Source organism: Kaistia sp. SLG-1 (assembly GCF_059699055.1).
Genome location: NZ_AP048544.1, coordinates 3,630,347 through 4,077,288 on the forward strand (window position 1 = coordinate 3,630,347; position 446,942 = coordinate 4,077,288).

General features: G+C 66.4%; 429 protein-coding genes, 3 tRNA genes, 2 other RNA genes and 2 pseudogenes (2 of these 436 running past the window's edge). 208 read left to right on the plus strand and 228 right to left on the minus strand.

Translation table 11 applies throughout. The features are described 5' to 3' along the window. Window positions 1-843, plus strand: partial view of an aldo/keto reductase gene (locus AC6HZP_RS16695; protein ID WP_497523753.1) — the 3' portion only. Its footprint begins 180 nt before the window's first position; 843 of the gene's 1,023 nt are visible here — the last part of the coding sequence; its start codon lies beyond the left edge, outside the window; its stop codon occupies window positions 841-843. A 154-nt stretch (window positions 844-997) separates the two neighbouring features. Continuing rightward, the gene (locus AC6HZP_RS16700; protein ID WP_201400234.1) at window positions 998-1,726 is read left to right on the plus strand and encodes an SDR family oxidoreductase; all 729 of its coding nucleotides are present in this window, start codon (window positions 998-1,000) and stop codon (window positions 1,724-1,726) included. A 525-nt stretch (window positions 1,727-2,251) separates the two neighbouring features. Here AC6HZP_RS16700 and AC6HZP_RS16705 read toward each other — a convergent pair. The 4 genes from AC6HZP_RS16705 to recA all read right to left on the minus strand — a co-directional run bounded on the left by AC6HZP_RS16705 (window position 2,252) and on the right by recA (window position 8,599). After that, window positions 2,252-4,042, minus strand: coding sequence for a cation:proton antiporter domain-containing protein (locus AC6HZP_RS16705; RefSeq protein WP_497523754.1), 1,791 nt, complete (start codon window positions 4,040-4,042; stop codon window positions 2,252-2,254). Window positions 4,043-4,268: 226 nt separating this feature from the next. Beyond that, window positions 4,269-6,920: an alanine--tRNA ligase gene (gene alaS / locus AC6HZP_RS16710; protein ID WP_201400236.1), complete on the minus strand. Its 2,652-nt coding sequence runs from the start codon at window positions 6,918-6,920 to the stop codon at window positions 4,269-4,271. A gap of 130 nt (window positions 6,921-7,050) precedes the next feature. Further along, window positions 7,051-7,410, minus strand: a complete 360-nt coding sequence (locus AC6HZP_RS16715) for a GFA family protein (RefSeq protein ID WP_497523755.1) — start codon at window positions 7,408-7,410, stop codon at window positions 7,051-7,053. A 103-nt stretch (window positions 7,411-7,513) separates the two neighbouring features. Continuing rightward, window positions 7,514-8,599 (minus strand): recombinase RecA, encoded by a 1,086-nt coding sequence (gene recA / locus AC6HZP_RS16720; protein ID WP_201400238.1) that lies wholly within the window; start codon window positions 8,597-8,599, stop codon window positions 7,514-7,516. A gap of 283 nt (window positions 8,600-8,882) precedes the next feature. On the opposite strand from recA, the gene AC6HZP_RS16725 reads away from it, so the two are divergent. Continuing rightward, complete coding sequence (locus AC6HZP_RS16725) at window positions 8,883-10,163, plus strand: serine hydrolase domain-containing protein (protein ID WP_497523756.1); 1,281 nt, start codon at window positions 8,883-8,885, stop codon at window positions 10,161-10,163. A 3-nt stretch (window positions 10,164-10,166) separates the two neighbouring features. On the opposite strand, the gene AC6HZP_RS16730 is transcribed toward AC6HZP_RS16725, so the two are convergent. After that, window positions 10,167-10,856, minus strand: a complete 690-nt coding sequence (locus tag AC6HZP_RS16730) for an SDR family NAD(P)-dependent oxidoreductase (protein ID WP_497523757.1) — start codon at window positions 10,854-10,856, stop codon at window positions 10,167-10,169. Window positions 10,857-11,104: 248 nt separating this feature from the next. On the opposite strand from AC6HZP_RS16730, the gene AC6HZP_RS16735 reads away from it, so the two are divergent. Next, window positions 11,105-12,016, plus strand: coding sequence for a pseudouridine-5'-phosphate glycosidase (locus AC6HZP_RS16735; protein WP_497523758.1), 912 nt, complete (start codon window positions 11,105-11,107; stop codon window positions 12,014-12,016). Window positions 12,017-12,175: 159 nt separating this feature from the next. On the opposite strand, the gene AC6HZP_RS16740 is transcribed toward AC6HZP_RS16735, so the two are convergent. The 4 genes from AC6HZP_RS16740 to cckA form a co-directional block, all read right to left on the minus strand. Further along, on the minus strand, window positions 12,176-13,075 hold the full coding sequence (locus AC6HZP_RS16740) for a class I SAM-dependent methyltransferase (protein ID WP_201400242.1): 900 nt from the start codon (window positions 13,073-13,075) through the stop codon (window positions 12,176-12,178). 8 nt (window positions 13,076-13,083) lie between these two features. Next, window positions 13,084-13,476: a hypothetical protein gene (locus AC6HZP_RS16745; protein ID WP_497523759.1), complete on the minus strand. Its 393-nt coding sequence runs from the start codon at window positions 13,474-13,476 to the stop codon at window positions 13,084-13,086. Continuing rightward, window positions 13,476-14,759, minus strand: a complete 1,284-nt coding sequence (locus AC6HZP_RS16750) for a cytochrome P450 (protein ID WP_497523760.1) — start codon at window positions 14,757-14,759, stop codon at window positions 13,476-13,478. The genes AC6HZP_RS16745 and AC6HZP_RS16750 overlap by 1 nt, the downstream gene beginning before the upstream one ends. Window positions 14,760-14,886: 127 nt before the next feature. Then, on the minus strand, window positions 14,887-17,430 hold the full coding sequence (gene cckA / locus AC6HZP_RS16755; RefSeq protein WP_201400244.1) for a cell cycle histidine kinase CckA: 2,544 nt from the start codon (window positions 17,428-17,430) through the stop codon (window positions 14,887-14,889). A gap of 552 nt (window positions 17,431-17,982) precedes the next feature. On the opposite strand from cckA, the gene AC6HZP_RS16760 reads away from it, so the two are divergent. Then, on the plus strand, window positions 17,983-19,233 hold the full coding sequence (locus AC6HZP_RS16760; RefSeq protein WP_497523761.1) for a flagellar biosynthetic protein FliO: 1,251 nt from the start codon (window positions 17,983-17,985) through the stop codon (window positions 19,231-19,233). Window positions 19,234-19,348: 115 nt separating this feature from the next. On the opposite strand, the gene dksA is transcribed toward AC6HZP_RS16760, so the two are convergent. Further along, window positions 19,349-19,765, minus strand: a complete 417-nt coding sequence (gene dksA / locus AC6HZP_RS16765) for an RNA polymerase-binding protein DksA (protein WP_026304652.1) — start codon at window positions 19,763-19,765, stop codon at window positions 19,349-19,351. 369 nt (window positions 19,766-20,134) lie between these two features. Here dksA and AC6HZP_RS16770 point away from each other — a divergent pair, with 369 nt between their 5' ends. From AC6HZP_RS16770 to AC6HZP_RS16785, 4 genes are all read left to right on the plus strand, one after another. Next, the gene (locus AC6HZP_RS16770; RefSeq protein WP_497523762.1) at window positions 20,135-20,629 is read left to right on the plus strand and encodes a hypothetical protein; all 495 of its coding nucleotides are present in this window, start codon (window positions 20,135-20,137) and stop codon (window positions 20,627-20,629) included. Between the two features lie 141 nt (window positions 20,630-20,770). Continuing rightward, window positions 20,771-21,316, plus strand: a complete 546-nt coding sequence (locus AC6HZP_RS16775; RefSeq protein WP_201400247.1) for a SixA phosphatase family protein — start codon at window positions 20,771-20,773, stop codon at window positions 21,314-21,316. Window positions 21,317-21,426: 110 nt separating this feature from the next. Beyond that, the gene (locus AC6HZP_RS16780) at window positions 21,427-22,890 is read left to right on the plus strand and encodes a YcjX family GTP-binding protein (protein WP_497523763.1); all 1,464 of its coding nucleotides are present in this window, start codon (window positions 21,427-21,429) and stop codon (window positions 22,888-22,890) included. Continuing rightward, entirely contained in the window at window positions 22,887-23,912 is a 1,026-nt protein-coding gene (locus AC6HZP_RS16785; RefSeq protein ID WP_497523764.1) for a YcjF family protein, read from the plus strand. Before AC6HZP_RS16780 ends, AC6HZP_RS16785 begins: the two co-directional genes overlap by 4 nt. A 302-nt stretch (window positions 23,913-24,214) precedes the next feature. Here AC6HZP_RS16785 and AC6HZP_RS16790 read toward each other — a convergent pair whose 3' ends face one another. The 3 genes from AC6HZP_RS16790 to AC6HZP_RS16800 form a co-directional block, all read right to left on the minus strand. After that, entirely contained in the window at window positions 24,215-24,721 is a 507-nt protein-coding gene (locus AC6HZP_RS16790; RefSeq protein WP_497523765.1) for a cupin domain-containing protein, read from the minus strand. Window positions 24,722-25,136: 415 nt separating this feature from the next. Then, a complete protein-coding gene (locus AC6HZP_RS16795; RefSeq protein ID WP_497523766.1) occupies window positions 25,137-26,165 on the minus strand; it encodes an NAD(P)/FAD-dependent oxidoreductase in 1,029 nt (342 codons plus the stop codon). A 144-nt stretch (window positions 26,166-26,309) separates the two neighbouring features. Beyond that, window positions 26,310-26,630: a 2Fe-2S iron-sulfur cluster-binding protein gene (locus tag AC6HZP_RS16800; RefSeq protein ID WP_201400253.1), complete on the minus strand. Its 321-nt coding sequence runs from the start codon at window positions 26,628-26,630 to the stop codon at window positions 26,310-26,312. Window positions 26,631-27,456: 826 nt separating this feature from the next. On the opposite strand from AC6HZP_RS16800, the gene AC6HZP_RS16805 reads away from it, so the two are divergent. The 5 genes from AC6HZP_RS16805 (at window position 27,457) to AC6HZP_RS16825 (ending at window position 37,090) form a co-directional block, all read left to right on the plus strand. Continuing rightward, the gene (locus AC6HZP_RS16805; protein ID WP_497523767.1) at window positions 27,457-33,642 is read left to right on the plus strand and encodes an apolipoprotein A-IV repeat region-like domain-containing protein; all 6,186 of its coding nucleotides are present in this window, start codon (window positions 27,457-27,459) and stop codon (window positions 33,640-33,642) included. Between the two features lie 216 nt (window positions 33,643-33,858). Then, window positions 33,859-35,097: an MFS transporter gene (locus tag AC6HZP_RS16810; RefSeq protein WP_201400255.1), complete on the plus strand. Its 1,239-nt coding sequence runs from the start codon at window positions 33,859-33,861 to the stop codon at window positions 35,095-35,097. 95 nt (window positions 35,098-35,192) lie between these two features. Further along, window positions 35,193-35,345 (plus strand): DUF3309 family protein, encoded by a 153-nt coding sequence (locus AC6HZP_RS16815; protein WP_201400256.1) that lies wholly within the window; start codon window positions 35,193-35,195, stop codon window positions 35,343-35,345. Between the two features lie 230 nt (window positions 35,346-35,575). After that, a complete protein-coding gene (locus AC6HZP_RS16820) occupies window positions 35,576-36,820 on the plus strand; it encodes an MFS transporter (RefSeq protein ID WP_497523768.1) in 1,245 nt (414 codons plus the stop codon). A 120-nt stretch (window positions 36,821-36,940) separates the two neighbouring features. Continuing rightward, complete coding sequence (locus AC6HZP_RS16825; RefSeq protein WP_244669522.1) at window positions 36,941-37,090, plus strand: YjiS-like domain-containing protein; 150 nt, start codon at window positions 36,941-36,943, stop codon at window positions 37,088-37,090. A gap of 24 nt (window positions 37,091-37,114) precedes the next feature. Here the strand turns inward: AC6HZP_RS16825 and AC6HZP_RS16830 are convergent, their stop codons facing one another. Beyond that, a complete protein-coding gene (locus tag AC6HZP_RS16830) occupies window positions 37,115-38,083 on the minus strand; it encodes a trypsin-like serine peptidase (protein WP_497523769.1) in 969 nt (322 codons plus the stop codon). 110 nt (window positions 38,084-38,193) lie between these two features. Here AC6HZP_RS16830 and AC6HZP_RS16835 point away from each other — a divergent pair, with 110 nt between their 5' ends. Continuing rightward, entirely contained in the window at window positions 38,194-38,763 is a 570-nt protein-coding gene (locus tag AC6HZP_RS16835) for a sterol desaturase family protein (protein ID WP_497523770.1), read from the plus strand. A gap of 54 nt (window positions 38,764-38,817) precedes the next feature. On the opposite strand, the gene AC6HZP_RS16840 is transcribed toward AC6HZP_RS16835, so the two are convergent. After that, complete coding sequence (locus AC6HZP_RS16840) at window positions 38,818-39,102, minus strand: helix-turn-helix domain-containing protein (RefSeq protein ID WP_201400261.1); 285 nt, start codon at window positions 39,100-39,102, stop codon at window positions 38,818-38,820. 253 nt (window positions 39,103-39,355) lie between these two features. On the opposite strand from AC6HZP_RS16840, the gene AC6HZP_RS16845 reads away from it, so the two are divergent. After that, a complete protein-coding gene (locus tag AC6HZP_RS16845; RefSeq protein ID WP_497523771.1) occupies window positions 39,356-39,679 on the plus strand; it encodes an XRE family transcriptional regulator in 324 nt (107 codons plus the stop codon). Window positions 39,680-39,784: 105 nt separating this feature from the next. On the opposite strand, the gene AC6HZP_RS16850 is transcribed toward AC6HZP_RS16845, so the two are convergent. From AC6HZP_RS16850 to AC6HZP_RS16860, 3 genes are all read right to left on the minus strand, one after another. Beyond that, window positions 39,785-40,105 (minus strand): hypothetical protein, encoded by a 321-nt coding sequence (locus tag AC6HZP_RS16850; RefSeq protein ID WP_497523772.1) that lies wholly within the window; start codon window positions 40,103-40,105, stop codon window positions 39,785-39,787. 164 nt (window positions 40,106-40,269) lie between these two features. After that, window positions 40,270-40,345 (minus strand) — tRNA-Lys (locus AC6HZP_RS16855). A gap of 61 nt (window positions 40,346-40,406) precedes the next feature. Beyond that, window positions 40,407-40,482 (minus strand) — tRNA-Lys (locus tag AC6HZP_RS16860). A 224-nt stretch (window positions 40,483-40,706) separates the two neighbouring features. Here AC6HZP_RS16860 and AC6HZP_RS16865 point away from each other — a divergent pair. Then, the gene (locus AC6HZP_RS16865) at window positions 40,707-42,917 is read left to right on the plus strand and encodes an esterase-like activity of phytase family protein (protein ID WP_497523773.1); all 2,211 of its coding nucleotides are present in this window, start codon (window positions 40,707-40,709) and stop codon (window positions 42,915-42,917) included. A gap of 402 nt (window positions 42,918-43,319) precedes the next feature. On the opposite strand, the gene AC6HZP_RS16870 is transcribed toward AC6HZP_RS16865, so the two are convergent. Beyond that, complete coding sequence (locus AC6HZP_RS16870; RefSeq protein ID WP_201400264.1) at window positions 43,320-44,888, minus strand: 2-isopropylmalate synthase; 1,569 nt, start codon at window positions 44,886-44,888, stop codon at window positions 43,320-43,322. Between the two features lie 394 nt (window positions 44,889-45,282). Between AC6HZP_RS16870 and AC6HZP_RS16875 the strand changes: the two genes are divergently transcribed. Then, complete coding sequence (locus AC6HZP_RS16875) at window positions 45,283-46,374, plus strand: CgeB family protein (protein ID WP_497523774.1); 1,092 nt, start codon at window positions 45,283-45,285, stop codon at window positions 46,372-46,374. 322 nt (window positions 46,375-46,696) lie between these two features. Here AC6HZP_RS16875 and AC6HZP_RS16880 read toward each other — a convergent pair whose 3' ends face one another. Then, window positions 46,697-47,605 (minus strand): PhzF family phenazine biosynthesis protein, encoded by a 909-nt coding sequence (locus tag AC6HZP_RS16880; RefSeq protein WP_497523775.1) that lies wholly within the window; start codon window positions 47,603-47,605, stop codon window positions 46,697-46,699. 177 nt (window positions 47,606-47,782) lie between these two features. On the opposite strand from AC6HZP_RS16880, the gene AC6HZP_RS16885 reads away from it, so the two are divergent. After that, complete coding sequence (locus AC6HZP_RS16885; RefSeq protein WP_201400267.1) at window positions 47,783-48,148, plus strand: BA14K family protein; 366 nt, start codon at window positions 47,783-47,785, stop codon at window positions 48,146-48,148. A 99-nt stretch (window positions 48,149-48,247) separates the two neighbouring features. Here AC6HZP_RS16885 and AC6HZP_RS16890 read toward each other — a convergent pair whose 3' ends face one another. Continuing rightward, window positions 48,248-49,273: a hydroxyacid dehydrogenase gene (locus AC6HZP_RS16890; protein ID WP_497523776.1), complete on the minus strand. Its 1,026-nt coding sequence runs from the start codon at window positions 49,271-49,273 to the stop codon at window positions 48,248-48,250. Window positions 49,274-49,640: 367 nt separating this feature from the next. Here AC6HZP_RS16890 and AC6HZP_RS16895 point away from each other — a divergent pair, with 367 nt between their 5' ends. Then, window positions 49,641-50,006, plus strand: a complete 366-nt coding sequence (locus AC6HZP_RS16895; RefSeq protein WP_497523777.1) for a BA14K family protein — start codon at window positions 49,641-49,643, stop codon at window positions 50,004-50,006. A 230-nt stretch (window positions 50,007-50,236) separates the two neighbouring features. Here the strand turns inward: AC6HZP_RS16895 and ilvC are convergent, their stop codons facing one another. Both ilvC and AC6HZP_RS16905 read right to left on the minus strand, forming a co-directional pair. Beyond that, a complete protein-coding gene (gene ilvC, locus AC6HZP_RS16900) occupies window positions 50,237-51,256 on the minus strand; it encodes a ketol-acid reductoisomerase (protein WP_201400269.1) in 1,020 nt (339 codons plus the stop codon). Window positions 51,257-51,269: 13 nt separating this feature from the next. Next, window positions 51,270-51,956: a TetR/AcrR family transcriptional regulator C-terminal domain-containing protein gene (locus AC6HZP_RS16905; RefSeq protein ID WP_497523778.1), complete on the minus strand. Its 687-nt coding sequence runs from the start codon at window positions 51,954-51,956 to the stop codon at window positions 51,270-51,272. A gap of 480 nt (window positions 51,957-52,436) precedes the next feature. Here AC6HZP_RS16905 and AC6HZP_RS16910 point away from each other — a divergent pair, with 480 nt between their 5' ends. Beyond that, window positions 52,437-53,477, plus strand: coding sequence for an LLM class flavin-dependent oxidoreductase (locus tag AC6HZP_RS16910; RefSeq protein WP_497523779.1), 1,041 nt, complete (start codon window positions 52,437-52,439; stop codon window positions 53,475-53,477). 89 nt (window positions 53,478-53,566) lie between these two features. On the opposite strand, the gene ilvN is transcribed toward AC6HZP_RS16910, so the two are convergent. Both ilvN and AC6HZP_RS16920 read right to left on the minus strand, forming a co-directional pair. Beyond that, complete coding sequence (ilvN, locus tag AC6HZP_RS16915; RefSeq protein WP_029076140.1) at window positions 53,567-54,106, minus strand: acetolactate synthase small subunit; 540 nt, start codon at window positions 54,104-54,106, stop codon at window positions 53,567-53,569. Between the two features lie 155 nt (window positions 54,107-54,261). Beyond that, entirely contained in the window at window positions 54,262-56,028 is a 1,767-nt protein-coding gene (locus AC6HZP_RS16920) for an acetolactate synthase 3 large subunit (protein ID WP_201400271.1), read from the minus strand. A gap of 390 nt (window positions 56,029-56,418) precedes the next feature. Between AC6HZP_RS16920 and AC6HZP_RS16925 the strand changes: the two genes are divergently transcribed. Further along, window positions 56,419-58,095 (plus strand): hypothetical protein, encoded by a 1,677-nt coding sequence (locus AC6HZP_RS16925; protein WP_497523780.1) that lies wholly within the window; start codon window positions 56,419-56,421, stop codon window positions 58,093-58,095. A gap of 214 nt (window positions 58,096-58,309) precedes the next feature. Here AC6HZP_RS16925 and AC6HZP_RS16930 read toward each other — a convergent pair whose 3' ends face one another. From AC6HZP_RS16930 to AC6HZP_RS16960, 7 genes are all read right to left on the minus strand, one after another. After that, window positions 58,310-59,284 carry a DMT family transporter gene (locus AC6HZP_RS16930; protein ID WP_497523781.1) on the minus strand — a complete coding sequence of 325 codons (975 nt, stop codon included), beginning with the start codon at window positions 59,282-59,284 and terminating at the stop codon, window positions 58,310-58,312. Window positions 59,285-59,380: 96 nt separating this feature from the next. Then, window positions 59,381-59,527: a hypothetical protein gene (locus tag AC6HZP_RS16935; RefSeq protein WP_497523782.1), complete on the minus strand. Its 147-nt coding sequence runs from the start codon at window positions 59,525-59,527 to the stop codon at window positions 59,381-59,383. A gap of 110 nt (window positions 59,528-59,637) precedes the next feature. Then, complete coding sequence (locus AC6HZP_RS16940) at window positions 59,638-60,165, minus strand: hypothetical protein (protein ID WP_201400275.1); 528 nt, start codon at window positions 60,163-60,165, stop codon at window positions 59,638-59,640. Beyond that, a complete protein-coding gene (locus tag AC6HZP_RS16945; protein ID WP_497523783.1) occupies window positions 60,159-60,542 on the minus strand; it encodes a hypothetical protein in 384 nt (127 codons plus the stop codon). Before AC6HZP_RS16945 ends, AC6HZP_RS16940 begins: the two co-directional genes overlap by 7 nt. 256 nt (window positions 60,543-60,798) lie before the next feature. Then, window positions 60,799-61,752 (minus strand): helix-turn-helix transcriptional regulator, encoded by a 954-nt coding sequence (locus tag AC6HZP_RS16950; protein ID WP_497523784.1) that lies wholly within the window; start codon window positions 61,750-61,752, stop codon window positions 60,799-60,801. A 131-nt stretch (window positions 61,753-61,883) separates the two neighbouring features. Next, complete coding sequence (locus AC6HZP_RS16955) at window positions 61,884-62,507, minus strand: hypothetical protein (protein ID WP_497523785.1); 624 nt, start codon at window positions 62,505-62,507, stop codon at window positions 61,884-61,886. Between the two features lie 109 nt (window positions 62,508-62,616). Beyond that, complete coding sequence (locus AC6HZP_RS16960) at window positions 62,617-63,459, minus strand: alpha/beta hydrolase family protein (protein ID WP_497523786.1); 843 nt, start codon at window positions 63,457-63,459, stop codon at window positions 62,617-62,619. A 189-nt stretch (window positions 63,460-63,648) separates the two neighbouring features. On the opposite strand from AC6HZP_RS16960, the gene adhP reads away from it, so the two are divergent. Continuing rightward, window positions 63,649-64,677: an alcohol dehydrogenase AdhP gene (adhP, locus tag AC6HZP_RS16965; protein ID WP_497523787.1), complete on the plus strand. Its 1,029-nt coding sequence runs from the start codon at window positions 63,649-63,651 to the stop codon at window positions 64,675-64,677. Here adhP and miaA read toward each other — a convergent pair. After that, window positions 64,658-65,569, minus strand: a complete 912-nt coding sequence (gene miaA / locus AC6HZP_RS16970) for a tRNA (adenosine(37)-N6)-dimethylallyltransferase MiaA (protein ID WP_497523788.1) — start codon at window positions 65,567-65,569, stop codon at window positions 64,658-64,660. The two genes, adhP and miaA, sit on opposite strands and share 20 nt — an antisense overlap. A gap of 22 nt (window positions 65,570-65,591) precedes the next feature. Between miaA and serB the strand changes: the two genes are divergently transcribed. Both serB and AC6HZP_RS16980 read left to right on the plus strand, forming a co-directional pair. Beyond that, complete coding sequence (serB, locus tag AC6HZP_RS16975) at window positions 65,592-66,503, plus strand: phosphoserine phosphatase SerB (protein ID WP_497523789.1); 912 nt, start codon at window positions 65,592-65,594, stop codon at window positions 66,501-66,503. Continuing rightward, window positions 66,500-67,051, plus strand: a complete 552-nt coding sequence (locus AC6HZP_RS16980; RefSeq protein ID WP_497523790.1) for a GNAT family N-acetyltransferase — start codon at window positions 66,500-66,502, stop codon at window positions 67,049-67,051. Before serB ends, AC6HZP_RS16980 begins: the two co-directional genes overlap by 4 nt. Window positions 67,052-67,242: 191 nt before the next feature. Here AC6HZP_RS16980 and AC6HZP_RS16985 read toward each other — a convergent pair whose 3' ends face one another. The 9 genes from AC6HZP_RS16985 to AC6HZP_RS17025 all read right to left on the minus strand — a co-directional run bounded on the left by AC6HZP_RS16985 (window position 67,243) and on the right by AC6HZP_RS17025 (window position 74,810). Next, window positions 67,243-68,730: a DegQ family serine endoprotease gene (locus AC6HZP_RS16985; RefSeq protein WP_497523791.1), complete on the minus strand. Its 1,488-nt coding sequence runs from the start codon at window positions 68,728-68,730 to the stop codon at window positions 67,243-67,245. 85 nt (window positions 68,731-68,815) lie between these two features. Then, on the minus strand, window positions 68,816-69,001 hold the full coding sequence (locus AC6HZP_RS16990; protein ID WP_497523792.1) for a DUF2065 domain-containing protein: 186 nt from the start codon (window positions 68,999-69,001) through the stop codon (window positions 68,816-68,818). Continuing rightward, complete coding sequence (gene hflC / locus AC6HZP_RS16995) at window positions 68,998-69,993, minus strand: protease modulator HflC (protein ID WP_201404508.1); 996 nt, start codon at window positions 69,991-69,993, stop codon at window positions 68,998-69,000. The genes AC6HZP_RS16990 and hflC overlap by 4 nt, the downstream gene beginning before the upstream one ends. Next, complete coding sequence (hflK, locus tag AC6HZP_RS17000) at window positions 69,993-71,114, minus strand: FtsH protease activity modulator HflK (protein ID WP_201400286.1); 1,122 nt, start codon at window positions 71,112-71,114, stop codon at window positions 69,993-69,995. Before hflK ends, hflC begins: the two co-directional genes overlap by 1 nt. Window positions 71,115-71,273: 159 nt before the next feature. Next, the gene (locus AC6HZP_RS17005; RefSeq protein ID WP_497523793.1) at window positions 71,274-71,777 is read right to left on the minus strand and encodes a dihydrofolate reductase; all 504 of its coding nucleotides are present in this window, start codon (window positions 71,775-71,777) and stop codon (window positions 71,274-71,276) included. Beyond that, window positions 71,774-72,343, minus strand: coding sequence for a TIGR00645 family protein (locus AC6HZP_RS17010; protein WP_497523794.1), 570 nt, complete (start codon window positions 72,341-72,343; stop codon window positions 71,774-71,776). Before AC6HZP_RS17010 ends, AC6HZP_RS17005 begins: the two co-directional genes overlap by 4 nt. 36 nt (window positions 72,344-72,379) lie before the next feature. Continuing rightward, complete coding sequence (locus AC6HZP_RS17015) at window positions 72,380-72,895, minus strand: GNAT family N-acetyltransferase (protein ID WP_497523795.1); 516 nt, start codon at window positions 72,893-72,895, stop codon at window positions 72,380-72,382. A 12-nt stretch (window positions 72,896-72,907) separates the two neighbouring features. Continuing rightward, the gene (locus AC6HZP_RS17020; RefSeq protein WP_497523796.1) at window positions 72,908-73,927 is read right to left on the minus strand and encodes a DUF4424 domain-containing protein; all 1,020 of its coding nucleotides are present in this window, start codon (window positions 73,925-73,927) and stop codon (window positions 72,908-72,910) included. Between the two features lie 88 nt (window positions 73,928-74,015). Continuing rightward, window positions 74,016-74,810, minus strand: coding sequence for a thymidylate synthase (locus AC6HZP_RS17025; RefSeq protein WP_497523797.1), 795 nt, complete (start codon window positions 74,808-74,810; stop codon window positions 74,016-74,018). Between the two features lie 150 nt (window positions 74,811-74,960). Here AC6HZP_RS17025 and AC6HZP_RS17030 point away from each other — a divergent pair, with 150 nt between their 5' ends. Further along, window positions 74,961-75,551 carry a hypothetical protein gene (locus tag AC6HZP_RS17030; RefSeq protein ID WP_497523798.1) on the plus strand — a complete coding sequence of 197 codons (591 nt, stop codon included), beginning with the start codon at window positions 74,961-74,963 and terminating at the stop codon, window positions 75,549-75,551. A gap of 4 nt (window positions 75,552-75,555) precedes the next feature. Here the strand turns inward: AC6HZP_RS17030 and AC6HZP_RS17035 are convergent, their stop codons facing one another. Beyond that, window positions 75,556-76,761, minus strand: a complete 1,206-nt coding sequence (locus AC6HZP_RS17035) for a multidrug effflux MFS transporter (protein ID WP_497523799.1) — start codon at window positions 76,759-76,761, stop codon at window positions 75,556-75,558. Between the two features lie 332 nt (window positions 76,762-77,093). Between AC6HZP_RS17035 and ssrA the strand changes: the two genes are divergently transcribed. From ssrA to AC6HZP_RS17060, 5 genes are all read left to right on the plus strand, one after another. Continuing rightward, window positions 77,094-77,450: a transfer-messenger RNA gene (gene ssrA / locus AC6HZP_RS17040) on the plus strand. 282 nt (window positions 77,451-77,732) lie between these two features. Further along, complete coding sequence (locus AC6HZP_RS17045) at window positions 77,733-78,251, plus strand: SspB family protein (protein ID WP_497523800.1); 519 nt, start codon at window positions 77,733-77,735, stop codon at window positions 78,249-78,251. A gap of 57 nt (window positions 78,252-78,308) precedes the next feature. Beyond that, complete coding sequence (gene fumC, locus AC6HZP_RS17050) at window positions 78,309-79,700, plus strand: class II fumarate hydratase (RefSeq protein WP_497523801.1); 1,392 nt, start codon at window positions 78,309-78,311, stop codon at window positions 79,698-79,700. 194 nt (window positions 79,701-79,894) lie between these two features. Beyond that, window positions 79,895-80,095 (plus strand): DUF4169 family protein, encoded by a 201-nt coding sequence (locus AC6HZP_RS17055; protein ID WP_497523802.1) that lies wholly within the window; start codon window positions 79,895-79,897, stop codon window positions 80,093-80,095. After that, a complete protein-coding gene (locus tag AC6HZP_RS17060; RefSeq protein ID WP_497523803.1) occupies window positions 80,092-80,343 on the plus strand; it encodes a ribbon-helix-helix domain-containing protein in 252 nt (83 codons plus the stop codon). The genes AC6HZP_RS17055 and AC6HZP_RS17060 overlap by 4 nt, the downstream gene beginning before the upstream one ends. Here the strand turns inward: AC6HZP_RS17060 and AC6HZP_RS17065 are convergent. From AC6HZP_RS17065 to AC6HZP_RS17075, 3 genes are all read right to left on the minus strand, one after another. Then, the gene (locus tag AC6HZP_RS17065) at window positions 80,330-84,217 is read right to left on the minus strand and encodes an AsmA family protein (protein ID WP_497526816.1); all 3,888 of its coding nucleotides are present in this window, start codon (window positions 84,215-84,217) and stop codon (window positions 80,330-80,332) included. The two genes, AC6HZP_RS17060 and AC6HZP_RS17065, sit on opposite strands and share 14 nt — an antisense overlap. 4 nt (window positions 84,218-84,221) lie before the next feature. Next, window positions 84,222-85,643, minus strand: coding sequence for an FAD-binding oxidoreductase (locus tag AC6HZP_RS17070; protein WP_497523804.1), 1,422 nt, complete (start codon window positions 85,641-85,643; stop codon window positions 84,222-84,224). A gap of 173 nt (window positions 85,644-85,816) precedes the next feature. Continuing rightward, on the minus strand, window positions 85,817-86,800 hold the full coding sequence (locus tag AC6HZP_RS17075) for a zinc-binding dehydrogenase (protein WP_497523805.1): 984 nt from the start codon (window positions 86,798-86,800) through the stop codon (window positions 85,817-85,819). A 188-nt stretch (window positions 86,801-86,988) separates the two neighbouring features. Between AC6HZP_RS17075 and AC6HZP_RS17080 the strand changes: the two genes are divergently transcribed. Further along, entirely contained in the window at window positions 86,989-89,340 is a 2,352-nt protein-coding gene (locus AC6HZP_RS17080; protein ID WP_497523806.1) for an ATP-dependent helicase, read from the plus strand. Between the two features lie 144 nt (window positions 89,341-89,484). Further along, window positions 89,485-90,351, plus strand: a complete 867-nt coding sequence (locus tag AC6HZP_RS17085; protein ID WP_497523807.1) for a 50S ribosomal protein L11 methyltransferase — start codon at window positions 89,485-89,487, stop codon at window positions 90,349-90,351. Between the two features lie 423 nt (window positions 90,352-90,774). Here the strand turns inward: AC6HZP_RS17085 and scpC are convergent, their stop codons facing one another. Both scpC and AC6HZP_RS17095 read right to left on the minus strand, forming a co-directional pair. After that, window positions 90,775-92,277: a succinyl-CoA:acetate CoA-transferase ScpC gene (scpC, locus tag AC6HZP_RS17090; RefSeq protein WP_497526817.1), complete on the minus strand. Its 1,503-nt coding sequence runs from the start codon at window positions 92,275-92,277 to the stop codon at window positions 90,775-90,777. A gap of 171 nt (window positions 92,278-92,448) precedes the next feature. Beyond that, window positions 92,449-92,667, minus strand: a complete 219-nt coding sequence (locus tag AC6HZP_RS17095) for a hypothetical protein (protein ID WP_201400302.1) — start codon at window positions 92,665-92,667, stop codon at window positions 92,449-92,451. A gap of 241 nt (window positions 92,668-92,908) precedes the next feature. Between AC6HZP_RS17095 and AC6HZP_RS17100 the strand changes: the two genes are divergently transcribed. Both AC6HZP_RS17100 and AC6HZP_RS17105 read left to right on the plus strand, forming a co-directional pair. Continuing rightward, entirely contained in the window at window positions 92,909-94,744 is a 1,836-nt protein-coding gene (locus AC6HZP_RS17100; protein ID WP_497523808.1) for an aminopeptidase P family protein, read from the plus strand. A 32-nt stretch (window positions 94,745-94,776) separates the two neighbouring features. Next, the gene (locus tag AC6HZP_RS17105; RefSeq protein WP_497523809.1) at window positions 94,777-95,469 is read left to right on the plus strand and encodes a PRC-barrel domain-containing protein; all 693 of its coding nucleotides are present in this window, start codon (window positions 94,777-94,779) and stop codon (window positions 95,467-95,469) included. Between the two features lie 71 nt (window positions 95,470-95,540). Here AC6HZP_RS17105 and ligA read toward each other — a convergent pair whose 3' ends face one another. Then, window positions 95,541-97,682 (minus strand): NAD-dependent DNA ligase LigA, encoded by a 2,142-nt coding sequence (gene ligA, locus AC6HZP_RS17110; protein ID WP_497523810.1) that lies wholly within the window; start codon window positions 97,680-97,682, stop codon window positions 95,541-95,543. Between the two features lie 94 nt (window positions 97,683-97,776). After that, the gene (locus AC6HZP_RS17115; protein ID WP_497523811.1) at window positions 97,777-99,054 is read right to left on the minus strand and encodes a multidrug effflux MFS transporter; all 1,278 of its coding nucleotides are present in this window, start codon (window positions 99,052-99,054) and stop codon (window positions 97,777-97,779) included. A gap of 436 nt (window positions 99,055-99,490) precedes the next feature. Here AC6HZP_RS17115 and AC6HZP_RS17120 point away from each other — a divergent pair, with 436 nt between their 5' ends. The 3 genes from AC6HZP_RS17120 to AC6HZP_RS17130 all read left to right on the plus strand — a co-directional run bounded on the left by AC6HZP_RS17120 (window position 99,491) and on the right by AC6HZP_RS17130 (window position 102,299). Then, a complete protein-coding gene (locus AC6HZP_RS17120) occupies window positions 99,491-99,724 on the plus strand; it encodes a hypothetical protein (protein WP_497523812.1) in 234 nt (77 codons plus the stop codon). Window positions 99,725-99,830: 106 nt separating this feature from the next. Next, window positions 99,831-100,790, plus strand: coding sequence for a 4-hydroxy-tetrahydrodipicolinate synthase (gene dapA, locus AC6HZP_RS17125; RefSeq protein WP_497523813.1), 960 nt, complete (start codon window positions 99,831-99,833; stop codon window positions 100,788-100,790). A gap of 114 nt (window positions 100,791-100,904) precedes the next feature. After that, window positions 100,905-102,299, plus strand: coding sequence for an FAD-binding oxidoreductase (locus AC6HZP_RS17130; RefSeq protein ID WP_497523814.1), 1,395 nt, complete (start codon window positions 100,905-100,907; stop codon window positions 102,297-102,299). A 66-nt stretch (window positions 102,300-102,365) separates the two neighbouring features. On the opposite strand, the gene AC6HZP_RS17135 is transcribed toward AC6HZP_RS17130, so the two are convergent. The 32 genes from AC6HZP_RS17135 to AC6HZP_RS17290 all read right to left on the minus strand — a co-directional run bounded on the left by AC6HZP_RS17135 (window position 102,366) and on the right by AC6HZP_RS17290 (window position 140,533). Continuing rightward, window positions 102,366-103,208, minus strand: coding sequence for a siderophore-interacting protein (locus AC6HZP_RS17135; protein ID WP_497523815.1), 843 nt, complete (start codon window positions 103,206-103,208; stop codon window positions 102,366-102,368). 218 nt (window positions 103,209-103,426) lie between these two features. After that, a complete protein-coding gene (recN, locus tag AC6HZP_RS17140; protein ID WP_497523816.1) occupies window positions 103,427-105,097 on the minus strand; it encodes a DNA repair protein RecN in 1,671 nt (556 codons plus the stop codon). Between the two features lie 18 nt (window positions 105,098-105,115). Further along, a complete protein-coding gene (locus AC6HZP_RS17145; protein ID WP_244669526.1) occupies window positions 105,116-105,988 on the minus strand; it encodes an outer membrane protein assembly factor BamD in 873 nt (290 codons plus the stop codon). A gap of 182 nt (window positions 105,989-106,170) precedes the next feature. Continuing rightward, a complete protein-coding gene (gene lpxC / locus AC6HZP_RS17150; RefSeq protein WP_497523817.1) occupies window positions 106,171-107,121 on the minus strand; it encodes a UDP-3-O-acyl-N-acetylglucosamine deacetylase in 951 nt (316 codons plus the stop codon). Window positions 107,122-107,387: 266 nt separating this feature from the next. After that, window positions 107,388-109,151, minus strand: coding sequence for a cell division protein FtsZ (gene ftsZ, locus AC6HZP_RS17155; protein ID WP_497523818.1), 1,764 nt, complete (start codon window positions 109,149-109,151; stop codon window positions 107,388-107,390). 99 nt (window positions 109,152-109,250) lie between these two features. Further along, entirely contained in the window at window positions 109,251-110,543 is a 1,293-nt protein-coding gene (gene ftsA / locus AC6HZP_RS17160; protein ID WP_371813041.1) for a cell division protein FtsA, read from the minus strand. Between the two features lie 29 nt (window positions 110,544-110,572). Next, window positions 110,573-111,481: a cell division protein FtsQ/DivIB gene (locus tag AC6HZP_RS17165; protein ID WP_497523819.1), complete on the minus strand. Its 909-nt coding sequence runs from the start codon at window positions 111,479-111,481 to the stop codon at window positions 110,573-110,575. Next, window positions 111,469-112,392 carry a D-alanine--D-alanine ligase gene (locus AC6HZP_RS17170; protein WP_201400315.1) on the minus strand — a complete coding sequence of 308 codons (924 nt, stop codon included), beginning with the start codon at window positions 112,390-112,392 and terminating at the stop codon, window positions 111,469-111,471. Before AC6HZP_RS17170 ends, AC6HZP_RS17165 begins: the two co-directional genes overlap by 13 nt. A 356-nt stretch (window positions 112,393-112,748) precedes the next feature. Further along, window positions 112,749-114,161: a UDP-N-acetylmuramate--L-alanine ligase gene (gene murC, locus AC6HZP_RS17175; RefSeq protein WP_497523820.1), complete on the minus strand. Its 1,413-nt coding sequence runs from the start codon at window positions 114,159-114,161 to the stop codon at window positions 112,749-112,751. A 2-nt stretch (window positions 114,162-114,163) separates the two neighbouring features. After that, window positions 114,164-115,282, minus strand: a complete 1,119-nt coding sequence (gene murG, locus AC6HZP_RS17180; RefSeq protein ID WP_497523821.1) for an undecaprenyldiphospho-muramoylpentapeptide beta-N-acetylglucosaminyltransferase — start codon at window positions 115,280-115,282, stop codon at window positions 114,164-114,166. Between the two features lie 4 nt (window positions 115,283-115,286). After that, window positions 115,287-116,447 carry a putative lipid II flippase FtsW gene (gene ftsW / locus AC6HZP_RS17185; RefSeq protein ID WP_201400318.1) on the minus strand — a complete coding sequence of 387 codons (1,161 nt, stop codon included), beginning with the start codon at window positions 116,445-116,447 and terminating at the stop codon, window positions 115,287-115,289. Further along, a complete protein-coding gene (gene murD, locus AC6HZP_RS17190) occupies window positions 116,447-117,847 on the minus strand; it encodes a UDP-N-acetylmuramoyl-L-alanine--D-glutamate ligase (RefSeq protein ID WP_497523822.1) in 1,401 nt (466 codons plus the stop codon). The genes ftsW and murD overlap by 1 nt, the downstream gene beginning before the upstream one ends. A 6-nt stretch (window positions 117,848-117,853) precedes the next feature. Continuing rightward, window positions 117,854-118,939 (minus strand): phospho-N-acetylmuramoyl-pentapeptide-transferase, encoded by a 1,086-nt coding sequence (gene mraY / locus AC6HZP_RS17195; RefSeq protein ID WP_201400320.1) that lies wholly within the window; start codon window positions 118,937-118,939, stop codon window positions 117,854-117,856. Continuing rightward, entirely contained in the window at window positions 118,939-120,390 is a 1,452-nt protein-coding gene (locus tag AC6HZP_RS17200) for a UDP-N-acetylmuramoylalanyl-D-glutamyl-2,6-diaminopimelate--D-alanyl-D-alanine ligase (RefSeq protein WP_497523823.1), read from the minus strand. Before AC6HZP_RS17200 ends, mraY begins: the two co-directional genes overlap by 1 nt. After that, the gene (locus AC6HZP_RS17205; protein ID WP_497523824.1) at window positions 120,387-121,847 is read right to left on the minus strand and encodes a UDP-N-acetylmuramoyl-L-alanyl-D-glutamate--2,6-diaminopimelate ligase; all 1,461 of its coding nucleotides are present in this window, start codon (window positions 121,845-121,847) and stop codon (window positions 120,387-120,389) included. Before AC6HZP_RS17205 ends, AC6HZP_RS17200 begins: the two co-directional genes overlap by 4 nt. A 64-nt stretch (window positions 121,848-121,911) precedes the next feature. Further along, window positions 121,912-123,645, minus strand: a complete 1,734-nt coding sequence (locus AC6HZP_RS17210) for a peptidoglycan D,D-transpeptidase FtsI family protein (RefSeq protein ID WP_201400323.1) — start codon at window positions 123,643-123,645, stop codon at window positions 121,912-121,914. After that, complete coding sequence (gene ftsL / locus AC6HZP_RS17215; RefSeq protein WP_497523825.1) at window positions 123,642-124,061, minus strand: cell division protein FtsL; 420 nt, start codon at window positions 124,059-124,061, stop codon at window positions 123,642-123,644. Before ftsL ends, AC6HZP_RS17210 begins: the two co-directional genes overlap by 4 nt. Further along, a complete protein-coding gene (rsmH, locus tag AC6HZP_RS17220) occupies window positions 124,061-125,080 on the minus strand; it encodes a 16S rRNA (cytosine(1402)-N(4))-methyltransferase RsmH (protein ID WP_497523826.1) in 1,020 nt (339 codons plus the stop codon). The genes ftsL and rsmH overlap by 1 nt, the downstream gene beginning before the upstream one ends. After that, the gene (locus AC6HZP_RS17225; RefSeq protein ID WP_201400326.1) at window positions 125,077-125,547 is read right to left on the minus strand and encodes a division/cell wall cluster transcriptional repressor MraZ; all 471 of its coding nucleotides are present in this window, start codon (window positions 125,545-125,547) and stop codon (window positions 125,077-125,079) included. Before AC6HZP_RS17225 ends, rsmH begins: the two co-directional genes overlap by 4 nt. 748 nt (window positions 125,548-126,295) lie before the next feature. Continuing rightward, window positions 126,296-126,687: RNase P RNA component class A (gene rnpB, locus AC6HZP_RS17230), an RNA gene on the minus strand. A gap of 139 nt (window positions 126,688-126,826) precedes the next feature. Beyond that, window positions 126,827-127,327 carry a lytic transglycosylase domain-containing protein gene (locus AC6HZP_RS17235; protein ID WP_201400327.1) on the minus strand — a complete coding sequence of 167 codons (501 nt, stop codon included), beginning with the start codon at window positions 127,325-127,327 and terminating at the stop codon, window positions 126,827-126,829. A 144-nt stretch (window positions 127,328-127,471) separates the two neighbouring features. After that, window positions 127,472-128,257 (minus strand): N-acetylmuramoyl-L-alanine amidase, encoded by a 786-nt coding sequence (locus tag AC6HZP_RS17240; protein ID WP_497523827.1) that lies wholly within the window; start codon window positions 128,255-128,257, stop codon window positions 127,472-127,474. Window positions 128,258-128,310: 53 nt separating this feature from the next. Then, window positions 128,311-129,027, minus strand: coding sequence for a TerB family tellurite resistance protein (locus tag AC6HZP_RS17245; protein ID WP_497523828.1), 717 nt, complete (start codon window positions 129,025-129,027; stop codon window positions 128,311-128,313). A 107-nt stretch (window positions 129,028-129,134) separates the two neighbouring features. After that, complete coding sequence (locus AC6HZP_RS17250) at window positions 129,135-131,813, minus strand: LuxR C-terminal-related transcriptional regulator (RefSeq protein ID WP_497523829.1); 2,679 nt, start codon at window positions 131,811-131,813, stop codon at window positions 129,135-129,137. Between the two features lie 112 nt (window positions 131,814-131,925). Further along, window positions 131,926-133,011 (minus strand): S-methyl thiohydantoin desulfurase family protein, encoded by a 1,086-nt coding sequence (locus AC6HZP_RS17255; protein WP_497523830.1) that lies wholly within the window; start codon window positions 133,009-133,011, stop codon window positions 131,926-131,928. A 1-nt stretch (window position 133,012) separates the two neighbouring features. Further along, on the minus strand, window positions 133,013-134,101 hold the full coding sequence (locus tag AC6HZP_RS17260; protein WP_497523831.1) for an S-methyl thiohydantoin desulfurase family protein: 1,089 nt from the start codon (window positions 134,099-134,101) through the stop codon (window positions 133,013-133,015). 4 nt (window positions 134,102-134,105) lie between these two features. Continuing rightward, window positions 134,106-135,647 (minus strand): hydantoinase/oxoprolinase N-terminal domain-containing protein, encoded by a 1,542-nt coding sequence (locus AC6HZP_RS17265; RefSeq protein WP_497523832.1) that lies wholly within the window; start codon window positions 135,645-135,647, stop codon window positions 134,106-134,108. A gap of 39 nt (window positions 135,648-135,686) precedes the next feature. Further along, entirely contained in the window at window positions 135,687-136,754 is a 1,068-nt protein-coding gene (locus AC6HZP_RS17270; RefSeq protein ID WP_201400333.1) for an ABC transporter ATP-binding protein, read from the minus strand. A gap of 48 nt (window positions 136,755-136,802) precedes the next feature. Then, complete coding sequence (locus AC6HZP_RS17275; RefSeq protein ID WP_201400334.1) at window positions 136,803-137,924, minus strand: ABC transporter substrate-binding protein; 1,122 nt, start codon at window positions 137,922-137,924, stop codon at window positions 136,803-136,805. Between the two features lie 85 nt (window positions 137,925-138,009). Further along, complete coding sequence (locus tag AC6HZP_RS17280; protein WP_201400335.1) at window positions 138,010-138,813, minus strand: ABC transporter permease; 804 nt, start codon at window positions 138,811-138,813, stop codon at window positions 138,010-138,012. After that, window positions 138,813-139,730, minus strand: coding sequence for an ABC transporter permease (locus AC6HZP_RS17285; RefSeq protein WP_201400336.1), 918 nt, complete (start codon window positions 139,728-139,730; stop codon window positions 138,813-138,815). The genes AC6HZP_RS17280 and AC6HZP_RS17285 overlap by 1 nt, the downstream gene beginning before the upstream one ends. 38 nt (window positions 139,731-139,768) lie before the next feature. Continuing rightward, complete coding sequence (locus AC6HZP_RS17290; protein ID WP_497523833.1) at window positions 139,769-140,533, minus strand: aspartate/glutamate racemase family protein; 765 nt, start codon at window positions 140,531-140,533, stop codon at window positions 139,769-139,771. 285 nt (window positions 140,534-140,818) lie between these two features. On the opposite strand from AC6HZP_RS17290, the gene AC6HZP_RS17295 reads away from it, so the two are divergent. Together AC6HZP_RS17295 and AC6HZP_RS17300 are read left to right on the plus strand one after the other, a co-directional pair. Further along, window positions 140,819-141,886, plus strand: a complete 1,068-nt coding sequence (locus AC6HZP_RS17295; protein WP_497523834.1) for a dipeptidase — start codon at window positions 140,819-140,821, stop codon at window positions 141,884-141,886. A 76-nt stretch (window positions 141,887-141,962) separates the two neighbouring features. Further along, window positions 141,963-145,598, plus strand: coding sequence for a hydantoinase B/oxoprolinase family protein (locus AC6HZP_RS17300; protein WP_497523835.1), 3,636 nt, complete (start codon window positions 141,963-141,965; stop codon window positions 145,596-145,598). Window positions 145,599-145,855: 257 nt separating this feature from the next. Here AC6HZP_RS17300 and AC6HZP_RS17305 read toward each other — a convergent pair whose 3' ends face one another. After that, window positions 145,856-146,863: a zinc-binding alcohol dehydrogenase family protein gene (locus tag AC6HZP_RS17305; RefSeq protein ID WP_497523836.1), complete on the minus strand. Its 1,008-nt coding sequence runs from the start codon at window positions 146,861-146,863 to the stop codon at window positions 145,856-145,858. Between the two features lie 127 nt (window positions 146,864-146,990). Here AC6HZP_RS17305 and AC6HZP_RS17310 point away from each other — a divergent pair, with 127 nt between their 5' ends. Further along, on the plus strand, window positions 146,991-147,341 hold the full coding sequence (locus AC6HZP_RS17310) for a winged helix-turn-helix transcriptional regulator (RefSeq protein WP_201400341.1): 351 nt from the start codon (window positions 146,991-146,993) through the stop codon (window positions 147,339-147,341). Window positions 147,342-147,608: 267 nt separating this feature from the next. On the opposite strand, the gene AC6HZP_RS17315 is transcribed toward AC6HZP_RS17310, so the two are convergent. The 13 genes and pseudogenes from AC6HZP_RS17315 to AC6HZP_RS17375 all read right to left on the minus strand — a co-directional run bounded on the left by AC6HZP_RS17315 (window position 147,609) and on the right by AC6HZP_RS17375 (window position 162,588). Then, entirely contained in the window at window positions 147,609-148,304 is a 696-nt protein-coding gene (locus AC6HZP_RS17315; protein ID WP_497523837.1) for a hemerythrin domain-containing protein, read from the minus strand. Between the two features lie 93 nt (window positions 148,305-148,397). Next, window positions 148,398-149,336 (minus strand): extensin-like domain-containing protein, encoded by a 939-nt coding sequence (locus tag AC6HZP_RS17320; protein ID WP_497523838.1) that lies wholly within the window; start codon window positions 149,334-149,336, stop codon window positions 148,398-148,400. 97 nt (window positions 149,337-149,433) lie between these two features. Continuing rightward, window positions 149,434-150,654: an alanine racemase gene (locus AC6HZP_RS17325; protein ID WP_497523839.1), complete on the minus strand. Its 1,221-nt coding sequence runs from the start codon at window positions 150,652-150,654 to the stop codon at window positions 149,434-149,436. Window positions 150,655-150,754: 100 nt separating this feature from the next. After that, window positions 150,755-151,813 carry a DUF2336 domain-containing protein gene (locus AC6HZP_RS17330; protein ID WP_497523840.1) on the minus strand — a complete coding sequence of 353 codons (1,059 nt, stop codon included), beginning with the start codon at window positions 151,811-151,813 and terminating at the stop codon, window positions 150,755-150,757. 720 nt (window positions 151,814-152,533) lie between these two features. Then, window positions 152,534-152,854: an AzlD family protein gene (locus AC6HZP_RS17335; protein WP_201400346.1), complete on the minus strand. Its 321-nt coding sequence runs from the start codon at window positions 152,852-152,854 to the stop codon at window positions 152,534-152,536. Next, on the minus strand, window positions 152,844-153,563 hold the full coding sequence (locus AC6HZP_RS17340; protein WP_497523841.1) for an AzlC family ABC transporter permease: 720 nt from the start codon (window positions 153,561-153,563) through the stop codon (window positions 152,844-152,846). Before AC6HZP_RS17340 ends, AC6HZP_RS17335 begins: the two co-directional genes overlap by 11 nt. Window positions 153,564-153,708: 145 nt before the next feature. Continuing rightward, window positions 153,709-157,448: pseudogene (gene metH, locus AC6HZP_RS17345) on the minus strand (methionine synthase). A 10-nt stretch (window positions 157,449-157,458) separates the two neighbouring features. Further along, on the minus strand, window positions 157,459-157,893 hold the full coding sequence (locus AC6HZP_RS17350; protein WP_497523842.1) for a type II toxin-antitoxin system VapC family toxin: 435 nt from the start codon (window positions 157,891-157,893) through the stop codon (window positions 157,459-157,461). After that, window positions 157,886-158,131, minus strand: coding sequence for a type II toxin-antitoxin system Phd/YefM family antitoxin (locus tag AC6HZP_RS17355; RefSeq protein WP_201400349.1), 246 nt, complete (start codon window positions 158,129-158,131; stop codon window positions 157,886-157,888). The genes AC6HZP_RS17350 and AC6HZP_RS17355 overlap by 8 nt, the downstream gene beginning before the upstream one ends. A gap of 63 nt (window positions 158,132-158,194) precedes the next feature. Further along, window positions 158,195-159,127: a methylenetetrahydrofolate reductase [NAD(P)H] gene (metF, locus tag AC6HZP_RS17360; protein ID WP_497523843.1), complete on the minus strand. Its 933-nt coding sequence runs from the start codon at window positions 159,125-159,127 to the stop codon at window positions 158,195-158,197. Then, complete coding sequence (locus AC6HZP_RS17365) at window positions 159,127-160,131, minus strand: ArsR/SmtB family transcription factor (RefSeq protein WP_497523844.1); 1,005 nt, start codon at window positions 160,129-160,131, stop codon at window positions 159,127-159,129. The genes metF and AC6HZP_RS17365 overlap by 1 nt, the downstream gene beginning before the upstream one ends. 93 nt (window positions 160,132-160,224) lie before the next feature. Then, window positions 160,225-160,896: a B3/B4 domain-containing protein gene (locus AC6HZP_RS17370; protein ID WP_497523845.1), complete on the minus strand. Its 672-nt coding sequence runs from the start codon at window positions 160,894-160,896 to the stop codon at window positions 160,225-160,227. Between the two features lie 231 nt (window positions 160,897-161,127). Continuing rightward, complete coding sequence (locus tag AC6HZP_RS17375) at window positions 161,128-162,588, minus strand: catalase (RefSeq protein WP_497523846.1); 1,461 nt, start codon at window positions 162,586-162,588, stop codon at window positions 161,128-161,130. A gap of 155 nt (window positions 162,589-162,743) precedes the next feature. On the opposite strand from AC6HZP_RS17375, the gene AC6HZP_RS17380 reads away from it, so the two are divergent. After that, on the plus strand, window positions 162,744-163,688 hold the full coding sequence (locus AC6HZP_RS17380) for a hydrogen peroxide-inducible genes activator (protein WP_497523847.1): 945 nt from the start codon (window positions 162,744-162,746) through the stop codon (window positions 163,686-163,688). A 111-nt stretch (window positions 163,689-163,799) separates the two neighbouring features. Continuing rightward, entirely contained in the window at window positions 163,800-164,093 is a 294-nt protein-coding gene (locus AC6HZP_RS17385) for a hypothetical protein (RefSeq protein WP_497523848.1), read from the plus strand. 112 nt (window positions 164,094-164,205) lie between these two features. Here the strand turns inward: AC6HZP_RS17385 and tam are convergent, their stop codons facing one another. Then, entirely contained in the window at window positions 164,206-164,976 is a 771-nt protein-coding gene (gene tam, locus AC6HZP_RS17390; protein WP_201404514.1) for a trans-aconitate 2-methyltransferase, read from the minus strand. Window positions 164,977-165,605: 629 nt separating this feature from the next. Between tam and AC6HZP_RS17395 the strand changes: the two genes are divergently transcribed. Then, on the plus strand, window positions 165,606-166,325 hold the full coding sequence (locus tag AC6HZP_RS17395) for an RIO1 family regulatory kinase/ATPase domain-containing protein (protein WP_497523849.1): 720 nt from the start codon (window positions 165,606-165,608) through the stop codon (window positions 166,323-166,325). 16 nt (window positions 166,326-166,341) lie between these two features. On the opposite strand, the gene AC6HZP_RS17400 is transcribed toward AC6HZP_RS17395, so the two are convergent. Next, window positions 166,342-166,872 carry a TetR/AcrR family transcriptional regulator gene (locus tag AC6HZP_RS17400; RefSeq protein ID WP_497523850.1) on the minus strand — a complete coding sequence of 177 codons (531 nt, stop codon included), beginning with the start codon at window positions 166,870-166,872 and terminating at the stop codon, window positions 166,342-166,344. A 93-nt stretch (window positions 166,873-166,965) separates the two neighbouring features. Between AC6HZP_RS17400 and AC6HZP_RS17405 the strand changes: the two genes are divergently transcribed. Next, complete coding sequence (locus tag AC6HZP_RS17405; RefSeq protein ID WP_497523851.1) at window positions 166,966-167,499, plus strand: nuclear transport factor 2 family protein; 534 nt, start codon at window positions 166,966-166,968, stop codon at window positions 167,497-167,499. A gap of 449 nt (window positions 167,500-167,948) precedes the next feature. Then, window positions 167,949-168,554: a glycoside hydrolase family 19 protein gene (locus AC6HZP_RS17410; RefSeq protein WP_497523852.1), complete on the plus strand. Its 606-nt coding sequence runs from the start codon at window positions 167,949-167,951 to the stop codon at window positions 168,552-168,554. 35 nt (window positions 168,555-168,589) lie between these two features. Here the strand turns inward: AC6HZP_RS17410 and AC6HZP_RS17415 are convergent, their stop codons facing one another. The 3 genes from AC6HZP_RS17415 to AC6HZP_RS17425 form a co-directional block, all read right to left on the minus strand. Beyond that, window positions 168,590-169,294: an aspartate/glutamate racemase family protein gene (locus AC6HZP_RS17415; RefSeq protein ID WP_497523853.1), complete on the minus strand. Its 705-nt coding sequence runs from the start codon at window positions 169,292-169,294 to the stop codon at window positions 168,590-168,592. Window positions 169,295-169,404: 110 nt separating this feature from the next. After that, entirely contained in the window at window positions 169,405-171,057 is a 1,653-nt protein-coding gene (gene ettA / locus AC6HZP_RS17420; protein WP_201400361.1) for an energy-dependent translational throttle protein EttA, read from the minus strand. A 159-nt stretch (window positions 171,058-171,216) separates the two neighbouring features. Further along, window positions 171,217-172,593 (minus strand): glycosyltransferase, encoded by a 1,377-nt coding sequence (locus AC6HZP_RS17425; protein WP_497523854.1) that lies wholly within the window; start codon window positions 172,591-172,593, stop codon window positions 171,217-171,219. A gap of 293 nt (window positions 172,594-172,886) precedes the next feature. On the opposite strand from AC6HZP_RS17425, the gene AC6HZP_RS17430 reads away from it, so the two are divergent. From AC6HZP_RS17430 to AC6HZP_RS17440, 3 genes are read left to right on the plus strand one after another with little or no spacing between them, the layout of a single operon-like run. Further along, the gene (locus AC6HZP_RS17430; RefSeq protein ID WP_201400363.1) at window positions 172,887-173,360 is read left to right on the plus strand and encodes a MarR family winged helix-turn-helix transcriptional regulator; all 474 of its coding nucleotides are present in this window, start codon (window positions 172,887-172,889) and stop codon (window positions 173,358-173,360) included. Continuing rightward, complete coding sequence (locus tag AC6HZP_RS17435) at window positions 173,357-175,036, plus strand: MFS transporter (RefSeq protein WP_497523855.1); 1,680 nt, start codon at window positions 173,357-173,359, stop codon at window positions 175,034-175,036. Before AC6HZP_RS17430 ends, AC6HZP_RS17435 begins: the two co-directional genes overlap by 4 nt. A 25-nt stretch (window positions 175,037-175,061) precedes the next feature. Beyond that, a complete protein-coding gene (locus AC6HZP_RS17440; RefSeq protein WP_497523856.1) occupies window positions 175,062-176,135 on the plus strand; it encodes an HlyD family secretion protein in 1,074 nt (357 codons plus the stop codon). 352 nt (window positions 176,136-176,487) lie between these two features. Here the strand turns inward: AC6HZP_RS17440 and AC6HZP_RS17445 are convergent, their stop codons facing one another. The 9 genes from AC6HZP_RS17445 to AC6HZP_RS17485 form a co-directional block, all read right to left on the minus strand. Beyond that, the gene (locus AC6HZP_RS17445) at window positions 176,488-177,600 is read right to left on the minus strand and encodes a sulfite oxidase (protein WP_497523857.1); all 1,113 of its coding nucleotides are present in this window, start codon (window positions 177,598-177,600) and stop codon (window positions 176,488-176,490) included. Between the two features lie 112 nt (window positions 177,601-177,712). Beyond that, a complete protein-coding gene (locus AC6HZP_RS17450) occupies window positions 177,713-178,936 on the minus strand; it encodes an NAD(P)/FAD-dependent oxidoreductase (RefSeq protein WP_497523858.1) in 1,224 nt (407 codons plus the stop codon). A gap of 351 nt (window positions 178,937-179,287) precedes the next feature. After that, complete coding sequence (locus tag AC6HZP_RS17455; RefSeq protein WP_497523859.1) at window positions 179,288-180,286, minus strand: ABC transporter ATP-binding protein; 999 nt, start codon at window positions 180,284-180,286, stop codon at window positions 179,288-179,290. 64 nt (window positions 180,287-180,350) lie between these two features. Beyond that, window positions 180,351-181,403 (minus strand): Gfo/Idh/MocA family protein, encoded by a 1,053-nt coding sequence (locus AC6HZP_RS17460; RefSeq protein WP_497523860.1) that lies wholly within the window; start codon window positions 181,401-181,403, stop codon window positions 180,351-180,353. A 50-nt stretch (window positions 181,404-181,453) separates the two neighbouring features. Next, window positions 181,454-182,293 carry a carbohydrate ABC transporter permease gene (locus AC6HZP_RS17465; protein WP_201400370.1) on the minus strand — a complete coding sequence of 280 codons (840 nt, stop codon included), beginning with the start codon at window positions 182,291-182,293 and terminating at the stop codon, window positions 181,454-181,456. An 8-nt stretch (window positions 182,294-182,301) separates the two neighbouring features. Then, window positions 182,302-183,249, minus strand: a complete 948-nt coding sequence (locus AC6HZP_RS17470) for a carbohydrate ABC transporter permease (RefSeq protein WP_497523861.1) — start codon at window positions 183,247-183,249, stop codon at window positions 182,302-182,304. 232 nt (window positions 183,250-183,481) lie between these two features. Then, entirely contained in the window at window positions 183,482-184,750 is a 1,269-nt protein-coding gene (locus AC6HZP_RS17475) for an ABC transporter substrate-binding protein (protein WP_497523862.1), read from the minus strand. 51 nt (window positions 184,751-184,801) lie between these two features. After that, entirely contained in the window at window positions 184,802-185,716 is a 915-nt protein-coding gene (locus AC6HZP_RS17480; protein ID WP_497523863.1) for an N-acetylmuramic acid 6-phosphate etherase, read from the minus strand. Window positions 185,717-185,718: 2 nt separating this feature from the next. Then, window positions 185,719-186,039, minus strand: coding sequence for a hypothetical protein (locus AC6HZP_RS17485; RefSeq protein WP_497523864.1), 321 nt, complete (start codon window positions 186,037-186,039; stop codon window positions 185,719-185,721). A 286-nt stretch (window positions 186,040-186,325) separates the two neighbouring features. Between AC6HZP_RS17485 and AC6HZP_RS17490 the strand changes: the two genes are divergently transcribed. The 8 genes from AC6HZP_RS17490 to AC6HZP_RS17525 all read left to right on the plus strand — a co-directional run bounded on the left by AC6HZP_RS17490 (window position 186,326) and on the right by AC6HZP_RS17525 (window position 193,773). Continuing rightward, window positions 186,326-187,270: a glucosamine kinase nucleotide-binding domain-containing protein gene (locus AC6HZP_RS17490; protein ID WP_497523865.1), complete on the plus strand. Its 945-nt coding sequence runs from the start codon at window positions 186,326-186,328 to the stop codon at window positions 187,268-187,270. Beyond that, window positions 187,267-188,031 carry a GntR family transcriptional regulator gene (locus AC6HZP_RS17495; RefSeq protein WP_497523866.1) on the plus strand — a complete coding sequence of 255 codons (765 nt, stop codon included), beginning with the start codon at window positions 187,267-187,269 and terminating at the stop codon, window positions 188,029-188,031. Before AC6HZP_RS17490 ends, AC6HZP_RS17495 begins: the two co-directional genes overlap by 4 nt. Before the next feature lie 23 nt (window positions 188,032-188,054). Continuing rightward, window positions 188,055-189,080: an SIS domain-containing protein gene (locus tag AC6HZP_RS17500; RefSeq protein ID WP_201400375.1), complete on the plus strand. Its 1,026-nt coding sequence runs from the start codon at window positions 188,055-188,057 to the stop codon at window positions 189,078-189,080. A gap of 209 nt (window positions 189,081-189,289) precedes the next feature. After that, on the plus strand, window positions 189,290-190,453 hold the full coding sequence (gene nagA / locus AC6HZP_RS17505; protein ID WP_497523867.1) for an N-acetylglucosamine-6-phosphate deacetylase: 1,164 nt from the start codon (window positions 189,290-189,292) through the stop codon (window positions 190,451-190,453). 14 nt (window positions 190,454-190,467) lie between these two features. Next, window positions 190,468-191,370 (plus strand): ROK family protein, encoded by a 903-nt coding sequence (locus AC6HZP_RS17510; RefSeq protein ID WP_497523868.1) that lies wholly within the window; start codon window positions 190,468-190,470, stop codon window positions 191,368-191,370. 13 nt (window positions 191,371-191,383) lie between these two features. Beyond that, window positions 191,384-192,130, plus strand: a complete 747-nt coding sequence (locus AC6HZP_RS17515) for a copper homeostasis protein CutC (protein WP_497523869.1) — start codon at window positions 191,384-191,386, stop codon at window positions 192,128-192,130. Between the two features lie 116 nt (window positions 192,131-192,246). Next, window positions 192,247-193,413, plus strand: coding sequence for an ABC transporter ATP-binding protein (locus AC6HZP_RS17520; protein WP_497523870.1), 1,167 nt, complete (start codon window positions 192,247-192,249; stop codon window positions 193,411-193,413). Window positions 193,414-193,608: 195 nt separating this feature from the next. Continuing rightward, the gene (locus AC6HZP_RS17525; protein ID WP_201400380.1) at window positions 193,609-193,773 is read left to right on the plus strand and encodes a hypothetical protein; all 165 of its coding nucleotides are present in this window, start codon (window positions 193,609-193,611) and stop codon (window positions 193,771-193,773) included. A 251-nt stretch (window positions 193,774-194,024) separates the two neighbouring features. Here the strand turns inward: AC6HZP_RS17525 and AC6HZP_RS17530 are convergent, their stop codons facing one another. From AC6HZP_RS17530 to AC6HZP_RS17540, 3 genes are all read right to left on the minus strand, one after another. Then, window positions 194,025-194,843: a carbohydrate ABC transporter permease gene (locus tag AC6HZP_RS17530; protein WP_201400381.1), complete on the minus strand. Its 819-nt coding sequence runs from the start codon at window positions 194,841-194,843 to the stop codon at window positions 194,025-194,027. Beyond that, window positions 194,840-195,790 (minus strand): carbohydrate ABC transporter permease, encoded by a 951-nt coding sequence (locus AC6HZP_RS17535; RefSeq protein WP_497523871.1) that lies wholly within the window; start codon window positions 195,788-195,790, stop codon window positions 194,840-194,842. Before AC6HZP_RS17535 ends, AC6HZP_RS17530 begins: the two co-directional genes overlap by 4 nt. Before the next feature lie 218 nt (window positions 195,791-196,008). After that, window positions 196,009-197,289 (minus strand): extracellular solute-binding protein, encoded by a 1,281-nt coding sequence (locus AC6HZP_RS17540; RefSeq protein WP_201400383.1) that lies wholly within the window; start codon window positions 197,287-197,289, stop codon window positions 196,009-196,011. Window positions 197,290-197,745: 456 nt separating this feature from the next. On the opposite strand from AC6HZP_RS17540, the gene AC6HZP_RS17545 reads away from it, so the two are divergent. The 3 genes from AC6HZP_RS17545 (at window position 197,746) to AC6HZP_RS17555 (ending at window position 201,357) form a co-directional block, all read left to right on the plus strand. Further along, complete coding sequence (locus AC6HZP_RS17545; protein WP_497523872.1) at window positions 197,746-198,789, plus strand: questin oxidase family protein; 1,044 nt, start codon at window positions 197,746-197,748, stop codon at window positions 198,787-198,789. A 23-nt stretch (window positions 198,790-198,812) separates the two neighbouring features. Then, window positions 198,813-200,009 carry an amidohydrolase family protein gene (locus AC6HZP_RS17550; RefSeq protein ID WP_497526818.1) on the plus strand — a complete coding sequence of 399 codons (1,197 nt, stop codon included), beginning with the start codon at window positions 198,813-198,815 and terminating at the stop codon, window positions 200,007-200,009. Between the two features lie 121 nt (window positions 200,010-200,130). After that, window positions 200,131-201,357, plus strand: coding sequence for an MFS transporter (locus tag AC6HZP_RS17555; RefSeq protein ID WP_497523873.1), 1,227 nt, complete (start codon window positions 200,131-200,133; stop codon window positions 201,355-201,357). Between the two features lie 67 nt (window positions 201,358-201,424). Here AC6HZP_RS17555 and AC6HZP_RS17560 read toward each other — a convergent pair whose 3' ends face one another. Further along, complete coding sequence (locus AC6HZP_RS17560) at window positions 201,425-202,207, minus strand: SDR family NAD(P)-dependent oxidoreductase (RefSeq protein ID WP_201400385.1); 783 nt, start codon at window positions 202,205-202,207, stop codon at window positions 201,425-201,427. A 130-nt stretch (window positions 202,208-202,337) separates the two neighbouring features. On the opposite strand from AC6HZP_RS17560, the gene AC6HZP_RS17565 reads away from it, so the two are divergent. Together AC6HZP_RS17565 and AC6HZP_RS17570 are read left to right on the plus strand one after the other, a co-directional pair. After that, a complete protein-coding gene (locus tag AC6HZP_RS17565) occupies window positions 202,338-203,216 on the plus strand; it encodes a DeoR/GlpR family DNA-binding transcription regulator (RefSeq protein WP_201400386.1) in 879 nt (292 codons plus the stop codon). Between the two features lie 57 nt (window positions 203,217-203,273). Beyond that, window positions 203,274-204,773, plus strand: coding sequence for an FGGY-family carbohydrate kinase (locus AC6HZP_RS17570; RefSeq protein WP_497523874.1), 1,500 nt, complete (start codon window positions 203,274-203,276; stop codon window positions 204,771-204,773). 82 nt (window positions 204,774-204,855) lie between these two features. Here AC6HZP_RS17570 and AC6HZP_RS17575 read toward each other — a convergent pair whose 3' ends face one another. After that, a complete protein-coding gene (locus AC6HZP_RS17575; RefSeq protein WP_497523875.1) occupies window positions 204,856-205,080 on the minus strand; it encodes a hypothetical protein in 225 nt (74 codons plus the stop codon). Between the two features lie 130 nt (window positions 205,081-205,210). On the opposite strand from AC6HZP_RS17575, the gene AC6HZP_RS17580 reads away from it, so the two are divergent. Next, window positions 205,211-205,663, plus strand: coding sequence for a DoxX family protein (locus AC6HZP_RS17580; protein WP_497523876.1), 453 nt, complete (start codon window positions 205,211-205,213; stop codon window positions 205,661-205,663). An 805-nt stretch (window positions 205,664-206,468) separates the two neighbouring features. Here the strand turns inward: AC6HZP_RS17580 and AC6HZP_RS17585 are convergent. Beyond that, a complete protein-coding gene (locus tag AC6HZP_RS17585; protein ID WP_497523877.1) occupies window positions 206,469-206,666 on the minus strand; it encodes a heavy-metal-associated domain-containing protein in 198 nt (65 codons plus the stop codon). 183 nt (window positions 206,667-206,849) lie between these two features. Between AC6HZP_RS17585 and AC6HZP_RS17590 the strand changes: the two genes are divergently transcribed. Together AC6HZP_RS17590 and cueR are read left to right on the plus strand one after the other, a co-directional pair. Continuing rightward, window positions 206,850-209,120 carry a heavy metal translocating P-type ATPase gene (locus AC6HZP_RS17590; protein WP_497523878.1) on the plus strand — a complete coding sequence of 757 codons (2,271 nt, stop codon included), beginning with the start codon at window positions 206,850-206,852 and terminating at the stop codon, window positions 209,118-209,120. Between the two features lie 18 nt (window positions 209,121-209,138). Further along, window positions 209,139-209,579, plus strand: coding sequence for a Cu(I)-responsive transcriptional regulator (cueR, locus tag AC6HZP_RS17595; RefSeq protein ID WP_497523879.1), 441 nt, complete (start codon window positions 209,139-209,141; stop codon window positions 209,577-209,579). 3 nt (window positions 209,580-209,582) lie between these two features. On the opposite strand, the gene AC6HZP_RS17600 is transcribed toward cueR, so the two are convergent. Continuing rightward, on the minus strand, window positions 209,583-210,188 hold the full coding sequence (locus AC6HZP_RS17600) for a phosphatase PAP2 family protein (protein ID WP_497523880.1): 606 nt from the start codon (window positions 210,186-210,188) through the stop codon (window positions 209,583-209,585). A gap of 204 nt (window positions 210,189-210,392) precedes the next feature. On the opposite strand from AC6HZP_RS17600, the gene rfbC reads away from it, so the two are divergent. Continuing rightward, window positions 210,393-210,944 (plus strand): dTDP-4-dehydrorhamnose 3,5-epimerase, encoded by a 552-nt coding sequence (gene rfbC / locus AC6HZP_RS17605; protein ID WP_497523881.1) that lies wholly within the window; start codon window positions 210,393-210,395, stop codon window positions 210,942-210,944. Between the two features lie 105 nt (window positions 210,945-211,049). On the opposite strand, the gene AC6HZP_RS17610 is transcribed toward rfbC, so the two are convergent. From AC6HZP_RS17610 to AC6HZP_RS17660, 11 genes are all read right to left on the minus strand, one after another. Continuing rightward, the gene (locus tag AC6HZP_RS17610) at window positions 211,050-211,913 is read right to left on the minus strand and encodes an oxidoreductase (protein ID WP_497523882.1); all 864 of its coding nucleotides are present in this window, start codon (window positions 211,911-211,913) and stop codon (window positions 211,050-211,052) included. Window positions 211,914-211,979: 66 nt separating this feature from the next. Then, entirely contained in the window at window positions 211,980-212,549 is a 570-nt protein-coding gene (locus AC6HZP_RS17615) for a TetR/AcrR family transcriptional regulator (RefSeq protein ID WP_497523883.1), read from the minus strand. A 318-nt stretch (window positions 212,550-212,867) separates the two neighbouring features. Beyond that, window positions 212,868-213,740, minus strand: a complete 873-nt coding sequence (gene rfbA / locus AC6HZP_RS17620) for a glucose-1-phosphate thymidylyltransferase RfbA (RefSeq protein ID WP_497523884.1) — start codon at window positions 213,738-213,740, stop codon at window positions 212,868-212,870. Then, complete coding sequence (rfbD, locus tag AC6HZP_RS17625; RefSeq protein WP_497523885.1) at window positions 213,737-214,618, minus strand: dTDP-4-dehydrorhamnose reductase; 882 nt, start codon at window positions 214,616-214,618, stop codon at window positions 213,737-213,739. Before rfbD ends, rfbA begins: the two co-directional genes overlap by 4 nt. Next, a complete protein-coding gene (gene rfbB, locus AC6HZP_RS17630; RefSeq protein ID WP_497523886.1) occupies window positions 214,618-215,676 on the minus strand; it encodes a dTDP-glucose 4,6-dehydratase in 1,059 nt (352 codons plus the stop codon). The genes rfbD and rfbB overlap by 1 nt, the downstream gene beginning before the upstream one ends. Before the next feature lie 77 nt (window positions 215,677-215,753). Beyond that, window positions 215,754-216,725: an iron exporter MbfA gene (gene mbfA / locus AC6HZP_RS17635; protein ID WP_497523887.1), complete on the minus strand. Its 972-nt coding sequence runs from the start codon at window positions 216,723-216,725 to the stop codon at window positions 215,754-215,756. Window positions 216,726-216,896: 171 nt separating this feature from the next. Further along, window positions 216,897-217,892: an inositol 2-dehydrogenase gene (iolG, locus tag AC6HZP_RS17640; RefSeq protein WP_497523888.1), complete on the minus strand. Its 996-nt coding sequence runs from the start codon at window positions 217,890-217,892 to the stop codon at window positions 216,897-216,899. A 48-nt stretch (window positions 217,893-217,940) separates the two neighbouring features. Further along, a complete protein-coding gene (locus AC6HZP_RS17645) occupies window positions 217,941-219,059 on the minus strand; it encodes a Gfo/Idh/MocA family protein (RefSeq protein ID WP_497523889.1) in 1,119 nt (372 codons plus the stop codon). A 129-nt stretch (window positions 219,060-219,188) separates the two neighbouring features. Beyond that, complete coding sequence (locus AC6HZP_RS17650; protein ID WP_201400401.1) at window positions 219,189-219,968, minus strand: ATP-binding cassette domain-containing protein; 780 nt, start codon at window positions 219,966-219,968, stop codon at window positions 219,189-219,191. Beyond that, window positions 219,968-221,095: an ABC transporter permease gene (locus AC6HZP_RS17655; RefSeq protein WP_201400402.1), complete on the minus strand. Its 1,128-nt coding sequence runs from the start codon at window positions 221,093-221,095 to the stop codon at window positions 219,968-219,970. The genes AC6HZP_RS17650 and AC6HZP_RS17655 overlap by 1 nt, the downstream gene beginning before the upstream one ends. A 148-nt stretch (window positions 221,096-221,243) precedes the next feature. Further along, the gene (locus tag AC6HZP_RS17660; RefSeq protein ID WP_201400403.1) at window positions 221,244-222,167 is read right to left on the minus strand and encodes a sugar ABC transporter substrate-binding protein; all 924 of its coding nucleotides are present in this window, start codon (window positions 222,165-222,167) and stop codon (window positions 221,244-221,246) included. A gap of 204 nt (window positions 222,168-222,371) precedes the next feature. Here AC6HZP_RS17660 and AC6HZP_RS17665 point away from each other — a divergent pair, with 204 nt between their 5' ends. The 5 genes from AC6HZP_RS17665 to iolB all read left to right on the plus strand — a co-directional run bounded on the left by AC6HZP_RS17665 (window position 222,372) and on the right by iolB (window position 229,554). Next, window positions 222,372-223,214 carry a MurR/RpiR family transcriptional regulator gene (locus tag AC6HZP_RS17665; RefSeq protein WP_201400404.1) on the plus strand — a complete coding sequence of 281 codons (843 nt, stop codon included), beginning with the start codon at window positions 222,372-222,374 and terminating at the stop codon, window positions 223,212-223,214. 116 nt (window positions 223,215-223,330) lie between these two features. Further along, window positions 223,331-225,268: a bifunctional 5-dehydro-2-deoxygluconokinase/5-dehydro-2-deoxyphosphogluconate aldolase gene (locus tag AC6HZP_RS17670; RefSeq protein ID WP_497523890.1), complete on the plus strand. Its 1,938-nt coding sequence runs from the start codon at window positions 223,331-223,333 to the stop codon at window positions 225,266-225,268. A gap of 476 nt (window positions 225,269-225,744) precedes the next feature. Further along, complete coding sequence (gene iolD, locus AC6HZP_RS17675) at window positions 225,745-227,592, plus strand: 3D-(3,5/4)-trihydroxycyclohexane-1,2-dione acylhydrolase (decyclizing) (RefSeq protein WP_497523891.1); 1,848 nt, start codon at window positions 225,745-225,747, stop codon at window positions 227,590-227,592. A gap of 269 nt (window positions 227,593-227,861) precedes the next feature. Next, a complete protein-coding gene (gene iolE / locus AC6HZP_RS17680) occupies window positions 227,862-228,746 on the plus strand; it encodes a myo-inosose-2 dehydratase (RefSeq protein WP_497523892.1) in 885 nt (294 codons plus the stop codon). 10 nt (window positions 228,747-228,756) lie between these two features. Continuing rightward, window positions 228,757-229,554, plus strand: coding sequence for a 5-deoxy-glucuronate isomerase (gene iolB, locus AC6HZP_RS17685; RefSeq protein WP_497523893.1), 798 nt, complete (start codon window positions 228,757-228,759; stop codon window positions 229,552-229,554). Between the two features lie 6 nt (window positions 229,555-229,560). Here iolB and AC6HZP_RS17690 read toward each other — a convergent pair whose 3' ends face one another. After that, entirely contained in the window at window positions 229,561-230,661 is a 1,101-nt protein-coding gene (locus AC6HZP_RS17690; RefSeq protein ID WP_497523894.1) for an FUSC family protein, read from the minus strand. A 117-nt stretch (window positions 230,662-230,778) separates the two neighbouring features. Beyond that, window positions 230,779-231,816 carry a LacI family DNA-binding transcriptional regulator gene (locus tag AC6HZP_RS17695; RefSeq protein WP_497523895.1) on the minus strand — a complete coding sequence of 346 codons (1,038 nt, stop codon included), beginning with the start codon at window positions 231,814-231,816 and terminating at the stop codon, window positions 230,779-230,781. Window positions 231,817-231,995: 179 nt separating this feature from the next. On the opposite strand from AC6HZP_RS17695, the gene AC6HZP_RS17700 reads away from it, so the two are divergent. The 4 genes from AC6HZP_RS17700 to AC6HZP_RS17715 all read left to right on the plus strand — a co-directional run bounded on the left by AC6HZP_RS17700 (window position 231,996) and on the right by AC6HZP_RS17715 (window position 236,648). Next, window positions 231,996-233,090: a fatty acid desaturase family protein gene (locus AC6HZP_RS17700; protein WP_497523896.1), complete on the plus strand. Its 1,095-nt coding sequence runs from the start codon at window positions 231,996-231,998 to the stop codon at window positions 233,088-233,090. A gap of 582 nt (window positions 233,091-233,672) precedes the next feature. Then, on the plus strand, window positions 233,673-234,002 hold the full coding sequence (locus AC6HZP_RS17705; protein WP_201400412.1) for a MocE family 2Fe-2S type ferredoxin: 330 nt from the start codon (window positions 233,673-233,675) through the stop codon (window positions 234,000-234,002). 27 nt (window positions 234,003-234,029) lie between these two features. Further along, window positions 234,030-235,250, plus strand: a complete 1,221-nt coding sequence (locus AC6HZP_RS17710; protein ID WP_497523897.1) for an NAD(P)/FAD-dependent oxidoreductase — start codon at window positions 234,030-234,032, stop codon at window positions 235,248-235,250. A gap of 486 nt (window positions 235,251-235,736) precedes the next feature. Beyond that, entirely contained in the window at window positions 235,737-236,648 is a 912-nt protein-coding gene (locus tag AC6HZP_RS17715; RefSeq protein ID WP_497523898.1) for a sugar phosphate isomerase/epimerase family protein, read from the plus strand. Here the strand turns inward: AC6HZP_RS17715 and AC6HZP_RS17720 are convergent. Further along, window positions 236,576-238,066, minus strand: coding sequence for a glycosyltransferase family 4 protein (locus AC6HZP_RS17720; protein WP_497523899.1), 1,491 nt, complete (start codon window positions 238,064-238,066; stop codon window positions 236,576-236,578). The two genes, AC6HZP_RS17715 and AC6HZP_RS17720, sit on opposite strands and share 73 nt — an antisense overlap. Before the next feature lie 187 nt (window positions 238,067-238,253). On the opposite strand from AC6HZP_RS17720, the gene AC6HZP_RS17725 reads away from it, so the two are divergent. From AC6HZP_RS17725 to AC6HZP_RS17760, 8 genes are all read left to right on the plus strand, one after another. Continuing rightward, entirely contained in the window at window positions 238,254-239,036 is a 783-nt protein-coding gene (locus AC6HZP_RS17725; RefSeq protein ID WP_497526819.1) for a DeoR/GlpR family DNA-binding transcription regulator, read from the plus strand. Window positions 239,037-239,303: 267 nt separating this feature from the next. Beyond that, window positions 239,304-240,818 carry a glycerol-3-phosphate dehydrogenase gene (glpD, locus tag AC6HZP_RS17730; RefSeq protein ID WP_497526820.1) on the plus strand — a complete coding sequence of 505 codons (1,515 nt, stop codon included), beginning with the start codon at window positions 239,304-239,306 and terminating at the stop codon, window positions 240,816-240,818. A gap of 27 nt (window positions 240,819-240,845) precedes the next feature. Beyond that, window positions 240,846-241,931, plus strand: coding sequence for an ABC transporter ATP-binding protein (locus AC6HZP_RS17735; RefSeq protein ID WP_497523900.1), 1,086 nt, complete (start codon window positions 240,846-240,848; stop codon window positions 241,929-241,931). 11 nt (window positions 241,932-241,942) lie between these two features. Then, window positions 241,943-243,034 (plus strand): ABC transporter ATP-binding protein, encoded by a 1,092-nt coding sequence (locus AC6HZP_RS17740; protein ID WP_497523901.1) that lies wholly within the window; start codon window positions 241,943-241,945, stop codon window positions 243,032-243,034. A 2-nt stretch (window positions 243,035-243,036) separates the two neighbouring features. Beyond that, the gene (locus AC6HZP_RS17745; protein ID WP_201400419.1) at window positions 243,037-243,906 is read left to right on the plus strand and encodes a carbohydrate ABC transporter permease; all 870 of its coding nucleotides are present in this window, start codon (window positions 243,037-243,039) and stop codon (window positions 243,904-243,906) included. 128 nt (window positions 243,907-244,034) lie between these two features. Then, window positions 244,035-244,811, plus strand: coding sequence for a carbohydrate ABC transporter permease (locus tag AC6HZP_RS17750; RefSeq protein WP_201404521.1), 777 nt, complete (start codon window positions 244,035-244,037; stop codon window positions 244,809-244,811). Continuing rightward, window positions 244,811-245,092: a DUF2160 domain-containing protein gene (locus AC6HZP_RS17755; protein WP_497523902.1), complete on the plus strand. Its 282-nt coding sequence runs from the start codon at window positions 244,811-244,813 to the stop codon at window positions 245,090-245,092. Before AC6HZP_RS17750 ends, AC6HZP_RS17755 begins: the two co-directional genes overlap by 1 nt. A gap of 73 nt (window positions 245,093-245,165) precedes the next feature. Beyond that, the gene (locus AC6HZP_RS17760) at window positions 245,166-246,902 is read left to right on the plus strand and encodes an ABC transporter substrate-binding protein (RefSeq protein ID WP_497523903.1); all 1,737 of its coding nucleotides are present in this window, start codon (window positions 245,166-245,168) and stop codon (window positions 246,900-246,902) included. A gap of 236 nt (window positions 246,903-247,138) precedes the next feature. Here AC6HZP_RS17760 and AC6HZP_RS17765 read toward each other — a convergent pair whose 3' ends face one another. The 3 genes from AC6HZP_RS17765 to AC6HZP_RS17775 form a co-directional block, all read right to left on the minus strand. Then, window positions 247,139-247,405 carry a hypothetical protein gene (locus tag AC6HZP_RS17765; RefSeq protein ID WP_497523904.1) on the minus strand — a complete coding sequence of 89 codons (267 nt, stop codon included), beginning with the start codon at window positions 247,403-247,405 and terminating at the stop codon, window positions 247,139-247,141. A 152-nt stretch (window positions 247,406-247,557) separates the two neighbouring features. Continuing rightward, window positions 247,558-248,031: a YciE/YciF ferroxidase family protein gene (locus tag AC6HZP_RS17770; protein WP_497523905.1), complete on the minus strand. Its 474-nt coding sequence runs from the start codon at window positions 248,029-248,031 to the stop codon at window positions 247,558-247,560. Between the two features lie 247 nt (window positions 248,032-248,278). Further along, window positions 248,279-249,037 (minus strand): outer membrane protein, encoded by a 759-nt coding sequence (locus AC6HZP_RS17775; RefSeq protein WP_497523906.1) that lies wholly within the window; start codon window positions 249,035-249,037, stop codon window positions 248,279-248,281. Window positions 249,038-249,586: 549 nt separating this feature from the next. Here AC6HZP_RS17775 and AC6HZP_RS17780 point away from each other — a divergent pair. From AC6HZP_RS17780 to AC6HZP_RS17920, 29 genes are all read left to right on the plus strand, one after another. Then, window positions 249,587-249,662, plus strand: a tRNA-Ile gene (locus AC6HZP_RS17780). 173 nt (window positions 249,663-249,835) lie between these two features. Beyond that, a complete protein-coding gene (locus AC6HZP_RS17785; protein WP_497523907.1) occupies window positions 249,836-251,044 on the plus strand; it encodes a tyrosine-type recombinase/integrase in 1,209 nt (402 codons plus the stop codon). Between the two features lie 66 nt (window positions 251,045-251,110). Further along, window positions 251,111-251,296, plus strand: a complete 186-nt coding sequence (locus AC6HZP_RS17790; RefSeq protein ID WP_497523908.1) for a helix-turn-helix transcriptional regulator — start codon at window positions 251,111-251,113, stop codon at window positions 251,294-251,296. Continuing rightward, window positions 251,286-251,984 carry a DUF1441 family protein gene (locus tag AC6HZP_RS17795; RefSeq protein WP_497523909.1) on the plus strand — a complete coding sequence of 233 codons (699 nt, stop codon included), beginning with the start codon at window positions 251,286-251,288 and terminating at the stop codon, window positions 251,982-251,984. The genes AC6HZP_RS17790 and AC6HZP_RS17795 overlap by 11 nt, the downstream gene beginning before the upstream one ends. Further along, window positions 251,981-254,149, plus strand: coding sequence for a terminase gpA endonuclease subunit (locus tag AC6HZP_RS17800; protein WP_497523910.1), 2,169 nt, complete (start codon window positions 251,981-251,983; stop codon window positions 254,147-254,149). The genes AC6HZP_RS17795 and AC6HZP_RS17800 overlap by 4 nt, the downstream gene beginning before the upstream one ends. A gap of 89 nt (window positions 254,150-254,238) precedes the next feature. Then, on the plus strand, window positions 254,239-254,457 hold the full coding sequence (gpW, locus tag AC6HZP_RS17805) for a gpW family head-tail joining protein (protein WP_497523911.1): 219 nt from the start codon (window positions 254,239-254,241) through the stop codon (window positions 254,455-254,457). Continuing rightward, on the plus strand, window positions 254,448-256,136 hold the full coding sequence (locus AC6HZP_RS17810) for a phage portal protein (protein WP_497523912.1): 1,689 nt from the start codon (window positions 254,448-254,450) through the stop codon (window positions 256,134-256,136). The genes gpW and AC6HZP_RS17810 overlap by 10 nt, the downstream gene beginning before the upstream one ends. Further along, window positions 256,133-257,425, plus strand: a complete 1,293-nt coding sequence (locus AC6HZP_RS17815) for a S49 family peptidase (RefSeq protein ID WP_497523913.1) — start codon at window positions 256,133-256,135, stop codon at window positions 257,423-257,425. The genes AC6HZP_RS17810 and AC6HZP_RS17815 overlap by 4 nt, the downstream gene beginning before the upstream one ends. A 6-nt stretch (window positions 257,426-257,431) precedes the next feature. Next, on the plus strand, window positions 257,432-257,842 hold the full coding sequence (locus tag AC6HZP_RS17820) for a head decoration protein (protein WP_497523914.1): 411 nt from the start codon (window positions 257,432-257,434) through the stop codon (window positions 257,840-257,842). Window positions 257,843-257,860: 18 nt separating this feature from the next. Continuing rightward, complete coding sequence (locus AC6HZP_RS17825; RefSeq protein ID WP_497523915.1) at window positions 257,861-258,961, plus strand: major capsid protein; 1,101 nt, start codon at window positions 257,861-257,863, stop codon at window positions 258,959-258,961. A gap of 49 nt (window positions 258,962-259,010) precedes the next feature. Continuing rightward, window positions 259,011-259,322, plus strand: a complete 312-nt coding sequence (locus AC6HZP_RS17830; protein WP_497523916.1) for a hypothetical protein — start codon at window positions 259,011-259,013, stop codon at window positions 259,320-259,322. Beyond that, window positions 259,322-259,729, plus strand: coding sequence for a hypothetical protein (locus tag AC6HZP_RS17835; protein ID WP_497523917.1), 408 nt, complete (start codon window positions 259,322-259,324; stop codon window positions 259,727-259,729). Before AC6HZP_RS17830 ends, AC6HZP_RS17835 begins: the two co-directional genes overlap by 1 nt. Next, the gene (locus tag AC6HZP_RS17840) at window positions 259,726-260,337 is read left to right on the plus strand and encodes a hypothetical protein (RefSeq protein ID WP_497523918.1); all 612 of its coding nucleotides are present in this window, start codon (window positions 259,726-259,728) and stop codon (window positions 260,335-260,337) included. Before AC6HZP_RS17835 ends, AC6HZP_RS17840 begins: the two co-directional genes overlap by 4 nt. Next, window positions 260,334-260,861: a hypothetical protein gene (locus AC6HZP_RS17845; RefSeq protein WP_497523919.1), complete on the plus strand. Its 528-nt coding sequence runs from the start codon at window positions 260,334-260,336 to the stop codon at window positions 260,859-260,861. The genes AC6HZP_RS17840 and AC6HZP_RS17845 overlap by 4 nt, the downstream gene beginning before the upstream one ends. Before the next feature lie 47 nt (window positions 260,862-260,908). Beyond that, window positions 260,909-261,703, plus strand: coding sequence for a phage tail tube protein (locus tag AC6HZP_RS17850; RefSeq protein ID WP_497523920.1), 795 nt, complete (start codon window positions 260,909-260,911; stop codon window positions 261,701-261,703). Between the two features lie 12 nt (window positions 261,704-261,715). Further along, window positions 261,716-262,132: a phage pre-tape measure protein gene (locus AC6HZP_RS17855; protein ID WP_497523921.1), complete on the plus strand. Its 417-nt coding sequence runs from the start codon at window positions 261,716-261,718 to the stop codon at window positions 262,130-262,132. Between the two features lie 35 nt (window positions 262,133-262,167). Next, window positions 262,168-262,398 carry a hypothetical protein gene (locus AC6HZP_RS17860; RefSeq protein WP_497523922.1) on the plus strand — a complete coding sequence of 77 codons (231 nt, stop codon included), beginning with the start codon at window positions 262,168-262,170 and terminating at the stop codon, window positions 262,396-262,398. Beyond that, window positions 262,385-266,434 carry a phage tail length tape measure family protein gene (locus AC6HZP_RS17865; RefSeq protein WP_497523923.1) on the plus strand — a complete coding sequence of 1,350 codons (4,050 nt, stop codon included), beginning with the start codon at window positions 262,385-262,387 and terminating at the stop codon, window positions 266,432-266,434. The genes AC6HZP_RS17860 and AC6HZP_RS17865 overlap by 14 nt, the downstream gene beginning before the upstream one ends. Before the next feature lie 53 nt (window positions 266,435-266,487). Continuing rightward, on the plus strand, window positions 266,488-267,789 hold the full coding sequence (locus AC6HZP_RS17870) for a hypothetical protein (RefSeq protein ID WP_497523924.1): 1,302 nt from the start codon (window positions 266,488-266,490) through the stop codon (window positions 267,787-267,789). Between the two features lies 1 nt (window position 267,790). Next, on the plus strand, window positions 267,791-269,776 hold the full coding sequence (locus AC6HZP_RS17875) for a phage tail protein (RefSeq protein ID WP_497523925.1): 1,986 nt from the start codon (window positions 267,791-267,793) through the stop codon (window positions 269,774-269,776). A 259-nt stretch (window positions 269,777-270,035) separates the two neighbouring features. After that, the gene (locus tag AC6HZP_RS17880) at window positions 270,036-270,641 is read left to right on the plus strand and encodes a hypothetical protein (protein ID WP_497523926.1); all 606 of its coding nucleotides are present in this window, start codon (window positions 270,036-270,038) and stop codon (window positions 270,639-270,641) included. Between the two features lie 27 nt (window positions 270,642-270,668). Beyond that, window positions 270,669-271,523 (plus strand): phage BR0599 family protein, encoded by an 855-nt coding sequence (locus AC6HZP_RS17885; protein ID WP_497523927.1) that lies wholly within the window; start codon window positions 270,669-270,671, stop codon window positions 271,521-271,523. 46 nt (window positions 271,524-271,569) lie between these two features. Beyond that, window positions 271,570-271,812 carry a hypothetical protein gene (locus tag AC6HZP_RS17890; RefSeq protein ID WP_497523928.1) on the plus strand — a complete coding sequence of 81 codons (243 nt, stop codon included), beginning with the start codon at window positions 271,570-271,572 and terminating at the stop codon, window positions 271,810-271,812. Continuing rightward, on the plus strand, window positions 271,809-272,021 hold the full coding sequence (locus AC6HZP_RS17895) for a hypothetical protein (protein WP_497523929.1): 213 nt from the start codon (window positions 271,809-271,811) through the stop codon (window positions 272,019-272,021). The genes AC6HZP_RS17890 and AC6HZP_RS17895 overlap by 4 nt, the downstream gene beginning before the upstream one ends. A 44-nt stretch (window positions 272,022-272,065) precedes the next feature. Further along, window positions 272,066-274,396: a phage tail protein gene (locus AC6HZP_RS17900; RefSeq protein WP_497523930.1), complete on the plus strand. Its 2,331-nt coding sequence runs from the start codon at window positions 272,066-272,068 to the stop codon at window positions 274,394-274,396. Between the two features lie 3 nt (window positions 274,397-274,399). Beyond that, on the plus strand, window positions 274,400-276,811 hold the full coding sequence (locus AC6HZP_RS17905; RefSeq protein WP_497523931.1) for a coiled-coil domain-containing protein: 2,412 nt from the start codon (window positions 274,400-274,402) through the stop codon (window positions 276,809-276,811). A gap of 1,039 nt (window positions 276,812-277,850) precedes the next feature. Beyond that, window positions 277,851-278,357, plus strand: a complete 507-nt coding sequence (locus AC6HZP_RS17910) for a hypothetical protein (RefSeq protein WP_497523932.1) — start codon at window positions 277,851-277,853, stop codon at window positions 278,355-278,357. Between the two features lie 85 nt (window positions 278,358-278,442). Beyond that, window positions 278,443-278,709 (plus strand): hypothetical protein, encoded by a 267-nt coding sequence (locus tag AC6HZP_RS17915; protein WP_497523933.1) that lies wholly within the window; start codon window positions 278,443-278,445, stop codon window positions 278,707-278,709. Between the two features lie 14 nt (window positions 278,710-278,723). Next, complete coding sequence (locus tag AC6HZP_RS17920) at window positions 278,724-279,917, plus strand: N-acetylmuramidase domain-containing protein (protein ID WP_497523934.1); 1,194 nt, start codon at window positions 278,724-278,726, stop codon at window positions 279,915-279,917. A 100-nt stretch (window positions 279,918-280,017) separates the two neighbouring features. On the opposite strand, the gene AC6HZP_RS17925 is transcribed toward AC6HZP_RS17920, so the two are convergent. The 9 genes from AC6HZP_RS17925 to AC6HZP_RS17965 all read right to left on the minus strand — a co-directional run bounded on the left by AC6HZP_RS17925 (window position 280,018) and on the right by AC6HZP_RS17965 (window position 285,223). After that, window positions 280,018-280,284 carry a hypothetical protein gene (locus AC6HZP_RS17925; RefSeq protein ID WP_497523935.1) on the minus strand — a complete coding sequence of 89 codons (267 nt, stop codon included), beginning with the start codon at window positions 280,282-280,284 and terminating at the stop codon, window positions 280,018-280,020. A 215-nt stretch (window positions 280,285-280,499) separates the two neighbouring features. Then, window positions 280,500-281,804, minus strand: a complete 1,305-nt coding sequence (locus AC6HZP_RS17930; protein WP_497523936.1) for a DNA methyltransferase — start codon at window positions 281,802-281,804, stop codon at window positions 280,500-280,502. Between the two features lie 12 nt (window positions 281,805-281,816). Beyond that, window positions 281,817-282,050, minus strand: coding sequence for a hypothetical protein (locus tag AC6HZP_RS17935; RefSeq protein WP_497523937.1), 234 nt, complete (start codon window positions 282,048-282,050; stop codon window positions 281,817-281,819). Beyond that, window positions 282,034-282,393: a hypothetical protein gene (locus AC6HZP_RS17940; protein WP_497523938.1), complete on the minus strand. Its 360-nt coding sequence runs from the start codon at window positions 282,391-282,393 to the stop codon at window positions 282,034-282,036. Before AC6HZP_RS17940 ends, AC6HZP_RS17935 begins: the two co-directional genes overlap by 17 nt. Window positions 282,394-282,425: 32 nt before the next feature. Continuing rightward, window positions 282,426-282,704, minus strand: a complete 279-nt coding sequence (locus AC6HZP_RS17945) for a DUF2312 domain-containing protein (RefSeq protein ID WP_497523939.1) — start codon at window positions 282,702-282,704, stop codon at window positions 282,426-282,428. A gap of 27 nt (window positions 282,705-282,731) precedes the next feature. Next, window positions 282,732-283,193: a dATP/dGTP diphosphohydrolase domain-containing protein gene (locus tag AC6HZP_RS17950; protein ID WP_497523940.1), complete on the minus strand. Its 462-nt coding sequence runs from the start codon at window positions 283,191-283,193 to the stop codon at window positions 282,732-282,734. 2 nt (window positions 283,194-283,195) lie between these two features. Further along, window positions 283,196-284,122, minus strand: a complete 927-nt coding sequence (locus AC6HZP_RS17955; RefSeq protein ID WP_497523941.1) for a hypothetical protein — start codon at window positions 284,120-284,122, stop codon at window positions 283,196-283,198. An 8-nt stretch (window positions 284,123-284,130) separates the two neighbouring features. Further along, entirely contained in the window at window positions 284,131-284,760 is a 630-nt protein-coding gene (locus AC6HZP_RS17960; RefSeq protein WP_497523942.1) for a 5' nucleotidase, NT5C type, read from the minus strand. Window position 284,761: 1 nt separating this feature from the next. Then, window positions 284,762-285,223, minus strand: a complete 462-nt coding sequence (locus AC6HZP_RS17965) for a hypothetical protein (RefSeq protein ID WP_497523943.1) — start codon at window positions 285,221-285,223, stop codon at window positions 284,762-284,764. Between the two features lie 182 nt (window positions 285,224-285,405). Between AC6HZP_RS17965 and tyrS the strand changes: the two genes are divergently transcribed. From tyrS to AC6HZP_RS17980, 3 genes are all read left to right on the plus strand, one after another. Then, window positions 285,406-286,659 (plus strand): tyrosine--tRNA ligase, encoded by a 1,254-nt coding sequence (gene tyrS / locus AC6HZP_RS17970; RefSeq protein WP_497523944.1) that lies wholly within the window; start codon window positions 285,406-285,408, stop codon window positions 286,657-286,659. A 71-nt stretch (window positions 286,660-286,730) separates the two neighbouring features. Then, entirely contained in the window at window positions 286,731-287,027 is a 297-nt protein-coding gene (locus AC6HZP_RS17975; protein WP_497523945.1) for a hypothetical protein, read from the plus strand. Between the two features lie 124 nt (window positions 287,028-287,151). Further along, window positions 287,152-287,487 (plus strand): hypothetical protein, encoded by a 336-nt coding sequence (locus AC6HZP_RS17980; RefSeq protein ID WP_497523946.1) that lies wholly within the window; start codon window positions 287,152-287,154, stop codon window positions 287,485-287,487. 361 nt (window positions 287,488-287,848) lie between these two features. On the opposite strand, the gene AC6HZP_RS17985 is transcribed toward AC6HZP_RS17980, so the two are convergent. Then, window positions 287,849-288,067 (minus strand): hypothetical protein, encoded by a 219-nt coding sequence (locus tag AC6HZP_RS17985; protein ID WP_497523947.1) that lies wholly within the window; start codon window positions 288,065-288,067, stop codon window positions 287,849-287,851. A 28-nt stretch (window positions 288,068-288,095) separates the two neighbouring features. Here AC6HZP_RS17985 and AC6HZP_RS17990 point away from each other — a divergent pair, with 28 nt between their 5' ends. Next, on the plus strand, window positions 288,096-288,341 hold the full coding sequence (locus tag AC6HZP_RS17990) for a DUF982 domain-containing protein (RefSeq protein WP_497523948.1): 246 nt from the start codon (window positions 288,096-288,098) through the stop codon (window positions 288,339-288,341). A gap of 5 nt (window positions 288,342-288,346) precedes the next feature. Here AC6HZP_RS17990 and AC6HZP_RS17995 read toward each other — a convergent pair whose 3' ends face one another. The 20 genes from AC6HZP_RS17995 to AC6HZP_RS18090 form a co-directional block, all read right to left on the minus strand. After that, window positions 288,347-288,655: a hypothetical protein gene (locus AC6HZP_RS17995; RefSeq protein ID WP_497523949.1), complete on the minus strand. Its 309-nt coding sequence runs from the start codon at window positions 288,653-288,655 to the stop codon at window positions 288,347-288,349. 2 nt (window positions 288,656-288,657) lie between these two features. After that, a complete protein-coding gene (locus AC6HZP_RS18000) occupies window positions 288,658-289,614 on the minus strand; it encodes a hypothetical protein (RefSeq protein ID WP_497523950.1) in 957 nt (318 codons plus the stop codon). A 2-nt stretch (window positions 289,615-289,616) separates the two neighbouring features. After that, window positions 289,617-289,910 carry a hypothetical protein gene (locus AC6HZP_RS18005; protein WP_497523951.1) on the minus strand — a complete coding sequence of 98 codons (294 nt, stop codon included), beginning with the start codon at window positions 289,908-289,910 and terminating at the stop codon, window positions 289,617-289,619. Continuing rightward, window positions 289,911-290,099, minus strand: coding sequence for a hypothetical protein (locus tag AC6HZP_RS18010; RefSeq protein ID WP_497523952.1), 189 nt, complete (start codon window positions 290,097-290,099; stop codon window positions 289,911-289,913). Next, window positions 290,096-290,410 carry a hypothetical protein gene (locus tag AC6HZP_RS18015; RefSeq protein ID WP_497523953.1) on the minus strand — a complete coding sequence of 105 codons (315 nt, stop codon included), beginning with the start codon at window positions 290,408-290,410 and terminating at the stop codon, window positions 290,096-290,098. Before AC6HZP_RS18015 ends, AC6HZP_RS18010 begins: the two co-directional genes overlap by 4 nt. Beyond that, the gene (locus AC6HZP_RS18020) at window positions 290,407-290,775 is read right to left on the minus strand and encodes a hypothetical protein (RefSeq protein WP_497523954.1); all 369 of its coding nucleotides are present in this window, start codon (window positions 290,773-290,775) and stop codon (window positions 290,407-290,409) included. The genes AC6HZP_RS18015 and AC6HZP_RS18020 overlap by 4 nt, the downstream gene beginning before the upstream one ends. Beyond that, window positions 290,768-291,370 (minus strand): hypothetical protein, encoded by a 603-nt coding sequence (locus tag AC6HZP_RS18025; protein ID WP_497523955.1) that lies wholly within the window; start codon window positions 291,368-291,370, stop codon window positions 290,768-290,770. Before AC6HZP_RS18025 ends, AC6HZP_RS18020 begins: the two co-directional genes overlap by 8 nt. A 60-nt stretch (window positions 291,371-291,430) precedes the next feature. Then, complete coding sequence (locus AC6HZP_RS18030; protein WP_497523956.1) at window positions 291,431-291,649, minus strand: hypothetical protein; 219 nt, start codon at window positions 291,647-291,649, stop codon at window positions 291,431-291,433. After that, window positions 291,646-291,873 (minus strand): hypothetical protein, encoded by a 228-nt coding sequence (locus AC6HZP_RS18035; RefSeq protein ID WP_497523957.1) that lies wholly within the window; start codon window positions 291,871-291,873, stop codon window positions 291,646-291,648. The genes AC6HZP_RS18030 and AC6HZP_RS18035 overlap by 4 nt, the downstream gene beginning before the upstream one ends. Next, window positions 291,870-292,127, minus strand: a complete 258-nt coding sequence (locus AC6HZP_RS18040; RefSeq protein ID WP_497523958.1) for a hypothetical protein — start codon at window positions 292,125-292,127, stop codon at window positions 291,870-291,872. Before AC6HZP_RS18040 ends, AC6HZP_RS18035 begins: the two co-directional genes overlap by 4 nt. Continuing rightward, window positions 292,124-292,660, minus strand: a complete 537-nt coding sequence (locus AC6HZP_RS18045; protein ID WP_497523959.1) for a hypothetical protein — start codon at window positions 292,658-292,660, stop codon at window positions 292,124-292,126. The genes AC6HZP_RS18040 and AC6HZP_RS18045 overlap by 4 nt, the downstream gene beginning before the upstream one ends. Next, window positions 292,647-292,871 carry a hypothetical protein gene (locus AC6HZP_RS18050; RefSeq protein WP_497523960.1) on the minus strand — a complete coding sequence of 75 codons (225 nt, stop codon included), beginning with the start codon at window positions 292,869-292,871 and terminating at the stop codon, window positions 292,647-292,649. Before AC6HZP_RS18050 ends, AC6HZP_RS18045 begins: the two co-directional genes overlap by 14 nt. Beyond that, window positions 292,868-293,095, minus strand: a complete 228-nt coding sequence (locus AC6HZP_RS18055) for a hypothetical protein (protein WP_497523961.1) — start codon at window positions 293,093-293,095, stop codon at window positions 292,868-292,870. Before AC6HZP_RS18055 ends, AC6HZP_RS18050 begins: the two co-directional genes overlap by 4 nt. Continuing rightward, window positions 293,092-293,550 (minus strand): deoxycytidylate deaminase, encoded by a 459-nt coding sequence (locus AC6HZP_RS18060; RefSeq protein WP_497523962.1) that lies wholly within the window; start codon window positions 293,548-293,550, stop codon window positions 293,092-293,094. The genes AC6HZP_RS18055 and AC6HZP_RS18060 overlap by 4 nt, the downstream gene beginning before the upstream one ends. Further along, window positions 293,547-293,747, minus strand: coding sequence for a hypothetical protein (locus AC6HZP_RS18065; protein ID WP_497523963.1), 201 nt, complete (start codon window positions 293,745-293,747; stop codon window positions 293,547-293,549). Before AC6HZP_RS18065 ends, AC6HZP_RS18060 begins: the two co-directional genes overlap by 4 nt. Beyond that, a complete protein-coding gene (locus tag AC6HZP_RS18070; RefSeq protein ID WP_497523964.1) occupies window positions 293,741-294,109 on the minus strand; it encodes a DUF7352 domain-containing protein in 369 nt (122 codons plus the stop codon). Before AC6HZP_RS18070 ends, AC6HZP_RS18065 begins: the two co-directional genes overlap by 7 nt. Next, window positions 294,109-294,261, minus strand: a complete 153-nt coding sequence (locus tag AC6HZP_RS18075) for a hypothetical protein (RefSeq protein ID WP_497523965.1) — start codon at window positions 294,259-294,261, stop codon at window positions 294,109-294,111. Before AC6HZP_RS18075 ends, AC6HZP_RS18070 begins: the two co-directional genes overlap by 1 nt. A 190-nt stretch (window positions 294,262-294,451) precedes the next feature. Then, window positions 294,452-294,961, minus strand: coding sequence for a hypothetical protein (locus AC6HZP_RS18080; protein ID WP_497523966.1), 510 nt, complete (start codon window positions 294,959-294,961; stop codon window positions 294,452-294,454). Window positions 294,962-294,972: 11 nt separating this feature from the next. Next, window positions 294,973-295,437: a hypothetical protein gene (locus AC6HZP_RS18085; RefSeq protein WP_497523967.1), complete on the minus strand. Its 465-nt coding sequence runs from the start codon at window positions 295,435-295,437 to the stop codon at window positions 294,973-294,975. Continuing rightward, entirely contained in the window at window positions 295,437-295,628 is a 192-nt protein-coding gene (locus AC6HZP_RS18090; protein WP_497523968.1) for a hypothetical protein, read from the minus strand. The genes AC6HZP_RS18085 and AC6HZP_RS18090 overlap by 1 nt, the downstream gene beginning before the upstream one ends. 236 nt (window positions 295,629-295,864) lie before the next feature. Between AC6HZP_RS18090 and AC6HZP_RS18095 the strand changes: the two genes are divergently transcribed. Next, window positions 295,865-296,380: a hypothetical protein gene (locus AC6HZP_RS18095; RefSeq protein WP_497523969.1), complete on the plus strand. Its 516-nt coding sequence runs from the start codon at window positions 295,865-295,867 to the stop codon at window positions 296,378-296,380. Window positions 296,381-297,203: 823 nt separating this feature from the next. On the opposite strand, the gene AC6HZP_RS18100 is transcribed toward AC6HZP_RS18095, so the two are convergent. From AC6HZP_RS18100 to AC6HZP_RS18155, 12 genes are all read right to left on the minus strand, one after another. Further along, entirely contained in the window at window positions 297,204-298,379 is a 1,176-nt protein-coding gene (locus AC6HZP_RS18100; protein ID WP_497523970.1) for a helicase HerA-like domain-containing protein, read from the minus strand. After that, window positions 298,376-299,236, minus strand: coding sequence for an ATP-dependent DNA ligase (locus tag AC6HZP_RS18105; protein WP_497523971.1), 861 nt, complete (start codon window positions 299,234-299,236; stop codon window positions 298,376-298,378). Before AC6HZP_RS18105 ends, AC6HZP_RS18100 begins: the two co-directional genes overlap by 4 nt. A 2-nt stretch (window positions 299,237-299,238) precedes the next feature. Then, the gene (locus tag AC6HZP_RS18110) at window positions 299,239-299,451 is read right to left on the minus strand and encodes a hypothetical protein (protein WP_497523972.1); all 213 of its coding nucleotides are present in this window, start codon (window positions 299,449-299,451) and stop codon (window positions 299,239-299,241) included. 10 nt (window positions 299,452-299,461) lie between these two features. After that, window positions 299,462-299,962 carry a hypothetical protein gene (locus AC6HZP_RS18115; RefSeq protein WP_497523973.1) on the minus strand — a complete coding sequence of 167 codons (501 nt, stop codon included), beginning with the start codon at window positions 299,960-299,962 and terminating at the stop codon, window positions 299,462-299,464. Window positions 299,963-300,072: 110 nt separating this feature from the next. Then, window positions 300,073-300,318: a hypothetical protein gene (locus tag AC6HZP_RS18120; RefSeq protein ID WP_497523974.1), complete on the minus strand. Its 246-nt coding sequence runs from the start codon at window positions 300,316-300,318 to the stop codon at window positions 300,073-300,075. After that, the gene (locus tag AC6HZP_RS18125; protein ID WP_497523975.1) at window positions 300,318-300,734 is read right to left on the minus strand and encodes a hypothetical protein; all 417 of its coding nucleotides are present in this window, start codon (window positions 300,732-300,734) and stop codon (window positions 300,318-300,320) included. Before AC6HZP_RS18125 ends, AC6HZP_RS18120 begins: the two co-directional genes overlap by 1 nt. A gap of 24 nt (window positions 300,735-300,758) precedes the next feature. Further along, window positions 300,759-300,956, minus strand: a complete 198-nt coding sequence (locus tag AC6HZP_RS18130) for a hypothetical protein (RefSeq protein ID WP_497523976.1) — start codon at window positions 300,954-300,956, stop codon at window positions 300,759-300,761. Window positions 300,957-301,255: 299 nt separating this feature from the next. Then, window positions 301,256-302,167, minus strand: a complete 912-nt coding sequence (locus AC6HZP_RS18135; protein ID WP_497523977.1) for a hypothetical protein — start codon at window positions 302,165-302,167, stop codon at window positions 301,256-301,258. 28 nt (window positions 302,168-302,195) lie between these two features. Further along, window positions 302,196-302,390 (minus strand): hypothetical protein, encoded by a 195-nt coding sequence (locus tag AC6HZP_RS18140; RefSeq protein WP_497523978.1) that lies wholly within the window; start codon window positions 302,388-302,390, stop codon window positions 302,196-302,198. Window positions 302,391-302,416: 26 nt separating this feature from the next. Then, a complete protein-coding gene (locus AC6HZP_RS18145; RefSeq protein WP_497523979.1) occupies window positions 302,417-302,719 on the minus strand; it encodes a hypothetical protein in 303 nt (100 codons plus the stop codon). A 996-nt stretch (window positions 302,720-303,715) separates the two neighbouring features. Next, the gene (locus AC6HZP_RS18150) at window positions 303,716-306,238 is read right to left on the minus strand and encodes a VapE domain-containing protein (protein WP_497523980.1); all 2,523 of its coding nucleotides are present in this window, start codon (window positions 306,236-306,238) and stop codon (window positions 303,716-303,718) included. Window positions 306,239-306,257: 19 nt separating this feature from the next. After that, window positions 306,258-306,578, minus strand: a complete 321-nt coding sequence (locus tag AC6HZP_RS18155; protein ID WP_497523981.1) for a hypothetical protein — start codon at window positions 306,576-306,578, stop codon at window positions 306,258-306,260. Between the two features lie 148 nt (window positions 306,579-306,726). Here AC6HZP_RS18155 and AC6HZP_RS18160 point away from each other — a divergent pair, with 148 nt between their 5' ends. The 17 genes from AC6HZP_RS18160 to AC6HZP_RS18240 all read left to right on the plus strand — a co-directional run bounded on the left by AC6HZP_RS18160 (window position 306,727) and on the right by AC6HZP_RS18240 (window position 320,302). After that, the gene (locus tag AC6HZP_RS18160) at window positions 306,727-307,245 is read left to right on the plus strand and encodes a hypothetical protein (RefSeq protein ID WP_497523982.1); all 519 of its coding nucleotides are present in this window, start codon (window positions 306,727-306,729) and stop codon (window positions 307,243-307,245) included. Window positions 307,246-307,391: 146 nt separating this feature from the next. Next, the gene (locus AC6HZP_RS18165; RefSeq protein ID WP_497523983.1) at window positions 307,392-307,763 is read left to right on the plus strand and encodes a hypothetical protein; all 372 of its coding nucleotides are present in this window, start codon (window positions 307,392-307,394) and stop codon (window positions 307,761-307,763) included. Next, window positions 307,760-309,019 carry a DUF2800 domain-containing protein gene (locus AC6HZP_RS18170; protein ID WP_497523984.1) on the plus strand — a complete coding sequence of 420 codons (1,260 nt, stop codon included), beginning with the start codon at window positions 307,760-307,762 and terminating at the stop codon, window positions 309,017-309,019. Before AC6HZP_RS18165 ends, AC6HZP_RS18170 begins: the two co-directional genes overlap by 4 nt. Before the next feature lie 57 nt (window positions 309,020-309,076). Beyond that, window positions 309,077-309,793, plus strand: a complete 717-nt coding sequence (locus tag AC6HZP_RS18175; RefSeq protein ID WP_497523985.1) for an ssDNA-binding protein — start codon at window positions 309,077-309,079, stop codon at window positions 309,791-309,793. A gap of 62 nt (window positions 309,794-309,855) precedes the next feature. Next, window positions 309,856-310,512 (plus strand): 3'-5' exonuclease, encoded by a 657-nt coding sequence (locus AC6HZP_RS18180; protein WP_497523986.1) that lies wholly within the window; start codon window positions 309,856-309,858, stop codon window positions 310,510-310,512. Window positions 310,513-310,520: 8 nt separating this feature from the next. Further along, window positions 310,521-310,835: a hypothetical protein gene (locus AC6HZP_RS18185; protein WP_497523987.1), complete on the plus strand. Its 315-nt coding sequence runs from the start codon at window positions 310,521-310,523 to the stop codon at window positions 310,833-310,835. After that, the gene (locus tag AC6HZP_RS18190) at window positions 310,832-312,874 is read left to right on the plus strand and encodes a hypothetical protein (RefSeq protein ID WP_497523988.1); all 2,043 of its coding nucleotides are present in this window, start codon (window positions 310,832-310,834) and stop codon (window positions 312,872-312,874) included. Before AC6HZP_RS18185 ends, AC6HZP_RS18190 begins: the two co-directional genes overlap by 4 nt. Then, the gene (locus AC6HZP_RS18195; RefSeq protein ID WP_497523989.1) at window positions 312,856-313,206 is read left to right on the plus strand and encodes a PDDEXK family nuclease; all 351 of its coding nucleotides are present in this window, start codon (window positions 312,856-312,858) and stop codon (window positions 313,204-313,206) included. The genes AC6HZP_RS18190 and AC6HZP_RS18195 overlap by 19 nt, the downstream gene beginning before the upstream one ends. Then, complete coding sequence (locus AC6HZP_RS18200; protein ID WP_497523990.1) at window positions 313,203-314,633, plus strand: SNF2-related protein; 1,431 nt, start codon at window positions 313,203-313,205, stop codon at window positions 314,631-314,633. Before AC6HZP_RS18195 ends, AC6HZP_RS18200 begins: the two co-directional genes overlap by 4 nt. 45 nt (window positions 314,634-314,678) lie before the next feature. Next, on the plus strand, window positions 314,679-315,350 hold the full coding sequence (locus tag AC6HZP_RS18205; RefSeq protein WP_497523991.1) for a hypothetical protein: 672 nt from the start codon (window positions 314,679-314,681) through the stop codon (window positions 315,348-315,350). An 84-nt stretch (window positions 315,351-315,434) separates the two neighbouring features. Continuing rightward, window positions 315,435-316,136, plus strand: coding sequence for a DUF7168 domain-containing protein (locus AC6HZP_RS18210; protein WP_497523992.1), 702 nt, complete (start codon window positions 315,435-315,437; stop codon window positions 316,134-316,136). A gap of 21 nt (window positions 316,137-316,157) precedes the next feature. Next, entirely contained in the window at window positions 316,158-316,409 is a 252-nt protein-coding gene (locus AC6HZP_RS18215) for a hypothetical protein (protein ID WP_497523993.1), read from the plus strand. After that, complete coding sequence (locus tag AC6HZP_RS18220) at window positions 316,406-316,825, plus strand: hypothetical protein (protein ID WP_497523994.1); 420 nt, start codon at window positions 316,406-316,408, stop codon at window positions 316,823-316,825. Before AC6HZP_RS18215 ends, AC6HZP_RS18220 begins: the two co-directional genes overlap by 4 nt. Before the next feature lies 1 nt (window position 316,826). After that, window positions 316,827-317,312 (plus strand): SLOG family protein, encoded by a 486-nt coding sequence (locus AC6HZP_RS18225; RefSeq protein WP_497523995.1) that lies wholly within the window; start codon window positions 316,827-316,829, stop codon window positions 317,310-317,312. Between the two features lie 1,255 nt (window positions 317,313-318,567). After that, window positions 318,568-318,894, plus strand: a complete 327-nt coding sequence (locus AC6HZP_RS18230; protein ID WP_497523996.1) for a hypothetical protein — start codon at window positions 318,568-318,570, stop codon at window positions 318,892-318,894. Next, window positions 318,891-319,136: a helix-turn-helix domain-containing protein gene (locus AC6HZP_RS18235; RefSeq protein WP_497523997.1), complete on the plus strand. Its 246-nt coding sequence runs from the start codon at window positions 318,891-318,893 to the stop codon at window positions 319,134-319,136. Before AC6HZP_RS18230 ends, AC6HZP_RS18235 begins: the two co-directional genes overlap by 4 nt. 548 nt (window positions 319,137-319,684) lie before the next feature. Beyond that, window positions 319,685-320,302: a manganese efflux pump gene (locus AC6HZP_RS18240; protein ID WP_497523998.1), complete on the plus strand. Its 618-nt coding sequence runs from the start codon at window positions 319,685-319,687 to the stop codon at window positions 320,300-320,302. Window positions 320,303-320,681: 379 nt separating this feature from the next. Here AC6HZP_RS18240 and AC6HZP_RS18245 read toward each other — a convergent pair whose 3' ends face one another. Further along, window positions 320,682-321,695: an aldo/keto reductase gene (locus tag AC6HZP_RS18245; RefSeq protein ID WP_497523999.1), complete on the minus strand. Its 1,014-nt coding sequence runs from the start codon at window positions 321,693-321,695 to the stop codon at window positions 320,682-320,684. 280 nt (window positions 321,696-321,975) lie between these two features. On the opposite strand from AC6HZP_RS18245, the gene AC6HZP_RS18250 reads away from it, so the two are divergent. Beyond that, a complete protein-coding gene (locus AC6HZP_RS18250) occupies window positions 321,976-322,704 on the plus strand; it encodes an SIMPL domain-containing protein (RefSeq protein ID WP_497524000.1) in 729 nt (242 codons plus the stop codon). Window positions 322,705-322,888: 184 nt separating this feature from the next. Here AC6HZP_RS18250 and AC6HZP_RS18255 read toward each other — a convergent pair whose 3' ends face one another. Together AC6HZP_RS18255 and carA are read right to left on the minus strand one after the other, a co-directional pair. After that, window positions 322,889-323,863 carry a diacylglycerol/lipid kinase family protein gene (locus AC6HZP_RS18255; protein ID WP_497524001.1) on the minus strand — a complete coding sequence of 325 codons (975 nt, stop codon included), beginning with the start codon at window positions 323,861-323,863 and terminating at the stop codon, window positions 322,889-322,891. A 457-nt stretch (window positions 323,864-324,320) separates the two neighbouring features. Beyond that, a complete protein-coding gene (carA, locus tag AC6HZP_RS18260; protein WP_497524002.1) occupies window positions 324,321-325,565 on the minus strand; it encodes a glutamine-hydrolyzing carbamoyl-phosphate synthase small subunit in 1,245 nt (414 codons plus the stop codon). Between the two features lie 237 nt (window positions 325,566-325,802). Between carA and AC6HZP_RS18265 the strand changes: the two genes are divergently transcribed. From AC6HZP_RS18265 to AC6HZP_RS18290, 6 genes are all read left to right on the plus strand, one after another. Then, the gene (locus tag AC6HZP_RS18265) at window positions 325,803-326,255 is read left to right on the plus strand and encodes a GatB/YqeY domain-containing protein (protein ID WP_201400431.1); all 453 of its coding nucleotides are present in this window, start codon (window positions 325,803-325,805) and stop codon (window positions 326,253-326,255) included. 10 nt (window positions 326,256-326,265) lie between these two features. After that, complete coding sequence (locus AC6HZP_RS18270) at window positions 326,266-327,234, plus strand: small ribosomal subunit Rsm22 family protein (RefSeq protein ID WP_497524003.1); 969 nt, start codon at window positions 326,266-326,268, stop codon at window positions 327,232-327,234. A 245-nt stretch (window positions 327,235-327,479) separates the two neighbouring features. Beyond that, window positions 327,480-329,417 (plus strand): DNA primase, encoded by a 1,938-nt coding sequence (gene dnaG / locus AC6HZP_RS18275; protein WP_497524004.1) that lies wholly within the window; start codon window positions 327,480-327,482, stop codon window positions 329,415-329,417. A gap of 178 nt (window positions 329,418-329,595) precedes the next feature. After that, a complete protein-coding gene (gene rpoD / locus AC6HZP_RS18280) occupies window positions 329,596-331,593 on the plus strand; it encodes an RNA polymerase sigma factor RpoD (protein WP_201400434.1) in 1,998 nt (665 codons plus the stop codon). Window positions 331,594-331,667: 74 nt separating this feature from the next. Next, window positions 331,668-332,264 carry a Uma2 family endonuclease gene (locus tag AC6HZP_RS18285; RefSeq protein WP_497524005.1) on the plus strand — a complete coding sequence of 199 codons (597 nt, stop codon included), beginning with the start codon at window positions 331,668-331,670 and terminating at the stop codon, window positions 332,262-332,264. A gap of 35 nt (window positions 332,265-332,299) precedes the next feature. Then, window positions 332,300-332,590, plus strand: coding sequence for an HlyU family transcriptional regulator (locus AC6HZP_RS18290; RefSeq protein WP_497524006.1), 291 nt, complete (start codon window positions 332,300-332,302; stop codon window positions 332,588-332,590). A 289-nt stretch (window positions 332,591-332,879) separates the two neighbouring features. Here AC6HZP_RS18290 and AC6HZP_RS18295 read toward each other — a convergent pair whose 3' ends face one another. Then, on the minus strand, window positions 332,880-335,309 hold the full coding sequence (locus tag AC6HZP_RS18295) for a DUF6600 domain-containing protein (protein WP_497524007.1): 2,430 nt from the start codon (window positions 335,307-335,309) through the stop codon (window positions 332,880-332,882). 255 nt (window positions 335,310-335,564) lie between these two features. Here AC6HZP_RS18295 and AC6HZP_RS18300 point away from each other — a divergent pair, with 255 nt between their 5' ends. Then, on the plus strand, window positions 335,565-336,512 hold the full coding sequence (locus AC6HZP_RS18300) for an alpha/beta hydrolase (protein ID WP_497524008.1): 948 nt from the start codon (window positions 335,565-335,567) through the stop codon (window positions 336,510-336,512). A 337-nt stretch (window positions 336,513-336,849) separates the two neighbouring features. On the opposite strand, the gene AC6HZP_RS18305 is transcribed toward AC6HZP_RS18300, so the two are convergent. Together AC6HZP_RS18305 and ypfJ are read right to left on the minus strand one after the other, a co-directional pair. Continuing rightward, the gene (locus AC6HZP_RS18305) at window positions 336,850-337,413 is read right to left on the minus strand and encodes a DUF1003 domain-containing protein (protein ID WP_497524009.1); all 564 of its coding nucleotides are present in this window, start codon (window positions 337,411-337,413) and stop codon (window positions 336,850-336,852) included. Window positions 337,414-337,419: 6 nt separating this feature from the next. Then, the gene (gene ypfJ, locus AC6HZP_RS18310) at window positions 337,420-338,343 is read right to left on the minus strand and encodes a KPN_02809 family neutral zinc metallopeptidase (protein ID WP_497524010.1); all 924 of its coding nucleotides are present in this window, start codon (window positions 338,341-338,343) and stop codon (window positions 337,420-337,422) included. A 239-nt stretch (window positions 338,344-338,582) separates the two neighbouring features. Between ypfJ and carB the strand changes: the two genes are divergently transcribed. The 3 genes from carB to AC6HZP_RS18325 all read left to right on the plus strand — a co-directional run bounded on the left by carB (window position 338,583) and on the right by AC6HZP_RS18325 (window position 343,641). Continuing rightward, the gene (gene carB, locus AC6HZP_RS18315) at window positions 338,583-341,897 is read left to right on the plus strand and encodes a carbamoyl-phosphate synthase large subunit (RefSeq protein ID WP_497524011.1); all 3,315 of its coding nucleotides are present in this window, start codon (window positions 338,583-338,585) and stop codon (window positions 341,895-341,897) included. 280 nt (window positions 341,898-342,177) lie between these two features. Further along, window positions 342,178-342,651 carry a transcription elongation factor GreA gene (gene greA / locus AC6HZP_RS18320; RefSeq protein ID WP_201400442.1) on the plus strand — a complete coding sequence of 158 codons (474 nt, stop codon included), beginning with the start codon at window positions 342,178-342,180 and terminating at the stop codon, window positions 342,649-342,651. Between the two features lie 231 nt (window positions 342,652-342,882). Further along, window positions 342,883-343,641: a glycosyltransferase family 2 protein gene (locus tag AC6HZP_RS18325; protein WP_497524012.1), complete on the plus strand. Its 759-nt coding sequence runs from the start codon at window positions 342,883-342,885 to the stop codon at window positions 343,639-343,641. A 3-nt stretch (window positions 343,642-343,644) separates the two neighbouring features. Here AC6HZP_RS18325 and AC6HZP_RS18330 read toward each other — a convergent pair whose 3' ends face one another. Next, complete coding sequence (locus AC6HZP_RS18330; RefSeq protein ID WP_201400444.1) at window positions 343,645-344,109, minus strand: Lrp/AsnC family transcriptional regulator; 465 nt, start codon at window positions 344,107-344,109, stop codon at window positions 343,645-343,647. Between the two features lie 251 nt (window positions 344,110-344,360). Here AC6HZP_RS18330 and trxB point away from each other — a divergent pair, with 251 nt between their 5' ends. Continuing rightward, complete coding sequence (gene trxB, locus AC6HZP_RS18335; RefSeq protein WP_201400445.1) at window positions 344,361-345,344, plus strand: thioredoxin-disulfide reductase; 984 nt, start codon at window positions 344,361-344,363, stop codon at window positions 345,342-345,344. 46 nt (window positions 345,345-345,390) lie between these two features. Continuing rightward, window positions 345,391-346,281 (plus strand): LysR family transcriptional regulator, encoded by an 891-nt coding sequence (locus tag AC6HZP_RS18340; protein WP_201400446.1) that lies wholly within the window; start codon window positions 345,391-345,393, stop codon window positions 346,279-346,281. A gap of 451 nt (window positions 346,282-346,732) precedes the next feature. Here the strand turns inward: AC6HZP_RS18340 and msrP are convergent, their stop codons facing one another. Continuing rightward, entirely contained in the window at window positions 346,733-347,689 is a 957-nt protein-coding gene (gene msrP / locus AC6HZP_RS18345) for a protein-methionine-sulfoxide reductase catalytic subunit MsrP (RefSeq protein ID WP_497524013.1), read from the minus strand. Window positions 347,690-347,936: 247 nt separating this feature from the next. Between msrP and AC6HZP_RS18350 the strand changes: the two genes are divergently transcribed. The 3 genes from AC6HZP_RS18350 (at window position 347,937) to AC6HZP_RS18360 (ending at window position 351,136) form a co-directional block, all read left to right on the plus strand. Then, window positions 347,937-349,139 (plus strand): pyridoxal phosphate-dependent aminotransferase, encoded by a 1,203-nt coding sequence (locus AC6HZP_RS18350; RefSeq protein ID WP_497524014.1) that lies wholly within the window; start codon window positions 347,937-347,939, stop codon window positions 349,137-349,139. Between the two features lie 83 nt (window positions 349,140-349,222). Continuing rightward, the gene (locus tag AC6HZP_RS18355) at window positions 349,223-349,633 is read left to right on the plus strand and encodes a VOC family protein (protein WP_201400449.1); all 411 of its coding nucleotides are present in this window, start codon (window positions 349,223-349,225) and stop codon (window positions 349,631-349,633) included. 60 nt (window positions 349,634-349,693) lie between these two features. Then, the gene (locus AC6HZP_RS18360) at window positions 349,694-351,136 is read left to right on the plus strand and encodes a phospholipase D-like domain-containing protein (protein ID WP_201400450.1); all 1,443 of its coding nucleotides are present in this window, start codon (window positions 349,694-349,696) and stop codon (window positions 351,134-351,136) included. 75 nt (window positions 351,137-351,211) lie between these two features. Here the strand turns inward: AC6HZP_RS18360 and AC6HZP_RS18365 are convergent, their stop codons facing one another. Next, complete coding sequence (locus tag AC6HZP_RS18365) at window positions 351,212-352,186, minus strand: magnesium transporter CorA family protein (RefSeq protein ID WP_497524015.1); 975 nt, start codon at window positions 352,184-352,186, stop codon at window positions 351,212-351,214. A 251-nt stretch (window positions 352,187-352,437) separates the two neighbouring features. Here AC6HZP_RS18365 and AC6HZP_RS18370 point away from each other — a divergent pair, with 251 nt between their 5' ends. The 3 genes from AC6HZP_RS18370 to AC6HZP_RS18380 all read left to right on the plus strand — a co-directional run bounded on the left by AC6HZP_RS18370 (window position 352,438) and on the right by AC6HZP_RS18380 (window position 357,299). Beyond that, the gene (locus AC6HZP_RS18370) at window positions 352,438-352,956 is read left to right on the plus strand and encodes a DUF992 domain-containing protein (protein ID WP_201400452.1); all 519 of its coding nucleotides are present in this window, start codon (window positions 352,438-352,440) and stop codon (window positions 352,954-352,956) included. A gap of 229 nt (window positions 352,957-353,185) precedes the next feature. Further along, on the plus strand, window positions 353,186-355,249 hold the full coding sequence (locus AC6HZP_RS18375) for an elongation factor G (RefSeq protein ID WP_497524016.1): 2,064 nt from the start codon (window positions 353,186-353,188) through the stop codon (window positions 355,247-355,249). A gap of 154 nt (window positions 355,250-355,403) precedes the next feature. Beyond that, window positions 355,404-357,299 carry a diguanylate cyclase domain-containing protein gene (locus AC6HZP_RS18380; RefSeq protein WP_497524017.1) on the plus strand — a complete coding sequence of 632 codons (1,896 nt, stop codon included), beginning with the start codon at window positions 355,404-355,406 and terminating at the stop codon, window positions 357,297-357,299. On the opposite strand, the gene AC6HZP_RS18385 is transcribed toward AC6HZP_RS18380, so the two are convergent. Beyond that, window positions 357,213-358,706, minus strand: a complete 1,494-nt coding sequence (locus AC6HZP_RS18385) for an MFS transporter (protein WP_497524018.1) — start codon at window positions 358,704-358,706, stop codon at window positions 357,213-357,215. The genes AC6HZP_RS18380 and AC6HZP_RS18385 overlap by 87 nt on opposite strands. 634 nt (window positions 358,707-359,340) lie before the next feature. On the opposite strand from AC6HZP_RS18385, the gene AC6HZP_RS18390 reads away from it, so the two are divergent. From AC6HZP_RS18390 to AC6HZP_RS18410, 5 genes are all read left to right on the plus strand, one after another. Beyond that, on the plus strand, window positions 359,341-360,147 hold the full coding sequence (locus AC6HZP_RS18390) for a DUF1194 domain-containing protein (RefSeq protein WP_497524019.1): 807 nt from the start codon (window positions 359,341-359,343) through the stop codon (window positions 360,145-360,147). 108 nt (window positions 360,148-360,255) lie between these two features. Next, complete coding sequence (locus AC6HZP_RS18395) at window positions 360,256-361,491, plus strand: lytic murein transglycosylase (protein ID WP_497524020.1); 1,236 nt, start codon at window positions 360,256-360,258, stop codon at window positions 361,489-361,491. 296 nt (window positions 361,492-361,787) lie between these two features. Continuing rightward, the gene (locus tag AC6HZP_RS18400) at window positions 361,788-362,270 is read left to right on the plus strand and encodes a YaiI/YqxD family protein (protein WP_497524021.1); all 483 of its coding nucleotides are present in this window, start codon (window positions 361,788-361,790) and stop codon (window positions 362,268-362,270) included. A gap of 167 nt (window positions 362,271-362,437) precedes the next feature. Beyond that, window positions 362,438-363,265: a lytic murein transglycosylase gene (locus tag AC6HZP_RS18405; protein ID WP_497524022.1), complete on the plus strand. Its 828-nt coding sequence runs from the start codon at window positions 362,438-362,440 to the stop codon at window positions 363,263-363,265. Between the two features lie 67 nt (window positions 363,266-363,332). Then, window positions 363,333-364,574 carry a TIGR03862 family flavoprotein gene (locus AC6HZP_RS18410; protein WP_497524023.1) on the plus strand — a complete coding sequence of 414 codons (1,242 nt, stop codon included), beginning with the start codon at window positions 363,333-363,335 and terminating at the stop codon, window positions 364,572-364,574. A gap of 66 nt (window positions 364,575-364,640) precedes the next feature. Here the strand turns inward: AC6HZP_RS18410 and AC6HZP_RS18415 are convergent, their stop codons facing one another. The 3 genes from AC6HZP_RS18415 to AC6HZP_RS18425 form a co-directional block, all read right to left on the minus strand. Beyond that, a complete protein-coding gene (locus tag AC6HZP_RS18415) occupies window positions 364,641-365,000 on the minus strand; it encodes a winged helix-turn-helix domain-containing protein (RefSeq protein WP_497524024.1) in 360 nt (119 codons plus the stop codon). Window positions 365,001-365,392: 392 nt separating this feature from the next. After that, window positions 365,393-366,388, minus strand: coding sequence for an ABC transporter permease (locus AC6HZP_RS18420; RefSeq protein WP_497524025.1), 996 nt, complete (start codon window positions 366,386-366,388; stop codon window positions 365,393-365,395). A 34-nt stretch (window positions 366,389-366,422) separates the two neighbouring features. Next, window positions 366,423-367,163: an ATP-binding cassette domain-containing protein gene (locus AC6HZP_RS18425; RefSeq protein ID WP_497524026.1), complete on the minus strand. Its 741-nt coding sequence runs from the start codon at window positions 367,161-367,163 to the stop codon at window positions 366,423-366,425. A gap of 472 nt (window positions 367,164-367,635) precedes the next feature. Here AC6HZP_RS18425 and AC6HZP_RS18430 point away from each other — a divergent pair, with 472 nt between their 5' ends. From AC6HZP_RS18430 to AC6HZP_RS18440, 3 genes are all read left to right on the plus strand, one after another. Beyond that, entirely contained in the window at window positions 367,636-368,625 is a 990-nt protein-coding gene (locus AC6HZP_RS18430; RefSeq protein WP_497524027.1) for a substrate-binding domain-containing protein, read from the plus strand. Window positions 368,626-368,796: 171 nt separating this feature from the next. Beyond that, window positions 368,797-369,054, plus strand: a complete 258-nt coding sequence (locus AC6HZP_RS18435) for a hypothetical protein (RefSeq protein WP_201400464.1) — start codon at window positions 368,797-368,799, stop codon at window positions 369,052-369,054. A gap of 158 nt (window positions 369,055-369,212) precedes the next feature. Further along, on the plus strand, window positions 369,213-369,536 hold the full coding sequence (locus AC6HZP_RS18440; protein WP_201400465.1) for a GYD domain-containing protein: 324 nt from the start codon (window positions 369,213-369,215) through the stop codon (window positions 369,534-369,536). Window positions 369,537-369,771: 235 nt separating this feature from the next. Here the strand turns inward: AC6HZP_RS18440 and AC6HZP_RS18445 are convergent, their stop codons facing one another. Then, a complete protein-coding gene (locus AC6HZP_RS18445) occupies window positions 369,772-369,933 on the minus strand; it encodes a hypothetical protein (RefSeq protein WP_497524028.1) in 162 nt (53 codons plus the stop codon). A 121-nt stretch (window positions 369,934-370,054) separates the two neighbouring features. On the opposite strand from AC6HZP_RS18445, the gene arfB reads away from it, so the two are divergent. Beyond that, the gene (gene arfB / locus AC6HZP_RS18450) at window positions 370,055-370,474 is read left to right on the plus strand and encodes an alternative ribosome rescue aminoacyl-tRNA hydrolase ArfB (protein WP_201400467.1); all 420 of its coding nucleotides are present in this window, start codon (window positions 370,055-370,057) and stop codon (window positions 370,472-370,474) included. An 81-nt stretch (window positions 370,475-370,555) separates the two neighbouring features. Further along, window positions 370,556-370,810 carry a GlsB/YeaQ/YmgE family stress response membrane protein gene (locus AC6HZP_RS18455; protein ID WP_201400468.1) on the plus strand — a complete coding sequence of 85 codons (255 nt, stop codon included), beginning with the start codon at window positions 370,556-370,558 and terminating at the stop codon, window positions 370,808-370,810. Window positions 370,811-370,847: 37 nt separating this feature from the next. On the opposite strand, the gene AC6HZP_RS18460 is transcribed toward AC6HZP_RS18455, so the two are convergent. Continuing rightward, window positions 370,848-371,087: a YgaP-like transmembrane domain gene (locus AC6HZP_RS18460; protein WP_201400469.1), complete on the minus strand. Its 240-nt coding sequence runs from the start codon at window positions 371,085-371,087 to the stop codon at window positions 370,848-370,850. 83 nt (window positions 371,088-371,170) lie between these two features. On the opposite strand from AC6HZP_RS18460, the gene AC6HZP_RS18465 reads away from it, so the two are divergent. Then, the gene (locus AC6HZP_RS18465) at window positions 371,171-371,962 is read left to right on the plus strand and encodes a DUF72 domain-containing protein (protein ID WP_497524029.1); all 792 of its coding nucleotides are present in this window, start codon (window positions 371,171-371,173) and stop codon (window positions 371,960-371,962) included. Between the two features lie 202 nt (window positions 371,963-372,164). After that, window positions 372,165-372,545: a septal ring lytic transglycosylase RlpA family protein gene (locus AC6HZP_RS18470; protein WP_371813043.1), complete on the plus strand. Its 381-nt coding sequence runs from the start codon at window positions 372,165-372,167 to the stop codon at window positions 372,543-372,545. 75 nt (window positions 372,546-372,620) lie between these two features. Here AC6HZP_RS18470 and modC read toward each other — a convergent pair whose 3' ends face one another. The 5 genes from modC to modA form a co-directional block, all read right to left on the minus strand. Beyond that, window positions 372,621-373,688 (minus strand): molybdenum ABC transporter ATP-binding protein, encoded by a 1,068-nt coding sequence (modC, locus tag AC6HZP_RS18475; protein WP_497524030.1) that lies wholly within the window; start codon window positions 373,686-373,688, stop codon window positions 372,621-372,623. Further along, a complete protein-coding gene (modB, locus tag AC6HZP_RS18480) occupies window positions 373,685-374,380 on the minus strand; it encodes a molybdate ABC transporter permease subunit (RefSeq protein WP_201400473.1) in 696 nt (231 codons plus the stop codon). Before modB ends, modC begins: the two co-directional genes overlap by 4 nt. A gap of 61 nt (window positions 374,381-374,441) precedes the next feature. Continuing rightward, window positions 374,442-374,942, minus strand: coding sequence for a hypothetical protein (locus AC6HZP_RS18485; protein ID WP_497524031.1), 501 nt, complete (start codon window positions 374,940-374,942; stop codon window positions 374,442-374,444). Window positions 374,943-374,945: 3 nt separating this feature from the next. After that, window positions 374,946-375,152, minus strand: a complete 207-nt coding sequence (locus AC6HZP_RS18490) for a TOBE domain-containing protein (RefSeq protein ID WP_497524032.1) — start codon at window positions 375,150-375,152, stop codon at window positions 374,946-374,948. Between the two features lie 11 nt (window positions 375,153-375,163). Further along, a complete protein-coding gene (modA, locus tag AC6HZP_RS18495) occupies window positions 375,164-375,967 on the minus strand; it encodes a molybdate ABC transporter substrate-binding protein (RefSeq protein ID WP_201400476.1) in 804 nt (267 codons plus the stop codon). A 155-nt stretch (window positions 375,968-376,122) separates the two neighbouring features. Here modA and AC6HZP_RS18500 point away from each other — a divergent pair, with 155 nt between their 5' ends. From AC6HZP_RS18500 to AC6HZP_RS18510, 3 genes are all read left to right on the plus strand, one after another. After that, window positions 376,123-376,752: a glutathione S-transferase family protein gene (locus AC6HZP_RS18500; RefSeq protein WP_497524033.1), complete on the plus strand. Its 630-nt coding sequence runs from the start codon at window positions 376,123-376,125 to the stop codon at window positions 376,750-376,752. Window positions 376,753-376,949: 197 nt separating this feature from the next. After that, complete coding sequence (locus AC6HZP_RS18505; protein WP_497524034.1) at window positions 376,950-377,192, plus strand: hypothetical protein; 243 nt, start codon at window positions 376,950-376,952, stop codon at window positions 377,190-377,192. Window positions 377,193-377,194: 2 nt separating this feature from the next. After that, window positions 377,195-377,338 (plus strand): hypothetical protein, encoded by a 144-nt coding sequence (locus tag AC6HZP_RS18510; RefSeq protein WP_497524035.1) that lies wholly within the window; start codon window positions 377,195-377,197, stop codon window positions 377,336-377,338. Here AC6HZP_RS18510 and AC6HZP_RS18515 read toward each other — a convergent pair. After that, window positions 377,319-377,672, minus strand: coding sequence for a DMT family protein (locus AC6HZP_RS18515; RefSeq protein WP_201400480.1), 354 nt, complete (start codon window positions 377,670-377,672; stop codon window positions 377,319-377,321). The genes AC6HZP_RS18510 and AC6HZP_RS18515 overlap by 20 nt on opposite strands. A 159-nt stretch (window positions 377,673-377,831) precedes the next feature. Between AC6HZP_RS18515 and AC6HZP_RS18520 the strand changes: the two genes are divergently transcribed. After that, window positions 377,832-378,134, plus strand: a complete 303-nt coding sequence (locus AC6HZP_RS18520) for a TM2 domain-containing protein (protein WP_497524036.1) — start codon at window positions 377,832-377,834, stop codon at window positions 378,132-378,134. 67 nt (window positions 378,135-378,201) lie between these two features. After that, window positions 378,202-379,029, plus strand: a complete 828-nt coding sequence (locus AC6HZP_RS18525; protein WP_497524037.1) for an SDR family NAD(P)-dependent oxidoreductase — start codon at window positions 378,202-378,204, stop codon at window positions 379,027-379,029. Window positions 379,030-379,351: 322 nt separating this feature from the next. Here AC6HZP_RS18525 and mmsB read toward each other — a convergent pair whose 3' ends face one another. The 3 genes from mmsB to chvE all read right to left on the minus strand — a co-directional run bounded on the left by mmsB (window position 379,352) and on the right by chvE (window position 383,346). Further along, window positions 379,352-380,641, minus strand: a complete 1,290-nt coding sequence (gene mmsB / locus AC6HZP_RS18530) for a multiple monosaccharide ABC transporter permease (protein WP_244669997.1) — start codon at window positions 380,639-380,641, stop codon at window positions 379,352-379,354. After that, on the minus strand, window positions 380,635-382,170 hold the full coding sequence (mmsA, locus tag AC6HZP_RS18535) for a multiple monosaccharide ABC transporter ATP-binding protein (RefSeq protein WP_497524038.1): 1,536 nt from the start codon (window positions 382,168-382,170) through the stop codon (window positions 380,635-380,637). The genes mmsB and mmsA overlap by 7 nt, the downstream gene beginning before the upstream one ends. 105 nt (window positions 382,171-382,275) lie before the next feature. Next, window positions 382,276-383,346, minus strand: a complete 1,071-nt coding sequence (gene chvE / locus AC6HZP_RS18540; RefSeq protein WP_201400485.1) for a multiple monosaccharide ABC transporter substrate-binding protein — start codon at window positions 383,344-383,346, stop codon at window positions 382,276-382,278. A 540-nt stretch (window positions 383,347-383,886) separates the two neighbouring features. Here chvE and AC6HZP_RS18545 point away from each other — a divergent pair. Continuing rightward, window positions 383,887-384,195: a hypothetical protein gene (locus tag AC6HZP_RS18545; RefSeq protein WP_497524039.1), complete on the plus strand. Its 309-nt coding sequence runs from the start codon at window positions 383,887-383,889 to the stop codon at window positions 384,193-384,195. A 130-nt stretch (window positions 384,196-384,325) separates the two neighbouring features. After that, window positions 384,326-385,048 carry a phytochelatin synthase family protein gene (locus tag AC6HZP_RS18550; protein ID WP_497524040.1) on the plus strand — a complete coding sequence of 241 codons (723 nt, stop codon included), beginning with the start codon at window positions 384,326-384,328 and terminating at the stop codon, window positions 385,046-385,048. A 7-nt stretch (window positions 385,049-385,055) separates the two neighbouring features. Here AC6HZP_RS18550 and AC6HZP_RS18555 read toward each other — a convergent pair whose 3' ends face one another. Continuing rightward, a complete protein-coding gene (locus AC6HZP_RS18555) occupies window positions 385,056-385,622 on the minus strand; it encodes a hypothetical protein (protein ID WP_497524041.1) in 567 nt (188 codons plus the stop codon). A gap of 153 nt (window positions 385,623-385,775) precedes the next feature. Between AC6HZP_RS18555 and AC6HZP_RS18560 the strand changes: the two genes are divergently transcribed. Beyond that, window positions 385,776-386,492 carry an MgtC/SapB family protein gene (locus tag AC6HZP_RS18560; protein ID WP_497524042.1) on the plus strand — a complete coding sequence of 239 codons (717 nt, stop codon included), beginning with the start codon at window positions 385,776-385,778 and terminating at the stop codon, window positions 386,490-386,492. Between the two features lie 778 nt (window positions 386,493-387,270). Here AC6HZP_RS18560 and uvrB read toward each other — a convergent pair. Next, window positions 387,271-389,832, minus strand: a pseudogene (gene uvrB, locus AC6HZP_RS18565) (excinuclease ABC subunit UvrB); the annotation flags it as partial. Between the two features lie 124 nt (window positions 389,833-389,956). Here uvrB and AC6HZP_RS18570 point away from each other — a divergent pair. Next, window positions 389,957-390,712, plus strand: coding sequence for an AraC family transcriptional regulator (locus AC6HZP_RS18570; RefSeq protein WP_497524043.1), 756 nt, complete (start codon window positions 389,957-389,959; stop codon window positions 390,710-390,712). Window positions 390,713-390,813: 101 nt separating this feature from the next. Next, window positions 390,814-391,782, plus strand: a complete 969-nt coding sequence (locus AC6HZP_RS18575) for a DMT family transporter (protein WP_497524044.1) — start codon at window positions 390,814-390,816, stop codon at window positions 391,780-391,782. Here AC6HZP_RS18575 and AC6HZP_RS18580 read toward each other — a convergent pair. Continuing rightward, a complete protein-coding gene (locus AC6HZP_RS18580; protein WP_497524045.1) occupies window positions 391,757-392,788 on the minus strand; it encodes an Ldh family oxidoreductase in 1,032 nt (343 codons plus the stop codon). The genes AC6HZP_RS18575 and AC6HZP_RS18580 overlap by 26 nt on opposite strands. 214 nt (window positions 392,789-393,002) lie before the next feature. Here AC6HZP_RS18580 and AC6HZP_RS18585 point away from each other — a divergent pair, with 214 nt between their 5' ends. The 5 genes from AC6HZP_RS18585 (at window position 393,003) to AC6HZP_RS18605 (ending at window position 396,118) form a co-directional block, all read left to right on the plus strand. Continuing rightward, window positions 393,003-393,419 carry a YciI family protein gene (locus AC6HZP_RS18585; protein ID WP_497524046.1) on the plus strand — a complete coding sequence of 139 codons (417 nt, stop codon included), beginning with the start codon at window positions 393,003-393,005 and terminating at the stop codon, window positions 393,417-393,419. A 38-nt stretch (window positions 393,420-393,457) separates the two neighbouring features. Further along, window positions 393,458-393,877 carry a YciI family protein gene (locus AC6HZP_RS18590; RefSeq protein ID WP_497524047.1) on the plus strand — a complete coding sequence of 140 codons (420 nt, stop codon included), beginning with the start codon at window positions 393,458-393,460 and terminating at the stop codon, window positions 393,875-393,877. A gap of 58 nt (window positions 393,878-393,935) precedes the next feature. Continuing rightward, window positions 393,936-394,475, plus strand: coding sequence for an SRPBCC family protein (locus AC6HZP_RS18595; RefSeq protein ID WP_497524048.1), 540 nt, complete (start codon window positions 393,936-393,938; stop codon window positions 394,473-394,475). A 71-nt stretch (window positions 394,476-394,546) separates the two neighbouring features. Next, on the plus strand, window positions 394,547-395,848 hold the full coding sequence (locus tag AC6HZP_RS18600; protein ID WP_497524049.1) for an RNA polymerase sigma factor: 1,302 nt from the start codon (window positions 394,547-394,549) through the stop codon (window positions 395,846-395,848). 48 nt (window positions 395,849-395,896) lie between these two features. Further along, a complete protein-coding gene (locus AC6HZP_RS18605) occupies window positions 395,897-396,118 on the plus strand; it encodes a SlyX family protein (protein WP_497524050.1) in 222 nt (73 codons plus the stop codon). On the opposite strand, the gene AC6HZP_RS18610 is transcribed toward AC6HZP_RS18605, so the two are convergent. Continuing rightward, the gene (locus AC6HZP_RS18610; protein ID WP_497524051.1) at window positions 396,112-396,954 is read right to left on the minus strand and encodes an SDR family oxidoreductase; all 843 of its coding nucleotides are present in this window, start codon (window positions 396,952-396,954) and stop codon (window positions 396,112-396,114) included. The genes AC6HZP_RS18605 and AC6HZP_RS18610 overlap by 7 nt on opposite strands. Window positions 396,955-397,066: 112 nt before the next feature. Here AC6HZP_RS18610 and AC6HZP_RS18615 point away from each other — a divergent pair, with 112 nt between their 5' ends. Then, complete coding sequence (locus tag AC6HZP_RS18615) at window positions 397,067-397,996, plus strand: LysR family transcriptional regulator (RefSeq protein ID WP_497524052.1); 930 nt, start codon at window positions 397,067-397,069, stop codon at window positions 397,994-397,996. A 326-nt stretch (window positions 397,997-398,322) separates the two neighbouring features. Here AC6HZP_RS18615 and AC6HZP_RS18620 read toward each other — a convergent pair whose 3' ends face one another. From AC6HZP_RS18620 to AC6HZP_RS18640, 5 genes are all read right to left on the minus strand, one after another. After that, window positions 398,323-398,790: a DUF4126 family protein gene (locus AC6HZP_RS18620; RefSeq protein ID WP_497524053.1), complete on the minus strand. Its 468-nt coding sequence runs from the start codon at window positions 398,788-398,790 to the stop codon at window positions 398,323-398,325. Between the two features lie 199 nt (window positions 398,791-398,989). After that, window positions 398,990-399,262 carry a cell division topological specificity factor MinE gene (gene minE / locus AC6HZP_RS18625; RefSeq protein ID WP_201400502.1) on the minus strand — a complete coding sequence of 91 codons (273 nt, stop codon included), beginning with the start codon at window positions 399,260-399,262 and terminating at the stop codon, window positions 398,990-398,992. Then, entirely contained in the window at window positions 399,259-400,074 is an 816-nt protein-coding gene (gene minD / locus AC6HZP_RS18630) for a septum site-determining protein MinD (RefSeq protein WP_201400503.1), read from the minus strand. The genes minE and minD overlap by 4 nt, the downstream gene beginning before the upstream one ends. 20 nt (window positions 400,075-400,094) lie before the next feature. Continuing rightward, on the minus strand, window positions 400,095-400,808 hold the full coding sequence (gene minC, locus AC6HZP_RS18635; protein ID WP_497526821.1) for a septum site-determining protein MinC: 714 nt from the start codon (window positions 400,806-400,808) through the stop codon (window positions 400,095-400,097). A gap of 321 nt (window positions 400,809-401,129) precedes the next feature. Then, the gene (locus tag AC6HZP_RS18640; RefSeq protein ID WP_497524054.1) at window positions 401,130-402,197 is read right to left on the minus strand and encodes an LLM class flavin-dependent oxidoreductase; all 1,068 of its coding nucleotides are present in this window, start codon (window positions 402,195-402,197) and stop codon (window positions 401,130-401,132) included. A 226-nt stretch (window positions 402,198-402,423) separates the two neighbouring features. Between AC6HZP_RS18640 and lepB the strand changes: the two genes are divergently transcribed. Both lepB and AC6HZP_RS18650 read left to right on the plus strand, forming a co-directional pair. Beyond that, entirely contained in the window at window positions 402,424-403,197 is a 774-nt protein-coding gene (lepB, locus tag AC6HZP_RS18645; RefSeq protein ID WP_201400506.1) for a signal peptidase I, read from the plus strand. A 168-nt stretch (window positions 403,198-403,365) separates the two neighbouring features. Continuing rightward, on the plus strand, window positions 403,366-404,538 hold the full coding sequence (locus AC6HZP_RS18650) for an MFS transporter (RefSeq protein ID WP_497524055.1): 1,173 nt from the start codon (window positions 403,366-403,368) through the stop codon (window positions 404,536-404,538). 327 nt (window positions 404,539-404,865) lie between these two features. On the opposite strand, the gene AC6HZP_RS18655 is transcribed toward AC6HZP_RS18650, so the two are convergent. Further along, complete coding sequence (locus tag AC6HZP_RS18655; RefSeq protein WP_497524056.1) at window positions 404,866-405,051, minus strand: hypothetical protein; 186 nt, start codon at window positions 405,049-405,051, stop codon at window positions 404,866-404,868. A 525-nt stretch (window positions 405,052-405,576) separates the two neighbouring features. On the opposite strand from AC6HZP_RS18655, the gene AC6HZP_RS18660 reads away from it, so the two are divergent. From AC6HZP_RS18660 to AC6HZP_RS18685, 6 genes are all read left to right on the plus strand, one after another. Then, on the plus strand, window positions 405,577-405,789 hold the full coding sequence (locus AC6HZP_RS18660) for a cold-shock protein (protein ID WP_018183702.1): 213 nt from the start codon (window positions 405,577-405,579) through the stop codon (window positions 405,787-405,789). A 346-nt stretch (window positions 405,790-406,135) separates the two neighbouring features. Beyond that, complete coding sequence (locus tag AC6HZP_RS18665) at window positions 406,136-406,639, plus strand: type III secretion system chaperone family protein (protein ID WP_201400509.1); 504 nt, start codon at window positions 406,136-406,138, stop codon at window positions 406,637-406,639. A gap of 183 nt (window positions 406,640-406,822) precedes the next feature. After that, window positions 406,823-407,647: a pyrroline-5-carboxylate reductase gene (gene proC, locus AC6HZP_RS18670; protein ID WP_497524057.1), complete on the plus strand. Its 825-nt coding sequence runs from the start codon at window positions 406,823-406,825 to the stop codon at window positions 407,645-407,647. A gap of 59 nt (window positions 407,648-407,706) precedes the next feature. Next, on the plus strand, window positions 407,707-408,402 hold the full coding sequence (locus AC6HZP_RS18675) for a TetR/AcrR family transcriptional regulator (RefSeq protein ID WP_497524058.1): 696 nt from the start codon (window positions 407,707-407,709) through the stop codon (window positions 408,400-408,402). 78 nt (window positions 408,403-408,480) lie between these two features. Then, on the plus strand, window positions 408,481-408,834 hold the full coding sequence (locus tag AC6HZP_RS18680; RefSeq protein ID WP_497524059.1) for a tRNA-binding protein: 354 nt from the start codon (window positions 408,481-408,483) through the stop codon (window positions 408,832-408,834). A 79-nt stretch (window positions 408,835-408,913) separates the two neighbouring features. Continuing rightward, window positions 408,914-409,756, plus strand: coding sequence for a VOC family protein (locus tag AC6HZP_RS18685; protein WP_497524060.1), 843 nt, complete (start codon window positions 408,914-408,916; stop codon window positions 409,754-409,756). Between the two features lie 582 nt (window positions 409,757-410,338). On the opposite strand, the gene AC6HZP_RS18690 is transcribed toward AC6HZP_RS18685, so the two are convergent. The 3 genes from AC6HZP_RS18690 to AC6HZP_RS18700 all read right to left on the minus strand — a co-directional run bounded on the left by AC6HZP_RS18690 (window position 410,339) and on the right by AC6HZP_RS18700 (window position 413,159). Beyond that, the gene (locus AC6HZP_RS18690; protein WP_497526822.1) at window positions 410,339-411,718 is read right to left on the minus strand and encodes an ATP-binding protein; all 1,380 of its coding nucleotides are present in this window, start codon (window positions 411,716-411,718) and stop codon (window positions 410,339-410,341) included. Window positions 411,719-411,876: 158 nt separating this feature from the next. Next, window positions 411,877-412,587 carry a response regulator gene (locus AC6HZP_RS18695; protein WP_201400514.1) on the minus strand — a complete coding sequence of 237 codons (711 nt, stop codon included), beginning with the start codon at window positions 412,585-412,587 and terminating at the stop codon, window positions 411,877-411,879. 35 nt (window positions 412,588-412,622) lie between these two features. Continuing rightward, window positions 412,623-413,159, minus strand: coding sequence for a MarR family winged helix-turn-helix transcriptional regulator (locus AC6HZP_RS18700; RefSeq protein WP_244669545.1), 537 nt, complete (start codon window positions 413,157-413,159; stop codon window positions 412,623-412,625). A gap of 254 nt (window positions 413,160-413,413) precedes the next feature. Between AC6HZP_RS18700 and AC6HZP_RS18705 the strand changes: the two genes are divergently transcribed. Then, window positions 413,414-414,301, plus strand: a complete 888-nt coding sequence (locus AC6HZP_RS18705) for a branched-chain amino acid aminotransferase (RefSeq protein ID WP_497524061.1) — start codon at window positions 413,414-413,416, stop codon at window positions 414,299-414,301. 75 nt (window positions 414,302-414,376) lie between these two features. Here AC6HZP_RS18705 and AC6HZP_RS18710 read toward each other — a convergent pair whose 3' ends face one another. After that, window positions 414,377-414,712, minus strand: coding sequence for a GIY-YIG nuclease family protein (locus tag AC6HZP_RS18710; RefSeq protein WP_497524062.1), 336 nt, complete (start codon window positions 414,710-414,712; stop codon window positions 414,377-414,379). Between the two features lie 495 nt (window positions 414,713-415,207). After that, a complete protein-coding gene (locus AC6HZP_RS18715) occupies window positions 415,208-415,504 on the minus strand; it encodes an accessory factor UbiK family protein (RefSeq protein ID WP_201400517.1) in 297 nt (98 codons plus the stop codon). 149 nt (window positions 415,505-415,653) lie between these two features. Between AC6HZP_RS18715 and lgt the strand changes: the two genes are divergently transcribed. The 5 genes from lgt (at window position 415,654) to AC6HZP_RS18740 (ending at window position 420,055) form a co-directional block, all read left to right on the plus strand. Then, on the plus strand, window positions 415,654-416,478 hold the full coding sequence (lgt, locus tag AC6HZP_RS18720; protein WP_497524063.1) for a prolipoprotein diacylglyceryl transferase: 825 nt from the start codon (window positions 415,654-415,656) through the stop codon (window positions 416,476-416,478). Beyond that, window positions 416,475-417,554, plus strand: coding sequence for a class I SAM-dependent methyltransferase (locus AC6HZP_RS18725; protein WP_497524064.1), 1,080 nt, complete (start codon window positions 416,475-416,477; stop codon window positions 417,552-417,554). Before lgt ends, AC6HZP_RS18725 begins: the two co-directional genes overlap by 4 nt. Window positions 417,555-417,569: 15 nt before the next feature. Further along, window positions 417,570-418,340, plus strand: coding sequence for a peptidoglycan editing factor PgeF (gene pgeF, locus AC6HZP_RS18730; RefSeq protein WP_497524065.1), 771 nt, complete (start codon window positions 417,570-417,572; stop codon window positions 418,338-418,340). A gap of 112 nt (window positions 418,341-418,452) precedes the next feature. Then, on the plus strand, window positions 418,453-418,971 hold the full coding sequence (locus AC6HZP_RS18735) for a hypothetical protein (protein WP_497524066.1): 519 nt from the start codon (window positions 418,453-418,455) through the stop codon (window positions 418,969-418,971). Between the two features lie 151 nt (window positions 418,972-419,122). Further along, window positions 419,123-420,055, plus strand: coding sequence for a ribose-phosphate pyrophosphokinase (locus AC6HZP_RS18740; protein ID WP_201400522.1), 933 nt, complete (start codon window positions 419,123-419,125; stop codon window positions 420,053-420,055). Window positions 420,056-420,433: 378 nt separating this feature from the next. On the opposite strand, the gene exbD is transcribed toward AC6HZP_RS18740, so the two are convergent. Together exbD and exbB are read right to left on the minus strand one after the other, a co-directional pair. Further along, window positions 420,434-420,853 carry a TonB system transport protein ExbD gene (exbD, locus tag AC6HZP_RS18745; RefSeq protein ID WP_497524067.1) on the minus strand — a complete coding sequence of 140 codons (420 nt, stop codon included), beginning with the start codon at window positions 420,851-420,853 and terminating at the stop codon, window positions 420,434-420,436. A gap of 8 nt (window positions 420,854-420,861) precedes the next feature. Continuing rightward, on the minus strand, window positions 420,862-421,734 hold the full coding sequence (exbB, locus tag AC6HZP_RS18750; RefSeq protein ID WP_497524068.1) for a tonB-system energizer ExbB: 873 nt from the start codon (window positions 421,732-421,734) through the stop codon (window positions 420,862-420,864). Window positions 421,735-422,003: 269 nt separating this feature from the next. On the opposite strand from exbB, the gene AC6HZP_RS18755 reads away from it, so the two are divergent. The 3 genes from AC6HZP_RS18755 to ychF are packed head-to-tail and all read left to right on the plus strand — an operon-like array spanning window position 422,004 to window position 424,540. Next, window positions 422,004-422,630 (plus strand): 50S ribosomal protein L25/general stress protein Ctc, encoded by a 627-nt coding sequence (locus AC6HZP_RS18755; protein WP_201400525.1) that lies wholly within the window; start codon window positions 422,004-422,006, stop codon window positions 422,628-422,630. Between the two features lie 39 nt (window positions 422,631-422,669). Then, a complete protein-coding gene (gene pth, locus AC6HZP_RS18760) occupies window positions 422,670-423,437 on the plus strand; it encodes an aminoacyl-tRNA hydrolase (protein ID WP_497524070.1) in 768 nt (255 codons plus the stop codon). A gap of 8 nt (window positions 423,438-423,445) precedes the next feature. Then, window positions 423,446-424,540 carry a redox-regulated ATPase YchF gene (gene ychF, locus AC6HZP_RS18765; protein WP_497524071.1) on the plus strand — a complete coding sequence of 365 codons (1,095 nt, stop codon included), beginning with the start codon at window positions 423,446-423,448 and terminating at the stop codon, window positions 424,538-424,540. A gap of 76 nt (window positions 424,541-424,616) precedes the next feature. Here ychF and AC6HZP_RS18770 read toward each other — a convergent pair whose 3' ends face one another. The 6 genes from AC6HZP_RS18770 to AC6HZP_RS18795 form a co-directional block, all read right to left on the minus strand. Then, on the minus strand, window positions 424,617-425,570 hold the full coding sequence (locus AC6HZP_RS18770; RefSeq protein ID WP_497524072.1) for a DUF4282 domain-containing protein: 954 nt from the start codon (window positions 425,568-425,570) through the stop codon (window positions 424,617-424,619). A 46-nt stretch (window positions 425,571-425,616) separates the two neighbouring features. After that, window positions 425,617-426,261, minus strand: a complete 645-nt coding sequence (locus AC6HZP_RS18775; RefSeq protein ID WP_497524073.1) for a glutathione S-transferase family protein — start codon at window positions 426,259-426,261, stop codon at window positions 425,617-425,619. A 1-nt stretch (window position 426,262) separates the two neighbouring features. Further along, window positions 426,263-426,805: an adenine phosphoribosyltransferase gene (locus AC6HZP_RS18780; RefSeq protein ID WP_201400530.1), complete on the minus strand. Its 543-nt coding sequence runs from the start codon at window positions 426,803-426,805 to the stop codon at window positions 426,263-426,265. A 163-nt stretch (window positions 426,806-426,968) separates the two neighbouring features. Next, complete coding sequence (locus AC6HZP_RS18785; protein ID WP_497524074.1) at window positions 426,969-427,847, minus strand: S-methyl-5'-thioadenosine phosphorylase; 879 nt, start codon at window positions 427,845-427,847, stop codon at window positions 426,969-426,971. Window positions 427,848-428,146: 299 nt separating this feature from the next. Continuing rightward, complete coding sequence (gene hemF / locus AC6HZP_RS18790) at window positions 428,147-429,034, minus strand: oxygen-dependent coproporphyrinogen oxidase (RefSeq protein ID WP_497524075.1); 888 nt, start codon at window positions 429,032-429,034, stop codon at window positions 428,147-428,149. An 11-nt stretch (window positions 429,035-429,045) separates the two neighbouring features. Then, window positions 429,046-429,534 carry a tRNA (cytidine(34)-2'-O)-methyltransferase gene (locus AC6HZP_RS18795; RefSeq protein ID WP_497524076.1) on the minus strand — a complete coding sequence of 163 codons (489 nt, stop codon included), beginning with the start codon at window positions 429,532-429,534 and terminating at the stop codon, window positions 429,046-429,048. Window positions 429,535-429,610: 76 nt separating this feature from the next. Between AC6HZP_RS18795 and AC6HZP_RS18800 the strand changes: the two genes are divergently transcribed. Next, entirely contained in the window at window positions 429,611-431,461 is a 1,851-nt protein-coding gene (locus tag AC6HZP_RS18800) for an ABC transporter ATP-binding protein (protein ID WP_497524077.1), read from the plus strand. Window positions 431,462-431,879: 418 nt separating this feature from the next. Further along, window positions 431,880-433,715, plus strand: coding sequence for an ABC transporter ATP-binding protein (locus AC6HZP_RS18805; protein WP_497524078.1), 1,836 nt, complete (start codon window positions 431,880-431,882; stop codon window positions 433,713-433,715). A gap of 53 nt (window positions 433,716-433,768) precedes the next feature. Here AC6HZP_RS18805 and AC6HZP_RS18810 read toward each other — a convergent pair whose 3' ends face one another. Further along, the gene (locus tag AC6HZP_RS18810) at window positions 433,769-434,152 is read right to left on the minus strand and encodes an antibiotic biosynthesis monooxygenase (RefSeq protein ID WP_497524079.1); all 384 of its coding nucleotides are present in this window, start codon (window positions 434,150-434,152) and stop codon (window positions 433,769-433,771) included. Window positions 434,153-434,313: 161 nt separating this feature from the next. On the opposite strand from AC6HZP_RS18810, the gene AC6HZP_RS18815 reads away from it, so the two are divergent. From AC6HZP_RS18815 to AC6HZP_RS18830, 4 genes are all read left to right on the plus strand, one after another. Then, window positions 434,314-434,865: a MarR family winged helix-turn-helix transcriptional regulator gene (locus tag AC6HZP_RS18815; RefSeq protein WP_497524080.1), complete on the plus strand. Its 552-nt coding sequence runs from the start codon at window positions 434,314-434,316 to the stop codon at window positions 434,863-434,865. A gap of 211 nt (window positions 434,866-435,076) precedes the next feature. Then, window positions 435,077-435,637 carry a ubiquinol-cytochrome c reductase iron-sulfur subunit gene (gene petA, locus AC6HZP_RS18820; protein WP_201400537.1) on the plus strand — a complete coding sequence of 187 codons (561 nt, stop codon included), beginning with the start codon at window positions 435,077-435,079 and terminating at the stop codon, window positions 435,635-435,637. Window positions 435,638-435,656: 19 nt separating this feature from the next. Continuing rightward, window positions 435,657-436,925, plus strand: a complete 1,269-nt coding sequence (locus AC6HZP_RS18825) for a cytochrome b (RefSeq protein WP_497524081.1) — start codon at window positions 435,657-435,659, stop codon at window positions 436,923-436,925. 28 nt (window positions 436,926-436,953) lie between these two features. Beyond that, window positions 436,954-437,838, plus strand: coding sequence for a cytochrome c1 (locus tag AC6HZP_RS18830; RefSeq protein ID WP_497526823.1), 885 nt, complete (start codon window positions 436,954-436,956; stop codon window positions 437,836-437,838). Window positions 437,839-437,885: 47 nt separating this feature from the next. On the opposite strand, the gene AC6HZP_RS18835 is transcribed toward AC6HZP_RS18830, so the two are convergent. Genes AC6HZP_RS18835 through AC6HZP_RS18850 form a run of 4 tightly spaced genes read right to left on the minus strand, consistent with a single transcriptional unit; the run spans window position 437,886 to window position 440,685 of the window. Then, window positions 437,886-439,145: a CCA tRNA nucleotidyltransferase gene (locus tag AC6HZP_RS18835; RefSeq protein ID WP_497526824.1), complete on the minus strand. Its 1,260-nt coding sequence runs from the start codon at window positions 439,143-439,145 to the stop codon at window positions 437,886-437,888. Window positions 439,146-439,147: 2 nt separating this feature from the next. Further along, the gene (locus AC6HZP_RS18840) at window positions 439,148-439,408 is read right to left on the minus strand and encodes a DUF6111 family protein (RefSeq protein ID WP_201400540.1); all 261 of its coding nucleotides are present in this window, start codon (window positions 439,406-439,408) and stop codon (window positions 439,148-439,150) included. Next, the gene (locus AC6HZP_RS18845) at window positions 439,409-440,035 is read right to left on the minus strand and encodes a CoA pyrophosphatase (RefSeq protein WP_497526825.1); all 627 of its coding nucleotides are present in this window, start codon (window positions 440,033-440,035) and stop codon (window positions 439,409-439,411) included. Between the two features lie 5 nt (window positions 440,036-440,040). After that, the gene (locus AC6HZP_RS18850; protein WP_497524082.1) at window positions 440,041-440,685 is read right to left on the minus strand and encodes a DUF1285 domain-containing protein; all 645 of its coding nucleotides are present in this window, start codon (window positions 440,683-440,685) and stop codon (window positions 440,041-440,043) included. A 116-nt stretch (window positions 440,686-440,801) separates the two neighbouring features. Between AC6HZP_RS18850 and AC6HZP_RS18855 the strand changes: the two genes are divergently transcribed. The 4 genes in view from AC6HZP_RS18855 to AC6HZP_RS18870 are tightly spaced (at most 13 nt apart) and all read left to right on the plus strand, a layout consistent with a single transcriptional unit that may run on beyond the window. Continuing rightward, window positions 440,802-441,818 (plus strand): AAA family ATPase, encoded by a 1,017-nt coding sequence (locus AC6HZP_RS18855; protein ID WP_497524083.1) that lies wholly within the window; start codon window positions 440,802-440,804, stop codon window positions 441,816-441,818. A 4-nt stretch (window positions 441,819-441,822) separates the two neighbouring features. Beyond that, a complete protein-coding gene (locus AC6HZP_RS18860; RefSeq protein WP_497524084.1) occupies window positions 441,823-442,743 on the plus strand; it encodes a DUF58 domain-containing protein in 921 nt (306 codons plus the stop codon). Then, window positions 442,740-445,562, plus strand: a complete 2,823-nt coding sequence (locus AC6HZP_RS18865; protein ID WP_497524085.1) for a DUF4159 domain-containing protein — start codon at window positions 442,740-442,742, stop codon at window positions 445,560-445,562. The genes AC6HZP_RS18860 and AC6HZP_RS18865 overlap by 4 nt, the downstream gene beginning before the upstream one ends. A gap of 13 nt (window positions 445,563-445,575) precedes the next feature. Further along, window positions 445,576-446,942 carry the 5' portion of a hypothetical protein gene (locus tag AC6HZP_RS18870; RefSeq protein ID WP_497524086.1) on the plus strand. It continues 712 nt past the right edge of the window, so 1,367 of the gene's 2,079 nt are visible here — the first part of the coding sequence; it begins with the start codon at window positions 445,576-445,578; the stop codon falls past the right edge of the window.

Here is a 446,942-nt window from a genome sequence, read left to right on the forward strand (position 1 = left end):
TATTCGGAAGGCCTCTCCGAGGAAGTGACCGGCCGCGCCATCGTCAATTCCGGCCGCAACCGCAGCGATATCGTGCTGGCGACCAAGGTGCTGGGCCAGGTCGGCCCCGGCCCCAACGACCGCGGTGCCTCGCGCGGCCACATCCTCGACGGCGTCAAGGCCAGTTTGAAGCGCCTCGGCACCGACTATATCGACCTCTACCAGATCCACGGCTTCGACCCGCTGACCCCGGTCGAGGAGACGGTGCGCGCCCTCGACGACCTCGTCCGCCAGGGGCATGTCCGCTATGTCGGCGTCTCCAACTGGGCTGCCTGGCAGATCATGAAGGCGCTCGGCATCGCCGATCACCATGGCTGGGCGCGCTTCGCCTCGCTGCAGGCCTACTACACGATCGCCGGCCGCGACCTGGAGCGCGAAATCGTTCCGCTGCTGAACGACCAGAAGGTCGGCCTGATGGTGTGGAGCCCGCTCGCCGGCGGCCTTCTCTCCGGCAAGTATGACCGCGACGGCAACAGCCCGGACGGCTCGCGCCGCGCCAGCTTCGACTTCCCGCCGGTCGACAAGGCGCGCGCCTTCGACGTCATCGACGTCCTGCGCGAGATCGGCGACGCGAAGGGCGTCTCGGTCGCCCGCATCGCGCTCGCCTGGCTGCTGCACCAGCCGGCCGTCACCTCGGTCATCATCGGCGCCAAGACGATCGAGCAGCTCGACGACAACCTCGCCGCGACGGCGGTGACGCTCTCGGCCGACGAGCTCGAGCGCCTCGACAAGGTCAGCGCGCTGCCGGCCGAATATCCCGGCTGGATGCTCGAGCGCCAAAGCGAAGGCCGTAAGGCGGGCTGACCGTCAGCCTCCCAAATCGAAGCAAAACCTCCTGCCGCCTCCCTCGATAAAAGGGGGGCGGCAGGACACGATCCGGCGGAAAACCGGCATCAAGCCCATGGAACTCCCGTCCGCGTTCGCGCTAGGTTCGGCGCTCCGCATTCGGGAGTAAATCATGTCGGAATTCACAGGCAAGCGCGTTCTGGTCACGGGCGCCGGCAAGGGCATCGGCCGCGCCACGGCGGAGCTGATGGCCGAATATGGCGCGCGCGTCGTGGCCCTCTCGCGCGACCCGAACGACCTCGCCAGCCTTTCGGCCGCGATCGGCTGCGAGACCATCGCCGTCGACCTCGCCGACCCGGTCGCGACACGGATCGCCGCCCGCTCGGCGCAGCCGATCGACCTGCTCGTCAACTGCGCCGGCACGACCATTCTCGAGCCGTTTCTCGAAACCAGCGTCGAAAGCTTCAACCACCTCTATACCGTCAACGTCATCGCCGCGGCGGTGATCGCGCAGGAGACGGCGCGCAACATGATCGAGCGCGGCATCAAGGGCGCGATCGTCAACGTCTCGTCGCTGTCGTCCTGGATCGGCTTTGCCGATCACGCCGCCTATTGCGCCTCGAAGGGCGGGCTCGACGGCCTGACGACGGTGATGGCGAACGAGCTCGGCCGGCAGGGCATCCGCGTCAACGCGGTCAACCCCTGCGTGACGCTGACGCCGATGGCGGTGAAGGCCTGGAGCGACCCCGCCAAGGCGGACCCGATGCTGCAGCGCATCCCGCTCGGCCGCTTTATCGAGCCGCGCGAAGTGGCCGAAACGATCGCTTTCCTGCTGTCCGACCGCGCCTCGATGGTCAACGGCGTGACCCTGCCGGTCGACGGCGGCTTCATGGTCAACTAGGGGGAATGCCTGAACCCGCCATGCAGGGTTCAGGCACCGCCTCCCGAGGACGTCGCAGATCTCCATCAGAGGCTCAGGACGCTCTTCCTTCACCTCTCCCTGAGGGAGAGGTCGACGCACGAAGTGCGGCGGGTGAGGGTTTACGGCCTCTCCGGATGGTTCCCTAAACCCTCACCCGGAGCTTCGCTCCGACCTCTCCCTCAGGGAGAGGTGAAGAGGCGGTGCCGTTCGAGCGAGAATTCGGGCTCGCGTGCCGAACTACGGACCCGACGTTAAGACGCCCGCGCGCGGCTCGGGCCTCGAAGAACGCACGGTCTCGAGACCCACCCTCCGCCGTCATCCCTGCGCAAGCAGGGATCCATCGCGACGCGCGCTCAGGAGCCCCAAGCGGCACCAACCCGGCTGAATGGATCCCGGCTCGGAGGCCGGGATGACGGCGAGGGTCTTGCGGGCGCCGCGCTCCGGCGTCCAAGGCCTTCCCATCCTTCCGGATGGTGATGAACGCCCCTCCGCACTCACGGCCCTCTAGTCAGCATCCATGCTGCTGTCCGCCGGCAGTTGGGGGCCGAAGGTGTCGGGATCGTCGCCGCTCCTGAGGCGCGCATGGACGATCTCGCGGGCGAGCGCCAGCCGCTGGTCCGCCGCGTCCTCCGGCAGGCCCATCGCCACCAGAAGCCCGCCCGCGAGCTGCAGGCTCGCCTCCAGCGCTTCCGGCACCACATGCCTGGCGCCGAGATCCAGCAGCTCGCGCGCATGACCGACCGAGCGGGCGCGGGCATGCACGACGGCCTCCGGCCAGCGCGCCAGCACGACGGCGATCATGTCTTCCGCCATGTTGCCGCTGTCCGGCGTGACCACGAAGGCGACCGCGCGGTCGCCCCCTACCTTGGCGAGGATCTCGGGCCGCGTCGCATCGCCGAAGAAGACCGGCAAGCCTTCCTTCTTGGCGCGCTCGACATGCGCGACGTTGAGATCGAGCGCGACATAGGGGATGTCTTCCGCCTTCAGCAGCCGCCCGACCATGCTCCCGAAGCGACCGAAGCCACCGATGATGACATGGCCGGAATAATCCTCGTCATCGCTGATGCCGTGGACGACGGCATGGCGGCGCGCCTCGAGATGGCGGCCGATGCGGGCCCCGATCCCGCCCAGCATCGGCGTGAACAGCATCGAGAGGGCGGCGACCGTCGTCGCGAAATGCGCCACATCGCTGTCGATGACCTCCCCCCGGAAGGCGAGCGCGAACATGACGAAGGCGAACTCGCCCGCGCCCGCCAGCAGGAACGCCATCTCGATGGCGACCGGCGGCTCGATCCGGTTCGCCCGCGCGGCGGCATAGGCGGTCGCCATCTTGACGAGGAGCAGCACCAGCAGCGAGGTCGTCACCGCCGTCCCGCGCTCGAAGATCATCGACAGGTCGATGGTCATGCCGACCGTCATGAAGAACAGGCCGAGCAGCAGATCCTTGAACGGTTCGACCTCGACATCGAGCTGGTGGCGATATTCGCTTTCGCTCAAAAGCAGCCCGGCGAGAAAAGCGCCGAGCGCCGCCGACAGCCCCGCCGCCGAGGTCAGCGCGCCGGCGCCGACGATGATCAAGAGCGCGATCGCGATCAGGAGCGTCCGGTTGCCGGTCGAGCCCGCGAGCCGCATCAGCGGCCGCACGAGGAAGCGGCCGAGCGCCAGGACCGCGATGACGACCGCGACGGCAATTCCAATGCCCTGGAGAAGCGCGAGCGCGACGGCGGAGCCACCGCTCGCGCCGGCCTTTCCGAGAATGCCGACGACGATGACGATCGGCACGACGGTGAGATCCTGGAGGATCAGCACGCCGAGCGTGGTCCGGCCGGCCGGCGCGGCGAGGCGGCGCTGTTCGACCAGGGACTGGGTGACGATCGCGGTCGAGGACAGGGCGAGCGCCATGCCGAGGACGAGCGAATCGTCGAACTCGTAGCCGGCCGACGCCGCCAGCCCGTAGATGGCGGCCGTCGCGAAGGCGACCTGCAGCCCGCCGACGCTGACCATCAGCCGGCCGATCGCCTTCAGCCGCGCGAAGGAAAGCTCGAGCCCGATCGTGAAGAGGAGGAACAGGACGCCGAGATCGCCCAGGGTCTGCAGGCGCGAGACGTCGGAGATCGCGGCATAGCTGAAGAGAGGCCAGCGTTCCGCCAGATGGCCGAAGCCGCCGGGGCCGACCGCGATGCCGGCGATGAGGAAGCCGAGCACGACGCCGAGCCGCATATACTGGAACAGCGGCACGACGATGCCCGCCGCGACGAGGAAGACCAGAAGTTCCCTGCCTGCGGCCTGTCCCACAGCGCGTCCCTCCGGAGCCCCTGGCGGCAAGAGCCTCCTCGTTTCCTCGAAACGATGAGAGGCTCCAGCCCTTGTTCGATCGCATCTTCGTCACGCGAAGCGGCATCCGCTTCGCCCGAAGAGACTCCGGAGCCTCGCTGTCTCCATAGTGGCAGCCGAAATGCGTCGGCGCCGTGTCGAACGCTTCTCCCCACGCGAAACGGCACGCGCCTCGCGTGACCGAGAGCTAGCCTGCCAGGACGGCCTCGATCGCCGCCAGCGCGTCGTCCGCCTTGGCGCCGTCGGGTCCACCGGCCTGCGCCATGTCGGGACGGCCGCCGCCGCCCTTGCCGCCCAGCGCGTCCGAGCCGGCGCGAACCAGATCGATGGCGCTGTAGCTGCCGACGAGGTCCTCGCTGACGCCGACCACGAGACCGGCCTTGCCGTCGTCCGAGACGCCGACAATCGCCACGATACCGGAACCGACCGCCTTCTTCGCGTCGTCGACGAGGCCCTTCAGGTCCTTCGGCGCGATGCCCGAGACGACGCGGCCGAGATAGCGGACCGAGCCGACCTCGCGCACGCCGTCGCCGGCAGCCTGGCCACCGCCACCGCCGAGCGCCAGCTTCTTTTTGGCCTCGGCGAGCTCGCGCTCGAGCCGGCGCTTGTCCTCGACCAGCGCGGCGACGCGGTCCGCCGCCTCGTCCGGGCGAACCTTCAGCGCCGCGGCGACCGCCTTCAGGCGCTTGTCCTGCAGCTCGAGGTGATCGCGCGCCGCCTTGCCGGTCAGCGCCTCGACGCGGCGCACTCCGGCCGCGACCGCGCTCTCGCCGACCAGCGTCACCAGGCCGATCTCGCCGGTGCGGCCGACATGCGTGCCGCCGCAGAGCTCGACCGAATAGGCCTTGTTGCCGTCCTCGCCCATCGAGACGACGCGGACCTCGTCGCCATACTTCTCGCCGAACAGCGCCATCGCGCCCGAATGCATCGCCTCGTCGCGATCCATCAGGCGGGTGACGACCGGCGCATCCTGCAGCACCACCGCATTGGCGATGTCCTCGATCGAGGCCAACTCGGCCTCGTCGATCGGCTTCGGATGGCTGAAGTCGAAGCGGAGGCGCTCCGGCGCGACGAGCGAGCCCTTCTGGGCGACGTGATCGCCGAGCACCCGGCGAAGCGCCGCATGCAGCAGATGGGTCGCCGAATGGTTCGAGCGGATCGTGCCACGGCGGGCGTGATCGACGATCAGGCGGACGGCGTCATCGACCTTGACCGTGCCGCTCTCCACCGTGCCGACATGCACGAACAGGCCGTCGGCGCGCTTCTGCGTGTCGGTGACGAGGACAACGGCGCCGCCCTCGGTCTCGATCCGGCCGGCATCGCCGACCTGGCCGCCCGATTCGGCGTAGAACGGCGTCTGGTTGACGACGATCGAAACCGGCTCGCCGGCCTTCGCCTCAGAAATCTCGGCGCCGTCGCGGACCAGCGCCAGCACCTTGCCCTCGGCGGCCTCGGCCGAATAGCCGAGGAACTCGGTCGCGCCGAGCTTGTCGCGCAGCGAGAACCAGACCGTCTCGGTCGCCGTGTCGCCCGAGCCTGCCCAGTTGGCGCGCGCTTCCGCCTTCTGCCGCTCCATCGCCTTCTGGAAGACGTCGGTGTCGACAGCGATGCCGCGGGCGCGGAGCGCGTCCTGCGTCAGGTCGAGCGGGAAGCCGTAGGTGTCGTAGAGCTTGAACGCCGTCTCGCCGTCGAGCGTCGCGCCGCTGGAGAGCGAGCCCGTCGCGTCGTCGAGCAGCGTCAGGCCGCGCGCCAGCGTGCGGCGGAAGCGGATCTCCTCCAGCCGCAGCGTCTCGGTGATCAGCGCCTCGGCGCGCAGCAGTTCGGGATAGGCCTGGCCCATCTCGCGCACCAGCGCCGGCACCAGGCGCCAGATCAGCGGCTCGGCCGCGCCGAGAAGATGCGCGTGGCGCATGGCGCGGCGCATGATGCGGCGGAGCACATAGCCGCGACCCTCGTTCGACGGCAGCACGCCGTCGGCGATCAGGAAGCTCGAGGCGCGCAGATGGTCGGCGATGATGCGGTGGCTGGCGCGGTTGGCGCCCTCGGCCGGGACCCCGGTCGCCTCGACCGAGGCGCGGATCAGCGCCTTGAACAGGTCGATGTCGTAATTGTCATGCACGCCCTGCATGACGGCGGCGATGCGCTCGAGGCCCATGCCGGTATCGATCGACGGGCGCGGCAGCGGCACGCGGTTGCCCGGCGCGATCTGCTCGAACTGCATGAAGACGAGATTCCAGATCTCGATGAAGCGGTCGCCATCCTCGTCCGGGCTGCCCGGAGGGCCGCCGGGGATGTGGTCGCCATGGTCGAAGAAGATCTCCGAGCACGGGCCGCAGGGGCCGGTGTCGCCCATCTGCCAGAAATTGTCGGACGTCGCGATGCGGATGATCTTGTCGTCCGACAGGCCGGCGATCTTCTTCCAGAGGCCGAACGCCTCCTCGTCATCGTGATAGACGGTGACGCAGAGCTTCTCCTTCGCGAGGCCGAACTCCTTGGTGACGAGCGTCCAGGCGAGCTCGATCGCGCGCTCCTTGAAATAGTCGCCGAAGGAGAAATTGCCGAGCATCTCGAAGAAGGTGTGATGCCGCGCGGTGTAGCCGACATTGTCGAGATCGTTGTGCTTGCCGCCGGCGCGCACGCATTTCTGCGAGGTGGTGGCGCGCGGATAGGGCGCGGCGGAGCGGCCGGTGAAATAGTCCTTGAACTGGACCATGCCGGCATTGGTGAACATCAGCGTCGGATCGTTGCGCGGCACGAGCGGGCTCGACGCGACGATCTCGTGACCGTTCTTCTGATAGAAGCCGAGATACGCCGACCGAATGTCGTTGACGCTGCTCATGAACTGACCCGCCTGCTACAGAGGCAAAGCGCGTCTTGGCGCGCCCTGCCGAAGGAATTGTGCGGGCGTTTGTAGCGACCGCCAAGCAGACTGTCCAGAAAGCGCGTCAGCCGGCCCCAGACGGATCGTTTCAGTGGCTGCGGCCGTCGAAGGCGGTGACCGTGACGGTCGAGAGATCCATGTCGTCGAGACAGCGGACATTGACCGCCACCATCTCGGCGCCGTCGGGCCCGACGCCGCGGCCGAACGAGCCGACGCCGCAATGTGAACAGAACATATGATGGATGCGGAAGCGGTTGAACTGGTAGTCGGTGAGGTCGTCGGCGCCGCTTTCGAGCGTGAAATCCGCGGCCGGCACGAAGGCGAGCCAGTGGCCGCGCTTCTGGCAGATCGAGCAGTTGCACGACATCGCCGTGCCGAAATCGCCGCGCACCGTGAACCGGACCCGGCCGCAATGACAGCCGCCGCCCCGCGTCTCGCTCGCCGCCATCCTCGCCTCCCGGTGACTTTTCTTTCAGCGAGGCCGGCGAAAAGCGCCGGCCCCGATCGAGCGACGGACGCCGGGGCGGGCGATCCCCTCCCCGGCCTGTTCCTTACGCCTCGAGCGCGTCGTCGCCGTCGCTGTCGTCCTCGGGGCCGCCCTTGGTGAGCTGCTCGGCGATCAGGCCGGCATTCTGGCGGATCGCCAGCTCGATCGTCGCAGCAACCTTCGGGTTTTCGCGCAAAAAGTTCTTGGCGTTCTCGCGGCCCTGGCCGAGGCGCTGGCTGTCATAGGAGAACCAGGCGCCCGACTTCTCGACGATGCCCGCCTTGACGCCGAGATCGACGAGCTCGCCCATCTTGGAGACGCCCTCGCCATACATGATGTCGAACTCGACCTGCTTGAACGGCGGCGCCAGCTTGTTCTTGACGACCTTGACGCGGGTCTGGTTGCCGACCACCTCGTCGCGCTCCTTGATCGCGCCGATGCGGCGGATGTCGAGGCGGACGGAGGCATAGAACTTCAGCGCGTTGCCGCCCGTCGTCGTCTCCGGATTGCCGAACATGACGCCGATCTTCATGCGGATCTGGTTGATGAAGATCACCATCGTGTTCGACTTCGAGATCGACGCGGTGAGCTTGCGGAGCGCCTGGCTCATCAGGCGAGCCTGCAGGCCGGGCAGGCTGTCGCCCATCTCGCCCTCGATTTCGGCGCGCGGCGTCAGCGCCGCGACCGAATCGACGACCAGCACGTCGACCGCGCCGGAGCGGACCAGCGTGTCGGTGATCTCGAGCGCCTGCTCGCCGGTATCGGGCTGGGAAATCAGCAGGTCGTCGAGATTGACGCCGAGCTTGCGGGCGTAGATCGGATCGAGCGCGTGCTCGGCGTCGACGAAGGCGCAGATGCCGCCATTCTTCTGCGCCTCGGCGATGGTGTGCAGCGCCAGCGTGGTCTTGCCCGACGATTCCGGCCCGTAGACCTCGATGATTCGGCCGCGCGGCAGGCCCCCGATGCCAAGCGCGATATCGAGGCCGATGGAGCCGGTCGAAACCGTGCCGATCTCGACGGCCTTGTTCTGGCCGAGTCGCATGATCGACCCCTTGCCAAAGGCCCGTTCGATCTGGGAGAGCGCTGCATCCAGCGCCTTCGACTTGTCCATGGTGGCCCCTTCGACGAGACGGAGAGAAGATTGAGACATTCCGGCGCTCCTTATTCCACACCGCTCGGACGTGAGCAAACACGGACAATGTACACGTTTTGTTCTCGTCCGCAAGCCCCGTCGACCCGCGCCGTCGCCAGTGGCGGCGCGCGCCTTCCAAGGCTAGGGTAATGTGTCGCCGCCGGACGGCGATCCATAAGGGAGGCCATCTATGTCGCGATGCTCTGCCAGGCTCCGGGCCGGACGAAGCCAAGCGGGCTTCGTCGCCGCCGCCCTGCTTTCGGTCATGCTGCTCCCGGCATCGGCGCAAGAGACAAAATCCATGACGGCTCCCATGACGGCTCCGGTAACGACCATCTCGGCAACGGCGCCGATGACGGCCGAGGAATCCGATCCCGGCAAGCTCGGCTGGATGGTGGGGTCGCCGCCGCCCGCCGACAAGATCATCCGCTACAGCGATCCGGATTTTTTCGCTTTCCCCAAGCTGCGCTGGACGGTCTGCCATTTCCGCGAGCTCGCGCCGACGGTCGGCGTCGGCCGCGGCCTCGGTCCGCTGCGCTTCTTCGATCGCGCGATCGATCCGGCGATCGACGCGCTGACCTTCACGCCGCTCGGCGACACAAAGCCGATGCGCTTCGCCGATTCGCTCGCCGCCAACTACACGGACGGCATCGTCATCCTGCATGACGGCGTCCTCGTCTACGAGCGCTATGCCGGCTGCCTCGACGAGACCGGCAAGCATGCGGCGATGTCGGTGACGAAGTCGCTGACCGGCCTGCTCGGCGAGACGCTGGTGGCGGAAGGCAAGCTCGACGAGAACGCCAGGGTCGCGACGCTGGTGCCGGAACTCACTGAGAGCGCGTTCGGCGATGCGACCGTGCGCCAGGTGCTCGATATGACCACCGGCCTCCACTACAGCGAGGACTATGCCGACCCGGACGCCGACGTCTGGATCTATTCGGCCGCCGGCAATCCCTTGCCGAAGCCGGCCGACTACACCGGCCCGCGCAGCTATTTCGACTATCTGAAGACGGTCCGGAAGGAGGGCGAACACGGCGCCGCCTTCGGCTACAGGACGATCAATTCGGACGCGCTCGGCTGGATCATCGCCCGCGTCACGGGCAAATCCGTCGCCGCGCTGCTGTCGGAGCGGATCTGGAGCCGGATGGGCGCCGAGCAGGACGCCTATTACACGCTCGATTCGACCGGAACGCCCTTCGCCGGCGGCGGCTTCAGCGCCGGCCTCCGCGACATGGCGCGCATCGGCCAGCTGATGCTGGACAATGGCAGGCAGGCCGGCGAGCAGATCATCCCCGAGGCGGCGATCGCCCATATCCGCGCCGGCGGCGACAAGGCGGCCTTCGCCAAGGCCAATTATCCGCTGCTGAAGGGCTGGAGCTACAGCGGCATGTGGTGGATCTCGCACAACCCGAACGGCGCCTTCATGGCGCGCGGCGTGCACGGCCAGGCGATCTATGTCGATCCGGCCGCGCGCATGGTGATCGCCCGCTTCGCCTCCAACCCCGTCGCCAGCAACGCCGCCAACGACCCGACGAGCCTGCCCGCCTATGAGGCGGTGGCGAAATACCTGATGACGAAGTGAGGATCAGGCGGTCAGGCCGCCATCGACGACGATCGTCTGGCCGGTGACATAACGCGCCTCGGGCGAGGCGAGATAGGCGACGGTCGCGGCGATTTCCTGGACCTCGCCATAGCGGCCGGCCGGAATGCGGGCGATGCGCTCCGGCGTGCTCGGCAGCGAATCGATGAAGCCGGGCGCGACGGCGTTGATGCTGACGCCGTCCTTGGCGAGCAGCCGCGCCGCGACGCCGACATAGGCCGAAAGCCCGGCGCGCAGCACCGAGGACGAGGCGAAATCGGGATCGTTGCGCTTGGCGGCGAAGCTCGAGATCGCGATCACCGCGCCCTTCGAGCGCTCCAGCTCGGCGCGGGCGGCGCGCAGCAGGCGGACGGTCGGCAGCAGGAAGATGTCGAGCGCGGCATGCCAGTCGCCATCGTCGAGATCGAGCAGCTTCTTCTTCGCGGCATGGCCGGTGTTGGCGACGACGACGTCGATCTGCCCGGTCTCCGCGCGCGCCCGCTCGACCAGCGCCTCGATGGAAGCGGCATCCGTCACATCGCCGCGCACGGCAAAACCGCCGAGCTCGGCGGCGAGCGCCTCGACGCCCTCGGAACGCCCGAGCAGGCCGACGCGATAGCCGTCCGCGGCCAGCCGCTCTGCGATGCCTCCGCCGATGCCCTTGCTGGCGGCCGTGATCAATGCGGTCTTCGTCATGCCTCAAGCTCTCTGCTGTTCAATCCGGCATCGATATGAACGACTTCCGGGGGGAAAGAAAAGGCAACGCCGTGCCGGAAGCCGGGCGCCGCGGCGAACTTCATGCTGCCATGAGCGAAAAGCATGGCACCCGCCCAGCGCGAAGCACTTGCCTCGCACGCGCGGGATCGGCATGGTCCGCCTTTTCGCGGTCGCTTCGCGCCCCCGTCGGGGGCGCCGGCCCGCGCCTCCAAGAACGGTACTGTTCGATGTCCGCAAAAGACCTCATCATCCTTTCCGACGAAGTCGCCGCCGCCAAGGCTGATGGCAAGCCCCTCGTGGCGCTCGAAACCACGATCGTCACGCATGGCATGCCCTATCCGGACAACATCGCCACGGCGCGCGCGGTCGAGGACATCATCCGCGCGAATGGCGCGGTTCCGGCGACGATCGCCATCATGGACGGCAAGATCCGCGTCGGCCTGACGGCGGACGAGCTGGAGCGCCTCGCCGGCCTCAAGGACGTGCTGAAGGTGTCGCGCGCCGATCTGGCCTTCGCGCTCTCGACCGGCCGTCCCGGCGCGACGACGGTTGCGGCGACGATGATCACGGCGCATCTCGCCGGCATCAAGGTGTTCGCGACCGGCGGCATCGGCGGCGTGCATCGCGGCGCCGAGACCACCTATGACGTCTCGGCCGATCTCTACGAGTTCCCGAAGACGCCGGTGACGGTGGTCTGCGCCGGCGCCAAGGCTCTTCTCGACATCCCGAAGACACTGGAAGTGCTGGAGACGCTCGGCGTGCCGGTTGTCACCGTCGGTCAGGACGCGCTGCCGGCCTTCTGGTCGCGCGACAGCGGCCTGCCCTCGCCGCTCCGCCTGGACGCCGCCCGCGACATCGCCGCCTTCATCGCCAAGCGCGCCGAGATCGGCCTCGAGGGCGGCCTGCTGGTCGCTAATCCAGTGCCCGTCGCCGACGAGATCCCGGCCGAGGAGATGCGCTCCTATATCGAGACGGCGATCATCGACGCCGAGCGCGACGGCATCCGCGCCAAGGGCGTGACCCCCTATGTGCTCGGCCGCATCCTCGAGCTGACCTCCGGCCGCAGCCTCGTCACCAACATCGCGCTGGTGAAGAACAACGCCAAGCTCGCCGCCGGCATCGCGGCAGCGCTGGTCTGAGCCACCGGAACGGCCCTCGCCTCGCCCTCTCCCGCCCGCGGGAAAGGGCTGGATGAGGGTCTTGCTCGGATGAAATAGCGAAAGGGCGCCTGTTCGTCGGAACAGGCGCCCTTTTTCAATTCCGGATTCGCGATCGCCGGCGGAGGCCGGCGCGGCCCATCAGGCGGCGGTCGCGGGAAGCGGGATTTCGGCGTCGGTCGTCGCGGCCGTCTTGATGGCGGCCACCACATGACCGATCGTGGCGCGGTCGAGCGCCGCGGAGCCGCCGACATAGATCTGGCCGAGATCGGGACCGCTGCGATCCTCGATCGACGAGAAGCCGAGCGCGGCGAGCCGGCCGGCGAGATCATCGGGGCGGAAGAAGGTGACGAAGGGCTCGCCGAGGCTCGCGGTGCGGCCCGCCAGCGTGGTGAAGGCGAGACGCTGCAGCAGGCCGAGCTTCTCCGGCGTCTCGGCGTAGTCGAACACGACCTCGGCGCCGCCGACGCGGCCGGCGATGATCTGAAGCGTCGAGAGGATCGCCGCCTCGGTCAGATAGGGGGCGACGCCGAGCCAGGAGAAAAACACCGGCACGGCCGGATCGAGGCCGGCCGCCAGCAGCTTTTCGTCGAGATGCTCGGTGGTGAAATCGACCGGCACGAAGGTCACGTTGTCGGGCACGGCAATGCCGGTCGCGGCCAGCCGCTCGCGCTTCCAGACCTGGGTCGCCGGATAGTCGACCTCGAACACCACGACGCCCTTGTCGGCGTAGGGATTGCGATAGGCGAAGGTATCGAGCCCGGCGCCGAGCACGACGACATGGCGGACGCCGCGCGCGACGGCGGCGGCGAGCCGGTCCTCGGCAAAGCGGCTGCGGGCGGCGAGGAAGGCACGGATGGTCTCGCCGCCGGGCGAATCGGCGCGCGAGAGTTCATCCCGCGCCAACACGGAGCCGCGGTCGCCGCCGACGATGGTCAGCGCGAGCGGATCCTCAAAAATCAGGGGCTTGTCGAGAAGCTGATGCGCCGCGCGGCGCATGGCGACGCGAAAGGCGGTAGCGCTGGGCTGTCCTTCGATCATCCTGACTTTTACTCCAGACAGCCGAAATTGGTAAGCAGCCGCACGGCGGTTTCCCTGTCCCCGGCTTCGCCCGGCTTGGCGTAGTCGGAAAGCAGCAGCAGCGACGACGGCCCCGCTTCCTCGAGGATGGCATGGAACGGCACGAAATCGGCGCCGGCGGCAACCGCCACCTCGCCACAATAGCCACGGCCGTTGCGCGCTTTCGACAGGTGCAGCTTGCGGAACTCCGCCGCGCCCGGCACCGCGAAGCCGCGGGTCACGAGAGCCTGGATCGTCGCCACCAGGCTGGGGTCGAGGCTCGAATCCGAGCCGTCGACGACCGTCTGCGCGCCGGCCGGCACTGCCGCCAGCAGGCCGAGGACGGTCAAGGCGCCGGCGACTCTCCCGGCCAGATTTGGCATCAGCGATCCCATGCCAGGTTCAATCCATCGAGACCGTGGAAATGATAGGTGTCGCGATAGCGGGGCGGCTCGGCGAAGCGGAGGCCCGGCAGGCGCTCGAACAGGATCGGCAGCGCCACCTGCATTTCGAGCCGGGCGAGCGGCGCGCCGATGCAGAAATGGATGCCGAGGCCGAAGGAGACATGCGGCTTCGGTTCGCGCGTCGCGTCGAAGCGATCGGCGCTGGCGTAGCGACCGGGATCGCGGTTGGCGGCGCCGAGCAGCAGGCCGACCTGCTGGCCCTTCTTCAATTGGATGCCGCCGAACTCCAGATCCTCCAGCGCATAGCGCATGAACATGTGCAGCGGCGGGTCGTAGCGCAGGCATTCCTCCACCGTCGCGGCCGTCGTCTCGTCGGACGCGAACAACGCCTTCGGATCGGCGCCGGAGCGCAGGATCGCCCGGACGCCATTGCCGACCGCGTGCACCGTCGCTTCATGGCCGGCATTGAGCAAAAGGATGCAGGTGGTGATGAGCTCGTCCTCGGAGAGCTTCTCGCCCTTCTCTTCCGCCGCGATCAGCTGGCTGATCAGGTCGTCGCCCGGCTTGCCCCGCCGCTCCTGCACATACGCGCGCAGGAAGGCGGAGAAGGCGAGCGTCGCGGCGACAGCGGCGTCCTCCATCGCGCGGGTGCGGCCGAGCTGGTACATGCCGACCATCGCATGCGACCAGGCGAGCAGGTCCGGCGCGCGCTCGACCGGCACGCCGAGGATCTCAGCGATGACGGTGATCGGGATCGGCGTCGCATAGGCGTCGATCAGCTCGACCTCGCCCTTTGCCTCAAAGCCGTCGATCAGCTCGTGGCAGAGCGCCTCGATGCGCGGCCGGAGCCGCTCGATCTGGCGCGAGACGAAGGCGCGGTTGACCAGCGTCCGCAGACGCGTGTGAACCGGCGGCTCGCGCTCCAGCATGGAGAGGTTGTCGACGTCGTAGAACGGCTTCAGATGCGCCGGGATCTCGGGGACGCCGAGTTCCTCGCGGGTCGCCACATGCAGGATCTCGCGGCCGAAGCGGCGATCGCGATAGAGCGCGTTGACGTCGTCGGCGCCGAGGAAGCACCAGACGCCCTGCTCCTCCCAGAAGAACGCCGGCGTGACGGCGCGGATCGCCTCGAAGACCGGATACGGATCCTGGAAGAAGACCGGATCCTTGGCATCGATCGAAACGCGCCGCGTGACCGGATCGATCCGGACCGGCAAGGCCTGCGCCTCTGCCTGACGGGTAGGCGCGCTTCCATCGTTCATGAACATCATTCCAAGTTTAGGATCTGAACCGGCATTTTCGGCGGCCGCGCGCGGCTTGGCAAGCGCGGCGTTCGCAGCGCTCGCAGGACACGGATTTGCCGTGGCCCGCGAGGGCTCGAAGGCGCGACTACCGGCCGAGCGTTTCCTTGACCGCCGTCGCCAGCTGCTTGAGCGAGAACGGCTTCGGCAGGAAGTTGAACGTCTCGCCGTCCGGCAGGTTGCGGGCGAAGGCGTCCTCGGCATAGCCGGAGACGAAGATGATCTTGAGATCCGGCCGCTCCTTGCGCAGCTCGCGTAGCAGCGACGGGCCGTCGAGCTCCGGCATGACGACGTCGGAGACGACGAGATCGATCGTGCCGCCGGTCTCGCGCATGATCTCCAGCGCCTCGACGCCGGAGGTCGCCTCATGCACGGTGTAGCCGCGCGAGGTCAGCGCGCGGGCGGCGAAGCTGCGCACGGCCTCCTCGTCCTCGACCAGCAGGATGCTGGCGCTGCCGGTCAGATCGGCGATCTCGGGCGGCTTCTCCGCCACGGCCTCGGGCTTGGCCGAGATAGCCGGGACATGGCGCGGCACGAAGATGCGGAAGGTCGTGCCGACATCCGTCTCGCTGTCGAAGAAGATGTGCGCGCCGGTCTGCTTGACGATGCCGTAGACGGTCGAGAGGCCGAGGCCCGTGCCCTTGCCGACATCCTTGGTCGAGAAGAACGGCTCGAAGATCTTCGACTGCACTTCGGGCGGAATACCGGTGCCGGTATCCTGGACCTCGATCAGGACGTAGTCGGCCGGCGGCAGCGGCTTGTAGTGGAAATCCGGGATTTCTTCCGGCGTCACGTTGCGGGTGCGGATCGTCAGCGTGCCGCCCTTCGGCATGGCGTCGCGCGCGTTCACCGCGAGATTGATGACGACCTGCTCGAACTGGTTCAGATCCGCCTTGATCGGCCAGACGTCGCGGCCGTGCACGAGCTGAAGCTTGACCTTCTCGCCGAGCAGTCGCTCCAAGAGGATCGAGAGATCCGACAGCACGTCGCCCATCGCCAGCACCTGCGGGCGCAGCGTCTGGCGGCGCGAGAACGCCAGCAGCTGCCGCACCAGGCCGGCGGCGCGGTTGGCGTTCTGCTTGATGTTCATGATGTCCTGGAAGGACGGGTCGCTCGGCCGGTGGTTGGCGAGCAGGAGGTCGGAGAAGCCGATGATCGCCGTCAGCACGTTGTTGAAGTCGTGCGCGACGCCGCCGGCGAGCTGGCCGATCGCCTGCATCTTCTGGCTCTGCGCGAACTGCAGCTCCAGCGCCCGCTGCTCCGTCGTCTCCAGCGCGTAGACGGTGGCGATCTCGCGATCGTTGGCGTCCTCGTCCACCGCCGAGACATAAAAGCGGACGCTGCGTTCGCCATGGCCGGGAATCGTGGTGTCGACCGGCGCGATCTCGCTGCGGCCGCCGGCGGCGGTCTCGAGCGCGGCTTCCAGCGCCGGGCGCTCGGCCTCGGCGACGAGGTCGATCAGGCGCGAGCGGCTGCCGCCGTCCGACTTGATCGGCCCGAACAGGCGGGCGAACGGCGCGTTGGTGCGGCCGATCCGGCCAGACTTGTCGATCGAGGCGATGGCGAAGGGCGTGTGGTTGAAGAAGCGTGTGAAGCGCACCTCGGCGGCGCGCAGCGCCTCCGAAAGCTCTTCGCCCGGGCCGCGATTGAGCACCACGGTCCGCGTCGCGCCCGGCGCGCCGTCGCCGGCGAAGGGAACGCGATGCAGCAGCCGCACCGGCAGGCTCTGGCCGTTCTGCTTGACGAGATCGAGGTCGATGGTCTCGGTGCGCGTCTCGCTGGCGCTCTCGCGGCCGATCGAGAGCAGCGCCGCGCCGTCGCCGCGCACGATGTCGGCCAGCATCAGCGTGCCCGACTTGAAGAAGGTCAGGTCGATGCCGAGCCAGTCGGCCAGCGTCGCATTCAGATAGACGATCCGGCCATCCGGCTCGGCCGAGAAGAAGCCGGCCGGCGCATGATCGAGATAGTCGATCGCGTGCTGCAGGTCCTGGAAGACCGTCTCCTGCTGGGCGCGGTCCTGCGTGACGTCGGAAACCTGCCAGGCGGTCAGCAGCCGGTCGGCATCGTCGCCGCTGCGCACCGCGCGCACGCGGATGCGGTACCAGCGCGGCGGCCCGGAGGCGGGGCCGGCCAGCGGGCTCGGCATGCGGACTTCCTCGACCGCGGCGCGCCCCTGCCGGATCGACTGCGACAGCCGGTAGATCGCCTCGCTCGCCGCCTGGTCGGACGAGAACACGCGCTCGACGACGCGCACGTCCTTGACCTCGTCGGCACCGATCAGGTCGGCATAGGCGGCGTTGGCATAGAGGATGCGGCCGTCGCGATCGGTGATCAGCATGCCCTCGGCCATCGAATCGATGAAGCCGCGGGCGAGCTCGTCGCGCGGCGAGCGGCCGCTGAAGCGCAGCAGCCCGATCGCCGCCGCGAACAGCGTGAACACGCCGACGACAGCGAGAAGGCCGAGCAGGGCGAAGATGAACGGCTCGGCCGCCGCCGGCGGCAGCAACGCGAAGGCGAGCGCCGCGCCGACGAGGCAGCAGGCCAGCACGAGCAGCCGGCCGATGCCGGTCGGACGGTCGGCGCGATCGACGAGCGCTCGGCGTGACGGCTTCTGGTTGTTGCTTTCGGTCATTCCGTCACGCGGCCCGACATGCGCGGCATCAACCCCTGCACCCCGGTCTGCCCCATCTTGCTCTCGGTCCTGGCGAATTCTTGTTTCTGGCGAAGAATCGCTGTTCGCCGCATGTATCAGGCAGAATGCGGAGGATCACACCCGAATTCAACGCGGACGGTAAAATCGCCCCGTTCGCAGCCCGGCCCGCCCCGCCGCCGCCCTTCGACAAATCACGGCATTTGCCTTGGAATCGGCCAGCTCACCCCCTAACCAACGCCCGGAGATGCGCTTTTCGCGGCCTAACGCTGCGAATTGCGCACAACGAGAACGCGAATCCACTGGATTCTGCCAAACTCATGGTCAATGAATTCTTAACGCCACCAGGGGATTGATGGATCAGATCCGCGCTGCGGGGTTGCCAAGGCCTAGCGCACGCACGAAAAACGTCGAATAAGCAGGGAGTCGAGCTTTCAGGCACGGAGAGTGCCAGGCTCGGTCCGTTTCGACGCCTCGTTGCGGGCTGAACCGAAATCGGCGGGCTGAACCGGAATCGGAAGTCGGGAGAATAAGATGCACGATTATCTGGCGCCAATGTTCGGCGACACAGGCGCGACCATTGCCCAGTTCGTGATCACGCTGGTCGTGATTCTTCTGGCGATCCTGCTGGTCTTCTGGCTGATCCGCCTCTTTACCAATGGCCGCCTCGGCAGCAGCCCGGCACGCGGCCGCCAGCCGCGCCTCGCCGTGCTCGACGCACTGCCGCTCGATCCGCGCCGCCGGCTGGTCCTCGTCCGCCGCGACAATGTCGAGCACCTGATCCTGATCGGCGGCCCGTCCGACCTCGTCGTCGAGCCGGGCATCCAGCGCGCGCAGCCGCCGGCGCGCCGCCTCGAGCCGCTGCGGCAGGAGCCCCCGGCCCGCCCGGCAGCGCCGCCGCAGCAGAATGGCCGCGTCGCCCCCGAGGCGCCCCGCCAGCCCGAGCCGCGCCGCCCGGAGCCGCAGCCGGTCGCCGACATCCCGACCTATGAGGCGCAGCCGGAGCCCGCGCTGCGCCAGCAGCCGGACTTCGAGCCCGTCGCCGAAGCACCGGCCGAGATCGCCCAGGAAGCCCGTTACGCCCAGCCGGAACCCGAACCGGCGTTCGACGCGCCTTCGCCGCGTGTCACGCCGCCGCAGCGCCCGGCGCCCGAGCCGCGCACCGGCCGTGGCTTCCCGAGCTTCCTGTCCGGCAACCGGCCCCGGCATACGCCGACCACGGCCGACGTGCCGCAGCCGCCCGTGCCGATCCAGTCCGCGCCGATACAGTCCGCGCCGCCCCAGCCCGTGCCGTCGCCGCGCCAGGCGCCGCCGGCCGAGCCGATCGAGGGTCGCCCGATCGGCCAGCGCCAGCGCCCCTATGACCCGCGCCCGCTGCTCGGCTCGCAGCAGACGCCCGTCGCGCCGGGCGCCGTGCCGCCGGCTTCCGCCGAAGCGCCGTTCAGCGCGAATTTCGACAGCCCGCGCGCCGCGCCCCGCCGCGCGCCGATCCCGCCCGCTCCGCCGGTCGAGGCTGCCGATCCGTTCGCCGGACTGGATGACGAGGCCGAGCGTCTCGCCCGGTTCGAGCCCATCTTCGACGTCGGCGCCGAGAGCGTGCGTTCCGCGCCGCCGGTCGAGCCGCCGCAGCCCGAGGACGAGCCCGTCGTCATTGCCGAGGACTTCGTCGAGGAGCAGCCGCTGCCCGACGAGGAGACGTCCGCCAACGCGCCTTCGGCGGTCGGCGACCTCGAAAAGGAGATGGCGCGCCTGCTCGGCGAAATCTCCGGCTCGCGCAAGGGCTGATACCCAAAGCACCGGAAGCGGGTCGCCACAGCGGCCCGCGAGGGACCATTCAAGAAGAAGGGCGCGGAACCGGTGGTTCCGAGCCCTTCGTCATTTTTGGATATGGTCCGGGAGTCTATTCGTCGCGGTAGACGCGCTCACGCCGCTCGTGGCGTTCCTGCGCCTCGATCGAAAGGGTTGCGATCGGCCGGGCGTCGAGACGCTTGAGGCTGATCGGCTCGCCCGTTTCCTCGCAGTAGCCGTAGCTGCCATCCTCGATCCGCTGCAGCGCGGCATCAATCTTGGCGATCAGCTTGCGCTGGCGATCCCGCGCCCGCAATTCGATCGCACGATCCGTCTCCGAAGAAGCACGGTCTGCAAGATCCGGATGGTTGACGTTCTCGTCCTGGAGATGCTGGAGCGTTTCCCGGGACTCCCGGAGAATATCGTCTTTCCAGGCAAGGAGCTTCTTGCGGAAGTACTCCCTTTGCCGCTCGTTCATGAAGGGCTCGGCTTCCGTAGGCCGATACGCTTCAAGGGTATCTAACGTCATGAATGACCCCTGCTCGATGGCATTTCGGCGCGGAATATAGCGATGCGACACCCTTAGGACAACTGGTCGCGCCCTTCTTTGTGAGAAGGCCGAATTAACGGTGTTCGGATGCCTTCAAGGAGCCACATTTCGTAAAACGCTTTCGCGCAAGCTTTTGATATTCCAGCGCTTCCCCAAATGGCCCGAAAATGGCGGAAAGGCGGGAGCGGCGAGCAGGTCCTGTCGCGCCCGCGTGGCATTAACGCAACGGAAGGTAAAACTTCGTTAATGTTAACGATGATTGAATGAGCGGGCTGTTTCAGCGCCGCTGCCATCGGCGACGCCCCTGACCGATCCGCGCCTTCGCGCGGCTGACCGAGGAAGCCGTCCGTGAGCCAGTCCCGTCCGCAGAATGCCCTGCGCCAGCCGGATCGAAACGCCGATCCGCAAGGCGCCCTGCCCGCCGTCCGGGGGCGCGACGACGCCATCCGCGTCTGCGCCAGCATCGAGGCGACGATGGAGGCGCTCTTGCAGATGATCGAGGCGGAGACGACGCTGCTGCGCAAGGGTCAAGCGATCGCCGCCGCAGAGCTGGAGGCGCGCCAGGGACATTATGCCCGCCGCTACATCGACGAGCTCGGCCGCATCGGCGCCGTCGGCAACGAGCTCGACCATTTCCTGCCGGGATCCGTCGCCCGGCTTCGCCGCCTGCACGAGCAGTTCTGCGCCGTGCTCCGGATCGACATGGCCGCGCTCGCCACCGCCCGGGCCGCCTCCGCCGTCGCGCCGCCCGCGGTGCCGCCGGTCGCGCCGGCGCGACCGATCCCCGCCGCCCCGGCGCCCGTCATTCGCGACCCGAGGCTGGCGCGGGCCGCCGCCGGCTGAGCCCCTCCCGCCCCCTTGCCCGCGCCCCTTCGGGAGCGGCGATCACGCCGATTGCAGTCGGCCCGCAGCCGTGTCAGCGTATCGCCAGCCGGGCAGGCCCGGAAAACCAGAAGCCCCGCAACAGGGAACGATGCGATCGCCATGCGCCTTCTTCTGCTTCGTCACGCGAAATCGGCCTGGGACGTGGCCGGCCTTGCCGATTTCGACAGGCCGCTGGCGCCACGGGGCCGGCGCGCGGCGACGATGATCGGCGAGCACCTGGCCGCCCACCGCCTCACGCCCGACCGCATCCTCTGCTCCTCGGCGAGGCGGACGCGCGAGACGCTGATCGGCCTGCTGCCGATGATCCCGAGCAATCTCGAAATCCGCATCACGCGCGATCTCTACGAGGTTTCCGCCGACGCCTATATCGACTGCGTCGGCGCGCTCGGCGGCAATGCCCGCAACCTGATGCTGATCGGCCATAACCCGACCCTGCAGGATACCGCGCTGGAGCTGATCGGCAGCGGCAACCCGGCGCTGCGCGAGGAGATCGGGGCCAAGTTCCCGACCGCCGGCCTCGCCGTCATCGATTTCGACATCCACAAATGGTCGGAGCTGCGCCCCCGCACGGGCCGCGTCGTCGCCTTCTTCCGCCCGCGCGAGCTGGAGCTGGTCGGCGGCGAGCCGGCCATCGACGACGAATAGGTCTTTTGCCGTCCGCGTGCCGTGCCTACATGGGACGCGGCCGGCTCATCGGCCGGGATGGCGCGTCGACCCGATGCGCCACCACGACCGAGCGGCCAGGAACGGGACCCTTGAAGCTGACCACGCTGACTGACGAAGCGCGCCTCGCCCTCTCGACGCTGGGCGACCGCGCCGCGGACCTCGTCTCGCCGACGGTCCGGCTGGGCGTGACCGGGCTGGCGCGCGCCGGCAAGACGGTGTTCATCACGGCGCTGGTGCACAATCTCGTCCATGGCGGCCGCCTGCCGCTGTTTCGCTCCTACGCGTCCGGCCGCGTCACCGGCGCCAAGCTCGAGCCGCAGCCGGACGACGACGTGCCGCGCTTCGACTACGAAGATCATGTCCGCGCTCTGGTCGACCAGCGCATCTGGCCGGATTCGACCTACCGGATCAGCGAGCTCAGGCTGACCATTGCCTATGAATCCGCCTCCTATTTCAAGCAGCGCTTCGGACCGGGAAAGCTGCATCTCGACATCGTCGACTATCCCGGCGAATGGCTGCTCGACCTGCCGCTGCTCGCCAAGGACTACGCGCAATGGTCGCGCGAGGCGCTGACGATGGCGGAGAGCCCGGCCCGCCGTGCCGCCGCCGCCCCCTGGCTGGCGCGGCTCCAGACCATCGATCCGGCAGCGCCCGAGGACGAGGCGGTGGCGCGCGAGCTCGCGGCGCTCTTCACCGGCTACCTGCGCGCCTGCCGCGCCGACGAGAACGCGCTCTCGACCCTGCCGCCCGGCCGCTTCCTGATGCCGGGCGATCTCGAGGGCTCGCCGGCGCTCACCTTCGCGCCGCTGCCCGAGGCGGCCGCCGCCGCGCCGCCCGGCTCGCTCGGCCGGATGATGGCGCGCCGCTACGAGGCGTATAAATCCGTGGTGGTGAAGCCGTTCTTCCGCGATCACTTCGCCCGGCTCGACCGGCAGATCGTTCTGGTCGACGCGCTGAACGCGCTCAATGCCGGCCCCGCCGCCGTCGCCGATCTCGGCGCCGCGCTGACCGAGATCCTCGGCTGCTACCGGCCGGGCTCGACCTCCTGGCTCGCCAGCCTGCTGACGCACCGGATCGACCGCATCCTGATCGGCGCCACCAAGGCCGACCACCTGCACCACGCCGACCACGACCGGCTGGAGGCGATCCTCGCCCGCCTGCTGGCGCCGGCGATCGAGCGCGCCTCGGCCGCCGGCGCGCGGGTCGAGGTGGCGGCGCTCGCCTCGGTGCGGGCGACACGCGAAGGCGTCGTCATCGAGGACTCGGAAAAGTTGCCCTCGATCATCGGAACGCCGCTCGCCGGCGAGACGATCGACGGCGAGACCTTCGATGGCAAAACCGAAATCGCCTTCTTTCCCGGGGACTTGCCGAACGATCCTGAATCGATCCTTGCAGGCGCTGACTCAACTTCCGAACTCGGCCAGACGGCGCTGCGCTTCGTCCGCTTCCGGCCGCCGGCGCTGGAGCGGACGGCCGAGGGCATCACGCTGTCGCTGCCGCATATCCGCCTCGACCGCGCGCTCGAATTCCTGATCGGAGACCGGCTGGCATGACGAGCGACAGGCCGCGCAAGCCGACCGCCTTCCGGCTCGACCGGATCCGCGTCGTCGACGATCCCGACATCGCCCACCGCCCCGGCGACCGCCCGGTGGTGATCGCCGAGCCGGAGGAAACCGACCTCCCCGCCCCGACGCCGAAGCCGCCGCGCCCGATGCGCTGGGCCAACATTCTCGCCTCGGCGCTTGGCATCCTGCTGTCGCTCGGCATCGGGCTCGCCGTCGACCAGCTGATCCGCGACCTGTTCCAGCGGGCCGAATGGCTCGGCTGGTTCGCGGTCGCCGTCGCCGCCGTGGCGCTGGTCGCCCTGGCCGCGCTGTCGATCCGCGAGATCGGCGGCCTGCTTCGGCTCCGGCGCATCACCCGCATCCGCGAGGCGGCCGACGACGCCGCGAGCCGCGACGACCGCATCGCCGCGCGGGCCACGGTGCGCGACCTGACCGCGCTCTACAAGGAACGCCCGGACACGGCGCATGGCCGCGCCGCGCTGGAACTGCACGCCGCCGAGATCATCGACGGCCGCGACCTGATCGGCCTGTCCGAGCACGAACTCCTGAAGCCGCTCGACGCGGCGGCGCAGACGCTCGTGCTCACCGCCGCCAAGCGCGTGACGCTGGTGACGGCGATCTCGCCGCGCGCGGCGGTCGACCTGATCTTCGTGCTGTTCACCGCGCTGCGGCTGATCCGCCAGCTCGGCCAGCTCTATGGCGGCCGGCCGGGGACGCTCGGCTTCCTGCGCTTGGCCCGCACCGTCATCGCCCATCTCGCCGTGACCGGCGGCATGGCGGCGGGCGATTCGATCGTGCAGCAGATTCTCGGCCACGGCCTCGCGGCGCGACTTTCCGCCCGGCTCGGCGAGGGCGTGATCAACGGCATCCTGACGGCGCGCGTCGGCATCGCCGCGATCGACGTCTGCCGCCCCCTGCCCTTCATCGCCGAAAAACCACCGGCCATGGCCGACTTCATGGCCGAGCTCACCAAGCTGAATGCCGGCAAGGACAAGAAGCCGGAAGCGTAGGGGCCGCCCGCAGCGAGCAAGCCCGAACTCTCAGCCCTTCAGGCCGATCAACCCGCACCACCATCATCCTGAGGTGCTTCGCGTCAGCGAAGCCTCGAAGGAGGGTCCAGCGGAGCGCTCCGGATTGCAGGCGAAGTCCGGCGAAACCGGCCTCTCCATGACGGGCGTTCTCTGGACCCTCCTTCGAGGCCCGGCTTCGCCGGGCACCTCAGGATGATGGTGGTGTTTGTTCTAGGAGACAGACAGGTATCGATGACCGATCGCTCCCCCGCCGCATCGCGAAAGTCGCAGGAGGAAAGCCCTCACGCCGCCCAGAGCGAGGCGAGCGGGCCGGCGCTGCCGAGGATCGGGTCGCTTTCCGGCATCGGCACCGCCGCGATGCGGGCGCGGACGGCCGCGCCGTCGACGACGTCGTCGGCCCGGATCAGGTCCCATTTCTGGCCGACCGGATAGGCGCCGATGACAAGAAGATCGGGGCTGGACGAGAGCCGCTTGTGCCCGACGCCGGCCGGGATCAGCACCGCGTCGCCGGCCTTCAGCTCGACCCGCTCGCCCTTGTCGCCGCCAAGCTGCACGGTGGCCGAGCCGGCGGCGATGCCGAGCACCTCATGCGCGGTCGAGTGATAGTGGTGGAACGGATAGATGCCGTTCCGCCAGGTTCCGCCCCAGCCATGCGAGACGAACAGCCGCTCGAACGCCGTCGCCCGGTCCGGCGCCTCAGCGAGCGCCTCCCGATAGAGAATGAGCGGCAATTCCGGATTGTTGGGTACGTCGCCCTGATCGGCGAAATGGTAGGGGCTGGCAAGCATCCTCACCTCCGACTGAAACAACGGGGCAAACGGTGATGCCGCGCGCGAGGTTCCCGTCCATCCTGGAAATCGCCCCGCCTGTCCATCGGCGGAGAAGAAAGCCCCTCACCCAACCCTCTCCCGCAAGCGGCGAGGGTTTTGGCCGCGATGGGTGAACGGAGGAAGGCGACGGAACCTCTACCGGCCGCAGAAGGTGGGCTGCTCGGGTCGTGCCCCCTCCGTCGTCATCCCGGCGAAGGCCGGGATCCAGACACACGGGCCATGACCAGAGGGCTACGCCAAGCTCTCGACTCAAGATTTCCTGGCCGGTGTTCATGGGCCCCGGCCTCCGCCGGGGCGACGGTGCCCTGCCCATAGGACGTGAACTGCAAGGCGACCTTCAGCATGCTGCAAAGGTCTCCTCAGCCCCGAACCCTCAGGCGACGCCGAGCTTCTTCTGCAGGTTGGTCGACGAGGTCGTGTACTGGAACAGGATCTTCTTGTCCGGGAAGACGATGCGGCTCGCCGCCTGCGCCATCAGCGCGGCCTCGTGGAAGCCGGAGAGGATCAGCTTCAGCTTGCCCGGATACCAGTTGATGTCGCCGATCGAGAAGATGCCGGGCTCCGAGGTCTGGAACTTCTCGGTGTCGACCTTGATCAGGTTCTCGTGCAGGTTCAGGCCCCAGTTGGCGATCGGGCCGAGCTTCATGGTCAAGCCGAAGAAGGGCAGCAGCCGCGTCGTCGGCAATTGGTGCACCTTGTCGTCATTGTCGGTGATGACGGCGTGCGAGACCTGGCCGTCGGCGCCCTCGAGCCCCGTCACCTGGCCGAAGACCAGCTTCAGTTCGCCGGCGTCCACGAGCGCGCGCATCTTGTTGACGCTGTCGGGCGCGGCGCGGAAGGCGTCGCGGCGGTGCATCAGCGTGACGCTCCTGGCGACCGGCTGCAGGTTCAGCGTCCAGTCGAGCGCGGAATCGCCGCCGCCGACGATCAGGATGTCATGATCGCGGAACGCTTCCATCTTGCGGACGGAATAAAAGACGGACTTGCCCTCGAAAGCCTCGATGCCCGGCACCGGCGGCCGCTTCGGCTGGAACGAGCCGCCGCCGGCCGCGATGACGACGACCTTGGTGAGAAACACCTTGTCGGCATCGGTGGTGACGCGGAACGAGCCGTCCTCGAGCCGCTCGATGGCGTTGACCATCTCGCCGAAATGGAAGGTGGGATCGAACGGCTTGATCTGCGCCAGCAGGTTCTCCGTCAGCCCGTCGCCGGTGATGATCGGGAAGGCCGGGATGTCGTAGATCGGCTTTTCCGGATAGAGCTCGGCGCACTGGCCGCCCGGCTTGTCGAGGATGTCGATCAGGTGGCAACGGACATCGAGCAGGCCGAGCTCGAAGACGGCGAACAGTCCCACCGGGCCCGCACCGACGATGACGACATCGGCTTCGATCGTTTCGCTCATGGTCATTCCGTTGCAAGTGAGGACGCGCCAAAGAATGCGCGCGACGTTTACCGGCTGGGATAGCCGCTGCAAAGCATCAAAGTTCTGCCATCCGGCGCCGCCGGAGCAAAACCTTCCTCACCGACCCGGTCGGACCCGGCGTTCTCAGCCCTGGCGCTCGGGGATGCGGACGATCAGCCCGTCGAGCTCCGGCTTGACGCGGATCTGGCAGGAAAGGCGCGAGTTCGGCTGCACGTCCTGCGCAAAATCCAGCATGTCCTCTTCCATCGGCTCCGGCTCGCCGGTTGCCTCGACCCAGGCCTCGTCGACATAGACGTGGCAGGTCGCGCAGGCGCAGGCGCCGCCGCATTCCGCCTCGATGCCCGGAATGGCATTGCGGACGGCGTTTTCCATGACGGTGGTGCCGTCGCGGGCTTCGATGTCGTAGGGCGTGCCATCGAAGGCAATATAAGTGATCTTGGCCATGGGATCCGGAACGCTGGAAAGGTCCGCCCCCTATAGGCGAAATGGGCCGCGCGTGCCAAGGCCGCATGTGTCAGACCGCATGTGTCTCGGCCGCTTGCAGCAGGATCTCGACGAGCCCGCCGCTGCGCCCCGCCCTGCCCGCGACCACCGCCGCCGCGAGACGGCATGCGCCCTCGGCAAGGGTCAATCCGCGCGATTCCCCCAGAAATCTGGTCTTATCGTTAACGAAAACAAGCCACCGCCGGGGCTGAGAAAAACCGGCGGCCTTTCCGCCTCGCGCCGTCGCAACGGGCGAGGCACAGGCGCCGCGAACACCAGTCGAGCGACAGATGATCGATCCACGAAGACTCTGCGCTCAAGAATTATGGAGCGAACGGCGTTGGTATTCATCGCTCTTCGCAAGGCACAAAACACCTTGGCGAGCGGCGTCGCCAGAATTTTCGATCCAAAAGCAGGCGAAACGATTTGCCGGCGCGCGAGCTGACTCAACGAAAGCCATGACTCGACGTCACCGGAGGGAGCCGGGAGCACGAACCGGTCGCCGAGTCGTTCGTCAATACCTTGTTAACAAATGACGGCCGAAAGCCGTGCTTTCTTGTACCCCCGCCTCGAATGTGCCAAAAGGTGAGGCTACGGGCAAGGGTGTGAAGGCCGATCGGACATCGCGCAGTATTGCGATGTCGGAGGACGGGCTGATCTACGGGGCATAGCTGCATTGGCGCATGTATCAAGCGCCTGCTGTGTCCTGGAAGCATCCTCGTGCTTTCGGCGGGTCAAACCGTCGAAGCGGCCGACAGAGTATCGAGTACGGACGCGAGGCTAGAAAATGGCGAATAACCCGAAGTCCAAGGACCCGGCGGATGCAGCGCTCTCCGCCGTGGAGGAAGCGCTCCGGATCGATTTCAACGCGCCGAGCGGCGGTCCAAAGACGGCGGCACCCGTCGTCCCGCGCGACCGGCGCCTCGAACAGCCCCGGCTGCAGGACGCTCCCCGCAAGGGTGACGCGCCGCGCAAGGGCGACAGCCCCCGCAAGCCCGAGGCGGCCCCGTCCGCAGCTCCGGTCCGCGCCCTCGCCGCGCCGGCCCGCGAAGAGGCCGCCGCCGCCCCGCGCGGCCGCCAGCCGAGCCGCGGCCGCATGCCGGCCAATGACGATCGCCGCGTCGCCGGCGCCTCGCTGCCCGCGCGCCGTCCGTCGCGCCTGATCTACCCGCTCGCCACGCTGCTTTCCGTCGTCTGGGTCGGCGCCATCGCCGCCTATGTGTCCTCGGCCAATATCAGCCTGTTCTCCGGCGACAGCGCCGTCGGCTCGGCCCAGTTCACCAACATCGCGCTCGCCCTCGTGCTGCCGATCGGCATCGTCTGGGGCATCGCGATGATGATCGCCCGCGCCCAGGAAATGCGCATCGCCGCGCGCTCCATCTCGGATGTCGCCGCGCGCCTCTCCGAGCCCGAGGACGCCGCCTCCGAGGCGGTCGTCACCGTCAGCCAGGCGATCCGCCGCGAAGTCGCCGCCATGGGCGACGGCATCGAGCGGGCGCTGGCCCGCGCCAGCGAGCTCGAGCTCCTCGTCCATAACGAGGTCGCCGCCCTCGAGCGCTCGTATTCCGACAATGAAGTCCGCATGCGCGGCCTGATCGACGACCTCGCCAATCAGCGCGAGGCGATCGTCATCAATTCCGAGCGCGTCCGCACCTCGATCGTGTCGGCCCAGGAATCGCTCTCCAAGGACCTCGGCGAGGCGAGCGAGCAGATCGCCGCCAACATCATCGGCTCGGGCGACCGCATCACCCAGGCGCTGGCCGGCCGCGGCGAAAGCATCACCTCCGCCCTCGGCAGCGCCGGCGACGAGATGATCAGCAAGCTCTCGCTTCGCGGCGAGGACCTTGTCAGCCGCCTGTCGAGCGCCGCCACCGACGTGACCGAATCGCTCTCGCGCACCAGCGTCGAAGTCACCGACGTGCTGCTCGCCCGCAGCGCCGACATCAACGAGACGCTCGAGACGACAGGCCGCGCCATGGCCGAGAACGTCGCGGAGCGCGGCCGCGAGGTCAACGAGACGCTGGCCCGCGTCACCGACGAGCTGACCGAGGGTCTCGACCGCCGCACGGCGGACATGACCCGCTCGATCTCGGTCACCGGCAACCAGGTTGCCGAGACGATCTCGCTGCACACCCGCGAAGTGAACGCGGCGCTGAAATCCAACGCCGACAGCCTGATCGTCGATCTGGCGCTGCGCGGCCAGGAGATCAACGAGAAGCTCGACGAGACCGGCACCCGCATCGCCGACACGATCACGGCGCGCGGCGGCGATCTGGCCGAGCGCCTGTCGCTGACCGGCGACCGCATCCAGGACGCCATCGCCATCGACGGCAGCGGTCTCGCCGATCGCCTGACGGCCGCCGGCGACATCATGGCCAACCTGATCGAGGCCCGCACGGCGGCGCTTCGCGAAACCATCGACGGCGCCTCAAACGCGGTCAACGAGTCGTTCGACGCCCGCTCGGCCGAGCTGACCGAGCGCCTCGCCACCGTCGGCGGCGAAGTCGCCAAGGCGATCGCCGTCCGCGGCCTGAAGGTCAACGAGACCATCATCGCCTCCGGCAACGAGATCTCCGAGACGATCGCTTCCCGCGCCGGCCTCCTGCATGACCGGATCGTCGAATCCGGTCGCCAGGTCGCCGACAACATGGAAAGCCGCGGCACCGCCGTCTACGACCTGATCATCGAGTCGAGCCAGCAGCTCGCCGACGCGATCGAGACGCGCGGCAGCGCCGTGCACCAGAAGATCCTCGCCTCCGGCAACGAGCTCGCCTCGACGATCGAGAGCCGCGGCACGGACATCCACGAGCGCATCGTCGCCTCCGGCAGCCGCTTCTCCGACGAGATCGCGAACCGCGCCGACAGCGCGCACCTGCAGATCCTCACCTCCGGCAACCAGCTGGCCGACGAGATCGAGAGCCGCGCCGGCGCCGTGCATCAGCGCATCCTCGCCTCGGGCACCGACATCTCGGGCGAGATCGAGCGGCGCGCGGAAGCCGCCCACCAGCTCATCGTCGCCTCGGGCAACCAGCTCGCCAACGAGATCGAGGGCGTCCACGGCCGCATCCTGTCCTCGGGCAGCGAGCTCGCCAAGGACATCACCGACCGCGCCGACGCCGTTCACCAGAGCATCATCGCCTCCGGCACCGAGCTTTCGGCCGAGATCGAGCGCCGCGCCATCGAGGCGCAGGAGCGCATCCTGTCGTCCGGCACCGACGTCGCCGGCGTGATCGAGAGCCGCGGCTCGGCCGTCCATCAGCGCATCGTCGCCTCCGGCACCGAGCTCGCCGACGCGATCGAGAGCCGTGGCTCGGCCGTGCATCAGCGCATCGTCGACTCGGGTTCCGAGCTGGCCGATGCGATCGAGAGCCGCGCCACCTCGGTTCATCAGCGGATCGTCACCTCCGGCACCGACCTCGCCGACGCGATCGAGAGCCGCGCCACCACCGTGCATGAGCGCATTATCGCCTCGGGCACGGAACTGGCCGACGAGATCGAGAGCCGCGCAACCACCGTGCATCAGCGCGTCGTCGACGCCGGCTCGGGCCTGATCAACCAGATCGAAAGCCGCACCGGCGCCGTGCATGACCGCCTCGTCGCGGCCGGCTCGGCCCTCGTCGGCGACATCGCCGCCCAGGCCAATCTGGCGCATGAGCAGGTGCTCGAGTCCGGCTCGTCGCTCGCCGACCTCATCGCCAGCCAGACGCTCTCGACGCACCAGCAGTTCCTGGCTTCCGGCAACACGCTGCTCAGCGAGCTGACCAGCCAGGCGCGTTCGGCGCACGAGGAAATCCTGACCTCCGGCTCGGGCCTCGTCGACCAGATCGCCAGCCAGGCCCGCGCCGCGCATGAGCGGATCCTCACCTCGGGCGCGACGCTCGCCGACGAGATCACCAGCCAGGCGCTCAGCGCGCATGACCGCGTGCTCTCCTCGGGCTCCGAGATCGCCAACGAGATCGAGAGCCGCGGCAACGCGGTGCACGAGCGCATCGTCGCCTCCGGCGCCACGCTGATCGGCGACATCGAGAGCCAGGCCCTGCAGGCGCATGAGCGCATCGCGGCCTCGGGTTCGAGCCTCGCCAGCGAGATCGAGAGCCGCGCCGTCAACATCCACGACCAGATCGTCGATACGTCGAGCCGCTTCGGCGACCTGATCAACGATCGCGGACTCGCCATCGCCACCGGCCTCGACGAGCGCTTCGCGGCGCTGCGCGACATCATCGAGGTTCGCGGTCCGGAGCTCGTCACCCGCTTCGCCGACCGCGCCAATCTGATGGACACCACCCTCGCCGACCGCCTGACCGGCTTCGGCGACGCCATCGAGGCGAAGATCGGCGCCGTCGCCGAGACCCTCGACAGCAACACGCGCCGCATCGACGACGCCCTCGACACCCGCTCGCGCCAGATCAACCAGACCCTGATCGAGCGCACCCGCGACATCGCCGAGGCGTTCCAGACCGGCCAGTCGGAAATCGGCGAGATCATCGACGGCCGCCTGACGGACGTGACGACCCGCCTCTCCGACCGGACGCAGGCGCTGTCGGACATGCTGTCCGAGCGTTGGCACACGATCAACGAGACGCTGGGTGAAAAGGCGGTCGAGGCGGCGAACAGCTTCGACGCCCGGGCGACGCAGATGGACCAGATCCTCTCGACCCGCCTGACCGACATCACCTCGACGCTGGGTCGCGAATCGGTGCGTGTCGCCGAGCAGATCGTCGGCTCGCTGTCGCAGGCGACCGAAAACCTGGTGAGCGCCTCGAGCAGCACCAGCGACGCGCTCCGCCTCTCGGCCGACGAAGCCGCGCAGGCCTTCTCGCAGTCGGCGGCCCAGGCCAGCCAGACCCTGACGCAGTCGCTCGACGACGTGTCGCAGACGCTGGCGCGTTCGGCGGCCGGCGCCTCCGAGGCGGTGACGCTGTCCGCGTCGCAGGCTTCCGAGCGCCTGTCGCAGGTCGCCACCTCGACCGTCGACCTGCTGTCGTCCTCGAGCGCCGAGGCGGTCGGTCATCTGTCGCGCGTCTCCTCCGAGGCGGCCGAGCAGATCTCCCGCGTTTCGCTGGAGATCGAGCAGAGCCTCGGCGGTCGCGCCATGAACACCGCCAGCGCGCTGGAGGAGCGGACCCGCGCCTTCAACGAAGTGCTGGAAAGCCGCAGCGCCGAGCTGGCGCAGCTCCTCGACGGCGAAGGCAACCGCCTCGTCGCCGCCATCGACCGCCGCGGCAACGAGCTGACCAGCAGCGTCGCCAACGCCGGCGACACCATCGTCGACCTGCTCTCCACGAAGGGTTCCGAGATCGTCTCGATGGTGCTGTCGCGCACCGACGAGGCCGCCCGCGCCCTGCTCGAGAGCGGCGATACCGTGTCGCAGAACTTCAGCTCGACCAACGAGCGCCTGCGCACCGACGTCGCCGGCATCGTCGAGCGGCTGGCGCAGTCGAACGACATGCTGAACGCGCTGCTCACCCGCACGACCGACAATCTCAACCAGATCGAGACCGGCCTTGCGACCCGCACCGGCGAGTTCGCCCAGGCGATCGAGCAGGCCATCGGCGGCACGCAGAACTCGTCGACCGTGCTCGCTTCGCAGGTTGCGATGCTGCGCGACGTCTCCAAGGACGTGCTCGAGAATGTCGGCGCCATCGCCGGCCGCTTCGAGGACCAGGGCCGTTCGCTCAGCGAGGCTGCCCGCAGCCTGACCTCCGCCAACACGGACATCGAAGGCTCGATCGAGCAGCGCCGCGTCGCCCTCGACCAGCTCGCCGCGACGCTCGCCGCCCGCTCGACCGAACTCGACGGCATGATGCGCAACTTCACGGAGACCGTCAGCGCCTCGCTGAAGGACGCCGAGGATCGCGCCGGCGAAGTGGCCCGGATGCTCGCCCGTTCGAGCGAGGCCGCCGCCAAGGGCGTGCTCGAGAACCTCGAAGGCATGCAGACGACCGCCAGCAACGAGAGCCTCAAGGCCGCCAATGTCGTGCGCGAGGCGAACCGCGCCCTCATGGACGACATGGCCGCCGTCGTCGCCCAGGCGACCAAGCAGTTCTCCGCCGCCACCGAGGAAATGCGCTCGGCCGCCAAGGAGATGCAGCAGGATCTCGAGGTCACGCGCAACGAGCTGAAGCGCGGCGTGCTCGAGCTGCCGACGGAAACCCGCGAGAGCGCCGACGCCATGCGTCGCGTCGTCACCGACCAGCTGAAGGCGCTGACCGAGCTTTCCGACATCGTCGGCAAGCACGGCAAGTCGCTCGACGTCTCGGTCCCCGGCACGCCCTCCCCGGCTCCGCGCGGTCAGACCGCCGCCGCCTTCGCCCGGCCGCAGCCGGTGCGCCAGGCAGCGCCGGAGCCGATCCGCGTCGCACCGGCTCCGGCCGTGGCAGCGCCTGCCGCCCAGCGTCCGGCTCCGGTCCGTCCGGCCGCCGAGCCGGTCCGCGCCGCCGCAGCCGCGCAGCCGGCCCCGCTTCGCCAGCAGGCGGCGCCCGCCGCCCAGGCGAAGCCCGCACCGGCCGCCGAGGAAGCGGAGCCGCGCGGCTGGGTCTCGGACCTGCTGCGTCGCGCCTCGCGTGACGAAGACCACGGCACGGCCCCGGCCGAGCGTCGCGAGGAGGCCCCAGCCGCCCGCAACGGCAGCGCCGGCGGCTCGCTCGGCAACCTGTCGAGCGACATCGCCCGGGCGATCGATCCGCGCGCCGCGGCCGATCTCTGGGAGCGTCACCAGCGCGGCGAGAAGAACGTCTTCACCCGCCGCCTCTACACGCTGGCGGGCCAGCAGACCTTCGACGAGATCCGCCGCAAGTATCAGCGCGAGGCGGAGTTCAAGGCGGCGGTCGATCGCTATGTCGGCGACTTCGAGCGGCTGCTCGGCGAAGTGCAGCGCGGCGGCCAGGATCCGTCGGCCAGCAACGCCTACCTCGTCTCCGACACGGGCAAGGTCTACACCATGCTCGCCCATGCGAGCGGCCGCTTCGACTGATCGAAACAGACCCTAAATCAGCAAAAGGCGCGGCCCCGGCCGCGCCTTTTGTCATTTCCGGGTATCTTACGCTGCGGCGAGAAGGTCACACGCCCGCGTCACGCGCCGATCCGGCCAAATTCGCGATTGTCCGGCGCGATGGCGACGATGTAGACAGGCCCTACCCTTTCATGCCGCAATCCTCCCGCGCGGCAGAGGTCCGGACCTCCCGTCATCATGTCTGACACATCGACCGCGAAGCGCCACAGCTTCGGAGCCTTCCAGCACCGGGGCTTCCTGTTCTATTGGCTGTCGCGGCTCTGCGCGACCTTCGCCGTCAACATCGTCAGCGTCTCGGTCGGCTGGCAGGTCTACGACATGACCCGCGATCCCTTCGACCTCGGCCTGATCGGGCTCGTCCAGTTCATGCCGGCGCTGCTCCTGGTGCTCGTCACCGGCTCGGTCGCCGACCGCTTCAACCGCCGATTGATCATGGCGCTCTGCCTCGCCGGCGAGGCCGTCTGCGTGCTCGGCCTGCTGCTCTTCACGATCTCGGGCAGCGAGACGGTGGTATTCGTCTTCGGCATCCTGCTGATGTTCGGCGTCGTGCGCGCCTTCATGGGGCCGGCGCAGCAGTCGCTCGCGCCCAACCTGGTGCCGCCGAAGGACCTGGCCAGCGCCATCGCCTGGAATTCCTCCGCCTGGCAGATCGCCACCATCGTCGGCCCCGTCACCGGCGGCCTGCTCTATGGCGCGGCGCCGGAAGCCTCCTATGCGGTCGCGCTGGCGCTGATGGCGCTCGGCGCCGTCCTCATCCTGATGGTGCCGAAGCCGGCCCAGAAGATCCTGAACGACAAGGCGAGCTGGGAAACCGTCATCGCCGGCTTCCGCTATGTCTGGAAGGAAAAGATCGTGCTCGGCGCGATCTCGCTCGACCTGTTCGCGGTGCTGCTCGGCGGCGCCACCGCGCTGATGCCGATCTTCGCCCGCGACATCCTGGAAGTCGGGCCGTGGGGCCTCGGCATGCTGCGCGCGGCGCCTGCGATCGGCGCGCTGTCGGTCGCCGCCTGGCTCGCCTTCAACCCGATCCGCAACCATGCCGGCCTGCTGCTCTTCGGCTTCGTCACCGTGTTCGGCCTGTCGACCATCGTCTTCGGCCTGTCGACGCTGGTCTGGGTGTCGATCGTCGCGCTGGTCGTCATGGGCGCCAGCGACATGGTCAGCGTCTATATCCGCGAAACGCTGATCCAGCTCTGGACGCCGGATGCGGTGCGCGGCCGCGTCAACGCCGTCAACATGGTCTTCGTCGGCGCCTCCAACGAGCTCGGCGAATTCCGCGCCGGCATGTCGGCGGCGGTGTTCGGGGCGGTCAGCGCCGTGGTCATCGGCGGCGCCGGCACGGTCGCCATCGCCGCGCTCTGGGCCCGCTTCTTCCCCGACCTGCGCCGCGCCCGCCATCTCGACGGCCGGCCTTAAACTGGCGACCGCTCAAGGCAGTTTCCCGGAACCGAACGGCCGATTCAGGCATTGAATTGAAGCGACCATTCGGGGCAACCATTCGGGGAGCTGACATGAGCACCATTCTTCTGATCATCATCGTGATCCTGCTGATCGCCGCGCTGCCGAGCTGGCCCTACAGCTCCGGCTGGGGCTACTATCCGAGCGGCGGCCTCGGCCTGATCCTGATCATCCTGCTCATCCTCGTCCTGATGGGGCGGCTGTAGACTGCTCCCGAACGGAACGAATGCCGGGTCGCGTGGGAAAGCGCGAAGGAGTTCGTTTCTTTCGTAGTTTTCCGGAAGCCGTGAAAGGACCGAGGCGACGGGGCGCCCGGAACGAAGGCGCGGGCCTGTAGTTGGGGTCGGCCTTGGCCACCCTTCATGGCATTCTTGCACTATCGCCTGACGGCAGCATGCGGTAGCAGACGCGTCCCCCTTCCCTGGATGCGCCAGCCATGTCCCCTTCCGATTCGACCCTCGTCGACAGCCACACCGCCCGCGAGCGCATGGTCGCCTGCCTGGTGCTCGTCATCGGCACGCTGGCGACGATGGTGTCGATCGACCTGGTGCTGCCGGCGATTCCGGCCCTGCCGTCGCTGCTCGGCGGCGACGCACAGGCGGCGCAATATGTGCTGGCCACCTATATGGGCGGCTCCAGCCTCGGCCTGATCCTGTTCGGCAGCATCGCGCAGCGTTTTGACGCGCGGCTGCTTCTCGGCGGCTCGCTGCTCGCCTATGCCGCCGTCTCGCTGCTCGCCGCCTTCTCGACCGACATCTGGACGCTGAACGCCATCCGCGTCGTGCAGGGCGCCACATCGGCCGGCGCGGCCGTGCTGCCGGCGCCGATGCTGCGCCGCCTGTTCACCGAGACGGGCGCCGTCCGCGCCGTCTCGGTCATCGGCAGCATCCAGTCGCTCGTTCCCGGCCTCGCGCCGCTGATCGGCGCCTGGTTGCTGCACGTTTCCGGCTGGCAGGCCGCCTTCATCGTCCCCGCCGTGATCGGCGCGGTGGTCGGCCTCGTCATCCTGGCGAAGCCCTCGCTGCTGCCCGAGAACCAGCCCGTCGCGCCCGACCAGCAGCGCGGCAGCTATCTCGCTCTCTTCCGCAACCGTCCCTATCTCCGCTACGCGCTCAGCCACTCGCTGATCCTCGGCGGCCTGATCACCTTCGTGTTCAGCGCCCCCTATGTGATGGTCGAGACCATGGGCAGCTCGGTCAATGCGTTCGTCGTGTTCCAGCTGGCGATGGTGGGCATGTTCATCGTGACGTCGAACCTCGCCGGGTTCTTCGTCAATCGCGTGGGGCCGGAGCGGCTGGTGACGATCGGGACGCTGCTGGTCGGCGCGTCGGCCGTGGCGCTGCTGGTCTATGCGCTCGCGGGCGGCTCGAGCCTCGTCATCCTGCTTGTGATCATGCTGCCGGTGACGGCCGGGCTGGGGCTCCGCGGCGGCGTAGGCTTCGTCAAGTCGCTGGCGGCGTCCGCCCCGGACGAGGGACGCGGCTCGGCCGCCCTGATGCTGGCGATCACGCTGCTGCCGACCATCGGCACCGCGCTGGTGGCGCCGTTCATCCAGTTCGGCCTGCCGGCGCTGGCGATCGCCTTCGCCGTCATCACGCTGCCCGCCGTCGCCTGCATCTACCTGCTGCCGCGCTTCGAGGGCGCCGAGAGCGCCAGCTCGACGGTGATGCATATCGGCTGAGGCGAGGCCAACGCCGGCCGACCAGCCTTCCGTAACGTGATGCCGGTCACATCCAGCGGCGCGATTTTCTCCTATTCAGCCTCACCGGCCCATTCCGACCGGCGATGAGGAGAAATCACCATGACCCGCACCACCTCGAGCCTGACCCGCTGGCTGCGCCAGCGCCATGCCCGCAACCTGCTGCTGGCGATGGACGACCGCATGCTCGCCGATATCGGCGTCGCGCGTTCGGAAATCGATCTCTATGTCAGCGGCGCGCGTGAGCGTTGATGCGTCGACCGCTGAGTCGCCGCATCAGAATCCGCCGGCGGCGACTGCGCGGCCGGCGCTCAGAATGGCAGCGTCGGTCCCGAGCGCCGTCGTGACGCTGCCGCCCTTCTCGTCATACGGCGCGCCCTTGAAGCGCGGATCACGCCACGGGCCGGTCGTGATCGTGATGCCGCGAAACGCCAGCTCGCCATTGACGCGCGAGAGATGCATGCCGCCGGACGAGGCGCCGGTCGCGTCGCAATCCGTACGGAAGAACGAGGTCGCCGCCGCCGAGCGCGACTTGTCGATCGCCCGCCGCACGCGGCATCCCTGCGCCACCGGGACGTCGCGATCGACTTCCTTCTCCATATCCGCCGGATGCGCCGTGATGACGATCAGCTTGTCGCCGTTCTGGACGGGCACGTCGGGCTTGACCGGAAACGGCACCGCGCCGGCGAGCGGCTCGACCAGCCGGACGATCGCCCAGTCATTGTTCGAGCCCGCCTTCGGCTTCTTCGAGCCGAACTGCGTGTTGTCGTCGACCACCAGGTCGATCATCGGCCCACCGGGGCTCTGCGGCCGGAAGAAGCATTTCCAGCGCCGCTTGCCCGAGGGCTCGAAGAAGACGTGCGCGGCGGTCAGGATCTGCTGGTTGGTCAGGAACAGCGCCGCCGATCCCACCGAGGGCGACGGCGACAGGCAGCCCACATAGCCCGACACCTGACGGATCCGGCCAATCTCGCCGCGCGACAGCCCGAGCGACGGACCGATCGTCAGCAGCGAATCGCGGTCGTCCTTGCCGTCGATGATGTTGACGCGCTGGAAAAGCGGCGGGCCGGCATCGCGCATCAGCGTCCCCGCCGCCGGGACGGCGATCTCGAGGGCCCGGGCCAGAACGGGCGTGCCGACCATGACGGGAAGGGCGAGGAGGACCGAGAAAAGGAGCGTGCGCATGGCGCAGACCATGCCATGCGGCCGACCCTGCGTCACCTCCGGCACGTCCAAGGATTTCATCTCGCAAACATATTTGTCGCGCTGGGCGGTTCGGCCCTTGTAGTCCAGCCGTTAAGCTGGCTCAATTCATCGGGCGCTCGAACAAACCTGCCATGGACTAGGTTTTCGAAATGCAGTTGAGACCGGTCACCTATTATGCCGACTTCATAGTCTACCCAGCCACCCTGGTCGCCCTGCTTGTGGCAGCCATTGTCTGGCACGGAACCGTCAATCCGCTGATCTGGATCGCCGCATATGCGGTCGGTCTCTTCGTCTGGACGCTGGCGGAATATCTGATCCATCGCGGCGTCCTGCACAATGTCATCTACTTCCGCGACCTGCACGAGAAGCACCACGCCGAACCGACCGACCTGATCGGCACGCCGATCTGGCTGAGCTTCCTCGTCATCGCCGCCGCCGTGTTCTGGCCGAGCTGGTGGCTGTTCGATCTCGGCGTCGCGAGCGGCTTCACCGCCGGCGTCGTCACCGGCTATGTCAGCTACAGCTTCATCCACCATGTGCTGCACCATTGGCACATGCCGCATGACAGCTATCTCTACCGGGTGAAGCGGCGGCATGCCCTCCACCATCACAGCGAGGTCGAGGGCAATTTCGGCGTGACGACGCTGTTCTGGGACCACGTCTTCGGCACCGCCCTGCCCGAGCGCCCGGCCCGCCCCGCGCCGGCCCGGCGCAAGTAGCCCCGGAGCGGCCAGCGAAGCCTGCCTGCGGCGCCCAGCGTGCCGCCTCGCGCTCTAGTCGTCGTTGGCGGAGCTCAGTTCCTCCGGGCGCTTGCCCTCGTCGGTCTGGAGCCGGCCGAGACGGACGCCGGGGCCGCCCTCGAGCATCTGGCCGTCGGCCTCGAAGATCAGGCCCAGCGCCTCGAACACGCCACGAAAGACGGCGTCGACCCGGGGCGCGACGAGCTCGCCGCTCTCGAACCGCAACACGGTCTCTTCCGGCACGCCGGCCCGGCTCGCCAGATCCCCGGCGCTCCAGCCGAGCGCCGCGCGCGCCATCCTGCATTGAACGCCATTCATCTATTCGCACCCTCGTTCATGGATCCCGGACAATAGACCACCACCCCGGCGCGACGGCAATCGCCGCTTCACTGTATGAAACGCTGTGGTTTCACTACCCCCTGAAAGCGGTTGAGGCAGCACAACCATCATCCTGAGGTGCCCGGCGAAGCCGGGCCTCGAAGGAGGGTCCGGGGAACGCCGGATGCGCTCACCGGGGGTTGCGAGCCCTCCCCGCCCGCACCATGATCGGAGCGCAAGCCAAGGAGACGACATGTTCGAGCCCCCTTTCCTGACCGGACGCCTGATCGCCGCGGGCCGCGCGCTGACCGGCATCAGCCTCGACGTGCTGGCGAAGGCCGCCGGCCTCGATGCCGAGACGATGCGCCTTGCCGAGGACAGCGGCAGCGCCTGCCTCTCCTCGGCCGAAGAATCGGCGGCGATCATCGAGGCGCTGGAGCGATTCGGGGCGGTGTTCCTGGCGGAGGGCGACGGGCTCGGCGCCGGCGTGCGGCTGAAATTCACACGCCTCGACGTCAAGCAGATCACCCGCATGGAAGGCGAAGGCGGCCCGGCGGGCGATGACGACGTGCCGTGAGGCCTCGCCGGCCAAGCCGATCAATGACGTCGCACCACTAGAGGCGCATCGACTGGGGAGCAGCGGACCGCTGTGTCTCTGGCTCGAGGCGAAGAGTACGAAGTGCTAGCGACGGAGCGCCCCGACCACTACGCCGGTGATACCCTGAACGCCAGCCACCAGGAAACCGATCACCAGGAACGGACAGGCAAGAGCTATCGCCTGCCACCAAGGCCAACCCCAGCCGTAGATCATCCCGTAAACGGCGATGACAATCATGGCCAACGTTCCCAACTGCCCGGTGAAAAACACCGCTACAAATGCCAGGATCGAGGCGGCCCTTCCAAGACCGAACCAGACATCCAAGCCTTCAAAGAAGGCGACTGCCTGGAAGAGAAACAGACCCACATAAAGACTGAAAAGAAGAATCCCGCCGACAACGTGCATAGCCCACCCCACCAAAGAATCAGCTACCGAGCCTCACGATAAATCAGCAGGAAAAGAACAAAAGGCCGTCGTGTGAGACCTTCTAGCGGGGCTCACGGGTCTCAAGCTTTTTGTTGCCCTTGAAACGAAAAGGCCGCCGGTCATGGACCGACGGCCTTTCGAAGTGGTGGGTGCACTAGGGATCGAACCTAGGACAAGCTGATTAAGAGTCAGCTGCTCTACCAACTGAGCTATGCACCCATTCGCAGCAATCAGGGAGCAAAAACAATCAGGCTCCGCGACCGGCGAAAGGTCGGTAATTTGGTGGGTGCACTAGGGATCGAACCTAGGACAAGCTGATTAAGAGTCAGCTGCTCTACCAACTGAGCTATGCACCCAATCCCTGGCGGCGCCGAAGCCTGCGCTGCGACGCCCGGAACGACGCGGTATGTAGCAAAGCGTTTCCGGCCTGTCCAGCCGCCCGTTCACCGGGCTGTGGAAATCTTCGTGAGGGCGGCCGCAAGCCTCGGGAAACCGTCATTTCCACGTCATGCGCGGCCGGTCTATTGCCCGCAATCCAAGGCGTCCCTGCCACGGACAGCTCTGAAAAGATTGAGGAAACATGCTCAAGCCGATCCTGCGCAGCGCGCTCACCGCCACGCTCCTCGCTGGCACCGCCCTCGCCTCCAACGCCAGCGAACACTTCAACCGCATCGCGACCTTCCATGTCGTCGACAACCTGCCGAAGGATGCCGACGCCAAGAAGAAGACCGTCGCCGAGATCATCACGGCCACCGCCGACGGCAACACGCTGGTCTATACCGACAGCCCCGGCGAGCGGATCGGCCTGATCGACATCACCGATCCGAAGGCGCCGAAGCCGGCCGGGACGGTGGCGCTCGGCGGCGAGCCGACCTCGACCGTGGTCGCCGGAGGCATCGCGCTGGTCGGCGTCGTCACCTCGAAGTCGAAGAGCGAGCCCTCGGGCCATCTCGCCATCGTCGATCTCGCCACAAAGACGGTGAAGGCGACCTGCGATCTCGGCGGCCAGCCGGATTCGCTTGCCAAGAGCCCGGACGGCAAGTTCCTCGCCATCGCGATCGAGAACGAGCGCGACGAGGAGATCAACGAGGGCGCCCTCCCGCAGCTTCCGGGTGGAAATCTGACCAGCTTCGCGATTGGCGCCGACGGCTCGGTCGATTGCGCGACGAAGACGGTCATCGACGTCACCGGCCTCGCCGCGATCGCGCCGGAGGATCCGGAGCCCGAATTCGTCGACATCAACGACAAGAACCAGGTCGTTCTCACCCTGCAGGAGAACAACCACATCGTCATCGCCGACCTCGCCACGGGCAAGGTCATCAAGCACTTCCCGGCCGGCACCGTCGACCTCGACGGCATCGACGTGAAGAAGGACGGCGTGATCGACCTCTCCGGCAAGATGACAAACGTCGCCCGCGAGCCGGACGGCGTGCAGTGGATCGACGACGAGCGCTTCTTCACCGCCAATGAAGGCGACTGGAAGGGCGGCTCGCGTGGCTTCTCGATTTTCAAGTCGGACGGCACGCTCGACTATGATTCGGGCACGGCGCTCGAATACGAGACCGTCCGCCTCGGCCACTATCCGGAAAAGCGCAACAAGAAGGGCAACGAGCCGGAGGGCGCCGAAGTCGCCACCTTCGGTTCGGACAAGCTCATCTTCGTCGGCTCCGAGCGGGCCTCCCTGATCGGTGTCTACAAGGACGAGGGCGCAGGCAAGGCGCCGACCTTCCTGCAGGCGCTGCCGGGCGGCATCGGCCCGGAAGGCCTCTACGCCATCCCCGCGCGCAACCTCTTCGTCACCGCGTCGGAAAACGACCTGCGCGAGGACGGCCTGATCGGCTCCGTCGTGACGATCTATGAGCGCAGCGACGCGCCGGCCGCCTATCCGACCATCGTCTCGGCCGACAAGAACGGCAAGCCGATCGGCTGGGCCGCCCTTTCCGGTACGGTCGCCGACGCCAAGGAACCCGGCAAGCTCTACGCCGTCATCGACAGCGCCCAGTCGATCGGCCGGATCCTGACGATCGACGCCACCAAGACCCCGGCAGTCATCACCGACGAGATGACCGTCACCAAGGACGGCAAGCCGGTCGAGCTGCTGGACCTCGAAGGCATCGCGCTTGCGAGCGACGGCGGCTTCTGGCTGGCCTCGGAAGGCAATCCCGAGCGCGAGAAGAACAAGACGCAGTCGTCGCTCGTCCGCGTCGACGCCAAGGGCGTCGTGCAGGAAGAGATCGCCCTGCCGGAAGCACTCGCGGCGCATGCTACCCGCTTCGGCTTCGAGGGCGTGACGGTGGTCGGCTCCGGCGCCGACGAGACGGTCTGGGTCGCCGTGCAGCGCGAATGGAAGGACGACCCGAAGGGCTTCACCAAGCTCCTCGCCTACAAGCCCGCCGCCAAGGCATGGGCCGCCGTCCACTACCCGCTGGACAAAGCGGAAAAGGGCTGGGTCGGCCTGTCCGAGCTGACGGCGGTTCCGGGCGGCCTCGTCGCCATCGAGCGCGACAACCAGATCGGTCGCGACGCGAAGATCAAGAAGCTGACCTTCGTCTCGCTCGACGGCGTCAAGCCCGCCCCGCTCGGCGGCGAGCTGCCCAAGGTCGTCAAGAAGGACCTGCACGACTTCCTGCCGGCCCTCAAGGCGACCAACGGCTACGTCCTCGACAAGATCGAGAGCTTCGCCCTCGACGCCGAAGGCAACGGCTTCGCGATCACCGACAATGACGGCGTCGACAGCCACTCCGGCGAAACGCAGTTCCTCCGCCTCGGCAAGATCGCCCTGCCGAAGTAAGGCGATCTTCGGACCAGCGAGTCGGCGTCCTGCGAAAGCGGGGCGCCGTTTTTGTTTATTTGGAAGGGCCGCTCGTCGGCAGGAGGCCGCGGCTTCCGGTGCCCGGCGACATTGGCATTCCAACCCTCGCCGTCATCCCGGGCAAGCGAAGCGCGACCCGGGATCCATTCAGCCGGGTTGGCCGCCACGCGAAACGCCCGATGACGCCGCTGTATGGATCCCGGCCTTCGCCGGGATGACGCCGGAGGTGGACGACAGCGGGCGAACCATTCCACCCCCCTCCCCGAAAACGCCAAGGGCGTTTTCGACCCTCCCTCGGGGGGAGGGTTCAAGCGGAGCCTACAAAAACAAAAACGGCCGCGTCATCGACGCGGCCGTTGGCATTCAAAAAAGCAAACCCGATCAGGCGTTGACGGCCTGGGCGTGCTGGCGCTGGCGCTTCACCATCAGCTTGTTCAGCGACGAGAGATACGCCTTGGCCGAGGCGACCATCGTGTCCGGGTCGGCGCCCTTGCCGGTGACCGACTTGCCGTCCTCCTCGAGCCGGACCGAAACCTCGGCCTGCGCGTCGGTGCCCTCGGTGACGGCGTGCACCTGGTAGAGCGACAGCGTCGCGTCATGCGGCACGATCGCCTTGATCGCGTTGAAGATCGCGTCGACAGGGCCGTTGCCGGAGACTTCCTTGGTGACGTGCGTGCCTTCGACGTCGAGGCTGATGATCGCCTTGGCGGCGCCGCCGGTGCCGGCGATGACCGTCAGCGACAACAGGCGGATCGACTCGGCGGCGGTGGCCACCTCGTCGCCGATCAGCGCCTCGATGTCCTCGTCATAGACGTGCTTCTTGCGGTCGGCGAGGTCCTTGAAGCGCTTGAACGCGTCTTCCAGCTGGTTGTCGCCGACTTCGTAGCCCAGTTCCTTCAGCTTGGAGCGGAAGGCGTGGCGGCCGGAATGCTTGCCCATGACCAGCGAGGTCGCCTTCACGCCGACGCTCTCCGGCGTCATGATCTCGTAGGTCTCGGCGTTCTTCAGCATGCCGTCCTGGTGGATGCCGCTCTCATGCGCGAAGGCGTTCCGGCCGACGATCGCCTTGTTGTACTGGACCGGGAAGGCCGAGACGTTGGAGACGAGCTTCGAGGCACGAGTCAACATGGTGGCGTCGATGCGCGTGTCGTAGGGCATGACGTCGCGACGGGTGCGGATCGCCATGACGATCTCTTCCAAGGCCGCATTGCCGGCGCGCTCGCCCAAACCGTTGATCGTGCATTCGATCTGCCGCGCGCCGCCGGCGATGCCGGCCAGCGAGTTGGCGACCGCGAGGCCCAGATCGTTGTGGCAATGGGTCGAGAAGATCGCCTTGTCGGAATCCGGCACGCGCTCGATCACTTCACGGAACATCGCCGCATATTCTTCCGGCACGGCATAGCCGACCGTATCGGGCAGGTTGATCGTCGTGGCGCCGGCCTTGATGGCGGCGTCGACGCAGCGGACGAGATATTCGATCGGCGTGCGGGTGGCGTCCATCGCCGACCACTCGACGTCCTCGACCAGGTTGCGCGCCTGCGCGACGGTGGCCGAGATGATGTCGAGCACCTGCTCCTCGGTCTTGCGCATCTGGTGCGCCAGATGGATCGGCGAGGTGGAAACGAAAGTGTGGATGCGCGAGCGCTTGGCGACGCGGACTGCCTCGCCGGCGCGGATGATGTCGCCGGAGATGGCGCGCGCCAGGCCGGCGATGGTGACGCCGTCGCCGGCGCGCTTGGCGATCTCGTGCACGGCCTCGAAATCGCCCTGGCTGGCGATCGGAAAGCCGGCCTCGATGATGTCGACGCCCATCTCCTCCAGCAATTCGGCGACTTCGAGCTTCTCCTCGAAGGTCATCGAAGCGCCGGGGCACTGTTCGCCATCGCGCAAAGTGGTGTCGAAAATGACGATCCGGTCCTTGTCGGAGGACGAATTCGTGGTCGCGGTCATGTTGGTCTTCCTTGTCGGCGGCCCGGCACGCGAATGGTGCTCAGGGCATGAATGGCGGAGGTCTTCGCGTTCATTCCCCTGAGTGCCCGCCCGTCACGGGGCAGCCGACGCTCAGGGGCGTCTAAGGAGAAGAAGACCACGGAGAGCGGACATGGCGCGGCCGGTCGCGTCGAACGCAACCCGGTCATCGGCACCATGAACTGAAAAGAGCTGCACGCTCTCGCCCTCATCTACAATCCGCGGACGGCTCGGCGTCGCGCCGGCGTCCAGACTGGAAGACCTTTAGCAAAGGATTCCGGTTTCGCGCAAGGCGGCAATCAAACCGCAGCCGTTTCAGTTGCGCGGAGTTTTCGCGGATTGCTATAGAGCGCGGGAACCACGGGACAAGGCGACCATGACCGTCGATCCAGCACGAACGAACGACGGCGCCGGCAAGCTGCGCATCCTCGAGATCAATACGAGCCTGTTCCGGGTGGCCGCGCCCGACCAGACCGATTTCCACTGGGCCGCCCGCAAGCCCGACGGACAGCTGAAGCGGCTGTTCGGCCCCGCCGCCTTCTTCCGCGCGCTGAAGAAGCTGCGCAGCGGCGGCTATGATCTCGTCGTCGTCGACGGCGCGCCGCTCCCCGCCTGGCATCCGCGCACCTGGCTGACGGCGCTGCGCGACTATCACATCCGCGCGCCGCAGGCCCTCTTCGCCATCGCCGCCGCGCGGCTGCTGCACCATTTCCATTCCGTCCCGGTCGCCGTCATCGACGTCAACGACTCGTTCGGCATCGGCCGGCACAATTTCGGCCTGATCGACCGCTGCCACAGCTATTTCAAGCGCGAGCTGACCGCCGATCGCTGGCAGGTGTTCTTCAAGTCGAGCCATTGGGACCTGCCCGGCCGCCGCTGGCGCTCGCAGAAGAGCGCGCAGCGCCGCATGACCAAGCTCAAGCCGATCCATCTCGGCTATCCCTCGCAGCCGACGATCGAGCCGACGACGGAAAAGACCTCCGACGTCTTCTTCGCCGGCGACCTCTGGCCGAACAGCACGGTGCGCACCGACGGCATAAAGGAGCTGCTGGCGCTGCGCGACGAGGGCTATGTCATCGACGTGCCGGACCAGCCGCTCGACCGCAAGGCGTTCCACCAGCGCCTGGCGGCCGCGCGCCTCGCCTGGTCGCCGATGGGCTATGGCTGGGACTGCTACCGCCACTATGAGGCGAGCGAGCTCGGCACCGTGCCGCTGATGAACTATCCGACCATCCTGCAGCATCGCCCGTTCCGCGAGGGCGAGCACGGCTTCTACTATTCGGTCGAGCCCGGCGGCCTCTCCCGCGCCGTCCGCGCCGCGCTGAAGGATCCCGCCCGTCTTGCCGAGATGGCGATAGAGGCGAGGGCCTACACGCTCACCCACCACACGGCCCGCGCCCGCGCGGAATATGTCGTCGCGACGGTACTGGGGAAGAAACTGGACGGGAGTTTGGCCGACGAGGCCTGATCGGGTCGGAAGGCTCGCTCTCCCGCATCCCCACACTCCCCGTCATCCCTGCGAAAGCAGGGATCCATTCATCCACGCCTGAGGCGTGTTTCGCGCGGCGAAAAACCCGGCTGAATGGATCCCGGGTCAAGCCCGGGATGACGGCGAGTTTGCTGGGCCGCCGGAGCCAGACCGTCGACGGCCGCCCTCGGAGCTCGTCCTGTTCCGCGCACAACACACGCCCCACGCTCCCCGTCATCCCCGCGAAGGCGGGGATCCATGCAGCCGGGCCCTCGGAAGGCTCGCGCGGAGCGTTTGGGCCGCTTGCGGCGGCGGAAGACCCTCACACGTCCAGCGTACCGCGGGCGACCAGAATTGCGTCGCCGCCGATCCGGCTGGCGTGCAGCGCGCCGCCCTCGATGTCGACCTCGAGGTGGATCAGGCTCGGCCGGTTGATCTCGAACCCCTGCTCGATGACGAAACGGTGCGTTCCGGCCGGAAGCTGGTCGAAGTCGGCGACCACGCCGGCGAAGGCGGCGGCGGCCGATCCGGTCGCGGGATCCTCGATGATCCCTTCGCCCAGCCAGAGCATGCGGGCATGGAAGTGATGCTCGTTGGTCGTCGTCTCGCGCGTATAGAGATAGAGGCTGTCGACGCCGGCCGGCATGGCGTTCCGCCAGTGCTGGATCAGGGGGCGGACGCGGGCGATGACCGCGAGATCGCGCACCGGCACCATCAGGCGGGCGGCGCCGACCGAATAGACCGAGGGGCGGTGGTTCTCGAAGCCGAGCTCCGAGGGCACGAGCCCCAGCATCGTCGCCAGCGCCGCCTCGTCGACCGGCGTGTCGACCTTCACCGCCTGGCGCGGCACGTCGAAGATGGCGTGGCCGGCCTTGCCGGAATGCAGCGCCACGGCGCAGCGTATGTCGCCGATCTTCTCCTCGACGACGAACACGGCGTCCTGACCGGCCGCCTCGGAACCGAACGTCTCCAGCGCCAGCAGCACGGCGGCGCCGACCGTCGGATGGCCGGCGAACGGCATCTCGTGGGCCGGGTTGAAGATCCGCAAGTTCGCCCGGTGGCCGGGCTGAACCGGCGGCTGGACGAATACCGTCTCGGCCAGATTGAACTCCCGCGTGATCGCCTGCATGCGCTCGCTGCTGAGGCCTTCGCTGTCGAGCACGACGGCGAGCTGGTTACCGGCGAGCGGCTCTTTGGTGAAGACGTCGAGAAGGGCGAAGCGGCGGGACAAGATGACCTCATGCATCCAGGGAACCGGGAATTCCTTCATAGCACGAGACGGATAGCGCTTGCCGCTGTGACCGCATCCATTGTGAGGCGAGCCATATCATCGTCCTCTCCGGTCATTCAGCGGGCATTCATCTGGCCCCCGATAAAACACCACCAACGCCCTACGGGAGATACCAGCATGAAGAAGATCGCAACGGCCGCCATGGCAGCCCTGATCGGCATCACCGCTATCGTCGGTACGGCCGAGACCGCCTCGGCCAGGGACGGCCGCAACGCCGCGCTCGCCGCCGGCGCCGCCGTCGGCCTCGGTATCGGCGCCCTGCTTGCCGCGCCGCGCGATTACGAAGTGGCGCCGCCGGCTTACGCCGCCCCGGCCCCGGTCTATGACGACGGCTACCGCGCCCCGCCGCCGCGCCGCGCCTACCGCGCCAGCTGGAAGGCGCATGCCGACTGGTGCTACGACAACTACCGCACCTATGACGAGCGCTCCGACACCTTCGTCGGCCGCGACGGCAACGCCTATCGCTGCCGCGGGTCGTACTGAAGATAAGGGAACACACCTTTCACCGCTCCCTCGGGAAGGGTGAAGGAAAGCGCTCCGGGTTTAAAATGGGCCCGCCGGCATCCGGCGGGCCCTTTCGTTTCAGGTCACGCTGACCGGCTTAGAGCGCAGGCGGCTTGCCAGAGCCGGATCGGCGCGGCGGCAGAGCTGCGGCGGCAGGCCGCGCAGGATCAGCTCGGCATCGGCGACCGCCATGCGGCCGATCGAAAACAGCGCATCGACCGTGCCGCCGGTCCGGTGCGCCGAGAGCAGAATGCCTTCCATCTTGCGGACCGGATCGTCGGCCGGCACCGGCTCCTCCGGAAACACGTCGGTCGCGACGCGGATATGGCCGGAGCGGACGGCGTGGAGCATGGCTGGAAAATCGACCACCGCCGCGCGGCTCATCAGCAGGAAGGCGGCGCCCTTCGGCATCAGCGCGAACTCGCGGCTCCCCAGAAAACCCTGGTTCTCGCCGGTCACGGCGGCGAAGACGAAGACGACCTGGCTGGTCGAAAGCAGCTCGTCGAGCGAGGCAGGCTGACAATCATGCCGCTCGATGATCTCGTCCGGCAGCCAGGGATCGAACACCTTGACCGGATTGCGGAACGGCCGGATCAGCTCGCGCAAATTCCTGCCGAGATCACCGAGGCCGATGATGCCGACGGGCGCGCCGGCGAAGCGGAACGTCTCCGTGTTGGCGGCGAGGCCATATTGCTCGGTGCCGGCGCGAAAATCGCGGTCGGCGGCGGTGATGCCGCGGGCGAGATCGATCGCCATGCCGAGTGCTGCCTCCGCCACCGGCGCCGCGAAGGCCGAGCCCGGCGTCAGCACCCAGATGCCACGCTCCTGGCAGGCCTGATAGTCGATGTTAGGCAGGAAGTTGGTCTCGACATTGATGACCGCCTTCAGCTTCTTCGCCCGGTCGAGCCGCTCACGCGGCAGCGCCGTCTGCCCGAAGATCAGCACCGTCTCCGGCAGGAGCTCGTCGATCTGCTGGTCCGACATCGGCGCGTCTTCCGAGATGACCAACCGGCCCAGCTTCTCGAGCCGGGCGCGGACATCCGGCTCCATGATGAGATCGAGCGTCCGCGGCAACGGATCGACCAGAATGATTCCCTCAGACAAGGCATTTCCCCTTTTTTGGTTGGCGCCAGCCTAGAGCGTTTTCGAGCGAAGTGGATACCGGTTCGCGTCAAGAAAACGCGCCCAAAAAGGCTCCAACCCAAGATGGGGACGCGGCGGAAGCCGGATTCCTGCCTCCGGGAGCGGCGGGAAGGATCCGTCGCGCGGCCGCGCGCTCCACCCGCCGCGCCTCCCGGTGGAGCCAGACAGACGCTGCAACGTCTAGTCTTGGTTTCTATTTGGTTAATTCACGGAGATACCTACCACCGCAGGTAGTCTTTGCAATTTCTTCCAGTCTGCAAAGTCATAGTTTTGCCCCGATGCACGCGGATATTCGCGCCATCTCAGGCTTCACGAACAGGAGGCTTCGATGAGAAGCTTCGTTACCGCGTCGCTCGCCGGCGTCCTCGGCATCCTCGCTGTCTCGGCCACCGCGACGACCGCTTCGGCCGATGGCTGGTATGGCGGCCGGCACTATTACGGCCATTATCACCGCGACAACAGCGGCGCGGTCATCGGCGGCCTCGCGGCCGGCACCCTGCTCGGCCTCGGCATCGGCGCCATCGCATCGCAGCCCCGAGCCTATGCCTATGACTACGAAGTCCCGCCCCCGCGCGGCGCCGCCTGGCGCGCACACGTCGACTACTGCCTCGACCGCTATCGCAGCTACAGCCCCGAGACCGACACGTTCATCGGCGCGGACGGCTACGAATATCGCTGCCGCGGATCGTACTGAGAGCGGACAACCGAACAAGAAGAGCCCCGCGGAATCGCTTCCGCGGGGCTTTTTGTTTGGGCACTTGCCGGAGGCAGCGATGCGCGCGTTCCCTCCCCCTTGCGGGGAGGGTTAGGGTGGTACGACCTCCACCCTTCCAAAGCGTCATCGATGCCGGGCGGCGCAGGTACCCCTCCCCGCCCTCCCCGCAAGGGGGAGGGAGAAGAGCAGGCGCGGCGTGTGCGAACGCCTTAGTTGCGGGCCTTGTCGACCAGCTTGTTCTTGCCGATCCAGGGCATCATCTCGCGCAGCTTGGCGCCGACGGCCTCGATCTGATGCGCGTCGTTGTTGCGACGGATCGCCTTGAAGCGGGCGGCGCCGGCGCGGTATTCCTGCATCCAGTCCGACGTGAACTTGCCGGTCTGGATGTCGGTGAGGACGCGCTTCATCTCGGCCTTGGTCTCGGCGGTGACGATGCGCGGACCCGTGACGTACTCGCCCCACTCGGCCGTGTTCGAGATCGAGTAGTTCATGTTGGCGATGCCGCCCTCATAGATGAGGTCGACGATCAGCTTCACTTCGTGCAGGCACTCGAAATAGGCCATTTCCGGCGCGTAGCCGGCCTCGACCAGCGTCTCGAAACCAGCGCGGATCAGCTCGACCAGGCCGCCGCAGAGGACTGCCTGCTCGCCGAACAGGTCGGTCTCGCACTCTTCCTTGAAGGTCGTCTCGATGATGCCCGAACGGCCGCCGCCGACGCCGCAGGCGTAGGACAGAGCGAGGTCGAGCGCGTTGCCCGAGGCGTCCTGCGAGATGGCGACCAGGCACGGCACGCCGCCGCCCTTCTGGTATTCGCCGCGGACGGTGTGGCCCGGGCCCTTCGGCGCGATCATGACGACGTCGACGGTCTTCTTCGGCTCGATCAGGCCGAAATGGACGTTGAGGCCGTGCGCGAAGGCGATCGCGGCGCCGTCACGGATGTTGGCGGCGATCTCGTCGCGGTAGATGTCGGCCTGCAGCTCGTCGGGAGCGGCCATCATCATCAGGTCGGCCCAGGCAGCGGCCTCGGCGACCGTCTTGACCTGGAAGCCGTCGGCCTCGGCCTTCTGGGCGGTTGCCGAGCCGGCACGCAGGGCGATGACGACGTCCTTGGCGCCCGAATCCTTGAGGTTCAGCGCATGGGCGCGGCCCTGGGAGCCGTAGCCGATGATCGCGACCTTCTTCGACTTGATCAGGTTGAGATCGGCATCGCGATCGTAATAAACGCGCATTGGGGTGTCCTTTCTATCCCGTCCGTTCGTTTCCCGCGCCGGTCCTCTCATGGGCCGGTCCGGTATTTTCTTCCCGGCCATAGAGCCGGAAGAATTCGTCAATCGCCTGCGCGGCGCGCGCGCCAGGCGCCTCGCCGTCGAGGCTGTCGCCGAGCAGCAGGCGCACATGCATGTCGCGCACGATGAGGCCGTACAGCGTGCGATAGGCCTCGCGCGTGTCGGCGAAGTCAAGCAGCCCCTCGCGCCTTCCGGCCTCCAGCAAGGCGGACAACCGCGTCTCGATCGGCTTGCGGCCATGCTCGCGCAGAAGCAGGCCGAGATCGGCCTCGCCGCGCCGCGCCTGGCCGATGGCGAGCCGGTTCAACGCCAGCGACACGTCGCCGGCGAGCACCTTCAGAAGATTGGCTGCGATGCCGGCGAGCTGGGCGGCGAGAACCGCCCTGCCCCGGGCGCCGGAGACGTTCGGCTCGGCCTTCACCTTGCTCGACTGGAAGGTAATCATCGCCGCGAGCAGACCATCGCGGTCGCCGAACCATTTGTAGAGGCTTTCCTTCGAGCAGTTCGCCGCCCGCGCGACGCCCGCCGTGGTCAGCGCCCGCTCGCCGCCCTCGACCAGCAGGGCCAGCGCGCTTTCCAGAACGGCGTTCTGGCGCGGCGAATAGGCCTCGTTGCCGGAGGGGATGGGGAGGTTGGACGACACGGTCAGTTCGCTCTTCCCGGCGGGGCTCGTTCCACCGCATCCGCCGGCTGCGCGTGGAGCCAGCCAGCCTGCAGCTCATGCTGCACTGCGGTGTACCGTACGGTACGGTTCCAGCGTTTTACAGAAGCGCCGCCATGCGGTCAAGCGCCTCGCCGGCGCGATTCCGTTCTAGCGGATGAATATCGGCTGGCATGAAGACGCCACGATGAAGCCGATCCGAGGATCTGGGTCTGAATGCCTGCCGCCTCGCTTCAGGCTCGTCGCGAGGGTCCAGGCAAGCCCCATACCCTGCCATCCCCAAAGCCCGGCCATACCGGGAAACACACCGTCAACCGGAGGCGGCATTCCCCGCCACTTGCGCGGCGACGGGGCAGCCCTCAGATGTGCACCAACAGCGTCCGGCGCAGGCAACCGCCGCGCCGGACCGTCGCCATGCCTGGCGCCCTCGATCGGAAGCGGCCGCTTCCCAAGGAGCAACCCATGAAGAAGAAGATCGGCTTCCTGTCGTTCGGCCATTGGCAGGCCGCCCGCGGCTCGCTGGCACGCACGGCGCAGGATTCGCTGCTGCAGGCGATCGATCTCGCTGTCGCTGCAGAGGAAATCGGCATCGACGGTGCGTTCTTCCGCGTGCACCACTTCGCCCGCCAGGCCGCCTCGCCCTTCCCGCTGCTCGCGGCCATCGCGGCGCGGACGAAGCGCATCGAATTCGGCACCGGCGTCGTCGACATGCGCTACGAGAACCCGCTCTACATGGCCGAGGAAGCGGCCGCGACCGACCTGATCGGCAGCGGCCGGCTGCAGCTCGGCATCAGCCGCGGCTCGCCGGAACCGGCCGAGCGCGGCTGGGAGAGCTTCGGCTATGATTCGGGCGAGGATCTGAGCGGCGCCGAGCTCGCGCGCGGCCACACGGAGATGTTCCGCGCTGCCATCACCGGCGCCGGCGTCGCCCGCGCCGACATCAAGATGACCGGCATGACGGGCCGGCTGGCGATCCAGCCGCAATCGCCGGGTCTGGCCGACCGCGTCTGGTGGGGCGCCGCCACGCGCAAGACCGCGATCTGGACGGCCGAGCGGGGCATGAACCTGATGAGCTCGACGCTGCTTCTGGAAGATACCGGCGTGCCGTTCAGCGAGCTGCAGGCCGAGCAGATCCGAGTGTTCCGCGAGACCTGGGCAGCGAAGGGCTGGCAGCGCACGCCCCGCGTGTCGGTCTCGCGCAGCGTACTGCCGATCACCGACGATACCGACCGGATGTATTTCGGCGCACGGGACGGGTCTGATCAGGATCAGGTCGGCCATCTCGACGGCAGCATCGCCCGCTTCGGCAAGAGCTATATCGGTGAGCCGGACGCGATCGCGGCGGAGCTTGCCAAGGACGAGGCTGTGCGCGCCGCCGACACGCTGCTGCTCACCGTGCCGAACCAGCTCGGCGTCGACTACAACGCCAAGCTGCTCAAGACGATCGCCGACCACATCGCGCCGGCGATCGGTTGGTCGCGTGAGGAAGTCGAGCTGGTCTAGGGCGGAGCCCGCTCCAACCAGAGCCCAAAACGAAAAGGCCGGATCCTGCGATCCGACCTTTCTGATTTCAGCGATCCTCGAAGGCGCGATCAGGTCGCGGCCGGGCCGCGGGTGATGGCGGCGACGCCGGTGCGCGAGACTTCCACCAGGCCGAGCGGCTGCATCAAGAGGATGAACTGGTCGAGCTTGTCGGTGCGGCCGGTCAGCTCGAACACGAAGCTCTCCGTCGTCGCGTCGATGACGCGGGCGCGGAAGGCGTCGGCGAGCCGCAGCGCCTCGACCCGGTCGTCGCCGGCGCCGCGCACCTTGATCAGCAGCAGCTCGCGCTCGATCGCCTTGCCGGTGACGGTCAGGTCGATAACCCGGTGCACCGGCACCATGCGCTCCAGCTGCGCCTTGATCTGCTCGATCACCTGGGCCGAGCCGGTGGTGACGACGGTAATGCGCGAGCGGTGCTTCTCGTGCTCGGTCTCCGAGACGGTCAGGCTCTCGATGTTGTAGCCGCGCCCCGAGAACAGGCCGATGACGCGGGCTAGAACGCCCGGTTCGTTGTCGACGAGCACCGAAAGCGTGTGCTGCTCGGTCTTATCCTTGCCTTCCTTGATCGCGTAGACGGATCCGGGCTGCATCTTGTTCTCCAATATTCGGTCGACATCCGCCTGAAATCGAAAGCCTCGCCGTCATCCCCGCGAAGGCGGGAATCCATTCGGCCGTGACGGTTCTCGGCGGAATGGATCCCGGGCGGAACTTCGCCCGGGATGACGACTTCAGTCCTGCCGCTTCCTCAGACCAGCGCCTTGCCGGCGGCGTCGATCGCGTTGGCGATGACCTCGTCGGTCGCGTCTTCCGGCAGCAGCATCTCGTTATGCGCCTTGCCCGACGGGATCATCGGGAAGCAGTTGGCGAGATTGGCGACGCGGCAATCGAACAGCACCGGCCCCTTGGCCGCGATCATCGCGTCGATCGCGCCCTCGAGCTCCGACGCCTTCTCGCAGCGCATGCCGGTCGCGCCATAGGCCTCGGCCAGCTTGACGAAATCGGGCAGCGAGTCGGTGTAGGAGTGCGACAGGCGGTTGCCATGCAGCAGCTGCTGCCACTGGCGCACCATGCCCATGTACTGGTTGTTCAGGATGAACACCTTGACGGGCAGCTCATGCTGGATCGCCGTCGACAGCTCCTGGATGTTCATCAGGATCGAGGCGTCGCCGGCAATGTCGATGCAGAGCGCGTCGCGATGCGCCGTCTGCGCGCCGATCGCCGCCGGCAGGCCGTAGCCCATCGTGCCGAGGCCGCCCGAGGTCATCCAGCGGTTCGGCTCGTCGAAGCCGAAATACTGCGCCGCCCACATCTGGTGCTGGCCGACTTCCGTCGAGATGTAGACGTCATGCCCGCGGGTCCGCTCATAGAGCGTGCGGATCGCGTGCTGCGGCAGGATCGTCTCGCTATTCTGGCGGAAGCCGAGGCTGTTGCGGGCGCGCCAGCGGTCGATCTCGCCCCACCAGCTCTTCAGCGCCGCCTTGTCGGCCTTGTGGCCGGCCGATTTCCAGGCGGCGAGCATCGCCTTCAAGACATGCGCGACGTCGCCGACGATGCCGATGTCGACGCGGACGTTCTTGTTGATCGAGGACGGATCGATGTCGATGTGGATCTTCTTCGAGCCGGGCGAGAACGCATCGAGGCGGCCGGTGATGCGGTCGTCGAAGCGCGCGCCGATGTTCACCATGACGTCGCAATCGTGCATGGCGTTGTTGGCTTCATAGGTGCCGTGCATGCCGAGCATGCCCAGCCACTGCTTGTCGGAAGCCGGATAGGCGCCGAGGCCCATCAGCGTCGAGGTGATCGGGAAGCCGGTCAGCTGGACGAGCTCGCGCAGCAATGCCGACGCCTCGGGGCCGGAATTGATGACGCCGCCGCCGGTATAGAAGATCGGCTTCTTCGCCTTGGCGATCAGCTCGACCGCGGCCTGGACCGCCGCCGGATCGCCCTCGACCTGCGGGCGATAGGTCTTGTGCTCGACGCGGGTCGGGCCCTGATAGGTGCCGGTGGCGAACTGGACGTCCTTCGGGATGTCGACGACGACCGGGCCGGGACGGCCGGAGCGCGCGACATAGAAGGCCTCGTGCAGGATGCGGCCGAGGTCGTTGACGTCCTTGACCAGCCAGTTGTGCTTGGTGCAGGGGCGCGTGATGCCGACGGTGTCGGCCTCCTGGAAGGCGTCGGAGCCGATCAGGTGCGTCGCGACCTGGCCGGTGATGCAGACCATCGGGATCGAATCCATCAGCGCGTCGGTCAGCGGCGTGACCATGTTGGTGGCGCCGGGGCCGGAGGTGACGAGCGCGACGCCGACCTTGCCGGTCGAGCGGGCATAGCCTTCGGCCGAATGCCCGGCCCCGCCTTCCTGGCGGACGAGGATGTGCTGGATCTTGTCCTGCTGGAAAAGCTCGTCATAGATCGGCAGTACGGCGCCGCCGGGATAGCCGAAGAGGTGCTCCACGCCCTGGTCGATCAATGCCTGAACGACCATCTCTGCGCCGGTCATCTGCCGTGTCATCGTTTCGCTCCGTCGCGGATTTTCATCGCCGTATCCGCCTTCTCTGTCAGTTCCATCAAGCCAATAAAAAAGGCCCTCTCGGGGCCCATTTTCGCGCACTACCTATCGTGACGGCTTTAGACCATCAGGCAGTGCGCTCTCTAAGTACAATAACGTCGCGGCGGATCATGTCCGGGCCCTTCGATTGAATTTCGCGGAACATGGCGCAGCCGGCGCAAGCCGTCAACCCCCGGAGAAGAAAATTGCGCGGGATAGGGGTTGGGGTTGCGGGAAATTAGGGGGAGGCGGTCCACCCGATCAGAAGTTGCAGGCCCAGAAAATGACTAGCGGAGGTTACGCATTTCGCTACGCTTAGCATTCAAACTTTCTGAGACGGGGGAATACATCGCAATGGCAAGGCTTGATGAATCTAGAAAACTTGCGGCGGAAAAGACCCAAATCGGTGTCCCGCGAGCTATCGTCCGTCCAGTATCGAGAATCACCTTTGAACTAAGTGATAAACTGGCATTCGAATCGGCAATCGATCTATGCCTCAAATGGATGCAACCGCGGTCCAATACCAAGCTCCCACCAGAAGCATGGACTGGTTCTAGCTTTGACGTTTCAGACAAACTGGGAGCCAATCCATGCAGGGCCGCACGGCTCGACACTGCGGGTGGATCAACTTGGGCAGGTCGGCTAGACTACCCAGAAAACGACACAAGTATAAGAAGGACGTGGGTCACCGAGCTCTTTGCCGAAAAGCGTTCGGGGCGACTAACTCGCTTTGGCGCGCAGCTCACAACCGTCACGATGGGCGATGCTCCCTTATACGAAATTACCCGACCAACAGTCGTTCGCCACATCCTGAAAGAGCTGTCTGCCGAGGCTGACGGCTTCAGCATTACCGAAAGCCCCTGGAAGATACGAAGTGACGAAGTCGGCGATCTCGTTGACCTAATCTATAGCCCGGCAAGGCGACTGCCTATTGTTGCAATTTCCTCAGATACTGACGATCGAGCTGCCGTGTCCGCTGATGAAGTATCGCATCATCTTGGGGGATCTGCTCATATCGTTCACCTGCCTCCGGATTCTGCCTGGGAGCTAACCGGCACCATCGGTAAACGCATGTCCGTCTTCAATGGGGCTGCCCGCATTTATATCCCGGGATTGCAGGAAGATAATGAAGATCCCTTTGATCATCCTCTATGGATGGTGAAATCGCCTACTACTGACGCATCCGTCCTACGCTCCATTGCAGCGCGCGTTCTACCATATGCCTTCTTCCAAAGTCAGGGCTCCGAAGAATTCCTGCGTGTCGGAACTATCCGAGAGCAGATCGAACGCGCGACTCAACTTACCGCAACGCCGACGACCGAACTACTTCGTTTAAGACAAATTATTGACTTGCGCGATGCAGAATTCTTCAAAATTAAGGAAGAGAGAGACACTTGGGAAGGCTTAGCCAATGACGAGCAATATCGTCGAATTCAAGCGGAAAACGACTTACAGCACCTCAAGAACGAAACTGAACAACTAAAAGACGAAGTGAATCATCTTTCAGCAAAATCAGAGGCACTGAAACTTCACTTACAAGATCGAGAAATTACTGAGTCACAACCTGTGCCAGCTCGAAGGCTGACTAGTTATGACGATTTAGAAGACTGGTCAGACGTCGTCCTTGGCAAGAATATATATATCCACCAAGCAGCATTGAAAGATTGTCGGAAGAACGGTCACGAAAGCACCCTGGAGCGCCTTGAAAAGGCGCTGATCGTAATTCGCGACTTCGTCGTCCCTGCACGACTTGATCCGACACTAGAGAACCGAGATCGAGCGAGAGAAGAGCTCACCAAAATTGGAATGCTTGATAGCGCCTGCTTCGTTGACAGAGACGAGGCAAAAAGAACGCCAGGCTACAGTGTTCGATACCAAGGAATTACGCGGATACTGTATGATCACATCAAGTATGGAAACGGATACGATAACGCAAATCAGATCAGAATATACTATTTCTGGGATCAAAATGACGAAATATTTGTAATTGGAAAAATGCCATCACATCTTCCGAATAATTTGACGACTTGATGACCAGCGAGATTATTTGAGGTGCGTTTCTAGTCTCCGCTGAGACACGAGCGGTTCCCCTCCCCATTGTGGGAAGAGCCGGTCGTGAGCTCGGCCTGGCCGGTCAGGCAGGCTTTCCGGACCGAATGGGCGAGGCAGGATTCCCGGCATCGGCGCGGGTACCCCCTCCCCGGCCCTCCCCACAAGGGGGAGGGTGAAGGGTTGGCGCCCCGCCCTATTCCGCCGGGACGGCGCTCGGGGCGTGGTGGGCGGCGTGGCGCGGAGGCGCCGCCGCTCCCTCCTCCACCAGCCCCGCCTGCCCTTCCGCTGCCACCGAGTGCGGCAGCTTCGTTCCCCGCGCCTTTTCGCGCCAGAGCGTCAAAATGCCGGAGCCGATGATCAGGACGATGCCGAGGAGCATCGGTAGCTCCAGATGGATGTGGAAGACGAAATAGTCGATCCCGATCGCCCAGAGCATCTGGCTGTACTGCGTCGGGCCGACCAGCGCCGCCGGCGCGCGGAAGGCGGCGAGCATCAAAAGGACGTTGCCGAGCGCGCAGAGGATGCCGTAGCCGGCGAGCCAGCCGATCTGCGCGAGGCCCGGCGGCGCGTAGGACGGGATCATCAGGACGCCGCAGAGGAAGAAGGTGCCGAGCACGCCGGCGCCATAGAGCGAGATGTTCTTCTCGCGCGGGCCGATGGCGCGGAAGACGACGATCGAGATGGCGCCGCCGAGCCCGCCCACCACGGCGCCGAGATGGCCGATCGAGAGCTCGCGAAAGCCGGGGCGGAGCACGATCAGCACGCCGACGAAGCCGATGATCACGGCGCTCCAGCGCTTCAGGCCGACCGGCTCCTTCAGGAAGACGACCGACATGATGGTGACGAAGGCCGGTAGCAGGAAGATGAGCGCGAAGGCCTCCGCCATCGAGAGATGGCTGAAGGCGATGACGCTGCCGATCGTGGCGGCGCCATTGGCGGCGAAGCGCACCAGCCAGAGCGGCCGGTTGGTCGTGCGCACGATATCGATCCAGCGATCGTCCGGCTTCTTCAGGAAGGGGACCGCGAGCAGGCCGAACAGCGAGCCGATGAAGGCGATCTCGTAGGGCGGCAGGCCGCCGAGGAATTTGACGCTGGCATCGGAAAAGGCATAGGCGGCAAAGGCGGCGAAGCCGAGAAGAAGGCCCTTGAGGACCGGATCGGAGGACACGACGGGAGGCTTTCTGGCGCGTGAGAGGTCGTTTCGGGCGACCCCGCCGCTGCCCGGTCGCGCCGGCCGCGCTCTCCCCCTCCCAAGGTGCCTTTCTCAGGCGGCGCAGATCGGCGCACCCGCTTCGCGCGGGCGCCGGGCAGCCGAAGCCGCCTGGGCGACGATGTAGCAGAAGCGCGCGACGCCGGCATGACGAAATGCGGGGCAGACGCTGGAAAACGGGGCGCGCGCGAGATCGTCCACCGCTGGATCGCGCCTGGCGAAAAAGCCTGCCGGAGACGGGAGATCTCCGGCAGGGCGGTCCCGCCGGCGGGCAAGGGGCGGATCCGCTGGCAGGGTTTGTCGGCACGGGCTCAGTCGACCATCACCCGGCGCAGGCGGGACGCCAGCGGGCGGACGATCTCGGCATGGTCATGGCCTTCGATCCGCATCGCCTCGAGCCGGACTGTCACCTCGTCGACGAGTTCCAGCATGGCGCGGCGCTGGGCGCCGTCGAGCGTGCCGCGATTTTCCGCCCGGAGGCGGATCGTCGTCAGCATGGCGCGAAACTCCGCCTCCGGCATGCAGGCGACATAGCCGGTCACGGTAGCGCCGAGCGCGATGCGCCAGCTCTCGCGGGTGAAGCCGGCGCGGGTGATGCGGTTGTCGCTTTCGGCATCGGCCTCGAACCAGTCGTCGGCGGCGGCCTCGTCATAGGCGAGTTTGCCGAATTCCGGCGACAGCGCCGTGATCAGCTTGACGACGACGATCGCCTCCTGCCGGGTCAGCGCCCTGGCGGGCGAGACGGAGAAGGCGACGGCGAGAAAGGGCAGCAGCCCGGCGAGCGTCAGGGCGGCGCGCCGGAACGCCCTCCGGCGCTGGAGACGAGCGGCGGTCAGCATGACGCCCTCATCTCGGCTTCGGCCTTCTGGCTCGCCTGCTGCTGCACCAGCGAGCCGCCGACGGAGGCCGCCTGTGCCGCGACCATGCCGGCCTGCCCGGCATAGCCGCCGAAGCCGCCGACCATCGACAGCGCCCCGCCCACCATCGCCGCGCCCATCTGCGCGTCAGCCGCCTTCTTGGCCGCCTCGGCGCAGGCCTCGGCAGAAGCCTGGCGCACTGGCGCCTGCCGGGCCGACTTTCCCTCCCTGGCGCCAGCTTCGCGGCTCTTGCCAGCTTCGCGGTTCTTGCCGGCGGGACCGGCCGACGCGGTCTCCGTCGTCGTCTGGCTGCAGCCCGAAAGCGCCAGCCCCGCCATCAGCATCACGATCAATCGCATTTCTCATTCGCTCCCATGTCTCGCGCGTCGGGCGTGCCAAGCGATGCCGCCCTCGCGGAGCCGCTCGCCTGTCGCCTGCGCAAAATTGTCCGGAGCCCCCCGGCCCGTCGCGGATGGCGGCCATTCCGCCGAGGCGACCGGTCTAGGCCGGCGCGAAAGTCCCGTCTTGGCGGCCGGCGAACGGATGCGGCCGGGTGCGAACCGACAGCGCGTTTTCCGAAGCGAAAGGAAGCCGAAACGAAAGGAAGAGGCCGGATCAGCGGGCCCGGCCGGCAAGTGCCTCGGCGCGAACGTCCGAGGGCGTGCAGCCGAAACGGCGGCGGAAGACGCGGTTGAAATGCGACAGGTCCTGGAAGCCGGCGGCAAACGCGATGTCGGCGATCGAGCCCGCCCGGTCCTCGCGCAGCGAGCGTATGGCGAGCTGCAGCCGGCTCTCGCGCAGATATTCCGTGAAGCTCGCGCCCTCGGCCGCGAACAGGCGCTGGATGTAGCGCGGCGTGACGCCCTGCCGGCGTGCGATCGCGCCGATGTCCAGTTCGGGATCGGTGAGCCGCGCGAAGATCTCCTTCTTGACCAGCGCCAGCCGCGCCGCGCCGATGCCCCCGCCGCCCCGCGCCGTATCGCCGGGAACGACACCGCCGAGCAGATGGGCGACGAGGTCGTAGAGATGGCGCGCGGCGAGCGCCGCCGCCTCGGCATCGCCCGGCGGACTTTGGCGCAGGAGCTCGGCATAGCCGGCGAAGAGCCGCAGCCCCGGGGTAGCGGCGGGAATGATGTAGCAGCCGCGCGCGTCGATGCGCGGCAGCAGGCGGGCGAGCCGTGTCCGCTCCAGCGCGACGACCCGAAGCCAGGTCTCCGGCAGCCGGCATTCGGTCCAGACGGCCTGGTTGACGATCATCAGGTCGCCGGCCGCAACCGTGATCGGGGCCTTGCCGTCGACGGAGACCTCGTGCTCGGTCGAATGGATCATCAGCTGGTAGTCGTCGCGGCCGTCGCCGATAAGCGCGCGCGAGCGCTTGCCGTCGAGCGGCGAATAATGCGCCTGCGCCAGCGTGACCGCATCCGGCAGGGCATGGGCCGCGAGATCGACATGGAAGCTCTGCGGATCGGCCGGCCGAAACTCCATGCCGACGACGTGGCGCGCGACGAAATCATGCACGAAGGCGAGCCGATGCCGTTCCGGGACCAGGCGGGTCGAGAGGCGCTGCATGTTGGGATCGTTCCCTTGGCAATCACGGCCGGCGATCTGTAAGGGTCCCCCGACGCCCGCGCCTTCCGCTCGGTAAGGCGCGGATTCATCCAAAAGATTGACTGGAAGGTCAAGAGTCCAGGGTGTGACCATCATCTCAGGTCGGTTTCCGGATAGGCGCGGCTCGGCCGGCAGCGATCCCGGCCGGCGCAGAGGAAGACGATGGTGCCGTCCGGCCAGCAGGCCTCGCGGTCGAAGCGGGCCTCCGGCACGGTGGCGATCAACAGGCGGAAGGCGATTCCGCCGCCGCCGGGCTCCGGCAGGGCCGCATAGACGCCGAGCCCGTCGCGGCCGTTGCGCTGGATCGAGCCGGCGAAGACGGCGCCGCGGCTGATGAAACCGTCGACGAGATCGATGCCGGCCCGGCAGATGCTGAAGCCCGGCGGCGCGTCGAACTTGGCGTAGTAGCTGGCGCCGCGCTGCAGAGCGATCCGCGCGGTGCCGCGGTACGGGCCGGCGACGATCTCGGGCTTCAGGAAGCGTTCCGCCGCCCGTTCCGGATCCGGATCGTCGCTGCAGTCAAAGCCGAGCGCCCGGCATCCCGAAAGCGCGTCGGCGTCCGCGCGCTCGGCATCGAGCCGCCGCCAGCCGGGCACGCGCTCGGCTTCCGGCGCATTGCCGAGACGAAAATCTTCGAGATAGAGGCGCGGCAGTCCGTCCGGCGCGGCCGAAGCCGTTGCCATCCAGAGGGCCGTGGAGGTGGCCAAGGCAGCCATGACGAGCCGTCCGCGCATGCGACGCACTCCCGCCCAGCCGGCGTGGCGCGTCGAGGGCGGTGGTGACTGGCGCTTCAGCCCGGCCGGTACGGAGGCGTCGCGTCTGCCCTCAAAGCGTCTTCCTGAACCACGCCGCCGTCTTCGCGATCACGCTGTCGGCCATCGTCTGGTCGGCGCCCAGGCTGCCATAGATGTGGTCGCCTTCCGGCACGATCCAGACTTCCTTCGACGAGCCCTTGGCGAGCTTGGCGAAACCTTCCGGATAGGCGGCGGAAAAATCCTTCGCGCCCGCGATGGCGAGATAGGCTCCCGGATAGCTCGCGATCGCCTTGTCGATCTTATGCGTCTCGAGGCTGTCGAAGAAGCCCTTCTTCAGCACGATGGTTCGCCAGCCGAGATCGAGGCCGACAACGCCCTCCGTCTCGGCGGTGGCGATCGCCTTGGCGCCGATCGAACCCTTCATATCCCTGGAGAAATCACCAACCGACGACCAGGTGACCAGCGATTGGAAGCGCTCCGGTTCGTCGGCGGCGAGCAGCGTGGCGACGCCGCCGCCGAGCGAGAAGCCGAGAACGCCGAGCCGCTTCGGATCGATGCCGGCCTGCTTGGCGAGGAAATCGGCCGCGACCTTGGCGTCGGCGAGCTGGCCATCGATCGTCGTCGCGCCCGTGTCGCCGTCGCTCTTGCCGAAGCCCTGGAAATCGATGCGGAGCGAGGCGATGCCCTCCTTGGCGAGAGCCGCCGCCTCGCGGGCATACATGCCGCCGACCTCATCACGCGACGAGCCGAAGCCGTGCAGCATCAAGACCGCCGGGGCGCTGGTGGCGCCCTCCGGAAGGTTGAGCGTGGCGGCGATGCCGCCTTCGAGCGTCACCACGCTCTCTCCGGCCGCGGCGAGCGCGGGCAGCGACAGGACGGCGATGAAGGCGAGCGAGGCGGGCAGCAGGCGCATGATGAGATCATTCCTTGCGGGTTCCCATGGGACGACCGCCAGCAGATCTCTCATTTCCCGCGGCGTCAACGGCCTGTCACGGTCGCCGCATTTGATCGAGATCATGGACCGGCCACAACCATTTGGATTTGCTCGCCCCCGCCAATACACTCAGGATGTCATATCGATACGCCCACCAAGGAGGTCGCGATGAAGACGATGAAAGCCGCCGTTGTCCGGGAGTTCGGCAAGCCGCTGGTGATCGAGGACGTGCCGATCCCCGAGATGCGGCATGACCGCATCCTGGTGAAGGTTGAGGCCTGCGGCGTCTGCCATACGGATCTGCATGCCGCCGAGGGCGACTGGCCGGTGAAGCCGAAGCCGCCCTTCATCCCCGGCCATGAGGGCTCGGGCTTCGTCACCGCTGTCGGCCGCGACGTCAAAGGCGTCAAGGAAGGCGACCGCGTCGGCGTGCCGTGGCTCTACACGGCCTGCGGCCATTGCGAGCACTGCTTCTCCGGCTGGGAGACGCTCTGCAACGAGCAGCAGAACACCGGCTATTCGGTCAATGGCGGCTATGCCGACTATGTGCTGGCCGACCCGAACTATATCGGTCACATCCCGAAGAAGCTCGATTTCGGCGCCGCCGCGCCCGTCATGTGCGCCGGCGTCACCGTCTACAAGGGCCTGAAGGAAACCGAGGCGAAGCCCGGCCAGTGGGTGGTGATCTCCGGTATCGGCGGCCTCGGCCACATGGCGGTGCAATATGCCAAGGCCATGGGCCTGCATGTCGCCGCCGTCGATATCAGCGAGGACAAGCTGAAACTCGCCCGCGAACTCGGCGCCGAGGTCACGGTCAACGCTTCGGAAGGCGACCCGGCCGATGCCATCCGCAAGGCGACCGAGGGCGGCGCGCATGGCGTGCTCGTCACCGCCGTTTCGCGCCCCGCCTTCGCGCAGGCGCTCGGCATGGTGCGCCGGCGCGGCACGCTGGCGCTGGTCGGCCTGCCGCCCGGCGATTTCCCGACGCCCATCTTCGACGTCGTGCTGAACCGCATCACGATTCGCGGCTCGATCGTCGGCACACGGCAGGACCTGGCGGAATCGCTGGAGTTCGCGGCCGATGGCCTGGTCACGCCGCACTACAGCTGGGACAAGCTCGACAACATCAACGCCATCTTCGACGAGATGCGCGCCGGCAAGATCGACGGCCGCGTCGTCATGCAGATCGCAAGCTGATCTCCGGGAGCGCCGCGCCGGGCGCGTGGCGCTCCCAATCCGCCATCTGGTTGCGGAACCAGGTGCCCTGCCGCTTGGCATAGCGGCGCGTCTCCATCTTGGCGCGTTCGATCGCCTCGTCGAGCGACAGCTCGCCGGCGAGATGGGCGCCGAACTCGCGGATGCCGATCGCCTTCATCGCCGGCAGCGCCGGATTGAGCCCGAGCGCGATCAGCGCCTCCGCCTCGGCGATCCCACCCCGCTCGACCATGCCGTCGAAACGCCGGCCGATCCGCTCGTAGAGCACCGCCCTTTCCGGTTCGAGCACGATCCGGCGGACCGATGCCGCGTCGACGAGCGGCGGCGCGCCCGTCTCCCTTTGCCATTCCCCGATCGAGCGCCCGGTCGCCTCGACGACTTCCAGCGCGCGCAGCACCCGCGTGCGATCGAGCGGCGCCAGCCGCTCGGCGCTTTCGGGATCGAGCTTGCTTAGCGCCGCGTGCAAGGCCGGCACGCCCTCCTCATCGGCCCGCGCCTCGACGCGCGCGCGATGCTCGGTTGGGATCGGGGGGATCGACGAGAGCCCCTCGGTCAGCGCCTTGAAATAGAGCCCGGTGCCGCCGATCACGATCGGCAGTTGGCCGTCGTGCCATGCAGCCTCCAGCGCCGCCTTCGCGTCCTCGCGCCAGCGAGCCACGGAATAGCGCTCGGCGGCCGCGACATGGCCGTAGAGGCGGTGCGGCGCCTGCGCCTCTTCTTCGGCGTCTGGCCGCGCGGAGAGGATGCGCAGCTCGCGATAGACCTGCATCGAATCGGCATTGATGACGACGCCGCCATGCCGGCGCGCCAGCTCCAGCGCTAGCGCCGACTTGCCGCTCGCGGTCGGCCCGGCTATCAGGACGGCAGGTCCCATTTTCGCTGAATTCAGGTTCCCCATGCCGTCCGATACCGCTCCGTTCGAATATGTCGCCACGTTCATAGCACGGCCGGAACATGCGGCATCGCTTTCGGAGGTGGTGGATGAGGCCGCCGACCTTCCGGGCGCCGGCCGGCCCGACTGGCTCGCCGATGGCGAGGCCTGCGACGTGGCGCTGCCCGCCGGCGAGAACGGCCTCAACGTCATCCGCGACGACCTGCTCGAGATGATCGACGGCCGCCCGGTCGACGTGGTGGCGCAGCCGATCGCCGGACGGCGCAAGAAGCTCCTGATCGCCGACATGGATTCGACCATGATCGGGCAGGAATGCATCGATGAGCTCGCCGACATGGCCGGGCTGAAACCTTATGTCGCCGAGATCACCGAGCGCGCCATGCGCGGCGAGATCGCCTTCGAGCCGGCGCTGCGCGAGCGGGTCGGCCTGCTGAAGGGCCTGCCGCTCTCCGTCGTCGACACGGTGCTCGCGGAACGCATCAAGCTGATGCCGGGCGGACCGGAACTGATCCGCACCATGAAGGCGAACGGCGCCTATACTGCGCTGGTCTCGGGCGGCTTCACGCTGTTCACCGGCCCGGTCGCGGCCCAGATCGGCTTCGACGAGAACCGCGCCAACATCCTGAACCATCAGGACGGCGTTTTGACCGGCACCGTCGAAGAGCCGATCCTCGGCCAGGAAGCCAAGCTTTCGGCGCTGATGGATCTGGCCCGCCGCTTCTCGCTCTCGAAGATCGAGACATTGGCCGTCGGCGACGGCGCCAACGACCTCGCGATGATCCGCGCCGCCGGCCTCGGCATCGCGTATCATGCGAAGCCGAAGGTCGCCGCCGAGGCCGCTGCCCGGGTCGACCACAACGATCTGACCGCCCTGCTCTTCGCCCAGGGCTATCGCCGGAGCGACTTCGCCGCATGAAGCCGATCGAGACGTCCCGCCTCCGCCTTCGCCGCTGGCAGGACAGCGATCGCGCCCCCTTCGCCGCGATGTGCGCCGACGCGGAAGTGATGGAATTCTTTCCACACGTGCTGAGCCGGGCGGAGTCGGATGCGCTCGTCGATCGTATCGAGGCGCACTGGGTCGCGCGCGGCTATGGCAATTATGCGCTGGAAGAACGCTCGACCGGGGCCTTTGTCGGCATGACGGGTCTCTTCGACGTGTTTCCGGAAGCGCCTTTCGCTCCCTCGGTCGAAATCGGCTGGCGCCTGGCGCGGCCGTTCTGGCGCATGGGCTATGCACGCGAGGCGGCGGAAGCGGTGCTCGCGGCGGCTTTCGCCGAGCACGATTTCCCGGAGATCGTCTCCTTCACGGCCAAGCTCAACACGCGCTCGGCCGGACTGATGCAGCGCCTCGGCATGACCCGCGACCCGGCCGACGATTTCGATCATCCGGGCATTGCGGAAGGCCATCCGCTGCGCCCGCATGTGCTCTACCGGCTGAAGCGGGAAGCGTTCGAGGGCAGGTAGGCGGGCGCACCGCCTGTCCCACACTCGCCGTCATCCCCGCGCAGGCGGGGATCCATGCAGCCCGGGCTCCGGGAGGCCCGCACTCGTGAAACCCAGCTGAATGGATCCCGGGTCTTCGCCCGGGATGACGGAGTTCGGGTTGTCACGACGGGGGCTGCGAGGCGACACCAAGAGATGTGCCGCCCTGCCCTCTACTCGTCGAGCTTCAGCGGAACAAACCGCAGCTCGCCCGCCTTGTTGGCGATCAGGAACAGCGCCGAGCGGCGACCGTCCTTCTTCAGCGCCTCGATGCGCGTCGTCACCTCGGAAGGCTGGGCTACGGGCTCCTGCGACACCTCGACGACGACCTCGCCGATCGCAACGCCCTTCTCCGCGGCGGCGCTGCCCGCGTCGATCGCCGTGATCACGACGCCCTTCACCTCGGGCGCGATCGAGAACTGCGCGCGCAGTTCCGGCGTCAGCTCCGACAGCGTCAGCCCAAGCAGTTCGGTGACGACCGGCTTCGGCGGCTCGACCGGAGCCGGCGCCTGCTTGTCCTCGGCCTTCTCGGCGGCCTCGGTCAGGCGTCCGACCTTCACCTTGAGGGTCATTTCCTTGCCCTTGCGGATCACGACGACGTCGACGAGCTTGTCGATGTTCGCGTCCGCGACGAGGCGGGGCAGATCGCGCATCTCGGTGACCGGTCGGCCGTCGAAGGACAGGATGACGTCGCCAGGCTGGATACCGGCTTCCGCCGCCGGTCCCTTCTCGGTGACGCCGGCTACCAGCGCGCCGCGCGCGGCGGGCATGCCGAGGCTCTCGGCGATTTCGTCCGTCACCTGCTGGATGCGCACGCCGAGCAGGCCGCGGCGCGTCTCGCCGAATTCGCGCAGCTGCTGCACGACATGCACGGCAGCGTCGGACGGGATGGCGAAGCCGATGCCGATCGAGCCGCCCGAGGGCGAGATGATCGCCGTGTTGATGCCGATGATCTCGCCCTTCATGTTGAAGAGCGGGCCGCCGGAATTGCCGCGATTGATGGCGGCGTCGGTCTGGATGAAATTGTCGTAGGGGCCGGAATTGATGTCGCGGTTGCGGGCCGAGACGATGCCGACGGTCACGGTGCCGCCGAGGCCGAACGGATTGCCGATCGCCATCACCCAGTCGCCGACGCGCATCGCATCCGACGAGCCGAACTTCAGCGCCTTGAGCGGCTTGGCGGCGGTCGGCTTGACCTGCAGCACGGCGATGTCAGTCTTCTCGTCGCGGCCGAGCAGCGTCGCCGTCAGCTTCGAGCCGTCATTGAAATTGGCGACGATCTCGTCGGCGCCTTCGATGACGTGGTTGTTGGTTACGATGATGCCGGAGGCGTCTATGACGAAGCCGGAACCGAGCGACTGCACCTTGCGCGGCGGCGAATTGTCCGTGCCGTCCTTCTGCTTGTTGAAGAACTCGTCGAAGAATTCCTGGAAGGGCGACCCTTCGGGCGCCTGCGGCGTGGGAACGCCGCGCGATCCCTCGATCGTCTGCGACGTCGAGATGTTGACCACCGAATCGACGAGGCCGGCGGCGAGGTCGGCGACCGATTCCGGGCCCTGCGCCATGGCAGGCGGAACAAAGGCGGGCGTCGCGGTACTGAGCAGCGCCCCGAGGGCGGCCGCGAGGCACAGGCGATAGGACTTCTTGTTGGCCGCGGCCATCTGCATCTCTCCTCTGGCGTCGCCGTCCAGCATGACACGACCGCGACTTCGATACATCTAGCGCGAAGCGCGCCGCCGCCGAGGGTCAGGAGCGCGCCAGCCAAACCACCGCCACGCCAATCGCGAGCACGATCAGCCCGCATACCCGCAGCATGGAATCCGATGCGGCAATTCCTTGCCGCATCAGGGTTTTCGCAACCGTGGGCGCCACCGCGTAGAACACGCCCTCGATGACGAGGACGAGTCCCAGCGCGGTGACGAAGTCCGTCACGGCGTCGCGGCGGGCGCCGGTTCGGTTGCCGCCGGGGCCGGCGTCACGGCCTTCGGCGGAGCCGGCGTCGCGGCCTTGGGCGGGGCCGGCGTGCCGGGCGTCGCCCGCTCCGGAACCGCCAGCGCGTTGCCGCTCGGGTCGGTCAGGTAGCGGAAGAACGGCGACGACGGCGAGATCACCATGCGCGTCGTGTCGCTCTTCATGCCGTCCTGATAGGCCTGCATCGATCGATAGAACGAGAAGAAGTCGGGATCCTGCTCGAACGCCGTCGCGAAGATGCGGTTGCGCTGCGCGTCGCCGTCACCCTTGATCTCGTCGGCGCGCTGGTTCGCCTCGGCCACGATGACCGTCGCCTGCCTGTCGGCCTGCGCGCGGATCGTCCGAGCCGCCTGCTCGCCCTGCGCACGGATTTCCGTCGCTTCGCGCTGACGCTCCGTCTGCATGCGCTGATAGACGGCCTGGCTGTTCTCCGGCGGCAGATCGGCGCGGCGAATGCGGACGTCGACGACATCGACGCCGAGGCGCTTGCCTTCACGCTGCACCTGCTCGGTGATCTGCTGCATCAGCCGGGCACGGCCCTCGCGGACGATGCTGCTGAAATCCATCTGGCCGGCTGCGCCGCGGATCGCCGAATTGAGGATCACGGCGAGCCGGGATTCCGCAACCTGGACCGAACCGGCAGCCTGATAGAACAGCAGCGGATCGACGATCTTGTAGCGTCCGAACGCATCCATCACGAGGCGCTTGCGATCGCGCGCAATGACCTCGATCGGCGGCGAATCGATGTCGAGCAGCCGCTTGTCCAGCATCACGACATTATCGATCAGCGGGATCTTAGCGTAGATGCCGGGCTCCGTCGCGACGCGGACCGGATTACCGAAGCGCAGAACCAGCGCCTGCTGAGTCTGGTTGACGATGAACAGGCCCGAATAAGCAACGATGGCGACGATGATGACGATGACGAGGCCGAGCCCGCCGAAAATGCGACCCATCACTGCGAGCCTCCCTGCTTGGCGGCTGCGGGCGCGCCCTGCAAGGCAGGCAACGGCATGTACGGCACCACTCCACCTCCCTTTTCGTCGACGATGATCTTGTCCATGTCGGCGAAGACACCGGAAAGCGTATCGAGATAGATGCGCTCACGGGTGACGGCAGGCGCTTCCTTGTACGATTCGTAGACCTTCGTGAAACGATCGGCCTGACCCTTCGCCTCGGCGACGATCTGGTCGCGATAGGCGTTGGCCGCTTCCTCGATCTGCGACGCCTGACCGCGCGCGCCGGGGATGACCCGGTTGGCGTAGGTCTGGGCCTCGTTCTGGACGCGGTCCTGGTCCTGCTCGGCCGCCTGCACGTCGCGGAACGCGTCGATGACCTCAGACGGCGGGCCGACGTTCAGGAGCTGGACCTGCGTGATCTGGATGCCGGCGCCATACTGGTCGAGCTTGTTCTGCATCAGTTCCTGCACGGCGGTCTGGATGCCCAGACGCTCTTCCGTCAGCACGCGCTGGATGTCCGAACGACCGATGATCTCGCGCATGGCGCTTTCGGCCGTAGCCTTCACCGTGCCTTCGGGATTCTGCACGTTGAACAGGTACTTGCTGGCGTCGTTGATGACCCAGAAGACCGAGAAATCGACGTCGACGATGTTCTCGTCGCCCGTCAGCATCAGGCTCTCCTGCGGCACGTCGCGACCGTTCGAACCGGTATTCCGGTCATCCTGGACCGTGCCGACCGTCGTCCGGTTCACGCGCGTGACCTGCGGCGTGTAGACGGCCTCGATCGGGTAAGGCAGGCGGAAGTTCAGGCCCGGCGGGGCGCTGCGCTGGTACTGGCCGAAGCGGAGCACGACGCCCTGCTCGTCCGGCTCGACGCGGAAGGTGAAGAAATTATAGCCCAGGAACGCCACGACCACCGCCAGTATGGCGATGAACAAGACAGGGTTGAAGCCGCCGCCGGAGCCGCCAGGCAGAACCTGTTTGAGCTTGTCCTGGCTGCGACGAAGGAGTTCCTCAAGATCCGGCGGATTGGGACCATTGCCGCGCGGGCCCTGACCCCAAGGTCCGCCGTTGTTGCTGCCTTTCCATCCGCCGCCCGTCTGGTTGCTCCAGGGCATCTTCGCTCCTTAGTTGTCGATCAATAGGCAAGGCGTACCTGCCCCCGCCCATCGAAGCAAGAGAAGCCCCGGATATGCGGCCTTTTGCAGGGCCTCAGCGAGGCTGGAAGTGGTGTGTCGGCGCAGGGCTTTCAACGCGACTGCGTCGTTTATCCACGATCACACGGCCGTTTTTCGGCGCTCATAGATAACAAATCGCGTCGCCGCGGTGTCGGCGGGACCCGCGGGAACCGCCTCCGAGGAAACCGTCTCCCACATCCCCGGATCGATCGGCGGGAACAGCGTATCGCCTTCCGGCGTCGCCGCCACATGGGTGATGTAGAGCCGATCGGCCCGGTCGAAGAAGGCGCGATAGATCTCGCCGCCGCCGATCACCATCAGTTCCTCGGCCGCGCCCGCCGCCGAGAGCGCCGCGTCGAGCTCGGGAACGACGGTCACGCCATCGGCCGCGAAGGCCGGATCGCGGGTGACGACGATGTTGAGGCGGTTCGGCAGCGGCCGGCCGATCGAGACGAAGGTCTTGCGGCCCATCAGCACCGGCTTGCCGGTGGTGATCGCCTTGAAGCGCTTGAGATCGGTCGAGAGCTTCCACGGCATGTCGCCGTCGCGGCCGATGACGCCGTTCTCCGCCACCGCGGCGATGATCGAAAGCCGCGCCGTCATTCCGGCTGCGGCAGCGCCGCTCCCTTGGACGACCCGACGTCCTTGGCCTTCTTGGCGGGCTCGTCCTTGGCCTTGCCGCCGGCCGAGATGCGGTCGACAGTCGCCAGCAGCAGCGCGGAGAGGACGAAGGTCATGTGCAGGATCGTCGACCACATGATCTTGTCGTTCGTGTACTCGTTGGCGTTCAGGAACACCTGCAGCAGGTGGATCGACGAGATCGCGACGATCGAGGAGGCCACCTTGATCTTGAGGCTGCCGGAATCGAGCTTGCCCAGCCAGGAGAGGTCATGGGAAGCATTGTCGAAGCGGCTGACATAGTTCTCGTAGGACGAGATCATCACCATGACGACGAGGCTCGCGACCAACGCGGCGTCGATCAGGCCGAGCATGGCGAGGATCATGTCGGACTCGTCATAGACGAACACGTTCATGGCGACCTTCCAGAACTTCGCCAGGAAGGAGGCTGCGTAGAGCACCAGCGCGGCGCCCAGGCCGCCATAGAAAATCACCAGCAGCCAGCGGGCCGACATGATGAGCTTTTCGATCGAGGTCTCGAAGGATTTCAAGGGAGAAGCTCCGTGGATGATGCCCGCATATACGGATCACAAGGCCGCTTCGCCAACCCTCCCTGCCGCCGGAATCGTTTGGCCGAGACGAATCAGCGCGTCGCCCTCGACCCGGCAACGCTGCCATTCGACCAGACGGCGCGCGCCCTGCGCCTCGTAGAAGGCGATTGACGGCGCGTTCCAGTCGAGCACCGACCATTCGTAGCGCCCGAGCCCCTCGGCGACGCAACGCTCCGCCAGGCTCGCCAGAAGCGCCTTGCCGATGCCGTAGCCCCGGAAGTCGGGCTTCACGAACAGATCCTCGAGATAGATGCCGTGGCGGCCCTGGAAGGTCGAGAAGGTGTAGAACCAGAGCGCGAAGCCGGCCGACTCGCCCTCCCATTCGGCGATCGAGCAGAAGACGCGCGGCGCAGGCCCGAACAGGGCGACGTCCAGCGCCGCGGCGTCGGTCTCGACCTCATGCGCCAGCCGCTCGTATTCGGCCAGCGCTTTGATGAATTCGAGCACCAGCGGCGCGTCGCCCGGACGGGCGGGGCGAAGGGTCAGAGCCATGTCGGTTCCTTGTCAGGGTTCGCGCGGCGAAAGGATCATGATGTCGAGATCCTGCTGCGGATCGAAATCGGTCTTCACCACCTCGAACTGCGTCGGGCCGATCTTCTTCACGCCCTCGGCGCAGAAGGAGACAAGGTTTTTCGGCGCGCCCTTGTCGACGACGAGGCGGAACTTGGCGATCGGCCCGGCCCAGTTGCTGCCGGTGCGCAGGACATAGGCGATGCGGTTCTCGAACAGCGTATTGCTCCCGTCCGAGGTGAGGCCGGCCCGCGCCGCCTTCAGGAAGGCGTCGTCCATGCAGTATTTCTGGCGGTATTGCTCGAACCACGGCTCCGACTGCGCCTCGGGCGCGACAAAGGAGACGTCAGCGCTCTGGCCGAGGCTCGGCTTGTAGCTGTGCTCGACGACGAGCTGCTTGCCGGCCGGAAAAATCTGCTCGCGATAGAAGACGGTCGACAGCAGCCAGGTCGGCGCGAGATGCTTCACCATCCCCTTGCCGTCATTGTCGTATTCGTCGATAGCCGCGAGGCCGAGCTGGACCAGATTGTCCTTGTCCGCCTGCGGCAGCGCATCGAGCGCCGTACGCGTCGTGTCGAGATGCAGCGCCAACGGCACGCCGAGGCTTGTGAGCAGCGCCGTCTGGTCGATCCCGAGCGCCGAGGCGCGCTGCTGCACCTTGGTCTCGATCGGCTTGCCATCGACCAGCGTCTTGAAGCCGAGGAAGTTCACGGGGTCGTCGACCGGAATCGACACCATGAAATCGATGCTGCCCTGGATGTCCGGCATCGGGAAGGCGACGAGCGTCGTGATGTCGTGGTCGGCGTGGTTCTCGAAGGTGTAGCGGACGCGGACTTCGTCAAGCGATAGGAAGAGGTCCTCCGACTGCATCTCTATGTCCTCGGTCAGGACATAGACGAGGCCGCCGGCGGCGAGCGCCGCGGTCGAGTCGTTCGCCCTCGCCGGCGCGGCGAGGGACGCGGCGAGCATCAGGGCGAGGCAAAGGCTGGCGAGGCGGGTCTCAACGGCGCGCATGGACGAAACCTCCAGACGGTCATGATCAAGCCCGATCTAGCAGGTCGCCGCCCCTTCGGTCGAGCGACCCGCCCATCGCGAAGCGCGGTCACACGGCGATTGGCGCCTTGATGGCCGGATGGGGATCGTAGCCGACGAGCTCGAAATCCTCGAAGCGGAAATCCTCGATCCGCTGGATGGCCGGGTTGAGCTTCATCGTCGGCAGCGGTTTTGGCGTGCGCGAAAGCTGCAATCTCGCCTGCTCGAGATGGTTCGAATAGAGATGGGCGTCGCCGAAGGTATGGACGAAATCGCCCGGCTTCAGCCCCGTCACCTGCGCCACCATCATCGTCAGCAGCGCATAGGAGGCGATGTTGAAGGGCACGCCGAGGAAGATGTCGGCCGAGCGCTGGTAGAGCTGGCAGGAAAGCCGCCCCTCGGCGACGTAGAACTGAAAGAGGCTGTGGCAGGGCGGCAGCGCCATGTCGTCGACCTCCGCCGGATTCCAGGCGGAAACGATCAGCCGGCGCGAATCCGGCTTGGTGCGGATCATCTCGATGACATTGGCGAGCTGGTCGATGGTGCCGCCGTCCGGCGCCGGCCAGGAGCGCCACTGCGCGCCATAGACGGGGCCGAGGTCGCCATTCTCGTCCGCCCACTCGTCCCAGATCGAAACGCCGTTTTCCTTCAGGTAGCGGATGTTAGTCTCGCCGGCGATAAACCAGAGCAGCTCGTGGATGATCGACTTCAGATGCGCCTTCTTGGTCGTCACCAGCGGAAAGCCGTCGGCGAGGTCGAAACGCATCTGGTAGCCGAACACGGAGAGCGTGCCCGTGCCGGTGCGGTCTTCCTTCCGGACGCCCTTGTCCAGGACATGCTGCATGAGGTCGAGATACTGGCGCATGGATCGTCCAACAGATTCGATGTTTCCGCGATCATACAGCGGCGAGCCCGGATCGCGACTCCACCGATTGCACAAAGCGCGGCTCTGCGTTCAATTGGGGTTCGGCTAGGCCGCGCGAGCCCTGCCCGCCCCCGGCTTGAGGAATTGGGCATGTCGCAGACCATTGCCAATCCCGACGTCTACCTGCATGTGCGGGTCATCATCGGCATTATCCTGGGTCTCAGCGTGTCACGCCTGCTGAGCGGCCTCGCCCGCTTCGCGCAGCATCCGCTCCGCAACCCGGTCTTCATCACCCACCTTCTGTGGGTGGCCTTCGCCTTCCTGTGCGTGGTGCATTTCTGGTGGTTCGAGTTCTATCTGACCTCGGTCCACCTCTGGACGTTCGAGCTCTATATCTTCATCATCTTCTATTCGAGCCTCTACTTCGTCCTCTGCGCCATCCTGTTTCCCGATAGCCTGGCGGAATACTCAGGATACGCCGACTATTTCATGTCGCGGCGGAAGTGGTTCTACGGCCTGATCGCGGTCATCTTCCTGGTCGACCTGATCGACACCGCGATCAAGGGCAGCGCCCATTTCCACTCCTTCGGCATCATCTATCCGATCCGCAACATCGTCTACGCGACGGTCGCGATCGTGGCGATGTTCGTAAGCGACAGGCGCTTCCACCTCACGATCGCGATCCTGGCCCTCGGATTCCAGACCTTCTGGATCCTGCGCGCCTTCTCGACGCTGCAGTAGCCCTCTATTCCGCCGGCGCGGTGACGGCGCGGCCACGGCGGCCGAGCGTCACCTGCGCCAGCGTGAAGGCGATCACGCCGCAGGCGGCGATGCCGGCGACCATCGGCAGCGCCGTGCCGTCGAGGAAGAGGCCGACGACCGCCATGACGACGGCGCCCGTCACCATCTGCAGCGTTCCCATCAGTGCCGAGGCGGTGCCGGCGATCTCGCCATGCTCGTCGAGGGCAAGCACCGCCGACGTCGGAATGACGAGGCCGAGGAAGCCGTTGGCGACGAAGAGGACGCCGATCAGGACGGCGAGACCGTCGATGCCGGACGCCATCAGCAGGAACAGGACGACGACCGAGATGGCAAAGCCGGTGACGGCGACGCGCATCACCCGCTTCAGGCCGAACATGCCGCCGAGCCGGCCATTCAGCTGCGAGAAGCCGAAGAACGACACCGCGTTGATCGAGAAGGCGAGGCTGTACTGCGTCGGCGTCAGGCCATAATGCTCGATCAGCACGAAGGACGAATTGGCCAGATAGGCGAAGAAGCTCGAGATGCCGAAGGCGCCGATGAAGACGAGGCCGAGGAAGTGGCGGTCGCGCAGCAGCAGCCAATAGCCGGCGAGCGCGCTTCCGACGCCGCTTTCAACCCGCTGCTCGGCCGGCCGCGTCTCGTCCAGCGCCAGCGCCAGCAGGGCGATGCCGAGGATCGCCGCCACCATGACGATCCAGAAGATCGCGCGCCACGAGGCGATCGCCGTCACGGCGCTGCCGGCGAGCGGCGCCAGGATCGGCGAGATGCTGAAGACGAGCATGAGGAGCGACATCAGCCGCGCGGCCTCATTGCCGGTATGCAGGTCGCGCACGACGGCGCGCGGCACGACCATGCCGGCGCAGGCGCCGAGGCCCTGGACAAAGCGGAAAGCAATCAGGATCTCGACCGTCGGCGCCAGCGCGCAGCCGATGCTGCCAAGCGCGAACAGGGCAAGGCCGAAATAAAGCGGCGGCTTGCGGCCGACCATGTCGGCGACGGGCCCATAGATCAGCTGGCCGAGGCCGACCGAGATGAAGAAGGCCATCAGGCTCATCTGCACGGCGCCGGTCGTCGCGCCGAGATCCTGGCCGATCGCCGGGAGCGCCGGCAGATACATGTCGATCGCGAACGGACCGATCGCGCTCAAAAGGCCGAGAATAACGGCATAGCGCAGGATGGAGGAGGACATGTGAGACACCTGAAAGCGACGACCCGGCCTCTGCGGAACGGCAATGCCACGCAGGATCAAGATCAGCGATTGATTTGGACACCGACGCGGCCACAGCGCCGCGATAATTTTGTAATGGTTGGCACACTAATGGTCGACAAACGCTCGTCCGTCAACCCACATTGTCGTTAACGTCACCTCCGCCGCCCCCGGCAGGCGATGGCGGCGTTCTTCCGCTCCCTGCTCCGCGCCCCTCCCCGCGCCTCCCCCGCGCCTCCCCCGCGCGGCCTGGCGCCGATCGCGCGACAGTATCGGTGCGCATCTCGGCCGAAGGCCGCCGGATCCGGCCCCGAACCCTTTTCACGGCGGTTTCAATCGCCTATATGTCGGGTGCCGGCGCAAGCCGGCTATGGCGATAAACTGTCATCGAAATAAACCCATCGGACCCGGGGGCGGTACCCGGCGCCTCCACCCAAGCCCATCCCAAGGGATGGTTTTCGGCGGGGGCGAAATAGGATCGACGAGGGCGTAAAGGGTGTTCTTTCGCTCGGCATGGTACCGCCGTTATCGGACCAAATCTGTAGTTGCAAACGACAACTATGCTCCGGTTGCTGTCGCTGCGTAAGCAGTGCCGGTACCGAAATAAAAGTCCTTACGGGTAGCACCGTGTAGGCGGGGTCCGGAGGCACCTGGCAACAGAAGCCTCCACTTCCCTTCCTTCCGACATTACGATCCCAGCCCGTGACGCCGGCATGACAGCCTGGCCGCGGACGAAGTTTCCTGTCGCGTCGGGACCTCAATCTTCGCGAAAGAGTGTCGCCGTTCACCTTTTCCAAGAACCATCCGCGCGCGCGCTTGACTTCTCGGGGCCGGAGATCGAGTTTTCGACGACAAGGCTCGTCAGGGAGCCGTTTTTAGCGCGGGTCCGCGGTTTTGCCGCACCGGGTGCCTGTCTCGACCCCGTCCGCATTGATTCTGGGTAGTCGCCGTTCATGGCCGAAGATCTGATCCGCTACGACATTCTGGCCCAGGACGCGCTTCGGGGCGTCGTTCGCAAGGTGCTGGCCGAAGTGGCCAAGACGGGCCTGCCGGGTGACCATCATTTCTACATCACCTTCGAAACCCGGGCGCCCGGCGTCCGCGTCTCGACGCGGCTGATGACCGACTATCCCGAAGAGATGACCATCATCATCCAGCATCAGTACTGGGATCTCTCGGTGACGGAGCACGCCTTCGAGATCGGCCTCTCCTTCAAGGGCGTGCCCGAGCGGCTGCTGATTCCGTTCACGGCGCTGAAGTCCTTCGTCGATCCGTCGGTGCAGTTCGGCCTGCAGTTCGAGACCGCGCCGGCCGACGAGGACGCGCTGGAGACGGGCGCGGAGATGGAGGATGTCGAGACGTCGCCGATCGTCCTCGATGCGCCGGCCGAGGCCGAAGAAGCTCCCGCCGAGCCGAGCGAAAAGCCGGCCGCCGAAGTCGTGCGGCTCGACGCGTTTCGCAAGAAGAGCTAATCCCCTCCCCGACTGCTCACTGAACGAGGCCGCGCCAGCGGCTGGGAAAGGCTGACTATGACGACGACCCGTATCGAAACGGATACTTTTGGCCCGATCGAAGTGGCCAGCGACCGCTACTGGGGCGCCCAGGCCCAGCGTTCGCTCGGCAATTTCAAGATCGGTCTCGAGAAGCAGCCGCTGCCGATCGTGCGGGCGCTCGGCGTCATCAAGCGCGCCGCGGCGGAAGTGAACGCCAAGCTCGGCCGCCTCGACCCGGAGATCTCCAAGGCGATCGTCGCCGCCGCGCAGGAAGTCATCGACGGCAAGCTCGACGACCACTTCCCGCTCGTCGTCTGGCAGACCGGCTCGGGCACGCAGTCGAACATGAACGCCAACGAGGTGGTCTCCAACCGCGCCATCGAGATGCTGGGCGGCGTGATGGGCTCCAAGAAGCCCGTCCACCCGAACGACCACGTCAACATGAGCCAGTCGTCGAACGACACCTATCCGACGGCGATGCACATCGCCTCGGCCGAGGAGATCGTCCATCGCCTGCTGCCGGCGCTGAAGCACCTGCACGCGGCCCTCGACGCCAAGGCCAAGGACTGGGCGGCGATCGTCAAGATCGGCCGTACGCACACCCAGGACGCCACGCCGCTGACACTCGGCCAGGAATTCTCCGGCTACGCCCAGCAGGTCGAGAACGGCATCAAGCGCATCGAGATGACGCTGCCGGACCTGATGCAGCTCGCCCAGGGCGGCACCGCCGTCGGCACCGGCCTGAACGCGCCGATCGGCTTCGCCGAGGACGTCGCGAGCGCGATCGCCGAGATCACCGGCCTGCCCTTCACCTCGGCGCCGAACAAGTTCGAGGCGCTGGCAGCCCACGACGCCATGGTGTTCTCGCATGGCGCGATCAACACGGTCGCCGCCTCGCTGTTCAAGATCGCCAACGACATCCGCCTGCTCGGCTCCGGCCCGCGCGCCGGCCTCGGCGAGCTGTCGCTGCCGGAGAACGAGCCGGGCTCGTCGATCATGCCGGGCAAGGTCAACCCGACCCAGTGCGAGGCGCTGACGCAGGTCTGCGTGCAGGTGTTCGGCAACCAGGCCGCCCTCACCTTCGCCGGCAGCCAGGGCCATTTCGAGCTCAACGTCTACAATCCGGTGATGGCCTACAATTTCCTGCAGTCGGTGCGGATCCTCGCCGACGCGGCAGTCTCCTTCACCGATAATTGCGTCGTCGGCATCGAGCCCCGCCTCGACAACATCCAGTCGGGCGTCGAGCGCTCGCTGATGCTGGTGACTGCGCTGGCGCCGAAGATCGGCTACGACAACGCCGCCAAGATCGCCAAGACCGCGCACAAGAACGGCACGACTTTGCGCGAGGAAGCCGTCGGCGGCGGCTATGTGACGGACGCCGAGTTCGACGCCGTCGTGCGCCCCGAGGACATGATCCACCCGAACTGAGGCGGCTCACCTCCGTTACATTACGGAGCTGGACAATTCGTCTTCCATGCGCACTGATAGGCATGGAGGACGATGAAGCGCCTGCGGCCCATCGGTCAGGGGCAGCGCGATCGTTCCTTCGGCCTGCGCCGGCATCGCCGACACCCCGCGTTCACGCGGCGGTCGCCGGGGGCCGGCTTCCAAGGAGGATCACCATGACCGCAGAAATCATCAATTTGAACCGCTTCCGCAAGGAAAAGGTCCGGCAGGAGAAGGCCGCGACGGCCGAGGAAAACCGCGTGCGGTTCGGCCGGAACCGGGCCGAGAAGGCACTGGAGCGGATCGCGGCCGAGAAGGCCCGCCGTCATCTCGACGACCACCGACGGGACGACGACAAGGATCCGACCGTCGCATGAAGAAGCGCTCGGTCTCGATCGCCGGCCATCAGACATCCATTTCGATCGAAGAGCCGTTCTGGCAGGCGCTCCGGACCATCGCGGCCTCGCGCGGCCAGAGCCTCGCCGGGCTGATCGCGGCCATCGACGGCGAACGCCAGGCCGAGACCAACCTGTCCTCGGCCATCCGGCTGGCGGTCCTGGCCTGGTATCAGGCGAAGCTCCATCCGGACGGAACGGAGGCCCCCCGCCCCGTCAATTCGGAATAGAGGCCGGCGGCACCAGCACCATCGGCGCGCCGGGATCGTTCCCCTGCGACGGCATCTGCAGCTGCAAGGGCGGCTGCGGCCGCGCCTGAGGCCGCGGCGCCGGCTCGTCGATGCCCTTCAGAAGCGTCTCGATGCCATCGGAGAAGTCGAGCTGCCGCTTCGCGGCCGCCTCGGCGGCCTTGCGGGCCTGCTCTTCCTTCTGCAGGCGCAGCGCCTCGGCCTTCTTCGCGGCCTCAGCTTTCTTCGCGGCAGCGGCCTCCGCGGCGGCCTTGTCGGCGGCCGCCTTGTCCGCCGCTTCCTTGGCGGCGCGCTCCGCGGCTTCCCGCTCCGCCTTCGCGGCCGCTTCGGCCGCCTTGTCCGCCTCGGCCTTCCGCGCCGCCTCGGCACGGCGCTCGTCATCCTCGCGGGCGACGCGGACCAGCCGGCTCAGCTTTTCCTTCTCGACGATTTCCGCCTGCAACTTCTCGATCCGCTCGACCTCGCGCTCGAAGGCGCGGACCGACAGGAAGCCGGCCAGCGGCGCGACGTCGATCCGGCGCGTCGGCTCGGCGAGCGGGCCGGAGAAGACGAGGCCGACCTGCGGTATGGCGCCGCTCACCCGGTCCTCGCCGGGATCGATCGTCAGGGTCCACTGGCTGTCGAGCGTCTCGGCATTCAGATCGATGGTGGCGCCGCCGACCATCGTCGCGCTGGGGCTGGTCACGCCCAGATTCTGCGCCCGGATGGTGCCGGCCGCGATCGAGAACGCGCCCTCGATATGGTCGAACGCCAGCGTGCCGGCGTCCAGATAGCCGGCGAACAGCTTGCGCAACTCCGCCTCGCCGATCTCGCGCCCGGCGTTCGAGGCGCGGATGACGGCGCCGAAAGCCTCCGGATTGACGAAGCGCGCCGAGCCGGCGCCGACGCGGAGCGAGCCGCCGCCGGAAAGCGACGAGACGACGCCAGCGGCCGAGCGTCCCGTGCCTTCGAACTGGGCGGAGATATCGAGCGTTCCGTCGGCGACCGAGCGGCCGTCGCGCTGCCAGACCAGATCAGAGAGCGCCGCCCCGGTCACGGAGACCTGCCCCGAGATCGAGGCATCGCCCTCGGGATTGACGATCGACAGCGAGCCGGTAGCCTTGCCGCCGGCGAAATCGCCATGGGTCAGGCGGAGTTCGGTGCGCTCGCCGGAGAAGCTCGTTTCCAGCGCGGCATTCGAAACCGTGACACCATCGGAGACCAGGAGCCGGTCGGCGGAGATCCGGAACGCCGCGTCGAAGCCGTCGAGAACCGGCCGCCCGAAGGTCGTCTTCGACCACGGGGTCTCGGTGCTGGCGAGCAGGTCCTGCGGCAGGCCGAGCGCCAGCGAGGTGGCGCGCGTCAGATCCGCCTCGTCGACGGCGACGTCGCCCTTGAGCCGCCAGCGGCTCGCCTCGCGGCCGAAATCGATGGAGCCGCTGGCCTGGACGTCGCCGAGCCGCGCATCGCGGAAGAAGAGCGTCGCGACGCCGTCCTTCACGTCGAGCGAGGTCGTCGCCTCGAGCGGCAGCGCTTCCTGGATGCCGGGCAGCGACAAGCCGGCGAGCGCCAGCGCCGCGGTGGCGTCCGGTCCATGCGCCGTCACCGTACCCTCGAAGGTCGGCAATCCGGCCGCGTCGACGCCGATCTTGCCGTCCGTCGCATAGGTCAGGCCGGCGAATTCGCCCTTGATGGTCGCCGCCGCGCCCTCGGCGAGCGTGCCGTCGCCCTCGATCGTCAGCCGCGCCTTGCCCGGCTGGTCGAGCGGCAGGGCGCTGTAGCCGAGCTGGCGGATCAGCAGGCCGGCATCCGGGTTCTCGATCGCCGCGGAGAGCTTCAGATTGCCCTCGCGCCAGCCGGCCGGCGTGCCGACGAAGCCGAGCGCGGCGTCGATCGCCGTGCCGCCGGCGGTGCCGTTCAGCGTCAGGTTGGCATGGGTGATGTTGTCGCTGGCGCGCGCATTGATCACGGTCGCGAGCTTGCTCGGGCCGAGCAGCGGCGCCGTTTCCTTGAACCAGCGCGAAACGGCGGAACCGGGCAGCAGGCGCTCGACGAGCGCCGCGGTGCCGGTCAGGTCGGAAGCCTCGATCGAGGCGGAGATCTGGCCGCTCGGGGCGCCCTTCATGTCGGCGACACGGCCGCTCGCTGTGATCGCCGCGCCGGCGAGGTTGCCGATCGAAAGACGGTTCGCCTCCAGCACGCCATTGGCGAAGCTGCCATCGGCGGTGACCTGCTCCAGCAGCATGTCGCCAACCTCGAGCTCGCCGGTCGAAATCTTGACCTGGAAGCCGTCGGCGATGCTGTCGGTATCGCTGAGGCTCTGGCCGACGAACAATTCGCCGAGCGAGGTCAGCTGGTCGAAATCGAGCCGGTTGGCCTTGAGCTCGACGGAGAGATTGCGGCGGCCGTCGCCGCTCGCCTCCTGCCAGCCGAGGCTGCCGCGAACGCTGGAATCGCGCATGCGCGCCGCCATGCCCGTGACCTGGATGGCGCCAGGCGCCAGATGCAGCTGGCCCGACATGTCGAAGGGCTGCAGCTGCGGCCGGGACGCCATCTTGCCGCCCCGCCACCAGGCCGCGAAGATCGACGGCTGCTCCGAGATCAGCCGCACCGCGCCGTCGAAGCTCGCCTCGGGCGACGTCGTGACGATGCCGTCGGCGGCGAGACGCGTCCGGCCCGGAAGGTCGGCGCCGAGCTCCTCGATCTTCCAGCCGGTCTGCGCGGTAACCGCGTCGAAGCGGAGGTTCTGGATCACCGAGCCGCCGATGACGATGCCCGGAATATCGAAACCGATGCGGCCGGGGATCGACGGGACCGGCAGGTCCGACAGCGCCGAGACGACCGCCTTCGAGGCCATGTCGACATTGGCGGGCTCGTTCGGCCCCTTGCCGATGGAGCGATCGAGATCCAGCTGCCGCGCCTTGAGGGTCGCGTCGAAGCGCATCGCCTTGCCGAGATCGACCGTGGCGGCGCCCGTCAGACTGTAGGGCCGATCCTCGGGCCCCTGCGACAGGGTGATCGCCGGCAACCGCAATTGCTCCGGCCGCAGATCGAAGCTGCCGGAGGCGCGCCAGCTCGGCGTCTTCTTCCGCCCGCCGTCATCGTCGGCGACATGCAGCAACGAGAAACCGCCCGACCAGTTCAGGCCTTGCTCGTCGGTCTTGAGCGGCCCTTCGGCCGAGAAGGCGACCGGGACGGTGGCCGGATTGGCCTCGACCTTGACCCGGATCGAACCGTCCGCGTCGCGGCGGCCGGTGGCGACGCGGAAGGTCGTCGGCACGCCCTCCGCGACCAGGCCGCCCTCGATCTTCCAGGGACCCGTCAGCGAGCGCGCGTCGACGGCGGCGTTGATGCCGGTCAGCGACAGCGACCGGCCCGTGCGCTCGTCGCGATAATCGATCGAGCCGTCGGAGACATCGACCTTTTCCAGCGTCACGGCGTCGGGATTGAGGGCCTTCGAGGCCTCGGAGCGGCGGAGCCAGTCGGGCGTGCCGTCGGCGGCGACGGTGACCTGCAGGCGTGGCCGGGTGATCGCCATGTCGACGACCTTGAACGTGCCCGAAATCAGGGGGATCAGCTCGATCCGGACGGCGAACCGGTCGACCTTCATCATCGGCTTGTCGGGCGTACCGCCGACACGCACGTCGGTGAAGACGAGCGACGGCATCGGCAGGAGCGACGCGTTGGCGGTGCCGGCGACGGTGACCGGCTGGCCGAGGATCTTCTCCGCCTCCCGCTCGAAGGTCGAGCGAAAGGCGTTCCAGTCGACGAACCAAGGGATCACCAGCGCCGAAAACAGCACGGCGATGATGATGCCCCCGATGATCAGGTACAGCCTGTTCAGATCAACCTCCGCCTTGCCGGCCCCGGCTCCGATGTCGTCATGCGTCCGGCAGGATCTTGCCCGGGTTCAGGATGCCGAGCGGATCGAGCGTCGCCTTGATCATGCGCATCACATCGAGCCCGTGACCATGCTCCTTGATCAGATATTTGCGCTTGCCCTGGCCGACGCCATGCTCGCCGGTGCAGGTGCCGTCCAGCGCGATGGCCCGCTCGTTCATCCGGCTGATCACGGCTTCGGCCTTGGCGATCTCTTCCGGATTGGTGATGTCGATCAGGAGCTGGGTATGGAAATTGCCGTCGCCGACATGACCGACGACAGGCCCGATCAAGCCGTTGGCCGCGATATCGGCGCTGGTCTCGGCGACGCATTCGGCCAGCTTCGAGATCGGCACGCAGACGTCGGTCGAAACGCTCTGGATGTTGTCGCCGGGACGAAGGCCCTTCACGGCGAAATAGGAATCGTGCCGCGCCTGCCAGAGCTTGGTACGATCCTCGGGGCGGGTCGCCGAGGCAAACTCGCCGCCGCCGAACTCCTGCGCGATCGCGGCGAACTGCTCCGCCTGCTCGGCGACGGAGGCCGGCGAGCCGTGGAACTCGAGGAACAGGTGCGGCGTCTCGGGCAGGCCGAGCTTGGCGAACTCGTTGGTGGCGCGGATCATCATCGCGTCGCCGAGTTCGACGCGGGCGATCGGGATGCCGCTCTGGATCGTCAGGATCGCCGCGTTGCAGGCATCCTCGACCGTCGGGAACGAGCAGACGCCCGCCGCGACCGATTCCGGCAGGCCGTGCAGGCGCACCGTGACCTCGGTGATGATGCCGAGCGTGCCTTCCGAGCCGACCAGAAGCCGCGTCAGGTCGTAGCCGGCCGAGCTCTTCTTGGCGCGGCTGCCGGTGCGGACGATCGAGCCGTCGGCCATGACGGCCGTCAGGCGGACGACGTTTTCGCGCATCGTGCCGTAGCGCACGGCATTGGTGCCGGAGGCGCGCGTCGCCGCCATGCCGCCAAGGCTGGCGTCGGCGCCGGGATCGATCGGGAAGAACAGACCCTGATCGCGGATGTGGTTGTTGAGCTGGATCCGCGTCACGCCCGCCTCGACCGTGCAGTCGAGATCCTCGGCATGCACCGCGACGATCCGGTTCATCTGCGACAGATCGATCGACACGCCGCCCTTCGGCGCGTTGACATGGCCCTCGAGCGAGGTGCCGGTGCCGAACGGGATGACCGGAACGCGATGCGCGGCGCAGATCTTGACGATGTCGGAGACTTCTTCCGTCGACACGGCGAACACGACGGCGTCCGCCGGTTCGTTCGGCAGCCAGGTCGTCGTGTTGGCGTGCTGGCGCCGGATCTCCAGCCCGCGCGTAAAGCGCGGACCGAAGCGCTCCTGCAGGATCTCGAGGGCCGTGGCCAACGCCACTTCGTCACGCGCATCCTCGTTGCGCAGCGCCGAAACTGTCATACTAAAAAGCCTCCCAACGGGTTCTTGGCCCGCAAGCCATGTCGGGCGCAACCTATCAAAACCCTGCTGCCGCGCCAAAGACTTCCTGACGCTTTTGCCGGGCCTCACCGCCGAATTCGGTGGCTTTCGCAGGCCGGTTTACACCCGCAAGGAACGGCCGACCAGCGGGTCGGTCATACCGAACCGCTGAGCGCGATCTTGCCCGTCCGGCCCGGCCGGGCGCTCGCCGCGGCGGCCCCTGCCGGATTGGCGAGGCCGAAGCGCTGGTCGATGCCGAGCCGCAGTTGCCCCGACGCGGCCAAGCTGACGAGCTCGCCGATCAACCGCACCATCTCCTCACGGCCGGTCGCCGCCGAGCGGCGGGCGCCCCAGAAGCCCTTGACCGAGACATCGCGGAAGATGAGGTCGCCGGAGGGGATCACCAGCGGCTCGTTCGACATGGCGCCGAACGACATCAGCAGGCCGCGATCGGCCAGCAGGCTTGTCAGACGCCCGCCATCCTTGCCGCCGACGGAATCGACGGCCCGCACGATCGGCGCGTCGCCGGCGATGGACCGGACGCGCTCTTCCCAGCCCGGCGTCTCGGTCGAGACGGCGTTGCCGATGTCGAGCGCCGTCAGCTCGGCGAGGCCCGCATCGCGCCGGACGAGGCTGATGACATGGATGCCGCGCGCCTTGGCAACCATGGCGACGATGCGGCCGACGGCGCCATTGGCAGCGTTCAGGATCATCCACTCGCCGCTAGCGATCCCGAGGTCTTCCAGCAGCATCAGCGAACTCAACGGCATCGAGAGCAGCTGGCAGCCGGTGTCGTCGCCAATCGCATTCGGCAGGGGCACGGCGCGGATCGCCGGCGCGACGAAATAATCGCTCCACGCGCCGCGAACACCGCTGACAACGATGCGCTGGCCGACCACCGGCGCCGTGACGTCCGGGCCGCGCGCATCGACGATGCCGAGCGCCTCGCTGCCGCCGATCGCCGGCAGATCCGGCCTGTGGCCATAGGTGCCACGAATGGTCCAGAGATCGTGATTGTGGATCGGCGACAGCACCATGCGGACCCGGATCTCACCCGGTCCGGGCTCGGGAACCGGACGCTCGCCGGACTGAAGGACATCGGCGGGATCGCCGAAACGCTCATAGAGGGCCGCTCGCATGATAAAAACTCCCTGATCGCCTGCCCTTGTCAGTGCCGGAAAGCTGCCGCAGCCGCCCGATACAGGGCGGGACGAAGGCGGCTTCGCTTGGACAGGCAGGTCCTGTTTCTGTAGGAAAGCTGGCATGGACGGCCGCCGCGGTCCATATTTGTTCTCATGTCCCGTTCTTCGAATCGACCGCCCCGCAGATGACCGTTCCCTTCGACAGTTCCGCCCCCGCCCCGCGCCCCGGCGGCATCGCTGCGCGCGCGCTCGGCCGGGCTGCCGCCCCCGACTACGTCGCGCGCCTCAATCCCGAGCAGCGCCTCGCGGTCGAGACGACGGAAGGGCCGGTCCTCGTGCTCGCCGGCGCCGGCACCGGCAAGACGCGCGTGCTGACGACACGGATCGCCCATCTGCTGGCGACGCAGAAGGCCTATCCGAGCCAGATCCTGGCCGTCACCTTCACCAACAAGGCGGCGCGCGAGATGCGCCACCGCATCGGCGAGCTGATCGGCCCCTCGGTCGAGGGCATGAACTGGCTCGGCACCTTCCACTCGATCGGCGTCAAGATCCTGCGTCGCCATGCCGAGCTGGTCGGCCTGCGCTCCGACTTCACCATTCTCGACACCGACGACCAGATCCGCCTGATGAAGCAGGTGATCCAGGCCGAGAACATCGACGAGAAGCGCTGGCCGGCACGGCAGCTCGCCAATCTGATCGACAGCTGGAAGAACCGCGGCCTGACGCCTGCCGACGTGCCGCCGGGCGATGGCGGCTCCTTCGCGGACGGGCGCGGCATCAAGCTCTACCGGGACTACCAGGCACGCCTGAAGACGCTGAACGCCTGCGACTTCGGCGACCTGCTTCTGGAAAACCTGCGCCTGTTCCGCGAACATCCGGACGTGCTCAAAGATTATCACCAGCGCTTCCACTACATGCTGGTCGACGAGTACCAGGACACCAACGTCGCGCAGTATCTCTGGTTGCGCCTGCTGGCGCAGGGCCGCAAGAACATCTGCTGCGTCGGCGACGACGACCAGTCGATCTATGGCTGGCGCGGCGCCGAGGTCGACAACATCCTGCGCTTCGAGAAGGATTTTCCGGGCGCCGTCGTCATCAAGCTCGAGCGCAACTACCGCTCGACCTCGCACATCCTCGGCGCTGCCTCGCACCTCATCACCCACAATGAGGGCCGGCTCGGCAAGACGCTGTTCACCGACGCGACCGACCCGGACGCCGCCCGCGTCCGCGTCGCCTCTGCCTGGGATTCGGAGGAAGAGGCCCGCGCCGTCGGTGAGGAGATCGAGAGCCTGCAGCGCCATGGCCACAAGCTCAACGACATGGCGATCCTGGTGCGCGCCTCGTTCCAGATGCGCTCCTTCGAAGAGCGCTTCGTCACGATCGGCCTCAACTACCGCGTCATCGGCGGCCCGCGCTTCTACGAGCGGCAGGAAATCCGCGACGCGCTCGCCTATCTGCGCGTCGTCGCGCAGCCGGCCGACGACCTCGCCTTCGAGCGCATCGTCAACGTGCCGAAGCGCGGCATCGGCGAGACGACGGTCCGGCTGCTGCACGACCATGCGCGGGCCCGCAACATCCCGATCCTCCAGGCGACCGACGAGCTGATCCAGACCGAGGAGATCAAGTCGTCCAAGACGCGCACGGCGCTGCGCGATCTCCTCGCCTCGTTCGCGCTCTGGCGCTCGAAGCTCGACCAGATGAAGCATGGCGAGCTGGCCGAGATGATCCTGGAGGAGAGCGGCTACACCGAGATGTGGCAGCAGGACCGGTCCGCCGACGCACCGGGCCGGCTGGAAAACCTCAAGGAACTGATCCGCTCGATGGAGGAGTTCGAGTCGCTCGGCGGCTTCCTCGAGCATATCGCCCTCGTCATGGACACCGACCGCGCCGAGAACCAGGACGCGGTCTCGATCATGACGCTGCATTCGGCCAAGGGCCTCGAATTCGAGACCGTCTTCCTGCCGGGCTGGGAGGAAGGGCTGTTCCCGCACCAGCGCTCGCTCGACGAGAGCGGCCGCGCCGGCCTAGAGGAGGAACGCCGCCTCGCCTATGTCGGCATCACCCGCGCCAAGAAGCGCGCCATGATCTGGTTCTCCTCGAACCGCCGCATCCACGGCCTCTGGCAATCGAACGTGCCGTCGCGCTTCCTCGACGAACTGCCGGAAAAGCATGTCGAGGTGATCGAGCAGACGTCGAGCTATGGCGGCTACAATGTCGGCGGCGTCGGCAATTACGGCGCCAGCCGCTTCGACCGCGCCGACAGTTTCAACAACACCTATTCGACGCCCGGCTGGCAGCGCGCCCAGGCGAACAAGGCCCCCGCCCAGGCGCATGCCCGTTCGGCGCCGCGCCAGATCGAGGGCGAGCTGGTGGCGAAATCGACCGGCTCCTCGTCGAAATACAAGCTCGGCGAGAGGGTCTTCCATCAGAAGTTCGGCTATGGCGCCATCGTCGAGATCGAGGGCAACAAGCTAACTGTCGATTTCGAGAAGACCGGCACCAAGAAGGTCGTCGACAGTTTTGTGACCAAGCACTAGCCCGGCTGGAGCCGCATGCAGCCCCTCTAAAGCCCGCGCGGCGGGACGGGGTCGGGTGTCGGCTTTCGGCCCATAAGCAATCTCCCAATCGGCTCAGAGGCGGGGTATGAAAACACCCTCCGCCGCCAGACAAGGTTCGCCAGCTTGACCCTCATCGCCTCCCTCAACCTTGCCAAGGAATCCGACGCGACTCGCCTCATCGAGGCGATCGGCGAGGATGAAGCGCTTGGCTTTCCCTCCGCCGCGACGACGGAGCAGGACGACCAGAGCTGGACCGTCGACGTCTATTTCGAGGAGCAGCCCGACGAGGCGGCGCTGGCGCGCGTGCTCGCTGCGGTTCTCGGTGCCGATGTCGGCCCCTTCGTCGTCTCGGACCTTCCGGACGAGGACTGGGTGGCGAAGTCGCTGGAGGGCCTGAAGCCCGTCCGCGCCGGCCGCTTCCTCGTGCATGGCAGCCACGACCGCGACAAGATCCTGCCCGGCGACATCGCCATCGAGATCGAGGCCGGCGAGGCGTTCGGCACCGGCCATCACGGCACGACGGCGGGCTGCCTGGAGGAGATCGACCGGCTCGGCAGGCTCCACGACTACAAGAGCATCCTCGACCTCGGCACCGGCACCGGCGTGCTCGCCATCGCCATCGCCAAGGCCTGGCAGAAGCCGGTGCTCGCGACCGACATCGATCCGATCGCCACCCGCGTCACCGCCGAGAACGCGGCGCTGAACGGCGTCTCGGAGTTGATCGACGCGGCGACGGCGGAAGGCTTCGGCAATCCCGTCCTCGCCGACCGCGCGCCCTACGACCTGATCGTCGCCAACATCCTGGCCGGTCCGCTGATCGCGCTCGCGCCCGATGTCGCGGCCCATCTGGCGTCGAAAGGCACGGTCGTCCTCTCCGGCCTGCTCACCGCCCAGGGCCCGGCCGTCACCGCCGCCTACGAGGCCGAGGGCCTCAAGCTGGCGCGCACCGGCGAACAGGAAGGCTGGCTGACCCTCACGCTGGAGCGGTAGGGGGAACTGCGTCGCGCGCGCAGCCAATCTCGACCATCATCCTGAGGTGCCCGGCAAAGCCGGGCCTCGAAGGAGGGTTTAGGGAACGCCCGGGACCTCCGGACTTCGTCTGCAAACTGGAGTGCCCGCTGGACCCTCCTTCGAGGCTTCGCTCACGCGAAGCACCTCAGGATGATGACGGAGCAGGCTGACCCGGCTGGATGGATCCCGGATCTCCGCTTCGCTGCGTCCGGGATGACGACGGAGCTGCGTCTTCGAGGCTCAGGCGGTCCTCGCTTCGAAGCAAGCCCCTCACCCAACCCTCTCCCGCGAGCGGGAGAGGGCCTAGGCCGGCACCCTCATGATCCGCGAGCGCGACAACCGACGCAGGCGATCCCCCTCGCCCGCTTGCGGGAGAGGGTCGGGGTGAGGGTCCATTGAACCCTACCCCACCGCCGGCAGCATCGAGCCGGTTTCCTCCTGGCGCAGGTGCCAGGAGAAGGCCTCCGCCAGCAGATGCGGCGTCTGGCCGCCATGTTCTCTCACGGCGCGGCGGTAGTAGTCGGCCGCGAGCTCGCGATAGCTCGGGTGGATGCAGTTGGCGATGATCACCTCGGCGCGCTCGCGCGGCGCCAGGCCGCGCAGATCGGCGAGGCCGATCTCGGTCACCACGACATCGACGTCGTGCTCGTTGTGGTCGACATGCGGCACCATCGGCACGATGCGCGAGATCGAGCCGTCCTTGGCGAGCGACTTGGTGACGAAGATGCCCATATAGGCGTTGCGGGCGAAATCGCCGGAGCCGCCAATGCCGTTCATCATGTGCGTGCCGCCGACATGGGTCGAGTTGACGTTTCCGTAAATGTCACATTCGAGCGCCGTGTTGATGGCGATGACGCCGAGGCGGCGCAGCACTTCCGGATGGTTCGAGACCTCCTGCGGCCTGAGCACCAGGCGGCTCTTGTACTGCCCGATGTTCGGCATCACCCGCGCCTGGCAGGCGGCCGACAGCGTGATCGACGATCCCGACGCGAAGGCGAGCTTGCCGGAATCGAACAGCTCGAACGTACTGTCCTGCAGCACCTCGCTGTACATGGTGAGATCGTGGAACGGGCTGTCGATCAGGCCGTGCAGCACGGCGTTGGCGATGGAGCCGATGCCGGCCTGCAGCGGCCCCAGCCGGTTGGTGAGGCGGCCCTTGCGCACCTCGGAGCCGAGAAACTCGATCAGGTGCCCAGCGATCGCCCGCGTCTCGTCATCCGGCGCCGTCGTCTCGGCGGAGCTGTCGACCCGCTCGGTGACGACGATGGCAGCGATCTTGGCCGGATCGATCGGGATGAACGGCAGGCCGACGCGGCTGTCGGGCGTGATCACGGGGATCGGCTCGCGATGCGGCCGCCGCGTCGGGATGTAGATGTCGTGCAGGCCCTCGAGATCGGCCGACTGGCCGAGATTGAGCTCGATGATCACCTTTTCGGCGAGGATCGCGAAGGTGGCGGAGTTGCCGACCGAGGTCGTCGGGATGATGCCGCCCTCGCGGGTGATCGCCACCGCCTCGACGACGGCGACGTCGATAGGCCCCATCTGGCGCGAGCGCAGCAGTTCGACCGTCTCGGAGAGATGCTGGTCGATGAACATCACCTCGCCCTTGTTGAGGGCGGCGCGCAGCACGCGGTCGGACTGGAAGGGCAGCCGGCGCTTCAGCACATGCGAGCGCGTCAGCACCTCGTCGATGCCGTTGCCGAGCGAGGCGCCTGTGATGAGCGTGATGCCGAAGGGCTCGGTGGCGGCCCGTTCGGCCAGCGCCAGCGGCACCGCCTTGGCGTCGCCTGCTCGGGTGAAGCCGCTCATGCCGACGGTCATGCCGTCACGGATCAGCGACGCTGCCTCCGCCGGCGACATGACCTTGTCGAGAAGCGACGCGAGGCGGATGCGATCCTTGAGCATGATGTCCAGCATGTAAGTGGGAGTTGCCGGACCATAGGACGGGGCGAAGGCAGAATCACCCCGCAAAAAGCACAAAATCCGCGACGGGCGGTCGCGGATTTTGCAGAACAGGCGCCGATCCCAACGATCCGCGCGGCTCGATCGACGCCAGGCCGACCCGAGCCAGTCTTGTTAGACGATCGAACCCATGGCGCGGCGCTCATGCGTCTCGCGGTCATAGCCGAAGGTCGCCAGCGCCGCGTCGTCGAGCGACAGCTGGTAGCCGTTCACGAAGCGCGGCATGCGGCGCTCGCGGACGTGGGTCATCCGGGCAGCAGCGCGCCGAACGACGCCCTGCCCGCGGCTTCCTGCCGGGGCAACGCCGATTTCGCCGTAAGCTGCAGCCAACATGATCCGAATTCCTTTTTTGCTGGAGATGCACCCTGCATCCCTTAACCATGGTCTTCATACCCCTAACGCTGACGTGAAGGTACATCTGTAACGGAATGACAGACATGCGGTTTTTGCATCGCACAAGGTGTCGCCACAATTGCGCCGCGATGCAAACACCGGTGTTGCCGGAATTGCCGTCGCCACCGCGCCCCGTTAGGGTCTCGCAAACCATCGCGACCCGCGAAAAAGGCCCCTGCTGATGTTCCAGAACTACGACGCGCCCAGCCGTGCCCACCCGATCGCCGACCGATTGGTCGCGCTCCGCGCCCATCTCGCCCGCCTCGGCCTCGCCGGTTTCATCGTGCCGCATGCCGACGAATATCAGGGCGAGTACATTCCCGCCTCGGCGGAGCGCCTCGCCTGGCTGACCGGCTTCACCGGCTCCGCCGGCGCGGCCATCGTGCTCGCGGACGAGGCGGCGGTGTTCGTCGACGGACGCTACACGCTGCAGGTGCGCGACCAGGTCGATGTCGCCGACTTCACGCCGCAGGACCTGATCGCCCTGCCGCCGCATCAGTGGCTGAAGGGCAAGCTCAAGGCGGGCGACCGGATCGGCTATGATCCGCGCCTACTGACGCTTGCGGAAGTTCGCCGGCTCGAGGCGGCCTGCAAGGCGAACAAGGCGGAGCTGGTGGCGCTCGACGAAAACCCGATCGACGTGATCTGGGCCGACCGCCCCGCCCCGCCGCTCACCCAGGTGATGGCGCAGCCGGACGAGCTCGCCGGCGAAACGGCGGACGCCAAGATCCGTCGCCTGCAGGCGATCCTCGCCGAGAAGGATGTCGACGCGGCAATCCTGGCGCAATCCGATTCGATCGCCTGGACCTTCAACATCCGCGGCGCCGACGTGCCGCACAATCCGGTCGTGCTCTCCTACGCGCTGCTCCGCCGCGACCAGCGCCCGACGCTCTATGTCGACGGCCGCAAGCTCTCCAACGTGCTGCGCGACGCGCTTGCCGAGCGCGCCGACATCAAGGAAGAGAGGGCGCTGCTCGCCGATCTCGCCGAACTCGGCGCCGAAGGCCGCCGCGTCCTGCTCGATCCGCAGACGACCCCCGCCCTCTTCGCCACGACGCTCACGGACGCCAAGGCGGTGATCGTCGAGGGCGCCGACCCCGTCGTGCTGCCCAAGGCGCGCAAGAACGCGGTCGAGCTCGACGGCACCCGCCGGGCGCACCGCCGCGACGGCGTCGCCATGACCCGCTTCCTCGCCTGGCTCGACGCGAACGGCGCCAGGGGCACGGAGACGGAGATCAGCGTCGCCAAGAAGCTGGAGGCGTTCCGCGCCGAGGCGGGCGATGAAGACGGCTCGCCGCTGCTGGAGATCTCCTTCGACACCATTTCCGGCGCCGGCTCCGATGGCGCGATCGTGCATTACCGCGTCAACGAGGCGACCGACCGCAAGCTGGAAAGCGGCACGCTCTATCTCGTCGATTCCGGCGCGCAATATCGCGACGGCACCACCGACATCACCCGCACCATCGCCATCGGCCAGCCTTCGGCCGAAATGCGGGATCGCTTCACCCGCGTGCTCAAGGGCCACATCGCGCTGGCCACGGCGCGCTTTCCGACGGGAACGACGGGCGCGCAGCTCGATACGCTGGCCCGCCACGCGCTCTGGCAGGCCGGCCTCGACTTCGACCACGGCACCGGCCACGGCGTCGGCGCCTTCCTCTCCGTGCATGAAGGGCCGGTCCGCATCTCGAAGGCGGGCCATCTGCCGCCCGAGCCCGGCATGATCCTCTCGAACGAGCCCGGCTACTACAAGACCGGCGCCTATGGCATCCGGATCGAGAACCTGATCGTCGTGACCCCGCCCGCCGCGATCGCCGGCGGCGACCGCCAGATGCTCGGCTTCGAGACCATCACGCTGGCGCCGATCGACCGCAACCTGATCGACGTCGCCCTGCTCTCCCCGGCCGAACGGGCCTGGATGGACGCCTATCACGCCCGCGTCCGCGAGGCGCTCGCCCCGACGCTCGCCGGTGAAGATCTGCAATTCCTGATCCGCGCCACGCAACCGCTGGACGCATAGGCCGAGCCGTTATTGTCATCACGAAACCTGTCATGTCGACAGGTTTCGTGATGGAACGTCGCCGGCATGACTCCGTTGACCGATCGAGCCTGAGCTCAATTGGCTATAAAAAACACGGAGTTACGACCATGAACACGCTTTTCAAGACAACGGCCCTGGTCGCTCTCCTTGCTGCTGGCCCCGCGCTGGCGCAGGACGCACCTCCTCCTGCCGAGACCAGCGCGCCAGCCGCGACCACAACCACGGTTGCGCCGGCCGACCGCTTCATCGTGCTGGAGGACGGCACAACCGACTGGCTCGCCTCCAACCTGATGGGCTCGACGGTCTATAGCGGCACGGACGAGAACCTCGGCAAGATCGTCGACATCCTCGCGACCGACGACGGCCAGGTGAAGGCCGTGGTGATCGGCGTCGGCGGCTTCCTCGGCATCGGCCGCAAGGACGTCGCGGTCGCGCCCGCCACCCTCGATCGCATCAAGGTCGACAATGGCGTCAAGCTGGTGCTGGCCACCAGCAAGGAAGAGCTCAACGCGGCGCCGGAGTTCAAGACAGTAGCCAAGCAGGAATCGGACGCCGCCAGGGCGGCAGCGCCGGCCGCGGATACGACCATGCCAGCCGCTGACCCGATGACGCCGCCGGCGGCAACGGAGCCTGCTCCGGCGACCGACCCGGCCGCACCGGCGACGGACCCGGCCGCACCGGCAACGGCCCCCGCGGCGCCGTAAGACCCAGAAGCCGTGGAAACGGAGGCCTGCCCGCGAGGGCGGGCCTCATTTTTTGGCTGTATCCTGGAAGATCAGTCCGCGCCGACCAGCGCGAACCAGCCGTCTTCGTCGATCACCTCGACGCCGTTTTCGGCGGCGGATTTGAGCTTGGATCCGGCGCCCGGCCCCGCGACCAGCAGATCCGTCTTCTTCGAGACCGATCCGGCAACCTTGGCGCCGAGCCGCTCCGCCATCGCCTTGGCCTCGTCGCGCGTCATGCGCACCAGCGTGCCGGTAAAGACGACCGTCTTGCCGGCGACCGGGCTATCCGTCTTGGCCGCCTCGAGCGGTTGCGGCGTGACCTCTTCCAGCAGCCTGGCGAAGGCGTCGCGATTGTGCGGTTCGTCGAAGAAGTCGACGACGGCCTCGGCGACAACCGCGCCGATCCCCTCGATGCCCACCAGTTCGACCCAGGCGTCGTTGCCCTTCAGCAGTTCCGGTCCCGGCGGACGCGCCGCCAGCCCCGTATCGCGGAACGCTTCGACGGTGCCGAAATGGCGGGCGAAGCGCTTGGCGTTGGTCTCGCCGACATGGCGGATGCCGAGCGCATAGATGAAGCGATTGAGCGCGATGCTGCGGCGGTCATTGATCGCCGCGAAGAGATTGCGCGCCGAGGTCTCGCCGAAACCGTCGCGGTTCTTCAGCCGCTGCAGCTGGCCCGCGTCGCGCGCCTCCAGCGTGAAGATGTCGGCCGGCTCCTTGATCAGGCCCCACTCGTGGAAAGCCTGCACCTGCTTCTCGCCCAGCCCCTCGATGTCGAAGGCATTGCGCGAGACGAAGTGGCGGATGCGCTCGACCGCCTGCGCGGCGCAGATCAGACCGCCGGTGCAGCGGCGGACGGCCTCGTCCTCCTCGCGCACGGCATGGCTGCCGCAAACGGGACAGATCGTCGGAAAGCTGTAGGGAACGGAATCGGCGGGACGCCTGTCGAGCATCACCGAGACGATCTGCGGGATGACGTCGCCGGCGCGCTGCACGACGACCGTGTCGCCGACGCGGATGTCGACGCCGTCGCGGATCGGCAGGCCATCGCCGCCGATACCCTTGATATAATCCTCGTTGTGCAGCGTCGCGTTGGAGACGACGACGCCGCCGACGGTGATCGGCTCCAGCTTGGCGACCGGCGTCAGCGCACCGGTGCGGCCGACCTGGATGTCGATGCCGTTCAGCACGGTCACGGCCTGCTCGGCGGCGAACTTGTGCGCGACCGCCCAGCGGGGGCTGCGCGAGACGAAGCCGAGCCGGTTCTGCAGGGCGAGCGAGTTCACCTTGTAGACGACGCCGTCGATGTCGTAGCCGAGCCCGGCGCGGTCGGTTTCGAGCGCGTGATAGAAGGCGAGCGCCTCCTCGACCGTCTGGCAGAGGATCATGCGCGGGTTGGTCGGCAGGCCCCAACTTGCAAAGGCCTCGACCATGCCCATCTGCGTCTCGGCCGGCAGCGCGCTCATCTCGCCCCAGGCATAGGCGAAGAAGCGCAGCGGCCGCGACGCGGTGATCTTCGGATCGAGCTGGCGCAGCGAGCCGGCGGCCGCATTGCGCGGATTGGCGAAGCTCTTGCCGCCGCCCGCCGCCGCCATGCGCGCGTTCAGCGCCTCGAAATCGGCATGCGCCATGTAGCACTCGCCGCGGATCTCGACGATCTCGGGTACGCCGGCCGGGAGCTTTTGCGGAATATCGCCAATCGTGCGGGCGTTGACGGTGACGTTCTCGCCCTCGAAACCGTCGCCGCGCGTCGCGGCGGTGACGAGGCGGCCGCCCTCGTAGCGCAGCGACAGCGACAGGCCGTCAATCTTCGGCTCGGCGGTGAACGGTATGGCGCCGTCGATCTTCAGGAAGCGCCGGGCCCGATCGATGAAATCGACCACGTCCTGGTCGTCGAAGGCGTTGTCGAGCGACAGCATCGGCACGACATGCGGCACCTTGGCGAACTTGGCCGATGGAGCGGCGCCGACGGAGACGCTGGCCGCCGAAATCAGGTCCGGATAGCGGCCCTCGATCGCGACGAGCCGGCGGCGGAGCGCGTCATAGTCGGCGTCCGAAATGGTCGGCGCGTCGTCCTGATGGTAGCGGAGATCGTTTTCGGCGATCTCGGCGCTGAGACGCTGGTGCTCCGCGGCGGCTTCGTCCGCCTTCAGCGTCTCGACCGGTATCTCGCGCAACAAATCCGACGGCATGGCAGCACTCCCATTCAGGAAGAAAGCTATGCCGTGCCGCCCGTTCGCTCGCAAGGGGCCGAGGCTTTCGCCAACAGCCCCTTGCCAAGAGCTCCTAGTGGCCGGCGTCGAGCACGGCGGAGGGATCGGCGTGGTGCGGCGCGAACAGCCGGCCGCGCTCGGTCCAGATCACGACGGCGAGGCTGAGCACGCCGGTCGCCAGGAAGCCGAGCGACAGCGGCAGGACCGTGCCGTTGAACGCCTGGCCGATGCCCATGCCGATGATCGTGCCGAGGATCGTCGTGTAGAAGCCGATCATCGACGAGGCCGTGCCGGCGATGTCGCCGAGCGGCTCCATCGCCATGGTGTTGAAGTTCGGCATCGTCAGGCTGAACAGGAACTGGCAGACGGCGAGGTTCGCGGCGAAGAGCAGCAGCGGCGGCTTGCCGTCGAACCAGAGGGCGCTCAGGACCATGAGCACCGACATCAGCACATGGCCGCAGACACCGGCATGCGAGATGCGCCGCATGCCGAGACGACGGACGATGCGGACATTGACGAAGGAGGCGACGCCCATGACCGCGGCAATCATGCCAAAGACGAGCGGGAAGAACTTGCCGAGGCCGTAGACCTCCGTCTCGAAGATCTGCTGCGACGAGCCGAGATAGGCCATCAGCCCACCGAACATCAGGCCGATCGCCGTCGAATAGCCGACCGTCGCCCGCTGCTGCAGGCAGCGCTTGGCACCGCCGGCGATGCGCGAAACGGAGAACGGCATCCGGTATTCCGGATGCAACGTCTCCGGCATGCGCCGGCCGAACCAGAGCGCGATGCCGACCGCCATCACCAGCATCGAGACGAAGATCGCGTGCCAGGTGCCGAACAGAAGGAACAGGCTGCCGATCGCCGGGGCGAAGACGGGAACGATGATGAAGATCATCATCGTGAACGACATCACCCGGGCCATCTCGCGGCCCTCGTAGCGGTCGCGCACGATCGCCACCGACAGGATGCGCGTCGCGGCCGCGCCCATGCCCTGGACGAGGCGGGCGACCAGGAGCATCTCGAAATTCGGCGCGAACAGCGCGATCAGGCTGCCGATCGTGAAGATGACGAGGCCGATCATCAGCGTTGGCTTGCGGCCGACGATGTCGGAGACGGGACCGTAGAACAGCTGCATGATCGCGAAGCCCGCCATGTAGACGGTCAGGATCAGCTGGACTTCATTGGCGGAAGCGAGGCCGAAATCGTGCTGGATGTGGCCGAAGGCCGGCAACAGATTGTCGATCGACATCGAACCCAGCGCCATCATGAAGGCGATGATGACGATGAATTCAGCGAAAGACGGCTCACGGGCTGGGCGTGCGGAAGCGCCCACGGACAGGACGGACATTTTGATTTCCAAAAACGGATCGACAGGCGGTATGGCCTGTTCGAAGTGCAGCCGGTCGTTGGAGGCGAAGCGGTGATACTAGCCAGAAGCGGTCGGCGCGGGAGCAACCTATACTAGACAGGTCTTTGTGGCGGGGCCGTGACCAGGGTCACAGGTCGTCCAGCAAGCTTACTTCCGGGGAAGCTCATCAATAGCTCTACGGCTTCCTTGCGATCAACCATAAATTCCGTAGCCAGGCACAGATTCCGGCGGTGTGGCGAAAAGGGCGCGCCGGCCGCCTGAGTTCGGCCGCGCCAAAACGCGGCAAGCCCTCGCCCGGCCCGCCCCTATGAGATCCCTATGCGACGGCCGCTCCGTACCCCTCGATCCCCTATGCGCTCGCCCGCACCTTAGCCGCGCGGCGCACAGATCGCGCTGGGTACACCATGAAGAGCCAATGCACACGTCAAGCGACATGAACCCGGTCCCGCTCGCGACGACCGGTTCCACGAGCCTCCACTTCCTCGTCGGCCAGGACCGGCTCGGCCACTGGCTGGCGATCGAGACCGGCGGCCACGCCGGCGGACTGTTCACCGACCGGACGTCGGCGCTCCGCTATGCCAGCGCCGAATGCGGCTATCGCCCGGACGCCGTCGAGCTGGTCGAGGAACGGCTGGAACTGCCGATCTAGACCCGCGCGGCCCACGGTCGGGACAGGCGTCCGGCCTGTCCCGGCTCGCATCCAAGGCTTTGATATTTTTACGCATCCTCTCTGATCTCAACGGAAGGCAACGGCTGTGAAAGACGTCATCCCCCGCGGCTCGATGATCGCGCTCGTCACGCCCTTCAAGCGCGACGGCATCGACGAACGGGCGTTCGGCGATTTCGTCGCGTGGCAGGTTCGGCAGGGTACGGACGGGCTGGTGCCCTGCGGCGTCGCCGGCGAGGGATCGACCCTCACCGAAGCCGAGCGCGACCGGCTGATCCGCATCGCCGTCGAGGCGGCCTCGCGCCGGCCGGTGATCGCCGCGACCGGCAGCAACAGCACCGAGAAGACGATTGCCCGAACGCGAAACGCCCGGCTCGCCGGGGCCGACGCCGTGCTCGTCGTGACGCCCTATTACAACCGCCCGTCGCAGGAGGGCCTGTTCCAGCATTTCGCGGCGCTCGCCGCCGCCGTCGACATCCCGATCCTGCTGGAAAACGCCCCCGAGCGCACCGGCGTCTCGCTCGCCGAAGCGACGCTGGAGCGACTGCGGCGGATCCCGTCGATCGTCGGCATCGTCGCGTCTTCCAGCGGCGGGATCGCCCCGGCGCTTCGCCCGGACGCTGGCCGACCGGACTTCGCCTGCCTCGCCGGCCGGGACGAGCTCGCCGTCCAGCACCACGCCCTCGGCGGCAACGGCTTGGTCTCCACCATCGCCAATCTGCTGCCGGGCGTCTCGGCCGCGATCCAGGAGGCCTGCCGCCAGCACGATCTCGCCCTCGCCTCGGCGCTGCATCGCCAGATCCTGCCGCTCCTCGTCCTTCTCGAGCGCGAGCCCGAACCCGTGGCGATCAAATATGCCGTGTCGTGCCTCCGACCCGGCTTCAATCCGGCGCCCCGCCTGCCGCTGGCGCCGCCGACCGAAGCTTCGATGCGTGCCATCGAGCTGGCGGTGGCGCATCTGGTCGACACGCCGGAAGGCTTCGCCGAGATGATTCTCCACGGCGACCGGCCGGGATCGTCGGGAATCGAGAGGATCCGCCTGTCCTGATGCAGCCGGGGGGAAACACCTACCCTAACGGCATGGCTCATCGGAATGCATTGGCGTACGATGCCTTGGGCACTTCCGAGGCGGCGGTAGACGCGGCAACCGAAGGAGGCAGCCATGCGCTCGCAGGAAGCAGCCGAACTCTCCGGCAAATTACGCGGTCCGGTCATCGATGGCGACAGCGTCGACTATGACGACGTCCGCAAGCTCTACAACGGCATGATCGACAAGAAGCCGCGGATGATCGCGCGATGCAGCGACGTCGCGGACGTGATCGAAGCCGTGAATTTCGGCCGCGAACACAAGCTGCTCATCGCCATACGCGGCGGCGGCCACAATGGTCCCGGTCTCGCCAGCGTGAACGACGGGCTCGTCATCGACCTGACGTCGATGAAGGGGGTCCGGGTGGATCCTGCCAGCCGTACCGTCCGCGTCGGCCCGGGCTGCACGCAGGGCGATGTCGACCACGCCGCGCATCCCTTCGGCCTCGCCGTTCCGGCCGGCATCGTCTCGACGACGGGCATCGCCGGACTGACGCTCGGCGGCGGCACCGGCTACCTGACCCGGCAATACGGCCTCACCATCGACAACCTGCTCGAGGCCGACGTCGTGCTGGCCGACGGCCGCTTCGTCACCGCCAGCGCGACGGAGAACCCGGATCTGTTCTGGGCGCTGCGCGGCGGCGGCGGCAATTTCGGCGTCGTGACGAGCTTCCTGTTCCAGGCGCGCCCGGTCGACATGGTCTATGGCGGTCCGATCTTCTGGGACCAGAAGGACGCCGGCGCCGTCATGCGCCGCTATCGCGACATGCTGCCCGGAGCGCCCGAGAAGCTCGGCGCCTTCCTCGGCCTCAAGACCATGCCGTCCGCCGATCCGTTCCCGCGCGAGCATTGGGGCAAGCGGATCTGCGCGCTGATCTCCTGCTACAACGGCCCGCAGGCCGAGGGCGAGATGGCGATGAAGCCCTTCCTCGAAGGCCTGCCGCCGCCGCTCGTCAATTGGATGGGCATGATGCCCTTCCCGGCCCTGCAGAGCCTGTTTGACCCGTTGCTGCCGTCCGGCATGCAATGGTACTGGCGCGGCGACTTCGTCAACGAGCTCAGCGACGCGGCGATCGACGCTCATCTGGCGCAGGCCGAGCAGACCCCGAGCACGCTGTCCCTGATGCATCTCTATCCGATCGACGGCGCGGTGCATCGCGTCGGCAGGGGCGATACGGCGTGGAACGCGCGCGGGGCGACCTGGTCGATGGTGATTGCCGGCATCGACCCGAACCCGCAGCAGGCCGGGCCGATCACCCGCTGGACCAAGGCCTATTGGGAGGCGGTCCATCCGCACAACCAGAATGGCGGCAAAGGCGGCGGCTACGTCAACTTCATGATGGACGACGAAGGCGAAGGCCGCATCCGCGCCACCTATGGCGACAATTACGATCGCCTGGTCACGATCAAGGCCAAATACGACCCGGACAATGTGTTCCGGGTCAACCAGAACATCCGGCCGCTGCACTGAGGTCGGGCGAGCGGCACGGACGTGGACCGTCCGTGCCGCTGCAAGATCAAAACATCCGTGCGGCGCTTATTCGTCGTGCGTGTCGTGATAGCTGACGAGTCCGCGCTTCCAGTAACCCGACGCCTTGACGCGCTGCTTCGGCACGCCGTGGTCCTCGACCAGGATGCGTCGCAGCCGCTTGGCCGTATCGGACTCGCAGGCGACCCAGGCGAAGCCCTCGCCCTTCGGCAGTTCCAGCGCCGCGACCGCGTCGTCGAGCAACCTCCCCTCGCCCGGCGCCACCGCGCCGCGATGCAGCCAGGTGATCTCGCTCGAAGCGCGGCTCGCGAGCGGCAGTTCATCCTCGGCGCCGCCGACCTCGATCAGCACCCGCACCCTGGCCTCGGGCCGGAGCTCCTCGAGCCGCCGCGCGATCGCCGGCAGCGCCGTCTCGTCGCCGACGAGCAGGTACCAGTCGAAATCATCCGGCACGATCATCGAGCCGCGCGGCCCAGCGACATGCAGCGTACTGCCGACCTCGGCCTGCATCGCCCACGCGGTGGCGGGGCCGGCTTCATGGACGGCGAAATCGAGATCGAGCTCGCCGGCCGCGGCGTCGTAGCGGCGCGGCGTGTAGTCCCGGGCGATCGGCCTCTCCGCCCCTTCCGGGAAGACGGGGCCGTTCGGCCCGAAGGTCGGCAGCGACGGCGTCTCCTCGCCCGGACGGGCGAAGAACAGCTTGACGTGGTCGTCATGGCCACGGCTGGCGAATTCGGCCAGATCCGGTCCGGAAAGCGTGACGCGGATCATCGAGCGCGTCAGCTCGACGACGCGCGTCACCGTCAGGCGACGGATCCTGAGCGGATAGCGGACACGATAGGTCTCGTGCGGTGCGGGGGAAACGATAACGGGGGATTGGGTCTCGGACATGGTAACTCCAGGAAGGAGCAGTCCGACCGTGAGCAACGTCTTAGGCAACGCCGCGCAGGTCGAACCTGCTCGGGCAAGCTCGATCGGCGCGTTGTCTAACGTTAACGCCTACGTGCAGGCCTGTGGCGAGCCCGCAAACCACGCCGGTAAAATGACGCAGCGCAGCAGAAACCGCAAGCCTCGATCGACAAGCCCAAGCCTCGATCGACAAGCCCTTGTCAGGCGGAGCCGTGAATGAGCTGATGCGCGGCGGCGCGCGCCTCGTCGGTGATGACGCTGCCGGCCAGCATGCGGGCGATCTCCTCGCGCCGCTCGTCGCCCGTCAGTGGCGTCACGCCGGTGGCCACGCGGTCTTCCCCGTCGACGCCGTCTTTGGCGATGCGGAGATGGCTTCCCGCCCGCGCCGCGACCTGCGGCGCATGGGTGACGGAGAGCACCTGCACCCGCTCGGCCAGGCGCGCCAGGCGCTTGCCGATCGCCTCGGCGACCGCGCCACCGACGCCGGTGTCGATCTCGTCGAAAACGAGGGTCGGCGCCGAGCCGCGATCGGCGAGCGCCACCTTGATCGCCAGCAGGAAGCGCGAGAGCTCGCCGCCGGACGCGACCTTCATCATCGGGCCCGGGCGCGTGCCCGGATTGGTGCGGACGAAGAAATTGACGATGTCGATGCCGGCGTCGCCGCGCGCCTCGGCATCCGTCTCGATCGAGACGATGAAGGCGGCGCGCTCGAGCTTCAGCGCCGGAAGCTCCTCGGCGACGCGGCCTTCGAGCTCCTCGGCGACGAGGCGGCGGCGCGCCGAAAGCGCGGCGGCGAGCGCGTCATAGCGCCGGCAGGCGGCCTCGGACGCCGCTTCCAGCGCTGCGAGACGCTCCTCGCCGGAATCGAGCGCCGCGAGATCGGCGACCATCCGGTCGCGCAGCGCGGCGAGGTTCTCGACGGCGACGTCATGCTTGCGCGCCGCGCCACGGAGCGCGAACAGGCGCTCTTCCGTGCGCTCCAGTTCCTTGGGATCGAACTCGCTGTCGCGCATCGAGCGCGTCAGGATCGTTTCGGCCTCTTCCAGCGCGTCGATGGCGCTGTCGATCGCCTCGACGACGCCGTCGAGCAAGCCACCGGCCTGGTCGCGCTTGCGCTCCAGCCGGCGGGCCAGGCTCGCCAGATTGGGGATCGGCGAGGTGTGGCCGGCGATCGTGTCATGTGCGTCGGAGAGGTCGCCGGCGACCTTCTCGGCCTGCATCATCGTATGGCGGCGCTGGGCGAGTTCCGTCTCCTCGCCCGGCTGCGGCGCGAGCTTCGAGAGCTCCTCAACGGAGGCGCGGAGATAGTCGCCCTCGCTGCGCGCCGAGGCGATCCGGCGCCGGAGCGCGGCGACTTCGCTTTCAGCCGAGCGCCAGTCGCGAAACGCGTCGGCGACCGCCCCCACTTCCGGATCAAGCGCGCCAAAGGCGTCGAGCAGGCGGCGATGAATGGACGAATCGATCAGCGCCCGGTCGTCATGCTGGCCGTGGATCTCGACCAGCGAGGCGCCGACATCACGCAGCAGCGCGACGCTGACCGGCTGGTCGTTGACGAAGGCGCGCGTGCGGCCGTCGCCGGTCTGGACACGGCGCAGGATGATGTCGCCGTCATGATCGATGGCATTGTCGCCAAGAAGCGTCCGCGCCGGATGGCCGGCATGGACGTCGAATACGGCCGTCACCTGGCCCTGGCTGGCGCCCTGGCGGACGAGCGCGCCGTCGCCGCGCCCGCCAAGGGCGAGCGAGAGCGCGTCGAGCAGGATCGACTTGCCCGCGCCGGTCTCACCGGTCAGGACCGTGAGACCGCGCGCGAAGTCGATCTCGAGCCGATCGATGAGAACGATGTCGCGGATTGCGAGCGCGGCGAGCATGGCGCGCCCTGTCCCCTGTTAACCCGTCACGGAGCGGTATGCGCGGCTGATCCAGGAGCCCTTGTTCTCCGAAGGCGACACGCCGCCCGTCTGGAGAAGCGAATAGGCGTCCTTATACCACTTCGAATCCGGGAAGTTGTGGCCGAGCACGGCGGCGGCGGTCTGCGCTTCCGGAACGACGCCCATCGCGTAATAGGCGGCGGTCAGGCGATACAGCGCTTCCTCAGCGTGACGCGTATTGCCGTAATCGGTCACGACAACCTTGAAGCGGTTGATCGCGGCCGGATATTCCTTGCGCTCGAGATAGTAACGGCCGACCTGCATTTCCTTGCCGGCCAGCTGGTCGCGCGCCACGACGATCGCCTTCTGCGCGTCGTCGACATATTCGGAGTTCGGATACTTGTCGACGACCTCCTGCATGGCAGCGATCGCCTTCTTGGTCGCGTCCTGATCGCGCGTCACCTCGGGGATCTGCTTGAAGTAGGACTGGCCGATCATGTACTGCGCGTAGCCGGCATCCGAGCTCGACGGATAGAGCGAGATGTAGCGGCGGGCCGCCGTCACCGTCTCTTCGTAGTTGCCGAGGCGATAGTTCGTGAACGCCGTCATGATCAGCGCCTTGCGGGCCCATTCCGTATAGGGATGCTGCTGATCGACCTTCTCGAATTCCTTGGCGGCCGACTTGAGCTTGCCGTTCTGCATCAGGGTCAGGCCCTGATTGTACATCTGGCCTGCCGGAACGTCGGGCTCGTCGGCGGCATCATCGTCCTTGGTCAGCGAACAGCCGGCGACCGCGACCAGCGCGACAAGCGCAGCGGCACGCAGGGTGACGGAGCCGAACCGGCCAAAATTGGCAAAGGTCGACGGGCGGATCGAGCTAATATCGTTCATTCACACATCGAACCGGCGCGAGCCGGCATCGCCTCTTTCGATGGGGCAAAGCGGTGCAGCCTCTCTAGCGGAAACAGCACGATGACGCCACAAGCCGTCGCAACGCATTGCCGCAATTTCGTGGCAGAGAAGCACGCGACTTCGGAAATATCCGGATTGTGCGGAATATGCCGCCGTTCGGCCTAGGACTTGTCCGGGCCGAAGGCAGCCGCCGGCAGACGAACCGGCATCTGGGGATGCACGACATCGCGCTTCGCCGGCACCGAGGCGTCGACATAGGTCCACGCATCCGAATCAGCGAACAGCGCTTCGACGATCCGCGCGTTCATGAGATGCCCGCCGCGATAGGAGCGGTAGGTGCCCAGAATCGGCGCACCGGCGAGCGCCAGGTCGCCGACCGCGTCGAGCGTCTTGTGACGCACGAACTCGTCCGCGAAACGCAGGCCTTCCGGGTTGATCACCTTGTCCTCGCCGAGCACGACCGTGTTGTCGAGCGAGGAACCAAGCGCCAGACCGCGCGACCAGTAGAACTCGACATCCTTCATGAAGCCGAAGGTGCGGGCGCGCGCGAGATCGCGGCGGAAGACGTCGGCGTCGAGGTCGACGACGAAGGCCTGACGGCCGATCAGCGGCGAAGTGAAGTCGATGTCGATCTCGAACCGGCGGCCATCGAAGGGCAGAAGCTCCGCGAAGGCGCCCTTGTGCTCGATGCGGACAGGCTTCAGGACCTTGACGAAGCGGCGCGGCGCGGCAAGCGCGACCAATCCGGCCTGGTCGACCAGATCGACGAAGGCGGCGGCGCTGCCATCCATCATCGGCACTTCGGCCGCGTCGATCTCGACGAGGACGTTGTCGACGCCAAGGCCGTTGAAGGTCGCGAGCAGGTGCTCGATGGTCGAGACCGAGACGCCGTCGAAGGCGACCGTAGTGCAGGAATCCGTCGCATGCAGGCGATCGATTCGCGCCTCGATCGGCTGCGTGTCGCCCGCGTCGATACGGTGGAAGACGATGCCCGTACCGGCCTCGGCCGGGTTGAGGGCCATTGCCACGGGCTTGCCGCTATGCACGCCGATACCCGAAACCACAACGCGATCGCGCAACGTGGTCTGGTGCATGCCCTGTCGTTTAGCCATCAATTCGCCCCAAGAGAGCTTGTCAAAATCCCCGACTGCTCTGTGGTCCGCCCCGCCGCTGTTCCGACCGACTGATACCCATGGACCAGGTAGGCAGGCCAACAGGGAATCGTCAGATTCGTCAGCATGTTGTGATGGATAGATAGAGCCTCGACCACCCGGTCAACAAATCACTCTTTCTAACCTTCTGTAACGCACCCCCGCGCCCGGAACGAAAGAGGCCCGGCGCTGTTTCCAGAGCCGGGCCTCGAGAGAGCCAATCCGTATCAGTTGGCCTGACGACGGAGGAAGGCCGGGATCTCCAGCTGGTCATCCTCGCTGCGCGGCATCACGCGGCCATGCTGGTCGAGCTCCGCCTGACGCGGACGATAGTCCTGCGACTGCTGCGGCGCACGCGGCGGAACCGGCTGCTGCGGAGCGCGCGGCGCGCCGGCCTGGGGCTGACGCTGCGGCTGCAGCGGGGCGCCCTGCTGCGGGGCGCGCTGCTGCGGCGCCGGCTGCTGGCGGTTCACCTGCGGCGCGGCTTCTTCCTCGCGACGGCCAAGACCTACATTCGCCAGACGGCGGAGCAGGCTCATCGGGCCGCGATCTTCCTCGTGATGCGGCTGGGCTTCGGCGCGCTGGGCCTGCATCTCGCGCTGGGCGACGGCGGGGAAGTCCTCGACGCGCGGCATGCGGGAAGCGGCCGGAGCTTCGGCTGCCGGCGGGATGAAGGGCTGCGGAGCCGGGACATGCTCTTCCCGCACCGGAGCCGGAACCATGTCGAACTCGTGATCGAGCTCGGCCTCGGCGTAGGAAACCGTCGGCGGGGCCATCGGGGCGATGGTGACGCCGGGGTCGCGCATCACCGGCTGGGCCGGGGCATGATGCTGGACCGGAGCCTGCTGCGGCACGGCCGGACGGAAGGCCGGAGCCTGCTGGACCGGCGCGGCGGCGCGGGTATCGATCGAGGCCGGACGCGAGGCCTGCGGCGTCTGCGGAGCCGTGGCGGCCTGGGCAGCGGCCTTCATGCGGTTGTGCATGTCCTGCTGCGTGCGGTCACCGGGAGAAACCTCGTCCTTGAGGTCCGACTCGATGCCCGTGGCAACGACCGAAACGCGGATGACGCCCTCGAGGCTTTCCTCGAACGTCGCACCGAGAATGATGTTGGCGTCGGGATCCACTTCCTCGCGGATGCGGGTCGCGGCTTCGTCGACTTCGAACAGGGTCAGGTCGCGGCCGCCGGTGATCGAGATCAGCAGGCCACGCGCGCCATGCATCGAGGTCTCGTCGAGCAGCGGATTGGCGATCGCCGCCTCGGCGGCCATGATCGCGCGACGGTCGCCCGAGGCTTCGCCGGTGCCCATCATCGCCTTGCCCATCTCGCGCATCACCGAACGGACGTCGGCGAAGTCGAGGTTGATCAGGCCTTCCTTGACCATCAGGTCGGTGATGCAGGCGACGCCCGAGTAGAGCACCTGGTCGGCCATCGCGAAGGCGTCGGCGAAGGTGGTCTTCTCGTTGGCGATCCGGAACAGGTTCTGGTTCGGGATGACGATGAGCGTGTCGACGCTCTCCTGCAGCTCCTGGATACCAGCCTCGGCGACGCGCATGCGGCGGGCGCCTTCGAACTGGAACGGCTTCGTCACGACGCCGACGGTCAGTATACCGTGCGAGCGGGCCGTGCGGGCGATGACCGGTGCGGCGCCGGTGCCGGTGCCGCCGCCCATGCCGGCGGTGACGAACACCATGTGCGAGCCGGCGAGATGGTCATTGATCTCGTCGATGACCTCCTCCGCGGCAGCGCGGCCGACATCCGGCATCGATCCGGCGCCGAGGCCCTCGGTGACGGCGACGCCCATCTGGATCAGGCGCTCGGCGCGAGCCGACATCAGCGCCTGGCTGTCCGTGTTGGCGCAGACGAACTCGACGCCCTCGAGGCCCGAGCGAATCATGTTGTTGACGGCGTTGCCACCCGCGCCGCCGACACCAAAGACCGTGATCTTGGGCTTCAGCTCAGTGATATCCGGCATTTTCAGGTTGATCGTCATGGTGACCTCGTCGTCTTGACCCCTAAGCCGGTGGCGTACCCCGACCATATTTCCATCAAACTGGCGCTGCCCGCCGCGGCCGCGCCCTCTTGCTGCAACTCAGAAACTCTCTCGGAACCAGTGACCGAAGCGGGCGAAATAGCCGCCTGTTCCCGTCATGGCCAATCGATGCCCTCGCATCGCGGATACCTGCTCGATCTGCGCGACCTGCGGATAGATCAGGAGACCTACCGCGGCCGAGAAGGCCGGCCCGCGCGCCGCCTCCGGCAGTCCCGTTACGCCGAGCGGACGACCCAGGCGGACATTGCGGGCAAGGATGCGCCGCGCCGCCTCGGTGATGCCCGTCAGCTGGCTGGCGCCGCCCGTCAGGACAATGCGTCGGCCGACCATGGTCTGGAATCCGGAGGCGTTGAGCCGATCACGGACGAGCTCCAGAATTTCTTCGATGCGGGCGCGGATGATCCGCGTCAGCGCCGAGCGCGGGATCTGGTTCGGAAGATCGCGGTCGTCGTCGCCGATCGGCGGGACCGAGAGGATGTCGCGGTCGTCCGACACGCTCGGCAGCGCGCTGCCATGCATGGTCTTCAGTCGCTCGGCATCCTCGATCCGGGTCGAAAGACCGCGGGCGATGTCGGTGGTGACGTGCAGGCCGCCGATGGCGATCGCGTCGGCATGGACGAACTGGCCGTCCATGAAGACCGAGATGGTCGTCGTGCCGCCGCCGAGATCGACGCAGGCGACGCCGAGTTCCGTCTCGTCGTCGACGAGCGCCGAGAGGCCGGAGGCATAGGGCGTCGCGACCATCGCCTCGACGGAGAGGTGGCAACGGCCGATGCAGAGCTCGAGATTGCGCAGCGGCGCGGTCTCGCCGGTAACGACATGCATGTCGACGCCGAGGCGCTCGCCCAGCATGCCGCGCGGATCGCGGATGCCGCCATTGCCGTCGATGGCATAGCCGATCGGCAGCGAATGGATGACCGAGCGGTCGTCGGTGATCGAATGCTCGCGGCCGGCGGAAAGCACGCGCTTGATATCGGCCTCGACGACCTCGTGGCCGGCGAGCGCGACGCTGGCGGAAAAGGCCTCGCTGGCGAGCCTGCCGCAGGAAACGTTGACGATCAGCGACTCGACCGTGCAGCCCGCCATCCGCTCGGCCGCGTCGACCGCCATGCGGATCGCCTGCTCGGCCTTGTCGAGATCGACGACGACGCCGGACTTGATGCCGCGCGAACGCTGGTGGCCGATGCCGAGCACCTCGACCGCGTGGGTCCGACCCGGCAGCACGTCGCCGACCTCGCGCGGCTTCAGCCGGGCGATCAGGCAGCAGATCTTCGACGAGCCGATGTCGAGGATCGACACGACCGTGCTCTTCTTGGTGGGCAGCGGGCGCATGCGGCTGTCGGAGGATACAAACAACGACATCAGGTGCTCGCTCCCTTACGCTTGGCGAGCTTCTCGCGTTCCTTGATCAGCGCGGTCCGCCGCTCGGCCGCTTCCGGCGTCAGGCGAACGAACATCTGGTTGCCGAGGCGCAGGTCGATGCTCTGGATATCCTTCGACAGGATGCCGTCCTTCTGGTCGAGCGCGGCGATGAGCGAGACGGCCGCCTCGGGCTCGTCCTGCGGCAGCATCAGCGTCACGCCGTTGTCGAGCACGAGGTTCCAGCGCCGTTCCGAGATCAGCACGGCGGCGCGCAGGCGCGAGCGGATCGACGGCGCGGCATCGGCGAGCTTCAGCGCCTCGCCGGCGCGCTTGTCGGCGCCCTGCCCCACCACCCGGATCAGGTCGTAATGGCCATCGGAGGCATCGCTGATGACGCGGCCGGTCTCGTCGATGACGGAGAGCGTCTGGTCGCGCTGCCACAGCACATAGGGCTTGCGCTCCTGGATCGTGATCTTGAGCGTCGCGGGATAGATCTTGCGCAGCGTCGCGTTCTCGACCCAGGGCAGCGTCTCGACGCGTTCGCGCGCGGCTGCGAGATCGAACAGCGCCAGCGACGCCTCGGGCGGCAGCTCCAGGCGGTTCAGGACCGCGATCTCCGACGTCTCGGTCTGGCCGGTGATGCGGACATTGTCGATCGCGAGGCCGGAGGTCGAACTGATCCAGGTCAGCGTCTCGTCGACACGATCGGCCGAGACGATGCCGGCGATGCCGGTGGCGGCGAAAAGCAGCGCCGTGCCCTTCAGGCCGGCATGACGCGGCACCTGCCAGTTGGCCCGGGAGAGCGCGCGGATCCGCCGGCGCAGCCAGAGCCTGAAGCCCGAGGCCACATCCGCAGCCGGCGCATCATTCGCCGTTTCCTTGGTCGATCTCGGGCTTATCTGCCGCAAGATGCGTCCTCCACCATCCAACTAACCAGGGCCGGAAAATCCATTCCGGCATGTCGCGCCATATCCGGGACCAGCGACGTCGCCGTCATGCCCGGCTGGGTGTTCACTTCGAGGCAGACGAGCTCCCCCGTACCGTCCGGGCGATCGTCATATCGGAAGTCGGCACGGCTGATGCCGCGACATCCGAGAGCCCGATGCGCCCGTACCGCTAGATTCTGTATACTTTGGTAAATATTTGGTGAAAGCGGCGCCGGAATTACGTGGCGGGCACCATGGTCGGAATATTTGGAATCATAGTCGTACCAGCCACCATCGGCCATCACGAGCTCAATGATATCAAAGGCTTCATCACCCTTGACACCGCAAGTGAGCTCCCGTCCCCCGACGTAACGCTCGACCATGACGGTCTCGCCATAGGCCCAGTCATCCGCAAATAATTGCTGAGGCGGGTTAATCGCGCCCTCGCGGACGATCAGCACGCCGAAGCTCGACCCCTCCGCCACCGGCTTGACGACATAGGGCGGCTCCATCGGATGGGCGCGGGCGGCCTCCAGGCGATGGACCAGCAGCGACTCGGCGACGGGAATGCCGGCGGCCTTCATCACGTCCTTGGCGCGCGCCTTGTTCATGGCGAGCGCCGAAGCGAGCACGCCGGAATGCGTATAGGGAATGCCGAGGATCTCGAGCACGCCCTGGATCGAGCCATCCTCGCCGAACGGACCATGAAGCGCGTTGAGGGCGACGTCCGGCTTCAGCTTCGCCAGCACCTCGGCGATGTCGCGCTGCACGTCGACGCGCGTAACCCGGTAGCCAGCCTGCTCCAATGCGTCGGCGCAGCCGTTCCCCGAATTGAGCGACACCGGACGCTCGCTGGACCACCCGCCCATGAGGACGGCGACATGCTTCGCCAAAACGCTTTCCTTCCAACCGAATCGGATTCGGTCGGAATATCTACGAAAATTGGTAAAGAAGCGTTAACCAAACCGCTTCGCGGCCCGCAAAAAAATTCTTCGAGTCCGGGCGGTCTTTTCGGGCGCGGAAACCGAGCCGGCCCAACGCCCGATTTTGGCGGAAATGCTGGATTTTTCCGACCGATCCGTCGCGCAGGCCGGTGCAGAAAGCTGTCGAAAAAACGCCTCCACAAGGACGACTTGCCGCACAAAAAAGCACCCCGGCCGAGCTGTGCCGGGGTGCTTCGTTAACGGTTCGGAAAGGCCCGGCAATCGCCGGATGCAGCCCTCGGAAAGAGGACTCGCGGAACGTGCCGTCAGGCGGCCGGCGCCACGGCCTCGAGTTCGGCCGGCAGCGCATAGGCCCAGTTGGTGATCGAGCCGGCGCCGAGGCAGACGACATAGTCGCCCGGCTTGGCGATCGCGGCGATCTCGGGGGCGAGCGCCTGCGGGCCGGTCAGCACGCGCGCATCGCGATGGCCGCGCACCTTCAGCCCGTCGACGAGATGATCGCTGTCGATGCCCTCGATCGGGCTCTCGCCGGCCGCGTAGACCGGAGCGACGAACACGGTGTCAGCATCGTTGAAGCAGGTACAGAAGCCGTCGAAGAGATCGCGCAGGCGGGTGTAGCGGTGCGGCTGAACGACGGCGATGACGCGTCCCTTGGTCGAGGCGCGCGCCGCCTTCAGCACTGCGGCGATCTCGACCGGATGGTGGCCGTAATCGTCGAACACCTCGACGCCGTTCCAGGAACCGGTACGGGTGAAGCGCCGCTTGACGCCGCCGAAGGCCGCCAGGCCCTTGCGGATCGCCTCGTCGGAAATGCCGAGATGATGAGCGATGGCGATCGCGCCGGTGGCGTTCTGCACGTTGTGCTCGCCCGGCATCGGCAGGACGAGGTCGACCAGCTCCGACGTCTCGCCGGTGACGCGGTCGCGGATGCTGGCGGTGAAGATCGAGACGCCGCCCTCATTGCGCAGATTGCTGTAGCGGATGTCCGCCTGCGGATTGGCGCCATAGGTGATGATGCGCCGGTCCTCGATCTTGCCGATCAGCGACTGCACCTCGGGATGATCGAGGCACATGACGGCGAAGCCGTAGAACGGGATGTTCTCGATGAACTGCTTGTAGGCGTCGCGCGCCTTGTCGAAGCTGCCGTAGTGATCGAGATGCTCGGGATCGATGTTGGTGACGAGCGCCACGTCGGCCGGCAGCTTGACGAAGGTGCCGTCGCTCTCGTCCGCCTCGACGACCACCCAGTCGCTGGCGCCCATGCGGGCATTGGTGCCGTAGGCGTTGATGATGCCGCCATTGATGACGGTGGGGTCGAAGCCGCCGGCGTCGAGCAGCGCCGCCACCATCGAGGTGGTCGTGGTCTTGCCGTGCGTGCCGGCAATCGCGATAGCGCTCTTCAGGCGCATCAGCTCGGCCAGCATCTCGGCGCGGCGCACGACCGGAAGCAGCCGCTCGCGCGCCGCCTTCAGCTCCGGATTGTTCGCCTTGATGGCCGAGGAGACGACGACGACGCGGGCGTCGTTGAGATTGGCGGCGTCATGGCCGATCGCGATCGTGGCGCCCTTCGCCTTGAGGCGCTGGACATTGGCATTCTCGGACGCGTCCGAGCCCTGTACGCGATAGCCGAGATTGACCAGCACCTCGGCGATGCCGCTCATGCCGATACCGCCAATGCCGACGAAATGAACGGGACCAATGTCCCGGGGCATCTTCATGTTCAGACTCCGGTAGATGCGCCAGACCGCCCGCCACCGGCTACGCGCTCGACCAGATCGGCCAGGCGTTCAACGGCATCGGGGCGTCCGACTGATTTCGCTGAGGCCGCCGCCTGGGCGAGACGCCCCGGCTCGGCCAGAAAGGCCGTCAGTTCGCGCGCCAGGCGGTCGGCTGTCAACTCGGCCTGCGGCACGACCCATCCGCCGCCCACCTTGGCGAGCACGAGCGCGTTGGCGCTCTGGTCCTGGTCGATGGCGCCGGGCAGCGGCACCATGATCGCCGGACGGCCGATCACGGCCAGTTCGCAGACGGTCGACGCACCGGAGCGCGAGATGACGAGATGGCTATTCGCGATGCGCGCCGGCATGTCTTGGAAGAACGGCGCCAGTTCCGCCTGGACGCCCAGCCTGTCATAGGCGGCGCGGACACGTTCCAGATCTTCCGGCCGGCATTGCTGCGTGATCACGAGCCGCGCGCGCGAGCCGGCGTCGAGCTTTTCCAGCGCCTCGGGCAGGAGATCGGAGAAGAAGCGGGCACCCTGACTGCCACCGAAGATGACGAGGCGGAGCGGTCCCCCTTCCGGCTGGGCCGGATAGGCAACGCCGCTGGCGTCGATCACGGCATGGCGGACGGGATTGCCGGTCTGGACCACCTTGCCGCCGGCGGCATTCGCATGGCCGACTTCCGGGAACGAGGTTGCCACCGCGCTGACGCGCGACGCCAGCAGCCGGTTGGCGCGGCCGAGCACGGCGTTGGCGTCATGCGCCACGGTCGGGATGCCGAGATGGACGGCCGCGAGCAAAGGCGGCACGGTCGGATAACCGCCGAAGCCGACGACGGCGCTGGGCCGCACCCGCTTCAGCATCGCCTTCGACTGGCGATAGCCCTGCCAGAGCTTCCAGGCGGCGGAGACCAAGGCGGTCGGCGATTTCACCGACGGCGTCGCCGAGCGGATGATGTGCGTCTCGTCGGCGGGGAAATTCTGGCCGTAGGTCTCGGCGCGATGGTCGGTGGCGAGATGCACCGACCATCCGCGCGCCTTCAGGACAAAAGCCAGCGCCTCGGCCGGGAACAGATGCCCGCCTGTTCCGCCGGCACAAAGCAGGATGGTCTTTTCCATGGCCTCACGCAGCCTTGGGACCAGCCGTCGCGAAACGGCTGAACCCGGATGTCAGACGCGCCGGCTCGAAGCGGCGACGGGTCAAAGCGAGCACCAGCCCCATCTGGAAGGCGATCGCCAGCATCGACGAGCCGCCATAGGAGATGAACGGCAGCGTCATGCCCTTCGCCGGCATCAGGTTCAAATTCACCGCCATGTTGATGACAGACTGGACGCCGAACAGCACCATGAGGCCCGACGAGGCCAGGCGAACGAACGCGTCCTCGTTCTTCAGGCTGTGGCTCAGGCCGCGCACGACGACGAAGCCGAACATCAGCACCAGACCCATGCAGAGGATGATGCCGAACTCTTCCGCGGCGACCGCGAAGATGAAGTCGGTATGGCTGTCCGGCAGGATGCGCTTGACGACGCCCTCGCCGGGGCCGCGGCCGAACCAGCCGCCATGGACGATCGAATTCAGCGCCGTGTCGACCTGGAACGTATCGCCGGCGCCCGGATCGAGGAAGCGGTTGATACGGCCGGCGAAGTGCGGAAACACCGTATAGGCGGCCACAATGCCGACGGCGGCGAGGCCGGCGAGCCCGACGATCCAGAACCAGGAGAGCCCCGCCATGAAGAACACCGCCGACCAGGCGATGACGACGAGCATGGTCTGACCGAGATCGGGCTGCGCCACCAGCAGCGCCGCGACGATGGCGAGAAGCAGCATCGCGAAGATGTTGCCGGGAATGTCGTTGCGGCGCGAATTCTCGGTGAAGAGCCAGGCCGAGAGCACCAGGAAGGCCGGCTTGATGAATTCGGACGGCTGCAGCGAGAAGCCGAGCACGTTGATCCAGCGGCGCGCGCCCTTCACTTCCTGACCGACGAAGAGGGTCAGGAACATCAGCACGATCGAGATCGAGAACACGATCAGAGCGGTGCGGCGAACATTGCGCGGCGACAGGAACGAGGTGGCGATCATGATGATGATCGTCGGCACCATGAACATGACGTGGCGCTCGACGAAGTGGAAGCTGTCGAGGCCGATGCGCTCGGCGACCGGCGGACTGCCGGCGAGCGACAGCACGACGCCGCAGATCATCAGGCCCAAGAGGCCGAACAGCAGATATTTGTCGACGGTCCACCACCACTCGGCGAAGACACTGCGATCGGCCCTGCTGACCATCACTTCACCTCAACGACGGGTTCCGCGCTCGCGAGCGCCTGGACGAGGCCGCGGAAATGATCGCCGCGGATCTCGAAATTTCGATACTGGTCATAGGAAGCGCAGGCGGGCGACAGCAGCACCACCGGCTCGCTCGCGCCATCGGCGGCCGCGTCGCGCGCTGCCGCGGCGACCGCCGCGTCCATCGTGCCCGCCATCACCGTGTCGACCTTGCCGGCGAGCGTCCCGGCGAACTCTTCCGCCGCCGCGCCGATCAGATACGCCCTGGCGATCTTCGGGAAATAGGGTTCGAGGCTGGTGATGCCGCCGGTCTTGGCCTTGCCGCCGGCGATCCAGTAGATGCGGTCGAAGCTCGACAGCGCCTTTTCGGCCGCGTCGGCATTGGTCGCCTTCGAGTCGTTGACGAACAGCACCTTGCCAATCCGCGCCACCTCTTCCATGCGGTGGGCGAGGCCCGGAAAGCTCTTCAGCCCCTCCAGGATGACCGGCTCGGAAATGCCGATGATGCGCGCGGCCGCGATCGCGGCGGCGGCGTTCTGCGCATTGTGCCGGCCGCGCAACGAGCCGATGCCCTTCAAATCGACCACTTCGCGAGCGGTGGCGTCCTCGACCTCGAAGACGTGGCCGCGATCGGCGTAATAGCCGTTGGCGACGGGGCGACGGACCGAGATCCGCTCGACCGGCGTGCCGCGCTGGTCGAGATCGGAGGCGATGGTTGCGCACCATTCGTCGTCGATGCCGACGACGGCCGTCCCCGCCCCGTTGACGAGGCGCGCCTTGATGGCGGCGTAGCGCGCCATCGTGTCGTGCCGGTCGAGGTGATCCTCGGTCAGGTTGAGCAGCACGCCGACGGTCGGATCGATGGTCGGCGCCAGATCGATCTGGAACGACGAGCACTCGACGATGTGGATGCGGCCGCTGTCCGGCGGATCGAGCGACAGGATCGCCGTGCCGATATTGCCGCCGAGCTGCACGTCCCAGCCATCGGTGCGGAAGAGATGCGCGATCAGCGCCGTCGTCGTCGACTTGCCGTTGGTGCCGGTGATGGCGATGAAGGGCGCGTCCGGGGCGATCGCCCGCCGCTCGCGGCAGAACAGCTCGATATCGCCGATGATCTCGACGCTGGCAGCCCTGGCGAGTTCGACCGTCCAGTGCGGCACCGGATGGGTCAGCGGCACGCCGGGCGACAGCACGAGCGCGTCGACCTTGGCGAAATCCAGCGCCTTCAGGTCACCGGTCGGAATTCCGGCGGCATTCGCTTTCGCCACCGAATCCGGATTGTCGTCCCACGCCACGACCGTCGCGCCGCCGGCGACGAGCGCCTCAGCCGTGACGAGACCGCTGCCGCCCAGTCCGAAGACCGCGACCGACTTGCCGGCGAAGGAGGTGATCGGCGTCATGGACGGCTACCGGATCTTCAGGCTGGAGAGACCGATCAGGGCGAGGACGACCGCGATGATCCAGAAACGGATCACGACCTGCGGCTCGGTCCAGCCGAGATGTTCGAAATGGTGGTGGATCGGCGCCATCTTGAAGACGCGCTTGCCGGTCAGCTTGAACGAGACCACCTGGATGATCACCGAGACGGCTTCGAGCACGAACAGGCCGCCGACGATGGCGAGCACGATCTCGTGCTTGGTGGCGACGGCGATGGCGCCGAGCATGCCGCCGAGCGCCAGCGAACCGGTATCGCCCATGAAGATCGCCGCCGGCGGCGCGTTGAACCAGAGGAAGCCGAGGCCGGCGCCGAGCATCGCGCCGCAGAGGACGGCGAGCTCGCCCGTGCCCGGCACGAAATGGATCTGCAGGTATTCGGCGAAGATCGCGTTGCCCGAAAGATAGGCCATGACGCCGAACGAGGCGGTGGCGACCATGACCGGCACGATGGCGAGGCCGTCGAGGCCGTCGGTCAGGTTCACCGCATTGCCGGCGCCGACGATGACGAAAGCGCCGAAGGGAATGAAGAACCAGCCGAGATCGAGGACGAAGGCCTTGATGAAGGGGAAGGTCAGCGCGTTCGACAGCGGCCCGGTCGACAGATGCGAGATCGCGATGCAGGCGATCGCGGCGATGGCGAACTCGACGGCCAGGCGCGAGCGGCCGGAGAAGCCCTTGTGGCTCTGCTTGGTGACCTTCAGGTAGTCGTCATAGAAGCCGATCAGGCCGAAGCCGACCGTGACGCCGAGCACTGTCCAGACATAGAAGCTGGAGAGATTGGCCCATAGCAGCGTCGAGACGATCAGGCCGGACAGGATCATCAGGCCGCCCATGGTGGGCGTGCCCTTCTTGGTGACCAGGTGGCTCTGCGGACCATCCTCGCGGATCGGCTGGCCCTTGCCCTGCTTGACCTTCAGCGCCCGGATGATGGCGGGACCGAACAGGAAGACGAAGATCAGCGCGGTCATCGTCGCGCCGCCCACCCGGAAGGTGATGTAGCGGAAGACGTTGAGCCCCGAGAATTGCGCGGAGAGATCCCCCAGCAGGTACAGCATCAGACGGGTCCTTCAGTGGCGGGATCGCCTTGGAGGGGCGTCGGCGCGTAGCGGGTTTTCAGGGCATCGACGATCGGCGCCATGCGGCTGCCATTCGAGCCCTTGACCATCACGACGTCGCCGGCGGCAATCTCATCGAGAAGAATCGGCTCGAGTTCGTTTGCAGTTTCGGAATAATGGCCCCGCAGGGCCGGCGGCAAGACCTCCCAGAGGGCCTGCATCGACGGACCGGCGAGAAAGACGCGGTCGACGCCGGCGGCGATCAGCGGCTCGACCAGCTCGGCATGCAGCCGCAGCGTGTCCTCGCCGAGTTCCAGCATATCGCCGAGAACCGCGATGCGCTGGCCGTCCCCATCCGTCTGGGCCTGCGCGAGCACGGCGAACGCCGCCCGCATCGAAACCGGGCTCGCATTGTAGCTTTCGTCAATCAGCGTCGCGAAACCGCCGCCGATGGCGAGTTCGTGCCGGGCGCCCCGCCCCTTCGCCGCCGTGACGCCGGAGAGCGCGATCGAGGCGCGGACGACGTCGCCGCCGAGCTGGGCGACCGCCAGCAGCACGGCGAGCGCGTTCTGCACCAGATGCCGCCCGGGCGCGCCGATCGTGAACGAGATTTCCTGGTCGAGGATGCGGGCGCCGACATGCGAGAGCGTCGACTGCATGTCGAGCGCCTCGAGCCGCGCATCGGCATCGCGGCCGGTGCCGAACGACAGCACCTGATTGACGCCGGCATCCATGGCGAGCAGCGCCAGCCGCTCGAACTGCGGGATGTCGCCGTTCAGGATGACACTGCCGCCGGGCACGACGCCGGAGAAGATCTCGGCCTTCGCCCGCGTGATGCCGTCGACGCCGTCGGGGAAGAATTCGAGATGCACGGGCTCGATCGTCGTGACGATGGCGACATGCGGGCGGACCTGCGCCACCAGCGGCGTGATCTCGCCGGCGTGGTTCATGCCGATCTCGAACACGGCGAACTCGGCGTCGAGCGGCATCCGCGCCAGCGTCAGCGGCACGCCCCAATGATTGTTGAACGAGGCCGGCGAGTAATGCGTCGGCGCCTCTGCCGCCAGCACATGCGCCAGCATCTCCTTGGTCGACGTCTTGCCGACGCTGCCGGTGACGGCGGCGATCCGGGCCGACGAGCGGGCGCGCGAGGCATGGGCGAGATGCTGAAGCGCTTCCAGAACATCGGAGACGACGACGAGCGGGATCGTCATCCGGCCGAGCCCGGCGAGATTGTCCTCGGAGACGACGGCGACGGTCGCGCCATGCGCGGTGGCGCTGCCGACGAAGCGGTGGCCGTCGAACCGGTCGCCGCGGATGGCGAAGAAGACGTCGCCCGGCTGGACCGTGCGGCTATCGATCGAGATGCCGGTAACGGCGGGACCGACGCTGGTCGGCCGGCCCTTCATGCCGTTGACGAGGTCGTCGAACGTCCAGAGTGGATTGCTCATGCCTGTGCCTCCGCGGCGAGCGCCGCCGCGACGACCTCATGGTCGGAGAAGGGCAGCACGACGCCATTGACGATCTGGCCAGTCTCATGCCCCTTGCCGGCGATACAGAGCACATCGCCCTCGCCCAGCATGGAGATCGCTTCGACGATCGCCGTCTTGCGGTCGCCGATCTCGATGGCGTTCACCGCGCCGGCCAGGATCTCGGCCCGGATGCGGGCGGGATCTTCCGAGCGCGGATTGTCGTCGGTGACGATGACGACGTCGGCGTTGCGGGTCGCGGCTTCGCCCATCAGCGGGCGCTTGCCGGCGTCGCGGTCGCCGCCGGCGCCGAAGACGACGAAGAGGCGCTTGCGCGTCATCGGGCGCAGCGCGCCGAGCGCATGGTCGAGCGCGTCCGGCTTGTGGGCGTAATCGATGAAGACGAGCGCGCCCTTGTCGGTGACGCCGACGCGTTCCAGCCGCCCCGGCGCGCCGACGAGAGCGCCCAGCGCCTGGATCGCGGTCGCGGGGTCGATTCCCGCGCCGATCGCGAGGCCGGCGGCCACAAGCGCATTGGAGATCTGGAACCCGCCGGCGAGCGGCAGGCGGACATCCATCGGCGTTCCGAACAGTTCCAGCGACAAGGCCTGGCTGTAGAGGTCGGGCACGGCCTTGATCAGGCGGATGGCGCGCCCCGCCTTGCCGATGTCGATGAGGCGCTGGCCGCGCCGCCGCGCGACGGCGATCACCGCCTCGGCATAGGGGCCGTCGGCGTCGACGACCGCGCTCTGGCCTTCCGGCAGCAGGCGGCCGAACAGCTTCAGCTTGGCATCGAGATAGTGCTCGACCGTCGGATGGTAATCCATGTGGTCGCGGCCGAGATTGGTGAAGGCGGCGGCGGTGAGGCGCACGCCGTCGAGCCGATGCTGGTCGAGGCCGTGGCTCGAAGCTTCGAGCGCGGCGTGGGTGACGCCCTGCCGCGCGAGCTTGTCGAGGATCTGGTGCAGCTGGATCGGGTCGGGCGTGGTCAGGCTGCCATAGTCGGAGCCGTCCGGCGACACGACGCCGATGGTGCCGATCGAGGCGGCCTTCTTGCCGGCCTTCTCGAAGATCTGGCGGACGAAGGCGGCGACGGAGGTCTTGCCGCTGGTGCCGGTCACGGCGACGAGCTGTTCCGGCTGCAGCGGATAGAAGCGCGATGCGATCCGCGCCAGCGCCAGGCGGGGATCGGCGGCGCGCAGCACCGGCACGCCGAGATCGGCCGGCAGATCGGTGTCGGCCCCGGCCAGGATCGCGGCCGCGCCGCGCTTCACCGCTTCGGGCGCGAAGCGGCCGCCATCGGCCGCAACACCCTTGAGCGCCGCGAACAGAAATCCCGGCCCGACCGCGCGGCTGTCCGCCGTCAGTCCGGAAATCTCGATCGCGCCCTCTTCCGACGCGATCGAAAAATCGTTCGAAGCTAGATCACCAAGCCGCATTCTCGGATCGAATCCTCTTGATCTCAACGTTTAGGGTCAGACCCCGAGGACCGCTCTTCGATCCTCAATACGACACAAGCATGGCATCCGGGTGGCTTTCGTTCTCGGTCCGGGGCTGAACGCCCAGAATCGCGGCGGCCCGACGGATGACGTTGGAGCTGACATTGGCGGCGTTCCAGGCCGCGAGCGCCGGCAGGCCGGGCTTCTCGGGCTTCGGATCGTCGATCGAGATCAGCATCACATATTCCGGGTTATCCATCGGGAAGGCCGACAGGAAGGAGTTGAGGTAGTGCCCCTCGACATAGCGCCCGTTGACGATCTTCTCGGCCGTGCCGGTCTTGCCGCCGACGACATAGCCGGCGACGTCGGCGTTGCGGCCGGATCCCTTGACGGCATTGAAGCGGAACAGCCAGCGCATCTCGTCGCTGGTCTTCTTGGAAATCATCTGCGTCGAGTCGGCCATCGCGTCTTCCGGCGTGCGCGGGAAGAAGGTGGGCGAGAACAGATGGCCGCCATTGACCAGCGCGGCGTCGGCCATCGCGGCCTGCATCGGCGTAACCGCGATGCCGTGGCCGAAGGAGACGGTGAGCTGCGTCGCCTGGCTCCAGCGCTTCGGAACCTGCGGCGTCGCGACCTCGGGCAGGTCCGTCTTCAGCCGGGTCGAGAGGCCGAACTTCTTCAGATAGGCCTGCTGCTCTTCCTGGCCGACGGCGAGCGCCATCTTGGCGGTGCCGATGTTCGACGAATACTGGAAGATCTCCGGCACGGTCAGGAAGCGCGCCTTGGCGTGGAAGTCGCGGATCGTGTTGCGGCCGACGCGGATCGGGAAGCGCGCGTCGATGCTGTCGCTCATCTTCACGCGGCCGGAATCGAGCGCCATCGCGAAGGTGAAGCTCTTGAACACCGAGCCGAGCTCGAAGGTGCCGGCGGTCAGGCGGTTGAGACGATCGGGCTTGTTGGCGTCGACCGGATTGTTCGGGTCGAAATCGGGCAAGGACGCCATCGCCATGACCTCGCCGGTCTTGGCGTTGAGGATCACGCCCATGGCGGCGACCGACTGGTAGCGCTGCATGGCGCCGACCAGCTCGTCGCGCAGGATGTGCTGGACGCGAAGGTCGATCGAGAGCCGCACAGGCTGCAGATCGGCGCCCTTGGTGGCGAAGCCGGCGCCGTGCAGGTCGCCGAGACCGCGCTCGTCGATCGCCTTCTCGATGCCGGCGATGCCCTGGTTGTCGATGTTGACGAGGCCGACGATATGCGCGGCGGCCGGGCCGCCCGGATAGAAGCGCCGGTTCTCGGTCAGGAAGCCGACGCCGGGAATGCCGAGATTGTGCAGCTCGGACTGCTGCTTCGGCGTGATCTCGCGCTTGACCCAGACGAAGCCGGCATTGGTCGAGAGCCGCTTGCGCAGCTGGTCGGCGTCGATGTCGGGCAGCACGCTGGTGATCAGCTCGGCCGCCTCGTCCGGATCGACGATCTTGTTCGGCTCGGCGAACAGCGACGACGTCTTGATGTCGGTGGCGAGGATTTCGCCATTGCGGTCGACGATATTCGGCCGCGCGCTCGCGACCGACGAGGAGGCGCTGCCGCGCGCACCCGCCGCCGCCTGCTCGCTCATACCGAGCATGACGAGCCGGCCGCCGATCACGCCATAGACCAGCATGAACACCATCATCGTCAGCCCGATGCGGCTGCGCGTCTGGTCATGCTTGGCCTTGCTCGCCCCCTTCAGCGCGACATGGCGCGCACCGTTGGCGGGGCTGAACATGTTGGGACGGTCGGTGAGCGTCATCGTCATGGCTGTGCTCCCGTGTAACGGGGCCTGGCGGGGGGAATGGGCTTGGCCTGGGAAAGAGCCTTGGCCACGGGCAGCGGCTTAGCGACGCCACTGGTGATGATCCCGTCAATGGAGGCGGACGGCACCTGGATCGGCTTGTCCGGCACTTCGTCCAGCGACGCGAGCTGGCGGACGTCGAGGGCCTTCAGATGCAGATAGTCACCGTAGCGCTCGACCAGGCCCTGCAGCCGGGCCGGCTGGTCGAGCACGCTCCATTCGGCCCGAAGCACCGTCATCGCTTCCTTCTCGCGGGCGATGTCGCGACGCAGCTCCATGACGTGATCGGCGGCGCGGCCGGCGCGATCTTTCATGGCGTAGGTCAGCACGGCGCCGGCGACCATCAAAGCAACCCAGATGACATTGAGTGCCCGGAGCATTACGACCTCGCCGCTTTGAATTCTGGGAGCGCTGGAACACCCGCCGCCTCGGCATCGAACGGACGCGACGGCGCCTCGGTGCGAATGCCGGCGCGAAGCTTGGCCGAACGGGCGCGCGGATTGCGCGCGGTCTCGGCATCGCCCGCCACGACCGCGCCCTTGACCGCCAGCGTGAAGGTCGGCGTCGCCACGGTGCGTTCCGGCAGATGGCGCGAGCCGCCCGCCCTCACCTCGCTGCGATCGGCGAGGAAGCGCTTGACGATGCGATCCTCGAGCGAATGGAACGAGACGATCACCAGCCGTCCGCCCGGCTTCAGCACGCGCTCGGCGGCGGCGAGCGCCCGGCCGAGCTCGTCGAGCTCCTGGTTGACGTAGATCCGGAGCGCCTGGAACGTGCGGGTCGCCGGATGGATCGGGTCCGTCGGCTTCTTGCCGACGACGCGCTCGACGAGCCCGGCGAGCTCGCTGGTGCGCAGATACGGCTTGGCGACGCGATCCTGGGTGATGGCGCGGGCGACGGCGCCGGCGCGGCGCTCTTCGCCGAGCACCGAGATGATGCGGGCGAGATCGCGCGCTTCCATCGTGTTGACCACGTCGGCGGCGCTCGGCCCTTCCTGGCTCATGCGCATGTCGAGCGGGCCGTCGAAGCGGAACGAGAAGCCGCGCTCGGCCTCGTCGAGCTGCATCGACGAGACGCCGATATCGAGGACGACGCCGTCGACCGTCTCGTGGCCGAGCGAGGCCGCGATCGCGTCGAGATCGCCGAAACGGCCATGGGCGAGCTGCAGCCGGCCGCCATATTCGGCGACGACCGCCTGGCCGTCGGCGATGGCGTTGGGATCGCGATCGATGCCGATGACGTTCGCGCCGGCGTCGAGGATGGCACGGCTGTAGCCGCCGAGGCCGAACGTGCCGTCAATAACTACGCCGCCCGGCGCGGGCGCGAGATAGCGCAGGACCTCGTCGAGGAGGACGGGAACGTGACGGTCGGCGCCGCCCTGCGATGCGCCGGCGATCATTCCGTCCCTCCCGAGGCGCGCGAGCCGGAGCCCAGGCGACGCCGCAATTCGCGAACGCGGTTCTTCGCCTCGTCGCGATAGGCGACGAAACGTTCCGGTTCCCAGATCTGAAACTTGTAGCCCTGCCCCACGAAGGTCACCGTGTCGCGGATCCCGGCATGGGCCTTGATCGCCTCCGAGAGCGCCACGCGCCCTTCCGGATCGACCTTCAGCACCTCGCTCTCGCCGATCAGCGTCGTCGAGAGAAACTCGTGATCCTCGGAGAACGGCTCGAACAGCGTCAGGCTGGCGCGGATCTGCGTCACGAGGCGATTGCCCCCCGCGTCGACCGCGTTCTGGTCCAGCGTCGGACAGCAATAGAGCCCTTCGAAACCATCGCGCACGAGCACGGAGCGAAACGAGGCGGGAATCGACACCCGCCCTTTCGAGTCCAGCTTGTTGGTGAAGGTTGAAACGAATTCGTCCATCACCCCTCGCGCTGGCGCCCCTTTCGAAAATGGCCATTGACGATCCGCCCGCGTGCCGAGCCTGGAAAACACTCAAAGGACGCAGACTGGAAACAACACCCCGGCGTACCGCACCGCTCCACGGATCGACCTGAATGTGTCGACCGCAGCGCCCTCGAACCGGGATGATTTGGGATAACATGGGTGCGTATGGGCGTCAATGGAATCGGCCCCCACGACAGGCGGGTGCCCAGACGCCAATCACACCTCGTTAGCCTTAATATTCCGTAGCTTTTTCAAGGAAAGGCGCCAGAAAACCGGCACCGGCCAACCGCGCCGCTGCGACAAGTCGAACGTGGCGGGAGATGGGGGCAAGACGGCAAGCGGGACGAACGGCATCCCACCGGACCGTCCGGTGGGAGCGCCGCCCATGGCTGGCCCATGCGCGGCTCGCTCAGGGAGAGGTGAAGGGCTACTGCCGATTCAGGCGGCTGGCAGGATGTTGAGTGCCTTCAGAACGATTGGGGCCCTGCCCCGCAGCTCTGCCCACGCTCGCCGTCATCCCGGCCTCCGAGCCGGGATCCAATTCCGCCGGGTTGCGTGCCGCGCGGGCTCCCGAGCTTGCGTCGGCATGGATCCCGGCCTTCGCCGGGATGACGGCGGAGGGTGGTACGGTCCGAGCCGCGTATCGATGGCGCCTGAGCCTCGAAACCGCCGCGGCGCCCGCGAGCGGGCCCGGAACTCGCATGATCCGAAAAAAGGGGGAAGATTTGCCAGCCGGCCTGTAAGCCGGGTTCTGTAGGGCGGCGGCGAACCGCCGCGTGACGACCATTCATCTGGGACGCCCGTTACCGGACGCCTCTCGCGACCAACCCGGGCGACGGACCTGGAAACAGGCTGGGCTTGCGCCCGTGTCGCCCCTATTCGGTCTTGCTCCCGGTGGGGTTTACCGTGCCGTTCCCATTGCTGGGACCGCGGTGGGCTCTTACCCCACCCTTTCACCCTTACCCGTGGCGCGAACGCCCGGGCGGTTTGCTTTCTGTGGCACTTTCCCTGGGGTCGCCCCCGCCGGGCGTTACCCGGCACCGTGTTTCCATGGAGCCCGGACTTTCCTCCCCTGCGACCTTTCGGTCTTGCAGCAGCGGTCGTCCGGCCGACTGGCACTGCGGGGCTTACGAGGGCGACGGGTGCGGGTCAAGTACGCGAAACAGAAACTCTTGAAACCGCACCCGATCATGTTGGCCCGACGCTCGCGGCCGACTGCCGGCCAGGGGGAGCGCCGGCCAAACCGGTCTTCGAACTAGTTCGAGGCGATGATCTGCTGGACCTTGCCGCAATAGCGCAGCGGCCCCTTGGTCATGCGCGTGGCGCCATGGCCACCATTGTACTTCAGGATCGTGCCGCACAGGTCGCCGCCGGCGAGCTTGCGGGCCTGGCCGAGATACATCATGCCGTAGCGGATGTTGGTGTCAGGATCGTAGAGGCCCTTGGCGCTGCCCTTGTATCCCATGCCGCGCGCCGTCTGCAGCTTGACCTGCATCAGGCCGATCTCGCCGGCATTGCCGGTCATGTTGGGCTTGTAGTTGCTCTCGACCGTGACAACCGCATGCGCCAGCGACAGGGGGACGTTGTTGGCGCTGGCGTAATCCTTGATCATCGTGTCGAACCGGCTGCGCTCGGCAGCGGCGACGCGGATATCGTTCGACTTCAACAGCCGGCCTGACTGGGCGGAGGCAGGCGAGATGGCGAAGCTGCTGGTGGCAACCAGCGCGGCCATGGCGAGTACGCAGAACTTCTTCATACCTGGGGGTGAACTCTCATCATTGAAGATGGGAGCTTCTCTCGCCGCCCAAGAGTCCCGAAATGGGGCACCTGAACTAAAATCAGATTACAGGCTTTAACATTCCGTGATCGCCAATCGAACCGGTCAAATTGCTTTGCCGGTTTAGCGGTTTACCCCTTCCGCAACGGCATTTTCGGCCTTGTCGGCGAGGGCCCGGCCCAGCCGATGCAGGGTGGCGATCGTCGAGGAATCGGCTATTCCATCGACCCGCTCGGGGCGGAAATGACGCTGGAACGCGGTCACCACCTGCTCCGTCGCCAGATCGTAAACACCTGTGATCTGAATGGGATATCCGTAGAGCGCGAGCATGGCCTGCAGCGCCTCGATCGGCGCGCCGCTTTCACCGGCGCTAAAAAAACGACCGCCCCGAATCGGCTCCGGCTCGACGAAATGGCCTACCCCAGCGGCGGCAAGGCGCGACCAGGGAAACTTCTCGCCGGGGTCGCGTTTGCGGGCCGGCGCAACGTCCGAGTGAGCAAGGATTCGTTCCGGACGAATGCCGTGACGAGCGCAAATGTCGCAGGCAAGCGCGATCACCGCTTCGATCTGAACGTCCGGAAAATCGGGATAGCCATGGTCATGGCCCAGATTGGCGATCTCGATTCCGATCGATCGGGAGTTGATATCGTCCTTACCGTGCCAGGAAGAGACGCCGGCATGCCACGCCCGGTCCGCCTCGGCGACGAGCTGGGTGATCGTGCCGTCCTCGGCCACGACATAGTGGCAGGAGACCTGCGAGGCCGGGTCGCAGAGCAGGTCGATCGCCGCCTCGGCCGTCTTCATGTCGGTATAGTGCAGGATGAGGATATCCACCGGCGCGCCGTCCGCGCGGGGACCGAAATTCGGCGAGGGCCGCCAGGCCACATTGGGCAGAGCCGCGTCAGGCAATGGTTTCTCCATGATCGGAAAGCCCGCGTCGCGCGGTCCTACCCCATTCTATCTCAGGCAAACGCCCGCTCGCGGCGGATGCGGTCATAGGCGCCGTTCAGCGCCGCGAGCTTGGCCGTGGCGATGGCAAGGAACTCCGCCGGCACGCCGCGCGCGATCAGCCGGTCGGGATGCGTCTCCGCGACGATCCGCCGGTAGTGCCGCTTGACGTCGTCGTTCGAGGCGCCGCGATCGATGCCGAGGATGAGATAGGGATCGCCCTCCTCCGGCACGACATGGCGGCTGCTGATGCGGGCGAAGGCGGCCTCGGGGATGCCAAAGATCGACGCCACGCTGTCGAGGAAGGCCATCTCGTCCTGATGCACCATGCCGTCGGCCTTGGCGATGTGGAACAGGCCGTCGATGATGTCCTCAAACACCGGCGAGCCATGGTCGAACAGGCCGGCGAGTTTTCGCGCGTAAGCGTCGAAGCCGGCGACGTCCTGCTTGGCGAGGTTGAACAGCCGCGCCACGTTCTGGCGCTCGTTCGGCGGAATCTCGAAGAGTTCCTCGAACGCCGCCACCTCGCGAGGCGTCACGACGCCGTCCGCCTTCGCCATTTTCGCCGAGAGCGCGATCATCGAGACGGAGAAAGCCACCTGCCGCCGGTTCTCGGGCGTGCCGAGCAAAGCCGTGCGCACAGCTTCAATGAGACCGTCCAGCGCCTGCCCGATGGTGCAGGTGCAGGGCAGTTGCCGGATGAAATCGCCGAGTCGTTGCCAGATTGTCATCGACAGAGAATAGGCGAGCCGGTCGTTCGAGGCGAGAGTCCAGGGTGTCGCGCTGGCATGCGTCTAGCGAATGGCTTGCCCTCCGCCGAGGCGACCGCGAAAGCGCCCTACTCGATTTCCAGCAGGCTGACCTTGCGCGCGACGGAGACGGCGAGGCTGCGGCGGCCGACGCCGAGCTTGGCGTAGAGGTTCTTCAGGTGGAACTTCACCGTCGCCTCGGTCAGGCCGAGATCGCGGGCGATCTCCTTGTTTGTCGCGTCGCGCGCCAGAAACTCCAGCACTTCCGCCTCGCGCACGCTCAGAAGCTCGGTGCCGAGGCGCGGCTGCGCCGCTTTGACCTGGTGGAAGGCGCCGGCGATGCGGCTGACGAACTCGGCCGTCTTCGGGCTGAAGGTGGAGAGGCCGAAGCGGCGGACGATGCCGCGCACCGCCTGCGACAGCGGCCGCCCCTCGTCCAGGAAGATCTGCAGGCAGTCCTGCGGCCGCGCCAGCGCGATCGAGCGCTGCAGCGCCGCCAGCGCATCCTCCATCCGCCCCGCCGCCCAATAGGCCTCGATCGCGACGACCGTGCCGGCCAGAAGGTGCCAGCCGTGCTCCGCCTCCGTCGCGTCGGCGATCAGGTGCTCGGCGCGGCGCACGGCGGCATCCGCCGCGCCGGTGCGGGCGAGCAGCCGCGCCGAGACGACGGCTGCGTCGCTCCATTCGCGCCAGGTCGGCCACGCGGCCGCGTCTTCCAGATCCGGCATGGCGGCGATGAGCTGCCCGGCCGATTCCACCAGCCCTGCCCGCGTCAGAAGCTCGGCCCGCAGGATGGCGACGGCGAGGCGGAGGCGCTGCAGGTCGCGCTCGATCGCCACCTCCTCGGCGCGGTCCAGCACGCCCTGCGCCGCCTCGATGCCGACGAGCCCCATCTGCGCCCGCGCCTGCGTGCCGAAGCCGCGCACGAACAGGTCCACCCAGCCTTCGCCGCGCGCGAGATAGGGCAGATCCTCGGTCATCATCTTCGCGGCGGCGGCGACCTCGGACTGCTGGTAGAGCGCCTCGGCCAGCGGCAGGTGCACAATGGCCAGCAGGCGGCGGTCGCTCCATTGCGTGCGCTGGGTCAGTTCCTCCGCCTCGCGCGCCAGGAGCAGCGCCGCCGACGGCCGCCCCATCAGCATCGTCACCAGCGCCAGGTGGATGATCATGAAGATCTGCGCATAGGCCGCCCGCTCCTCACGGTAGCAGGCGAGCGAGCGCAGCGCGTTGGTGCGCGCCTTGTCGAGATCGCCGCGCCTTGTGTGCACGATGCAGAGATGGTTGTAGACCCAGCCGCGCTCCCACGTGTCCTTGGGCCCGAAGCGGCCGAGCAGCCGGTCGAGCTCCTTCAGCTGCGCATCGTCGAGGCCGCAATCCTCGTAGATGTCGATCATGCCCTCGATGTGCTCGTAGTCGAGCTCGGACTGCGGCCCGCTGTCGTCGAGGGCTTCGATCTCGCCGGATTCGCGCAGGTCGTCGATGATCTCGCGCGCCGAGCGGATGCGGCCGCGCTTCGCCAGCACCAGCGCATAGATCAGCTTCAGGCTCGGCGAGCGGTAGATGTCGGCGGCGGGAATGTTCTCGATCAGCCGCTCCAGCACCGTGTGGCCGGCGCGCAGGAAGATGTTGACGCCGCCGGCCTGGCGGATCGTCTCGGCGGCGAGCGCGAAATCACCGGCGAGCGAGGCGTGGGTCACCGCCTTTTCGAGATGGTCGCGCGCCGCGAACCAGGTCGCCGCGCGGGAATGCAGGCCGAGGACGCGCTCGGAAGGGTGCAATTGCAACTGCGAGGCAAAGGTGGCGCGCAGCACCGGATGCAGCCGGAACCAGCCCGGCCGCTGGTCGACGGGCACGATGATCGGCGCGAAATCCTCGAGATCGCGCACCGAGCGCTGTTCGACTGCGACGCCAGCGAGATGCGAGGCGAGGTCGAGCGGGAAATCGGCGAGGATGGAGCAGACCGTCAGCGCCTCGCGCATGTCAGGCGGGATGCGCGGCACGATCTCCTCCAGCACGAAATCGCGCAGGATCCGGTGCGTTCCGGCGACGATCTCGGCCCGCTCGCGCGGATCCTCCGTGCCAGAAAGCAGCGGCACGGCGAGCTGCACCAGCGCCGGCCAGCCGCCGGTTAGCTCCGCGAAGGCATCGAACTCCGCCGCCGACAGCCGCTTGCCGACGAGCCGCCGCATCTCGGCGCGGGTGAAGGCGAGCTCGCCCGAAAGCAGCTCCGTCAGGAAGCCGCGCAGGCGGAAGCGCGACAGCGGGATCTCCGGCCGGCTGCCGGAAGCGATCACGACGCGCACATTGTCCGGCAGATGCCGGAAGAAGGCGGAGCAGCAGGCGAGGAACGCCTCGCCGCCGGCGGTCTGGAACTCGTCGAGGAAGAGGACGACGCGCTCGCCACATTCGGCAATCCGCTCGAGCAGGCGCTGCGTCTCGACGACCGGATCGGCGGCGCGAACCGCCGCCGGCCGCAGCGCAAACGCCGCAGCGACGCCATCGAGAAAGACGAAGGGGTCGGCGTCGGCCGCCGAGACGGAGAGCCAGCCGAAGCAGTCGCCGGGCTCCCGCACGCCCTCGAACGCGCTCGCCAACAGCTCGGTCTTGCCGAAGCCCGGCGGCGCCTGCAGGACGACGATCTGGCCGGCGATGCCCTGCCGGATGCGGTCGGTGAGGAAGGGTCTCGGCATGGCGTCGCCGAGACGTCGCGGCACATGGGTGCGCCGCCGCGCCTCGGCAGAGAGTTCGACGACAGTGAGTACCGTCATGGGATTCGCAACAGGGTGCTTTCCATCTCGAAGACAGAGCCTCGCCCCAACTGGAATCCGAATATAGCGGCGCTTTTGCGATGCACTAGAGCCGATGCATTAGCACCTCGCGTCAGAGACCGAGCCCGACATAGTCGTGCTTCAGCCCGAAGGCGCGCGGGCCGAACACTTCGAGCGCCTCCGGCGTGCGCATGATCGGCGGCACGCGCACAGCCAGCACATTGACGCGCTGGCCGTAGCGCAGCCGCTCGGTCAGGATCGGCTCCGCCGTGTCGACGTCGAGCAGGCAGATCAGGTCCGGCACGATCGCCAGCACGTCGCTGCCCTGCTCCACCACCAGGTTCTCGTTCTGGATGCGGATCCGCATCGGCTCGCCGCCGCCGAACGGCTCGATCGTGGCGATGCCGACCGACCAGCCATTCTCCATCCGCCGCGCCACGTCCGTCACCTTGCCGGAGCCGACGATGCGCGCCTCCTCGTAGTGGGTGGTGGCGAAGAAATCGATCAGCGCCTTCATCCCGTCATGATGGTTCTCGCGCGCCTCGCGCAGCGTGCGGCCGATGCCGATCGCGAGCGACACGGTGCCCGGAACCGAGACGCGGCGTGCGGTCTCGCCGTTCATGCCGTAATTGGCGATATAGGCCTGGCCGCCCATGCGGATGGTGAGGCCGCGCGCGACCCATTCGGCCTTGGCGGCCGAATTCGTGCTGATGATGCCGCAATTGCCCTGCTCGTCGGCGATCGCCACCGGCGCCGCCGGGACGCCATAGACGTTGAAGGTCTCCATCTCGAGCTGCGGAAAGGCACGGCCCATGCCGTCGCCATCGACCAGCGGCAGGCCCCGCTTCGCGGCGATCATCACCGGCGTGGTCGAGTTCACCCCGCCCGCCTCGAACGGCATGACCGCCTCGATCTTGTAGCCGACATGCGCCTCGTAGGTGTCGAAGGCGAGGCCGAGCTCTTCGCCGGAAGGGATCTTCTCGATCAGGATGGTCGGCGCGCCCATGGCGCCGCAGGTCAGGACCCGGAGGTCGTCGGCCAAGTCCTCGAGCTGGAGCAGCGGCACCGGGCCGTGCTCCTCGATGGCGTTGCGCGCCAAAAGCTTGCCGATATAGGGATCGCCGCCGCCGCCGGTTCCCAGCACCGCCGCGCCGAGGGCGAGATCGTCGAGGTCGTCGAGCGTGATATGCGTGATCATGTCAGGCCATGGCCTCGATGGGGGTGAAGGGGTGATCGAGGCCGAAGCAGCGCGGCCCGAACACGGCGAGCGCCTCGGGCGTGCGCATGATCTCGGGCACCGCGACGGCGACCACGGTGACGCGCTGGCCGTAGCGCAGCTCCTCGGTGGTGATCGGCTCGGCGCTCTCGCTGTCCATGATGCAGATGAGATCCGGCACGATCGCCTTGACGACGCCGTCGACGGTCGCGATCAGGTTCTCGTTCTGGATCTCGATCCGCATCGAGCCGACCCAAGGCGAGAGCCCGTCAATGCGGCAGCGGCCGACGGAAAAGCCGTTGCGCGTCTCGCGCTGCACGTCGGCCAGCTTGCCGCTGAAGATGACGCGGGCGTGGTGGTAGAGCGTCTGCGGCATCAGCGCGAGCAGCGCGTCGAGCGGGTTCAGGTGGTTGGCCTTGGCCTCGCGCAGGCAGCGGCCGATCCGCATGGCGAGCGTCATGGTGTTGGGGACCGAGGTTCGCTTCACGTCGGCGCCGGACATGGAATATTCGGCGATGTAGGCGCAGCCGCCCATGCGGATCGCCACCATGCGCGACAGCCACTCCATCGACTTGTTGTCGGCGGCCATGATCAGCGTCGAGTCGTTGTCCTCGTCGGTGACGTACATCGGGCTGCCCGACACGCCATAGACGCCGAACGTCTCCATCTGCAGCTCCGGGAAGGCCCGGCCCATGCCGTCGGCATCGACGATCGGAATGCCGAGGCGCGCACCGACCACCAGCGGGATGGTCGAATTGATGCCGCCGATCTCGATCGGCATCGTCGCGAACGCCTTGCGGCCGAGATGCTTCTCCAGCGACTTGAAGGAGTGCAGAGCCTCCTCGCCGCTCGGCAGCTTCTCGATCAGAACCGTCGGCGCGCCCATCATCGCGGTCGGGATGACCAGGGCGTCGTCGGGCACGTCGGCGGGATCAATCAGATCGATGGTCAGCCCCTCGTCGAGGCATTGCTGCGCCATCAGGCGGCCGACATAGGGGTTGCCGCCACCGCCCGTTCCGAGGAAGGCGGCGCCGACGGCGAGGTCGCGGAGGTCTTCGGAGGTAAGCTTCATCGCTTCAGCCCATCACCAGGTCGCCGACCGCCTTGACGCGGATGCGCGTGGCGCTTCCGGGCAGGTAGGCGAGCGGGACCTCCTCGATGTCGACGATCTTGACGCTGGCCGGATCGGCGCCGGCATTGGTCGAGCGCTCGGTCGCCTCGGCCTTGGCGGAGGCGAGCACGATGTCGCGCGAGGTGCCTTCGAGCGAGAAGATGCGGTCGATCTCGCCGCCGACCTGGGCGATCGCCGCGCCGATCGCGTTGGCGACCGAGGCGTTTTCCGGCCGGATCACCTTCGACGCCGACGGCAGGTCGCGCGAGACCAGGATGGAGCCGCCGCCGACCAGGATGACGGGCAGCGGATCGGCGCTCGTCTTCATCCGGTCGACCGCCTCATCGACGATGCGGTGCATGGTGTCGAGCGCGTTGTTGATCGTCTTGGCCGGGATATGCGCCACGCGCGAGCGGTCGCCGATGTCTTCCAGACCCGCCGCCACGACGATGTCGGTGGTGGTCAGCGTGTCGCCGCCGAAGACCAGCGCCTTGGAGATGATCTCGTAGCCGACCGAATCCGGGCCGATGCGCATACCCTCGTCGCGGACGATCGAGCCGCCGCCGAGGCCGACGGCGAGCACGTCCGGCATGCGGAAATTGGTGCGCACGCCGCCGATGTCGACGGCAACCGCCGATTCACGCGGGAAACCCTGCATCAGCATGCCGACGTCCGACGTCGTGCCGCCGATGTCGACGACCATCGCCTCGGTCTCGCCGGCGAGCAGCGCCGCGCCGCGCATCGAATTGGTCGGGCCGGAGGCGAAGGTGAGCACCGGATAGCGCGCGACATAGTCCGGGGTCATCAGCGTGCCGTCGTTCTGGCTGATGAAGAACGGCGCCTCGATCGAGAGTTCCTTCAGCGCGTTGTGGAAGGAATTCACCACCTTCGTCGAGAGATCGGCGAGGCAGGCGTTCATAATCGTCGCGTTCTCGCGCTCCAGGAAGCCGACGCGGCCGATCTCGTGCGACAGCGAGATGGAGAGGTCCGGCACCTCGTTCATCAGGATCTCGGCGGCGCGCTGCTCCATCACCGGAGTCACCGGCGAGAACACCGAGGTGATCGACGCCGTCTTGAGGCCGCGCGCGCGGATCTCGCGGGCGATCCTGAGGATCTCCTTCTCGTCGAGAGGCGAGATCTCGCGGCCGTCGAATTCGTGGCCGCCGCGTACCATGAAGATGTGGCGGCCGAGCGTGGTGGCGAGATCGTTGGGCCAGTCCGTCATCGGCGGCAGGCCCTTGGTCGCCGGCAGGCCGAGACGGATGGCGGCGACTTCGAGCAGGCGCTTGCGCTCGACCACGGCGTTGGTGAAGTGCGTGGTGCCGATCATCACCGCCTTGATCTCGGACACCGAGACGCCGGTCATGCTCAGAACGTTCTTGAGCACGGTGCTGATGCCCGAGCTCACATCCGACGTGGTCGGTGTCTTGCAGGCGCCCTTGACGGTCATGCCGTCCATGAGGGCGGCGTCCGTGTTGGTGCCGCCGACGTCAATGCCGATACGCATTATCGAACCTCGATCTTGGAATTGTTCGGTGCAGTCTTGTCAGGCGACCAGCGCCTCTGACCATTCGGGGTCCCAGCCGATCGTCACGACCGTGCCGGGGGCGAAGCGCTCGACATGCGCCTGGTTCTGGCGTTCGGCGATGATCTGCTGCTCGCCGACCTGGAGGCGGTAGCGCACGATGGCGCCCTGGTAGGTTTCGCTGAGCACGGTTGCGTCGAGGCGGATGTCGCGCTCGCCGACGGCGCCGCCGATCAGCACGTTTTCCGGCCGCACCACCAGCTTGGCGGCGGAACCCGGCGCGACGCCGTTCGCGGCGCGGGCGAAGAGCGGACGTCCCGCGAGGACGACGGTGACGCCGTCGCCGTTGCGGTCGCTGACCGTCACGTCGAGCATGTTGGAATGGCCGATGAAACTGGTGACGAACAAAGTCTTCGGCCGCTCGTAGATCTCCTGCGGCGTGCCGATCTGGACGATGCGCGACTTCGACATCACGCCGATCCGGTCGGACATGGTCAGCGCCTCGTCCTGGTCGTGCGTGACATAGACGGTGGTGATGCCGAGCTTCTTCTGGAGGTCCTTGATCCAGAACTTCATTTCCTCGCGCAGGCCCTTGTCGAGCGCCGAGAGCGGCTCGTCGAGCAGCAGGATGCGCGGCTCGGTGACCAGCACGCGGGCGAGCGCCACGCGCTGCTGCTCGCCGCCCGAGAGCTGGCGCTGGTAACGCTCGCCATAGCCGGCGAGGCCCACCTGCTTCAGCGCCTCGGTGACGCGCCAGGCGATCTCGTTCTTCGCGCGCTTGCGCAGCTTCAGGCCGAAAGCGATGTTTTCCGCCACGTTCATGTGCGGGAAGATCGCGTAGTTCTGGAAGACGATGCCGATGTCGCGCTTCTCCGGCGGCAGCGCGGTGACGTCGTCCGATCCGATCAGGATCTTGCCGGAAGTCGGCTTGATGAAGCCGGCGATCATGCGCAGCGTCGTCGACTTGCCGCAGCCGGAGGGGCCGAGGAGGGAGAAGAACTCCCCCTCCCCGATATGCAGGTCTATCTCGGAGACGGCGTTCCCCTCGCCATAGGTCTTGGTGAGGCTTTGGAGACGGATGTCAGACATGGTGATGAGGTTCCGTTGCCGGGATCGATCGGGGCGGAGCGGTTCGCGTCAGCCGGCGAAGATGCCGTTCACGGTCTCGACGATGTCCTCTTCGTGCTCGTTGTAGCTCTTCCAGTCCGGCGTCCAGTAACCGGCGATCGCGTCGGCCGTGTTGGTCACGCCCTTGGAGGCGAGGTTCGGCGTGATCACGACGTCCTTGTTGACCGGGCGCTGGTAGAAGGTGCTGCCCATCACCGACTGCAGCTTGGTGTCGAGCGTGCGGTTCAGAAGCGCGTAGGCGAGCTTCTTCTCCACCGGCTCGGCATAGCGGCTGACCGTCTTGGTCTGGGTCAGGATCGGCTTGATCTCGTCCCAGAGCATCGGCGCGACCTTCACGCCCTTGTCCATCTGCTGATAGACCTCGGCGTCGTGCTGGACGGCGATCTCGACCTCGCCGCGCTCCAGCAGCGTCTGCATGTTGCCGGTGAAGTCGGAGATCTTCATCGGCATGGCCTTGCGCATGGCCTCATAGCCGGCGTCGAGGTCGTACTGGTCCTTGCCGAACAGCTTGCAGGCGGCGATGAAGAAGTCCATCTGCAGGCCGTTCGAGGTGACGTAGGTGCCGCGCTTGCCGGCGAACTTCTCTTCCCAGAAGTCCTTGAAGCTGGCCGGCTTCGGATCGACCAGGTCGGAGCGGTAGGCGTAGCAGTAGCGCGTGTAGCTCCACGTCACGCCGACGCCGTTCTCGGTCGCGAACGGCCAGATCGACTTGGCGTTCGGCAGGTTGGCGACCAGTTCGTCGATCGGCACGAAGAAATCGCCGGCCGCCGCCGTCTTGAACATCTCGCCATAGTTCCAGTTCACCAGCGCGAAGGGCGGCTTCTGCGGCCCGCCGGCGACGAATTTCGGGAACCAGGGGAAGGAACTCTCGTAGGCGATCTTGCAGTTGAAGTCCTTCTCGAACTGGTTGAGCAGTTCCTTGCGGACGATCTCCTCCCAGAAGCCGCCCCACTCCGCGATGCGGAGCGTGGCGCCGCCGGCGTCGAAGACGCTGCCGTCATAGGAGACGTCCTGCGAGAAGGCGTGGTTGATGTTGAACAGATTGACGCCGGAACCGAGCGCGAGCGCGCCGGCCGAACCCTTCAGAAAGCCGCGTCGCGTAGGGGCGGCACCCTTGATCCAATTCTTCATTGTAGTTCCCCATTGTTGTTCTGGAACACCCCGGTCCTCTTGATGGGTGGGGTGAAGACATCGGCCTTTGAGCACGCGCACGGCCTCAGGCCCGGAAGACCCTCCGCAGGCTGACAAGTCGGGACGAAATGACGGTGGATAGGACGACGAGGGCGATGGCAAAGATGCCGGCGGCCGCCGCGGTGGGCTCGAATTTGTAGCGAAGCGAAATGTACATCGCCATCGGCAGCGGCTCGTGGTTCGGGACCGACAGGAACAGCGTGGTCTCGAACTGGCCGAAGGAGACGATGAAGGCGAAGATGCAGCCGGCGGAGATGCCCGGCGCGATGATCCGGAGCGTCACCTTGCGGAACGCCGTCCAGGGCGAGGCGCCGAGGCTGCGGGCCGCCTCCTCCAGCGACACGTCGAAGCCGACCAGCGAGGCGGTGACGGTGGCGATGACGAACGGGCTGGTCACCAGCACGTGGCAGATCAAGAGCCCGGTGAAAGTGCGGGCGAGGCCGATGTCGGTCGTCGTGAAGAAGACGTAGAGCGACAGGCCGAGCACGACGCCGGGCAAAACGATCGGCAGCATGAAATAGCCGCGCAGGAACGAGGCCGCCCGGCTGCCGGAGCGCGCCAGATAGAGCGCCGCGAGCGTGCCGATCACGGTCGAGATCGCGGTGGCGGCGAGCGCCAGCAGGAAGGAATAGAGATAGGCCGAGAGGAAGATCGGCGAGCTCAGGAAGGCCTTCACCCAGCGCAGCGACAGGCCCTGCGGCGGGAAGGTCAGGTAGTCGCCGGCATTGAGACCGGCGAGCACGACGATGGCGAGCGGCAGCAGCAGCACCAGCAGCGCGAAGCCGGCGATGAGCTTGAAGACGAGCGGGATCGCGGATTCGTCACGCATCACGTCCGTCCTCCCGCCGTGCGCACGGCAGCCTTGTGGTAGATGAAAACCGCGAACAGGCTGGTCACGAAGAGTACGACCGCGACGGCGGCGCCGAACTGCCAGCGGCCGGTCTCGGCGATCTGCTGGTAGATGTGGATCGGCAGGACCATCACCTTCCAGCCGCCCATCAGCGCCGGCACGACATAGGACGAGATCGACAGCGCGAAGACGAGCAGCGATCCGGCCAGGATGCCCGGCATGGAGAGCGGCAGGACGACCCGCCAGAAGGCCTGGGCGCGGGTGGCGCCGAGGCTGCGCGCCGCTTCCTCGAGCGAGGGGTGGATCGCCTTGATGATGCCGATCAGCGACAGCACCATGAAGGGCAGCGTCACCTGCACCAGCCCGACGACGACGCCAAAGGTGTTGTACATCAGGGGCAACGGCTTCTCGATCAGGCCGATCGACATCAGCGCGCCGTTGATCAGGCCGTTGTCGCCCATCAGCACCATCAGCCCATACATGCGGATGACGGTGTCGAGCTGCATCGCCGACAGGACCAGGATCATCAGGAAGGTGTTGCGGCCGGGATGCTCGGTCTTGGCGATGACGAAGGCGAGCGGATAGCCGATCACCAGCGCGCAGGCCGCCACCACCGCCGCGATCCCGATCGAGCGCAGGATCGCCAGGTAATAAAGCGGCCGCGTGAAGATGCGGACGAAATTGTCGAGGGTGAAATTGCCGGCGAAGGTGACGACGCCGGGCACCGACTTGTCGAAGGCGATGGCGAAGAGCGAGGCGGCCGGCGCCACGAAGAAGCAGAGGAACAGGACGAAGGCGGGCACGACCAGCCACCACAGGCGAAAGCCGCCGAGGGCCTCGGTGATCGATCCGCGCGCGCGGATCCTTGGTACCGCCTGGGTCTCGGCTATCGCCATCGGGTTCGCCTCCTTCCGCATGCTGGTCCGGTCTGCGCCTATTCGGCCGCGATGGCGGAGGGCAGCGTGAAGCCGTAGCCGACCAGTTCCTTCTTGGGCGGCATGGGAAATGTGAGCTTGCTCTGGCTGAGGCCGACCCGCGCCAGCGCCGCCGCGATCGATACGGCGGTCGGGATCGGGTCGATCACCGGCACGTCGATCCCCTGGGCGAGCAGCCCCTCGCGGACGGCGGCGGCGCAGCCCATCAGGCCGGTGCAGCCGAAGATGATCGCCTCGGCGCCGTCCTGCTCGACGGCGATGACCGCCTGCTCGACCAGCCGGGCGCGGGTGTTGACGAGATCGTCCTCGAGTTCCAGCACCGGGATGTCGACATGACGGACGGAGGCGAGCTTGGTGCTGAGGCCGTAGACGGCGGCCTCGTTTTCGAACTGGGCGCGCAGGCGGCGCAGCACGGTGATGACGCTGAAGCGATGGCCGAGCATGGCGGCGACGTGCATCGCCGTCTCGGCCGGGCCGAGGACCGGGATCGACACCACCTCGCGGGTGGCCCGCAGGCCGGGGTCGCCCATGCAGTCGATGACGATGGCGTCGACGCCCTCGCGCTCCGCCTCGATCGCCTTCTCGACGGTGCCGGGCACCGACATGGCGGTCTCGAATTCGCTTTCGATCGAGCCGGGTCCGGTTTCGATCTGGCTGTGGCTGACCGTCAGCCCTGCATAGTTGAGCGCGACGAGATCCGCCGGCTTGCGGAACCCTTTGGTGGTGATGGGGGACAAGACCCGCACATCGATGAGATCGCTCATGGCATTCCCTCGGCTCTGCTGCAGTGCCGAAAGGCTGGCACCGAAACGGCCGGGGGACCAAGGGTGAAGAAAGATAGGCGTCCAAGTGATTCGGAGGGTGGGTTTGCGCAACAAAACGCGCGCGACCTATCCGTAGGGATAGGAGGCGATGCCGCGCCGGCATTGATTTTCTTCTCTTTTCCGGCCGGATATGGTTGCACATTTTTCGGGCATGCCTGCAATGAGGGCACGAGTTGCTCCCGCCCGCGGTTTGACAGAAGCGGACGCGCTGGCGACCCTCGCCTCATGACCCATGCTCCGATCTCCGTCTTCGACGGCCACAATGACGTTTTGCTACGCCTCCACGACATGGGTGGCGGCGCCGCCGCGATCCGCTCCTTCCTGGAAGGGGGCGGCGGTGGCCATCTCGACCTGCCCCGCGCCCGCGCCGGCGGCCTTTCCGGCGGCCTGTTCGCCATCTTCCCGCCCTCGCCGTCGATGGACGGCTTCATGGAGCTGATGCTGGGCGAGAGCTACGACCTGCCGCTGCCGGAGCCGCTCGCGCTCTGCGACGGACAGGCCTCGACGCTGGCCATGGCGGCGCTCCTCCTCCAGCTCGAGCGCCTCTCGGACGGCGCCGTCGCGGTCTGCCGCACCGTCGCCGAGATCCGAGCCGCCGAGGCGCGCGGCGCGCTCGCCGCCGTGCTGCATATCGAGGGCGCCGAGGCGATCGACGGTGACCTCGCCATGCTCGACGTGCTGCATGCAGCGGGCCTGCGCTCGATCGGCCCGGTCTGGAGCCGGCCCAACCGCTTCGGCCACGGCGTTCCCATGCGCTATCCGGGCTCGCCCGACACCGGCCCCGGCCTGACCGAGCGCGGCTTCGAGCTGGTGCGCGCCTGCAACCGGCTCGGCATCCTCGTCGACCTCTCGCATCTGAACGAGCGCGGCTTCTGGGACGTGGTCGAGGCGAGCGACGCGCCGCTCGTCGCCACCCACTCCAACGTCCACGCGCTCTCGCCGGTGGCGCGCAATCTGAACGACGCCCAGTTCGAGGCGATCCGCGCCAGCGAGGGCGTCGTCGGCTTGAACTACGCCACCGCCTTCCTGCGCGCCGACGGCCGCATGGACCCGAATACCGGCCTCGACATCCTGCTCCGCCATCTCGACGCCATGCTGGACCGGCTGGGTGAAGGCGGCGTCGCGCTCGGCTCCGACTATGACGGCGCCGTGGTGCCGGAGGCGATCGCCGACGTGTCGCTGCTGCCGCGCCTGATCGAGGCGATGCGGGCGCATGGCTATGGCGACGAGCTGATCCGCCGCATCGCGCACGACAACTGGCTCGATGTGCTGGATCGCACCTGGAAAGATTGACGGCCGGAAAGATTGACGGTTCAGCGCTGGGCCTTACTCATGCGCTGCGGAACGGGTTTGAAACGAGGGGATTGGAATGACGCAGTGGGACTTCTGGATCGACCGTGGCGGCACCTTCACCGACATCGTCGCCCGCGATCCGGAGGGGCGGATCCGCGCCCACAAGCTGCTCTCCGAAAATCCCGGCGCCTATCGCGACGCGGCCGTGCAAGGCATTCGCGAGCTGATCGGCGTCGCCCTCGGCGCGCCGATCCCGCCCGGGCTGATCGACACCGTCAAGATGGGCACCACGGTCGCCACCAACGCGCTGCTGGAGCGCAAGGGCGACCGCACGCTGCTCTTGATCACGCGCGGTTTTCGCGATGCGCTCGCCATCGGCTACCAGGCGCGGCCCGACATCTTTGCGAAAAAGATCGTCAAGCCGGAGCTGCTCTATGAGCGCGTCGTCGAGGTCGACGAGCGCGTCCGCGTCGACGGCACGGTCGAGGCGACGCCCGATCTCGTCGCCGTCGAGGCGGCGCTCCGCGCGGCCTATGATGACGGCATCCGCGCCGTCGCCATCGTCTTCATGCATGCCTGGAGGCACCCGGCGCACGAAGCGGAAGTCGCTGACGTCGCCGAGAAGGTCGGCTTCCCGCAGATCTCCGTCAGCCACCGCGTCTCGCCGCTGATGAAGCTGGTCGGGCGCGGCGACACGACGGTCGTCGACGCCTATCTCTCGCCGATCCTGCGCCGCTATGTCGAGCAGGTGGCGGGGGAACTCGGCGTCGCCGGCGGCACCTCCCCGCGCCTGATGTTCATGATGTCATCAGGCGGGCTGACGGCGGCGGAGCTGTTCCAGGGCAAGGACGCCATCCTCTCCGGCCCCGCCGGCGGCGTCGTCGCGGCGGTGGAGACGGCGCGGCAGGCCGGCTTCGGCCAGGTGATCGGCTTCGATATGGGCGGCACTTCGACCGACGTGTCGCATTATGACGGCGCTTATGAGCGCTCCTTCGAGACCGAGGTCGCGGGCGTGCGCATGCGCGCGCCGATGATGCGCATCCACACGGTCGCGGCCGGCGGCGGCTCGATCCTGCATTTCGAGGCCGGGCGCTTTCGCGTCGGGCCGGATTCCGCCGGCGCCGATCCCGGCCCGGCCGGCTACCGGCGCGGCGGGCCGCTCACCGTCACCGACGCCAACATCATGACCGGCAAGCTGCGGCCGGAGCATTTTCCAAAAATCTTCGGACCGGGCCGCGACCAGCCGCTCGACGCCGAGGCGGTGCGCCGGGGTTTCGCGGCGCTCGCGGCCGAGATCGGCGACGGGCGCAGCGCAGAAGAGATCGCCGACGGTTTCCTGAAGGTCGCCGTCGCCAACATGGCGAACGCGATCAAGACCATCTCCGTCCAGCGCGGCTACGACGTCACCGACTATGCACTCAACTGCTTTGGCGGCGCCGGCGGCCAGCATGCCTGCCTGGTCGCCGACGCGCTCGGCATGAAGACGGTGCTGGTCCACCCCTTCTCCGGCATTCTCTCCGCCTATGGCATGGGCCTCGCCGACATCCGCGCCGGCCGCAGCCGCGCCGTGGTCGCGCCGCTTGCCGACGCCGCCCTGCCCGATCTGCACGCCGAGGCCGACGCGCTCGCGGCCGAGACACGCAGCGAACTCGCGGCGCAGGGCGTTGAGGCTGACGACATCACTGTCTTCGTCCGGGCGCATCTGCGCTATGACGGCACCGACACGCCGATCCCGGTCGAGGCGCTCGACGGACCGAACGGCGCCTGGCTCCCCCTCGCCGCCATCCGCGACGCCTTCGAGGCGGCGCACAAGAAGCAGTTCGGCTTCGTCTTCGAGAACAAGGCGATCGTCGTCGAGAGCCTCGAGGTCGAGGCGGTCGGCGGCGGCGCGGCGATCGAGGAGCCCGACGAGGCAGCGTCGGAAAGCCGACCCGAACCGGCCGACAGCGTCACGATCTTCTCCGAGGGCGCGGCGCATGAAGCCGGCATCTTCCGCCGCGCCGATCTTCCGCGCGGCGCCGTCGTCGCCGGCCCGGCGCTCGTCATCGAGCCGCACCAGACCATCGTCGTCGAGCCCGGCTGGCAGGCAGAAATCACCGGCCGCGACCATGTCGTGCTCGTCCGCATCGCCCCGATCGAACGCCGCCACGCCGTCGGCACCGAGGTCGATCCGGTGATGCTGGAGGTGTTCAACAACCTGTTCATGTCGATCGCCGAGCAGATGGGGCTGACGCTGCAGAACACGGCGCATTCGGTCAACATCAAGGAGCGGCTCGATTTCTCCTGCGCCGTGTTCGACCATTCGGGTGCGCTGATCGCCAACGCGCCGCACATCCCGGTGCATCTCGGCTCAATGGACCGTTCGGTCGAGACGATCATCGAATTGAACCGGGGCGCGATGCGGCCGGGCGACGTCTACGCCCTGAACGCGCCCTATAATGGCGGCACGCATCTCCCCGACATCACCATCGTCTCGCCCGTCTTCGACGACCAGGGCGACGAGATCCTGTTCTTCGTCGCGAGCCGAGGTCACCATGCCGATATCGGCGGCACGGCGCCCGGCTCGATGACGCCGCGCGCTACGACCGTCGACGAGGAAGGCGTGCTGATCGACAATTTCAAGCTCGTCGACCGCGGCGATTTTCGCGAGGCGGAGCTGGTCGAGCTTTTGACCGACCACCCCTACCCCGTCCGCAACCTCGCCCAGAACGTCGCCGACCTGAAGGCGCAGATCGCCGCCAACGAGAAGGGCGTGCAGGAACTCCGGAAGATGGTCGAGCATTTCGGCCTCGACGTCGTCACTGCCTATATGGGCCATGTCCAGGACAACGCCGCCGAGAGCGTCCGCCGCGTGCTCGGCCGGCTCCGCGACAGCGAATTCGCCGTCGAGACGGATCAAGGCGCCGTCATCCGCGTAAAAATCACCGTCGACCACGAGAAGCGCGAGGCGACGGTCGACTTCACCGGCACCAGCCCGCAGCAGAAGACCAACTTCAACGCGCCGGAACCGATAACGCGCGCGGCCGTCCTCTACGCCTTCCGCGTCATGGTCGAGGGCGACATTCCCATGAATGCCGGCTGCCTCCGCCCGATCCGCATCGTCATCCCCGAGGGTTCGATGCTGGCGCCGCGCTATCCCGCCGCCGTCGTCGCCGGCAATGTGGAGACCAGCCAGCAGGTGACCAACGCGCTCTTCGGCGCCTTCGGCGCGCTCGCCGCGTCGCAGGGCACGATGAACAACCTGACCTTCGGCAACGACACCTACCAGTATTACGAGACGCTTTGCTCCGGCGCGCCGGCCGGCGTTCTCAATGACGGCTCCGGCTTCGACGGCGCCGACGGCGTGCATGTGCACATGACCAATTCGCGCCTGACCGATCCGGAAGTGCTGGAGTTCCGCTTCCCCGTCCTGCTCGAGGATTTCCACATCCGCGAGGGCTCCGGCGGCCGCGGAAAATGGTCGGCCGGCGGCGGCACCAAGCGGACGATCCGCTTCCTGGAGGCGATGGAATGCGCCATCCTCGCCTCGCACCGGACGGTCGCCCCGCACGGCCTCGAAGGCGGTGAGCCCGGGGCGCTGGGCAAGACCGAGGTGCGGCGCGCGGACGGTCGGGTGGAGATCCTGGAAGGCTGCGACCAGACCGTCCTGCAGCCGGGCGAAGCCGTGATCGTCACGACGCCGACCGGTGGCGGGTTTGGCAGGGCCGGCTAGGCCAACTTTCGCCCTGCCAGGCACCATTCCCCATCATCCTGAGTGTCTGGCCGGTAGTTCAAGAATGGAACCGGCGCCTTGAACCCTCCCCTTGAGGGAGGGTCAAGACCGCCGACAGGCGGTCTTGGGGAGGGGTTTCTTCGCCGGCCTGCCGCAAGCTCCGCGAATTATACCCCCTCCCGAAAACGCAAGGGCGTTTTCGACCTCCCCTCAAGGGGGAGGTTCAAGAAAGAGGGCCTCCGCCCTCAAGAAGCCCCCTACCAGCCGGCGATCACCGTCTTGCCGATCGAGCGGCCGCCTTCGACCAGTTCGTGCGCGGCGCGAAGCGTCGCGGCGTCGATCGGGCCGACGCGGTTGGTGAGTGTGGTTTGGATCTTGCCCGCCTCGACGAGGCCGGCCACCTCGTTCAGCAGCCTGTGCTGCTCGATCATGTCCGGCGTCTGGTGGATCGGCCGGGTGAACATCATTTCCCAGTGAATGCCGACGGACTTGCCCTTGAACGGCACGACGTCGAGCGTCGGCGTGTCGTCGATGACGCCGACATGGCCCTGAACCGCGACCAGCTTCTGGATCGCCGGCAGGTGGTGCGCCGTGTCGGTCAGCGACAGCACGATGTCGACGGCCGGAATGCCGATCCGCGCCACTTCCTCGTCGAGCGGCTTCGTGTGATCGACGACATGATGCGCGCCGAGGCGCTTCACCCAGTCGACCGTCTCCGGCCGCGAGGCGGTGGCGATGACGGTCAGGTCGGTCAGAGCGCGGGCGAGATGGATCGCCATCGAGCCGACGCCGCCGGCGCCGCCGATGACGAGCAGCGACCGCGTGTCCGCACCCTTGCCCTTCCGCGCGCCGATCCGGTCGAACAGCAGCTCATAGGCGGTGATGGTGGTGAGCGGCAGCGCCGCGGCCTCGGCGAAATCGAGCGTCGCCGGCATGCGACCGACGATGCGCTCGTCGACCAGGTGATATTCCGCATTGGTGCCGGGGCGGTTGATCACGCCGGCGTAGTAGACCGGGTCGCCCGGCTTGAACAAGGTCACCTCGGCGCCGACCGCGTCGACGGTTCCGGCGGCGTCATAGCCGAGCACGCGCGGCGTGTCGGAGCCGGCATTGCGGCGGACCTTGGTATCGACCGGATTGACCGAGACGGCCTCGACCTTGACGCGCAGATCGCGCGGGCCGGGTTCCGGCGTGTCGAGCGTGATGTCGACGAGGGCGTTCTCGTCGCTGGCGGGAAGGGATCGGGTGAAGGCGATGGCGCGCATGATGGCTCCGCTAGTGGGGACCGCAAGGTGCGGCCGACATCGAGCCATTTCGTGCATATTGACCACGACCGCAAGAATGCACAATTTAGGCCTATAGCGACCGAATGGATACTATTGGAGACGGGCCATGGGTGCGGACAAGAGAAACGACTTTGAAAAGTGCCCGGTCGAGACGACGCTCGAGCTGATCGACGGCAAGTGGAAGGGCGTGGCGCTGTTCCATCTGCTCGACAACACGCTGCGTTTCAGCGAGCTGCGCCGCCTGGCGCCGGCCGTGACGCAACGCGTGCTGACCAAGCAATTGCGCGAGCTGGAGGCCGACGGGCTAGTCATCCGCACCGTCTATGCCGAGGTGCCGCCGCGCGTCGAATACCGCCTGTCGCCGCTCGGCGAGACGCTGCGGCCGATCATCGTCGCGCTCCGCAACTGGGGCATCGCCTACCAGGAAAGAAAGCTGGGCGAACGCGACGCGGCGTGATGGCGCCCTGCTCCCGGATCCTTCGAACGCCTTCGGTCCATGATCCGAGACCGGGGCCGTGCTCCGCCATCATCCTGAGGTGCTTCGCGCAAGCGAAGCCTCGAAGGAGGCTCCAGCGGAGCGCTCCGGTTTGCAGCCGAAGCACGCCCGCTGTCCGGCGTTCCCTGGACCCTCCTTCGAGGCCCGGCCTCGCCGGGCACCTCAGGATGATGGTTGAGGCTTGGATTTACAGTCCGCCTCTCCTCCGGAAGAGGTAAGGGACAGCCCCTACGCCGCCTTGGCGAGGGCCTGTTCCAGCGCCCGCCAGTCGGCCGGGGCGAGGACGGGCTTGACGCCCATGTCGACGATCGCCGCGAATATCGCCACCGGCATGGCCGCCTTCATGCCACCCAGCATGCCGAGCCGCTCGGCCGGGTTCATCGCCGGGATCATGATGCGGATGAATTCCATCATCATGTCGGGCGCCACGGAGCCGACGATGTTGCCTTCGATCGCCGCCAGCTCGCCGTCGGTGAACAGCCGGTGCAGCAGCGAAAGCGTCTCCGTCTCCTCCTCGATCATATGCTCGAAGTCGTCGGCGAGGAAACCGGTGTAGAACAGGTAGAGCCCGCGCAGCTTCGGCGACCTTTTGTCCGCCGGCGTCGCCTCGATGTCCGCGAGCCGCGCCAGCAGTTCGGCGAAATCGCGCTCGTGGTGATCATGGTCGTCGACGAGGCGGGACGTCGCGCCGCGGCTGCGCTTCTCGATCTCGGTGTGGATGTAGATGTCCTCGTGCTTGAGGTGCTTGCGCCCCATCTCGACCATCAGCCGGAGGTCCTGGATCAACTGGGCCACCTCGGCCTCGCTGCTCGAATCGACGGCGCCGAGACGGGTCATCAGCTGCCCCTGCGCGCGGCGCAGGCCCTTGTGGATCGATGCGTAGAGGTTGTAGCGCGTCTCATTGACGTAAACGGTCGTCATCATTGTCTCCTCGAAACCCCAAGCGGGATGCCGGATACAACCTGACGCTACGGAAGGCTGTGATGCAAATCACAGCCGGAGTTCTTTTCCCCAGCCCTAGGGCGCGTAGGAGAGCGGGATGCTGGCGGGCGGCGAATAGGGGCCGGAAGCCGGCGGCGGCGAAGGGGGCTGGCCCTGCAGGATCTGCTCGCCCGGATTGGGCGCGAGGCTGTCCGGCGCGCCGAGATTGTCGTCCCAGCGATAGGTGAAGGTCCGCTGCTGCATGTTGGCCGGCGCCGGCGCCGACGGCGGCGTCTGCAGCAGCGTCGCCATCGGGATGCCGGCGTTCGGATCGAGCGGCGTCGGTCCCGGCGGCTGGAGCTGCGGCCGGCAATAGCGCGATGTGCCCCTGGCGTTGTGGCGGGCGAGGTCGATGTGGATGTGATCCTCGTGCAGGCGGTTCGAGCCCGGCCCGAGCACGGTGGTGAAGTATCCGCAGGCCGAGATCAGCGTCTCGCGCAGAAAAGCCTGGCTCGCCGGATCGCCGCGCCGCCAGTCGGTCTTGACGCGGATGGTTCGGCCATCGGCCAGGCGGAAGCCGGCGACGTCGAAGGCGTTGGCGAAGGCGTGTTCGGACAGCTTCTCGCCATGCCGGTTGTTGCGCGACCGGCAGGCATAGGTGCCCATGGTCAGGATCTCGGTGACCGGCATGCCGAAGCGGGCCAGGGCCGCGGGCTGGACGCCCTCGCGGATCCAGCGCTCCATCGTCTGGGTCATCATGCAGCCGAGCAGGACGTCGCCGCCGGTGACGGCGACGATGCCGCGTTCGAAGGCGTTCACCTTCAGCGGCTTCTCGATGCCGCAGGTTCCCTTGCCCTCGACTTCCCGCGCCGGGCGCTGGAAGTAGGAGGGAACCACCAGTTTCTGCGCGAAACAGGCTCGCTCCGTCGCGTCCCTCCAGCTTTCCCTTTGCTCCGAGAGGAAGTTCAGGGCGCAGCCAGAGAGCGAGACAAGAGCGAGCACAGACGCGATACGCAACGCTACGCAACTGTACATGCCGCGTAGAATGCGCCGGAAGCTCTTAAGGAAAGGTCAACCATGATTTCGCGGCGGCGTTGCAGGACTTTGCGACAGCGCCGCGCCGGTTGAATATCTATTCGCCCATCGTCTCGACGGTCGCGAAACCCTCGACGGGGCCGGCCGCCTCGAAGGGCGTCGTCACCTCGACGAAGCTGTCGGGATAGAAGCCGTTGAAGCGGGTCCGGAGCGACAGCGAATAGGCGCCGATATGGCCGATCTCGATCCAGTCGCCGATGCCGATGCTCTCCGGCAGGTAGAACGGCCGCGACAGGATATCGACGGAATCGCAGGTGGCGCCGCAGACGCGGAACGGCACGATATTGTCGCCGTCGACGGTGCGCGCGCGCCGGGCCGGATCCGGCAGATGGCGGGCGGGCAGCGTGATCTTGCCGGTCCAGGAATCCGAAAGCGACGACCAGATGCCGTCATTGATGTAGAGACGCCGCCCCTTCTTCAGCAGCACGCGGACGACGACGGAGAGGCAGCGCGCGACGATCACCCGGCCGGGCTCGGCGACCAGCGGCACGTCGCCAAAAACCCACTCCTCCGCCTCGCGCACGATATCGGCGATCAGCGCGCCGGTTTCGGGCCGGACGACCTGCTTGCGCTTGGGATCGCTGCCATAGGCGGCCGGAAAGCCGCCGCCGATGTCGAGCGCCGCGAGTTCGACGCCGGCGCGCGATCGCACCCAGGCGGCCGAGGCGAGCGCGCGCTCATAGGTGCCGGTATCCTCGACCTGGCTGCCGACATGGAAGCAGAGACCGACCTTGAAGCCGAGCTTGGCGATCCGCTCGACCAGCTCGACCGCATGCCCCGGCGCCGCGCCGAATTTCTTCGAGAGTTCGTAGGCGGCATGTCCACGCGTCGCCAAGCGGACGAACAGCGTGATCTCCTCCGGATCGAGATCGAGCGCCCGCACGACGCGGACGATCTTGGCGACCTCGTCCTCATGATCGACGGCGATGACGCGGATGCCGTAGGTCTCGAGCGCCAGGCGGATGTCCGACTGCGCCTTGACCGGATGCATGTAGAGAAGCTCGGCATCCGGCGCGACGGCGCGGGCGGCGGCAAATTCCGCCGGCGAGGCGACGTCGAAGCAGTCGACGCCCGCCTCGGCGAGGGTCCTGAGCACCAGCGGCTCGCCGTTCGTCTTGACGGCATAGGCCATGCGGCCGGGAAAGGCTTGCTTGAACGCCAGCGCATCGGCGCGCAGCACGCTCGGGCGGAAGCAGTAGAGCGGCTGGTCCGGACGAAGCTTGTAGGCTGCGTCGCGGGCGGTCTCGAAGCGATCCATTGTTCGCATCCCGTCTGGCCATGGCGCGGGAGAGGCTATCAGCGCCCTGCCCGGCCGGAAACCCTGCCCCCACGGAACGGAGTAGCCGTTTTCGCGTGGCTCAGCTGGCCGGGTTCTGCATCACGGCGAGGTCGGAGAGAACGGCGGTGCCGTGGCGGGCGCGCAGGAAGCGCAGCGCGCGCTCGACATCCTCGTCGCCGAGCGCCTCATAGGCGCGCACCAGCGTCTCGACGGTCTCGCTCGCCTGCCCATGGCGGCGGCCGCGAATGGCGGCGATGGCGGCGAAGGTCTCGACCGTGACGCCGGCGGCCTTGCAGAGCACGGCGAGCGGCATCGTATCCGGCTTGGCGATCATCCGCCGCACCATGTCGACGGGCAGGCCGGCGAAGGCGGCGAGCAGGCCGGCGACTTCGAGCATGCGGTCGCCGGAGGCGACGGTGGCGATCACGCTGGCGACGGGGCTGGTCGAGGCATCCGTCGTCACGGGCGCACCCGCCGCCCGGCGCGACGCGACCGGCAGCGGGATCACTTCGGCCGAGCTCTGGGACGCCGGAGCGCGGCGGGGGGCGACAAGCGCGGCATCCGCCGGAAATTCGAGAAGCTGGCCCCACTCGCCCGCTTCCGGAGCCGGCCCGGTGCCGGCGCGGCGCGCCGCCAGCGTCTGCTCCGCCTCCTCGACGAGGATCGTCAGGCCGTGCTGCGAGAAGCGCGCCCCGGGATTGCGGGCGAGAAGCTTCAGGATGGCCCGGTCGCCGCGATCAAGCAGCGCGTCCGACACCGTTTCCGAGACCCAGGGACGTCCGGCGATAGCGCCGAGGCGATCCCGCGGCAGCGTCTCGGCCAAAGTGACCAGCAGCGTGTCGTCGAAGGCGGTCGAATGCCGCAGAACCGGTTCCGCCGTCTCGATCGCGCCGCCGGCCAGGTGGCTCAGCACGGCTGCGGGAGCGTTCGGCAACAGGGCGATGCGCTCGGCGACTTCCAGCCGTTCCTCGGACGCGAGGCCGTCGAATACGCCCAGCACGATCTCGGCATACAGCGCCGCCGTCGGTGGCGACACGGTGTTGCCGGCATTGCCGAAGAGGTCCGTGATCGATGCCAGCAGCTCGGCCTTGCGGCCCGGGGGCGCATCGGCGTGCGGCTCGATCAGGTGATCATCCATGCGGGTCGTCCGGCCTTGTTGTCATCGACCGGACGGTCGCAGCGAAACCATAAGAAACGATTGAGGGTCTCGGTTTCCGGAACGTTACTAAAGCCCCGCCAAAGCACGCCGGGATCCCCCATCCGGATGAACCGGCGTTGACGATTGTGACGGTAAGGCAGCGGAAAAATGACGCTGCGGCAGAGGCATATCGCGGCGCAACTTGGGAGTTTATTCTACGGCTTAACGAAATTATGGCGCGATTCCGCGAGTTTCGACGACTTCCTCGCAAAATCGCCTCTTGCCGGATTTGTTCATCACGTTAATATTTACGGTGGAAGTTGGGCGTGAAGAGAGACCCGGGAGATGTCCATGAGCCTCGCTAAACCGTTCCATCTGCTGGCCGTCAGCGCCGCTTTTGTGTTCATCGCGGCTATCGTATTCGGAGCGATCTGATTCCTCCGCCGGCCTTCTAGGAGCACGCGTTCCCACAGCGTATCTGGCAGAACCGACCGGATCTTTTCCGGAAGGAGAGCAGTGCAGCCTTCGCAAGCCGTCCGCCCTGGACGCCGCGCGTCGGCCGGACCTGCGAGGATCCCCTGCGGCGTCGCTTCAGGCAGACCCCAGGCTCCTTAGAACCGGGCCCATAAGGCGGGATACCCTTCTTTCACCTCTCCCTGAGGGAGAGGTGAAGGGAAAGCACGGGTCGGCTCGCTTGCTGAATTACTGGCCAGACGCCGCTCAGATCCCGAATCCGGCCCGGCAGCCCGCGACGACCGCCATTCCCGCGAACGCCGCCAGGATGTCGTTGCGCCGCCAGTAGAAGACGGCGATCGTCGCCGCGAAACCGGCATATTCGGCCGGGCCGCCATGCGCGACGATCGGCCCGAGGATCGCGCCCATGATCGCAAGCGGCAGCGCCTTCAGCCACGCCTCGACGCGCGGCGTCACCACCACGAAGCGCATCAGGAAGAAGCCGGCGATCCGCGTCACATAGGACGCGACCGCCATGAGCCCGATGATGACGGCGAAGCCAGCCGTCGTGTTGGGATCAAGCGACATGCTTCGATCCCTCCGCGTTCGCGCCCTTGCGCGGCAGGAAGGCGGCGGTGATGCTGCCGACGAGGCCGCCCGCCAGCACATGCAGCGAACCGCCGACGAAGCGCTCGAACAGGATCGCCACGAGGCCGCCGAGGATCAGCGGCAGCAGGTCGCTCCTCCCCTTCCAGAAGCCGCAGGCGAGCGACAGGAAGAAGGCCGGCAGGAAGAAATCGAGGCCGAGGCGCCGCGTATCGCCGAGAAACTGGCCGAATCCCGCGCCGGCGACCGTGCCGGCCATCCAGCCGATCATGCAGCCGAAGCCGACGCCGACGAAAACGGCGACGTCGCGCCGGCCGAGATCGCGCTCCTGCATCGCCGTCGCCCAGTTGGCGTCCACCATCAGGAATAACGACGGATAGGCGATCCAGGGCGACAGCCCGCGCATCCAGGGCTGCATCGCGGCGCCGAACAGCACATAGCGGGCGTTCATCGCGACCACGGCGACGAGCACCGCGAAGAGCAGGTCCGGCGCACCCCAGGCATGCAGGGCGAGCAGCTGCGCGGTGCCGGCATAGACGAAAAGGCTCATCGAGGCGGCGCCGAGGACCGAGATGCCGACCTGGCCGGCGAGCACGCCGAACACGATGCCGAAGGCGATCATGCCCGGAAGCAGGGCCAATCCGTCAATGAAGCCCCGGCGAAGCCCGGTGGCGGTGAATGTTGCCGACATGGAGACTTTTTCTGGCGCGCGACGTCGCAGCGAAGGAGGAAACGGACTCCCTAGCGGATTCCGCCGCCTGGGGCCAGAGCCCCGCGCCGGTCCAGGGGACCGGCGTCTCGCCAGGTGGTCGCGCCAAGTAGTCTCGCCTGCCGCCCTACTCCGCCGCCTCCGCCCGGATCGGGTCGTAGTTCAAGACCGGGGCGAGCCAGCGCTCGGCCTCGCGGATATCCCAGCCCTTGCGGGCGGCGTAGTCGGCGACCTGATCGGCTTCGATCCGGCCGACGCCGAAATAATAGCTTTCGGGATGGCCGATATAGAGCCCCGACACGGAAGAGCCCGGCCACATGGCGAAGCTCTCGGTCAGCTTGATGCCGGCCTCGTTCTCGGCGTCGAGCAGGTCGAACAGGGTCCGCTTCTCGGTGTGGTCGGGCTGCGCCGGATAGCCCGGCGCCGGGCGGATGCCGGCATAGGTCTCGCGGATCAGCTCTTCGTTCGACAGCGTCTCGTCGCCGGCATAGCCCCAGAATTCCTGGCGCACGCGCTGGTGCATCCGCTCGGCGAAGGCTTCGGCGAGACGATCGGTGAGCGCCTGGCTCAGGATCTTCGAATAGTCGTCGTTCGAGCGGTTGAAGCGCTCGGCGACCGCCTCTTCGCCGATGCCCGTCGTCACCGCGAAGCCGCCGACATAGTCGCCGATCCCGGTCTCCTTCGGCGCGACGAAATCGGAGAGCGCGACATGGCGGCGCTTGTCGGTCGAGCGGGCGATCTGCTGGCGCAGCGTGTAGAACGTCGCCTTCTCCGTATCGCGCGCCTCGTCCTCGTAGAGCGCGATGTCGTCGCCGACGGCGTTGGCCGGCCAGAAGCCGATCACGGCATTGGCCGAGATCCACTTCTCCTCGACCATCTGCTTCAGCATCGCCTGCGCGTCGCGGAACAGCGACCGGGCCACCTCGCCGACCTTCTCGTCCTCGAGCAGCAGCGGATAGGTGCCCTTGATCTCCCAGGTCGCGAAGAACGGCGTCCAGTCGATATAGGGCACCAGCTCGGCGATCGGATAATCCTTGAACACCTTGGTGCCGAGGAAACTCGGCCGCGTCGGCCGGTAGCTCGACCAGTCGAGCTTCAGCCCATCGGCGCGCGCGTCGGCGAGCGTGATGCGGCGCTTGTTCTCCTGCGCACGGGCATGCGCGTCGGCGATCCGGACATAGTCGGCCTGGACGTCGGCGACATAGTTCGCCTTGTCGCGGCCGAGCAGACTCGAGGCCACGCCGACGGCGCGGCTCGCGTCGAGCACGTAGACCGCCTGGCCCTTGGCGTAGTTCGGGTGGATCTTGACGGCCGTATGCACCTTCGACGTCGTGGCGCCGCCGATCAGCAGCGGCACGTGGAAGCCCTCGCGCTCCATCTCGGCCGCGACATGACACATTTCGTCGAGCGACGGCGTGATCAGGCCGGAGAGGCCGATGATGTCGACATTCTCGGCCTTCGCGGTCGCCAGGATCTTGGCGGCCGGCACCATGACGCCGAGGTCGATCACCTCGAAATTGTTGCACTGGAGCACGACGCCGACGATGTTCTTGCCGATGTCATGCACGTCGCCCTTGACGGTGGCGAGCAGGATCTTGCCGGCGGAGGACGAGCCGGTCGTGCCGAGCAAGCGCTTCTCCTCCTCCATGAACGGCATCAGATAGGCGACCGCCTGCTTCATGACGCGGGCGGATTTCACCACCTGCGGCAGGAACATCTTGCCGGCGCCGAACAGGTCGCCGACGACGTTCATGCCGGCCATCAGCGGCCCCTCGATGACGTCGAGCGGCCGCGTCGACTTGGCACGCGCCTCCTCGGTGTCGAGCTCGATGAAATCCGTCAGGCCCGAGACCAGCGCATGCTCCAGCCGCTTCTCGACCGGCCATTCGCGCCAGGTGAGATCGGCTTCCTTCTTGGTGCTGGCGCCGCCCTTGAACCGCTCGGCGATCTCGAGCAGGCGCTCGGTGCCGTCGGCGCGGCGGTTGAGGATGACGTCCTCGCAGAGATCACGCAGTTCCGGGTCGATATCGTCATAGACCGGCAGCGCGCCGGCATTGACGATGCCCATGTCCATGCCGGCGGCGATGGCATAGTAGAGAAACACCGAGTGCATCGCCGCGCGCACCGTCTCGTTGCCGCGGAACGAGAACGACAGGTTCGAGATGCCGCCCGAAATATGCGCGTGCGGCAGGTTCTGGCGGATCCAGCGCGTCGCCTCGATGAAGTCGACGCCGTAGTTGTTGTGCTCCTCGATGCCGGTCGCAATGGCGAAAACGTTCGGATCGAAGATGATGTCCTCAGGCGGATAGCCGATCTCCTCGACGAGGATCTTGTAAGCGCGCGCGCAGATCTCCGTCTTGCGCTCGAACGTATCGGCCTGGCCCTTCTCGTCGAAGGCCATCACGACCACGGCCGCGCCATAACGGCGGAGCTTCTTGGCGTGCTCGCGGAACTGGTCCTCGCCCTCCTTCATGGAGATCGAATTGACGATCGGCTTGCCCTGGACGCATTTCAGGCCCGCCTCGATCACCGACCATTTCGATGAATCGATCATCACCGGAACCCGGGCGATGTCGGGCTCCGCCGCCAAAAGGTTCAGGAAGGTGACCATGGCGTTTTCGGAATCGAGCAGGCCCTCGTCCATGTTGACGTCGAGGACCTGCGCGCCGTTGTTGACCTGCTCGCGCGCGACGTCGAGCGCCGCCGAATAATCGCCGGCCGTGATCAGCTTGCGAAACTTCGCGGAGCCGGTGACGTTGGTCCGCTCGCCGATATTGACGAAGATGGCGGTCGCGCTAGTCATGAAGCGAGCTCAAACGGTTCGAGGCCGGAAAGGCGCATTTTGGGGGTGACGGCCGGGATGGCTCGCGGCGCAACGCCTTGAATCGCCTCGGCGATCGCCTGGATATGGTCCGGCGTCGTGCCGCAGCAGCCGCCGACGACATTGACGAGGCCGGACTTGGCGAACTCGCCGACCAGCACGGCCATCGCCTCTGGGCTCTCGTCATATTCGCCGAATTCGTTCGGCAGACCGGCATTCGGATAGGCGCAGACCAGCGTGTCGGCGATGCGGGCAATCTCGTCGATATGGGCGCGCATCTCGCTGGCGCCGAGGGCGCAGTTCAGGCCGATCGAGAACGGCCGCGCATGGCGCAGCGAATACCAGAACGCCGTCGGCGTCTGGCCGGACAAGGTGCGGCCGGAGAGATCGGTGATCGTGCCGGAGATCATCACCGGCAGAACGACGCCCTTCTCGTCGAACACGTCCTCGACGGCGGCGACCGCCGCCTTGGCGTTCAGCGTGTCGAAGATCGTCTCGATCAGGATGAGATCGGCGCCGCCGTCGATCAGGCCGCGCGTGGCGTCGGCATAGGCGTCGCGGAGCTCGTCGAAGGTGACCGCGCGAAAACCGGGATTGTTGACGTCGGGCGAGATCGAGGCGGTGCGGTTGGTCGGCCCGATCGCGCCGGCGACGAAGCGCGGCCGGCCGGTCGCGGCGGCCACCGTGTCGGCGGCGCGCTTGGCTACCCGCGCGCCTTCGAGGTTGAGCTCGTAGGCGAGTTCCTCCATGCCGTAATCGGCCTGGGCGATCGTCGTCGACGAGAAGGTGTTGGTCTCGACAATGTCGGCGCCGGCCTCGAAATACTGGCGGTGGATCGCCTCGATCGCGTCCGGCTTCGTGATGACGAGCAGGTCGTTGTTGCCCTTCAGGTCGCGGTGCCAGTCCTTGAAGCGCTCGCCGCGAAAATCGGCCTCGGAGAGCTTCAGCCGCTGGATCATCGTGCCCATGGCGCCATCGAGCACGAGGATGCGCTCGGAAGCGGCCCGCTTCAGATCGGCAAGTCGCCTGTCCTGGTTCGTGCGCATTGGCATCACCTCATTCCTGTTCTCGCGTCGGCGCCCAGGGATTGATGAGCGCCACGCCCGTATCGTTCATGTCGGCGACGTTTCGCGTCACCAAAGTCATTCCATGCGCCAAGGCCGTCGCCGCGATCAGCGTGTCGACGATCGGGCGCGGCCGTATCGCGCTAAGCCTGCCCCAGACATCGGCGACCGCTTCATCAACGACAAGCAGCCGATCAGCATAGACTTCCGCGATCTCCGCGATCCATTCGTCCAAGCTATCCGCCGCGCGGACATCCGTCCGACGTCGCGCTTCGGCGCCCTTTCGCAACTCTCCAAGTGTCAGCACGCTCAGGCAGACATGCCGCTCCCGTATCGAAACGAGAAAGCTCAATACGTTGCCATCCGGCCGAGGCCGCCTGGCCTCGGATACGACATTGGTGTCGAGCAGAAACCCGGCCTCACTCAAGATCGATATCTCGCGGAAGCTCCTTCGACCGCTCGACATCGATGTCAAATCTCGGGCCATCCAGCAGGAAGTCGACGAAATTCCGCCGCTTCTTCGCCAGCGCCTCATATTCGTCGATCGAGACCACGACGGCGCGCGCCTTGCCATGGCGCGTTATCGTCTGCGGTCCCTCGCTGATGGCGCGATCAATGACCTCGCTCAGCTTCGTCTTCGCCTCCTGCACCTGCCATGACGCCATCGGCTTCGCTCCCTCCGGTCAAACCGACCATAAATATAGTCGTTCCGACCAGAATTTGCAGTCTTAAGCGACAGCTACCTTCACTTCGCTCCCCTCCACCGCCACCGGCCGCATGCCGAGCAGGTGGCAGATGGCGTAGACGAGGTCGGCGCGGTTCATCGTGTAGAAATGGAACTCGTTGACGCCCCGGTCGACCAGGTCGAGCACCTGTTCGGCGCAGACGGCGGCCGCGACCAGCTGCCGCGTCGACGCATCGTCCTCCAGCCCGTCAAAGCGGGCAGCGAACCAGGCGGGAATGCTGGCGCCGGCCTTCTCGGCGAATTTCGCCGTCTGGGTGAAATTCTGCACCGGCACGATGCCCGGCACGATCGGGATATCGATGCCCGCCGCGGCGACGCGGTCGAGGAAGGCCGAATAGAGGTCGTTGTCGAAGAAGAACTGGGTGATGGCGCGCGTCGCGCCGGCATCGACCTTGCGCTTCAGATTGTCGATCTCCGTCTGCCAGTCGCGGCTCTCCGGATGCCGCTCGGCATAGGCCGAGACCGACACCTCGATCTCCGGGTGACGGGTGCGGATGGCGCTGACGAGATCGGACGCCTGCGCATAGCCTTCCGGATGCGGCTGGTAGACGGCGCCGATGCCCTCGACCGGGTCGCCGCGCAGGCCGACGATGTGGCGCACGCCCGTCGCGGCATAAGCATCGACGACGGCGTCGATCTCCGCCTTGCTGGCGCCGACGCAGGTCAGATGCGCCGCCGGCTTCAGCGCCGTCTCGGTCAGGATGCGCGAGACGGTGGCGTGGGTGCGCTCGCGGGTCGAGCCGCCGGCGCCATAGGTGACCGAGACGAAGGACGGCGAGAGCGGCGCCAGCCGCTCGATCGACGACCACAAGGTCTGCTCCATCGCTTCCGTCTTGGGCGGGAAGAACTCGAACGACACCTTGAGCCCGGAGGCCCCGGCCCCGTTGCGGCTCGCCCGATCGATCGTCTCACGCATCACGCGGTCTCCAGCCCCTTGGTTGCCCCGGCGACGATGAAGCGCGGATCGCGCGCCAGCCAGAGCGTTACGGTCAATTGTTCTTCCGCCGACTTCGCCGCCAGGTCGGTCGCCGCTTCGAGCACGAGGCCCGCCTGGTCGATCCAGCCGCGCATCGTCTCATGCGAGAAGCCGAGCCGGCGATGCGCATGGCGCTCGCGCAGGAATTCGAGGCTGTGCGGTGCGAAATCGACCACCAGCAGCCGCCCATCCGGGCGCAGCACGCGCGCGGCCTCGGCAAGCGCCACCGCGGGATCGTCGAGATAGTGCAGCACCTGGTGGATGGCCACGAGATCAAAACTGTCGCGCGGCATCGGCAGCTTCATGATGTCGCCATGGCGGATCTGCGCATGCGCGATGCCGGCCTTGTCGAGATTGGCGCGCGCCACCGCGAGCATCGCCGTCGACGCGTCGATGCCGACCGCGCGCTGATAAATCGGCGCGAACAGTTCGAGCATCCGACCGGTGCCGGTGCCGATATCGAGGAACGAGCCGATCGGCCGGGTGCCGATGATCTTCAGCATCGCGGCCTCGACGGCGGCGTCGGGCACATGCAGCGAGCGGATGGTGTCCCAGTCGGCCGCGTTCTCGGTGAAATAGCGGGCCGCCAGCTGGGCGTGCTCGCGCTTGACGCCGGCCAGCCATTCGCGATCGCGGGCGAGCGAGCTGTCATCCGCCGTCGCGAGCGCGACCAGATCCTGCACCAGTCGCCTTTCGGCCGGCGATTCGGAAATCCGGTAATAGACCCACGCGCCTTCCGGATGGCGCTCGATCAGCCCGGCCTCGGTTAGAAGCTTCAGATGGCGCGAGATGCGCGGCTGCGACTGGCCGAGGATGGCGGTCAAATCCTTGACGGAGAGCTCGCCGGCGGAGAGCAGCGCCAGGATCCGATAGCGCGTCGCCTCGCCGGCCGCCTTCAGCGCCGTGATGATCGCATCCGTCGAAAGAGCCGCCTGGCCCGCCATGGTGAAAGCTCCAGCCTCGTCGCGCGGCGCGACATCGCCACCACCGAGATTGGACTAGATATAAAGATATCTTTATATCTGTAAAGAGGCTTGTCAGGCGATCGTGACCGCCGGCGCGTTCCGCTCGGCGATCGTGACCACCGGCCTGTCCCGATCGGCGATCGCGACGCGCGCGACGCCGCCGGAGAAGCGCTGGACCAGCTGCAGGAGATCGGCGATCGCCGCGTCGAGATCGCCCTCGCCATTCGCCTGCAGCGTGACGATGGCGCGGCGGCTTTCCGGCGTCACCAGCGAGCGGCCGTCCTGGCGCCAGTTCCAGCGCCGGCACAGCACTTTCGAGGCATCGGCATAGACCACCTCGCCTTCCTTCGGCGGGTCCTCCACAGGCCCGGCGCCGCCGTCCTCGCCGCCCGCCATGTCGAGGAAGCTGTCGCCCGGCCGCGCATAGCGGAAGGCGAGATCGCCGGTGACGCGGTCGAGATCGTCGGCGCCGAGCGGCAGCACATGCGTGAGGGACACGGCGTTATAGGCATCGACAAAGCTGTTGATGACGGGCAGCGGCCCCTCGGCCAGCCCGTTCTTGACGAGGCGCTCGACCGAGGAGCGATAGCTTGTCTTCTTGATGCCGAAGGCGCGATAGGCCCGGCGCCAGGCGGCGACGCCCGGTATCTCCGAAAGTTCGGTGCCGCCCCAACGCCGGCGCGTCTCCGCCTCGCGCGCCTCGATCAGCGCCGCGAGCTCGGCCGGGCGTTCGGAACGGATCACTAGATCCTCCGCGACGACGGCGGCAACGCGAAAATCCGGAAAAGGCGGCGACGAGTTCGGAGATGTCGAGCTGCATGCGAAGATCCTGCCAGAAGGTTGGCCCTCTCTGCCCGATGCCAGAGCGGCGTGAAAGGCATCCGCTTGCGCGTTCGGGCCGGACAAGGAAACGGACAAGAAAAAAGGCGGCGCCTGGGGCGCCGCCTTTCATAATTCACGTTGAGCAGCCGAAGCCTACTCCGCCGCGGCGGCGAGGCCTTCGGTCGGCAGGCCGAGCTTGGTGGCGACGCCGATGCCGTATTCCGGATCGGCGCGGTAGAAGTGCACCAGCTGGCGATTGATGATCTCGACCGGCACGCCCTGCATAGCGGCGGCGAGGTTGCTGAACAGGCGGTCCTTCTGCTCGGCATTGAACAGGCGGAACAGATCGCCCGGCTGCCTGTAGTCGTCATTGCCGACGCGGTGATTGTAGCGTTCCGCATCGCCGGAGATCTTCAGCGGCGGCTCGGCGACAGCCGGCGTTTCCTTCGGGCCATTGAACGAATTCGGCTCGTAGTAAGCGTCGTTGTTGGTCGCCGGCGGGAAGAAGCGCATGGCTCCGTCCTTGTGGTAGTTGTGCACCGGCACCTTCGGCGCATTGACCGGCAGCGCCTCGTAATGCGTACCGAGGCGGTAACGGTGCGCGTCGGCATAGGAGAAGATGCGCGCCTGCAGCATCTTGTCGGGCGAGAAGCCGATGCCCGGGACGATGTTCGACGGCGAGAAGGCGACCTGCTCGATCTCGGCGAAGTAGTTTTCCGGATTGCGATTCAGCTCGAGGATACCGACGTCGATCGGCGGATAATCGCCGTGCGGCCACACCTTGGTCAGGTCGAACGGGTTGTACCAGGTCTTCTCGGCGTCCGTCTCCGGCATCACCTGGACCTGCACCTTCCACTTCGGGAAATCGCCCCGCTCGATCGCGCCGAAGAGGTCTTCCTGCGTCGATTCACGGGTCTTGCCGACGACATCAGCGGCTTCCGCGTTGGTCCAGTGCTCATGGCCCTGCAGGGTCTTGAAGTGGAACTTGACCCAGAAGCGCTCGTTCGCGGCGTTGATGAACGAATAGGTGTGCGAGCCGTAGCCGTTCATCTTGCGGACCGAGGTCGGCAGGCCGCGATCGGAGAACAGGGTGGTGACCTGGTGCAGGCTCTCGGGCGACAGCGACCAGAAATCCCACATCGCCGTCGGCGAGCGCAGGTTGGTCTTCGGATGGCGCTTCTGCGTATGGATGAAGTCCGGGAACTTCAGCGGATCGCGGACGAAGAACACCGGCGTGTTGTTGCCGACGAGGTCCCAATTGCCGTCTTCCGTGTAGAACTTGAGCGCGAAGCCGCGCACGTCGCGCTCGGCGTCGGCCGCGCCGAGCTCGCCGGCGACCGTCGAGAAGCGGGCGATCATCGGCGTCGTGGCGCCCGGCTGCAGCGCCTTGGCCTTGGTGTATTGCGAGATGTCGCCGGTAACGGTCAGCGTGCCATAGGCGCCCCAGCCCTTGGCGTGGACGACGCGCTCGGGAATGCGCTCGCGATTCTGGTGGGCGAGCTTCTCGACCAGCTGCCAATCCTGCAGCAGAACCGGACCGCGCTCGCCGGCCGTCAGGGAATTCTGGTTATCCGCGATCGGCGCGCCGGCCGTCGTCGTGAGTTTGTCAGTCATGGCGCCCTCCAGGTTCGTTTCGGCGACGTCCGAGCCGCCTTCGACATGGCGCTAAGATGCCACGCGTTTAGATCAGTTCCAATCATATTGATTGCCACCAACGATAAGAATAACTTATCGACCATGATTCAGATCAATTCCAAGCGGAAAAAGCCGTGATCACCCTTCGGCAGCTGCGTTATTTCGAGGCGGTGACGCGCCATTTGCACTTCGGACGGGCGGCGGATGAATGCGCCGTGACGCAGCCGGCGCTCTCGCAGCAGATCCAGGATCTGGAGGCGACGCTCGGCGTCGCGCTGATCGAGCGCGGGTCCCGGCGGATCACCATCACGCCCAAGGGTGAGGAGATCGCCCGCCGCGCCGTCCGCATCCTCGGCGAGGTCCGCGACCTGACCGACTATGCGCTGCATGGCGGCGACGCGCTGACGGGTCCGCTGCGGCTCGGCGTCATCCCCTCGATCGCGCCCTACCTGCTGCCGAAGGCGCTGCCGCTGGTTCAGAGCACCTATCCGAAGCTCGAGCTGCATCTCCGCGAGACGCAGACCGCCGCCCTCGTCGACGAACTGGCGCAGGGCAAGCTCGACGTCGTGCTGATGGCGCTGCCGGCGCGCGACGCCGGCTTCGAGAGCCTGCCGCTCTTCGTCGATCGCTTCCTGCTGGCGACAAAGGCGGATGCGACGGCCGACACCGCCGCCTTTGCCAGTCCCGACCAGATCCCGCCGGATCGGCTGCTGCTGCTGGAGGAAGGCCATTGCCTGCGCGACCAGGCGCTGACCTATTGCCGGATTCCGCGTTCCGAGAAGATGAGCGGCTTCGGCGCGGCGAGCCTCTCGACCATCATGCAGATGGTAGCGAACGGCTATGGCGTGACGCTGCTGCCGGAGATGTGCGTCGCGATCGAGGCGCGCGACGAGCGCATCGCGCTTGCCCGCTTCAGCACGCCGGAGCCGGAGCGCGAGATCGGCCTCGTCTGGCGGCGCTCCTCGCCCCGCCGCGCCGATTTCGAGGCGCTCGGCCGCCTGCTGGTGACGGCGGCGGGCGCCGACGAGGCCCCGAAGGCTCCCCTGCCGGCGCGCCGGCTGGAACCGGCGGCGAGCTGAGCCGCCTGGAGGGCTGGAACGGAGAGGTTGCATTTGCGCCGATCCACTAGCGGCCGAGCGGCGCCTCCCTTACGGTAGGCACTTCCCGCCAACCGCTCCCCGGAGATCGCGATGAAATACAGCCTCCTTGCCGCCGCGAGCCTGACGCTCGCCTTCGCCGGCCAGGCCCAAGCCGCCATCCCGCTCGTCAACGCCACCTGCCCCGGGAAGATCGAGGTCCACGCCGACGAGGGCGGCCCGATCTACATCAACGGCAAGGAAGCCAAGCTGAAGAAGTTCAACGACAATTACTTCGAGGCCAAGGGCGGCGGCGTGACGATCTCGCTGACCATCCGTCCGGACGGCTCGCCTGACGTCTCCTACACCGGCAAGCACGGCGCCAACGGCGTCTGCACGGTCAAGTAGGGACGCGGACGAAGGGCTGCCGCCCATCGTCCGTCGGCCCCGTCGTCGGCTAGCTATTTGTTTGGTCGCGTTTTCTTCACGCGAACCGGGATCCACTTCGCTCGAAAACGCTCTAGGCCCGGACGGCGACCGCGAAGAGGCGCGGGAAGCGCAGCAGCACGCGGCCGTCGGCGAGCGGCGGATAGAGCGCGGCGACGCGCTCGGAATAGGCCTCGAGGAACGCCTCGCGCAGATCCGGCTCGACCACCTCGAGATAGCGCCGGAGGCCGGTGCCCTTGACCCATTCGACGATCGCCGAGGCGTCGGCGAGCGGGTGGTTGTAGATCGTGTGCCAGACCTCGAGCTTCGCCGATTTCGGCCCGAGCGCGTCGAAATACTCCGTCGGCGACGGCAGCAGCTGCCGCCGGCTGCTGCGATTGGCGAAGGCGCTGGCCCAGGGGCCGGCATGCGCCACCTCCTCCATCAGCATATGCGTGGGCTCGCCGAGATTGTCCGGCATCTGCACGGCCAGCACGCCACCGGGGCGGAGGCTGTCCATCAGGCGCCGCAACACGGTGATGTGGTCGGGGATCCACTGGAACAGCGCGTTGGCGAACAGGAGATCGACCGGCTCGGGCGGCGCCCAGGTGGCGACATCGACCTCGAGGAACTGCCGCTCGGGCAGGCGCTCGCGGGCGGCATCCAGCATGTCGGGCGCGGAATCGACGCCGAGGATCTCGGCGTCCGGATAGCGCTCGGCCAGAAGCTCGGTGGAATTGCCGGGGCCGCAACCGAGATCGACGATCGACTGGGCGCTGGCCAGCGGCACCTGCGCCAGCAGATCGCGCGCGGGGCGCGTGCGCTCGTCCTCGAACTTCACATATTGGCTCGCCGACCACGCCAGCTGGTTCATCTGCACCCCCTGCCTCATTCCAACACGTTCATCCTGCACGGCTCCGCAACCAGAACATAGAAGCTGAGTCGCCCCATCCTAGCCCCATCGGCGGACAATTCCATGAACGCACGTCCATGAACGCGCCCCTGACGACGCGGCTTTCGGCGCGGCGGCGCGACCGCCTTTGCTGTGACGCGCATCACAGACAGGGACGGGTGTGCGTGAGACGCTGCAACCAAGATGATGTTCCGGCAATGGAACGACCAACAAAACCATTCTCCGAAGCGCTCGTGCGCGACGGATCCGAGACCCTCTTCCCCTCGGGGTCGAGGAAGGGCGAACGGCCCTGCCCCTGCCCCCCAAGACCCAGGCAGGGCCGTTCGCCGAAACTTCCGCCCGCACGATGATCGGGCACAGCGCCAAACCGGCAGGGCCGGTGGGGCGGCGGACGGATCCGGCCCGCTGCGCCGCAGAGCGCGGGCCGGCCCGTCCGTCCGCTGCTGTCCGCAAAAGCCCATAGCGCTGCAACGATTGGTTGCCGCCATCGCTTGTATGATTTTTACCCGGGCCTGAACCATTTCATCGACATTGCCGCGAAACTTGGTACGACCGTTGCGATGAACGATCGAATCCAAGCCTTGCCTATCGAAGCCTTGCAGCTCGAAGCATCGCAGCTCGAAGCCCTGCCGCCGGTCCTGATCGATTATCTTGCCGCGGTGGAGCCGGGCAGGACGGTGCTGCATCGCCACGATGCTGAGGACCAGTCCGGCAGCTGCTCCGCCAGTCCGGCCGCTGCCAAGATCGCCTATTTCCACGATCCCGAGACGTCGAACCTCTACGAGATCCATTTCGACCAGCATTCGAGCTCGACGGTCCGCATCGACCTGAACCGGCGCGAAGTGCACAAGAAGCTCGCCCGCTTCATCGAGCACGGCATCGAGGAGCGGGAAATCCGCTGGCTGACCGCCATGGCGCCGACCGGCGTGGTGCCGCGGCTCATCGACCACACGCCGGGCCTGTTGCGCATGGACTATGTCGGCGAGCCGACCCGGCGCTACAACCTGCCGGCCGACTGGCGCGACCAGGCCGACGCGATCCTCGCCGCGCTGGCCTCGGCCGGCTGCTGCCACAACGACATCAAGTGCGACAACCTGATGGTGCTCGACGGCAAGATCACGCTGGTCGATTTCGGCTGGGCGACGGCCAAGGGCGATCCGATCCCGTCGCACTGGCCACAGGGCATCGGCCGCCAGCACCGGCTCGGCATCCACCAGTTCGACGACCGCCACGCCATCCACGCGGCGCTTGCCTCGGCCGAGCGCGACGAAGTCGACCGCTCGATCGTCCTGCCAGCGTAAGTGCCTGGTACGCCCGTCAGCCGAGCGCCTTCATCGATTGCTCGACCAGCGCCTCCAGTTCCGCGCGCCCTGCCCCATCGCGTGCCTGAAACGAGATGGCCTGCATGATCCCGTGGCAATAAGCGGCCAGGCTCTCGATGTCCGTTCCGGGGGCCAGATCGCCCTCCGCGAGCCCGCGCTGTAGCCGCGCCCGGATCAGATCGAGCGTGGTTCGACGCGCCGCGAGAAGATGGTCCCGGGCGGCCTGGTTTTCGGGCAGGTGATTGACGACACCGAGAATGAGCAGACATCCGCCCGTCCTGGTCGACAGCGCGACATGGATACTGCCGCGCAGCATCGCGCGGACCGCCTCCCGGACGTCGGCCTCCGCGTCCAGCGCCGCCATGGGCGGCGCGCCAATCGTCGAAATATAGAGATCCACCGCCTCGCAGAAGGCGGCCTCCTTCGACGCGAAGGCGGCATAGAAACTGGGCGGGGCGATGCCCATGGCCGCCGTCAGGTCGGTGAGCTGCGCGCCCTCGTAACCCTTGGACCAGAACAGATCCATCGCCCGCTCCAGCGCCTGCTGGCGATCGAAACTGCGTGGACGCCCCCTGGATGCCATGGCCTACCTTTCTGTAGTCATAATTCAATAAATCACTTGACCACCTTCGGCAACGCCAATACGCATTTATTGAATTTTGACTACACAATAGCCCGCGGCGCCCCCACCCTTCGAGAAAAGGGACACCCGCCCGCGCCCGGAAAGGACGACACAATGAATGGATCTGCGGACGACAACGCCGTGCGCGCACTCGTGGAGGAACTGTTCCGGAGGACGGGATCCGGCGCGGCGCCGGAAACGATCGCCGAGCTCTTCAGCGAGGACGTCGACTGGTACATTGCCGGCGACGTCGCGCTGGTGCCGTGGATCGGCCGCAAGAAGGGTCGGGCCGGCGCGGCCGAGTTCTATCGCCAGATTCGCGCGTTGATCGGTTCCGAGCGCTTCGAGCTGAGCGAGATCCTCGTCGCGGGCGACCGCGCCATCGCCGTCGGCTCTCTCGCATCCAGGGTCCTGAGCACCGGCAAGCTGATCGAGACGGAATTCGCCTTCGATCTCACCATGGCCGACGGACTGATCCGCCGATTCCGGATGTTCGAGGACAGCTTCGCCGTGGCGCAGGCGGCCGCCTGACGGAGCCGGGATCCACCCATTCGACGACCGCCACGTCATCCACGCGGCGCTTGCTTAGGCCGAGCGCGACGAGGTCGACCGCTCGATCGTCCTGCGGGCGTGAATGTCCGGCCCATAGTGTCTGAATGACGAGATCTGCACGCGATCTGCATTCCAGAACTCGCCCATCATCCTGAGGTGCCCGGCGAAGCCGGGCCTCAAAGGAGGGTCCAGGGAACGCCCCGGGGCGGATTTCGCCAGACTTTGCCTGCAACCACAGTGTTCCGCTGAATCCTCCTTCGAGGCTTCGCTCACGCGAAGCACCTCAGGATGATGGTGGAGCCTGGTCAATCCGACTCCATGGCCAATGGCGATGATCCCACGCCTGCCAAAGGATTTATGACAACATTCCCTTTGGGAATGTAGAGTGATCTGCAACCCCTGCGATTTGCCGAGATGAGGGGCACCTCATGATCAATCGCGATTTCTTCTTCCGACAATGCAGGCTGACCCTGTTCGACGGAAGGCTAAGGCCGGGTCAGGTCGGGGGATTGACCACGCTGCTTGACGAATGGGAGGCGCAGCATGCTGCCAAGGACGATCGCTGGCTCGCCTACGCCCTCGCAACCACGCACCACGAGACCGACCGTTCCATGCAGCCGATCCACGAGCGCGGCAGCAAGGAATACTTCCGCCAGAAATACGACATCACGGGCGACTATCCCGCCAGAGCCAGAAAGAACGGGAATACGACGCCGGGTGACGGTGTTAAATATTGCGGACGAGGCTATGTCCAGCTCACCTGGAAAAACAACTACATCAGGGCCGGTGACGAAATAGGCCATCCGGACCTCGTCGATCATCCCGATGACGCGATGGATCCGGTCTATGCCAAGAAGATTCTGTTTCTCGGCATGATGGGCGGCTGGTTCACCGGCAAGCGCCTGTCCGACTATTTCGACGGCCCGAAGGAGGAGTGGGTGCAGGCCCGCCGCATCATCAACGGCCTCGACAAGGCGAACCTGATCGCGAGCTACGGCCAGGCCTACTACGCCGCGATCAGCTACACGGTCTGACGGGAGCCGACAGACAGCCTGCCATCGGCAGCGGACTACGCGCCGCCGAGCGCCCGCTCCACCGCCGCCTCGGCGTGGAGGGTGGTCGTGTCGTAGAGCGGCACGGCGCTGTCCTCGGGGCGGACCAGCAGCATGATCTCGGTGCAGCCCAAGATGATCGCCTCGGCCCCGCGCTCGACGAGGCGCGCCATGACGCCCCGGTAGATATCGCGCGAACCGGGCTCGACGCGCCCCTGCACCAGCTCCTCATAGATGATCCGATGCACGTCGGCGCGGTCCTCCGCCTCCGGCACGAGGACCTCGAGACCATGCTCGCGCGCGAGGCGGCCCTTGTAAAAGTCCTGCTCCATGGTGAAGGCGGTGCCGAGCAGGCCGACGCGGGTGACGCCGGCCGCCTTGATCCGCTCCGCCGTCGGATCGGCGATGTGGACGAGCGGGATGCCGATCGCCGCCTGCACGTCATCAGCCATCCGATGCATGGTGTTGGAACAGATGAGGACGAAATCGGCGCCGCCGCGCTCGAGCCGCCGCGCGGCGTCGATCATGAGCTCCGTCGCCGCGTCCCAGCGCCCGCTCGCCTGCAGCGCCTCGATCTCGGCGAAGTCGAACGACCACATCAGGATGCGGGCCGAGGCGAGCCCGCCGAGCTGCGCCCGCACCGCCTCGTTGAGGATGCGGTAATATTCGGCCGAGCTCTCCCAGCTCAAGCCACCGATCAGCCCGATCACCTTCTGCGCCACGCCCGCCTCCTCCATGGCCCGTCCGGACCTCTCCAAAAATAAAACGGGCGGACCCGCTTCCCCATGAAAGGGAAGCCGGTCCGCCCGCGCAAGCCTGAAAGCGATACGCCTTAACGCGTCAGCTTCTTGTACTTGATCCGGTGCGGCAGGATCGCGTCGTTGCCGAGGCGACGCTTCTTGTCTTCCTCGTAGTCGGCGAAGTTGCCCTCGAACCACTCGACATGGCTGTCGCCCTCGAAGGCGAGGATGTGCGTCGCAAGCCGGTCGAGGAACATACGATCGTGGCTGATGATCACGGCGCAGCCGGCGAAATCCTCCAGCGCCTCTTCCAGCGCCGCCAGCGTCTCGGTGTCGAGGTCGTTGGTCGGTTCGTCGAGGAGGATGACGTTGTTGGCGTCCTTCAGGAGCTTGGCGAGGTGCACGCGGTTGCGCTGGCCGCCCGAAAGCGTGCCGACCTTCTGCTGCTGGTCGCCACCCTTGAAGTTGAAGGCGCCGGCATAGGCGCGCGTGTTCACTTCCTTCTTGCCGAGATAGAACACCTCGGCGCCGCCGGAGATTTCCTCCCAGACGGTCTTGTTGGAAGCGAGATCGTCGCGGCCCTGGTTGACGTAGCCGAGCTGGACCGTATCGCCGAGCGAGATCGAGCCCGAATCCGGCTTCTCCTCGCCGGTGATCATCTTGAACAGGGTCGACTTGCCGGCGCCGTTCGGGCCGATGACGCCGACGATGCCGCCCGGCGGCAGCTTGAACGAGAGGTTGTCGATCAGCAGGCGGTCGCCATAGCTCTTCGACAGGCCCTCGACCTCGATGACCTTGTCGCCAAGACGCTCGCCGACCGGAATGACGATCTGCGCCGTCTGCAGCGTCTTGCCCTCGGCGCGCTCGACCAGCTCGTCATAGGCCTTGATACGGGCCTTCGACTTGGACTGGCGGGCCTTCGGCGACTGGGCGATCCACTGGCGCTCGCGCTCGATCGCCTTCATGTGGGTCATGTCCTCACGACCCTCCTGCTCCATACGCTTGGCCTTCTTCTCCAGATAGGCGGAGTAGTTGCCTTCGTACGGGATCGAACGGCCGCGATCGAGCTCGAGAATCCAGCCCGTGACGTTGTCGAGGAAGTAGCGATCGTGGGTGACGATCAGGATGGCGCCGGGATAGTCGCGCAGATGCCCTTCGAGCCAGTTGATCGATTCGGCATCGAGATGGTTGGTCGGCTCGTCGAGGAGCAGCAGGTCGGGCTGCTCGAGCAGCAGGCGGCAGAGCGCGATGCGGCGCTTCTCACCACCGGAGAGGTTCTCGACCGAGGCGTCGCTGGGCGGGCAGCGCAGCGCGTCCATGGCCATCTCGACCTGGCTTTCCAGATCCCAGAGGTTCTGGCTGTCGATGATGTCCTGGAGCTTGGCGCCCTCCTCCGCGGTCTCGTCGGAGTAGTTCATCATCAGTTCGTTGTAGCGGTCGAGGATCGCCTTCTTCTTGGCGACGCCTTCCATGACGTTCTCGAAGACGTTCTTGGTCGGATCGATCTTCGGCTCCTGGGCGAGGTAGCCGACGGTCGCGCCCTGCGCCACCCAGGCCTCGCCGGTGAAGTCCTTGTCGAGGCCGGCCATGATCTTGAGCAGCGTCGACTTACCCGAGCCGTTCGGGCCGAGCACGCCGATCTTGGCATCGGGATAGAAGGAGAGATGGACGTTCTCCAGCACCTTCTTGCCGCCGACATAGGTCTTGGTCAGACCCTGCATGAAATAGATAAACTGCCGCGCCATGAATTCGCTCCGAAGGCCCTCTTCGCCAAAAGGGCAGGATGTAGGGATGAGGTTGCCGTTCTTCTAGTCGAAGCGCCGCCAAGGGGCAACGCGGCGCGTCGCCGGACAGGCGCGGGAGAACGGATATTCAGCCCCGCGCCCCGCACCCGGCAGTTTTTTCTAGATCGCCGGCGAGACTGCTGCCGCTTCGCCGTCGTTGCGGCGAAGCCCGGAAGCAAGGGGGACGCTCTCGCCCGCCGAGACCGGCGGCACGCCCATGAGCGACAGCAGGCCGGAAGCGAATTCCAGCTCCGAGATCGGGCGGTAACGCTCGGCGATGACGGCTCGAAGCGCCGCCAGCCATGCGTCGTCCGTCGCGGCCCGCTCGATCGCCGCGACCCAGCCTTCGAGATCGGCGGCCGGAATGACCGGCATCAGCCCCTGCGTCGCCTCCGAAAGCGCATCGGCGTCGGAGACCAACACCGGCAGGCCGAAATCGAGGCATTCGGCAGCGCCCAGGCCCCAGCCTTCGGCGACGGAGGGAAACACGCCGAAGCGCGCGTTCTGATAGAGCCAGGCGAGCTGCGGATCGCTGATCCCGGAAAGGAAGCAGACCTTCTCCGCCAGTTCCGGATGATCGGCGAGATACTGCTTGGTCTCCTCGACCATCCAGCCCCAGCGGCCACACAGAACCAGTTTCGGCATGCGCTCGCCGAGGAGCGGCATCAGGCGCTGCCAGACGCGCAGCAGCGTGATGTGATTCTTGCGGATCTCGATGGTCGAGCAATAGACGGCGAAATTGCTGCCGACGAGCTGGGCCACCGGCTCCGCCGGACGCCCCTCCATGCCCTCGCGCAGGAACGAACCGAGCCGGTTGACCGAGATCGTCGGCCGAGGCGCGTCGGCCGGCGCGGCCTCGACGCCCTTGCGGGTGGTCCGCGCCGAATATTCCGACACGCAGACCAGCTGCCGGCACCATTTCCGCATCCACTGGAAGTCGCGCACGAAGGACGCCGCATGTCCCTTGTCGACGAACTGCGGCATGTCGAGCGGGATCGTGTCGTGCAGGATCGCCGTGATGTTGGCCTGGACCTGCGCCTGCCGATGCGCGGCGAGCGCGTGCAGGCCGACATTGGAAAGAAAGCACTTCACCGTCGGATCGGCGAGCGGATCGAAGCTGCGGTCGCGCCGGTCGGCGCGCATGCCGAAGCCGAGCTTGCCGATCCGGATGCCGAACTTGGCCAGCTCGAAATGCAGCCCCTTCCGATCGGCGCGGTTGGCCAGATAGCCGGCCGCGACACGGTCGAGCTCCCGCCCCGTCGAGCCGCCGCTGGCGCGCACGACCTGGTAGACGGTCTTGATCCGGCTCCAGTACGACGACGAGCCGACGCCTTCGATATAGGGGATGCGCCGCTCGACCAGCGCCTCGAGATAGCGGAGCTCGGTTCCCGTCAGCAGTCGCGACTTGCCGCGATCGACCCGATAGAACACGACGTTCAGGTCCTTGCGACGCAGAACCTGCCGGATCAGGGCGCTTTCGACGCGTGGAATGCCCACTGGGGGATGGGCCCCCCAGCGCAAAGGCTGGGTCGCGTCAAAATACAACTTTTCACTCAATGCGCTTTTTCCGTCCGTCGACGATCCAGAATGGCGAGAATCAAACTGGGCGACAATTCCGCCGATAGTTTGACCGGGGCGAAATGCCGGCAACGCGCCCCCTCCTGTCAACCGCCGAACCGGCGCGGTGTGACGACCATCACAGCCGGGTCCCCACAATTTCCGCAATCGGGTCTCGACAACATGTGTATCCACCATATATGTATGCACGTACATTGTATGGAACGATTGATATGGTTAAGCATGAGAACCGCCCCAAGACGTTTCTGGGACGCCTGACCCAGGCCAGTCGCGCTGTGCGCACATGCTTCGACGCCGAGCTCAAGCAGCTCGACCTCACGCTGGCGCGCGGCCGCCTGATGCTGCATCTCGTCCGGGCCGAACACACCGTCACCCAGTCGGAGCTTTCCGACGTCCTCGAGGTCGAGCACCCGACCGTGGTCCGGCTGCTCGACGGGCTGGAGCAGTCCAACCACGTCTCCCGCCAGCCGCTACCGGGCGATCGCCGCGCCAAGTCCATCGTGCTGACGGACGAGGGCCGCGCCATCGGCGAGCGCGTGTCGCGGATGACCGACACGCTGAGCGACACGCTGCTCGCGGGCATCGATCCGGCCGACCTCGAGGTGACCGAGCGCGTCCTGCAGACGCTGTCCGACAATCTGAGCCGCCTCGCGGTCGAGCGCGCGGAACAGGCCTCGCAATCATGAGCACCGCCGTCGCCCTGGCGAGAGAACCCGGCGCCCTGGCGCCGGCGGCGCCTGTCCCGGCGCCGGCCCCCGTCAATATCGCGCCCACGCCCGCGCCCGCCGCGCCCCCTGCCTTCGTGCCGATGCCGCCGATGCGCGCCGCCGTCTATGCGAGCGCGTCGATCCTGCTCGGCCTGACGCAGGGCCTCGGCCTGAACCTGATCACCGCCAATCTGACGGGATTGCAGGGCCCGCTGCACGCGACCCAGATCGAGATCAACTGGCTGGCGGCCGCCTATATGGCGACCAACATCACCGGCACGCTCTTCCTCTACAAGGTCCGCACCCAGTTCGGCCTGCGCCGCTTCGCCGAGATCGGCCTGATCATCTATGCGCTGGTGACGATCGCGCATCTCTTCACCGACGACCTGCGCTCGGCCATCGCGGTGCGCGCCGTGATGGGCATCGCCGCCGCGCCGCTCTCGACGCTCGCCTTCTACTACATGCTCGAATGGCTGCCGCCGGCCCGCAAGCTGACGATCGGCATCGCCTTCGGCGTGCTCGGCGGCCAGCTCGCCACCCCGCTCGCCCGCGTGATCTCGCCGGAACTCTTGCAGATCGGCGACTGGCACGGCCTCTATCTGATCGAGGCGGGCCTCGCGATGATGAGCCTCGCCGTCATCTTCATCCTGCCGATCACCCATCCGCCGCGCGTCAAGATCTTCGATCGCGAGGATTTCATCAGCTTCCCGCTGATCGCGCTCGGCTTCGGCTCGATCGCCATCATCCTCTCGGTCGGCCGGCTCTACTGGTGGCTGGACGCGCCCTGGATCGGCTGGCTCGGGGCGACCGGCATCGCCGCGATCACGACGCTCGTCATGATCGAACTGCACCGCGCGCATCCGATCATCAATCTGCGCTGGCTGTCGTCCTTCGACATGCTGACGATCACCGGCTCGCTGCTCTTGTTCCGCTTCCTGCTTTCCGAGCAGACGGTGGGCGCCGTCGGCTTCTTCAACATGCTCGGCCTGCAGAACGACCAGCTCATCCCGCTGTTCACGGTGATCCTGTTCGCCACCCTTGCCGGCTACATCCTCACCGCCATGGTGATGACCAAGGAAAACGCCCCGGCGCTGCATCTGATCGCGCTGATGATGATCGCCACCGGCGCCTGGATGGATTCGCACGTCACCAGCCAGACCCGGCCGGAGCAGTTCTATGTCAGCCAGGCGATGATCGCCTTCGCCGGCGCGCTGTTCCTGCCGCCGGCGCTGATGGCCGGCTTCTCGAAGGCGATCGCCGGCGGCCCGGTCTTCATCCTGAGCTTCCTCGTCGTCTTCCTCGGCACGCAGAGCATGGGCGGCATCCTCTCCTCCGCCGTCCTCGGCACCTTCCAGACCGTGCGCGAAAAGTTCCATTCGAGCGTCATCGCCGATCATTTGACCCTGCTCGATCCGCTGGTCGTCCAGCGGATCCGGACCTACGGCGCCGCCTATTCGAGGACGCTGACCGATCCGGCATTGCAGAACGCCGAAGGCGTCGTCCTGCTCGGCAGGATGGCGACCCAGGAAGCCAACGTCCTCGCCTATCAGGACCTGTTCCTGCTGATCTTCTACACCGCGCTCGCCGGGATCGTCCTGCTGGCGCTCCACACCACCTATTCCCGCGTTCAGGCCCGGCGCGCCGCCACGGCCTGACACAGAAGACACCCGAGACGTCATCATGCAGATCAAACAGATCTTCAAATCCGGCATCACCCTGATCGCCTTCGCCATCGGCGCACTCGGCGTGCTGATCGTGCTCTATGCATGGCAGCTGCCGCCCTTCCGCTCGTCGGTCGAGACCACCAACAACGCCTATGTCAAAGGCCAGGTGACGCTGCTCAGCCCGCAGATCGCCGGCTATGTCGTCGGCGTGCCGGTGCAGGACTACATGACGGTCAAGAAGGGCGACCTGCTCGTCCAGATCGACGACCGCATCTACCAGCAGCAGCTCGCCCAGGCGCAGGCCACCCTGCAACAGCAGCAGGCAGCCCTCTCCAACTTCGCCGAGAACCGCCTCGCCAAGCAGGCGAGCCTCGACCTCGCCAAGGCGCAGCTGCAGAGCGCCCAGGCCGGCCTGGAAAAGGCCGAGCTCGACGACAAGCGCACCGGCACGCTGGTCGATCGCGGCTTCTCCACGCAATCCTCGGGCGACCAGACCCGCGTCGCCCTGCTGCAGGCGCAGTCGACCGTCGCGCAGGCGGAAGCCTCGGTGAAGATCGCCGAGCAGAATGTCGCCCTGGTCGACGCCGGCAAGAGCTCGCTCGAAGCGGCCGTCGCGAGCGCCGAAGCCTCGGTGAAGCTCGCCGAAATCAACCTCGACAACACCCGCATCGTCGCGCCGGTCGACGGTCGGCTCGGCGAGGTCGCGGCCCATGTCGGTCAATATGCCGCCGCCGGCACGCAGCTGACCTCGATCACGCCTGCGAAGGTCTGGGTCGTCGCCAACTTCAAGGAGACGCAGCTCACCCATATCGGCGTCGGCCTGCCGGTCAGCTTCACGGTCGACGCGCTCGGCGACGCCAAACTGACCGGCCGCGTCGAGCGGATCTCGCCCGCCGCCGGCTCCGAGTTCAGCGTGCTGAAGCCGGACAACGCCACCGGCAACTTCACCAAGGTGGCGCAGCGCATCCCGCTCCGCATCGAGATCGACGAGGGCCAGGCCGCCGCGGCCAACCTCCGCCCCGGCATGTCGGTGGTGGTCAAGATCGATACCGCCGACACGCCACTGCCGGCGCTCGCCTCGGCGCAATGACGGGAAGCCAAGCAAGCCCCTCACCCTACCCTCTCCCGCAAGCGGGCGAGGGTTTCGGCCTGCGCCCTTCGGGAAGCATTCAGCGCAGCAACAAGCGCAGGCGATCTCCCTCTCCCGCTTGCGGGAGAGGGTTGGGGTGAGGGTCTTTTTGAGCCCTATCCGGAGGGTTTCCTGATCCCCCACCCGATCGCCCGAACCCTCCCCTTGAGGGAGGGTCAAGACCGCCAAAGGCGGGCTTGGGGAGGGGTTCTTCGGCGGAACGATCGCAAGCCACAGGAAAGCCCCCTCCCGAAAACGCGAACGGCGTTTTCGACCTCCCCTCAAGGGGGAGGTTCAAGAAAAAAGGCGCCCCTCAGCGCACCGTGACCGGCACCGCCTGCACCATGTTGTTGCCGACGCCGATCCAGTTCCAGTTCTGCTCGAGCGGCTGCGACTGGCCGCTCGCGTCGGTGGCGCGGCAGGAGAGCAGGTGCTCGCCGGGCTCCGCCTCCCAGACGCAGCTCCAGCGCCGCCAGGCGAACGGCCCGGGGGCCGGATCCAGCACCGCCTCCAGCCAGCGGCCGTCAATGCCGAGCACGACGCGCTCGACCGGCGCCTGACCCGACCAGGCCCGCCCCTCGATCCGGCACGGTCCGGCCGCGACGGTCCGCTTGCGCGTCAGAAAATCAGGGAAGCCCGGCGGCACCATCAGGGCGCGCGGCCGGATGCGCCGGACCGGCTCGCCGGGATCGTCGGGGCCGCTGCGATAGTGGTAGTTGGACGCCTGATAGTAGCCCTTGAACGGCTCGGTGACGGCCTCGATCCGGGTCAGCCATTTGACGCTCGCCATGCCGTACCAGCCCGGCACGATCAGCCGCAGCGGGAAGCCGTGCTGCGGCAGCAGCGGCTGGCCGTTCATCGCGTAGGCGAGCAGGATTTCCGGCCGCTCCGCTTCGACGACCGTGAGGCTGCGGGCATAGTCGAGCTCATGCCCCTTCTCCAGGCCGTGGTCGGCGCCGGTGAAGACGATCTCGACCGCGTTTTCCGCGACGCCCGCCTCCGCGAGAAGTCCGGCGAGCGGCGTCCCGGTCCACAGCCCCGTGCCGACCGCCTCCGTCACCCAGGGCTGGCTGACGGGGCGCGGGAAAAGCCGCGAGCGGCCGTTACCGGCGCATTCGAGCGTCACCGGCAGCGTCACGCTCGGCCGGGCGCGGATGTCGTCCAGCGTCAGCTCAAGCGGGCGATCGACATGACCGCCGATGGTGAGCCGCCAATGCGCGGCCTCGATCATCGGGATATCGAAATGGATCAGCAGATAATGCAGGCCGAGCGGCGTGATGTCGTAGCGCAGCGCCTCGAGCGGCATCGAATGATTGCGCGCCGAAAGCTGCAATTCCTCCGGCGTCAGCGGGCCCTCGGTGGGCCCGCGCGGCAGCGCCTTCGGCGCCGGTTTCACGGTCTCGTCGGTAACGCGCGCTTCGGACATGCTCGACCCCATGCATCGGAATATTGCGTCGGAACCTTGCCACCCAAGACGCAAAACCTAGCATGGAAGCGACGCAGCGTCAGGCCGCCGCGCCTTCCGAAAAACCCGGCCTTCAGCCAGCCTGCAGCACCAGCTTCTTCAGATCGGCGCTCTCGTCGGCCGCCACGGCCTTGTCGAGCTGGAAGCCGGAGCCAAGCATACGGCGGCCGAGCATGTGGTCCGCCGCGCGGTTGACCGAGTCGATCGCGACCAGCCGGTCGCCCTGGTAGTGGAACACTGAGAACGAGCCATCCTCCGGCCGTCCGCGCAGCACGCTCGAATCCGCGTCGTTGGAGAGGCCGACCATCTGCAGCTTGGCGTCGCCCTGGTCAGACCAGAACCACGGCACGGCACGGTAGGGCTCGGCCTTGCCGAGCAAAGTCGCCACCGCCGTCTTCGCCTGGTCGACGGCGTTCTGCACGCTTTCGAGCCGGACAGGCCGGCCGAGCGCCCAGTGATGGAACGAGACGGCGTCGCCCGCCGCGACGATCTTCGGATCGGAGGTGCGCATCGCCTCATCGACGACGATGCCGTTCGCGACATGCAGGCCGGCGGCCTCGGCGAGCTCGACATTCGGCACCACGCCGACGCCGACGATCACCGTATCGGCCGGGATGCGCTCGCCCGAGAGCGTCTCGACCGCGACGGCGACGCCGTTCTCGCCGATGATGCCGTGCACAGGCATCTCCAGCCGGATGGTCGTGCCCATGGCGCGGTGCAGATCGAGGAAGTACTCCGAGATCGCCGGCGCGACGACGCGGCCCATCAGGCGCGGCGCGGCTTCGAGCACGGTCACCGTCTTGCCGAGCAGGCGCGCCGTCGCGGCAAGCTCCAGGCCAATGAAGCCGCCGCCGACCACGACGACGTCCTTGGCCAGCGCGAAGCGCTGCTTCAGCCGGCGCGCGTCCTCGGCGGTGCGCAGCAGGAAGACGTTTTCGAGATCGATGCCGGGAACCGGCGGCACGCGGACGCGGGCGCCGGTCGCCAGCACCAGCCCGTCATAGGGCAGCGATTCGTCGCCGAGCCGGACCAGCCCGGCGGCGCGGTCGATGGCGGTCACTTCGCGGCCCAGCACGAGGTCGACGGCGTTCTTCTCGTAGAAGGCGGCCGGGCGCAGTTCCTGCAGCTCGTCGCCCTCGGCCTTGATGAAACCCTTGGACAGCGGCGGCCGATGATAGGGAATCTCGCGTTCGGCCGAGACCAGCGTGACCTTGCCGTCGAACCCGTCCGAACGCAGGCTCGCCGCCGCCTGCGCGCCGGCATGGCCGCCGCCGATGATGATGATGTTCTGGGTCATGTCGCCTGCCTGTCCAAATGCGGCGCGACACTCGCATCGGCAGCCCGTCGGGTGCAAGGGGCGGGTTGGTGAGGCGGTTAAGAACCGTTGCCAGCAGGACTCGGCGCGGCGGCTTCCCCGCGCTCGCCGTCATCCCGGCCTCCGAGCCGGGATCCATGCAGCCGAAACCTCTCCGTGCGAGACGCCCGGCAACGCGCGTCGGCCCGATGGATCCCGGATCTCCGCTGCGCTGCGTCCGGGATGACGGGGGAGGAACCAGAGCCGAAACTCCCAGCGCAGGAAGAGCCCCCTCCCCAAGACCGCCAGGGGCGGTCTTGACCCTCCCTCAAGGGGAGGGTTCAGGCGTCAGTCTCAGATCGCCTTGCCGTCCCGATCGAAGCGGTGGATGTGCGCCTCGTCGGCGGCGAGGCCGACCGTCGAGCCGACTTCGAAATCCGCCTGGCCGACGATGCGGACCGTCACCATGTCGGCGCCCTCGACGGCGACATAGACGAAGGTGTCCGAGCCGAGCTTTTCGAGATGACTGACCTTGCCCGACCATTCGCCGCCGGCCGGCACGACGCGGATGTGCTCCGGGCGGATGCCGATCGTCGTCGCGCCGAGCTTCTCCGCCGCAGCGCCGGTCAAGAAGTTCATCTTCGGCGAGCCGATGAAGCCGGCGACGAAGAGGTTGGCCGGCTTGTTGTAGAGGTCGATCGGACGGCCGACCTGCTCGATCTTGCCGGCGCTCAAGACGACGATCTTGTCGGCGAGCGTCATCGCCTCGACCTGGTCGTGCGTGACGTAGATCATCGTCGCGCCGAGCACGCGGTGCAGGTTGGCGATCTCGATGCGCGTGTTGACGCGAAGCGCCGCGTCGAGGTTCGAAAGCGGCTCGTCGAACAGGAAGAGCTTCGGCTGGCGCACGATGGCGCGGCCGATGGCGACGCGCTGGCGCTGGCCGCCGGAAAGCTCGGACGGCCGTCGCTCCAGCAACGTCTCCAGATGCAGCATCTTGGCCGCCGCCGCGATGCGACGCTCGATCTCGCCTTTCTCGACGCCTTCCTGCTTCAGCGCCAGCCCCATGTTCCCCTTCACCGTCAGGTGCGGGTAGAGCGCGTAGGACTGGAACACCATGGCGATGCCGCGCTTCGCCGGCGGCGTCACGTCGACGGTCTTGCCGGCGATCGTCACATGGCCGGACGTCTGGTCCTCGAGGCCGGCGATGATCCGCAGCAGCGTCGACTTTCCGCAGCCGGACGGGCCGACGAAGACGACGAACTCGCCCTCGGTGACGTCAAGATCGACGCCGCGGATGACGTCGGTCGCGCCGAACCGCTTGGTGATGTTCTGAAGGGTCAGTGCGCTCACGGGCGTTATCCTTCGTGATCGTTGGCTGAGCGTTGGCCCAGGAAGACTGTATCGATACGGGAGGTCAAAGCTTCACCACCCTGCCCTCGCGCATGCTCGTCTCGGCGGCGAGCGCGATTTCGAGCGAGGTGATGGCGTCCTGCATGTGGCGCGAGAGGTCGATGTCCTCGCGGATCGCCTTCAGCAGATAGGCCTGTTCGCGGTCGCAGAGCGCCTGGTGCCCCGGCTCGTCCTCGGTCGAGAACCAGCTGTCGGCCTTGGCGAAGCTGCCGTCGGGCTTCAGTTCCGAATGATGGACGCGGATGCGCGCCGTCTTGGTATGCGTGTCGACATCGTCCGACTTGGCGTTTTCGTCCATGACGATCGAGACGGCGCCCTTCGGGCTCATCACGTCCTTCACGAAGAAGGCGGTCTCCGAGATCATCGGACCCCAGCCGGCCTCGTACCAGCCGACCGAGCCGTCCTCGAAGATCACCTGCAGATGGCCGTAATTGACCTGGGTCGGCGCGATCTCGTCGGAGAGGCGCACGCCCATGCCGCGCACCTCGACCGGCTTCGCGTCGGTGATCTGGCACATGACGTCGACATAGTGGACGCCGCAATCAACCAGCGGCGAGGTCGTCTGCATCAGCTGCTTGTGGATGTGCCAGCTCGGCCCGGAGGACTGTTGGTTCAGATTCATGCGCATGACGTAGGGCGGGCCGAGCTCGCGCGCCTTGGCGATGAAGCCGATCCAGGACGGATGATGGCGCAGGATATAGCCGATGACGAGCTTCTTGCCGGTGCGCGTGGCGGCCTCGACCACCGAACGCGCGTCGGCGGCGTTGGCGGCGAGCGGCTTCTCGACGAAGACATGCGCTCCCGCTTCCATCGCGGCGATGGCGAAGGGCGCGTGGCTGTCGGTGTAGGTATTGACCGAGACGACGTCCGGCTTCAGCGCCAGCCCGGCCTCGAAGCTCTCGACGCGCGGATAGGCCTTGAGCTCCTCCGGCAGGTCGACCTCGGAGCGGTTGTACATACCGACGATTTCGAAGCCCGGATTGGCATGATAGGCCAGCGCATGGCTGCGCCCCATCTGGCCGAGGCCGGCGACGAAAACGCGGAGGGGACTAGTCATGAATCAGCAACCTGCGATCAGAGAGGACGGGCCGGGCTCCGGCGCGAAAATCACTTCACCGCGCCGGCGGTGATGCCGCGGATCAGCTGGCGCGAGAAGATCAGGTAGAGGACCAGCACCGGCAGGATCGCCAGCGACAGCGTCGAGAGCACCGCGTTCCAGTTGGTGACGTACTGGCCGATGAACATCTGCGCGCCGAGCGTCACCGTCTTGGTCGCCTCGCTGGGCGCCAGGATCAGCGGGAACCAGAGATCGTTCCAGATCGGGATCATGGTGAAGACGGCGACCGTCGCCATGGCCGGCCGCACCAGCGGCAGCACCAGGCGGAAGAAGATCGTGTATTCGGAGAGCCCGTCGACGCGGCCGGCGTTCTTCAGATCGTCGGAGACGTTGCGCATGAACTCCGACAGGATGAACACGGCGAGCGGCAAGCCTTGCGCGGTGTAGACGAGGATCAGCGCCGTCAGCGTATTGACGAGGCCGGTCGCCACCATGCCCTGCAGGATCGCCACCGTGCCCAGGCGGATCGGGATCATGATGCCGAGCGCCAGATAGAGGCCCATCAGCAGATTGCCGCGAAACCGGTATTCCGACAGCGCGAAGGCGGCCATGGCGCCGAACAGCAGCACCAGGAAGATCGAGACGACGGTGACGATCAGGCTGTTCTGGAAATAGCCGAGGAAATCGCCCTGCTTCAGCACCGTCTGGTAGCCGATCCAGCTGAAGGTCGCCGGGCTGGGCAATTGCAGCGGCGCGGAGAAGATGCCGGCGCGGGTCTTGAACGAGTTCGAGATGACCAGAAAGATCGGGAACAGCGCCAGCAGCGTGTAGCCGCCGAGGGCGAGGTGCACGAAGCCGGAGCGGGCGAAGGAGGAACGCGCTTTCGACATGGCCGGCCTCAGAACTGGTAGCGGCGGATGCGCCGCTGGATGACGAAGAGATAGAGGCTGACGCCGGCGAGGATGATCAGGAACATCACGGTGGCGATCGTCGCGCCCATCGAGCGGTCGCCGACCTGCAGCTGGAAGCCGAAGAAGGTGCGGTAGAGGAAGGTGCCGAGGATGTCGGTCGATCCGTCGGGACCGGCGAGCGCGCCCTGCATGGTGTAGACGAGGTCGAAGGCGTTGAAATTGCCGACGAAGGTCAGGATCGAGACAATACCGATGGTCGGCAGGATCAGCGGCAGCTTGATCTTGAAGAACTGGGCCCAGCCGGTGACGCCGTCGCATTCGGCGGCCTCGATCACCTCGTCCGGGATCGACAGCAGCGCCGCGTAGATCAGCATCATCGGGATGCCGATGTTCTGCCAGACCGAGACCAGCGACACGGTGATCAGCGCGCTGCCGGGCTTGCCGAGCCAGGGCCCGAAGAAGGGCTTCAGCCAGACCAGATCCATGAGGTACGGCGCGACGCCCCAGATCGGCGACAGGATCAGCTTCCAGATGAAGCCGACGATGACGAAGGAGAGGATCGTCGGCAGGAAGATCGCCGTGCGGTAGAAGCCGCGCAGCCGGAGTACCGGCAGCGACAAGAGCGCCGCGAGCGCGATGCCGATCGGGTTCTGCACGATCATGTGGATCAGGAAGAAGACGAGATTGTTCTTGAGCGCATTCCAGAACGAGGCCGACCAGCGGACATCGCCGAACAGCACCTTGAAGTTGTCGAAGCCGACGAAGATCGACTGGTTGTCGACGACGTTGAACAGCGACAGCCGCAGCGTCTCGATCAGCGGCAGGATCATCACGGCGGTGTAGATCAGCACGGCCGGCGCGAGAAAGACGGCGATATGCCAGCGCACCGGCCGCTTCGCCACGGCATCCGAAGCAAGGAGATCGATCGAGGTCATCCGGAGCCTGTCTTCCTCATTGAAATGGCGGGCCGTCATTCCTGCAGGCCGCGCGAGCGCGCAGTCTGACACGGAATGGGCCGTTTCCCTCCCCCTTGTGGGGAGGGCCAGGGAGGGGGTACCGCCGCAGTCCTGCAGGATCGGTCGCATCGCCGGGAAATTCCCCAGGGCGACGGTGGTACCCCCTCCCCACCCCCTCCCCGCAAGGGGGAGGGGCATTCGCGTCAGACGCTTACTGCGCGGCCGGCTTGAACCAGGCGTCGAGGCCCTTCTGGAGCTTCTCGGCGGCGACCTGCGGCGTGTCGGTGCCGTTGATCACGTTGGCCGATTCCGTCCAGGTCTCGTTCTCGAGGTTCGGCGTGCCGCGCGACAGGATCTGGTAGGTCGAGCGGATCGTCGGCTTGCACTTCTCACGCCAGGAGACGAACTCCTCGGCGAGCGGGTCCTGCATCTTCACCGGCGTCGAGGACAGGCTGAAGAAGCCCGGCAGCGCGTTGGCGTAGATGTCGGCGAACTCGGGCGAGGCAACCCAGGAGAGGAACTGCTTCGTCGCTTCCGGATGCTTCGTCTTCGCGTTCATGCCGATCGCGAGATCGGTATGGTCGGAGATGTAGCACTCGTCACCGGCCTTCTTCACCGGCGGCGGGAAGGCGCCCATCTTGAACTGGGCCTGCTGGTTGAAGCCCGAGATCTCCCACGAGCCGGCCGGGTAGATGGCGGCGCGGCCGAGGGTGAACAGGTTCTGGCTGTCCGGATAGGTCTGGGCCTCAAAGCCGTCGCCGAGATAGGGCGCCCACTTGGCGAGCGTCGCGAAGGGCTCGACCCACTGCGGGTCGGTCAGCTTCTGCTTGCCGGAGAGCAGCGCGAGACGGCCCTCTTCACCCTTCCAGTAGTTCGGGCCGATGTTCTGGTAGCCCATGGTCGCGGCTTCCCAGAGATCCTTCGTGCCCATGGCGAGCGGGATGTAGGTGCCGTCGGCCTTGATCTTCTCCAGCGCCGCGAAGAACTCGTCCTCGGTCTGCGGCACGGCGATGCCGAGCTTGTCGAAGGCGTCCTTGTTGTAGATGAAGCCGTGGATGACGGCGGCGACCGGCACGCAGAACGTGTCCTTGCCGTCGTCGGTGATCCAGGCGGACTTGGCGACCGACGAGAAGCCCTCGATGCCCGGCAGGTCGTTGAGCGAGGCGAGCTGGCCCTTCTGGAACAGCGCCAGCGACTTGTCGAACGGACGGCAGGTGATGACGTCGCCGGCCGAGCCCGCGTCGAGCTTGGCGCCGAGTGCGGCGTCATACTCGGTCGGGGCCGACGGGGCGAAGTTCAGCTTGATGCCCGGATGCTTGGCCTCGAAGGCCGGGATCAGCTTCTCCTGCCAGATCGGCAGGTCGTCGTTGCGCCAGCTTTCGATGGTCAGCGTCACGTCCTCGGCGAATGCCGGGGCAGCCGCCCCGACCGAGAGCGCGGCGACGGCCGTAGCCAGCATCATCCGCTTCATGGTGTTCATATCAGGCTCCTCTCTGAACCGCACAGCCGCACCGCCGCGGCCGCATCGGCATTACCGGACGCCGGATCTGGCGATCGCCGCCAGGGCCGCACGCACGTTCCCATTGTTCTCGTTGAGCAGTTCGTTCGCCGCGGCGGGGTTCTCCGCCCCGGCCGCGATCAGGATGGCGGGCTTCACCTCGCCGTTCGTCGCCTCGAGCGCCACGCGGGCGCTCGCCTCGTCGACACCGGCGACGTTCGCGATGATCCGCGCGGCCCGCGCGCGCAGCTTGCCGTTGTCGGCGCGGACATTGACCATCAGCCCGTCATAGACATGGCCGAGATGGATCGCGATCAGCGTCGACAGCATGTTGAGGGCTGCCTTCTGCGCCGTCCCCGCCCCCATCCTTGTCGATCCCGCGATCACTTCGGGGCCGGAATCGAGGTGGATGGCGACATCCGCGCCCTCGAACAGCGGGGCGTTCGGATTGCTGGCAATGGCGATGCTGGCGGCGCCGCCCGCGATCGCGGCGCGCAGGCCCTCGACCGTATAGGGCGTCGAGCCGCTGGCCGAGACCGCGACGACGCAATCCTGCGGGCCGACGCCGAAACGGGCGACGTCGATGCGCGCCTGCTCGGGATCGTCTTCCTGCAGGCCGGAGAAATTGTGCACGAGGTCGAGCCCGCCGGCGAGGATCGTCACGATCCGGTCGTCGGCGACGCCGTAGGTCTGCGGGATCTCCAGCGCGTCGCCGAGCGCGATCAGCGCCGGACTACCCGAGGCGACATAGATCAGGCGGCCGCCGTCGGCGAGCCTCTCCGCCGCGAGCCGCGCCGCCTTGGCCAGCATCGGGATCGCCGCCTCGATCGAGGCCACGGCGCGCACATGGCCAGCCTGCAGCGCCGCCAGCACGTCCTCGTCCTTCCAGGTGTCGAGGCCGCGATAGCGCGGATCGGCGATTTCGGTCGAAGGCGAGGCGTTGGTCACGATCAGGCTCTCTTCTGCTTGTCTGCGGTCCCGCCGACGGCCTTCGCCGCAAGCGGTGCGGCCGTCTGCGCGCGCCGCACGCTGCACGGTCCGCCCCGAACATGGAGCGCCGCCGTGACGACGACATGATCCCTAGCCAGCAGAGTTTGCGCAACCACCGCGCGATCCATCCGAGGACGCTGCGCGCCAAAATGGTCCGCCCGGACGGAGCCGGATGACGAGATGAGATGGATGGCAGCCGCATCCGCGATGACGGCGTACGCCGCCGCGCCGGACCAACCGCCGCCTCCTCCTGCCCCAGCGTCGATGAACGATTCCGACATCGAGCAACTTCCCTGCTTTCTTGCCATCGACGATACCAACGAAATACCAGTCCGTCCAGACACCTAAATCAGGCACTCGAAATTACAAACCGAGGCCTGGGGAAAAATAGCTGGTTCGTTATGTAAATCATGGGATTACGAGAAAAATCGACCCGAAAAACCTGCCCTAAACCGCCGCCGAGAAGCGCCGTTTGCTTATTCTCTTCCCAATTGGATTTCGTTTGGTATTATTTTGGCCAACACGACGCCGGGGACATAACCCCGGCCACCCCATGAGGCGGCAGCGGTGAAAGACGACATCCCAAGCGACTCGACCCCACGCGACCCGGGCGAGCTGCGGCCTCGCGGACGCGCCTTCCTTCTCGTCGGTGTCGATGGCGGCGGAACCCGCTGCCGGGCGCGCGCCCGCTTTGCCGACGGCGCGCTGATCGGCGAATGCATCACCGGCACCGCCAACATCCTGGCCGGCATCAACGACGCGCGCGACAACATCATCGCCGCCGTCGAGGGCGCGCTCGTCGCCGGCGGTCTTTCGAGCGCCGATCTCGACCGCTGCCTGGTCGGCCTCGGGCTTGCCGGCGCCAACATCCCGGATCTCTCCGAGCGCTTCCTCGCCTCTGGCCTCCCCTTCGCGCGGATCGCGCTGGAGATGGACGCCTGGATCGCCTGTCGCGGCGCCCATCCGGACGGCGACGGCGCCATCGCCATCCTCGGCACCGGCACGGCGTATGTCGTGCAGGCGGGCGGCGATTTCGTCACCGTCGGCGGCTGGGGCTTCCATCTCGGCGACCAGGGCAGCGGCGCGTGGCTCGGCCATCAGGCGCTGCGCCGCTCGGTGCTGGCGCATGACGGCATCCTGCCCGCCACGCCGCTTTCGAAGACGGTGATGGCGCGGTTCGACGACAAGCCGGACCTCATGGTGAGCTTCTGCAAGACGGCGCTGCCGCGCGACTATGGCAGCTTCGCCCCGCTCGTCTTCGAGCATGCGGCGGCTGGCGACGCCCTGGCCGAGGCGATTCTTGCCGAAGCGACGCTCGACATCGAGGCCTCGCTCGCCCGGCTCGTCGAGCTCGGCGCCAAGCGGATCAGCCTGCTCGGCGGCCTCGCCCCGCTCTACCAGGAGCGGCTTAGCCCCGAGATCGCGGCCTATATCGTCCCGCCCGCCGGCGATCCGCTCGACGGCGCGCTGGCGCTCGCGGCAACCCTGCTGCCGGTCGAGGCCGCGCCATGACCGACCTTTTTCTGGCGCCGGAACGTCTGGCGGACGAGGAAGGGGGCCCGCTCTACATCCGCCTGCAGACCCTGATCCGCGGCGCGATCAGCAACGGCCAGCTGCTGCCGAACGCAGCGCTTCCGGCCGAGCGCGAGATGGCCGCCTCGCTCGGCGTGTCGCGCGTCACCGTGCGCAAGGCGATCCAGGGCCTCGTCGCCGAGGGCGTTCTGCGCCAGCGCCACGGCTCCGGCACCTTCGTGTCCAGGAGCAGCGGCCGCGTCGAACAGCCCCTGTCGCGCCTGACCTCGTTCACCGAGGACATGCGCAGCCGCGGCCTGGTGCCGACGGCGAGCTGGATCGAGCGCTCGGTCGGCATGCCGACCTCGGCCGAGGCGATGATCCTCGGGCTTGCGCCGACCGATCGCGTCTCGCGCCTGCATCGTCTTCGCCTCGCCGACAATGAACCGATGGCGATCGAACGCGCCGTGGTGCCGGCCCGCATGCTGCCGGAACCGGCAATCGTCGAGGTTTCGCTCTATGATGCGCTGGGCGCGGTCGGCATGCGCCCGGTGCGCGCCGTGCAGCGCCTGAACGCGGAGAATGTCGGCAGCGCCGACGCCGCCCTGCTCGGCATCGCGCCCGGCTCCGCAGCCCTTGCCATCGAGCGGATCTCCTATCTGGCCGATGGCCGCGTCGTCGAATTCACGCGCTCGCTCTATCGCGGCGACGCCTATGATTTCGTTGCTGAATTGAACCTGACCGAAGCGTCTCCGCGCTGACGTCGGAATGGAGGATTGAGACCATGACCACCACCCTGATGCGCGCCGAAGTCGACGAGGCCCCCGCCGCCGTCCGCCGCCTGCTCGACCAGTCCCGCGACGCCATCACCGAGGCCGGCGCGCGGCTGCGCACGCTCGACCCGAAGGTGATCGTCACCGTCGCGCGCGGCTCCTCCGACCATGCCAGCGCCTTCTTCAAATATGCCTGCGAGATCCTGACCGGCGTTCCGGTCGCCTCGCTTGGGCCCTCGATCGCCTCGATCTACAAGACGCCGCTGCACCTGCCGGGAGCCGCCGTGCTCGCCACCTCGCAGTCCGGCAAGAGCCCGGATCTCCTCGCCATGGTCGAAGCGGCCAAGCAGGGCGGCGCCGCCAGCATCGCCCTCGTCAATGTCGAGGACGCGCCGCTCGCCTCCCTCGCCGACATCTTCGTGCCGTTGCGCGCCGGCCCGGAGAAGAGCGTCGCCTCGACGAAGTCCTACATCACCTCGGTCGTCGCCGGCCTCGCCATCCTCGCCGAATGGCGCCAGGACAAGGCTCTGCAGGCCGCCATCGCCGCCCTGCCCGACAAGCTCGACGCTGCGCTCGAATGCGACTGGAGCGAGGCGCGCGACACCGTCGTCGCCGCGTCGTCGCTCTATACGCTCGGCCGCGGCCCCGGCTTCGCCATCGCGCAGGAAGCGGCGCTGAAGCTCAAGGAAACCTCGATCCTGCATGCCGAGGCCTATTCCGGCGCCGAGCTGCAGCATGGCCCGGTCTCGCTGGTCGACGAGAATTTCCCGCTGATCGCCTTCATTCCCGACGACGCGGCGGCGCCCAGCATGATCGCCAATGTCTCGGCCCTGCACGCGCGCGGCGCCAAGGTGTTCACGGCGACGGCCGCGACCGTTCCAGGACCGCGCCTGCCCGTCGCGCCGACCGGCCACGCCATGACCGACCCGATCTCGATCGCGCTCTCCTTCTACCGCTTCGCCGAGACGGTGGCCGTGGCGCGCGGCTACAACCCCGACAAGCCGCGCGGCCTCAACAAGGTCACCGAGACGGTCTGAGGGCGAAACACGATCTTCACCTCTCCCTGAGGGAGAGGTCGACGGCCGAAGGCCGGCGGGTGAGGGTTTACGGCCTCGCCCGATAGGTTCCTAAACCCTCACCCGGCTCTTCGAGCCGACCTCTCCCTGAGGGAGAGGTGAAAAACGAAGCGCGGCCCAGGCGGCCGTGCCATGCCTAATGCCAAATCGATCCCAGGGATGAGCCCCAAATGCCGAACCTGACAGCCTATCTCGCCGCTGACCTGTTCGACGGCGCCACGCGCCACCGCGACGCCGCCGTCCTCGTCGAGGGCGATACCATCCTGGGTGTCGTCGGGCCCGGCGGCGTGCCGGAGGGAGCGGCAACCGTCGATCTCGGCGCCGGGCTGCTGGCGCCCGGCTTCGTCGACGTGCAGGTGAACGGAGGCGGCGGCGCGCTCCTCAACAGCGCAGCGACGGTCGACGGCATCCGGACGATCTGCACCGCGCATGCCCGCTACGGCACGACGGCGCTGCTGCCGACGCTGATCACCGACACGCCCGCCGTGACCGAGGCGGCAATTGCAGCCACGCGCGACGCGATCGCCGCCGGCGTGCCCGGCTGCCTCGGCATCCATCTCGAAGGGCCGCATCTCTCCGTCGCCCGCAAGGGCGCGCACAATCCCGGCTACATCCGGCCGATGGACGAGGCGGACCTCGAACGCCTGATCTCGACCGGCCTCGATCATGTGCTGACCACCGTCGCGGCCGAGACCGTGCCGCCGGCGCAGATCGCCCGCCTGACGGCAGCCGGCGTGCAGGTCGCCATCGGCCATTCCGACGCCTCTTATGAAACCGTCATGGCCGCCTTCAATGCCGGCGCGCGCGGCGTCACACATCTCTTCAACGCCATGAGCCAGCTCGGCCACCGCAATCCCGGCGTCGTCGGCGCGGCGCTCGACAGCACGGATTCGTGGTGCGGCATCATCCCGGACGGCCTGCACGTCCATCCGGCCGCGATCGCCAACGCGCTGCGCGCCAAGCGCGCGCCGGGCCGGATCTTCATCGTCACCGACGCCATGTCGACGATCGGCACCTCGATGACCGAGTTCGAGCTGAACGGCCGCGTCATCACCCGCGAGAACGGCAAGCTGACGCTCGACGACGGCACGCTGGCCGGCTCCGATCTCGACATGATCGGCGCCATCCGCTTCATGACCCGCGTGGTCGGGATCGGCCTCGACGAGACGCTGCGCATGGCCTCGCTCTATCCGGCCCAGTTCATGGGCATCGAACGGACGCATGGCCGCCTCGCGCCGGGCGCCCGCGCCGATTTCGTCCATCTGACCGACGACCTCGACATCGGCGCGGTCTATATCGGCGGTGAGCGGCAGCATTTCGCGCCGCTCGCCTGAATGGACGAACCAGCATGACGCAGGGAACCGCGGCCTTCGACATCGGCGGCTCGAAGATCGAATTCGCCCGTGTCTCGCGCGACGGCGCGGTGACCGACCGCGCCACCCTGCCGACGCCGCATACCAACTGGCACGATTTCGTCGCGGCGCTCCGGCAGTTGCTGGAAGCGGCGGGCGGCGCGGAGCGCATCGGCATCTCGATCGCCGGGACGACCGATAACGGCATCGCACAGGCGGCGAACGTTCCCGTCGTCAACGGCCACCATCTGGAAAACGAGATCGCCGCCTTCCTTGGCGCGCCGGTTCGCGTCGGCAACGACGCCGATTGCTTCGCGCTCGCGGAAGCGACGGTCGGCGCCGGCAAGGGCCTGCCGATCGTCTTCGGCGCCATTCTCGGCACCGGCGTCGGCGGCGGGCTGGTGATCGGCGGCCGCATGGTGCGCGGCGCCCATGGCGTCACCGGCGAATGGGGCCACGGCCCGCTGCTCGCCGAGGCCGTCGCGGCGCGCGGCATCCCGGTCGTGCGCTGCGGCTGCGGCCAGATCGGCTGCCTCGACAGCTATGGCTCGGCGCGCGGGCTCGAACGCATCCACGCGGCGCTCACCAGCCAAACCCTGACCAGCCACGCCATCACATCAGCCTGGCACGCAGGCGACGCGAAGGCGGCGCACAGCATCGATACCTTCGTCGCGCTGATCGCCGGGCCGCTTTCGATGATCGTCAACACGATCGGCCCCTCGGTGATCCCGGTCGGCGGCGGCCTCTCCTCCGACGCCGCCCTGCTGGCGCGGATCGACCAGGCGGTGCGCGAGCGCGTTCTCGGCCGCTACGACCAGCCGCTCGTCGTGCCCGGCCGCACCCGCGGCGCCAGCGGCCTGATCGGCGCGGCGATGCTGGCGGAAGAACGCGCCTCGTGACCATACTGCGACCATGACCGCGACCCTTCCGCTCGAAATCTGTGTCGACACCGCCGATGGGCTGGAGGCCGCCATTCGCGGCGGCGCCGATCGCATCGAGCTCTGCAGCGCGCTGTCGATCGGCGGCCTGACGCCCTCCCCCGGCCTGATGCGGCTCGCGGCGAAGGCCGGCGTGCCGACCTATGCGATGATCCGGCCGCGCGAGGGCGATTTCGTCTTCTCGCCCGGGGAGCTCGACCAGATGCGGCGCGACATCGACGCGGTCCGCTCGGCGGGTCTTGCCGGCGTTGTGCTGGGTGCCTCGCAGCCGCGCGGAAAACTCGACGCCGAGGCGCTGTTCCGGCTCCGGAGCCATGCCGGTGATCTCGGCGCCACGCTGCATCGCGCCTTCGACCTGGTGGCGGATACGGGCGACGCGCTGGAGACGGCGATCTCGCTCGGCTTCGAGCGGATCCTCACTTCCGGCGGCGCCCGCAGCGCGCTGGACGGCCTCGACGCGCTGAAGAGCCTGGTCGAGCGGGCCGGCGATCGCATCTCGATCATGCCGGGCTCCGGTGTCCGCCCGGCCAACGCCGCCGCGATCCTCCACGAAACGGGTGCGCGAGAAATCCATGCCTCGTGCCGGACGGGCATCCAGACCGTGGCGCCGGAAGCGGTGGCGCTCGGTTTCGCCTCGGATTCGCTGCGCGAAGTCACCTCGGCGGAGACGGTGGCGGAGCTCGCCGAGGTCGTCCGCATGTTCGAGAACGGGAAGGCTTGACGCCCGGCGGCGAACATCGCCTCCCCTAGGGCAAATGATTGAATTTACAGCATCAAAGGACTTTGACATGCGCTCCCCGCGCATGGCACGCTGCGGCCATAACCGAGGGAACGGCTATGGCAGAGATCGCCTTTGAGCGGGTGACGAAACGCTATGATGACGGCCATCTCGCCGTCGACGCGCTGAACCTCAAGATCGAGGACGGCGAGTTCCTCGTGCTGGTCGGGCCGTCGGGCTGCGGCAAGTCGACGGCGCTCCGGATGATCGCCGGGCTCGAGGAAATCTCCGACGGCGCCCTCGTCATCGACGGCGCCGTTGCCAACGACCTGTCGCCACGCGACCGCAACATCGCCATGGTGTTCCAGTCCTACGCGCTCTATCCGCATCTCTCGGTCGCCGACAATATCGGCTTCGGCCTCAAGGTACGCGGCTCCGACAAGGCGGCGATCCGCGCCAAGGTCGAGGAGACGGCGAAGCTGCTCGAGCTCTCCGACCTGCTCGACCGCAAGCCCGGCCGGCTCTCCGGCGGCCAGCGCCAGCGCGTCGCCATGGGCCGCGCCCTGGTGCGCTCGCCCAAGGCCTTCCTGATGGACGAGCCGCTCTCCAATCTCGACGCGCGGCTGCGCGGCCAGATGCGAGCCGAGATCGCGCATCTGCAGAAGATGACCGGCGTCACCACCGTCTATGTCACGCACGACCAGGTCGAGGCGATGACGATGGGCGACCGCGTCGCCGTCATGAACAAGGGCGTGCTGCAGCAGCTCGCCGCGCCCCGCACCCTCTACGATGCACCGGCCAATCTGTTCGTCGCCGGCTTCATCGGCTCTCCGCCGATGAATCTGATCGGCGGCACGATCGTGGCTACGGCAGAAGGCCATGCGCTCAGCCTCGGCGAGCTCTCGATCGCGCTCGACGCCGCCGCGCTCGCGGCGCGCCCGGCGATTGCGCGCTCCGCCGGCCGCCGGATCATGGCCGGCATCCGCCCCGAGGCGCTCTATCCGGCGCCGGACGCCACGCCTGGTCCGGGCAAGCTCGCCGGCAAGGTCGCCTTCGTCGAGGATCTCGGCGCCAACCTCCTCGTCCATCTCGACCTCGACGGCGCGGCCGTGGTCGCGGCCGGCGTCTCGGAGGATGGCGAGGAACTGCAATCCGCCCGCACGCGGCTGCGCGCCGTGATCGACGGCACGCTGGCGGTCAAGAAGGGCGACCGGATCTGCCTCACCGTCGATCCCGCGCGCATCCATCTGTTCGACGCCGAGACCGAGCAGGCGATCCTCGACTGATCCGGCGAGCGGCGGCTAGAGCCTTTCATCGTTTCATGGAAACGACGAAAGGCTCTAACCATTTGTTGGGTCGCGTTTTCTTCACGCGAACCGGTACCCACTTCGCTCGAAAACGCTCTGAGCCGGCTTGATTTCGATCAAGGCGGCCAGGCGCCGCGACATCGATAGTGGTTTCGTCAGCCAACGGAGCCAACGATGTCCGCACTCAACATCCTCGCCCTCGCCGCCATCATCAGCGCCTTCGCCTTCTTCATGATCACGCTCGCCTGGGCAGAGCGGCAGACCCGCAGCCTGCACGCCAGCCAGCAGCCGGCCGAAGCACGCGCCTCGGTCCAGGCGGCGCGGCCGCAGCGCGCCTGACACGCGAACCAGAAAGGGCGCAGCGGGATCGGCGTTCCCTTCGGGGGACGGGGGCGCCGATGGAACTCCGCCGCGGCGGCCAGCCCTACTGGCCGCGATCGCGACGTCGAGTTCACTCGTTGCGCCCTGATCCTTCTTGGTGTCTCGCCCAAAATCCAGGGACGCGCCCCTCACCTCTCCCTCAGGGAGAGGTGAGGGGCAACGCGCTCGAGCGAGAACTTCGGGCCAGACACGAAGGCCCGGCCCGCGCGCTATTGCACGCCTTTGGTCAGGCCCTGGACGAAATAGCGGTTCAGGAACAGGGCCATCAGCACGATCGGCACGGTGGAGAAATGCGCCAGCGCGCCGAGCGTGCCCCAGGTGATGTCCTTGGTGCCGAAGGCGGCGAGCAGCGCCACCGAGAGCGGCTTGGTGTCCGGCCCGGTCAGGAACATCGGCGTCAGGAAGTCGTTCCACGAGAACATGATGCAGAACAGCGCGCTGGCGATGATGCCGGGCACCACCATCGGCAGGGCGACGCGGTAGAACGAGCCCCACAGCGTGCAGCCGTCCGTCAGCGCCGCCTCCTCCATGTCGCGCGGCAGGGCGCGGAAATAGGAGAACATCATCCAGGTGACGAAGGCGCAGTTCAGCGTCGTGTTGATCATCACGACCGCCCACCACGTCCCGAGCAGGCCGATGTCCCGCATCATCAGGTAGAACGGGATCAGCGTCGCGATGATCGGCACGGTGCGGATCGCCAGGAAGAAATAGGCGACGAGGATCGCGTAGCGCGACTTGGAGCGCGCCAGCGCATAGCCGGCGGGAACGCCGAGCAGCAGCGACAGCACCGTGGTGCCGAGGCTGATGATGAGGCTCGATTTCAGGAGCGCCCAGACGTCGAACATCGCGAAGATGCGCTCGAAATTGAACAGCGTCGGCGAGAAGCCGAACACCGGCGGCGACGAGAAGATCTCGCGCGGCGGCTTGTAGGCCGTCGTCACCAGCCAGAGCACCGGCATCAGGTAGAGGGCGAGGATGACGATGAGGGCGGTGCGCTCGAAGGCGATCTGGCGGGTCCGGGCTTTCATCTCTCGTTGGCCCTCACATCGGCCCGGCGGATCAGGAGCGTGAAGCAGGCGCACATCAGCGCGATGCAGAGGATGGTCAGATTGCCGATCGCCGAGGCAAAGCCGATGTTGAAGAATTCGAGGCCCTGCTTGACGCCGTAGACCATCAGCGACGTCGTCGCGTCGGCGGGACCGCCGCCTGTCGTCACGAAGATGATGTCGAAGACGCGGAACGCGTCCATGACGCGCAGCACCAGCGCCAGGAACACGGTTGGCAGCAGCAGCGGCAGCACGACCAGGCGGAAGCGCTGCAGCGCCGTGGCGCCGTCGGCGGCCGCCGCCTCGAGAATATCGGTCGGCAGCGACTTCAACCCCGCCAGCAGGATCAGCGCCACCAGCGGCGTCCACTCCCAGACGTCGATCAGGATCATCACCGGCAGCGCCGCCGTCGGATTGGCGAGGAAGCCGCGCGGACCAGAAATGCCCCATTCGGCCAGGTAGTAGCCGAGGAAGCCGTAGTCGACGGCGAGCAGCGCGCGGAAGATCAGGCCGACGACGATCGGCGTGATGGTGACGGGAATGAGCAGGAAGGCGAGGCAGATGCGGTTGAAGCGGCCGTCGCGCCAGAGCAGCAGCGCCAGACCGAGCCCGACGGCGAATTCGAGCGCCACGGCGCCGAAGGTGAAGAGGAAGGTGTTGATCACCGCCCGGCGCGCCGTCGCGTCGGCCCAGAGCGCGACATAGTTGTCGAGGCCGACGAAGGTCCGCCGGCCGCCGCCGCGCAGCAGATTGTAGTCGAAGAACGAGTACCAGATGCCCTGCGCCAGCGGCCAGACCGCCACCAGCACGACGTAGACGATCGCCGGCAGGGCGAGCGCGACGAGGAAGAGCTTGCGTCGGTCCGTGAAGCGAAGGCCGGACGCCCTGGGTGAAGCAAGATCGATCGAACCGGCAGAAGTGGAGGTCAAGAATGTGTCCTCGGGTCCAGGCGGAGTGCCCTCAGGGTCACCGGTCTGTCCCCTCCCCTTGTCGGGAGGGCTAGGGAGGGGATCGGGCCATCGTATCCAAAATTGGACACCGGCCCAATGCCAACCTCCAGGCATCGGTGCTCGCACCTCTCCAGAACCCTCCCCCGCGAGGGGGAGGGCGAAGAGCGGTGCCGTCTCCTACGTTCGGGCCTTTCGGCTCAGAACAGCTTTTCGGCCTTGGCCTGGACGTCGTCGAGCGCCGCCTTGGGCTCGACGCCGCCGACCAGAACGGCGTTCACGGCCGTGCCGAGCAGGTCCTGGATTTCCGGATACTGCGGAATCCGCGGGCGGTAGTCGCCATCGCCATTCTCGAAGGACTTGGCGAGGACCGGCAGGTAGGGGAACTTCTTGTTCAGGTCCGGATCGGCCAGCGTCGACTTGCGGATATAGCTGCCGGCGCCTTCCAGATTGAGTTCCTTCTGGACCTCGGGGCTGGTCAGCCACTTGATGAACTGCCAGGCCGCTTCCTGCTGGGCGGGTGCGATGTCGGCGTTGATGCCCATGCCCCAGCCGCCGAGGCCGTACTTGACCGGCAGGCCCTTGGCGCCCGGCGTCGTGGTGATCGCCACATGATCGACGATCTTCGACATCGACGGGTCATAATAACCCGGCGCGCCGACCGACCACGTCTCCATCATCGCGACCAGGCCCTGGCGGAAGCTCTCCTCGCGGCCGCCCCAGTCATAGTCGACCGCGCCCGGAGGGGCCGCCTTGTCGAACAGCTCCTTGTAGATCTTCAGGCTGTTGATGTTGGCTTCGGAGTTGATCGCCGGCTTGCCGTCGGGGCCCAGCACCGAGCCGCCGAGCTGGGCGTTGTACTGCAGCCAGTCCTGCGCCACCGCCGGGCCCTTCTGGCCGTTGGCGACGAAGCCGTAGGTCTTCTTGTCGGGGTTGGTCAGCTTGACCGCCGCGGCGACGAAGTCCTCGGCGGTTTCCGGGACCTTCAGGCCGGCCGCCTCGAGCAGGTCCTTGCGATAGGCGAGCACGGCCGCGTAGCCGGCGAACGGGAAGGCGACCTGCTTGCCGTCATACTGGCCGATATATTTCAGCATCGCCGGATAGATGTCGTCGAGCTGGATCTCCGCCGCGTCGCGCTTGATCCAGTCGGTCAGGTCGACCGTATATTTATTGTCGGCATATTGCCCCGCCCAGACGATATCCATCGTCACCAGGTCATAGCTCTTGGTGTGACCGACGAAATCGGCCTGCGTCTTGGTCAGCAGCGAGCCGTAGTCGAGAATATCGACCTTGACCTTCGCGCCCGTTGCTTCCTCGAACTTGGGGGCGAGCTTGGCGATGACAGGCGCGTACTGATCGTTTTGCGACGCGAGCGTGAGCGTTATGCCTGCGAGCGGCTTGTCCGCCGCCGTCGCGGCGCCGGCCAGCCCTGCCATGACCAGGCTGGCCGCGCCGAGCTTCCAGAAAGACGTCGTAATCATTGTTAGGACTCTCTTCCGTTGTGATAGATGCGCAAATTGGAGTATATCCCAAACAATGCGACACTCAATAATTTACATTTCATCACGTGTTGCACAAATTTCATGCTACAAAAACAGAAATTGATGGCTTAGCATTGAGCAACTCGGCCACTCTCGAAGATATCGCATGTTAATTCCATGTATCCGACCATGTTCGATTGTTCGAAACCAGCACAGTTGAAACTCTCGACCGAACATCTGCGCGACGCCCGATGCCTTGCGGGCATGATGACAGAGCGCTCGGGGCTTGGGGAGCGCGCAATTTCGGCAGCATGGACGAAAAGTCGGCGCATAATGTTCGGTGCTCGCCCGGGCCGCCGACGCCGGCTGGCCGGGACCGGATTTTTTCTTCAACGGCGACCGTCACCGGACCGGGACGGATCGGCACGTTCGACAACAACATAGGGGAGGAACGTCATGGCCCTAGCACCGCGGACCGAACCGGATACGGTCGACGAGCTTCTGGTCGAGGGTCGGCTTTTCAGCGCCGAATTTCCCGTCCTGCTCGCCAGCCACTTGCCGATGATGATCGTCGCGCTGGAACGGCTCGGCGCGTCGAACGAGCGGCTCCGGCAGTATTTCGACAATTACCGCACGACCAACGGGCTGGTGCCGACACCGCCGCCGGTTGCCCCGATCGAGCGGGAACGCTGGACCGACGCCCTCGGCGATCGCTCGCGCGAATATGACTATCGCGCCTTCTTCGAGGCGGAAGTGCGCCGGCTCGGCATCGACACGGCCGTGCAGGCGTACCTGCCGACGCTGATCCCCGGCATCGGCGCCAGCGCGATGCACGGCATGATGCGCACCGCCTACGCGCTGATGCGGATGGACCCGGCCGAAACCGGCACGGCGCTCGGCTACTGGGCCGCGACCTATCTGCCGATGCCGCCTTCGACCGGCGCCGCCCCGATCACCGACGATCCCGGCGAGGTGCTCGCCCGCGCCTGCGCCCTGCCCGACATGCACCATGTCGTGCCGGAGACGGATCTGCTCTGGCACAACATCCGCGCCGCCGGCGCGGCGCCCGACTTCGCCCCGGTCGTCGACTGGCTGGAGATCGGTCCCGATACCGGCCGGCGCCTCGCCGAGACGTCGCTGGCGCTGTTCGCGGCGACGATGGATTTCTCCTCGCTGCACGCGCTGACGGGATCGCACTGGATCCGCCTGATCGGGCCGCATCTCGCCGAGGCCGACCGCCCGGCGCTGCAGCGCCATTTCTGGCAGATCATCGCCTCGCTGGTGCCGAAGATCGGCTTTCCGGAACTGCCGAGCGCCGAGCAGCTGGACGCATGGCGCCATCTGCCGGCGCCGGGCTGGCCGGAGATCGCGGCGGCCGCCGTGCAGTCCGAGGACGAGCACGACATCAGCCTCGTCTTCTCGGCGCGCGAGGAAGAGAAGGTCTATGGTGACCGTCTCTACCGAGTCGTCGCGGCGCGGCGCATGGGCCTGATGGACTGACGGAGTTTTAAGTGACGGAAGACATGCAGCCGAGCCTCGTCGTCGCCGGCGCCCGGACGGCGGGGGGCCATACCGTCGACATCGTGATCGCCGGCGAGACCATCGCCGCCGTCTTGCCGGCCGGCCAGGGCCCGGACGATTGCGACCGCATCGACGCCACCGACCGGATCGTCGCGCCCTCCTTCGTCGAGGGCCACATCCATCTCGACAAGACGCTGCTCGGCCTGCCCTTCATCCCGCATCTGCCGGGCGATACGGTGGCGCTCCGCATCGAGGCGGAAAAGACGCTGCGCCGCACGCTGGCGCTGCCGATCGAGGAGCGCGGCGGCCGGCTGATCGAGCAGATCACCGCCTTCGGCACCGGCAGTTTGCGCAGCCATGTCGACATCGACACCGAGGTCGGCCTCGCCGGCCTGCATGCGCTGCTGCGCCTCAAGGAGCGCTACTGGGACCTGGTCGACATCCAGATCGTCGCCTTTCCGCAGAGCGGCGTGATCACCGATCCCGGCACCACCGAACTGCTCGACGTCGCCATCCGCGAGGGCGCCGATCTCGTCGGCGGGCTCGATCCGGCCGGCATCGACCAGGACGTCACCGGCCATCTCGACGCCATCTTCGCCATCGCCGAGCGGCATGGCGTCGGCCTCGACATCCATCTGCATGATCCGGGCCCCCTCGGCGCCTTCGAACTCCGGCAGATCGCCGCCCGCACCATCGCGCTCGGCCTCGAGGGCAAGGTCGCCGTCAGCCACGCCTTCGCGCTCGGCCAGATCGACGATTTCGAGTTCGGCCGCACCGCCGAGGCGCTCGCCGCCGCGCGCGTCGCGATCATGACCAACGGCCCCGGCCCCGTCGCCATGCCGCCGGTCCGCCGGCTGAACGCCGCTGGCGTCACCGTGTTCGCCGGCTCCGACAACATTCGCGACGCCTGGTCGCCCTATGGCGACGGCGACCTGCTGCGCCGGGCCCAGCTGGTCGGCTATCGCCAGGATTTCCTCGCCGACGCCAGCCTTGCGCACGCCTTCGCCATGGTCACCGAAATCCCGGCCGCGGTCCTCGGCATCGAGCATTACGGCATCGCGCCCGGCAAGCGCGCCGATCTCGTCCTGCTCGCGGCCGATACCCTGCCCGAGGCGGTGGCCGGCGCGCCGCTCGACCGGACGGTGATCAAGCGCGGCCGGCTGGTGGCGCGCAAAGGTATGCTCATGCCGCGTGACTGAGGCCGCGAGCGCAATCGTGATCGGTCTCGACGGCCGCGGGGATTGGATCGGCCGGCGAAAGCTGGCATGTCTCGCGCCCGGCTGAATTTCCCGCCGGTCTTCGCCGCCTGCGAGAACCCTGATGCGACTGCCCGAATCCAACGGCTCCGGCCCCACAGCCGAAGCCACGCTCTCCCCGACCATCACGACGCCCCTGACCATCCTGATGGCGGCCGCCTGCGGCGCGATCGCCGCCAACCTCTATTACGCCCAGCCGCTGATCGCGCTGATCGGGCCGGATATCGGCCTGTCGCCGGCGCTCGCCAGCCTCGTCGTGACGCTGACGCAGCTCGGCTACGGCCTCGGCCTGGTGCTGCTGGTGCCGCTCGCCGACATTCTCGAGAACCGCAAGCTGGTGCTGGTGGCCGTCGCGATCACCGCCTTCGCGCTGCTTCTGGCGGCGATCGCGCCGCGCGCCCTGCCCTTCCTCGGCGCGGTGCTGTTCATCGGCGCCTGCGCCAGCGTCGCGCAGATCCTGGTGCCGATGGCGGCCCACATGGCGGATGACGCCACGCGCGGCCGCACCGTCGGCAACGTCATGGGCGGTCTGATGATCGGCATCATGTTCGCCCGCCCGCTCGCCGGCTTCCTGTCCGATCTCGTCGGCTGGCGCGGCGTCTTCATCGCCTCGTCCGGGCTGATGCTGGCGCTGACGCTGCTGCTCGCGCGCTTCCTGCCGCGCCGCACGCCGCATTCGGGCTATTCCTACGGCGCGCTGATCGGCTCGCTCTGGCCGATCCTGCGCGATACGCCGGCGCTGCGCCGGCGCGGGCTCTACCAGTTCTGCCTGTTCGCCTGCTTCAGCCTGTTCTGGACCAGCGTGCCGCTGGAGCTCGCCGGCGCGCCGTTCCACCTGTCGCAGTCGGAGATCGCGCTGTTCGCGCTCGCCGGCGCCGCGGGCGCGCTGTCGGCGCCGCTGGCGGGGCGGCTCGCCGATCGCGGCTATGTGCAGATCGGCACCGGGCTGGTGATCCTCGGCACCTTCGCCGCCTTCGCGCTGTCCGGCCTCGCCGCCATCGGCTCGATCGCGGCGCTGGTGATCGCGGCGATCGTCATCGATTTCTGCGTGCAGGGAAACACGGTGTTCGGCCAGCGCGTGCTCTACATGCTGGCGCCGGCGATCCGCGGCCGGCTGAGCGGCCTCTATGTGGCGATCTTCTTCATGGGCGGAGCCGTCGGCTCGGCCATCGCCAGCCCGCTCTACGAGAATTTCGGCTGGAACGGCGTGCTCGTGGCGGGCCTCGCTATCCCGCTGATCGCCTTCGCCGCCTATGTGACGGAATTCACCGCGGCCGGCCGGTCGCGGTGATCCCAGACGTCTTCGAACGAAGGAAATCCCGGTTCGCGTGAAGGAGCGCGAACCGGGAAAACCGGCGTCAGTCCATGCGGACGCCGCCGGTGACGTTGATGCCCTGGCCGGTCATGAAGCGGGCGGCCTCGGAGGCGAGGAACACCACCACGTCGGCGACGTCCTCCGGCTCCTCGATGCGGCCGAGCGGGGTCAGCGAGACATATTCGGCGCGGACCGCCTCCGGCGTCATGCCGCGCAGTTCCGCCTCCCAGAGCACCTCGCGCTCCTGCATCGAGGTCTTGACGAAGCCCGGGCAGACGCAGTTGACGCGGATGCCCTTCGGCGCCATCTCGCGCGCCAGCGCCTGCGTCCAGCCGAACACGGCGAACTTCGAGGCGGAGTAGTGCGCGAGCAGCGGCGCGCCGACCTTGGCGGCGAGCGAAGCCGTGTTGACGATCACGCCCTTGGTGTCGGAGGCGAGGAAGCGCCGGCAGGCGATCTGGTTGGCGAGGAAGACGCCGCGCGCGTTGACGTCGAAGTTGAAGTCCCATTCCTCGTCGGTGATGTCGACGGCGGGGCGCATCGTCGAGACGCCGGCATTGGCGCAGAGCAGGTCGAAGCCGCCGATGCCCTCGGTCGCCTTGTCGAGCGCGCGCTCGACCGAGTCGCGCTTGGTCACGTCGACCTCGACGGCGAAGCCGCCATTCTTCAGTCCCGCGACGACGGACTGCGCCGCCATCACGTCGAGATCGGCGATGGCGACGGTCGCGCCCGCCTTGTCGAGCGCCCGCGCGATCGCGGCGCCGATCCCTTTCGATCCGCCCGTGACAATTGCCTTGCGTCCAGTGAGATCGAATATGCCGGCCATCTGTCTGTCCTCTGTGGGTTGAGGTCCCAAGCAAATCGCAAAATCGAACACTTTACAACGCCATCCAGCCGTTTAATGTTCGCTATTGTTCGAAACCCTTGGCCGCCGAAGCATCTGAAGGGAACCTGCCATGCCAGCCGACCTGATGCCGGAGCCGGAGCTCGACCCGGAGGACGCGGCCCGCGCCGAGTGGGTCGGCCGCGACTTCGCCCGCATGCCCGCCGGCGCCCGCCAGTCGTTGATCCTCGACGTCATCGCCGGCAACGGCTTCCTGTCGGTATCGAAGTTCGCCAGCGATCTCGGCATCTCCGAGATGACGGTCCGGCGCGATCTCGTCGTGCTGTCGGAACGCGGCCTTCTGGCCAGAACCCATGGCGGCGCTGTGTCGTCGACGGTCAATCCGCGCGAAATCTTCGACGTCGACGAGCCGGCCTTCAAGAGCCGGCGCCACCGCAACGCCCGCGAGAAATCGGCGATCGCCATGGCCGCCGCCGCGCTGATCGGCCCCGGCGAGACGATCGGCATCGATGTCGGCACCTCGACCCTGACGCTGGCGGAAGCCGTGGTCGAACGCGCGGATCTGCGCGTCTTCACCAACAGCCTGCGCGCCGCCATGACGCTGTCGGCCTCGAAGAGCCCGGTCTATGTGCTCGGCGGCGAAGTGCGCAATCCCGAACAATCGGTTGTCGGCTCGCGCGCCGTCGGCGAATTACAGAACTACAACATCGACCGGGTGTTCATCGGCGTCTCCGGCCTGATCGAGGCCGGCTTCTTCGACTATTCGGTCGAGGACACCGAGGTGAAGCGCGCCTTCATCGCGCGGGCCGACCGGGTCGTCATCCTGTGCGATTCCTCGAAATTCGATCACCGTTCGCTGGCGCGCGTCTGCGAGCTCTCCGGCGCCGACATCCTCGTCACCGACGCGCCGCCGCCGCCCCATCTCGCCCGCGCGCTCGCCGCGGCCGAGATCGAAGTCGTGGTGGCCGGCCATGACCGCCAGCTCGAATAGGAACTGGCCGGTCGCCTGACCTCCGAAGAACGCCCTGCAACAGACTGGATCCTCTCGATGCCCGCCCGGAAGACGACTGTTATCGGCCTCGATATCGGCACGACCTCGACCATCGCCATCGCCGTGCGCGTGCCGGACGACATCCTGCACATGGCATCGCGCCCGGTGGCGCTCTCGTCGCCGCGTCCCGGCTGGGCCGAGGAAGATCCGGCGGAATGGTGGGCGAACAGCTGCGCCGTGCTGCGCGAGACGATCGCCGCCCTGCCGGACGGGCCGGAATCGCTCGCCGGCATTTGCGTCACCGGCATGCTGCCGGCCGTCGTCCTGCTCGACGCCGAGGGCGGCGTGCTCCGCCCCAGCATCCAGCAGAGCGACGGGCGCTGCGGCGCCGAGGTCGAGGGGCTGAAGCGCGAGGTCGACGAGGCGGCGTTCCTGAAGCGCACCGGCAACGGCGTCAACCAGCAGCTCGTCGCCGCCAAACTGCGCTGGATCGCGAAGCACGAGCCGGACGTCTTCCGTCGCATCGCCACCGTGTTCGGCTCCTACGACTATGTGAACTGGCGCCTGACCGGCCGCCGCGCCGTCGAGCAGAACTGGGCGCTGGAGGCGGGCTTCACCGACGTCGCCACCGACCGCATCGCCGATGACCTGGTGGCGCTGGCCGGCATCCCCCGCAGCGCCGTGCCGGACCGCACCGTGACGCATGAGGAAATGGGCCGCGTCTCGGCCGAGGCCGCCGCCGCCACCGGCCTGCCCGAGGGCCTGCCGGTCTTCGGCGGCGCCGCCGACCACATCGCCTCGGCGCTCGCCGCCGGCATCGCCTCGCCGGGCGACATCCTGCTGAAATTCGGCGGCGCCGGCGACATCGTCGTGGCGGCCGACAAGGCGAAGCCGGATGCCAGGCTCTATCTCGACTATCACCTCGTCCCCGGCCTCTACGCGCCGAATGGCTGCATGGCGGCCTCGGGCTCGGCGCTCAACTGGCTGGCCGGGCTGATCGGCGCAACGGACGGCGAAGAACGCCCGCATGTCGCGCTCGACAAGCTGGCGGGCGCGGTCGAGGCCGGCAGCGACGGCGTGCTCTGCCTGCCCTATTTCCTCGGCGAGAAGACGCCGATCCACGATCCGCTGGCGCGCGGCACCTTCCTCGGCCTCAGCCTCGGCCATGGCAGGGGCCATATCTGGCGCGCCCTGCTCGAGGGCATCGCCTACGGCTTCCGCCACCATGTCGACGTGCTCGCCGACATGGGCCATGCGCCGAGCCGCTTCTTCGCCTCCGACGGCGGCACCAAGAGCCGGGTCTGGATGCAGATCATGGCCGATGTCGTCGGCGCGCCGGTGCAGTTGCTCGACAATCCCTATGGTTCCTCGGTCGGCGCGGCCTGGGTCGCGGCGATGGGCACGGGCCTCGCTTCCGACTGGAACGGCATTTCGAGCCTCGCGACGCGCGGCGCGCTGGTGCAGCCGAACCCGGAGAACCGCACCGTCTATGACAATGGCTACGCGCGCTACCGCGCCTCCTACGATGCGCTGAAGCCCGTCTTCGCCATGCCGTAGCGGCGCACGAAAAGCCCCCGCGAAGCGAGGCTTGCGGGGGCGAGATGGAGCGCGGAATGCGCCCGGGAGAGCCCAAGAAGAGCTAATGCGGCTTCTTCGCCTTGGCCTTCGCCAGCTGCGACGGCGACAATTGCGACGGCCGCACCTCGGCGCCGGTAATGCCGGAGCCGGGCTGCACCATGCCCGGCGGATCGCTCGTCGGGAACGATTCCTTCAATTCCTTGTCGAGGCGAGTATTCTGCTCCTTGCGAGCATTACGCGCGGCATGACCGGGCACCAGCGACTTCAGCAGTTCCTTGACGGCCATCGAACGTCCTCCTTGCCACATGCAGCGTTCGAATAAACAAGGCATGGCGGCTGTTTTCGTTCCGGCGGGGAAGCGGAATTCGCGAGAGACCGGCCCCGCGCGCGCGTTCATCGACGAGGAGGAGGCGGTGATGGAAGGAAATCTCGGCCGCATGCCGGTGCTCAGGAACTGGCGCTGGGAAATACTCGGGCTGCTGCGCATCGTGACCGCGCTGGTCTATCTCCAGTACGGCACCGCCAAGCTGCTGGGCTTCCCCTATTCGGAGATGCTCTCCAACCTGCCGCCCTCCTCGATCTTCTGGATCGCCGGCTGGTTCGAGCTGATCGGCGCGCCGCTGCTCTTGATCGGCCTCTTCACCGGCCCGGTCGCCTTCCTGCTGTCGGGCGAGATGGCGATCGCCTATTTCGTCATCCACCTGCCGGCAGGCTTCTTCCCGCTTCTGAACGGCGGCATCGAGGCGATCCTGTTCTGCTTCGTCTTCCTCTATTTCGCCGCCGCCGGCCCCGGCCGCTGGAGCGTCGACAACTGGCTGGCAAGACGCCGCCGGGAACGGGCGCGGGTGGTGGGAAGCGGCGCCCCCTGAAGAAGCCGGCCTGGCGCTCCCGCCGCCCGACGCTCGCCGTCATCCCGGCCTCCGAGCCGGGATCCATTCAGCCGAAGCATCGGGAGGTTTGCCGCCCGAGGGCGCGGCTGCATGGATCCCCGCCTTCGCGGGGATGACGGGAAGCGTGTGGCGCCGCCGCATGGTCTTTCCGGAACATCGACAGCGCGAGATCCGCGCCCCCTCACCTCTCCCCGAGGAAGCCAGCCCTCACCTCTCCCTGAGGGAGAGGTGAAGGGCAAGTCTGGCGCTCCCGCCGCCCCACGCTCGCCGTCATCCCGGCCTCCGAGCCGGGATCCATTCAGCCGAGGCATCGGGAGGTTCAGCCGCCCGAGGCTGCGGCTGCATGGATCCCCGCCTTCGCGGGGATGACGGGGAGGTTGTGGCGGCGCCGCATGGTCTTTCCGGAACATCGGCAGCGCGAGATCCGCGCCCCCTCTCCCGGAGGAAGCCAGCCTTCACCTCTCCCATGGGGAGAGGTCGACGGCCGCAGGCCGGCGGGTGAGGGTTTACGACCTTGCCGGTCAGGCTCCGGCTGCGTGATGCCATTTTCTGAGGGTTCCCTAAACCCTCACCCGGCGCTTCGCGCCGACCTCTCCCTCAGGCAGAGGTGAAGGGCAAGCCTGCCGCTCCCGCCGCCCCACGCTCGCCGTCATCCCGGCCTCCGAGCCGGGATCCATTCAGCCGAAGCATCGGGAGGTTTGCCGCCCGGGGCCGCGGCTGCATGGATCCCCGCCTTCGCGGGGATGACGGCGGCGTCCCCAGCGGGCCTCCGCCGTCGATCGCCTCAGATCCGGACGCTCGGATAGCCGGCGTCGTCGAGGGCGGCGACGATCGCGGCCGCGTCGACGGTGCTCTCGACCTGGACCGTCCGGGCGGTGAGATCGGTGCCTACCTCGGCGGCGGGATCGAGGCCCTTCACGGTCTTCGTGACCGTCGCGACGCAGTGGCCGCAGGACATGTCCTTCACTTTCAACGTCAGCATTCATCAAGCTCCTTCAGCGTCTTGGCATTCCGGGGGATCACCTTCCCCCCGGCCGTCGAGTGGAATATGGAGTTTCCCACCATGGGAAGGTCAAGGCCCCGAATACGCCCTTGACCTTCCAATAATGGGAAGGTCTAGCTATATCGTCATCACGCCACCCAAAGGGCTTTTTCGATGACCAGCATGCCATCCCCGCAGACCCTCACGCCGGATCGCGAACTTGATCTCACCATCGAGGGAATGACCTGCGCGTCCTGCGTCTCGCGGGTGGAGAAGGCGCTGAAGAAGGTGCCGGGCGTCTCCAGCGCCAGCGTCAACCTCGCCACCGAGCGGGCGACCGTCTGGGCGCCGGCCGGCGTCGTTTCGGCCGACGCGCTGGAACAGGCGGTGCGCGGCGCCGGCTACGAGGCCCGCGCCGTCCAGGCCTCGGACGAACCCGACGACATCTCCGAAAAGCGCGACCTCGAGGCGAGCGCGCTTCTCCGCTCGCTCATCGTCGCGGGCGTTCTGACGCTGCCGATTTTCGTCGTCGAGATGGGCTCGCACCTGATCCCGGCGCTGCATCACTGGGTGATGATGACGCTCGGCCCCTGGAACAACCTCGTGCAGTTCGCGCTGACGACGCTGGTGCTGTTCGGGCCCGGCCTCGTCTTCTTCCGCAAGGGGCTGCCCGCCCTCTTCCGCCTCGCCCCCGACATGAACGCGCTGGTCGCGATCGGCGCCGGCGCGGCCTATCTCTATTCGACGGTGGCGACCTTCCTGCCCGGCTGGCTGCCGGCCGGCACCGGCTACGTCTATTTCGAGGCCGCCGCCGTCATCGTCACGCTGGTCCTCTTCGGCCGCATGCTGGAAGCCCGCGCCAAGGGCCGGACGGGTGCTGCGATCCGCAAGCTGGTCAAGCTGCGCCCGAAGACCGCGCGGCTCATCCGCGACGGCCAGCCGGTCGAGGTCGAGCTCGACGCGGTCAAGGTCGGCGACATCCTCGTCGTCCGCCCGGGCGAGCAGATCGCCGTCGACGGCATCGTCACCGAGGGCGCCTCCTTCGTCGACGAGGCGATGATCACCGGCGAGCCCGTCCCCGTCGAGAAGGGCGTCGGCGCGGCGGTCGTCGGCGGTACCATCAACAAGACCGGCAGCTTCTCCTACCGGGCCGAGAAGGTCGGCGCCGACACGGTGCTCGCCCAGATCATCCGCATGGTCGAGAGCGCGCAGGGCGCCAAGCTGCCGATCCAGGCCATGGTCGACAAGGTCACCGCCTGGTTCGTGCCGGCGGTGATGCTGGCGGCCGCCGCCACCTTCCTCGTCTGGCTGATCTACGGCCCCGACCCCGCCCTCTCCTTCGCGCTCGTCAACGCCGTCGCCGTGCTGATCATCGCCTGCCCGTGCGCGATGGGCCTCGCCACGCCGACCTCGATCATGGTGGCGACAGGACGGGCGGCCGAGTTCGGCGTGCTGTTCCGCAAGGGCGACGCGCTGCAGACGTTGCGCGATGCGACCATCGTCGCCTTCGACAAGACCGGAACGTTAACAGAAGGGCGTCCTGAGTTAACGGATCTGGTCGCTGTTAACCCCTCGAAGCGCGACGAGATCCTGCGCCTCGTCGCCGCCGTCGAGGGCCGTTCCGAGCATCCGATCGGCGCCGCCCTCGTCGCCGCCGCGAAGGCGGACGGCCTCGGCTCGGCCGTGGTCGCCGATTTCGAGGCGGTGCCCGGCTACGGCGTCCGCGCCACCGCCGACAGCCGCGCGGTCGCGGTCGGCGCCGACCGCTTCATGAAGAAGCTCGGCATCGATGTCTCAGGCTTTGCCACTGAGGCCGCCCGCCTCGGCAAGGAGGGCCGGTCGCCGCTCTACGCAGCCATCGACGGCGAGCTCGCAGCCATCTTCGCAATCGCCGATCCGGTCAAGCCCGGCTCGGCCGCCGCCGTCGCGGCGCTGCACAAGCTCGGCCGCCGCGTCGTCATGGTGACGGGCGACAACCGCGCAACCGCCGAGGCGATTGCGGCGAAGCTCGGTATCGCCCAGGTGCTCGCCGAGGTGCTGCCCGATGGAAAAGTCGAGGCCGTGCAAAGCCTTAGGACGCAGGGCGGCAAGGTCGCCTTCGTCGGCGACGGCATCAACGATGCGCCGGCGCTCGCCGCCGCCGATGTCGGCATCGCGATCGGCACCGGCACCGACATCGCCATCGAAAGCGCCGACGTCGTGCTGATGTCCGGCGATGTCGGCGGCGTGGTCAAGGCGATCGGCCTGTCGGCGGCGACGATCCGCAACATCCAGGAAAACCTGTTCTGGGCCTTCGCCTACAACGCGGCGCTCATCCCGATCGCCGCCGGCGCACTCTATCCCGCCTATGGCGTGCTGCTGTCCCCCATGCTGGCGGCCGCCGCCATGGCGATGTCGAGCGTTTTCGTCGTCGGCAACGCGCTTCGCCTGAAGCGCTACCGCCCGGCCGAATAGAGAAGGAAAATCAAGAACATGAATATCGGAGAAGCATCCGCCGCATCCGGCGTCTCGACCAAGATGATCCGCTATTACGAGCAGATCGGCCTGATCCGCGCGGCGGCGCGGACGGAATCCGGCTACCGGGTCTATTCGCCGAGCGACGTCGAGACGCTGCGCTTCATCCGCCGCGCCCGCGACCTCGGCTTCTCGGTCGAGGAGATGGGAACGCTGCTGGCACTCTGGCAGGACAAGGGCCGCGAGAGCGCCGACGTCAAGCGCGTGGCGCTGCAGCATGTCGCCGAAATCGAGAAGCGGATCCACGAGCTGGAAGGGATGGCGCGCACCCTGCGTCATCTCGCCGGCCACTGCCATGGCGACGAGCGGCCGGATTGCCCGATCCTCGACGACCTCGCCGCCGTGACCGAAACGAAGAAGGTGGCCGCGCGACGCCCGGCGCTGCGCGGGCGCCCGTGAGCGTTAGCGACAGACGCCCAGGAGGAGGTTGAGCTGCTGGGCGACACTCTCGATGACAGTCTCGGCGCCGAGCTCGAAGCCGTGCAACAGGACCACCAGCACCAGTGGCCCGACCAGCAGCCAGATCCAGCGGAGCCGGACGGTGCCGACGAAGAGGTTTGGCCGCGTGATCAGGATCGCCGGCGCGAGCACGCCGATGAGGCTGCCGAGGATCGTCTCCGGCACCGTGTGCGCGCCGATCACGACCCGCGTCACCGCGATAGCGATGGCGAGCAGAAACCCGGCCGAAAGCGCCAGAACGCGCCAGGACAGCTTCGGCAGCAGCCGGGCCACCAGCACGCCGAGCCCGCCATAGACTGCCATCGACGCGCCGGCATGGCCGCTCGGGCTGCGCAGGCCGGACACCGGCAGATAGGTGGCGCAGGGGATGAAGGCGATCTTGGTCGCCAGCACCATTCCGAGCACCAGGACGACGGAGAAAGCCCACCAGAAAGCGGCGCGGCGCTGGCCCGAAACGAGCAGCCCCAGCGTCACGAAGACGAGGATCGGCAGGATCACGGCCTGACCGCCGAAGCTCGTGACAAGGAGCGTGAGGGGACGAAGCGTCATGCAGGGGTCCAGATCGAGCCGCGAGAGCGCGGCCCCAGCCGGCGCAGCGCTGCGCGGGACCGGGCCGATTCGCCAGTCGCGACGCGCATCGCATCAGCATGAAGGCCGGCAAACCGCCTGTCCATGCGGCGATGCGACAGCAGTTGCCTCATGGCCGGTATCCGGGCGAAGCTGCGGCCGAAAGCTCAACCGGATCCCCCCGACATGCAAATCCAGCGTTTCGCCATCGAAGGCCCTGTCCTGATCCAGCCGAAGGTCCATGGCGACGACCGCGGCTATTTCTTCGAAGCGTTCCGAGCGGATCTTTTCGAGCGGGACGTCGATCCCGGCATTGCCTTCGTGCAGGACAACCAGTCGCTGTCGCGGCAGGTCGGAACGGTGCGCGGCCTGCATTTCCAGCTGGAGCCTAGGGCGCAGGCGAAGCTGGTGCGCGTGCTGCGCGGCGCGATCCTCGACGTCGCGGTCGATATCCGCCCGGCCTCCCTCACCTTCGGCCAGCATGTGGCGGCAAGGCTCTCCGCCGACAACCAGGCGCAGCTCTACGTGCCGGCCGGCTTCGCGCATGGGTTCTGCACGCTCGAGCCGGACACCGAGGTCTTCTACAAGACCTCGGATTTCTATAGCCCGGAGCACGATCGCGGCCTTGCCTGGAACGATCCCGCCCTCGGCATCGCCTGGCCGTTCAGCGAGGCGGACGCGACCCTTTCGGACCGCGACCGCCGTCATCCGGCGCTGGCCGATCTTGCGATCGGCTAGAGCGTTTTCGAGCGAAGTGGATGCCGGTTCGCGTGAAGAAAACGCGACCAAACAACGAGTTAGGGCTCGTCATCGTTTCCATGAAACGATGAAGAGCCCTTACGCTTATTTCAGGCCCGCGAGCAGCGACAGGTCGGAGCCGTCGAAATCGGTCGAGGCGCTGACCTCGGCCCATTCCTTCGCTTCGGCCTGCCGCGCCGCCTCGGCCTGCGCGTACATGTGCAGGGCGTCGCTGCCGATCAGCAGATGCGAGGGAACCTTGTCGCTGCCGGCGAGGTCGACGATGACCTTGGCGATGCGGACGGGATCGCCGACTTCCTTGCCGGCATAGGTCTTGACGAGGCCGAGCATGGCGCCGACGCTCGGCTCATAGTCCGGCAGCAGTTCGGGCGCCTTCCCTCCGGCGATCTGGGCCCACTCGGTCCGCATGCCGCCCGGCTCGAGGGCGATCAGCTTGACACCGAACGGCGCGGCTTCCTTCGCCAGCACCTCGGTAAAGCCGCCGACGGCCCATTTCGCCGCCTGATAGGCCGCAAGGCCCGGGGTCGTGATGCGCCCGCCGACCGACGAGATGTTGATGATGCGGCCCGAACGCTGCCGGCGCATCGCGGGCAGAGCCGCGCGGGTCAGATTGACGACGCCATAGAGATTGGTATCGATCTGGGCGCGAAAATCCGCGGCGCTCGTCTGCTCGAACGGAATGACGTGGCCGTAGCCCGCATTGTTGACGAGCACGTCGAGGCGGCCGAACGTCTCGATCGCGAAGTCGACGGCGGCCTGCGCCGCGGCTTCGTCGGTCACGTCGAGCGGAAAGCTGCGGAGATTGCCGCCGTGCTTTTCCTCCAGATCGCGCAGACGTTCCGGGCTCCGCGCCGTGGCGATGACACGGTCGCCCGCCGCAAGGGCTGCTTCCGCGATGGTGCGGCCGAGGCCGTGGGCGCTGCCTGTGATCAACCAGATCTTGGACATGGGACTATTCCTTTCGTTGGGATATTTAATGAGCGAGTACACGCTCATTAAAGGGGCAAAAATCGATCATCGGGCGATCCCCTTCCAGAAGATCTCGAAGCCGGACTTCTTGTAGGGCTCGCGCTGTTCCGGTTCGTTCAGGATGAACTCCAGCGTCGTCTCGGCGAGGCTATCCAGAATGGCGCCGACATAGGTGACGGTCTGGCCGGCGGAGGCGTGATCGGCGAGGTTCTGCTCCAGCATGGCGGAGATCTCCTGGAACAGCTCGCCGGCGCTGCAGCGGCTGCCCTCGGTGATACGGTCCGAAACCTTGAGCTGCCGCAGGACCTTGCGCTTGGCCGGATTGGCGGCGCCCCAATCGATCAGCCGATCCCAGAGATGCCGGGTACGCTCACGGGCCGTGCCGTCGACCGGATAGCCATCGAGTAGAGCCCCCGCCAGCTCGGCCTCGATTTCGAGAAAGAGCTGGTTGAGCAGCTCGTCCTTGGTGGCGAAATAGGTGAACAGCGTGCCCTCGGCGACGCCGGCTTCCCGGGCGATCTTCGCCGTCGGCGCGCCGGTTCCCTGCGTCGCCACCAGTTCGACAGCGGCGGCGAGGATCGCTTCGCGCTTTTCTTCACTGAGGGGACGGGCCATTCACGAAAACCTAATGAGCGAGTGCATGCTCATTAATTGGAACGGTGTCGGCGGTGTTTCAAGGACGGTCGCGCGGAAAAAACGAAGGCTGGGCTCGGCCGGGCAAACGGCCAAATCGATTTCATTGCGAGAACAATAGGTTAAGTTGCGTGCGTTTTCTGCGCGAGGGTCAGCCGAACGCCGGCGAAAGCGCGGAACGCCGAACGGGCCGCCCTCGCCTGCTCCGCGACAGAGGCGACGAGAGGCCGTTTTGGAGGGAAAAGGGCCCTGCCAATGGGAAGCCCTCGTTCCGAAGCGACCTGCAGGCCGCCGGCTGGCTCAGCGATCGGCCAGCACCATGTCGATGAGATAGCGGCCATAGCCGCTCTTGCCGAGGGCGAGGCCGAGCCGTTCCAGCTGGTTCGCGTCGATGAAGCCCATCAGATAGGCGATCTCTTCGGGGCAGCAGATCTTCAGCCCCTGCCGCTTCTCGAAGGTGCGGACGAATTCGGACGCCTCGATCAGGCTGTCGGGTGTGCCGGTGTCGAGCCAGGCATAGCCGCGCCCCATCTTCTGGACGTGCAGCGCGCCGCGTTCGAGGTAGGCGCTGTTGACGTCGGTGATCTCCAGCTCGCCGCGCGGCGACGGCCTCAGGTCGGCGGCGATGTCGACCACCGCCTCGTCGTAGAAATAGAGCCCCGTCACCGCCCAGTTGGAGCGCGGCGATTTCGGCTTTTCCTCGACCGAGACGGCCTTCTGGGCGGCGTCGAAGGTGACGACGCCATACCGCTCCGGATCCTGCACATGGTAGGCGAAGACAGTGGCGCCGGCGCTACGCGCACGCGCCTCCGCGAGCAGTGCCGTCAGGCCATGGCCGAAAAAGATGTTGTCGCCGAGGATCAGCGCCGAGCGCTGGCCGGCGACGAAATCGGCGCCGATCCTATAGGCCTGCGCCAGCCCCTCGGGCGCCGGCTGCTCGGCATAGGAAAGCGCGATGCCCCATTGCGAGCCGTCGCCGAGCAGGGCCTGGAACTTCGGCAGGTCCTGCGGCGTCGAGATCAGCAGGATCTCGCGGATGCCGGCCAGCATCAGCGTCGACAGCGGATAGTAGATCATCGGCTTGTCGTAGATCGGCAGCAGCTGCTTGCTGGTGACCAGCGTCATCGGATGCAGCCGCGTGCCGGCGCCGCCGGCAAGAACGATCCCCTTCATCGTGCCTTCCGCTCCTCATTGAGAATGGCGGCGACGGCCGCGCCGAGGCTGTCGGGCCAGCCGGGCAGCCGCACACCAAACGTCCGCTCCGCGAGCGAGCAATCGAGCCTGGAATCGCGCGGCCGCGGGGCCGGCGCGACATAGGCGTCGCCCGAAATCCGGCCGAGCGCCGGCACCGTGCGTCCCGCCGCCTCGAGCTGCGCCATGACGCCCTCGGCGAGGTCGAACCAGCTCGCCTCGACGCTGCCGGCCAAATGAAAGATGCCCGCGCCCGACCGCGCCTGCGGCGCGATGGCGAGCAGAGCGTCGGCGAGATCGGCGGCGTGGGTCGGGTTGCCGAAGCGGTCGGCGACGATGTCGAGATGCTCCCTCTCGCCGGCGAGACGGACCATGGTGCGGACGAAATTGCCGCCATCGGCGCCATAGACCCAGCCGGTGCGGAAGATCAGGGCTTCCGGATGCGCCTCCAGCACAGCCGCCTCGCCCTCGAACTTCGAATTGCCGTAGACGCCGAGCGGCGCGGTCGCGTCGCCCTCGACATAGGGCGCGCCCTTCTCGCCGTCGAAGACATAGTCGGTCGAGACATGCAGGAACGGCAGGCCCAGCCGGCGGGCGGCGGCGGCGAGATGCCCGGCGCCGCCGCGGTTGACGGCCATGGCGAGCCCGGCTTCGCTCTCGGCCCGGTCGACCGCGGTATAGGCGGCGGCGTTGATGACGACATCCGGCGCCTGCGCCGCGATCAGCCCCTCGAAATCGCCGGGAACGGCGAGATCAAGCGCCGGCCTGCCGAAGGTCTCGACGACATGGCCGTGTAGCGAGGCGCGCGCCTTCAGCGCCCGCGCCAGCTGGCCGCTCGATCCGGCAACGAAGATCCGCATCAGCCGGCGCCCTCGAGCAGGCCGAGCCGTTGGCCGCGATAGACGCCGTTGCGGATCGGCTCCCACCAGTCGCGCCGATCGAGATACCAGCGCACCGTCTTCTCGATGCCGGTCTCGAAACTCTCCAGCGCCCGCCAGCCGAGGTCCCGCTCCGTCTTGGTCGGGTCGATGGCGTAGCGCTGGTCGTGCCCCGGCCGGTCGGTGACGAAGCGGATCAGCCGCTCGTGCGGCGCGCTGCCGCCGCGCTGTTCGTCGAGCAGCGCGCAGATCCTTTTGACCACGGCGAGATTGGTGCGCTCGTTGCGGCCGCCGATATTGTACTTCTCGCCCGGCCGGCCGCGCGTCAGCGCCAGGAACAGCGCCCGGGCATGATCCTCGACATGCAGCCAGTCGCGCACATTGAGGCCGTCGCCATAGACGTCGATCGGCTTGCCCTCGAGCGCGTTCAGGATGACGAGCGGGATCAGCTTCTCCGGGAAATGATACGGCCCGTAATTGTTCGAGCAGTTGGAGATCAGCGCCGGCACGCCATAGGTGCGATGCCAGGCGCGGACCAGGTGGTCGGACGCCGCCTTGCTGGCCGAATAGGGCGAGGACGGGTCATACGCCGTCTCCTCGTGAAAGAGGCCGTCTTCGCCGAGCGAGCCATAGACCTCGTCGGTCGAGACATGCAGGAAGCGGAACGTGTCACGCGTCGCCGCCGGCGCCCGGTCGAGATAGGCGCGCGTCGCCTCCAGCAGCGTCGCCGTGCCGAAGATATTGGTCTGCAGGAACTCGCCGGGGCTGCCGATCGAGCGATCGACATGGCTCTCGGCGGCGAGGTGGATGATGCCGTCCGGCTCATGGCGACGGAACACGTCCGCCATCGCCCGCGCGTCGCAGATATCCGCCTCGACGAAGTGATAGAGCGGATCGTCGGCGATCGGCGCCAGCGAAGCGAGGTTCGCCGCGTAAGTCAGCTTGTCGACATTGACGACACCGACGCCAAGATCGGCAACGAGATGCCGGCAAAGAGCCGACCCGATGAAGCCGGCGCCGCCGGTAACGAGAATGCGCATGGTAGTGCCCACCGTTTGACCCCGTCAGCCTAGCGCCTGGATATGTCATCGCAAAGGCAGCTTGCCGGCAATGGGTTTCACGCGCTTCCGATGAAGATACCGGCCGCGAGCACGAGAAGACCGCCCAGAACGACCTGTCCGACGGCGGAATGAAACTTCGTGTCCATGTAGCGCCAGCGAATCCAGGCGATAGCGACCAGTTCGGCGAGCACGACGATTCCCGCCACCACCGTCGCCGTCCAGAAATGCGGAATGAGGAAGGGCAGCGTGTGGCCGAGCCCGCCCACCGCCGTCATCACGCCGCAGACAACGCCGCGCAGCCAGGGATGACCGCGCCCGGTGATCACGCCATCGTCGGAAAGCGCTTCCGTGAGACCCATGGAGATGCCGGCGCCGATCGAAGCGGCCAGGCCGACCAGGAAGGCGCTGAAGGAATTCTGCGTGGCGAAGGCTGCGGCGAAGATCGGCGCCAGCGTCGAGACCGAGCCGTCAATCAGGCCGGCGAGGCCCGGCTGCACCACCTGCATGACGAACATACGCCGCCGCGTCGCGTCCTCCTCGGTGCGGACGCTCTCGCGCAAATGCTCGGCCTCGAGCTCCTCGACCCTGCGCTCATGCTGCGCCTCCATGGCGGCGAGGTCGCCGAGCAGCTTGCGGACATCCGGATCCGTCGCCCGCTCCGCCGCCTTCAGATACAGGCGCTGCGCCTCGAGCTCCATCGTCGCGGCATCGAGCCGGAAGCCATCGACGGAGATGTTCCGCATCGACCAGACCGGGGCATGTCGGACGAAGCCGCGCACGTCGTCGCGCCGGACGAGCGGAATGTGATCGCCGAACTTCTCCTTGAAGAGATCGATCAGCAGACGGCGGTGCCGGTCCTCCTCGATCGCCATCGCGTCGAAAACCTTGGCGGAGCCGGGAAAATCCGGCGCGAGGCGCTCGGCCATGTCGCGATAGCGCCGCGCGTCCTCCTCCTCGGCGCCGATCGCCAGGGCCATGACTTCGCGCACCGAAAGCTCGGAGAACGAGCGCTTGCCGAATGAAAACACGGGCCTCACCCCTACAGATTAGAATTCTTCTAATCAGGTAGCAGGCGCGCCCATTCTTCACAAGCGCGCCTCCGCCGGCATCGCCCCAGGGCCGGTCAGCCGCGCGCAAAAATGCCAATGGCCGGAACTTCCGGCCATTGGCTCATCCTATCGTGGGAGGCGGTATACGCCTCAGATCGAGACCGCGATCGCCCGCTTCTCCTTGACCGATTGCAGCGCCGCGTCAGCGAGGACCAGCGCCTTCCAGCCGTCCTCACCCGATGGCGTGACCTGCGTGCCGCTTTCCAGCGCGGCGATGAAGGCGGCGATCTCGTTGCGATAGGCTTCGGTGTAGCGCGTCATGAAGAAGTTCAGCAGCGGCTCGCGGCGATAGCCTTCGCCATTGGCGATCTCGACATTGGTGGCGCGGAGGTTTTCGGCGCTGACCAGCCCCTTCGAACCATGCACCTCGATGCGCTGGTCATAGCCATATGTGGCGCGGCGCGAGTTCGAGATCTGCGCGATGCGGCCGGATTTCGTCGTCAGCACGACGGAGGCGCTGTCGAAATCGCCGAGCTTGCCGATCTCCGGATCGACCAGCACCGAGGCCGAGGCGAAGACGCTGACCGGCTCCTCGCCGAGCAGGAAGCGCGCCATGTCGAAATCATGGATCGTCATGTCGCGGAACAGGCCGCCGGAGCGGAGGATGTAGTCGGCCGGCGGCGGCCCGGGATCGCGCGAGGTGATCGACACCATCTCGACCTTGCCGATCGTGCCGGCATCGATCTGGCGCCGCACTTCCATGAAATTGGGGTCGAAGCGGCGGTTGAAGCCGACCATCAGCAGCGCCTTGGTCTCGGCCACGACGGCGAGGCACGCCTTGACGCGGGCGACGTCGAGATCGATCGGCTTCTCGCAGAAGATCGCCTTGCCGGCCCGCGCCGCCTGCTCGATCATCGTCGCGTGCAGGTCGGTCGGCGTCGTGATCAGCACGGCGTCGATATCCCCAGCATTCAGGATCGCATCCGCCTCGCGCACCTCGGCGCCGGTCGACGCGGCCAGCGCCTTCGCGGCGTCCGGGAAGGCGTCGGCGACGGCGACGAGCCGCGCGCCCTTGTTGGCGGCGATCGCCCCGGCATGCACCTTGCCGATGCGGCCGGCGCCCAGAAGTCCCAGTCTCACGGTCATTGTCTGTCCTCAGGAAAAGTCACCACGCCCGGCTCTGCCGCGCGTCGCTCAAGGCTCGATATCCACCCAACCGCCCGTCTCGAACGAGCGCGCCATGGCATGAACGGTTTTCTCTATGCCGAAGCCCGCCTCGAATTCCACCAGATGCCCCTTGCCATCCTCGATCCGCCGGATCAGCTCGCGCGCCTCGATCACCTTCAGATCGTTGAAGCCGAGGCCATGGCCGGGCGCCGGGATGAAGCGCTCATAGGGCGGATGCGCGGTGCCGGTCAGGATCGTGCGGAAGCCCTGCCCCGCCATCGGCCCCTCGACCCGATAGAGCTGCAGCTCGTTCATCCGCTCCTGATCATAAAGGATCGAGCCCTCGGATCCGAAAATCTGCAGCGCGATCCGACCCTTGCGTCCCCAGGCCGAGCGATTGACCAGCAGGCTGCCCGAGACGCCGCTCGCCAGCCGGAACAGCACATTGGCGATATCGTGCGTCTCGACCGCGCGGCTGCCGCCATCGGCAAGCGGACGCTCGGCAAAGGGCTTCGCCATGTCTGTGACGACGCGCGCCACCGGCCCGAGCAGCGTCGTCAGCAGCGACAGCGGATGCACGGCGAAATCATCGAGCGCGCCATAGCCGGAACGACGATCACTCTTCCAGCCGAACGGCGCGCCGCCATCGGCCATGAAATCCTCGTCCATCTCCAGCCGAACATGGCTGACCGCGCCGATGGCGCCCTCGTCGAGCAGCGCCTTCAGATGACGGATCGCCGGGTTCTGGATGTAGTTGTAGCCGAGCGCCGCGACCTTGCCGGACCGTCGCGCCGCCTCCAGCATGGCGCGGGCATCCGCCTCGGACGTCGCCATCGGCTTCTCGCACCAGACATGCTTGCCCGCGTCGAGCGCCGCGATCGCCATCTCGGCATGGAATTCGTTCGGCGTCGTGATCGAGACGACATCGACTTCGGGATCCGCGACCACGGCTCGCCAGTCACCCGAGGCGCGGGCGAAGCCGAGTTCGGCTGCCTTCTTTCGGGCGACAGCCTCATTGACCTCGCCGAGATGGACGAGCCTTGGCCGCGCCACATCGCCGAAGGTCGGCGCGACCGCGTTCCAGGCGAGCGCATGGCACTTGCCCATATAGCCGGTGCCGATCAGCCCGATGCCGAGAGATTTCATGTTGTGATGTTCCCGATCTTCCCGCCCTTAGAGCGTTTTCGAGCGAAGTGGATACCGGTTCGCGTGAAGAAAACGCGACTAAACAAATAGTTAGAGCCTTTCGTCGTTTCCATGAAACGATGAAAGGCTCTAGACAGTGCCGCCGAGTTCGGCGGAAAGGTCGGCGAGCTCCCTGCCGCCGGCCATGAGGTTCTGCAATTCATCGGCCGTGATCTCGCCCCGCGCCGCCGTGCCCAGCGTGCGGCCGCGATTGAGCACGGTGAAGCGATCGCCGACGGCCATGGCGTGGCGGACATTGTGGGTGATGAACACGACGCCGAGACCGCGCTTGCGCACCATGTCGATATATTTGAGCACCATCGAGGTCTGCCGGACGCCGAGCGCCGAGGTCGGCTCGTCGAGGATCAGCACCTTGGCGCCGAAATAGACCGCGCGCGAGATCGCCACGCACTGGCGTTCGCCGCCGGACAGCGTGCCGACGGCCTGGCCGGGATCGCGCACGTCGATGCCGATCCGCTTCATCTCCTCGCGGGTGACGCGGTCGCAGAAGCCCATGTCCATGACGCGGAACGGCCAGATGCCCCTCACGGGCTCACGCCCCATGAAGAAATTCCGCGTCACCGACATCAGCGGGATCATCGCGAGGTCCTGGTAGACCGTGGCGATGCCGGCATCGAGCGCCTGGCGCGGGCTGGTGAAATGCACCGGCTCGCCGTTCAGGAACATCTCGCCGCGGGTCAGCCTGTGCACGCCCGCCATCGTCTTGATGAAGGTCGACTTGCCGGCGCCGTTGTCGCCGAGCAGGCAGTGAACCTCGCCGGCCTCGATCGAGATCGAGACACCGGCCAGCGCGACCACCGAGCCGAAATGCTTCTCGATGTCGCGCATTTCCAGGATCGGCGTCGCCATCACCGCTCTCCCGTCACGCGCTTGCGGATGATGTTGTTGAAGAACACCGCCATCAGCAGCATTCCGCCGAGGAAGACGAGATACCAGTCCTGGTCGATATTGGTGTAGGTGAGCCCGATCAGAACCATGCCGAAGATGACGGCGCCTACCGCCGCACCCACGACCGAGCCATAGCCGCCCGTCAGCAGGCAGCCGCCGATCACCGCCGCGATGATCGCCTCGAACTCCTTCTGGAAGCCGCGACGCGCATCCGTCGAGCCGGCGTCGAGCACGGTGAGGATAGCGACGAGGGCCGCGCAGCAGGCCGTCACCACGAACAGCGAGGTCTTCACGCGCCGCGTCGGCACACCGGAATTCCGCGCCGCGTTCGGATCGCCGCCGGACGCGAAGATCCAGTTGCCGTAGCGCGTGCGCGACAGCACGACGGCGGCGAGCGCGGCCAACCCGATGAACCAGAGGATCTCGACCGGCACGCCGGTCACCTTGGGCTGGCCGTTCGGAAACTTGGCGATCCAGTCACGCGCCGCGAGCCAGGCGAACAGGCCCTCGAAGGCATCGCCGGCGAAGAGCCGGTAGATGAAGGCGTCGAGAGGAGTGCTCGTCGCCGCCTCGCGCACCCCGCGCAGCTGGGTCGCGCCGCCCGTCGCCCATTTGAGGCCGACCAGCGAAAGCCCGCGCAGGACGAACAGGAAGGCGAGCGTGACGATGAAGCTCGGCAGGCCAGTGCGGATGACCAGCTGGCCGTTGAAGAAGCCGATTGCTGCGGCGCAGGCGAACGTCACGGCGATCGCTGCCGGCAGCGGCAGGCCGAAGGTGACGACGCTGGCCGCGAAGATCAGGCCGGCAAAGGCGACCATCGATCCGACGGACAGATCGAACTCGCCGCCGACCATCAGCAGCGAGGCGCCGATCGCCAGGATGCCGAGCTGCGCCGCCGGCGCCATGAAGTTCATGATGCCGGCAAGCTCGAACATCACCGGATTGGCGATGGCGATGAAAAATGTCGTGACGATGATGAGGCCGAGCACGGCCCCGAGCTCCGGACGCCGAAGGATCCGCGTCAGCGGCGAGGCGTGTTTCAGCCGCTCGTCCGCCGCGGCTTCGATCAGGCCGTTCTTGTCGGTCATTCTCTTCCCCGCCCGCGCAGGCTGCGTTTCGCCGGTCGCTGGAGATCGCCGCCGAGCCGGTCAAGCGGCTTCCGGCGGCGCTTCCCGCGCCCGGACAAGCGATGCGCGCGGGCCTTGCGGTCCACGCGCGAAGGCTAACGCCGGCGGCTCAGCGGATGCCCTTGGCCGACAGGTCGACGACCTGGGCGGCCGTATCCTTGGTCACCAGATTGGGGCCCGAGGGGACGTTGCCGCCCGGCATCAGGCCGTATTTGCTGTGCAGCGCCAGGAACACCACCGGCAGGTAGCCCTGCAGGAACTGCTGCTGGTCGATGGCGAAGGCGGCCTTACCGTCGGCGACTTCCTTCAGGAAGCCGGCCGAAAGGTCGAAGGTCGCGACATGCACCTTGCCGTCCATGCCGGATTCGCCGACGGCGGCGACGGCCGGCTCGCCGGCGAGCGAGGCATTCAACGTGATGATCGAGTCAATGGTCGGGTCGGAGGCGAGCGCGGCCTTCACCTTGGCCTTGACGTCGGCCGGGTCAGCCGAGGTCGGCAGGACCGTCACGGCGCCGAAGCCGTCCGTAACGCCCTTGCAGCGCTGGTCGAGCGCGACGTTGCCGACTTCCTGGTTGACGCAGAGGCCCTTCTTGCCGCCCATCGCCTTGAGCTTCTCGCCCGCCGCCTTGCCGGCGTCATACTCGCTCTGGCCGACATGCAGCAGCGCGCCGAGCTTCTTCGAGACGTCCGATCCCGAATTGATCGAGATGACGGGAATGCCGGCGGCGACGGCCTTCTGGATCGACGGGCCGAGCGCGTCGGCGTCAGGAATCGAGACCACCAGCCCCTCGGGCTTCTGGTTGACGGCGGCGTCGATCAGCTGGGACATCGCCACCATGTCGAAGGTTTCCGGCGCGCGGTAATCGACCTTGGCGCCCATGTCCTTGCCGGCCTCGGCGACGCCGTTCTTGACCACCGACCAGAACGGATCGGAAGCCTGGCCGTGGGTGACGACGATGATGTCGGCATGGGCAGCGACGGCGGACACGGCCAGCGCCGTGGCGGCAAGCATCGCCTTGAATTTCAGCTTCATGACATTCCTCCCGAGAATGAAAAAGGCGAGAATCCGGCGATTTTTCTGCTCTGGGTTCCCGCTGCATCGAGATATTCGGAATAAAACGCATCCTGAAATCGATGCCGGAATATTCATTCCATCGAGATCGACCCTCGTCAAGTGTTGATTTTCTGCGCGAAGTCGGGGAAAGCTGCGCGAAATGCGCAGGGAAAGGCCCGCGAGATGACGAGTGACGACAACGACGCCTTGCCGCCCCGGGACTTCTGGAGCCTGCGCAACCGGATGGTGAGCCGCAAGGACACGCTGCCGAAGCGGCTGGCGCAGGTGGCGATCTATGCCGTCGCCAACCCCGACGACGTCGCCTTCGGCACCGCCGCCAGCATCGCCGAGAAGGCGGAAGTGCAGCCCTCGACCCTCGTCCGCTTCGCGCAAGCCTTTGGCTACCAAGGCTTTTCCGACCTGCAGGCGGTGTTCCAGGACCGGCTGCGCGACCGCACCTCGAACTATTCGGAGCGCCTCTCGTCGCTCCGTTCGCATGTCGCTGGCGACAGCAAATCGGCCACGCTGTTCTCCGGCTTCTGCAAGGCGGCGGAGCGTTCCGTCGGTTCGCTGCGCGAGCGCGTGCAGGTCTCGCAGATCGACGAGGCGGCGGCGCTGCTCGCCCGCGCCGAGACCATCTACCTGATCGGCCAGCGCCGCTCCTTCCCGGTCACCTCCTATATGAGCTACGCCTTCGGCAAGCTCGGCGTGAAGTCGATCCTGGTCGGCTCGGCCCAGGGCAACGACCCGGAAACCCTCTCCTTCGCCACGCCGCGCGACGCGGCCATCGCCATCTCCTTCACGCCCTATGCTTCGGCGACCCTCAATTATGCCCGCCAGATCAACGAGGGCGGCACGCCGCTCGTCGTCATCACCGACAGCCCGTTCAGTCCGCTGATCCCCAAGCTCGGCGTCTGGTTCGAGGTGGTCGAGGCCGACTATGAGGGCTTCCGCTCGCTGTCCGCCTCGATGGCGCTCGCCATGACGCTGACCGTCGCCGTCGCCGAAGCGCGTCGCGGGGGATGATCCGAACATTCCATATTGACGAAATCGCAGAATTTTTGTTTCACTAACTGACGAAGACAGCGGCCGCGAGCGTTAGCGGCGCGTCACCCCTTCGTTAACCTGAAACGGAGCATGCGATGACCGAGGTCCCGCGCGCCGCCTCGGCGGCCCGGCCGCTCGACGTGATCACCATCGGGCGGTCGTCCGTCGACCTCTATGGCCAGCAGATCTTCTCCCGCCTCGAAGACATCACCTCCTTCGCCAAGTCGGTCGGCGGCTGCCCGTCCAACATCGCCATCGGCACCGCCCGCCTCGGCCTGAAATCAGCCGTCATCACGCGCGTCGGCGACGAGCAGATGGGCCGCTTCATCCGCGAGCAGATGCAGCGCGAGGGCGTCGACACAAGCGGCATCGCCACCGACCCGGAGCGTCTGACGGCGCTCGTCCTGCTAGCGGTCGAGGACGAGGGCGTCTCGCCGATGATCTTCTACCGCACCGACTGCGCCGACATGGCGCTGTCGGAGGCCGACATCGACGAGGCCTTCATCGCCTCGGCCTCGGCGGTCGTCGTCACCGGCACGCATTTCTCGCGTGAGAACAGCGACGCGGCGCAGCGCAAGGCGATCCGCATCGCCCGGGCGAATGGCGGCAAGGTCGTGTTCGACATCGACTACCGGCCCAATCTCTGGGGCCTCGCCGGCCATGGCGACGGCTTCGCCCGCTATGTGAAGTCCGACCGCGTGTCGGAGCAGCTGAAATCGATCCTGCCGGATTGCGACCTGATCGTCGGCACCGAGGAGGAGATCCGCATCGCCTCCGGCGCCGACGACGTGCTCGGCGCGCTCCGGGCGATCCGCCTGCTCTCCGCCGCCACCATCGTGCTGAAGCGCGGCGCGATGGGCTGCATCGTCTATGACGGCGCGATTCCCGACGACATCGAACAGGGCGTCGTCGGCGAGGGCTTCCCGATCGAGATCTATAACGTGCTCGGCGCCGGCGACGCCTTCATGTCCGGCTTCCTGCGCGGCTGGCTGCGGGATGAGCCGCTCGCGACCTGCGCCACCTGGGCGAATGCCTGCGGCGCCTTCGCCGTGTCGCGGCTGCTCTGCTCGCCCGAATATCCGAGCTGGACGGAGCTTTCCTATTTCCTCGAGCACGGCAGCCGCCATCGGGCGTTGCGCCAGGACGCTGCGATCAACCATCTGCACTGGGCGACGACGCGCCGCGCCCAGCCGGACGGCCTGATGGCGCTGGCGATCGACCATCGCGCCCAGCTCGAGGCGGTCGCCGACAAGCTCCAGGTGCCGCGTGAAAAAATCGCCGGCCTGAAGGCGCTCGCCGTCGACGCCGCCGCGCGCGTCGCCAAGGGACGGCCGGGCTTCGGCATGCTGCTCGACACGACCTATGGCCAGAAGGCGTTTCCGCGCGCCGCCGAGCAGGGCTTCTGGATCGGCAGGCCGGTCGAGAAGCCGGGCTCGCGCCCGCTCGATTTCGACCAGCTGCCCGATCTCGGCAGCCATCTCGCCGAATGGCCGATCGGCCACACGATCAAGTGCCTCTGCTTCTACCATCCCGACGACAGCGACGAGCTGAAGGCGCGGCAGGAGCGTGAATTGCTGCGCGTCGCCGACGCGGCGCGCACCGTCGGGCGCGAACTGCTGGTCGAGATCATCGCCGGCAAGAACGGGCCGCTCACCGACACCACCGTCTCCTCGATCCTCGCCCGCCTCTACGAGCTCGGCATCAAGCCGGACTGGTGGAAGCTGGAGCCGCAGACGAGTCCGGCCGCCTGGCGCGCCATCGAGGCGGTGATCACAGCGAACGACCCGCTCTGCCGCGGCATCGTCCTGCTCGGGCTGGAGGCGCCGGAGGCCGAGTTGGTCGCCGCCTTCCGCAGCGCCGCCGCGATCCCGCTGGTCAAGGGCTTCGCGGTCGGCCGCACGATCTTCGCGGACGCCGCGGAACAGTGGCTCTCGGGCCGGATCGACGACGAGGCGGCAATCGCCGACATGTCGACCCGCTTTTCAAAACTGGTCGCCGCCTGGGAGGCGGCGCGGCAGACGGAGGCGGCGTAGGCTGCGGCGAATGGAGACGGCGTAGAAACACCCTCCGTCGTCATCCCCGCGAAGGCGGGGATCCATCCAGCCGGGTTCGTCGGCGGTGGATCCAGATTGCGGATGACATCGGAGCCACACCCTCCGTCGTCATCCCGGCGAAAGCCGGGATCCATCCAACCGCCTACCGCCGGCGGCTGAATGGATCCCGGGTCGCGCTGCGCTTGCCCGGGATGACGGCGAGCGGGTGGGACGAGGGAGTTGTACGGGTCAGGGGTTTAGGCCGGCGGGACTTCCGAAGGGCCAAGGAGAGGCGCAAGTCACCTCACCTCTCCCCATGGGAGAGATGGGGCGAGCGGAGCGAGCCGCCCAAGGGTAAGAAATCCCCCTCCCCTGGGGCGGGGCGAAGGAATAGCCTCTCCGGAGCCGGAGAGAGGAGACTTCCCCGGCAGAGGGCCGGGGAAGGGAGGAACAAGAATGACCGAGGGAACCGTCCGATGACCACCATCCGTCTGACCATGGCGCAGGCGCTGACGCGCTTTCTCAGCCGCCAGAAGACCGTGATCGGCGGCCAGACCGTGCCGATCTTCGGCGGCGTCTGGGCGATCTTCGGCCATGGCAACGTCGCCGGCATCGGCGAGGCGCTCTACCAGCGCCGCGACGACCTGCCGACGTTTCGCGCCCATAACGAGCAGGGCATGGCCCATGCCGCGATCGCCTATGCCAAGGCCAATTTCCGCCGCCGCATGATGGCGGTGACGAGCTCGATCGGCCCCGGCGCCACCAATATGGTGACGGCCTGCGCGCTGGCGCATGTGAACCGCCTGCCCGTACTGTTCCTGCCCGGCGACGTCTTCGCCAACCGCCGGCCGGATCCCGTGCTGCAGCAGGTCGAGGATTTTGGCGACGGCACCATCACCGCCAACGACGTGTTCCGGCCCGTCTCGCGCTATTTCGACCGCATCACGCGGCCGGAGCAGATCATCCCGGCGCTTGAGCGGGCCATGGCCGTGCTGACCGACCCGGCCGATTGCGGGCCGGTGACGCTGTCGCTCTGCCAGGACGTGCAGGCGGAAGCGTATGATTATCCGGAAGCCTTCTTCGCCGAACGGATCTGGACGTCGCGCCGCCCCCGCCCCTCCGAGGACGAGCTGGCGGCGGCGATCTCGGCGCTCTCGAAGGCCGAGAAGCCGCTGATCATCGCCGGCGGCGGCGTGCTCTATTCCGGCGCCACCGAGACGCTGCGCGCCTTCGCGGAAGCGCACCGGATCCCCGTCGCCGAGACGCAGGCGGGCAAATCCTCGCTGCCGGCCGCCCATCCGCTCAACATGGGCTCGATCGGCGTCACCGGCACCTCGGCCGCCAACGCGCTCGCCGAGGAAGCCGATCTGATCCTCGCCGTCGGCACCAGGCTGCAGGACTTCACCACCGGCTCCTGGGCGCTGTTCCAGAACCATCGCAGGACCATCATCGGCCTCAACACGCAGGCCTTCGACGCCGCCAAGCACCGCGCGCTGCCGCTCGTCGCCGACGCGCTGGCGGGCCTGAAGGAAATCGCGCTCGGGATCGGCGCCTATGCGGCGCCGGATGCCTGGACGAAGAAGGCCGAAAGCGGCCGGACGGGCTGGTTCGAGGCGGCCGACAAGGCGACCGCCCCGACCAATGCCGACTTCCCCTCGGACGGGCAGGTGATCGGCGCCGTGCAGCGGGCGCTCGGCGCGGACGCGACGGTGGTCTGCGCCGCCGGCGGCCTGCCGGGCGAGTTGCACAAGCTCTGGCAGGCGGGCGCGCCCGGCTCCTACCATCTCGAATATGGCTATTCGACCATGGGCTACGAGATCGCCGGCGGCCTCGGCGTCAAGATGGCGAAGCCTCAGGAAGAGGTCGTCGTCCTGGTCGGCGACGGCTCCTATCTGATGCTGAATTCGGAGATCGCCACCTCGGTGATGCTGGGGCTGCGGCTTACCATCGTCGTGCTCGACAATGCCGGCTATGGCTGCATCAACCGGCTGCAAATGGCGACCGGCGGCGCCAACTTCAACAATCTGCTGAAGGACGCCAAGCACGAGGTGCTGCCGCCGATCGACTTCGTCGCGCATGCGGCGAGCCTCGGCGCCATCGCCCAAAAGGTCTCGTCGATCGCCGATCTCGAGGCGTCGCTGGCCGACGCAGTGAAGAACGACCGCACGACCGTGCTGGTGATCGACACCGACCCGCTCGTCACCACGCAGGAAGGCGGCCACTGGTGGGACGTTGCGGTGCCGGAAGTGAGCCCGCGCCAGCAGGTCAACGCGGCGCGCGAGGCCTATGAAAAGGCGATCGAGGCGCAGCGCGCGCTAGATTGAGACGGGCCATGCGGCAGGCCCATACTCCGGCGTCATCCCCGCGAAGGCGGGGATCCATCCAGCCGGGTTCGCCGGCAGTGGATCCCGATGCGAAGGGAAACGACGGAGCCACAAACTCCGCCGTCATCCCGGCGAAAGCCGGGATCCATCCAACCGCTTGCCGCCGGCGGCTGAAATGGATCCCGGGTCGCGCTGCGCTTGCCCGGGATGACGGCCGAGAGACGCGCTAAAAGACGACAGACACCGACGACGCAAACGAGGAAGCATCCATGATCCGCATCGGCGCCAACCCGATCTGCTGGTCCAATGACGACAAGCAGGAGATCGGCGGCGACATTCCGCTCGAGCAGTGCCTGTCGGAGGCGAAGGCCATCGGCATCGAGGGCATGGAACTCGGCCACAAGTTTCCGCGCGAGGCGGAGGCCCTCAAGCCGATCCTCGCCGGGCATGGGCTCGATCTCGTCGGCGGCTGGTATTCGACCTTCCTGCTCGAGCGCGACGCGGAGCACGAGTTCAAGGCGGCGCGCGCCCATATCGACCTCCTGAAGGCCTTCGGCTGCAAGGTCTTCATCGTGGCCGAATGCACCCGCACCGTGCATGGCACGGAGGGGATGCCGCTGTCGCAGCGTCCGGTGATGACCGAGGTGGAATGGGGTCGCTTCGCGGCCGGGCTGACCCGCTTCGCCGACTATCTCGACCGCGAGGGCCTGACGCTCGTCTATCACCATCACATGGGAACGGTCATTCAGACCGAGGCGGAAGTCGACCGGATGATGGAGACGACCGGACCGGCGGTGAAGCTTTTGCTCGATACCGGCCACATCACCTGGGCCGGCGGCGATCCCGCCCGGCTGGCGCGGAAATATCGCGACCGCATCGCCCATGTGCACACCAAGGACGTCCGCGCCGACGTGGCGCGCGAGGCCGAGGCGCAGGACTGGTCGTTCCTGCAGAGCGTGCTCGCCGGCGTCTATACGGTGCCCGGCGACGGCTCGATCGACTATGTCTCGGTCTTCCGCGAGATCCCGGATTATTCCGGCTGGATCGTCATCGAGGCCGAGCAGGACCCGGTCAAGGCGCCGCCGGCGCGCTATGTGAAACTGGGCTTCGACAATCTCAACCGCTTCATCGACGAAGCCGGCCTGAAGCGCTGAGGAGACCGCGATGACAGACCTTCTCGTCCAGCCGGCCGGCGACCATGGCCGCGTCGTCCACGTCACCCCGCAATCGGCGGGTTGGGGCCATGTCGGCTTCGACCTCTACCGCCTCGCGGCCGGCGAGACGGCGGAGGGCAATACGGGCGACCGCGAGGTCTGCCTCGTGCTCGTCTCCGGCAAGGCCCGCGTCACCGGCGAAGAAGTCGATTTCGGCGAGATCGGCGAGCGCATGTCGCCCTTCGAGGGCAAGCCGCATTCGGTCTATGTGCCGGCCGACCATGACTGGTCCGTCACCGCGACGACCGAGGTGACGCTCGCCGTCTGCTCGGCGCCGTCGACCGGCGGCGGGCTGCCGCCGCGGCTGATCGGGCCGGACCATGTCGGCCAGGAGACCCGCGGCGCCGGCACCAATCTGCGCTACGTGACCAACATCCTGCCCGAGGGCGAGCCGGCGGATTCGCTGCTCGTCGTCGAGGTGATCACGCCGGGCGGCCACACGTCGAGCTATCCGCCGCACAAGCACGACACCGACAATCTGCCGGCGGAATCGCTGCTGGAGGAGACCTATTACCACCGGCTGAACCCGCCGCAGGGTTTTGCCTTCCAGCGGGTCTATACGGACGACCGCTCGCTCGACGAGACGATGCGGATCGAGGACGGCGTGGTGACGCTGGTGCCCAGGGGCTACCACCCCTGCGCCACCATCCACGGCTACGACCTCTATTATCTGAACGTCATGGCCGGGCCGAAGCGGACGTGGAAGTTCCACAACGACCCCGAGCATGAGTGGCTGCTGAAGAAGTAGGAGCGCTCAGTTCCCGTTCGCGGAGGGCGGCGCGGCGCGGCGGTCCCAGACCTCGACCAGCAGCGCCGTCACCAGCGCCAGCAGCCCGCCGATCACCGTCGCCGTGATGCGATGCTCGACCACCTGGATCTCCGGCAGGCCGGCGAGCGACACCAGGAAGGCGACGCAGGCGGTGACGCTGGCGACGAAGGCGCCGTAGCCGGAGCGCTGCATGGCATAGGCGAGGCCCGCGAGCGCAACCACGAGGACCGCCAGCAGTTCCTCGCCCGGCCGCAGCAGCGCCGCGATCAGGGTTGCGATACCGGCGCCGGCGACCGTGCCGCAGATGCGGAAGATGACGCGCTCGATCGTCTTGTCGGACTGCGGCTTCAGGATGATCAGCGCGGTGACCGGGATCCAGTAGCCGTTCGGGATATGCGCCGTCTTGGTCATCACGGTGGTCAGGACGGCCAGAAGCGCCGTGGCGATCGCGATCCTGAGCGTGTTGGAATGGCCGGTGAGGCGGCGCCCCATCACGGCGAACAGGTCCTGCCAGTGCTCGCTGCCGTCATGCTCGCGGATGATGGCCGACTTGCCGGCGAGCGCCCAGACCGTCGTCACCAGCGCGATCTGCAGCATGCCGCCGGCGAAGATGAGGCCTGCCCGGCCGAGCGCGCCCTGCATGTCGGCCGGATAGGCGTCGGCGACGAAGAAGGCGATCGCCCATTGCAGCGTGATCCACCACGCCGCTGGGCCGGCGGCGTTGGCGCCGCCGCAGAGCGCGCCGAAGACGGCCGAGAACAGGATCATCAGCGGCATGTAGCTGCCGGAAAACGACCCGACCCAGGCGGCGACGGTCATGCCGACCATGGCGAAGATCATCGGCGCGGCACGCACCGCCGTGAAGCGCTGGAAGGCGCCGAAGCCGACCGAGAAGGCGCCGCTTGCGGCGACGAGGCCGAAATCCGGCCGCCCGAACGCGATGCCGGCGGCGAGGCAGATCGCCATCGCCGGCATGCAGGCGAAGACCGTCTCGGCCCGGATGTCGCCGCGGCGAAACGCGAACATCTCCTGGCTGTAGCGCCGGACCGGGATCCGGCTCAAAAAACGACGATCGGTAAACCGCACGCAAAGGCCCCCTGATCCGGAATGTCCCGCCTCGACGCGGCCGCCGCGCCCGGATCGCGCGGCGAGGCCCCACCCTATGCCGGATTCGGTGTTATCCTCATCCGACATTCTCGCGCATCAGACATTCTCTGCGACATAGAGGTCGAAGGGCAGCAGGATGCGCGTCTCGCCCTCGCCCGCCGCTGTCGGACGAACGGCGCGCGTCATGAGCGCGACCGCCTGCTCGGCCAGCGCCGCCACCGGCGTCGCGATGACCGCGTCGACGACGCCGTCGACCAGCGCCGCGCGCGTCTCGGGCACGCGCTCGTTGCAGACGGCGATGATGCGCCGCTCCGGATCCGCCTCGCGCAGCGCCGAGATCAGCCCGGCCATGCCGCCGCCGGCGACATAGATGCCGACGAGGTCGGGATTGCGCTTCAAAAGCTCCAGCGTGCCCTCATGCGCGAGATGCGGATCCTCGAGATTGGCGAGCGGCTCCAGCAGGCGGAAATCCGGCGCGTGCTCGCGGAAATAGGCGCGAAAGCTGATCTCGGAAAGTTCATGCCCGACATAGCGGTGGCTGCCGACGAAGATGCCGACGCTGCCGGGCGCCTTCGCCAACCGCGCGATCGCCCAGGCCGCCGTGCGCCCCGCCTTGCGATGATCGATGCCGACATGGCCGATGCACGGCGCTGAAAGCTCGGAGAGCAGCGTGAGCACGCCGACGCCGCGCGCCCGCAGCGCCTCGACCGCCCCGGTCACGCGCGGATGGTCGGCGGCGACCACTGCCACCGCGTCGACCCGGGCGCCGAGCGCCAGCAGCTTGTCGGCCACGGTTCCGGCGGAGATGTCGTCGACGAACTCGACGACCGGCCGGCCGCGCACGCCCTTGGCGGCGCGGGTGGCGCCGGCGAGCGCCGCCGCCATCTCCTGGTAGAAGGCGTCGCCGCGACGCTGCAGCAGGAAGCCGAAGCTCTTCGCCGCCGCCGTTTCCTCCAGCCGCCGCTTCAGCAAACCGGTGCCGTGATAGCCGATCGCCTCCGCGGCGGCGAGCACGCGCTCGGCCGTCTCGCGTCGGACCGGGGCCCGCTGGTTCAACACGCGATCGACGGTCGCGACGCCGACGCCGGCGGCAACCGCGAGATCGCGGATCGTCGGCCGGTTCACGCCATCCATGGCCGGTCTTCCATGATGGAAACTATCATCGCAGTCCGCAGGGTCGTTGAGTGAGCTTGATAGATTCTATCATGCCTCGATTGAGCCGGGAACGGGGCCAGACTAGACTCCCTCCAAACATGAAAAGCGCGGCCTTCCCTGTCCGGAGGGCACGGACGCTTCGGCTCCGGAGGAACGGCATGACGGTCGGGACCACGCCCCGCGACTATTCGCTGATCGGCCGCGACACGCGGCTCGCCGAAGAGAACGGCCTGGCGGCGGCCGAGTGGTATCAGTGCCCGATCCCGCGCAAGGACCTGAAGGCGCTGATGAAGCGCTCCGACGGTCCGGCGCTGCGCGACACGGCGATCTGGTTCGCGGCGCTCTTCCTCTCCGGCCTCGGCGGCTACTGGTTCTGGGGCACGTGGTGGGCGGTGCCGTTCTTCGCCGTCTACGGCATCCTCTACGGCTCGGCCTCGGATTCGCGCTGGCACGAATGCGGCCACGGCACGGCGTTCAAGACGCGCTGGATGAACGATTTCGTCTACCAGATCGCCTGCTTCATGATCCTGCGCGAGCCGACCGTCTGGCGCTGGAGCCATACCCGCCACCACACCGACACGATCATCGTCGGCCGCGATCCCGAGATCGCCGCGCCGCGCCCGCCTGACATTCTCGGCATCCTGCTCAACCTGTTCGCCCTGAAGAGCAGCTATGTCGCGATGAAGAAGATCCTCCTGCACGCGACCGGCCGACTGACGGCGGAGGAAGCGACCTACATCCCCGAGATGGAGCGCGCCAAGGTCACCTGGATCGCGCGGGCCTGGCTCGCCATCCTCGCCGCCGTCGCGCTCTGGTGCGTTGCCATCGGCTCGATCCTGCCGGCGATGTTCATCGGCCTGCCGACGCTCTATGGCGCGCCCTTCGTCGTCATCTTCGGGCTGACGCAGCATGCCGGCCTCGACGAGGACGTGCTCGACCACCGGCTGAACAGCCGCACGGTCTACATGAACCCGGTCTACCGCTTCCTGTACCTCAACATGAACTACCACGTGGAGCACCACATGTTCCCGATGGTGCCCTATCACGCGCTGCCGAAGCTGCACGCCGCGATCAAGGACGATTGCCCGAAGCCATATGACGGCCTCTGGGAAGCCTATGCCGAGATCATTCCGACGCTGCTGCGCCAGGTGCGCGAGCCCGGCTATTTCGTCCGCCGCGAGCTGCCCGATCCCGCCAAGGCCGTGCCGCACAACCACGGCACCGCGTTCGTCGCGGCGGCGCCGGCGGAGTGAGGTTGCGGCTGAAATGCCGTGCATGCTTCGAGGCGGGCCTGCGGCCCTCCTCAGCATGATGGGGATTGGGAGTCTGGAGATGGAGAGTGCCCTCCGCCATCCTTCCTTCACCTCTCCCTGAGGGAGAGGTCGACGACCGAAGGTCGGCGGGTGAGGGTTTACGGCCTCTCCGAATGGTTTCCTAAACCCTCACCCGGAGCTTCGCTCCGACCTCTCCCTCAGGGAGAGGTAAGGGGCAACGGAGAAACGATTGAGAGATGGAAGCGAAATCAAGACCCTCACCCAACCCTCTCCCACGAGCGGGAGAGGGCTTCGGCCGGCGCGCTTGATCCATGCTCGGCGCGGCGACAAGCGCAGGCGATCCCCCTCTCCCGCTCGCGGGAGAGGGTTGGGGTGAGGGTTATTAGACCGGGACGATCCGGGTGGAGGGAATGGATGAGCGGACTTGGAAAGCTCCCCGTCGCTCTTGCCAGACCCAAACGCCATCATCCTGAGGGGCCTTCGCAGAAGGCCGTCTCGAAGGACGCACGGCATCGATGCAGCGACACCGACCGGAACACGAAATCGAGCGAGGAGACCCGCATGACCACCACCACCGCGACCCGATGGATCGAGGCCTGCGCCGCCGACGCGATCGACGAGGAGGACGTCGTCCGGTTCGATCATGACGGCCACACCTATGCGATCTACCGCTCGCCGGATGACGAATATTTCGCCACCGACGGGCTCTGCACGCATGAGCAGATCCACCTCGCCGATGGCCTCGTCATGGACCACATCATCGAGTGCCCCAAGCACAATGGCCGCTTCGATTATCGCACCGGCCAGGCCAAGGGCGCGCCGGTCTGCGTCAATCTGAAGACCTACCCGGTCAAGCTCGACGGCGGCAAAGTCCTGCTCGGCCTGGCCTGAGCGATGCGCGGATCGCTAGGGGAATCGATGGTGGTGATCGGCGCCGGCGAGGCCGGCGCGCGCGCCGCCATGGCGCTACGCGAGCAGGGCTTTGCCGGCAAAATAGCCCTTGTCGGCGACGAGCCGCACGGTCCCTATGAGCGTCCGCCGCTTTCGAAATCCGCGCTGACCGACGCGCCGGAGCCCCGCGCCACCATCATCCTGACGCCGGAGCGGCTGGCCGAACACAACATCACGCATCGATCCCACACGCGGGTCCTCGCGATCGACCGCGCCGCGCACCGGATCGAACTCGCCGGCGGCGAGCCCCTCGCCTATGACCGGCTGCTGCTCGCGACCGGCGCGAGCGCCCGGCGGCTGTCGGTCGAGGGCGCGGACAATGCGCTGACGCTGCGCACCCTCGACGACGCCCGCGCGTTGCGCGCCCGGCTGCGGCCGGGGCAGCATGTCGCGATCATCGGCGGTGGCTTCATCGGGCTGGAGCTGGCCGCGGCGGCGCGGGCCCGTGGCGCCGAGGTGACGCTGATCGAGCTGGCGCCGCGCCTGCTCGCCCGCGCCGTGCCGGCTGACATCGCCGCCATCCTCGCCGCCCGGCACGAGGCGGAAGGGGTACGGATCATGATGGGCGCCGGCATCGACCGCATCGAGGCGGCGGAGGCCGGCGGTCACACCATCCGGCTTTCGACCGGCGAGCGCATCGCCTGCGACGCCATCGTCGCCGGCATCGGCGCCGTGCCGGAGACCGGCCTTGCCGCGCGCGCCGGCCTCGCCATCGACAACGGCATAGCCGTCGACGAGCGGCTGGCGACCGAGGATCCCGACATCTTCGCCGCCGGCGATTGCTGCTCGTTTCCGCACGCGCTCTATGGCGGCCGCCGGCTGCGGCTCGAGGCCTGGCGCAACGCGCAGGACCAGGGCAACGCGGCGGCGGCGGGCATGCTCGGAAGCGAGGAGCCCTATGCGGCGGTGCCGTGGTTCTGGTCGGACCAGTACGACCTCACCCTGCAGATCGCCGGATTGCCGGACGAGGGGCGCGAGACGGTCACCCGCGATCTCGGCGACGGCGCCCGTCTCGATTTCCACCTCGCGAGCGACGGCCGCCTGGTCGCCGCCAGCGCGGCCGGTCCGAACGGCAGGATCGCCAGAGACGTCCGCCTCGCCGAAATGCTGATCGCGAAACGCGCGACGCCGGACAAGGCGGCGCTCGCGGACGCGACGGTGAAGCTCAAGGGGCTTTTGGCGGGGTGAGCTTGATCGAGGTCGAAAGACGCCGCGGCCGGATAGGAGAGACGCCGGCGGCGCTATTCCCTCCCCATCATTCCTGCGAAAGCGGGAATCTATGCCGCCGAAGCCTTCGATGCCGCCCGTCCATCGCAAAACTCCCAATGCCACGGCGGAATGGATCCCGGCTCGGGGGCCGGGATGACGGCGAGCTTGGGATGACGGCGAGTTGGGGTGACGGCGAGCGTGGCATGACAGCGAGCCTGGGATGACGGCCGGAACCCGGTCCGGTAGCAGCCGGCGACCATTCGAGAGACGCCGCCGTCACCCCACCCTCCGCCGTCATCCCTGCGAAAGCAGGGATCCATACAGCCGAAGCCTCGACGCCAAGACGCCTGCCGGATCCAAGACGCCTGCCCGGAGCGCTGTGACCACGCCCCTGTGAACCTCGTTCTCGACCGCGCTGGCGGCTGCCAGTAAAGACACTCCACACATTCCGAAGGATCCCAGCCCATGCAACGCCTGCTCGTGTTCGAATCGATGTGGGGCATGCAGCGCCTGAAGGGGCGTGCTTGCGACCTGCCGCTCGCCGACATGGTGGCGGAAGCCGCCGCCGCCGGCTTCGACGGCGTCACCCATCTGTTCTTCACGCCCGAACTGGCGGCGCCGCTCGCCGCGGCCGCCGGCGACAACGGACTGCTGATCGAGGGCCAGTGCTTCCCGGCGACGATCGAGGATCTGAAGCCGACGCTGGAACTCGCCAACCGCTACGGCATCCATCACCTGACCATCCAGCCGGACGTCCGCCCGCGCGCGCTTTCGGAAAGCCTGCGCATCCTCGAGGGCTGGAACCGCCTGGCCGAGGCGTCGGACGTGCCGGTCTATGTCGAGACGCATCGCGGCCGCATCACCAACGACCTCCTGGTGACGCTCGATATCCTCGACGCCATGCCGGAGCTGAAGCTGCTCGCGGACCTCTCGCATTTCATGGTCGGGCGCGAATTTCCCGAGCCGCCAGTGCCGCGGGAGATGGACGAACAGATCAAGCGCGTCCTCGACCACGCCTGGGCCGCGCATGGCCGCGTCGCCAGCCCCGAGCAGGTGCAGGTCGAGATCTCGTTCCCGCACAACAAGCCCTATCTCGACCAGTTCCTCGCCTGGTGGGGCTATCTGTTCGAGAGCTGGAGCCGGCGCGCCGGACCGGACGACACGCTCTCCTTCACCTGCGAGCTGGGGCCGAGCCCCTATGCGATCCGGGGGCCGGACGGCGTCGACCTCGTCGATCGCTGGCAGGAAGCGCTGATGCTGAAGGACCTCGCGCGCGACCTCTGGGCGAGCACGCCGCGCGGACGTCAGCCCGACGCGATGCGGCGCGTCCTGGAGCCTTCGGAGACGGCGACGGGCGACTGCCAGAGCGCCTCATAGGCGCGGGCCGTCTCGTTGCGGTCGTAGCGCGCCGCGACATGACGCGCCGCCGCGGCGCCGAGCCGCTCGCGCAGCGCGGGGTCGCCCGCCAGCGCCGCCAGCGCATTGACAAAACCCGCATAGTCGCCGGCCGGGACGACCAGGCCGGTGACGCCGTGCACGATCTGCTCCGGCAGGCCGCCGACGCCGAAGGCGACGACGGGCTTGCGCTCGATCCCTGCCTCCAGCGGCACGCGGCCGAACGGTTCGGGCCAGCGGGTCGGCAGGGCGGCGATCTGGCAGCTCTGGTAGAGCGCGCGGATGGCGTCGCGGCTGACATAGCCGTGGAACCGCAGCCGGCCGGCCTCGGCGCCCGCCGCCGCGATCATGCGGTCACGCGCGGCGTCGCCCCGGCCGGCGAAATGCAGTTGCACGTCCGGGATGCGCCGGATCAGCTCCGGCAGCCACGCCACCAGCGCCTCCTGGCCCTTGTTGTCGTGGATCTGGCCGACGATGAAGATGTTGGTACCGTCCCACTCGGGCACGGCCGGCGCATCCCGGCCCGAGGCGTCGCCGGCGGGATTGGCGATCCGCGTCAAAGGCGGCATCGCCCCCAGACTGCGAACCTGACGCTCCAGATAGCGGCTCGTCACCACGACCTCGTCGAGACCGCGCAGCGCCCGGCGCCGCATCCGGCCGATATGGCGGGCGATCCGCCGGAGCCGCCGGTCGGCGAAGCGCGTGCCGTCATGGCACTCGGCGTGACAGGTAACGCAGACCTTGCCGCCCATCCGCGTCTGCTGGTCGCGCCGCACGCAGAGGAAGCGGTTGTCGCGCACGACGCCGACGCGCCGCGCCGCCGCCCCGCCCGCCGCCTGCGTCAGCAGGATGCCGAGCAGATTGTCGCCATGCACGGTCGAGGCGCCGCTCGCCGCCAGGATCCGCCGGAGCGCCAGCGACCAGTAGCCGGTGTCCTCGGTGTCGAAGGGCGCGAAGGGCCCGTTGCGGCGGACGCGGAACGGCAGCGTCGCCAGCATCAGGAAGCGCGCGACGACCCGGTCGAGGCGGCCGGTGAACAGATAGGCGAGCGCGTGGAAGGCGAAGAGAAGCCAGCCGATCGGCTTCGGCAGTTCCGCCTGGATGCGCGCCCGCTCGGCCTCGGACAGACGGTGATAGGGCCATTTCGCCTGCGGCGGCAGCTCGATCACCGGAATGCCGTCGACCCGGTGCTGCGTGACATGCGGCGCCCGGCCGAGAATGTTGACGACCAGAATATCCGCCGCCACCCGGCTCGCCGACAGCGTCGAGGCAAGACTAAGTTCGGCGCCGCCGACCGAGTTCGGTGGATAGCATTCCGAAACGACAAGATAATCCCGCGCCGGCACGTCGCCGGGCGACGGCAAGTCCTGCCGCTTCATCCGTTGGAAGAGAGAAAACACCCAGCCGACCTAATAAGGAACCCTGACACACTCGTAGCCATATGGTCTGGCCTGTCTACGCTGCGGGGGTTGAGCTGGCTCAGGATTCAACCGGGCTGTGATATTCGCTTCGCGGGACAATCCACGCCGATGCGAATATGCTAGTTTCGCTTCGCGCACCGATCGAACCATTCGAAAGCCGAACGTGATGCCTCCCTCCCGCCAGACCGCCATCCTCGAAATCGCCAAGCAGCGCGGGCGCGTCATGGTCGACGAGCTGGCGATCCAGTTCGGCGTGACGCCGCAGACCATCCGCAAGGACCTGAACGACCTCTGCGACCGCAAGCTGATGGCCCGCACCCATGGCGGCGCCATCCTCGCCTCCGGCATCGAGAATGTCGGCTACGAGGCGCGCTCGCAGATCGCGGCGCGCGAGAAGGCGGCGATCGGCCAGGCGGTGGCGGCGATCATCCCGAACGAGGCGTCGCTCTTCATCAACATCGGCACCACGACCGAGGCGGTGGCGCAGGCGCTCTTGCAGCACCAGGGCCTGATGGTGATCACCAACAACATCAACGTCGCCCACATCATGCGGCCCTATCCGCAGATCGAGGTGGTGATCGTCGGCGGCGTCGTGCGCAGCTCCGACGGCGGCATCGTCGGCGAGGCGGCGATCGATTTCATCCGCCAGTTCAAGGTCGACTACGCCATCGTCGGCACCTCGGCGATCGACGAGGACGGCTCGCTGCTCGACTACGACTTTCGCGAGGTAAAGGTGGCGCAGGCGATCATCGCCAATGCCCGCCACGTCATTCTCGCCTCGGACCAGACCAAGTTCGCCCGCACCGCGCCGGTGCGCATCGGCAGCCTGAAGCAGATCCATACCTTCGTCACCGACCATTGCCCGAGCGACCGCATCCGCCAGATCTGCGCCGACAGCGACGTCGAGCTGATCGAGGCGCTGCCGGAAACGGCCGAACTCGACGCCTGACGCTGCGGCGCACGCGCCGCCCGCGCCGGCGATTCCGCGTTTCCGGCGCCAACCGAACCCACCGCCTCCCGACCGTCCCCTCGCCGCTCCCGCCGGAGCGAAGGCGAAATCGCACAGCCTTGCCAAGGCCTTGCCGCCCGCGGTCACGCGCCGCGCCGTTTCACGTTACTTTCACTTGACCCGCGTTAGCTTTCGCTTATCCTGCCAATCGAGTTTCGCTATGAAATAGTTATGCTGCGCCGCACAGGAGAGCGCTGCGTCGTGACCATGCTGGACATCTTCATCATCGGCGGTGGCGTCAACGGCGCCGGAATCGCCCGCGACGCGGTCGGCCGCGGCTACTCGGTCGGCCTCGCCGAGATGGACGACCTCGCGAGCGGCACCTCCTCGCGCTCGACCAAGCTGGTGCATGGCGGGCTGCGCTACCTCGAACACTACGAGTTCCGTCTGGTGCGCGAGGCGCTGATGGAGCGCGAAGTGCTCTGGTCGAACGCGCCGCACATCATCTGGCCGCTGCGCTTCGTGCTGCCGCACCACAAGGGCCTCCGCCCCGCCTGGCTGCTGCGCCTCGGCCTCTTCCTCTATGACCATATCGGCGGCCGCAAGCTGCTGCCGGCGGCCCAGGCGCTCGACCTGACGCGCGACGGCACCGGCGCGCCGCTGAAGGGCGACTTCCGCCGGGGCTTCGAATATTCCGACTGCTGGGTCGACGATGCGCGCCTCGTCGTGCTGAACGCCCGCGACGCCGCCGATCGCGGCGCCGAGATTTCGACCCGCACTCGCGTCTCCGCGGCCGAGCGGATCGGCGACCATTGGCAGGTCACGCTGACCGACGTCGTCACCGGCGAGACGCGGCAGGTGGAGACGCGGCTCCTGATCAACGCCGCCGGCCCCTGGGTCGACCGCGTGCTGCGCGGCATCGCCGGCGCCGACGCCGGCCATCACGTCCGCCTGGTCCAGGGCAGCCACATCGTCGTGCCGCGCATCTTCGACCATGACCGCTGCTACATCTTCCAGAACGCCGACGGCCGCATCATCTTCGCCATCCCCTACGAGGACGATTTCACCCTGATCGGCACCACCGACCGGGACTATCACGGCGAGCTGAAGGACGTCGCCATCTCCGCCGAGGAGACGGAATATCTCTGCGCGGCGGCGAGCGAATATTTCAAGAAACCGGTGCGTTCGAACCAGATCGTCTGGAGCTATTCCGGCGTGCGGCCGCTCTATGACGACGGCGCCACCAGCGCCCAGGAAGCCACCCGCGAATATGTGCTGAAGGTCGACGGCGCCGCCGACGCGCCGAAGATCATCCAGGTCTTCGGCGGCAAGATCACCACGTCGCGGCGGCTGGCCGAACATGTGCTCGAGCATGTCGAGACGGTGCTCGGCAAGCGCGGCGCGCCCTGGACGAAGAAGGCGGCGCTGCCCGGCGGCGACTTCCCCGTCGACGGCTTCGAGGCGCTGGTCGCAGGCCTGGTCGCGGATTATCCGCGCCTCGACGCGCCGCTTCTGCGGCGGCTCGCCCGCCATTACGGAACCCGGACCCGCCGGATCCTCGGATCGGCGAAGACGGCGGCCGATCTCGGCCGGGCTTTCGGCGCTGGACTCACCGCGGCGGAGGTCCACTATCTCATCGACCAGGAATGGGCCCGAGGCGCCGCCGACATCGTCTGGCGACGCAGCAAGCTCGGTCTTCGGATGACGGCGACGGAGATCGCCGCGCTCGACGACTACATGCGCAATGCCATGCAGGAGAGACTACCGACAGCGGCGCAATAGAGGGCCGCATCGGGCACGGGAGGAGCCATGCTCGAACTGAGGCAAGTGACCCGGAAGGTCGGGGCGGCAACGCATATCGAGGACGTTTCGCTCGTTCTCGAAAGCGGGTCGCTCAACGTCCTGCTGGGCCCGACCCTATCCGGCAAGACGACGTTGATGCGGCTGATGGCCGGCCTCGACGCGCCGACCAGCGGCGATGTGTATGTGAACGGCGTCCGGGTGACCGGCGTACCGGTCCAGAAGCGCAACATCGCCATGGTCTACCAGCAGTTCATCAACTATCCGACGCTGACGGTCTACGAGAACATCGCTTCGCCGCTGCGCGTCGCCGGCGTCGACCGCGCCACCATCGACCGGCGCGTCCGCGACGCGGCCGAACTGATGCGCCTGACGCCGATGCTCGACCGGACGCCGCTGGAGCTTTCCGGCGGCCAGCAACAGCGCACGGCGCTCGCCCGCGCCGTGGTCAAGAAGGCCGATCTCGTCCTGCTCGACGAGCCGCTCGCCAATCTCGACTACAAATTGCGCGAGGAACTCCGCGCCGAGCTGCCCCGCCTGTTCGCAGAAACCGGCGCGATCTTCGTCTACGCCACCACCGAGCCGACCGAGGCGCTGCTGCTCGGCGGCAATACGGCGACGCTTTCCATGGGCCGCATCACCCAGTTCGGGCCGACGACGGACGTCTATCGCCGCCCGGCCGACCTGATCACCGCGACCACCTTCTCCGACCCGCCGATGAACACGCTGCGCGCCACCAAGTCGGGCGGCGCCATCGCGCTTTCCGACGGCGCGACGCTGCCGGCGACGGGCCGGCTCGGCCGCCTCGCCGACGGCGCCTATCTATTCGGCTTCCGTCCGCACGATCTGCATCTCGAGCCGACCGAGGCCGCGACGATCGCCGTGCCGGCAACGGTCGCGATCACCGAGATCACCGGCTCGGAAAGCTTCGTCCATCTCGATTCACCGGACGGCCGCTGGGTCGGCCTGGTGCACGGCATCAAGCCGATCGAGATCGGCGCCCGCGTCGAGGTCCGGCTCGATCCGGAACGCTTCTTCGTGTTTTCCGCCGACAGCGGCCGCGCCGTGGCAACGCCGCCGGCGATGGCGGCCTGAAGGGATCAGAGATGGCCAGGATCGATCTTCGCAATCTCGCCCACGCCTACCGACCGAACCCGAAAGAGCCGCGCGACTATGCGCTGAAGCCGCTCAACCACACCTGGGAGGATGGCGGCGCCTATGCGCTGCTCGGGCCCTCCGGCTGCGGCAAGACCACGCTTTTGAACATCATCTCCGGGCTGATCACGCCGAGCCACGGCCAGGTGCTGTTCGACGGCGTCGACGTCACCGCCATGCCGACTGAAGCGCGCAACATCGCGCAGGTGTTCCAGTTCCCGGTCATCTACGACACCATGACCGTCTACGACAATCTCGCCTTCCCGCTCAGAAACCGCCGCGTTCCGGCGCCGGCCGTCGATGCGCGGGTACGCGAGATCGCCGCCATGCTGGAAATGACGGACGTGCTCAAGAAGCGCGCCCGGGGGCTCACCGCCGACGCCAAGCAGAAGATCTCGCTCGGCCGCGGCCTCGTCCGCGCCGACGTCGCCGCCATCCTGTTCGACGAGCCGCTGACCGTCATCGACCCCCTACTCAAATGGCAGCTGCGTTCGCAGTTGAAGCAGCTGCACAAGAAGTCCGGCTACACCATGGTCTATGTCACGCATGACCAGACCGAGGCGCTGACCTTCGCCGACAAGGTCGTCGTCATGTATGAGGGCGAGGTCGTGCAGATGGGGACGCCTGCCGAACTGTTCGAGCGGCCCGCCCATACCTTCGTCGGCTATTTCATTGGTTCGCCGGGCATGAATGTGCTCGCCGCCGAGATCGACGGCACGGTGGCGACCGTCGACGGCACCGCGATCCACCTGCCCCGCGCCTATGGCAAGTCGACGAGCGACCGCAAGGTCGAGCTCGGCATCCGGCCGGAATTCATCCGCGTCGCCCGTGGCGAGGGCCTGCCGGTGACGATCCGCAAGGTCGAGGATGTCGGCAGCTACAAGATCGCGCGGCTCGTCTTCGGGAAGCGCGAGATCGCGGCGATCGCGCCGGAAGGGACCGAGTTCCCCGCCGACGATGTCGGCGCCGTCTTCGATCCCGCCCATCTCAACGTCTATGTCGACGGCCACCTGGTCGACGGCACGCCGGCAAGGGGGGCTTGAGCATGGACAGACCGACCAACCAGAAGGCCTGGTTCCTCGTCCTGCCGGTGCTGCTGCTGGTTTCCTTCTCGGCGATCATCCCGCTGATGACGGTCGTCAACTATTCGGTCCAGGATACGTTCGGCAACAACGAGTTCTTCTGGGCCGGCACCGCCTGGTTCGAGGAAATGCTGCATTCCCCGCGCTTCCACCAGGCTTTGGCGCGCAACCTCGTCTTCTCCGCCATCATCCTCGCCATCCAGATCCCGCTCGGCATCGTCGTCGCGCTCTCCATGCCGCGCAAAGGCATCGGCGTCTCGATCTGCCTGGTGCTGATGGCGTTGCCGCTGCTCATTCCGTGGAACGTCGTCGGCACGATCTGGCAGGTGTTCGGCCGCGTCGACATCGGCCTGCTCGGCCATACGCTGGAAGCGATCGGCATCGACTACAACTATGTCCGCGATCCCCTCGACGCCTGGTTCACCATCATCCTGATGGATGTCTGGCACTGGACCAGCCTGGTCGCGCTGCTCTGCTATGCCGGCCTGGTCTCGATCCCCGAGGCCTATTACCAGGCGGCCCGCATCGACGGCGCCTCGCGCTGGGCCGTCTTTCGCTACATCCAGCTGCCGAAGATGAACCGCGTGCTGCTGATCGCCGTGCTGCTGCGCTTCATGGATAGTTTCATGATCTACACCGAGCCCTTCGTCGTCACCGGCGGCGGCCCCGGCAACTCGACGACTTTCCTATCCATCGACCTGGTCAAGATGGCGGTCGGCCAGTTCGACCTCGGCCCGGCGGCGGCGATGTCGATCATCTACTTCCTGATCGTGCTGCTGCTTTCCTGGATCTTCTACACGGTCATGACGAACTACGAGCGGGGCGGACAGTGAGCACCGGCGTCAGCAAGAGCATCGATCTGGACAGCAAGGCCGGCACGCGCGCCGCCAACGCCGCCAAGGCCCACGGCTTCGTCGCGCCGCCCAAGGTGCGCAAGCCGCTGCATCTCGGCTGGCTGGTGATGACGCTCTACCTCACCTTCCTGCTGCTGCCGATCTACTGGCTCGTCAACATGAGCTTCAAGACCAATGTCGAGATCACCAACACGTTCTCGCTCTGGCCGAACGATCCGACCTTGCGCAACTACATGGTGATCTTCACCGATCCGTCCTGGTACAATGGCTACATCAATTCGATCACCTATGTGGTGATGAACACGGTGATCTCGATCGCCGTGGCGCTGCCGGCGGCCTATGCCTTCTCGCGCTACCGCTTCCTCGGCGACAAGCACCTGTTCTTCTGGCTCTTGACCAACCGCATGGCGCCGCCGGCGGTGTTCGCCCTGCCCTTCTTCCAGCTCTATTCCGCCTTCGGCCTGATCGACACCCACATCGCCGTGGCGCTGGCGCACTGCCTGTTCAACGTGCCGCTGGCGGTCTGGATTCTGGAAGGCTTCATGTCCGGCGTGCCGCGCGAGATCGACGAGACCGCCTATATCGACGGCTACTCCTTCCCGCGCTTCTTCGTGAAGATCTTCATGCCGCTGATCGCGTCAGGAATCGGCGTCGCGGCCTTCTTCTGCTTCATGTTCTCCTGGGTCGAGCTCTTGCTCGCCCGCACGCTGACGACGACGGCGGCGAAGCCGATCGCCGCGATCATGACACGCACCGTCTCCGCCTCCGGCCTCGACTGGGGCGTGCTGGCGGCGGCCGGCGTGCTCACCATCATCCCCGGCGCGCTCGTGATCTGGTTTGTCCGAAACTACATCGCCAAGGGCTTCGCCCTGGGGAGGGTCTGATGAACTTCGCCTGGATGGCCTGGACGCCGCCGACCGCGATCTTCTTCGCGACGATCTTCCTGATCCTCTGCGGCATGGGGGTCTGGGAATATGTCAGCCCCGGCGGCGCGCCCCGCGTCGGCATCCTGCGCTTCGAGACGACGCGCGGCGACCGGCTCTTCGTTTCGCTGCTCGGCAGCGCCTTCATCTGCCTCGCCTGGCTCGGCCTGGTCGGCCCGAACCTCTGGTGGGCGCTCGGTCTCTCTCTCGTCTATGCGGTGCTGGTGTTCCGCTGGGTGTGAGAAGGAAGGATGGCGCGGCCATTTCGTAGATGGCCGCGCCAAGTCGCTAGAAAAACCCTTGGGAGGATTCCACATGCGACGCAGTCTCTTAGCATCCACGGCGACGCTGGTCGTCATGATATGTGGCTCGCCTGCCTTCGCGGACATGGACGCCGCGAAGAAATTCCTCGACGCCGAGATCGGCGACCTGTCGACGCTGTCGCGCGCCGAGCAGGAAGCCGAGATGCAGTGGTTCATCGACGCCGCCAAGCCGTTCGCCGGCATGGACATCAAGGTCGTCTCGGAGACGCTCACTACGCATGAATATGAATCGAAGACGCTCGCCAAGGCGTTCTCCGACATCACCGGCATCAAGATCACGCACGACCTGATCGGCGAAGGCGACGTCATCGAGAAGCTGCAGACGCAGATGCAGTCGGGCGAGAACATCTACGACGCCTATGTCAACGACAGCGATCTGATCGGCACGCACTGGCGCTATCAGCAGGCGCGCAGCCTAACCGACTGGATGGCGAATGAGGGCAAGGACGTCACCAACCCGAACCTCGACATCGCCGACTTCATCGGCACGTCGTTCACCACCGCGCCGGACGGCAAGCTCTACCAGCTGCCCGACCAGCAGTTCGCCAACCTCTACTGGTTCCGGTACGACTGGTTCAACGATCCGAAGAACAAGGAGGACTTCAAGGCCAAGTACGGCTACGAGCTCGGCGTTCCCGTCAACTGGTCGGCCTATGAGGACATCGCCGAATTCTTCACCGGCCGCGAGATCGACGGGAAGAAAGTCTATGGCCACATGGACTACGGCAAGAAGGACCCGTCGCTCGGCTGGCGCTTCACCGATGCCTGGCTCTCCATGGCCGGCAATGGCGACAAGGGCATCCCGAACGGCCTGCCGGTCGACGAATGGGGCATCAAGGTCGACGAGAAGTCGCGCCCGGTCGGCTCCTGCGTCGCCCGCGGCGGCGACACCAACGGCCCGGCTGCGGTCTATTCGATCGAGAAATACCTGCAGTGGCTGAAGGCTTACGCGCCGGCCGCCGCGCAGGGCATGACCTTCTCCGAATCCGGTCCGGTACCTTCGCAGGGCGAGGTCGCCCAGCAGATCTTCACCTATACGGCCTTTACCGCCGACTTCGTGAAGCCGGGCCTGCCGGTCGTGAACGAGGACGGCACGCCGAAATGGCGCTTCGCGCCCTCGCCCCATGGTGTCTACTGGAAGGACGGCATGAAGCTCGGCTACCAGGACGTGGGTTCCTGGACGATCCTGAAGTCGACGCCGGAAGATCGCGCCAAGGCGGCTTGGCTCTATGCCCAGTTCGTCACCTCCAAGACGGTCGACGTCAAGAAGAGCCATGTCGGCCTGACGCTGATCCGCGAAAGCACGATCCGCCATCCGAGCTTCACCGAACGCGCGCCGAAGCTCGGCGGGCTCATCGAGTTCTACCGTTCGCCGGCCCGCGTGCAGTGGTCGCCGACCGGCACCAACATCCCGGACTATCCGAAGCTGGCGCAGCTCTGGTGGCAGGCGGTCGGTGACGCCTCGGCTGGCGCCAAGACGCCGCAGGAAGCGATGGATTCGCTCTGCGCCGAACAGGAGAAGGTGCTGCAGCGCCTTGAGCGGGCCGGCATCCAGGGCGATATCGGGCCGAAGCTCGCCGAAGAGCACGACCTCGCCTACTGGAACGCCGACGCGGTCAAGAAGGGCAATCTCGCGCCGCAGCTGAAGATCGAGAACGAAAAAGAGAAGCCGATCACCGTCAACTATGACGAGCTGGTGAAGAGCTGGGCCGACACGAAGGCGAACTAGCCCTCGCCGGATCTCGACCGACGACCAGGAGCCGGACCGCGACAGCGGCCCGGCTTCTCATGCCGGCAAAAGCTCCAAGGCCCCGGCATTCGCGAATGGACGGTTGTCGCGGAGCGGCCGCTTCCAAGCCGATAACTCACCCCGCGACGCGCGCATCCGCACGCCGTCCAGCGGCGCTATCCTCTCCTGGCCGGAAATCCGAACCCGTCTCTCGCCGCAGCTGCGAAAAGCCTTCCTCAGCGTGTGTCGGCGTTCTGCAAGGCGGCGTCGATCATGGCGGTGAAGACGCGACCGGATTTCTTCCCGTCCCACGGCTGGTCCTTGACGAGGCCGCCGCGAAAAATCATTTCCTCGCTCGGCAGGCGCATCGCGGCGATGGCGGCGATGGCGTGCGGCTCGAAGGCCTTCCAGCCGAGAACATAGTCAGGCTTCGGGCGCGTAGGGTCGCCAGATTCGGCGTCGTAGATCGCCATTGCGACGCGCTTGACCATTTCGTTGCTCATGACGCTCTCCTCTCTCCTATTGCTAGAGATGGCGCCTCGGGACGGGGAAGACAATTGGCGGCATCGCGCGGCGCGCTCCGGCAATTCCCCACAAGAACGACCCGGTCCCGCCGGAGAGGGGACCGGGCCGGGCAGACCAACCCGCCATCGGATCAGACGTGGTTGATCTCCAGCACCGCCAGATTGGTGAGCTTGCTGTTCGTCGCCTTTTCCTGATCCAGGATCTCGCCGAGCCACTTGTGCACCTCGTCGTGGCCGAGCGTCTTCGCCCATTCCCGCAGCGAGCCGTAGCGGGCGATCTCGTAATGCTCGACGGCCTGGCAGGCGGCCAGCAGCCCGGCGTCGCGCGCCGTGCCCTCGGTCTCCGAGATCAGCCCGTCCGTCTCCTTGAGCAAGCCCTCGATCGCGTCGCATTTCTCGCCCGAGGGCTTCACGCCGATCTCCGCGAAGACCTTCTTCAGCGTCTCGATCTGGCCCTTGGTCTCGACGAGGTGATCTTCCGCCGCCTTCTTCAGCTTGCTGTCGCCCGCCGCCTTCGCGACCTTGGGCAGCGCCTTCACGATGGCGTTCTCGGCGTAATAGACGTCCTTGAGCGTATGCTCGAAAATCTCGGCCAGAGTCTTCATCTTTTGCTCCTCCATGGGCATGCGGAGAAGCAACGGACCGGACGGGGAAATCGTTCCGGGCCGTCCCGGAGGCAGCCTTTCGGCTTCGCAGCGGGCATGGTCGGCAGCGAGGCAATCAAGTAGGCAACAAAGCGAGGCTTGAGCCCGCACCTGCCCGCTCGAAGGCGTTGCGACGATCCCGTTGAAATCGGCACAAAAAGAAAGGGCGGCCCGAGGGCCGCCCTGACAGGTTCCGTATGAGACGGGTTTAGAACTTGTAGTTCAGACCAGCCTTGAGGGTGTGGAAAGCGGTGTCCACCTGACCACCCAGATCGAGGCCCTGAGCAACGTTCGTGCGCTCCAGGGCGTCGAACGTGCCGAGATCGACATAGAGATACTCGGTCTTCAGCGTGATGTTCTTGGTGATGGCGTATTCGACACCAGCGCCAGCCGTCCAGCCCCACTGCCAGTCGGAGTGCGAATAGTCAAATCCGGGACCACCGCCGCCAAGCGATGCGTTCAAGGACGTTTCGACCTCGCCATAGGCAGCACCGGCGGTGCCGTAGATCAGCAGGTTGTCCCAGGCGTAGCCGACACGGCCGCGCAGCGTGCCGAACCAGTCGATGCTGGTCTTCAGCTCGCCGCCGGCGCCGCCGAACGCCGGAAGCCCGACATCCAGCTTGCTCTCGATGCCGGAGGCAGCGATGTCGGCCTCGACGCCGAGAACCCAGTTCGGGTTGAACTGCCAGTTGTAGCCGACCTGCGCGCCGCCGAAGCCGCCGGAGCCGTTCTCGCCGAGCGTCAGGATGTCCTGCGAGCCCGGGCCATTCGGATTATACGCGGTCAGCGTGGAATCGAAGCTGCCGGTGCCGACGCCGCCATGAACGCCGACATAGAAGCCGGTCCAGTTGAAGGCTGCGGGCGCCGCGACGACCGGCGCCTCGTAGGTGAGATCGGCCGCCTGGGCGCCGACGACGCCGAGAGCGAAAACCGACGCCAAGCATGCACTGCGGATTGCGAACTTCATTCTAAGCCCCTTGCCTGCATTTATACCAACCGAAGGATCACCGACGGCCTGCCCTGATGACCGCGACGTTACTTCAAGGAATGCGAACAAAATGTTGCGCGCCCGCAACAGAGCACCTCGACTGACGCAGCGTTGGTTTTGCCCATCGCGAATATAAGCATGGCAGCCTTATCAATTTTTAGATAAGTATTTAAAGAATAGAAATATTCTAACAATCAACAATTAGTGACGACATCCGAAATAATCCGTGGCACGAATGCCACAGGACGGCCAATTAGCTAGGCGGCTCGAAAAAGACCTGTCGACGGATCTCGGCAGCAAGATTTGCTGAGTCGTTTCTATGGCTTCCCATGTTCCGTGCTCGACCCTGCCGCCTCCCCGCCCGGCAGGAAACGTCCCGTCCGGCAAGGGTGTCGGAACCGGCGCGGCGCGCCCTGGCAACCGGTGGTGGCACACTCCCCACCAATTCCGGGCCGATCCGGCCAAGCCCCTTGCCCACGCGCTCCGAATGCCTATAGGAAGGGACGCGGAGGCGGCGCATGCCGTCGGGGGCCTATAGCTCAATGGTTAGAGCCGACCGCTCATAACGGTCTGGTTCCAGGTTCGAGTCCTGGTGGGCCCACCAACTACCCCAGTCCATAGGTCTCCATGCGTCTCCATAGGTCTCCAGAACCGAGAGAAACCTAAGCTTTCTCTGCATTCTGGGTCTCTATGCGTCTCCATGCGTCTCCATGAAGCTCGTCTTTCGTTGTGGTACGATCCGTGGTACCGGGCTTTTGATACCACACGGAGGGCACCATGGCGCTGAACGATCTGGCTTGTCGAAACGCGAAGCCGCGGGACAAAGAATACAAGCTGGGTGACTCCGGAAGGCTGTATCTCCTAGTGCGCCCGAACGGCTCAAAGCTCTGGCGACTGAACTACGCGTTCGCAGGCAAGCAGAAGACTCGCGCCCTCGGCGCCTATCCGGCGATCGGCTTGGCCGAGGCTCGGCGGCTCCGGGACGAGGCGAAGGATCTGCTGGCAAACGGGGTCGATCCGAGCGCCGCCCAGGAAGTCGCCGAGGAGCGGACATTCAAGGGCGTGACCAAGGAATGGTTCGATGCGCGGAAGGCCGGCTGGGTTCCAAGCTACTCCGATCGCGTCTGGTCCCGCTTGTCGGACGACGTGTTGCCGGAACTCGGCGACAAGGATGTCGCCAAGATCTCGCCTGCCGAGGTGTTGACGGTTCTGCGGAAGGTCGAGGACCGCGGAGCGCTCGAGATGGCGAAACGGCTGCGTCAGCACGTTTCGGCGATCTTCCAGTATGCGGTGGCCTCCTCGCTTGCGACGAGTGACCCGGCGTCCCCCCTGAAGAAGGCAATGAAGACCGGGCGCCGGACGAAACATCGCAACGCTCTCAAGGAAGGCGATCTTCCAGGCTTCTTTGTCAATCTCCGCAACTATGACGGAGAGGAGGTCACCGCCCTAGGCCTCGAGCTGGTGGCACATATCTTTGTGAGGACGCAGGAGATCCGCTTCGCGAAGTGGGATGAGTTCGGCGGCGATACTTGGCGCATTCCCGAAGAACGCATGAAGATGAAGAAGGAGCACTTGGTCCCTCTTTCCCCCTACGTCCGAGGCCTGCTCGATCGACTGAAAGATGCCGGCGGCGGGAGCGAGTGGGTGTTGCCGGGCGACGTTCCCGGTCAACCGGTCTCGGAAAACACCCTCCTCTTTGCTCTCTACCGGATGGGCTACCATAAGCGAGCGACAGTCCATGGATTCCGGACCGTTGCGAGCACAGCTCTCAACGAGTCGCAACTATGGCGCTGGGATGCGATCGAGCGCCAGCTTGCGCACGTTCCGGAGGATGAAGTTCGAGACGCCTACAATGCTGCGCTATACCTCGACGAGCGCACACGGATGATGGACTGGTACAGCAACTTCCTCTTGGCAAAAGCCGGGCAAATCGCGCCCGCCAAGCCGAGACGGCCGGAATTGGATCTGTCGAACCTGCTGGATTGACACATCGTAATTGCTTGATTGTCACATTAAAAGTGATTATGTTGATCTCCGGAATAGGAGATCAACATGCAAACCGAACGCCTCCTGCGGTTGCCGCAGGTCTGCGAGATAACCTCGCTCTCAAAGCCCGAGATCTATCGGCGGGTGAGCAAGGGCACCTTCCCCAAGCAGATCCGGATCTCCCACAAGGTAGCCGCCTGGCGGGCCGGCGAAATCGAGCAGTGGGTACAGCAGGTGGCGAATGCCGCCTGATCTGGCCGACCTGCTGGCGCCTGAACCAATCGAACCGCCGCGCCCGAAACGTGGCCGGCCGACGAAAGAGGAAGCCGCAGCGAAGCTCGAAGCTGCGATGGCCCAGAAGCTGCCGCACTACACGGAGTTTCGTCGCCCGGTTGGCGTGACCTTCTTCTCGAATATCCTGGGCGTTCAGCCGAAGCAGATTCAGAAGCGGCTCGAGAAGTGCCCTGTCGACTCGTGGATCACGCACGGCGGCAAGCAGCAGCCGCTCTACGACTTCCTGACCGGGATGGCATATCTGATCCCGCCGCAGGGCAACATCGAAGACTGGCTGGCACAGCAGAACCAGGCGTCCCTGCCGCCGATCGTCTCCAAAGCCTACTGGGAGATGACAAACGCCCGCATCCGCGCGCTGACGGCCGCCGGCCAGCTCTGGCATGACGCCGATGTGCTGATGACTCTCGCGCGCGTCTCGCTGCTGATCCGCAACGAGAGCAAGATGTGGATCGAGGATATGCCCGGTCGCCACATGCTCACCGATCAGCAGTACAATTTCCTCGTCGATCGCGTGAACGACATGAACGCGCAGATCCGTGAGAAGCTCGAAGAGTTTCCGCGCGAGCACCAGACCAACGCCCATTCGCGCGAGATCGCAAACGAACTGATCGGCACCGACCTCCGCCCGACCGGGGGAGAGGAATGACCGCGCGCATGCGGCCGCCATCGGTCGATGAGCTGATTGGCCAGGCGCCGTTCCAGTCGGTCGAAGAGATCGTCGCGAAAGCCTTCGAGAGCCTTCAGACGCAGGAACGCATGAGCGTGTCCGAGGCGTCGGAAAAATTCATGCGGATCGGCACCGGCGGGGGCCACAGCACGCAATGGTCCCCGAAGAAAACCCCATACCTCGTCGAGCCGATGAACGAGCTGACGAGCCTCGACTATCAGGGGCTCGTCTTCATTGGGCCGGCGAGGACCGGCAAGACGATGATGAGTCTCGGTTGGCTCACGCACACGGTGATGACCGATCCGGCCGACATGCTCTTCGTGCACATGGACCGGGAAAACGCTCGCAAGTGGTCGAAGGGCGATCTCGAGCGCTACTTGCAGGCGTCGACCGAAGTCCGCAAGCACCAGCTCACCAACCGCAAGGACGACAACACCTTCGACAAAGAGTTCGACTCGGGGATGCGCTTCCTGCTCACCTATCCGACGTCGAGCAATCTCTCCGGCATCACGGTCCCGCGCACTTGGCTGATCGACTACGAGCGCATGCCCGACAATGTCGACGGCGAAGGCAATCCCTTCGACTTGGCGCAGATGCGCACCACCACCTTCAAGCGCTTCGGCATGACGGTAGCCGAAGCCTCACCGAATCCGGCCAAAGAAATCCAGGATCCCAAGTGGTCGCCCAAAACGCCACATGAGGCGCCACCGATCCGCGGTATCTTCGAACTCTACAATCGCGGTGATCGGCGACGCCTGTATTGGCGCTGTCTGTTCTGCAAGGAGAGCTTCGAGCCTGATTTCAAGCTTCTGCGCTACGCCGATTCAGCGGACATCATGGAGTCCCGCGAAACGACCTATATGGCCTGCCCCCTTTGCGGCGGTGCCCTAGAGCCGAGCGAAAAGGAAGAGTTGAACTCCGTTGGACGCTGGGTGAAGGACGGCATGATCTGGCTGCCCAACAACCGCATCGTAGAGCGAAACGGCATGCGGGCCGCACGCTCAACGATCGCCTCCTTCTGGATGAAGGGGCCGGCGGCTGCCTACCAGGACTGGGGCCAGCTGGTCGAGAAATACCTGCGGGCGATGAAGGCTCTCGAGGAGACGGGCGACGATGCCCCGCTTCGGAAGACGGTCACGACCGACCAGGGCAGCTACTACATTCCTCAGTCCCGCCTGTCTGAGCGCGTGCCTGAGGATCTCAAGAATGCGGCCGAGGACTGGGGCTCCACCGAAGAGACGCCCAGCGTGCCCCACGGCGTGCGCTTCCTGATCGCCACTGCCGACGTCCAAAAGCGGGCATTCGTTGTGCAGGTCCACGGCTTCACCGCGGGCGGCGACATGATCGTGATCGACGGCTTCAAGCTCCGGCTCTCCCTGCGCCTCAATGCGGCCGGCGAGCGGCTCCCCCTCGACCCCGCTGCTTTCGGTGAGGATTGGGATGTTCTGCGCGACGAGGTGATGGTTCGCACCTATCCCCTCGCCGACGGCTCCGGTCGCGAGATGGGCATCCGCGCCACGGGCTGCGACTCGGGCGGCGCCGAGGGCGTCACCGGGCACGCCTACAACTTCTGGCGCCGCCTCCGGAAGGCCGGCGACGGCTTGCACCGCCGCTTCTGTGTCCTGAAGGGAGAGGCCTCCAAGACCGCTCCGCATGCCTATACGAGTTGGCCGGACTCCAAGCAGAAAGGGAAACTCGCCGTTGCCAAGGGCGACGTCCCCGTCATCCTGTTCAACTCGAACCTCATGAAGGATCGGGTGTCCGTCATGATGGCACGGCGCGTCGAGGACGAAGGAGAAGACTCAAAGGTCGGCGGCATGTTGCGCTATCCCGACTGGATGCCGCCCTGGTTCTACAATCAGATGACGACCGAGATCCGCACCGAGAAGGGATGGTTCAACCCGCGCAAGCGCCGGAATGAGTCGTTCGACCTTGCCTACTATGCGCTCGGCATGGCCATCCGGCCGTATGAGCAGACTGTGCCATACGTGACCTTCAACCTCGACAGCCTCGATTTTGGGGATCCGCCGATTTGGGCGGCCGAGTGGGACGAGAATGAATTCGTTTCGGGAGACGAGATCGCCGTCACCCCCAAGAACAGTTCGACAAATGACTTCGCGGCACTGGGCAAAAGCTTGGCTTAATATTCACTATTTATGTGAATTACACTTTTAACTTGAAAAAATAGCGAAATCCTCATATCGATCAACCTCAGGCTTTTGCAGGAAGATCGATGGCGACGACTGCTGAACTTTTGGAGGAGGCGCGTGCAGCGCATCACCAGCTGGTGATCGGCGGCCTGCCCGTGGAAGTGCGCGACTCCAACGGTGAGAGCGTGCGGTACACCGCCGCGAATGCGTCGCGCCTGCTGGCCTACATCAAGACGCTCGAGGCACAGATCGCCGGGACTTCGGCAGCATCTCGCCAGCCGCTGAGGCCGGTATGGGGCTGAACCCTTACGATCTGACAGATCTGCTTGCACCCGACGCCGGTGTCTCCCCGGCGGTGCTTGCAGGGCAGCCGCCCGCTGTCCCGGCGGTGGCAGCGGGCGGCGTTGCCTACGACGGCTCGCAACGCTCCGACCGCTTGGCGCGCTGGAACCCTCCCCTGCGTTCGGCTGACGCCGACCTTCTGCCCGAGAAAGACCGTCTCGACGCTCGCGTCGGCGACACGGTCCGAAACGATGCCTTCGTGGCCGGCGGCATCCGAACCAAGAAGGACTCCATCGTCGGGGCCCGGTTTCAGCTGAACGCCAAACCGGAGACGAAGATCCTCTTCGGCAAGGAAGATGAGACCTGGGAGGAGGAATTCCAGGAGGAGGTCGAGACCAAGTTCACGCTCTGGGCCGAGAGCCCGCTGAACTGGGTTGACGCTGCGCGCCGGAACAATCTCACCTCGATGGTGCGTCTCGCCGTTGGCATCCATGCCGCCGGCGGAGAGGTGCTGGGCTCCGCTGAATGGATGCCTGACGACGGGCGCCCCTACCGGGTCGCGCTTCAGATGATCGACGCCGCACGCCTGTCGACGCCGCCCGACCTCGCCATGCTGCCGGCGACGCGGATCCGCAATGGCGTCGAGCGCGATCGCTATGGAGCGCCGACGGCCTATCACATTCGCAATTCGCATCCGAGCGAAGGCCCGTTCTTCGACTACAGCGACCTGAAGGCACAGCAGTGGCGCCGCGTCCCCGCTCGCAAGCCGTGGGGACGGCCCATGATCCTGCACCTGTTTGAGCAGCATCGGGCCGACCAGTCGCGCGGCGTGGCCGACATGGTCACGGCACTCAGCGAAATGCGGATGACCAAGCACTTCCGCAAAACCGAGCTGGAGCGCGCGGTCGTCGCGGCGACCTACGCTGCTTCGATCGAGTCGGAAATCCCCGAAGACGTGGCCACGGCGCTCGGCGCTGCCGGCTCGGACGGAAATCCGACAACGAAGTGGATGGCAGAGTACCTGGCGGCCATCGGCGCATATGCCAGCGGTGCCAACAATCTGCATATGGACGGCGCGAAGATCCCGATCTTTGCACCCGGCACCCACCTCAAGATCCAGAATCCCGGTGCCAATGGCCCGGTCGGCGACAAATTCGAGCAGAGCCTCCTCCGCTACATCGCGGCGGCCCTGGGCATCTCCTATGAGCAGTTCGCTCGCGACTTCACCCAGACGAACTACTCGTCGGCTCGCGCCTCGATGGGTGAAACGTGGAAGACGATGCAGGCGGAGAAGAAGGCTGTCGCCGACGCCACCGCCACCTTCCTGTATCGGCTCTGGCTCGAGGAAGCCGTCAACTACAACCAACTCGAATGCCTGAAGCGGCGCCGCGTCCCGGCCTTCTATGACGGTCTCAACGCCGAAGCCTACAGCGCCTGCGAGTGGGTTGGCGCAGCGATCGGCCAGATCGATCCGCTGAAGGAGACGCAGGCAGCGCTCCTTCGCATCAAGGGCGGGCTCTCGACCAAGGAATACGAGATCGCCCGGATGACCGGCGGCGACTACCGCAAGGTGGCCCGGCAGATCAACCGCGAGCGGCGCCTCGACAGCTACTACGGCAACCCCTCGATCTACGACCAGGACTCCAAGGACATGGAAAACTCGCTGACGGCGTCGCCGCGCGAGGGAGGTGACGCATGAATCCCCTTCTCGCGCGCATCCAGGATCAGCCGGTCCTGATCGATGAGAGCTACGGCGGTTGGCTTCAGGGCTGCCTTGCAGCTGTTGCCGATCGCATCGAAGCCGTCGAGAAGGAAGCGGCGGCTAGCGGCGACTTCTGGTTCGACGAGGACCATTGGATGTCGGCCTATCGGCCGTATGTCGTCAAGAACGGCGTGCTGCAGATCCCCGTGAAGGGCGTTCTGCTGAACGACTTCCCCTATGCGATCGGCGGCTGGGCAACTGGCTACGAATACATCTGGCAGGCGGTCAAGCGCGGCGTCGATGACTCCGCGGTCAAAGGCATCGCATTCATCATCAATTCCGGCGGCGGCCTGGTCTCCGGCAACTTCGATCTGGTCGATCGCATTTTCGCGGTCCGCTCGAAGAAGCCGATGCGAGCGTTCGCTGCGGAGCACGCCTACTCGGCGGCCTACAATATCGCCGCTGCGCCCGGCCATCTCACCGTCGCGCGCACCGGCGGCGTCGGCTCGATCGGCGTGGTCATCACGCACTTCGAAGTCTCCCGCTCCCTCGATGCCGATGGCGTCACGGTCAACCTCATCCGCTCGAAGCGCGACAAGATGGAGATGAACTCCCTCGAGCCGCTCTCGGAAGGCGCCCGCGCCCGCGCTCAGGCGCGCGTCGATGAGTTCCACACCCAGTTCGTCGCCATGGTGGCGCGAAACCGCGGCATGAGCCCCGAGGCGGTCGATGCGACCGACGCTCACACGTTCATGGCGCAAGAAGCGCTCGACAACGGGCTCGCCGACGCGATCGGCGCTCTGGACGACGCGATCACGGCCTTTGAGGCCAGTTTCCACGAAGGAGATCCACAGATGGCCGATTTCACTCAGGCCCAATACGACGAAGGCGTGGCCGCGGCAACCGCTGCCGGCAAGGCCGAAGGCAGGACCGAAGGACTGACCGAAGGCGCCACGAACGCCATCGGCCGCATCAATGCGATCATCGGCTCCGACGTCGGCAAGGAGCGCCCGAAGGCGGCGCTGAACGCCGCCCTGAAGACCTCGATGTCGGCGGACGAAGCCAACGCCTTCCTCGCCACGCTCGACAAGGAAGCGCCGGCCACGGCCGCTGCCCCGAATGGCGCCGGCGCGCCCGCCGGCATGCTCGGCGCCGCGATGGACAACACGCAGAATCCGAACATCACCGCCGGCGAGGAGACCGATCCCGAGGTCAGCGCCGCCGATCAGGACCGCGCTCTGATCCAGGCGTACGGCCTCTCCGGCTTCAAGGGCAGCAAGGAGTAACCGATCATGACGAACATCACGCCTCCGTATGCCGATCCCGGCCGCGCCGCCTTCCAGGAACTGGATACCTACCTCCAGAACTACCTGCTGGCCGGCTCTCATCCCGAGCTGGCGCCGGCCTATTCGTTCCCGATTCCGTTCGGTGCGAACTACAAGCAGTTCACCGTCCTCGGCCTGAGCGCCGCCGGCGAGCTGGTCCCCGCCGACGGCGACATCAAGGCAATCGGTGTGCTTGCCCACGCGGTCTCGCGCGGTGCCAGCCCGGCAGCCGCTGTCAACGGGCCGGTCTGGTACACGGGCTGCTTCAACCAGGACGCCCTGGTTTGGGACGCCTCGTTCGACACGGACGCCAAGAAGCAGGCCGCGTTCCGCGGCTCGCCGACCCCCACCAACATCATCGTCGCCAAGCGCGCCTAACGGAAAGGATCAACGGCGATGCCCGCTGCCTCTCAGAATCTCGAACTGTGGGATACGAACCGCTTCCTGGGCGTGTTCCGCGATATCAAGCCCGACCCGCTCTATTGGGAGCAGTGGTTCCCCTATGAGATGCGCTCCGAGGACGAGTACATCGACTTCGAGAAGATGCCGATCCAGGGTCGCAAGCTCGCCCCCTTCGTCATGCCGCTCGCTCGCGGCGAGTCGGTCTACGAAGACACCGGCACGGCTTTCCGCTTCAAGCCGGCCTACATCAAGCTCGAGGATCAGATCGATCCGCTGATGCCGCTTCGCCGCCGCGTCGGTATCGACAGCAACATGAGCCAGATGCCGGTTCAGCTGTCGCCGGCGCAGCGCCTGACGCTGATCCGGGCTGCGATGACCGAGAGCCACGTCCGCGCCATTCACCGGCGTTGGAACTGGATGGCTGCCACGGCTCTTCGCGACGGCAAGATCACGCTCACGGGCGAGAAGTACCCGACGACCCTGGTCGATTTCCGCCGGGCCCCCGGCCATACGATCAGCCTGACCTCCGGCAACTACTTCGGCGCCTCCGGCGTGTCGATCGTCGACTTCTTCCAGCGCGTCATCGACACCATGTCGACTGCCGAGTTCGGCGGCGTGCCGGTGCGTGCAACCATGGGCGGCGGCGTCTGGGCCGTGATCCGGAAGGATCCCGAGTTCAAGCAGCATCTCGACCTCAACATCAAGGGCGGCAACATCACCTTCGAGCGCGGCCTGGTGACGGGTGATCCGGTGTTCAAGGTTGGCGAAATGCAGGTCGGCGGCGGCTCGGGCCAGTCGATCGAGTTGTGGGTCGACAACTCGACCTTCGTCGATCCGAAGAGCGGGGTGGCGACGCGCTACATCGCCAACCACCAGATTCTCTTCAAGTCGACCGCGGAAGCCGTCGGCGGCACCCGCGCCTACGGCCGCATCATCGACCGGGCCGCCAACTGGGAAGCTCTTCCGATCTTCCCGAAGAACTGGGTCACGACCGGTGATGTCGAGGTCGAATACATCACCCACAAGTCGGCGCCGCTCTATGTCCCGGTGAATCCGAACGCGACGCTGCTCGCGAACGTGGTCGCGCCCAACTGATCCTGAGGGGCGCTTCGGCGCCCCTCTCCACCCCTTGGAGAACGATCACATGACCCTCCTGTATGCCCTTCACACCATCCTGCGCGGCGACGAGTCGCTCGCGGCCGGCCGCGTCTACGAGTTCGACGCGAAGGACGGCAAGCAGCTGCTCGCCTTCGAGGCCGCCCGCCTGCCGACCGAAGAGGAAGTGGCCCTCTATCGTCTGGTGAACCCGGCCGAGCCGGAGACCAGCGATGACGGCGATACGGGCGAGCCGGCGCCCGAGAAGCCGAAGCCCCGCGGCCGCAAGCCGGCTGCCGAGGCGCCGGCCGCCACGGCCGACACCGACCCCGACGTCGCCAAGAACGACGACCTCGTCTGATGGGCGGATGGCGCGAAAAGAAGCGGAAGGCTCTCGGTGATATCCACCGGACCTTCGAGATCCCGGCGGTCTATCTGACCCACGCCGCCGGGTCTCCCATTCGCGTCAACGTTCGCCTTCACCTGAAGCAGATCCAGTCCGCCAACGAGGGTGCGGATTGGGCGAATGGCGCCGCGATGCTGGATCTGACGAGCCGCATCATATTCCGCCAGTCGGAGGTTCCGGCCGTCCTGCCACGGTCCTACGTCATCTTCGGAAACGACGAAGCCTATTTGACCGGCCCCAGCAAACCCCTGCGAGAGGGCTTTCACTGGGTCGAAGTCACCGACGTTTCCAAAGCTGACCTGGAAGTACTGCTCGGCGCCTCCGATACGGACGATCCCGCTTTCGAGGGTATCCTGTCATGAGTGCCACGATGATTGTCGTCGAATTCGACAAGGTGGCGATCGGCGAGAAGATCACCAATACCGTCGAGATCGCGCTGACGCGCGCTCTGAATCGCACGGCTGACAGAGGTCGTACCAAGGCAGCCCGCGCCGCGCGCGATCAGGTAGCTTTTCCCGCCTCCTATGTCTCCCCCGCAAACAAGCGGCTGTGGGTGAAGACGCGCGCGCGCCGAGGGGCCTTCATCACGACGATCGAGGGGCGCGGTGCGCCGACATCGCTGGCACGCTTCACGAAACAGAAGCCGCGTGCACCGGGCGCCCGCCGGCCGAGCGGGCCCGTCAACGTTACCGTCGCGCCTGGCAACACCAAGTCGCTGAAGCGTGCCTTCCTCATCCGGCTGAAGAGCAACAACATCGGCCTGGCCATGCGCACCGACGGCGCAGCACCACACAAGGCGTATCGCCCGCGGTCGATCGGAAAGAACCTTTGGCTGCTCTACGGCCCCTCCGTCGATCAAGCGCTCAGCGCAGCCTCCGGCGATGGCGGCATCTTCGAAGAGATGACTCCCGAGATGCTCGACTTCCTGCAGTCGGAGTTCAACCGCCAACTGGAACTGCTGGAACAATGACCGATCCCTTCCGCCTGCGGGTACTCAAGGCCGTCTGCGCCCACCTCAAGAAGATCAGCCCTGCCAACGGCTATCAGAACGACCTGGGCGACTACACCGATGAGGCTGGGCGGCCGGCGGAGAAGGTATTCCGCGGCCGCACGCTCTTCGGCGACAATGATCCTCTCCCCATGGTCGCCGTGCTCGAGGACATTCGGGCGAACGAAGGGACCAACGGACCGGCAGGATCGGCCGCAGCAAACAATCAGCTTCGGCTCCTGATCCAAGGCTTCGTGCCTGAGGACCGAAACCATCCGCTCGACGCTGCCTACAGGCTCTCCGCCGAGGTGATCAAAGCCATGGTCGAGGGGAAGCGCGAGCGTTTCAACCTGCTCGGTATGGGCGGCACGTCACCTTGTGTCGGCGCCCTCTCTATCGGCCAGCCGATTCATCGGCCGCCGGACGACGATGTCTCCTCGGTCGCCTACTTCCTCGTGCCCGTGACGCTGACCCTCGTCGAGGATCTTGAGAAGCCTTTCGCGTGACACAAAAGCACTATATAAGTGACAAGATGATAACGGAGTGACTTTTCATGGACTTCCAGTCTCGCAATCTCACCATTCCGCGCGGCAAGGCCTACTTCGCGAAGTACCTGCCCGGCAGCCAGACGCCGGGCCCGCTTCGCGAGTTCGGCAACTGCCCGGAGTTCACGCTGCAGCGCGAGTCGGAAAAGCTCTCGCATTATTCGTCTCAGGCCGGCATGCGGACTCTCGACGAGGAGATTCCCATCGAGGCGACGTTGAACGGCTCGGTCACCACCGACGACCTCAAGTCCGAGAACGTCGCCTATTGGTTCATGGGCGATGTGGCTACGCTGACGGTCACGGCGCAGCAGGATCTTACCGAGACGTTCGCCAAGGTCGCCGCTGGCGACACGTTCCAGTTGGGGCGCACGAATGCAAACCCGACCGGCGCGCGGAATGTGACGAACCTGGTGGCGACCAACGGCACAGCCGGTTCCCCAGCCACTTTTGTGCTCGGCACTGACTACGAGCTGGATGCCGAACTGGGTCTGATCAGTATCCCGCCGGGAAGTGCGGCGATCGGCAAGGCGCTGAAGGCCACCTACGACGTGGCCGCCTCGTCCCGTGAACAGATCATCGCCGGCGACACGCAGATCGAGGGTGAGTTGAAGTTCATCTCGTACAACGCTCTGGGACAGCAGGCGGATATCACGATCCCCCGCGCGCGGATCGCCCCGAACGGCGACTTCGCCCTCGTGAACGATCCCGAGTCGACCGAGTTCCAGACGATGCCGCTGTCGATCAGCGTGCTCAAGAAGGGCAATCTCGCGCTCGCGTACCGTGACGGCCGACCGACAGCCTAAGGAGCGCGCCTCATGAATCAGTTGGAGACGCTGATCATCCCGAGCGACACCGTGGACTTCAACGGTCAGTCGCTCGAGGTGCGTGGCCTTGGGCTCGCAGACATCACCTACATCGTCCGCCATCACCAGTCCGCGGTGGCGGCGCTCTATGTGAAGGCGATTTCGGGCGAGCTGTCCGGCGATGTGAACGAGATCGCCCTCGGCATGGTTGAGGACTTCGTGCCGCTGGCGTCGCTGACGATCGCCTGCGGCATGGGAGCACCGAAGCATGCCGACAAGGCTGCCATGCTTCCTCTGTCCGTGCAGGCGGAGGCTCTCGAGAAGATCCTCACCCTGACGATGGTGGCCGAGGGCGGCTTGGGAAAACTGGTGGAGATCGTCACACGGGCGGTGCAAGGCCTGGCAAGTCTTCCGTCCCCGAAAGTCTGAACGATTGGATGGAGGGTGTCCGGCGCCAGGTCAGCTTGCTGCTCGACCACGGACACCCCGCTGCCCTCAGCTATCCGATCTGGATGATCTTTGCAGAAGCGGACCGCGTGGTGAGACGCATCAATGCTCAACACGCGACGCAGGCGTCCCTTCTGCTGATGGCGCTCTCCAGCATTCCTAGCCAGAGCATCAAGCCTGCCGCCACCAAAAAGGCCGCCAAGAATTTCCAAGAACATCTGAAGGGGCTTTTTGATGGCTCGTCGTGAACGATCAGTCGAGTTTTCCGTCAAGGCTCGCGACGAATACTCGAAGGTCATGAAGGATCTCGAGCGGCAGCAGAACAAGCTCTCTGCTGCTGCAAAAGCCGGCGGGCGCCGCGAAGTCCTCGGCGTCGCGAAGACCGAGTTCGAAGACGCCATCGGCAACTACAAGCGGCTGATCGCTGAGGTCGAGCGCTACAGGATCGTGCAGGCGAACGGCGCGGCGTCGGGCGCGCTCAATGCCGCCGAACTCCGAGAGGTCGGCGACGCGATCAAACTGGTCCGCGAACGCGCACGCGACGCCGCCACTGCAATCCAGGCCAAGCGCGCCGCCCTGGCAGCACTGAACACAAATGCGGCTGCCGGCTTCAATTCGATGAGCCGACTGGCCACTGCCATGCAGCAGGAGGCACGCGCAGCCGCTGCCTCGACTGCCGCCCAGCAGCGCGCCGCGGTCGAAACGGCCCGCAAAATCGAGATCCAAGGCCGGCTCAGCAACGCGCTGCGCTCCGGCTTCGCCGACTGGTCGCGCTATGTCGATACGGTTGAGCGAAATCGCGCCGCCGAAGAGCGCGCGTCTACGATTGCGACCCGAAAGGCTGAAATTCAGTCCCGGCTCAACACCGCCGCGGTCTCAGGCTTCCGAGACTGGTCGCGCTATGCCGAAACGATCGACCGGGTCCGCGCGGCCGAGGAGCGAGCAGCCGCGATCGCCGCGCGGCGTGCTGAAGTGCAGGCGCGTATCGACGCCATGGCACAGTCTGGTTTTGCCCACTGGTCGCGCTATGCAGACGCTGTCAATCGCAACCGGACAGCCGACGAGCGCGCTACCGCCATCGCTCAACGCAAGGCGGAGATTCAGGCACGCCTCAAAGCCGAGACGACCTCGGGCTATGCGGCATTCATCCGTTCAGTCGAAGGGACGGATCGCCAGACAGCGTCCGCCGCCGGCGCCGCCGCACAGCTGAACAAGCTGACCGCCGCCAGCAAAAGCGCGGCGACCGCGCAGGCCGGCCTGAAGGGCAAGGTTGACGCCACGAACAACGCCTTGGCGAAGCAGGGGCGCGCAGGTCGCGCAGGCGCGAAGGGAGACGCCCAGGAGGTCGAGCTTTTCGGCCTCAAGCCGTGGCAGATGACGAACCTGGGCTACCAGATCAATGACGTCGTATCGGGCCTCGCCATGGGGCAGCGACCGATGCAGGTCTTTGCTCAGCAGGCAGGTCAGATCGCGCAGATCTGGCCCCAGACGATGGTCGCTTTGGTGCGCTCGGCACCGCAGCTTCTCATGCTCGGCGCGGCATTTGCTCCGCTCATCGCCGCCGCGATGCGGATGCGCGATCTGTCGGAGTCGGTCCGCCAATTCTCGGCCGAACTCGCACTCTCCGCTGACGGCGGACGCTACTCTGCCGACAGCCTTGCGCAGGTAGTCAAGCGCATGGGCGATCTGGGCATTGCGACGGACGCCGCCCGCACGATCGTGAAGGGATTCATCAAAGAGGGCTTCAAGGAGGGCCAGTTCGAACAGCTCGCCAAGATGGCGAAGCAGCTGAGCGAGGTGACGGGAGAAGGCGTAACGGAGGCGGCTTCGCGTCTCTCGAAGGCGTTTGGCGGCAATGCCGACTCGGTACTGGAACTCGACAAGGAACTAAACTTCCTGACGGAGTCCCAATACAAGTCCATCCGCGCCATGGATGATGCCGGCAATAGGGCCGGCGCCTTGTCGCTCGCTCAGCGCATTCTCCGCGAACATCTGGCGGCCACGAAGGCCGAGGCGACGACCTGGACGAACGCCCTGACCGCCATGTCTCAGGCGTGGGACGCGCTGGTGAACTTGGCGCAAAAGATCGGCGTCATCGAACTTGCGAAGGATGCGATCGACCGACTCGGCAAGGCGGTCGAGCAGGATGCGAAAGACATCAAGAAGGCTGCCGACCTGATCAGCCGAGCGATGTCCGCAATCCGCGGCCCAGACGACCCGAACCAGCGTAGGCTGATCGAGCTGGACACGGCTCAGCAGGCGACCCAGGCATATATCGATGGCGGCCTGTGGGGCGGGAATCAGGAGGCGCTTGATGGCGCCCTTGAGACGCTCAAGGAGATCGCCGAAGAGCGTCAGCGGATTCTCGACCTGATCTACGCCGAGTTCTCGGCTATGTCGCTCAGCCTCGACAAGACGGATGAGCGGCGCGAGGCGGAAGCCAAAGTCTTCGCCGAAATTATCCGTGGTCAGCAGAAGATCGCCGCCGAGCAGAGCCAGCTGGCAGGCCTGACCGAGCGCGAACTCTACGTCGAAAAGACCGCGCGAGAGGCCATCCTCGAACTTCAGAAGCAGGGCATAGATCTCACGAAGGAACAGCTGGTCGTTCTCAAGCAGGCTGCAGGCCTCGCCTTTGATGCGGCCAAAACCAACAGTTACCTCGGACCGAACGGCAGCACTTCCTCGTTCGTCAACAAGGTCATCGGCGTCGAGTCCGCCGGCCGCACTGACGCGAAGAACCCGCTCTCCTCGGCCACCGGCCTCGGGCAGTTCATCTCCACGACCTGGGTGGAGATGTTCAGGAAATACTTCCCGGATCGCGCCGCGAGCATGTCGGATGAGACGATCAAGCTTCTTCGGAAAGACGGCGAGCTTTCCCGAAGGATGGTCGAGCTGTACGCGCAGGAGAACGCTGCCGTCCTGCAGAAGGCCGGGCTCGCTGTGAACGATGCCTCTCTCTACCTGGCGCACTTCCTCGGGCCGGGCGGCGCACTGGCTGTTCTCAAGGCTGCCGCGGCAAACCCGGCAACCCCCGTTGAGAGCTTGCTCAAGCCGAGCCAGATCGACGCCAACCCTACAATTTTGCCCGGCAAGAGCGCTGGCGAGCTGGTGGCCTGGGCGAAGTTCAAGATGAACCTGACCGACACGGAGGTCGCAGCAAATGCTCAGCTCGCCGCCTTCGACGAAAAGCGGCTGGCTTCTTCCATTGCCTACACCGAGGACTACCAGAAGCGGATCGACCAGCAGAAGTTCGAGCTGGAGAATGCACGCAAGTCGGCTCGCGAAGCGGCGATCGCCAAGGCCATCTACGACGAGGAACTGAAGGCGAAGGAGGCGGGCCTTCAGCTGACCAAGGAGCAGCGTGCGGAGATCGAGAAGCTCACCGGCGCCGAATTCGATCGGAAGAACTCAGATCTCGAGGTCAACCGTCTGCTCGAGCAGCGGAAGGCGTTGCTCGAATCGCTGAAGGTCGCCCAGGCTGAAGGTGACACCTCGAAGGTTCAGTCGCTGGTTGGCGAGATTTCGTCGGTGGAGGAAAAGCTGCGCGCTGCGATCGCGGCGGCCGTCGAGTTCTGGAAGGCGATCGGCGGCGATGGCGCCGAGACCATGATCCTGAAGTTCCAGACGATCGAGGCGGGTATCGGAAAGACGACCGCGAAGCTCCAGAACCAGTTTCTGCCAACGGCACAGAACATCAACGATCGGTTGGCGGACATCGGCAGCAACGCGTTCAGCGCCTTCGCGCAGGCGATTGCGAACGGCGAGAATGCTGCTCAGGCATTCTTCGACGCCCTCCTTCAAGGACTCGCCGAATTCATGATTGAGATCGGAAAAGCGATCCTCAAGCAGGCCCTTTTCAACGCGATCAGCGGTGGCGGTGGCGGCGTCGGCGGTGGCATTACGGGCGCGATCGGAGCCCTCTTCCGTCACCAGGGTGGCATGGCCGGTACTGCTGGAGGCATGCGCAAGATGGTGAACCCTGCCGTCTTTGCGAGCGCCCAGCGCCATCACACTGGCGGGTTGGTCGGCCTCAAGCCCGGCGAAGTGCCGATCATCGCCATGAAGGACGAGGAGGTTCTGACTCGCGACGATCCGCGTCACGTCCTCAACGGCGGCGCGGCCGCCGGCGCCGGCGGCGGCCAAGCGGTGAACGTCAAGAATGTGAATGTCTTCAACCCTGCCGACGTGCTCGAGGCCTCGCTGGCGGACGTGGCGGGGCAGCGCGTTCTGCTCAACTTCTTGACGAGGAACTCGCGCAAGGTCTCCCAGGCCATCAGCGGATAGCCATGCGAACAAAAACACGTTAAAGGTGACTGTACCCTTTAAAGTTGGTGGCCATGGCAGTCTTCCTTCCCGTCGTCCCGAACTGGCAAAACGGCGTCCGAGACACCTACGAATTCAAGACGGACGTCTTCGCTACGCGTGATGGAAGCGAACAGCGGCGCTCGCACCGGATCCAGCCGCGGCGGACCATTGCCGCCGCGGCGATCCTCGACAAGGAGCGTCTGCGACAGTTCCAGGATGCGGTGAACAGGGCTCGCGACGGAAAGGTCCAGATCGCCGACTTTTCCGCGGAGACTGCCATGCTCACCGAGACAGTGCCGGCGGGCGGCACTGTGCTGAACGTCGATCGAATTCCGCCTTGGCTGCGCGGCAGCATGTCTTGCGTCCTCCTCACGGGTCGCACATCGCGCAAGGTGACTGTCGACTTCGTCAGCGCCTCGGCTGTCGTGCTCACCCGAGGCCTAGGGACGGCCGCCGGATCGGGCGCCCGATTGTTCCCCCTGCTCCCCGCTTCGTTGTCGACGGACTTTTCCCTCTCCCTTCACACAACGATGGTCGCAACGACGTCGCTGACCTTCCAGGTGGAGCCCGGCACGATTGTCCGAGAAGCAGATCCGCTTCCGACGACCGGGGGGAACGAGACAGAGACGGCCGAAGCCTTCGGGCCAGCGGCGATCTTCTATGGGCGCTACGTGATGCTGCGGAAGCCGAACTTCATGCAGAAGCCCTCGGTCGCATTCAACATCCCCTTCGAGACCGTCGACTATGGACGCGGCGTCACGAAGACCTTCGCACCGGTGCCGATGATCTCTCGGACCGTGACCGCGACCCATATGGCCGTCAGCCACTCCGATGCGATGGCTCTGCTGGACGTCTTCATTCGTGCCAAGGGGCGCGCTGGCGAGATCTACCTTCCGACCTTTGGCAACGATTTCCCACCAGTTCTCGCCGTGAGCGTGGACAGCATTAAGGTCGAAGGGACCGAATTCTACGAGACCTACTTCCAGGACGTGGCGCACGTCTCATTCCTCCTGCGGACGAAGGACGGTCAGCTTCAGCCTTACGAAATCCGCCACATGTACGTCAGCAACGGCGACACCTGGGTGGTCTGCGATCGGAGGATCGAATGCTCGGCCGCGGCCATCGATCACATCTCTTGGATGTTCGTCGCGCGCTTCGCGCAAGACACCCTCACGATTGAATGGAAGACGGCGGCGGTCGCGAACGTCGCCCTCTCCTTCGTGACCCTGCGCAATCTCGCGGTCGAGAACGCCTTCGGAACCAACTGGGTCCTCGCGACCGGCCATTGGCGCGATCGCGGCCAGTGGGAAGACGGCGCGAAGTGGGTGGACTGAAATGCCGATCTCAATCGATCCCATTGCAAACGGCGAGTCGGGCAAGAGCGTACGCGCCAAGCTCAACAAGATCATCGAGGGGGCTCGGGACGGCTCCATCGGCCAGGTCACGCATGAAGATCTGGAGAAGCTGGTCGACCGTGTGGCGCCCGCAGTGCCGCAAGGCCTGCGCATGTCCTCCGAGGCGGTCACAGAATGCGTGCTGACCGTCCAGTGGGGCATCAGCCTGGAGACCGATTTTGCTTACTACGATCTGCAGCTTCGCGAGGAGGGTGGGAACTGGATCAGTCGGCAAACATCGGTCAACGCATACCGAACCACCACCCTCCCCGGCCTGGACTACGCGGCGCGGGTGCGCGCGATTGACAGGTCCGGCAACGCCTCTGATTTCAGCGACCAGGTGCTCCACACGACCGCCCGAGACTTGATCCCGCCGGCAATGCCGATCGGCGTCGGCGCGAAGGGGGGAATGGGCTCCATCTGGCTGGGGTGGATCAAGAACACCGAGTCCGATCTGGCGCGCTACGAGATCCTTGAGAGCGAGTTCTCCTTTGCGCCCGACGAAGCGGACTCACCATCCTACACTTCGGTCGCCAACACGTTCATCCGCGGAGGCCTCGAAGCCGAATCCAAGCGCTACTTCTGGGTCCGAGCAGTCGACACCTCTGGCAACGTTTCCCCGTGGTCGGCCGGCGTCCACGCCACCACGGCCGAAATCCGGCGACCGGTCCAGGTGAACCTGATGGGTCTCACCTTCCTGCCGGGACAGGGAAGCGGCAACCAGCTGGACTGGAGCGATGGCACGATCGTCTATGGCGTCGAAGGGACGGCGCCCACGGTCGTCGAGGTCGAAGGTTCATCGGTGGTGTGGGCGGGCGACACGCTCTACGTCTTCTACCTGCTCGGCGACGATGCGATCTCGGTCACGGCATCGCTGGTGACGCTCTACAGCATCGATAGCGTGCTTCTCGGCGTCTACAAGGGCGGGACCGACTTCCAGATTGTCGAGGGAAAGGCCCATATCGACGGCGGGACGATCCTCGCGCAGACGATCGGCGCCAACCAGTTGATCGCAGACCGCGCGATCATCACGGGGTCAATCCAGATCGCAGAAGCGATCATCGAGGATGCCCATATCCGGGAGCTGAGCGCAGGCGTCCTCAAAGCGGGCACCGCCCTCGCCGGCTCGATCACGGTTGATGAGAGAACACTCAGCGACACCTCCGAGAATGCTCACGATCCTGCCAAGCGGATCAACAATGCGAGCACCCAGATCGACCCCGGCAAGATCAAGATCTCCGGCAACTCGACCCTGAGCGACTGGCGGGGCGGCGCAGACAACACGGAGATCAACGGCGGCGCCATCGCGGCCAACACCATCGCCGCGAACAAGCTCACGATCGGCAACCGCAACATCCGAATCGACGACATCCGCTTCGAGCACAACGCGCCGGCGGCAAACTTCGTCTCCTGGACAGCCGGTGTCATCCGCTTCGTGGACGACGATGGTGCGCCGGTCGCTCACCAGATCGAGGCAGGCAACGCGGAATGGACCACCGGAACGCTCTATCTTTGCTGGTTCAAGGGCGCAATGACGATCACGACGACCGCCAGCTACGCGATCGCGGCCGGCGGGGAGGCCGTTTGCCTTGCGGCCTATGGCGGTGGCAGCCGGCTCGTAGTTGACGTCGGCCGAACGGTCATTGACGGAGCCAACATCAAGACGGGCTCGATCGCCGCCGAGCAGATCGCAGCGAAGGCAATCGCCGCGGAGAAGCTTGCGGTCGGGCAGCTGTCCGCCATCAGCGCCGACATGGGCGACATCACAGGCGGCTCGCTGAACATCAACAACCGCGTCATCATCAACAGCGACGGAAACATCACGGTGCAGTCCGCGTCGAGTGGGGCTCGCCTAATCATCAACAACTCCCAAGTCCGCGTTTACGACGAGAACAATGTTCTTCGCGTCCGCCTGGGAGTCTGGTGATGGGCCAAGGCTTTCAAACCTTCAATGAAAATGGCGAAGTAATCATCGACACAGGCACCCGGATCTCGTTTACGCTGGGATCCATTGTGACGAGTGGTTCCGGGACCATTGTCGATGATAGGTTTCGAGACGGAGAGCTTTTTACGATCGTCTCACCTCTGTCTGGCTTCATGCTGTTCTTCCCGACATTCACCGTACAGGGAAATGTCCTGACCTATACGGGCAGCGGAACCTATCGACTAATTTATGGGATATACTAATGCCCGTCGGCCTGCGCATCATCAACGATAGGGGATACTTCCAGGTTGCGGACGGCTACAAGGGCCACTCCTGCATCGAAAAGAGAGTATTCGTAATCCCGCCGAACTCCACGCGAGAGTTCAAGTTCTTGTATTACGGCGGACCCCTCACATTATTCGCAGTATCAACACCGCATACTTTCACATGCTGCCCAAGTAGTTTTGACGGAAACTATTGGGATGTCGGACTCGTATCACGGAACGAAACAAGTGTTCCGCGAGAGGTGGCCGTTTGCATATTCGTTCCCGGCACACTTCTGTCTCCTACGGGGTACGGCCTTGAGGTCTTCGATGAGTGGGGCGGCATTACATTCTCCTCAATGTACCCGCCCCTGAAGTTTCTTCCCGGACCGACCGCGGGCAGGAAGATGGGATTCGTCGTCGGAGCCTTCGGGGTCCGCTTCAATACCCGCGAAAACTTGAAGGTTTGGGGCGAAGCCCTGAAGATTAACGGCGCCGATCTGCAAATATCCGAAGTCCCAATCGGGGATGTAACCATATCTGGCGGCCACGCACAGATGCACACGAAGTCTCAATTCTACTATATCGACCTCGGTGGCATTTAGTTTTTCAGAATTAAGCAGGACACATGCATGAGCTTCGATATTCGAGAGTCCAGCCGCTACAGCGGAGCGCCTGTGAAGCTCTTTCTGGTTCAAGGTGCCTCAGGTGACGCCGACAACCAGATCGGCCCGATCGCGTTGACCGACGGCGAGCAGCCCATCACGCTGGACACGATCGTCTACCGCCCCTGGCCGATTAAGCATGGTGAGATCTCCCAGGACGGCACGCTGGACAAGTCTGACGTGACGGTCAATTTGGCCCTTGGGACTGAACTGGACGCGCTCTTTCTCGCCTACCCGCCTTCCCAGGTGGTCAATCTCACAATTCGAGAAGGCCATGTCGGGGACGACGTGACCATCGAGAACTACAAGGCCGTCTTCCTCGGCCGCATCACGGGCTCCTCCTACGCCGGGAACGAACTCGAGCTTTCCTGTGTGCCGGTCTCGACCTCCATCCAGCGGCCGGGTCTGCGTCGCAACTATCAGCTCGGTTGCCCCCATGTGCTCTACGGACCGCACTGCCGCGCGAGTAAGGCCGCGGCCACGGCTTTTCGGAAGGTCGGCGCCGTCTCCCGGAACACGATCACGCTCAACCAAGGGCTCGGCCAAGGAGCCTCGCGCTTCGTCGGCGGACTGCTCGAATGGGTAAATCCGAACACCGCCTTGAAGGAGGTTCGCACGATTTCCGCTGTGGGCGACGGCGGGCAGAAGATCTCGATTCGCGGTATCGCGCGCGGGCTCCCGAAGGGGACGGAGCTGTCGATCATCCGGGGCTGCAATCGGCAGATGAGCGGCTGCAACGAGCACGGCAACATCCTCAACTATGGCGGTCAGCCGTTCATCCCCCTTGAGAGCCCCCTCACGCAGAAAAATCAGTTCTATTAAAAACACTTTAAAAGTGATATAGCGGGCCTAACGTGAAAGTTGGGCCGTGCCATTCTTCCTCCTGCCTCTGCTGGTGCAACTCGTCATCGGGATCGGTCTTCAGGTCCTGGGCTACTTGCTCATGCCCAAGCCCAAGTCGGCGAAGAGCGAGGATGTGACGGACATGGACAACCCGTCCGCAGAGGCCGGGCGACCGATCCCTGTTGTGTTCGGCGAACTGGAAGTGACGGGCATCAACATCCTCTACTTCGGCGAAAAGGCGACCGTCACGAGGGAGATCAAGGCGTGACGGATGACTTTGACCCCCACCTCACGATCGGCGACTTCCGAGAACTGTACTGCGTGAAGGGTGCGCGGAAGGCGTTCCTGGCAGCCGACCTCGACTTCGGCGATTTCCTCCGAAATGGCGCACGCGCGTCCGAGCTTCGCGGCCACGGCTATGACGCCGTGATCGACCGCGTGGTTGAGCACGTCCGTGATCAGGGGCGTGGCCAGTGAGCAGCGGAAAAGGCAAAGGCAAAATCGAGGTCCACGAGTACTCGATGTCGATCCAGATGGGCATCTGCGCCTATGGAGAAGGCATCGAACTCGTCGCCTTGAAGTACGGCGAGAAGCAGATCTGGCGCGGTGCTGCCAAGGAAGCTCGGGTCATCACGATCGACCAACAGAACCTGTTCGGCGGCCTCAAGAAAGAAGGCGGCGTCATGGGGCTGGCATGGTGGTTGCCGGGCGATCCGACCCAGGTCATGCCCGAAGTCCTCGCCGCGAAGGTGGGCCTCACCTCAGCCACGTGCCCGGCATATCGCGGCGTATCCAGCGTCTTCTTCACCGGCGCGCGCAATGCGACCAATATCGGCTCGCTCGTGCCCAACGCATCCGGGCTGCTGGCTGCCGTGGCGCAGGCGGTTCGCTATCTCGGCAGCAAGGCGGGCTTCTACTGGGGAGCCAACAACCCCTATCTCCGCAAGCTGTCGGCGCGCGTGCGCCGCGCACCCATCGGGCTCGATCCCTCGATCGCGCTGATCCGGATGGAAGACGACGCGCTGGGCAATGCCCAGTACGGCGCCAATCCGGCCCACATGATCTACGAATGCCTGACGAACACCGATTGGGGCATGGGTGAGAGCCCCCACGTCATCGACAAGGCTGTCTTCGAGGCATGCGCGCGGACCCTCTATCGTGAGCGCTTTGGCCTCTGCATGATTTGGGCGCGCCAGTCCGAGGTCGGCAAGTTCATCGGCGAAGTGCTCAACCACATCCAGGGTGCACTCTACGTCGCGCCTGAGACCGGCAAGCACACGCTGAAGTTGCTCAGGGCGGACTACGACGTCGACCAGCTTCCCGTCATCGATCCCGGAAACGCCCAGCTCTCCACGTTCAAGCGAAAGGTCTGGGGCGAGATTTCGAACGAAGTCGTCGTCACCATGACGAACCAGCAAAGTGGCGAGGAGGAGACCGTCACTGCCCAGGATCTGGCCGGCATTGCGACGCAGGGAGCTGTCATCTCGTCCTCCCAGAACTACTATGGCGTCCCGTCCAAGGAGCTTGCGACACGGCTCGCGGAACGAGATCTGGCCGCGTCGGTCAACCCGATCGCCACTTGCGAAGCAGAAGTCACCCGCGAGTTCTGGAACACGGTCAGCGGCGGCGTGGTGCGACTGTCCTGGCCCGAATACGACATCGAGCAGATTGTCTTCCGCGTCTCCGAGGTGAGCAAGGGCGACAACACGATCACCTTGGCGCTCTACGAGGATATCTTCGGGCTGGATCACGCCAGCTATCTGGATTCCGGCGGCACCGGCTGGGTCGACCCTTCGCAGGCGCCAGAGCCGGCGACCTACTATCAAGTCGGCACCGCACCCGCATTTCTCATGGCCGCCGCGCTGGGCCTCACCGACCCCTCGGAGCTGGACTACCCCGAGGCGCTCGGGGCAGTGACCGTCGGCGCCGACAGCGACGACGACGTCAATTTCGAAATCGTCTCCTATGTGACAGACGTCAACGGAACCCGCTCTCGAGCCAATCTCGGAACTCGGCCGTTCGCTGGAACATGGGCCCTCCTTAGCGGTCTCATGTCGGAGTCCGAGACGCTTCTCCCCGAGTTGCACGGTCTCCGCGGCAACGAGCCCGAGCCGGGCGATTTCGTGCTCATCGGCACCGGCAGTGACGCCAACATCGAACTGGCGACCGTCCAGTCGGTGGGCCCGGACGGCGTGCTGCTGAATCGCGGCATGCTGGACACCGTGCCGCGCGCCTGGCCGATCGGAACGCGCGCGTTCATCGTCCCGCCGACTGGATCGTCTGCCGACCAGACCCTTCGTTCCGCATTCGAGAGCACGTCCTACTGGTTCCTGACCCGGACGCCCGTCGGCACGCTGGCGATCGAGAAAGCCCCGCAGGTCAACCTGACGCTTTCGGAACGCCCCTACCTCCCGAACCGGCCGGCCGACGTCAAAGTCAACGGCGTCGCCTTTGGCTTGGTGGATGCGAGCTTGGCAACCTCGCTCGAGGTGACCTGGGCGAACCGCAACAGGATCCTCGAATCCACTCAGGCGATGAAGTGGACGGACGCGAGCGTCAACGGCGAGGCCGGTCAGACGACGAAGATCACTGTGCTCAACTCCAGCGGCGTCCCGATTGCCACCTACGCCGGCCTGAGCGGGACAAAGCATACCATCCCGAAGGCCGCCCTCGGCACGAACAACTCGGTGACGATCCGAGTCAGCGCCGAGCGCGAAGGCTACGAGTCACTCCAGGCGGCCACGCTTCGAGTGACCTTCTCCCCCAGCCCCTACCTCCTTCTTTCGACTGAGGATCTGGCGCGACTGAAGCTCTCCGGGATGACCGGATACCTGCAACTCTCCGAAGGCTGACACATGACCGATCGCGCCATTCCCGATCTGCCCGCCATCGCTCAGGCAACCTCCGCCGACCTTCTCCATGTGGTTCAGGGCGGCAAGAGCCGTCGAGCGACGCTTCAGCAGCTGGCGGCCGTGCTCAGCGTCCCCGGACCGGATGGGCGTCCGGTCGAACTGACGCGCGTCGACGATGCGATCCTTTGGCACTGGGAAGGCGACGTCAACTGGACCGAGCTGCTCAAGCTCGAGGACATCAAGGGCGACAAGGGCGATACCGGCGACATCAGCGATACGCTGCTGGAGGCAGTGCAGAACGCAATCGATGCGGCACGAGTCTCGGACGAGCGCGCCTCGGATGCTGCCGGCGCCGCCCGGGCGGCCGGAGAGCACGCCGATCGGGCAGAAAGGGGCGCCGACACCGCCACCCGTAAGGCCTCCGACTCCGACAGCTCCGCCCGGACCGCCGCGGAGCAAGCCGATCGGGCAGAGCGGGGTGCCGACACTGCCACGCAGAAGGCCGCCGATGCTGACGGCTTCGCGCGCGCGGCCGGCGCCCAGGCCGAGCGAGCAGAGAGCCAAGCAGAGAGTGCGACGCAGAAGGCTGCCGACGCTGAGGGCTCCGCGCGGGATGCACAGGCAAGCGCAAACTCCATCCTCGGTGCGGTGGAGTCTGCCGCAGCCAGTGCCGCGGCGGCGGGTCAGTCGGAGCGGATCGCCGCAGAGCATACCGACAGGTCTGAAGAAGCTGCCGGCACATCCTCACGCAAGGCGAGAGAGGCTGGCGACGCCGCGACAGCCGCAGGCACTCAGGCCGAGCGCGCCGAGCGTGCTGCAAGCACGGCTACCGACAAGGCCAGCGAGGCCAACAGGGCAGTCGTTACCGCAGGAGAGCACGCGGAATACGCTGATCTGGCCGCAGGTACCGCCATCGAGAAGGCGGGCGACGCAGAAAGGTTCGCCGAGGCGGCTAAGACGAGCGCAAACTCTATCCTCGGCGCGGAGCAGTCCACGGCGGATAATGCTGCGGCAGCGGAGCGCTCGGCGACCAATGCCGCCGAGCAGGCTGATCGGGCAGAGCGTGCCGCATCCTCAGTCGACAACAGTAGCTTCGTCACCAAGGCTGGCAACGGATCTGATTTCGCGGATCCGTTGGCCGTGCGCTCCAACATTGGTGCGGCCGCCGAGGAGCATGGACACGGGATTGGCGACATCGAAGGGCTCGCTGATCAGCTCGACACCAAGGCCAGCACAGCCGTCGCGACCGTCGACGGCAAGGGCCTCATGTCAGCCGACGACAAGCGGAAGCTCGCAGACATCGCCGCTGGAGCCACGGTCAATGCGAGTGATGCGGAGCTGAGGGACCGCGAGCGTCACACGGGCGAACAAGCAATCTCGACGGTGGCCGGTCTCCAGGCGGCGCTCGATGGGAAAGCCTCCAAGGCGATCGCCACAACAAGCGCGAACGGCCTCATGTCGACCGGCGACAAGCAGAAGCTTGGCGATATCGCCGCCGGTGCCACGGCGAACGCCAGCGATGCGGCCCTGCGAGATCGCGGCTCCCACACCGGCGAGCAAGCGATCTCGACCATCACGGGTCTGCAGGCGGCCCTGAGCGGAAAGCAGGCCTCGCTCGGCTACGCGCCCGAGGATGCCTCGAGGAAGGGCGCAGCAAACGGCTATGCCGGCCTGGATGCGTCCGGAAAGCTCCTGCCATCGGTACTGCCGGCGCTAGCGATCACCGACATCTTCGAAGTCGGAAGTCAGGCAGCCATGCTTGCACTGACAGCTCAGATCGGCGACATCGCTATCCGCACAGACCTCAGCAAGACCTTCGCGCTCGCAGCGGAGCCCGCCTCGATCGTCGCAAACTGGAAGGAGCTGAGAACTCCGGCCGACGTCGTTCAATCAGTCGCCGGCCTGACGGGGCCGATCACCGCCGCAGCCCTCAAGCTGGCGCTATCACTTTCCAAAGCCGACGTTGGTCTCAGCAAGGTCGCAGATCTCGCACCGAATGAAATGCCTGTGTCGACTGATCAGGCTGCGGCGATCGGGACAAAGCTGAATAGCGCCGATCTCGACACTGCTCGCGCGTGGACAAAGCGCCAGAGGCAGACGCCAGTGCCGCTCGCGTCGGGGGCGTCCATCAACGTCGATCTGGCTGCCGCCCAAGACTTCGATATTGCGGCGCTGGCTCACAACGCCACGCTCACCTTCACCAATGCCGCAAACGCAATCGGTCAGAAAGGCACCGTCACTGGCAAGAACAACGGATCCGGAGGATTTGCCATGGCATTTGGAGCCGGCGCAAATCCGATCGGACGATCAACGGCTCCCTCAATTCCAACGGGGCCCAACGCACGCTGGAGAATTGACTACCACGTCAGGGCTGACGCCACGGTCGACTTCTCTGTTTCGTCTGTGGGGGCGTAATGTCAGTGTTCTCCGACAGCATGCTTATTGCTGCAATGAAGAAACCACCGAACGCACCAATACTTGCCATCGCCAATAACTATTGGGATGCATCACTTTATGACTGGTCCTCGGGCGCACCTCAGGCCCTGTCACCCTCAGCCGCCTCGCCAAATGGATCGAATGCGGTGCATTGGAGCGCCGACGGCCGCTATCTCGCATTCGGATTGGATGAGTCAGGCGCCAGCCTGGCCGTCTACGATTGGGATACGGGAATCCCGGTAAGACTCCCCAATTCACCGTCATATCCTAACAGGCCGGTAAATGACGTAGCTTGGAGACCTACGGCACCATTTCTCGCCATCGCCCGCAATAACCAACCAAATTGGACAGTTCTGGACTGGTCCTCGGGCACGCCTATTAGTGTCCCACAGCCAGCCGGCCTTCCTGAAGATTTGAGCGCACAGGCGCGGGGTGTGAGTTGGAGTCCTGACGGACGCTATCTTGCGATGGCATTTACTGTATATCCCTTTTTGATCGTCTTTGATTGGTCTTCTGGAGTACCCGTGAGGCTCCCCGATCCAGCCGTGTTGCCTACCGCTCCAGGGAGGGCGGTTCAATGGAGCCCGACCGGCAAGCATCTTGCCGTGCTGATGGGAGGCAGCCCAATTATAATGGTGTATGACTGGTCTTCGGGCGCCCCAGTGAAAATTCCAGATCCTCCCCAAGCAAGTCAACCAGGTGGTTTAGGAAATAATAAGATCGCCTGGAGTCCAGATGGACGCTACCTAGTCGTCCCGCATCCTAACGGCATACGCTTTTCGATCTATGAATTCTCAACAGGGGGGTTCGTTTTAATTCCTCCTCTTACGGGTCTACCCAGTGGCGGCCATGGCTATGCAGCTGGGTGGAGCCCTGACGGACGATATCTCGCGGTCGCCACGAGCGTTGCGCCCTACATACACATCTACGATTGGTCCTACAGCCCGCCGAAGCGCTCAGATCTGCCGGGGGCGGGACCGCACAGCAGAAGCGTCAAGGATTTTGCTTGGAGGCCCACGTGAACGAACTCTTTTTTGCCAATCTGTCTCGGTGGAACCCCTCCGAGCGGATCAACGGCGTACTCTACCCTCAGTCGATCTGTTGGCTTTGGTCAAAAGAGGAGCTTGCTGCCATCGGCCTCTACAAAGGCGCAGTACCCGAGGAGATCCCTGAAGGTAAGCAGATCGGGCGCGATGTCGAATGGCACGGCGACGTCCTGCGCTATGTGCTCGTGGACAGCCCGCCCGTGCCGGACGAACCGCCACTCGAAGCAACCCGGGCTCAAGCAGAGACGGCCCTCTACTATTTCCGACTGCCGGACGGCACGGATCCCCGCTACTACGAGCAGTACGAGGAAGCTCTGCAGAACAGCCCCTATCCGCCCTTGCGGATGTGGGCCAGGGGCTCCCTCAAATGGGTCGAGAACCACGACTATGTGCGAGCGCTCGGCATGGAGCTGGTCCCTCCGATCGACGAAGAGACCAACCGCCAGCTTTTCCTCGCCGCTCAGACCTACGAACAATGAGAGACCAGATAGTCACGTTTAACTTGTGATTCACTTCTAAATGTGCGACTTCTAGCCAACTCTCACACCAGCGGTAGAGCGGTGGATGGACGTCGTCAAAGAATACTGGCAGCAGATCATCGCCCTGATAGGGGTGCTCATCTGGCTTGTTCGCCTCGAAGCCATGGCCATCAATTCCGCGAAGGAAATTGGCCGGCTTGACGCGCAGCGGAAGGAGGATCTCCACGCTGCTCGGGAAGCTCGAGCGTCGACCAATGCCAAGCTGGATCGCATGGACGACAAGCTCGACCGGGCCTTCTCGGAGGTCCGGTCCGACATCAAGACCCTTCTCAGCCGCTCCTCTGCAGACTAGTCAGGAGCCCCGGCATGACCACTCGTTCCGCTCTCGGAGAACAGGCTGCGATCACCTCGATCGCCAAAGGCATCAATGTGCCCCTCGAGGCATTCCTGGCGGTCATCGAGGTCGAGAGCGGCGGCAAACTGTTCGCCAAGATCGGCAGCCGCGACGAGCCCCTGATCCGCTTTGAGGGCCACTATTTCGACCGGCTGATCAAGCCCGCGCTCCGTGATACGGCGCGCAAGCAAAAGCTCGCCTCCCCCGGCGCCGGCACCATCAAGAATCCCAAGAGCCAGCTGGCGCGCTGGCAGCTCGTTCAACGAGCAGCCCAGCTCGATCCCTCCGCCGCTTACCAGTCGACTTCCTGGGGCATCGGACAGGTGATGGGCGCCCACTGGCAATGGCTCGGCTACGAGTCGATCGACGCCTTTGTGGCACGCGTCCGGTCGGGCCTGACTGGCCAAGCCGAGGTCATGGCCCGCTACATCCAAAAGGCGGGCCTGGACGACGAACTCCGTGCGCTCGACTGGTCGGGTTTCGCCCGCGGCTACAACGGCCCGAGCTATCAGAAGCACGGCTATCATACGAAGCTGGCCGCAGCCTACGCACGCCTCGCACCCGATGGCTCGCGGTCGAGCGAACGCGCGGGCATGCTGCGCCTGGGAAGTAAGGGTGCCGGCGTTCGCGAGCTGCAGGCGATCCTGCGCCTTGCCGGCTACCCGATCGTCGTCGACGGCGACTTCGGGCCGACCACGCGCGATGCCGTTCGCGCCCTGCAGGCGAAAGAGGGCATCAAGGTCGACGGCGTTGTCGGCCCGGCCACGCAGGAAGCCATCGCCAAGTATCGCGCTGGCGCCACGCCGCAGCCCGGCGCCGAGCCGGCCGTGAGCGTTCCGGGCGTGAAACCAGGGCTTGTCGTTTCGCTGCTGAGCACCACGTTGCTCTTCATCTCCGACACCAAAAGCCAGCTCGAAGGATTGCTCACGCAGCTCGCCAATGTGCCCCTGCTGGCACCGGTCACCGAGCACCTTGGAACCGCCATTGGCCTGCTCACGCTGGCCGGCGCGGCGGGCGGCGCAGGATTGGCGATCCTCCGGTGGTGGCAGTCGCGCCAGACGTTCGACGGGCTCGAAGAGCGCGCGGATTTCGTTTGGCGCGCAAACGGCAAGGTCGGAGACATTGTGCTGCCGTCGGCCGACTCCGAGCAGCTCTCATTGATCTAGATCGGACCGACGTCGAATATCCGAGCAGGCGGTCGATGATGCATCCGACCGCCTGCGATAGATCCGCCGACACCCTGCGCCAGCCGGACCAAGCGTGGCTTCACGAGACCGCAGCTTCGGCCAGCGCCTGGGCGAAACCGATTTCGACGCCGCCCCACACCCCGCCGGCGACCTGAGCGCTCAGCACGCGGCAAAGATAGATCGTGTTGTTGCCTTCCTTCATAAACGCCTGCATCTCCCGGAAGTAAGCACGCCCCTGACGGCAATCTTCTGAGTGGTCGTTCGTCCGGATGGGCTGCCACGCTACGATCTTCTTTTGCCCTCCCGAAGACTCAGCGGCGACGAAGGAAAGATTTTCAAACTTCATTTCAAGGCGTTCCTGATAGAAGCAGGACTTAATTTTTGGTTTCAGTTAGCTTGCTCCTGCACGCAAACTAATGGCTCCAGGTTTAATACATAAGCCGGTCAAAATATAAGTCTGGCATACGAACCCGGCGGGAGTCTCAATATGTTTTTTCTGCGGCACGCTTTGATCCAGATCAAACGCCCCACACAAATCTGAGGTGTTCTTTTTTTGTTCTCTCAACCCGATCTTATCGCGCGAGCCACCTTCGGCAAGGAATTAAATCCTACGCCCCTGATCGGCGCCCTTGCCTGTGGATGACTGGTGGCCGGGAAACGATTGCGAAGGAAGTCGACATAAGCCGGCTCGCGCTCCATGAGGATGCAGGAGACGCCCTCCAGGCGAGCAGCCTCGCCGGTCGTTCCGCTCCCGGCGAAGGGGTCGAGAACCGTGCCCCCAGGCGGCGTAACGTGGCGGATCAGCGCCCGCATGAGCGCGATCGGCTTGACGGTCGGATGGTCGGAGCCGGCCCGGTCGGATTTGCCGGCCTTGGGGCTGTAGAAGCCGGGCTCACCGTCGAACGGATAGGACTCGAAGTAGCGCTCACTGCCATTCGGGAACAGAGCCGCTACCTCCTCCGACCCATCGAGGATGAGGTTGGCCGGCCAGCGGCCGGGCGGATCGTAGTTGCCATTGAGACCGCGATCCCGCTTGTCGGCGCCATAGACTGCATTCTCGCGTGGCCCAGAGCCGAAGTCAGCGTGGCGATTCTTTGCCTTCGTCTCGCGCTCATCTTCATCGTTGGCGAATGGAACCCGACAACCGTCGACGTTCACCGCACCGACGCCATGCTTCAGAATGTTGAGAGCGCCGTTCTTTTCGCTGAAGGGCTTCTGTCCGACGTAGGTCGGCTCCAGGGCCGGCTTGCGAACTTGGCCACCGTAGTGCCAACCGCTCCATTCATCAGCCTCCGCCGAGGCCGGAATGTAGTCCCCTGGCTGATAGCTGCGGTCTTCCAGCTTCTCCCAACTACCATCCTTGTTCTGGTCTGCACCGGGGCGCAGGCGGCGCACCGGATTGCCAACGACGTTCTTGCTCCCCTCAAGGCCGAGTGCCTGGTCGATCGCGCGCGCCGCATTGTGGGCCTTTGGGAAGCCGGAGGCGAAGAGCCATCCGATCATCGGGTGCGTGATGAAACCGGCAGCCTCGATCGCCACCGCCATGTGGTGGTAAGTCCGGCTCGAGGAAAAGGCGACGATGTAGGCGCCCGGCTTCATGACCTGCCAGACAAGCTGCCAGAACTCGGGATCGCGCTCGATCGCAGTTCCGTCCCACGCCTGCCCCATGAAGCCGGCCGACAGGCGCGCGAAACTGCCGTCATTGCGCTCTTTGCGCGCCGGCGCGGCGCCTTCCTTTCCGAACCGCTTGACCACGCTGGTCAGGCCGTAGGGCGGATCGCAGACGACAGAGTCCACCAACTCCCCGCGCTCGATCATCGCACGCAGGTGGTCACGGTTGTCGCCCTCGTAGAGCACGATGGTCATCAGCTGGCTCGCTCAGGCAAGGAGATCAGAAAGGTCGAATGGGTCCGCCGCCGGTCGGCGACCGAGATCCGGGAAATGCTCACGGAGGGCGCTCTCGATCGTCGGGTGGTCGACCTGACCGCAGCGGAAGCCCGACGAGTCCTGGAAGCGGCAGTGAGCCCGCCAGCCTCCTGAATGACGATGGATATTGATGACGAACGCACCGGTGGCGATCGCCGCCTTCTCGAGATCAGAGAAGGTCGTCATCGTCTTCGACCGCGCTCTCGGGCTCGCCAAGCAGCAGATCGTCGGACGCATCCTGCTCCTCATCGTCGAGCAGCAGATCGCCGGCCGGGGCCGCATCGCCCACCTGGGAGGCGTTCGGAGCGTCGCTCGTATCAAACGCGCCGAAGATGCACCCCTTGTCGCTGTCGAACGTGATGCCGGTTTCGACATTGCGGCCGCCCGGATAGGCGCGTTCCAGTTCCTCGAGCAGCGGTGTCTTCTGAAGCGCAACCACCACCATCGGGCCGCCGGGCGCGAATTGAACCCTGGTCGAGACGTTACCCTTGGTCTTTCGGATCAATCCGCGCAGTTCGCCCAGTTTCATTGGGAGTTCCTTTTTCTCATTAAAAGTGAAAATCAGACGTCGCTGATGAGCATGCCGAGCGCGTTGGCGTACAGGTTCAGGATCGCCGCTTCTTCCTCGCGCTCTTCAGCATCCTTCTTGCGCAGCGCCACGATCTTGCGCAGCGCCTTGGTGTCGTAGCCGTTAGCCTTGGCTTCGCCGTAGACATCCTTGATGTCATCGGCGATCGCCTTCTTCTCTTCCTCGAGGCGCTCGATACGCTCGACGATCGCCCGGAGCTGCGCCGCGGCGACGCCCTGGACTTCATCGGGCTCATTGTCAGGGTAGGCCATATTGCGTCTCCGTTACAATTTTACACTTTAATTGTGATTTTGATTCACGTCAACTTCGAAAGTCAGAGGAAGCTCGGTGAACGGCGCCTCAGGATCCGGATACCGCTCGGCTAGGGCATCCACTGCCGCCTGCATCTCCGAACGAACCTGATCAAGATTGGCCTTGGGCGGCCGGTCGTCGGTGAGCATCTGCTGGATCATCGCGTCGCGCAGGACGACCAGAGAGGAAATCGCCTTGGTGATGTGGGAGAGCTTGCTATCCGGATCGATATCCTCGCCCTCCCACCATTGGCCGATGTGCCAGATCGCGGCGTCGACATAGATGGAGGCACGGACGCCGGCACGCCGGTAGTTGTGGCGGCCGTATTTGAAGGCCCCCTCCAGTAGGGCCACGCCGACCTCCGCGATCACGGTCAGGGGAACAGTGGTGATCCAACGCCACTTCCTCGCGCCGATGGCATCCTTCGGATTGGAAGGCTTCGTCGCCACGGTCAGAACCTCGTCGGGACGTATTCGCCTGGCATCGTCTTGCGATACTGGATCCAGCCGGCGCCGAGATTGCCGCCGAGCGCAGCGCTATCGCGACGGTGGTCGGGCGCCGCCTGATGCTCGAAAGGCGAGGCGTGGAGCCGCGAACCGCGGACCAGATCCTGGTAGCGTTCGAACTCGCGCTCGATGCTCGGGTTGCCGTCGAAGGGGGCATAGGAGATGCGCGCGCATCGGGCGACGGATAGGCGCTTCAACACGTCGGTGCCGTTGATGCCGAAGCGGTTGTGGATCTCGAGCGAGCGCGGCGTCTCGCCGAACAGCCACTCGTCGTATTCCTCAGGCGTGATGTACGGCAGATGCCATTCGCCGGGCCGGAGATTCTGATAGCTCGCGCCGGCGATCGCTTCGCGGACGAGCTTGGCCAGATCCTCGAAGTGGGGCTCAGCGTCGCCGTGGTCACGCAGATGCAGGAAGTTCGACCAGCCGGTCGACGTGATCAGCGTGTGCTTCCAGGAGAACGGCTCGATCAGGCGGTTGGCAATCTGCTTGTGATAGCCAGCCTGCATGTAGGCCTCGGCGAGATCGGCGGCAGCATCGCGCTGGCTGAGCCAGGCCTCCTCACGGCTGACATTCACCTTGCACCAGCCGTCGTCTTCCGATTGGACGGTGATCGCGACCGGCTCGTTGCGCTCCTCCGACGCCTGCATGCCCGACTGGTTCCTGCCCCAGTGCCACGGCACGAACGGATCGTCGCGGACCTCGTTCAGCATCGTTTTGACGGGCACCGCGCGGGACGACCGGGCGTTGCGCGAGAACTCGCGATGGCTCATCGCCTCGCCGTGGATGATGTGCGGATAGTGGGCGTGGATCGTCAGGATCGGCGGCGCGCCCGTGGTCGGCCGGCTGGCGAGCACGACCTTCGCAAACATCTTGCTTTTCAAAGCGCATACCTCCGGTCGGAAGAGCGCTCGACGGCCCGATTGCACTTAATAAGGGAAGCGATGTCGGACCAGTCGTTGACCCACTCGATGTCGTCGCGCTCCCCGTCTTCGCTCGAGCGGTTGTGCGGACGGCGCATGACGATGGAGCGATGGCCGGTGGCCGCACCCATCACGGCGTTCCGGTAGTTGTCTTCGATCCAGATCGCAGGCTCGAACGCAGCCAGTGTTGGCGCCTTGCTCTCCCCCATCGGTAGGCAGATGATCCGATCGAAGATCGGCCCGAAGACGCTCTCAAGATTGGCGTGCCGGCGCTCGATCACCTCGGTCGCTGCCGAGCAGCTGGTGATGACGGTCATCCGGTAGCCGGCGCGCGCCAGCGCGGGAACCTGTTGCTGCGCGTCCAGCCGGGCCGCCAGAGTGCCGAAGTGAGCGGATGCGTTGAACTGGCGGACCAGATCAAGGCTGCGGTTGTAGGGCACGCCCAACCAGGTCGACATATCCCAGTCGCCGGGCCCCTCCTCGTCCGGGCTGAGTCCGTGTTCATTCCGCAGCCAGCGGGAAAATCCGCCGATCCAGTCGAGGAGGACGTCGTCACAATCGACGAGCAGATGCCGGGCTTGGGCCATGTCAGGCTCCCTGGAAGTAGCCGGAGGATTGGAGGTGCGCGAGTAGACGGCCCGCCTGCTTCTGCGCGGAACGGTCGACTGCCTCGACCTGGGCCGCGTGCTCGATCGCCGGGATGAACAGCCCGATCGCCTTGTCGACGGCGGACCCGCTGGCGAAGCTGAAGAAGCCGCTCTCGACGAGACCCTGCAGCCAGTAGAAGACGATGAGGCCGAACTTGGAGACCTCGGCGCCGTCCTTGGTGTGAGGCGCGGCAACCTCGCGATGCAGGCGCTCTACTCGATGCAGGATCTTCCGCTGCTGGGCGGGCAGGAGATCACGGAGGGGCTCTTCGCAGGCCTTGAGGAGATGCGTGACGCATTCCTCGAACGCCTCGGTCTTTTCTTCGGCGCCGGCGAGAACGACGCCAAGCATCATCTGGGCGGGGAGAAGGATCTCAACCCGCTGGCGGTCGGTAAGAAACAAGCGACAGTCTCCATTAAGATGACTGTCACTTTAAAAGTGATTTGTATTCACGTCAAGATGGGCGACTGGCCGTGAGCATCAGGCAATCGCTTTCTGGAGAGCACCTTCGAGGTGAAATTTCCCGTTCCGGCTGCTAGAAAGCGGCCCAAATCCAATAATCAAAGTCCAAAGGTCCGGCCGTCATGAGCGCCTTCAAGTCCGAGTTGATGCAGATCCTGACCGAGCGTGGTTTCGTCCACCAGTGCTCGGATAGCGAGGGGCTCGACCGCCGCTTCGCCTCGGAATCCGTCACCGGCTATATCGGCTTCGACGCCACGGCGAAGAGCCTGCATGTCGGCTCGCTGATGCAGATCATGATGCTGCGCTGGATGCAGAAGACCGGCCATCGCCCGCTGGCCCTGATGGGCGGCGGCACCACCCGCATCGGCGACCCGTCGTTCAAGGACGAGGCGCGCAAGCTGCTCACCGACGAGATGATCGACGAGAACCTCGCCGGCATCCGCAAGGTGTTCGCCAACTACATCGATTTCGAAGGCGGCGAGCGCCCGGCCATCATGGCCAACAACGCCGAATGGCTGAACGGCCTGCAGTACATCGACTTCCTGCGCGATGTCGGCCGCCACTTCTCGGTCAACCGCATGCTCTCGTTCGATTCGGTGAAGATGCGGCTCGACCGCGAGCAGTCGCTGTCCTTCCTCGAATTCAACTACATGATCCTGCAGGCCTATGACTTCGTCGAGCTGAACCAGCGTCACGACGTCGTCCTGCAGATGGGCGGCTCCGACCAGTGGGGCAACATCGTCAACGGCATTGAGCTCGGCCACCGCATGCTCGACAAGCAGTTCTACGCGCTGACGACGCCGCTGCTCACCACCTCGTCGGGCGCCAAGATGGGCAAGACCGCGAACGGCGCCGTCTGGCTCAACGCCGACATGCTCGGCTCCTACGAGTTCTGGCAGTTCTGGCGCAACACCGAGGACGGCGACGTCGAGCGCTTCCTGAAGCTCTACACCGAGCTGCCGCTCAACGAGATCGCCCGCCTCGCGGCGCTCGGCGGCTCCGAGATCAACGACGCCAAGAAGATCCTCGCCACCGAGGTGACGGCGCTGGCGCACGGCCGCGCGGCGGCCGAGGAAGCGGCGGAGACGGCGCGGCGCACCTTCGAGGAAGGCGCGCTGGCCGAGAACCTGCCGACGATCGAGGTCGGCGCATCGGAATTCGCCAGCGGCCTCGGCGTGCTGTCGCTGTTCGTGCAGGCGGGCCTCGTCGCCTCGAACGGCGAAGCGCGGCGCCAGATCAAGGGCGGCGGCCTCCGCGTCAACGACCAGGCGATCACCGATGAGAAGGTGCTGGTCGGCCCGGACGCGCTGACCGCCGAGGGCGTCGTGAAGCTCTCGCTCGGCCGCAAGAAGCACATTCTGGTGCGCCCGGTCTGATTCCCCGCTGCTTGTCGCCTTGACAGGGCGCGGCAATGTTCTCATTTCGTTCTCGGTACAGCGAGGGCAAAATGAGCAGGTACAAGGGTCGGATGTCGGCGGTCGTGTTCGACAGGACGTGGCCGTTCTATGTGCCTCTGCGGGCGGACCTCGTTCGGGCCAAGCCGGAGATTGCGGATGAGGCACTCCGGCTGGGCGCGGCGTCGGAGCAGCGAAACGTCGTGTTCAAGGACGTCTGGCATACGTGCTTCTGCTTCTCGACGACGGAAGCAGCTCAGACATTTGCCGGTCCCTACGGCGCCGAGATCCGAGACGCCCGGAGGCGGATCAACAAGGGCGTGTGGCAGATTTGGGAAGAGGCCAAATAGGGTAGCCGGCGCGGGTAACTGCGGCTGCGATCGGAATTCCCTCTATCTAGGGTTGCAGATCGCTTTTCACACCTTATGTGAACGGAGCGGCAACCAATGCCCGCATGTACACAAGGGGTTCGAATTGAAGAACGGAATCTATAAAATCGAGTTCTCCACTCCGCTCGGAAGTGGGACCGGCGCTGTCGAGCTGCGCGACGGCAAGATCTTCGGCAGCGACTCGTTGGTCTTCTATGTGGGAACCTATGCTGTTAACGGCAAGGAGTTCACCGCAGAAGTCGAGACGGTCCAGCACTCTATCGTCGCCAATGGGCTGAACAATGTGCTTGGAGCCTCGAACGCCAATCTGACCATCAAGGGGCTGTTCGATCCGTCCGCGCACCAGGCAACTCTGATGGGGAGCAGCCCCAGCGCGCATGGCCTCCCGATCGATATCCGCCTCAGCTGGCTCCGCCCCTAAGCGACCATCGAACGGTAGCGCCCCTTGGTCGCGCTACCGTTTGCCCCGCGGCCGATGAAGACATCTAGGAAGCAGGTCGGATCGGACCGTCCGTCATTCCTACGACTCCCCAATCGGCAATCGTGACAAGATGAGTGTCCCATTCGCAGCGCTTGTCGAAGCCTTGATGGACGAGCCTCACCGAGTTCTCTGAGATCTCCGGACCAGGATCGATATCGCGGTGCATCTGGATAAGGTGGGCCACTAGATCCGCCATTGTGCCATCCAGTTGTACCGCTTCCGACAGCGACGTCGACAGCAAGGGGCGATGTGGGCGAAATCTCATGCTCTAGTCATCCTTCTCACTCTGAACCACACCACATCATCCCATCTCCTTCATCTGCTTGATGCGGGCGCGGAGGGCTTCATCCACGACAATAGGGATTGCCGCGGCCAAACTCGCGGCGACGAATGTACCGAGCGTTCCCGCCGGGAACCCGACGTAGGTCACGCCGTCCGTAGTGATCGATACGTGCTCAGCCTCAGCTAGGCCGGCCAGCAGGCCTTCCTTGGCGGCCCTCTCCCATGCCTCACTGGTCATCGCTGCTTCCTTCGCTATATCCGGCTGCATGCGCAAGCGCTTCAGGCCTGTGGTCATCTGGGAGGAGCCCGGCAAGCGCCGGGAGATCAAAAGCATTGAGCAGGCGGCCGAGTGGCTCGCGTACCGGTGGCCCGCGGACTATGTCGCGGCGCCGGACAGCCAGGCCGCGCGGCTCGAAATCCTCGCAGTTCTCGAAGGCAAGGGCAGCGTGAACGTCGCCCGCGTCGCGTTCGTCGATGCCGCCGAGGAGGCCGGCATTCTGGTTGAGGCGTGAGGGCATCACGCCTCTCCCTTCGGCGCGGGAGCGGTCAGAGCCGCGTAGCGCCGCGCTGCAGCTTCCTCAAGATCGCGCCTGACCTGCTTCATGGCGCCAAGGGCGGGGAGCACGTCTCGGCGGATCGCCTCGAACGCCGATCGCAGCCCGCGCTCGTGGTCGCGGATATAGGCCTCCCCGAGCTTCTCCTTGAACGCCTTGAGAAAGGCGGTGTCGCCATACCCGACAAGCGCATCGAGGGCGCGCACCTCTTGCTCGTTGAGCGTCAAGGTGGTTGTGAAATCGAGGGTGATTTTGGCTTTTGCGGTGGCCATGACTATGCGCCTCCCTTCGGCGCAGGAGAGGCGAGAGAGCGGATGGCGTCAATCAGCAGGCCATAGCCACCCTGTGCGTCTTTCAGGGTCCGGTAGCTGATCTTGATGTAGGGATCGCCATCGCCCGAGGTCATCGTAATGAACCCCTTGACGAGATCCTCCAAAAAAGCCCTTCCGGCCCTCTTCGCCTCGGCGTCTGCGTGGGTGGTCGGGGCGGAGACAAGGCGGGCATGCAGCGCCTTGGCCATTCTCCGGGTCCAGACGGCGTCGCTTTCGGTGCTCTCCGTCGAGATGATGATCTGCTCTACATCATCCACCGTCATCACCACCGGCTCCTGCCCTGGCGCTTCGGCTGCGGGAGGCTCGGGCGCGGCGGCGAGGGCGGTCCCAAGTCGCTGGAGGGCGTCTTCAGCCAATCCACGCTGATCGCCATCCCATTCCCATGTCTTGCAGGTCAGCGCGCCTTCCAGCCAGAAATGCACTTCCTTCAGCACCCCCTCCGGCACCACCACGGTTGGCGGGGCCTTGATCAGAGCTGACACGATACTGTCACGGTGCGCCTGCGCCGCTGCTCTCGCCTCGACGTCAGTGTTGAAATCCCCACCAGCAGGGCGGCCGGGGAACCCGATCGCATGAAGTCGCCATTTGCGCGGCCCCGTGCGGTAGGAAACGCGATAGTGAGCGCCGACGTCATCCCAGAACGCAAGGCCATCCTCGTCCCATTCCAGCGGCTTAATCGCCGCGGCTGGCGCGGGCGGGGAAGCGAACTGCTTCAGCACTTCCAGGCACACGGCGTCCTCAGCCATGCGGATCGACGCAGAACCATGCTGCGAGAAGTGCTGCGCAGCGAAATCGACAAGACGCCCATCCTGCTTCAGGAAGCCCGTCTGGCGCCACTCCACGATCTCAGAGGACATCGCAGCCAAGGCGCTCGACTCCAGATTCAGTTCTCTCGTCATGGTCATTGCTCCTCGCAGTCTTCGAAGTGGCCGTGGCGGATGGCGATCTCACGCACCCTCAGGTCACTCTGGATTCGCTCCTCGGCGCTCATCTCGGCGTCGTCATCGAACTCGGCCGTGAACCAGCGGTTGATTTGATCGCAGAGGCAGCCGCGTGCTGTCGCCTTTGTCGGCCTCCGCAGCAGCTTGGTGAGATCTTCCTGGTCGCCGTAGCCGCCCGTCATGTCGCCGGCAGAGTTGAGCGACCACAGGTACTCGTGGTCCTCGAAAGCCTGCTCATAGGTGATCTGCGCCATCTATCCGCCCTCCTGCTCGAGAGCGGCGCGGCCGGCCCAATCCCTTAGGAGGCCGCAAAAGATCAACAGTTGCAGGGCACCTCGGGTGGGCTCATCGACGATATCGGCCGGGATGGCATTGATGTTGTCGACGGCATTCATAGCCCTCGCCAGCGCCGGGTCGGTTGCCCCTGTATGCTTCGCGCTCATTCTGCCGGCGTCCGGGCTGCGCGGGCGAGCAGGGAGCGGACCTTGGCGCACGCGTCCGTCTGATTGTTGACGCCAAGCAGACCCCAGAGTCCGCTGAGCGCCGCTGTCGAAGCTTGGGCTGCCATGCTGTCGGACGTGTAACCCATGGCCCAATGAGGTCGCAGCGCCTCCAGTGCCTCAACCTGGCTTTCCAGCCGGCGGATGCGGGATTCGTCTTTCGGGGTGTCGTCCCGCGAGAGCAAACGGACGATGATATCCCGCACCCGATCGATCTCGTCGGCTGTCGGCTCCAGCTTCACTTCGCTCGTCATGGCGATTGCTCCTGGGAGAGGGAGGCGCCGAAATCCTTCAGGGCAAAATCGCGATCGGCCTGCTTCTCGACATCGAATGCCCGCAGCAGCCACTGGGGCTCCGGATGCCATTCGGTCGAGCCGTACCAGACAGCGCGCGGAACGATCGATCGCTCAGCCGTCTCGCCGCGCCAGTTCGTGTAGACGATCTTGGTCGGCTCGCCGGACGGCTTCTCGGCTTGCAGCAGTAGCTTCAACCGCTCGATCGTTTCCGGATCGGAGACGTGTTCGAAGTAGGCCGAGCGCACGGGATCTGAATAGATCCAATCGAGATCCCGCACGAGCTGGTCGACGAGATCCTCGCTCATCGGCTCGCGCTCAGACATTGGACTTCTCCCGACCGCGGAGCACCTTGCAGCCGAGAGCCCGCTCGAAGCGCGCGACGTCCTGCGCGACGATCCGGTCGAAATAGTCGCCATAGGACCAGTCCGCGTAGATGCTCCCCTCCGTGTAGGTGCGCACTTTCACGTCGTTCAGGTACAGCCTGAATTCTCTGGAGTTGCGCAAACCGCCGTGGGTGAGCGCGCGACGGGTCGCCCCCTGTAGCAGCACGAGCGTGTTCGCCGGTCCCGCCGCCGGCCGCTCAAGCCTGGTGGCCAGGCCGTATTTCTCCGACGTCTCGTTGAACTTCCGAGCGACCGCGGCATCCAGGTCGATTTCGAGATCCATGGCCGTGAGATCGGCACAGATGACGACGTCAGCCAGTTCGTCGGCCAAGGCTTCCTTGGTGGAGCGGGAGCCGGGAATCCCCAGGCGCTCGCGCTCGAGCTTCTTCAGGATGTTGCACGCCTCACCGGTCTCGCCGGCCAGTTCGTTGCCGCGGAAGGAGAGGCTCACCGGCTCGCTGCCGACGTTCCATTCTCGGTCCCGCTTGATGTTGGCGGCGCGCAGGTCCGCCAGGCTGAGGGCGCTGGTGCTCATGCTGTCCTTTCGCTCGCTCCCGGCGAGCATGTGATGGGATTTTGATCGTGGGGACGAAGTTCAGGCCGCGGCCCCAGCCCTTCGGCAGCTGCGGATCTGCGAGATCACGTTGCTCAGCGCACGCCCGTTCTCGGCCCGCCCGGCCGCCGGCAGAATTCCTGCCAAGCGGCCCCGAATACGGATGTGAAGGTGCCGGGATCCCTGAACGATCTGCCAGTCGTCGGCGAGATCGAGTTCCTCACGCAGCCGGGGTGGCAGGAGGCGCTTCAAGCTGATCACGGTTCACCCCGTCTCGACATCGAGGAAGTATTCTCGCGGGCGGCCGCGGCGCGGCGCCGGAGAAAGGCCTGCTGCTCGATTTGAATGTCGCCGGCGCTCATCCGGTACGGAAAGCGGGACCCATAGATCTTGCCCGCGTGCGTGATGGTGAGGTCGGTGTACCAGGCGTTCGGTGTCTTGCTGTGCTCGACATGCTTCGACTGGATCTTGAGCTGCTCCATCATTCGGGGAACTCCGCGACACGGGCCAATTCGGCGCGACCCTCAGGCTTGATCTTCCACCAGAAGGCCAGGCCTCCGCGCGAGCGGACCGGTTCCACCAGTCCGAGCGACGCAAGCCGGTGCAACGCACGTCGCGCCTTCTCGGCAGCGATTTCGACGCCACCACGGGTGCGAAAGTAGCCGGTCGACGCCGCCCAAGAGATCTTGCCCACTCTGCGAAGCATCTCCCATTGCAGTTCGGTGAGGGCGGTGGTCATTTCGGCCGCTCCGGAATCTCGATCGGGCCGAAGTAGGCGACGATGTCCTGGTCTTCCTCGTCCTGCGCGCCGACGAAGATCCCATCCTTCACATGCGCCCAGGTCTCGTAGTCGTTGAGCGAAAACAGCCGATGGTCCGTGCCTTTGACAGCGCGCCCCGAGCGACCGGATCCTGCGTCACCACCGGAGACGATCACGCGATAGTGGCCATCGGCGATGAACTGGCGAGGGACGGATCCATGATTGACCCACTTCGGAGGCGGATTCGCAAGCGGATCACGGCGAGCCACCAGCATAGCGTCCGCAGCTTCGTAGGCTCCCTCAGCAGCAACCCCATAGACAGGGGTCTCGTAGCGGATCCCGGATGCGATTGCGTCAGCGTAGAGCTTGGCGAGCAGCGCGGGGAGAACGCTGATGGCCATGGCATCGCGGAGCGACATGCCGCCATGGGCGTAGGTGCCCCACCCACCCTCGGCATTCTTCTGGTACTTGTCGTGCGGATAGGCTGGGCCGCCGTCGTCAAACGCGCTCATGGGAATTCTCCTGAAGGACGACGTCGATCTGGACGCGCCAGGTCAGCTGGGGGTAGCCAGTCGGATCGGCTTTGTACGCGGCCTCCTTCATGGCCTGTGTCGGTTCCCTCATCGCCTCGATCGCGGCGCGAGCCTTGCGACGGCTGGCGGCCGACGGGAACGGGGCACCCGATATCGCCCGGGCGACGCGTTCGAACATCGTGTCGGTCACGCTCTGCTCCATTTCCAGTGGTTGCGGCCGTAGACGATCCAGAGCGCGGCGTTCATGGGCAGCAGGCCCCATTCGCCTTTCGAAAGGATCCAGATCAGCCAGAGAAGCTGGTTGCCGAGGCCGATCGCCCAGGCGTGACGGTTCTTGTTGCCGGCGAGCAGGGTCATCCAGATCGTGATCCCCGACATCAGCCACGGCAGATTGGCGACAATGGTTTGCGTCATGACCGATCGCCCTGCGCCATCTTGGCCAACCAGTTCAGTCCGACGCCCGCCTCGCGGAACATGTCGACGGCCACATCAAACTCTTCGACCGGCATCGACGTCTTGCCGTCGGCGAACGTCACGGACCCAACGCCCGCCTGGATCAGCAGCCGCGCGCAGCGGGCGCAGGGTTGATGGGTGACGTAGACCCTGGCGCCAACGAGCGATGTGCCGGTGCGCGCGGCATGGGCGACGGCGTTCTCCTCCGCATGGGCGGTCCAGAGATATTTGGCCGGCCGCGCGGACCGATACTCAGCTTCTTCCACGCCGCGCGGCAGGCCATTGTAGCCGGTGGTCAGAACCTGCTTGGCCTCGCCGATCGCTACACAGCCCACCTGCGTGCTGTCCTTGGACCGCGTGGCCGCCAGGCGCGCGAAATCCATGAAGTGCTCATCCCAGCTGGGGCGCCCGGTCATCGCGCGCGCCCCATCATGAACTGGTCGACGGGGGCTAGCTGGTGGTTCTCCGCCAAAGCGCGCGCTTCACGCCGCCGCAGCCGGCCGCGCACGCCGCCGCGATCCCAGAACACCGCCCCACCCTGCTTCTCGCGCCAGCGGAGGAAGCGATAGGCCTCTTCCCGAATTCGGGTCTCGGATGCCCCCGCCCTCAGCATGACTCCGGCTCCCCGATGAAGATGTGCCAGACGAACGGGGCGTCGAGGAAGGTGGCGAGGAAGATCCAGCCATCGGGGATAGCCTGACCGGTGCCGAAGAATTGCACAGGGAGACGGATGGCAGCCGGCGCGAGATTGTCGAGATCGACCCAGATGCAGGGCTGCCCCTGCGCATCCTTGCCGCCCGAGATGATGTTGAAGTCGGACGGCAGGGTGATCGTGTTGATGCCATGCTCGAGCGGGAACTTGAAGACGGTGCGCGTCATGGCGCGTCCTCCGAAATGGGCGGTGATGCAGTTGAAAGCATGAGCGGCAAGCAGCGCCGCGTAGAGCCAGGGGGCGCATCGGACTAGAGCGTCCATCACCGGCGACCCTCGGCGTAGTCGTTGACGATCTCGGCCACGATCTGCCGCGCCTGGTCGAACCCATGCACGCGGCAGAGATCTCGGAAGGCGTCGTTGGCCCTCTGACGCAGGAACTCCTCGGTGAAGGCGTGGCCCTTGAGATCGCTCATGCTCAGTCCTCGGAATCCGAGGGCCAGAACACGTCAGCGAGTGCTGCTGCCGCGATGACGGCCGACATGGCTGCAACGGCCGTGAGACCGTCGCAGTAGGCGTGGACTGCCAGGATCCCAGCCACCGCAACAACGGCGGTTGTGGCCGCCGGCGTCGGAAAGAGGTAGGCGAGCAAGGTCCGAGGCGACATCACTGCACCTGCCGCTCGAGCCGGGGCTGCGTGTTAAGCGCAAGCGGCTGGTCGGAGAACAGATAGTCGCCGGCCCATTCGACATAGGCGTTGCTGTCAGCCGTGAAGAAGAAGATGCCCTCGGCGTTCTTGCCGTAGGCGCCGTCGTAGTCCGGCTGCTCGACTGAGCCGATACCGTCAGTGCCTCGCGTGACCAGCCTCTCGAGCGCCATCAGATAGGCGTTGAGCGACGTCGCCTTGCCGCGGACCGGGTAGCTCGCGATAATGGTGCCCTGCGAGATCAGGTAGATGTACCCGCTCATGTTCTGGGCGTTCAGCCGCTCGAGGCGCTCGATCAGGTTGGCGCGCTCAAGAGAAACGTCGAGCTGTGGCGCCGGCTGCGCTGTCTGCAGCCTGGACTGGTTCTCTTCGACCTTGCGCGCATTCTGGGCGCTGGTGCTGGGCTGCGCGTCGACGCACCCGGCGAGAAGCACGGTGAGGCAGGTGATAGCGATCGCGGATTTGCGCATGACCAATTCCTTCAACGAAGCTGTTCGGGGAGATCGGCCGTCCGGAAGATGTCGCGATTGAGCATCTTCGTTCGGGCGTTGTATTCGGCCACCATGCTGGCGCGCTGGTTTTCCAGGCCGAGGACGACGCCGCTGAGGCGTCCCCACTCCTGACGATCGTCGAACTGCCAACCCTGCCGGGGGCCGATCGCATCGGCCATCTGCTGCCGCGCAGCCTTCGCTGCGGCGATCTTCTCGTCGATCGCATTCACGTCTTCGACTTGCCGCTTGAACCACTCGTAGTTCGCGATGACGTTCTCGGCATCGAGGGTCCGATGCACCAGGCGAGCGGCCTGGTTGAGCGGGTTGAGGGCGAGGCTGAACAGGCTTCCGACAGCGCCGACGGTGCCGAGGATCAGCACGGCAGAGATGCCCAGCCCGAGAACCGTGCGGCGCGGCTTGGTTGCGAAACGTTCTTCCAGAGAGGGCTTCGACATCAGCGCTTCCGCCAGCCCTTGGTGGCGTGCAGGTAGAAGCCCGGACGCGTGCCGGCCTTGTTGAAGGCCTTCAGCACCGTGCGCTTGCGCGGAACGCCGCCGGCGACGAAGTCCCGCTGATTGGGGTTCTGCGGAATCCGGATGAAACCGGTCTGGCTGATGGGGCGGGCCTGGTGGCCGGAGACGCGCATTTTGAGACCTCTCGCTTTGCGACTTTCGAAGTGAAAATCACCTTGAAAGTGAAAATGACAGCAGAGTCCCATGCAGTCAATTAAAAAGTGAATGTGTGATTTGGCTTCGCGATTTGGCTGGCTCAGCGGATTCAAGGGGTGCCCCTTTTTCGGGGGTGCCCCTTTTTGCTGGCGACCATTGCTTGCAGCTCGCGGGTGAACGGATAGGTTGTGAGCAGCAGATCGAGGGAGAGATTATGAGGAAGTTCACCCTATTCGCGGCAGGCGCCGTCGTTGCGCTGGCGATCGGCGGCTACGCCTTCGTCAACTCCGCAGCATCCAAGGTGCGCCCCTCGGATTTCGACAACGTCTTGCTCGTCAACGTCGACGCCGACAAATATCAGCGCAGCCGCCTGGCGGACGCCGGCAACTACATCGTCAGTCGGGGCTATGAGCATCAGTTCGGGATTGCCGTGGTGAACCTGCTCGTCCGATCGAGGGTGTCGCCGATGGACATCGACCGGTCCGTCCGAGCCATCTGCAATATCGCGGTGGCGGCCGCCGTGCCGATCTCAGAGGCCGCGGCCCTCTACGTCGTGGCCTACCAGAAGATCCCGACGGGCGCGTACACCCTCAACCGGAAGATCAATTTCCTGACCGCCGACGATCTGGATGGGATCCAACATTTCGGCACGCAGGACGGCGAGGGCAGCACGGAGCAAACGCAAAAGGTGCGGCGGATCCTGCTCAACCGCCTGGGCAAAGACGCCTGATTTTCTCCGAGGGCCCAGCGAATCCGTTTCACGGCTCGAGCCGGGCGGCGCCAGTGTCGTTTTCTCCGGGCCACCTATTTCTCCGGGGTCTGATTTTCTCCGGGGGCGCCGGCCGGCCAGTCGGTGGGGTCGGCCCAGGCAACCTCGATCATCCTGGTCGCGCACGCCCGCGGCGGTAGTGCCCAGGCGACCATCCGCAGGCGTCGGCGACCATTCCGCCGCGCGGTGGTGCGTCGCACGGCGAGCGGATGACGGCAGGCACGGCAGCCGGAGGCGCGGCAGCACGGCAGGCGGCAGCGCGGCAGGCGCGGCAGCCGGCGGCACGGCAGGCGGCAGCGCGGCAGGCGCGGCACACGGCAGCACGGCAGGCGGCAGCCGGCGGCACGGCGGCACGGCAGCCGGCGGCACGGCGGCTCGGCAGCCCGGCAGCGCGGCAGCCCGGCGACACGATAGGCGGCAGGCGGCAGCCCGGCAGCCCGGCGACACGATAGGCGGCAGGCGGCAGCCCGGCAGGCGGCGGCTCGGCAGCCCGGCAGGCGGCGGCTCGGCAGCGCGGCAGCGCGGCAGCCCGGCGACACGATAGGCGGCAGGCTCGGCAGCCCGGCAGGCGGCGGCTCGGCAGCGCGGCAGCACGGCAGGCGGCAGCACGGCAGGCGGCAGCCGGCGGCACGGCAGCACGGCAGGCGGCAGCCGGCGGCACGGCAGGCGGCAGCCGGCGGCACGGCGGCACGGCTGCCGGCGGCACGGCGGCGACCAGGACGCCGCCCAAACGCAAAAAGCCCGGCTGGTTATCAGCCGGGCTTTTATGTGTCGTCGCGGGAAATCAGCCGAACGCGGCGTTGAGGAATCCCAATCCCCAAACCGAGCCGGCTATGATCAAAGGCCAAAACCACCACGGGCGCGGTTTGGGCGGTGCATCGTCTTGCGGCGACGGCGTGGCAATGCCTCTCAGGCGCTGGAAATCAGGCGCGGGCGCTGGTGGTACGGCCGGAGGCAAGCCGACGCTATGCAGCGCCAGCGCGCCACGGTCGACGCGGATCCGCTTTGCTGGCAACGGCCGGCCGCGCGCATCCGGCACGCTGGCGAACGCCTCGCCGGTTCCTAGGCCCATGATGTCGGCAGCCGTGACGTTGCCGGGCATGGTTTCGGCTGCAGCCTTTACGGCTTTCTGGTGAAAGGCAGTCGACGCGCGGAGTCCGTGCTGGACGCGAGTCGCCAGCTGGCCGGCGACGACGTGCGGCAGGTCCGAGGGCGCTTGGGTGACATAGATCAAGCCGACTCCCTTCGATCGAATGAGCCGCGTGATTTGCTCGATCCGCTGGACGATGGAAGGCGGCGCGCCGTCGAAAACTAGGTGCGCCTCGTCAATCATGACCAGCAAGCCCGGCGTCGGGACGTCGCCCAATTCGCCAAGGCCGCGATAGAGGGAGTCGAGCACATGGGCGACGAACGCACCATAGAGGCCCGGCAGATGCGTCAATTCGGAAGCGGCATAGACCGTGCGGCCGCGAGTGTCGCGCGCATCGTGACGTGCATGGCTAAACGCCCATGGCGCGCCGCGCTCCAGACGCAACAGCGCGCGTTGCACGGCCGAGACGGAAACCGGCGAGACAAGGCCGTATCGCCCACTCAAATCGTGGCGCAACGTGTCGTTCAAGAGCGCGCGCAAATCCGCCAGCGTGGCGACGGCGCGGCCGGAATCCTCCGCCCATGCGAGCGCGATTGCCAGCGCGCCGGCCTGCGCCTCGGATAGGTCGAGCGCGCGGGCGATCAGGTCCGCGCCCATGGCGTCAATCCGCATGACCGGACGCAAGAGCGTCTCGCCAAGGGATTCAAGGTCGCCTTTGGCGTCCAGGATCAGGACCGGACACGGCGCGCGCTCGGCGATCGCGCCGAGGGTTGTGGTTTTGCCGGTTCCCGTCGCGCCGAAAATGCCGGCGTGCCGTGTCAAATAGCGGTGCGGAATGGCCGCGCCGGGTCCGATTTGCAGCGCGGTCAAAGATCCAACTCCGAACGGAACCCCTGAAACACGGGGAACCGCGGCGCATCCTTCGCGCCGGCTGGCTGGTGTTTGAATTTCACCAAGCGTCCAATCAGCCCGTTGCGCTCATTCCAAAGCCTTTCGCGCGCCGCCGCGTCAAAGCCGGTCCCGACCTTGAAGGGTGCAGCCCAATCGGACGACTCGAGCACAAGCGCGCCGAGTGTTCCGCCAGCGCGAAGGCCGGCCTTAGCAGTAGAGCGTTCCGTGTGACCTAGCGCATCCCGGCCGGCTTCGTTTTCATTGTGCTGCAGCTCTTCGAACCCGACGACTCGCGCCTCCCCATCCGCGAAGCGCTTGATTTTGAGCAAGGCCCCTTCGCGGACGGTCGAGCGACCGTGTTTGTAGGGGCCACCGGGGTCGCGCACCATGACGCCCTCATAGCCTGCCGCAACGGTTTCCGCCTCATAGGCGGCCAGCGCCTCAGGCGACTCGATATGGCGATGCGGGACCAGTCGGACGCGCGGATGCGAAACCCTTGCCAGGCTTGCGTATCGATCGGCAAACGGCGCGTCAGTGTCGACACGATCGAAAACGTGAAAGGTGAAATCCGGCGATCCGCTGCGCGACATGACGGCCGATGTCGTCTCGGAAAAGCACGTCGGGGAAGTGGGATCGCCGAGGATCAATTCACCGTCCAAAGCAGGGAGGCCGGACAACGCGGCGCGCACAGCAACATTCGGGATGGGCTTAAGGCTGCGCGAAACGGCCTCGCCTCCGATGATCAGGCAACGGATCCCGTCCAGCTTCGGAGAAGCGAGAACGGGGAAGCGGACGGAGTCGGCATTGTCGAGCGTGGCGGCAAGCAACGGCTTCATGGTCAAGCCTCCTCGCCGATCGGATAGACCTTGACGCCGGACTCGCTGATCACTTCGCGGATTTCTGCCTTTTCCGCATAGCAACCTTCTATCCAATCCGCCCTAGGCGCATCGCTGATTGCCTTGTCGCGTGCCTCTTGTTCCGTGGCCGCTTCGATTTCCATTGTGGCGACCTGCTCGACATACTGGCTCATGTGGATTGTGAATTTCGGCATGATCGCACCCTCAGAAATCGACGTGGACAAAGGAAATGGTTTCGTGGCGGTGGTCCGCGTGTTCGCCGAACGACGCGGAGAATTCGCGACGGCCGCAGGCTTCGCTAAGCCGCTGGCCAAGGTCGCCGGCCTTCAGCTGGTCGCGGTCCCAATAGCCGACGCCATGCCCGTTGACCGTGAACCAGTAATCCCGGCCGGCTTGCGTCTCGTCATAGTCCGGGCGCTGATACGCCTCAGCGAGAAGCTCGGCGGCCTCGGCTTGGAACGCCTGGCAGCGCTCGCGGATCGTGTCGAGCGAATCCGGGTGGATATCCGAATATCCGACGTCGCCGGGCAACGTGCCATCCGCGCGGCCTTCCTCTTGCGCTCCCTTCGCCTCGTCAGTGAACCACTCGGCAGAGTCGAATGCCGGGCTGCATTCCGTGAAAAACATGGCCTCTATGAAGCCGAGGACGAAAGGCGACTCCGCGCGCGCGGCATGGTCGCGGCCTTCCAAAACGAATTCGGGCATGGTGCTAACTCGCTCAAAAAGTGAAGCCGACGGCGGGGGAAACGGCGGCGGTTGCCATGGCGGAGACGCCAGCAAAGAACGCCGCGAGCGCGAGCAATTCGGCCAAGGCCCTAAGCATCGGACTCGACCTTTTCGACGGCGTCATCCGGCGCCCAGATATAGAAATAGGTGGTGTCGTGCGCCCAGAGGCTGCCGCGCCCGCGCGGGCTGTCGGTTTCGCAGTTGGCCGGCGGTATCGCAAAGCTGTAGTCCATGCCGCCGGCAATGCGCTGCAGGATAGTGCCGGCCTTGGCGCGCACCGTGTGAGCGTCGCGAAAGCGCAATTCGATGTCGCGGGAAAGACGATAGTGAGCCATCACGCGACTCCCCAACCGTCGCCGGCGAACGAATTCGTGCGGCCCGTCGGAAGCATCAGCCGGAAGGTATAGCCGCGCGGGTCGCCGCCGATCCGGACCGTCGCGCCATAGCGCTTGGCAATTTCCGAGGCCTTGGCGAGGGCGCGAGCGTCGGCCTTCTCCTTCGCGGCCTCGTCGGCTTCCGTCCAGCTGGCGACCCAACGGCCGTTTTCCCACCGCTCGATACCGTTGCACGCCTTGACGGCCCAACGCTCGACGGATGCGCTAATCCGCTGCAGCGCCGCGACGTCGTCGGCGATCGCGCGCGGCATCGGGACCGCATAGTAAGGCGGGCGCAATTTCTTGCTCGACTGGACGAAATGCGCCGCTTCGCTCAACACGGCCGCGAATTCAGCGGCTACTGTTGCCTTGGTCATGATCAGATTCCTTGTCGTCGGCGCTTAGGCGGCGTGCGTGCGGAGGGCGATACGGCGTGCATGGGCGCGGACCTGGCCAAGCACCAGCTGGCCGGAAGGCCGCTCAAACCGGCTTGCGGCGAGCATGCATAAGGCGACCAGTTCGAACGTTTCCGCGCCGTTCGCGCGAAGCCGCCACGCGGTAGAAAGAGCCTTGAAAATGGCCTTGGCCTGAATTCGCATGTCGCTTGATCCTTGTTCGCCAGAGGGGTTAGGATCGGAGGAGCGAAACGGCCTTTCGACCGTTCCGCCGCCTTGCGCTAGAGGCTGATAAAGAGGGTGACGGTTATGCGGACCGTCACCTTTTTCGTCTTCCAGCGCAGGACGATTGACCATGCGAGCATGGTTTTGCCCTCCGAAGGTCCCGCGTGATCAACAGGCCGGGTTAGCGGGGTCGCCCGACGACGGCAGCGCCGTTTCACATTCACTTTTTAGGTGATTGTGATTTCGTCGTCAATCCATATTCACATTAAAAGTGAATATCAGGACAAAATAAGAGCGTCCGCGCCTTCGTTGAAAGCCTCGCGCATGCGCTGGTCGCCAGCGCGGAAGCCCGGCAGCCATTCGTTCACATAGTCGCCGTCGCGAAGCTTCGCGCGTTCCGTGCGCGCGCCCTCAATGCGTTCCAGGCTCCCCCGCACCTTGTCGCGGATAGCGCCGCAAATCGCCGCAAACGAGCCTGCAGCGGCCGCGCCCGATATCCGCACCTCGCGTCGCTCGGAAAGCAGGGAAAGCGCTTCGCGCCGCGCGCTGGTGATTTCATGGCCCAAATCGGAATAGCGCGAGCCTGCCGCCCATGCCGCTTGATAGTCGCGCTCCGCCTCGGCGGCGCGTTTCGCCATGGAGTCGGCAGCATAGCCGGCCGCGCGCGCCGCTTCCGTGTCAGTCGGACGCGAGTCGTCGCCTCGTTCGCCTTCGAATATCGTCCCGAAGTCAAGAATTGCGCCGTCGCCGTCATGTTCCGCGAACCGATAGCCGGCGACAAAGCGAGCGACACCCTTGCTCGCCGGCAGCTGGTAGACGACACCATAGACAACGCCGCTGACCGCGCCGGACTCATTATCAGCATGCCACCCCGCAGCCTTTCCGCCCGACCACATGCCGCGCGAATGCGATGGTTCCGCCTGAACATTCCCGACATGACGCAAGCCGACGCTCGCGGGTTTCTCGACATAGCCGAGGCGTTCGCGCGCCCGGCTTGCGGCCTCGCGCGGCTGCCATGTGACGGTGGGATAGATCCGGTCCGCCGGGTTGCGGGCCTTACCCGTCGCCACGTCGTCGCGAGCGCGCTGCAGCGCTTCAGACGCGGGCGGAACGGCGCGAATGCGACCCTGCCAACGGTAAGGCGCGGTGCGATGATAGCGGTAGGCGGAAAGCAGATTAGCGGCGACCATGGTGCGGCTCCTTTGGCGTGTGATGGATTTAGAGCGGGAGGCGTGCGCGGCGGTATTTTCTGGCGCCGCGTATGTAGTAGGCGTGAAGCTGGATCAGCTGCTCACGAGTGAGAACGCCGCGCCGGAAGGAATGACGCATGGCGGCAGCCGAACCGAGAAACCACGCCTCTTGGTCGATCAGGTTCGCGGCTCGGCGCTTAGCGGATGCAATGCGACTGGTCACGAGCATGTCCTCGTTCTGAAATGGGCTTAGCGCTGGCGTTCGCAGGCGACGGCCGCGACCTTGGAGTCGACCAGCCAAGCCGACACGGCGGCGGCGCAATCGCTCGCGCTCAAATTCGCGTCTTCAATGAAGGCGTTACCGTCGACCGAAACGACAAGATTGAAGGTCGCTTCCGAGGCGCTGGCCATGTCGACCATGCCGATCACCAGCACGGCGGCGCATGCAATGCCTGCGAGCGCGCCGGCCGCGACCAGCAATGCGGTTTCAATGCGAGCCCGGCGCGCGGCGCGCTTGGCGATATCCCGGCGACTGGTGGTGCGGCGCTTCATGGCGACAACTCCGTTTTGTTTGACTTTCACTTTTTAGGTGAATGTCCGAAGGGAGTCAATCCGCATTCACCCAAAAAGTGAAAGTTACATCTAGAGGTGTCATCTCGCGCGCGTGCCTATAGCCGGCGGGATTTCCGAGGCGCCAATGGTCGACGAGAATGCAGCGCAAGGCGCTGGAGAATGCCGGAAGCCATCAACCTGGTCCCATAGACGGCCGGCATAGATCGGGGCCCGAATCCCCCCGCCCTTCAATTCAGAACCTCAGCCGGCCGCGCCGAGACGTGCGACGCGCTCACCCCTGCCGCATGGCTGCAGGGATACCCGGAAGCATGCCGCCTAGAAGTGCCTGGCAGCCGGGACAAAGAGGGCCTCAATCCGTGATGGAAGTGGAACGAAAGCCATTATGGACCAAAACCCATGATGGATTTGGATCAAGCTTCCGGTTTATTCAATGATATCAATAGGATAGTGGCTTTGGGTCCTTCCGGGAGGGGCGATCGAGGGGCGGGAGGCGCAGAGCGCGATTCACGCGAAATTTGAAAATGGCCCCAGCGAAACCGGTTTGCGGTACCAATATACCGTGATCCGTGGCGGGATTTCCCGGTTCGGGCCAGCAAAATCGATCCTGATCTACTTTCGAAAGCAATCTCACCCGTCTCACCGATGCCCGAGGGTGGGTGTCGGCGTAACCCATTGAAATAACAACATCTCTCACCCTTCTCACCCTTCTCACCCTAAATATAGGATAGATAAATAAGGGATAGGGCTAAGGGGTAAGGGCAAAGCCCACCCGTGGGTGTGCACCCGCGTTTTAAACTATATGGGAATCGGGTGATTTGGGTGAGGAGGGTGAGAGGCGCGCAGGAATACAGCCGATAATGGGATACGATCGACTTTGTCCGGGCGCCAAAGTTGGCTTCATCCGATTTTCGATTTAAGACCATTTGGGCATGAAAAAACCCGCCGAAGCGGGTCAATTCGATTATCGATCGTAGGCTACTTTTGTGGCCTCAAATAAACGCGGCAAGTTCCGTATTTTTTATTGACCGCGTAGCTGTTGACGGGACCCGCGGATCGCGGCCAACCGATGATGGTCATAGCCTTTCCAATGCGGGTCGCATCGATTCCGGAAGGTGAGCCATCCTTGCCGAGTACCTCCTGCCAAATCTGATTGACGCAGGTCTCCTTGCGATACTGCTTGGGGACGGTCAGGTCGAGATCGTCGAACCGAGCGTCCGGATCGATGGGCTGCTCGAGCCACGCCCCGATCTGACCGGCAAGCATCTCCTCAGCCGTCTCGACGCGACGGCTCTCCTGCATCTGGACAGCAAGCTTCGCTGCCCCATCCGTCATAAAGAGCGGCAGCTCGCGGTTGCCGTGCCCGTCCACCATTCGATGATAGATCACCAGCGCCTCCGCCCAGATCTGCATCACGTTGGCCTTGAAGCGGGCCGTGTCGATCAGGCCCAGCAGCTGGCAGACGATGGGCCAGAAACGGCGGCCGCCTGTGATGTCGCGCAGATATTCTCGGTCGTTGGTCGACCCCATGAAGATGCACTGCCGCGGGAACTCGCGGGCACGCTTTTCCCACGCGAGACGAACTTTGTCAGTCGTCCGGCTCACGAACGCCTTCAGGTCGTTCACCTCGGAACGCTGCATGGCAGACAGCTCGCCGATCTCAAGGATCCATGAGCCCTGCATCGTTTCGACCATCTGCTTCGGGTCGCTGATGTCGCCCGTCAATTCGTTCATCCACTCGAGGCCGAGGATCTTGATGAAGGTCGACTTGCCCTTGCCCTGAAGGCCTTCCAGGATCGGCACGAAGTCGAACTTGTGGCCTGGCCGATAGATGCGGGCGATCGCCCCTACCAGGGTCAGCAGCGCCGCCTGGCGATAGTAGGCGTTGTCGTCGCAGCCGAGGTAGTCGATGAACATCGTCTCGACGCGGCAGACGCCATCCCATTTGACGGAGGTGATCAGATCCTTGATCGGATGGAACGGACGGCGCTGGGCGTTTGCGCCGATGGCGCCGCGGAGATCGCGGTCGCTGACCTTGATGCCGTAGCCCTTCAGCTGCGTCTTCGCTTCCAACAGCACGCGGACCGCCGTGTCGTGGTCATCGGTCCAGTTGTCGCCGTTCAGCGTGTCGCGCAGGTTCCATAGCCGCCCATTCAGGTTGATGGGCTCGTGGCTCGATTCGCGGGGCCTCTTCACCTGGCGGGGTTTCGCCCGCAGGACCATCTCCTGCGTGAACTCATTGAAAGCAGCAATTCCACGGGTGCGGGGATCACTGTCGAAGATCAGGTCGATGTTCGTGACCGTGCTCTTCAGCTCGCCTTCCTCATTGCGGTGAAGCCTCTGGACCCAATCTGCATCAGCAGCTGCCTCCGGCGCCCGCAGCGCGGTCGCGCTGGCGGCTTGGGAGGGCACGGGCATAGCCGGCGCCGCCGGCGCGAGCAGATCAGTCAGGTCGAAAGCAGATGCGGGAGCTGGCAGGGCTGCAGGCGACGCTGGCGCGGCGTCAAACTCGTCCTCGTCCTCGAGCTCGAGATCGAGGTCGCTGCTGAGTCGGTTATTGTTGGCGATCTGGATCAGCGTCGCCATGCGGACCGGGTTCTTCGAATCCTGCTTGAAGGAGCGCCAGCGAAACCGAGCGTTTTTCTGGTCGAACTTATCGGACTGCCGGGCCCAGTCGCACCAGCGCTCGAAGCCTTCGGCCGATCCTTGGAACTGGTGGTGCATGGCCATGCCGACCTGCACGTATTCGTCATAGTGGGCGCCGGCGCCATCGTTGGGGATGTGGGCGAGCACATCGTCAATCTGCTCGTCGGTCAGATCCATCGGCTCGGTGCGCACCAGCGCGAAGAGATCATCCTCATCTTCGTCGTCCGCGGTCTGCGACTGCCGGGCGCCCCAGGTCTCGAGCGCCGAGGCCGGCACCTGCATGAGCATTGGGAAATCGAGTTCGAGCGGCCGCTCCCAGCGGTACGGCTGGCGTGTGTCGGGATGGATCGACGGCGGGATCACGGCTTGGGAGCCGGTTCCCATGAGGTCGATCTCCCAATCCCGCTTCCTGACCGGGCGGCCGTTCTCCTCCACGGCGAACTCGCCCTTGGATTTGGCGAGATTGCTCTTTCGGAACGGGCGATCGGTGAGGAAATAGAGGTGCCGACTCTCACCGCCTGAGCCGCTGATGACGCTTGGAAACGACCGTGCGGAAGGCCACAGGCTGAGCAGTGCAGCCCATGCTTCTGCCGCCATTTCCGGCTTGCGGATGTCGAGGTCGATGAGATGGAGGTAGAGATTGCCGACCTTAGAGGGCTCGCCCAGGCGAATGCCGATATTGGCGTTGCTGCGATAGGTCGCGCGCAGGTCGCCTTCCGTCCTGAACGGAACTTGCGACCAACCTTCATCGATAGGCCGCTTCTGGAACGGGACAAGCCAGTGGAGGGATGCTCCGGCCTCGATCATGGGCCGGACTGCATCCATCGCGCGATCCAGCGCGGCGGAAGTGGTCATGCTGCCGTCCTTCGAAGGGTCAATTGCCGAAAGCGAACGGAAGCAGATCCTCTTGGGTCAGCGCGCCTTTCTTCTTCTCGTCGTCAGTTTCCAGGGAGATCGCGACCAGCGCCTTGATCGCGTTGACCGACAGCTTTCCGGTATTGAGCCAGCGATAGATCGTATAGCGGGCGTTTCCCGTCACCTTGCTCAGGCGAAGCGTATCGATTCGATCGCCGTTCACATGCTGAAACACGTACTGAGTCGGCAATTTCTCGACAAGCAGCCGATAGAGCTTGCTCTTGTACAAAGCGGCGCTCTCCGCCTTCTTGGCGCGGCCGTTTTTGGGCTTTTCGTTCATGGAATTCACCTTGTTCTGACGCCGCCGACCATATGGGGGCGCCATCGCACAGGCAAGTTAAAAGTGAAAATGTTACACTTTTCCGTTGAACCAGTGCGGCGAATGTGATTGAAGGGAGACGTCACGAATTCGAGCCGCAGGAGACAAAATGAGCCTCGAACAGATCATCGCCGAGCAGATCGCTGCCACGAAGGAGAACACCGCTGTCCTGAAGGAGCTGCTCGCGACGACCGCCGACCTCCGCGACATGCGCGCCGAAGCGATCGAGACGGTTCGCAGCACCGCCGGCGGCGCGGCCGCCAAGAAGGCGGACAAGGCTTCGGCCAGCGATCCGAAGCCGAACATCTCGGCGAGCCCCGAAGACCGCAAGGATCCCGCCAACCCCGAAGACGATCTGCGCCTGAAGGTGCCGGAGGCCGTCGCCTCCTATCTCAGCGCGACGGACCGGGCGGAAGAGCGCGAGGCGCGCAAGGCCGAGGTCAAGAAGCTGCTCAACAACGACAAGATCCGGAAGCCCAGCGTCGAGAAGGGCGCCGCCAAGTCGGCCGAAGACATCCAGGACGACGCCGTCGCGCTCTTCCTCGACCAGATCGAGAAGCGCAAGGCCAAGGGCGACATCACGACCCCGCCGCCCGCGCCGGCCGCGGCCGACGACGACCTCGTCTGATCGCGGCCCCCAGTCCGGCCTCTTCCTCCCGGGCCGGACTGGGGCGCTTCAGTGGGGAGCGGGCTGCGCGTTCGAGAGCCCGCGCAACGGTGCACTCTCCGCGCCGGGTCCGCTCCCCTCTCAAGCGCCTCAAAACGGAAACCATCATGACCAATCACAGTGCAGAGGAACTGCTGCGCCAGTTGCAGTCGGCGCGTGCACGCCTTCGGGTGGCCGAAGCCGACGTGCTTGCTGCTGCTGAGCGATTGGTGGAGGAGCGTGAGCGCGCCACGCTCGCGATGATGGCGAATGCAGGCATCGCGATCGGAAAGACCCTCGTGCGTGTCTACCGGCGCCCCTTAGCCGGCTACGGTGCAAAGGGTGAGGTCTGCGACGGCGAGTATTTCGTCATAGGTGTCCGCGGCACGACCCATCAGAGCGTGGCTGACATCCTCTTCGGCCGACCCAAGAAGGATGGCAGCAGCCCGCTGCGCGGAGTCCGGATCCCCGGCTTCGCCCGCTACGAGATCGTTCGGTGACTGCCCACGCGCGCCTCTCCCCTTCGGCTTGCGACCGGTGGAGCACCTGCACCGCCTCCGTTGCGCTGATCGAGGAATTGCGCGCGGCCGGCGCCATCCCGGAGCGCGACTCGTCCGAGTTCGCGGCCGAGGGCACGGTTGCCCACGAGGTCCGTGAGATGAGCCTGGATTTCGCGCTCGATCCGCACCACTTCGTCGGCGCGGTGATCAGCGCTGACGGCTTCACCTTTACCGTCGATGACGAGATGGCGTCGCACCTGCAGACCGGCGTCGACTGGGTGCGGGAGCACACCGACCGCCCCTTCGTCGAAATCAAGGTCGACCTGTCGCCGTGGCTGCCAGGGCAGTTCGGCACCTGCGACACCGCCTGGGTGGAAGCCGGCAAGTCGTATCTCGACTTCTCGCAGAACGAAGCGGGGATCTGGGTCTACGTCGATGCCGAGGCGCTGGTCATCAGCGACCTAAAGTTCGGCCAGGGCGAGCCGGTCGACGCCGTCGGCAACAAGCAGATGCGCCTTTACGCACTCGGCATGTGGCACCACCTCGGCCGGCCGCCGGTCAAGACGGTCCTGATGAACATCGACCAGCCGCGCGCCGGCGGGATGAAGTTCTGGGAAGTGACGCTCGAGGAGCTGCTCGCCTTCGGCGAGGAAATGAAGGCGGTCTACGAGCGCATCATCGACGGCGACGTCGAGTTCAAGCCGGGCCAGAAGGCCTGCCGCTGGTGCGACGCCAAGAAGGCCAAAGGCGGTTGCCCGGCTCGCAACAAATGGCTCACCGACATGATCGTCGACGAGTTCGAGGATCTGGAAGGTGAGGAGCCGGCCCTCATCGACCGCCTGACGATCACCCCGGAGCGCCGCTGGCACATCGTCAAGCACGCTGCCGACATCCGTTCTTGGTTGGCGCAGCTGCATGAGGACGCGCTGGCCGCGGCGATCAGCGGGAACCCCGATCCGGGCTCCAAGGCCATCATCGGGGATCTGGGCAACCGCTACTTCACCGATCAGGAGGCTGCCCGCCGCCTTCTGGAAGAGGCCTTGGGCGACAAAGCCTACAAGCCCCGCGAAGTCATCGGCATCACCGAGATCGAGAAGCTCGTGAAGCCCGGCCGGAAGAAGGCCGGCCATCCCGAGACCTGGAAGGCCCTCCAGCCGCTGGTGGATCGCCCCCCGGGCAAACCGAAGCTGGTTCCCGCCGACCACCCCCATCCAGCGATCACACCGATCTCGGATGAGTTCGACGACCTCGACTGAGCAACCAAGCGCCTCCGAGAAACCCGCCACCTCCCATCCACAAGGAAAGCCCACATCATGGCAATCGAAGACAAATCCGACGGTCGCACCGTCCAGCTGAAGCGCGTCCGCCTGTCCTTCACCGCCCGCCTTCATGAAGCGGACAAGACGAGCGACGAGTCGGACAAGGAGACGCACGGCACCAACATCATCCTCGAGACCGACAGCCCCTACTTCGAAGAGAACAAGGCCAAGGTCGACCGCGCTTTGGGTGCCGCCGGCAAGGTCAAGTGGAAGAACGAGAAGGCCTATATCGAGATCCAGGAGGACAATCCCAAGCGCGTGACGTTCCGCAAGGGTGAGCGCTTCAAAAATCGCGAGGGCAAGGTCTATGCCGGCTACGAGGGCAATTACGCCTTCTCGGCGAATGGCCCCGATGGCGGCAAGAAGCGCCCGAAGCTCCTCGACCGGCGCAAGGGTATCCTTCGTGAACAAGCATCGGCCGAGCAGCTCGAGAAGGGCAAGGTGTTCGATGTCTCCAAGATTCCGGACATCTTCTACGGTGGCGTCTACGCGGACGTGATCGTCTCCTTCTACGGCACGGACAAGGGCTCTCGCGGCATCTTCTCGACCGTCGAAGCGATTCGTTCCCACGAGGACGGCGAGCGCATGGGCGGCGGCGCGATCTATGTCGACGCCGACGACTTCGACGATCTTGAGGACGACGACAGCTTCGACACCGGCCCGTCGACGTCGAACCGCGCGGCCACCAGCACCGAAGACGACCTCATCTGACGCGACCGAAGCTGGCGGCCTGACGCCGCCAGCTTCCCCTTCCTGTGACTGCGGAGCTTGTCGTGAAATTCCAGCACCTGATGATCGACCTTGAAACCTTGGGCACGGCTCCGAATGCGCCGGTGATCGCTATCGGCGCGGTCTACTTCGATCCGAACACCGGCACGCTCGGCGACGAGTTCGACGGTGCCATCGACGTAGAGGATGCCCTGCGCTACGGGCGCATGAGCGGCTCTACGCTGAAGTGGTGGTTGAGCCAGGGCGACGCGGCGCGCCAGAAGGTGGTCCGCGGCCGTCACCCCGCGATCAAGGTCTTCGAAGCCTTCGAGACCTTCTGCCGGAAGCACGGCGACCGGGTGCAGCCATGGGGCAACGGCGCCTCGTTCGACATCACCATCCTCGAATATGCCTTCGGCCGGATCCTCGAGCGCGAGGCGCCCTGGAAATTCTGGAACGTGCGCGACTGCCGGACGATCAAGGCGCTCGCTGACGACATCGTCCGCTTCGACGAGCAGTTGGAAGGCGTGGCCCACAACGCGATCGACGACGCCCGGCACCAGGCGCGCTGGGTCTCGGCCTACTGGCAGGGTCTGCGGGCGGTCAAGCTGCACAATGGCGGCCCCATCGCGCTAAGCGAGAACGGCGGCATGCGCATCACCATGGGTGATACCAGCATCGCCATTGCGACCAAGCCGACCGACGACGATCTCCTGCTGTGAGGAGCGGCATGACGCACAAGCTCCATAGCTGCGAGGCCGAAAACTGCTTCGTCTGCGACGGTGCCCTCTCACTCTGCGAAGTTTGCGGAGGTGCCGAAGGTGCCATGCCGACCCATTGCCCTGGATCTCGCATCGACGGGTCATTGCTCGACCAGATCCAGCGCGGCGCTTTTGACTACGCGGATGGCCGCTGGATCGAGAAGCGACAGGCCGATGACGCTCAGATCTCGCCGGCCAACAATTGGATCATCGCCACGGTAGCGGGCCGGACGTTCTACGCGGAGGTCGCGCCGAACTCTGAAGATGGCGACCAACATCCGTGAGCGTCATCTTCACCGATATCGAGACGTTCCACGACTTCTTCTATGTCGGCTTCAAGCGCGAGGAAGACGGAAAGCGCGTTGGCGTCGAGTTCAGCTCGCGCCAGCCCGCCTACGATCGCGACTTCGTGCGGCGGATCCTGCTGCGCAACACGACGGTCGGCTACAATAGCCTCGGCTACGACCTGCCGCTGCTCTGGTATTCGCTCGACGACGAGATCACCAATGAGCACCTCAAGCGTGCCTCCGACGGCATCATCAAGGGGAAAATCAGATGGTGGGACGTCGAGGACTTTCTCGGTATCCGGCTACCCTATGAGCTGAAAAAGCGCCACATCGATCTGATGGAGCCGCAGCCGAACGCCGTCGCGTCGCTGAAGGCCCTCAACGGCCGCATGCACGGCCGGCAGATGCAGGACCTCCCCTTCGATCCGCACATCCGGCCAACCAGCGAGCAGATGGATGTCATCGCGCACTACTGCCTGCATTCGGACCTCGATGCGACCGAAAACCTCTGGAACGCTCTCAAGGAGCCCATGGAGCTGCGTCGCGCGCTGAGCGCCCGGCACGATCAGAACTTCATGTCGAAATCCGACGCGCAGATCGGCGAGGCGATCGTCAAGAAGCGGGTCGAGCAGATCACCGGAAAGCGGGTCAGCAAGAATCCGACGAAGCCGGGGACTACCTTCAAATACCCCGTTCCGGAGTGGGTGAGCTTTAGGACGCCAGCGCTGCAAGAGTTGCTCGAGCGGGTGCGCGAGAGCGTGTTCATGGTCGGCCCGGATGGCAAGACGATCCCGCCCGCCTGGATGGACGGCGACGGCGCGTCAATCACTCTCGGCAGCGAGACCTACAGCTTCGGTATTGGCGGCATTCACAGCACGGAAAGCTGCCGAGCAACGCATTCCGACAAGCAGTTCGCATTGGTCGACGCCGACGTCGCATCGCAGTATCCGGCGGCGATCCTCATGCTCGGCCTCTACCCGCCGGCGCTCGGGCCCGACTTCCTGACGGCCTATCGCGCCATCCGCGATGAGCGCATTGCTGCCAAGAAGCGCGCGAAGGCGATCGTCGACGAGCTGAAGGGGGTCAACGATCCGGATCGCCGTGCCGCGCTCGAGCACGAGCTGCTTGAATGTCAGGTCAAGGACAAGGGCGGCAAGATTCAGCTGAACGGCGTCTATGGGAAGCTCGGCAGCCGCCACAGCATCGTCTACGCGCCGCACCTGCTGCTCTCCGTCACGCTCACCTGCCAGCTCGCGATCCTGATGCTCGTTGAACGGGCGCTCGAAGCCGGAATCGGCGTCGTCAGCGGCAACACCGACGGCGTGCTCTTCCGCTGCCCGCGCGAGATGTACGCCGGCCTCAAGAAGGACCGCCTCAATCCGAGCGCGCTCGAGCGCGTCTGCTCGCAGTGGGAGATTGACACCGGCTTTGACCTCGAGTTTGGCGAGTACCGATCCATCTACAATCAGTCGGTCAACTCGTATTTCGCGATCAAGCCGGACGGCGGGCACAAGAGGAAGGGCCCGCAGGGCAACCCGTGGAATTCGCACAAGTCGGATTTCGATCCGGTCCGCGGCCAGCTGATGAAGAACCCCCAGGCGACCATCTGCTCGGACGCCGCGCTGGCGATGATCAAGGACGGCACGCCGGTGGAAGACACCATTCGGGCCTGCCGCGACATCCGGCAGTTCGTCACCGTGATCAAGGCTTCAAAGGGCGCCACCTGGCGCGGCGGTTATCTGGGCAAGGTGGTTCGCTATTACTGGGCCACCGGTGGCGACGCCATCTACGAGGCCGAGCCCCATGAAACGACCGGCAACTTCAAGAAGGTGCCCAAGACCGACGGGGCGGCCGAGTGCATGCGGCTGCCGGACGAGTTCCCCGACAATATCGACTATGACCGCTACGTCGCAGAGGCGCGCACGATCCTCACCGACCTCGGCTATTTCGGCCCCAAACGGGAGCCGATGAAGCGGATCCGCCTGACCAAGGCCAACCGCCTGGCGGTTCTCAGCACATGGATGATGGCAGCGTGAAGGTCGCCAATGACTTCGATTTCAGCCGTAGAGAAATTGAACAGAACGAGGAACTCGACGTCGTCGTCTGGGCTGAGAACAACGGCTGGGTGGTGCGGAAGCTCCAATACATTGGCCGGCGCGGCTGCCCTGACCGCGGCTTCTTCGGATACGGGCAGATCCTGCTGATCGAAATGAAGCGACCTGACCGCCGCAACAAGAAGGGCGGAGGTCTTTCATCTGGCCAGAGCGAGGAATTCAAGCGCCTTGCCGCAGTCGGCGTGCAGGTACGCGTCTTCTATACGGGCGCCGAGGCGATCGCCTTCCTCAAGACCTGGATGCCGTTGCTGTGAAGGTGCGCGCACGAGACGAGCTGCGAGCCAGCCAGCGCCTGATCGCCAGCATCGCCCGCAGCAACCCGGCAAAGCTGATCATCAGCGGGATGGGTTCCGGCAAAACCGGCGCCACGCTCGACGCCCTCTACGACATGCTGAACAGGCTCGAGATCCATCATGTTCTGGTGATCGCACCGCGCTTCGTTGCAGCAAACACTTGGCCCGACGAGATTGCTGCCTGGCAGCACACGCGCGCCATATCGTATGCAGTCGCCGTCGGCGAACCGGAGGAGCGTCAGGCTGCCATCCGGGCCCGGAAGGAAATCACGACGATCAACTTCGAGAACCTGCCGTGGCTGGCAAAGTTCATCCGGTCGGTCGAGAACTGGTATTGGGACTGCGTCGTGATCGACGAATCCTCTCGGTTCAAATCCGGCGAGGGTCGAACCAAAGCCGCCAAAGTCCGCGCTGCCGACGGCGAGGTTCGGACGCGCAAGGGCGGCAACATGACCCGCTTCGGCATCATGACGACGGCTAGGCGAAAGATCGAGCGCGTCATCGAGCTGACCGGCACGCCGGCGCCGAAAGGGCTCATCGACCTCTGGGGCCAAGCCTACCTGCTGGACCAGGGAAAGCGGCTGGGGCGCAGCAAATCGGACTTCGAGCGCCGCTGGTTCGACAAGGACAAGTACACCCACACGGTCACGCCGAAGCCGAATGCCGAGCAGGAAATCTTGGCGGCGCTCTCCGACATCCTTGTGACGATCCCCCAAGAGAAGGTGACGGAGGACGCCCAGTTCCACCCGATCCGCGTCCGCCTGCCGGCCAAGGCCATGGCGGAATACCGGGAGTTCGAGAAGACGCTCTACAGCGAGCCGCACGACGTCGAGGCGGTCTCGGCCGGCGTGCTTGCGAACAAGCTTCTGCAGTTCGCCAACGGGCACCTTTACAAGGAAGATCGCTCAGTCGTTCACATCCATGACGCCAAGATGGAGGCACTCGAGGAGCTGGTCGACACCGCCCAAGGTGAAAATCTGCTGGTCTTCTACGGCTTCAAATTCGACAAGGAGGCTATCCGCAAGCGCTACCCGCATGCGGTGGTTGCCAACGAAAACCCACACTCGGTGACGCTCTGGAACCAGAACAAGATCAAGATGCTGCTGGCGCATCCAGCATCAATCGGGCATGGCACCAATCTTCAGTATGGCGGTCACCTCGCCGCCTGGTACGGGCTGACCTTCTCGCTCGAGCTGTGGCTGCAGGCGAACATGCGACTGCCGCGGCCCGGTCAGACCGAGCAGGTTTTGATCTATCCCATCATCGCCGAGGGAACCTACGACGAGCGAGCCTTGTCGATCCTGAGCGATCGAGAAGCGACTCAGGATCGAATCATAGCGAACTTCACACAATTCGACTTGACACAAGCACTTTTTAATCGCACATGATTCACATCGAATGTGAATTGCACCGCGTGAGGGGGGATCATGTTGATGACCGAGCAGGAGCCTGCACACAAAGACTTTGCTGAGCGCTTGGCAGCGGCGATCGAGGCGCATCCCGATGTGCCGGCGCCGAACTATGGTCGCCTTGGCTGGTTTGTCGCTGAGCTGGAGAAGCTCGGTGTCACCGTGACGCGAGAGACCGTCCGCAAATGGACATACGGCGTCGCACTTCCCCGGAAGGCGCCGATGAAGGCTCTTGCCCAGATCCTTCAGGTCGATGAAGGGTGGCTTGCGGTTGGACGGGAAGCGCAGTTCGACACCAGCCAGCGAAGCCTGCATTCTCGCACCGCCAACAGCAGCATCAACATCATAGCCGGCCTTATTCAGGCAGACGGCGGTCACCCCGCGTTTCCGACGGAGGGGGACACCGTCGCAGCAGAGCGACACATAGATCTGTATGCGGTCATCCGCGGCATCAGCTACAGCTTCCATATCGCCGTGCCGGTTGGCGAGGGCGAGCACACCCACTATTCGATCCCGACTGATGCGCGAGGGGTGGTGGTTCTCGCCCTGGTGAAGGTCGGGCGTTTTGCTTTCAAGATCTATGAACTTGATTGGGACACGCTGGACGCCATCGGGACCAAGAAGAGCGGCTCCATCACCGTCAAGTTCTCCGATCATCCGTGGCGCGAAATCGAGACTTTTTCTGAACGCCTTTAAAAGTGAATTTCACTTTTAAAGTTTACATTATACACCTTTGTCGGGTATCCTGCGACTCCCCTCTCGGAGTCCCGGATGCCTGCCATGAATGATCGCGAGAAGATCGCCGCGCGCATCCGCGCGCTCCTGGCGAAGACCGTCGAGAACGGCTGTACGGAAGATGAGGCGATCGCCGCGGCGGCGAAGGCTGCCGAGATGCTGGCTCGCTATAATCTCACGGTGGACGAGGTCCAGATGCGGGCCACGCCGTTCGAGCGCCACACCGCGCGCTACGAGGATGCTGTCGCCGATCGCCTCTGGAAACCGGCGAGCGCGATCGCAAGCCTGACCGGCGCCAAGCAGTGGACCTCGCCGGCCGGAGTCTTCCCGATCGAGATCACCTTCTTCGGCTTCGAGCATGAAGTGCAGACGGCCCACTACCTGCTGGCCATCTGCACTCGGGCGATGCGACAAGAGTCGGAGCGCCAAACCGCGCTGTTCGCCGTGCTGCGTCCGACCTTTCGTCGGCGCAAGATCGGCGCTTTCCTCGATGGGATGGCCGATCGCCTCCGAGAACGGATTCTCGACTTGGTGCCGCCGCCCGCCACGGGCACCGGGCTGGTGGTGCTGCGTGACCAGTTGATCGTCGACGAGATGGAGCGCCAGGGAATTGAGCTTCGCCAGACGCGGCGCCCCTCGAGCGACCGTTTCGACACGAATTATGGCGATGGGCGGCGGGCCGCCGATCGGGTCGCGCTCAATGCCGGCGTCGAGACCGAGCACGTCGAGCGGCCGCAGCTGTCCTAGTTTGATCCAGGGGGAACGAGAATGACTGATCTGCAGGATCTGATCCGGCGCGCAATCGATATGAAAGAAGGCAGCAGGGCCTTTCTGCTCATGAGCGAAGATGGCGTCACATGGGATGCGGCCATTGGAAACAAGGCCCTAAGCCCCGAATTGGGGTTCGGCGAAGCGTTTGCCTTCAACAAATGGTATGCCGAATTCAGCTGCACGGCACCCGATCCAGCGAGTGCAGTTCAAGGGTTGCTTGAGGCAATGGAAGCGGAAGCCAACAAATGAACTTCTGGATCGTGTGGAACAACGCCAAAACCGAAGGGTTTGTCACGACTGATAAGCAGGTTGGATATGAGGCCCGCAAAGGGGCCGACAGCAACTGCTTCAGTGAAGATGGCGGGCGATCTCACCTGGCCCAAGCGTTCTGCGAGATCTACAGCCATGAAGAAGACTGCACCATGCACGAGGTCGACTGCGATCGGCCGACAGGAATCACGGCGTCGGCACCATGGTCGTCCGACACCGCTGCATTGAGCTGCGAGAATGGGCCGATCTTGGCTAAGCTGACCGGCATGTCACCCGGCGACGAACCGCTGATCCTCTACCCCTATTTCGGTGACTGGTGCGAAGACCGTCGCGGTAACGGCACGAGGGAAATCGAAAGTATCGCCTGCTGGATGACTCTTCCCATGGTGCCGTAGAATGATCATCGCGGCGACCGGCCACCGGCCGCCAAAGCTTGGCGGGTATGGCGAGAGCGCCCGGCGCCGGCTGATCGACCTTGCCACCTCCTACCTCCACACAGCGCGGCCCGACGTCGTGATCAGCGGCATGGCGCTGGGATGGGACCAGGCGTTCGCTGAGGCCGCTGACCGGCTCGGCCTAGCATTCGTGGCCACCATCCCCTTCGAGGGCCAAGAGCGCCGCTGGCCGGCCGCTAGCCAGCGTGCCTATGCCCGACTGCTCGGCCGTGCTCATCAGGTCCAGATCGTCAGCGAGTTCCCCGGCCATAAGGCCATGCAGATCCGCAACGAGTGGATGGTTGATCAGGCGGACCGCATGTGCGCGATGTGGGATGGCTCGTGGGGCGGCACATTCAACTGCATCCAGTATGCTCAGAAGGTCGGCCGCCCGGTCGACAATCTGTGGAAACAGTGGGCCTACGACCTTTCTGAATTGCTCCGATAGGTCTCCATGCGTCTCAGAGCATTGTGGTACTCAACCGTGGTATCGGCATCTTAAGCATTTGATTTTAAACGAATTGTGGGTTCTGGTGGGCCCACCAATCTTTTCAATGGGTTAGCGGATTTTGCAGTATTCTCTCTGGTCATTTGAACCTAGAGGATGCGGACAACTCCCCACTCGCGCAAACAAAAAGGCCCGGCCCCGCCGATGGGGGCTCCACGGCCGGCTTTCGTGCACGTCCGCCAGTCGCACCGCCTGATCACGCGTTGAGCCGGCTTTCGCCTTAAAGCTCGGAGCCGACATCGTGGCTCACACCGAAGCGTGGGTGATAGGATTGACGTCGCCCGGCGGCGGCCGCTGCGATGCCAGCCCCTCATTCGCCGGCGCCCTCAATCAGACATCGATCTCTTCCGGCCTCGTTGGGATTGCCGACCTCACCCTCGGACGGATCGGCGCGCCACGACCTCATTGGCTCCGTGGTCAGGGAGGCAAACCGGCCGTTCGTCGTCTCGCCTTTTGAAGAGGAATGGGACCAACGAGGACGCCCGCCGCAGCACTCCAGCTGGCATGGGCAGGGATCCAGACAGCCACGCGCCACCAGATCAGGATAGAGACTGCGATCAGCGCCAATTAGACGGCAACCCAAACACGGGCAATTGGCGGCAACAGCCAACGAAGGTGGTAGCGACCGAGAATCGGCCTCAGCCAATTGGCTATCCCGAATGCATGGCTACCGCCAACCGATCACCCCAATTGCGGAATGTCCACGAGCAGATAGTCAAGCCACAATCTGCAATTACCCACACAATTACTCGACAACCTGATGATCAAATTTTTGCGTCAATTTCTAGACGTCAAGCTAGTAAAATACCTCATCACGATAAATTTACTTCAAAATTTGAAACACTCTGGCAGCCTTCCTCAGGGAAAAGAAACCAGTCTCTTGGAGTAACTCCATGCATAAGAATGCGTCCTACATCCATGACCTCGCCATTGAGCTTAGCCATATGGCCAAAAGAGATGGCTTCAATAATCTATCGCGATCTCTGAAAGTAGTCGCAAAATATGCGCGCGAGATCTCGAAAAATGCAAAACACCGAAGCAAATCTAAGAGTGATCCTAGACGCGATCGACTTAATGCTACGGCTGGCCCGGCATGATGAATGCCACAAAATCGTAGCCGCACTGGAATCGGCTAGAGAAGAAGCTCAAAAACAACTTCCAGAGAAGCGGAATACTAGTCCGCGAGGGCAATAGAATGACCCACCACACGGGGAAGCGTCGCCGCATAGCAAGACGCAAGCAAGCTCAACGAGCCAAGAGCTTCGCCGATTGGCTCACGTCAAGCGAGAAGGAGGCAATTCTCTACCCCCTCGACAGCTTTAAGATCTTTCACCGGGCCACGGACAACATGTGCATACTACTGGTCAATCCGGGCCTTTCAACCCAGCAGGGTTTCGAGATCGAACCCGAACGGGCGTTTCGGCTTGCTGACGACCTGTGGTCCAATTGTGAAGCCGGCGACATCGAGGCCGCCTACTACGGGGAGGCCGAACCGATCCCGGTTGCGGCGACTTACCCATGAGGACGACCCCAGATCCTGTCAACGCGATCGTCGGCCATCGGCTTCGGCAACTCCGGACGCATTCGGGTATGACGCAAGAGGATTTCGCCGACCTTCTCGGCGTTACGTACCAGCAACTTCAAAAGTACGAGAACGGCACGAATGCGCTCAGCATCTCGCGGATATGGAGAGTCTCCCAGGCTCTTGGGATAACGCCGTCGCATCTCTGCGATATCGATATAGCTTCTGAGGAAGGTGACTAAGCGGGCCCTGAAAGGGAGCCTTGGATATCGCACGAACGTCGCCCCCTCCCCGCTTCTCCAGCGTCCGACGCTCAAGGTTGGCTACTGGGACGGTCATCTTTGGTGACGACCCTGTCGTAGGCGATACCCTCCGCGTCATAGATCCAGGCGTACGCTCCGGCCAGCCTCATATGCTCGGCGCCCGAGTAGCGTTTCGCCGGTTGGTCCTGCCGAGCAAAACACTCAGGCGGAACCTCCCGCAGTCGGCTTGCAGGATAGGCATCCGGCCGGAGCCGATTTCGGCGCTTGCGCTCGAACTTCATGGCGCTCTAGATCTGGCCCCCCAGCGATGATCGGGAACCAGTTCCATCCATCGGCCATGCTTGCCTCCCTAGGTAAAGCGATGGGCCCGCAGCGGCCGCTCTGCCCCGGTGCGTCCGGCGCTGCCGCGTTCGCCTAGGAAAAGCCTCAAGCTTGGTATTGTCCTATCCCCGGTCCCCGATATAGGGGTTTGATACACAACGAGAAATTGTCGCCGCGCCTCCCCGCTTCGACGATGCCGAGGTCACATGGACTGGTTCTTCATCATCGCCTTGGCGGCCGCGTCGAGCATCGATAATTTCGCCGTCGGCCTTTCCTACGGCGTGCGCGGCATCCGGATCCATCTCGGCTCCAACCTGATCATCGCAGGGGTCTGCTTCGTCTTGAGCCTGGCCGGCATCCTGTTCGGCAAATGGATCGGCGATGTGCTGCCCGGCAGCACGCCCGACATCGTCGGTTCCGTCCTGCTGTTCGTGATCGGCGTGCGCATCCTGCTGCTGGTCCTGCCACGCAAGGCGCCGCCCCCGACAACGAAACCCGCGACCGGCCTTCGCCGCCTTTCGGACTGGCTTTCCCGCGCCATCGCCGTCGACGGCGGCAAGATCGGTCCCGTCGAGGCGCTCATCCTGGGCATCGCCCTCTCGGCCAATGCGCTTGCCAACGCGGTCGGCGCCGGCCTCCTCCAGATGCCCTTGCTGGCGATCGCCCTTTCCGCCTCGATCGGCAGCCTCCTGACGATCTCGCTCGGCGTCGCGCTCGGCCTTCGCGCGACCAAGATCAGCATCGGGCGCTTCGATCTCGCGCGGTTCGGAACCCTGCTGAGCGGCGTGATCCTGGTCTGCCTGGCCGTGGCTCAGTTCTGGTAGGCGGCATCCGGACTCCGGAGCTGCTTCGGAATGCTGGCCGATCGGTTGTAGCCAGATCCCACCTGCAATCTATTGACGCAGAACGGCGTCAATGCAACCATCGCGGCGCAATCTCATCGGCCCCTTGCCGACGGAGACTTGCAGCCTGCCGGCGGCCAGCCCTGACCGTCGGCGGGCCCCCTTCATATCGCCAAGTTCCGGGAAGAACCGCCCATCTTTTAGCTGGCGAAGAAAAAAGTCCGCCTCGCCGGAAGTCGACGATCGACCGGGGCGTCTCCGCGCCCGAACACGAAAACGCCCGCCCCAGCCGGAGGGCGGAGGCGGGGATCGGGACCGCGCGAAGGCGCGGCGACGACGGAGCGACCTTGGCCAGTCAGGCTCAGGCCGGTATGAGGCTGGCTGCGAGCAGGCCCTCGGCGACCAGGTCGGTCCAGAGCGCGGCCGGGATGACAACATCCTGCGCCGCGAGGTTGCGCTCGAGATTGCGCGTGCTGGCGACGCCGAGCAGGACCGAGGCGACGGCCGGGTGGCTCAGCGGGAAGCGCTGCGCCGCGGCCGCGAGCGGCAGGCCATGGCGGGCGCAGACGGCCTCCAGGCGGCGGACGCGATCGACGATCGCCGGCGGCGCCTCGGCGTAGTTGTAATGCGCGCCGGGGACCGGGCCGGTGGCCAGGATGCCGGAATTGAACACGCCGCCGACGACGATGCTGGCGCCGCGCTCGAGGCAGGTCTTGAGCAGCGGCAGCGCGCCTTCCTGTTCGAGCAGCGTGAAGCGGCCGGCCAGCAGGAAGGCGTCGAGATCGGCATATTCCAGCGCCTGCAGGCAGACCTCGACCTCGTTGACGCCAAGGCCGATCGCCTTGACGTCGCCGGCCGAGCGCAGCTCCTGCATCGCCTTCAGGCCGCCCGACATGGCGACGGGGAAATATTCGGCGTTCTTCTCGACGCCATGCGTGTCGACGCCGATGTCGTGCATGTAGAGCACGTCGATGCGATCGAGGCCGAGGCGATGCAGGCTCGCCTCGTGCGAGCGCATGATGCCGTCATAGGAATAGTCGTATTCCTGCTCGAAGGGCAGGACGTCGACGAAGCCGTAATCGCCCATGACGCGGCCGCGCAGCGGCGTCAGGATGCGGCCGACCTTGGTCGAGATGACATAGCTGTCGCGCGGCTTGTCGCGCAGGAAATCGCCGAGCCGGCGCTCGCTCAGGCCGTGGCCGTAGCGCGGCGCGGTATCGAAGAAGCGGATGCCGGCATCCCAGGCCGCCTGCAGCGTCTCGTGCGCCACCTCGTTGCTGACCGCGCGGTAGAGATTGCCGATGCTGGCGCCGCCGAAGCTGATCTCGGTGACGTCGAGGCCGGTTCGGCCGAGCGGGCGTTTGGCGATGCTCATAATCAACCTCTGAATATCCATGGCGGCGAGCCGCCCGGTCAGCGCCGGCGCGGCAGCTTGGTGAAGGTTCCTGCCGATATCACAGGACGGAAACAAATGCTCCAGAAGATGGCGGGACGAGAGGACGGGCGGCGGAGCGCGCGATCCGTTTCCACAGCCGTCGCGAAGGCGCGGCGGGATCGTAAGGGCGTCGAACCGCGCTGCCGCAGTCCCGTCGCAATGGGCCCCTATCCAACCCTCGGTTCACACGCAACACGCGAAAGCCGAACGGGAGACGCCCATGATCCGCGCCAACTTCATCCGGACCACCATCCTCGCCTCGACGCTCCTTGCCGTCGTCGCCGCTCCCGCCATGGCCCAGCAGGCGCCGCAGCCGCCGACGCTGACCGTCTTCGGCGATGGCATCGCGACCGCCGTTCCCGACATCGCCGTGGTGACGCTCGGCGTCGTCTCGGAGGCGCCGACCGCCAAGGACGCGCTCGCCGCCAACGCCACCGACATGACCGCCGTGATCGCCGCCATCACCGATGCCGGCATCGCCACCAAGGACATCGCCACCAGCGGCCTCTCGGTCAATCCGGTCTATTCCGACCCGTCCAAGGATCCGGAAGGCCGCCAGCAGGTCACCGGCTATCGCGTGCAGAACCAGGTGACGGTCAAGATCCGCGACCTCGCCAAGTCCGGCCCGCTGCTCGACAAGGTTGTCTCGGCCGGCGCCAACCGCGTCACCGGCATCGATTTCGACATCGACAAGGCCGGCGCTCTGCGCGACGAGGCGATGAAGGCGGCAATCGCCGAGGCCCGCCGCAAGGCCGTGCTGATGGCGGAGGCCGCCGGCGTTGCGCTCGGCCCGATCCAGTCGGTGCAGACGAGCGAAGGCGGCGGCGTGCCGATCTTCCGCGCCCAGATGGCGATGAAGGCCGACGTGTCGACCCCGGTCATGGGCGGCGAGCAGCAGATCTCCGCCAATGCGACGATCGTCTACATCATCGAGCCGCTGAAGAAGTAAGCAGACCGTCTCCCGCCTCTCCCTGAACAGGGGGAGGCAAAGGGGCTCCTGCTTGCCGACATTCCAGAGAGACGCATTCCGCCAGGCCGCAGCCACACTTCCACGCTGAACGCCCTCCCCGTCATCCCCGCGAAGGCGGGGATCCATGCAGCTGCGCCCTCGACCGACCGAACCTCCCGACGCCTCAGCTGAATGGATCCCGGCCCGGAGGCCGGGATGACGGCGAGCTTGGGGCAACGGCCGGCGCAGGCTCTTCACCCGGCGCCAGCACGGAAAGCGCCGCCGGCAAGCTTTCGAGCACCAGCGGCGTCGCCATCCGCGTCAGTTCGCCATCGACCGAAAGCCAGAGGCGCGGCCGATGGCTGGTGATCACGGCGCGCCGGACGGCGAGCGATTCGATCTCCGGATTGTCGCGCCAGCGCCCGGCCAGCAGATCGAGCCCCGCCTGCATGCGGCTCGCAAGCTCCGCTCCCGCCGCGAAATGGATCTCGATCAGCCCCTCGTCGAGCTGCGGCCGATCGAAGCCGGTGAGCGACAGGCGGTTGTTGCTAGCGAGCAGCGCATAGACCTCGATCTCGCGACTTTCCCCGGCGGTCTCCAGCGTCAGCTGCAGCACGCCGGCGCGGCTGAAGGCGCGTAGCGACGAGCGCGCCACGGCGATGAAACGGCCGAACGGCAGGCCTGCGCCGCGAAACTGCGCCCGCCCGCGCGCCACTTCCGCGAAATAGCCGAGCCCCGCCAGCGTATGGAACACGCGGCCGTTGACGCTGGCGAGATCGATCCGGCGCGGCGCGGCGGCGGCCAGCGCCGCGAGCGAGCCCTCGAGATCGGCCGGCATGCCGAGCGTCTTGGCGAACAGGTTCATGGTGCCGAGCGGCAGGACGCCGAGCGTCCGTTCCGCGCCGGCGCCGTTCGCGGCGACGAGCTTGCGGATGGCATGGCCGACCGAGCCGTCGCCGCCGCCGACGACCACCGTCGGCGGCCCGGATCGCGCCGCCTCGTCGATCGCCTGCAGGAACGCGTTCCCCTCCGCCAGGATCACCTCGGCGGAACGGCCGCGCTCGCTAAAAGCGCCTTCGACGATGGCCCGGATTTCGGCGGGATCACGATCCTGGATCGTCCCGGCATGTTCGTTCAGGATGACGATTGTATCGGCCACGATCCCTCCGGGCTCCGCCGCCTTGCAAGGTGGCGGTCGCCTGCGGGCAACGCAAGCGGGGAGCGGATCGATCCATGGCGGGCGATGGTTGTCCACCCCCAGACCGATCGGCCAGCCTCCGCCATCATCCTGAGGTGCTTCGCATCAGCGAGGTCTCGAAGGAGGATCCAGCGAGCCGCAGACGAAGTCCGGCGAAATCCGATCTAGCTCAGGTGGCGTTTCCTGGACCCTCCTTCGAGGCCCGGCTTCGCCGGGCACCTCAGGATGATGGTCGAGTTTTAGGAATACAGCTTGAGCAGCGGGGCCACATCACGCCGAACCCGGCTGAAATGGATTCCTGCTTTCGCAGGAATGACGGCGCGTTTGGGGAGGCGCATGCGCCTCACCTCTCCCATGGGAGAGGCGAAGAAAGGCCGCCTCCCCGCCAAGGCAGAGAAGCGGCAAATGAAAGGACGGCTCAGCCCTCGACGGGGACGGGATGCTCGGGGAGCGGGGCCTCGCCCTTGCGGGTGCGCATCAGGTTGACGAAGCGCGTGAACAGATAGTGGCTGTCCTGCGGGCCCGGGGATGCTTCCGGGTGGTACTGCACCGAAAAGATCGGCTTGTCCTTGACGCGCAGGCCGCAATTCGAGCCGTCGAACAGCGAGACGTGCGTCTCCTCGACGGTGTCGGGCAGCGAGGCGGCGTCGACGGCGAAGCCGTGGTTCATCGAGGTGATCTCGACCTTGCCGGTGGTGCGGTCCTGCACGGGATGATTGGCGCCGTGATGGCCCTGATGCATCTTCCGGGTCTCGCCGCCGAGCGCGATGCCGAGCATCTGGTGGCCGAGGCAGATGCCGAACAGCGGCACGTCGGCGGCGATGACTTCCTTGATCGCCGGCACGGCGTATTCGCCGGTCGCCGCCGGATCGCCGGGGCCGTTCGACAGGAAGACGCCGTCCGGCTTGTGGGCGAGGATCTCCTCGCCGGTCGCCGTCGCCGGCAGGATCGTCACGTCGCAGCCGGCGTCCGCCAGCAGGCGCAGGATGTTGCGCTTGATGCCGTAATCGACGGCGACAACCTTATGGACCGGGTTTTCCTCGCGGCCATAGCCCTTGTTCCAGACCCAGGTCGTCTCGTCCCAGCGGAAGGTCTGCCCGGTGGTGACGTCCTTGGCGAGGTCCATGCCGACGAGGCCGGGCCAGGCGGCCGCTTCCTTGGCGAGGTCCGCCTGCGCGAAGACGCCGTCCGGCGCATGGGCGATCACCGCGTTCGGCATGCCCTTCTCGCGGATCAGCGCCGTCAGCGCGCGCGTGTCGACGCCGGCGATGCCGACGATGCCGCGCGACTTCAGCCAGGCGTCGAAGTTCTTAAGGGCCCGGTAGTTGGACGGATCGGTGATGTCGGTCTTGATGACGCAGCCGCGCACGCCGGACGCCGAGGCCATGTTGACGGTCTCGATATCCTCATCGTTGGTGCCGACATTGCCGATATGCGGGAAGGTGAAGGTGACGATCTGCCCGGCATAGGACGGGTCGGTCAGGATTTCCTGGTAGCCCGTCATCGCGGTGTTGAAGCAGACTTCACCGACCGCGTGGCCGACGGCGCCGATGCCTCGGCCTTCGATCACGGTGCCGTCGGCGAGGATCAGAAGCGCTGTCGGCTTCGGTTCCGCCCAGACGTCGTTGTCCGTGATCGCGTCGGTCAGCAAGTTGTCGGCCATGATCTATCCGCTGGTCTCGATGGTGGTCGGGCGCGTAGCTCATGCCGCGCCAAAACGCGGCGGATCCCAGGGATCCACCGCCTCGCGCCCATTTGCCCGGAAACTAGGGCAAGCCCGGCACCCCGTCAACCCGAAGCGAAAAATACAAAAGTCTTAGATTTCAATATGTTAAGGTAGATGCGCTTGAAGGACGCTCCAAGCTTCTCTATGGTGCGCCGGCGTTCAAGGAGATTGACGATGCGCGACACCATCAATGCGGCCCTGAAAGGGGCGATGCTTGCCAAGGACAAGAAGCGCACCGGAACGCTTCGCCTGATCGCCGCGGCGATCAAGGATCGCGACATCGTCGCGCGCACCGCCGGCACCGGCGAGGCGACCGATGTCGAATTGATCGACCTGCTCGCCAAGATGGTCAAGCAGCGCCTCGAATCGGCGAAGATCTACGAGGACAACGGCCGTCCCGAGCTCGCCGAGCAGGAGCGCGAGGAAATCGCCGTCATCGAGGAATATCTGCCGAAGCAGCTCTCCGAGGACGAGGCCAAGGCCGCGATCGCGGCCCTCGTCGTCGAGACCGGCGCCTCGGGCATCCGCGACATGAACAAGGTGATGTCGGAGCTCAAGGCCCGCTATGCCGGCCAGATGGACTTCGCCAAGGCGAGCGCCGCGGTCAAGGCGGCGCTGACCAGCTAGGGTCCACACGATGGAACTGCCGCCGAACCTTCGCGACGCCGTCGACGCGGCGCTCGAGGGCGCCTCGACGGCAGCCCTTGCCGAAGCCTCCGCCATGCTCTCGCAGCGCTATCGCAGCGAGCTGCGCGACGGGCGATTCCACGTCTCCGAGGACGATGCCGCGCGCGCCTATCTGGCGGCGCGGCTGCCGGCGACCTTCGCCGCCGTGCGCGCCGCGATGGACGCGGCGGAAAGCCTGCTGCCGGAGTTCCGGCCGAAGACGCTGCTCGACCTCGGCGCCGGCCCCGGCACCGCCATGTGGGCGGCGCGCGACACCTGGCCGACAATCGACGACGCGCTGATGATCGAGGGCAGCCCGACCATGCGGCGCTGGGGCGAGACGCTCGCCGCCTCCGCCGCGCCGTTCCAGCGGGAATGGCGGGCGGTCGATTTTGCCAAGGGCAAGCTTGCCGTCGACGCGCATGACCTCGTTACCATCGCCTATGTGCTGGACGAGCTGGAAGAGGCCTCGCGTGTTGCGCTCATTGACGCCGCCTGGCAGGCGGCAAGCGGCCTGCTGCTCGTGGTCGAGCCCGGCACGCCGGCCGGATGGCAGCGCATTCTCGCCGCCCGGGCGCAGCTGATCGCCGCCGGCGCGCATATCCTCGCCCCGTGTGCGCATGAAGCGCCCTGCCCGATCGTTTCGCCGGACTGGTGCCATTTCTCCCGCCGCGTGGCGCGGACGAAGATCCATCTCCGCAGCAAGGGCGCCGTGGTGCCGTTCGAGGACGAGAAGTTCATCTATCTCGCCGCCTCGCGCACGCCGCGCGACGGCACGGTCGCCCGCGTGCTGACGCCGCCCAAGGCGTCCAGCGGCAAGGTCAGCCTGAAACTCTGCCTTCCGTCTGGGGCGGCCGAGACCCGGCTCATCACCAAGCGCGAAGGCGCCCTGTTCAAGACCGCCCGCCGCCTCGACTGGGGCGATGCGCTGGATGTGTAGACATCTCACCTCTCCCACAGGGAGAGGTCGACGGCCGCAGGCCGGCGGGTGAGGGGTTCAGCATTTTCCGGTGAGGCCTCAACCCCTCACCCGGCCCAGCGGGCCGACCTCTCCCTGTGGGAGAGGTGAAAGCACACGCCCTGCGCCATCAAGACGCCCTGCATAGCGGGCATAAGTCGCATCTCGCCTTTGCCCTTCCGCCCGCCAGCTCCTAAATTGGAAGGTCATCACCATTCCGGAATCCCATGCGCTTCTCGCCCTCCTTCCTCGATGAAATCCGTGCCCGGCTGCCGATCTCCTCGATCGTCGGCCGGCGCGTGACGTGGGATCGGCGCAAGTCGCAGCCGCAGAAGGGCGATTTCTGGGCCTGCTGCCCGTTCCACGGCGAAAAATCGCCCTCCTTCCACGCCGAGGACCGCAAGGGCCGCTACCACTGCTTCGGCTGCGGCGAATCGGGCGATCACTTCACCTTCCTGACCAAGCTCGAAGGCCTCTCCTTCCCGGAAGCGGTCGAGCGGCTGGCGATGGAAGCCGGCGTGCCGATGCCGGCGCGGGACGTGCACGCCGAGGAAGAGGAGCGCAAGCGCGCCTCGCTGCACGAGGTGATGGAACTCGCCTGCCGTTTCTTCGAGGATGGGCTGCAGTCGCGCGACGGCGCCAGCGCGCGCGGCTACCTGAACGGACGCGAACTCGGACCCGACATCCAGCGCCGCTTCCGCCTCGGCTATGCCAGGCAGAGCCGCAACGCGCTGAAGGAATATCTGGCCTCGAAGGGCGTGCCGCATGAGGACATGGTCGCGACCGGCCTGCTGATCTCCGGCGAGGACATCCCCGTCTCCTATGACCGCTTCCGCGACCGCGTGATGTTCCCGATCACCGATTTTCGCGGCCGCATCGTCGCCTTCGGCGGCCGGGCGCTCTCCCCGGACGCGCAAGCAAAGTATCTGAACTCGCCGGAGACCGTGCTCTTCCGCAAGGGCGACCTGCTCTATAACGGCTTCGAGGCGCGCAAGGCCGTGCAGAGCGCCGGCACGCTGATCACCGTCGAGGGCTATGTCGACGTCATCGCCATGGCGACGGCGGGCTTCGGGCATACCGTCGCGCCGCTCGGCACGGCGCTGACCGAGCGCCAGCTCGACCTGCTCTGGCGGATGACGCCGGAGCCGATCCTCTGCTTCGACGGCGATAAGGCGGGCCTGCGCGCCGCCTACCGCGCCGCCGACCTCGCGCTCGCGGCGCTGAAACCCGGCAAGACCGTGCGCTTCGCGCTGCTGCCCGAGGGGCAGGATCCGGACGACTTGATCCGTTCCTCCGGCCGCGAGGCGATGGCGCAGGTTCTGGCCGCGGCGCGGCCGCTCTTCGACATGGTCTGGATGCGCGAGACGGATGGCGGCGGCTTCGAGACGCCGGAGCGGCGCGCGGCGCTGGACGCGCGGCTGCGCGACATCGCCAAGAGCGTCGCCGACGAGAGCATCCGCCATCACTATGAGCAGGCCTTCGCCGAGCGGGCGCGCGAGTTCTTCGGCTATGGCCAGAAATCCGGCAACCGCCAGCCGCGCGGCGAGCGTCGCCAGGATGGCCGGGGCGGCAATGGCGGCGGCGCGGGACGGCCGCAACGCCAGCCGCCGCCGATCATTTCGGAGACGCTGAAACGCTCGACGACGCTGTCGGGCCGGGTGCAGGCGCCCCTACGCGAGGTTGTGCTGGTGATGACCATGGCCAACCACCCGAGCCTCGTCCCGGACCATTTCGACGAATTTGCGCAGATCGAGTTGACGAATCGCGAACTTGACTCCCTTCGCACGCAAATCCTAGAGATTGCCGCCGAAGATCCGCACATCGACAGCGGGGGGCTCAGAGGCCGCCTTTTGTCGGCGCGGTTCGGCGAATTGCTCGACAAGCTGGACCTGCAGCTCGAGCGATGCGGCAACTGGCAGGCAAGGGCGGATGCGGCGAATCGTGACGCGGCGGATGGTTGGATACAGGCGCTCACCTTGCACAGGAAGGCGCGAACGTTACATAAGGAGCTCAAGGATGCCGAGGCTGCCCTAGCGACCGATCCGAGCGACGCCAATTTGGCGAAGATGATCGACATCCAGAACCAGATGGCCAACAGCGATGGAACCGAGGCTCTGATCGAGGGGTTCGGGATTAGTTCGGGTCGACGAATGCAGTCGATGTAGGGTCGATTGACTGGCGAGGGCGTAAGGTTAAGCGGGCCTTAAGACAAGAAAGTCTAAGAGTCGGGCGACCGACGGCAGGAGGGAAACTTCGTGCCGCCTCTAGGATTTAACGGCGGATATGCGAGCGCGACGGACGTGAACCGTCTGGCGCGACGCGTTCGCCAAGACGGAGAACAGCATGGCGACCAAGGTTCAGGAAAACGAAGAGGCGCAGGACGCGCAGGCCGAGCCGCAGGATGGTCCGCTTCTGGATCTCTCGGATGCCGCCGTCAAACGGATGATCAAGGTCGCCAAGAAGCGCGGCTTTGTCACCTATGAGGAACTGAATTCCGTCCTCCCCTCCGAGCAGGTCGGCTCGGAGCAGATCGAGGACATTCTCTCGATGCTCTCCGAAATGGGCATCAATGTGATCGAGGCCGACGAGGTCGAGGACGCGGAAGAACCGACCGCGGCCGACGCCGACGAGGAAGCGGGCGAGCTCGCCGAATCGACCGGTACCGCCGTCGCCCGCTCGTCGACCGCCAAGGAGCCGACCGACCGCACCGACGACCCCGTCCGCATGTATCTGCGCGAGATGGGCTCGGTCGAACTGCTGTCGCGCGAAGGCGAAATCGCCATCGCCAAGCGGATCGAGGCCGGCCGCGAGACGATGATCGCCGGGCTCTGCGAGAGCCCCCTCACCTTCCAGGCCATCATCATCTGGAAGGAGGAGCTTGCCGAGGGCAAGATCCTGCTGCGCGACATCATCGACCTCGAGGCGACCTATGCCGGTCCCGAGGCGAAGAACGCCCCGATGGCGGGCCCGGGCGGCGTGCCGTTCGGCGAAGGCGCCGAGGACGAGGACGCCGAGGCTCCCCTGCCGCCGCAGCCCGATGGCGATGGCGACGACGAAGACGACATGGAAAACAACATGTCGCTCGCCGCCATGGAGGCCGAGCTGAAGCCGAAGGTTGTCGAGACCTTCGAGAACGTCGCCGAGAACTACAAGAAGCTGCGCCGCCTGCAGGACCAGCTGGTCGAGGGCCGCCTCAAGAACGAGACGCTCTCGCCCTCGCAGGAGCGCCGCTACAAGAAGCTGAAGGACGACCTGATCCTCGAGGTCAAGTCGCTCTCGCTGAACCAGAACCGCATCGATTCGCTGGTCGAGCAGCTCTACGCCATCAACAAGAGCCTCGTCAGCTCCGAGGGCAAGCTGCTGCGCCTGGCCGAGAGCTATCGCGTGTCGCGCGAGGAATTCCTGCGCGAGTACCAGGGCTCCGAGCTCGACCCGAACTGGCTGCGCCGCGTCGCCAATCTCGGCGGCCGCGGCTGGAAGGACTTCGTCACCAACGGCAAGGACCGGATCCGCGAGCTGCGCAGCGAGATCCAGAACCTCGCCACCGAGACGGGCCTGGAGATCATCGAGTATCGCCGCATCGTGCACATGGTGCAGAAGGGCGAGAAGGAAGCCCGCCAGGCCAAGAAGGAAATGGTCGAGGCCAACCTGCGCCTCGTCATCTCGATCGCCAAGAAGTACACGAACCGCGGCCTGCAGTTCCTGGACCTGATCCAGGAAGGCAATATCGGCCTGATGAAGGCGGTCGATAAGTTCGAATACCGCCGCGGCTACAAGTTCTCGACCTATGCCACCTGGTGGATCCGCCAGGCGATCACCCGTTCGATCGCCGACCAGGCCCGCACGATCCGTATCCCGGTGCACATGATCGAGACGATCAACAAGATCGTCCGCACCTCGCGCCAGATGCTGCACGAGATCGGCCGCGAGCCGACCCCGGAAGAGCTGGCCGAGAAGCTGGCCATGCCGCTCGAAAAGGTCCGCAAGGTCCTGAAGATCGCCAAGGAGCCGATCTCGCTCGAAACGCCGATCGGCGACGAGGAGGATTCGCATCTCGGTGACTTCATCGAGGACAAGATGGCGATCCTGCCGATCGACGCGGCGATCCAGTCGAACCTACGCGAGACGACCACGCGCGTGCTCGCCTCGCTCACCCCGCGTGAAGAACGCGTGCTGCGCATGCGCTTCGGCATCGGCATGAACACCGACCACACGCTGGAAGAAGTCGGCCAGCAGTTCTCGGTGACGCGCGAGCGTATCCGCCAGATCGAGGCGAAGGCGCTGCGCAAGCTCAAGCACCCGAGCCGCTCGCGCAAGCTGCGCTCGTTCCTGGACAACTGATCGTCCGAGACCGGACATCGACACATCCAAAGGGGCTGCTCGCGAGAGCGGCCCTTTTGTTTTAGGATGTCGCCATGAACGTGCGCGCGATCATCGAAAAGGCCGGCCTTCCCCACCGTCGCTTCACGGTGAAGGAGGTCGAGCGCATGAGCGAGGTCGGCTTGCTCCGCGCGGAAGAACGGGTCGAGCTGATCGGGGGAGAGCTCATTCCGATGAATCCCAAAGGCAGCCGGCATGAAATGCTCAAGGCCGCTCTTTTGAAGCGGTGGTACCGGGCGGCACCGGATGATGTCGTGCTCATTCCCGAGACGACGTTCCGCCTTGCCGTCGACACCTATCTCGAGCCCGACGTCGTGATCTTCGAACGCGCCATCGGCATCAAGCGGCTCGATGGCGGCAACGCTCTGCTCGCCGTGGAACTGTCGGACAGCTCGCTCGGCTTCGATCTCGGGCCGAAGGCCCTCGTCTACGCGCATTTCGGCATTCGCGAGCTCTGGGTGATCGACGCCACCACCAACACGATCCATGTCCATCGCGAGCCGGTGGACGGGCGCTACGCCTCGATCACGCCCTGGAGCGCCGACGATCTCGTCGTGCCGGCCTTCGCGCCGGCGGAGTTCGCGTTGCGGCTCGCCGATCTCGACCTCGACCTCGACAACGGATCGGGCTAAGGCTCGGACACAGACACCAAGCAGAAGGTCATTCCATGTCGTTCCTGAAGAAGCTGTTCGGCGGCGGTGGCAGCTCGGATGCCGCAGAGGCAAAGGGCGAGGCGACCGAATACAAGGGCTACAACATCCGCCCTGCCCCCTATTCGGAAGGCGGCCAGTACAAGACGGCCGGCTATATCGAGAAGACGATCGACGGCGTCGAGAAGTCCTACCGCTTCGTGCGCGTCGATTCGCATACGAGCCGCGACGCCGCCGCCGATTTCGCCATCATCAAGGGCAAGCAGATCATCGACGAGCAGGGCGACCGGATCTTCGACGCCAGCTGAGGCGGAGCGAGCTCCGCTCTACCGCTAGAGACGGCACTTTCTTCACCTCTCCCTGAGGGAGAGGTCGACGACCGAAGGGCGGCGGGTGAGGGTTTACGGCCTCCCCGGATAGTTCCCTAAACCCTCACCCGGAGCTTCGCTCCGACCTCTCCCTCAGGGAGAGGTGAAGGGCAGCGCGGAACAGCGGGTGCCGACTAGCCGACCCCAACCGCATCGTGCGCCTGGGGCAATCACAAAAAAGCCGGCCGCGGTGACGCGGCCGGCTTTTGTCGTTGGAGACGGAAGCCCCCTACTGGGCGCAGCTTCCATCCGGCTGCACCGCGCCCTCGGGGCAATCGCCGCCACGGTGGCGGGGCTGCTCCTCGCGGTGCTGGCGCTGTTCCTGCTGCGGCTCGGGCTTGCCCTGCTCCTGCTGGGGCTCACGCTCGCGGCGCGGACGCTCCTGCCGAGGCGGCTCCTGCTCCTGCCGAGGCGGCTCCTGCTGCTGCTGACGCTGCTCCTGCTGCGGCTCGGGCTGGCGCTGCTCCTGCTGGGGCTCACGCTCGCGGCGCGGGCGTTCCTGCTGGGGCTGCTCCTGCTGCCGTTGCTCCTGCTGCTGCTGCGGCTGCTCCTCGCGCTGCCGCTCCTGGCGACGCTGGCGGGGAGCCTCCTCCTGCTGAGCCGGCGCGGCCGGCTCGGCCTGTTCAGCCTGCGGGCGCTTGCGGCGCGGCGGCTCCGCTTGCTCCTGCGGCTGGGCATCCGGCCGGGACTCGGCGGCCGGCGGCGCTTCCTCGGCAGGACGCTCCGGACGCTTCTTGCGCGGCGGCTCCGGCTGGGCCTCCGGCTCCGGTGCAGGCTTCACCTCAGGAGCAGGCTTGGCCTCCGGCGCCGGCTTGGCTTCAGCCTTCGGCTCACGCGCAGGCTTGGACTCCGGCTTGGCCTCAGGAGCCGGCTGCTCTACGGCAGGCGCTTCCTCGGCCGGCTTGGCCGGACGCTCCTTGCGCGGCTTCTCAGCCGGCTGCGGCTCGGCCGGAGTCGCTTCCGGCTTGGGCTCAGGCTTGGCCTCCGGCGCTGGCTTCGGCTCCGGCTTGGCTTCCGGCGCAGGCTTGGCCTCGGGAGCGGGCTGCTCGGCGGCGGGCGCCTCTTCGGCCGGCTTGGCCGGACGATCCCTGCGCGGCCGCTCGCCCGGCTGGCCATCCGGCTGCTGACGATCCGGGCGCTGGGCATCCGGCTGGTCCGGCTTCTGGTCGGGACCGCGATCCGGGCGGTTCGGCCGCTCGGGTTGGGCCTGGTCCACCGGCGGCGGATTGCCTCCGGCGGGGGCCTGCGGCTCCGCCGGCTGCGGATTGGCCTCGACCTTCTTCAGCACCTCGTCAGCCCTGGCGGCGCGCTCCTGGCGGATACGCTCCTGCTCGGCCTGGCGCTGCGCGTCAGCCTTCTTGGTCGCCGCGTCGATCTCGGCGGCGCGGGCGTCCGCCTGCTTGCGCTGCTCGTCGATCAGGCTCGCCTTCTCGGCCTTCAGCTTGTCGATCTCGGCCTGCATGCGATCGCGCTGCTGCGGCTGGTCGCGATCGCGGCGCAGGTCGCGCCGCTCGCCCGGATCGAGCACGGAGAGCAGCGCCGCCGACACGACGCCGGCGATCGCCGCCTTCGGATCGGGCTCGACATACTGATGGATCAGCGTGCGGTCGTCGCGCGGCACGTCCCGGTCGAACCGGTCCGGACGGCGGTCGAAGCGCTGGTCGTCGATGCGCGGGCGGAACACGCCGATCCGGCCGCCGCGATCATCGTCGAAGATGTCGCTCTGCTCATCGACATAGACGATCTCGCGGCCGGGACGGTCGCGCCGGCGGACCGGCTCGTTGAAGAAGCGGCCATCCTGGTACTGCGGACGGCGCACGTCGCGCGCCTCGCCGAGATAGCGGCCGACGTCGCGCACCGGCGCCGCGCGGCGGCCGATGTCGTCATCGTCGAAATAGCGCTCGTCGACGAAGACCCAGCTCTCGGAGACCGGCGGATCGTAGCGGCGCGGCTGGCCATACTGGTAGCCAGAGCGGTCCGGCGCGATCGGCGCCCAGCCGACCTGGCCACCGCCGACGCGGAACGTCGCCCAGGCGGGCGACCAGGTGTCGCCGGGGATCCAGTACCAGCCATAGTCGGGGTCATAGTCCCAGCGGCCGTAATGATACGTCGCCCAGCCGAACGGCTCGCTCGATTCCCAGTACCAGCCATAATCGTCGGTCCAGGTCCAGCGGCCTTCCTGGAACGGCCGCCAGCCGGCGCCACGGCGCTTCGGCACGAAGACATAGCCGTAATCGTCATTCTCGACCCAACGGCCATAGGGCTGCAGTTCGTCGAAGAAATAGCCGACATCGCCGGAGGGACGGCTGGCGCGCGGGCGGCTGGAGACGGGCTGCGGACGCGGCCGGGAGGTCTGCGCCTGCTGCGCGGGGCGCGGGCGCGGCGTCGGCGGCACGACCTCGGCGGCGGCGACCTGCGTCGGCCGCGAGGGCTGCGCCGGCTGCGACGCGCTCGAACCATCGGTCTCGGCCGCCTGGTCGTAATCGTCCATGTCGGTGCTATTGGCCGGCGGCTCCTGCTCGCTTCCCTCGGAAACGGCGGGCGCCTTCGGCTTGAGCTCGAGCTTGTACGGAACCTCGACGACGCCGGTCACGACGGCGGCTCCCGCCACCACCACGCCGCCCGCCAGAGCCGCTCCGATCAGACCCAGAAATTTCATCGTCACCTTCCCGTCGTTCCCGACCGAACCGAATCATGCCAGTCCCCGGCCATCGCGCCCGATATCAACCGGCGAAAGCGGCGCGGTCGAGGCTCAAAAAAGGCGGCCTACGCGACCGATTCGCCCCATGGCTCGCCTCATCCATCCCTCCCGGCGCCTGAACGCACGCTGAATGCCGGGACCACGACGGATTGGCGGCGCGGCGCCGAGATGTCATCCTGCCGCCGCAACGGGATATCGGGAGACGCGCGGCGGATGTGGGCGAAATCATCAGGGGCGGCCAACGGCCATCCAGCCATCCGGCGGCTCCGCCGCATCGCCATGGCGCTGCTGCTGCCGGGCGTCCTGCTGGCCGGCACGGCCTCCGCCCAGGTGTCGCAGCTCGCGCCCTACAAGGACGATCTCTTCGTCTACGGCACGGTGCTGGAGAGCCGCGATGGCGGCGCCTTCCGCGTCGTCGACTATGACGAGATGCGCGACATCAACGGCCGCGACGAGATCCCCGAACGCAAGGTGCAGGGGAAATACGTGTCGCTGAAGACCAAGCGGGTCGAGGACCACCTGACCTACCGCGTCGGCGACCGCGCCCTCAAATATGTCGGCGCCGGCGCCACCAAGGGCCGGGCCAGCATGATCGTGATCTACCTGCACGGCCAGAACGGCACGCGCTTCCAGGGCGCCGACGACTGGACTTTTGGCGGCAATTTCAACCGCGTGAAGAACCTGACGGTCGCGGCCGGCGGCGCCTATCTCTCGCCCGACTTCTCCGATTTCGAGGCGAACGGCACGGCCGAGATCAAGGCCTTGATGCAGGACTACGCCGCCCGCTCGCCCGGCGCGCCGATCTTCGTCGCCTGCGGCTCCTACGGCGGCAAGCTGTGCTGGTCGCTCGCGCGCGACCCCGAGGCCGCCTCGATGATCTCCGGCCTGATCCTGCTCGGCTCGCTCAACGATCCCGGCTTCTTGAAGACGGCGGCGATGAAGAAGGGCGGCCGTCCGATCCCGATCTTCATCGGCCATGGCAGCCGCGACCCGATCATCGACTGGAAGACGCAGCAGGCCTTCTTCGACCAGGTCCGCAAGAAATCGCCCGGCTATCCGATAAAATTCGTGCTGTTCCAGAACGGCAACCACGGCACGCCGATCCGCATGACCGACTGGCGCGAGACGCTGAACTGGATGCTGGCGTCGGGCGGGAAGTGAGCGCTTCGGCGGCGTGACCGCGCCGCTCCTGCACCTCCCCGGGAAGCCTTTGCAAGACACTGAAGATCGCGGGCAGGCGACGGACTATGGGCAGGGCGCCGTCGCCCCGGCGGAGGCCGGGGCCCATGAACACCGTCCAAAAAAGCCCGGCCCAGCCTATCGGCGACAGGCCAGAGTGTATGGATCCCGGCCTTCGCCGGGATGACGGCGGAGGATGGCACGGCCGAGCAGCGTCTTGATGTGCATCCTCTCTCTGCGTGCTTCGGCGCGGTCCTTCAAACGATGAGGACGGTTGCGCGAAGATCTCCCCAGGGAGGGGAAGCGGCTCCCCCCGCCCCTACCCCTTCGAATCCCGGCGCTGTTCGTCCACCGGCACGGCCAGGGCGGTTTCGATGCGCTCCAGGATGGTCTTCAGCTCGCCGGTCCTGAGCTGCTCGAACTTGTCGTGCAGCGCCATGATCTCGATCTCGGCCTTGAGGTTCACCTCATAGTCGTGCTCCGCCGCCAGCCGGTCCTTCTCGGCCTGGCGGTTCTGCGACATCATGATGACGGGCGCCTGCAGGGCGGCGACCATCGACAGGATGAGATTGAGGAAGACATAGGGATAGGGATCGAAGCCGCCGCTGCCCCAGCGGGTCAGCACGAAGGTGTTCAGCCCGGTCCAGCCGATGATCACCACGCTGAAGGTGATGATGAAGCCCCAGGAGCCGCCGATCGCGGCGACGCGGTCGGCCAGCCGGTCGCCGAAGGTGAGCTGCTGCTCGAACTCGGCGTTGATGTCGCGCGCGACATGCGTGCGCGTCGCCACCTTTTCCAGAAGGCGTCGGTCGCTCGCCGACAGCACTTGCACGCCGTCGGCCAGCAGCTTTTCACAGAGATCGCGGATTGCCGCGTCCGACATGGCGCGTCAGATCTGGCCCTGGAACGTGTTGCACTGGCTGACGTCGCCGGTCTGGTAGCCGCGCTTGAACCAAGCGCTGCGCTGCGCCGAGGTGCCATGCGTGAAGCTCTCCGGCACGACGACGCCCTGGCTGCGCTTCTGGATGGCGTCGTCGCCGATCTGCGTCGCCGCGTTCAGCGCCTCGTCGATGTCGCCGGCCTCCAGCATGCCCTTCTGGTCGGTGCGGTTGGCCCAGACGCCGGCATAGCAATCCGCCTGCAGCTCGACCTTGACGGAAAGCGCGTTGGCGTCCGCCTTGCTCAGGCTCTGCCGCATCTCGTTGAACTTCGGCAGGATGCCCTGCAGGTCCTGCACGTGATGGCCGACCTCGTGGGCGATGACATAGGCCTGCGCCATGTCGCCCGGCGCGCCGAAGCGGCGCTTCAGCTCGTCATAGAAGGCGAGGTCGATATAGACCTTCTTGTCGAGCGGGCAATAGAACGGACCGGAGGCGGAACTCGCCGTGCCGCAGGCCGAGCGCGTCACGCCGGAGAAGAGCACCAGCGGCGTCGGCGGATAGGTCTCGCCGGCCGACTTGAAGATGTCGGTCCACACGTCCTCGGTGCTGCCGAGCACCTTGGAGACGAAGACCTTGCCCTCGTCATTGATGCCGGTGCCGGTTCCCGACGGCGAGGGCTGCTGGTAGCTGGTGTCCTGGGTGAACGAGCCGCCGCCGCCCGTGACCATGGCCAGCATCTGGATCGGATTGATGCCGAACACCAGCCAGCCGATGCCGACAATGGCGGCGATCACGACCAGCGAACTGCCCCGGAGCGGTATGCCGCGTCCGCCGCCCATGCCTGCCGGGCGGAAGCCGCCGTCCAGCCCGCCTGTATCGCCGCCACGCCGATCCTCGACGTTGCTGCTCTCGCGCTGACCACCAAGCCGCATCCGCCCTACTCCGTTGATGCCGAGGCCGAAGCCGTCCGCACAGGATTTATTTCATCGAAACTAGTCCTGCGCGCGTCGCACCGCCAGTGTCTCCAATGCGGGGAAGGCACAGACAGTTGCCCGCAGGGGTTCCCCCTCCCCGCCTTTTCCCCTATAAGGCCGCTCTAGCCTTACACGCCCCCTGCTTGATGGCCCGCGCGGATCACCGCGCCGGGTTTTTTGCTACGCGCGAGACGAAATTGCCGAAACGTACAGATATTCAATCGATCCTGATCATCGGAGCTGGCCCGATCATTATCGGCCAGGCTTGCGAGTTCGATTATTCCGGCACCCAGGCCTGCAAGGCTCTGAAGGACGAAGGGTACCGAATCATCCTCGTGAACTCCAATCCGGCAACGATCATGACCGATCCGGATCTGGCGCACGCGACCTATATCGAGCCGATCACCCCGGAGATCGTCGCCAAGATCATCGAAAAGGAGCGCCCCGATGCGCTGCTCCCGACGATGGGCGGCCAGACGGCGCTGAACTGCGCGCTGTCGCTGAAGAAGATGGGCGTGCTCGACAAGTTCAACGTCGAGATGATCGGCGCCACCGCCGAGGCGATCGACAAGGCCGAGGACCGCGAGCGGTTCCGCGACGCGATGACGAAGATCGGGCTGGAGACGCCGCGCTCGCGCCTCGCCCATTCGCTCGCCGAAGCCCTGCCCGCGCTGGAAGAGATCGGCCTGCCGGTCATCATCCGTCCGTCCTTCACGCTGGGCGGCACCGGCGGCGGCATCGCCTACACGCGCGAGGAATTCATCGAGATCGTCGAAAGCGGCGTCGATGCCTCTCCGACCGACGAAGTGCTGATCGAGGAATCGGTGCTCGGCTGGAAGGAGTATGAGATGGAGGTTGTCCGCGACAAGAAGGACAACTGCATCATCATCTGCTCGATCGAGAACATCGATCCGATGGGCGTCCACACCGGCGATTCGATCACCGTCGCGCCGGCGCTGACGCTGACCGACAAGGAATACCAGATCATGCGCGACGCCTCGTTGGCGGTCCTGCGCGAGATCGGCGTCGAGACGGGCGGCTCAAACGTGCAGTTCGCCGTCAACCCGGCCGACGGCCGGCTGATCGTCATCGAGATGAACCCGCGCGTGTCGCGCTCGTCGGCTCTGGCATCGAAGGCGACCGGTTTCCCGATCGCCAAGGTCGCGGCGAAGCTCGCCGTCGGCTACACGCTCGACGAGCTCGAGAACGACATCACCGGCGGCGCCACCCCGGCCTCGTTCGAGCCGACGATCGACTACGTCGTCACCAAGATCCCGCGCTTCGCCTTCGAGAAGTTCCCGGGCGCCTCGCCGGTGCTGACCACCGCGATGAAGTCGGTCGGCGAGGTCATGGCGATCGGCCGCACCTTCCAGGAATCGCTGCAGAAGGCTTTGCGCGGTCTAGAGACGGGTCTTTCCGGCCTCGACGAGATCGAGATCCCCGGCCTCGGCCAGGGCGACGACGCCAACGCCATCCGCGCCGCCATCGGCACGCCGACGCCCAATCGCCTGCTGCAGGCGGCCCAGGCCATGCGCCTCGGCATTTCCGTCGAGCAGGTGCATGACATCTGCAAGATCGACCCGTGGTTCCTCAAGGAAATCAAGGGCATCATCGACACCGAGCTGAAGATCCGCACGCATGGCCTGCCGACGACCGCGGGCGCGTTCCGTCGCCTCAAGGCGATGGGCTTCTCGGACCAGCGGCTCGCCAACCTGACCGGCAAGAACGACGGCGAGGTCAAGGCGCTGCGCACGTCGCTCGGCGTGCATCCGGTCTACAAGCGGATCGACACCTGCGCGGCCGAGTTCGCCTCGCCGACGCCCTACATGTACTCGACCTACGAGGCGCCCTTCACCGGCGCGCCGGTGAGCGAGGCCGAGCCGTCCGACGCCAGGAAGGTCATCATCCTCGGCGGCGGCCCGAACCGCATCGGCCAGGGCATCGAGTTCGACTATTGCTGCTGCCATGCCGCCTTCGCGCTGAAGGATGCCGGCTATGAAGCGATCATGATCAACTGCAACCCGGAAACCGTGTCGACCGACTACGACACGTCCGACCGGCTCTATTTCGAGCCGCTGACGGCCGAGGACGTGCTGGAGATCATCCGCGTCGAGCAGTCGAAGGGCACGCTGCACGGCGTCATCGTCCAGTTCGGCGGCCAGACCCCGCTGAAGCTCGCCTCGGCGCTCGAGGAGGCCGGCGTGCCGATCCTCGGCACCTCGCCGGACGCGATCGACCTCGCCGAGGACCGCGACCGCTTCTCGAAGCTGCTGAACAAGCTCGGCATCCGCCAGCCCAAGAACGGCATCGCCTATTCGGTCGAGCAGGCGCGCCTGGTCGTCGCCGATCTCGGCTATCCGCTCGTCGTCCGCCCGTCCTACGTGCTCGGCGGCCGCGCGATGCAGATCATCCGCGACGACGATACGCTGTCCGACTACCTGCTCGGCACGCTGCCCGAGCTGGTGCCGGCCGAGGTCAAGGTCCGCTACCCGAACGATAAGACCGGCCAGATCAACACGCTGCTCGGCAAGAACCCGCTGCTGTTCGACCGCTATCTCTCCGACGCGACCGAGGTTGACGTCGATGCGCTCGCCGACGGCACGACGGTGTTCGTCGCCGGCATCATGGAGCACATCGAGGAGGCCGGCATCCATTCGGGCGATAGCGCCTGCTCGCTGCCGCCCCACTCGCTCTCCGCCGAGACGATCGCCACTCTGGAAGAGCAGACGCGCAAGCTCGCGCTCGCGCTCAAGGTCGGCGGCCTGATGAACGTCCAGTACGCGATCAAGGACGGCGAGATCTACGTGCTCGAAGTGAACCCGCGCGCCTCGCGCACGGTGCCCTTCGTCGCCAAGACGATCGGCCTGCCGGTCGCCAAGATCGCCGCCCGCGTCATGGCCGGCGAAAGCCTGGAGAGCTTCGAGCTGAAGCCCGGCCACCGCGATCACATCGCGGTCAAGGAAGCCGTGTTCCCGTTCGCCCGCTTCCCCGGCGTCGACACGCTGCTCGGCCCGGAGATGCGCTCGACCGGCGAGGTGATGGGTCTCGACTACGACTACGAGGTCGCCTTCGCCAAGTCGCAGCTCGGCGCCGGCAGCGCCCTGCCGACGGCCGGAACCGTGTTCGTCTCGATGCGGGATTCGGACAAGGCCGGCATCGTCGAGCCGATGCGCCGCCTCGAGGGTCTCGGCTTCAAGATCATCGCGACCAGCGGCACGCAGCGCTTCCTGGCCGAACAGGGCATCGCCTGCACCAAGATCAACAAGGTGCTGGAAGGCCGGCCGCACATCGTCGACGCGATCAAGAACGGCGAGGTCAAGCTCGTCTTCAACACGACCGAGGGCGCGCGCGCGCTCGGCGACAGCCGCTCGATGCGTCGCGCCGCCCTGCTGCACAAGGTGCCGTACTACACGACGCTCTCGGGCGCGATCGCGGCATCGCTTGGCATCGAGGCCTATGCGACCGGCACCCTGGAAGTGCGGCCGCTTCAGGCCTATTTCCAGCCGGCCTAATCCGATACGGATCCGATACGGACCGGTGCGCCGGTCCGTATCCGTCCCCTCGCCGTCCTCTCATTGTCCCCCCTTGCGCTCGCCGCGATCGTGGACGACACTCGGCGGCTGAATTTGCCGACTAGGCATGCAGGTGGGCGAGACGGCCGGATAACGGGGCCGATGCCCCCACCGGATTTCGAACTCAGGAAGCTGGCGCCCCAGGGCACCGGCGCCTGAATTATTGTGCCCCGGACGTTCGCGGGCTGGGGTCAAGAAGGAAGAAAAGGCCAGAAAGACCATGGAAAAGGTTCCGATGACCGTTGCGGGTCATGCGGCTCTCGAAGTGGAGCTGAAGCGTCTGACCTCGGAAGAGCGCCCGCGCATCATCGCGGCGATCTCGGAAGCGCGCGCGCATGGCGACCTCTCGGAGAATGCCGAATACCATTCGGCCAAGGAAGCCCAGAGCCACAATGAGGGCCGCATCGCGGAGCTCGAGGACAAGCTTTCGCGCGCCGAGATCATCGACGTCACCAAGCTGTCGGGCGAAACGATCAAGTTCGGCGCCACGGTCAAGCTGGTCGACGAGGATACCGAGGAAGAGAAGACCTACCAGATCGTCGGCGATCTCGAGGCCGACGTCCGTTCGGGCCGCATCTCGATCTCGTCGCCGATCGCCCGCGCCCTGATCGGCAAGGGCCCCGGCGACACCGTCGCGGTGACCGCGCCGGGCGGCGAGCGTTCCTATGAAGTGCTCGAGGTCGCCTTCCGCTAAGGCCCTTCGCGCTCGGCCAACCGGGCCAGACAATCGGAGAGCACCGCCTTCCTCGAAGTCGGTGCTCTCTTTGTATGCGGAGCGCGTCCCCGCGCGGCAGATTTCGCCGTCCGACCTGATGAAAAACCTCGCGCGGGACTGGGCGCATCGCGCGTCGCGTGCTTAGTGGCGCGTGCACCCTCGCAGATCGGGCTCAGGCGAGCCCGAGCGGCCTCCCCTTCCGGATATCAGATGCCCGCGAATACCGACCGCCCCCGCCTCTCCGCCGTCATCATCACCAAGAACGAGGCGCGCGACCTCCCGACCTGCCTCGCCTCGCTCGCCTTGTGCGACGAGATCGTCATCGTCGACAGCGGCTCGACGGACGGCACGATCGAGATTGCCGAACGGATGGCGTCGCGGACCCTCGTGCGCACCGACTGGGAGGGTTTCGGCCGGCAGAAGCAGCGGGCGCTGGAGGCTGCCACCGGCGACTGGGTTCTCTCGATCGACGCCGACGAGCTGATCCCGCCGGAGCTCGCGCTGGAGATCCGCGCGGCGATCGAGAGCGGCACCCATGCCGGCTACCGGCTCCATCGCCTGAACTACTTCCTCGACAAGCCGCTCCGTCACGGCGGCTGGTATCCGGACTGCCATCTGCGCCTGGTTCGGCGGGACGCGGCCCGCTTCAGCGAGAACGTCGTCCACGAGGTTCTCCTCGTCGACGGCACGATCGGCGAGTTGCGGACACCGATGCCGCATATGTCCTACCACGACTTCGGCGAGGTCCTGGAAAAGCTGCGCCGCTACGCGCTGGCCGGCGCCGAGCAGCGCCGCAATACCGGCCGCGGCGGCAGCCCCGGCAAGGCCATCGGCCACGCGATCGCGACCTTCGTCAAAGCCTATATCGGCAAGCGCGGCTTCCTCGATGGCCGGCACGGCTTCGCCGCCGCCGCCGCCAGCGCGCAGGAGATCTTCTGGCGCTATCTCATCGCCGGCTGGCCGCGCTGAGCCCTACTCGATCGGAACCAGCGGCTCGTCCTTGATGCGGCGGATGGTGAGGGTCGTGCGCACGCTGGCGACATTGGCCGCGGCCGTCAGCTCCTCGACGAAGGCCTGGAACGCCTTCAGGGTCGGGGCGACGCATTTCAGGATGAAGTCCGCCTCGCCCGACAGCATGTAGCACTCGCGTACGATCGACCAGTCGCGCACCCGGGCGCCGAAGGCGGTCAGGTCGGCTTCGGCCTGGCTCGAAAGCCCGATCATGGCGAAGGCGGTGACGTCGTAGCCGAGCGCGCCCTCGTCGACCAAGGCCCGGTAGCCCTCGATGATGCCGGCTTCCTCGAGCGCCCGCATGCGCCGCAGGCAGGGCGGCGCCGAAATGCCCGCACGGCGGGCGAGCTCGACATTGGTGATGCGACCGTCGGCCTGCAATTCCTTCAGGATCTTCCAGTCGATCGCGTCTAGACGGGCTTTCACTCGGGCCTCACGGTCAGGGGCTGAACTCAACTGGGAGCAGGCAGCGCACGATGGACACCGGGTCAGAGCCTGTAACTGGAAAGAAAGCCGGGGATGCTGGTCGGCAATCGGATATTGGAGTCTGGCCGAATTGCCATGATTCGGAAACAATTGTTCGCGAGAACGCACAGGATCGCATAGCTTCCATCCTTACATGCGCTCCGCACATCCCTCCAGAGTCGCCACCCTTAAAAAGTGCGCGTCTCGACATTATGTCTGGCCCCATCATGCAGCACGCCAAGCTCATCATTGTCGGATCCGGTCCTGCCGGCTACACCGCCGCCATCTATGCCGCGCGCGCCATGCTGGAACCGATGCTGATCGCCGGTGTCCAGCCGGGCGGCCAGCTCACCATCACCACCGATGTCGAGAACTATCCGGGCTTCGCCGACGTCATCCAGGGCCCCTGGCTGATGGAGCAGATGCGCGCCCAGGCCGAGCATGTCGGCACCAAGATGGTCTCCGACCACATCGTCGAGGCCGACCTGTCGCAGCGCCCGTTCATCCTCAAGGGTGATTCCGGCGAGATCTACGCCGCCGACACGCTGGTGATCGCCACCGGCGCGCAGGCGAAATGGCTCGGCATCGACAGCGAGCAGAAATTCAAGGGCTTCGGCGTCTCCGCCTGCGCCACCTGCGACGGCTTCTTCTACCGCGACAAGGAAGTCTTCGTCGTCGGCGGCGGCAACACGGCCGTCGAGGAGGCGCTCTATCTGGCGCACATCGCCAAGAAGGTGACCGTCGTCCATCGCCGCGACCATTTCCGCGCCGAGCGCATCCTGCAGAACCGCCTGTTCGGCCTCGACAATGTCGAGGTGGTCTGGGACACGGTCGTCGACGAGGTGCTCGGCAAGACCGGCTTCCCGCCTTCAGTGACGGGCGTGCGGCTGCGCAATGTCGTGACCGGCGCGGTCAGCGAGCGCGAGACGCATGGCGTGTTCGTGGCGATCGGCCACGCGCCGGCGGTCGAAATCGTCAAGGGCCAGCTCGACCTGAAGCCTTCCGGCTACATCTGGACGGCGCCCGATTCGACGGCGACCAGCGTTCCCGGCGTCTTCGCGGCGGGCGACGTCACCGACGAGACGTTCCGGCAGGCCGTCACGGCGGCCGGCCAGGGCTGCATGGCAGCGCTCGAAGCCGAGCGCTGGCTGGCGATCAATCCGGTTGTGACCGAGGCCGCAGCCGCAGCCGAATAACGAGACTACAAAAAAAGGCTGGTGCTACGGAGGGGGCTGTCCAACCATGGACTGGGACAAACTGAGGATTTTTCATGCCGCCGCGCAGGCCGGCTCGTTCACCCACGCCGGCGAGGCGCTGGGCATGAGCCAGTCTGCCGTCAGCCGCCAGGTCGGCGCGCTGGAAAGCGATCTCGGCGTCCCGCTCTTCCATCGCCATGCCCGCGGACTGATTCTGTCCGAGCAGGGCGAGCTGCTCTACCGCACGTCGCAGGACGTGATGCAGAAGCTCGAGGGCGTGAAGATCCGGCTGACCGATTCGCGCGAGAAGCCGACCGGCACGCTGCGGATCACCACGACCGTGGCGCTCGGCTCGACCTGGCTGACTCAGCGCATCAACGAATTCGTCGACCTGCATCCGGATTTGAACCTGCACCTGATTCTCGACGATCAGGAGCTGGACCTGACCATGCGCCAGGCCGACGTCGCGATCCGCCTGCGCCAGCCGGTGCAGCCGGACCTGATCCAGCGCCGCCTGTTCACGGCGCATTATCACGTCTACGCGGCACCCTCCTATGTCGAACGCTTCGGCAAGCCCGAGACGCTGGATGACCTCGATCACCACCGCATCGTCACCTTCGGCGTGCCCGTACCGCCGAACATCCGCGACGTGAACTGGCTCGAGATCGCCGGCCGCTCGACCGACAATCCGCGCGAGCCGATCGTGCGCATCAACAACATCTACGCCATCAAGGCGGCGGTCGAGCGCGGCACGGGCATCGCCATCCTGCCGGACTACATGCTGGAAGAAGGCTCGACGCTGGTGAAGCTGATGCCGGAAGCGCAGGTGCCGAGCTTCCCGACCTATTTCTGCTACCCGTCCGAGCTCAAGAATTCCGCCCGCGTGACCGCTTTCCGCGATTTCATGCTCGCCAAGGCGCAGAACTGGCAGTTCTGATCGCGCCGTGCCGCGATACAAGGCACAGGAATGTGACATGATCGACCGCCGCATCCCGGCGGTTTCGGCACCATTCCAGAATCATGGCAAATCCAGAAAATTCATTCCCGGATTTCCGGGAATGTGGCGCCAAATTCAGAGCAATTCGGAGCCATGCGAAATCCCGATTGCGTCATATCAAATTTGCATAGCAGAAATGCACCCCTGCCGGTTGATTGGGCAGCCTGACCAATCCATATACGTAATCAGTTGATGCGTTGGGCCTCTCGCTCCCTCCTCCCTGCGATGGGTTCGACCTCAGCTGTTCCCCTCTGGAAGGTGTTTGCTGCGCATTTCCCTGCCGCAGCAACAAAGACTTAGCCGGGCCTCGCAAGAGTGCCCGGCCTTTTCTTTTGTAAAGCATTTTACCAGCGGCGACGCCGACGCGGTTCTGCTTAAAAAGCAGGCATGCCTACATGAAGAGCGGCTGGCTCTCCATCCCCTTGTACAGCCCGGCGACGAACTCTCCGTAGCCATTGTAGATCCGAGTCGGGATGCGCTCGCGGGTGCCGATCACGGTCTCGGACGCCTGGCTCCAGCGCGGATGCGGCACGTCCGGGTTCACATTCGCCCAGAAGCCGTATTCGGACGCCTGCAGCTGCTGCCAGAAATTCACCGGCTGCTCTTCGACGAAGCTCACCTTGACGATCGACTTGATCGATTTGAAACCGTATTTCCACGGCGTGTGCAGGCGGATCGGCGCGCCCATCTGCTTCAAGAGCGGCTTGCCGTAGACGCCGGTCACCATGAAGGCGAGCTCGTTGTTGGCCTCGGCCATGGAGAGCCCCTCGACATAGGGCCACGGGTAGAAGGGCTGGTTCTGGCCCGGCGCCATGGCGGGATCGAGGAAGGTCTCCATGCGGATGTATTTCGCGCCCGAGAGCGGCTTCGCGTAGGCGACGAGATCGGCGAGCGGAAAGCCGGTCCACGGCACCGTCATCGACCAGGCTTCGACGCAGCGATGGCGATAGACCCGCTCCTCGAGCTTCATCGCCTTCAGGAGACCGTCGATATCGACCGTCTTCTCCTTCTCGACCAGGCCGCCGAACTGGATCGTCCAGGGCCGCACCTTCAGAGCCTGCGCCGCGTCGGCGAGCTCCTTGTCGGTGCTGTATTCGTAGAAGTTGTTGTAGTGGGCGTTGATCTCTTCCGGCGTGATGTCGCGCTCGATCGTGTAGTGCGGATTGCGCTTGGCGGGATAAAGCGCGGCGCTCGGATCCTCGTCGGCGGCGCGCGCGAAGCGCGGCAGGGCGGCGGCCGCCAGCCCGAGCCCGCTGGCGGCGAGAATCTCGCGGCGATTGAGAAACACCGCCTCGGGGGTAGCGCTGCTTTCAGGTATCTCCCAGCCACGTTTGCGGCGAATGAGCATGGTCGTCTCCATTCCGGTATCGAGCCCTGTCGGCAGATACGTAGGACCGGAGCAAAAGGGTTCAAAATCAATTCGCCGCGTTCGATCGGCTGCCTTGCGTCTCCCTTGCTCCCGCTGGGCTCCGCTTCGGCTCCCCGCCTGCCGGAAGCTCGCTCCGACGGCGCCATCGACCCTTGCCATCATGCGCCCCGCAGACTAGGTTCCGCGCCGCATAAATCCCTTATGTTTTCCACTTTCGGAGCCCAAAATGGCCTTCCTCGCTGATAGCCTCGCCCGCATCAAGCCGTCCGCGACCATCGCGGTCACGAACAAGGCGCGCGAACTGAAAGCGGCTGGCCGTGACGTCATCGGCCTCGGCGCCGGCGAGCCCGACTTCGACACCCCGGAAAACATCAAGGAAGCCGCGATCCAGGCGATCCGCGAAGGCAAGACCAAGTACACCGCCGTCGACGGCATCCCCGAGCTCAAGGCCGCCATCGCCGCCAAGTTCAAGCGCGAGAACAACCTGACCTACGCCCCGAACCAGATCACGGTCGGCACCGGCGGCAAGCAGGTGCTCTACAACGCGCTGATGGCGACGCTGAACCCCGGCGATGAAGTGATCATCCCGGCGCCGTACTGGGTCTCCTACCCGGAGATCGTGGCGCTCGGCGGCGGCACGCCGGTCGAGATCGTCGGCCCGCAGTCGACCGGCTTCAAGATCGGCCCGGAGGCGCTGGAAGCCGCGATCACGCCGAAGACCAAGTGGCTGATCCTCAACTCGCCGTCGAACCCGACCGGCGCCGGCTACACGCGCGCCGAGCTCAAGGCCCTCGCCGACGTCCTGCTCAAGTATCCGCACGTCTGGATCATGACCGACGACATGTACGAGCACCTCGTCTTCGACGGCTTCGAGTTCGCCACGATCGCCGAGGTCGAGCCGAAGCTCTATGACCGCACGCTGACCGTGAACGGCGTCTCGAAGGCGTATGCCATGACCGGCTGGCGCATCGGCTATGCCGGCGGCCCGGTCGAGCTGATCAAGGCGATCGGCACGATCCAGTCGCAGTCGACGTCCAACCCCTCCTCCGTCTCGCAGTGGGCGGCGGTCGAGGCGCTGAACGGTCCGCAGGACTACATCCCCGAGAACGCCGAGGTCTTCAAGAAGCGCCGCGACCTCGTCGTCTCGATGCTGAACCAGGCGAACGGCATCGTCTGCCCGAACCCGGAAGGCGCGTTCTACGTGTTCCCGTCCTGCGCCGGCACGCTCGGCAAGACGACGGCGGGCGGCAAGCTCTTGAAGACCGACGAGGACTTCGTCACGGCGCTGCTGGAAGAGGAAGGCGTCGCCGTCGTCCAGGGCTCGGCCTTCGGCCTGGCGCCCTACTTCCGCATCTCCTACGCGACCTCGACCGAGGCGCTGGAAGAGGCCTGCACGCGCATCCAGCGCTTCTGCGGCAACCTGCGCTAAGACAAACATCACGGGCGGCCGCCTCGCGGCGGTCGCCTCCCTTGCGCGACCGAAGCCGAACCTCGTCCACCGGAGACAATCCCATGCTGACGCTTGACCACGTCTCGATCACGGTGACGGACCTCGATCGCTCGACGCGCTTCTACGAGGAGCTGTTCGGGCTCAAGAGCGTGCCCCGCCCGGCCTTCACCATTCCCGGCACCTGGCTCGCCTGCGGATCGCTGCAGGTCCATCTCGTGCTCAACCCGGAAGGCACCTTCCGCACCCGTCCCGGCATCGACAATGGCGACGTCCATTTCGCCTTCCGGACGGACGATTTCGACGGCATTCTGGCGCACCTCACCGAGCGCGGCTTCGACGAGCACGCCCCGGCCGACGCGGCCAACTACCTCTACGTGCTGCGCAGCGGGCGCGCGGGCTATCCGCAGCTTTATCTCCTCGATCCCGACCGCAACATCATCGAGATCAACGGCGCGCCGCTTCGTCCGGCGTAAGCGGCGCTTTGATCCTTGCCCGACATCGACTATTGACGCTTAAGGTCGAGGGGACGGGCAATGATGGCTAGCCAACTGGCACTACTGTTTTCGCTGCTGCACATCGTCCTGGCCGGGGCGGTGACGGTGCACGCCCTTTTGACCCGGCTGAACCCGCAATCGACGATTGCGTGGATCGGCCTCGCCTGGCTGTCGCCCTATGTCGGGCCGCTGCTCTACCTGATGTTCGGCGTCAACCGCGTCCGCCGCAAGGCGATCAAGATGTCGGACGCCGGCGAGGACGTCGAGCCGCCGGAATCGCGATTCGTGCTGTCGCCCGCCGACGTCGCGCATGGCGATGACGAGCATCTGGAGCCGCTGGCGAAATTCGGCCTCCGGATCACCGGGCGGCCGCTCTTGGCCGGCAACTCCATCACGCCGCTCGTCGATGGCGACGTCGCCTATCCCGAGATGGTGCGGGCGATCGACGCGGCGCAGGCGAGCGTCGGCATCTCCGGCTATATCTTCCATGACGACAGCGGCGGCGCGCCGATCATCGACGCGCTGATCGCCGCGCATGGGCGCGGCGTGGAAGTGCGCGTGCTGCTCGACGGCATCGGCGGCGGCTATCTGAAGAACCTCGCCTATCAGCGCCTGCTGACGGCGGGCGTGCCCGTCGCGCGCTTCCTGCATGAGGTCGCGCCCTGGAAGATGTCGTTCATCAACCTGCGGAACCACAAGAAGGTCATGGTGACGGATGGCTGCCACGGCTTCACCGGCGGCATGAACATCAGCGGCGGCAACCTCTTCCGCAAGATCAAGACCCCGATCGACCGCGCCGTCCAGGACGTGCATTTCCGCGTCGAGGGGCCAGTCGTCTCCCATCTCATGGAAACCTTCGCCGAGGACTGGGACTTCACCACCGGCGAGCTGCTGAAGGGTCCGAACTGGTTCCCGGCGATCGGCGCCGCCGGCTCGATCCCGGCGCGCGGAATCGCCAGCGGGCCGGACGAGGACAATGAGAAGCTGATGTGGACGATGGCGGCGGCGATCGGACGCGCCGAGCGGCGGATCCGCATCGTCACGCCCTATTTCCTGCCCGACGACCGCATCACCTCGCAGCTCGCCCTCGCCGCGCTGCGCGGCGTATCGGTCGAGCTGCTGATTCCCGGCCGCTCCGACCAGCGCTACATGGACTGGGCGATGAACGGCTCGCTCTCGCCGCTGATCCGCTCGGGCGTGCAGATCCGCCGGGCGCAGCCCCCGTTCGATCACTCCAAGCTGATGACGGTTGACGACGCCTGGGTGCTGTTCGGCAGCGCCAACTGGGACGCGCGCAGCCTGCGCCTGAACTTCGAGTTCAACGTCGAGGCCTATCAGGACACCTTCGCCACCAAGATCAACGCGCTCATCGACGCCAAGACCGTCGATGCGCGGCTGGTGACCGTGGCGGAGCTGCGCAACCGCCCGCTGCCGGCAAGATTGCGCGACGCGGCGGTGCGGCTGCTAACGCCCTATCTCTGACCTCGAAGCGTTTTCAAGCGAAGTGGGGCCGGTTCGCGTCAAGAAAACGCGACCAAACAAATAACTAGGGCGGCGTCAGAGCCAGCCGCGCCGCTTGAAATAGAGGAAGGGAACGAGCGCCGAGATCGCCATGATCGCGAGCGCCAGCGGATAACCGTAACCCCAGCCGAGCTCCGGCATGTCCTTGAAGTTCATGCCGTAGATCGTGCCGATCAGCGTCGGCGGCATCAGGATGGTCGAAGCGACTGTCAGCACGCTCACCACCTGGTTCTGCTGGTTGGCGACGAGGCCGAGCGTCGCGTCGAGCAGGAAGGTGATCTTGTTCAGCACGAAATTGACGTGGTCCTCGAGCGAGCGCACATCGCGCAGCGCCAGCTTGAGGCGGGCGCCATTGCCGTTCTTCAGCGCCTGATCGGGCAACATGGCGGCGGCATACTGGGCGAGGCGCTCCAGCGAGGCCAGGCTTTCACGCGCCTTCGAGGCGAGGTCGCCCTGCGTGCCGATCGCGCCGATGAGCACGGCCAGCCGCTTGGAGCGCAGGCGCTCGCTGGGCTTGCGCGTAAAGATCTCGCTGTTGATGCGGTCGACATGCTGGGCGATGTGCTCGAGCACATCGGCGGTGCGGGCGATGAACGCTTCGAGCAGCCCGTTGAAAATGCCGACCACCGTGCCGCAGCCGCTCTCCGGCTTGGGCGCCACGGCGAGGAACTGGCGGAAGGCCTTCATCTCCTCATAGCGCAGCGTGACGATCTTCGACTTGGAGACGGCGAAGGTGAACGGCGTCAGCACAGGATGACCGACGTCGAGGCCGGCCAGCACGCTGGCCGTCATGAACACCACGCCGTTCTCGACATAGAAGCGGCTGGAGAACTCGATCTCCTGCGATTCTTCCCGCGTCGGCACCAGCGCGCCGAGGAAAGCCTCGGCGGCATGCTCTTCGTCCGGCGTCGGAACATAGAGATCGATCCATCCCGCCGTCGCGGCGAAATCGGTCTCGGCGGGGGGAAGAACGGTGGGCCCGGTGGCGGTGACCGCGTAGGCTGTCAGCATCAGCAACTCCAGGGCGTTAACCGAACGGCAAGACAAGTGACACGGGACACTTGCCCAACCGCATTTGGTTTGTCATGACGAGTGCAGTGCACTTCGGTGGATCGAATAGCCGGGAGAGTCGTTATCATGGCCAGTATCTGGTCGCCACCAGGGTTGGCCGCCATATATTCCGGTTGCCACTGAAGTAGCCCCCCGGACGGCGTCTGGCAGCGGTGACGCTGCTCGGCGTAACATGAAAGGAACAATTCATTATGTCCAAGTTTGTTTCCATCAAGCGCGTTGCGGCAGCTGTGGCGATGACCCTCGCCGGTCTCGGCGTCGCCAAAGCCGCCGACCTGACCACGGCGCCGGTTTACGAAGACGGCCGCAACGGCGTCCGCATCGGCACGCTCACCTGCGACATCAATTCCGGCCTCGGCTACATCATCGGCTCGGCCAAGGAAGTCGCCTGCACCTTCGCTCCGTATGGCGGCGGCTCCGAGCAGTATATCGGCAACATCAAGAAGCTCGGCGTCGACCTCGGCTGGACCAAGCAGGGTCGCCTAGTCTGGGCCGTGTTCGCCCCGACGGCCGGCTATCACCGCGGCTCGCTCGGCGGCCTCTATCTCGGCGCGACGGCGGAAGCGACCGTTGTCGGCGGCGTCGGCGCCAACGTCCTGTTCGGCGGCACCCGCGGCTCGATCGCCCTGCAGCCGATCAGCGTGACCGGCCAGGTCGGCCTCAACGTCGCCGCCGGCGGCGCTGCCCTGCTGCTCGACCCGGTCAACTAAGAAGCATAGCGGTCCCGCCGCCCTCAAGCGGGCGGGATCGCTCGGATTTTCATCCCCCGGGATGACGAGGCCCGCGCCGACCGGCGCGGGCCTTTCGCATTTCCGCTTCCGCGCCTTGCCACATCCGCCTTTCCCTGAGACGATCGACTGGCGGGCCGGATCTCTGGCTCCGGTTCACGCATCCAAGACATGAGAATGATCAAAGAACATTTCATGAACGGAGGAAGCGATGACGAACCAGAACGGAGGTGGTGTCGGCAGAAGTGCCGGCCCCAAGGCAATCGCCCTGGTCGGACCCTTCGGCAGCGGCAAGACGACCCTGATGGAAGCGATGCTGGCGCGCACCGGCGCGATCCATAAGCAGGGCATCGTCGGCGACGGCAGCGCAGTCGGCGACAGCGCCCCGGAAGCCCGCGCCCACGCCATGAGCGTCGAGCTCAACGTCGCCGAGACCAGCTTCATGGACGAGCGGATTACCCTGCTCGACTGCCCCGGCTCGGTCGAATTCAGCCATGAGGCGGAAGCCGTTCTGGACGCCGTCGACTGCGCCATCGTCGTCGCCGAGCCGGACGAGAAGAAGATGGGCGCGCTGCAGCTGATCCTGAAGCGGCTCGAGGCGCGCGGCATTCCGCGCATCCTGTTCCTGAACAAGATCGACAAGAGCGACAAGGGCGTGCGCGAGACGCTGGAGCTGCTCCAGCCGGCGAGCGCCGTACCCCTGCTCCTCCGCCACATCCCGATCCGCCAGCACGACGTCGTCACCGGTTTCGTCGACCTCGCCCTGGAGCGCGCCTTCGTCTACCGCGAATATGCGCCGAGCGAGCTGATCGACATGACGGACGAGATCCGCGTGGCCGAGGCGCGAGAGCGATACGCGCTCCTGGAAAAACTCGCCGACTATGACGACGCGCTGATGGAGGAGCTGCTCGAGGACGTCGAGCCGTCGCGCGAGCACGTGCTCGCCGATCTCGTCGCCGACATGCGGGCCGGCCTCGTCTGCCCGGTGCTGATCGGCTCGGCGCTGCATGCGCATGGCATCGGGCGCCTGCTGAAGGCGATCCGGCACGAAGTCCCGGATATCGCCGCGACGGCGGAGCGGCTTGGCCTGCCGGAAGGCAACGAGACCGTCCTTCAGGTCATGAAGACGCTCCACACCGGGCATGCCGGCAAGCTCTCCGTCGCGCGGGTGCTGCGCGGCACGATTGCCGACGGCGTCGAGTTGGTCGGCCCCGAGGGCTCCGTCGGCCGGGTATCGGGCTTGCTGCGCCTGCTTGGCCCGCAGGCCTCGAAGCGCGAGCCGGCCTCGGCTGGCGAAGTCGTCGGCCTCGGCAAGCTCGACGGCGCGGCGACGGGCATGACGCTGGCGACGGGCAAGCAGCCGCCGGTCCAGCTGGCGCCGCTCGCAACCCCGGAGCCGGTGATCGCGCTCGCTGTCCAGCCGGGCGAGCGCAAGGACGAGACGAAGCTCTCGGCCGCCCTCGGCCGGCTCGCCGAGGAGAACCCGTCGCTGGTCATCAGCCAGGACGCGGAGACCAGCGAGATCCGGATCGGCGGCCAGGGCGAAATGCACCTGCGCGTGGCGATCGAGCGTCTCGCGGCGCGCTACGGGCTGAAGGTCGAGACCCGGCCACCCACAATCCCGTATCGCGAGACCATACGCGGCGAGGCGTCGGTGCGCGGCCGGCACAAGAAGCAGTCCGGCGGCCACGGCCAGTTCGGCGACTGCGTGCTGCAGATCCGGCCGCAGCGACGCGGCGAAGGGTTCCTGTTCGAGGACGAGATCACCGGCGGCGTCGTGCCGCGCAACTACATCCCTGCGATCGAGGCCGGCGTGCAGGACGTCCTGCAGAAGGGACCGCTCGGCTTCCCGGTCGTCGATGTGGCGGTCAAGCTGACCGACGGCTCCTATCACGCGGTCGATTCCTCCGACCAGGCCTTCCGCACGGCGGCGCAGATCGGCATGCGCGAGGCGCTGGAAGCCTGCACGCCGGTGCTCCTCGAGCCGGTGCTGCACGTCTCCGTCTCGGTGCCATCGGAAGCGAGTTCCCGCGTCAACATGATGGTGACGCAGCGCCGCGGCCAGTTGCTCGGGTTCGACGCCAAGCCGGAGTGGCCCGGCTGGGACGTCGTCGAGGCCGAGATCCCGGAATCCGAAATGCGCGGCCTGATCGTCGAGCTTCGGTCGGCGACGGCCGGCGTCGGCACCTATTCGAGCCGTTTCGACCATCTGGCGGAGCTCAGCGGCCGGCTGGCGGAACAGGTTTCGGTCAAGAAAGGCACCCGCGCGGCCTGATTTCGGCCGCTTCGTTCGGGGGGCCGATGGCTCCCCGAACCCCGCCCAAATACCCGCACAGGCTGTATTCGTTAAATTTGATCGCTCTTCTTCGCTCTTCCTCAATGCTTTGCTGCGATAGCTAACGAAGAAGCGACAATCAGGACAACCTGTGGTGCATCGACTTCCTCTTCCGCTGGTCTCGTTCGTGTCCGGCTGCGTACTCTTCGCGGTGGCGGCCCGGACCGGCTTGTGGCTCATGCAGATCGCGGAGAACGCCCCGGCCTTCTGGCCGGTCAACGGCCTGCTCGTGGCGCTGATCCTGTCGCTCGGCCTCAGCCAGGCCGGCTGGGTGCTCGCCGGCGCGGCCGTCGGCGGCGTGCTGCTGCAGACGGTCGTCGGCGCCGGGGCGATGGGCCTCGCCCTGACCGCCTCGGACCTCCTCGAGGTCGTCTTCGTCGTCTATGCGGCGCAGCGGCTGCGCCTGCCGGGCTCCGGCCTCGAAAGCATCTTCAACGTTACCGTCCTCGTCGCCATCCTCTCCACCGGCGCGATCTTGAGCGCGCTCTCCGCCTCCGCCACGCTCGCCTGGTATCGGGACGTTCCGATCGGCGACAGCTTCCCGGTCCTCTGGCGTCTCAACGCGGCCAGCGCCGCGATCATCCTGGCGCCGTTCTTCGCCTGGGTGAAACCGGGCCGCGTGGATCAGTTCCGGCGGGCCTTGCGGCGAAGCGAATGGCCGCTCGTCCTGGAATTCCTCGCCATCGTCGCGGTGGCGGCCGGCGGCATCCTCGTGATGCGCGACACTGGCGTGTCGATGATCAGCTTCTTCACCGCGCCGCTGCTCTGGTGCGCGATCCGTTTCGGACCGCCGGCGACCGCGACGCTCGGCTCGGCGATTTCACTCGGCATCATCCTGCTGATCGTCGCCGGCGAATGGCCGCGCGCCTACAACAACACGTCGATCGCCTGGCAGCTGCAGCGCACGGAGCTTGCGCTCAGCCTGAACGCCATCCCGCCGCTCTTCGTCGCCGCCGCGCTCGCCGGCCTGCGCAAGGCGGCGCGCGACCTCAAGCGGAGCCAGGAGCGGCTGCGCTATGCGCTCGCGGGTTCCGGCGAGGGCGTCTGGGACTGGAACATCAACACCGACGAGACCTATTTCAGCGACGGCTGGTATTCGATCCTCGGCTATCAGCGGCACGAGCTCAAGGAAGTGGTCGACACCTGGGCGGCGCTGCGCCATCCCGACGATACTCCGGAGACCGCCCGTCGCCTGAACGACCACCTCGAGGGTCGATCCCCCCGCTACAGCGTCGAACAGCGCCTGCGCCATCGGGACGGGCACTGGGTCTGGGTGCTCGATCGCGGCGGCGTCGTGGAGCGCGACGCGGAGGGCAACCCGACGCGCGCCGTCGGCACGCTGCTCGACATCTCGCGCCGGCGCGCCCGCCAGGAGGAGCTCGACCGCCGCGCCCATCACGACGCCCTGACCGGCCTCGCCAACCGCGCCTCGCTGACGGAGAGCTTCCAGCGCTGGAACGAGGAGAAGCGCAGCTTCTGCTTCGTCCTGATCGATCTCGACGACTTCAAGCCGATCAACGACCTCTACGGCCACCAGTTCGGCGACCATGCGCTGCTCGCCATCGCCGATCGCCTGCGCGCCTGCCTCGGCAAGCGCGACATCGCCGCCCGTATCGGCGGCGACGAGTTCGCGCTCTTGATCGAGTCGCGGCTCGGCGAGGCGGAACAGACGGCACAGCGGCTGATCGCCCGCATCTCCGAGCCGATCGGCTTCGCCGACGCCGTCGTCTCGACGGGCGCCAGCATCGGCATCGCGCAGGTGGCCGGTGGCAACCCCGATTTCGAAGGCGCCTATCGCCGGGCCGACATCGCCCTTTACGACGCCAAGGCATCCGGCGGATCGAGCTATCGCATCGCGGACCAGCAGCAGCGCGCCGACCATCCGCGGGGCGACCAGGCCGTCTCAGCCCTGCTTGCGGTCGCCGGTGTAGAGCCAGCCGACGACGCCTGCCAGGATCGCGAAAACGCCGCAGAGCACGGTAGCGGCTGAAAAGCCGGCGATCGTCGCGCGCGCCCAGAGCGCCGCGGCCTCGGCGGGATCGACGCCGGTGAGCCGCTCCAGATTGCCGCCGAAGCCGGCGACGCGGACCATGGCCGCCGTCTCCGTTCCGGCCGTGGCCAGCACGCGCTCGAAACCGAAGCTGACGGCCGCGCCAAGGCTCGCGACGGCGAGAAGGCCGGCGACGCGCGCCACGGCATTGTTGATGCCCGACGCGGCGCCGCGCCGCTCGTCCGGCGCGGCGTTCATCACGGCCGTCGAGAGCGGCGCCACGGTGATGCCCATGCCGAGCCCCATCAAAAGCATCGTCGGCACCACCGCGATCCAGAAGCCGCCCTGCGCGACGGCCGGCGCCAGCAGCAGGAAGCCGATGCCGGTCAGGATCGGCCCAACGGTCAGGCAGGGCCGCACGCCGACCTTGTCGGCCAGCCCGCCGCCAAAGCGCGACACCACCGCCATCACGATGACGAAGGGCAGGAAGACGGATCCGGCCAGCGCCGCCTTGTAGTGGTGCGCCTGAATCAGCGCCGTCGGCAGGAAGAACAGCGCTCCGGCCAAGGCGAAATAGAGCAGCAGCGTCAGGACATTGACGCCGGCGAACATGCGGCTCCTGAAGAGGTCAAGCGGCATCATCGGCGACGGTGTCCGGGCCTCGTAGAACACGAAGCCGGCCAGCACCAGCGCGCCCACCAGCGTCAGCCCCGCCGCAACCTCGAACTGGAAGCCGGACTCGGTACCGAGCCGCGTCAACCCGTAGGTCAGCAGCCCGAGGCCAAGGACGGCGAGCACGCCGCCCGTCCAGTCCATCCGCACGGCGGCGGTCGGGTTGTCGGCCGGCACCTTGGCACGGCAGAGCAGCCAGGCGGCGACCGCGATCGGGACATTCATCAGGAACAGCGCCCGCCAGGAGCCGAGATCCACCAGCGCGCCGCCGAGGATCGGGCCGATCGCCGGAGCGATCGACGAGGCGGCGGCCCAGGTGCCGATCGCCCGCCCGCGCATGGCGGCGGGATAGTGCTGCGTGATGAGCGCGAGCGAGCCCGGCACCATCATCGCCCCGCCGATCCCCTGGATGGCGCGCGCCAGGATCAGGCTCTCGGGCGACCAGGCCAGCCCGCAGGCCGCCGAGGCGACACCGAACAAGACGATCCCGAGCATGAAGACCCGACGCAGCCCATAGGCATCGCCGGCGGCGCCGCCGAGCAGCGTGAAAGCGGCCAGCGTCAGCGTGTAGGCGTTCGCCGTCCATTGCGCCTCGGCAAAGCTGGCGTCGAGATTGGCGCGGATCGCCGGCAGGCCGACCGTGACAATCGATCCGTCCATAAATGCCATGCCGGAGGCGAGGATGGTGGCGAGAAGGACATAGCCCCGCCCATCCGCGACGGCGTTATCCGACATGGTCCTGCCCGCCTCGCCCAACCCTGCCTCCCTGGCAAATGGTTTCCCACTCTATCCGACATTCGCGCCGGCGGCTCGGGGGCCGTGTTGAGTGCCGACGAATTGATCCGCAAGCGGCCCGACGCGGCCCTCCCCGCGCTTGAGACGAGGCCGTCGCGCCCTAGGCTTCCACTAGGGTCCGTACTCGATTGGGAACGAGGCAGCGCTTGACAGAAACCGGGTCAGTTCCAGGAGATGACGGCGACGTTGGGCCTCCCCCAACGAGCCGGCAGCGACGCCGAAATGGCCCGGTTTCCGTCAAGCCCTTCGGGTTGGGCGAAAATCGTGCGCTGGTGCGTCGCCGATCCGCGCCGATGGATAGCCATCGGCTGTGGTCGGCTCCTGCCCGCGCGCGATTTTGGCCCAACGCTGCCCCATTCCCAATCGAGTACGGACCCTGGGCGGGACCGGAGCCGAACTCGGTGGAGCCACATCCAATCCAGACAACGACAGACAAGCCAGCAAACGGCGGCCAGCGCTGCCGGCGCCATCGGCCCGAACGCCCCGGGGCAAACCGCCCTTCCACGCCGATCCATCTCGGGACCACGTCGACGACGTTGCCCGGCAGAGGTCGGCCCGCGAACGGAGACGCGACATGCCGCACGCTCGAACCCTTCTGGCCGCAGCCGTCTTTTCAGCCCTGGCTCCAGGGCTCGCCCGTGCCAAGGACCTGCCCGTCGATCTGGAGCTGGTCCTCGCCGTCGACGTGTCGCGGTCGATGGATGCGGAAGAGCAGGAACTGCAGCGGCAGGGCTACATCGCCGCGCTGCGCCATCCCGACGTGATCGCCGCCATCCAGTCCGGTCCGCTCGGCCGGATCGCCATCACCTATTACGAATGGTCCGGCGCCAATTCGCAGCGGATCATCGTGCCGTGGAGCGTGATCGAGGACGGCGAAGGCGCCGACGCGGTCGCGGAGCGGATCAGCCCCGGCGAGGTCTATGGCCGCTACGGAACCTCGATTTCCAGCAGCCTCCTGTTCGGCGCCGCCCTGTTCGAGCACAACGGATTTGCGGGCGCCCGTCGGACGATCGACATCTCCGGCGACGGCCCCAACAATATGGGCCCGCCGGTCACCCCGATCCGCGACGCCGTCGTGGCGCGCGGCATCACCATCAACGGCCTCGCGATCACGCTGCGCGAACCGCGCCAGAACGGGTCCGCCGCCTTCGATATCGACAATCTCGATCTCTACTACCGCGATTGCGTCGTCGGCGGCGTCGGCGCCTTCATGGTGGCAGTCACGTCTGTCGGGCAGTTCGAGGAGGCGATCCGGCGCAAGCTGGTCACCGAAATCGCCGACAAGGGCCCGGCCATCCTGCCCGTCGCCGACCAGCGGGAGGTGCCGCAGGCCGATTGCCTGGTGGGTGAATCGATCGGCAGTCCGAAGCTCTCGCGCTGACGGGAACCCGCGCCGCCAGGCCGGCCGCGGCAGCGAAACGGTTGCGCGAAGCGCCTGCCTTCGCCAAGGTGCGGTCTGTTTCCAACCCTTGGCGAGGCGATCGAACCCGTGCGCATCCTGCTCAGTCTTCTTCTGCTTCTCGTCGCGGCGCTGCCGGCAACCGCCCAGACGGCAGCCCAGGCCAAGGTCGAGAAGCAGTTCCAGAGCTGGCTGGCGACGACGGTTCGCGCCGATGCCGGCGCCCGTGGCGTCTCGGCCCGCACGCTCGACAGCGCGCTCTCGGGACTGACGCTCGACTGGTCGCTGCCCGATCTCGCCCCGCCCGGCTTCCCGAAGAAGCGCGAGGAGCCGCAGCGCCAGGCCGAATTCTCCGGCCCGGCCCGCTATTTCAGCGAGGCGAAGGTGGCGGCGCTGGCGAATGGCGGACAGTCGCTGCTCGCCAAGTGGTCGAAGACGCTCGCCAAGATCGAGAAGACCTATGGCGTCCCCGCCTCGATCGTCGTCGCGGTCTGGGGCCGTGAATCCGGCTTCGGCACCGCGAAGCTGCCCTACCCCGCCATCCGGGCGCTCGCGACCGAAGCCTTCATGGGCGCGCGCAAGGCGAACTTCTATCCCGAGTTCCTCGCCGCGCTGCAGATCCTCGAAGGCGACCATATCCCGCTTGCGGACATGCGCAGCTCCTGGGCCGGCGCCCTCGGCCAGCCGCAGTTCCTGCCCTCCAAATATCTGACGCTGGCAGTCGATTTCGACGGCGACGGCAAGCGCGACATCTGGAACTCCGTTCCCGACAGCCTCGCCTCGATCGCCAACTATCTGCGCCAGAACGGCTGGCAGCCGGGCGTCGGCTGGGGCGTCGAGGTGGTCGTGCCGGCGAATGTCTCCTGCAGCCTCGAAGGGCCCGAGCAGGGCAAGCCGCTCGCGGTCTGGGAGAAGATGGGCATTCGCCCGGTCGGCGGCGGCAAGCTCGCCGGGCGTACGCCCGAGCGCATCGGCCACCTGCTGATGCCGGCCGGGCGGCATGGCCCCGCCTTCATCGTCTCGTCCAATTTCTACGTGCTGAAGAGCTACAACGAGTCCGATCTCTATGCGCTTTTCATCGGCCACCTGGCCGACCGGCTGCGCGGCGCGGGCCCGCTCAGCGCCGCCTGGGGCGACGTCGGCGGCTTCCAGCGCTCGGATGTGCGCGCCATGCAGGAACGGCTGGTGAAGCGCGGCGCCGATGTCGGCAAGGTCGACGGGCTCGTCGGCTTCAAGACCCGGATTTCGATCGGCGCATGGGAGGAAGCGAACGGCCGGCAGGCCACCTGCTTCCCGGATGCCGGGCTGCTGCAGGCGATCCGCTGAGCGGCGACAACCCCGGCGCGACTGATGCAGAAACAGCGCGCCGCTGCGGAAGCTGACGTCGGGGACTACCGAATCGAGCCGAACAGGACTAGGTTAAGGGCGTCATCAACAATCGAAAGGAGGTGGTCTAGTGTCTCATTGTCTTTCACCGCGTATGTCGGCTGCAATGGTCCGGATCTCTGCCTTCGTAGGGGTTTGTGCCGCGTGACCGGCTTTCCTCCGGCTACGTGCCGGGTCGCGGTCTGACAATGGAAGGGTCGCCTCAAGGGCGGCCCTTCTTCCTTTCTGAGTATCGAATGTCCAACTCCCCCGAACCCCGCCCGATCGAGATCTATGTCGACGCCGACGCCTGCCCGGTGAAGGCCGAGATCTACAAGGTCGCCGAGCGGCACCGCCTCAAGGTGCATGTCGTCGCCAACACGCCGATCAGCATTCCGCGCGAACCCTGGATCGAGCGCGTCATCGTGCCGAGCGGCCTGAACGTCGCCGACGACTGGATCGCCGAGCGGGTCGGCCGTGGCGACATCGTCATCACGGCCGACATTCCCTTGGCCGACCGCTGCATCAAGGCCGGCGCCGATGTCATCGGCTCGAACGGCAAGCCCTTCACGGAAGCCTCGATCGGCAATGTGCTGGCGACCCGCAATCTGATGGAAGATCTGCGCTCGGCCGGCGCGATCACCGGCGGCCCGCGTCCGTTCTCGCCCAGGGACCGTTCCGCCTTCCTGTCGGCGCTCGATCTCGCCATCGTCCGCCTGAAACGCGCCGGTTTCGGCTGAAAGCAGCAACGATTGCCGTGAATTTGGACAGGTTGCCGCGCGAATGAGACGATGGTCGCATCGAATCAGTTCTTCAACCGCTAGGTAACCATCGCCGGCTTAGGATATCGGTGCGCGTGCCCCCTTTTGCGCCGTCCCCGGCCGTTCCGACAAGACAAAGGCTCACTATGAAGATCTCGAAACTCCGCCTGCCGGCTCTCGCTCTCTCCGTCGCGCTCGTGGTTGGCCTGGGACAGGCCGAGGCCGCCAGCTGCGGCAAGGACCCGGCGCAGTTCGGCGCCTGGTTGCAGGACTTCAAGGCCGAGGCCATCTCGGCCGGCATCTCGCGCTCCACTGTCGAGCAGTCGTTTGCCGGCGTCACCTACGACCCGCGCGTCATCAAGCTCGACCGCAACCAGAAGCATTTCAGCCAGCCCTTCGAAGTCTATTCGAAGCGCGTCGTTTCGCCCGGCCGCGTCGCCAAGGGCAAGAAGCTGATGCAGCAGTACAAGGGCCCGCTCGACCGGATCGAGCAGCAGTTCGGCGTTCCCGCGCCGATCCTGATCGCGATCTGGGGCATGGAGACCGATTTCGGCGCCGGCAGCGGCAACATGTCGACCATCCGCTCGCTCGCGACCCTCGCCTTCGACTGCCGCCGCACCGACTTCTTCCAGGATCAGCTGATGGCGGCGCTGAAGATCGTCCAGCGTGGCGACCTGTCGCCGGCGCAGATGAAGGGCGGCTGGGCCGGCGAAATCGGCCAGACCCAGTTCCTGCCGACGTCCTATGTCCGCTTCGCCGTCGACTTCGACCGCAACGGCCACGCGGATCTGCGCAACAGCCCGATCGACGTGCTCGCTTCGACCGCCAATTACCTCAAGGGTTACGGCTGGCAGCGCGGCGGCTCGTGGGAGGAAGGCTCGCACAATTTCGGCGTGCTGCGCGAGTGGAACAAGGCCGGCGTCTACGCCAAGAGCGCCGCGCTCTTCGCCGACAAGCTGGTCGGCAAGCGCTAATCAGCGCGGGGCCCTTCGACATTAGGGGACTTGCGATCGCCGCGGTTTCGAACGACAAACCGCGGCGATGTCCGAAGCAACCTCCCCCCAAATCCGTTCCGTCGCCATCGTCGGCGCCGGCCCCGCGGGCCTGATCGCCGCCGAGACGCTCGCCGCCGCCGGCGTCCGCGTCACGGTGCATGACCGCATGCCGTCGGTCGGCCGCAAATTGCTGATGGCCGGCCGCGGCGGCCTCAATCTCACCCATAGCGAGCCGATCGAGAGCTTCCTGCGCCGCTACGGCGCGGCGTCGCCCCGCCTCGCCGCCGCGATCGAGGCGTTCCCGCCATCGGCGCTTCGGGCGTGGGCGGAAGGGCTCGGCGAGCCCACCTTCGTCGGCTCCAGCGGCCGCGTGTTTCCGACCTCGCTCAAGGCCTCGCCGCTGCTGCGCGCCTGGCTGCGCCGGCTCGGCGAGCAGGGCGTGCAATTTTCGCTGCGCGACAACTGGAAGGGTTTTGGCGATCCCGGCGAACTGCGGTTCGGCAGGCCCGACGGCGAAACGGCGGTCCAGGCCGACGCCACGCTGCTGGCGCTCGGCGGCGCCAGCTGGCCCCGGCTCGGCTCGAACGGCGCCTGGTCCGACATCCTCTGGGAGAAAGGCGTCGACGTCACGCCACTGCGTCCGGCCAATGGCGGCTTCCGGACCGGCTGGTCGGAGCTCTTCCGCTCCCGCTTCGCCGGCACGCCGCTGAAGACGATCGCCGTCCACTTCCAGGACATCACCCTGCGCGGCGAAGCGATGGTGACGGGCTACGGCCTCGAGGGCGGCCTCATCTATGCGCTTTCGGCAAGGCTTCGCGAGGCGATCGCCGCCGAGGGTTCGGCCACGATCACACTCGACCTCGCGCCCGGCCGCGGCGCTTCCGAACTGGCGGCGCGGATCGCCGGCCAGAAGCCCGGCCAGTCGATGTCGAACCTCCTGCGAAAGGCCGCCCATCTTGCGCCGGTCGCGATCAACCTTTTGCGCGAAGGTGGCGACGGCGCCCTGCCCCGCGATCCCGAAGCGCTCGCGGCGCGGATCAAGGCGCTGCCGCTCAAGCTGACCGGCACCGAAGGCCTCGAGCGGGCCATCTCGACCGCCGGTGGCGTCGCCTGGGACGGCATCGACGACGATTTCATGCTGAAGGCGCTGCCCGGCGTCTTCGTCGCCGGCGAGATGATCGACTGGGAAGCGCCGACCGGCGGCTATCTGCTGCAGGCCTGCTTCGCCACCGGCATCGCCGCCGCGCGGGGCATTCTGGCCCACCTCGACAAGACGCCGCCGCTCTGAACGTCTTCGAGCGAAGGGAATGCCGGTTCGAGAAGAAGCGACCCAACTAGTCGCTGGAGCCCGCGATCACTCGCGCATCAATCCGCGCAGTTCCGCGACACCGGCGGCGATGACGGCGTTCGCCTCGCTCTCCATGGCGCGGTAGCGCTCGAGAACAAGTCGCCCCGTATCGGTCAGCCGGGCGCTGCCGCCGCCGCCCGTGCCGCCCTTCTCGGTCTCGACGAGGGCAGCCTGAAACGCCGTGTTCATCTCGCGCACAAGGGTCCAGACCCGCTTCGGGCTCATGGAGAGCCGCGATCCCGCCGCCGCCAGCGAGCCGGTATCCCGGATCGCCTGCAAAAGATCCGCCTTGCCGGGGCCGAGCGCGAAGCCCGCCTTCAGGACAAGACGGAAACGAAGGCCCTCGGTCTGGTTAGGAAGTTTCATACGGTTTTCGAGATTTGACGGGATGGGTGCGCATTGTTGCGCATGCCGAGCCCATCGGTCGAGAGGCTGTCCTGACTTCTCACCTCTCCCCAAGGAGACCTTCGCGCAACACCGCCTTCATCGCACTGAACGGGCCTTGCCACCCTCCGCCGTCATCCCGGCGAAGGCCGGGATCCAGACACACCGGCCTATGGCCGACAGGCTGAGCCAAGCTTCCTTGGCCGGTGTTCATGGGCCCCGGCCTCCGCCGGGGCGACGGTGCCCTGTCCATCGGCCGTGACTGCATGGCGACTTCGGTGTTCTGCAAAGATCACCCTGAGGGAGGGGTGAAAGAAGACGCTGCCCCAGAGAAAAACCGGGCGCCGCAAGCCGCGGCGCCCGGTGGTCAAAAATCAATCCGACTGGCGGAAGCTGCGGATGCGGTCGAAGGCGACGGCGATGACGATGAAGCTGCCGACGAACGCGCCCTGCCAGAAGGTCGAGATGCCGAGCAGGATCAGGCTGTTGCGGATCACCTCGATCAGCGCCGCGCCGACCACGGCGCCGAACGCCGTGCCGGTGCCGCCGGCCAGATTCGCGCCGCCGATGACGGTCGCCGCGATCACGGTCAGCTCCATGCCGGTGCCGAGATTGGTCGTCACGCTGCCGAGCCAGCCGGTCATCAGCACGCCGGCGATACCGGCCGTCAACGCCGAGATGACATAGACGCCGACCTTGATGCGCTTGACCGGGACGCCCGTCAGGATCGCCGCCTGCTCGTTGCCGCCGATGGCGAAGATGTGCCGGCCCCAGCCGGTCCAGCGGAAGACGAAGCCGGCGATCAGCGCCATGATGGCGAGCACGATCAGCGGATTGGCGATGCCGAAGGTGGTGCCGCCGCCCAGCTGCAGCAGCAGCGCCTGATCGGGACCGAACTGGTAGACCATCTTGTTGTTGGACAGCACCAGCGCCATGCTTCGGGCGACCGACAGCATGCCGAGCGTCACCACGAAAGGTGGCATGCCGACATAGGCGATCAGCACGCCGTTGACGACGCCGACGATGATCGCCGAGACCAGCGCCGCGGCGATGCCCACGCCGAGCGGATAGCCGGCGCTCATCACCAGGCCGGTGACGATCGCCGACAGGCAGAGCGTCGAACCGACCGAAAGATCGATGCCGCCGGAAATGATGACCACGGTCATGCCGATGGCGACGATGCCGACGAAGGCGAAGTTGCGCGTCACGTTGAAGAGATTGTTCCTCGTCGCGAACGTGTCGGTCAGAACGGTCAGCGCGATGCAGGCGAGAACGGCCGCGACGAAGACCCAGAATGTCTGACGGGAAAGCAGCCAGCTCAGCGTGCTGTGCGTCTGGCGGTTGATGGTGTCGTCGAGCGAAACAGCCATGATGTAACGTCCTTTCTCTTCGTTTCGCTCGATGTCAGGCGCGCTCGAGCGCGCCGGTGATCAAGGCCGTCACTTCTTCCGGCGAGCTGCGGGCGATGTCCTTGTCGGCCACCTTGGTGCCGCGACGCAGAACGACGATCTTGTCGCAGACGGAGAAGACGTCCGGCATGCGGTGGCTGATCAGGATCACGGCGATGCCCTGGTCGCGCAGCCGGCGGATGAGGTTGAGCACCTCGGCCACCTGGCGCACGCTGATCGCCGCCGTCGGCTCGTCCATCAGCACGATCTTCGAATCGGACAGGCGCGTCCGCGCGATCGCCACCGCCTGGCGCTGGCCGCCGGACATCTGCTTGACGAGATCGCGCGGCCGCGTCTCCGACTTCAGCTCCTTGAAGAGCTCGCCGGCGCGCTTGTACATCGTCGCATAGTCGAGGATGCGCAGCGGCCAGACCCCGCGCCGGAGCTCGCGGCCCAGGAACACGTTGGCGGCGGCGGTCAGATTGTTGCAGAGCGCGAGGTCCTGGTAGACGACCTCGATGCCGCTCTCGCGCGCCTCGACCGGCTTGTGGAAGTGCACCTCGCGGTCCTGCACCCGGATCGTGCCATGCGAGGGCGGAAAGTTGCCGGCGATGATCTTCACCAGCGTCGACTTGCCGGCGCCATTGTCGCCCATCAGGCCGACCACGGCACCCGGCTCGATCGAGAGCGAGACGTCGTTCAGGGCCTGAATCGCCCCGAAATGCTTAGAAATACCTTTGAGTTCCAGGACGGTCATCCCGGCGCTCCTCCCTGCCACGCGGACCGTTGATCGGCCCGTCGTCCCCCTTGTCCCGGAATGGCGACGCCGCCCCGGCTCCTGATTTTACCCATATTGGCGCGTTGCACCGGCGTCAACCGGAGCGCCGGACAAATAGACTAGGCATCCCGTAGAGGTAGCAAAATACCCATGCATACGGCATGTCATACGCGCATCAACGATCAGACCAGCCTCAAATAACGCAATGGATATCATATTCTTATGAAGCCGAATTGCGACGCACAATATTTCCATTGCGTTGCGTCATTGGCGAATGAATGGATTAACCGCATTGACTTTGTTCGATTTCGGAATTTAGTTGGTTGTGCCCCTGTCGAAAGGCAGCCTCAGGCTTGTCGCGCGTTCACCGGGAACACCCGGGAACGTACGAAGAGCGGCCGAAGGCGGCGCGACCGGCGGCAAGCCGCTTTGAATGTCTCGGGAGGAGACCATGAAGAAAGCTTTGGCAATACTTTCGTTTGCCACCACCGCGCTGGCGCTGACGATCGGCGCGGCGAAGGCCGAGGACAAGACGCTGGCGATCGTCGTGAAGGGCCTCGACAACCCCTTCTTCGAAGAGATCAACAAGGGCTGCCAGAAGTGGAACGCCGAGAACAAGGGCAAGGGATATACTTGCCTCTATACTGGCCCGGCCTCCAGCAACGATGAAGCCGGCGAAGTCCAGATCGTCGACGATCTGCTGACCAAGGGCGTCGCCGCCATCGCCATCTCGCCGTCCAACGCCCCGGCCATGGCCAACCTTCTGAAGCAGCGCGCCCCGACGATCCCGGTGATGACGGTCGACGCCGACCTGAACGCCGAGGATTCCGCGCTTCGCAAGGCCTATCTCGGCACCGACAACTACCTGATGGGCGTCAAGATGGGCGAAGAGCTGCAGAAGCTGAAGAAGGGCGGCACCGTCTGCCTTCAGCTCGGCAACGTCGCCGCGGCCAACATCGCCGCCCGCGCCGCGGGCGTGCGCGACACGCTCTCCGGCGCCAAGGGCACCGACAAGCTGACGGGCCAGAACGGCTGGACGGAACCGGCGGGCTGCCCGCTGTTCACCAACGACCAGTCGGACCTCGCCAACCAGCAGATGAGCGACACCTTCACCGCCAATCCGAAGCTCGACGCCTTCGTGCTCGTCGGCGGCTGGGCCCAGTTCGCCCCGCAGGCCTATGCGCAGGTCACCGACGGCGTCATGGACCGCCTGAAGAGCAAGGACCTCGTCATCATCGCTGGCGACACGCTGCCGCCGCAGATCGACGCCCTCAAGGCCGGCCGCAGCCATGCGCAGATCGGCCAGCGTCCGTTCGAGATGGGCTACAAGGCTCCCGACGCCATGATCAAGCTGATCAACGGCGAGAAGGTTGACGAGATCCTGTTCACGGGCCTCGACACCTGCCTGCCCGACAACGTCGACAACTGCCTGGCCAAGTAAAGGCCGAGGTAGCGGACCCGGCAAATCAGGTTGCCGATCGGATCCTGGAAAACGGCAAGGGGCGCTTCGGCGCCCCTTCGCATTTTCGCCACGCACGCCGAAACGTGCATTGCCGCCCCGACGGCTTTATACCGGACCGGGGACTCATTTCGAGACGAGGATATCCAAACGATGCGCCGCACGATCCTGGCTCTTTCGCTGCTTCTGGCCGCCACGCCGGCTTTCGCCTGCACGGAAGACGAGCTGCAGCAGAAATCCATATCGCTAGCCGAGCTGGTCAAGGCGATCACCACCAAGGATCCGGCCAAGGCGGACGCCTGGCGCGGCAAGCAGATCGACGTCGATCGCGTTGCCGAGCGGACGACAAACATCGACGAGATCTGCGCCGCCTATGACAAGGCGATCGCCGAGGCAAAGGCCGACAAGTAAGGCGCAGGGTCCGTACGGGCCCGGCCGAACTTCCCTTACGTCACCTTCAGGTTCATTGTGAGTCGCCGCCCCGCCGATCCGCCGGATCAGGCCGGGCGGTCTGGTGCGCGCCAAAGGCGCGAGCTGCGCTGACGCGCGCGCCCCGAAGGGAGCTCGCCATGGCCTATTACCTGCTGCAGGTCTCCTATTCCTCGAACGCCGTGAAGGCGATGGTCGCCAATCCGCAGAACCGCGAAGACGCGGCCCGAAAGGCGGTCGAATCGCTCGGCGGCTCGCTGAAGGCGTTCTATTTCGCGCTCGGCGAATTCGACGTCGCGCTGATCGCGGAGTTCCCGGACAACAAGTCGGCGGCGGCGCTGTCGCTGGCGATCGGCTCCTCCGGCAGCCTCTCCAAGATCCGGACCACGGTGTTGATGACGACAGCCGAAGGCATGGAATCGATGCGCTCGGCCAAGGCGGCGAAATATTCTCCGCCAGCCTGAGCATTCAGCATCGGGAAAGCGGCCGCTCGGCAGGGATGCGGCCCGCCCCCTCCCAGAACAGAACGCCTCCGTCTCGAGGGCCCGCCTGGAAACAGGAAGCGGCCAAGCCTCGGCAGCGACCGTCATGCGCGGTGTATAAGGAAGGCTCGCCCCAGATACGCCCACGGCCGACCCACAGCACCTCGGTGCCGGCGAACGGTTCAGCGACCGCCTGACAGGATCAGGCCGGACCGAATCAGCGCAACCGCAGCAGCGCCGGATAGGCTACCGGCGGCCCACCCGCGAGCGAGAAGGCGGTCACGGTGGAACCGGAAAAACTGACGGCGCCGGCCTTGTTGGCCAGCAGAAAACCGGCGACGACGACGAGCGTCACAGCTAGTCCAAACTGGAGATTCATCGATACCCCCGTCATTGGATACCCCCGATTTGCAAAGTGATTCTAGCATAACTGTTGCCGGATTGCGACATGCTCCCGAAATCCGCGCGGCCGTGCTATTCCGGGCGCGGGGAAAACGAGCATGATCCGCATCAATGACGACATCGCCCTCGACGAAAGCGAAATCGAGGAAAGCTTCATCCGCGCCTCCGGGCCGGGCGGGCAAAACGTGAACAAGGTGTCGAGCGCGGTGCAGCTGCGCTTCGACGCCAGGCGATCGCGCGCGCTGCCCGACGCGGTCGCCGTGCGGCTGATGCGGCTCGCCGGCTCGAAATTGACACAGGACGGCGTGATCGTGATCACGGCGCAGCGCTTTCGCGATCAGGCCCGCAACCGCGCCGACGCGCTGGAGCGTCTGGTCGCGCTGATCCAGGAGGCGGTGCCGCCGCCAACGCCGCGTCGCGCCACCCGTCCGACACTCGCCTCGAAGAAGCGGCGGCTGGAGGGCAAGACCCGGCGCTCCGGCGTCAAGGCCATGCGCGGCAACGTCAAGATCGATTAGCTCTCGCCAAATCAGCCCAAGCCGTGCAACATTTTGTCGCGGCTGAATCGGTGGGGGCCGATATCACGGGGAGCAGACATCATGGGCATTATCTGGACGATCATCATCGGCTTCGTCGCCGGTGTCGTTGCGAAGTTCATTACCCCGGGCAGCAATGAGCCGAGCGGCTTCATTCTGACCGTCATCCTCGGCATCGCGGGTGCGTTCCTGGCGACCTGGATCGGGCAGGCCATCGGCTGGTACGGCCCCAACGACCAGGCAGGCTTCATCGGCGCCATCGTCGGCGCGGTGGTCGTTCTGCTGATCTGGGGCGCGATCGTCCGCAAGCGCGCCTGACCGGCGCGCTTCCTCTCCAGATGCCAGGACGGTGGCCTCAGCGGCCACGGCCCTCATAGTGGCAATGATCGCGGACGGCCTCCGTGATCGGACAGTGCCCGGTCGCGCCTCGATAGGCCAGGTAGGACCCGGTCCCCAACGCCAACAGGGACAGGAGCCGGTTGGGCCTTGGCTTCAGCGCGGCCGCGGCCAATATCAGTCCGGCGACCACGGAAACCACGCGACCCTCGGTCGAGATTTCCGGAACAACGACGGGTGGTTTGGCCCGAAACATCATCGATTTCTCCCATTGCTGACGACAGTGAACGCGCAAGCGTCGTCCGCGTTCCAATCGGAACGAGCAGACAGGAGCCACACACCATGATCGGCATCGGCATCGGGGGATGGACGTTCGAGCCGTGGCGGGACAATTTCTACCCCGCCGGGCTGCCGCAGAAGCGCGAACTGGAATATGCGGCGTCGAAACTGACCTCGATCGAGGTCAACGGCACCTATTACGGCTCGCAGAAGCCGGAGAGCTTCCGCAAATGGGCCGACGAGACGCCGGATGAGTTCGTCTTCGCGCTGAAGGGTCCACGCTTCGCCACCAACCGCCGCGTCCTGGCGGAGGCCGGCGAGTCGATCGACCGCTTCTTCGCCAGCGGCGTCACCGAACTCGGCGCGAAGCTCGGTCCGATCAACTGGCAGTTCATGGCGACCAAGAAATTCGACGCCGAGGACTTTGAGGGCTTCCTCAAGCTTCTGCCGGAGAGCGTCGACGGCAAGACGATCCGTCACGCCGTCGAGGTCCGGCATCCGAGCTTCCAGACGCCCGATTTCATCCAGCTCGCCCGCCGGCATGGCGTCGCGGTGGTTGTCGCCGATTCCGACGACTTTCCCCAGATTGCGGACCCGACAGCCGGATTCGTCTATGCCCGCCTGCAAAATGCGTCCGAGGCAGAAAAAAACGGCTATCCCGACTCCGCTCTGGAGGATTGGCGCGGGCGTGTCGAGACATGGGCGGCTGGCGATATGCCTGCCGATCTTCCCCTCCTCGCCGAGGCGCCGAAGGAACGCGGCAAGCGCGACGTTTTCCTCTACATGATCAACGGCTTCAAGCCCAAGGCGCCGTTCGCCGCCATGTCGCTGATCTCGCGACTCAACGCCGGCTGAGTCTGACCCTGAGTCACATTCGATAGCCGGCGCAGGAACCGATTGCACCCGGTTGCGTTGAGTTTGTGAACAATCGCACGCCCAAATCTCGCCTTTTTCCGCTGTTGGATAAACAGCCAACGAAACTTGTTTCCCGTTTTAGGTGCAAACCGCGTCAGCGAGCGCGAAAACCATGAGATCAAGCGTGCAGGTTCAATTGCGTATCGCGGCCGTTACGGCTGCTCTTGTGGCCGCCGGTGCGGCCCTCTCCTTCGGGAGCCTGCCGGCGGAAGCCGGCACTCAGTGCGGCCGAGCTTCCTGGTACGCGCTCGGCGGAAAGACCGCCAACGGTGAGCGCAACAATCCCAACGCCATGACGGCGGCGCACCGCAACCTGCCCTTCGGCACCCGCGTCCGGGTCGAGAACCTCAAGAACGGCAAATATGTCGTTGTCCGCATCAACGACCGCGGCCCCTTCACCGGCGGCCGGGTGATCGACGTTTCCCGCGCTGCCGCGCAGCAGCTCGGCATGGTCAAGACCGGCACCGCCAAGGTGCGGCTGGTCGTCGATGGCGCCGCCGTGAAGAGCGCCTGCCCGGCCTGATTCCCGCAGCCTTCCCTTCGCGTCCCCTCGCCATCGGCGGGAAGCGACGCCTCCCCTCTCCCTGAAAATCCGGATCTATGTCCCGTCGAGCGCCACGGCCTTTACCAGCGCCGTGACGGCGAGGCCGGCCTTGAGATCGAGATCGCGCACCGCGTCGCGCGTCACGCGTGCGAGCATCGGCTCGCCGCCGACATCGAGCCGGACGCCGACATCGGGCGACGGCTCGCTACCGATTTCGACGATGCGCGCGGCCAGCCGGTTGCGGACCGAGAGCCGCCCCGGCTCGCCGACGGCCAGCGTCACGTCGCGGGCGCGAATGCGGATGCGCAGCCGCGTGCCGATCGCGGCATCGACATGGGGAACCACCAGCGGTCCGGCCGGATGGTCGAGCCGCGTGACGCCGTCGGCCGGATCCTGCGCGACGACGACGGCCTCGAGCACCGCGCCGGCCTCCCAATCTCCCACCGCGCCCAGATGCGCGAACACTTCGCCGACCGGCCCCAGCGCCGCGACGCGTCCGCCATCGATCAGCGCGACCGTGTCGGCGAGCCTGGCGACCTCCTCGACGGAATGGCTGACATAGACGATCGGCAGACGCTTGGCGTCGCGAAGCCGCTCGATATAGGGCAGGATCTCGGCCTTGCGCTCGCGATCGAGAGCGGCGAGCGGCTCGTCCATCAGCAGGCAATCCGGGCTCGCCAGCAGCGCGCGGCCGATGGCGACGCGCTGCTTCTCGCCGCCCGAGAGATCGCGCGGCATGCGCGCCAGCAAGCCGCCGATGCCGAGCAGCTCGACGACCTCGTCGAGCCCGCCCCAGCGCCGCGCGCGCGGGGTCAGCCAGCGGCCATAGAGCAGGTTAGAGCGGACGGAGAGATGCGGGAAGAGCCGCCCCTCCTGAAAGACATAGCCGATGCGCCGCTTGCCCGGCGGCACGAAGACGGAGCGCTCGGTATCGACGAGCGTGCGGCCGTCGAGGACGATGCTGCCGCGATCCGGCCGGGCGAGGCCGGCGATCTGGTTGACGAGCGAGGTCTTGCCCGATCCGGAGCGGCCGAACAGCGCCGTGACGCCGGGTCCCGTCTGAAGCTCGATATCGAGCGTGAAATTCCCTAGCAGCTTGCGCACGGAAACGGAGAGCGTCATCCGACCGTCCCCCGCGCCACGCGCCGCGCCAGGAACTCGGAGAGCACGAGGGCGGCCAGCGAGATGGCGATCGAGATCACCGTCAGCCGCAGCGCCGCCGCGTCGCCGTCCGGCGTCTGGATCAGCGCGTAGATCGCCGAGGGCACGGTCTGGGTCTCGCCCGGAATGTTGGAGACGAAGGTGATGGTGGCGCCGAACTCGCCGAGCGCGCGGGCGAAGGAGAGCACCAGCCCGGCCAGGATACCGGGCAGCGCCAGCGGCAATGTCACGGTCAGGAAGACGACCATCCGCCCGGCGCCCAGCGTCGAGGCGGCCTGCTCGAGCTTGCGATCGATGCTTTCGATCGAAAGGCGGATGGCGCGCACCATCAGCGGAAAACCCATCACGCCGCAGGCGAGCGCCGCGCCGGTCCAGCGGAAGGCGAAGACGAGGCCGAAGGTCTGCTCGAAGAAAGCGCCGAGCGGCCCCCGGCGGCCAAAGGCGAGCAGCAGCAGATAGCCGGTCACGACCGGCGGCATCACCAGCGGCAAATGCACGAGGCCATCGAGCAGGGTGCGGCCATAGAAGCGCCCGCGCGCCAGGATGAAGGCGATGGCGATACCGAAGGGCAGGCTGACCAGCATGGCCACCGACGAGACCTTCAGGCTCAGGCCGATGGCGGTCAGTTCCTCGGGCGACAGAAAGCTGCTCATCGGTCGGCCGGGCCGAGGGTCGGCAGGCTGGCCGCCCGGGCCAGGGCGCGGAGGAAACGGATCATTTCACCTCGATGCGGACGACGTCGCGGACGCTGCGGCCGCCATGGGCGTCGCCGGGCACCAGAAGCCGCAAGCGGGACGGTGACAGGGGCGGTTCGCCGCCCGCATAGGCGAGCAGCGCCGCCTTGCCGGCATAATGCGGGTCCAGCTCGCCGATCGACAGCGAAACGGCATAGCCGTCGCGGCCGGTAACGAGCAGCGTATGGCGGAGCGCCGTGTTCTTGCCGGGCTCGTTCACCAGCCCCGCCTTCTCGATCAGCGACCAGAGCAGCGCGCCGGTATAGTGACCGGTCTCGCGGCCCTTGCCGGTTTCGAAATCGACATCGATGGCTGTCGCCGGCACGGAGCGGAGCGTCGCCTCCGAAAGGACGAGGCTCTGACGGACGGCGCCGTCGAGCACGGCCGCCTCCTCCGCATGCAGCGGGGATCCCGCGCCGGCCAGGACGGCCAGCGCGAGAAGAGCGCCGCGCAGCGGCTTCAGGAGGCCGGGCTCAGCCAAGGACTACTTGCCGATCATGACGTCGGAGGCCTTGATCACCGCCGTCGCCTTGTCGCCCACCTTGAGCGCGAGGTCGTCGACCGCCTTATTGGTGATCGACGAGGTGATGATGTGGCCGTGGCCAATGTCGATCTTCACCCGGGCCGTCGTCTGGCCCTTCTCGACGGCCGTGATCGTGCCTTCGAGCTGGTTGCGCGCACTGAGCTTCATTCTGGCTATCCCTATTTTGCGAGAATGGTGAACCCCTGCCCCTCGAAGCTCGGGCGAGCCTCCGGCGAGATCAGCCATTCGAGAAACGCCTTCGCGTCGGCATTGTTCGACGCGGCGATGCGGGCGACAGGGTAGACGATCGGGGGATGGCTGTCCTCCGGGAAGGTCCCGACGACCTTGACGCCGGCCTCGGCATGGGCGTCGGTGCCGTAGACGATGCCGAGCGGGGCCTCGCCCTTGGCGACGAAGGCGAGCGCGCCACGGACATTGTCCGCCTGCGCGACATGCGGCTGGACCGCGTCCCAGACGCCGAGCGCCGTCAGCGCCGCCTTGCCGTATTTGCCGGCCGGCACGGAATCGATGCTGGCCATGGCGAGCTTGCCGTCAGAGCCGAGGGCGGCGGCGATCGGAAAATCCTTGGCGATGGTCAGGTCGACGGTCGCGTCCTTCGGCGCCACCAGCACCAGCGTATTGCCGAGCAGGGTGACGCGCGACGAGGCGTCGATCAGGTCCTTCTTGGCGAGATAGTCCATCCAGTCGAGATCGGCGGAGAAGAAGATGTCGGCCGGCGCGCCGGATTCGATCTGCTTGGCGAGCTGCGACGAGCCGGCATAGCTGATGGCGAGCTCCTTGCCGGTCTTCTCCTTGTAGGCGGCCGCGGCGCCGTCGAGCGCATTCTTCAGGCTGGCGGCGGCGAAGACGGTGACGTCGGCGGCCTGCGCCGTCGATGCGGCCAGCGGTCCGACGAACGGGGTGGCCAGAACAGCCAGGGCGCCGAGCAGGACAAGTCCGCGCCGGAAACGGTTGATCGACATAGTGCTCTCCTCAATGGGCTCGACATTTCTGCATGGAAATGTCGGTCGATCAACGCCCGGACTCATCGATTTCGCTGAGCCTTCGAGCACGAATTGGAATTGGACGGAGCGGCATCGCCGCGACTAGCCTTGGCGAGCGGCAACAGGGAATCATCATGACGGCTCTCTACACGCTCTATTCGATGCAGTTCTCGGGCAATTGCTACAAGGCGCGCCTCGCCATGCATGAACTCGACCTTCAGTTCCGGATCGTCGACTTCGTGAAGGGCGACGGCCAGACGACGAGCCCGGAATTCCTGGCGATCAATCCGAATGCCCAGGTGCCGCTGCTGGTGCTGCCGGACGGAAGGCCGCTCGCCGAATCGAACGCGATCCTCCTGCACCTCGCCGAGGGAAGCGCGCTGATCCCCGCCGACCGCTACGACCGGGCGCTCTGCTATCAGTGGCTGTTCTTCGAGCAATACAGCCACGAGCCCGTCATCGCCGTCGCGCGCAACTGGCTCACCTACATCCCGGGCGGCCGCGAGACGATGGCGCACCGGATCGACGAATGGCAGCGGAAGGGCAACCATGTGCTGTCGGTGATGGAGGACTGGCTCAACAAGCACGCCTTCTTCGCCGGCGAGACCTTCTCGATCGCCGATATCGCGCTCTATGCCTATACGCATGTCGCCGAGGAAGCGGACTATGATCTCGGCCGTTATCCGGCGATCCGGGACTGGCTGGCGCGGGTCGCGGCGCGGCCGCGGCACGTTCCGCTCGACTGGAGACCTGACGTAACGTGACCCCGGTCACAGACAGGATCGCCGGGGAGGCCTAACAAGCCGGGATTCATGAAGGATTAACCGTAAGGCAAACTTCTCAATTTCGACATGATATCTGTCGTGCAGAGCCACAATCCATCCGGACCATCGCCGCAGTCGAGGGTCTTTATGGTGGCGTGGGACGGGGAAGACCGCAGATAGATCGACGGGATACGATGATGAGCACGCAGAAGAGCACCAGGCCGGCACGGCCCCGCCGCGAAACCGCGACGCGCGGCGCCTTCTATATCTGGATGGCTGCCTACGCCGCCGCGCTCGTCGCCATCGTGTCCGTGCACGAATTCAGCGGCCGCCCCGCCGAAACGCCGGCCCCGGAACAGCAGGCGACGCATGGGGCGACCCACGGCGACATTCTGCTCGGCCCGCTCGTGCCGGTCGTCCAGGCCGACGTGGACGGCTGAGCATGCGCAACCGCCCTGCCCTCTCGTCGCAGCGCGTGCATGTCCGGCGGCCGCAGGCCGCCGGCGAACGCCGCCGCCATCACGACGACAGCTTCGAGATCGAGCAGTTCTGGCTGGCGGCCCCACTCAAAACTTGTGAAAAATGAAGGCCGCGCCGCCGGCGATCATCGCGAAGCCGACCAGGTGGTTCCAGCCGAGCGGCTCCTTCAGATAGAGCCATGAGAACAGCGCGAAGACGACGAGGGTGATCACCTCCTGCATCGTCTTCAGCTGCGCCGCCGAATAGACGCCGTGGCCGATCCGGTTCGCCGGCACCGCCAGGCAATACTCGAACAGCGCGATGAACCAGCTGATCAGGATCACCTTGACCAGCAGGGTGTTCGGATACTTCAGGTGCCAGTACCACGCCGACGTCATGAAGACGTTGGAGATGACGAGCAGAATGACCGGCGCAATCGCTGGCGAGAGCAGGTTCGGCATGGGGGGACCTTGGCTGGGGATGGCGGCGCGCACTCTGCCCGCGCCATCGCCGCCGTCAAGAAGCGATTTGTCGCCGGAAAGGACCAGGCCCGGCGAGAAGCCGGCTTCCCTTTCCGCTGGGTTCCGCTAGGGTCCCGGCAACACAAGGGGACCGGGACCATGTCGCTGACGACCGAAGAGAAGATGCTGATCGAGATGCGCGTGGCCAATGAGAGCCCGAGCACGGCGACCGCCTATCTGCTCTGGATCTTCCTCTGGTTCGTCTCGGCGCATCGCTTCTATCTCGGCCGTCCCGGCAGCGCGATCCTGCAGATCCTCTGCTATTTCATCGTCATCGGCTTCATCTGGGTGCTGATCGACGCCTTCCTCATTCCCGGCATGATCCGCGACAAGCAGGACGAGATCCGCCGCCGGCTGGAGCGCGCCGCGCTCACCGGCACCATCTCGTCGAGATCTTCCTAGCGGCTGGACAATCCGGGGCGGCGCGCCTTAGCCTCGCGCTTCCGCCACCAAGACCGGACGCTCCGCCATGACCCATCCCGCGCTTGCCGAAAACCATGTCGCCGTCATCACGGGCGGCGCCTCCGGCATCGGCCTCGCCGCCGCGAGGAAGTTTCAGGCGCTGGGGCTGAAGGTCGCCATCGCCGATTATCGCCAGGACGCGCTCGACGCGGCGGCGGCCTCGCTCGGCCCCGATGTGCTGGCCGTTCGCGCCAACGTCGCCAGCCGCGAGGATGTCGAGAAGCTGAAGGACGCCGTCTACGAACGCTTCGGCAAGGTCAACGTGCTGATGAACAATGCCGGCACCGACGGCGCCGGTCCCGTCCTCGGCTCGCTCGACAATTGGCAGCGCGTCATCGGCACCAACCTCTTCGGCGTCGTCAACGGCATGCAGGTCTTCGTGCCGGAAATGCTTGATGGCACCGAGCCCGGCCTCGTCATCAATACCGGCTCCAAGCAGGGCATCACCACGCCGCCGGGCGATGCCGGCTACAACGTCTCCAAGGCCGGCGTGAAGGTCGCGACCGAGGCGCTGGCGCACGAACTGCGCAATATCGAGGGCGCGAAGATCACCGCGCATCTGCTGATCCCCGGCTTCGTCTGGACGCACCTGACCAAAGGCGAGCGCACCGAGAAGCCGGCCGGCGCCTGGACGCCGGAAGAGACGGTCGACTTCATGCTCGCCTCGCTCGAGCGCGGCGATTTCTACATCCTCTGCCCCGACAACGACGTCGACCGCGCCACCGACGAGAAGCGCATCCTCTGGGCCGCCGGCGACATAGTCGAAAACCGCCCGCCGCTGTCGCGCTGGCACAAGGATTTTGGCGACAAGTTCAAGGCCTATCTGAAGGGGTGAGTCCAGGGCTCTTGCTTTCCCTCTCCCGAAGGGGGGGGGGAGATTTTCGTACAATGCCGGCAGTCATGCAGTCCCCGATCCCCATCATCCTGAGGAGGCTTGCGGTAGCAAGCCGTCTCGAAGGACGCACCGCCTTGGGGCAACAGTTGAACCGCTCTGCGTGCTTCGAGACGGCCCTTCGGGCCTCCTCAGCATGTTGATGATGGTGTTGGCCTCCTGAGGGAGAACGGAGGCCCCCAGCGTCCCGCAGCCCACCCAACAAAAAAGCCCCCCGCTCGGCCGAGCAGGGGGCTTCTTCATTTCTGCCGCGGCTGGAAAGCCGTCAGCTCTTGTTCTTGTTGTAGACGTCGAAGACCACGGCGCCGAGCAGGACGAGGCCCTTCACGACCTGCTGCCAGTCGACGTTGACGCCCATGATCGACATGCCGTTGTTCATCACGCCCATGATGAAGCCGCCGACGACGGTGCTGATCACCTGGCCAACGCCGCCCATGGCCGACGCGCCGCCGATGAACACCGCCGCGATGACATCGAGCTCGCTGCCGAGGCCGGCGGCCGGCACGGCCTGGCCGAGGCGGGCCGCGATGATCAGGCCGCCGAGCGCCGACAGCACGCCCATGTTGATGAAGACGAGGAGCGTCAGCCGCTCGGTCTTGATGCCGGAGAGCTGCGCCGCCTTGATGTTGCCGCCCATCGCGTAGACGCGACGGCCGATGGTCGTGTGCCGCGTGATGAAGAAGAAGATCGCGACGAGGATGCCCATCACCACGAGCACGATCGGGAAGCCGCGATAAACCGCGAACTGGTAGACGAAGAACAGGGCGAGCGCCGAGATGACGACCGTCTTGACGACGAAGAGCACGAAGGGCTCGGCCTCATAGCCATGCTTCTCGCGCGTCCGGCGCGAGCGCAGGCCCGAGATCGCATAAGCCAGAACCGCGATGATGCCGAGCACGACCGTGGTCATGTTGAGCGTGATGCCGCTGCCGAAAACCGTCTTGCCGGCCGCGTTGACCGTCGGCGGGACGAGAACCCAGGTGCCGAGCACTTCCGGAATGAAACCCGAGCTCAGCGCCTTGAAGGAATCGGGAAGCGGGCCGACCGAGGAGCCGCCGCCGAGCAGGCCCTGGCAGAGGCCGCGGAACACCAGCATGCCGCCGAGCGTGACGATGAAGCTCGGGATCCGGTGATAGGCGATCCAGTAGCCCTGCGCCGCGCCGATGGCGCCGCCGACGATCAGGCAGACGATCGCCACGACCAGCGGATTGCCGAGGAACCCGCCGAGCGGCCAGATCACCATCATCATCGCCGCGAGCGCGCCGACGAAGCCCGCGACCGAGCCGACGGAAAGGTCGATATGGCCGGAGACGATGACCAGCAGCATGCCGAGTGCCATCACGATGATGAAGCTGTTCTGCTGCACGAGATTGCTGAGGTTGACCGGCTTGAACAGGGTGCCCGTCGTCAGCTGGAAGAACACCATGATGGCGATCAGCGCCAGGAGGAGTCCGTATTCCCGGAGATTGGACGTGAATGACGAGACGGGAACGCGTGGCGCGCTCGGCACGTCCTGGGCAACGCCCGACTGTGTGGGAACGGTGTCAGTCATGATGCAATTCTTCCTTCTCCGCGCACGATGGCGCGCATGATCTTCTCCTGGCTGGCCTCGCTTGCCGCCATCTCGCCGACGATTGCGCCTTCGTTCATGACGTAGATGCGGTCGGTGATGCCGAGGAGCTCAGGCATTTCGGAAGAGATCACGATGATCGCCTTGCCCTCGGCCGCCAGCCGGGCAATGATCGTGTAGATCTCGTATTTGGCGCCGACGTCGATGCCGCGCGTCGGCTCGTCGAGGATCAGCACTTCCGGGTTGGCGAAGAGCCATTTGCTCAGCACCACCTTCTGCTGGTTGCCACCCGAGAGATTTCCGGTCTTCTGATAGACGCTGGGCGAGCGAATATTCGTCTTGCTGCGATATTCGTTGGCGACATCCAGTTCCTTCAGGTCGTTGATGACGCCGTAGCCCGACACGCCCTTCAGATTGGCGATCGTGATGTTGTTCTTGATGTCCTCGATCAGGTTGAGGCCGTAGACCTTGCGATCTTCCGTGACATAGGCCAGGCCGCGCTTGACCGCCTTGTCGACCGTCGAGAGATCGATCGGCTTGCCGTGCAGCTCGACCTCGCCGGTGATCTTGCGGCCATAGCTGCGCCCGAACAGGCTCATGGCGAATTCGGTGCGCCCGGCGCCCATCAAGCCGGCGATGCCGACGACCTCGCCCTTGCGGACATTCAGGTCGATGTTCTTGATGACCTGACGTTCCGCATGCAGCGGATGATAGACCGACCAGTTCTTCACCTCGAACAGGACCTCGCCGATCTTCGGGTCGCGCGGCGGGTAGCGGTCTTCGAGCGAGCGACCCACCATCGAGGTGATGATCCGGTCCTCGCTGATCTGGCTGCGATCGAGCGTCTCGATCGTGCGCCCGTCGCGAATGACCGTGACATGGTCGGCGACGCGGTTGATCTCGTTCAGCTTGTGCGAAATGATGATCGAGGTGATGCCCTCGCGCTTGAACTCGAGCAGCAGATCGAGGAGCGCCTGGCTGTCCTTCTCCGAAAGAGAGGCCGTCGGCTCGTCGAGGATCAGCAGCTCGACTTCCTTGCTCAGCGCCTTGGCGATCTCCACCAATTGCTGCTTGCCGGTGCCGATATTGGTGATCAGCGTATTCGGATCTTCGCTGAGCCCCACCTTCTTCAGCAGGTTGCGGGTCCGCTCTTCATTCGCGGTCCAGTCGATCACGCCGAACTTCGCGTTTTCGTTTCCGAGAAAGATGTTTTCGGTGATCGACAGCATCGGGACCAGGGCCAGTTCCTGGTGGATGATGACGATGCCCTTCTCCTCGCTGTCATGAATGCCCCGGAAGTGGCATTCGTTACCGCGATAGATGATCTGGCCTTCGTAATCGCCGTTCGGATAAACGCCGGAAAGGACTTTCATCAGAGTCGACTTGCCGGCGCCATTCTCGCCGCAGATGGCGTGAATTTCGCCTTCCTCGACTTTGAGATTGACGTTCGACAGCGCCTTGACCCCGGGAAAGGTCTTGGTGATGTCGCGCATCTCGAGAATATAGGAAGTCATGCAGAGCCGCTCCGGAAAGGGCATATGGGCCGGGAGACACTAGCCCCTGGCCGGCCTTACAAGAAAGGGCCCCGCCGAAGCGAGGCCCTCTCCTCTATGTCGTGATTACTTGAGTTCGTCGGCCTTGATGTAGCCGGACTCGACGACGAGCGCCTCGTAGTTCCCCTTGTCCACCGCGTGCGGCTTCAGCAGGATCGACGGGACGACCTTGACGTCGTTGTTGTAGGTCTTGGTGTCGAGGTTCTCCGGCTTGCCGCCTGAGAGGACCGTGTCGAGCAGGTCGACGGTCGTCTTGGCGAGCTCGCGGGTGTCCTTGAACACCGTCGAGTACTGCTCGCCGCCGATGATCGCCTTGACCGAAGCGGTCTCGGCGTCCTGGCCGGTCACGATCGGCCAGGGCTGATCGCCGGTGCCGTAGCCGACGCCGCGCAGCGACGCGATGATGCCGCGGGCCAGGCCGTCATTCGGCGCGAGAACGCCATCGACGCGCGAGCCGTCCGCGTAGTTGGCCGACAGGAGGTTGTCCATGCGGGCCTGGGCGGTGGCGGCGAGCCAGGTCATCGTGCCGACCTTGTCCATGCCGGTCTGGCCCGACTTGATCTTGATCGTGCCGTCATCGATCAGCGGCTGCAGGACCGACAGGGCGCCGTCATAGAAGAAGTAGGCGTTGTTGTCGTCCGGCGAACCGCCGAACAGCTCGACGTTCCACGGCTTGGTGTCCGGGAAGCGCGCCTTCAGGCCCTCGATCAGCGAATTCGCCTGGATCACGCCGACGCCGTAATTGTCGAAGGTCGTGTAGTAGTCGACATTCGGGGTCTTCTTGATCAGACGGTCATAGGCGATGACGACGACACCGGCGTCAGCAGCCTTCTGCAGCGCGTCGGTCAGCGTCGTGCCGTCGATCGAGGCGACGATCAGGGCCTTCGGGCCCTTGGTGATCACGTTCTCGAGCTGGCTGAGCTGGTTCGGGATATTGTCCTGCGCATACTGCAGGTCGACCGTGTAGCCCTTGGCCTCGAGCTGCGACTTGACGTCGGCGCCGTCATTGATCCAGCGCTGAATCGTCTTCGTCGGCATCAGAACGCCGACAAGGCCCTTGTCTTCCGCGTGCGCTGCCGGCGCGAGGGCCAGCATGCTGACGGTAACCGCCGCAAGCGCGGACTTGAACAACTTCATTCGTCTTCTCCCAATTAGTACGACGTCTGTTCACGCGTGTCGCCCAAGCCGCCGATCCAGGCGGCTTCGCCTCCACGAGCCTACGATCACAATGCCATGCAACCCTGCGGTTGCCATCGTCCACCAATCCCGCCCTACCGAGCCGAACGACACTCAGCACCACTTCGTATGATTTAATTCGGGCCTCAGTCAAATACGATTTTGCATTGCGCTCATCCTCTTGAGATCAGCGACGAAATTAGCGGCAATTTCGAAGCATCTCCGGTGGGCTGATGAATTTGTGGGCAGCGCATGGCCGTTTCAGCGGCGCGCGCACCAACGATCCGCGACGGCACCCGAAGCGTCACGCCGCCTTCACCGAGCCGGCCTCGAAAGGCCCTAGGCGAGGCGCCCGCCCCGCTTGAGTCACCCCTGAAATCACAATCCGATGCCGGGCATGACACGGCGAAGTGATACTCAGTTTATGCTTGCACACAGCATGTGGTTCTACACTGACGTGCCGCCGAAGAATGACGGCTATCGCCAATGTGGGAGGAAAATATGCGCGCATGGTCCATGGTCATGGCGGTTGTCGGCTTGGCAACGGTCGCCGCCAGCCCCGCTTTCGCCGCCGACGCCATGATGATGAAGAAGGGCGAGACCGTCATGATGATGCCGGACGGCCACATGGGCCGGATGGCGCATACCGACAAGATGATGACGGACGCCATGATGAAGGATGCCAAGCCGATGGACAGCTGCGTCATGATGATGATGGGCTCCGACGGCAAGATGTACATGGCGAACGACATGAAGATGACGGACGGCAAAATGGCGTGCGAGACCGCCATGAAGATGAAGAAGAAATAGCCGCCGGGAAGGACCCATCCTTGGATCGACGCCGCTCGGCGCCGCCATTCCAGTCTCATAGCCGGGAGCGATGCCGGGCCACGGCCGCCTCGGCGTTTCCGCCGGTCCACGTCCCGCCAGGAGCGCCGCGATGATCGTCTCCCCCTTCCGGATCGTGTTTTTCGTGCTGGTCGCAATCTCGGGCGCTAGCGCCGAGACGCTGCCGCTGCCCAGCAATTTGATCGGTGCCGCGACGGAGGAAGGCGAGGCGCTGCTGGTCGGCGCCGAGGCGCGCGAGGCCTATTTCTCGCTCGCCGACCAGTTCGTCACCCAGAAGAACCAGGCCTATTGCGGCGTCGCCTCGATGGTCATGGTGCTGAACGCTGCCGGCGTCCCCGCCCCGGCCGCCCCGGGATACGAGCCCTACCACGTCTTCACGCAGGACAATCTGCTCGACGAGCGCACGGACGCGATCGTGGCGCGCGAGACGATCCTCAAGCAGGGCATGACGCTCGACGAACTCGGCGGCGTTCTGACGACGCAGCCGGTCGACGTGACGGTCCAGCATGCCGGCGATACCAGCCTCGACGCCTTCCGCGAGACGGCGCGCGACTATCTCGCGAAATCAGGCCATTTCGTCGTCGTCAATTATCTGCGCAAGTCGATCCGGCAGGAGGTCGGCGGCCACATCTCGCCGCTCGCCGCCTATGACGCCGACAGCGACCGCTTCCTGATTCTCGACGTCGCCCGCTACAAATATCCGCCCGTCTGGGTCACTAGCGCCGACCTCTTCGCCGCGATGAACACCCCCGACGACGCTAATGGCGGCCGCACGCGCGGCTTCGTGCTCGTCGCGCCAAAGGACAAGGACTAGACGCGCGTCAGTCCTGCCCCGGATCGGGCCGCTCGCAGGCGCGCTGGACCGCGGCAAGCATCCGCTGCCGGATCAGGCCGCTGACCGGGCGGATCAGATACCAGTAGGGCGCGAAACGGCGGAGCGCCGCGTGATCGGGGCAATGGACCCGCGTCTCGGTGGCGAGAAGCGTGCCGGCCTCGGTCCTTTTGGCGGCGAAGCCCACGACCAACTTAGCCACGCCGGGCTCGTGGAAGGCGCGGAACGCCGCGCCGTCCGGGATCGCCACCAGCCCGAAATCCCGGCGCCAGAACCGGCCGACCAGGCCATACACGATCTCGCTCGCGGGCCGCTCGGCGAGCCGGGTGAAGTTTGCCAATCCGAACGGCGCGGAGAGCGTCGCCGGACGGCCGGAGAATCGGGCCGACAGCCGCATTGGCAACTCGCGCAGGCCGATCATCGCAGCGAAGAAGCGGTCATTGTCCGGTCGATAGGCCGCGACGGCCGTCATGACGCGCTCCGGCGCGGCCGCGATCGGGCGGGAATGGCGTTCGCTGAACTGATAGGCGGGAAGATAGTCGTCGATGAGCGCCATGCCGGCTTCCTGATTCCCCGGCATTGTCACGCTCGGGGCTGGACTGGCCAGCCAGCCTTTTGTCGCGGCGGGCATGGGCGTCGTCATGCGCCGTGCATACGCGCCGGCTAAGATGATTCGTTTGATTCTTCCCCTCTTCGATCAGGGCCGAAATTGCGCTTCATCGAGACTTTCCAGTTCTGGCCCTTCCTCGACACCGTCGTCAGCCTGACCGCCGCCTTCATCTTCGGAACGCTGGTCGGCGCCGAACGCCAGTATCGCCAGCGCACGGCGGGCCTTCGGACCAACGTGCTTGTCGCGGTCGGCGCCGCCGCCTTCGTCGACCTCGCCATGGCGATCACCGGACCGGTCGAGGCGACGCGCGTCATCTCCTATGTGGTGTCGGGCGTCGGCTTCCTCGGCGCCGGCGCGATCATGCGCGAAGGCATGAACGTCCGCGGCCTCAACACGGCGGCGACGCTCTGGTGCGCGGCGGCGATCGGCGCCTGCGCGGGCGCCGACATGATCGCGCATGCGGCGCTGGTCACCGTGTTCGTCATCGCCGGCAACACGTTGCTCAGGCCGCTCGTCAATGCCATCAACCGCATCCCGCTCGACGAAGAAGCGTCAGAAGCGACCTATGAGGTGACGGTGACGGTGCGCGACACCGATCTGCCGCGACTGCGGACCGTCGTGGCCGACATGCTGGAAAAGGCGCACTACCCGGCCGGCGACATCGAGGTGGTCGAGCGCGGCGAGAACCTCGCCGAGATCGTCGTGACGCTGGTCAGCACATCGGTGAAGGCAAGCGAGATGGACGCGGTCGCCCGCCGCATCGAACGGCTCACGGGCGTCACCCACGCCTCCTGGGCGCTCAGCACCAAGGATTGATTTCCCGCCGCAGATGGGGGCGCTTGGCCGGGATAGCGCCACCTGCGTTATCCGACCAGCCCCCGCTTGAACCCTCCCCTTGAGGGAGGGTCAAAACCGCGAACCGGTTTTGGGGAGGGGTTCCTTTGCCGAGTCGCGAGGCATGGGCGTCTGAGAGAAGACATGGCCATCCGAGAGATCGGAGCAGTCTCTCCAAAGCCCCCCGCCCCGAAAACGCGAAGGGCGTTTTCGACCCTCCCTCAAGGGGAAGGTTCAAGAAAGCCGAAGCCCGTCCTGCCTCCGCCTCTCCAGAGGAGACCTCTGCAAAACACCACACTCATCATGCTGAGGAGGCCCGAGGGCCGTCTCGAAGCACGCAGAGCGGCTGCACAATCGACAAGCTGCGCTGCGACCGTGCGTCCTTCGAGGCCCGAGCTATGCTCGGGCACCTCAGGATGATGGATATCGGGCGCGGCATGACGGCCGGATAGGGGTTCCTCTGAGGGCGAGGAAGCCGACGGCTCTACCGCCGCTTCGGACCCTTGCGGCCGGCCGTGCTGCCGGCGCGGCCGCCGACCGAGCGGCCGCCGGGGCGATGGTTCGTCGTCATCGGATCGGGCCGGCGCGGCCGCTCGTGCTCGTCGGTCGCGACCGAGGTCAGGTTGGAACTGACCCCCATCTCGTCCAGATCGGGCTTTCGCGCCCGCGTCGCGGGAATCTCGGTGCGCTTCACCGTCATCTCGTCGAGATCGTTCTTGCGCGCGCGAGTCGCCGGCTCCGGCGGCAGGTTGGCGGCGTTGCCGTATTTGCGCTCGCCGCGATAGCCGCCGGTGCGGTCGTCGATCGCCGACTGCCGCGCCAGCGGATCGTCGGCGATGGCGAGCTCGGTCTCCTTGAGACGCTTGATCTCGTCGCGCAGCCGCGCCGCCGTCTCGAATTCGAGGTTCATGGCGGCGTCGCGCATCTTCTTCTCGAGCGCGTCGAGATGCGCCTTCAGATTGTTGCCGACCAGCGCCGTATCGGCGAGGCCGGCGTCGACCGTGACATGGTCCTGCTCGTAGACGGACGACAGGATGTCGCCGATCTGCTTCTTGACCGATTCCGGCGTGATGCCGTGCTCGGCATTGTAGGCCATCTGCTTCTCGCGACGGCGATTGGTCTCCGCCATCGCCCGCTCCATCGAGCCGGTGATGCGGTCGGCATAGAGCACGACCTTGCCGTCGACGTTACGCGCCGCGCGGCCGATGGTCTGGATCAGCGACGTCTCGGAGCGCAGGAAGCCTTCCTTGTCGGCGTCAAGGATGGCGACCAGTCCGCATTCCGGAATGTCGAGACCCTCGCGCAGCAGGTTGATGCCGATCAGCACGTCGAAGGCGCCGAGCCGCAGGTCGCGGATGATCTCGATGCGCTCCAGCGTCTCGACGTCGGAATGCATGTAGCGGACGCGGACGCCGTTCTCGTGCAGATATTCGGTCAGGTCCTCGGCCATGCGCTTGGTCAGCGTTGTGACCAGCGTGCGATAGCCCTTCGCCGCCGTCTCGCGCACTTCGCCGAGCAGGTCGTCGACCTGGCTGGTCGCTGAGCGGATCTCGACCGGCGGATCGATCAGGCCGGTCGGCCGGATCACCTGCTCGGTGAAGACGCCGCCGGTCGCTTCCATCTCCCAGGTGCCGGGAGTCGCCGAGACGTGCACCGTCTGCGGCCGCATGGCGTCCCATTCCTCGAAGCGCAGCGGCCGGTTGTCCATGCAGGACGGCAGGCGGAAGCCGTATTCGGCCAGCGTCGCCTTGCGCCGGAAGTCGCCGCGATACATGCCGCCGATCTGCGGAATGGTGACGTGGCTCTCGTCAGTGAAGACGAGCGCGTTGTCTGGCAGATATTCGAACAGGGTCGGCGGCGGCTCGCCCGGCAGGCGGCCGGTCAGGTAGCGCGAATAGTTCTCGATGCCGGCGCAGGAGCCGGTCGCCTCCATCATCTCGATGTCGAAGCGGCAGCGCTGCTCCAGCCTTTGCGCCTCGAGCAGGCGACCGGAGGCCTCCAGCTCGGCCAGACGCAGCCGGAGCTCGTGCTTGATCGAGGCAATCGCCTGGTTCAGCGTCGGCTTCGGCGTCACATAGTGCGAATTGGCGTAGACCTTGACGAATTTGAGCTCGGCCGTCTTCTGGCCGGTCAAGGGATCGAACTCGGTGATGCTCTCGACCTCGTCGCCGAACAGCGACAGCCGCCAGGCGCGATCCTCCAAGTGGGCCGGGAAAATCTCGACCGTGTCGCCGCGCACCCGGAAGGTGCCGCGGACGAAATTCAGGTCCTGGCGCTTGTATTGCAGCGCCACCAGATCGGCGAGCAGCTGCCGCTGGTCGAGCTTCTCGCCGAGCTCGATGCCGAAGGTCATCGCCGTATAGGTCTCGACCGAGCCGATACCGTAAATGCAGGAGACCGAGGCGACGATGATGACGTCGTCGCGTTCCAGGAGCGAGCGCGTCGCCGAATGGCGCATGCGGTCGATCTGCTCGTTCACCGAGGATTCCTTCTCGATGAAGGTATCCGTGCGCGGCACATAGGCCTCGGGCTGGTAGTAATCGTAGTAGGAGACGAAATACTCGACGGCGTTGTCCGGGAAGAACGCCTTGAACTCGCCGTAGAGCTGCGCGGCGAGCGTCTTGTTCGGCGCCAGGATCAGCGCCGGCCGCTGCGTGTTCTCGATCACCTTGGCCATGGTGAAGGTCTTGCCGGAACCGGTGACGCCCAAGAGAACCTGGTCGCGCTCCTGTTCGGCGACGCCCTCAACCAGCTCGCGGATGGCGTTCGGCTGGTCGCCGCGCGGCTCGAAGGGCGAGACGATCTGGAACGGCCTACCGCCTTCCGACTTTTCCGGCCGCGGCGGCCGATGCGGCACCCAGGTCTTGTCCTGGATCTCCGGCCGGCCGGTCTCGATCAGCGCCGACAGCGCCGCGACAGTCGCCGTCACCGACGACGCCGACATCGATTCCGCCTCTTCGAGGCTGATCTCGAGACCGGAGACGGGATTGAGGCCGCTCGCGGCGCGCTCGCGCGCCGTCGCGGCGATGCCGATCGAGGTGCCGCGCGAGGATTTGTGCGTGTCGCCGGCGCCCTTTTCCGCCTTCTTGTCGGCCTTCTTGGCGCCCTTCGCCTTCCGTCCCTCGTCGACCGGCAGGTCGACGAGCTGCATGCGCTCGGGGCGGGCGCGCGGCGCGCGTTTCGGCTTGGGGGCGATCGGCTCGGCGTCCGCCGCGCGCGCGATCTCCTCCATCCAGTCGGCGATATTGCCCGACAGGGGAGTGCCTTCGAGCGGAGCCTGCGGCGCTTCGCCGAAGCCGGAAGTTTTGGGACGCTTGGCCATGGGTACGAAAGTAGAACAGCCTCGGCGGAATTTGAAGAGGTCGGCACGCAAAGTTTGCGGCGAGATCTCGGCCCCTGAGAGATCTCCGTTCAAAATGTCCGGCGCGAGCTGATAGGATGGATCCATGCGCCCGCACGCCCTCCTCAACCTCGATATCCGCAGCTATGGCGGCGTCAGCGCGCCGCACCGGCACGATTTCGCGCAGCTGGTGCTGCCGCTGAGGGGCACGCTGGCGATCGACATCGCCGGCCGCGAACAGCAGCTCGACGCCTTCCGCGCCGCCTTCGTCGAGACGGGCCTGCCGCATTCGCAGGAGGGCGACCGCGCCAACCGCTCGCTTATCGTCGATCTCGACCTGACGCAGCTCGCCCCTGACGTCGCCGACCGGCTGGTCGCCCGCCCGTTCCTGCCGCTGGCGCCCATGGCGAACCGGCTGATCGACTATATGAGCCTCGTCGCCGGCGGCGACGGCGCGCAGGACGACCAGCTGGAACACTGGCTGCCGCTGCTGCTCGACGCGCTGGTGCAGACGCCGGCGCGGCCGCAATCCCGGCTGGCGGCCCTGCTCGGCCAGATCGAGGCCGCACCCGGTCAACCCTGGACGACCGAGCGGATGGCGGAGAGGATCGCCATGAGCGTCAGCCGTCTGCACGCGCTGTTCCGCAGCGAGCTGGATACGACGCCGGCCGCCTGGCTGTCGGAGCTGCGGCTCCGGCGGGCGCGCGAATGGCTGGCGAATTCGGACACCTCCATCGCCGAGCTGGCGTTCCGCGCCGGCTATTCCGACCAGAATGCGCTGACCCGCGCCATGCGCCGCACGACGGGCCTGACGCCCGCCGCCTATCGCCGCCAGAGCCGGGCAACGGACCGAACCGAATGAAGGCCGAACGTTCCTGGAGAGCTTTGGCCTAGAATGCGATAGCCTCGGCCGAGAAACGCCCATCCCGACCTGTCATGACCGGGCCTTTCCCGGAGACAATCGTGACCAGCAACGGCAGGATATGGGTTGGAGTTGGCTGCGGCATCGCGGCGGGCGCGCTATGGGGCCTCGTCTTCCTGGCGCCCGAGCTCGTGCGCGAGTTCACGCCGCTGCAGCTCGCCACCGCACGCTATCTCGCCTATGGCCTGTTCGCGATCGTGCTGATCGCGCCGCGCTGGCGCCGGGTGGTTCGCCAGCTAACGCCGCGCGACTGGTGGGCGCTGGTCTGGCTCAGCCTGCTCGGCAACATCTTCTACTATGTGCTGCTGGCCAGCGCCGTTCAGCTCGGCGGCATTGCCATGACCTCGCTGATCATCGGCTTCCTGCCAGTTGCCGTGACGCTGATCGGCAGCCGCGACCATGGCGCGACACCGCTGTCGCGGCTGGCGCCGTCGCTGCTGCTCGGCACGGCAGGGATTCTCTGCATCGGCTGGCAATCGCTGCAGTCGATCGACGCGGGCCTGCAGCCGGGCGGCCTTATCGGGCTTGCCTGCGCCATCGCCGCGCTGGCGTCGTGGACGAGCTTTGCCATCGGTAACGCCCGCTGGCTGGTCCGCGTTCGCCATTTGTCGTCGCATGACTGGAATCTGCTGACCGGCGTCGTGACGGGCGGGCTGGCGCTGCTGCTGCTGCCGCCGGCGATCCTGATCGGCGCGCATAGCCACGATGCCAGCGAATGGCTGCGCTTCGCCGCCGTCGCGGCCGGCGTCGCGCTGTTCGCCTCGATCATCGGCAATGCGTTCTGGAACTGGATGAGCCGCCTGATGCCGCTCACTCTGGTCGGCCAGATGATCCTGTTCGAGACGCTGTTCGCGCTGCTCTACGGCTTTCTCTGGGAACGCCGCCTGCCGACGACGCTGGAAGGCGTCGCCATCGTCCTGGTGGTGGCGAGCGTCTTCGCCTGCGTCACGGCGCACCGGGTGCGGGACGGCAAGGGGGAGGCCGTCAGCCAGCCCGGGGCAGCGCCATGATCTGTTCGTACAAAGGGCGCGGAACGTGGACGCCGTTCGCCAGGCTGCGCGCCCGCGCCGCGTAGCGGCGCGTCGACGGAAGCCGCGCGCCCTGGTCCGCGATCGCCGAGAACAGCCGCTCGCTGCTCGCCTGATTGTCGCGCGAACCGCCGCCGAGGATCGCCGGATCGAAGGCGATCAGGATCTCGCCATGGCAGGGCGCGGCCTTGAGGCCATCGTCGAAATCCATCGATTCCAGGCTGGTCATGTCGGCAATCAGCGGCCCGGCCAATAGCTCGATCATGGTCGAGAGCGCCGAGCCCTTGTGGCCGCCGAAGGTCAGCATCGCGCCTTCGAGCGCCGCTGCCGCGTCTGTGGTGGGATTGCCGTCCGCGTCGAGCGCCCAGCCTTCCTGGAGCGGCTTGCCGGCCATCTTGTGCAGCGAGATATCGCCGCGCGCGATGGCGCTGGTGGCGAAATCGAACACGTAGGGCTCCCGCCCCTCGCGCGGCCAGCCGAAGGCGATCGGATTGGTGCCGAACGCGCCCTTGGTGCCGCCGGCCGGCGCGACCCAGCTGTGGCTCGGCGTCATGGCGATCGCCACCAGCCCCTGCGCCGTCAGCCTCTCGATCTCGGGCCAGAGCGCCGTGATGTGGAAGCAGTTGTTGATCGCGAGCACCGAGATGCCAATCGCCCTCGCCTTCTCGACGAAGCGCGGCATCGCCGCTTCGAGCGCCGGCAGCGAGAAGCCGAACTGCGCGTCGACCCTGGTCACCGCCGCCGTCGTATCCGTGACGACAGGCACGGCGTTCCGGTTGAAGCGCGGATGATGGATCGTCTGGACGCAGCCGGGTAGCCGGAACAGGCCATGCGAATGGCATTCGTCGCGCTGGCCCTCGGTCAGCACGCGGGCGAGCGGGGCCGCCTGCGCCTCCGTCAGTCCGGCCGCGACCAGGACCGATTTCGAGAGCGCGAACACCTCGTCGAGGCTGAGCACGACATCGTCGCCGGAATGCGCCTTGTCCAATCCGTCCTCCCGTCGCCGCTCCACCACCCGACCGTGTCTAGCAGCGCCCCGGTAGCCGGACAACGCCAGGGTCCGAGCGCAACGTGGCGACGGAAAAAAGATCGACGCCCTGTCGATTCCGTGATGCCCCGCTCGTCGTGTTGTCAGAGCACGGGGATTACCGTCTCGCCATCCGCCGGTTCGCCGGCGTCCTCGAGGAAGCAGGAGCGGACCGATGCGGTTCATGATCCTCGTCAAGGCCAACCGGGACACGGAAGCGGGCGTCATGCCGGAGGAAAAGCGGATCGCCGAAATGGCCGCCTATCACGAGGATCTGGCCAAGGCAGGCGCCCTGCTTGACGCCTCCGGCCTGCAGCCGACCGCGAAGGGCGCGCGGATCCGCTTTTCCGGCGGCCAGCGCCTCGTCATCGACGGTCCGTTCGCCGAGGCGAAGGAGCTGATCGCCGGCTACACGATCATCGAGGTCAAGTCGCGCGACGAGGCGATCGCCTGGGCGAAGCGGATGCCGAACCCGGCCGGCGAAGGCCGGGATGCCGAGATCGAGCTGCGGCAATTGTTTGAATTCGACGATTTCGCGCCGAGCCCGTCGATCGATCGGCTGCGCCAGATCGAAACCGGCTCCAAGGGCTGAACGAACTCCCTACCCTTTCTCACGCACAGGATACGACCATGCGCTTCATGCTGCTGATGATCCCCAAGGGCTACGAGACGGCGACGCCGGGCACGCTGCCCGACGCGGAAGGCGTCGCGGAAATGATGAAGTTCAACGAGGCCCTGCAGAAGGCCGGCATATTGCTCGCCTGCGACGGCCTGCATCCGCCCTCCATGGGCGCCCGCGTCAGCTTTCCCGGCGGCAAGCCGGTGGTGCAGGACGGCCCCTTCGCCGAGGCGAAGGAGGTGCTCGGCGGCTATTGGATGATCCGCGTCGGCTCCCGCGAAGAAGCGATCGAATGGGCGAAGAAATGCCCGGGCGGCGAGAACGAGGTCATCGAAATCCGCCAGGTGCAGGAAATGGACGACTTCCCCGAGGACGTCCAGAAGGCGGCCGCCGGCTTCGAGGCGATGCAGACCGGAGCGAACAGCGCCTGACGGCGCAACACGCGCAGTCCCAATTTTCCGCGCTGTTCCAACTTTCCAGGAGAGCCTCATGCTGAAATTCATTGCCATCGCGCTCGCGCTGCTGATCGTCGTCATCGGAGCGGTCGTCGCCTATGCGGCGACCCGCCCGGACCGCCTCCACATCCAGCGCGAGGCGCGCATTCACGCGCCGCCGGAACGGATCTTCCCGCTGCTCAACGACTTCCACAGCTGGGCGCTCTGGTCGCCCTATGAGAAGCTCGACCCGGCCATGCAGCGGACCTTCGCCGGTCCCGCCAGCGGCGAAGGGTCCGTCTACGAATGGAGCGGCAGCGGCAAGGTCGGCGCCGGACGGATGGAGATCGCTAAGACCTCGCCGCCATCGCAGCTCCGCATCGACCTCGATTTCATCAAGCCGATGCGGTCCAGCAGCATCGCCGAGTTCACGCTCGTCCCGGATGGCGACGCTACGCGGGTGCGCTGGTCGATGGACGGCCCGGCGCCGCTCGTCACCCGCGTGATGGGCCTCTTCGTCGACATGGACAAGCTGATCGGCAGCGACTTCGAGAGCGGTCTCGCCAATCTGAAGGCCGCGACCGAAGGCGGCTGAGGGTGGCGGCATACCACAACGTCATGCAACCGACTTGCGCCGGCGGACGGGACGTGGCCTGATCCGCAACCGTGAGCAATGCGGAGACACATCAGGCGATCAACGCAGTCTGGCGGATCGAGCAGGCCAAGCTCGTCGCCGGGCTCGCCCGCATGCTGCGCGACATCTCGCTCGCCGAGGAGCTGGCGCAGGACGCGCTGGTCGCAGCCCTCGAACGCTGGCCGGAACAGGGCATTCCCGACAATCCCGGCGCCTGGCTCATGGCGACCGCCAAGCGCCGGGCGATCGACCGGCTGCGCCATCGCAAGATGCAGGATCGCAAGCATGTCGAGATCGGCTACGGGCTCGATCTCGACCAGGAGGATGTCGTCGCCGCGCTGGAGGCGCGGCTCGACGACGATATCGGCGACGATCTCCTCAAGCTCATCTTCACCGCCTGCCATCCGATCCTGTCGCGCGAGGCGCGCGTCGCGCTGACGCTGCGGCTGATCGGCGGCCTCTCCACCCCGGAGATCGCCCGCGCCTTCTTCGTGCCGGAGCCGACGATCGCCCAGCGCATCGTCCGCGCGAAGCGGTCGCTGGCCGATGCCGACGTCGCCTATGAGGTGCCGCGCGGCGCGGAACTGTCGGAACGCCTCGCCTCGGTCTGCGAGGTGATCTACCTGATCTTCAACGAAGGCTACGCGGCGACTGCCGGCGAGGACTGGATCCGGCCGCAGCTGGCGCAGGAGGCGCTGCGCCTCGGCCGCATCCTCGCGGGTCTCGCGCCCGAGGAGCCGGAAGTACACGGCCTGGTGGCGCTGATGGAGATCCAGTCATCGCGCTTCGCGGCGAGGGTCGGTCCCAATGGCGAGCCAGTGCTGCTCTTGGACCAGAACCGCGCCCGCTGGGATCATCTGCTGATCCGGCGCGGTCTCGCGGCGCTGGCGCGCGCCGAGGCGCTGGGGCCGCGCGGCCCCTATACGCTGCAGGCCGCGATCGCCGCCTGCCATGCCCGCGCCGCGGTAGCGGAGCAGACCGACTGGCTGCGGATCGCCGATCTCTATGCCGAGCTCGCCGCCCTCACCCCCTCGCCCGTCGTCGAGCTCAACCGCGCCGTCGCCGTCGCCATGGCCTATGGCCCGGCGGCGGGCCTCGCCATCGCCGACGCGCTGACGAACGAGCCGGCGCTCGCCACCTCGCATCTCCTGCCCGGCGTTCGGGCAGACTTCCTGATGAAGCTCGGCCGCCTCGACGAGGCGGCGCGCGAGTTTGAACGCGCGGCCTCGCTCACGAGGAACCAGCGCGAACGCGAGCTCCTTCTCGCCCGCGCGGCCGAGTGCGCCGCGGAGACGCGGCCGGCCTCGCTTGCATCGACAAGCCGCACGCCTTAGGGAGCGGGTCCGGTCCGCTCGCGGACAACGCGGAACAAGGAGGATCGGATGGCCGAAACGGACGCGCTCGCGACCCGCATCGACGCGCTCGAGATCCGCCTCGCCTATCAGGACGAGACGATCGAGGATCTGAACAAGGCCGTCACCGATCAGTGGAAGCAGATCGACCTGCTCACCCGCAAGATCGCGCAGCTGACAGACCAGCTGCGCGAGACGACCGAACAGATCGGTCGCCCGAACCTGCCGGAGCCGCCGCCGCCGCACTATTGAGCGGGTGTTTGCTTGCGGAAATGCGAGCGCATGAACTCGACATAGTCGGCGTCGTCGAGGGTGCGCCGCGCCTTGACGAAGCCGCGCGCATCGTCGCCGACGAGATAGCGCAGACGGTCGGTGCCATCCGTAATCGCGCCGAAGATGACCTCGGCGATATCGGCTGAATTCATCGTCCGCGCGCTGCCCATCTGGGCGAAGGCGGCGTTGCTGCGGGCGACGAAGTCGTCATAGTCGGCCAGCGCCGGATCGGTGACAAAATCCTCGGCCGAGCGCTCGGAGAAGCGCGTCGCCGCGACGCCGCCATGCGGGATGACCAGCTTGACCGTGATGTTCTGCGAGGCGAGCTCGTAGGAAAGCGCCTCGGAGAAACCCTCCAGCGCGAACTTGCTGGCGCAGTAGAGCGAGATCAGCGGCAGCGTGAACATGCCGGCGCCGGAGCTGACATTGAGGACGACGCCGCTCTGGTTGGCGCGGAAATGCGGCAGGATCGCCCGCGTGACGTCCATGACGCCGAAGACGTTGACGTCGAACTGGCGCTGGATCACCTCGCGCGGCAGCGCCTCGAACAGGCCGTACTGGCCGTAGCCGGCATTGTTGACCAGCGCGTCGATGCGGCCGAAGCGCTCGATGCCGGCAGCGATCGCCGACTGGATGCTCGCCAGGTCCTCGACATCGAGGCGCGCGACCAGCACGTCGTCGAGGCCGGCGAAATCGGCGTCGCGCTCGGGGTTGCGCATGGTCGCAACCACGTTCCAGCCCTTGCCGGCGAAGAGCCGGACGGCGGCCTGGCCGATGCCGGAGGACGCGCCGGTGACGAGGACGGTCTGCTTCATGGGATTCTCCATCGGGGCCGGACGGGGGGATCCGGCGAAGGCGACAATGGACACGCTTGATTGATGTGACAATCTGGCCAATCCTGCACAGCGTGATGCAGGAATTCGAACAATGAACCGGACCGGCCTGTTTGAGCTCAATGCCCTCGTGGCGATCTCGACCCACCGCAGCTTTCGCGCCGCGGCGCGCGAACTCGGCATGTCGCCCTCGGCGCTCAGCCACGCCGTCGCGACGCTTGAGAGCCGAATGGGCGTGCGGCTGTTCAACCGCACCACGCGCAGCGTCTCGCTGTCGGAGGCCGGCGAGCAGTTCCTCGCCCAGATCCGGCCGGCGCTGCGGGATATCTCCGACGCGATGGAGGCGGTCAACCGGTTCCGCGACACGCCGACCGGCATCCTCCGCATCAACACCTCGGAGGGCGCGGCGATGCGGATTCTCGCGCCAGTGGTGCTCGAATTTCTCCGGCGCTTTCCCGACATGCAGATCGATCTCGTCACCGAAGGACGGCTGGTCGACATCGTGGCCGAGGGTTTCGACGCCGGGATAAGGCTGGCCGATCTGGTGCCGCAGGACATGATCAGTGTGCCGTGCAGCCCGGCGCTGAGCTTCGCCGTCGTCGGCTCACCGGCCTATTTCGCCGGCAGGACGCTGCCGCTCACGCCGGGCGACCTGCTGGCGCATGACTGCATCCGCAGCCGCGTGCCGAGCGGCGGCGTCTATCGCTGGGAGTTCGAGCGGCATGGCGAAACGCTGGAGGTCGACGTCAAGGGACCGCTGACCCTGGACAACCACAATCTGATGGTCGAGGCCGCCCTGCGGGGCGCCGGCCTGATCTGGACCAGCGAATGGTCGGTGGCGCCGCACATTGAGGCCGGGCGGCTCGTGCGCGTGCTGCAGGACTGGACGCCGGCAACGCCGGGCCTCTGCCTCTACTATCCCGGCCGCCGCCACGTCCCGGCCGGGTTGCGGGCCTTCATCGCCCTGATCCGCGAGGTGACGAGCGCCGAGAGGGCGGCCGCGCGCTCGGTGTCTGGCCCGTAGTGCGGATTGAAGCGAGGATACAGAAACTCCCCCTCCAGCCCCGGGGGACGGCTCCTCGTCCCATCCCAATTGGGGCCACCCTCCGTCGTCATCCCTGCGAAAGCAGGGATCCATGTCGACCCCCGTTCGGGATCCGGGCGGCAGGCAACCCGGCGGAAGTGGATCCCGGCTCGGAGGCCGGGATGACGGCGAGCGTGGGACAGCGTTGCGAGACAAGTTCTGAAGAGGATTCTTCACAACGAGCCTGAAAGGCCAGAGCCCGGGCTGCGTTCTCGTTCACCTCTTCCTGAGGGAGAGGTGAAGGCAACGCGGCCGGGGCAAGATAATCAGGTGACGTAGGCGACGACCCAGAGCGCCAGGCCGATGGCGATGGCGTCTTCGAGCAGCGCGATGGGAAGGTCCCTGCCGCCCGTCGCCGCGACCAGGCGCTTGCGCGCCTCGTAGCCGCCGAGCGTGCCGATCACGGCGCCGATCGCGCCGGCGACGAGGCCGCCAACCCAGCTCCCGCCGGCGAAGCCGATCGCCGCGCCGCTGACGGCGCCCATGAAGATCCGGGCGCCGAACTGCACCGGCACCTTGCGGCTCGGCGTGGACGGCAACTGGTCGGTGATCAGCTCCGCCAGCGCCAGGAGGCTCAGGATCCACGGCACGATCCAATGGCCGAGGAAAGCGAGCCAGCTGCCGTCGAGATTGATCCAGCCGAGATAGGCCGCCCAGCTGACCGCCGCAGGCGCGGTCATCGCGCGCAGTCCGGCGACGACGCCGATCAACAAAGCCAAAATATAGAGTGCCATGCCAACTTCCCCCGCGAGCCAACTCGTTCAGATGACGGCTTTCCGGTTTGCGAAACCAGAGGAATATGCAGCGGCCGAAAAGAAAAACTCCAGCAGCCCGTCCGGAGATCGAACGGGAAGCAAATATTACCCTACGGAAACCAAGATCGGCAGAGCCCCAATAAAAAGGCCGGCAAGAATGCCGGCCTTTCGTCACGTATCAGGCCGCCGCTTCCGCGCGGCGTCGAACCGGATTCGGCAGTTCGATCTCGACTTCGAGCGTCGAGACAGCCTCGGCCCGCTGCATCTTCACCTGGACCTTGTCGGCCGGGATGTCGACGTGGCGGGCGATGACGCCGATGATCTCCTCGCGGAGCTTGGCGATCAGGTCGCTGGAGCCGGCCGAGACGCGCTCGTGCTGCAGCAGGATCTGCAGTCGATCGCGCGCCACCGGCGCGGAGCGCGCCGGCTTGAAGAAGTTGAAGATCGTCATGCAGCCCTCCGACCGAAAAGCTTGCTCATGAAGCCGCGCCGCTCGGACGGAACGACCATCGGGATGTTCTCGCCCTCGAGGCGCCGGGCGGCGTCGAGATAGGCGCGCGCCGGGGCGCTGTCGCTGTCAACCAGCGTCACCGGGCAACCGACGTTCGAGGCGTTCAGCACGGCCTCGCTCTCGGGGATGATGCCGAGCAGCGGGATCGACAGGATCTCGAGCACGTCGTCGACCTTGAGCATCTGGCCGCGCTCGGCCCGCGCGGCGTCGTAGCGGGTGAGCAGGAGGTGCTTCTCCATGTACTCGCCCTTCTCGGCCTTGACGGTCTTCGAGTCGAGCATGCCGATGATGCGGTCGGAATCGCGCACCGACGAGACTTCCGGATTGGTGACGACGATGGCGACGTCGGCATGGCGCATGGCGAGCATGGCGCCGCGCTCGATGCCGGCCGGGCTGTCGCAGACGACCCAGTCGAAATGGTTGCGCAGCTCTTCCATGACGCGGGTGACGCCCTCTTCGGTCAGGGCGTCCTTGTCGCGCGTCTGCGAGGCCGGCAGCACATAGAGCGTGTCGAGCCGCTTGTCGCGGATCAAGGCCTGCTGCAGCTTGGCTTCACCCTGCACGACGTTGATCAGGTCGTAGACGACCCGGCGCTCGGCGCCCATGACGAGGTCGAGATTGCGCAGACCGACATCGAAATCGACGACGGCGACGCGCTGTCCGGACAGGGCCAGCGCAGCGCCGATGGCTGCCGTGGACGTGGTCTTGCCCACGCCGCCCTTGCCCGATGTCACAACGAGAACCTGAGACATTGCTTCTGCTCCTTGCTGGCTCAGGCCAGCGCCGCCATGTTCATTTTGTCATTCGCAAGCCAAGCCTGGATCGGCCGGCCGCGAAGGCTCGCGTCCAGGTCGTCGGCAGTCTGGTAGAGGCCGTCGATGGCGATCAGCTCGGCCTCGAATTTCTGGCAGAAGATCCGCGCCCCGGCATTCCCCGTCGACCCCGCGATCGCCCGGCCGCGCAGCGTTCCGTAGATGTGGATCGAGTTGCCGGCGATGATCTCGGCGCCGGAAGCGACGGAGCCCACCACCGTGACGTCGCCCTGCGGAAAAATGATCGACTGGCCGGAACGGACCGGCGTCTCGATCAGGAGCGAGGGGATCGCCCGGTCGGCGAAGCTCTGCTGCTGCTTGGGTGGCTCGGCGGACGGCTTGTGCAGGATTTCGGTCTGCTTGCCACCGCTCACGGAGGGCGGCATGCCGAAGCCGAGCCAGGACGGATCGGCGCCCTCGACCCCCATCACCTTGATCTCGCGCTCGTAGAGCATTGCGATCAGCTCTGCGAAGTCGCGCTTGGTGATGGCGAGGCCGGTGACGTCGAGAATGACGGGGCGACTGGCGAAGTAGCCCTCGGAACGTTTGGAAAGCTTGTCGAGCTCCGCAAGCCATTCGGCCAGTGGAAGTTCGGGCGCCAGCACGGTGGCGAGGAAGGACCTTCCCCGGAACCGGATTGCAGCGCGTTGTTTTGAAGCGGGAGTAGCCACGATCGCAATTTGCCTTCTGTTAAGCAATCTGTGCGACACGCTGGTTAACGAGTGGTTAACCACGCCGGGGCCGTTAACGGATCGGACGGAAAAACCGTGGGTTTCCGAGGGAGTTAACGCCTGCAAAAAAATTCGGGTTGCAGGCGCGGCGCGCGTCAACATCAGCGCGAAAATGACAGTTTCTCTGACCTTTTCGAGGGGGACGCGGGGGAATGGAAGCGTCCGGACGACGCCTTGCGGACGGCGAACGCGAATCGCTTCGCCGCCGCCCACAGCCCGCCCGTTAACGCTTCTTCCCGGCTGTTAACGCGTGTTACCGGATCGTTAGCGCGGCGTTAGCGCCGGCGCGGCCGCAGCGGCGGCGCCGAGCGCCTTGCGCACCTCCGGCACGACGCGGGTGCCGAACAGCTCGATCGACTTCATCATCTTGTCGTGCGGCAACGTGCCGACGCTGAACTGGATCAGGAAGCGGTCGTGGTCGAACAGCTCGTGCTGGTAGAGGATCTTCTCCGCGACCTCGGACGGGCTGCCGACGAACAGCGCGCCGTGCAGGCGGCGCTGCGCCTCGAACTGGCCGCGCGTCGTCGGCGGCCAGCCGCGCTCCTTGCCGATCTTGGTCATCGCGGCGGCGAAGGGCGGAAAGGCGATGTCGGCCGCCTCCTGCGACGTCTCGGCGATGAAGCCGTGCGAGTTGATGCCGACGCGCAGCCCCGCCGGGTCGCTGCCGGCCTCCTTCGCCGCGCGGTGGTAGAGCTCGACCAGCGGCTGGAAATGCGCCGGGTTGCCGCCGATGATCGCGATCGCCAGCGGCAGGCCGAGCACGCCGGCACGCACCACCGACTGCGGCGTGCCGCCGACCGCGATCCAGACCGGCAGCGGATCCTGGACGGGGCGCGGATAGACGCCAAGATCCCGGATCGCCGCCCGATGTCCGCCCGGCCAGGTCACGCGCTCGGCGTCGCGGATCCGCAGCAGCAGGTCGAGGTTCTGCGAGAACAGCTCGTCATAGTCGCCGAGGTCGAAACCGAACAACGGGAAGGATTCGATGAAGGAGCCGCGCCCGGCCATGATTTCGGCGCGGCCGTTCGAGATCAGGTCGAGCGTCGAGAAGCGCTGGAAGACGCGCACGGGATCGTCGGAGGAGAGCACGGTGACGGCGCTGCTCAGGCGGATCGACTTCGTCCGCGCAGCGGCGGCCGCCAGCACGACTTCCGGCGACGAGATCAGGAAATCCGGGCGGTGATGCTCGCCGAGGCCGAAGACGTCGAGGCCGAGCTGGTCGGCGAGCTCGATCTCCTCGAGCAGGTTGCGGATCCGCTCGGCCGGGTCGAGGCGGACGCCTGTCGTCGGATCGGCCATGTTGTCGCCGAAGGTGTAGATGCCGAATTCCATGCTGATCGCCTCATCGGATGACGCCGAGGGACGCGGCGGAGGCCGCGGCCGAGACCGCTGATATGGCGCGCCGCTGCCGCGATGTCAGCCCCGGCCGCCGGAGACGCACTGTCTACCGCGAGACGACCCGACATCGGCCGGGTTGCCCGCCTGCGTCGACGGCGCGCGGTTGCCCCTGGGTCGCGTATCGCCTAAATGACGGGTTCCCCAATCGGCTGAAAGTCGCATGATGGCTGAAATCGAGAAGTCCGCCGAGAAGAAGAAATCGTCCAATGACGGTCTTGGCGGTACCATCCGCGTCTTCGCCGAAGCGCTGATCATCGCCCTGATCGTCCGCACCTTCCTGTTCCAGCCGTTCGAGATTCCGTCGGGTTCGCTGATCCCGACCCTGGAAATCGGCGACTATCTGTTCGTCTCCAAATATTCCTACGGCTATTCCCGCCACTCCTTCCCCTTCAGCATCGCCCCGTTCGAGGGCCGCATCTGGGGCTCGGAGCCGAAGCAGGGCGACATCGTCGTCTTCAAGGGCCCGAAGGACAATTCGACCGACTACATCAAGCGCGTCATCGGCCTGCCCGGCGACACGGTCCAGGTCACCGACGGCCGCCTCTACATCAACGACCAGCTGGTCGAGCGGACGCCGCTGCCGCCGCACGAGACGAAGGATTTCTTCGGCAATCCGATCCAGGCGCCCCATTATGAGGAAACCCTGCCGAACGGGGTCAAGCACCAGATCATCGAGATCGAGGGCGATCGCGGCTCCTTCGACAACACGCCGAAGTACGAAGTCCCGCCCGGCCATCTGTTCATGATGGGCGACAATCGCGACAATTCCGCCGATTCCCGCGACATGCAGTCGATGGGCTACGTGCCGCTCGAGAATGTCGAGGGCAAGGCGCGCTGGGTCTTCTTCTCGATCGCCGACGGCGCCCGCATCTGGGAATTCTGGAAGTGGCCGTGGGCGATCCGCTGGGACCGCCTGTTCACCTCGATCACCTAGGATCCAGGGCCGGGGCAAACCGGCAACGCCGCGTCGCAAAACGCGAGAGCTGATGGATTGTGCATTGCAAAATGCGCAATCCATCCACCATGATCCGACAGCTTCCCCCGCCTCGCTCTTAGCGCGGCGCCCTCCCCGCTCCCCGCCTCTCGCCTGCCGGATCCTTTCATGCCGATCGCGCTCTTTGCCCTTGCCATTGCCTCGTTCGGCATCGGCACGACGGAATTCGTCATCATGGGGCTGCTGCCGGAAGTGGCGGCCGATCTCGGCGTGTCGATCCCGAGCGCCGGCCTGCTCATCACCGGATACGCCATCGGCGTCGTCGTCGGCGGTCCGATCATCGTCGTGGCGACGTCGCGGCTGCCGCGCAAGCTGACGCTCGTCGGCCTCGCCTCGCTTTTCGTGCTCGGCAACCTGTTCTGCGCCATCGCCCCGAATTACGGGCTGCTGATGGCCGCCCGCGTCTTCACCGCCTTCGGCCATGGCGCATTTTTCGGCATCAGTGCCGTCGTCGCAGGCACGTTGGTGCCGCGCAACCAGCGCGCCCGGGCGATGGCCCTCGTCTTCGCCGGCCTGACGCTCGCCAACATCCTCGGCGTGCCGGGCGGTACCGCGCTCGGCCAGGTCGCCGGCTGGCGGGCGACCTTCTGGGCCGTGGTGGCGATCGGCCTCGTCTCGGTGGCCGCGATCCTCGCCTGGGTTCCCTCCGACCGGGGCGCCATGGCGCCGCCGAGCCTGGTCAAGGAATTCGCCGTGTTCAAGCGACTGCAGGTCTGGCTCGCCATGGCGATCAGCGTGCTGGCGGCCGGCGCCACCTTCGCCTGCTTCACCTATATCGCGCCGATCCTGCAGCAGGTGACCGGCATGGCGCCGCATCAGGTGACGTGGGTGCTGCTGCTGTTCGGCGTCGGCATCACGATCGGCAATCTGATCGGCGGCCGGCTGGCGGACTGGAAGCTGATGCCGACGATCCTCGGCGCGCTCACGGTCCTGATCCTGGTGATGGCGCAGTTCAGCTGGACCAGCCACTCATTCATCGGGGCCAGCGTCAGCGTCTTCGTCTGGGGCTGCGTGATGTTCATCCTGATCGCACCGCTGCAGATGCGGGTGATCGAATGCGCCGGCGAGGCGCCGAACCTCGCCTCGACCCTGAACCAGGGCGCCTTCAACGTCGGCAATGCCGGCGGCGCCTGGATCGGCGGGCTCGCCATCACCTTCGGCGCGCCCTACGACATGCTGCCGCTGGTCGGAGCCGGGCTTTCGGCGCTCGCGCTCGGCGTGGCCCTGCTGTCGTCATGGCTGGCCAAGCGGCAGCCGGCCGCGATTGCGCAGACGGCGTAGGCAGAGGCCCCCACTTCAGGACAATGGGGCCTCGCAGCCTTGCCCCACGCTCGCCGTCATCCCGGCCTCCGAGCCGGGATCCATTTCCGCCGGGTTGCCTCGCGGGCTCCCGAGCGCGGGTCGACATGGATCCCTGCTTCCGCAGGGATGACGTCGGAGGGTGTCCCCCATTGGGGAATGAGACGAGGAGCCGCCGCTCAGGATGCGGGCGGAGTCAGCCGATCGGCTCGGAGAGCGCAGAGGTTCTCGGAGGTCGCAGAGGGGCGCGCAGCCGCCGCCTCTCAGTCACCAATCCGGAATCCATCCTTCGAAATATCGGCCGGAAGCTCAGGACGGGCGGGCGAGCCCGGCGCTGAGGTCGGTCACGGCAACCGGCGTCGTGCCCAGCGCATCGCACTGCCTGGCGACGCTGCCGGCAGATGCCGGATCGCCTCCAAAGGCGGCACTCGGCAGCATGATCGCCACCCAAATCGCCGCTGCTGCCAGTATGCTATCCGCGCTCAATCCAGACATGACCCACACTCCGCCTACCCCGCGCACCGTCCCAATGTGCGAGGCGACATCGGGTTCCGCCCGGCACGCATTTTTCTCGCTGCGGACGCTACGGCACTTTTCGCACTGCAATATGCACCGATCGTGCCACTTTGATGACAAGCTTGTGGCGGAATCCCGACCTCCAGTCGACCTTCCGCAAGCTGCCGGCCCCGCGTTGCTACGACGAGGCTTATATTAAGGAAGACTTTCCGGTTAGCGTTGCCGACGACGCAACATAAACCAAGAAAACGGACACCTTCCCAAGCGTAAGCTTTTGCATTGATTTCCGCGCGATGCTGAAGCATAGTTTTCAGCGCACGGGCAGAGGACCCGACGGAGACTGGACTAACGCGCGTCGGATGCTACGGCATCCGTGGGGCGGCTAGCGCGAGCACCGCACGATACCTAGAAGACGCAGAGACCTTTCCCCGACATCTGAGTGCCTGGAGTGCGCCGGCCGAGCGGAGCGGCCGGTGAAGTGAAGAGGAGTGGAAAGGAACAGCGATGCGACAGACTGGTACTGTCAAGTTCTTCAATGCGTCGAAGGGCTTCGGCTTCATCACGCCCGACGATGGCGGCAAGGATGTGTTCGTTCACGTCACGGCTGTCGAGCGCTCGGGTCTTTCGAACCTGAATGACGGCATGCGGATCACGTTCGAAACCGAACCGGACAAGCGCGGCAAGGGACCCAAGGCGGTCGACCTGCAGCCGGGTTAGCCGTTCGCCAATCCCCCGGAAACGAACCAGAAAGCCGCCGGCTCGTCCGGCGGCTTTTCGGTGTTGGAACGGCAACTCCGGCATGGCGGGGTGGCCAGCGTCCACAATTCCGAGACGGCCGCCGGTGAAAAGACATCGCGCAATTTCACGGGCTGCCTATATACTGATTCACAATGAAGATTCGCGCTGCTTCCGCCTGTGCCAGTGTTGAACTCGATCTGCGAGCCGATCATTCCGCCCGATGCGGAGCGGATCTTGCTCGATCGGTGCGGCGGGACCGGAGATCTGCTTTCGGCAGTCGTTTTGTTGCGTTGCGTATTCACCCGATCAAGCGCGAGGGTCGGCCATGAGCCTCATCGACTTCGAAACCGAAGACCGTCAGTCCAATCCCGTCGATATGATCGAGCACATCGCTGGTCTCAACGACTGGAGCTTCGAACGGTCGGGCGATGACGAGATCACCATCTCGATCGCCGGCGGTTGGTGCGACTACCACGTCTCCTTCTCCTGGATGGAGGATATGGAGGCCGTTCATCTCGCCTGCGCCTTCGATCTCAAGGTTACCGAGCCGCGCAAGACCGAGGTGATGCGCCTCCTCTCGCTCGTCAACGAGCAGCTCTGGATCGGTCATTTCGACCTCTGGAGCAAGGAAGGCGTCGTCATGTACCGGCAGACGCTGCTGCTCGCCGGCGGGGCCGAGCCGAACAGCCGGCAGGTCGAAGGGCTGCTCGAGAACGCCATCGAAAGCTGCGAACGGTATTATCAGGCCTTCCAGTTTGTCGTCTGGGCCGGCAAGTCGGCCGCCGAGGCGCTCGAGACCGTGTTGTTCGAGACCGTCGGCGAAGCCTGATCCCGATTTCCCGGCGCCCGCGAAGGCGAGCGCCGGTTTCCCTCCAATCGCGACCTTCTTCCTCGACGTCTCCGCGCGGCATTCTTTCTGTGCCGGGGCTGGAAACGGCTTCCGCCGCGCCGTCCTGACGCGTAGAGGAAGACGTCACCCGAGATGTCGTCACCCGAGCCCGAGCGTTTCCGCATGTCCCTTTCCGCCCTCACGCCCTCCTCTCCCATCGTCCTGATCGGCGCCGGCAAGATGGGCGGCGCGCTGCTGACCGGATGGCTGGCGAGCGGTCTCGATCCGAAGGCCGTCCTCGTCGTCGACCCCAATCCGCCGGCTGAGACGGTCGCGCTGCTTGCCGGCCACGGCGTCCGCCACGAGACCAGCGCGCCCGACAACGTCACCGCCCGCGTGCTCCTGCTCGCGGTCAAGCCGCAGATGATGGGGGCGGCGCTGCCGGCGGTGCGCGCGCTCATCGGTCCGGAGACGGTAACGGTCTCGATCGCCGCCGGCACGACGATCGCGACGCTGGAGACGGCGCTGGGCGGCGCCATCGTCCGCACCATGCCGAACACGCCGGCCCAGGTCGGCCGCGGCATGACCGGCGCCTTCGCCAATGAGGCCGTGACCGACGCCGACCGGGCGATCGTCGACGCGCTGCTGGCGGCCGTCGGCGAGGTCGGCTGGGTCGACAGCGAGAGCCTGATCGACACCGTGACGGCCGTCTCGGGATCCGGACCGGCCTATGTCTTCCTGCTCGTCGAGGCGCTCGCCGCCGCCGGCGTCGAGGCCGGCTTCTCGCCCGAGCTCGCCGCCCGCTTCGCGCGCCAGACGATCGTCGGCGCCGGCGAACTGCTCAACCAGTCGCTGCTTCCGGCCGACACGCTGCGCAAGAACGTCACCTCGCCGGGCGGAACCACCGCCGCCGCGCTCGAGGTGCTGATGGCGGAGGACGGACTGGCGCCGCTGCTTACCAAGGCCGTCGCCGCCGCCAAGCGCCGCGCCGAGGAACTGGCCGGCTGAGCGGACTCGTCACCGCCCCATTCGATGCCTAGATGAAGGTCTGAACAGGAGATCCGATCATGGCGACTGGAAAATCGGCGGCCGAGAAATCCAAGGGGCCGACACCGGCCGACAGCATCATCGACGCCTTCCTGGCGCTGCTCGCCGAAAAGCCCTTCGCCGACATCGGCCTCGGCGAGATCGCGGCCCGGGCGGACGTCTCGCTCGGCGAATTGCGCACGACCTATGACGGCAAGCTCTCTATCCTGGCCGACTTCCTGCGCCGGATCGATCGCGCCGTGCTCGATATCGCCGACGCGCCCTCGCCCGAGGAGACCGCCCGCGACCGGCTGTTCGACCTGATCATGAAGCGGCTCGATATCCTGGCGCCCTATCGCGTCGCCATCGGCCATGTCGCCGACGCCGCCCGGCGCGACCCCGGCCTCGCGCTCTGCCTGAACCGGCTGGCGCTCGACAGCGCCCGCTTCATGCTGGCCGCCGCCGACGTCTCGACCGGGGGCTTGCGCGGCGCGGCGCGGACGCAGGGCTTCGTGCTGATGACGGCCCGCATCCTGCCGGTCTGGCGCAAGGACGAGGATCCCGACCTGTCGCGCACCATGGCGGCGGTCGATCGGGCCCTGGAGCAGGCGGAGACCTGGTCGCGCCGCGGCGACAAGGCGATCGACCTCCTCTGCCGCGTCGGCGCCAAGTTCGAGCATCGCCGCCCGAAACGGCGCGGCCGCAGGGACCCGGACACGGCGGCACCCGCCGCCTGAGCCGGGGGCCAGCTACCCGAGGCTTGACGCGACGCCTGACCATGCTACCCCGAAGGCACAGCCCAACGGAGACATGAGATGGACGCGCCCGCCCCGAAGACGATCGGCTTCGATGATTTCCTCAAGGTCGACATCCGCGTCGGCACCATCGTCGAGGCCGCCCCCTTCCCGGAAGCGCGCAAACCGGCGATCAAGCTGGTGATCGATTTCGGCCCCGAGATCGGCCGCAAGAAGTCCTCGGCGCAGATCACCAAATACTACCAGCCCGAAGAACTGATCGGCCGGCAGGTGCTGGCCGTGGTCAATTTCCCGCCGCGCCAGATCGGCCCCTTCATGTCGGAAGTCCTGACGCTCGGCATGCCGGACGCCGACGGCGACGTGGTGCTGACGGCGGTCGAGCGCGCCGTCCCAGATGGCGGCCGGCTTTTCTGATACGGTGTGTTCACCCGTCGGCGGCTGTCGGCCGCCCTCGCAAGGGCCTAGATAACGGTATCAACCAGAGGTCGTGCCCATGAGCCATCCGGATACCGATACTGCCAGGAAAGCGACCGGCCTGCCCTTCGCGCTGACGCGGCCGATCCATGTCGCCGAGGTCGGCCTCAAGGCGCATGACGTCGTGAAGCTCGCCGACTATTACCGCGCCCTGCTGGGGCTTGAGACGCTTCCCGGCCCCGCCGGCACGGCGACGCTCGGCGCCGGCGGCGTGCCCTTCCTCGTCATCGAGCCGGCGGCGCGCGGCGCACCGGCCGACGACACGCGCCAGGCGGGCCTGTTCCACACCGCCTTCCTGATGCCCTCGCGCGCCGATCTCGCCCGCTGGATCCTGCATGCGAGCGAAACGCGCGTGCCCGTCGACGGCACCGCCGACCATCTCGTCAGCGAGGCGATCTACCTGACCGATCCAGAGGGCAACGGCATCGAGGTCTATGCCGACCGGCCGGCCGAGGCCTGGGCCTGGGATGGCGACACGATCCGGATGGCGACGGACCCGCTCGACGTCAACGCCATCGTCGGCGAGCTGAACAGCCCCGCCGACCGCTGGCAGGACGCGCCGGAATTCCTGCGCATCGGCCATATCCACCTGCGCGTCGGCGACGCGAGGGCCGCAGCCGCGTGGTGGCAGCACGAGGTCGGCCTCGAACAGGTCACGGCGATGCCGAGCGCCTCGTTCCTCTCCTCCGGCCGCTACCACCACCATGTCGGCGCCAACAGCTGGCAGAGCCGCGGCGCCGGCCCGCGCGATCCCGCCCGCGCCGGCCTCGCCTATGTCACGCTCGCCGGCAGCGGCATCCCCTACGAACGGGAGCTTTCCGATCCCTGGGGCACGCGCGTCCGCCTCCGCCCAGGCGGCTGAGTGACAGCCTCCTGCAGGGCGCTCTTCCTTTACCTCTCCCTGAGGGAGAGGTCGGAGCGAAGCTCCGGGTGAGGGTTTAGGAAACCCTCCGGAGAGGCCGTAAACCCTCACCCGCCGGCCTTCGGCCGTCGACCTCTCCCTCAGGGAGAGGTAAAGGACGGTGTCATTCCCGCACGAGCTTGCCACCTGACGGCCGTCCCCCACCCTCGCCGTCATCTCGGCCTCCGAGCCGGGATCCATTCCGCCGGGTTGCCAGCCGTCGAGGTTACCGCGGCGGAGGCATGGATCCCTGCTTTCGCAGGGATGACGGCGGAGGGTGGCCGTCGGGTTCTGCGGCGGGGGCCAGCGTAACGACCCGTCTGAGGATCATGACGATCCTGCCTCGCAGCCAGCCCCACCCTCGCCGTCATCCCGGCCTCCGAGCCGGGATCCATTTCCGCCGGGTTGCCAGCCGTCCAGGTTTGGTGCGGCGGAGAGATGGATTCCTGCTTTCGCAGGAATGACGGAGCTTGTGATTTCCGGGCGGAACGGCCCCTTCCCCTCTCCCTGAGCAGGGAGACGTGAAGGGTAACGTCCAAACACTCAGGCCGGAATCCTTACCGTGGCCCTTAGGCCACCGCCGGGGGCTTCCGAGAGGGTGACGTCGCCGCCGTGGAAACGGGCGATGTCGCGGGCGATTGGCAGGCCGAGGCCGGTGCCGCTCTCGTCGAGATTGCGCGCCTCGTCGAGCCGGTAGAACGGCCGGAAAACCGCCTCGCGCTCCAGCTCGTCGATGCCGGGGCCGTCGTCGTCGACATGAATGACCAGCCAGCCATCCGTATGCACGCCGTGCAGGCGGATGCTGTTGCCATGGCGGCAGGCGTTCATGACGAGATTGGACAAGAGGCGCTTGAAGTCGTTCGGGCGCAGGCTGACGATCGGATCGCCGCGGAATTCCTGCGCCACGTCGTGGCCGACGCGGCGGGCATTTTCCGCCACTTCCGCCATCAAGGTGCCGATGTTCGTCGCCGCCGTCGGCTCGTCGGCGTCGTCGCGGGCAAAGGCGAGATAGCCTTCCAGCATGCGCTGCATGTCGTCGACGTCGCGCCGCATCGCGCGGATGTCCGGCGTCTCGCGCAGCAGCGCCAGCTGCAGGCGGAAGCGCGTCAGCACGGTGCGGAGGTCGTGGCTGACGCCGGCCAGCATGGTGGTGCGCTGCTCCATCTGCCGCTCGATGCGATGGCGCATCTCCATGAAGGCGGCGCTGGCGCGCCGCACCTCGCGCGCGCCGCGCGGGTTGAAGTCGGCGGTCTCGCGGCCCATGCCGAAATCCTCGGCCGCGTCGGCGAGCTGCTGGATCGGCCGGATCTGGTTGCGCAGGAAGGCGATGGCGATGGCGAGCAGCACCAGGCTGGTGCCGACCATCCAGAAGATGAAAATCTCCGAATTCGACGCATAGGTCTGGCTGCGCCGCGCCAGCACGCGCAGCACCTTGTCGCCGAGCTGGATGCGGATCTCGACCAGGTTGGAGCGGCCGACCGTGTCGATCCAGAACGGCTTGTTGATCTGGCGCCCGATCTCCTTCGACAGCGCGCTGTCGAGCAGCGAGAAGAACGGTTTCGGCGCCGCCGGCGGCAAGGTCTCGTTCGGCGTCACCGAGACGATCAGGTCGAGCCTGTCCTGCGCGATGCGGATGATCTGGGTGAAGTTCGGATCGGCCGGATAGGTGTCGATCAGGTCGACGATCGCGGCGATGTCGCGCACCGTCGCCGCCGACAGGCGCTGCGTCACCGTCTGCCAGTGCCGCTCCATGAAGACGAAGGCGACGACCGACTGCAGGATGACGATCGGCGTGATGATGATGATCAGCGCGCGCGCATAGAGGCCCTTGGGCATCGCGGCGGCCAGCCGCTTGCCGATGAAGCGATAGGGCACCAGCAGGGCGTCGAAGAAGGGCTCCGCCCGCCGCGCCGCGCGGCGCATGGTGTTGACGGCCGGCGAACGGCCGAGCCGCCGCAGCGCCACGACGGCGGGCCACTCCATCCAGCCGCCGGTCGCGCGGCGCTGGAAGGAATGCGACGGCTTCTCCATGCGCACCAATCCCCTGTCTGCCGGGGCCTGTTCGCGATCGTCGGCCTCGATCACGCTTCCGTCACCAGCCGGTAGCCGATGCCGCGCACGGTCTGCAGGAACAGCGGATTGGCGGGATCGACCTCGATCTTGCGCCGGAGCCGATTGATCTGCACGTCGATGGTGCGCTCGCCGGCCGGCTCATCCTCGGCCAGAAGCGAGAGACGCGGCACCGTCTCGTTCGGCGTCTCGGCGAAGACGGCCATGATCTGCCGCTCGCGATCGGTCAGCCGGATCGTCTCCTGTCCGCGCCGGAGCTCACGCCGGGCGATGTGGAAGGTGAACGGGCCGAAGCGCACCTGCTCGATCAGCGGCGCCGCCGGCGCCGTGCCGCGCTTCAGGATGGCATTGATGCGCAGGAGCAGCTCGCGCGGCTCGAACGGCTTGCCGAGATAATCGTCGGCGCCGAGTTCCAGCCCCTTGATCCGGCTGTCGATTTCCGTCCGCGCCGTCAGCATCAGGATCGGCACGTCCATGCTTTCGCGCAGGCTCTTCAACAGGTCGAGGCCGTTCTCGCCCGGCATCATCACGTCGACGACGAGCAGGTCGAAGGCGAGCCCGCCAAGCAGCTTGCGCGCCTCCGCCGCGTTGGCGGCGACATCGACGCGAAAACCGTTGTCGTTCAGGTAGCGCGACAGCAGCGTCCGGATGCGGGCATCGTCGTCGATGACCAGCAGATGCGGCGCGTCATCAGGCAGGGCGTCCGTCGCCAAATCGCTCATTTCCGCATACTCCACGCCGCATACTCCGCAGGCACTCACTGTTCGATCATCTGGGCGACCTTATCCCGTTCGGCCGGATCGATCATCAACCGAAGGAAGCGCTCCGCCGCCAGACGGCCTTCCGGCCCCAGCGGCGCCAGCGCGGCGCGGATTCGTTCCGCCTGCGGTTCGGTCAGGCGCTGGTCGAGCGCCCTGCCCTTGGCGGTGGCATAGAGCAGCCGCTGCCGCCGGTCGACCGGCCCCGGCACCTGCTCGATATAGCCGGTATCGATCAACTGCTTCAGCACCCGCCCGAGGCTCTGCTTGGTGATCTTCAGGATGTCGAGCAGGTCGGCGACGCGCATGCCCGGATGCCGGTTGACGAAGTGGACGACGCGGTGATGCGCGCGCCCGAACTGGAACTTCGCCAGCACGACATCGGGATCCGACACGAAGTCCCGATAGGCGTAGAACAGGAGCTCAATCAGGACGAGTTCGGGCTGCTGCTGAATCGATAGCGGCGGTGTCACGGTCTCGTCGCGCTGCACAGATGCCTGTCCCTTCGAATCGGTAGCGAAATTTATGTCAGCCATATTGACATATTTTGGTTCGATTGTTACCTAATCACTGGTCGCGGCGAAATGATCGAACGCGCCCGCCGTTTCCCACCCCGCGAGCCAGGCCCGCGCGATGGCGTTTCGACCGGCACATTACCGACTGTTTCAAAACCGCGCAAAAACTCGTCGCCAGATCCGACTTTACTTTGCCCGTCTGGCGCGAGAAGTAAGCACGATAATCAACGCCAACAGGGCGCGACCGCACCGGCGGCCGATAAGGAGTGAGGAAGATGAGCGCGGTTCCCTTCGACCAGAAAGATGGTTGGATCTGGATGAACGGATCCTTCGTTCCGTGGAAGGACGCGAAGATTCACGTACTCACCCATGGCCTGCACTATGCGAGCGCCGTGTTCGAGGGCGAGCGCGCCTATGGCGGCGAGATCTTCAAGCTGCGCGAGCATACCGAACGCCTGTTCCTTTCGGCCGAAATCCTCGACTTCAAGATCCCCTACACGATCGAGGAGATCGACGAGGCCTGCAACGCGACGCTCGCCAAGAACGGCCTGACCGACGGCTATCTGCGTCCGATCGCCTGGCGCGGCAGCGAGGCCATGGGCGTCTCGGCCCAGAAGAACCGGATCAACGTCGCCATCGCCGCCTGGGAATGGCCGTCCTACTTCTCGCCCGCCGAGCGCCTGAAGGGCATCCGCCTCGACTGGGCGAAGTATCGTCGTCCCGACCCGAAGACGGCGCCGTCGCTCGCCAAGGCCTCCGGCCTCTACATGATCTGCACGATCTCCAAGCACGCGGCCGAATCCCGCGGCTATGCCGACGCGCTGATGCTCGACTGGGAAGGCAACGTCGCCGAGGCGACCGGCGCCAACGTGTTCTTCGTTAAGGATGGCGTCATCCATACGCCGCAGGCCGACCGCTTCCTGAACGGCATCACCCGCCAGACGGTCATCGGCCTCGCCAAGGCCCGGGGCATCGAGGTGATCGAGCGCCGCATCGCCCCGGAAGAGCTGTCGACCTTCTCGGAATGCTGGCTCTGCGGCACCGCCGCCGAAGTCACGCCGGTCTCGGAGATCGGCGAATACAAGTTCACGCCGGGCAAGATCAGCGCCGACCTGATGCAGGCCTATACGGACCTGGTCCAGCCGGCCAAGGTCTCGGCCTGAGCTACATCGCTGCCAGCGCAGCCTGAATAAAGAAACGGCCGGAGACATCTCCGGCCGTTTTTCTTTGTCGGGGATTCAGACAGTCTCGGCGCCGAGTGCGTTCCGCCAGTGAAGGCCGCGCTCCTTCAGCAGCGCGTTGCGGATATAGGCCGACTCTTCCGGCTCCAGCCGCTCCAGTATCTCGAAGGCGAACGCGGCCTCGCCATGTTCCCGCCACGCCTTCTGCAGGCTCGGCGAGGTGCAGCTGCCATGGCCGAGGGTGAACCAGAGCCGGTTCTGGATGGCGTCGAGATTGGGGGTCTTGCCGACCCAGGCCTGACCGCTCGCGGCGCAGCGCACGGCATAGATGCCGGGCGTGTCTTCCCGCTTCTTGTAAGCCGCGATCGCCGCCTTCTTGTCGTCGCGCTGCATGACATCCGCTCCTGGACGCGCGACCACCCGGCCACGCCAAGCCGGCCTTTTACCCGGGCGATATCAGGAAGTCAATATTACCCGGGTTAAAATAGGCGACAGATGCACTTCCTTCACCTCTCCCTGAGGGAGAGGTCGGAGCGAAGCTCCGGGTGAGGGTTTAGGGAACCATCCGGAAATAACTGGATTCAAACTGCGGGAGCCGAACCGGCGAGGCCGTAAACCCTCACCCGCCGGCTTGCGGCCGTCGACCTCTCCCTCAGGGAGAGGTGAAAATCGGGAGCCATAACCCGAAAGGCCCACCCTCCGCCGTCATCCCTGCGAAAGCAGGGATCCATGCCGACCCACGCTCAAGCCCCCGCGCGACGCACAACCCGGCGGAAATGGATCCGGGCTCGGAGGCCGGGATGACGGCGAGCGTGGGGCAACGTTGCGAGGCCGGGCCCCATATCCTTGGGAACCAACCGAACCTGGCGGCTGGCGGAAAGCTCCGCCTCAGTGTTCGTCCGACTTCGGCGCCGCCACGACGTGGCCCTGGGTGAGCACGGCGAGCTTCGCCTCGAGCTCGGCCACCTTCGCCGAAAGCGCCTCGTTTTCGGCGCGCGCCTTCTGGGCCATCTCGCGGACGACGTCGAACTCGTCGCGCTTGACGAAATCCATGTCGGCGAACAGACGCTCGGCCTGGTGCTTCATCACCGTCTCGGCCTCGCGCTTGACCCCCTGCGCCATGCCGGCGGCGTCGGTCATCAGCTTGGCGAATTCGTCGAACAGCCGGTTCGGGGTCGTGTTCATGGGGCAGCCTCCGGGGAAACAACTTATTGGTTCTAGTATGGTTGCCGGGAGCCGCGCGAACAAGGTGTCGACGGGTCGCGCACGCCCGGACTTGACCCTTCCCCCCGGATCAGCGCACCAATGCCCCCGACTGACTGCCGGAGCCCCCCATGCTGTTCGCCCTGCCCTTCCCGGCCATCGACCCGACGCTGATCGAGATCGGTCCGTTCGCCATCCGCTGGTATGCCCTCGCCTATATCGTCGGCATCCTGATCGGCTGGTGGTACGCCAAGCGCCTCGTCGCCAATCCCGCCCTCTGGGGCCCGGCCGGCGCGCCGATGAAGCCGATCGACATCGACGATTTCGTCGTCTGGGCGACGCTCGGCATCATCCTCGGCGGACGGCTCGGCTACGTGCTCTTCTACGGCTTCGACCAGTTCATGGCGAACCCGATCGAGATCCTGCAGGTCTGGAACGGCGGCATGTCGTTCCACGGCGGCTTCCTCGGCACCGTTTTCGCCATGGTGCTGTTCGCGCGTTCGCGAAAAATTCCGACCTGGTCGCTGATCGACGTCGTCGCGCCGTCGGTGACCTTCGGCCTGCTCTTCGGCCGCATCGCCAATTTCATCAATGGCGAGCTCTGGGGCCGGCCGACCGACGTCGCCTGGGCAATCATCTTCCCGCATGCCGACGGCCAGCCCCGGCATCCGAGCCAGCTCTACGAGGCGTTGCTGGAGGGGCTGGTGCTGTTCCTGGTGCTGCGCTTCTTCACCCACAAGCAGCTGCGCCTGCGCCAGCCGGGCTTCGTCTCCGCCATCTTCGCCATCGGCTATGGCCTGGCGCGCATCTTCTCCGAATTCTTCCGCGAGCCGGATATCCAGATCGGCTATCTCTCCGGCGGGCTGACCATGGGCATGCTGCTGTCGCTGCCGCTGGTGATCGCCGGCATCATCCTGCTCGTCGTCGCCTCGCGGCGGCCGGTCGCCACCGCATGACGCCGGTCGGCGCGAAAACGACGCCGCTCGGCGAGAAACTCGTCCGTCGAATCGAGGCGCTCGGACCGATCACCGTCTCCGACTACATGGCCGCCTGCCTCGGCGATCCCGAGCACGGCTATTATATGACGCGCGAGCCCTTTGGCGCGGCGGGCGACTTCATCACAGCGCCGGAAGTCAGCCAGATGTTCGGCGAGCTGATCGGCCTCTGGGCGGTCGAGTGCTGGCGGCGCATGGGCCGCCCGACCGCGTTCGTGCTGGCGGAGATCGGCCCCGGACGCGGCACGCTGATGGCCGACGCGCTGCGCGCCGCGCGGACCGAGCCGGCCTTTCTCGCGGCGGCGCGGTTCCACCTCGTCGAGACGAGCGAGCGGCTCCGCGCGGTCCAGCGCGAGGCGCTCGACGGCCACGCAGTCGAATGGCTGGAGCGGGTCGACGATCTTCCCGACGGCCCCGCCATCCTTATCGCCAACGAATTCTTCGACGCGCTGCCGATCCGCCAGTTTCTCCGCACCGACGAGGGCTGGGCCGAGCGGATGGTGGGCCTTCGCGACGGCGCGCTCGCCTTCGGGCTCCGGCCCGGCGCCCGGATCGACGGCGCCGACGAGCGGGCGCCGGCCGGCTCGACGCTGGAGGTCGCCACCATCTCGGCCGCGATCATGGCCACCCTCGCCGATCGGCTCAGGCGTTTCGGCGGCGCGCTGCTCGCGATCGACTACGGCCATGCCGGCGAAGGCTTCGGCGACACGCTGCAGGCCGTGCGCGGCCACCGCTTCGACGATCCGCTCGCCCATCCGGGCGAGGCCGACCTGACCGTGCATGTCGATTTCGCAGCGCTCTCCCGCGTCGCGGCCGCGCAGGGCGCCCGGCCCTCGCCGGTCTGGACGCAGGGCGAATTCCTACTCGCCCTCGGCCTCCTCGAGCGCGCCGGCCGCCTCGGCGCCGGCAAGGACCCGGCGACGCAGGACGCGATTCGCGCCGCCGTCGAGCGGCTGGCCGGCCCGGAGGCGATGGGGACGCTGTTCAAGGTCCTCTGCGTGACCGGCGGCGATCTCGCCGTTCCCCCCTTCGGATAACCCAGGGAGTATCCCATGAAGATCACCGCTGACCTGCTTTCCGCCCTCCCCGGCATCCGGCACGGCTTCTTCACCCGTCGCGGCGGCGTTTCCGACGGCATCTATTCGAGCCTGAACTGCGGCGTCGGCTCGGCCGACGAGCGGGACCATGTGCTGGAGAACCGCGCCCGCGTCACCGCCGACCTCGGCGTACCGGCGGACAGGCTGGCGACGCCCTACCAGGTGCACAGCCCCGACGTCGTCGTCGTCGACGCGGTCTGGGCGACCGGCGACGGCCCCAAGGCCGACGCGGTGGTGACCAGTAGGCCCGGCATCGCGATCGGCGTCGGCACGGCCGATTGCGGCCCCGTGCTGTTCGCGGATGGCGAGGCGGGCGTCGTCGGCGCCGCGCATGCCGGCTGGAAAGGCGCCTTCGCCGGCGTCCTGGAAGCGACGATCGCCGCCATGGAAAGCCTCGGCGCCCGCCGCGACCGCATCGTCGCCGTGCTCGGCCCGACGATCTCGAAATCGGCGTATGAGGTCGGCCCCGAATTCCGCGCCCGCTTCGTCGAGGCGGAAGCGGACAACGCCGCCTTCTTCACGCCCTCGCCGCGCGCCGAGCACCACCAGTTCGACCTGCCGGCCTTCATCGGCATGCGGCTGCGCGCCGCCGGCGTCGGGTCGATCGGCGATCTCGGGCTCTGCACCTATGCCGATCCCGAGCGCTTCTTCTCCTATCGGCGCACGACGCATGCCGGCGAGCCGGATTATGGTCGCCTGCTGCACGCGATCGCCCTCGCCGCATGACGGGATCGGCGTCGGATTCACCACCGGAAGTAAAGCCGTTCTGGACCACACGACGAATAGAAGCTAGACAGGATTTCGGGGTCCTGACGACCGCGCCGGAAGGACGATCGCCATGATGGTGAAGGGAAATCCGCTGCTGGGCTGCATCGCCATCCTGTTGGCGACGTTCGCACTGGCGGCCTGCAACAACACGCTGAGCTCCGGTCAGCCGGCCGCGTCCGCGACGTCTTCGGACAGCAGCGCGCCCGCCCGGCCGGCCATCCCCTTCGCGACCGCGAAATTCTCGTTCGCCCCGGTGACCGGTGCGCCGCCGAACATTCTCTCGAGCCTGTCGACGCAGCTTGCCCAGGAAGCGGCGGCGCAAAACGTCGCGCTCGTCCCCTCGGGCGACACGCAGGCGAACTACGTGATCAAGGGCTATCTGTCCGCCGTCGGCGACTCGTCCGGCACGATCCTGGTCTATGTCTGGGATGTCTTCGATGCCGGCGGACGTCGCGTCCATCGGATTTCCGGCCAGGAAACCTCGACCAACGGCTCGCAGGATCCCTGGCTTGGCGTCGACGGGGCCACGCTTTCGAATGTCGCGCGGCGAACCGTCGCCTCGCTGGTTGCCTGGGGAACGGGGGCCTGATCGGGATCCCGATCTCATTCCGAGCTTGCCGCCCGCACGCGAATCGCGTTTGCAGTGCGGCGGCGCAGTTGGTACAACGCCGCCGCTCGAACGAACGGCCCTTCGCGGGGTCGATTTTTCCCAATATCTCCTCATGTCGGGACACGAGACCTTGAAGCTGGTTGCCGGAAACTCCAACCGGGTGCTCGCCGAGGCGATCGCCACCTATCTCGAAATCCCGCTCGCCAAGTGCTCGGTCCGGCGGTTCGCGGACGAAGAAATCTTCGTCGAGATCCAGGAAAACGTGCGCGGCGAGGACGTTTTCGTCGTCCAGTCGACCAGCTTCCCGGCCAACGACCACCTGATGGAACTCCTGATCATCATCGATGCGCTGCGCCGCTCCTCAGCGCGCCGCATCACGGCGGTGATCCCCTATTTCGGCTATGCCCGCCAGGACCGCAAAGCCGGCCCGCGCACGCCGATCTCGGCAAAACTGGTCGCCAACCTGATCACCAATGCCGGCGCCGATCGCGTCCTGACGCTCGATCTGCATGCCGGCCAGATCCAGGGCTTCTTCGATATCCCGACCGATAATCTGTTCGCCGTTCCGGTGATCACCCGCGACATCAAGGAGCACTACGAGCTCGAGAATGTCATGGTGGTGTCGCCCGACGTCGGCGGCGTGGTACGCGCCCGCGCGCTGGCCAAGCGCATCGACGCGCCGCTCGCCATCGTCGACAAGCGCCGCGAGCGGCCGGGCGAGTCGGAAGTCATGAACATCATCGGCAATGTCGAAGGCCGCGACTGCATCCTGTTCGACGACATCGTCGATTCCGGCGGTACGCTCTGCAATGCCGCCGAGGCGCTGCTGGCGCAGGGCGCCAAGTCGGTCGTCGCCTACATCACCCATGGCGTGCTCTCCGGCGGCGCCGTTGCCCGCATCAGCAATTCCGTGCTGAAGGAGCTGGTGATCACCGACTCGATCCAGCCGACCGAGGCCGTCCGCCAGGCGCGCAACATCCGCGTCACCTCGATCTCGACCCTGCTCGGCGAAGCGATCAACCGCACCGCCAGCGAGAAGTCGGTCTCGAGCCTGTTCATCTGATATTTGTTGCCGCCGCCCTCGGGCGGCGCGGACAAGAAAAAGGCCCGGATGCCAGTCAGGCAGTCCGGGCCTTTTTCGTGTTCAGTGTCCGGCCGATAGTCTGGACGACGCGGACCTACGTGTAAATTTCAACTGCGTAGATCTGGAAGGCTCGGGCTCCCGGACCGCCGTCCCGAAACTCGACCATCATCCTGAGGTGCCCGGCAAAGCCGGGCCTCGAAGGAGGATCCAGGGAACACTCGTGATATGGATTGGGCGCCGGACTTCGTCGACAAACCAGAGCGCCCGCTGGATCGTCCTTCGAGGCTTCGCTTACGCGAAGCACCTCAGGATGATGGTAGAGCCTCGCCAGCCAGCCGGAATATCGCCCGAACGTCTCTATCGCCCGCCGTCGAGGCCGACGAGCGCCACCTTGGCGTAGCCGGCGTCGCGGAGCTTGTTCATGACCTCCATGACGTCGCCATAAGGCACCTTGCGGTCGGCGCGCAGATAGAGGCGCTCCTCGCGATTGCCCTTGGTGGCATGGTCAAGCGCGGCGCCGAGGCCATCGGCGGCGACCGGGTCATTGCCGAGCACCAGCGAAAGGTCCGCCTTCAGCGACAGGAACAGCGGCTTGTCGGCGCGCGGCGCCGCCTTGGCGTTCGAGCGCGGCAGGTCGACCGGTGCATCGACGGTCGCGAGCGGCGCCGCGACCATGAACACGATCAGGAGCACCAGCATCACGTCGATGAACGGCGTGACGTTGATCTCGCTGTTCTCGACGAGCTCGTCGTCGTGATGGCTGAGCTTGGCGGCCATGGTCTACCTCACTCCGCGGCGGCGAGACGGGCGGTGCCGCGCGCCTCTGCGCGGTCGAGATCGCGCGACACCAGCCGCAGCGTCTGCGCCGCCACGTCGGCGATCACAGCCTTGTTGCCGGCGATGACGCGGGCGAAGACGTTGTAGAACAGCACGGCGGGAATGGCGGCGACGAGGCCGATCGCGGTCGCGAACAGGGCTTCGGCGATGCCGGGGGCGACGACGGCCAGATTGGTCGTGTTCGCCTGGCTGATGCCGATGAACGAATTCATGATGCCCCACACGGTGCCGAACAGGCCGATGAAGGGCGACAGCGAGCCGACGGTGGCGAGGATCGCCGTGCCGCGGATCATCTCGCGACCGGCGGCGGATTCGATCCGCTCGAAGCGCGAGGCGACGCGCTCCTTGATGCCCTCGGACGACAGCCCGGCGGAGACGGCGACCTCCTCGGCGGCGGCCTGCACCAGCAGCGCCGCCGTATTCTTCCGCCGCGCCACCTGCGTTTCGGCCTCGGCCAGCGAACGCGAATGGGTGATGCGCTCGGCGAGCGAGCGGGTGCGGTGGCGGATGGCGAACAGTTCGAGCGACTTCGACAGGAAGATCGCCCAGGTCAGGATCGAGGCGATGCCGAGCCCGATCATGACGGTCTTCACGACGATGTCGGCCTGCATGTACATGCCGACCGGCGAGAGATCATGCGGCAGGGTCGCGCGGTCGACGCCGGGTTCGCCGACGACTTCCGGGGCCTCGAACACCGGAGAGGCCGCCTGCTCGATGGCCGGCGCTTCCGCCTGGCCATAGGCCGAACCGGCCCCGACCGACAGCGTGATACCGACGATCGCGACGAGGAGAGCCGCACCGCGACTTAGCTTTCCGAGCATGGCCAGACATACCGCTTAAAGATGAGTTTCATAGTCCGAATAACCCACCGCCCAAGCCGGCGCAACCCGCGCCGGATTTCTACCCTGCTTGAATGCGGAGCCGGCTTCGCCCTTTGACCCGGCGAACGGCACGGTTCCGGCCGGCTTCGGGCCAGCTTGGGCCCCGCGCGGCTTGTTCCGCCGGGCCGCCTCGTCTATAAGGACGCCGGCCGCGCCGACACCCCTGGAGGCACCGCGGCCTTTTTCTGTTTCACACAAGGAGAATACCGATGAGCAATACTTACGAGCTCACGGCCTCTGTCCGCAACCGCGTGGGCAAGGGGGCCGCCCGGGCGTCGCGTCGCGAAGGCAAGATTCCGGCCGTTATCTACGGCAACAAGCAGGCTCCTCTGGCGATCGAGCTGGACCACAAGACGATCTTCATGAAGCTCCACGGCGGCGGCTTCCTGACGACGATCGCGACGATCAACGTCGACGGCCAGAAGATCACCGTGATTCCGCGCGACTACGCGCTCGATCCGGTCACCGATCAGCCGATCCACATCGATTTCCTGCGCGTCTCGGCTGGCTCGACCCTGCACGTCCAGATCCCCGTGCAGTTCATCAACGAAGAGCAGTCGCCCGGCCTGAAGCGCGGTGGCGTGCTGAACATCGTCCGTCATGACATCGACGCGACGGTCCCCGCCGATGCGATCCCGGATCACATCGTCGTCGACCTGACCGGCCTCGATCTCAACGATTCGGTCCACATCTCTGCCGTCAAGCTGCCGGCTGGCGTCACCCCGATCGTCTCGGAGCGTGACTTCACGATCGCCACGATCGCCGCCCCGGCTGGCCTGAAGAGCGAAGAAGGCGAAGCCGCGGCCGCTGAGGCTGCTCCCGCCGCCAAGGCGTAAGCTTCGGTCCCTTCTCCGGTTCAGCGTGGGGGAAGCACGATGCTCCTCATTGTCGGTCTCGGTAACCCGGGCAGCCAATACGCGCTCAACCGGCACAATATCGGCTTCATGGCGGCGGATGCGATCCACCGCCGCCATGGCTTCAGCCCCTGGCGCTCCAAGTTCCAGGCTCTGGTCTCCGAGGGCACGCTCGCGGGGCGGAAGACGCTCCTGATGAAGCCCCAGACCTACATGAACGAAAGCGGCCGCGCGGTCAGCGAGGCGGCGCGATTCCACAAGATTCCGAACGCCGACATCGTCGTCATGCATGACGAGCTCGACCTGCCGGCCGCCAAGATCCGGATGAAGACCGGCGGCGGCCATGGCGGTCACAACGGCCTGCGCTCGATCAGCGCCCATATCGGCGAGGATTACCGCCGGCTGCGCCTCGGCATCGGCCATCCGGGTTCGAAGGAACTCGTGCACGGCTATGTCCTGCATGATTTCGCGCGCGTCGACGGCGAATGGATCAACCCGTTGCTCGACGCCGTCGCCGACAATGCGGCGCTGCTCGCCGACGGCAAGGACAGCACCTTCGGCAACCGGCTGCACCGCAGCCTGGAACCGGAGAAGCCGGCCAAATCGCCCAAGGCGGAGAACGCTCCCAAAGCGGAGAAGGCTCCCAGGACGGACAAGCCCGGCGGCAAGGATCCGGCCACCACGGCGGCATCAGCCGCTTCCGCCGCCCCCACTTCACCAGCCTCATCGCCGGTCGGCGGGCCGTTCGCGGCGGGGCTGAAGCGCCTCTTCGGCGTCAAGGACGAGTAAGGAACATCATGGGCTTCAAATGCGGGATCGTCGGCCTGCCGAATGTCGGCAAGTCGACCCTTTTCAACGCGCTGACCAAGACGGCGGCGGCGCAGGCGGCGAACTATCCGTTCTGCACCATCGAGCCCAATACCGGCGAAGTGGCCGTGCCCGATCCGCGCCTCGACAAGCTGTCGGAGATCGGCAAGTCGCAGCAGATCGTGCCGACGCGCCTCACCTTCGTCGACATCGCCGGCCTGGTGCGCGGCGCGTCGAAGGGTGAAGGCCTCGGCAACCAGTTCCTCGCCAACATCCGCGAAGTCGACGCCATCGCGCATGTGCTGCGCTGCTTCGAGGATGGCGATATCACCCATGTCGAAGGCCGGATCGACCCGGTTTCCGACGCCGAGACGGTCGAGACGGAGCTGATGCTCGCCGACCTCGACAGCCTCGAGCGTCGCGTCTCGCCGCTGCGCAAGCGCGCGGCGACCGACAAGGAAGCCAAGGCGCAGGTCGTCATGATGGACGCCGTGCTGGAGCTGCTGCGCGAGGGCAAGCCTGCCCGCCTGCTCCAGGTCTCGGCCGAGGATCGCCCGCTTTTCGACGGGCTGAACCTCTTGACCTCGAAGCCGGTCCTCTATGTCTGCAACGTCGAGGAATCGGCGTCCGCCACCGGCAATGCCTTTTCCGATCGCGTCTTCGAGATGGCCAAGGCGCAGGGCGCCGGCTGCGTCACCATCTCGGCTGCCATCGAGGCCGAGATCGCGCAGCTCGACGCCGCCGAGCAGGAAGAGTTTCTGGAGACGCTCGGCCTCGACGAGCCCGGCCTCGACCGCCTGATCCGCGCCGGCTACGACCTGCTCGGCCTGATCACCTATTTCACGGTCGGCCCGAAGGAAGCCCGCGCCTGGACGATCACCAAGGGCACCAAGGCGCCACAGGCCGCCGGCGTAATTCATTCCGATTTCGAGCGCGGCTTCATCCGCGCGCAGACGATCGCCTTTGAGGACTATGTCCGCCTCGGCGGCGAAGCCGGCGCCAAGGAAGCCGGTCGCGCCCGCGACGAAGGCAAGGAATATGTCGTCGCCGACGGCGACGTGCTGCTGTTCCGCTTCAACACCTGAGGCGGATCCTTCCGGAATAGAAAAAGGCCCGGCGAACGCATCGCCGGGCCTTTTTTGTATCCTGTGCCGGACGGGATCAGGCGGCGTCGTTCGCCTTCGGCTTGTCGCCCGCGATGTCGGCCGTCTTTTCAGCTTCCCGCGCCAGCGCGTCGCTGGCCGCGTCGACGAGCTTCTCGGCCGCGTCCCCCGCATCCTGCGGCACGGCGGCAGCCGTCTCGGCCGGGGCTGCATCCGCCGGCTTGGCATCCAAAGGCTTCGCTTCTGCGGGCTTGGCCTGAACGGGCTCGTCGCTCGCGGCCGGCTTGCGGAGTTCCGACTTGCGGCTCTCGGGCTGCTTCGCCTCGGCGTGCTTCGGCGCGGAAACGGGCCGGACCTCCGGGGCGGGCGCCCGCGCCGCGGCGGGAGCGGGCTCCGGCGCCCATGCCGGGGCTGCCGGCTCCTCGCTATGTCCCCTGGCGCTGGAAGGCGCGGGCCTCGGCGGCGAAACCGCGGGCGCCGGCTCGACGCGCGCCGGGGCGCTCGTCCCCTCGCGGCGGGCGCGAATCTCGGCCAGCCTTGCTTCCAGCGAGCTCGTTTCGGCGGAGCGTGCCTCCAGCCCGCGCGTATCGGCCCGGAGGAACTCGTCGGTAGCGGCGGGAGGAAGCATCGGCTCGGCCAGCGCCTCTTCCAGAACCTCGGCGAAGGAGAGCTCGGCAACAACAGGCGCGGGTGCGGAATGCGGCGCCGGAGCGAGGCGATCGATAGCGCCGAGATTGTCTCGGATGTCCATCAGGTTCTCGTTGACGCGGAACAGCATGATGACCGCTTCGCAGACGACCCGCGCGGCGACGATGCCGGCCAGCGCGCCGACGATGCTGACGGCGATCGCCAGCAGCCCTCCCCCGGGACTGGTCGAGACCAGCGAGATCCCGCCGACGAGGCCGGAAATGCCGAGCAGTACGGCGACCGCCGCGAGCAGCCAGAACAGCAGCTCGATGAACGACGTCGCGACGAACCGATCCCATTTGAAGAGGTCGAGAAAAGAGATCATTCCGTCATCCTAAGAAAACCCGCGAGACGACTCTCGCGCCAGAGTCTCACAATTCACGACGCGCCGCATCTTCCCAAGCCCTGAAGCCCGGATCGGCCAGCATTGTCGCCACATATTCACCGGCGATGTCGGACATCTTGGGCTCATAGGTGCGGATGCGGCTGATCACCGGGGCATACATGGCGTCGGCGATGGTGAAATGGCCGAACAGATACGGACCGTCGAGGCCATAGGCCGTGCGGCAATCCCGGAAGATCGTGTCGATGCGGGCGATGTCGGCGCCGACGCCCGGCTCATCCAGCCCGACGCCCGGCAGATGCTCGAAGAGATCCATGCCGAGCGCCATCCGGAGCGGCCGGAAGCCCGAATGCATCTCGGCCGAGATGGAGCGCGCGGTGGCGCGGGCGACCCGGTCGGCCGGCCAGAGGCCTGCTTCCGGATAGCTTTCGGCGAGATATTCGCAGATCGCCAGCGAATCCCACACCTTGACCGGCTCGTCGCCGCGGCGGTCGATCAGCAGCGGCACCAACCCGGTCGGCCCCAGCGCCACCGCCTCGGCCTTGCCGGCCGGCGTGCGATGCGGCAGCACGACCTCGTCGAAGGGCGCGCCGGTATGGCGAAGCGCCAGCCACGGGCGCATCGACCAACTCGACCAGTGCCGCGTCCCGATGACGATGGTGAAATGCGGCATCTCAGTGCCCTTCGAACGAGACGAGCGTGCGGACGGGAACATCGAGCGCGCGCAGCTTGGCGGCCCCGCCGAGTTCCGGCAGATCGATGATGAAGCAGGCGGCCTCGACGATGGCGCCGCGGTTGCGCAGCAGCTTGACCGCGCCCTCGGCAGTGCCGCCCGTCGCGATCAGGTCGTCGACGAGGATGACGCGGTCGCCCTTGCCGACGGCGTCGACATGCATCTCCATCTCGTCCGTGCCGTATTCGAGCGCATAGGACATGCTGACCGTCGTGAACGGCAGCTTGCCCTTCTTGCGGATCGGCACGAAGCCGGCCGACAGCTGGTGCGCCACCGCGCCGCCGACGATGAAGCCGCGCGCCTCGATGCCGGCCACCTGGTCGATCTTGGAGCCGGCCCAGGGCTGGACCAGCTCGTCGATCGTGCGCCGGAACGCCCGCGCATTGCCGAGCAGCGTGGTGATGTCGCGGAACTGGATACCGGGCTTCGGATAGTCCACGATGGTACGGATCGAAGCGGCGATGTCGTTCAATGCAGAGGTCATGGTGGCTTTCAGATATCTGCGGGGCGCTGCCGTAGGCTTGCCTCAGCTTGGTCCCCGCGTCCAGTTCGAAGACGGCGAATAAGGTAGCACGTCGGCCGCGTTTCCCCGCGCCCGGCGCGCCGGAGCCGGGCCCGGCCCGGCGGTGTACGGCTCGCTTGCCCGGTTACTTAGCCCCGAGAACGCGTCCGGCAACCGCGTCGAGCTTCGCGAGCAACGCGGGGTCGCGGGCATGCGGCGCCGTCATGATGGCATGCTCGAGCGCGCGATCGGAGCCGACCGGACAGGGCTCGTGCTCGGCCGGGAAATCGCGCGCCAGCCGCGCCACCAGGCGCTGCGCCTTGTCTCTGTTTTCGCCGAGCACCTTGACCACCGCCTCGACCGACACCGCCGCGTGGCCGGGATGCCAGCAATCATAGTCGGTGACCATGGCGATGGTCGCGTAGGAGATCTCGGCCTCCCGCGCCAGCTTCGCCTCCGGCATGTTGGTCATGCCGATCACCGAGGCGCCCCAGCTTCGATAGAGATGCGACTCGGCGACGGAGGAGAATTGCGGCCCCTCCATGCAGACATAGGTGCCGCCGACATGATGGTCGATCGCCTCCGCCTCGGCGGCGTGACGGATGTGCTCGATGAGTTTCGGCGCGACCGGATGCGCCATCGAGACATGCGCGACGCAGCCATTGCCGAAGAAGCTCGCGGGCCGGGCCACGGTGCGATCGATGAACTGGTCGACTACGACGAACTCGCCGGGAAAATGCTCCTGCTTCAGCGAACCGACGGCGGAGACGGAGACGAGGTCGGTCACGCCGGCCCGCTTCAGAACGTCGATATTGGCGCGGTAGTTGATGCCGGAGGGCGACAGCCGGTGGCCGCGGCCATGGCGCGGCAGGAAGACGATTTCCGTCGCGCCGATGCGGCCGAAACGGAGCTGATCCGAGGGCTCACCCCAGGGGCTCTCGATCGTCCGCCACTCCGCCCCTTCGAGGCCCGGCAGGTCATAGAGACCCGACCCGCCAATAATGCCGAGAACCGCCTTGGTCATGGAACCGCACCTGTCCGGGCCTTGTGCATGCGCGATACGCCGGCCTCCGAAGCGCCCCGCGAGGATGGCGCCGAGAATTGCAAAGCGCCCGGCCAAGCTCAAGCGGGTTCATGGTCGCGGGATGTCTCAGGCGGGCAGTGTCGCCGCCCCGTTGTGGTCCCGCCGCGTTCCAAGGCCAATCGCCCCGCGCCGCGGATGGATGACGGCGAGCGTGGGGCAAAGGCCGGCATTCGCTGGACCCTCCTTCGAGGCCCGGCTTCGCCGGGCACCTCAGGATGATGGTCGAGCCTTGGCGCCCCCTACGGCCACTTCACCACGGGGGGCATCGACGACAGGATCGAGTCGATGTTGCCGCCGGTCTTCAGGCCGAAGATCGTGCCGCGATCGTAGAGCAGGTTGAACTCGACATAGCGGCCGCGCCGGATCAGCTGTTCCTCGCGGTCGGCCTCGGTCCAGGGCGTGTCGAAATTGGCGCGCACCGCCGCGTCATAGGCGGCGAGAAAGCTGACGCCGACATCCCGGGTGAAGGCGAAATCGGCGTCCCAGTCGCCGGAATTGTGGCCGTCATAGAAGATGCCGCCGATGCCGCGCGGCTCGTTGCGGTGCTTCAGGAAGAAATACTCGTCGCACCATTTCTTGTAGCGCTCGTAGTCGGCGACCGGATGGCGGTCGCAGGCGCCCTGCATGGCGGCATGGAAGGCGATGGTATCGGGATCTTCCTGCGTCCGCCGGCGGTCGAGCACCGGCGTCAGGTCGGCGCCGCCGCCGAACCACTGCTTCGTCGTCACCACCATGCGGGTGTTCATGTGCACGGCCGGGACGTTCGGGTTGGTCATGTGCGCGATCAGCGAGATGCCGGCGGCCCAGAAGCGCGGATCTTCGGCAGCACCCGGAATGTCCTTGGCGAATTCCGGCGCAAAAGTGCCGTGCACGGCCGAGACGTGAACGCCAACCTTCTCGAACAGCCGGCCATGCATCAGCGCCATCGTGCCGCCGCCGCCCGGCGCGCCGGTATGGTCGGTGCGCTGCCACGGCTTGCGCTCGAACCGGCCCACCTTGTCGCCATAGAGCGCCGGCGAGGCCGCGTCTTCCAGCGCCTCGAAGCCGGCGATGATGCGGCCCTGCAGTTCCGCGAACCAGGTGCTCGCGCGGGCCTTCTTGTCCTCGAGTGCGTCAGGCAATGCCATTCTCGTCTTCCTCAGCAAACTTGAGCCGCAGCAATCTCGGCGCCCGGCAGGCCGCCTGTCTGCCGCAACGCCTCGCCTGTTACCATGGCGACCGTCATGGCGAGATTGATCGAGCGCAATCCCGGCCGCATCGGGACGATCAGTCGCGCTTCGGCCCGTTCATGCACCGATTCGGGCACGCCGGCGCTCTCGCGGCCGAAGAGAAGCACGTCGTCCGGCCGGAAGGCGAAATCGGTATAGAGCTGCGCGGCCTTGGTCGAAAGCAGCACCAGCCGGCCGCCCTCCCCGGCCCGCCAATCCTCGAAGGCGGCGAAAGAAATGTGGCGCCGGAGGACGGCGCGCTCCACATAGTCCATGCCGGCCCGCTTCAGGCCACGATCCGACAGGTCGAAGCCGGCCGGCTCGATGATGTCGACTTCCACCCCCACACAAGCCGCGAAGCGCAGGATGGCGCCGGTGTTGTGGGGAATGTCAGGCTGGTAGAGCGCAATGCGGGGCATATCGCCTTCTCAAGCAGGTTTGGCGCGGCAGGATCGCGGCAAGGGTGATACAGGCAAGGGTGATACAGGAACGGGAATGCTCCGCTACTTCGAACATCTGATCGATCCGTTCACGACGGAAGAGAACAGTCCGCCGACGGGGCTGCTCGCCTTCTATCGCCATTTCCTCATGCCCGTCTGGCCCTATGTCGTGGCGCTGATGGCGGCGGGCCTCGCCGTGTCGCTGGCCGAGGTGGCGATCTATTCCTATGTCGGCCGGCTGGTCGACCTGATGACCTCGGGCCAGCCCGGAAACTTCTTCGCCGAACATGGCTGGCAGCTCGCCGGCATGGCGCTGGTCGTCGTCGTCCTGCGGCCGCTCGTCAACGCCATCCAGACCATTCTCTCCAACCAGACGCTGCCGCCGGCGCTGACCGCCCGCGTGCGCTGGCTGAACCATCTGCATGTCGTCGGCCAGTCCTATTCCTTCTTCCAGAACGACTTCTCCGGCCGCATCGTCACCAAGATCGTGCAGACCGGCTCGGCGCTGACGCAGTCGATCACCCAGGTGATCGACGCGCTCTGGGTCATCTCCGTCTTCGTCGTCTCCGCCTTCTTCATCTTCGCCGATGTCAGCCTGCTGATGGCGGTGCCGCTGGCGATCTGGGTTCTGCTTTTGGCGGTCCTCGCCTATGTCTTCGTGCCGCGCGTGCGCAAGCGCGCCGCCGCCGCCTCCGAGGCGCGTTCGCTCCTGACCGGCAAGCTCGCCGACATCTACGGCAACATCCAGACGGTGAAGCTGTTCGCCCGCGACGGCCGCGAGGAGGATTCCGCCAGAGCCGCGATCGCCGAGCAGACCGGGCGGATGCTCGACCAGAACCGTCTGCTCACCACCCTCTCCATCCTGATGCAGTTCACCAACGCGCTCTTGATCGGCGCGACGGGCGCGGCGGCGGTGGTGCTGTGGATGCGCGGCGCGATCAGCGCCGGCGAGACGGCGGTGGCGCTCGGCCTCGTCATGCGCCTCACCGTCATGTCGGGCCGGGTGATGATGACGCTGACCGGCCTCTTCGACAATGTCGGCACGGTCGAGGACGGCATGCGCACGATCGCCCGCCCGCATGGCCTGACCGACCAGCCGGACGCGCCGGAATTGATCGTGTCCAAGGGCGAGATCGCCTTCGACAACGTCGTCTTCAACTATGGCGGCAAGACCCCCGTGCTTCGCGGGGTCAACCTCACCGTGAAGCCCGGCGAGCGCATCGGCCTGGTCGGCCGCTCGGGCGCCGGCAAGACGACGATGGTGAGCCTGCTGCTGCGCCTCTACGACCTCGAGGGCGGTGCGATCCGCATCGACGGCCAGGACATCTCGACGGTCACACAAGGGTCGCTGCGCGCCGCCATCGGCGTGGTGACGCAGGATACGGCGCTGCTCAATCGCTCGGTGCGCGACAACATCCGCTACGGCCGGCCGGATGCCGACGACGCGGCGGTCAGGGCGGCTGCTCGGCAAGCGGCGGCGGACCAGTTCATCGAGGGCCTCTCGGATCCGCGCGGCCGCACCGGCTACGACGCCCATGTCGGCGAGCGCGGCGTCAAGCTCTCCGGCGGCCAGCGCCAGCGCATCGCCATCGCCCGCGTGCTTCTCAAGGACGCGCCGATCCTCGTGCTCGACGAGGCGACCTCGGCGCTCGATTCCGAAATCGAATCGGTGATCCAGGAGCAGCTGGAAGGGCTGATGGCGAACAAGACGGTGATCGCCATCGCGCATCGCCTGTCGACCATCGCCGCGATGGACCGCCTCGTCGTCATGGACGAGGGCCGCATCGTCGAGACCGGCACGCATCAGGAGCTGCTGGCGGCGCAGGGCCTCTACGCCTCGCTCTGGGCGCGCCAGTCCGGCGGTTTCATCGGCGACCAGGCGCCGCACGAGATCGCCGCCGAGTAACGTCCCGCCGGACAAACTGTCGCACTTCCGCAACAAGTGACGCCGAAACGTCGCGGCATCCGCATTCCCGGCAGATCGACGCGCCGATTGCGTCTATGAAGGGCGGCATCGCACCAGTTGCCGCGCGCCATGCGCCGCAACGCAGATCCAGGAGGGTTGGATGGATTTGGTTCCCATGAACATCCGGTCCGGGATCCGCCTTGTTCAGATGGCCTTCGCCGCCGCCTGACCCTGCCCTGCCCCGATAGACCGAGCCCCCGACCTGCCTGAACGCGGCAGGCCCGGCTCGCCGCTCTTCGAGGCTCCCCACGATCCCTGGACCAAGGCCCCTCTCCCGCCGGAGACGCGCGCCGCCCCATCCGTTCGTTCCGCCGCGCAATCCGAGGCGCGGTCCCGCCATAGAACTCCGGACGTTCCCATGTTCCGCTATTTCGAATCCCTGATCGATCCGTTCAAGAGCCATGACGACAGCATGCCGCCGGCCACGCTGCTCGGCTTCTACTGGCGTTTCTGCCGGCAGATCTGGCCATTCCTGCTGATCCTGATGGCGATCGGCCTCGTCGTCTCGCTGATCGAGATCGCCATGCTTCGCTACATCGGCTCGATCGTCGATCTGCTGAAGTCGACGAGCCCCAGCGAAATCATGGCCGACTACGGCACGACCTTCCTCTGGATGGCGTTCGTCATCGTCATCGCCCGCCCGGTGGCGTCGGTGGCGCATGACCTCATCAACCAGCAGACCATCGCGCCGAACTTCACCAATCTGATCCGCTGGCAGACGCATCACTACGTCATGCGCCAGTCGATCACCTTCTTCGCCAACGACTTCGCCGGCCGCATCGCCTCGAAGATCGTGCAGACCGGCCCGGCGCTGCGCGAATCGGTGGTGCAGGTCATCGACGCGCTGTGGTTCGTGACCATCTTCGCCGGCTCGGCGCTGGTGATCTTCTGGAGCGCGGACTGGCGGCTCGCCATGCCGCTGCTGCTCTGGATCGCCGCTTATATCGTGACGCTCGCCTGGTTCGTGCCGCGCATCCGCGACCGCTCGACGATCATGTCGGAGATGCGCTCGCAGCTCACCGGCCGCATCGTCGACAGCTACACCAACGTCCAGACGGTGAAGCTGTTCGCCCATCCCGAGCGCGAGGACGACTATGCCAAGGAGGCGCTCGTCGAGCACACGGCCGCCTTCAAGGACGAGACGCGGCTGATCACGGCGATGAACGCCACGGTGTCGACCCTGAACGGCCTGCTGGTGACGGCGACCGGCGCGCTCGCCGTCTGGCTCTGGTCGCTCGATGCGCTGACGCTGGGCGCCATCGCCGTTGCGGCCGGCCTCGCCATCCGCATCACCAACATGTCCGGCTGGATCATGTGGGTTGCGGTCGGCATCTTCGAGCAGATGGGCACGGTGCAGGAGGGCCTGGAGACGATCGCCCGGCCCTATGCCCTGCTCGACAAGCCGGGCGCCAAGCCGCTCGTCGCCGCGAAGGGCGAGATCCGCTTCGAGGACGTCCGCTTCCACTATGGCAAGGCGGGCGGCGTCATCGAGGATCTCTCCGTCGTCATCAAGCCCGGCGAGAAGGTCGGCCTGGTCGGCCGCTCCGGCGCCGGCAAGTCGACGCTCGTCAACCTCTTGCTGCGCTTCTACGACGTCGAGGGCGGGCGGGTGCTGATCGACGGGCAGAACGTCTCGGACGTGATGCAGGACAGCCTGCGCCAGCAGATAGGCCTGGTCACCCAGGACACCTCGCTGCTGCATCGCTCGGTGCGCGACAACATCCTCTATGGCCGTCCCGACGCGCCGGAGGAGGCCGTCATCCGCGCCGCCCGACAGGCTCATGCGGAAGAGTTCATCGCCGGCCTCTCGGATCCGAAGGGCAGGACGGGGCTCGACGCCCATGTCGGCGAGCGCGGCGTCAAGCTTTCCGGCGGCCAGAGGCAGCGCATCGCCATCGCCCGCGTCCTGCTGAAGGACGCGCCGATCCTCGTCCTCGACGAGGCGACCTCGGCGCTTGATTCGGAGGTCGAGGCGGCGATCCAGGAGAGCTTCGCCGAGCTGATGGCGGGCAAGACGGTGATCGCCATCGCGCACCGCCTGTCGACCATCGCGGCGATGGACCGCCTGATCGTGCTCGACCAGGGCCGGATCGTCGAGACCGGCAACCACGAGGCGCTGCTGCGCCAGAACGGCCTCTATGCCAGCCTCTGGCGCCGCCAGTCCGGCGGCTTCCTCGGCCTGGAGAGCGCCTGAACCGGCCAGTAGGCGAGCGGCGGCGCATGCCGCTCGCCTACCCGCCCTCCGGGCTATCCGAAGGCCGGGATGCGGGCATAGGTGGCGATATCGGCGGTGATGCCGAGGCGCGCCAGCGACGCGTTGCGATCGAAGCCGATCTCGGCATAGCGCCTCGTCACCGCCTCGCTCACCCGGTCGACGACCTCGGCGCTCGCCCATTCGACGAGCGTGACGATGTTGTAGGCGCCGGGCCCGGACTGCTGCTCGAGGATCATGTCCTGCAGGAAGCCGTCCTGCTGCCGCAGGATAGCGTGCGCGTCCTGGACGCGGGCGAGAAACTCGTCGCGGCTGGCGGCTGGGACAATGAAGCTGTCGACGCGGTAGCGCGGGCCCGAGGCATTTTCCGCGGCTGCGCGGGTCGGAACGGATTCGGGGAAGGCAGACTGCTCGTTCATGACGGTCTCCTGTTGACGGACCACCGGCGAGATGACCGAAGGGCCACCGCCGCGATCCTGATTAAATATATGCATGACTCATGCATATAAAACAAGAGGACATTCCGTCGGGTCCGAATTGGCTTTGCGCGCAGGGGCCCGGCGGATGCTAGATTGTCGCCATGACCAACACGCCCGATGACGAATCCCGGCGCCGGATCGCCCGCATGGGGGCTGAGTCGCTGGAACGGCTGCAGCGCGAGCCGGCCCGCGCCGACGGCATCGGGCAGATCGATTCCGCGCTCGGCCGCATCCGGCGCAGCATGGCGCGGCAATCGCTCGGCCGGCGCGTGCTCTCCGATCTCGGCGCCGATATCGATCCCGGCCTCATCGAGGTGCTGCACGCCATCGCCGGCAGCGGCCCGGACGCGCAGGACGCCGTTTCGATCGGCGCCGTGGCGCAGGAGATGGGCGTCGACCCGTCGCAGGCGAGTCGGATGGTGCGCGAGGCCGTCGAAGCCGGGCTCGTGGTGCGGGTCGCCTCGCCCGACGACGCCCGCCGCAGCGTCCTACAACTTTCCGAGCTGGGGGCGTCGCTGGTCGCCAGCGCACGGAATTACAAGCATGTGCTGCTGCTCGAACACTTCCGCGACTGGCCGGAGCGGGACGTCGAGGAATTCGCGCGTTTGCTGACCCGGTTTTCCTCGCTCGCGCGCGGCAACGGCCAGAACTGACCCGCCGTCCCGCGACAATGTGCGCATCCTGTGTCCGCTCTCTGGACATTCCTCGCGGTCGGTGGCTAAACAGCTTCTAATCTGACAGATGGGGACCATGGCGGTTTTCCCATCAATTTCGGCCGGCTGCGGCCCGCAACGCTTCGATGCGGGACTCATACGGTCGAGGACGACGGCAGCTCCCGCTTCCGAGGACTGAGAGGGGATCATCTTGGCTGAAACCGCTACGGCAGTACCGACCCGCCGCGACTTTCTATTTATTGCGACCGGCGCCGTGGGCGCCGTCGGCGTCGCTGCCGCCGTCTGGCCCTTCATCAATCAGATGAATCCCGACGCGTCGGCGCTCGCGCTGGCATCCACCGAAGTCGACATTTCCGCGCTGCAGCCCGGCGACTCGCTGACCGTGAAGTGGCGCGGCAAGCCGGTGGTCGTGCGCAACCGCACCCAGGCCGAAATCGAGGCCGCTCGCGAGACCCCGCTGAGCGAGCTCAAGGACCAGGCGGCGCGCAACGCCAACCTGGCGCCCGACGCCCTTGCCAGCGACGCCAACCGCGCCGCGCCGGACAAGGAAAACTGGTTCGTGATGGTCAATGTCTGCACCCATCTCGGCTGCATTCCGCTCGGCCAGCAGGGTCAGTACAATGGCTGGTTCTGCCCGTGCCACGGCTCGACCTACGACACGGCCGGCCGCATCCGTGGCGGTCCGGCTCCGGAGAACATGGCCATTCCGGTCTATTCCTTCCTGAGCGACACCAAGATCAAGATCGGCTGACCGGGAGAAATTTGAGATCATGTCCGGACCATCGACCTATCAGCCGCAAAACGGTTTCCTGAAGTGGTTTGAGTCGCGCCTTCCGCTTGGCGGGCTCATCCATTCGTCGTTCATCGTGTTCCCGAACCCGCGGAACCTGAACTACTGGTGGACCTTCGGCGGCATCCTCGCCTTCATGCTGGTGGCGCAGATCGTCACCGGCGTCGTGCTGGTGATGCACTACACGCCGCACACCCTGCTCGCCTTCACGTCGGTCGAAGGCATCATGCGCGACGTCAACTACGGCTGGCTGCTGCGCTATCTCCATTCCAACGGCGCGTCGATGTTCTTCATCGCCGTCTACATCCACATCTTCCGCGGCCTCTACTACGGCTCCTACAAGGCCCCGCGCGAAGTGCTGTGGATCCTCGGCATGATCATCTTCCTGCTGATGATGGCCACCGGCTTCATGGGCTACGTGCTGCCGTGGGGACAGATGTCCTTCTGGGGCGCCACCGTGATCACCAACCTCTTCTCGGCGATCCCGATCGTCGGCGAGACGATCGTGACCTGGCTCTGGGGCGGCTTCTCGGTCGACAACCCGACGCTGAACCGCTTCTTCTCGCTGCACTACCTGCTGCCCTTCATGATCGCAGGCGTCGTCGTCCTGCACATCTGGGCGCTGCACGTGCCGGGTTCGAACAACCCGACCGGCGTCTCCGTCAAGTCCAGCCAGGACACCCTGCCCTTCCATCCCTACTTCACCGTCAAGGATGCGCTCGGCCTGGTCGTCTTCCTGATCGTCTTCATGTGGTTCGTGTTCTACCTGCCGAACTTCATGGGCCATCCGGACAACTACACCCCGGCTGATCCGCTGGTGACGCCCGCGCACATCGTTCCGGAATGGTACTTCCTGCCGTTCTACGCGATCCTGCGCTCGATCCCGGACAAGCTCGGCGGCGTCATCGCCATGTTCGGCGCCATCGCGGTCCTGTTCGTCGTGCCCTGGCTCGACACCTCCAAGGTCCGCTCGGCCAACTTCCGCCCGCTCTATCGCCAGTTCTTCTGGATCCTGGTGCTGGTCTCGATCGGCCTCGGCTATCTCGGCTCGCGTCCGGCGGAAGGTGGATACGTCATCGCTTCGCGCATCCTGACGGTCTACTACTTCTTCCACTTCCTGGTGATCCTGCCGCTGCTCGGCCTGTTCGAGAAGCCGAAGCCCCTCCCGGCGTCGATCGCCGAGTCGGTTCTCGGCAAGGGTGCGGCCCATGTCACCGCCGGTGCGCCCGCCGCGCCGCAGACCAAGTAAGCCGCGAGAGGATCACGGATCGATCATGATGAAGACCCTGTCCGAGAAAATCGCGCGCTACGGCCTGGCCATCGCTCTCGGCGTCGCTTCGGCGACGCTGGTGGCGGCCCCTGCGAGCGCCGCCGAAGAGGGTGCGCACGCCACGCCGCACTACCCGCTCGAGAAGCCGCCGCTGGAGCCCTGGAGCTTCGCCGGCGTGTTCGGCAAGTTCGATACGGCCCAGCTGCAGCGCGGCTACCAGGTCTACAAGGAAGTCTGCTCGGCCTGTCACTCGATGGAGCTGATGAGCTTCCGCAACCTGGCCCAACCGGGCGGCCCGCACTTCACCGAAGCGCAGGCCAAGGCGGTTGCCGAGGGCTACCAGGTCAAGGACGGCCCGAACGACGAAGGCGACATGTTCGAGCGCCCGGGTCGCCTGTCGGACCGCTTCCCGTCGCCGTTCCCGAACCATCAGGCCGCCGCCGCCGCGAACAACGGCAAGGCGCCGCCGGATCTGTCGCTGATGGCCAAGGCCCGCGCCGTCGAGCGCGGCTTCCCCTGGTTCGTCCTCGACATCTTCACGCAGTACCAGGAAGGCGGCCCGGACTACATCCACGGCCTGCTGACCGGCTACCGCGAGCCGCCGGCCGGCACGGAAGTCGGCCCCGGCCTGCACTACAATGTCGGCTTCGGCAGCGGTCCGGCCATCGCGATGGCGCCGCCGCTCTCCGACGGCCAGGTCACCTACACCGACGGTTCGCCGGAGACGGTCGACCAGTACTCGCGCGACGTTGCGGCCTTCCTGATGTGGACCGCGGAACCGCATCTCGACGCCCGCAAGCGCATCGGCTTTCAGGTCATCATCTTCCTGATCGTCTTCGCCGGCCTGCTCTATTTCGCCAAGAAGAAGATCTGGGCGAACGTCGCGCACTAAGGCGCACCGGATACCGAATTGAAAAAGGGCCCCGACGGGGCCCTTTTTTATTGCTGCTGCTGCTGCTGTTGTTGATGCTGCTGCCGGTAGCTTTCGAGGAAGGCCCGCAGCCGCTCGCGCAGCGCCTCGGCATCAGCGCGAAAATCTTCGGCGATCCACTCGCGCTCCATATGCTTGAGCAGAAGGCCGACCAGCGGCCCGCGATCGACGCCGAGCTCGAACACGTCGCGGCCGGAAAGCGGAAACGCCGGGATCGTCCAGTTTCGCGCCGCGGCGCCTCGCGAAAGAACCTCGTCGGCGGAAAGCCAGCCTTTGGCGCCGGCGAGCGCCAGACCATCCAGAAAGGCGTCGAGGCCCAGGCGGTACAGCGTCGCGTGATCGGCGTCGACCGGCGTCGTTGCCGCCTCCACCCCCGCCGACAGCGCCAGCCGCATCCGGCCGCGCTCGGCATTGGAGAGGCGGAAGCGCACGGCGACGCGGTCTACATCCTCCTGCACGCGGCCGAACAGTGTGGCGAAGCGGAGCGGCGCGGCAGGCGCTTCGCCCCGCTCCCGCTCGAACTCCGGAAGCCGTGCGAAGGCGACGAGATCGCCGACGCCGGCCGCGATCAGCGGCAGGATGCCAGTCTCCTGCAGGATGGCGACGGTCGCCACCGCGCCGGGGGCGACTACCAGCTTGCGCATTTCCTGGCCGATCCGCTCGGCCGAGAGCTCGCCGAGATCATGCCGGGCGCGGATCGAGGCCGAGAGCCCCTCCCCGTCCGGCGCACCGGCGCCATAGGCGGCGTGGAAACGGAAGAAGCGCAGCACCCGCAGCCGGTCCTCGGCGATGCGCCGGTCGGCCGAGCCGATGAAGCGCACGCGCTTCGCGGCGATGTCGGCGAGCCCGCCGACCGGATCGTGGAGCCGGCCCTCGAGATCGACGGAGAGCGCATTGATGGTGAAGTCGCGCCGTTCGGCGTCGGCCTGCCAGTCCCGCCCGAACCGCACCACGGCGCGACGGCCATCCGTCTCGATATCTTCGCGCAACGTCGTCACCTCGACGACGTGGCGATGGCCAATGACGGTCACCGTGCCGTGCTCGATGCCGGTCGGCGCCACCTTGAGCCCGGCGGCGGCGGCCCGCGCCATGACGGTCTCCGGCGTCGCCGTGGTAGCGATGTCGACATCCGCGACAGGCAGGCCCATCAGCGTGTTGCGCACCGCGCCGCCGACCACCCGCGCCTCCTCGCCCTCCGTGGACAGGAAGGCGAGCACGTCACGAACGAGCGGATCGGCCAGGAAGGGCGCATCCCGGCAGTCCGGCATGGTCAATCGAAGCCTCCGGGAACCAGCACGCCGTCGCGGAATTCAGCCGGATGATAGGTCTTGCCCGCCTGGCCGCCGGAGAAGGAAACCAGACCCAGGATTGCAACCAGCACGATTGCGATGCCGATCGCCGACAGGCGCGACAATACCCTGTAGGTCCAGACCTCTCCCGTCACCGCCCCCGGCGCGAATTGCCGCCAGCCGGCATAGACGATGAAAGGTGCGAGGAAGCACACGACGGTGATGGCAAGAAATCTCAGCATCTATTGGTAGAGCCGCTCATAAAGACCCCGGACAATCCCGGCGGTCACACCCCAGATATGATGTTCATCATACGGCATTTCGTAGAGCAAATGCCGCACGCCATCAAATTCACGGGTGATTGTCTGATGATTCTGCGGACTCATGAGAAAAGACAGCGGAACTTCGAAGGCGGCATCGACCTCATCGGGGTTCAGGACCAGCCGATATTCGGGCGCAACGCGCGCGACGACGGCGATGATTCGGTAGCCCGTTCCGGCGATATAGGGATCGAGACGGCCGATCGGTTCGACGAGGCGGGGGTCGAGGCCGATCTCCTCCTGCGCCTCGCGCAAGGCCGCCGCCGCCGCGCTGCTATCCGTCGGATCGATCTTGCCGCCCGGAAAGGCGATCTGCCCGGCGTGCTTGCGCAACTGCATCGTCCGCCGCGTCATCAGCACGGTGGCGTTGCTGCGCTCGACGATCGGGATCAGCACCGCCGCGTCACGCGGCATGAAGCCGCGCGGCGGAACGAACTCCGGGTTCATCACGACATTGTTGTCGCCGGCCTCGCGGCCCGATTCGAGCGGCCGCAGCAACTGGCGCGCGCGGCTGAAGAAATGATCGGGACGGAACGGGTCGTCGGACAGGGAGGTCACGCGGATACCACCCCGCCGGAGAGCTCGGCGCCATCGTTCGACGCGCCCTCGCTCACCTGGCCCAGCACGAAGAACTGGCCGCCGGAGGCGACGCCGATATCCCCTCCCCGCTGTTCGAAATGATCCGCCAGCTCATGCACGAGCGGCCGCGCCAGCCGGGCCTCGAGGCCGCCCCGGACGCGGATATAGGGCACGAGCCCCTCGCCATCCGTATCCTCCGCGACGCGCAGCGGATGCTCCGCGTCGACCGTGACGACGTCGCCGACATTGGTCCGGAAAATGAGGATCTGCCTGCCTTCCGAAGTCTCGACCGCCATCTCGACCGCGAGGAACGGCACGTCGTCGACGCGAATGTCGAGCTTCTCGGCCGGCGTCACCAGCACATAGCCGCCATCCGCCTCGCGGCGCAGCACCGTCGAAAACAGCCGGACCAATGCCTCGCGCAGGATCGGCCGGCCCTCGTGGTGCCAGGTTCCCGCCCGATCGATGCGGATGTCGATCGCGCCGCAATGGGCCGGGTTCCAGAGATGCACGGGGGCCGGGCCACGGAGGGATCCGGCCCTGGCGATCAAGCCTGCGAGGGCCGAACCGTCCGCCGAATCCGGATCGGCCTTGGTTTCGCCCTGCTTTATCACTGACATGCTAACTTCATCCTTGCGCGCATGGCTGACGTTGCCATGCCGGTCGTGCGAAGATTGTGAGAGGATCGAGTCACTCGAACCTCGTCGCGACCGCAACTGAAACTATATGGGCCGATATGAGCGCGTTCAATCAGACCTCCATCGCAGACGTCGATCCGAGCCGCACGATCGCGGAGGCCGACGCCGCCGTCGCGACGGTCAAGGCGGCGCGGGACGCCATCGGCAAGGTCATTTACGGCCAGGAAACGGTCGTCGAGCGGGTGCTGGTGACGCTGCTTTCCGGCGGCCACGGCCTTCTGGTCGGCGTGCCCGGCCTCGCCAAGACCAAGCTGGTGGAAACGCTGGGCGTGGTCCTCGGCCTCGACGAGCGTCGCGTGCAGTTCACGCCCGACCTGATGCCCTCCGACATTCTCGGCTCCGAGGTCATGGACCAGGACGATGAAGGCCGGCGTTCGTTCCGCTTCCTGAAGGGACCGATCTTCGGCCAGCTGCTGATGGCGGACGAGATCAACCGCGCCAGCCCGCGCACGCAGTCGGCGCTGCTGCAGGCGATGCAGGAGTATCACGTCACCGTCGCCGGCCATCGCTACGACCTGCCGAGCCCCTTCCACGTGCTCGCGACCCAGAACCCGCTGGAGCAGGAGGGCACCTATCCGCTGCCCGAGGCGCAGCTCGACCGCTTCCTGCTGCAGATCGACGTGCTCTATCCCGATCGCGACGCCGAGCGGCGGATGCTGTTCGAGACGACGGGCGCGACGGACGCGGTGGCGCAGCGCGTCACCGACGCCGGCGCGCTGAAATCGATCCAGCAGCTGGTCCGCCGCCTGCCGATTGGCGAGAGCGTGGTCGAGGCGATCCTGAACCTCGTGCGCTCGGCCAGGCCGGGCGAGATTTCCGACGGCAAGCTCGCCGGCGTGATCGCCTGGGGCCCCGGCCCCCGCGCCAGCCAGGCGCTGATGCTGGCGGTCCGCGCCCGCGCCCTGATCGACGGCCGCTATGCCCCTTCCGTCGACGACGTGCTCGCGCTGGCGGAGCCGGTGCTGCAGCACCGCATGAGCCTGAGTTTCGCGGCCCGGGCGGACGGGCTCTCGGTTCGCGATGTCATCGGGACCCTCAAGTCACGTATCGGGTGAAGTCTTGACCGAACCGCGCGCCACCGTGCCGACATCCCGTCACGTCGGCACGACTCTGGCCGAGGCCAAGAGCCTTGCCCGCAGCCTGCCGGACCTTCTGGTCGAGGCGCGTCGCGTCGCGACCACGGTTCTGGCCGGCTGGCATGGCCGCCGCCGCGCCGGCCCCGGCGAGACCTTCTGGCAGTTCCGCCCCTTCGTCACCGGCGAGGCGCCCGGCCGGATCGACTGGCGCCGCTCGGCGCGCGACGAACATCTCTATGTCCGCGAGCGCGAATGGGAGGCCGCCCACACGGTCTGGCTCTCGGCCGATCTCTCGCCGTCGATGGATTTCCGCTCCAAGCTGGCGCTCGCCTCGAAGCGCGATCGCGCGCTCGTCATCCTGCTCGCGCTCGGAGACCTGCTCGCCGCCGCCGGCGAGCGCATCGGTCTGCTCGGCCTCGGCGATCCCATCCTGTCGCGCAACGCCGCCGAACGGCTGGCCGAAACGCTGGCGATCTATGACGGCGCGGCGCAACCCGCCCTGCCCTCGGCAGCAAGGCTCGGCCGCTTCGCCGATCTGGTGCTGATCGGCGACTTCCTCGATCCCATCGACGAGATCGAGGCGCGCCTCGCCGATTATGCCCGCCATGGCACGACCGCGCATCTGGTCGAGATCCGCGATCCGGTGGAAGAGATATTCCCCTATGCCGGGCGCACGGAATTCCGCGATCCGGAGAGCGGCGCGCTCTACACGATCGGCCGCGCCGAGCAGATCGGCGAGGAATATCGCAACCGGCTCATCGCCCGCCGCGAGACGCTCGCCGCCACCTGCCGCCGCCTCGGCTGGAGCTATTTGACCCACCGCACCGACCGGCCGGCGACGGAGCCGCTGCTGGCGCTGCATGCGCGCCTCTCGGCCCGCGTCAACGAGGGAGGGAGGGCATGATCGCCGGTCTTCCCCTCGCCTTCGGCGCCCCGCTCGTCCTGACCGCGCTGGTGCTGCTGCCGGCGATCTGGTGGCTTCTGAAGCTGACGCCGCCGCGCCCCCGGCTGGAGAGCTTCCCGCCGACGCGCATCCTCACCGAGATCGCCAAGCGCGACGAGCAGCCGGCGCGTAGCCCCTGGTGGCTGACGGCGCTTCGGCTGCTGCTCGCCGGGCTCGTCATCCTGGCGCTCGCGGCGCCGATCTGGCGACCGACCGGCGAGAGCGCGCCGGGCGAAGGGCCGCTCCTCCTCGTCATCGACAATGACTGGGCAGCGGCGCGCGACTGGTCGACGCGGATCGATACCGCCCGCCGGATCGTCGAGCTCGCCGAACGTTCCGGCCGCCCGATCGGCCTGATCGCCACGGCCGAGCCGCCCAACCAGCAATTCGCGCCGACGGACGGCGCCGCGATCCGCACCCGCCTCGATGCTCTGGTGCCGCGCCCCTATGCGACCGACCGCAGCGCCATCGCCACGGCGCTGCAAACAGCGGCCGCCTCGGCGTCGTTCGGGGGGGTGGCCTGGCTCTCGAACGGCCTCGGCGGTCCGGATGCCGACGATTTCTCGCGCTTTCTCGAGACCGCGATCCGCGCCCCCGTGACGATCTATGGCAAGGACGGTAAGCCGTTGCTCGGCCTCGCCGCCCCGGTCGCGACCGCTGACGCGCTGACGCTCTCGGTCCTGCGCGGCGAAGGCCCGGCCTTGACCGGCACGCTCGTCGCCCGCGACATGAAGGGCCGCTCGATCGGCGAGGCTCCGTTTGCCTTCAAGGCCGACGAACTGCGCACCGACGCCGCCTTCGCGCTGCCGTCGGAGCTGCGCAACGAGATCGTCCGGGTCGAGATCGCCGGAAGCGCGACGGCCGGCGCGGTGCAGCTGCTCGACGACCGCTTCAAGCGCCGCCGCATCGGCGTCATCTCCGGCGCGTCGAGCGACAATGCCCAGCCGCTGCTGTCGCCGCTCTACTACATCTCCCGCGCCGTGCAGCCCTTCGCCGACGTCATCGAGCCGCGCGACGCCAACGCCGCGAACGCCGTGCCGCAGATGATCGAGGCCGGGGCGGCGGTGATCGCCATGGCCGACATCGGCACGCTGACGCCGGACGTCGAGCAGAAGCTCGCCGACTGGGTCGAGGCGGGCGGCACGCTGCTGCGCTTCGCCGGCCCGCGACTTGCCGCCGCCAGCGGCGAGACCGACACGCTGATCCCGGTGCGGCTGCGCGAAGGCGGCCGTGTGCTTGGCGGCAGCCTCTCCTGGTCGTCGCCGCAGCCGCTCGCCTCTTTCTCGGCGCAGAGCCCCTTCGCCGGGCTCGCCATCGCGCCTGATATCGAGGTTCGCCGCCAGGTCCTGGCCGAGCCGGACGGCAATCTGCCCTCGCGCACCTGGGCGGCTCTCGGCGACGGCACGCCGCTGGTGACCGCCGCGCCGCTCGGCAAGGGCTGGCTGATCCTGTTCCATGTCACCGCCGACGCGAGCTGGTCGAACCTGCCGCTTTCCGGGACGTTCGTCGAAATGCTCCGCCGCATCGCCGCCTTCGCCTCGGTGCCGCAGGTCGACGCCGCCCGCAACATCGAGGGCGCGACGACTGCCGCGACGCTGCCACCCTATCGCCTGCTCGACGGCTTCGGCCATTTCGTCACCAGCGACCCGCTGGCGCGGCCGCTTTCGGCGACCGGGCCGCTGCCGGCGCCGAGCCGCGACCATCCGCCGGGGCTCTACGGCGCCGATGACGGCTTCCGGGCGGTCAACGTGCTGGCGCCCGACGCGACGCTGCCGCCCTTCAACCCGGCCGCGACGATCGCCAATGCCGAGGTCCGGCCCTATCCGACGACGGCGCCGACCGATCTCTCGCCCTACCTGCTTCTGGCGGCGCTCGCCTGCCTGATCGCCGACGCGCTCGCCGTGCTGTGGCTGAATGGCGGCCTCCGGATGCGCCCGCGCGCGGCCGCAATCGTCATCGCCTGCCTGACGCTCGGCCACGCCTTCGCCCCGCCACCGGCCCGCGCCGACGCGGCGAGCGACCAGTTCGCCATGGATGCCGTCAACAAGTCGCGCCTCGCCTATGTCCGGACCGGCAATCAGGAGATCGACGACATGAGCGAGGCCGGCCTCGCCGGCCTGTCGCGCGCGCTCTCCGCCCGCACCGCGATGGAGCCGGACAATCCGCTCGGCGTCGACGTCGCCAAGGACGAGCTGAGCTTCTTCCCGCTGCTCTACTGGCCGATCGACCCGAACGCGCCGATGCCCGACTCGGCGACGCTCGCCAAGATCGACGCCTACATGAAGCAGGGCGGCTCGATCCTGTTCGACACGCGCGACGAGCTGGAGCGGGCGCCGGGCACGACGGGCTTCGGCGGCACGCCGGCGGCCGAGCGGCTGCGCACCATGCTCTCCGGCCTCGACATCCCGCCGCTCGAGCCGGTGCCGTCCAACCACGTGCTGACCAAGGCGTTCTACCTGCTCGAGGATTTCCCCGGCCGCTATAGCGGCGGCCCGCTCTGGGTCGAGGCCTCGCCGCCCGAGGACCACGCGGCGGCCGCCGCGCGCCCGGCCCGACCGGGCGACGGCGTCTCGTCGATCCTAATCACCGAGAACGACATGGCCGCCGCCTGGGCGACCGATCCGGACGGCCGTTTCCTGGTTCCGACCATCCCGCCCGACCCGCGCCAGCGCGAGCTCGCCTACCGGACCGGCATCAACATCGTCATGTACACGCTGACCGGCAACTACAAGGCCGACCAGGTGCATGTGCCGGCCCTGCTCGAAAGGCTTGGACAGTGAAGAGGGCTGGACAGTGAACTGGTCGCTGACCTTCGCGCCGCTGATCCCGCTGACCTGGCTGGCGGCGCTGGCCGTCATCGGCCTGCTCGCCATCGCGCCGCTGCTCATCCGGCGGATGCGCGGCGCCTGGATCCGCCTCGCCGCGCTCGCCGCCCTCGTCGCCGCGCTCGCCGGCCCGGTGCTGCTGGCCGAGGACCGCCAGCCGCTGCCGACCGTGGTCGCCGTCGTTGTCGACAAGAGCGCCAGCCAGGATCTCGACGGCCGCGCCGCGACCTCCGAGGCCGCGCGCGACGCGCTGACGAAGCGCCTCGGCGACCTCCGCAACATCGAGATCCGCACCGTCGAGGCCGGCGGCAAGACCGGCGCGGCGCCTGTCGACGGCACGGAACTGTTCACCGCGCTCGGCACCGCGCTCGCCGACGTCGCGCCGGAGCGGCTCGGCGCCGTGGTCATGCTGACCGATGGCGAGGTGCATGACGTGCCGTTGCCGGCCGGCTCTCCCTTCGGCGGCGCGCCGCTGCACGCGCTGATTTCCGGCCATGACGACGAGCGCGACCGCCAGATGGTGATCCGCTCCGCCCCCCGCTTCGCCATCGTCGGCGAGAGCCAGATCATCGAATATTCCGTGCTCGACCAGGGCGCGCCCTCGAACGAGCCGGTCCGCGTCACCATCAGCCGCGACGGCGAGCCGCTCGCCACCGAGACGGTGACGCCGGGCGCGCTCAACCGTTTCCCGATCGAGATCAGCCATGCGGGCCAGAACATCGTCGAGTTCGAGGCGGCGCCGCTCGACGGCGAGCTGACGACGGTCAACAACCGCGCCGCCGCCGTCATCGACGGCATCCGCGAGAATCTCCGCGTCCTGCTGGTCTCCGGCGAGCCGCATGCCGGCGAGCGGATCTGGCGCAATTTGCTGAAGTCGGACGCCGCGGTCGACCTCGTGCATTTCACCATCCTGCGCCCGCCGGAGAAACAGGACGGCACGCCGATCAACGAATTGTCGCTGATCGCCTTCCCGACCCGCGAGCTGTTCTCGGTCAAGATCGACCAGTTCGACCTGATCATCTTCGACCGCTACGCGCAGCGCGGCGTGCTGCCGACGGTCTATTTCGACAACATCGCCCGCTATGTCCGCGAAGGCGGCGCGCTGCTCGTCGCCTCCGGGCCGGACTACGCCTCCGACGACAGCCTCTATGCGACGCCGCTCGCCGATGTGCTGCCGGCGGCCCCCACCGGCCGCGTCCTCGAAAAGCCGTTCAGCCCGCGCGTCACCGATCTCGGCCAGCGCCATCCGGTGACAAGGGGCCTCGAAGGCGCCAATTCGGAGCCGCCGCGCTGGAGCCGCTGGTTCCGCCAGGTCGAGGTCGACAAGCCGGACGG

Excerpts from the sequence above, each read along its gene's own strand:
- AC6HZP_RS16700 (WP_201400234.1), top strand. The coding sequence starts at position 998 with ATGTCGGAATTCACAGGCAAGCGCGTTCTGGTCACGGGCGCCGGCAAG.
- alaS (WP_201400236.1), bottom strand. The coding sequence starts at position 6,920 with ATGAGCAGCGTCAACGACATTCGGTCGGCGTATCTCGGCTTCTATCAG.
- AC6HZP_RS16715 (WP_497523755.1), bottom strand. The coding sequence starts at position 7,410 with ATGGCGGCGAGCGAGACGCGGGGCGGCGGCTGTCATTGCGGCCGGGTC.
- recA (WP_201400238.1), bottom strand. The coding sequence starts at position 8,599 with ATGTCTCAATCTTCTCTCCGTCTCGTCGAAGGGGCCACCATGGACAAG.
- AC6HZP_RS16725 (WP_497523756.1), top strand. The coding sequence starts at position 8,883 with ATGACGGCTCCCATGACGGCTCCGGTAACGACCATCTCGGCAACGGCG.
- AC6HZP_RS16730 (WP_497523757.1), bottom strand. The coding sequence starts at position 10,856 with ATGACGAAGACCGCATTGATCACGGCCGCCAGCAAGGGCATCGGCGGA.
- AC6HZP_RS16735 (WP_497523758.1), top strand. The coding sequence starts at position 11,105 with ATGTCCGCAAAAGACCTCATCATCCTTTCCGACGAAGTCGCCGCCGCC.
- AC6HZP_RS16740 (WP_201400242.1), bottom strand. The coding sequence starts at position 13,075 with ATGATCGAAGGACAGCCCAGCGCTACCGCCTTTCGCGTCGCCATGCGC.
- AC6HZP_RS16745 (WP_497523759.1), bottom strand. The coding sequence starts at position 13,476 with ATGCCAAATCTGGCCGGGAGAGTCGCCGGCGCCTTGACCGTCCTCGGC.
- AC6HZP_RS16750 (WP_497523760.1), bottom strand. The coding sequence starts at position 14,759 with ATGAACGATGGAAGCGCGCCTACCCGTCAGGCAGAGGCGCAGGCCTTG.
- cckA (WP_201400244.1), bottom strand. The coding sequence starts at position 17,430 with ATGACCGAAAGCAACAACCAGAAGCCGTCACGCCGAGCGCTCGTCGAT.
- AC6HZP_RS16760 (WP_497523761.1), top strand. The coding sequence starts at position 17,983 with ATGCACGATTATCTGGCGCCAATGTTCGGCGACACAGGCGCGACCATT.
- dksA (WP_026304652.1), bottom strand. The coding sequence starts at position 19,765 with ATGACGTTAGATACCCTTGAAGCGTATCGGCCTACGGAAGCCGAGCCC.
- AC6HZP_RS16775 (WP_201400247.1), top strand. The coding sequence starts at position 20,771 with ATGCGCCTTCTTCTGCTTCGTCACGCGAAATCGGCCTGGGACGTGGCC.
- AC6HZP_RS16785 (WP_497523764.1), top strand. The coding sequence starts at position 22,887 with ATGACGAGCGACAGGCCGCGCAAGCCGACCGCCTTCCGGCTCGACCGG.
- AC6HZP_RS16790 (WP_497523765.1), bottom strand. The coding sequence starts at position 24,721 with ATGCTTGCCAGCCCCTACCATTTCGCCGATCAGGGCGACGTACCCAAC.
- AC6HZP_RS16795 (WP_497523766.1), bottom strand. The coding sequence starts at position 26,165 with ATGAGCGAAACGATCGAAGCCGATGTCGTCATCGTCGGTGCGGGCCCG.
- AC6HZP_RS16800 (WP_201400253.1), bottom strand. The coding sequence starts at position 26,630 with ATGGCCAAGATCACTTATATTGCCTTCGATGGCACGCCCTACGACATC.
- AC6HZP_RS16805 (WP_497523767.1), top strand. The coding sequence starts at position 27,457 with ATGGCGAATAACCCGAAGTCCAAGGACCCGGCGGATGCAGCGCTCTCC.
- AC6HZP_RS16810 (WP_201400255.1), top strand. The coding sequence starts at position 33,859 with ATGTCTGACACATCGACCGCGAAGCGCCACAGCTTCGGAGCCTTCCAG.
- AC6HZP_RS16815 (WP_201400256.1), top strand. The coding sequence starts at position 35,193 with ATGAGCACCATTCTTCTGATCATCATCGTGATCCTGCTGATCGCCGCG.
- AC6HZP_RS16820 (WP_497523768.1), top strand. The coding sequence starts at position 35,576 with ATGTCCCCTTCCGATTCGACCCTCGTCGACAGCCACACCGCCCGCGAG.
- AC6HZP_RS16825 (WP_244669522.1), top strand. The coding sequence starts at position 36,941 with ATGACCCGCACCACCTCGAGCCTGACCCGCTGGCTGCGCCAGCGCCAT.
- AC6HZP_RS16830 (WP_497523769.1), bottom strand. The coding sequence starts at position 38,083 with ATGAAATCCTTGGACGTGCCGGAGGTGACGCAGGGTCGGCCGCATGGC.
- AC6HZP_RS16835 (WP_497523770.1), top strand. The coding sequence starts at position 38,194 with ATGCAGTTGAGACCGGTCACCTATTATGCCGACTTCATAGTCTACCCA.
- AC6HZP_RS16840 (WP_201400261.1), bottom strand. The coding sequence starts at position 39,102 with ATGAATGGCGTTCAATGCAGGATGGCGCGCGCGGCGCTCGGCTGGAGC.
- AC6HZP_RS16845 (WP_497523771.1), top strand. The coding sequence starts at position 39,356 with ATGTTCGAGCCCCCTTTCCTGACCGGACGCCTGATCGCCGCGGGCCGC.
- AC6HZP_RS16850 (WP_497523772.1), bottom strand. The coding sequence starts at position 40,105 with ATGCACGTTGTCGGCGGGATTCTTCTTTTCAGTCTTTATGTGGGTCTG.
- AC6HZP_RS16865 (WP_497523773.1), top strand. The coding sequence starts at position 40,707 with ATGCTCAAGCCGATCCTGCGCAGCGCGCTCACCGCCACGCTCCTCGCT.
- AC6HZP_RS16870 (WP_201400264.1), bottom strand. The coding sequence starts at position 44,888 with ATGACCGCGACCACGAATTCGTCCTCCGACAAGGACCGGATCGTCATT.
- AC6HZP_RS16875 (WP_497523774.1), top strand. The coding sequence starts at position 45,283 with ATGACCGTCGATCCAGCACGAACGAACGACGGCGCCGGCAAGCTGCGC.
- AC6HZP_RS16885 (WP_201400267.1), top strand. The coding sequence starts at position 47,783 with ATGAAGAAGATCGCAACGGCCGCCATGGCAGCCCTGATCGGCATCACC.
- AC6HZP_RS16895 (WP_497523777.1), top strand. The coding sequence starts at position 49,641 with ATGAGAAGCTTCGTTACCGCGTCGCTCGCCGGCGTCCTCGGCATCCTC.
- ilvC (WP_201400269.1), bottom strand. The coding sequence starts at position 51,256 with ATGCGCGTTTATTACGATCGCGATGCCGATCTCAACCTGATCAAGTCG.
- AC6HZP_RS16910 (WP_497523779.1), top strand. The coding sequence starts at position 52,437 with ATGAAGAAGAAGATCGGCTTCCTGTCGTTCGGCCATTGGCAGGCCGCC.
- ilvN (WP_029076140.1), bottom strand. The coding sequence starts at position 54,106 with ATGCAGCCCGGATCCGTCTACGCGATCAAGGAAGGCAAGGATAAGACC.
- AC6HZP_RS16920 (WP_201400271.1), bottom strand. The coding sequence starts at position 56,028 with ATGACACGGCAGATGACCGGCGCAGAGATGGTCGTTCAGGCATTGATC.
- AC6HZP_RS16925 (WP_497523780.1), top strand. The coding sequence starts at position 56,419 with ATGGCAAGGCTTGATGAATCTAGAAAACTTGCGGCGGAAAAGACCCAA.
- AC6HZP_RS16940 (WP_201400275.1), bottom strand. The coding sequence starts at position 60,165 with ATGCTGACCGCCGCTCGTCTCCAGCGCCGGAGGGCGTTCCGGCGCGCC.
- AC6HZP_RS16945 (WP_497523783.1), bottom strand. The coding sequence starts at position 60,542 with ATGCGATTGATCGTGATGCTGATGGCGGGGCTGGCGCTTTCGGGCTGC.
- AC6HZP_RS16950 (WP_497523784.1), bottom strand. The coding sequence starts at position 61,752 with ATGCAGCGCCTCTCGACCCGCCTGGTCCCGGAACGGCATCGGCTCGCC.
- AC6HZP_RS16955 (WP_497523785.1), bottom strand. The coding sequence starts at position 62,507 with ATGGCTGCCTTGGCCACCTCCACGGCCCTCTGGATGGCAACGGCTTCG.
- AC6HZP_RS16960 (WP_497523786.1), bottom strand. The coding sequence starts at position 63,459 with ATGCGCCTGCTGCCCGCCTCGCTCGCCTTCATCGCCGTCCTGTCGCTG.
- adhP (WP_497523787.1), top strand. The coding sequence starts at position 63,649 with ATGAAGACGATGAAAGCCGCCGTTGTCCGGGAGTTCGGCAAGCCGCTG.
- miaA (WP_497523788.1), bottom strand. The coding sequence starts at position 65,569 with ATGGGACCTGCCGTCCTGATAGCCGGGCCGACCGCGAGCGGCAAGTCG.
- serB (WP_497523789.1), top strand. The coding sequence starts at position 65,592 with ATGCCGTCCGATACCGCTCCGTTCGAATATGTCGCCACGTTCATAGCA.
- AC6HZP_RS16980 (WP_497523790.1), top strand. The coding sequence starts at position 66,500 with ATGAAGCCGATCGAGACGTCCCGCCTCCGCCTTCGCCGCTGGCAGGAC.
- AC6HZP_RS16985 (WP_497523791.1), bottom strand. The coding sequence starts at position 68,730 with ATGGCCGCGGCCAACAAGAAGTCCTATCGCCTGTGCCTCGCGGCCGCC.
- hflC (WP_201404508.1), bottom strand. The coding sequence starts at position 69,993 with ATGGGTCGCATTTTCGGCGGGCTCGGCCTCGTCATCGTCATCATCGTC.
- hflK (WP_201400286.1), bottom strand. The coding sequence starts at position 71,114 with ATGCCCTGGAGCAACCAGACGGGCGGCGGATGGAAAGGCAGCAACAAC.
- AC6HZP_RS17005 (WP_497523793.1), bottom strand. The coding sequence starts at position 71,777 with ATGACGGCGCGGCTTTCGATCATCGCCGCGGTGGCGGAGAACGGCGTC.
- AC6HZP_RS17015 (WP_497523795.1), bottom strand. The coding sequence starts at position 72,895 with ATGGCTCTGACCCTTCGCCCCGCCCGTCCGGGCGACGCGCCGCTGGTG.
- AC6HZP_RS17020 (WP_497523796.1), bottom strand. The coding sequence starts at position 73,927 with ATGCGCGCCGTTGAGACCCGCCTCGCCAGCCTTTGCCTCGCCCTGATG.
- AC6HZP_RS17025 (WP_497523797.1), bottom strand. The coding sequence starts at position 74,810 with ATGCGCCAGTATCTCGACCTCATGCAGCATGTCCTGGACAAGGGCGTC.
- AC6HZP_RS17030 (WP_497523798.1), top strand. The coding sequence starts at position 74,961 with ATGTCGCAGACCATTGCCAATCCCGACGTCTACCTGCATGTGCGGGTC.
- AC6HZP_RS17035 (WP_497523799.1), bottom strand. The coding sequence starts at position 76,761 with ATGTCCTCCTCCATCCTGCGCTATGCCGTTATTCTCGGCCTTTTGAGC.
- AC6HZP_RS17045 (WP_497523800.1), top strand. The coding sequence starts at position 77,733 with ATGGCCGAAGATCTGATCCGCTACGACATTCTGGCCCAGGACGCGCTT.
- fumC (WP_497523801.1), top strand. The coding sequence starts at position 78,309 with ATGACGACGACCCGTATCGAAACGGATACTTTTGGCCCGATCGAAGTG.
- AC6HZP_RS17055 (WP_497523802.1), top strand. The coding sequence starts at position 79,895 with ATGACCGCAGAAATCATCAATTTGAACCGCTTCCGCAAGGAAAAGGTC.
- AC6HZP_RS17060 (WP_497523803.1), top strand. The coding sequence starts at position 80,092 with ATGAAGAAGCGCTCGGTCTCGATCGCCGGCCATCAGACATCCATTTCG.
- AC6HZP_RS17070 (WP_497523804.1), bottom strand. The coding sequence starts at position 85,643 with ATGACAGTTTCGGCGCTGCGCAACGAGGATGCGCGTGACGAAGTGGCG.
- AC6HZP_RS17075 (WP_497523805.1), bottom strand. The coding sequence starts at position 86,800 with ATGCGAGCGGCCCTCTATGAGCGTTTCGGCGATCCCGCCGATGTCCTT.
- AC6HZP_RS17080 (WP_497523806.1), top strand. The coding sequence starts at position 86,989 with ATGACCGTTCCCTTCGACAGTTCCGCCCCCGCCCCGCGCCCCGGCGGC.
- scpC (WP_497526817.1), bottom strand. The coding sequence starts at position 92,277 with ATGCTCAAGGATCGCATCCGCCTCGCGTCGCTTCTCGACAAGGTCATG.
- AC6HZP_RS17095 (WP_201400302.1), bottom strand. The coding sequence starts at position 92,667 with ATGTTGGCTGCAGCTTACGGCGAAATCGGCGTTGCCCCGGCAGGAAGC.
- AC6HZP_RS17100 (WP_497523808.1), top strand. The coding sequence starts at position 92,909 with ATGTTCCAGAACTACGACGCGCCCAGCCGTGCCCACCCGATCGCCGAC.
- AC6HZP_RS17105 (WP_497523809.1), top strand. The coding sequence starts at position 94,777 with ATGTCGACAGGTTTCGTGATGGAACGTCGCCGGCATGACTCCGTTGAC.
- ligA (WP_497523810.1), bottom strand. The coding sequence starts at position 97,682 with ATGCCGTCGGATTTGTTGCGCGAGATACCGGTCGAGACGCTGAAGGCG.
- AC6HZP_RS17115 (WP_497523811.1), bottom strand. The coding sequence starts at position 99,054 with ATGTCCGTCCTGTCCGTGGGCGCTTCCGCACGCCCAGCCCGTGAGCCG.
- AC6HZP_RS17120 (WP_497523812.1), top strand. The coding sequence starts at position 99,491 with ATGCACACGTCAAGCGACATGAACCCGGTCCCGCTCGCGACGACCGGT.
- AC6HZP_RS17130 (WP_497523814.1), top strand. The coding sequence starts at position 100,905 with ATGCGCTCGCAGGAAGCAGCCGAACTCTCCGGCAAATTACGCGGTCCG.
- AC6HZP_RS17135 (WP_497523815.1), bottom strand. The coding sequence starts at position 103,208 with ATGTCCGAGACCCAATCCCCCGTTATCGTTTCCCCCGCACCGCACGAG.
- recN (WP_497523816.1), bottom strand. The coding sequence starts at position 105,097 with ATGCTCGCCGCGCTCGCAATCCGCGACATCGTTCTCATCGATCGGCTC.
- AC6HZP_RS17145 (WP_244669526.1), bottom strand. The coding sequence starts at position 105,988 with ATGAACGATATTAGCTCGATCCGCCCGTCGACCTTTGCCAATTTTGGC.
- lpxC (WP_497523817.1), bottom strand. The coding sequence starts at position 107,121 with ATGGCTAAACGACAGGGCATGCACCAGACCACGTTGCGCGATCGCGTT.
- ftsZ (WP_497523818.1), bottom strand. The coding sequence starts at position 109,151 with ATGACGATCAACCTGAAAATGCCGGATATCACTGAGCTGAAGCCCAAG.
- ftsA (WP_371813041.1), bottom strand. The coding sequence starts at position 110,543 with ATGCGCCCGCTGCCCACCAAGAAGAGCACGGTCGTGTCGATCCTCGAC.
- murC (WP_497523820.1), bottom strand. The coding sequence starts at position 114,161 with ATGAAGATGCCCCGGGACATTGGTCCCGTTCATTTCGTCGGCATTGGC.
- murG (WP_497523821.1), bottom strand. The coding sequence starts at position 115,282 with ATGGAAAAGACCATCCTGCTTTGTGCCGGCGGAACAGGCGGGCATCTG.
- ftsW (WP_201400318.1), bottom strand. The coding sequence starts at position 116,447 with ATGGTCAGCAGGGCCGATCGCAGTGTCTTCGCCGAGTGGTGGTGGACC.
- murD (WP_497523822.1), bottom strand. The coding sequence starts at position 117,847 with ATGACGCCGATCACCTCCTTCGCCGGCAAGTCGGTCGCGGTCTTCGGA.
- mraY (WP_201400320.1), bottom strand. The coding sequence starts at position 118,939 with ATGCTGTACCTGCTGGGGGATCTCTCCGCGCAATTCTCGGGGCTCAAC.
- AC6HZP_RS17200 (WP_497523823.1), bottom strand. The coding sequence starts at position 120,390 with ATGAGCAATCCACTCTGGACGTTCGACGACCTCGTCAACGGCATGAAG.
- AC6HZP_RS17205 (WP_497523824.1), bottom strand. The coding sequence starts at position 121,847 with ATGCGGCTTGGTGATCTAGCTTCGAACGATTTTTCGATCGCGTCGGAA.
- AC6HZP_RS17210 (WP_201400323.1), bottom strand. The coding sequence starts at position 123,645 with ATGACGATGACGCTCACCGACCGTCCCAACATGTTCAGCCCCGCCAAC.
- ftsL (WP_497523825.1), bottom strand. The coding sequence starts at position 124,061 with ATGCTCCGGGCACTCAATGTCATCTGGGTTGCTTTGATGGTCGCCGGC.
- rsmH (WP_497523826.1), bottom strand. The coding sequence starts at position 125,080 with ATGATCGCCGGCGCATCGCAGGGCGGCGCCGACCGTCACGTTCCCGTC.
- AC6HZP_RS17225 (WP_201400326.1), bottom strand. The coding sequence starts at position 125,547 with ATGGACGAATTCGTTTCAACCTTCACCAACAAGCTGGACTCGAAAGGG.
- AC6HZP_RS17235 (WP_201400327.1), bottom strand. The coding sequence starts at position 127,327 with ATGAAGAAGTTCTGCGTACTCGCCATGGCCGCGCTGGTTGCCACCAGC.
- AC6HZP_RS17245 (WP_497523828.1), bottom strand. The coding sequence starts at position 129,027 with ATGACAATCTGGCAACGACTCGGCGATTTCATCCGGCAACTGCCCTGC.
- AC6HZP_RS17250 (WP_497523829.1), bottom strand. The coding sequence starts at position 131,813 with ATGACGGTACTCACTGTCGTCGAACTCTCTGCCGAGGCGCGGCGGCGC.
- AC6HZP_RS17255 (WP_497523830.1), bottom strand. The coding sequence starts at position 133,011 with ATGATCACGCATATCACGCTCGACGACCTCGACGATCTCGCCCTCGGC.
- AC6HZP_RS17260 (WP_497523831.1), bottom strand. The coding sequence starts at position 134,101 with ATGAAGCTTACCTCCGAAGACCTCCGCGACCTCGCCGTCGGCGCCGCC.
- AC6HZP_RS17265 (WP_497523832.1), bottom strand. The coding sequence starts at position 135,647 with ATGCGTATCGGCATTGACGTCGGCGGCACCAACACGGACGCCGCCCTC.
- AC6HZP_RS17270 (WP_201400333.1), bottom strand. The coding sequence starts at position 136,754 with ATGTCTGACATCCGTCTCCAAAGCCTCACCAAGACCTATGGCGAGGGG.
- AC6HZP_RS17275 (WP_201400334.1), bottom strand. The coding sequence starts at position 137,924 with ATGAAGAATTGGATCAAGGGTGCCGCCCCTACGCGACGCGGCTTTCTG.
- AC6HZP_RS17280 (WP_201400335.1), bottom strand. The coding sequence starts at position 138,813 with ATGCGTGACGAATCCGCGATCCCGCTCGTCTTCAAGCTCATCGCCGGC.
- AC6HZP_RS17285 (WP_201400336.1), bottom strand. The coding sequence starts at position 139,730 with ATGGCGATAGCCGAGACCCAGGCGGTACCAAGGATCCGCGCGCGCGGA.
- AC6HZP_RS17290 (WP_497523833.1), bottom strand. The coding sequence starts at position 140,533 with ATGAGCGATCTCATCGATGTGCGGGTCTTGTCCCCCATCACCACCAAA.
- AC6HZP_RS17295 (WP_497523834.1), top strand. The coding sequence starts at position 140,819 with ATGACCCATGCTCCGATCTCCGTCTTCGACGGCCACAATGACGTTTTG.
- AC6HZP_RS17300 (WP_497523835.1), top strand. The coding sequence starts at position 141,963 with ATGACGCAGTGGGACTTCTGGATCGACCGTGGCGGCACCTTCACCGAC.
- AC6HZP_RS17305 (WP_497523836.1), bottom strand. The coding sequence starts at position 146,863 with ATGCGCGCCATCGCCTTCACCCGATCCCTTCCCGCCAGCGACGAGAAC.
- AC6HZP_RS17310 (WP_201400341.1), top strand. The coding sequence starts at position 146,991 with ATGGGTGCGGACAAGAGAAACGACTTTGAAAAGTGCCCGGTCGAGACG.
- AC6HZP_RS17315 (WP_497523837.1), bottom strand. The coding sequence starts at position 148,304 with ATGATGACGACCGTTTACGTCAATGAGACGCGCTACAACCTCTACGCA.
- AC6HZP_RS17320 (WP_497523838.1), bottom strand. The coding sequence starts at position 149,336 with ATGTACAGTTGCGTAGCGTTGCGTATCGCGTCTGTGCTCGCTCTTGTC.
- AC6HZP_RS17325 (WP_497523839.1), bottom strand. The coding sequence starts at position 150,654 with ATGGATCGCTTCGAGACCGCCCGCGACGCAGCCTACAAGCTTCGTCCG.
- AC6HZP_RS17330 (WP_497523840.1), bottom strand. The coding sequence starts at position 151,813 with ATGGATGATCACCTGATCGAGCCGCACGCCGATGCGCCCCCGGGCCGC.
- AC6HZP_RS17335 (WP_201400346.1), bottom strand. The coding sequence starts at position 152,854 with ATGTCGCTTGATCCCAACACGACGGCTGGCTTCGCCGTCATCATCGGG.
- AC6HZP_RS17340 (WP_497523841.1), bottom strand. The coding sequence starts at position 153,563 with ATGTCGGCAACATTCACCGCCACCGGGCTTCGCCGGGGCTTCATTGAC.
- AC6HZP_RS17355 (WP_201400349.1), bottom strand. The coding sequence starts at position 158,131 with ATGGCGTCATGGCAGGTGCAGGAGGCGAAGACGAAGCTGAGCGAGGTC.
- metF (WP_497523843.1), bottom strand. The coding sequence starts at position 159,127 with ATGCGTGAGACGATCGATCGGGCGAGCCGCAACGGGGCCGGGGCCTCC.
- AC6HZP_RS17365 (WP_497523844.1), bottom strand. The coding sequence starts at position 160,131 with ATGGCGGGCCAGGCGGCTCTTTCGACGGATGCGATCATCACGGCGCTG.
- AC6HZP_RS17375 (WP_497523846.1), bottom strand. The coding sequence starts at position 162,588 with ATGACTGACAAACTCACGACGACGGCCGGCGCGCCGATCGCGGATAAC.
- AC6HZP_RS17385 (WP_497523848.1), top strand. The coding sequence starts at position 163,800 with ATGAAATACAGCCTCCTTGCCGCCGCGAGCCTGACGCTCGCCTTCGCC.
- AC6HZP_RS17400 (WP_497523850.1), bottom strand. The coding sequence starts at position 166,872 with ATGGATCTGTTCTGGTCCAAGGGTTACGAGGGCGCGCAGCTCACCGAC.
- AC6HZP_RS17410 (WP_497523852.1), top strand. The coding sequence starts at position 167,949 with ATGATCAATCGCGATTTCTTCTTCCGACAATGCAGGCTGACCCTGTTC.
- ettA (WP_201400361.1), bottom strand. The coding sequence starts at position 171,057 with ATGGCGCGGCAGTTTATCTATTTCATGCAGGGTCTGACCAAGACCTAT.
- AC6HZP_RS17430 (WP_201400363.1), top strand. The coding sequence starts at position 172,887 with ATGGTTAAGCATGAGAACCGCCCCAAGACGTTTCTGGGACGCCTGACC.
- AC6HZP_RS17435 (WP_497523855.1), top strand. The coding sequence starts at position 173,357 with ATGAGCACCGCCGTCGCCCTGGCGAGAGAACCCGGCGCCCTGGCGCCG.
- AC6HZP_RS17440 (WP_497523856.1), top strand. The coding sequence starts at position 175,062 with ATGCAGATCAAACAGATCTTCAAATCCGGCATCACCCTGATCGCCTTC.
- AC6HZP_RS17445 (WP_497523857.1), bottom strand. The coding sequence starts at position 177,600 with ATGTCCGAAGCGCGCGTTACCGACGAGACCGTGAAACCGGCGCCGAAG.
- AC6HZP_RS17450 (WP_497523858.1), bottom strand. The coding sequence starts at position 178,936 with ATGACCCAGAACATCATCATCATCGGCGGCGGCCATGCCGGCGCGCAG.
- AC6HZP_RS17460 (WP_497523860.1), bottom strand. The coding sequence starts at position 181,403 with ATGACTAGTCCCCTCCGCGTTTTCGTCGCCGGCCTCGGCCAGATGGGG.
- AC6HZP_RS17465 (WP_201400370.1), bottom strand. The coding sequence starts at position 182,293 with ATGTCGAAAGCGCGTTCCTCCTTCGCCCGCTCCGGCTTCGTGCACCTC.
- AC6HZP_RS17470 (WP_497523861.1), bottom strand. The coding sequence starts at position 183,249 with ATGACCTCGATCGATCTCCTTGCTTCGGATGCCGTGGCGAAGCGGCCG.
- AC6HZP_RS17475 (WP_497523862.1), bottom strand. The coding sequence starts at position 184,750 with ATGAACACCATGAAGCGGATGATGCTGGCTACGGCCGTCGCCGCGCTC.
- AC6HZP_RS17485 (WP_497523864.1), bottom strand. The coding sequence starts at position 186,039 with ATGTCGGAATCGTTCATCGACGCTGGGGCAGGAGGAGGCGGCGGTTGG.
- AC6HZP_RS17495 (WP_497523866.1), top strand. The coding sequence starts at position 187,267 with ATGACCGACCTTTTTCTGGCGCCGGAACGTCTGGCGGACGAGGAAGGG.
- AC6HZP_RS17500 (WP_201400375.1), top strand. The coding sequence starts at position 188,055 with ATGACCACCACCCTGATGCGCGCCGAAGTCGACGAGGCCCCCGCCGCC.
- nagA (WP_497523867.1), top strand. The coding sequence starts at position 189,290 with ATGCCGAACCTGACAGCCTATCTCGCCGCTGACCTGTTCGACGGCGCC.
- AC6HZP_RS17510 (WP_497523868.1), top strand. The coding sequence starts at position 190,468 with ATGACGCAGGGAACCGCGGCCTTCGACATCGGCGGCTCGAAGATCGAA.
- AC6HZP_RS17515 (WP_497523869.1), top strand. The coding sequence starts at position 191,384 with ATGACCGCGACCCTTCCGCTCGAAATCTGTGTCGACACCGCCGATGGG.
- AC6HZP_RS17520 (WP_497523870.1), top strand. The coding sequence starts at position 192,247 with ATGGCAGAGATCGCCTTTGAGCGGGTGACGAAACGCTATGATGACGGC.
- AC6HZP_RS17525 (WP_201400380.1), top strand. The coding sequence starts at position 193,609 with ATGTCCGCACTCAACATCCTCGCCCTCGCCGCCATCATCAGCGCCTTC.
- AC6HZP_RS17530 (WP_201400381.1), bottom strand. The coding sequence starts at position 194,843 with ATGAAAGCCCGGACCCGCCAGATCGCCTTCGAGCGCACCGCCCTCATC.
- AC6HZP_RS17540 (WP_201400383.1), bottom strand. The coding sequence starts at position 197,289 with ATGATTACGACGTCTTTCTGGAAGCTCGGCGCGGCCAGCCTGGTCATG.
- AC6HZP_RS17545 (WP_497523872.1), top strand. The coding sequence starts at position 197,746 with ATGGCCCTAGCACCGCGGACCGAACCGGATACGGTCGACGAGCTTCTG.
- AC6HZP_RS17550 (WP_497526818.1), top strand. The coding sequence starts at position 198,813 with ATGCAGCCGAGCCTCGTCGTCGCCGGCGCCCGGACGGCGGGGGGCCAT.
- AC6HZP_RS17555 (WP_497523873.1), top strand. The coding sequence starts at position 200,131 with ATGCGACTGCCCGAATCCAACGGCTCCGGCCCCACAGCCGAAGCCACG.
- AC6HZP_RS17560 (WP_201400385.1), bottom strand. The coding sequence starts at position 202,207 with ATGGCCGGCATATTCGATCTCACTGGACGCAAGGCAATTGTCACGGGC.
- AC6HZP_RS17565 (WP_201400386.1), top strand. The coding sequence starts at position 202,338 with ATGCCAGCCGACCTGATGCCGGAGCCGGAGCTCGACCCGGAGGACGCG.
- AC6HZP_RS17570 (WP_497523874.1), top strand. The coding sequence starts at position 203,274 with ATGCCCGCCCGGAAGACGACTGTTATCGGCCTCGATATCGGCACGACC.
- AC6HZP_RS17575 (WP_497523875.1), bottom strand. The coding sequence starts at position 205,080 with ATGGCCGTCAAGGAACTGCTGAAGTCGCTGGTGCCCGGTCATGCCGCG.
- AC6HZP_RS17580 (WP_497523876.1), top strand. The coding sequence starts at position 205,211 with ATGGAAGGAAATCTCGGCCGCATGCCGGTGCTCAGGAACTGGCGCTGG.
- AC6HZP_RS17585 (WP_497523877.1), bottom strand. The coding sequence starts at position 206,666 with ATGCTGACGTTGAAAGTGAAGGACATGTCCTGCGGCCACTGCGTCGCG.
- AC6HZP_RS17590 (WP_497523878.1), top strand. The coding sequence starts at position 206,850 with ATGCCATCCCCGCAGACCCTCACGCCGGATCGCGAACTTGATCTCACC.
- cueR (WP_497523879.1), top strand. The coding sequence starts at position 209,139 with ATGAATATCGGAGAAGCATCCGCCGCATCCGGCGTCTCGACCAAGATG.
- AC6HZP_RS17600 (WP_497523880.1), bottom strand. The coding sequence starts at position 210,188 with ATGACGCTTCGTCCCCTCACGCTCCTTGTCACGAGCTTCGGCGGTCAG.
- rfbC (WP_497523881.1), top strand. The coding sequence starts at position 210,393 with ATGCAAATCCAGCGTTTCGCCATCGAAGGCCCTGTCCTGATCCAGCCG.
- AC6HZP_RS17610 (WP_497523882.1), bottom strand. The coding sequence starts at position 211,913 with ATGTCCAAGATCTGGTTGATCACAGGCAGCGCCCACGGCCTCGGCCGC.
- AC6HZP_RS17615 (WP_497523883.1), bottom strand. The coding sequence starts at position 212,549 with ATGGCCCGTCCCCTCAGTGAAGAAAAGCGCGAAGCGATCCTCGCCGCC.
- rfbA (WP_497523884.1), bottom strand. The coding sequence starts at position 213,740 with ATGAAGGGGATCGTTCTTGCCGGCGGCGCCGGCACGCGGCTGCATCCG.
- rfbD (WP_497523885.1), bottom strand. The coding sequence starts at position 214,618 with ATGCGGATCTTCGTTGCCGGATCGAGCGGCCAGCTGGCGCGGGCGCTG.
- rfbB (WP_497523886.1), bottom strand. The coding sequence starts at position 215,676 with ATGCGCATTCTCGTTACCGGCGGCGCCGGCTTCATCGGGTCGGCTCTT.
- iolG (WP_497523888.1), bottom strand. The coding sequence starts at position 217,892 with ATGACCGTGAGACTGGGACTTCTGGGCGCCGGCCGCATCGGCAAGGTG.
- AC6HZP_RS17645 (WP_497523889.1), bottom strand. The coding sequence starts at position 219,059 with ATGAAATCTCTCGGCATCGGGCTGATCGGCACCGGCTATATGGGCAAG.
- AC6HZP_RS17650 (WP_201400401.1), bottom strand. The coding sequence starts at position 219,968 with ATGGCGACGCCGATCCTGGAAATGCGCGACATCGAGAAGCATTTCGGC.
- AC6HZP_RS17655 (WP_201400402.1), bottom strand. The coding sequence starts at position 221,095 with ATGACCGACAAGAACGGCCTGATCGAAGCCGCGGCGGACGAGCGGCTG.
- AC6HZP_RS17660 (WP_201400403.1), bottom strand. The coding sequence starts at position 222,167 with ATGAAGCTGAAATTCAAGGCGATGCTTGCCGCCACGGCGCTGGCCGTG.
- AC6HZP_RS17665 (WP_201400404.1), top strand. The coding sequence starts at position 222,372 with ATGACGAGTGACGACAACGACGCCTTGCCGCCCCGGGACTTCTGGAGC.
- AC6HZP_RS17670 (WP_497523890.1), top strand. The coding sequence starts at position 223,331 with ATGACCGAGGTCCCGCGCGCCGCCTCGGCGGCCCGGCCGCTCGACGTG.
- iolD (WP_497523891.1), top strand. The coding sequence starts at position 225,745 with ATGACCACCATCCGTCTGACCATGGCGCAGGCGCTGACGCGCTTTCTC.
- iolE (WP_497523892.1), top strand. The coding sequence starts at position 227,862 with ATGATCCGCATCGGCGCCAACCCGATCTGCTGGTCCAATGACGACAAG.
- iolB (WP_497523893.1), top strand. The coding sequence starts at position 228,757 with ATGACAGACCTTCTCGTCCAGCCGGCCGGCGACCATGGCCGCGTCGTC.
- AC6HZP_RS17695 (WP_497523895.1), bottom strand. The coding sequence starts at position 231,816 with ATGGATGGCGTGAACCGGCCGACGATCCGCGATCTCGCGGTTGCCGCC.
- AC6HZP_RS17700 (WP_497523896.1), top strand. The coding sequence starts at position 231,996 with ATGACGGTCGGGACCACGCCCCGCGACTATTCGCTGATCGGCCGCGAC.
- AC6HZP_RS17705 (WP_201400412.1), top strand. The coding sequence starts at position 233,673 with ATGACCACCACCACCGCGACCCGATGGATCGAGGCCTGCGCCGCCGAC.
- AC6HZP_RS17710 (WP_497523897.1), top strand. The coding sequence starts at position 234,030 with ATGGTGGTGATCGGCGCCGGCGAGGCCGGCGCGCGCGCCGCCATGGCG.
- AC6HZP_RS17715 (WP_497523898.1), top strand. The coding sequence starts at position 235,737 with ATGCAACGCCTGCTCGTGTTCGAATCGATGTGGGGCATGCAGCGCCTG.
- AC6HZP_RS17725 (WP_497526819.1), top strand. The coding sequence starts at position 238,254 with ATGCCTCCCTCCCGCCAGACCGCCATCCTCGAAATCGCCAAGCAGCGC.
- glpD (WP_497526820.1), top strand. The coding sequence starts at position 239,304 with ATGCTGGACATCTTCATCATCGGCGGTGGCGTCAACGGCGCCGGAATC.
- AC6HZP_RS17735 (WP_497523900.1), top strand. The coding sequence starts at position 240,846 with ATGCTCGAACTGAGGCAAGTGACCCGGAAGGTCGGGGCGGCAACGCAT.
- AC6HZP_RS17740 (WP_497523901.1), top strand. The coding sequence starts at position 241,943 with ATGGCCAGGATCGATCTTCGCAATCTCGCCCACGCCTACCGACCGAAC.
- AC6HZP_RS17745 (WP_201400419.1), top strand. The coding sequence starts at position 243,037 with ATGGACAGACCGACCAACCAGAAGGCCTGGTTCCTCGTCCTGCCGGTG.
- AC6HZP_RS17750 (WP_201404521.1), top strand. The coding sequence starts at position 244,035 with ATGACGCTCTACCTCACCTTCCTGCTGCTGCCGATCTACTGGCTCGTC.
- AC6HZP_RS17755 (WP_497523902.1), top strand. The coding sequence starts at position 244,811 with ATGAACTTCGCCTGGATGGCCTGGACGCCGCCGACCGCGATCTTCTTC.
- AC6HZP_RS17760 (WP_497523903.1), top strand. The coding sequence starts at position 245,166 with ATGCGACGCAGTCTCTTAGCATCCACGGCGACGCTGGTCGTCATGATA.
- AC6HZP_RS17765 (WP_497523904.1), bottom strand. The coding sequence starts at position 247,405 with ATGAGCAACGAAATGGTCAAGCGCGTCGCAATGGCGATCTACGACGCC.
- AC6HZP_RS17770 (WP_497523905.1), bottom strand. The coding sequence starts at position 248,031 with ATGAAGACTCTGGCCGAGATTTTCGAGCATACGCTCAAGGACGTCTAT.
- AC6HZP_RS17775 (WP_497523906.1), bottom strand. The coding sequence starts at position 249,037 with ATGAAGTTCGCAATCCGCAGTGCATGCTTGGCGTCGGTTTTCGCTCTC.
- AC6HZP_RS17785 (WP_497523907.1), top strand. The coding sequence starts at position 249,836 with ATGGCGCTGAACGATCTGGCTTGTCGAAACGCGAAGCCGCGGGACAAA.
- AC6HZP_RS17790 (WP_497523908.1), top strand. The coding sequence starts at position 251,111 with ATGCAAACCGAACGCCTCCTGCGGTTGCCGCAGGTCTGCGAGATAACC.
- AC6HZP_RS17795 (WP_497523909.1), top strand. The coding sequence starts at position 251,286 with ATGCCGCCTGATCTGGCCGACCTGCTGGCGCCTGAACCAATCGAACCG.
- AC6HZP_RS17800 (WP_497523910.1), top strand. The coding sequence starts at position 251,981 with ATGACCGCGCGCATGCGGCCGCCATCGGTCGATGAGCTGATTGGCCAG.
- gpW (WP_497523911.1), top strand. The coding sequence starts at position 254,239 with ATGGCGACGACTGCTGAACTTTTGGAGGAGGCGCGTGCAGCGCATCAC.
- AC6HZP_RS17810 (WP_497523912.1), top strand. The coding sequence starts at position 254,448 with ATGGGGCTGAACCCTTACGATCTGACAGATCTGCTTGCACCCGACGCC.
- AC6HZP_RS17815 (WP_497523913.1), top strand. The coding sequence starts at position 256,133 with ATGAATCCCCTTCTCGCGCGCATCCAGGATCAGCCGGTCCTGATCGAT.
- AC6HZP_RS17820 (WP_497523914.1), top strand. The coding sequence starts at position 257,432 with ATGACGAACATCACGCCTCCGTATGCCGATCCCGGCCGCGCCGCCTTC.
- AC6HZP_RS17825 (WP_497523915.1), top strand. The coding sequence starts at position 257,861 with ATGCCCGCTGCCTCTCAGAATCTCGAACTGTGGGATACGAACCGCTTC.
- AC6HZP_RS17830 (WP_497523916.1), top strand. The coding sequence starts at position 259,011 with ATGACCCTCCTGTATGCCCTTCACACCATCCTGCGCGGCGACGAGTCG.
- AC6HZP_RS17835 (WP_497523917.1), top strand. The coding sequence starts at position 259,322 with ATGGGCGGATGGCGCGAAAAGAAGCGGAAGGCTCTCGGTGATATCCAC.
- AC6HZP_RS17840 (WP_497523918.1), top strand. The coding sequence starts at position 259,726 with ATGAGTGCCACGATGATTGTCGTCGAATTCGACAAGGTGGCGATCGGC.
- AC6HZP_RS17845 (WP_497523919.1), top strand. The coding sequence starts at position 260,334 with ATGACCGATCCCTTCCGCCTGCGGGTACTCAAGGCCGTCTGCGCCCAC.
- AC6HZP_RS17850 (WP_497523920.1), top strand. The coding sequence starts at position 260,909 with ATGGACTTCCAGTCTCGCAATCTCACCATTCCGCGCGGCAAGGCCTAC.
- AC6HZP_RS17855 (WP_497523921.1), top strand. The coding sequence starts at position 261,716 with ATGAATCAGTTGGAGACGCTGATCATCCCGAGCGACACCGTGGACTTC.
- AC6HZP_RS17865 (WP_497523923.1), top strand. The coding sequence starts at position 262,385 with ATGGCTCGTCGTGAACGATCAGTCGAGTTTTCCGTCAAGGCTCGCGAC.
- AC6HZP_RS17870 (WP_497523924.1), top strand. The coding sequence starts at position 266,488 with ATGGCAGTCTTCCTTCCCGTCGTCCCGAACTGGCAAAACGGCGTCCGA.
- AC6HZP_RS17875 (WP_497523925.1), top strand. The coding sequence starts at position 267,791 with ATGCCGATCTCAATCGATCCCATTGCAAACGGCGAGTCGGGCAAGAGC.
- AC6HZP_RS17880 (WP_497523926.1), top strand. The coding sequence starts at position 270,036 with ATGCCCGTCGGCCTGCGCATCATCAACGATAGGGGATACTTCCAGGTT.
- AC6HZP_RS17885 (WP_497523927.1), top strand. The coding sequence starts at position 270,669 with ATGAGCTTCGATATTCGAGAGTCCAGCCGCTACAGCGGAGCGCCTGTG.
- AC6HZP_RS17900 (WP_497523930.1), top strand. The coding sequence starts at position 272,066 with ATGTCGATCCAGATGGGCATCTGCGCCTATGGAGAAGGCATCGAACTC.
- AC6HZP_RS17905 (WP_497523931.1), top strand. The coding sequence starts at position 274,400 with ATGACCGATCGCGCCATTCCCGATCTGCCCGCCATCGCTCAGGCAACC.
- AC6HZP_RS17915 (WP_497523933.1), top strand. The coding sequence starts at position 278,443 with ATGGACGTCGTCAAAGAATACTGGCAGCAGATCATCGCCCTGATAGGG.
- AC6HZP_RS17920 (WP_497523934.1), top strand. The coding sequence starts at position 278,724 with ATGACCACTCGTTCCGCTCTCGGAGAACAGGCTGCGATCACCTCGATC.
- AC6HZP_RS17925 (WP_497523935.1), bottom strand. The coding sequence starts at position 280,284 with ATGAAGTTTGAAAATCTTTCCTTCGTCGCCGCTGAGTCTTCGGGAGGG.
- AC6HZP_RS17930 (WP_497523936.1), bottom strand. The coding sequence starts at position 281,804 with ATGACCATCGTGCTCTACGAGGGCGACAACCGTGACCACCTGCGTGCG.
- AC6HZP_RS17935 (WP_497523937.1), bottom strand. The coding sequence starts at position 282,050 with ATGACGACCTTCTCTGATCTCGAGAAGGCGGCGATCGCCACCGGTGCG.
- AC6HZP_RS17940 (WP_497523938.1), bottom strand. The coding sequence starts at position 282,393 with ATGAAACTGGGCGAACTGCGCGGATTGATCCGAAAGACCAAGGGTAAC.
- AC6HZP_RS17945 (WP_497523939.1), bottom strand. The coding sequence starts at position 282,704 with ATGGCCTACCCTGACAATGAGCCCGATGAAGTCCAGGGCGTCGCCGCG.
- AC6HZP_RS17955 (WP_497523941.1), bottom strand. The coding sequence starts at position 284,122 with ATGTTTGCGAAGGTCGTGCTCGCCAGCCGGCCGACCACGGGCGCGCCG.
- AC6HZP_RS17960 (WP_497523942.1), bottom strand. The coding sequence starts at position 284,760 with ATGGCCCAAGCCCGGCATCTGCTCGTCGATTGTGACGACGTCCTCCTC.
- tyrS (WP_497523944.1), top strand. The coding sequence starts at position 285,406 with ATGAGCGCCTTCAAGTCCGAGTTGATGCAGATCCTGACCGAGCGTGGT.
- AC6HZP_RS17975 (WP_497523945.1), top strand. The coding sequence starts at position 286,731 with ATGAGCAGGTACAAGGGTCGGATGTCGGCGGTCGTGTTCGACAGGACG.
- AC6HZP_RS17985 (WP_497523947.1), bottom strand. The coding sequence starts at position 288,067 with ATGACCAGTGAGGCATGGGAGAGGGCCGCCAAGGAAGGCCTGCTGGCC.
- AC6HZP_RS17990 (WP_497523948.1), top strand. The coding sequence starts at position 288,096 with ATGCGCAAGCGCTTCAGGCCTGTGGTCATCTGGGAGGAGCCCGGCAAG.
- AC6HZP_RS17995 (WP_497523949.1), bottom strand. The coding sequence starts at position 288,655 with ATGGCCACCGCAAAAGCCAAAATCACCCTCGATTTCACAACCACCTTG.
- AC6HZP_RS18000 (WP_497523950.1), bottom strand. The coding sequence starts at position 289,614 with ATGACGAGAGAACTGAATCTGGAGTCGAGCGCCTTGGCTGCGATGTCC.
- AC6HZP_RS18005 (WP_497523951.1), bottom strand. The coding sequence starts at position 289,910 with ATGGCGCAGATCACCTATGAGCAGGCTTTCGAGGACCACGAGTACCTG.
- AC6HZP_RS18010 (WP_497523952.1), bottom strand. The coding sequence starts at position 290,099 with ATGAGCGCGAAGCATACAGGGGCAACCGACCCGGCGCTGGCGAGGGCT.
- AC6HZP_RS18015 (WP_497523953.1), bottom strand. The coding sequence starts at position 290,410 with ATGACGAGCGAAGTGAAGCTGGAGCCGACAGCCGACGAGATCGATCGG.
- AC6HZP_RS18020 (WP_497523954.1), bottom strand. The coding sequence starts at position 290,775 with ATGTCTGAGCGCGAGCCGATGAGCGAGGATCTCGTCGACCAGCTCGTG.
- AC6HZP_RS18025 (WP_497523955.1), bottom strand. The coding sequence starts at position 291,370 with ATGAGCACCAGCGCCCTCAGCCTGGCGGACCTGCGCGCCGCCAACATC.
- AC6HZP_RS18035 (WP_497523957.1), bottom strand. The coding sequence starts at position 291,873 with ATGATGGAGCAGCTCAAGATCCAGTCGAAGCATGTCGAGCACAGCAAG.
- AC6HZP_RS18040 (WP_497523958.1), bottom strand. The coding sequence starts at position 292,127 with ATGACCACCGCCCTCACCGAACTGCAATGGGAGATGCTTCGCAGAGTG.
- AC6HZP_RS18045 (WP_497523959.1), bottom strand. The coding sequence starts at position 292,660 with ATGAGCGCGTTTGACGACGGCGGCCCAGCCTATCCGCACGACAAGTAC.
- AC6HZP_RS18055 (WP_497523961.1), bottom strand. The coding sequence starts at position 293,095 with ATGACGCAAACCATTGTCGCCAATCTGCCGTGGCTGATGTCGGGGATC.
- AC6HZP_RS18060 (WP_497523962.1), bottom strand. The coding sequence starts at position 293,550 with ATGACCGGGCGCCCCAGCTGGGATGAGCACTTCATGGATTTCGCGCGC.
- AC6HZP_RS18065 (WP_497523963.1), bottom strand. The coding sequence starts at position 293,747 with ATGCTGAGGGCGGGGGCATCCGAGACCCGAATTCGGGAAGAGGCCTAT.
- AC6HZP_RS18070 (WP_497523964.1), bottom strand. The coding sequence starts at position 294,109 with ATGGACGCTCTAGTCCGATGCGCCCCCTGGCTCTACGCGGCGCTGCTT.
- AC6HZP_RS18075 (WP_497523965.1), bottom strand. The coding sequence starts at position 294,261 with ATGAGCGATCTCAAGGGCCACGCCTTCACCGAGGAGTTCCTGCGTCAG.
- AC6HZP_RS18080 (WP_497523966.1), bottom strand. The coding sequence starts at position 294,961 with ATGCGCAAATCCGCGATCGCTATCACCTGCCTCACCGTGCTTCTCGCC.
- AC6HZP_RS18085 (WP_497523967.1), bottom strand. The coding sequence starts at position 295,437 with ATGTCGAAGCCCTCTCTGGAAGAACGTTTCGCAACCAAGCCGCGCCGC.
- AC6HZP_RS18090 (WP_497523968.1), bottom strand. The coding sequence starts at position 295,628 with ATGCGCGTCTCCGGCCACCAGGCCCGCCCCATCAGCCAGACCGGTTTC.
- AC6HZP_RS18095 (WP_497523969.1), top strand. The coding sequence starts at position 295,865 with ATGAGGAAGTTCACCCTATTCGCGGCAGGCGCCGTCGTTGCGCTGGCG.
- AC6HZP_RS18105 (WP_497523971.1), bottom strand. The coding sequence starts at position 299,236 with ATGAAGCCGTTGCTTGCCGCCACGCTCGACAATGCCGACTCCGTCCGC.
- AC6HZP_RS18110 (WP_497523972.1), bottom strand. The coding sequence starts at position 299,451 with ATGCCGAAATTCACAATCCACATGAGCCAGTATGTCGAGCAGGTCGCC.
- AC6HZP_RS18115 (WP_497523973.1), bottom strand. The coding sequence starts at position 299,962 with ATGCCCGAATTCGTTTTGGAAGGCCGCGACCATGCCGCGCGCGCGGAG.
- AC6HZP_RS18120 (WP_497523974.1), bottom strand. The coding sequence starts at position 300,318 with ATGGCTCACTATCGTCTTTCCCGCGACATCGAATTGCGCTTTCGCGAC.
- AC6HZP_RS18125 (WP_497523975.1), bottom strand. The coding sequence starts at position 300,734 with ATGACCAAGGCAACAGTAGCCGCTGAATTCGCGGCCGTGTTGAGCGAA.
- AC6HZP_RS18130 (WP_497523976.1), bottom strand. The coding sequence starts at position 300,956 with ATGCGAATTCAGGCCAAGGCCATTTTCAAGGCTCTTTCTACCGCGTGG.
- AC6HZP_RS18135 (WP_497523977.1), bottom strand. The coding sequence starts at position 302,167 with ATGGTCGCCGCTAATCTGCTTTCCGCCTACCGCTATCATCGCACCGCG.
- AC6HZP_RS18145 (WP_497523979.1), bottom strand. The coding sequence starts at position 302,719 with ATGAAGCGCCGCACCACCAGTCGCCGGGATATCGCCAAGCGCGCCGCG.
- AC6HZP_RS18150 (WP_497523980.1), bottom strand. The coding sequence starts at position 306,238 with ATGACCACTTCCGCCGCGCTGGATCGCGCGATGGATGCAGTCCGGCCC.
- AC6HZP_RS18155 (WP_497523981.1), bottom strand. The coding sequence starts at position 306,578 with ATGAACGAAAAGCCCAAAAACGGCCGCGCCAAGAAGGCGGAGAGCGCC.
- AC6HZP_RS18160 (WP_497523982.1), top strand. The coding sequence starts at position 306,727 with ATGAGCCTCGAACAGATCATCGCCGAGCAGATCGCTGCCACGAAGGAG.
- AC6HZP_RS18165 (WP_497523983.1), top strand. The coding sequence starts at position 307,392 with ATGACCAATCACAGTGCAGAGGAACTGCTGCGCCAGTTGCAGTCGGCG.
- AC6HZP_RS18175 (WP_497523985.1), top strand. The coding sequence starts at position 309,077 with ATGGCAATCGAAGACAAATCCGACGGTCGCACCGTCCAGCTGAAGCGC.
- AC6HZP_RS18185 (WP_497523987.1), top strand. The coding sequence starts at position 310,521 with ATGACGCACAAGCTCCATAGCTGCGAGGCCGAAAACTGCTTCGTCTGC.
- AC6HZP_RS18195 (WP_497523989.1), top strand. The coding sequence starts at position 312,856 with ATGGATGATGGCAGCGTGAAGGTCGCCAATGACTTCGATTTCAGCCGT.
- AC6HZP_RS18205 (WP_497523991.1), top strand. The coding sequence starts at position 314,679 with ATGACCGAGCAGGAGCCTGCACACAAAGACTTTGCTGAGCGCTTGGCA.
- AC6HZP_RS18210 (WP_497523992.1), top strand. The coding sequence starts at position 315,435 with ATGAATGATCGCGAGAAGATCGCCGCGCGCATCCGCGCGCTCCTGGCG.
- AC6HZP_RS18215 (WP_497523993.1), top strand. The coding sequence starts at position 316,158 with ATGACTGATCTGCAGGATCTGATCCGGCGCGCAATCGATATGAAAGAA.
- AC6HZP_RS18220 (WP_497523994.1), top strand. The coding sequence starts at position 316,406 with ATGAACTTCTGGATCGTGTGGAACAACGCCAAAACCGAAGGGTTTGTC.
- AC6HZP_RS18225 (WP_497523995.1), top strand. The coding sequence starts at position 316,827 with ATGATCATCGCGGCGACCGGCCACCGGCCGCCAAAGCTTGGCGGGTAT.
- AC6HZP_RS18230 (WP_497523996.1), top strand. The coding sequence starts at position 318,568 with ATGACCCACCACACGGGGAAGCGTCGCCGCATAGCAAGACGCAAGCAA.
- AC6HZP_RS18235 (WP_497523997.1), top strand. The coding sequence starts at position 318,891 with ATGAGGACGACCCCAGATCCTGTCAACGCGATCGTCGGCCATCGGCTT.
- AC6HZP_RS18240 (WP_497523998.1), top strand. The coding sequence starts at position 319,685 with ATGGACTGGTTCTTCATCATCGCCTTGGCGGCCGCGTCGAGCATCGAT.
- AC6HZP_RS18245 (WP_497523999.1), bottom strand. The coding sequence starts at position 321,695 with ATGAGCATCGCCAAACGCCCGCTCGGCCGAACCGGCCTCGACGTCACC.
- AC6HZP_RS18250 (WP_497524000.1), top strand. The coding sequence starts at position 321,976 with ATGATCCGCGCCAACTTCATCCGGACCACCATCCTCGCCTCGACGCTC.
- carA (WP_497524002.1), bottom strand. The coding sequence starts at position 325,565 with ATGGCCGACAACTTGCTGACCGACGCGATCACGGACAACGACGTCTGG.
- AC6HZP_RS18265 (WP_201400431.1), top strand. The coding sequence starts at position 325,803 with ATGCGCGACACCATCAATGCGGCCCTGAAAGGGGCGATGCTTGCCAAG.
- AC6HZP_RS18270 (WP_497524003.1), top strand. The coding sequence starts at position 326,266 with ATGGAACTGCCGCCGAACCTTCGCGACGCCGTCGACGCGGCGCTCGAG.
- dnaG (WP_497524004.1), top strand. The coding sequence starts at position 327,480 with ATGCGCTTCTCGCCCTCCTTCCTCGATGAAATCCGTGCCCGGCTGCCG.
- rpoD (WP_201400434.1), top strand. The coding sequence starts at position 329,596 with ATGGCGACCAAGGTTCAGGAAAACGAAGAGGCGCAGGACGCGCAGGCC.
- AC6HZP_RS18285 (WP_497524005.1), top strand. The coding sequence starts at position 331,668 with ATGAACGTGCGCGCGATCATCGAAAAGGCCGGCCTTCCCCACCGTCGC.
- AC6HZP_RS18290 (WP_497524006.1), top strand. The coding sequence starts at position 332,300 with ATGTCGTTCCTGAAGAAGCTGTTCGGCGGCGGTGGCAGCTCGGATGCC.
- AC6HZP_RS18295 (WP_497524007.1), bottom strand. The coding sequence starts at position 335,309 with ATGAAATTTCTGGGTCTGATCGGAGCGGCTCTGGCGGGCGGCGTGGTG.
- AC6HZP_RS18300 (WP_497524008.1), top strand. The coding sequence starts at position 335,565 with ATGTGGGCGAAATCATCAGGGGCGGCCAACGGCCATCCAGCCATCCGG.
- AC6HZP_RS18305 (WP_497524009.1), bottom strand. The coding sequence starts at position 337,413 with ATGTCGGACGCGGCAATCCGCGATCTCTGTGAAAAGCTGCTGGCCGAC.
- ypfJ (WP_497524010.1), bottom strand. The coding sequence starts at position 338,343 with ATGCGGCTTGGTGGTCAGCGCGAGAGCAGCAACGTCGAGGATCGGCGT.
- greA (WP_201400442.1), top strand. The coding sequence starts at position 342,178 with ATGGAAAAGGTTCCGATGACCGTTGCGGGTCATGCGGCTCTCGAAGTG.
- AC6HZP_RS18325 (WP_497524012.1), top strand. The coding sequence starts at position 342,883 with ATGCCCGCGAATACCGACCGCCCCCGCCTCTCCGCCGTCATCATCACC.
- trxB (WP_201400445.1), top strand. The coding sequence starts at position 344,361 with ATGTCTGGCCCCATCATGCAGCACGCCAAGCTCATCATTGTCGGATCC.
- AC6HZP_RS18340 (WP_201400446.1), top strand. The coding sequence starts at position 345,391 with ATGGACTGGGACAAACTGAGGATTTTTCATGCCGCCGCGCAGGCCGGC.
- msrP (WP_497524013.1), bottom strand. The coding sequence starts at position 347,689 with ATGCTCATTCGCCGCAAACGTGGCTGGGAGATACCTGAAAGCAGCGCT.
- AC6HZP_RS18350 (WP_497524014.1), top strand. The coding sequence starts at position 347,937 with ATGGCCTTCCTCGCTGATAGCCTCGCCCGCATCAAGCCGTCCGCGACC.
- AC6HZP_RS18355 (WP_201400449.1), top strand. The coding sequence starts at position 349,223 with ATGCTGACGCTTGACCACGTCTCGATCACGGTGACGGACCTCGATCGC.
- AC6HZP_RS18360 (WP_201400450.1), top strand. The coding sequence starts at position 349,694 with ATGATGGCTAGCCAACTGGCACTACTGTTTTCGCTGCTGCACATCGTC.
- AC6HZP_RS18365 (WP_497524015.1), bottom strand. The coding sequence starts at position 352,186 with ATGCTGACAGCCTACGCGGTCACCGCCACCGGGCCCACCGTTCTTCCC.
- AC6HZP_RS18370 (WP_201400452.1), top strand. The coding sequence starts at position 352,438 with ATGTCCAAGTTTGTTTCCATCAAGCGCGTTGCGGCAGCTGTGGCGATG.
- AC6HZP_RS18375 (WP_497524016.1), top strand. The coding sequence starts at position 353,186 with ATGACGAACCAGAACGGAGGTGGTGTCGGCAGAAGTGCCGGCCCCAAG.
- AC6HZP_RS18385 (WP_497524018.1), bottom strand. The coding sequence starts at position 358,706 with ATGTCGGATAACGCCGTCGCGGATGGGCGGGGCTATGTCCTTCTCGCC.
- AC6HZP_RS18390 (WP_497524019.1), top strand. The coding sequence starts at position 359,341 with ATGCCGCACGCTCGAACCCTTCTGGCCGCAGCCGTCTTTTCAGCCCTG.
- AC6HZP_RS18400 (WP_497524021.1), top strand. The coding sequence starts at position 361,788 with ATGTCCAACTCCCCCGAACCCCGCCCGATCGAGATCTATGTCGACGCC.
- AC6HZP_RS18405 (WP_497524022.1), top strand. The coding sequence starts at position 362,438 with ATGAAGATCTCGAAACTCCGCCTGCCGGCTCTCGCTCTCTCCGTCGCG.
- AC6HZP_RS18410 (WP_497524023.1), top strand. The coding sequence starts at position 363,333 with ATGTCCGAAGCAACCTCCCCCCAAATCCGTTCCGTCGCCATCGTCGGC.
- AC6HZP_RS18415 (WP_497524024.1), bottom strand. The coding sequence starts at position 365,000 with ATGAAACTTCCTAACCAGACCGAGGGCCTTCGTTTCCGTCTTGTCCTG.
- AC6HZP_RS18420 (WP_497524025.1), bottom strand. The coding sequence starts at position 366,388 with ATGGCTGTTTCGCTCGACGACACCATCAACCGCCAGACGCACAGCACG.
- AC6HZP_RS18425 (WP_497524026.1), bottom strand. The coding sequence starts at position 367,163 with ATGACCGTCCTGGAACTCAAAGGTATTTCTAAGCATTTCGGGGCGATT.
- AC6HZP_RS18430 (WP_497524027.1), top strand. The coding sequence starts at position 367,636 with ATGAAGAAAGCTTTGGCAATACTTTCGTTTGCCACCACCGCGCTGGCG.
- AC6HZP_RS18435 (WP_201400464.1), top strand. The coding sequence starts at position 368,797 with ATGCGCCGCACGATCCTGGCTCTTTCGCTGCTTCTGGCCGCCACGCCG.
- AC6HZP_RS18440 (WP_201400465.1), top strand. The coding sequence starts at position 369,213 with ATGGCCTATTACCTGCTGCAGGTCTCCTATTCCTCGAACGCCGTGAAG.
- AC6HZP_RS18445 (WP_497524028.1), bottom strand. The coding sequence starts at position 369,933 with ATGAATCTCCAGTTTGGACTAGCTGTGACGCTCGTCGTCGTCGCCGGT.
- arfB (WP_201400467.1), top strand. The coding sequence starts at position 370,055 with ATGATCCGCATCAATGACGACATCGCCCTCGACGAAAGCGAAATCGAG.
- AC6HZP_RS18455 (WP_201400468.1), top strand. The coding sequence starts at position 370,556 with ATGGGCATTATCTGGACGATCATCATCGGCTTCGTCGCCGGTGTCGTT.
- AC6HZP_RS18460 (WP_201400469.1), bottom strand. The coding sequence starts at position 371,087 with ATGATGTTTCGGGCCAAACCACCCGTCGTTGTTCCGGAAATCTCGACC.
- AC6HZP_RS18465 (WP_497524029.1), top strand. The coding sequence starts at position 371,171 with ATGATCGGCATCGGCATCGGGGGATGGACGTTCGAGCCGTGGCGGGAC.
- modC (WP_497524030.1), bottom strand. The coding sequence starts at position 373,688 with ATGACGCTCTCCGTTTCCGTGCGCAAGCTGCTAGGGAATTTCACGCTC.
- modB (WP_201400473.1), bottom strand. The coding sequence starts at position 374,380 with ATGAGCAGCTTTCTGTCGCCCGAGGAACTGACCGCCATCGGCCTGAGC.
- AC6HZP_RS18490 (WP_497524032.1), bottom strand. The coding sequence starts at position 375,152 with ATGAAGCTCAGTGCGCGCAACCAGCTCGAAGGCACGATCACGGCCGTC.
- modA (WP_201400476.1), bottom strand. The coding sequence starts at position 375,967 with ATGTCGATCAACCGTTTCCGGCGCGGACTTGTCCTGCTCGGCGCCCTG.
- AC6HZP_RS18500 (WP_497524033.1), top strand. The coding sequence starts at position 376,123 with ATGACGGCTCTCTACACGCTCTATTCGATGCAGTTCTCGGGCAATTGC.
- AC6HZP_RS18505 (WP_497524034.1), top strand. The coding sequence starts at position 376,950 with ATGAGCACGCAGAAGAGCACCAGGCCGGCACGGCCCCGCCGCGAAACC.
- AC6HZP_RS18510 (WP_497524035.1), top strand. The coding sequence starts at position 377,195 with ATGCGCAACCGCCCTGCCCTCTCGTCGCAGCGCGTGCATGTCCGGCGG.
- AC6HZP_RS18515 (WP_201400480.1), bottom strand. The coding sequence starts at position 377,672 with ATGCCGAACCTGCTCTCGCCAGCGATTGCGCCGGTCATTCTGCTCGTC.
- AC6HZP_RS18520 (WP_497524036.1), top strand. The coding sequence starts at position 377,832 with ATGTCGCTGACGACCGAAGAGAAGATGCTGATCGAGATGCGCGTGGCC.
- AC6HZP_RS18525 (WP_497524037.1), top strand. The coding sequence starts at position 378,202 with ATGACCCATCCCGCGCTTGCCGAAAACCATGTCGCCGTCATCACGGGC.
- mmsA (WP_497524038.1), bottom strand. The coding sequence starts at position 382,170 with ATGACTTCCTATATTCTCGAGATGCGCGACATCACCAAGACCTTTCCC.
- chvE (WP_201400485.1), bottom strand. The coding sequence starts at position 383,346 with ATGAAGTTGTTCAAGTCCGCGCTTGCGGCGGTTACCGTCAGCATGCTG.
- AC6HZP_RS18545 (WP_497524039.1), top strand. The coding sequence starts at position 383,887 with ATGCGCGCATGGTCCATGGTCATGGCGGTTGTCGGCTTGGCAACGGTC.
- AC6HZP_RS18550 (WP_497524040.1), top strand. The coding sequence starts at position 384,326 with ATGATCGTCTCCCCCTTCCGGATCGTGTTTTTCGTGCTGGTCGCAATC.
- AC6HZP_RS18555 (WP_497524041.1), bottom strand. The coding sequence starts at position 385,622 with ATGGCGCTCATCGACGACTATCTTCCCGCCTATCAGTTCAGCGAACGC.
- AC6HZP_RS18570 (WP_497524043.1), top strand. The coding sequence starts at position 389,957 with ATGCGCCCGCACGCCCTCCTCAACCTCGATATCCGCAGCTATGGCGGC.
- AC6HZP_RS18585 (WP_497524046.1), top strand. The coding sequence starts at position 393,003 with ATGCGGTTCATGATCCTCGTCAAGGCCAACCGGGACACGGAAGCGGGC.
- AC6HZP_RS18590 (WP_497524047.1), top strand. The coding sequence starts at position 393,458 with ATGCGCTTCATGCTGCTGATGATCCCCAAGGGCTACGAGACGGCGACG.
- AC6HZP_RS18595 (WP_497524048.1), top strand. The coding sequence starts at position 393,936 with ATGCTGAAATTCATTGCCATCGCGCTCGCGCTGCTGATCGTCGTCATC.
- AC6HZP_RS18605 (WP_497524050.1), top strand. The coding sequence starts at position 395,897 with ATGGCCGAAACGGACGCGCTCGCGACCCGCATCGACGCGCTCGAGATC.
- AC6HZP_RS18610 (WP_497524051.1), bottom strand. The coding sequence starts at position 396,954 with ATGAAGCAGACCGTCCTCGTCACCGGCGCGTCCTCCGGCATCGGCCAG.
- AC6HZP_RS18615 (WP_497524052.1), top strand. The coding sequence starts at position 397,067 with ATGAACCGGACCGGCCTGTTTGAGCTCAATGCCCTCGTGGCGATCTCG.
- AC6HZP_RS18620 (WP_497524053.1), bottom strand. The coding sequence starts at position 398,790 with ATGGCACTCTATATTTTGGCTTTGTTGATCGGCGTCGTCGCCGGACTG.
- minE (WP_201400502.1), bottom strand. The coding sequence starts at position 399,262 with ATGACGATCTTCAACTTCTTCAAGCCGGCGCGCTCCGCGCCGGTGGCG.
- minD (WP_201400503.1), bottom strand. The coding sequence starts at position 400,074 with ATGTCTCAGGTTCTCGTTGTGACATCGGGCAAGGGCGGCGTGGGCAAG.
- AC6HZP_RS18640 (WP_497524054.1), bottom strand. The coding sequence starts at position 402,197 with ATGGAATTCGGCATCTACACCTTCGGCGACAACATGGCCGATCCGACG.
- lepB (WP_201400506.1), top strand. The coding sequence starts at position 402,424 with ATGATGGCTGAAATCGAGAAGTCCGCCGAGAAGAAGAAATCGTCCAAT.
- AC6HZP_RS18650 (WP_497524055.1), top strand. The coding sequence starts at position 403,366 with ATGCCGATCGCGCTCTTTGCCCTTGCCATTGCCTCGTTCGGCATCGGC.
- AC6HZP_RS18655 (WP_497524056.1), bottom strand. The coding sequence starts at position 405,051 with ATGTCTGGATTGAGCGCGGATAGCATACTGGCAGCAGCGGCGATTTGG.
- AC6HZP_RS18660 (WP_018183702.1), top strand. The coding sequence starts at position 405,577 with ATGCGACAGACTGGTACTGTCAAGTTCTTCAATGCGTCGAAGGGCTTC.
- AC6HZP_RS18665 (WP_201400509.1), top strand. The coding sequence starts at position 406,136 with ATGAGCCTCATCGACTTCGAAACCGAAGACCGTCAGTCCAATCCCGTC.
- proC (WP_497524057.1), top strand. The coding sequence starts at position 406,823 with ATGTCCCTTTCCGCCCTCACGCCCTCCTCTCCCATCGTCCTGATCGGC.
- AC6HZP_RS18675 (WP_497524058.1), top strand. The coding sequence starts at position 407,707 with ATGGCGACTGGAAAATCGGCGGCCGAGAAATCCAAGGGGCCGACACCG.
- AC6HZP_RS18680 (WP_497524059.1), top strand. The coding sequence starts at position 408,481 with ATGGACGCGCCCGCCCCGAAGACGATCGGCTTCGATGATTTCCTCAAG.
- AC6HZP_RS18685 (WP_497524060.1), top strand. The coding sequence starts at position 408,914 with ATGAGCCATCCGGATACCGATACTGCCAGGAAAGCGACCGGCCTGCCC.
- AC6HZP_RS18690 (WP_497526822.1), bottom strand. The coding sequence starts at position 411,718 with ATGCGCCGCGCGGCGCGGCGGGCGGAGCCCTTCTTCGACGCCCTGCTG.
- AC6HZP_RS18695 (WP_201400514.1), bottom strand. The coding sequence starts at position 412,587 with ATGAGCGATTTGGCGACGGACGCCCTGCCTGATGACGCGCCGCATCTG.
- AC6HZP_RS18700 (WP_244669545.1), bottom strand. The coding sequence starts at position 413,159 with ATGGCTGACATAAATTTCGCTACCGATTCGAAGGGACAGGCATCTGTG.
- AC6HZP_RS18705 (WP_497524061.1), top strand. The coding sequence starts at position 413,414 with ATGAGCGCGGTTCCCTTCGACCAGAAAGATGGTTGGATCTGGATGAAC.
- AC6HZP_RS18710 (WP_497524062.1), bottom strand. The coding sequence starts at position 414,712 with ATGCAGCGCGACGACAAGAAGGCGGCGATCGCGGCTTACAAGAAGCGG.
- AC6HZP_RS18715 (WP_201400517.1), bottom strand. The coding sequence starts at position 415,504 with ATGAACACGACCCCGAACCGGCTGTTCGACGAATTCGCCAAGCTGATG.
- lgt (WP_497524063.1), top strand. The coding sequence starts at position 415,654 with ATGCTGTTCGCCCTGCCCTTCCCGGCCATCGACCCGACGCTGATCGAG.
- AC6HZP_RS18725 (WP_497524064.1), top strand. The coding sequence starts at position 416,475 with ATGACGCCGGTCGGCGCGAAAACGACGCCGCTCGGCGAGAAACTCGTC.
- pgeF (WP_497524065.1), top strand. The coding sequence starts at position 417,570 with ATGAAGATCACCGCTGACCTGCTTTCCGCCCTCCCCGGCATCCGGCAC.
- AC6HZP_RS18735 (WP_497524066.1), top strand. The coding sequence starts at position 418,453 with ATGATGGTGAAGGGAAATCCGCTGCTGGGCTGCATCGCCATCCTGTTG.
- exbD (WP_497524067.1), bottom strand. The coding sequence starts at position 420,853 with ATGGCCGCCAAGCTCAGCCATCACGACGACGAGCTCGTCGAGAACAGC.
- exbB (WP_497524068.1), bottom strand. The coding sequence starts at position 421,734 with ATGCTCGGAAAGCTAAGTCGCGGTGCGGCTCTCCTCGTCGCGATCGTC.
- AC6HZP_RS18755 (WP_201400525.1), top strand. The coding sequence starts at position 422,004 with ATGAGCAATACTTACGAGCTCACGGCCTCTGTCCGCAACCGCGTGGGC.
- pth (WP_497524070.1), top strand. The coding sequence starts at position 422,670 with ATGCTCCTCATTGTCGGTCTCGGTAACCCGGGCAGCCAATACGCGCTC.
- ychF (WP_497524071.1), top strand. The coding sequence starts at position 423,446 with ATGGGCTTCAAATGCGGGATCGTCGGCCTGCCGAATGTCGGCAAGTCG.
- AC6HZP_RS18770 (WP_497524072.1), bottom strand. The coding sequence starts at position 425,570 with ATGATCTCTTTTCTCGACCTCTTCAAATGGGATCGGTTCGTCGCGACG.
- AC6HZP_RS18775 (WP_497524073.1), bottom strand. The coding sequence starts at position 426,261 with ATGCCGCATTTCACCATCGTCATCGGGACGCGGCACTGGTCGAGTTGG.
- AC6HZP_RS18780 (WP_201400530.1), bottom strand. The coding sequence starts at position 426,805 with ATGACCTCTGCATTGAACGACATCGCCGCTTCGATCCGTACCATCGTG.
- AC6HZP_RS18785 (WP_497524074.1), bottom strand. The coding sequence starts at position 427,847 with ATGACCAAGGCGGTTCTCGGCATTATTGGCGGGTCGGGTCTCTATGAC.
- hemF (WP_497524075.1), bottom strand. The coding sequence starts at position 429,034 with ATGGCATTGCCTGACGCACTCGAGGACAAGAAGGCCCGCGCGAGCACC.
- AC6HZP_RS18795 (WP_497524076.1), bottom strand. The coding sequence starts at position 429,534 with ATGCCCCGCATTGCGCTCTACCAGCCTGACATTCCCCACAACACCGGC.
- AC6HZP_RS18800 (WP_497524077.1), top strand. The coding sequence starts at position 429,611 with ATGCTCCGCTACTTCGAACATCTGATCGATCCGTTCACGACGGAAGAG.
- AC6HZP_RS18805 (WP_497524078.1), top strand. The coding sequence starts at position 431,880 with ATGTTCCGCTATTTCGAATCCCTGATCGATCCGTTCAAGAGCCATGAC.
- AC6HZP_RS18810 (WP_497524079.1), bottom strand. The coding sequence starts at position 434,152 with ATGAACGAGCAGTCTGCCTTCCCCGAATCCGTTCCGACCCGCGCAGCC.
- AC6HZP_RS18815 (WP_497524080.1), top strand. The coding sequence starts at position 434,314 with ATGACCAACACGCCCGATGACGAATCCCGGCGCCGGATCGCCCGCATG.
- AC6HZP_RS18825 (WP_497524081.1), top strand. The coding sequence starts at position 435,657 with ATGTCCGGACCATCGACCTATCAGCCGCAAAACGGTTTCCTGAAGTGG.
- AC6HZP_RS18830 (WP_497526823.1), top strand. The coding sequence starts at position 436,954 with ATGAAGACCCTGTCCGAGAAAATCGCGCGCTACGGCCTGGCCATCGCT.
- AC6HZP_RS18835 (WP_497526824.1), bottom strand. The coding sequence starts at position 439,145 with ATGCCGGACTGCCGGGATGCGCCCTTCCTGGCCGATCCGCTCGTTCGT.
- AC6HZP_RS18840 (WP_201400540.1), bottom strand. The coding sequence starts at position 439,408 with ATGCTGAGATTTCTTGCCATCACCGTCGTGTGCTTCCTCGCACCTTTC.
- AC6HZP_RS18850 (WP_497524082.1), bottom strand. The coding sequence starts at position 440,685 with ATGTCAGTGATAAAGCAGGGCGAAACCAAGGCCGATCCGGATTCGGCG.
- AC6HZP_RS18855 (WP_497524083.1), top strand. The coding sequence starts at position 440,802 with ATGAGCGCGTTCAATCAGACCTCCATCGCAGACGTCGATCCGAGCCGC.
- AC6HZP_RS18865 (WP_497524085.1), top strand. The coding sequence starts at position 442,740 with ATGATCGCCGGTCTTCCCCTCGCCTTCGGCGCCCCGCTCGTCCTGACC.